Source organism: Hyphomicrobium nitrativorans NL23 (assembly GCF_000503895.1).
GTDB classification, from domain to species: domain Bacteria; phylum Pseudomonadota; class Alphaproteobacteria; order Rhizobiales; family Hyphomicrobiaceae; genus Hyphomicrobium_C; species Hyphomicrobium_C nitrativorans.
Genome location: NC_022997.1, coordinates 928,466 through 1,389,838, shown reverse-complemented (window position 1 = coordinate 1,389,838; position 461,373 = coordinate 928,466). Strand labels below are relative to the sequence as shown.

Genomic DNA, 461,373 nt, shown 5'->3' with positions numbered 1-461,373 from the left:
CCAGCACACCATCGCCACCGCGCTCGACGCCCAGGCGCAGGACGCGGCCAACGCGTTCGGCATTCTCGCCACGCGCATCGACAGTCTGGAGAAGGCAACCGCCAAGCCCGTCGAGATGCTGGACGCCCTCTCCGGCACGGTCGAGCGGATGCACCGCGTCACCGTCGAGCGCTACTACCGCCGCAACCGCTTCTGGTACTGGCTGTTCGGCACCGACGACTGGCTCGCGGCAAGCTGGCCCTCGCAGTCGGCCCGTATCGCCGAAGAGCTGCGCTCCATCCGCCGCTGAGCCTTTCCCGTCCTGAAAGCCGCCGTACAGCGCCCGCAAACTTGTCCGCATCGCGGCCGTGCATGCGAAGCATGGCCGCCATGAGGCCCGGATGGCGTTGTGCGTTGGCGAGCCGCTTGCCCCGATTTACGTCACACCGGCGAAGGCCGGTGCCCAGATGCGTCTCCAAGTCCACGAAGGCTTACGACGGCCCGGAGATCCTCACGCCTGCCCGCGCTTGGCCCGCTGCACGGCCAGCTCCAGCGCTTCGAGAAACCGCGAGCGGTCCTTCGGCGTGAAAGACGCGTTGAACCCGCGGCTCTCGCCGGTCTCCCGCAAATGCTGCTTGAGGTCGCGCATGGCAAGCGCCATGCCGATGCTCGCATCCGTGAACGGCTTGCCCGTGGGCCCAAGCGCCTGCGCGCCGGCCTTGAGGCAGCGCGACGCGAGCGGAATGTCGGCCGTGATCGCGATGTCGCCCTTGCCGATCCGCTCCGCGATCCAGTCGTCGGCGGCGTCCGCACCCTCCGCCACGATGACGCGTTGAACGTTCGGCCCTTCCGGCAGCCGCATCCAGGCATTCGAGACGAACGCGATTTCGAGATCGTGCCGAACGGCCACGCGCAATGCCTCGTCCTTCACCGGACAGGCATCGGCGTCAACGTATATCATGGTCTATTTCTTCTCCGGAGCGACGACGCGGATCGAGAGTTCCCGAAGCTGCTTCGGCGTCACGTCCGAGGGCGCGCCCATCAGAAGGTCGGCCGCCTGCTGGTTCATCGGGAACAGCGCCACGTCGCGCACCGTGGGCGTGCCGGTCAGCAGCATCACCATGCGTTCGAGACCCGCCGCCATGCCGCCGTGCGGAGGCGCACCATACTGGAACGCGCGATAGAGACCGCCGAACCGATCCTCCACCTCGGCCTGCCCGAGACCCGTGATCTCGAACGCCTTCACCATTGTCTCCGGAATGTGGTTACGCACCGAGCCGGACGCGATCTCGTAGCCGTTGCACACGACGTCGTACTGGTTCGCTTTGAGCGCCAGCAGGGCGTCGCGCCCTTCCGCTTCCGCGGCCTCAAGCGCAGCCCGACCGCCCTTCGGCATCGAGAACGGGTTGTGCGAGAAGTCGATCTTCTTCTCTTCCTCGTTCCACTCGTAGAACGGGAAATCGACGATCCACGCGAACGCAAAACGCCCTTCGTCGACGAGCTTCAACTCGCGTCCGACTTCGTCGCGCGCGAGACCTGCGAACTTGTAGAAGCGCGCCGGATCGCCCGCCGTGAAGAAGCAGGCATCGCCCGTCGCTAGCCCCATCTGCTCCTGGATGGCGGCCGCCCGCTCCGAGCCGACGTTCTTCGCAATGGGACCCGCGCCAGCAGCACCCTCATCCTCACGCCAGAAGATGTAGCCGAGACCGGGTTGGCCTTCCTTCTGCGCCCACGCATTCATGCGGTCGCAGAACGCGCGGCTGCCGCCGCCCTTGGCCGGGATCGCCCACACGCGGACCTTCGGGTCCTTCTCGATCATGCCCGCAAAGACCTTGAAACCCGACCCGCGGAAATGCTCGGTCACGTCCTGCATTTCGATGGGGTTACGCAGATCCGGCTTGTCGCTGCCGTACTTCGCAATCGCAGTGTCGTAAGGAATGCGCTGCCAGTCCGTGTCGACGCGCTTGCCGTCGGCAAACTCCTCGAACACCCCCGTCATGATGGGCTCCATCGTCTGGAAGATGTCCTCCTGCTCGACGAAGCTCATTTCCACGTCGAGCTGGTAGAACTCGCCCGGCAGACGGTCGGCGCGCGGGTCTTCGTCGCGGAAGCACGGCGCGATCTGAAAATAGCGGTCGAAACCCGATACCATGAGAAGCTGCTTGTACTGCTGCGGCGCCTGCGGCAGCGCGTAGAAGCGGCCCGCGTGAATGCGGCTCGGCACCAGGAAGTCGCGCGCGCCTTCCGGCGAGGACGCGGTGAGGATCGGCGTCGGAAACTCGTTGAAGCCCGCCTCGTGCATCCGCTGGCGGATCGAGCGCGTGATCGCGAGCCGCCTCATGATGATCGCGTGCAGCGTCTCGCGCCGGAGATCCAAAAAGCGATAGGTGAGACGCAGGTCCTCCGGATAGTCCGGCTCGCCGAACACCGGCACCGGAAGCTCGCGCGCTTCGGACAACACCTCGATCTCGCTGGCGTAAACCTCGATCTCGCCGGTCGGCAGCTCCGCGTTCGTCGTGCCTTCGGGGCGCTGACGGACCAGGCCGTCGATGCGGATCACCCATTCCGAGCGCACCGCTTCCGCCGTCTTGAAGGCCGCGCTATCGGGGTCGGCCACCACCTGCGTCAACCCGTAATGGTCGCGCAGGTCGATAAACAGAACGCCGCCGTGATCGCGCACGCGGTGCACCCACCCCGAAAGACGCGCCGTCGCGCCGATATCGGCCGGCCGAAGCGCCCCGCACGTGTGGGACCGATAGCGGTGGAGCGCGCCCCCCGCCTTGCCTTCACCTGCTGCCGATGTCTTCGCCGCTGCCATGTGCCGAAACCTGTCTCGAACCCCGCGTAAAGTTGGCGGACAAGCGCATGGAAGAGGCCCAAAAGTCAAGGCTCGGGGCGGCTGGGCTGAAGCGGGCCGTGCTGAGAATGGCCGAAGAGACGAATGCCTCTGCCCTGGGGGCCTGGCGCCCCTCGGAGACGTGGCGACACCGACACGCGCCCCGCGTCTTAAGACGCGAACAGCATGATCATCCAACCGACGATCGAGGCGAGAAAAAGCGCCGCGCTGATCTTGAGCCGCTTCGAAACGTCCCGAAACGAGCGTTCGACAGCCCCAAGCTCCGTTAATCGGCGGCTTACGGACTCGAAATCGCGAAAAGCCTGATAATCGCCCTTCGAATTTCCGTCGATCGCGTCAAATCTCGATTTGAGATAATCAAATCGCCGCGAAAGCTCATCCAGTTTCGAAGTCCGGGATTTATACTCCCGATCGATAAATTCGGAAAATCTACGGCTGCGCGCCGCCTCGTCGCGAAGTTCGGAAATGTCGCCTTTTACGAGTTGCAGATCGCGACCGAGAGATTTGACCTCGATGACAAGCTGTTCGAGCTTGATCGAGGTCTCGGCGACGAAGGTGTCGCGCGCGATGAGCTGAACCGCGGGGCCGGGCGACGCCCGCTCAAACGCTTGTTTCTCGGAGAGATAAGTATGCAGCGCCGACGACCGTGCTCTGACGGTCTTCTGCCTGATGAGTTCCAGCACGCCAAACTCCTACGCGGCCCACCGCGGCCGCCACGCTGAAAGCACGCTCGGCGGCTGAGCCGCCACACCGAAACAACCGGGCGGATCGACAAAGGAAATGCAGAGATCGACGGAAGCGCTCATAAGGGAATCCGATCGGCAATTGCCCGCCAAATCGACGGCAACTCCAAAAGACCGCTTATGTTCGGTATCCGCGAAAGAGATCGAGCCGCGCCAGGACAATTTTATACATCAATCCCGATTTCCTGACTAGATGTCGCACCCGATGAAATCGCACTCTTGCAAAATTTTTCGTGCGCCACGCGGGTCCGAAACCGGGCGCGGCCCGAAGACGCGGAAGGATGCTGGATAACGAACCGTTAACCGCGGCAAGCCCCCGCGCGAGCCATGAAGAAGAAGCGGAAGAGTGGCGATGCTGCGACGAATGCACTGGCGGCATCCGCCTGGGCGAGTCTATATACGTCCCGCAATGCACGTCATTACCTCCACATCCGATCTCTCCGACACCTGCTCCAGGCTTGCCGATGGCGACTTCGTCACCGTCGACACGGAGTTCATGCGCGAGCAGACTTTCTGGCCGGATCTCTGCCTGATCCAGCTCGCCAATGCGCGCGAGGAGGTCATCGTCGATCCGCTCGCGGACGGCATCGACCTCGGCCCCTTTTACGAGCTGATGGCGAAACGCAACGTCGTGAAGGTGTTTCACGCCGCGCGCCAGGACATCGAGATCGTCTACTCGGAAGCGGGCCTCATCCCGGCGCCGGTATTCGACACCCAGGTGGCCGCCATGGTCTGCGGCTTCGGCGAGAGCGTGAGCTACGTCAACCTTGTGAAGAAGGTCACGGGCCGCGACCTCGACAAGAGTTCGCGTTTCACGGACTGGAGCCGCCGGCCGCTCTCCGACAAACAGCTCATCTACGCGCTCGGGGACGTCACCCACCTGCGCGACATCTACACGTATCTGCGCACCGAACTCGCCACCACCGACCGCGCCTCCTGGCTGGACGAGGAAATGGCCGAGCTGACCGACCCGGCCACCTACGAAAGCCACCCCGACAACGCCTGGCAGCGCCTCAAGATGCGGGTGAAGAACCGCAAGGCGCTCGCGGTGCTGATGGAGCTTGCCGCCTGGCGCGAGCGCATGGCCCAGACGCAGGACGTCCCGCGCGGGCGCATCCTCCGCGACGAAGCTCTCTACGACATCGCCAACCAGCTTCCGACCTCGACGGACCAGCTCTCGGAGCTACGCACGCTAAGCGAAGGCTTCTCCCGCTCCCAGCGCGCGAAAGACATTGTGGATGCCGTGCGCCGCGGCCTCGATCGCGACCCCAAGACGGTGCCTCCGCTTCCGCGCAATCAGCCGCTCTCCGCCGAGGCGACCGCAATCATCGAATTGCTGAAGGTGCTACTCAAGGCCGCCGCCGCCCGTCATCGTGTCGCGCCCCGCCTCATCGCGGGCTCCGAAGACCTTGAGCGGATCGCGAGCGAAGCCGAGCCCGACGTCCCAGCCCTGAAGGGCTGGCGGCGCCAGCTTTTCGGCGAGGACGCGCTGCGGTTGAAGCGCGGCGAGCTGGCGCTCACCCTCTCCAAGGGCGAGGTGCTGGCCATCCCAGTCAACGGCCGCTGAGCGGCCCCGCTCTCGCCTCCCTGTCATCCCGGAAAGGCGAAGGCGCGTCTATGCTTGCGTGCTTTCAGCACGACCCGAAGCCTTATCCGGGACCCAGCATAAAAGTCGTCGAAGACGCGATATTTCGCGAAAGAAGCTTCTCCTGGCTCCCGGCTCTGCGCTCGGCTTCGCCTCACTTGGCCGGGATGACAGGGGCCGGGACATCCATCGCCTGTTCGTCCTACTTCCTCGGATCGTAGCGGTGCTTCTGGCGCCACTCCGTCAGAAAGTACGACAGGCTATCGTCGATCGTCTCAGGCAAGACGATCCTGACGGTCACGAGTTGATCGCCCGTCGCGCCCGTTGCCGCATTGCGCACGCCCTTGCCCTTGAGCCGCAACACCTGCCCCGAACTGGTCCCCTTCGGCACCGTGAGCTGCACGCGGCCGCCCGAGGTCGGCACCTCGACTTTGCCGCCCAGCACCGCCTCGTCGATGGTGATCGGCAGGTCGAGCAACAGGTCGTCCCCCTCACGGCGGAACTCGCGATGCGGGCGAACATGCACCTCGACCAGCGCGTCGCCCGCTTCGCCACCCGCAGCACTCGGCTCGCCGCGTCCCCTGAGGCGCAGCACCTGCCCGTCGGTCACGCCTTCCGGCACGGTAAGGTCGAGCACCCCGCCGCTGGGAAGCGTGACGCGCTTCTTCGCGCCCTGCACGGCCTCCAGGAAATCGACATCGAGCGTATAGCGGACGTCCCGGCCGCGGACGGAAAAGCCGCCTCTCCCGGCGGCTCCCCGGCCCGCGCCCGCGAAGAGATCGGAGAACACGTCGCCGAAATCCTCGAAGATCGGCCCGCTCCGCCCTCGCGCACCGGCGCCTGCCCCTGCCCCGGCAGCCCCGTAAGGGCGCCACGTCGGCCGGCGCGGCTCGCCTGAGGCTTCGATCTCTCCGGCATCGTATTGGCGCCGGCGCTCGGGATCGCCCAGGATCTCGTGCGCCGCCGTGATCTTCTTGAACCGCTCCTCGGCGGCCTTCGAAGGGTTAACGTCCGGATGCAGCTCTTTCACGAGCTTGAGATAGGCACGGCGAACCTCTTCGTCCGTCGCACCGCGCGAGACGCCAAGGATGTCGTAAAGGTCATCGGCCATGAACAGCGTGCATCCTGATGAGCACCAGCGGTGAAGCTGAACTGTCGGAAATCGCGCCAGCGTGGAGCGCGAGCCCGATAGATACGGGATCAGACAAGCATCGGACCAGTGAAAAAAGTTGCCGAGCGACCGCTCAATCCGCGACGCGGATTTCCCCTTCCCGCGAGACCAGCTCGGCGAGGATCTGGAACCGGCGCCTGAGCCGCTCTCCGTTGAGGCCCGCATGGGCCTTGGGCAGGATCATCACCAACTTCGGGCCCTCGTAGACGAGCCGCGTCTCGTCGATGATGCCGGCCATGCCGATGGACAGCATATGCGCCGCGCGGATGGCGGCCCCGATCAGCTTGGCACGCTTCTGCGTCCGCTTGCTCACGACGAGCCGAAGCCGGTTGGACAGCGTGTCCGGCCGCCCGTCGTCGGAACCCGAGTGGCGATGATAAACGGACAGCGCCAGGAAGATCCTGCCCGGATGGTCGATACCCGCAAAGCCTGCGTGCGCGATCATGTCGAGGCTGTGCACGCCACGGTAGTCGGGATGAGCCCGCCAGCCGATGTCGGAGACGAGACAGGCGGCATGGCGCAGCCGGCGTTCCTCTTCGGTCTCCTTGGGGCCTTCGCCCGTAAACAGCGCATCCGTCCAGGTGCACAGCTCATAGGCATGCGCGAGCGACCGGGAACGAAGCCGCGCCAGCTCCGCGCAGAAGGTCAGCAGCGGATCCTTCTCCTGCTCGTGCCTGGTCATAAGGCCGAACAGCAGCCCCTCGCGAATGCCGAAAACGGAGAACACCACTTCCGACGGGGCGACGGCTTCGAGCAACCGCTCCAGCACCAGCGCACCGTACGGCAGCATGTCGCGGCGAGCCCGCGGCACCGCTTCGACACCCAACAGCGACGTGACCTTTTTCGCGCGGCGGACAAACTGGCAGAACTCGATCGCCTCTCGCGTCGGAATGGCATAGCCGTGCATGACGCGCAGCGGATAGCCGGTCTGCTCCATGTGGAGCCGTGCAAGCGCCCGCCACGTGCCCCCCACCGCATAGAAGGGACGCGCCCGCCCGTCCGTGAGCCATGCGATTCGCGCCACCGCCTCGTCGACGAGCGGCAAGGCGCGGTCGATCTTGTCTCCGGTTTCGTCGATGAGACGCAGCCCGCCGAGGGGCAGCGTGTCGGCATGTCTGAGTTGGTCGCGGGCGATATCGATCACCTCAAGGCTTCCGCCCCCGAGATCGCCCGCCAACCCATCGGGCGCCAGAAACCCCATGCGAATGCCATAGGCGGCGAGCTTCGCCTCCGTCTCGCCCGAGAGCACCTCGATCCGAACGCCGGCAACGCGCTCGGCCTCCTGGATGAAAAGCGATCCGTCCTCGGCGTCGCGCACGGCCGCCGTCGCCAGCACGCGCAGGTTCTTGACCTTGAGCACCCGCGCCACCGCGCGAAACCGCGTCAGCGCTTCAAGCGCCCGCTGAACGCTCTCAGGCCCGAGCTGGCGCGTCGTCGCAATCGAGTTGCCGAGCCCGGCAAGCACCTTCTCGTTGAAAATCGGCGTCGCCGCGCGCACCGCCCCGTCGTAGACGACGAGGCGCACCGAGTTCGACCCGATGTCGATGACGCCGATCGGCTCAAGCTCCGGAGCTTTTGATCTCCCGCCGAACACGTGCGTCAAACCCACCTTCTTGTTCCGCCTAGCGCCGTGTCAGATCGCGCGCACGCTTAGACCACGCGCTCGCTATGAAAGGAAAGCGCGTAAAGGCCACATCGAGCGGAAGGAATGAAGGCGGGAATGAAATCGCTCTAATCCTTCTGCACGAAATCGAATCGCGGAGGAAAGTTGTCTTCCGCGGCCTTGCCCCGGCCCGAAAGCGACGGGTTGGTCATGAAATATTTATGCGCGTTGAACGGCTCTTCCCCAGCGGCGGGTGCGATGCGTTGCGCCGATCCGTCCGGTTTGATCTCCCAACTCTGCTGGTTGTCCATGAAGTTGGCCACCATGATCTGGTCGAGAACCTGCTCGTGAACCGTCGCGTTGTTGACCGGCACCATGGCCTCGACGCGCCGGTCGAGGTTGCGGGGCATCATGTCGGCCGAGCTGATGTATACGGCGGCCTTGGGCGAGGGCAAGCCCTCGCCTTCGCCGAAACAGTAGATACGTGCGTGCTCCAGGAAGCGCCCAATGATGCTCTTGACGCGGATATTCTCCGAAAACCCTGGAATTCCGGGACGTAGGCAACAGACGCCACGCACGACGAGGTCGATTTCGACACCCGCCTGGCTGGCCTCGTAAAGCGCATCGATGATCTGCGCATCCACGAGCGAGTTCATCTTCATCCAGATAGCGCCCGGCCGGCCCGCCTTCGCATGCCCGATCTCGCGTTTGATGTGATCGAGGATCCGATTGCGGATACCGTGCGGGCTCGCCGCCATCTGCTCAAGCTGCGCAGGCTCGCCATAGCCGGTGACGAAGTTGAGAACGCGCGTCACATCGCGCGCGATGGACGGGTCCGTCGTGAACAACGAAAGGTCCGTATAAATTCGCGCCGTCTGCGCGTGATAGTTGCCGGTGCCGATATGGCAGTAGGTTACGAGGCCCGAGCCCTCCCGGCGCACGACCTGCCCGAGTTTCGCGTGCGTCTTGAGTTCGATGAACCCGTACACGACGTGCACGCCCGCCTTTTCGAGATCGCGCGCCCAGCGGATGTTGGCCGCCTCGTCGAAGCGGGCCTTGAGCTCCACCACCGCGGTCACGGACTTGCCCGCTTCGACCGCTTCCTTGAGCGCTTGCACGATCGGGCTGTCGCGCCCGGTGCGATAGAGCGTCCACTTGATCGCCATCACGTTGGGATCGTTCACCGCCTGACGCAGGAACTGCACCACCACGTCGAAGCTCTCGTAAGGGTGATGGACGATGATGTCCTTCGAACTGATGGCCGCGAAACAATCGCCGTTGAACTCGCGGATACGCTCCGGAAAGCGCGGATTGTAGGTCTTGAACACGAGGTCGGGACGGTCCGCCACGATGAGCTGCGACGTATCCGAAAGCCCCAGGAGACCGTCCTTGATGAAAACGGATTCTTCGCCGACTTCGAGTTCGCCGATCACGAACTTCTTCAGCCGGTCCGGCATTCGCGCGTCGAGTTCGAGCCGGATCACATGCCCCCGCCGGCGCCGCTTCAACAGCGTCTCGAACGAGCGCACGAGATCTTCGGCTTCCTCCTGCAGCTCGACGTCGCTGTCGCGCAGCACACGGAACGCACCCTGGCTCTTGACCTCGAAGCCGGGAAACAGCTCCGAAATGAACATGCCGATCAGCACTTCGAGCTGGATGAAGCGCAGTTCGCCCTCCTTGCCCGTGGCATCCGAGCTGAGACGAATGAACCGTTCGAGCTGGGCCGGAATGGGAATGAGCGCGCTCAGACCTTTGGCGTCGTTCTTCCGCTGCATCCACACCGCCATCGTGAGGCCCAGGTTGGGGATGAACGGGAACGGATGCGCAGGATCGACGGCAATCGGCGTCAGGATCGGAAACACGTGGCTGATGAACATCCGTTCGAGCCAGATCTTCTCCGCATCCGATAATTCCTCGGGCTCCACCAGCGTAACGCCCGCCGCCGCCATGTCCTTCTTGATCTCGTTCCAGGTCGTCTGCTTGTCGGCCACGAGCCGTGCGGCGAATCGGTTGATCTCAACAAGCTGGTCCTTGGGCGAGAGCCCGTCCTGGGATGGCGTCGTCACGCCGGCCGCGATCTGGCCGTAGATGCCCGCCGCGCGCACCATATAGAATTCGTCGAGGTTCGATGCCGAGATAGATAGGAACCGCAGCCGCTCAAGCACCGGATGGCTCTTGTTCTGAGCCTCCTCCAGCACCCGCCGGTTGAACTGCAGCCAGGAAAGCTCACGGTTGTAGAAGCGATCGGGCCCGGTCGGCGCCTCCATCTGAGGCACATCCGTCTTCCTGACAGGTCTCGGCTTTCCTTTTGCGAGGGGCATGGTGTCTTTCCTGGGGGGCTTCGATATTCGGCGGGACCGAATAGAGGCGCATGTCATGCGACAGTATGATGACAGCAAGAGCAGAAACTAGACCATGATCGTTTCGGACCCTACCAGTCCGAAACATGAACCATCGGTCTCACAATGCGAACTCGTCGTCGTCGGGCTCGGAACGCTCGTGAGCGAGCGCTTCTGCCGCAACCGCGCGGGTGACTTTCCGCTGTTGGGCAAGCGAAAGCCGGTCGCACGCCGCCACCAGCCGCGTGGCCGCTTCCATCGAGCGCTCCATATGCAGCGCGAGGTAGCTCACCACGTGCGGCTCCACGAGAAGCTGGCGGTCCGAGAACAGCTTGACCAGCACGGAGCGCAACAATGCCTCGTCCGGCGGCTCGATCGAGACGGGCGATGTCGCCCGCAGCCGGGACCGCAGGTCCGGCAACAGAATATGGCCGATCTCTCCCGGAAGAATGCGCGAGGTCATGAGCAGCGACCCCGCCTTCTCTCGCGCGAGATTGAGCAGATGAAACAGGATTTTCTCGTTTCCGATTCCGCGGTCGATGTCTTCAACCACGAGCCGGGAATGGTCTTCGAACGCAGGGACGGCCGCCTCCGTGAGCGCCGCGGCCCGAACGATCGGCGCGCCCGATGCGAGCCGCCACACGTTCGCGAGATGGCTCTTGCCGACGCCCGCGGGCCCGACGACGAGTTGCGAGGGAAGCTGCCAGTTCGGCCATCCGTCGATCAAGTCCACAGCCGCCGCATTCGAACGGCTAACGAGGAAATCCTCGGCCCCCTGCGCCTGCCGCCCCGGAAGCGCGAGCACAAGCTGTTCTGGCATGGCATTGCGCGCACCCGCCGTCATGGCTGGCCCTCGCGCGCATGGGTGGCGGAAGGCACGGCGGCGGGCTGCGTCCCTCTGTAGACCGAGCTGTCGAGATAGATATCGAGCGCGAACCGGATCAGCACACCGACTGCCGCAGCGAGCGGCACGGCAATAAGCGCACCGACGAACCCGAACAGATAGCCGAACACGAACAGCGCGAAGAGGACCCACACAGGGTGGACGCCGATGCTCGATCCCATGATGTAGGGCGTCAACACGAGCCCTTCGAGCGCTTGGCCCGCCATGAACACACCGACCACGATCGCGATCGGCACGAGTTCAGGCCAGAACTGCATGACGGCTACGCCCGCAGCCGTGAGCAGGCCGAGCGCAGCCCCGGCATAGGGAATGAACGTTATGAAGCCGGACATAAGCCCGATCAGAAGCCCATAGTTGAGGCCCGTCAGCGTGAGGCCGATCCCATAGAACGCGGCCATGATGAGGCACACCGCCCCTTGTCCACGGACGAACGCCGAAACCGAGCGGTCCATGTCGCGGGCGAGCATGCGAATGGTCGGCGCATGATCGCGCGGCAGCCAGCTGTCGATCTTGGCGACCATCCGGTGCCAGTCCACCAAGATGTAAAAGACGACCACCGGCGTCACGACCGCGAGCGCGAAAAAGTTCACGACCGCAAGCCCACCCGTCCACAGCGATCCCGCAAGCCACGCAGCGAGCCCTTGCCAGTTGTCGGCAACGGCACCGGACGCTTTCTCGATGCCCTTTCCGTCCTGTCCGAGCTGCTGGCCTGCCACGTTCTCGAAGGCACCGCGCACGGCTTCGATAGTCCCGGGCAGCGCCTGAAAAAGCTCCTGCGCCTGACGCACGAGAAGCGGCGCGATCAGGAGCACGAGCAGGAGCACGGCCACGATGATCAGCGTCACCACGCCAAGCGACGCAAGCCCACGCCCCACACCACGCTTTTCGAGCATGTCGACCACGGGGCTCAGAGCATAGGCGAGAATGATGCCGACGACGAACGGAAGAAGAATGTCGTTGAGAGCCGCAAGGCCGATGAAAAGGAGGCCGGCGGCCACCACCCAGAACAGAACCTGCCGCTCCGAAGCCATATCCTATCGTCTCCGAACACCGAGGCCGCGCCGCCCGAAACGGGTGCGTTTCGCGCACTCTTACCCGGACATATGCCGAAGCCAAGCCCGGAGATACGCCGCAAGCGACGCAACGGTAAGTGCCCCCGTGATCCACACCAGCAGGAAGCGCACGTCACCGAGCCCGAGGCGAAACCCTTCATCCGCAAGGACGGTTGCAGCGAGAAAAATCTGCGCCGCCGTGTTCGCCTTGCTGACTGCCAGCGGCTGGATGCGCATCGGGTGATCGAGCACCCACGAGAGCATGACGCCGATGACGATCAGAATATCGCGCGACACGACGGCAATGACGAGCCACGAGGGCAGCGCGCCCATGACGCCGAGCGCCACGAACACGGACACGAGCAGGAGCTTGTCCGCGAGAGGATCGAGATACGCTCCAAGCTCCGTCGTGAGACCGAACCGCTTTGCGATAAACCCGTCGACTGCATCGGAAACGCCCGCAAGCAGGAACACGAAGAACGCGAGCTTCGTCTCCCCCGTCAGCAGCAGCCAAAATACGATGGGCACCAGAATGACCCGCCCCAACGTGATGACATTCGGGACGTTGAGGTAGCGAGGATTTGTAACGCGAAAAACCACCATGCCTTCTATTCGGTTCGGCGCGAACCGGCCCATGCCGGACGCGCGCAGGAAAAATTCAACGCCCCTTTTTTTATATAGGGCTCTACGGCTCTAGACAGGTTGGGCGCCCACGTCGAGCCTGAGTATCAAACTCGGTCAATGCGGGAAACGTGATCCCGACAGAATGTCGCCGGAAGGCGCCGGGATCCAAGTGCAATTCTAATAGGCGGATCGCAAGGCCCAGAACCCGCCGCCATCGGTGAGGACAAGACCCTGCTGCGCGAGCGCCTGCGCAAGGCTCTGGCCACCTCCCGGAAAGCTCATCGAGACCTCCGCACTCTGCGCGGATACGGTCCCGATACGAATGTTGCCGGCGCCCGGCAGATCGAGCAGCCGCCCGCGCATGTCGTCCCATTCCGCCTGATTGGCGAAGTGAACCGCCATGCTCACGTCGTGGCCAGCCCCGGTTCCAAAACGTCCGCCCGGCACATAACCGCCACCGTGCCCGCCCTGTTCGAGCTTCGCGACTTTCCAGCGCCCTTCGAGCACGCCGTGCGTGACGACGGCCGCCAATTCCATGGCATAGGCCACATCGCCGTCCGCGATCCGGTAGCTTCGCCGCCACGTCATGAGGCCCGCCGGATCGATACCCGCCAGCATGACGTTGAGCTGCCGCCCCGGCTGATCCACTTCCGCAACCGCGAGCACCACGAAATCGGCGTTGTAGGCACCCCCGAGCACCCGCTCCACGCTGTCGTCGCCCGCGAGCGCGGCCTGAACCGTGGCGTCCTGGATCGAGGGTTGCAGCGCCTCGACGCGAAGCGGCGTCAGCGTATTGTCGAGATCGAGCCCCTGCCACACCTGGCTCCACGTTCCCGCCGCGGGCCGGAACCGCGCCCCGTCCGCCCCGCCGGGCTGCGCGAGAATGGGCACCAGCACCATCCGCGGGGCCTGCTGCTCGACATAGGGCACGCCCTCCCGGTGCAGGAGATCGCGCACGGCATCGGCCTGGAACGAAAAGTCGAGGCTTGCGATGTACTGCGTGCGCGAGTTGTTCTCGGAGCGCACAGCCACGCCGTCGATGAAATCGGCGGCGCGAAGTGCAGTCAACCGATCCAGGCGTCCGTAGGCCGTCACCGGCACGATCCGCTTCAGGAGCGCCCCGAGCGCGGCCTGCTGACCTTCGGCATGAGCCTTGTCCTTGGCCGCAACCGCATTGTCCGCCGTGGCCTCCACGGGGTAGTTGGCGACCGTGAAAACCTTGCCCGCCCGCGCGGCCGCCTCAGGCGCCGCTGCGGCAAAAGCAGCCAGCATGGCCGCGAAAAAGAGGCCGTATGTCGTGAATTTCATGGAGCGCCCAGTCAAATCGTCCCCTCCAGCGCCGCCGCGCTCCGGCGGCCGCAGCCCTCGCCGCGCCCGCTCGTCCGTTGCCGTCCCGCCCACGAGCTGGTAGGAGGCCCATCTCCCGTCCACATTCGGGCAAAAGTAGGGAGCATCGCGCTCCCGCCCGTCAGCGCCGAGGTCGCATGAGCCAGCCAGCGGATAGTTCACCGGGCAAGCCCATTACCTATCGCGAGTCCGGCGTAGACATAGACGCCGGGAACGCGCTCGTCGAGGCCATCAAGGGCATCGCGGCATCGACGCGCCGGAGCGGCGCGGACGCAGGCCTCGGCGGCTTCGGCGGCCTGTTCGACCTCAAGGGCGCAGGCTTCCGCGATCCCGTACTGGTCGCAGCCAACGACGGCGTCGGCACCAAGCTCCGGATCGCGATCGACACCGGCCGTCATGCCACCATCGGCATCGACCTCGTCGCCATGTGCGTCAACGACCTCGTCGTCCAGGGCGCTGAACCCCTGTTCTTCCTGGATTACTTCGCCGTCGGCAAACTCGACATCGAGACCGCCCGCGATGTCGTCTCCGGCATCGGCGAGGGCTGTCGCCAGGCAGGATGCGCCTTGATCGGCGGCGAGACCGCGGAGATGCCGGGACATTATAAGGGGGCGGATTACGATCTCGCAGGCTTCGCGGTCGGCGCCGTCGAACGCGGCGAGCTGCTGCCCCGGCCCGACATCGCGGTGGGCGACCTCATCGTCGGCCTGCCATCCTCCGGCGTGCACTCCAACGGCTATTCGCTCGTGCGCCGTCTCGCGGCCGAAGAAGGCCTCGGCTGGGACGCCCCCGCACCTTTTGCCCCTGAAATGACGCTGGCCGAAGCGCTTCTTGCGCCCACGCGGATCTACGTGAAACCGCTGCTCGCCACCCTCGAAGCGACGGGCGGCGCGGCCGACGGCCCCATTAAGGCACTCGCCCACATCACCGGCGGCGGCCTCTCGGAAAACCTCCCGCGGGTTCTGCCGCCGACGGTTGCCGCCGCCGTGGACCTGACGAGCTGGCAGCCTCCGCCCGTATTCGGATGGCTCGCCCGCGCGGGACACTTGCCGGATGCGGAAATGCTCCGCACGTTCAACTGCGGCATCGGCATGATCGCCGTCGTCGCGAAAGATGGAGCCGACGCGGTTCTGGCGAGCCTTACAGAAGCGGGCGAAGCCCCCGTCGTCATTGGCGAAATCACCGAACCCTCAGGCGAGAAAAGCAGCGCCAAAGGTAAGGGCGAAGCCTGGGCCGTGGCCTACGAGGGCCGCCTGAAGCTTGGATCGCAGGAATGACAGAGAAGAAGCGCGTCGCCGTTCTCATTTCCGGGCGCGGCTCCAACATGCAGGCGCTGGTCGAGGCCGCCCGCGCGCCCGATTACCCGGCAGAAATCGCGCTCGTTATCTCGAACCGGCCCGAGGCCCCAGGCCTAGCCTGGGCGAAGGACCAAGGGCTCCACACCCTCGCGCTCGATCATAATCTTTATGAATCGCGCGAGCATTTCGAGGGCCAACTGCAGAGCGTTCTCGGTCTGGCGAAAATCGACCTCATCGCGCTCGCGGGCTTCATGCGCCTCATGACGGCGGACTTCGTAAACCGTTGGCAGGGCCGGATGATCAATATCCACCCCTCGCTCCTCCCCGCCTTCAAGGGGCTCGATACCCACGAGCAGGCTCTTGCCGCGGGCGTCAGGATTTCGGGTTGCACAGTCCATTTCGTGGTGCCGGAAATGGACGCGGGCCCCATCATCGGCCAGGCTGCGGTCCCCGTGCTGCCAGCCGATACGCCCGAGACCCTCGCTGGCCGCGTGCTCGCGGCCGAGCACCGTCTCTATCCCGCGATGATGGCCGTTGTTGCGCGGGGTCAAGCCCACATGGCGGAAACTGGGTTAGTTTGGCAACGTACTGATTTTTCTAACATTAACCAAGCTGAGGCTGTTTTCTCGCCTCCTCTCTGAACGACGGGTACTGAAAATCTCCGCTTCGTCGTCTGAACCCAAATGTCGCGGAGCGACCCTGCCGCATGGACAGGCCAAACCATGAAGATAAATCCTTCAAAGCTCGGCAACCGTAACCCCTGAAACACCAAGCACGCGAAAGTCGTGTGCTAGACTATCGCCGGATAACGAGAGAATCGGTGCTGCGATAAGACGAAAGTCTTGAAGGTGTTGGAGCAGCTCCAGGTTCCAGGAGGAGCGCCTTCCACTCGCCCAGCCGAACACGGCAGGCACGGCCCATTTCTCTCCCGTAGGGCGCCCACCGCCCATAGCCGGATCGACCCGGAGACAATTTCGTATGACTGCAGAAAGTACCGCGCAACAATCTGGCTTCGGCCTCGGCGATGAGAGCAGCGTCTGGTTCAACCTGACGCCGCTTCTCAAGGATCCGGACAACCCCATGCGCCTCCTCATGCAAATGGCGGAGCGTTACGGGCCGGTGATTCCGGTGAACATGGCCAACCAGCGCATCGTGCTGGTGACGGAGCCTGAGCTGTTCAAGCATGTGCTCGTCACCAAGGTCGACAATTACGTGAAGTATTTCGACGGCCTGAAGCCTATCTTCGGCAAGTCGATGATCACGCACGACGGTGCCCTGTGGCAGAAGATCCGGATGCCGCAGCAGCCGGCCTTCCACCCCGACGCATTCGCCGAGTACATCCCCTACTTTATCGAAGCCATCAAATCGAAGATGGCCCACTGGGCGGAGTTCGCACGCACGGGCGAGACCTTCGAGATGGTCGAGCAGACGTGGACGCTCGCCGCCGACATGATCTGCAAGGCGCTGTTCGATCGCGACATGCCGTTCAATCCGCACTTCGTGTTCAAGTGCGTGAAGACCTACACGGACGTGTCGAACCATAAGGACATCCGCCTCAAGCGTCAGGCCGACGCCCTGTTCGAGGTCGGCGACGAAGACACCGCCAAGGCGGTCGAAGCGTGGTGGAGCGTTCCGCCCGCACTGTTCGCGGCCGACCCGCGCGAGGAGCGCGAGAAGACGCTTCTGAAAATGATTCAGAATGCCATGGCCGATCCGTCGATCCCCGAGTTCGACGAGCAGCAGGCCATCGACGAGATCAAGCAATATCTCTGGGCGGGCACCGAGACGACGGCCCTGACCTTTGCCTGGGCGCTCTATCTCACATCCAAGAACCCCGAAGCCGCCGAGCGCATCCGCCGCGAGGGCGAAACGGTCTACGGCGACCGCGAGCCGACGGCCGCCGACTATTCGGCCCTTCAATACACCCGCGCCGTCATTCAGGAGACGATGCGTCTCTATCCGCCCGTGTGGAGCCTCATTCGCGTAGCGACCGAGCCCGACGTCATCGGCGGCAAGGAGATCAAGCCAGGCGATCGCATCGTGCTCTTCTCCTACGGCGCCCATCACAACCCGCGCTTCTGGAAGGACCCCGAGGAGTTCATCCCCGAGCGCTGGATGGACAAGACGCAGAAGCAGGTGAAGTACAGCTACGTGCCCTTCGGCGCCGGCAAGCGCTCCTGCATCGGCGGCGCGATGAGCCAGGTCGAGAACACGCTCGCGCTGTCGATCCTGCTCCGCCGCTTCCGCCCGGAATATGTGGGCCTCGAACCGCCTGGCCTCAACGCAACCGTGACGTTGACCCCGCGGGGCGGTCTTCTCTTCCGCGTTCAGGAACTGAGCTGATCGACGCGATAACGGCTTCTGAAATAGAAACGGGCTCCCAAGGGAGCCCGTTTTTTTCTCTGTCGCCACCCGCTGCTGTCATCCCGGAAAGCCGGAGGCTTATCCGGGACCCAGCGCTAGACTCGTCGAAGACGCAATCTTTCGCGGAAGAAGCTTCTCCTGGGTCCCGGCGCGGCGCTCGGCTTTTCGCCTCGCTTGGCCGCGATGACACCGGGATTAGCCGGCGATTTCCTTGGCGATGAAGTTCATCTTGATTTCGCGGGAAGCCGACTTGGTGCTGTCCGAGCCATGCACCGAATTCTCGCCCTTCGAGAGCGCGAACTTCTTGCGGATCGTGCCGCGCTTGGCCTCGGCCGGATCGGTCGCGCCCATGATTTCGCGATACTTCGCAACGGCATCCTCGCCTTCGAGCACCTGAAGAACGATCGGCTCGGACGTCATGAAAGTCACGAGTTCCTTGAAGAAGGGGCGCTCCTTGTGCTCGGCATAGAATTCCTGTGCCTGGGCCTTCGTCCACTTCACACGCTTCTGCGCGACGATGCGCAGGCCGGCCTTTTCAATGACGGCGTTGATCTCACCCGTCAGGTTGCGCCGCGTGGCGTCCGGCTTGATGATCGAGAAGGTGCGCTCTTTGGCCATTCTGTTGGTCTCTCAGCTCTCTGAATATTGGATGATCTTTTCGTATTGGCGTCGCGTTGTCGTCCGCCGCCTCCGCTCCCCCTCAGCGGCGGCTTAACGCAGGCAGCCGGCATCAGAGGCGAATGGGCGCGAAATGCCCTGCAAAAGCCCGGATTCAATGTCTGATCAGGCTCCGAGCGCGGAGATTGCACAGACCGTTCCCCGTGTCCATGTGGAACGATTGATCGTCGGGCGAAAGTCAAAGGCATCTTGTGGATTGTCGTCCGGATCCCAACGAAGCGGCGGCGCGGAACGGTGTAGGATCCGCCGAACCTCGGTGAGGTCGGGAGCCGAGCGGGCACGGCGCAGCGGATCGGCGCACCACGAGGCACCCTCAGCACTTGAACCAGCCTTCCCACTTCGTGGTATTGAACAGGTTATGACCGGATCAGAGACTGACATTCAGTGGTTCATCGCCCGGGACGGGAAGCAGCACGGCCCCGTCTCCGACCTCGAACTCAAAAAGCTCGTGGAGCTTGGGCACCTGAAACCGGCTGACCTTGTCTGGCGCCAAGGGTTCTCGGATTGGCGAACGGCCTCATCCGTCTTCCCGGCCATTGGCGAGACGCCGCGTCCCGCCGCGCCGTCTCAGCCTCCATCCGCACCGAAGGCCCCTACGCCGACAACGTCGGCGCCCGCACAGAAACCGCAAGCGCCCGTGCAGCCATCGGCTCCTGGCTCGGGAGCAGGGCCATCCCTCGGCCATCCCGGGCCGCAATCCAAGCCACCTGCGGGCGCACCCACCGGGAGGCCTCAGCCCCAGCTCTCGACAGGCTATGCGCCTCAAACGGGCGCTGGCCCGTCACAACCGTCATCCGCCGCTGGCGACATACGGAGAGCGGGACCAGGCCCCAACCTCGGACCCAACCCGAACTTCGGTCCCGGACCCAACCTCGGAGACGCCCGTCCCGATCCGGCAACGGGTACGCGCCCTCTCGGCACTGCCCCGCGCGCAGCCGGTCCTTCCGGCCCCGCGCCTCAAATGGCCGCGCCCGGTCCCCATCTCGGCCCCGATCCACGCATCGCAGCCGGCCCCGGACCGTCGGTGCATCACGAACCCGCCGCACCGGCGCGCCGCCGCAAGGCCCCGCTGATCGCCGTCGGATTGCTCGTGATGGGAGGCGTCGGTGCCTGGCTCGGAAGCCAGTACACCGAACAGATCTTCGCTCTCGTCCAGCCGCAGGACGGCGCGAGCACGAGCGAGAACGGCACGACAACCGCAAATCTCGCCCCGCAGGCGGAAGACAAGAAGGCCGCGCCACCGCCGGCCGCGGCACCCGAAGCGACGTCCGTCCCCACGCTCCAGGATGTCGACCGCACGCTCCAGGGCCGGACCGTCTGGGTCTCGGTGAAGCAGGAATTCCCCGAGTGGTACCAGTCACGCGTCGCCGACGTCGCGCGCCTCACCGGCGAGAAGAAGAGCGACGCGGACATCACGTCGTATCTCGTCAATCAGCTCGTCCAGCTCCGCCGCGAGAACGCCCAGCACGCGCTGGCCGCCAGTTCGCCGCGCCACAAGGATCTCGCCGCGGCCTTCCTCGCCAATCTCCGCGACCTCGCCCGCGAAGGTGGCGACGGCTGTTACGACTTCATCTCCCGCGGCGAAACGAGCCCCATCGTCATACGGCGCATGCAGGACCCGGCGCAGAGCGCTCAGATCGAAGCCCAGCTCGTAGCCGTGTTTGCGGCCATCGCGGAAGGCCGCAAAGCACCGGCACAGCACACCGCGCCGGTGAAGACCGACTACGATTTGCTGGCAGGCGAATTGGGCCGGCTCGGCTGGACGCAAGCAGACATGCAGCTCTTCGCCAATCCGCGCGAGCTGGCCCAGGCCCCGCGAGAACGCGTCTGCTCGATGCTGCAGGATTGGTTTGCGGCCCATCTCGCGATCCAGGATCAGGCCTCTCAACAGCGCCTCCTGTTCGAAACGCTGAAGCCCGTCGTTTCCGGCTGAGCGCATCACATCGCGCGACTGTCCCGGGGCGCGAGTGCCGCCATCCCCCGCTGTCATCCCGGCCGCAGCGAAGCGGAGCGCCGGGACCCAGCGCAAGACTTCGTCGAAGACGCGATACATTTCGCGATAGAAGCGTCCCCTGGCTCCCGGCTCCGCGTTCCGCTACGCTCCACTTGGCCGGGATGACACTTGGACACCACTGCCGCGTGACAAGCGCACTCCAAGCGGCTATTCGCCTTCGGAGCCATGCTTCACATCAACGACATCACCTACCGCATCGAGGGCAAACCGATCCTCGAAGACGCGACCGCTGCAATCCCGACGGGCCATAAAGTTGGCCTCGTCGGCCGCAACGGCGCGGGCAAGTCGACCCTTCTCAAGCTGATCGCGGGCGAGCTTCACCCTGACATGGGCGACATGACCCTGCCCAAGGGCGCGCGCATCGGCTACGTGGCCCAGGAAGCGCCCGGCGGCGCGGAAAGCCTGATCGACTGGGTGCTCTCGACTGACACGGAGCGCGCGGGCCTCATCCGCGAAGCCGAAACAGCCACCGATCCGAACCGCATAGCCGAGATCCACATTCGCCTCGCCGACATGGGCGCCCACGCGGCACCTGCGCGCGCGGCAGCCATTCTCGCTGGCCTCGGCTTCGACGACGCAGCCCAGCGGCGTCCCTGCAGCGACTTCTCGGGCGGATGGCGCATGCGCGTCGCGCTCGCCGCCGTCCTGTTCCTCGAACCCGACTTGCTCCTGCTCGACGAACCCACGAACTACCTCGACCTCGAAGGCACGCTCTGGCTCGAAAGCTACCTTCGCGCCTACCCGCACACCGTGCTCATCGTCAGTCACGACCGCGACCTCCTGAACCGCGCGGCCGGCGCCATCCTCCATCTCGATCGCGGCAAGCTCACGCTCTACGCAGGCGGCTACGACGACTTCGAGGAAACGCGCCGCATGAAGCAGAGCCTCGAAGGCAAGCTCAAGAAAAAGCAGGACGACGAGCGCCGGCGCATCCAGGCGTTCATCGACCGCTTCCGCGCCAAAGCCACCAAGGCCCGGCAGGCCCAAAGCCGCATCAAGGCGCTCGCGAAAATGCAGCCCATCGCCTCGCAGGTCGAAGACCGCGTCGCGCCGTTTCTTCTTCCGAGCCCTGAAAAACCGCTCGCAAGCCCGCTGATGCGCATCGAGAAAGCGTCCGCCGGTTACGATCCCGCAATGCCGATCCTCACCGGCCTCGACCTTCGCATCGACCAGGACGACCGCATCGCGCTGCTTGGCGCCAATGGCAACGGCAAATCGACGTTCGCGAAACTCCTCGCAGGAAAGCTCTCGGCGCTGACGGGCAACGTGTTCGGCGCAGGCCGCGTCAGCGTCGGCTTCTTCGCCCAGCATCAGCTCGACGAGCTCAATCCGCAGGCGACGCCCTTCGATTACATCGTGAAGCTGATGCCCGAAGCGACGGAAGCCCAGCGCCGCGCCAAGCTCGGCACATTCGGCTTCGGCGCGGATAAAGCTGACACCAAGTGCGCCAACCTCTCGGGCGGCGAGAAAGCGCGCCTGCTGCTCGCGCTGACGGCCTTCCACGCGCCGCATCTTCTCATCCTCGACGAGCCCACCAACCACCTCGACGTGGACAGCCGCGAAGCCCTCATCCACGCGCTCGCCGAATACGAAGGCGCCGTCATCCTGATCAGCCACGACCGCCATCTTGTCGAAGCGACCGCCGACCGCCTCTGGCTTGTCGCCAACGGCACCGTGCGCGCCTACGACGGCGACATGGAAAGCTATCGCGCGGAGCTCCTTCAAGCGCGCAGCCCGAAAAACGACCGGCCCTCGGCTTCGGGAGATGCCGCCGCCACCGATCAGCGCGCCAGCCGCGCCGATCAGCGCAAGGCCGCAGCCGGCCGCCGCGCGGAACTCGCTCCGCTGAAGAAAGCCATGCAGACCGCCGAGAAATCCGTCGAGCGCCTCACCGCCGAACTTGCAAAGCTCGACGAAAAATTGGCATCCCCCGATCTCTACGCCGACAACGCGAAAGCAAGCCAGGTCACGCTCGAACGCGGACAGACCGCAAAGCGTCTTGCGGAAGCCGAAGACGCTTGGCTCGCCGCCACCGCCGCCTACGAAGACGCCGAGGAGCAAGCCGCAAGCGCATGACGGCGCCGGCCGGGGGAGCAATCCCCCGAGCCCTAACGCTTCTGATTTTATGAAATCGTCTCGTTGCGCAGTTGAAACGAGGCGGCGATGACGCCGCCCGAAGCTTTCGCTCAGATGAGCTGACGAAGCAGTTTACGCGCAGTCTGCTCGGGCGCAGAGCCCTCGGCTTTCCCGATCAGCCGAACGACGCCCTGACGCGCCCAGTACAGCACAGACACGGTATCGCCTTCGACGCTGAACGTGGCGTCGTAGTACTTGCCGTCTTTGGTCAGGCTGAACCTGTTTTGCAGCGTGGCCGTTTCCATTCCAGACCCCTTGAGAACGAGGAGCGCACAGGCGGAAATGGTACGCGAATCGCCCGGGTTTGAATGTACGTGGAATTACTTAACCCTGGAGGGTCTTGTCTCAACCGGCAATTTTCGAGAAATCGGCAACGGTCAGCGTGGCCGCGCGAATCTCGGAGAGCAGCCGCAAACGGTTCTCTCGCAGTGCAGGATCGGCATCGTTAACCGTGACCTTGTCGAAGAACGCGTCGACAGGTCCACGAAGCTCGGCAAGCGCGTTCATGGCACCCTTGAAATTCTCGACGTTGATCGCGGCCACCGTGTCCTGCTTCACGCTCTCGATGGCGGCCGCCAGCGCCAGTTCCTCGTTCTCCTTGAGGATCTTGAGATCGTAGGTGCCTGCGTAGCTCCGCTTGTCCTTCTTCTCCTCGATGGAAAGGATGCTGGACGCGCGCCTGACGCCCGCGAGCAGGTTCGCACCGTCGTCGGTCGCGAGGAACTCGCTGAGCGCCTCCACGCGCCGCACGATGAGCGCGATGTCGTCCTGCCCGGAGCCTGCCCCGGCCTCCGAGCCGGGGAGTGAGAACACCGCATCGATCAGATCGTGCCGCGCACCCTTGTCCTTCAGGTAAACCTTGAGCCGCTCCGCGAAGAAGGCGAGCAGGTCTGCATTGACCGCAGACGAGACAGCATACGTGCCCACCAACGCCTCGCTCGGGATCTCCTTCTTTCTATCCTTCAGATACGCATCCGGAGTGTCGACCAACCACACGGAGACGCGGCTCCACCCGTCATCCTCGCCCATCTCGGCCCACGTCGAACGCATCGCTTCCTCTTGCGCTTCGCCGTTCGCGGCCTTCGAAAACAGGAACAGGTTGCCGCGCTCCGAGACGGCGGCCTTGACCTGTCCGTAAGCCGCATCGAACGTGCGCAGCAACGGCAGGCGCAGATCGTTCTCGACCAGAATGCGGATCACACCCAGCGCCGCACGCCGCAACTGATACGGATCGCCCGAACCCGTCGGCTTCTCGTCGATGGCCCAGAAGCCGACCAGCGTGTCGATCTTGTCGGCAAGCGCCACCGCAATCGCCACCGCATCGCCGTCCTCGGCCTTCGGCACCACATCCGTCGGCCCCTTAGGCTTGTAGTGCAGCTCGATGGCGCGCGCGATTTCGGGCTTCGCCCCGGCCTTCTCGGCGTAATAGCGGCCCATCAACCCTTGCAGCTCGGGGAACTCGCCCACCATGCCGGAAACGAGATCGGCTTTCGCGATCTCGGCCGCGCGCCGGGCGTCCTGCGGATCCGCATCCACAGCCCCCGCAATCTCGAAGGCCAGCTCCTTGACCCGCTCGATGCGCGCCTTCTGCGAACCGAGCTTCTCGTGGAACGTGATGCCTGCGAGTTCGAGCGCCATTTCGTCGAGCGGACGCTTGAGATCCTGATCCCAGAAGAACTTGGCGTCCGAAAGCCGCGCGCGAATAACCTTCTCGTTACCCGCGACGATTTCGGCTCCGCCATCCGGCGCCGTCAGGTTCGAAACCAGGATGAAGCGGTTCGCGAGCGCTTTCGTGCTGGGATCGCGCAGCGAAAAGCACTTCTGATGATTTTTCATCGACGTCGTGAGGCACTCGGGCGGCACGTCGAGAAAGCTTTCGTCGAAGCTCCCCATCAGCGCCACCGGCCACTCGGTGAGGCCCGCGTTTTCCTGAAGCAAAGCCTCGTCCGCGATCAGTTCGAGCCCGGCTCCATGCGCAAGCTGCTCCGCCTGATCGCGGATCTCGTCGGCGCGTTCTTCGGCGTTCAGCATCACCGCATGACCCGCGAGCTTGTTCATGTAGTCCTCGAAGTCGAGAACCTGGAACGTCTCGTTTCCGTGGAAACGATGCCCCCGCGTGGCGTTCGACGCGAGAAGCCCCGCCGCTTCGAGCGGCACGATCATGCCGTCGAGCAGACAGATCATCGACTTGAGCGGCCGCACCCACTGGAACGTGCCCGCGCCCCAGCGCATGGACTTCGGCCACGGAAACTTCGCGAGCACCTGCGCGACCACATCCGCCGTGATCGCGTCAGCAGCGCGGCCCGGCCGTTCGATCCGCGCGACGTAATAGTCGCCCTTCTTCTCGTCCGCGACGATTTCGGCCTCGTCGATTGACGCGAGCCCCGCCGCTTTCAGAAACCCTTCGAGCGCTTTTTCCGGCGCACCCACGCGCGGCCCTTTTCGCTCCTCGCTGACGTCGGGCGCTTGCGGGGGCACATCCTCGATGACGAGCGCGAGCCGGCGCGGCGTTGCGAACGCGTGCGCATCCCCGACCGCGAGCCCGGCCGCCTTGAGTCCCTCGGACACGAGCCGCTTCAAATCCTGCGCGGCCCGCTGCTGCATCCGCGCCGGGATTTCCTCGGAAAAGAGTTCGAGCAAGAGTTCAGCCATCGGCGTGGGCCTTTCGAATTGGTCGTGCGTGGCAACACATACGGGGCCAGCCTCAGTCGGGCAACCGCGACTGTCGCAAAGCAAGCCGAGGGCACGCATGACGCACGCCCTCGGCCGGAAAACGCAATCCCGTCAGTCCGAACGAACTCTTAGGGCGTCGCAGGCTGAGGCTCCGGAGCCTGAGTTTCGGGCGGCGCGGCCGGTGTCGGCTGAGGCACGGCCTCAGGTGCCGGGGCAGGCGCCGGCGCCGGTTCGGGAGCAGCGCCAGGCGCGGGCGCGACGGCGGGCGCCGGTGCCGGCGCGACGAGCGGTTCCGCGGCCTTTTCCGCCGGAAGATATGCGCGCGTCTCCTCGCCGACGCGCTCCATCGTGCCCTGCACGGTGAGATAGCCGAGACCGATAGCAACCGCGCCGATGTACATCCACAATACCGGCTTGTAGCGGCTGAGCAGGATCAGGCCGATGATGAGCGCCGGAACGGCGGTTACGATCAAGCCAAGATGGGTGTCGGTCACGAACGGCCTCCTTCAGTCTCAAGCCACGCGGCGCAGCACGCTTTGGCGAGTTCCCGCACACGGAGAATATAGCCTTGCCGCTCAGTAACCGAAATAACACCGCGTGCATCGAGCAGATTGAAGACGTGTGAGGCTTTTATGCACTGGTCATAGGCGGGCAGCGCCAGGTTGTGCTGGCCCTCGCTCCGTCCGGCCTCGATCAGCGCCTTGCACTCCTTTTCGGCATCCCGGAAATGCTGAAGCAAGAGCGCCGTGTCGGCGTGCTCGAAGTTGAAGCGCGAGTACTCCTGTTCCGCCTGCAGGAAGATATCGCCGTAGGTCAGCTTCTTGTCGTCTTCGCGGCCGTTGAAGTTGAGATCGAACACGCGGTCCACGCCCTGCACGTACATGGCCAGGCGCTCAAGACCGTAGGTGATCTCCCCGGCCACGGGATTGCAGTCGAAACCGCCGACCTGCTGGAAGTAGGTGAACTGCGTCACCTCCATGCCGTTGCACCACACCTCCCAGCCGAGACCCCAGGCACCGAGCGTCGGGCTCTCCCAATCGTCCTCGACGAAGCGGATGTCGTTGAGGCGCGTATCGATGCCGATCGCATCCAGGCTCTTGAGATAGAGTTCCTGAATGTTCTCGGGTGACGGCTTCATGATCACCTGGAACTGATAGTAGTGCTGAAGCCGGTTCGGGTTCTCGCCATAGCGGCCGTCCTTGGGCCGGCGCGATGGCTGCACGTAGCAGGCGTTCCAATGGCGCGGCCCCAGCGCGCGTAGCGTCGTCGCCGGATGGAACGTGCCCGCGCCCACCTCCATGTCGTAGGGCTGCAGCACAACGCAGCCCTGCGCGCCCCAGAACCGCTGAAGCGTGAGGATCAGATCCTGAAAGCTCTCCTTCGGCCGGAGCGGCGGGAGGCCGGAAGCGTCGAGGAATTCCGTCTGGGATTTGGACATGAGGCCGTCGCGAATAGCTGCAAGCGGCGCACTATACGCATTCGCCACCAAGTGTCACCCTGCGCGACAGCCCCTCCGCCTCACTCGCCGCGCGGCCGATAGACACCCGACTTGGCATCATATTCGAGTGGCCCGAGATCTTTGGGCGTCACCCGGCGCTGATCGCGTCGCTGGCCCTTGGCAATCGTCCGCGACACCCACCTGTAGCCGGCATAGAGACCGGCACCGATAACCACCAGAGCGATGACCTGGGGCATGCATGATCCTCAAAGACCGAACCGCGACCACAGCGCGCGGATTTCGACAGCCGACACCAGATCGTCGGCCAAAGCAAGGCCCTGGCTGTCGCCCCCGAGCCCTAACACCGACGGCAGTTTGCGGAACCGGCCGGAGAGCCAGCTTCGCTCCACCGGCACCACCCGGAGCCGCACGTTCTCGCCGTGGATTTCACGCATCTTGGTTCGCACGTCGGAGATCCCGTCGATGAGCCCCAGCTCCAAAGCATCCAGCGCCGACCAGAACGCGCCGGAAAACAGCTCCCCGTCCGGCCCCTTGAGCCGCCCGAGCCTGCGATCCTTGACGACGCCGATGAACACATCGTGGACGCTGCGCTGAATGGCCATCAGCCGCGCGATGTCCTCCGGATTTTCCGGCTGAAACGGATCGAGCGCGCCCTTGTTGGCGCCCGCCGTATAGACGCGCCGCGAAATGCCGAGTTTCTCTATCGCACGATCGAGCCCGAAGCTCGCCGAGATCACGCCGATAGAGCCGACGATTGAAGACGCGTCGGCATAGATCTCGTCGCCCGCCACCGCCAAATAGTAACCGCCGGACGCCGCCACATCCTCGCAAAACACGTAGATCTTCTTACGCTTCTCGTCGGCGAGCTGGCGCAGGCGGCGGAACAGCAGGCTCGATTGCACGGGGCTTCCGCCCGGCGAGTTGATGACGACCGCAACCGAGGGCCCGCGCGACATGGAGAACGCCGCATCGATCGCCGCGCCGAGGGACGCGATGGAAAGCCCCGGCCTCAGCGGCGCGGCCATGCCGATGGCGCCGGAGAACCTGAGCACGGGAACCACCACGCCGCGGCTGAAAAACCCCATTCTTGCGTCCTTTCTTCGGTCGGTTATCGAACGATGCGATCGAAACGGCTAAGACGCCGCATCGGCCTCGTTAAATGTCCCATAAGCCACCCGGAGCGCACGGCCAAGCCGAAGCACGTCCCGCGCGCCTGGCGTGAAGGCACCCTTGGCATCATGCACGACGAAACCGGCATCGAGGCCAAATTCTGCCCTCGATCCCTTGATCCCGCCAAGCAGAACACGGTGGGCCGGTTCTCCTGCGCGCGAGAAAAGAGGTGTCGCAACGAGCCCGCCGAATCGCCGCTTCGCAGCCTCGATCATGTCGGGCAATGCGGACGCCTTGTGGATCATGAGCGCGTTGCCGGCAGGCTTCGCCATCCGAGCGAGAAAGCGCCACCAGTCGTCGAGCTGAGCGCCCGGCATGGCGTGGGCCACCGCCTTGAGTTCGTCGCGCGCTGCCGTGCCCGCGCCTTCTGCGTGATAGGGCGGATTGGCGATCACATGATCGAAGCTGCCCTCCGCGAGACTGCACCGCTCAAGCCCTGCTGCGGTGAAATGCGTCACGTCCGCCTCGACAACCGAAACGCGATCCTGAAGGCCGTTTCGCGCGATATTTTCCTCCGCAAGCCGAACGAGCGCAGGTTCCCGCTCCACGAGCACCACGTGCGCCTGGTGGCACCGCCACGCGACACAAAGTCCCGCCGTGCCGACACCGGCCCCGGCATCGAGAACACGAAACGGGGCGCCCCGCACCTCGACCGCAGCCGCCAGCATCACCGCATCGAGCCCGGCGCGATAGCCTTGGCGCGGCTGCAGAATATTGAGCCGTCCCCCCAAGAAGGCGTCGTCGGTGACAGACATATGTCAGGCCTTTTCGCGTTCCTTTTTCGGTGCACCATGAGGCAAGTGTGTCTATGGTGCGCCCGATAGCTTGCGCTATTGAATTGCAGGAAACGTCTATAACAACAAGGAAGTCGCCGGTGGGAGTTGTCGTACCACTCGACGAGGCACGCGCAGCGGGCGAACGGCTGGCCCCGCTCCTCGAACTCGTCAACGAGGACATGAACGCAATCAACCGGATCATCCTCGACAAAGCGGTCTCCCATGTCGATCTGATCCCCAAGTTGACGCATCACCTCGTGAACTCGGGTGGCAAGCGTCTGCGTCCCATGCTGGCCATCGCATCCTCGAAACTCTGCGGCTACACCGGCCAAGGCCACGTCAAGACGGCCGCCGCCATCGAATTCATGCACACCGCCACCCTGCTTCACGACGACGTCGTGGACGAGAGCGACACCCGCCGCGGCCACAAGACTGCGCGCCTCATCTGGGGCAACCAGGCCACCGTGCTCGTCGGCGACTTCCTGCTCGGCCAGGCGTTCCGCATGCTCGTGGACGTGGGCTCGCTCGCCGTGCTGCGCATCCTCTCGAACGCAGCCGCGACCATCGCCGAAGGCGAGGTCATGCAGCTCGCAGCCGCAAAGAACACGGCCACCACAGAGGATGCCTATCTCTCGATCATCGATGCCAAGACCGCAGCTTTGTTCGCAGCGGCATCGGAAGTCGGCGCCGCGCTCGCGAAGCGGCCGGCGGACGAGGAAGCCGCACTCCGCTCCTACGGCCGCAACCTCGGCCTCGCCTTCCAACTCGTCGACGACGCGCTCGATTACGGCGGAGACAGCGCGCGCCTCGGCAAATCGGTCGGCGACGACTTCCGCGAAGGCAAGATCACGCTCCCCGTCATCCTGTCGTTCCGCCGCGGCAACGACCAGGAACGCGCATTCTGGAATCGCACGATCGTCGAGGGCAAGATCGAGGAAAGCGACCTGCAGGAGGCCATTCGCCTGATGAAGCGGCACAACGCGATCGCAGACACGCTCGAACGCGCCCGCTCCTACGGCAGCATCGCCCACGACGCGCTCGCGATCTTCCCGGACGGCTCCGAGAAAACCGCTCTGCGGGATGTCATCGCTTTCTGCATTTCCCGCGCGCACTGAGCCGTACCGAAAAACAACGAAAGAAGATCTGTCACCCGAGCTTCGCAGCGACGCTCCACCACGCCGGATGAACAGCGGCGAGCTGCTGGCGCGCCGCTTCGGCGGCGAATGCATCCGGAAAGATCCCGAACACAGTGGGCCCCGCACCCGACACGGCAACGTGCTCGACGTGGGGCAAGGAGAGAAGCGCGCGCAAAACCGCGCCAATTTCCGGCACGACGACTTGCGCCGCAGACGCGAGATGATTTCCTCGCGCACGGGCGAAGGCAACGACCGCCTCCCTATCCGCAAAGACCTGCGGCGGCGCGGGTGCGAAGGACGCGCCCTCGTCGAGCGGCACGGCCGACAGCGCGCGAAAAACCTGCGCCGTTTTGTCTGCGGGCACTGCGGCCATAGGATTCGCGATGACCGCATGAAGCGATGGAACGCCGCCCTCGATATCGCAAAGGACATGGCCGGCCCCGCCATCCAGAGCGTGCGGGCCTCGAAGCACACCGGCACATCGGCGCCGAGCTCTCGCGCGATGCCGTGCCAATCGACATCCGCCGCAGCATCGCCATTGGCGCGGCGGACCGCGCGGAGCAGCGCGCCGGCATCCGCAGACCCGCCGCCGACGCCTGCAGCAACCGGCAATACCTTTTCGAGATGCACCGCGCCGAGCGTGAGATGTGGCGCACGCTCCTTGAGCAGCGCAAAGCGCGCGATCGAGAATTGTTGGTGCCGACAACCCCGCTCGCAAACGGTCCGCTCACCGTCACCGACGCCGGATGCGCCGGATCGAGCCGAGAGTCGTGTCTCCGACGTCGGCGAACGCGACAAGGCTCCGAAGCTCGTGAAAACCGTCGCGCCGGCGCCCGAGAATTTCGAGCGTGAGATTGATCTTCGCCGGCGCAGCCTCGCAGAGCCGCCGAACCGGCACTACTCCCGCCCGGGCTTTTCGGACTTCGCAGCCTGCTTGCCCGGGCCCGCTCCCGGCAGCGGCGCGGTCAGTCCCGCTTCGAGTTTCTGCCGGATCTTCACGGCGTCGTCCGGCTCCGGATCGAGCGTCAACGCCTGATCCCACTGGAAGCGGGCCTCGCGCTCACGGCCCACACGCCACAACGCGTCGCCCAGGTGATCGTTGAGGATCGGATCTTCGGGCCGGAGTTCCACGGCACGTTCGAGATAGCGCACCGCTTCCTCGAAGTTGCCTTGCTTGTAATGCGCCCAACCCAGGCTATCCACGATGTAGCCGTCATCCGGCTTGAGCGCGACGGCCTTCTCGATGAGCTTCATGCCCTTGTCGAGGTTGTGCCCCTGGTCGACCCAGGAATAGCCGAGGTAGTTCAGCACAAGCGGCTGATCCGGGAACAGCTCAAGCGCCTTTTTGAGATCGACCTCGGCCTTGGGCCAGTTCTTGATGCGCTCGTAGCTCGTGCCCCGCGCATAATAATAGACCCAATGCCGCCGCTCGGGCTTATCGACGAGGGCGAGCGCCTGATCGTAATAGGGAATGGCTTCTTCATAGAGCTTGCGCGAGCGCAGAATATTGCCGAGCGCATCGAGGATCTCAAGCCGGTCAGAAACCGTAATCGGTAGCTGGCCATTCTCCGCGAGTCCCGTTTCGGCGGAAGCGCCACCGGCCAACATCGCCCGAAGCGTTCCAGGCCCCGCGATGCCATCGACTTTGAGACCGGCCGCTCTCTGGAAGCCCATGACCGCTTGGCGCGTACTTTCACCGTATGCCCCATCCGAGCTGCCGACATCGTACCCAAGCGCTCCGAGCGCAGCCTGGAGCGTCTTGACAGTCTCGCCGCGCGCGCCGCGGCGCAGAACCTGCCCGGAAATCTCGGAAAGAGCCGCGATCTCTTCGCGCACCGCCGGCTGTTCGTCAGCTTTGGCAGGCTCCTCGGTTTTGGCCGGAGCATCCTCCAAGAGCTTTGCGAGGATGGCCCGCGCGTCATCCACCTTTTCGAGAGAATTGAGGTTGAACGCCTTGCGGATCTCCACCGCGGTCGCGAGCGGGCTCGTCTCGGGAATGCGATCGTAGACCGCAATCGCATCCGAATACTGCTTGTTGGCTTCGTAGGCGCTCGCAAGAGCGGCGAGCGCAAACTGATGCTCCGGCTCGATAAAGAGTGCCATCTGCATATAGATGATACCGATGCCCGTCGCGCCTTCGCCGATCAGCGCTTCGCCGAGACCGTAGAACACTTCCGCCAGCCCTTCCGCCGGCGTCTTGACGATGGGATCGATGGTCCGGCCCGCTTCGAGCGAGGCCTTGAGGCTGCGCAGCAGAGGATGCCCATCGCCCTGCCCGCGCTCGATGTGCGCGTTGACGACGACGAGCGCACGCCGGCGGTCTCCGGTCCGCGCGAGGTGACGCGCATACGCGATGGAGGTTCTCAAAGTGCGCGTATCCTGCGCGTACACGCGGTCGTAAGCGGTGCGCGCGTCGCTGCGCCGTCCGGCAAGATCGGCAATCATCGCGCGGTGGGTGCGCAGGAAGAACTGCGCCCACTCGGCCTGCTTCGGCAGGTTGAGCCGGGAAAGCGCTTCCGTCGCATCGCCTTTGGCAAGCGCAACCCACGCCAGCGCCATCGCGCTTGTCAGCTCTCCGATCGGCCCGGACCCCGCGGCCTTGAAATGAGTTTCAGCTTTCTTCCAGGAACCGTCGTTGAACGCTTTGAGGGCCAGCGCGAGGTGACCGAGCCGATGATTGTCCTGAAGAGCGACGAGCTGTCCGGCGAGATCTACGGCACGAACCCAGTCGCCGCGCCCGGCCTCGATCTGGAACGCCTGCTCCAGCAGCACAGCGTTCTTGGGATCGTGCACAAGCGCCGTGCGATAAAAATCCGCCGCCTCGCGCGTGTCGAACTGAGATCTGGCAATCCGCCCGGCCAAATAGCTGCCGACCAGAGAATTTGCCGAGAGCAGCGGAACTGTCCCCTCGACCGCTTCGGCTCGGGACGGCCCCGCAGAGGCGAGAAGCCCGAGGGTCAGGAGAGGAACGAGGACGGTCAACCGGCCACGGCAATCTCTCATTCTGTGATCCTTTTCGGGGAGGTCAGCACGGCTTCTGATGGGAGAGTAGCAAACCTGACGGCAGCTTGGCGACTCCGCTTGAGCGAAGATCCGACGCTATTTTTGCGCTCTCCGAACCTCCGGCCGCACCATTCAATCCCTACATCTCGGCGTAATTCGGCCCGCCGCCGCCTTCAGGGGTGACCCAGGTGATATTTTGGGCCGGATCCTTGATATCGCAAGTCTTACAGTGCACGCAGTTCTGAGCGTTGATCTGGAACCGCGCTTCCCCTGCCTCGTTCCGCACGATCTCGTAAACGCCTGCCGGACAATAACGTTGCGCGGGCTCGGCATACTTCGGGAGGTTCACCTCGACGGGAATAGAAGGGTCCGCGAGTTTGAGGTGGACGGGCTGGTCCTCCTCGTGGTCCGTGGCCGAAAACGAAACGTTGGTCAATTTATCGAACGTGAGCACACCGTCCGGCTTCGGATAGGCGATTGGCGCCGCCTTGCTGGCGCGCACGAGCGTCTCGTGGTCCGCCTTGCCGTGACGCAGCGTGCCGAGCGGCGACCATCCGAACAACAGCGTCCGGATCCACATGTCCATGCCACCGATCGCGACGCCCACAATCGTACCGAAGCGCGACCACAGCGGCTTCACGTTGCGCACGCGCTTGAGATCCCGTGCGATATCGCCGCCCAGCACAGCGATCTCGTACTCGTCGAGCGTATCGTAGGCCCGCTCATCGCCCAGCGCGGCGAAGACGGCATCCGCCGCATGGATACCCGACAGGATGGCGTTATGGCTGCCCTTGATGCGGGGAACGTTCATGAAACCGGCCGAGCAACCCAGGATCGCGCCCCCCGGGAACGTCAGCTTGGGAATGGACTGCCACCCGCCTTCGGTCAGCGCGCGCGCGCCATACGCGATGCGTCGCCCGCCTTTGAACACGTCGCGGATCGCGGGATGCGTCTTGAAGCGCTGAAACTCGTCATAAGGCGAGAGATAAGGGTTCTTGTAGTTCAGATGGAGGACGAACCCGACAGAAACCAGGTTATTGCCGTAGTGATAAAGGAATGAGCCGCCGCCCGTCTTGCTGTCGAGCGGCCAGCCGAACGAGTGTTGCACGAGCCCGGGCTTATGCTGCTCCGGCGCGACCTCCCAAAGCTCTTTGAGCCCGATGCCGTACTTCTGCGGCTCGCGGCCCTTAGCGAGATCGAACGCCTTGATCAGCGTCTTGGTCAGCGACCCGCGCGCACCCTCGGCAAACAGCGTATACTTGCCGCGAAGCTCCATGCCGCGCGTGAAGCTGTCCTTCGGCTCGCCGTCGCGCCCGACACCCATATCGCCCGTTGCGACGCCGACAACCGCACCGTTCGCATCGTAGAGAACTTCCGCCGCCGCAAAGCCCGGATAGACCTCGACACCAAGCTCGGCCGCCTGCTCGCCGAGCCAGCGCACCAGCGAGCCGAGGCTGCCGATATAATTCCCATGATTGCTCATAAGCGGCGGCATCAGGAAGTTCGGAAACGTGATGTCGCCTGCGGGACCAAGAACCAGGAATTTGTCCTGTTTGACTTCCGTCGTGAGCGGCGCGCCGCGCTCCCGCCAGTCCGGGATCAGCCGATTGAGGCCAATCGGGTCGATCACGGCGCCGGAAAAAATATGCGCGCCGACCTCGCTCCCCTTTTCGAGCACGACCACGGAGATCTCCCGCTCCGCTTCGGCCGCGAGCTGTTTGATGCGTATCGCCGCTGCGAGGCCCGCAGGCCCTGCACCGACGATCACAACATCGAACTCCATGGCCTCCCGCTCCGGGAGGTCAGCTTGATCCCGCGCCATGTCTGCTGGTCCTGCTTCCGCCACTGCCGTTATTCACGATTTGGTCGCAATTGGCCGGGGCGTCAAGCATTGAGAGCAATCCGTCGCGACCTCACGGCGGGGATGCAATCGCACATCGCGGCCGCTAGAGTGCGCGCCATGCGACCCGACACCGACAACCGCGCACTGCTCACGCTGCTCGCCTGGTACCAGGAGATGGGCGTCGATGCGGCTGTATCGGACGCCGCAGTCAACTGGCTGGACCGCGGTGACGCCGCGCCTGGACGGGGCTTTCGCCTCTCCCCCAGCCCAGCGGATCAGGAAACCGGCCAGAGCCTCTCGCCAACGCCGCCCCGCGCACCCGCGGCCAATCCCGCGCCCGCGCCACGTCAGGGCCGCATCGCGCCCCCTCGGGAGAGCATCGGCGACCCACCCGGGCGCGCCCCCTCCACGCCGACCGCGCGTCCCTTCGCTGGCGCGCCTGCGGAAGCGGCGGAACGCGCCGCCCGGCAAGCGGCACGGGACGCAGCCGATCTCGATGCCCTCGAAGCCACCCTCCGCCAGTTCGACGGCTGCGGGCTCAAGGCAACGGCCAAGAACCTCTGCTTCTATCGCGGCGCAAAGCAATCTCGCCTCATGATCGTGGGCGAAGCCCCCGGCCGCGACGAGGACCTGGCCGGCCTCCCGTTCGTGGGCCGTGCGGGCCAACTTCTCGACAAAGATGCTGGCCGCGATTTCGCTCAAGGAGACCGACGTTCACATCACCAACGTCGTCTATTGGCGACCCCCCCGGCAACCGCACGCCGACCCCGCAGGAAAGCGAAATCTGCCGCCCGTTCCTTGAGCGCCAGATGGAACTCGTCGCGCCTGATGTCGTGCTGCTCCTCGGGGGCGCGGCGGCAAAGCAAGTGCTGGGCGTAACCGAGGGCATCATGCGGCTCCGCGGCCGCTGGCGCGAGATCGAGAACGGCGGACGCGCCATTCGCACGATGGCGACGCTGCACCCAGCCTATCTCCTCCGCACGCCAGCCGCGAAGCGGCAAGCATGGCGCGATCTCCAGGCCGTCCGCGCGGCACTGGACGGAAACGAACCGAAATCCTAATCGTGCGAAGATCAAAGTGCGGCGGCTTACGACGCCCTGCGCTCGGCAATCGTCTCGCTAACACGTTTCTGCGGGCTCCCGAAGACGGCAGCAATCGCCTTGACAGGCACACCCGCGAGATAAAGCCCGAGACAGGCCTGCGCGCGGGCCGTCCGCGTCAGCGTGCGATCCTGGCGATAGCGCTCCCCGTCCATCACCGCACGCGCATTGAGCACCGCGAGACGGCGCCGCCCGAGACGGCGCGCAAGATCCACATCCTCAAGCAGCGGCAGCGCCCCGAAACCGCCGACCTCGTCGTAAAGCGTGCGCGGAAGCAGCAGGCCCTGATCGCCATAGGGCAGCTTGAGCAGCCCCATGCGGAACGCGGCCATCCGCTCCGCCATCCGTGCGCCGAACCCTTCGTCGTCGAGAACGAACCGGAACGTGGCAGCCGCAGCTTTACGCCGCCCGCTTTTCACCCGCTCGATATGCTGGGCCGCGTCGCGCTCCCAGCCGGCATCGAGATACGTGCCGGAATTGAGGAACAGGAGCCATGGGAAACGGGCCCGCTCCGCGCCGGCCCGAAGCTGCGCGCCGCGCCCTGCGGGCGCTTTGACGATTTCGGCGCCCGCGCCATCCGCGATGTCGAAGGTACGGTCGGTCGATCCGCCATCGGCGACGATCACCTCGCACACCACACCTTCGACCGCCGCCGGAACGAGCGACGTCAGCGTCTCGGCCAGGCTGTGTTGGGCGTTGAAGGTGGGAATGACGACAGAGATCATGGATACTTGTCTTGCACCATCGAAGGCTCCGCAACAAGCTTTTGCGGCATCGGAGCATAGGAGACTGCCACCCGCCCCCTTATTTTGTTCTTTATTTGTTCTCAGCGATTGGCTAGTCTCTTTGCCATGTCGCCCCGACCGATCATCCCTCAGCCCAAAGCAAGCCGCTTCGCAAAATCCGAAGCGACGCCGGGCGGCTTCGTCGAGGCCGACCGCCGCCGCGGCCGTGGAGCGCAGTCGAACCACACAGGGCGCTTCGAAAGCGAAAAGCGCACCGCGTTCGACGACGGCTGGGAAAGCCTGGGCGAACTGGAAGCGCTTCGCACCGACGTTTACGAGGAACCCGCCCGCTCCATCATCACGCGCAACAAAAGCCCCGACATCTCCTTCGATCAGTCGATCAATCCGTATCGGGGCTGCGAGCACGGCTGCATCTATTGCTATGCGCGTCCGACGCACTGCTACCTTGGCCATTCGGCCGGCCTCGACTTCGAAACCAAGCTTTACGCCAAGACCAACGCCGCCGAACTGCTGGAACAGGAACTCGCGCGCAAAAACTACAAGCCGGCCGTCATCGCGCTCGGCACCAACACCGACCCCTATCAGCCCATCGAGCGCGAGCGGCACATCACGCGCGCCATTCTCGAAGTCCTGGAGCGCACCGGCCACCCGGTCGGCATCGTCACCAAATCCGCGCTCGTCGTCCGCGACATCGACATCCTCTCGCGCATGGCCGCGCGCGGCCTCGCGAAGGTCGCCCTGTCGGTCACAACTCTGGATCGGCGCATCGCGCGCGCCATGGAGCCCCGCGCCACAACCCCTGCGAAACGTCTTGAGGCCGTGCGTGCGCTGAGCGAGGCTGGCGTGCCCGTCTCCGTCATGGTGGCCCCCATCGTGCCGGGCCTCACCGACAGCGAGATCGAACGCATTCTGGAGGCGGCACACCGCGCCGGAGCCAGCGAGGCCGGTTACGTGCTCTTGCGCCTGCCGCTCGAACTCAAGGACGTGTTTCGCGAGTGGCTTGCGGGCGCGTTTCCCGACCGCGCCAGCCGCGTGATCAATCTCCTGCGATCGATGCACGGCGGCGCGGATTACACGCCCGAGTTCGGTCTCCGCCAGAAAGGCAACGGCCCCTACGCCGAGCAGATCGCGCTTCGCTTCCGCTTGGCGCTGAAGCGGCTCGACATGAACACGCGCCGTCAGGCGCTTCGCACAGACCTCTTCAAGCCCCCCGTCGCGAAAGGAAGCCAGATGACGCTGTTGTAGATCGGCTCGCGACATACCCCCCTGTCCACAAGCCGCTTTGACACGGACGCCGCGAGCCGCGACGCTTCGTCCATGAGAGTGGCCGATTCGCGAATCGTACCGACCTTCGAGCTGGAAGCTGCCGAGCTGGCGCTTGCAGACGGCTTCATCGCGGGCGTGGACGAAGCGGGCCGCGGGCCGTGGGCGGGCCCCGTCGTCGCGGCCGCCGTCGTGCTGGATCCGAATCGCATCCCCCAAGGCATCGACGATTCGAAGGCGCTCGACGCCGACGACCGCGAACGCCTTTACGAGCGCATCGGCGAAACTGCACTCGCCATCGGCGTCGGCATCGGCGACGTGGGCCGCATCGACCGCGACAACATCCTTGCCGCCACCATGTGGGCCATGCAGACCGCGGTGGGCGAGCTTTGCTGCCGTCCGCGTCTCGCACTCGTCGACGGCAACCGCGCGCCCCGCCTGTCCTGCCAGACACGCACCATCGTCAAGGGCGACGCCAAGTGCCTCTCGATCGCGGCGGCCTCCATCGTCGCGAAAGTAACGCGCGACCGGATCATGATCGCTCTCGCGCGCGAGCTGCCGGGATACGGCTTCGAGCGGCACAAAGGCTACGGCACGCCCGAGCATCGCGCTGCCCTTGTCCGGCTCGGCCTCACGCACGAGCACCGGCGCTCCTTCCGCCCGGTTCAACTCGCGCTGAGCTTAGCGGAAGCCACCGCCGCACCCTGACCGAAAATCTTCTAACGGAGGGTTTTCGGCGAGCCCCGGACGCGGCACGCCAGCATCGCGGCCTCGCCAAACGCCTCAGCCCGAAAAACTTTTCCGATCTCTCGCACGGAAAACGCCGGAGATCCCGGCACCGGGCGACGCGCGCGCCGCACCATCCCCGCGTCGCATTTGCCCCTTCTTTGAGCACCCTCGGCGCGGACGACGCATGGACATCGCGGGTTCCTTGCCCGATAAATTACAGGAGCGCCGTGTCCGGATGCGGCCTCGTCCTCCTGCGCGCCGCTTGAGATCGTCGTCTCATGGCCACCGCAACACATCGACAAAACGGGAAGCGCCCGACCAATGCCGCATCACACGCCGCTCATCGCGACGATCGTCACGGGCTTGGCGCTGGCGTTCGTGTTCGGCGCGTTGGCCAATCGGCTTCGCATCTCACCGCTGGTCGGCTATCTGGTCGCAGGCATCGCCATCGGCCCGTTCACGCCGGGCTTCGTTGCCGACCAGGATCTCGCCAACGAACTCGCAGAAATCGGCGTGATCCTGCTGATGTTCGGCGTCGGCCTTCACTTCTCGATGCGCGAGCTCTGGGCTGTACGCAACATCGCCATCCCCGGCGCCATCGTTCAAATCGCGGTCGCGACGCTTCTAGGCGCGGCGCTGGCCCACGTGCTCGGATGGTCCGCAGGCGGCGGGCTGGTGTTCGGCCTCGCCCTTTCGGTCGCAAGCACCGTCGTACTCCTGCGCGCACTGCAAGAACGACGCCTGATCACCACCGAGCGCGGCCAGATCGCCGTCGGCTGGCTGATCGTGGAGGACCTCGTCATGGTCCTCACCCTCGTTCTGCTGCCGGCGATCGCGCCATTGCTCGGCGGCCACGCCGAGAACGCAGCGCCCGGCCGCCTCGTCGTCGACGTCAATCAGCTCATGACGACGGTGGCCATCACCATAGGAAAAGTCGCGCTCTTCGTCGCGGTCATGATGATCATCGGACGCCGCGTCATCCCCTGGGTGCTGCACTACACGGCACATACCGGCTCACGCGAGCTGTTTCGCCTCGCCGTGCTTTCCATCGCGCTCGGCGTGGCTTTCATTGCAGCCAATCTGTTCGGCGTCTCGTTCGCGCTCGGCGCGTTCTTCGCTGGGCTCATTTTAAGCGAATCCCAGCTCTCCCAGCAGGCAGCCAACGAAAGCCTGCCGCTGCGCGATGCCTTCGCGGTACTGTTCTTCGTGTCCGTCGGCATGCTGTTCGACCCGAAAATTCTCGTCGATCAGCCGATGGCGGTCGCCGCAACCGTGCTCATCATCGTCATCGGAAAGTCGCTCGCCGCCCTCGCCATCGTGCGCGCCTTCGGCCACCCGATGAGCACCGCGCTCACGATTTCAGCAAGCCTCGCGCAGATCGGCGAGTTCTCTTTCATTCTCGCGGCTCTCGGCATGAGCGTCGGCCTCTTGCCGGCGGAAGGTCGCGACCTCATCCTCGCGGGCGCACTGCTCTCGATCATGATCAACCCGCTGCTGTTCGCAGGCCTCGATCGCATAAAGCTGAGAAGCGAGAAGGTCGCCGAGGGCGCCAAAGCAACCTCGGAGCCCGAAACTCCGATTGCCGAGGAACCCGTTCCGGTCACGACGCTGCAGGGTCACGCCATCGTCATCGGCGCGGGCCGTGTGGGCAAGCGTGTCGTGGACGCCCTGGCGCCCCACCCTCAGCCGCTCTACGTGATCGACGAAAGCGACGAGCAGATCAAACAGCTCAACGCCCGCGGCATCGAAGGCATTTCGGGCACGGCGACGACGCTGCTGCACGCGGCCAACCCGGCGAAAGCCGCTGCCATGCTCGTCGCGATCCCGAGCAACTTCGAATCCGGACAGATCATCGAGCAGGGCCGCGCCGCAAACCCGCACATGCCGATCATCGGCCGCGCACAGTCGGAGGCGGAAGCGGACTATCTGCGCAGTTGCGGCGCAAACGAAGTCGTCATCACGACGGACACTCTGGCCGATGCGCTGCTCGACAGCTACCACGAGACCATCACGTCTCTGGGCGCGGGTGCTAACCCGCAACAGGTCTCGGCGGCTGCCGCGCAACCGTCCGGGAACGGCGACGAACGTCAGTCCTGATCGCCGCCGGCACCGGCCGGCGCTGTAACGGGTTCCGTCGTCTCCCGCGCAGTCTCCTGCGAGACCAGCCGCACGGCGACGACCGTCGCATTGTCCTGATGCGGGTCCTTGAGGGCCTCGACCGCGCGGATCAGCGCGTTGGCAACCGCAGTCGGACCGTCATCGGCATAAGCCGCGACGATGCGCTCGATCTCGGCCGTTTCCAATGTCTGCAATCCGTCGCTCGCGAGGATGATGTAGTCTCCCGGCTCCACCTTGAGGGGTCGGCGCGACACGTCGATGAGTTCGATCTCCTCTCCCGTCACAGCCGAGCGCAGCATATGCCGGCGCGGATCGCGCCGCGCGTCCGCTTCCGAGATCGCCCCCGCCGCCGCAAGCCGGTCCAGCTCCGGCGCCAGCGAATGATCCTCGTTGAGAAGCGCGATTTCCCCGCGCCGGTAGAGCATCAGCGGGCTGTCGCCGACGCTCACCCACTCGATGCCGTCCGCGCCGAACGTCACGCCGACAAGCGTCGAGCCCATGCCCGCCAGCATCGGATCGGCATCGACCGCGTCCGCAATGGCATGGTTCGCCGCATCCAGCGCTTCGACGAGCCGCGTCCTGTTGGAGCCCTCGTGCCCCTCGTAGGCTTTGAGAAAGGTCTCGCACGCCGTGCGGCTTGCGAGCGCGCCACCCGCATGCCCGCCCATTCCGTCCGCAAGCACCGCAACCACGACGGCCGCTCCGTTGGCAGGGGGCGCTGCCGCACGCGCCAAAGCGCCCGCGTCGGCGCGCTTCCAGAGAAGCGCCGTGTCCTCTTGATAGCTGCGGGCCCCTTTGGTGGCGCGGCTGGCGTGCTCGAAAGCTAGCATGCGTATTCGGTACTCGGCTCTGCCTCAGGTCTCACCCTGCAACGCCGACCAGTCGAAATCGGGTCCGCAGAACGGCACGAAAACAAGCTGCGTCCGGCCCATGGTGATCACGTCCATCTGCGTGAGTTCGGCCGCGCTCGTCGGCCGCTTCTCATTCAATGAGACGACATTGGTCTTAGCAAGGTTGGGCACGAAAAGGAAAGAGCGCTCGGACGAATCGTAGCGGATGTAGGCCTGCTCCTCCGCTGAGATCGCATCGTCGCCGAAGTCGATCGGGATGCGGTTGCTCTCCGCGCGCCCCAAGGAATTGTTGCCCTCGAAGATCGGGCGAAACTGCCCGATGCCCGGTCCGCCGACCACAACGAGCCAGCCCACGACGGGATCTTCGTCGAACGACCCGCGCGCGACCTGAAACTTACCCCGCACGAGCGCAGTACGCGATCCGCCGTCGTCCTTCTTCGCGCCGCTGGCCCGCACCACGCGCGTGGTCGGGGGGGAATCAGAATCCTGCGCTGCGGTTGCCGTGCGGGGCGTGCGCGCTTCGCGCGCAGCCTCCGCCGCACTCGGACTCGCCGCATCGGAGCGATGCACGATGCGCGTCGCTTCGTCGAGCGGCACAATCGCCCCGCCCTGCGATGCGGCCGCTTCTCGCTCGCGCGTTTCCGCTTCGAGCCGCCCCGTATCCTCGCGGCTGGCCGCAACGAGAGCATCCTTCAGCGATCCAAGAAACCGGCCCGACTTCTGTCCGTCCGCGCCCGCCGCCATGCGTCGTCCTCCTCTTCCTGTTGTCCCGCATCCAAACCGAAGCGCGAAAAAATCTGGCGCACGGCTAAGCGGGTGTGTCTCAATCCGGCGTGCTCGCGCACCGAGACGCGCGAAGCCGATCGTTTCCTGTCTCTCACACGGCAGGCGCCGTCGAGAATTTAAGCCGCGCTTTTCCGAGTTCGATCACGTCTCCGTTCGCAAGTCGCGCTTCCGCAACCGCCCGTCCATTCACAACCACGCCGTTGCCGTCCACGCTCGAAAGATCCGTGATGACGAATTCGGCATCCTCCGTCCGGTGAATAGCCGCATGATACCGATGCACGGTGGTGTGGGTGAGTTGCACGTCGTTGTCGCTTTCGCGGCCGATACGCAGGATCAGCGCACGCGGAAGGCCGTAGCGAGGTTCCGCATCGGGCGCGACCTCATTGCCGTTGAGCACTTCGACCCACGCCGCCAGCGGGCGGAGGGCAACGTGCCCCGTTCTCACGGCATCGCGCGGTTCCGGCTCATCGCCCCCGCGGCCGCGCTGGATCAACTGCGTTTCCAGCTCCGCAATGTCGTCCGCCTCGGCATCGCGACGCAGAAACAGAAACCCGACGAGCGCAAGCGGCGGCGCAGCAACCAGAGCCGTCAAACCGAGAACCAACGCCGGCGCGCGCGCATAGCTCGCGGCGATCCAATCCATCACCGCCATCCACGCCTCACCAAGCGAACCGACGAGCACGGCGCCCGCCACAAGCGGACGGCCATGCGCCGCGGACGCAAGAAGCAACGCGCCGACCGCGCATAGCACCCCCGCGCACGCCAATGGCCCACCGAGAAACCGGCGCATCGCGCACGAAAACGGTCGAAGCCGGATTGGTTCCAGGGGGTAGGTCTGCATGGGGCTTATGCTCAGGCTCGAATCTGTCTTAAGTCTTTGTCGCGCTCTGCGGCAGCTTCATGGCCATGAAGCAACCTATGATGGGAATACTGCAAACTTTCGCCGGAAAGCGCACGGCGCCGCCACAATCCTGCTTCACAACGGGCGGAGGAGGTGATTTGCACGTTTCCGTCGAAACTGAGCTGACATCCGAGCCAACGACTGGGCCCCGCGAGCTGATGACCAACTGCTGATGACCAACCTGATCGCATTGAAAAGCGGTACGGAGCTTGTCGGTGACTACCGCATCGAGCGCGTGCTCGGTGCCGGGGGATTCGGTATCACCTATCTGGCCGTCGAGACCGCGCTCGACCGGCGCGTCACCATCAAAGAATATTTCCCGTCCGATTTCGCCGCGCGCACCTCGACGTCGGACGCAGCGCCCCGCTCGCAGGATTGCACCAGCGACTATCGCTGGGGCCTCGACCGCTTCATCGAAGAAGCCCAGACGCTCGCCAAGTTCACGCACCCCAACATCGTCCGCGTCTACCGCTACTTCCGGGCCAACAACACGGCCTACATGGTGCTGCACTTCGAAGAGGGCAAAAGTCTCAAGGCCTGGCTCAAGGATCTCGGCCGCGCACCGCGCCAGAAAGAGCTCGACGCCATCGTCGCGCCGTTGCTCGACGCGCTTGAACTCATCCACGCGCAGGACTTCCTGCATCGCGACATCGCCCCCGACAACATCATCATCCGCAAAGACGGCACGCCCGTCCTGATCGACTTCGGCTCGGCCCGCGGCGAGATCCTCGCGCACTCGAAAACCGTGTCCGCGCTCGTAAAGCCCGGATATTCGCCGTATGAGCAATACGCCGAGACGAGCCGGCAGCAAGGCCCGTGGACGGACATCTACGCCCTCGGCGCAACGCTCTATCACGCCGTCGCGGGCAAGCGCCCCGCCGACAGCCCTTCGCGCATGGTCAAGGATGAACTGATCCCGGCCCGCGAGGCCGCGCTCTCCTCCTATCGCGCGGGCTTCCTCAAGGCCATCGATCACTCGCTCGCGTTGCAGACCGAATCCCGGCCGAAATCGATTGCAGCCTGGCGCGGTGCGCTGCTCGCGCCCGATCCCGAAAAGCCGGGTTGGTTTTCGAAAGTCCCGCCGTCGCCCGAAAAGCCGAAACCGGCAAAGACGCCGGTCGTCAAAAAACCTCAGCTCGCAACAGCGCCTCCGCCGCCCGACGCACCGGGACCGAAAGGCGGGATGCTCGATTTTCTGGACGGCCTGAGGCAAAAGCCGGAAGCGGCGGAAAGCAAGGCCGCAGCGAAGCCGAAGGCTCCGCCGAAGCCAAAACCCGCGCCGAAGCGCGTGGCTTCCCCCGCGCCCGGCGGAACGGAAAAGCTCGCGCCCCTGTCCGAAGCCATTCGGCTGCCCAAGATCCTGCGGAAGACGAAAAAGGATCCGGCTGGCGCCGCCATCGTGGTGAAGGAGCCGCCCAACAAGGCGGACGACAAGGAAAAGCGCAAGGCCGCAGCCCGTCCGCGCAAGATCCGCAGCGGCGGCATTCGCTGGCGCCCGGTTCTGTTCAAGTTGCTCGTCGGCGTTGGCGTCGCCAGCGGCGCGGTGGCGATGCAGGATCGGATGCCCCGGTTGGAAAGCCACGGCACCGGCGAGGTCTCGTCCGGCATTCAAACGGCGTCTCTCCGCGAGGAACCGCCCGAAGCGCCCGTCATCCGCCCCGTGGCCGAGATGAGCGGGCACGTCGGCGCGGTGACGAACGTCGCATTCTCGGCCGATGGAGCCTCCATCGCGACCGCCGGCGCCGACCAGCGACTCAAGGTCTGGAACACGTCCACCGGCAAACTCGCGCTCACGATCGAACTCGACCATGGTCCCGCAACGGCGCTCGCCCTCCACGGCACGCAGGCGCTGACCGGCCATCCCGGCGGCGAGATCGTGCTGTGGGATTGGCAACGCGCCGAACGCATCGCAACCTTCAAGCGCAACGAAGCCGAGATCTGGTCACTCGCCTTCACCGGCCGCGCCGACCGTTTCGCCGCCGCCAGCCATGACTGGAAAGTGACGCTGTGGGATACTGCGACGCCCGCCGGTCCCGTCCAGGTTCTCGACGCACACGACAGCTCCGTTCAGGCTTTGGCCTACGTGTCCACGCCGCGCGGGCGACGCCTCGCATCCGGCGGCGCGGACAAATCGGTCAAGCTCTGGAATCTGGAAACGCTCGACCGCATCCGAACATATCGCGGGCACGGAGATTTCGTCACCGCACTCGCCTTCACAGCCGATGGCCAACAGCTCGCGTCCGCCGGGCTCGACGGCAACATCCGCGTGTGGTCGACGAACCAGAGCCGCACTCAGCGCCGCCTGCAAGGCCATCGCGGCCGCGTGGGCAGCCTGTCGTTCTCGCCCGACGGCGCACATCTCGCCTCCGCGGGCGCGGATGGACAGCTTCGCATTTGGGATGTGAGGCGCGGGCGCACGCTGCGCACCATCACGGGCCACAGAGGTGCGATTCACGCCGCGAGCTTCTCGCCGGACGGAGGACACCTGGTCTCCGCCGGAGAAGACGGCATCGTGCGCCTGTGGGCGAACCCCGCGATCCGCCCGGCCACGAACTAAAAAATACGCACGGCGCTTAAAACAGCCGTGCGTATCTCGTTCAGCGATGCCGATTGCTTTTAGAGCTAAAGCCGCGCACGCGCCTCGAAGTCGCGGATATGGCCGTTGAGATCCACATAAGCGGGACACGCCACGCCGCAACGCGATGCGATCTCCGACAGCTCGGCGCGCGCAAGATCGGCTTCGCCCCGGGCGAGGAACGCCTCTCCGAGATAGGCACGCGCAACCGCATAATCCGGATTCCGCTGAAGCGCCGCGCGGTAGAGCGGCATGGCCTCTTCAACGCGGCCGAGCTTGCGCGTCGCGAAGCCGATGTAGGTGAGCACCCGCTCGTCTTTTTCGCGGGCGAGCGTGAGATAACCGAGCGCCTCTTCGTAACGGCCGTTCTTGGCGAGCCAGTACCCGGCATAGAAGAGTTCCGCATCCGCCATCGCGAGCGCAGGCTGGCCGACGCACGCCGTCCATGCGGCTGTGCCCTTGGCGAAGCCGTCGCACTGAGCGCTGAGCGGCCCTGTGTCCTTGGCGAACGCGGGAGCAGCGACCGCCGCCGCGAGGCAGGCACCCAAAATGACCCGCGCCGTTCCGAACCGACCTGCCGAACCCCGATATGCCGTCATGGAAATCCCCTTCCGAAGGACGAGCCCCTCGCCCTCCGCATGCTATTGGTCTCTGTTCGTGTTCTAACCGCCGGCCAAGCCGAAGTCCATGCCGCGCATGCGCCCGAATTCCACGCGATTCCTTATGCTCGGCCAAAGCCCTGCCATCATTGCAGCCCAAGGCTCCGGCAGGAGCGCGTGCCCGCGTGCCGCTTCGACGCAGCTCCGCCATTCCACGACCGACGACCACGAAGACCGTACCGCGGGGAAGAAAATTGCTCTGGTGGCGAAAACGTAGCGAAGGCTTCGAGTGGCGCGATTACGTCCGCACCACGATCCTGGTGCGGCGCGAGGAACGTCGCCAGCGTATCAAGGACGTGCAAGGCGCCGCCAAGGCCCATGTGAAAGAGGCAGGCCGCCGTGGTATGGACGCCGCCGTCGCGGGTGGGCGCGCAGCCGCAACCGGCTCGTGGTGGTCTCTAAAGGCCCTGAGCGCCAACCTCGTCCACTCGGCGGTCTGGACGGGACAGGCCCTCGCGAAGACCGCCCGCATCGGGGCCGGTTTCCTCGCAGCAGGCGCCATCGCCGTTGCGGCCGGCATCGGTGCGGCAGCCTCCTGGATCGCATCCTCGATCCGCGGCGTGAGCGGTCCGCTGGCGCCCGCGCTGGAGCCCGTCCTCTCCGTCGTCCGCCGGCCGCGAACCCATCTCATCCTCGCCGTCGTCGCCGTCCTGGCGGCCCTCGGCGCGGCCTACAGATCGTGGAGCTTCGGTTTCGACGGCGACGCCAAAGTCGCGGCCGCCATCGCCGTCGTGGTGGGTCTGCTCGTTCTCCTGGCTGCCCTCACCGATCCCGAACGCCGCTGGCATCCAAGCGAAGACAGCCCCATCGCCCGGATGCGCGGCTACCAGATCAATCTTCCCGGCGACCGCCATGTACGCGTCGGCAACGCCGTGATGGCACTGCTGGCGTTGATCGGTGTATCCGCGGCCGGATTTGCCGCCATCGGCCAATTCTCGGGGGGCGGGGACACGACCGTTCGTGTTGCCGCAACACCATCCGCGCCCGCGAAAAAGCCAGCCGCGACCGCCAAGGCGACGGCGACAGCAGACGGCAGCGATCCCACGACGCTCACCAGCCGCCGCGCTCAGGCCCTCACAGGCGACACGCTCAAGATTGGCAGCACGCTGATCGTGCTCGATGGCATTGAGGCCCCCGAAACCAACCAATCCTGTCATCGCGCAAGTGGCCGGTGGCGCTGCGGCCGGGCGGCACGCGATGCGCTCGCCCGCCTCGTTCGCGGCCGGGCCGTATCTTGCCAAATCGCAGAGGAACTCGAAGGAGGCGTCAAAAAGGGCTCATGCACGGCAGGCGACGCAAACCTCGCTGAAAAAATGCTGGAAGCCGGATTGGTATTCGCAGCCAGCAGTTTTTTCCTGAACAGCTACGCGCGCCTCGAAAGGAATGCGCAGTCGGAAAAGAAAGGGCTTTGGGCGGGCGAACCCGAGCGCCCGCAGGAATGGCGTGAGAGGCGTTGGGCGGAGGCGAAAGAAAAGGCCCCCGACGGCTGCCCGATCAAAGGCCGCATCCGGTCCGGCGCACGGACCTACATCCTTCCGTGGTCGGCCTCGTACGACGGCGTACGGCTGAGCCGGGCCCGGGGAGAGCGTTGGTTCTGTAGCGAAAGCGAAGCCCAGGCGGCAGGCTGGCGCCGCGCGTCACCCTCCTGAGGGATGAGCGATCGGGCATATTATGAAAAGCGGGCTTTAAAAATGAGAAGCCCGCGACCGGGGGGGCAGGTCGCGGGCTGAAGAACTGTGACGCCCCTAGGGGGGATAGGTGGGACGGCGCCACGTTCGCAATTCCCATATCACCCCAAAAAACGGCTTTTTGCAAGAGATAGCACAAACGAATTGCGGCGCTTGCTTAATATTTCAAGTTACAAATACAAAGAACTGTAGGAGTGAATAAAATAACCTTTTATTAAGTATGGGATTTTTTACGGACTGTTACCGCCGCCGAGCCGTCAGAATTTTACCCGGGTTAAGCAGGCCGCGAGGATCGAGCGCACCCTTGATCGCCCGCATCGCAGCCATCGCCGGCTCCCCAAGCTCCTCGACAAGATACCCGGCCTTCCCCTGCCCGATACCGTGCTCTCCCGTGCACGTCCCGCCGAGGGAAAGCGCGCGGCGAACGAGCCGGTCGAGAAACGCGCGTACGGCCGCCACCTCGTTCGCATCCGCACAATCGAACACCGGAATGACGTGGAAATTGCCGTCGCCCACATGCCCGACGATCGGCGCCGTCAGGCGCGACGCTTCGATGTCGGCCACGGTCTCCGTCACGCATTGGGCAAGCGCCGACAGCGGCACCGCCACATCGCTGACCACCGTCGTTTTTCCGGGCCACGTCGTGCCCACCGCCGGATACGCGTCGTGGCGCGCCTGCCAAAGCCGGCGTTTCGCATGCCTCTCCTCGGCCCAATCGAAACGCAACGCTCCGTTACTCAGCGCGATCTCCTGAAACGCCGCCAGCGTCTCCTCCACAGAAGCCGCGCCGCCCGCGATCTCGACGAAAAGATGCGGTGTGTCTTGAAGTTCGAGCTTCGCATGCGCATTGACCGCGCGGATCATCGCCGTGTCGAGAAGCTCGATGCGCTGCAGCGCGATCCCGCTGGCCCCCGCTTCGATCGTGGCCTCGCACGCGCCCGCGATTGACGAGAACGGTGCGGCCGTCGCGATCACACGCGCCGGAAGGGCATGAAGTTTGAGCGTCAGTTCCGTGATGATGCCAAGTGTGCCTTCCGAGCCGACCAGGAGACGCGTCAGATCGTACCCGGCGGACGACTTGCGCGCGCGCCCGCCGGTCGTCATCACGGAGCCGTCTGCCATCACCGCTTTGAGCGAAATCACGTTGTCGCGCATCGTGCCATAGCGCACGGTCGTCGTACCCGATGCACGCGTCGCCGCCATGCCGCCCAGCGTTGCGTCGGCAGCCCCCGGATCCACCGGGAAAAACAAGCCGGTGTCGCGCAGGTGAGCATTCAGCATCGCCCGCGTCACGCCCGCTTCGACCGTGCAATCGAGATCCGCCGGCGAAACACACACAACCCGAGCCATGCGCGAGAGATCCACAGAAATGCCGCCCAACGGCGCGTTCACATGGCCTTCGAGCGAAGTGCCTGCGCCGAATGGGATGAGGGGCACGCCATGCTGGCCCGCAACGGTGACGATGGCAGCCACCTCGTCGGTTGTCTCGGGCCACACCACGCCATCGGGCGGCTGCGCGGGAAGCCACGTCAGCGTATGCGCATGCTGGCGGCATACGGCTTCGCCGGTGGCGACCCGCTCCCCGAACATGCGCTCAAGCTCGCGGAGCGCTGCCGCTATGGCCGTTGCCTGGCTCATCCCGCATACCTCCCTTGAGCAGCCATACCGCGCGCCCGTCCGATGACGTATTTAAAATGGCCGGCATACGCTTATGCTCGGCAGTATAACCGTCGGACGCCGCGCACAAGCCAGGGGGAGCCGAAGACGTGACAATCGCCACGCGCTGCCGAAACATATGCCCCGCTCTGGCCCTCGCGCTCTTGCTTGCCGTCAACGCGATCCTTGTCTCGCCCGCCGCGGCCCAGGAACTGGAGCTGATCGGCTCCGCGCGGACCACGCATCAGACGGCGAGCCTCACGTTTCGCCTTTCCCCGGGCCAGTCCCGACTTTCGGAAATCCGCGTCCGCTCGGGAAGCCTCGCGCTCCACCTCGAAGCTGTGGAAATCGTCTTCGCGGACGGCAGCCTTCAGCGCGCCCTCGTCCAGGAGAGCCTGGGCCCCGGCCACCAGAGCCGGCCGATTGGGATCCGGAACCGCCAAGCGGTGCGAGAAATCCACATCTCGAAGCGTCCCGGCATGAGGCCGGGCGAAACCGTCATCCAAATCCTCGGGCGGCCTGCGCGCTAACCGCACAGCGGTGGGAAATCGCGCGAGACTCGCGTAACCAGGATCGCAAAATCCTCACACCTGCCGACGATACACCAGAGGCACGCCGCCCCGATGGCCATCCGCCAGCTCAGTCCCGAAACGATCAACCGCATCGCCGCGGGCGAGGTGGTCGAGCGTCCGGCGAGCGTCGTGAAGGAGCTTGTCGAGAACGCGCTCGATGCAGGCGCGCGCGAAATCGAGATCGTGACCGCGGCAGGCGGACTCTCGCTGATCCGCGTCACCGACGACGGCATCGGCATGGACGCCGCCGACCTCAATCTCGCCGTCGAACGCCATGCCACATCCAAGCTCGCGAGCGACGATCTCCTCGCCATCGACACACTGGGTTTCCGCGGCGAAGCGCTGCCGTCTATCGGCTCGGTCGCCTGCCTCGTCATCACCTCGCGCCCACGGAGCGCACGCGACGCGCTGGAAATCGTCGTCGACCGCGGCGCCAAGCACGCGTTGAAACCGGCGGCCCTCAATCCAGGAACGCGCATCGAGGTGCGGGACCTCTTCTCCGCCACGCCCGCGCGCCTCAAATTTCTCAAATCGGAACGGGCCGAAAATCTCGCCGTCTCGGAAGCGGTCAAGCGCCTCGCCATGGCGCATCCTCATGTCGGGTTTTCGCTGACGATGGGAGAACGCACGAGCCTCAGCCTGCCCGCGTGCGAACCGAACGCCGACGGCCTCTTGAAGCGCCTCGGCCGTATCATGGGTGCGGCGTTCATGAGCGACGCCGTGCCGGTCCGGGGCGAGCGCGACGATATCGGAGTCCACGGCTTCGCGGGCCTGCCGACGCTACATCGACCGGACGCAGCTCAGCAGTTCCTTTTCGTCAACGGCCGGCCCGTGCGCGACAAGCTCGTGACGGGCGCGGTGCGCGCGGCTTACGGCGATCTCGTCCCGCGCGGACGCCATCCCTTGCTTGCCCTCTTCGTGACGCTTCCGCCGTCCGAGGTGGACGTGAACGTTCATCCCGCGAAAACCGAAGTCCGGTTCCGCGATGGCGGCGCGGTGCGCGGCCTCCTGATCGGAGCGCTACGCCACGCGCTCGAAGCGGCCGGCTTTCGCGCCAGCGCACAGGGCGGCGCAAGGACGCTCGAAACCCTGGCGCGCACGGGAACGCCTCCGCCGCCAGCCTATCCGGACCGAGACGCCGCGCACGCCTCTCGTCCTCTCGGCGGCTTCGCCGAAGAACAGCAGGCGGCTTTCGTCGAGTTTTCCGCGCCCGCCGCCGACACCAGCGTGCATGAGGAAGCGCCCGCATCCGATCATCGCGCCCGCCCGCTCGGCGCCGCCCGGGCCCAACTGCATGACACCTACATCGTCGCCGAGACGGAAAACTCCGTCGTCATCGTCGATCAGCACGCCGCGCACGAACGCCTGGTCTACGAACGTCTGAAAAGCGCCCTCGAAAACGGCGGCGTGGCACGTCAGGCGCTTCTCATTCCGGCCGTGGTGGACGTGGGCGACGACGAAGCGGCAGCCCTCGAAGAAAAATCCGAAGAGCTCACCGAGCTTGGCCTCGTGCTGGAACGCTTCGGCGCGGGTGCAATCGCCGTACGCGAGGTTCCCGCGCTGCTCGGAACGTCCGATGTCGACGGCCTCGTGAAGGATCTTGCCGCCGATCTCCTGGCCGAGGGCTCGGCCGCGCCGTTGCGCGAACGCCTGGAAGCGATTGCGTCCCGCATGGCCTGTCACGGCAGCGTGCGCGCCGGCCGCCGCTTGACGGGCGCCGAGATGAACGCGCTTCTCCGCGAGATGGAAGCCACCCCCTTCTCGGGCCAATGCAATCACGGCCGTCCGACCTACGTCGAACTGAAACGGTCCGACATCGAGCGCCTGTTCGGCCGGACGTGAGGCTCAGGACTGAGGCGGAGACGAGCCGAACCGCCCGAACACGGCTTGCGTATCGCCCCAGCGCCGCCGGTCCAGCTCCGTGAAGCCATCCGGCAACACGACCTCCGCATCCCCGCGCTCTTCGAGCATCACAACCGCGCCGGGCGTAAGCCAGCCGCCGTCTCGGAGCGCGGCAAGCGCAGCCTCGCCGAACCCCTTGCCATACGGCGGATCGAGGAAGGCGAGCGAGAACGGCGCCATGGTGCCGGCAGGACCGAGATCGGTTGCATCGCGCCGGAAGATCCGTGTCGAGCCCGTCAATCCCAACGCTTCCACATTGGTGCGAATGAGCGCCCGCGCCTCCGCGGCATCCTCCACGAACAGCGCATAGGCGGCTCCCCGCGAAACGGCCTCGATGCCGAGCGCGCCCGTACCCGCAAAAAGATCGATCACGCGCGCGCCATCGAGGGAGAACTCCGCAATCCCGTGTTCGAGAATGTTGAAAACGGATTCGCGCACGCGGTCGGATGTCGGCCGCACCCCCTCATGCCGGGGCGCAGCAATCGCGCGCCCGCGAAATTTGCCGCCCACAACACGCATCAGGGTTTCTCGCGCCTATCTTTGCGGGGCCCGCCCTTTTGGAATGTGCCCTTGCGACCCCCCGCGCTGCGGGGCTTCCCGTCGCGCTGCGGCGGCGAGCGCCGGTCGGATTGTTCCTTGCCGCCATATGACTTGCGGCCATGATCGTTGTCGCCGCGCTCGTTGACGTCACGCTCCTTCACGGCGCGAACTTTCTTGAAACCAGGCTTTTTGGCCTGCGGCTTTTCCTCCCGGTCGTCGAGCAGACCGAACTGTTCGGCAAGTTCCGCACCAAGCTGATCGGCGAGCACGCGCCGCTTCACGGATTCGGCCTCTCCCGGCTTCAGATCGAGCAACTGGAACGGCCCGAACGAGACCCGGATGAGCCGGTTCACTTCGAGCCCCAGATGCGCGAGCACCTTGCGGACTTCGCGGTTCTTGCCTTCGCGGATCCCGACCGTAAGCCACGTATTGGCGCCCTGCATCGTATCGATAGCGACCTCGACCGGCCCGTAACGCACGCCCTCGATCTCGACACCGTCTTTGAGCGCTTCGAGTTCGGGCGCGTTCACGCGTCCCTTCGCCCGCACGCGATAGCGCCGCAGCCAGCCGGTCGCAGGCAGCTCCAGATGGCGCGCAAGCTCCCCATCGTTGGTGAGCAGGATCAGGCCCTCGGTGTTGAAATCGAGACGCCCGACTGAGATCACGCGCGGCAGATCCGGTGGAAGGCTGTCGAACACGGTCGGCCGCCCCTGCGGATCGTTATGCGTCGTCACGACCCCCTTCGGCTTGTTGTACCGCCAGAGGCGCGCAGGCTCCGCCACCGGCAGCGGCCGCCCGTCCACGAGCACGCGATCCTTCGGCTTCACCTCGACCGCAGGCGTGGTGAGCACCTGGCCGTTGACGTTGACGCGCCCGTCCGCGATCCAGCGTTCGGCTTCCCGACGCGAGCATAGCCCCGCCCGCGCCATAGCCTTCGCAATCCGCATCGGTTCGGAAACGGCAGGCCCCTGCGGCACAGATCTTGGCGAAGTCGTACGCGGCGACGGCCCGCTCCGGCGTAGACCGCCCTCCGGCATCGGCCGCCCGTCTCGCTGTGGGCGCCCATCCTTCACGGAGCGCGCCTCGCGCTGCGGCCGCACGGAAAACTGACGTTGCGGACGTCCGTCCCGCTGAGGGCGATCCTCGCGCTGAGACCGTCCTTCACGCTGGGGCCGCCCGTCGCGTTGGGCGCGGTCCTCGCGCTGCGGGCGCCCTTCGCCCTTGGGGCGGCCGTAAAGCACGAAGCCGCCGTCACGTCGGGAGCGCACATCTCCGGACGCGCGCTCGTCGCGCGGCGCGGAGGGCTTCCCGGCACGTGGCGGGCGTCCAGCACCCGGCGGCTTCCCGCTGCCAAACGGCTTCTTATCGGAGCGGCGGCCTTGCGGCTTGCCCTTGGGCGGGCGATGACCGAATGATGATTTGTCTTTGGGCATGGGGCTTACGAGGATGATGGATGACGACCTTATGGCAGCTCAGACCCGCCTCGGCCACATGGAACGCGCATTGGAAGAGGCGCGCGCCGCGGGCGAACGCGGCGAAGTGCCCGTCGGAGCCGTGCTCGTAGCCCCCTCGGGCAGCATCGTCGCCACCGCCGGAAACCGAACCCGCGAGCAGTCCGACCCGTCCGCCCACGCCGAAATGCTGGTCATCCGCGCCGCCGCTGCCGAGCTCGGCAGCGAGCGTCTCATCGACCACGACCTCTACGTCACACTCGAACCCTGCCCGATGTGTGCGGCCGTCATTTCCTTCGCGCGCATTCGTCGCCTCTATTACGGCGCGTCCGACCCGAAAAGCGGCGGCGTCGAGCATGGACCCCGCATCTTCAGCCAGACGACGTGCCATCATCGGCCGGATCTCTATCCAGGCCTCGGCGAAGTAGAAGCGGCCACCCTTCTGCGCGAGTTCTTCGCCACGCGACGATTGGACTGACGAAGCCGCACTCAGCCTAGGTTTTTCCGATCACCTGCGCGCCCGCGTTTGTGTCGAGCAACAGAGAGAGACGCTCCCTCAGCGCGTCTTGCGCCGGTTGCGCCGCCGCGAAAATCTCGCGCATCTTCAGAAACTCCAGCGCCTGATACCGGCCCGTACCCGCGTCGATGTAGATATCGGGCCGATGCGACTTGAGCTTTTCGCGCACGATGGACCGCTCGAACAGAAATGACGAAGAAAACAGCGCCTCGATGGCCGTTGGGCGCGCGCGCTTGGGCGAGGGCACCGTTGTGCCGGACACGTCGATGGCAACGAGGACGTCTGCCTCTCCCACGAGAATGTCGAACGGAAGCGGGTTCGTGAGCCCTCCGTCGACAAGACTGCGCCCATCCATCAGCACCGGCTCGAAGATGACGGGCAACGCCATGCTGGCCGCCACGGCGGGACGGAGCGGCCCCGACGAAAGCACGACCGACTCGAGCGCATAGAAATCGCTGGCCACGATCCGCAGCGGAATTTCGAGTGCCTCGAAGGTGTCCGGCACTCGCGGCGGCAGGAGCACGTCGAGCAGCCCGCCGGGCGCCAGAAACGCGGCACGGCTCGTGAACGGATTGCGGGAATTGATCGCACGGGCGGCGCGTGCCGTGAAAAGACTGCGGATCAACTCGAAGCGATTTCCGAGCGCCTCCTCCGTCGCTTCGCGGATCTCGCAGCCGGAAAGCCCGGCAGCGTACGCAGCCCCGAAAATCGCCCCGATCGAGCTGCCCGCGATCACCGCGGGCTTGATCCCGAACTCGTCGAAGACTTCCAGCATGAGGATATGCGCAAGCCCGCGTGCGCCCCCTCCGCCCAAAACAAGGCCGATTCTCGGCCCCTGTCCCGCCGCTGACGGCCCAGAAGAACGGCCGCGTTTTGCCGCAATGCCCGATGGTCCGGGGTCTGCCATGATCAAGCCTCAGAGATGCCCTCTCTCCCTGCACCATATAGAGAGGCCCTGGCGTCCGTGCAAAACGGTCGGGGATGTAAGCCGCGAAGCAGGCCGGATGAGCCGGCGCGCGGCGTTGATGACGGAGTTGATCATGCTGAATTCTTCGAGGCCGCGCGTTGCCTGCGTGATACTGGCCCTCGCGACCGCCGCCGCAACCGCTTCGAGCGCATTCGCCGAACGCTGGCCCGGTACGTCGGCCTCCATCGGCGGCGCGATCGCTGCCCGCGTGATCGGTATCAAATGCACCAATCACATGTCGCCCGCGGAGGTCGTAGAGCTCGACACCTACATCGAGCAGCACCAGGCGACGTTCATGTCGGAAAGCACGGCCAACCGCCGCTTGGCCGAAACGGCCTTCCCGCGTATCGCCCGCGACTACGATTTCATGTATAGCCAGCCAAACGCTTGCAACGACCAGTCCCGCGAAATGGTGCAGGACATGCTGACCCGCATTCGGGCGGAAGAAAAGAGAGAGAAGCAAGCAGGCCTTGCGAACTAAGGCCAGGGCATCGGCTTCAAACTCGGGTACAAAAGAAAACCGGGGGGACGCGTCCCCCCGGTTTCTTGTTTCCAAGCCCTGCTTCGCTTACGCCAGCTTGAACGGCATGTCTTTCCCGGCGAAGAACGCGTCGATGTTGTCGAGCGCCTCGAAGCCCATCTGGTTGCGCGCTTCCACGGCCGCCGATCCCAGATGCGGGAACAGGAACGTATTCGGCAAGTCGTAGTAGCCCTCGTGGATCTTGGGCTCGCCCGCGAACACGTCGAGGCCCGCATAGCCGAGACGGCCCGACTTGAGCGCCGCGATCATGTCTTCGTCGTTGACGAGGTCGCCGCGCGCCGTATTCACGACAATCGCGCCCTGCGGCAGCTTCGCGATCACGTCTTTATTGAAGAAGTAACGCGTCTCCGGCGTCGACGGCGCGTTGATGGAGAAGAACTCCGAAACGCTGAGCAGGCTGTCGAGGCTGTCGTGATAGACGGCGTTGTACTTCGCTTCCACCTCGGGCTTGGCGCGGTAGATATCGTAGTAGTGGATCTCCATGTCGAAGCCGCGCGCACGCTGCGCGAGAGCCTGACCGATCTTGCCGAAGCCGTAGATGCCGAGCTTCTTGTTGTCGAGCCGCTGCCCGACGAGTTGCAGCGGCTGCCAGCCCGGCCACGAGCGGGTGCGGATCATCTTTTCGCCTTCGGCCGCGCGCCGCGCCGAACCGAGCAGCAGGAGCATGGCGATTTCAGCCGTCGCGACCGTCACGCCGTGGGGCGCGTTGCCGACCTTGATGCCGCGCGCCTTGCAGGCTTCGAGATCGATGTGATCGAAGCCGATCGAGAACGTCGAGACGCACTTGATGTTCTCGGGAATACGGTCGATGACCTCCTTCGGACACTTCTCGTTGAGTGTCAGCAGGATAGCGTCGACGGACTTCGCCGTCTCCAGCATCTCGTCGATGGTGATCTTCGGCTCGCCGTTGTGCGCGATGACGTCGTAGGTCTCGCGGGCGCGGGCCATGACGGCCTCGGGCAGAGGCCATGTGATCAGGATCTTCTTCTTAGCCATGGGTTGCGTCCTCCCCCGTGTTCCGGCGATTTCGACTTTGGTCTGAGACTGGCCGCGATCCATGCCGCAGGAACGGCGTTCTGACAAGCCTTTCGGGGCGAGACGCGGCCGCAGCGGCGAAAGGCGCCAGCGGAGCGGCCCGGTCAGGGCTGCGTCCGTGAGGCCCGCCGAGCCTCGGCGCAACCGGAATAAACCGTTTGTTCACCATGTGAGCGGCACATTTGAAGCCGCGCCCCTGAAGCCGTTTTTCGCGGGCGCGCAGCCATTTCTCTCCCCTGACCGGCCGATTCCCCGGCCGAGATTGCGATGCCGTCATGAGGGTCCTGCTCCTTGTTCTGGCACTGCTCGCCGTGCTCAAGATCTGGGCCCACGAGACCGCCTACCGCTCCGCCACGGAAGAAGCGCTCGTTTCTGCCTACCGGGCGCGCGCTGCGGACGCATGCGCCCGCGTCTCGCTCTTCGCCGCAAGCAGCACGGGCGGCCTCGCCCCCCACACGCTCGATTGGGTGAGCAGCGCCGTGCCGCGGATCTCCGTGGGCAACCCTGCGGTCCGAGTCCAGCTCTGGCAGATCGACCACGAGTTGTGGGACGCCCGCTACCGCCAGCCCTACTTGATCCTGGGAGACGGTCCGGCAGGGCTGTCCTGCACCTACGACATCCTGGCCGGCTCGGCCGAGATCTACCGCTCCTGAAAGCTTCCTCTCCCGACGCAAAAACGCGGCGCCCCTCTGTAGAGCGCCGCGCCCTTGCCGTCGCGGGAGAAGATCGCGATCAGAACTTGTACTTGAAGCCCGTCCAGATCGTGCGGCCGATACCGGGCTTCATGCCGTCCTCGCGGTCGGAGATGTAGAACTTGTTGAGCAGGTTATCGCCAGCCACGAAGATGCTCGCGCCCGTATCGCCGATATCGAGATTGAAGCGGGCCGAGAGCAACCAGATGCTGGGGACCTTTCCGTCCTCGCCGGCCTCTTCGATCTCGCATTCGAACACGCCGCCACCCTCGTCGTCGCACTCAAGCTCGCCACCGAACCCGAAGGGCGTGTTGGCCTCGTCGGTAAAGAACGAACCGCGGTACGTCCACGTCACGCTCGCATCCCAGCGCCAGCCGGTCCGCTGCTCGACGCCCAGCGTAAGAGCGGCCACCTGCAGCGGCACTTCAGGAATGCGGTTGCCGCTGAAGTCGTCTCCGTCGGGCGTAATCAGGTCTTTGAAGATGCCGCGAGAGTAGGTGTAGTTGCCCTCGGCATAGACGTTGAACGAGCCGCCCGTGAAGGGCTGCGAGTTCAAGCGGCTGTAAAGTTCCACACCGCTGATCTCGACCTCGTCCGCGCGCCCGTAGGACCTGTCGACGGCGGCGTTGAACGACGCGCCGAACTGGTAATCCTGAAGACGCTGGTAGAAACCCGCCACCTCGAAATCGAGGCCGCGAATCGCCGTGCTGCGCAAACCCAGATTGAAGTTGTCGCCGATCTCGTCCTTGACCGGGAAGTCCTCGTTACGCAGGACACCCGTCGACATGCCACGGTGATAGCCGCCGAAGACGGTCGTCCGGTGGAAGCCCGTGTAGGCGAAGGCGACACCCGGAAGCGCGTGGAAATTGTCGAAGCTTTCTTTCCGTGGATCGGGATTGAGCACCAGACCGTCGATCTCCAGGCAGTCCGGATCTCCGAAATTCGCCGCGCAATCGCCGTCGTCGCCACCGCCGGCTTCGCTTTCCTCGCGTGCCACGACGCGATTGATGCGGCTGGCGCGATACCATTCGAAGCGAACGCCCGGCACGACGTTGAAATCGCGTGCAACCTCGACATTCGATTGCAGGAAGCCTGAAACCGCATTCGAATCGAGCTCGCGATCGAAGATCGTCGCGCCCGCCTTGTCGCCCTTCTTCAGGATCTCGTTTTCGAGGCCGATGAAGTTGCGGTTGGTCATGTCCTGGTATTCGTAGCGGACACCCGCCTGAAGCGTATTGTTGAAGCCGAGAATGTTCTGGTTCGCCCACTCGCCGCGCATTTCCGCGCCGACATGGCGGAACGTGCGCAGCCGCCCGAACATCGTGTTCTCGCCGAAGAAGACCGCACTATCCTCCACGCCATCGGCGAAGGGCGGCGTATCCTCGTCAAACACGGGTTGGCCGGGGTTCGTTTCCGGCGTGCCGTCGGGCAGCGAGCTGAACCGCATAAGCTGATAGCGGTCGCGCTGATGCTTGCCGGCATAGAGCCGCGTCGTGATTGTCGTATCCTCGTCGAGATAGGCGTTGTGCACGATCTGGCCGCGCCAGACGTCGCCCGCATACGTGTTGAGACCGGCACCGGGCGCAAAGCACGTCTTGCAGTGCTTCAGCATTTTGAACTGCTGCTCGGCAAGGCCCATGAAACCCGCTGCGACAGCCTCGGCCTGTTCCTCGGCGTCGTCCTCGTCCGCGGCGTTGAAATCGCCGAGTTCGTAGTTCCCGAGGAAGTTCTGTTCGTCGTAATTGTCGCGCTGACGTGCGTACGAAGCCGAAACGATGAGATCCGAGCTCGATCCCTTCCAGCCTATCGCGCCGTAGAAATCGTTGAAGCGCAAGCGCTCCGTATCCCACACGCCTTGCACGTTTGCGCCGGAGTATGAGGCGACGACACCGACATTGCCGATCGATTGGCGTGTATGCGTATGCCAGCGGGCGGAGATGTCCGTGTCGGACGTTCCGAAGAAGATGTCGTCGTCGGCCTCAGGCACGCTCCCAGGACCGTCGCCTTCGAATTCGCGGAACGAGCCCGTGCGCGTCTTGGTGAACCCGATTGCCGAGCTGATCACCGTCTCGTTGGGGCCGAAAGGCGACAGGTTCCGCGCATTGATCACGCCGAAGTTGTTGTTCGGCCCGTGCGTGACGACGGTTCCACGGATCACCTCCACGCTTTCATAGCGGTCCATTGGCCCCCAGTAATGCACCGAAGGATCGAGCCAGAGCGCGAGGTTGACCGCGTGGCCGTCTTCCATGACGAGCATCTTGCGCGACCGGCGCGCCGGCGCGCCGCGAACGGCGACGCCGCCGTGATGGGCATTGGCGTCGTCGTTGATGATGATGACGCCCGGCACCCGTGTCAGCGCCTCGTTGATGTTGCGCGGCTGGCGCTCCGTCAACAATTGCGGCGTGAGCTGCGTCGCAGCAGCAGAGAACCCGTCGAGGGTCTCGGGCACGAGTTGGGTAGGGTTGATCGGCGTCTGCGCCGATTGCTCCGCGCGGGCCTGGGCACCGCCGCTGGCTGGAGAACCGTAGGGCGAATTGGCCAGCGCAGGCGCCTCCTCGTCGAACGCCTCCTGAGGCGGCGGCATGGGCTGAGGCACCGCGGCTGGCGGCGCCGCCTTTTTCGCAATCGGGGCGGCCTTCTTTTTCGCAGGCGGAGCCTTTTGCTGAATGACCTCGACCTCGGGCAACTGCCCTTCGGCCGGCTGGGCGGCGTTCTGCGCCAAGACACCGGAACTCAGTCCGGCGAGCCCTATCGCGAAAATTGCAGATCTGGTCGTAACCACCTTCATCCCTACCTCCCCTCAGGCACAACCCGCAGGGCGATACACGGCAGATGTTTTCCGTCCGGTTCGCCACGTTTAGGTCAAAATCAGCAATGTCTGAGAGAGACGGCTGCGACAATAGTGACAAATTCCCAATCCATTCCGGGAAAGACGAAACCACATCAGGTGTTGCTCGTCCGCATCATAACATCCGGTGTTATACGGAGATACTTTCCGTAGCTTTTGCCACCAGGACAGCGTCGCCTGCGCGGAGTGTCGGCGTGACGCGCCAAAACAGCGCCGCAACGCCAGAGAGCATTGGGAAGTCAAAGACATCGGGAACATGCGCATTGGGCGGACATGGGCGCGAACCAGACGCCCAGAGGCGGGAAAGAACCCCGATGGAACGCTCCACTCACGAGCACTCAGGTCGGGACTTTTTCCCGATTTCCTGATGGAGCCACGAGATCGGGCCGAACCCGACCGTTCGAGAGCGAACCTCGGATTTCACCTCTGCGAGACAATTGAAATTCGATCGGTTGATTCCGCCCCCGATGTTGGGATATTGACCAGCGGCTCTCTGCGTCAAACCGACACAATGCCAACGGCCTAGGCGGGGGACCTCAGGGCTCTGACATAGCGCGAACTGCGGCGGGACGGAGTCGCCGTGTCAGGTTATAATGGAACGAGATAAAGAGCGTGCAGGGCGCCCCGATCAGCGTGGCAAACGGGCAATCCAAGCAAGCCGACAGCAAAAACTCTGCAAGTCTAGGAGGTTTTTTTGACCCTATTCACCCGCACCAGAGGCAGCGCCCTCGGCATCGTCGCTCTTGCCACCCTTTCCCTTGCCGGCTTTCCGGCCGCGGCTCAGGAATCCGGCCTGTCCGTCGAACTCAACAAGCTCGAAGCCCAAGGCAGCGGTTGCCGCGCCTACTTGGTCGTCAATAACGACAGCCCCACCGAGTACGAGAGCCTGAAGCTCGACCTCGTCCTCTTCCAAAAAAACGGCGTCATCGGCCGCCGCTTCGCGATGGATCTGGCACCCCTCAAGCCGAAGAAGCGCACGGTCAAACTGTTCGATCTCGATAACAAATGCGACGAAATCGGCAGCTTCCTGATCAACGATGTCATGGAGTGCAAGGGCCCCGCCAGCGCGATCGAGGATTGCCTTGGCCGCCTCTCCGTCAAATCGCTGACCGACGTCGAACTGTCGAAGTAGCAGCGTAGCAAAGGGTATTCACTGTGGAGCAAGTTGGCCCCGAGGCCGTCCATCACAGTCTTTCGATCTGGGACTTCATCTTCGACGCCGACCCGGTTGTTAAGGCGGTGATGCTGATCCTGGTCGTTCTGTCTGTGACATGCTGGGCGATCATTTTCGAAAAGGCGGTTCGTCTGGCAAAGCTCCGCCGTGAGCTGAAACGCCTTGAGCGCACCGTCGGCAACGACACGCTCACCGACGCCCCCGCGGGCTGGTGCGCACGCTCCTCTCCGCCGCCCACAGCGAAGCCAACGAAGGCGCATCGCGCAACGAGTCGCGCACGGATCTGCGTGCGCGGCTCGAACGCTCCATGCGGGGCGCTCTCAAAGCAGAGCTGCAAAGGCTCGAAGCGGGTCTGCCCTTCCTCGCAACGACGGGTTCCGCAGCGCCGTTCATCGGCCTGTTCGGTACCGTCTGGGGCATCATGAACAGCTTCACCGCCATCGCCTCGCAGAAGGATACGTCGCTCGCGGTCGTCGCGCCCGGCATCGCCGAAGCCCTCTTCGTCACCGCCCTCGGCCTCGCGGCCGCGATCCCGGCGGTCATGGCCTACAACCAGATTGCCGTCTCGCTCGGGCGCGGCGCGAACCGCGGCAACACCACGATCACCGAACTCGCGCGACGGCTCTCGCAACCCCAATCCGATACGCAGGCGCGAAGCGCTGGCGGCGCCGAACCGCTGCGCGCGGGAGCGTCCTTGTAATGGGCATGTCGGTCGGAAACGGCGCGCCGGCTGGCGACGAGGACGACGGCGGCTATCGCCCGGTCGCCGAGATCAACATCACGCCCATGGTCGACGTGATGCTCGTGCTACTGATCATCTTCATGGTCGCCGCACCGCTCATGATCGCCGGCGTTCCGCTCGAACTGCCGAGCACGGCTGCAACGCGCGTCAGCCAGGCCCAGAAGCCGATGGTGGTGTCCCTCACCGGAGAAGGCGAACTCTATGTGCGCGACGAGCAGGTCACGCAGGACGGGCTGGTGCCGAAATTGCGCGCACTGCGCGAAACCGAGGGCGACGCCGTGGTCTACGTCCGCGCCGACAAGAAAAACGCATACGGAGACGTGATGGACGTCCTCGGGCGCGTCGGCGAAAGCGGATACGGACGGGTGTCGCTGCTGTCCCAGCCAAAAGCCTCGGATATGCAGCAGTAAGTACAGGATGAAGAGCCGGTTTCCCCTATGACCCTGCGCGCCGTCACATGGCTGTTCTCAGTTGCGTTGCACGGCGCCCTTGTCGGCATGCTGCTGATTTCGCCGGGCGGGGCTGCGCTCGACGAAGGGTCCGGTGAGGATACGTTCGTCGTCGAGCAGGGCATCGCGCTCGAAGGCTTCGCGCGCATGGGCGACGCGGAAATCGACATCGCAGCCGTGGAAGCGCCTCCGCCGATGCTCGCGGCGGCGGCGCCCATCGAGGAGGTCAAGCCGCCCCCGCCCGCGGAAGACGTCCCGCACGTCATCGGCTCCGAATTCGGCCCCGCACAAGAAGAGGTCGTCCTCGCGCCCGAGCCGGAAGAGCTGCGCGAAACGCCGGATGAGGTGGTCGAGCAGACCGAGCCCGACGAGATCAAAGAGACCCAGGAGGTCGAGCAGGTCGCCGTCATCGAACAAACGGAAATGTCCGTCGAAGAACAGCGCGCGACGGGCACCAAGCAGCAGGGCGGGCGGGCAACCGCGATCTCCGCCTATCGCGGCCGGCTCTATTCCCACATTGCGCGCAAGAAGCTGAGCCCACGCTCCCAGCGCGTGGGAACCGTCATCGTGCGCTTCACGGTGGGGCAGCAGGGTGAGCTCCTCTCCAGCGAGATCGCGAAGAGCTCCGGCCATCAGATCCTCGATAACGCCGCCATCGAATCGATCACGCGCGCCGCCCCGTTCCCGCCGATGCCGAACGAAGCAAACGACGGCCCGCTCGTCGTCTCCGTACCGTTCAAATTCTCGGTACGCTGATCCCGCTTTTTCGCACGGGATCGCGGACACGCCGATGTACTGAAAGCGGCAGGCCAACGATAGCCTGCCACTCTGCTCGTTCGATCAGCCCGTGAACGGAACCACCGTCTGGCGCTGCAGGCCGAGCCCTTCGATCTCAAGCTCCATCACGTCGCCCGCCACGAGGTACTGCGGCGGCTTCATTCCGCAGCCGACGCCCGGCGGCGTGCCGGTCGTCACCACGTCGCCCGCTTCGAGCACCATGAACTGCGAGATGTACGAGAGGAGATACGGGATCGAGAAGATCATGGTCGACGTCGAGCCCGTCTGCTTTAGCTCGCCGTTGACCTTGAGCGACATCGAAAGGTTGTGCGGATCGGTGATCTCGTCCGTCGTGACGAGCCAGGGGCCGAGCGGACCGAACGTTTCGCACGCCTTGCCCTTCACCCACTGCCCATTGCGCTTCGACTGGAAGCGGCGCTCCGAGACGTCGTTGCAGACCGCATAACCCGCGACGTAATCCATCGCGTCTTTCTCCTCGACGTAGCGTGCCCGCTTGCCGACGACGAAGGCGATCTCGACCTCCCAATCCATGCGGTTCGCACCTTTGGGATAGATCACGTCGTCAAACGGGCCGGAAACCGTGTTGCCGAGCTTGTTGAAGAGGATCGGTTCGGAGGGAATCTCCTGTCCCGTTTCCTTTGCGTGATCGACGTAGTTGAGACCGATGGCGATGAAGCTCCACGGACGCGCAACCGGCGCACCGAGGCGCACGCCTTCGGGCGCAAGCGGCAGCGATGCGGGATCGATGGTCCGGAGGCGCGCGAGACTTTCGGCTCCCAGCGTATCGCCCGAGATGTCGGCCACATGCGCCGAGAGATCGCGGATCTTTCCATCCGCGTCGACGAGGCCGGGCTTTTCCGCACCGATGGCTCCGAACCGTACTAGCTTCATGAGATCTCCCCGATTCTACACTGTGGGTATGCTGGGCAGCAGGAGGCCGCCGATGTTCGAGGGCTTTACATCACACACCATCCCGGTGGGCAACGGCATTGAGATCGCAGCCTACGTGGGCGGCGAAGGCCCGCCGCTGCTTCTGCTGCATGGGTACCCGCAAACCCGCGCCTGCTGGCGCAAGATCGCCGGGCCTCTTGCGAAGAAATTCACCGTGGTTGCAGCCGATCTCCGCGGATATGGCGAATCTTGCAAACCTCCCGGCGGCGGCAATCACGAGACGTATTCCAAGCGCGCGATGGCTGCGGATCAGGTGGCCCTGATGCGCGCACTCGGCTTCCCGCGCTTCCGCCTCGTCGGCCATGACCGCGGCGCCCGCGTCGCCCACCGCCTCGCGCTCGATCGTGCGGACGCGGTCGAGCGCTTGGCGCTCCTCGACATCTGTCCGACGGACACGATGTACGCCGCCACCGACAAAGCCTTCGCGACCGCGTACTATCACTGGTTCTTCCTCATCCAGCCCGCAGACTTTCCCGAGCGGATGATCGTCAACAACACGCACCGCTACATCCGCCACACCATTGCATCGTGGTGCCACACGGATGGCGCGTTCGACGAACGGATACTCCGCCACTACGTTGAGTCGTTCTTCGACCCGATGGCCGTTCACGCCACCTGCGAGGACTACCGCGCGGGCGCCACCATCGACCTCGCGCATGACGCTGAAAGCGATGCTGCCGGCCGGAAGCTCACGATGCCGCTGCTCGTGCTCTGGGGCGAACGCGGCATCGTCGGCAAGACATTCGACGTGCTGGCCGAATGGCGCAAAAAGTCGGCGGCAGAGGTCACGGGGCGCGCCCTCGACTGCGGCCATTTTCTCCCTGAGGAAGCCCCCGAAGAGACGCTTGAGGCGCTTTTGAGCTTCCTCTAGCCACCTCATGCACAGCCGAAGCCTCCCCAAGCCTTCACCCGACGCCCCGACTCGGCCCAAAAAAGCTTGAGAGAGTTGCTCATGCTGCCGAGAGGGAGACGCATGTCCCTGCTGTTCCGGATCGTCTACGCCGCCCACGCCACGGGCACGCATCACAAACTGGCGCTCGATGCGCTGCGCTCGCTTGAAAACGCGGACGCCGAGGGCTGGCGCCGCCTGTTCCTGAAGCACGCAGAAATCTACATGCAGGGCGCGAAGGCGCCGGACAACGAGTTCAAGGACTTCAAGAACCACGTCCTCCACGTTCGCGACAACTATTGGGGCGGCGCGCTCGGCCAATCGGAGAAATGGTACGGCCTCGTTGTGGATGCGCTCGCGCGCGGCGATTGGGAGGAGGCGGTGTGGAGCGCGGGCGTGCTCTCCCACTACGTCACCGATCCCGTGCAGCCTTTCCACACAGGGCAGTCCGAAGCCGAGAACAGCGTCCACCGCGCGGCCGAATGGTCGATATCGAGATCGTACAACGACCTGCGGGCGCAGGGCCTCGCGGCCCACGGCGAGATCGAGGTGGAAGCCGGACAAGACCCAGGCTGGCTGCGCGAACTCGTCTGCCGCAGCGCGGAAAAAGCCAACGTCCACTACGAAAAACTGATCGTGCATTACGATCTGCATCTCGGCGTAACCGACCCGCCTGCGGGCCTCGACGACTTGAGCCGCACCATTCTGTCGGAACTCGTCGTCTATGCCGCGTCCGCGTTCGCAACCGTGCTCGACCGCGCATTGACGGAAAGCGGCGCAACGCCGCCTGAAGTCTCGCTCGGCCTCGACACGATCATGGCCGCGATCAAGATCCCTGCGAAAACGCTTGCCAAGCGCCTTGCCGATGCCGAGGACCGCCGTGTCGTCGAAGCGATGTACGACGAGTTGATGACCACCGGCCGCGTAGACGCAACATTGCCCGAAGACGACCGCGTCATCGGCAAACTCTACGCGAAGGAGGTGGAAGCCCCACGCGCAGCACAACAGGCCGCTGCCCGCGCCACGGCCCTCGCCACGACGAAGACCGCGCCCGTCGCAAAAACATCGCCTCGACCGCTATCCGCTCAAACGCCCGCCAACCTGCGGCCCTATCTTGCACTGAGCGATGACATCGAGCGCGCGCCGTCCATCGGACCGCGCACCGCCCAGCGCATGGCGCCGCTCGGCATCAAGACCGTCGCCGATTTCCTCGCCGCCGATGCCGCAACCGTTGCGGCGGGTATGTCGTCGCGTTGGGTCAGCGCCAGTACAATCACGCTGTGGCAGGATCAGTGCCGCCTGATGCTGGATGTTCCGGGCCTGCGCGGCACGCACGCCGAATTGCTCGCGCAATCGGGCTATCGCTCAGGAGAAAGCCTCGCATCTGCGGACGCCGATAAGCTATGCGCGGACGTTCTGGCCTTTGCCACGTCATCGGCCGGGCGCCGCCTGCTGCGCGACGGCGCGCCGCCCGATGTGAGCCGCATCAAGGGCTGGCTGAATGCAGCGAGCGAAGCCCGCCGCGCCGCCTGATCTGACTGCAAGTTCCGACGACGAGCGAGGGCATGAGGCGTTATCCGGCAGAACGAGTGGTGTGCCTCACCGAGGAGACGGTGGAAACGCTCTACCTGATCGGTGAGCAGGATCGCATCGTGGGCGTCTCGGGTTATGCCGTTCGCCCTCCGCAGGTGCGCAAGGAAAAGCCGCGCATCTCGGCCTTCACATCGGCCGACGTCGAAAAGATCCTCGCGCTCAAACCCGATCTCGTCCTCGCATTCTCCGACATTCAGGCCCCCATCGTCGCGGATCTCGCGCGCGCCGGTCTCGCCGTCCACCTTTTCAACCAACGCGATCTCGCGGGCATCTTCGCTATGATTCGCACGCTGGGTGCCCTGATCGGTTGCGCCGAAAAGACGGACGCCCTTGCCAGCACGCTCGAAGCACGCATCGCCGGCATCGCCCGTGAAACCTCCGAACGTCCCCATCGCCCGCGCGTCTACTTCGAAGAGTGGGACGATCCGTTGATTTCCGGCATCGGCTGGGTGTCGGAGCTGATCGAGATCGCGGGCGGCACCGACATCTTCGCCGATCTCAAAGCGCGCGCCGCCGCGAAAGATCGCATCGTAGCACCGGGAGACGTCATCGCCCGCGCTCCCGACGTCATCCTCGCCTCCTGGTGCGGCAAGAAGGTCCGCCCCGAGCGCATCGCGAGCCGCGAGGGTTGGGGCGCAATTCCGGCCGTGCAACAAGGCCGCATCGTGGAGATCAAATCTCCGATCATCCTGCAGCCAGGCCCCGCAGCGCTGACGGACGGCCTCGATGCGATTCGCGCAGCCCTGGCCTGAGCCCAGCAGGAACCGGCAGATCGATACTGTGGCCGCGAGGTCAACATCATCAACAGGATGCCATCGCGGGTGTCATCTGCGGCACCTGTCTGATAGGATGCGCAACAGCGTGCCACCCGGCGTTTCGGCACACGTGAGGGCGTATGAGTTTGCGTTGAGTCCCAAAGACATAACGATACGGACGACGCACGTTGCTCGATGCTCTGAAAGCCGCCGCCCTCACGCGAGGGGCCTTGGCTCTCTGCCTCCTTCTGGTGCTGCTCGGCACGCCCTCGGCTCAGGCTGTGGAAGTGTTCGGCGTGCGTCTGTTTGGAGCGGAGCCCGTCGTTGACGGCGTCGCCTATTCCGTCGCCATCGACGTCGAAAACGACGACACCGGCCTCACGGCCGCGATCTCTGAGACGTCGCTGCTCATCGAACAGCAAAAGACTGGCGCGCCCGACCGCGCGTCTCTCGTCGCGCGCGCCCGGGCGGATCGGGACAGGCTGTCGGCGGCGCTCCAATCCGAAGGCCGTTTCGCCGCGATCGTGTCCATCGAGATCGACGGCACAGCGCTCGACGACGTTCTCGCGGCGCTCACGGAAGATACGAACGAAGCGGCACCGGCGGCCGTCCGCATCGCCGTCGAGCCCGGGCCTGCATTCCTCTTCGGTCTGATGTCGTTCACGCAGACGATCCCGACGCCCGTCGCACCGCCCATGAACCCGGAGGTCTACGGCCTCATCATGGGCGAACCGGCGCGGCCCCCCGTCATTGCAGCCGCTATTGACAAGCTGGTCGAAGAGTGGCGGTCCGCGGGCTATCCGTTCGCGCAGGTCGCCCATCGCGACATCACAGCGGACCATGCCACGGCCGAAGTCCGCGTCGATGTCGAAATCGCACCGGGCGATCCGGCGGTGTACGGCTGGGTCAACGTCGTGGGCTCGCACGAGCTGTCGAGCGCCAAGGTCGCCGACTACAGCGCCATAGAACCGGGCCGCCCCTTCAACCCCGCGGATCTGACGAAATCCCGCGAACGCCTGCGTAAACTCGAAAGCATCGAAAGCGTGCGCATCATCGAAGGCGACGCAGTGGGTCCCGATGGCGCCATTCCGATCACCTTCGACGTGAGCGAAAGAAAGCCGCGTTATTTCGGCGGCACCGCCGCACTTTCCACGCTCGACGGTACGGAGTTCACCGCCTATTGGGGCCACCGAAACCTGTTTGGCGAAGGCGAGCGGCTGCGCATCGACGCGTCCGTCGCGCGCATCGGAACGGATGGATGGGACGGGCTCGAATACCGCACAGGCGCCGTCTACGCGAAACCCGGCATCCTCGACATCGACACCGACCTGTTCGCGGAATTCCGTCTGGAGCGCGAAGCGCCCGACGCTTACGAGAGCTATGCCGGTTTCGTAAAGCTCGGTCTCTCACACCGCTTCAATCCGGATCTTGAAGGCTCGATCGCGGTGTCGGGCCGCCAGTCTCGGATCGAGGATGCGTTCGGCACGCGGAGCTTCTCGGTGCTCTCGCTGCCAGCCGATCTCGTCTACGACACCCGCGATAATCGCATGGACCCGACAGGCGGCTTCCACGCGCTCGCAAGCGTGACGCCGTCGGCGGACGTCGCGAATTCGAACGCCTACGTGGCGAGCCGCGTGCAGGCCGCGAGCTATTTGCCCTTCGACGAAGAGCGCCGCGCCGTCCTCGCGGGCCGCGTCTCGTTCGAAAGCGTGGCCGGCGCATCCCTGGCGGACGTCCCTGCGACGGACCGCATCTTCGCAGGCGGCGGCGGTTCCGTGCGCGGTTACGAATACCGCAGTCTGGGACCGATAGAGGCTGGCCGCGTCACCGGCGGCCTCTCGCTGCTCGCGGCTTCGCTCGAACTGAGACTTCGCGTGACGCCAGCCATCGGCATCGTTCCCTTCATCGACATCGCCACGGTTTCCGACAACGCATTTCCGACGTTTTCCGACGCGACCTATGTGGGCGCGGGCATCGGCCTGCGCTACTTCACGGCCCTCGGCCCCGTGCGCCTCGACGTGGCCCTGCCGCTCACCGAGAAGGACGGCCGCGACGACTTCGGAATCTATGTCGGCCTCGGGCAGGCCTTCTGATGAAGAAGCGGATCGTAAAATGGCTTGGAAGGTTCGCGATAGCAGGCGGCCTGTCCGTGCTGCTTGTGGCCGCTTCGCTCGCAACGGGTCCCGGCCAGCGCTCCGCACTGAAAATCGCCTCATGGGCGGCATCGTCCTCCGACAGCGCCATCAGCTTCGGCACGCTTGAAGGATCGCTGTTTTCGAACGGCAGCATCGACAGCATCGCACTGTCCGACCGCAGCGGCGCCTGGCTCGAAATCCGCGGCATTGCGTTTTCCTGGCGTCCTCTCGCGCTTTTTTCCGGACGTCTCCACATCGAAAACCTGACGGCGGACGCCGTCGACGTCGCGCGTCCGCCGGAACAGGCGGAGAAGAAAACGGACAGCGGATCGACGAGCCTCCCGCTCATCCGCCTCGTACTCGCACGCTTCGAGATTGGCGAAATCAACATCGCGGAAGCCGTGACGGGCGAACCGCTGCAACTTCACGCCAAAGCTGACGCGCACCTCGTCGATCCAACGCAGGGCCTTGGTGCTCATCTCGCCATCCGCCGCCTCGACCGCCCAGGAGGAACGGCCACCGTTCACCTCACGTATCGTCCGGAAACACGGGATCTCGATGTTTCCGTCGCAGCCTCCGAACCCGGCGACGGGCTCGTAGCCCGCCTCCTTGAACTCGACGGCGCAACGCTCGACCTCGCATTCGAAGGCCGCGGACCTCTCGACGCTTGGCGCGCCAAGTGGTCTCTCGCGGCATCCGGCACACCGTTCGTGGCTGGCAACGCCCTCATCGACGAGCGCGATGGCGGACATGACTTCGCAGCACAGTTCGAGGGCTATTTGACGCCGCTCACGCCGCACCCGGCCGTAGCGCTCGCCGCAGGAAAAACGACGGGCCTCTTGAGCGGACATTGGACCGACGGACGGCTCGACATCGAGCAGGCAAAACTCACGAACGATGCCCTCGATCTCCAGGGAAACGGCGGGATCGACACAGCGACGACCGCAGCGTTCGGCGAGGTAACGGCCCGCATCGGCCGAGCGGATGGAGAGCCGCTGGCGTTCCCGATTGAAGGCGGCGAAGCCGTAACGCTCGCGAGGGCAGACCTGAGCGTCTTCGTTCCGAAAAGCGCAACGGCGCGCGCCGTCACCGCAAACATCGCGGCATCGGATGTGGCGCACGGAGGGCGAACCGTGGGCCGCCTTTCCCTGAATGCGTCCGCCGTCCAGCAACAGGCCGACGTCTGGCGCCTCGACGACATCGACATGCGTCTCGCCGCAACGGAGCTGCATCGGGCCCCAGGCCATGAACCGCACAACATCGACATTCACGTCACCGGCAGCGCGGCCTCGGACCGGCTCAACCTCGCCTTCGCGACGGACGGCCTTACAGGCACAATGGAAGGCACAACCTCCGGCGACACGCTCTCGCTCGACATCACGGCGCACCTCCCCGATCTCGCACGCTTTGCAGAACCCTTAGCAGGCGCAGCGACACTTCACACACGCTTGAGGGGCCCTGCCGACGCCCTCGACATCGGTGTCTCTCTCTCCGCCGAAAACGCCACCCTCCACGGACACCCAGTCGCAAACCCTTCGGCCGAGCTTTTCGGGAAGAAATCTGCCGACGCGTTTTCCGGCAAGCTCGACGCCCGCGCCGGCATTGCGGGCCAGTCACTTGTCGCCCAAAGCCAATTCGCAACCGCGCCGAACGGAGCAACAACCGTCGAAAACCTCGACGTTTCGCTGGGAGACATACGCCTGACAGGCGATCTCGCCGTAAGCGATAACGGCAAGCCTTCCGGCCGCATCGCCATCGACGCTCCGAACCTCACGGCCCTCGGCGCTATTTTGAACGAAACGGTCGAGGGCGCATTGACGGCCTCGTTCGCATTAAGCGACGCACCGAATGAACCCGCGCTCGCGTTCGACGCACAGTCCGCCGCCATCCGCTACGGCGACATGCGCTTGAAGGCCCTTCAAGCCAAAGGTCGTTTCGACGAACTCTCGGACGACATCGAAGGCAATGCCGAGCTGACGGTGGCCGCCGTCACGGGCGGTATCGACGCCAGAAACATCCGCCTCACTGCGCGCGGGCACGGACAAACTACCGATGTCGCGATCACGGGCGAGGCGAACGGCGCAGGCCTCGACATGAGCGGAACGCTCGCACCGACCGGCACGGGGCACGACATCACTCTCTCTAAATCGACGCTGAGAAAAGAGACGCTCACCGCCGTCCTGGCGGAACCGGCACGCATCGCACTCGCAGACGGCGAAGCACGCATCGGCAAGCTCGCGTTCGTGGTCGGATCGGGCCGCATCGACATCGGTGGAACGGCCAGCGCTGGAAAACTCGATATCGCGGCACGCATCGCCAGCCTCCCGGCCAGTGTCGCAAACGCGTTCGCGCCCGAGATCGGCCTCGGTGGCACAATCGACGGCACAATCGACATCGCGGGCACATCCGACAAACCGCGTGCAAGCGCGCAGGCGATATGGCGAAACGCGTCTGCGGCGTCCACGCGAAACGCCCTTCCGCCGGTGACGGTCGAAGTTACCGCAAAGCTCGCGAACAATCGCATCGAAGGCGAAATCGAAACGCGGGGTCCGGAGAATCTCGTCGCCGCGACACAGGGCATGCTGGATCTCTCGCCGGGCGGCCAGCTCACGGCGACGCTATCGGGAGACATCCCGCTCGCGCTCGCCAACGCGTCGCTGGCCGAACGTGCAGCGCGCATCTCAGGACGAGCACGCCTCTCCGGCAATGTCACCGGCACGCTCGACGCTCCGTCTCTCGCCGCCGCCCTCGACATCGACGATGCGACCGTCCGCGATCCTGAAAGTGGCTTGGCACTGAAGCCGGTGACGGCGCGCATCCGCTTGAGCGAGCGTGGCGCCGTCATCGAGCGACTGGAGGCCACGAGCGAACGTGGCGGCACATTGAGCGCCACCGGAAACCTCACGCTCGGCCAGGACGGCGCGCCGCCGGCGCTCGCCGTCGCGCTCGACGTTTCCGCGCTGCGCTTCGACGACCGTCGCCTCATGGCGGGCGAACTGGACGGACGCTTCGAAATCCGCGGCACACCCGACGATCTCGCCGCTTCCGGCGCGATCAAGCTCACACGGCTCGACGTCACCGTGCCAAATGCTCTGCCGCGCTCGATCTCGGCACTCGACATTCGCCACGTCAATGCTCCGGCTCGTCTCCAAGACGAGGCACGCGCCGAAAAGCCCGGAGGAAGAGGCGGATCGCAAGTCGCGCTCGACATTCAATTGAATGCCGCCAACCGCATTTTCGTGCAGGGGCGCGGCCTCGACGTTCAACTCGGCGGCGCTCTCCGTCTGGGCGGAACGGCTGCCCACCCCATCGCAAACGGCGCATTCTCGATGGAACGCGGACGCCTCGCCATTCTCGGGCGGCAGCTCGATTTCCGGCGTGGAAACATCAATTTCTACGGATCTCTAGAACCGTTGCTCGATATGGAAGCAGCCGCGCAAGCCGGCGATGTAACCGTGATTGTCAGCGTGACGGGCTCGTCCGCCGACCCCAAGTTCGCGTTCTCATCCGTGCCCGCACTTCCCGAAGACGAAGTGGTCGCGCGCCTGCTGTACAACAAGGATCTCGCCGGCCTCTCCCCGATGCAACTCGCCCAGCTCGCAAGCGAGATCGACAAGATCGGAGGGCTATCGAGCGGACCGGGCGTTCTCGACCAACTCAAGGCGTCCGTCGGCGTCGATGTGCTCGATATCGGAACCGACAGCAAAGGCGCGGCCACCGTGTCGGCCGGCAGCTACGTGAACGAGAGCACCTATGTCGGTGTGCGGCAAGGCACGGCCGCCGGATCGAGCCAGGTCGTCATCGACCACGACTTGACGAAGAACCTGAAAGCCCGTGGCGAACTCGGCGCAGACGGCGAAAGCAAGATCGGCATCGGCTTCGAATGGGATTACTGAGCTCTAAATGAAAAAGGCCCGGATGGCGAAACTGCCATCCGGGCCTTTTCGACTGCTACGCGAGCGTGCGTTTAGCGGCGCCCGTGATCGTGACGTCCATCGTGGCGGTTATCGCCTCTTCCGTCGCGCCGCTCATGATGACGTCCGTCACCCTGACGCCTGTCATGTTGTTGCGCACCGCCCCTGTGGCGATCCGGACGCTTCCAGCCACGCTCCGGCGGACGCATACCCTTGGGGGCCTGATAGCCCGAGCGCCACCATCCCGGCGAACGCTTGCCCGAAGGCGGTGCACGCCATCCCTGACGGACACGCGGGGTGTGGCGATACCAGCGCTGACGCTCCGAATACCAGGGACGGCCGACATAGTGGCGGCCCCAGTAATCCGATGCTGCAAACCGCACCACGGGAATCCGGAATGCGGAGAGACCGACATCGGGCAGCGGGACATAGTCGCCCCGATGATCCAGCGCGATGTATTCGCTGAACACCCAGCCCCGATTGCCGTCCCAGACGATATCGCACCAGGATTCGTCGCGCAGACAGCCCAGCACTTCGATAGGATCGCCTTCCGGAATAACGTCGACGCGCGGAAATTCCGTATCCGGACCTGTCCTGAGGTTCAAATTGACGGTCGAGTATCCGGGCGCTGCCTGCGCCGCGGCGATGCCCATCGCCGCAAACGCGACGACGGCACCGATGATCTTAAATGCTCTCATGCAGGCTCCGTTGAACAAGTTCACACCAACAGGAGATCACGATAAACAACGGCGTGATGATGGCGCTCGATGGGCAATGTGTAGCCCGGACAAATTTAGGGAGTCTCAGAAGGCTTGCCGCGGAGCGGCGGAACACTGAGCGTGCGCCGCGGCGCGCCTTGAACCTCGAAAAGAAGACGGAGCAGCTCTCGCTGCCTCGCAAGAAAAAAGGCCGGCTCCGCGATACGGAGCCGGCCATCCATCCATGACGCGATGGAAACGTCGCGATTAATCGCAGTAGTAATCGAAATCGCGGCACGCACGACGCGAACCGTTGGCACAGCGATAATCGAGCGAACGGCAGCTCGAACGCGCGCGGCGATAGTCGCGGCGATCTTCGGCACGCGCGGCTTCCGAAATGATGGCGGCAGCCGCAGCCGCACCGAGAATGCCGATGGCTGCATTGCGGCCACGATGCCGGCGGCGAACCTGATGGACTGCCGTACCTTCGATGGCAGCGGCCTTGCCGACGGACGAAGCACCGCTCCCGAGCGCACCCGCGGCGCTGGAGGGGCTAACGGAAACGAACACGAGGCCAAACGAGGCCAGTGCGATTGCGAGATACTTCTTCATTTGACGGTGCGCTCCTTCGCTTGTCGGATGTCCACCTGATACACGACGTCTGAAAAGATACCGTTTCCTAGGTCCGGACAGTTGAACCCAATATGAACGGGACTTGGAAACGGTTTGGGATTCGGCTCCATACAACTATGCCTCTGCGGCCACCGTATGACGGGGCAAGGATTTGCCGGCTGAAGACGCTCTCTCATTCAAGCCTGCCGCCCCGGACATGGTTCCCGACGCCCACGGCGAGGCTTTGAAATTACAGCACTATTTCAAAAAATCCCCCGTCCATCGTCGCGCAACGCAACGTAGACGGCCGGGATGATGAGCACCGTCAGCAGCGTCGAGGACAGAAGACCGAATAACAGCGATATGGCGAGCCCTTGGAAGATCGGGTCGGCGAGAATGACCGCGGCTCCGATCATGGCCGCGAGCGCGGTGAGCAGGATCGGCTTGAAGCGGATCGCGCCCGCCTCCAGCAAAACCTGCCGCAACGGAACATCGCCTGTCCGGCGCTCCCGGATGAAATCGACGAGCAGGATCGAGTTGCGCACGATAATGCCGGCCAGCGCGATAAAGCCGATCATCGACGTCGCCGAGAACGGCGCGCCCATCAGCCAGTGGCCGATCATGATCCCGATCAGCGTGAGTGGCACCGGCGTCAGGATGACGAGCGGCAGCGTGAACGAGCGGAACTGTGCCACAACGAGAACGTAGATCCCGAGCAGCGCCACCGCGAACGCCGCGCCCATGTCCCGGAACGTGACGTAGGTCACCTCCCATTCGCCGTCCCAGAGCAGCACGGGCCCCGCCTCGCCGTCCGGCTGGCCATGAAAGCGCACCTCCGGCTTCGGAAGCGCCCCCCAATCCTTGCTTTCGATCAGGGCCTGCACGGCAATCATGCCATAGATCGGCGCTTCGTACGCACCCGCCAACTCCGCCGTCACCATCTCTGCCGGACGTCCATTCCGCCGGAAGATCGTGGGAGAGGCCTCCTCGCGGGAGATCGTCACAACGTCGCCGAGTTCCACGACTCCGCGCTCCCCCGGCAGGGCATTGGCCGGAACCGGCGTCGACAGCGCGGCCTGCGTGATGGCAAGATCGTTCTTAGGTAGCCCAACGGCGATCTCGACCGGATGACGGCCTCCGCCCTTATGGGAATATCCCACGGCGACGCCGCCCAGATAGGTGGAGATCGTATCGTAGACGTCCCGCTGCTCGACCTTATGATATTCGAGGTTGTCCTGATCGATCGCGATTCGAAGTTGTGGAGCACCCTCGCGAAACCCAACATCCACATCGACGATATAGGGCACCGCTCGGAAGATCTCTCGAATCTCGCGCGCCACCGCCCGGCGCTGCTCGGCATCGGCTCCATAAATCTCGGCAAGCAGCGTCGCGAGAACCGGCGGACCGGGAGGCACTTCGACCACCTTCATGACGGCCCCCTCCGGCACCGGCAAGTCTCGCAGCAACTGGCGTGCGTGAAGCGCGATGTCGTGGCTGGTCCGCTGACGCTCGTCGTTGTGCGCGAGATTGACTTGCAGATCGCCCTGATGCGCCCCGCTGCGCAGATAGGAGTGGCGCACGAGACCGTTGAAGTTGAACGGTGCCGCAGTGCCGGCATATGCCTGGATGGACACGAGTTCGTCGAGATTCTGAAGACGCTCCGCCGCCGCGGCGAGAACCCGATCCGTATCCTCCAAGCTCGCACCGGGGAGGAGATCGACCACGACCTGAATTTCGGACTTGTCGTCGAACGGAAGCAGCTTGACCGTCACCGATTTGGTGGCGAACAGCACGAGCGAGAAAAGCGTCGCAAGGCCCACCGCAAGAAGGAAGAGAAGCGCCCTGCGTCGTGTGGCAATGAGCGGCCGCGCGACCGCCTCATAACTCCGGCCGAGCCATCCTCCGCGATCTCCTTCTTCCGAATGGCCGCCACCGTTGCCGCTGAGCCGCACCATCAGCCATGGCGTCACGATCACCGCAACGAAGAAAGACAGCACCATGGCAGCAGATGCGTTCGCAGGAATGGGGCTCATGTAGGGCCCCATCAGGCCCGAAACGAACAGCATCGGCAACAGCGCCGCGACGACGGTGAGCGTCGCGAAGATGGTGGGGTTCCCCACTTCCGCAACCGCGTCGACGGCGGCGAAGATCCGGCTGCGGCCATCGTCCATCGACCAATGCCGCGCGATGTTCTCGATGACGACGATCGCGTCGTCCACCAGGATCCCGATGGAGAAAATGAGCGCGAAAAGGCTGACGCGGTTGATCGTGTATCCGAGAAGCCAGGAGGCGAACAGCGTAAGCAGGATCGTCACGGGGATGACCACGAGCACGACCGCCCCGGCACGCCAGCCGATGCTCAAGCCCACGAGAAGAACGATCGAGATCGTCGCCAACCCGAGGTGAAAGAGAAGCTCGTTTGCCTTTTCGTTCGCCGTCTCCCCGTAGTTCCGCGTGACGACCACCTCGACATCGGCGGGCAGAAGGTGATCCTTGAGGCCCTCCACGCGCTCAAGGATACGCGCCGAGAGAACCACCGCATTGGCTCCCGCCCGCTTCGCCACCGCCAGCGTGACGGCCGGAACGCGGCGAAGCTTACCATCGTCCTCAGCCGTTATGTGCCATGCGCGATGTTCGAGCGGCTTCGCGCCGACGACGACATTGGCCACGTCGCCCACATAGACGGGACGGCCATCGCGGGTCGTCAGCAATAAAAGGCCGATGTCGGGGACACCCGCCAACGTCTGCCCGGCAGCCACTGCGAGGCTTTGACCCTGCTCGCGCACGCGCCCGGCGAGAAAAGAGCGGTTCGCATCGCGAACTTTGGCGACGAGTTCGGAAAGCGTCACGCCATGGAGAGCAAGCTTTTCCGGCACCGGCTCAACGCGGATCTGGTCCGGACGGCCGCCGACGATGTAAGTCAGCCCGACGTCGTCGAGCTTCGCGAGTTCGACCTGAAGGCGCTCCGCCAGATGAAAGAGGGCGTTGTCCTCGTAACGCTCCACGCCCGGCTTGGGCGCGAGGGTGAGCGTCGCAATGGCGACATCGTCGATACCGCGCCCGACGATCAGCGGTTCCGGGATTCCGAGCGGAATGCGATCGTAGTTGGCACGCACCTTCTCGTGTACGCGCAAGATTGCATCGTCTTGAGATGTTCCGACGAAGAAGCGCGCGGTCACGAGAACGCGATCGTCATCCGTATTCGAATAGACGTGCTCGACCCCGTTTATGGCCTTGACGATGGTTTCCAGCGGCTCGGTCACGAGCTTCACCGCATCGTCCGCCTTGAGCCCGTCCGCCGTCACGAGGATGTCCACCATCGGCACGGAGATCTGCGGCTCCTCTTCGCGCGGCAGCGCCACGAGCGCGATCAGGCCAAGAACAAAACTGGCCAGCAGAATGAGCGGCGTCAGCGGGGATTGAATAAATGCCCGCGTCAAAAATCCCGAGACGCCAAGCCGGCTGTTGGGCGTCATGGCTGCACCAGCCGGTCGCCTGCGGTCACGCCCGCCAGGATTTCGACATCCTCGCGTCCGTCCTCACCCCGGACGGAGCGGCCCGTCTGCACAACGGCATCTGTGAACCTCCCGCTCTCCCCTTCGAGGTGCACGAAATCGAGCCCGAAACGACGGAAGACGTAGGCGCGCGGAACGACGTAGGCGCGCCTCTTTCCGGCCGAGATCCATGCCAGCACACGCTCGCCGACGAAGTAGTCGCCGAGGCCTGCAACCTCCGCATCCGCGATAACACGTCCGTTTTCGAGTTGCGGATAGACCTGCGTGATACGGCCTGTCTTCAGCGCCGCCTCCGAAAGCCCGAGACCACGCGCGCCCAAAAGAACCGCATCGCCCGCCTTCATGAAACGAGCATACCGCTCCGGGAGTTCGAGACGAAGGAGATAGCCACCGGCCGCCATCGTCGCAACGCTCTCTCCCGGCAGCACGACACTGCCTTCGGTCACCGGAACTTTGAGAACGCGGCCAGACGTTGGAGCCAGCACCTCGCCCTCTTCGATTTCGGTTTCCGCCACCGCGCGCTCGGCCTGCGCCGCCTTCAAATCGTTCACTGCGACGTCATGGGCCGTCCGCGCCTGATCCACGCGCGATTGCGGCGAGACGCGCTGCTGAAGCAGCGTCGTCGCTCGCTCAAGCTCGACGCGCGATGTCTCGACACGAGAGCTTGCGGCCACGATCCGCGCTTCGATCGCTTCGATCTTGAGCGCGATCTTGGGATCGACAACAAGCGCAAGCACCTGGCCTTGCCGAACGGCATCGCCCTCGTCGATTTTCAAGGACGTGACCGTCCCCGGCGTACGCACACGGGCATGAACGAGATCCCGGCTCCGGACAGTGGCATACACCGACTTGAGATCGTCGACCTCCGTGGCAAAGATCGGAAACGAGGAGCCCGAACCGCGCTCCGCCGCGTGCGTCACGGCTGTGGCCGAGAGCACAAGGGCAGCGCACGCCCACGCCGTTCCGGCAGACGGAATCATGAAACATCCTTTTTTGGCTGAGCGCCCGAGGCGGCGCTTGACATAAACATAAGCAATATCTAAATTAGCAATTATGAATATTCAAGACCTCGAAGCCAACAGCGAAGCCGCGGCCGAGTTTCTCAAGGCGCTCGCCAACCGCCATCGTCTGATGATCCTGTGCGAGCTGCACAACGGCGAGCGCTCGGTCTCGGCGCTGGAAGCCGTCGTTCCTCTCAGCCAGTCGGCCCTGTCGCAACACCTCGCCAAGCTACGGGAAGGCGGCTTCGTCGCAACCCGGCGCGAAGCCCAAACGATCCACTACAGCTTGGCCGACGCTCGCGTCGCTCGCCTCATCGGCGTGCTGCACGATCTTTTCTGCGGACAAGCCACACCCAAACGTCGGAGGATTTCGAAATGACGATCGACCGCGCCGTGCTCGCGTTCGCGGGCAGCATGATTTTACTCAGCCTCGCCCTCAGCCACACTTACAGCCCGTATTGGCTGCTTCTTACCGCCTTTGTCGGGATCAATCTGCTTCAGGCCGCCTTCACGCGGTTCTGCCCCCTCGCCTACGTTCTGAAGCGGCTCGGCGTCCGTTCCGGCGGCGCATTCTCCTGCTGTGATACGCCATGACAACGCATGGATCGCTCGTCGCAGCAGCGATTGAAACGCCCCGTTCTCGATGGATGCCTCGTGCAGCGCTCCTGATCGGGCTGACCGTTGCAATAGCCCCGGCACAGGCATGGGCGGACAACCCTCCGCCCTTCGAAACGGGCGGCAATCTTGCTGCGGCCCGCGCCGCGGCGAAGGATCTTGGCGAAAATTTACGCTCCGAACTCATCGCCGCATTGAAGGCGGGCGGCCCCTCGGCTGCGCTCGGCGTTTGCCGCACCGTCGCGCCCTCTATCGCTGAGAACGCCTCCAAAACGCATGACCTGACCGTCGGTCGAACGGCGCTCAAAGTGCGCAACCCGGATAACACGCCCGATGCGTTCGAACGACGCGTCCTGGCCGACTTCGTGCGAAAAGCTGCGGCCGGAAGCGATCCGGCGACACTCGAACACGCAGAGATCGCCACCGAAAACGGCAAAAGCACCTTCCGCTACATGAAAGCGATTCCGACCGCGGCAGAGCCGTGCTTGGTCTGTCACGGAAGCAATATCGAAGCCAGCCTCAAGGCGGAGATATTGGAGCTCTATCCCTCCGACGAAGCGACGGGTTTCGTCGCAGGCGAGCTCAGAGGCGCATTCACCGTCCGCCGGCAAATACGATGACGGGCGTCGGCCGGGGGGAAACTCACCTCCGAACGCGGGCGCTGAGTATAGGCCTTGGGATTGGGCCGCAGAGCCTGGGGACGTAAACAAAAAGAAAGATCAGCCAGCCCGCCATCCACAAAATTGCGGATACGCGGATCGGATCTGGCGTGAGAGAAGGCGCGAACGGCGCCGACACCCGAACAAACGCTGAAATCCAGACCAGCGCGAAAGCGAGCGCCAGAGGCTTGCCCAATAGGAGCATATCGCCCCGCCGCACCATGATCGCGCGCGCCATGATCGCGAGGATCGTCGCTCCCATGGCACCCATCGCCAGCGCATGGATAGCGTCCGACAATGCGATCCACTCCGGCCGGATCATTGCGAGCCCAACCAGAAACAGCCCTGCCGGCAGCCAGATCCAGGAGAGGTGTAACAGAAGAAGTGCGGGGTAGCGGCGAACCTCCCAAGTCTTCCAGCCAGCCGTTCGCAAAAGATGCAACGCGCCCGACAAGATGAAAACGCCCCCTGCCACAGGATCACGCGCAACCACCATAAGCAGGCCACCGGCCGCAAGCGACACCGTCGCGAAGACGGATAGAACCGAACTGTCTCTCACGGACATCCGCACCCGTTGCCGCTCTAGCCAGCTTCGGGTGAAGGCGGGCACGGCGCGCCCGCCAACGAGCGAAAGCAACACTGCAAAAGACAGAACGATGACGGCGGCGCCATCCGGTGGAACGGCATGCCGATAAGCTTGGAACAGAAAGAAGAGATCGCTCGAAATCAGCACGCCCATAGCAAGGACAAGCCACGCCCTCGACCAAATGCGAAGCACAGCGATCTTCCAGATCAGCAGGCCGGCCAACGTGACAAGATAAGCCTGCGTCCCCACCATAAGAACGGCGTAAGGCAATAGCCCCGCCCAGAAAAAGCTCAGGCGCGAAAGAACCCATAGAGCGCACACCGCCATCGTGAGACGCGGCGCGACGGGGCCTTGCTGCGTCCAGCTTGGCAAAGACGTAAGAAGATAACCCCCGACGGCGGCTCCACCCATGCCGAACGCCAGTTCGTGCGAGTGCCACGCCACCGCGTCCGGCCCGACCCGGTGAGGGGCGAGCCAGACAAGAGGCACGACGAAAGCAGACAAAGCCGCAAGCAGGAACAGCGGGCGATGCGGCGCCTGCCAGAACGCACAGGATGTCCGCATCCACCCTCGCAATGCTCATGCTTCAACAGATCGCCCGTAAATCTATGATATCCTCCGAATGCAAGACTTCACGGAAGTCATGTCCGCGCCCGATCGGTTTGGCGGCTAACGGGCGACCGTCACCGGACAGGGCGCGCGGTTCACGATGTCCGCCGACACGGAGCCGAGAACCATGCGCTTGACGGTGGTCTTCCCACCGGAACCGATAACGATGTGGTCGTACCCGTGTTCTTCCGCGAATTGGGAAATCGCCCGCGCCACGTCCCGGCTTTCCGTTTCAAGCGTCTCGACCTTTTCGGCACCCGCCGCTTTCGCCTCCGCGGCCGCATCGTCCAGAAGCTTGCGGACTTGAGGCCCCGTCCACAGACGCGCCGACGCATCGCCACGGAGGTAGCCGCCGATCAACTCGTTAACGGCGAGCAATGTGAGGTTCGCAGCCGTGGCGGCTGCCAAGGCTCCGGCCAGACGGGCCGCAACTTTGCTGTGCTCGCAATCGTCCACCGCGCATAGAATCTTTTTCATCCAAGCGTTCCTCTCTTATGCGATTGCCGAAATCGCATAATCCTAGAGGCCGCCCGCCGCACGGCAATTGAGGCTCGTCAAAGTTGTACGGGTTGAAATCGCCCCCGCGATTCCACCGAAATCGGAACGGCTCTAGTTATCCACGAGGTCTCGATACTCCACATCGTTGCGCTGTGGGCGCAAACCAAGCATGTGGCAAATCCCGTAGACGAGATCGGCCCGGTTCAGGGTGTAGAAATGGAATTCGGTCACACCGCGGTCCACCAAGCCGAGCACCTGTTCCGCAGCAAAGGCCGCAGCCGCGAGCCGTTGCGTCCCACGATCGTTTTCCAGCCCCTCGAACCGGCGCACCAGCCACGCCGGAACGCCAACGCCCACTCTAGATGCCATGGCGGCCACGTGCTGGAAGTTATGGATCGGCAGGATCCCTGGAATGATCGGGGCGGTGATACCGCGAGACCGCGCGCGTTCCTCGAAACGAAGAAAGCGATCCGTATCGAACGCGAATTGGGTGATGATGCGCGTCGCACCCGCATCGATCTTCGCTTTGAGTACTTCGATATCGGTAGCCAGCGTCGTAGAATCCGGATGCCTCTCCGGATGGGCGGCCACCGTGATTTCGAAGTCCGCAACGGCCTTCAAGCCCTCGACGAGATCCACCGCGCGCTCGTAGCCACCGGGCGTCGGCACGTAACGCTCGCCAGGAGGCGGATCTCCGCGAATGGCCACGATGTGGCGCACGCCAAGGTCCCAATACATTCCGGCAATACGATCTATTTCGGCTCGCGTAGCGCCGATACATGTCAAATGCGCGGCCGGATGGAGTGTCGTCTCGCGAAGAAGACGCGCAATGGTCGCGTGCGTACGCTCCCTCGTCGATCCTCCCGCGCCATAAGTCACGGAGACGCTCGTCGGCCGCAGCGGTTCGAGCCGATGAATGGACCGCCAAAGCGCCTCTTCCATGACGGCCGAATTGGGCGGAAAGAACTCGAACGAGACATCGATATCCCCCCGTTCCAGAAAGAGGCTCTTCCGCTCCGGCCGCGAAGGAAAGCGCACCAGATCCGCCTGCTCAAAGGCCATCGTCTTCTTGCCTCGAATCACCTTGATCGACCCTCACCGTGACGTGCGAACCGGCGCCGCGAACGCACCCTCGCGCCTCGCCCGCTCGAACCCGTGTTCGTGCACGCGCAGAACGTGCCCCGCGAGATAGAGCGACCCGAAAATCAGGACACGCCCGGGCTGGCGCATCCCGGCTTGAGACAGACGGAGCGCCTGGACGACACCGCTCGTCGGGATCACGTCGAACCCTTCCCGGGATGCGACCCCGGCAAGATCCGCGGCCGAAAACGCGTTAGGCTCATCGGGGATAGGTACCGTGTAGACACGCGAGACGCGTCCCCTGAAAGGCGCGATGACGGACTGCGCATCCTTGGCTTCCATCATTCCCCAAATCAGATGCACATCACGCGGATCGCGCGCGGCAAGCTCGTCGAGCGCCTTGGCGATGACGCAGGCCGCGGCCGGATTATGTCCGCCGTCGAGCAGAAGCTCGGTGCCGCGGCTCACACAGGCGTTGAGATCGCCGTCATCCAGGCGCTGGAAACGCGCCGGCCACGTCGCCTCGCGAAGGCCGTGTTCGAGCGCGCCGACCGAAACGCCCTCGTCGAAGAGAACGCATGCGGCAGCGATAGCGAGCGCCGCATTCTCCACTTGATGCGCGCCCGCCAAGTGCGGCACCGGCAGATTGATCAGCCGGGCATGAGACTGGAACAGAAGCCGTCCGTCTCGAACGCTGACATCGAAATCGCGTCCGAAGACATAAAGCGGCGCGCCCACGGCTTTCGCCCTCTCCGCGATCACGGCGAGCGCTTCGGAGTGCTGGCGACCGACGATGCACGGCACGCCAGGCTTGATGATCCCGGCCTTTTCCCGCGCAATCGCCGCGATCGTCCCGCCTAGGAAAGACACGTGATCGATGGAAATCGGCGTGATGACCGTCAACTTCGGCTGCTCCACCACGTTGGTGGCATCGAGCCGCCCTCCCAGTCCCGTTTCGAGAAGCAGGAGATCCGCCTGCGCCTCCGAGAATGCGAGAAAAGCCGCAGCCGTCGTGATCTCGAAATGCGTGATCGGCCGTCGACCGTTCGCATCCTCGACGCGCGACAGGTAATCCACCAGCGCATCCTCGGAAATCGGCGCAGCGCCCGTCTCGCCGGCCAGCACGATCCGCTCGTGAAAGCTGACGAGATGCGGCGAGATATAGGAATGCGTGCGGCAGCCGAGCCCTTCCGAAATAGCGCGTAGGAACGCGATCAACGATCCCTTGCCGTTGGTGCCTGCCACATGCACGACGGGCGGCAACCGGCGTTCGGGCGAACCGAGCGCCTCAAGGAGGCGCTCGATCCGCTCCAGCGACAGATCGATCGATTGCGGATGCAGTCCCATCAGGCGCGCAAGGAGGAGCGTGCTGACGGGAGCCGCCGCAATGTCGACGTCACAGGTTGTCTGATACAAACTTGTAGACATGCTCTTTGGCCTCGTGACCCTGTTTCAAGAGCTGACCGATCTCCGCCGTGATTTGCGATTTGAACGCATCGTCTTTGATGGACGGCAGATTGATCCGAACGTTCATGATCGCGCCTTCCAGGCCGGCGTACGCCTGCTGGGACGCCACGCCGAGATCGCTCAGCGCATTGCTGTTGGACTTGCCGAGAAGCGACTGGCTGAGTTCCAACACGTCCACGCATTCTTTTGCGATGGAGAGCGGAGATTGAACCGCCTCCTTGTATCCGTTCTGGATGGCAGCCGTTCTCTTCTGCTTATCGTCGTCCGTCTCCTTGGGGAGCTTGAACGCGGCCATGACGGCGTTAAACGCCTCGGTATCGAGATCGACACGCCGCAGAAGCCCGGCCGCGAGCGCATCGGCCTTGGGCAGCGCCGCGTTGAGCTCGTCCGTGAAGGTCTCATAGCCCTTCTTGCCGATGCTGAGCCGGCATACCATCGCAACCAGCTCTGCACCGAGTGCGCCGGACAGCGCCGCAACGCTACCGCCGCCCGGAGCGGGCGCGTCCGAACCGAGGATGGCGCCGAATTCTTCTAGGGACATTTTTACAAGCATGAGTGCCTCTTTCTTCTCCGTGCAAATCGCAAACGTAAGCCGTTGGGTGGCGGCAGGATGGAACTTTCAGAACAGGCCTTCGATCTGGCCTTCGGCGTTGAGCTGGATGGTTTCCGCGGCAGGGACGCGCGGCAAGCCTGGCATGGTCATGATCTCTCCGCAGATCCCGACCACGAACCCCGCACCTGCCGACAAGCGCACTTCGCGGATGGGAAGCTCGAAACCGACTGGCGCGCCACGCTTGTTCGGATCGGTAGTGAACGAGTACTGCGTTTTCGCGATGCAGACGGGCAAGTGTCCGTACCCGGCCTCCTCCCACTGCGTGAGCTGATCGCGAACTTTTGCATCCGCCTTCACCGAATCGGCGCGATAAATCTCCTTCGCGATGGTTTCGATTTTCTCGAACAGACCGATGTCCTCCCGGTAGAGGGGCTTGAAGTCCGCCTCCCCCGCTTCGCAGATGTCCACGACCTTCTGCGCAAGCTCAGCCGTGCCTTCCGATCCCCGTTCCCAGTGACGGCAAACGATTGCGGAAACACCCTGGCTCGCCGCATACGCCTGGAGCGCTTCGAGCTCCGCATCCGTATCTTTGGCAAAGTGGTTGATGGCGACGACGGCGGGAACGCCGAATTTCTTGACGTTCTCGATATGCCGTCCGAGGTTGGCGCAACCCGCCTTCAGAGCCTCGACGTTTTCCACGCCGAGATCGTCCTTCTTCACGCCGCCATTCATCTTGAGCGCTCGAACGGTCGCGACGATGACAACGGCTTTCGGCTTGAGACCGGCCTTCCGGCACTTGATGTCGAAGAATTTCTCGGCACCCAGATCGGCTCCAAAGCCCGCTTCCGTCACGACGTAGTCCGCAAGCTTGAGCGCCGTCTTCGTTGCCATCACGGAATTGCATCCGTGCGCGATGTTGGCGAACGGCCCGCCGTGGACGAACGCGGGATTGTTCTCCAGCGTCTGCACTAGGTTGGGCAGCATGGCGTCCTTAAGGAGCACGGTCATGGCCCCATCCGCTTTCAGTTCCCGGCAGTAAACCGGAGACCGATCCCGCCGATACGCGACGATCATATCGCCGAGACGCTTGCGAAGATCGTCGAGGCTCGTCGCAAGGCAGAAAATAGCCATGACCTCGGACGCCACCGTGATATCGAAGCCCGCGAGCGCCGGGTATCCGTTGGCGACGCCGCCGAGCGAGGTCACCGTCTCGCGCAGAGCGCGGTCGTTGATGTCCAGCACGCGCCTCCATACGATGCGGCGCGTGTCGATATCGAGCGCATTCCCCCAATAAATGTGGTTGTCGATCATCGCGCTCAGAAGATTGTGAGCGGCCGTGATGGCGTGAAAATCCCCGGTGAAGTGGAGATTGAGATCCTCCATCGGTACGACTTGTGCGTAGCCGCCGCCCGCCGCGCCGCCCTTCATGCCGAAACAGGGGCCGAGCGAAGGTTCGCGCAAGCAGATCATCGCACGCTTGCCGATGCGGTTGAGACCGTCGCCGAGACCGACCGTCGTCGTCGTCTTGCCCTCGCCCGCAGGTGTGGGCGAAATGGCGGTAACGAGAACCAGGTTGCCGTCCGGCTTCGAATCCAGATTGCCCGCGTAAGCCGCGCTGACCTTTGCTTTGTGCGGCCCGTAGCGAAAAAGATGCTTTTCCGGAATGCTGACCTTGCCGGCGATCGTCTCGATCGGCTCGAGAGCGGCAGCGCGCGCGATCTCGATGTCGCTCGCAACCTTGATGCTCATAGCCTGTATCCTCTGCATGTCATGTTCGACTGAGGTCGAACGGGTCCTGTGGCTTCCCGCGACAAACGGGCGGCCTTGCTCATTTATGGTTTGTGGTAAAGTAGGAGGCGGCCTTAGCTGCGTTGCAGAACAGGGGAGCTGTTTTACTGCGTGCGACCGAGGCCGCCTCCATTCCGCTAGAACATCACCCAGAAGATGATGTAGCCCGCTGCCATGGAGGCCATCCCGCCGAGAAGCGCGAGGTAGGGCAGCATTCCAGCTCGCGTGGGGGGAAGCTCAGTCTGGCCCTCGGGCAGCAGGTCGGCGAGCATGTCGGGCGGGAACTTGCCCTTGTCGACGACGTAGTGCCGGTACCAGAAGAGCGGCGTGGAGATGAAGGCGGCAGCCAGTCCGAGGAAGAGGATGTGGTTGCCCCACAGGTTGGCGCCGACTCCGATCAGGAACGCATTGACGTATGCCAGCCCCGTGCCCGCCACCATCAGCCAGTTCGGCGCGCGATACGGCCGCTTGGCATTCGGATTGTCGAGCCTGTGAATCCAGCCCGCGTTCAGGTTGAGATAGTGGAACAGCACGTAGTTCACCGCCGAAACCGCCATCACGAACATGTAGTCGGACATCAGAAGCAGGATCGCGTTGAACCCGAGGTCTGCCCACATGGCGCGCGTGGGCACGCCATTCTCGTTGAGCTTGTCGAGCCACTTCGGCATCCAGCCGTCATGCGCGCCCTGGTAAAGCGTGCGGGACGAACCGGCCATCGCCGTCATGATCGCGAGGAACAGCGTGAAGGTCAGCATCACCACCAGAAGCTTGGCGATGAACTCGCTTGCACCCACCATGCTGGCCAGCGCGACGCCCACACCTTCGCCGGATTCGATGCCGGGCGAACGCATGTAGTCGACGCCGAGCACGCCCTGGAAGACAAACGGCACGAGCGAGTAGAGAAGCACACCGAGCACGCCCGACCAGATGATCGCCTTGGCGCCGTCACCCTGGGGGTTCTTCATTTCGCTCATGTAGCAGACGGCGTTTTCTGCCGCATACGCTGCCCATGCCGCGAGGAAGAGACCGCCAATGAAGAGACGCCACCCTTCGAGATTCCATTCGCCGTTGAGAGGAACGAACGGAGTGAAGTTGTCCATGTCGATTCCGCCGGTGAACAGCGGAATGAGCGTGACGAACAGCAGCGGAATAATGCCGCCCAACGTAAGGATGATCTGAACGCGCGCTGTTTTCGCAATGCCCGTGTGCTGAATGCTCCACACGGCCACCATCAGCACGGTGCCTACGATGAACTGCGTGTTGATGCGTATCGAGAGATCTTCTTTCAGGAAGTTCAAATCGAGCAGCGTCAACTTCCACGTATTGAGGACGTGATCAGGCGGCAGAAAGATCGAGAGCAGATACCCGGATCCCAATCCCGAACCGATGGCGAGAATGGGACTCCATGCGAGCCAGTTCGACCAGACCGACATGGGGGCGATAATGCGACTGTGGCGAACCCACGCGGTGGCGCCATAGACGGCCGTGCCGCCGGATTTGTTCGGATGCATGGCGGCGATTTCGGCGTAGCTGAAGATCGCTACAAAACCGATCATCACCGAGATGAACCAGACGAGGGGCGAGATCGTGCCTGTGACGGCTGAAATGCCGCCGAGGCTGAACATCACGAGAGCGGGCGAACCTGCGGCGATGAAGACCACCTGCCACCAATTCACGTCGCGTCGCATTCTCTGGGTGTCCGCACCAGATTGATAGGACACCCCTAGGGCTTCAGCTTTTCCATACTCCATTGTCGGTCCTCCCAGGGTCCGATGAATGGAATCAAAAGTCGGCTTGCATGCCCCCCGTTTGCCGATTTATCGGTCATTCTTTATGCAAGCCGACCTTGATTACCTCCCGTTGCTATCAAGTATTATTAGTCGATTAGTTAGTTCATTCGCGCGGAAAGGACCTAGCCTTCCAACTCTAGCAAATGATTTTCGAGGATCTGGGACTTGTAATCCCAAGGGCCGTTGATGCCCTCAAGCTGCAAGTACCATTCCGCCGTCTGCACCAGCACCTCGGCCGCGATTGTCCCACACACTTGGCCTGCGAGGACATTCACGCCGTACCGGGCAGCTTCGGCTTTCAGCAGATTGTAGATGCGGTGCAACGGCGTCTTGAGCGGGTTGCTCACTTCGCAAGACACGATCGTGACCGCCTTGCCCGTCCGCCGATGCGTGTTCGGCAACCCGATCACACCCTGGATGTTCGTGAATCCGCCGGTCTTTCCGCGCACGTAGCTTGCAAGCTTCCGGGCGATGGCAAGATCCGTCGTATCGAGAACCACGTTGAAATACGCGTCATGCTCATCGAGCGCGCCGACGATGGTTGCGCCTGCCGTCGGATGCATCTTCGCCGGGCCGAGATCCGGCGCCCGATCGGGATCCTTCTCGATCACGTCGCGGAGACCTTCGTAATTGCCCTTACGGATCGCGGTCAGTCCCTCGCGGTCCGGCCGGCGTGCGTTCTTTCCGGTGAAGAAAATCGGAACGCCATGGCGCTTGAAAAGCTCCTTGCCGAGATCTTCGGCAAACGCGACGCACTCCTCGATGGTGATGTCCTTAGCAGGGTAGATCTCGATGGTATCGACCGCACCGATACGCGGATGGCGCCCGTGCTGCTTCTCCATGTCGATGAGCTCGTACGCCTTCGCAGCAGATGCCAGGATCGCCTCCCTCACGGCCTCCGGCCGACCCAGCACCTCGACCGGCAAGCGATCGAAATCTGCGTCGGGCTCATAGCCGATGAGCTTAACCCCTTTTTTGTCCCGGAAGGGAGCTACGATCTGCTCGATCACCTCCTTGCGGGTGCCATCGCTGAAGTTCGGGTCCGATAGGATATACTGGGCCATGAGCGTCCTCCTGAAGTGCGGTCCCGGTTCGGCATGGCCATCCGGGATGCGTTACGGTGCTCCACGACGTCCGTGGTCACTCCCTGCGAAGGGGTCAAGCAAGCATCGGGGTAGGTTTAGCCTACCCACTTGGGTAGACGCTCCTATCCGAACGGGCAGCTTGACGTCCCACCCTCACGGTATCCCCGAATTTAAATTAATCAAGCGATTAATTATTATGCGCTGCGCCAATTCGTGTTTGCAATGCGAGACGTCGAAGCCCGGCGGCGCGTTCGAACACACGAAAATGGCCACATCGTCCGCGCACATATTGCTCCCCGGAACGCACTTCGAAGAAGCATCGCAGCGCGGGAGTTTCCGCAGCAGCGGGGAAAGGGCCCATGGCTGAAGTCACCCCCGCGCGACTTAGCAAAGACGAGGTCAATCGCCTCATTCATTTCATCAATCTTAGGTTTGCTACCGCACGGAATACCTGCCCGAAAAGCCCGCCACCGGCCTCTCCTGATCGGCCCGCACAGTCCGCTCGGCGCGAGTGAACCTTGGGGACGCAGGCTGACAATCACGGCACGCGCAATGCGAGCATCCCGGACGTTGTGCAATGCGATCCCTGATGCGCCGCAGCCCCACAGAAAAAGCTTTGGACGCGTGCCTCCTGCGGCTATCCGAGGCGGCAAATTTCGCGCCCGATGGCTATGGCACGGTCAAAGCGCGTGCTACGTTGACGAAAGGAGGACAACGTCGGCCTCTGACTTATCGGGCAGCGCCGCTCGATCTAGCGACTTCGCTCATAAACACGAAACGGTGCGTGAGCTTTTCGCGCCGATCCATACGCATCTCTCCGGATGCGGACACTAATTAATCTGTCAATTTAATGCTGAGCTAGGTATCGATGGCGGGCAAGAAGAAAGAAACCGAGCCAAAACTAGGGCGGAGACGCGCAAGTACTGCAGGTCCGGGAGCAGAAGATCTTGCACGTATTGCGCTTGATCTATTCGCGGAGCGGCACTTCTCGTCCGTGACCATCAAGGACATTGGCCACGCCGCTAACGTCAACAGCGCCATGATCTACTACCACTACAAAGACAAGCTCGCACTCTTCAACGCCGCCATCAACAGTACGATCAACGAGGCCTTCCGGCACTTCGCCGAACATTGCGATAACGAGAAACACGACAATGCCGTCTCGGCGATCAATGAGTGGTTCAACGTCCACGTGACGCTCCACAAGCGCCTGCGCAACGTGATCAAGATTAGCCTGGATTGCAGCGGGCCCGAGTTTGCCGAGGCGCGCGGCTCGATCAAGCGCTTCTACAATCACGAGAACGAGATCCTGCGGAAGTTCATCCGCGACGGCATCCGGACAGGCATTTTCCGCGACGTGGAGCCGGCCACCACGGCCACGATGATCTCGGCCTTTCTCGACGGCGTCCTCGCACGCTCTCTCATCCTCAAGGATTTTGACATGCTCAAAACCGTCGAGGAATTCAAGCGCACGCTATGGCAACATCTCGGATACGAAGCCGCTCACCGAAAATCCGCAAGGGTGGCCCGTTCGGATCTGGCCAACAGAAAATCCGCATAACGCACCGGCAAGGTGCCGTCTTGGCGGATCGATCCGACGCTGCTCGTCCCGGCATGGGCGCGTTTCGTCTATCAGTGCAATTTTTCCCCGCGTCCGGATCCTGCCGGACGTTGTCTGCGCCACGGCGTCGGCTGCCCGTTGTTTGAAGCGGCGACACATGCCCACGCTCGCTATTTAAGGAACGCCCGGAAGCGCGTCAGCGAGTAGGCAAACAATGCAGCTCCGATCAGAAACAGCATCAGGAGCTGAGGCCAGACAACATCCACCCCCGCTCCACGGAACAGAACGGCTTGCGACAGCATGACGAAATGGGTATTCGGCGCGAAGAACATGATGTTCTGCACGATGTCGGGCATGCTTTCGCGCGGGGTCGACGCTCCGGAGAGAACTTGCAGCGGCAAGAGGACAAGCATCAAAAGCAAGCCGAACTGCGGCATCGATCCTGCGACGGTAGCCAGAAAAATACCGAGAGACGTCGTGGCAAACAGCAGAAGTGCTGTACCGAAGAAGAAAAGAAGCACCGAGCCTTGAAGCGGCACGTGCAAAAGCCCCTGCGCGATGACGAGCAGGGAAAAGGTCGAGGACAAGAGCACAACGAACCCCATTGACCACACCTTGCTGATCATGATTTCCAGCGGCGTGACCGGCATGACGAGCAGATGCTCGATCGTTCCATGCTCGCGCTCGCGAATGAGGGCCGCACCTGCCAGGATGATCGAGAGCATGGTAATGCTGTTGATGATGCTGGTAATCGATCCAAACCAGCCTTTGTTGAGCTCGGGGTTGAATCGTGACCGGAGGCTAAGCTCCACCGGAAGCGCGACCTCACCCCTGTAACGCTGCAAAAACTCGCGGATCTCTCCCGAGACGATGCTCTGAACATAGCCGCCCCCCGTGAACGCCTGCGACATGCGCGTTGCATCGACGTTGAGCTGGATCACGGGAGCTTTCGCGGCCAGAAGGTCGCGCTGGAAATTGGGAGGAATATTGAGCGCGAATGTGTCGAGGCCGTTATCCATGCGCCGATCCATTTCGGCCACGTCGATCATCGACGGCGTGATGAAATACGGCGGATAGAACGAATTCGCGATCCGTCCCGACAGCGGCGACTGATCCTCGTCGACGATGGCGATCGTGGCGCGATTGAGCGTTTCGGGGATAGAGGTTGCGGACGTATAGACTGAAACCGTGAACGAAAAGACGATCAAGACAAGCATCACCGGGTCGCGAAGAAGACCTCGCAGCTCCTTGATGCCAAGTTGATAGATATTCGCCCACGACACCGCTCAGCTCTCCTGCTTCTTGAGGAGAAGCGTGCCGATCGCGATTAAAACCGGAACGGTCAGCGCGAGAGGAACGAGCGAACTCGTAAGTTCCGCAAAGCCGAGCCCCTTCGAGAACACGCCGCGCGAGATGGTCATGAAGTAAGTGGTAGGGTAGAGCTTGGCAATGATGGCGCCAGCCCCTTCAAGCGACGACACCGGATCGACGAGACCCGAGAACTGCACGGCGGGGAGGAGCGTCAGAAGAGATGTCGCAAAAATCGCGGCAAGCTGGCTTTTCATGAACGCCGAAATCACAAGCCCAAGCGCCGTTGCCGCCGAGACATAAAAAAATGCCGCGAGGGTGAACACCAGGAAGCTCCCCGTGAACGGCACCCCGAACGCGAAGACGGCGAACGCGGCGAGGATAAAGAAATTCAGCATAGCGAGCGCTATGTAAGGCAATTGCTTGCCGAGCAGGAATTCGAGCTTGGTCACAGGTGTCACGTAGAGGTTCGTGATAGAGCCCAGCTCTTTCTCGCGCACGACGCAAAGTGCCGCGAGCATCGCCGGGATCAGCATCAGAAGCAGCGGAATAACCGCAGGCACCATGGCGACGAGGCTTTTTACGTCCGGGTTGTAGCGATAGCGGATTTCGAGACCGAAATCGCCGAGCGTGGCGCCACGGCCGAGCGCTTCCCGCGCCCGTGCAGACACCCACGCGGCGTGCATTCCCTGCACGTATCCGCTCACGGTCTCGGCGCGTTGGGGATTGGAACCGTCGATCCAGCCGCCGATCTGAACCCCCTTTCCGCGCATCACGTCCCGCCCGAAACCGGGTGGAATTTCCAGCGCCACATTCAGCGCGCCGCTGCGCATGCGCCTGTCCATGTCCTGATAGTCTCGCAGCGGCGGCTGCTCGACGAAATAGCGGGACCCGGAAATTTCGAGCACATAGTCCCGGCTAACGCTGCTGTCGTCACGGTCGAGAACGGCGAACGTCAGATCCTCGACATCCATGCTGATGCCGAAACCAATAACGAACAGCAGAATAAGTGTCCCCAGCATCGCCATCGTCGCGCGGATAGGATCGCGCTTGAGTTCCACAGTCTCGCGCTGCGCATAGCTGAACATCCGCCGCGGGTTGAACAACCGGCGAGACGCGGCGCTCGCGGCATGCGCGCCTCGCACATCGGAATGCGGCATGGGTTCTGTGCGCTGCTCGGGCTGCGGCCCGATCGCGTCTTCCAGAAACGCCACGAACGCTTCTTCCAGATTTGCCGCACCCCGGGCCTCTATCAGAGAGCGCGGCGTGTCGCTCACGAGCACCTTTCCGGCATGCATGAGCGAAATGCGGTCGCAGAGTTCCGCCTCGTTCATGAAATGGGTGGAGACGAAAATCGTGACGCCGTCCTTACGCGAGAGCTCGGCCAGGATATGCCAGAATTCGTCGCGTGCTATGGGATCGACGCCGGACGTCGGCTCGTCGAGAATGAGAATGTCCGGCCCGTGGATCATTGCAACGGCAAGGGACAAGCGCTGGCGAACGCCAAGCGGCAGGGAGGTGGGCAAAGTGTCCATGACGCCGGAAAGATCGAAGCGGCGGGCCATATCCGCAACCCGGTCCAGGATCGCATCTTCCGGCATATTGAAAAGGCGTGCGTGCAGATAGAGGTTCTGCGAGACGGTAAGCTCGCTGTAGAGCGAGAAAGCCTGGCTCATGTAGCCCACGCGTTTGCGCACGGCCATGTCTCGGGGATCGACCTCATGACCGAAGAGCTTCGCCGAACCCTCGCTCGCGGGAAGAAGGCCAGTCAACATCTTCATCGTCGTCGTCTTGCCGCAGCCGTTCGAGCCCAGGAAGCCGAAAATCTCGCCACGCGGAATAGAGAAAGTCACGTTGTCGACGGCTGTGAAATCGCCGAAGCGCATGGTGAGGTTTTGCGCTTCGATCGCGTAATCCTCGCCGTTTTCGGCAGGAGGCGGCGGAATCTCGACCTTGCGGTGATCCTTGCGCTCCTCTTCCGGCAGCATGGCGATGAAGGCATCGTCGAGATTGTCCGTTCCCGTTTGCGCGAGCAGCTCGGCAGGCGTCCCCGTCGCCAGGATCTTGCCCGCGTTCATCGCGACGAGCCAATCGTAGCGCGCAGCTTCCTCCATGTAAGCCGTCGCCACGATGACGCTCATGCCCGGCCTGCTGGCGCGGATGCGGTCGATCAGCTCCCAGAACTGGCGTCGCGAAAGCGGGTCGACGCCGGTCGTCGGCTCGTCGAGAATGAGAAGATCGGGATCGTGGATCAGCGCGCAGCAGAGGCCGAGTTTCTGCTTCATGCCGCCAGACAGCTTTCCCGCCGGGCGGTCGCGAAACGGTGTAAGGCCGGTGCTGTCCAGGAGAACGGCGATGCGCGCTTCGCGCTCGGCACGGTCTTGTCCGAAGAGGCGCCCAAAAAAGTCGACGTTCTCGAAGATCGAGAGCGTGTGGTAAAGGTTTTTTCCAAGTCCTTGCGGCATGTAGGCGATGCGGGGACAGACATCGCCGCGGTGCCGCGCTTCGCGCATGTCCCCACCAAGGACGCTCAGCCGCCCCTCCTGCATCTTGCGCGCACCCGCGATGAGTGAGAGCAGGCTGGATTTTCCCACGCCGTCGGGTCCGATCAGTCCGACCATTCGGCCCGACGGAATGTCGAGCGAAAGATCGTCGATGGCCTTCACCATCCCATAGGTGAGACGGAGGTTCTCGAAATGGACGACGGGAGCTGAGCGTTCACCTGTCATCGTGACGTTACTGCACGACGTTTGATGCAAGATGAGGGGGCCAGGCAACGTTCTGGTCCAACCGGACGTAAGCCATGCCTGGAAGGCCGGTCTTCACCTGCGTGAGATATTTGAGCAGCAGATCTTGGGGGATGTGAGCACGCACCCGGAACATCAGCTTGAGGCGCTCATCCTCCGTCTCCACAGCTTTGGGCGTGAACTGCGCCACATCCGACACGAACGACACCGAAGCCGGGATCACGAGATGCGGCGCCGCATCCAGAACGAGACGTACGTCCGCTCCGAGCGGAACGCGCCCAGCTTCCTGCGTGGGCAGGAAGAAGGTCATGTAAACGTCCGACACGTCGATCATGTTGAGGACGCGGCCACCGCTCGAAAGCACTTCCCCGGCCTGGGCGACACGGAATTGGACGCGCCCGTCGCGCGGCGAGGTCAGCGTGCTGTCTTCGATGTCCGCATCCAGGCTTTCTATAGCCGCCTTCGCCGCTTCGACGGCAGCTTCCGCGTCGATGACCTGCGCCTTGGCCGCTCCGATTGCGGCGTCGGACGCAGCAAGCGCAGCCCGCGACGCGGCGAGCGCCGCTTTCGCGCGTCGTTGGGAGGCTCGGTCGTCATCCAGCACCTGCTGAGAGACGTTGTTGTTGCGGACGAGATGCTCGGAGCGTGCAAGCTTGCTCTCGGCTGCGTCGAGTTCCGCCTGGCGTTGCTCGATGACAGCCTCGGCAGACGAACGCTCGGCTTGCCGTTGCGCCACCAGGCTGCCAGCCGTATCGATTGCGATCTTTGCGCGGCGCAGCTGAGCTTCGGCTTCGCGCCTTCGCGCGACGAACTGGGCGATGTCCATATGCGCCAGCGGCTGACCGGCGCGGACGAAGTCCCCTTCGCGCACGAGCACGTCTTTCAGTCGCCCCGCCGTCTTGGCCGCAATGTCGATTTCGACAGCCTCAAGCCGGCCGTTTCCGCTGGCAAAGCCCTCAGGCAGGCCCGTATCCGTGGCCTTCTGCCAGACAACGTAGCCGATTGCCACCGCGGCCACGACGGCCAACGCAATCAGCCGATCTCGGTGTTCAAACTTCATTTCCGGTCCTTTTGTGCACAGCGTAGCGATAAAGTCATCGTCACCCTTCCCGATCCTTGTCTTTGCTCAAAGGCGGTAACTTTCTCTGGCCTGCCGGCTCATGACCCTACGGAGATGAAACCTGAGATGATGCACGCGTTGATGATATCGATAAAGAAGCCACGCACGAGCGGCACAATGATGAAGGCGCAATCTGCCGCACCGTAGTGGTGCTGATCGAGCGTACGGGCGCACTCGGCGTACAAGGCAGCACGGAGTTGCTCTGGGGACCGGAAATTTCGCCCGTCCCATGTCCCCTCATTTCGGAACGAAAAATACCGAATGCAGATGAGCGACATCGAAGCGAGCGGCGACAAGATCCAGATCGCGCCGATGCGATATCTGCAAAAGAGTAAGCGGAACGGTGCCGTCGATGGGCGTCTGAGCGGCACCCGTGAGTTGCTGCACACCCTACGGATGGGGCACAATTGGCGTGGCAGAGTTTTGAGCGTATTCACGCGATAATCGGACGCCTACAGTTGGACGCGACGAGAAGGGCACCTCCTTATGACCCAGAGTTCCACACCCCAATCATGCTGCATCGTCGGTGCGGGCCCTGCAGGCATGATGCTGGGCTTTCTCCTGGCGCGTGCAGGCGTGCCAACGACGGTGATCGAAAAGCACACGGATTTTCTGCGGGATTTTCGCGGCGATACCATTCATCCCTCCACGCTCGAAGCCTTTCACGAACTGGGACTTCTCGACGAGTTCCTGGCGCTTCCCCATCAGCAGGCCCCACAGCTCCATGCCGAGATCAACGGCACACAGACCACCATCGCTGACTTTTCGCGACTTCCGACCCGGTGCAAGTTCATCGCGTTCATGCCTCAATGGGACTTTCTGAATTTCCTTGCCGAAAAGGCAAATGCCTTGCCGTGTTTCGAGTTGCGCATGGGAGCGACGTTTGCAGGTCTCGTGCGCCAGGGCGAGCGCGTTGCCGGCGCGCGGGTCGTGGACAGCGTGGGTCGGGAGGACATCCTCGAAGCAGACCTGGTCGTTGGTGCCGACGGCCGGGACTCGCGCGTTCGGCGCGACGTTGGACTTGAGGTCGAAGACCTCGGAGCCTCTGTCGATGTGTTGTGGATGAGGCTCTCTCGCCCCCCCGACGACACCGTCCAAGGCATGAGTCACGGCGGACCGAACCAAGGCCTGATCCTGATTGATCGCGGCGATTTTTGGCAATGCGGATATGTCATCCGCAAGGGTGGTTTTTCTGAAACGAAAGCCGCCGGATTACCGGCACTCCGCGCCAAGCTCGCCGCCGTGGCGCCGTTGCCCAGCAAGCGTTTCGACGAAATCGAAGATTGGGATCAGGTCCATCTTCTGAGCGTCCGCATGGACCGCCTGAAGACATGGTGGGCGCCCGGCGTCCTGTGCATCGGAGACGCCGCACATGCCATGTCCCCGGTGGGAGGTGTCGGCGTCAATCTCGCGATCCAGGATGCGGTGGCAGCCGCCAACATTCTCGCAGCACCCCTACTTCGCGGCACGCTGACGGACGCACACTTGCAGGCCGTCCAAAAGCGCCGCGAGTTTCCGACGAAGGCGACCCAGAAGGTTCAGCTCATGATGCGCAGCAAGCGCAAAACGGGCGACGAAACCAAGAAAAGCGGGCCACCCGCCTTCCTTCGCATGATTGGCCGCTCCAGGATCCTGCCGCACGTAACCGGGCGGCTGATCGGTCTCGGCTTCCGGCCGGAGCACGTGAAACGCTAGAAGCTTTACGTTTATGATGGAAACGATGCCTCCCCCTCACCCGGCGCGTCATGACGGAGCCATGCTTCGCATGGACGGGGAGAGGGACAGGGTGAGGGGGCGCAGCACGCGGTTCCGTCTAAGTCAGAACGGCTCTAGCCCGATCTGCGCATCGTCGCCTGTGCCGTCCTCACGGCCCCGCGTCTCCCTCCGGAACGTAGATGAGACGCCCATCCGGAAGTCTGTATGTTATTCCGGCACGAACACCCTGCCCCTCGCCGATCTCCCCTGACGTTTCGTATTGCGTCAGATCCTCACCGTCCTTGATCGTGATACGCATGTCGTCCTCACCCGGGTTCTCGACCACCACGACATTCTTGTTCGCAAAGGGATTGAGCGGGTTCTGCACGATGACGATCATCAGGATCGCAATGACCACAAGGAAGACGTCGATGAGGTTGACGACGGAGAGCAGCGGATCGTCGCCGTCGCTTTGATCGAGAAAACGCCTGCGCATCACCGCGCCTCCGGTCCGCGTTCGATCGCGCGGAGATCCTGAAGCAACCAGCGGCGCCGGATCGTCAGGATCGTGAACGCGATGGCCGCGCTCAGGAGCGCGAGGATGACGGCGGAGAATGCGACGACGAGGTTTTCCCCGACGCCCTTCGCATTGTTGCTGGTCAACGCCAACAGCGCAGGACCCATGGGGATCATGGTCGCGATGAGACCCAGCATCGGGGCGCTGCGCGATACGATCCTCAACCATTCGAGATCGTGCAGGATCCAGATCTCAAGATCGTCGCTCGTCGCGCCGTTTGCGGCCTGAAAAGCAGCGAGGCGCGAGCGGTAGCTGCCACGCCACCGCTGCCATGCCTCAGCGAGGAACCTGCCGAGAGCCACAAAAGCGTAAGCGAGCCCCGCCAGGATGAGACACAGCACGGGCATCAGAAACAACCGCGCAAGCTCGTAAAGCCACTGCTCCAGACCCGTCATTCTGCTGCTCCCGATAACGTCTGACGACGGTTGGAAATGATTTGCGCGAGCACACCGGCCAGAATGCACAACAGAACGGCAACGAGCCCGATCCACAGCGAGAGAGGAGCGTCCGCATCCCGAGCGGCTGCGGCTTCTTGCAGAAGAGGTCCGCTGACCTGCTCGCCTGCTTGCTCGGAAGACGCCCGCTGTGGATCGACCGTTTCAGATTTGTCTATCCCGTATTGTACGGCGAGTGCTGAGACATAGGATCTGGTCGCCGCCTCTCCGACGCTTACATCGTGCTGCTCGCTGAGCGCGTCCCAGCGCTCGACAAGCTCCTTGCGCGTGGCTTCACTCGCGTCCCAGTAGCCTTTACGAATGGCTTCGATCAGGCGTTCGATGATCTGGCCCTGTGCCGTGGGATTGTGCTCCTCGAACCAGTCCCTGAGGCCAAGCTCGCGGATGTCGTTCACGAAGGTATCGTGCAGCAGCTGCCATTGATCGGCGCGGACGGTCGATGGCGCCGTGACCTGCCACCCCCAAAGATTGTTGGTGGCATTGAGAAGCTCAAGCGTGCCGGCATAGCCCTCCTGCTGCATGGCGGAAATCCAGTAGGGATTGAGCGCGCGCGTGCGGACCTCGTCTGCGAGATGGCGGGCGGCCGACGCGACACGGGACGTCGTCTCACGAAGATCTGCGATGTAGAGGGATGGGTCGCGCCCGTCGAGATGGCGAATGGCGAGCGCAAGACCGCCGAGGTATTCGAAGGGATGGTCGGTCGAGAGCAGACCATTGAGCTGCGACGAGCGGGAAAGCACCGCGGCCTCGGTGCCCTTGAGCTGCTCGGCAAAGAGATTGATGTCACCGACATCGAGGCCCCAGTCCTTCGCGCCATAGGCATATTTGAGTCGCGAAAGGAAGGAGTCCGCGAGGGGAGCGCTGCTCTCCCAATCCGTAGAGCGCAACGTGGCGTCCGGAAGGTCGGTGCCGTAGTCGCCGGGTGCGTTGCTGAAGATCCGCAGCGCCGCCAGCCTCCGAGCCTCGCCGGGCGCATATCCTAACGCAACAAGTTTATGGGCAACCGTCTCGCTGCGCGCTGCAATTGGATTGCCCGCCGCCTCCGTCGCAGCAAGCTTATCGATCGCTTCGGCCAGGAGGCGCATGAACCCGTCGAACTGATCGCGATAGACGCTCGTGACCTGTAGCACGCTGTCGATGCGTGGTCGCCCAAGCTCCGCTGCGGGGATGATGTCGAGCGCGACCACGCGTCCGGCTTCGTTCCACACCGGCCTCAGCCCCAGCGCGTGCAGGACTTGCGCTTCGAGTACGCCAAGATGGCGCATGCTTTCGGTGGCCCAGAGACTGAATGCAAGCTGCGTCGGCGCGGCGCCGTCATGCTCTTGCCGGTAGCTTTCGACCAGCTTGGTCAGCATCTCGCCGCCCGCTTCGTAAGCCGCGCGGGTCGGCACCCTGTCCGGCTCGAATCCGAAAAGATTGCGCCCACTCGGAACATCGGGATTGCGTATCGGGTCCCCACCCGCGCCCGGCGCAACGAAGCGCCCCTCCAGGGCACTCATGAGGGCCGGGATCTCGTCCGTGTCGGACAGATGACGATCGAGATCGGCGGCACGCACGAGATCGGCGCGCAGGTCCGGATCGCTCACCTCAGAAAGAGGGGCGCCATCGCGCACATACCGCTGCAAAAGGCGATAGGGCGAACTTTCGCGAAGCGCCGCGGCGTCGCCCGCAAAAACCGTATCGAGGTCCGATCCAGCGCGGCGATGAAACGGCGCACCGAGCTGTTGCATGACGGTCGTCAGCCGATGATCGGCCGCCGCAGGAACGCCGAACGTGTGCAGACCAAGCGGCATCGCGTGCCGTGACAAGGCGTGGATGTGATCTTGCAACAGCGGCACAAAGGCCGCGAAGTCCGCCTCGATGCGTTCTTCGCTCCAGTCCATGTCGCGATGAAGGTTGGCAGAGACGACAGCATCCCGCAGCGTGGCGCCGGTGCGGTCGCGTACGGGCCCGTCGTCGAGCTGCGCATATTCCTCGATCCAACCCTTGAGATCGCGAAGCTCGTCGTAAAGGCCGGCAGGAGCAAACGGCGGCGTCTGATGACTGACGGTCACGGCACGTCCCCGGCGTTTCGCCTGAATGGCCTCTGCGACGTTGTCTTGAATGTAGGGATAGATCACCGGCAGATCGCCCACAGCCAGAAAAGGATAGTCGCTCGCCGCCAGCCCGCGATCCTTGCCCGGTGTCCATTCCTGCGTGCCGTGCGTGCCTAAATGGATCAGAGCGTCGGCCGAAAAAACCTCGCGGACGAAAAGATACGCGGCGAAGTAGGCGTGGCCAGGCGCCTGATGCAGATCGTGATAGCTCTCGCCAGGGCGGCCGCTCCGCGGAAGCTGCGGCATGACGATCAGCTTGCCAAGCTTAAGGCGCGGGATGACGAAGTGCGCCTCTCCCGCCACCTGCGTGACGAAGGGGTCTTGATCGGGGTCGCCCCACCGCTCGGCAAGCTCCGCGCGCCGGCTCGGCGGCAGTGTGTCGAGCCAGCGACGGTACTTGGCAACAGGAACGCTTTCGGCAAGCCCTTTCGCCAGCAGATCCGCAAGACTTTCCGGACGATAGACGCCCTCCAGCATGCGTTGAGCGGCGCGAATGAGTTCGGCTTCCGTGTGCTTAGGCACGTCGTAGCCTGCCGACGCGAGCGCCTCGATGAGCTTCTCAAGACTTTTGGGAACATTGAGATGCGATGCGGACAGGTTCTTCTCGCCCGGCGGGTAATTCCAGAACATCAGCGCAATGCGCTTCGCATGTGCCGGTTTGCGGCGCAGGGCCGCCAGTCGCGCAATCTTCGCAACAAGAGCCTCGACCTGAGTGGGTATGGGGGTCGGTGCGCCGTTCTCGACGGCGTCGACGACCATCGGATCGCTGATCCCCCATGTTTCAGGCAGCGCGAGAAAGGGCGCAACGAAGGGCTGAGGGATGCCGCTTTGTGCGGCGTCCCAATGATTCCCGTCGCCGTTGCGATAGTTGATGGTCTGCAGCACGGGAACGCCGAGCTTAAGAAACTCCTCCGCGCGCCGAGGGCCGTTCTGCAGATGGGTCGCGATGACGAGAACGTCGATCTTCGCCGATCCGACTGCGCGCTCAAGCGCGTCCTCGGGTGCGGGTTCGAACCAGAAGACAAACGGCAAAAGACCTCGCGCCTCACTCGCGTGCACGAGCGCGTCGATCGCCTGCGTTTCCATACTCGACACAAGGCCGCGGTGAATGATGATCCCCACGCGCGGCGCGTTCGGCTTCCAGCGCTCCCTTCCCCACGCCAAGTAATCATCCGGCGACGCAAACGGATGCGGGGCGGCAGGATGATAAAAACCGACCGGCGAAACAGCAGCGGGCTTAGGAGCGGCGTGCGTATCCTGGGTGTCCGTACCCCATGCGGAGATGGCCGCAAAAAGCGTTCGGGCATTCTCCTCGCCCCCGCTGGCATAAAAGCCGATCCATGCGCGGGCACGATCTTCCGGGATATTACCGAACGCAGGCGGACCGCCCCCGATACGAATCCAGGGAACCTGCGACGCGCGCAGCGCCGCCCCGACACGCTGCTCCACCTTGGCCAGATCCATCGGCCGCGGTGTATCGAGGATCACGAGATCGATGTCCTTGATCCACTCCTTCGCCTCACCCATTCCGCTCTCGACGTAGATGTGGTCGAGCTTAAGATCGGCTTGCGCCGCAATCGCGCTCAGCTTTTCCAGCTTTCCCGACAGCACGAACGTATCGGTGATGATGCGAACATGGCGCGTGGGCGCAGAGGATGCACCCACACCGGGATCGGCCAGGGCCGGATGCGCCTGTGCCATCAACCCGGCAGCGACGATCAAAAACAATATGGCGCGCGCGCCCGGCATCATTCCAATCTCTCTTCCTAAGGTAACGGGCGCGCACCGAGGCCGACCCTGCCGACAAAAAAACGGGCCCGGCCAGATGGGAGGTACGGCCGGGCCCACGGACGATCATGCGTGAGGTGTCGAGCGGCACCTCCGCGTCGTCCATCAAAAGCGCGTGGTGATGCCGCCATAGACGGCGCGACCGTCACCTGGCCGCACGAAAGGCGAAGCGACGAGCGGCGCGAACGGCGATCCACCGCTCCTCAGAACCGTCGGCGTCGCGGCGAAATCCGCTACGTAGGCTTCGTCCGTCAGATTATGGCCCTCGATGAAGGCCGACCAAGACTTGTCGGGCGATTGCCATCCGATCTTCGCGCCGAGCAGCGTGTAATCGGGAACGACAAAGGCGTCACCCCCGGAGCCATCGAACGTGGTCCGCCGCTCGCCCATGTAACGCATGTTCACCGACGTGAAGAAGCCGGACGCGTGCTGGTAGCCGAGTTCCGCGTACACTTGGTGTTCCGGGATGACCGGCAGGCGCTCGTCGCCAAACACCGCGTCTCCATCGAAACGGAAGTCCGCGTAGTTCCAGACGAAGTTCGTGAAGATACTGTCTCCGCGATCCAGAACATCGATGAACGGCACCGCCTGGACACCGACTTCGATCCCGTTGTGAACGGTCCTGTCCGCATTGAAGGCGACGGTATTGCTCGACGAGCAGACAGGCGAGGCGCACTTCGTCAGAATCTCGTCGCGGAGCCGCATATGATAGAGCGTCACATCGTACTTGAAGCGCTCCCAGCCGCCGCGCGTGCCGATCTCCCACGTCCACGCCGATTGCGCGTCAAGCTCCGGAGCAGCCGCGCCGTAGACCGAGAACATGTTCGCAAAGTCAGCCCCGCTCGGCACCTCGTAGCTGCGCGTGACGTTGGCGAACAGGAAATGATGGCGCGCATGCTCCCAATTCATCCCCACCTTGGGATTGAGAGCTCCGAAATCGCGATCGTATTCCAATGGCGCTGCGCCCCGCCCCGGCTGAGGAGGGTTGTGATACTGCGGCGGAGGCCCCATCGGGTTCGTCGGCGCGACCGCGCCGCCCGCATACCCATCGTCCAGGATGCGCGTCGTATACACGCCCTGCAAACCAGTGAAGAGCCGCACGCGCGGTAAGATTTCGATCGCGCTCTCCGCGTAGCTTTCCACGAGCCAGGATCCGAAGTCCCAATCGTAGAGCTGCAGTCCCTTGTCCCGGCCCTGGTTCGCGTGCCGGAAGCGATCGAAGTCGCCGGTCGTGTATCCAACCCGGACGCCGGCGACAAGCTCGGTGGGCAAGCCCGCAATGCGCGTCTGATGCTCGACGCGGCCCGACACGCCAAAGTCTTGCCACGCGTAGTCGATGATCCCCGCCATCGGAACCGGCAGGTGATGAAGCGTGGTGTTCAGGAAGTAACCGCCGAGCTCGTACGTCGTGTCACCGTCGCGAATGGTCGTACGGTTGGCGATCCGCTGGTAATCGAAATCGAGGTGGGAGTTATAGGCGGTGCCCCAGCTCGGAATGCCCCGGCGATTAGTCTCAAGGCTGCTCAACGGGATCGAATCGCCCATGTTCATGTTGGTCTGCCCGATTGCAAAGAACGTCCGCGACTCGACGTTTGCATTCGGGCGCCAACCGATGTTCCCGCTGAACCGATAGTTCTCTTCTTCGGTGTGCCTCACATAGCCGTCGTTCTTCAGCCACGATCCTTGAAGGTACCAGTCGAAAGCCCCGTCCGAGCCGCCGTGCTCAAGTTGGGTTCGCATATGGCCGAAGCTGCCGCCGGATAAAGTGACCGCGGTGCCGGGTGCCGTGATCCCGGTCTTGGATACGAAATTGAGCGCACCGCCTGTTGCGAGGGCACCGTAACGCAGGCTGTTTCCGCCCCGATAGACTTCGAGATAGTCGGCAGCGTTGACATCGAGAAGCTGATTGGTGAGGCCCGCTTCGGTGCGCCCGACCGGGAAACCATCGAGATACGCACGTATCCCGCGGCCGTTCCGGCTGCCATCCGATCCGATATCGCTGCCCCGCATAGAGATGAACGCGCTTGAACCCGCGCCCCGCTCCGTCACGAACACGCCGGGGACGGTCGCGAGAACGTCACCCGCATTGACGAGGCGCCCAGGCTCTCTATCGGCAACAGGCACCACGACTTCCGCCCCGGGCCTGCGAAGAAAGCGCTGCTGCTGCACCTCCATCGGAGGCGGATTTGCGCTTACGGCTTCTGCGGCGATAGCGGAGAGACCGGAAGACGCGCCGTCCGGCGAACCTGTCGCGGCGCCGCCTCGCCGAGGCGTTGCGGGCGCCACCACAATGCCTTCCAACAGCACGGTTTCCTGTCCGGACTGCTCGTCGGCGACTTGCGCCGGTGCAGCCTCGGCATAAACCCCCACCGCCGCCACAGCGACGTACACGCTCGCTCGAAATCTCATCGGCAATCCCCGTTTCGGATGTTATAATATCCGACATGGCGGATATTATCCGCGCAAACGGTTTCGTCAAGACGGCTCGCCGTCCCAAAGCGCGCGCCGGCATCCCTTATGTCGGCGGACCGCTCGCATGTCTGCGTCGTGCAAAACCACACAGCGGGAGCGCGCATCGTCACTTCCAACGCGTCCTCCTCCAGAAGCGAGATCGCCGGACATCGATTGCTCGTGACGACGGTGTCGACTTAGCGGTCTGCTTGCGCCGGCCCCTGCTCGTTTCTGGCTTGCTCGAACCAATTGAGAACGCGCGCGCGATGCGCTTCGCCCCAAACCTCGACGAACCGCCGCGTCCTCGAATGATCCGCGTGGGAAAGCTCGGCAATCCTTGCATTGAGGAACGCAGGCGTTATCTCGATGCCGCACGCGACCTCGATACAATGTCGCCAATCTTCATAGGTCTTGAGAGGTCTTTCGCTCATGCCTGATCGTCCTTTCCGATGATGGATGCATCCCGGCGAGGCGCATGCACCTCCTCATCCGCAATAATAATGCCGACGCTCTTTCAGCCCGCCGTCTTGCAGCCTGAACAGAGGCCGTGCAGTTCCAGCGTGGTCGCTGTCAGCGCAAAACCTTCCGTGTCGGACCATTTGCGAAGCGCACTTTGAACGGTGGGCACGGCGAACTCTGCAACCGAGCCGCATGCGTCACAGATCGCAAACCCGGCAGCCGGCCCTACGTCGGGGTTCTGGAAAGCGGTAAAGGCGTTCAACGATTCAAGCTTGTGCGCGTGTCCCGCCTTGATGAGCTTGTCCAACGCCCGATAGACGGTCTGAGGCGCGAGCCGGGTCTGTCCCTTCAGAGCAGCCGTGATTTCATAGGCGCTTAGCGGTCGCGCTTCTCGTTTCATGACGGCGAGAACGAGCTGTTCGTACTCAGCTCCACGAAGCCTCTTTCTGGATCCGTCCATCCCGCATGTCCTCCAGAGCGACGAAGGGACTTGACGGATGTTATAACATCCGTCACGAATTCGTCAATGCTTGGAGATCGATGCATGGTTTCGGAACTCGTGGCTCACTTGAAGAAATCGACGATGTGCAGCGATACGCGCCTGCCCGTCACCGTGCTTTCGCGCTGCTTGAGCGTCGAAAAAACGACCATGCTCAATCATGTCGATCCCAGCGCACGGACCGCTCTTCCTGATGCCCATCTCACGTGGGTTTGTGAAGCAGCCTAAGGATGAGCGAACTGTTCAAAAAGCTACAGCGCAGTTCCGCCTCGTGCATGCGGCGAACGGTAACGAGTCGTTCGCCGTCCGTGCTGCGGCGTTGGAACGACCCCGCGATCGAAGCCGCCGTGTGGGCGCGCTGCTGGACGCCGGACGCCGTTTGCTCCCTGGATCGTTTTCCCTGCGCCGACATGCCCACTGTCGTGTTCAGAACCTCCGCAGCGGAAGCGGAGATCGATGTGTCAACGGCCTTGAGCGAGGCGGCCGAGCATCTGGAAAGCTGTGCCTGCGCACTTGGGGCACTTGCGCTCGACATCGAAAGCTTGATCGTCCGCTTTTCTCGCGTGACGGGCGCCAACGATGTGGAGGTCACGCTTGAGGCGACATGCGATGACGCCCCAACGCCTTTTCGCGTCGCACTGGCGCGATCCTGTTTGCTGACGACCTACGTCGGAGCGACTCCCGAATGGGTGCCGCATACCCATGTGGTGCAGGCCGTTCAGATGCAACGGCGCTACAGCGGACCGCGTTTCCAGATGCCGCGGTTCGGCGTGAGCATCGTGCGCGGCATGCGCTCGGGGGCCGGCGCCCTCGTCTATCGCTCTCCCGCCAACTCTCCGGGAACGCCCGGCCGCTTATCCCTGCAGCTCACAGAGATCGAGCGATGAACCTCTTAGTGCTCACGATCGACAGAGCTCCGCTTTCCACCAAAGGAACACCCTGAATGGACCTCCACATTTCCCGCCTCCAAACGAGCCAGCGCAAGCGTCCAAGTCGCGATGTGGCAGAAGCGGCCGTGCGCACGCTGATCGAATGGGCCGGCGACGATCCCGACCGCGAAGGCCTCCTCGGCACACCGGATCGCGTCGTCCGCGCCTATGAGGAGTTCTATGCCGGATACGCAGAAGATCCGGTCGCGATCCTCAAACGCACGTTCGAGGAAACCGCCGGTTACGACGAGATCGTCATGCTGCGCGATATTCGTCTCGAATCGCACTGCGAGCATCACATGGTTCCGATCATCGGCCGCGCCCATGTTGCATATCTGCCTGAAGGACGCGTCGTCGGTATTTCGAAACTTGCCCGCCTCGTCGAGATCTACGCGAAGCGCCTCCAGATCCAGGAGGTCCTCACCGCGCAGATCGCCGATACGATCAACGAGGTTCTGAAGCCTAAGGGCGTGGCCGTCCTCATCGAGGCCGCGCACCAGTGCATGACGACACGCGGGATCAAGAAGCCCAGCGTCGTCACGATCACCAGCCGCATGACGGGATGTTTCCGCACCGACGCGTCAACCCGCGCGGAATTCATGGGGATGCTCAACGCACGGCCTCTCGACGCGATTTAAGCCGCAGAACCTCGACAATTCAGGAAACGTGGAGACCCCATGCTAATGAAGCTGGCGGGCAGGATGCTCTGTGACCCGTCGCAGAACCTGAACGGCGTCGCCCAGGACGATGCGATGTGGGCATAAGCAGGCATTGAGCTTTATGGGAAAATGGCTGGCTTAACGGGAGAAATTTCAAGCTCCACAAAGCCCGCAGGGCTCGGGAGCAACGCGACCCGCGGCGCGCGCCGCGCCCCCGCGGAGCGCCAGCACACCTGCAAGGTGCGCGAACAGGCGCGTGAGCGATAAAAATGGCTGGCTTAACGGGAGAAATTTCAAACTCCCCACAAAGCCCGCAGGGCTCGGGAGCAACGCGACCCGCGGCGAGTGCCGCGCCCCCGCGGAGCGCCAGCGCACCTGCAAGGTGCGCGAACAGGCGCGTGAGCGATAAAATGGCGGGCCTGACGGGACTAGATTTGAACACTTTAGCGGATGAACTAGCCGAGTTCACAAGGATGTTGAAGTCCGGGAACGTGGCCACTCTTCCTGAGCCATAGTGGATATTCGGTGCCTTTTGATTGAACCGCTAGCGCAAGTCCAGTTCGGCGAACTTCTCTTCCGCCCAGCCTTGCCCGGTACGCATGGCATTGTGGCACCATGCCGAAACCAAAAGCACCATCCACGTGCGTGATCGCGCTGCGTTGCTCACCTGAGCAGCGGGCGGAGCTTACGCGCCGGGCGGCAGGGCGGGGGATTGGGGTGTTTCTCCGGGCAGCGCTGTTCCCTGCCAATGACAATTCTCCCCTTCTGCGGCAGCCGCGACAGCCCTCGAAAGACAATGTGGCGCTGGCAAAGGGGCTTTTGCAGCTCGGCCAGATCGCAACGAACTTGCGGGATCAAGCCCGCACCGCGGAGCTGGCCGGCACGTTGCCGGAAGATGAGCGCCCGCTTGAAGATATCCGGCAGCAGCTTGCGGCGATAAAAACCCTGCTCATGAAGGGCCTTGGCGTCCGGGAAAGGTAAGGCCCGGATGATCCTGAAGGCTTCGCAACGCGGCGGCGGAAAGCAGCTTGCGCTTCATCTCCTGAATGCACGCGACAACGAGCACGTAGAAGTGCACGAAATCCGGGGCTTTGCCTCTGACGATGTTGTGGGCGCGCTGAAAGAAGCTCACGCGACAAGCCGGGGCACCAAATGCAGGCAGTTCCTGTTTTCCGTCTCGCTGAGTCCGCCACCGCAGGAGCGTGTAGCCAATGAAGTGTTTGAAGACGCTATCCAGCGGATCGAGGAGAACAATAACCTCAAGGGCCAGCCGCGCATCGTCTTATTCCATGAAAAGGAAGGCCGCAGACACGCCCATGCTGTCTGGAGCCGGATCGATGCCGAAACCATGACAGCGCGCACTCTTTCCCACTTCAAGCTCAAGCTGCGGGACATCTCGCGCGAGCTATATCTGGAAAATGACTGGAAGATGCCACGCGGGCTGATGAACAGCCGCGAGGCCGATCCGCGCAATTTCTCTCTGGCGGAATGGCAGCAGGCCAAGCGCTTGGGGCGCGATGCCCGCGATCTCAAAGCCATGATGCAGGAGTGCTGGGCGGCTTCCGACTCCCATGCTGCCTTTGCGCAGGCGCTGAAAGCGCGCGGCTTTACGCTGGCAAAAGGGGATCGGCGCGGTCACGTGGCTTTGTCACCAGAGGGCGAGATGTTCTCCGTTGCCCGCATGGTGGGTAAGAAAGCCAAGGAGGTGCGCGCGCGTCTGGGCGATCCCGAAACCCTGCCGGATGTGCATCAGGTCAAGGCGCAGATCGCCAAGGATTTATCGGCGACCTTCAAACGTCATATGCGCGAGGCAGACGAACAGAAGCGCCGCGATCTCGCGCCGCTGGAATCCCGGCGGCAGGTCATGGTTCAGGCGCAGCAGCAGGAGCGCGCCCGGCTTATAGCCAGCCAGCAAGAGCGCTGGCGGGCGGAAACTACCGAACGGCAAAGCCGCTTTCGCAGCGGTGTGCGCGCCATCTGGGATCGCCTCAGCGGCAGACACGCCGAAATCCGCAAAACAAACGAGCGCGAGGCCTACGCTTCTCTCGCCCGCGACCGTGAGCAGCGCCAGCTTCTGATCTTTGCCCAGATGCAAGACCGGCAGGCCCTGCAGGCAGATATCAAGGCCATGCGTGACCGTCACGCCGCCCTGCTGAACGACTTGCGGCACGATCAGCAGCAGGCTCGGCAGATTGCGCGCCCTGAGGCGGGAAAAGAAGTGCCTCGGTCATTCCGGCCCCCTACCATGGATGAGCGCCTCCAACGGCTGCGGGAAGGGAAGGCCCCATCCAAGGCCGGACGAAATCGCGATTTCGATCACGAGCGCTAATACTGCCACCGAAAAGCCAGCTCAGCGATGCAGCAAATGCAAGCGTAACAATCCAGAGGCTTTCTCTATGAAACTTCGCTTGCCGCGCCGATCAAGCTTTCTACCCGCTGCATTGTTGTTTCTGGGCGGCGTGACATGCGGATTTGCCGCCTCTTACGCGCCGGATTGGATCGGCAAGCGGATGAGCCGTCACACCGGGATCATCCAGATCAGCAGCAACGGGACGCAGGAATGGTTCCTGAAAGGCTGCCGTCATCGTCTCGGCGGCCCCGCCATAGAACGGCCCGATGGCAGGAAGGAATGGTGGGAATACGGAGAATTCATACGCTCGGAATCCCCCTATCCGAAGCCCGGGCGCAGGCCTGGTGACATGGCACTGTTCGATTAGTCCTGCAGCGCGCATCACGCTGCCGCTTGGTGAAGCTCCCGCTGCACAGGCGCGATGCCGCGATACCGGCCCGATTGCTGGATAATGCCGACCTCATCGGCAAGAGCAGCGAAGGCCGTTTGAAACTCTTGCTCCCCCAGAAGGGGCACGGCTTTGACACGACACCAGTTCTGATAGCTCACCAGCACCTCATCCAGCGACATCGTCGCGCGCGGCATGCCAATGAGTGCTTCCAAACAGAAATCCTCGACCGAGCCAAATGCCGATGCAGGCGCACTCGGCTCCATACGCTGGTTTTTACCAGCGGCAGGCTGCGCACGATGCCCTGTGGCCAAGAACAGTCCTAGAGAAGCGCCAATCTCAACCAGTAGCGCCACGGCGATGATAAGCGACAGGCGAACACTCTCTTCGCCAAGACCGAAGATACGGCTCAAAAGCGTTACTTGCGGATCGCTATCCTGCCCCGCGCCTCTGTCGCGCAGCTTGGCGCTTTCTACTTGAAGGGCAGCCATCTGCCCGGCCAGCCGGTCTTCTTCCTTCGCGGTAGCGAGTTCTGCGCGCAAAGCGAAATACGCCGCGCAGAATTCGCGGCTTTGCGGCTCGGTGGCGTTGGCGCAGCCCTTGGTGGCGCTCCAGCGCCGGTTCTGCCGGTGCCGTTCGATCTCTTCGGAAACAATGGCAGCAGGGCGATGCGCGGGCAACGCCTTGCGGCGGACATTTGCCTCGGCCATTGCGCTTTGCATACGCGCGTATTCTTTCGACATACTGTCGCGCGCATCCACCAGCGCGCCGCGTGTCTGAGCGGCAAAGCCGGTGGCGCTGAGAAGCGAAAATCCCGCGAAGAACGCAAATGCAAGCGAGCCGAGGATTGCAGCCACGTATCTCTTCTCGCGCCACCTCCACGCAATGAAGAACGGCAGCAGCGCTTTCAGGATATCGGCAGCGGCTGAAGCTGCGCCGAGAGCATGCGCCTCCAGCAGCATCTTGCCCAGCGATGACAAGCACAGCCAGTTCATCGCTGCCGATACAGCGCACATAACAAGCGCTGTGCAAATGCCCGTAATGAAAATAGCCTGCCGCACTGCAGTATCGCCTCCGATCAACGGAGGACAATGGAACATGCGCGACTGCCTGCGTTGGGGGAACGCCAACGCATCCTTTGATACTTTCCCCCGCCCTGATGGTCATCCTGATGGATAGTCCGAGCGACTTGGCAGACATGACGCGGGAAAGGAACCGGCGATGACATTGGGTAACATCACCACGGAACGGGCATGGGCTGCGCTGCAAGATGCCTTTCGCCGTGATATCCGGCGGCCCGTCAAATACGAAGGTTCCGACTGGTATCAGATCACGCCGGAAGAACAGAAGGTTTTCGGAATTTCGCTGACCAGCATGCCCCCTGTGGTGACCGCTTATCGCTACTACGAAGAGGTTCTGGGCCTGACAGACACGGACATTCTATCCCCCGCCATTATCGCTGTTATCAGGCAGGATGTAGCCCACCGGTTTGGCATGAAGCCACAGATCCTATGCCATTCGGAATTTGAGAACTTCGCAAAGTTGTTTGGAATCAGCCGCCGCACGGCCCATGCATGGTTCATCAAGCACGAGTTCTGGTGTGTACGGCGCGGCATCCAAAGCTATGAGGATGATGACGCGGGGTTCTTCTATTAGACAGCTTCATCCGCATGGGATTGCTCATACGCATCCAGCGCCGCCGACAGCAGCCGCGCCTGGCTGATGCCATCGCGCTTGGAAAGCGCCGCAAGGCGCTCTGCATCCCGTTCGAGAATGGAGAGGTTCTTCTGTAAGCGCTTGCCGGTCTCGGGCGGGAGCGCTGCACGTATTGGAGACGGCGCTCCGCGCGGCGCTTCCGGCTGAAGGCGCAGGTGCTCCCGAATGGCGTCGAGTTTTTTGAAGATTGTCATCGGTGTGATCTTTGAGGGAAACCGGGGCGCTCTCACCGTCCCCGGTCGAAATCCTGCTTGGCGCGTCCGCGCTGCAAGGCGCGGGCATGGCCGGTTTGGAAGTTCTCGCGCGCGGCTTTCAGGCGCTCGTCGATGTGGCGGATGCGGCGTTCTGAGTCCTTGTCGATCTGCCGCTTTACTTCCGTGGCTTCCCAGCCGTTCGGGGTGAGGTGCAGCTCGGCCCGAGGCTTGCGCCGGGCTGCGATACGCTGGTCAAGTTCCGCTTTGGTGACTACACCGGAAGCGGCGCGACCGAACTCCTTACTCACCGCTCGTAACGGAGAGCGCTGTCGCGGTCACGGCGATCCTCTCTGCTGGCGCTGCGCTTGTCATTACGCCGCTCGCCCTCCTGAGCGTCGCGGGCGTTGTCCTTGGCTTCCTGGATGCGGTCCTGCACGGAACGCACGGTCACCTTGCCGTCAACGGGAACGGAATCGAGCTGCATGTTGAAGCCCTCTCCATCCTTGTGCTGCCACACGGCCCCGATGCGGTTGAAGTAGGATTTGTTATCGTCCCCTTCCCGCACCTGATAGGCGATGTGGCTGGGCCGTTTGCTGTCGTGGTCGTTGCTCATGGTCTGATCTCCTTATGTGTCAGGTTGGTCTGTAGCCTTCCACATATGCCCAATCTCCATTCCGATATTGGGCGAAAGACTCAAATTCCTTCGGCGCAGGCTCGCGCATGACGCGCAGCCATTTGCTGCCGAAGCGCCCGGCGACCTGCACACGCTCGCCTGGCGGATGGAACGGATTGGGCAGATACAGGCCTGCAAACTCGCGCCGCGTGAAGTAGGGATAGCGATCCGCACGAATGGCCAGCGGCTCACGCCCCGAGATGAAGAGGATGTGCTGATCGCCGCCAAGGCCCAGCACTTCGTTCTCGGTCATCAGCTTGCGCTGTTGCTTGCTGCGCATCTGGGCCGCTTTGGAGAAGTGCGCGGCCTCCATCGCCGTTGTCATCAGGTCTTCGCCCGCCAGAGCGCGCTGCATGGCCATGCGCTTCTGGCGCTGCGCCTCTTCCTGCTGGCGCGTGTCGTCGTATTCCAGCGTCTCCGTGCCGAGCATGTTGGAGATAAGCCGCGCGGTTTGCAGATCGCGTGCGCCCAGGAATTGGCGCATCTGCGATGAGCCCAGGAACGTATCGACGCCGGTCGGGCCGAAGTTATGCGCGATCTGCCCGACATCCTGCCAGAACGTCCATGTCTGGATGCCGATGCCGCGCCCATAGGTGTAAAGCAGCTGAAGGGTCGGGAACGCACCAAGCTGCGCGACCTCATCGATGATCATCAAGAGGCGCTTGGAGCCGGGCCGGCGGGTCTTGTAGAGCATCACGGACGTCAGGAAGAGCCGCAGGGCGGGCGCGCACTGGCGCAGATATTCAGCCGGGATCATCAGGAAGATGACGCTGGGCCGTCCTGAGCCGCAGACCTCTTCCAACGAGAAATCCGATTCTTCCACGGAGGCGCGCAGCGCCGGATCGTCGAGGAAGGACAGGCTCGCGTAAATCTCACCCATGATGGAGCCGAACTCGCGCGGACTGTCCTGCTGCTTGGCGAGCATCTCGCCCGCCGTGCGGCGTACATCTTCAAACGCGGATTGCGTCATCGCCTCGATGAGGTCCGGCCAGTGTGCGCTGCCGGATTCGATCAGATTCACAATACGCATGAGGGCGGGCAGGCTCGTTCCGCCCATCATTTCTGCATCGAACTTGATCAACGCCTCGACCCAGCCGCTGCCGCGCTGCTCGAAATACTTGCCGTCTGATTTGCTGGTGACGCTCACCAAGGCCTGCGCCGCCAGCTTGCAATCGGCATGAAACTTGGAGCTGTCGGGATCGATCACCGCCAGCGGATTGCAGCGGTCCTGCGTGAGGCCATGCAGGCCGTAGGGGTTCCAGCGATGAACCTTGAAACCGTGATGCATGAGCGCGGGCGCGAAGGTGGCCGCGATCTCGCCGCGCGGATCGAGGACGATTATCGAGCGGTCTCGCGCCGTGCATAGGATATGGCCGATCACAGTGGTGAGCTTGCCCGTGCCCGCCCCGCCGAAGGTGATGAGCGGCGCATCGCCCTCCAGCCGCAGCGTGCGATGGCCCAGAAAGCCGATAGGCAGGCCTGGCATATCGAACAGCCCCGCCGCGCGCATCTGGTGCTCATCTGCCCAGCCTGCGCTGCCGAAACGGAAGTGCTCGTTGAAATCCGGTCCATTCATAACGGCTGTCCTTGAGGGGAATGGAAAAAGGGGCCGCGAATGACCGCGGCCCCTTTGTGCGTCCTAGAAGATCGCGGCGATGATGAACGCGACGAAGGCAATGCCGCCGATCACACCGGCCCAATCGGTCTTTTCCTTCTTGTAAACCTCGACCTTGCCTTCGCCGACCTTCGTGAACTTAGCCATATCGTTTCTCCTTTCAGGGGTTGCTCTTCAGAAAAGTCTCATCGCCACCGCCATGATCGCGCTGACCAGGGCGATGTCGAAGGTGATGCGCGCGGCGTAAAAGCTGAACGCCGCGACGATGAGCGCCCAGCCGATAACGGCGACGGGCGCCAGGTCCGCGCCGTAGCGGCTCTCCGCGAACGCGATGACGGTGCCGATGGTGAAGTGATAGAGCTCCGGCCCGCCGAAGAACGTGGCGACCAGTGCCAGCACAACGGCCATGGCCTCCTTGGGGTCATGGCCGCTGCCTTTATGTGTGGGACGATGCTGCATCGATGCGCCTTCCTTCCTCGCTCATCGCCGGTCTGCTTCGTGAGCAGATCCGGCGACCTGACGCTGAGGCTAAGCGGGCGCGGTGGGCTCTGTGGGAAATCTCCGGGAAAAACCCGGTCTACTTCGCGATGAACGCGGCACGCACGGGGCTTGAGATGCGAAACGCCAGATCGATCAGGCGCAGGCGGGCGATGATGCGCTTCTGCGGTGCCTGGCGCGGGTCGAACGCGGCGAAATACATGAAGGTCGAGAGCCAGCGGAAGCTGCCGTCATCGTTGAAGGCAGCGTCGATGTCCTCATCGTCAATCTCGAACAGCCGACCATCCTGCCATGTGATCTTGCCGCGAAAGCCGTAGATCGTATCGGCGATCCAGTTCGGTATCTCACGGCGGGATATACCAAGCGCCCGCGTCGCCGTGGCCAGCCGCTGGAAGTGCGAGCGGCGCAGCAGCTCCGCATCGCTTGCCACGAAGACGGTTCGCTTGTTGTCGTTGACGGGTTTGAAGGCGCAGGGTTTGCAGACATCGCGTCCGCAGCGTTCACAGTAGGTCATTACTCAAGTCTCCTCTTGTTGGCGATTTGCGAGATCGCAGCGCACCTCTCTTTCTGCACACGCATCGGTTGAGGTATTTTCGTATCAGCGCATGCCCTGACGATAACGGTTTCAATCCGTATTCTGCAAAATCGGAGGGAAGGACAGCGCACACAAAGCAACTATGAATTGAACGCAGGCGCGGTCATTGAGGGGATTGAAAAAACAAAAAACGCGGCGCGCCTCAGCGCCCCGCAATCGCTATGTGGTCAGAGCCAAACTCTCGGAACACAAGTTCCTGCGCATCCTGCACGGCTATGCCGAAGGCACGCCGATCCAAAAGCTCGAGCCGCGCACGCATGTCAGCGGCAACACCATTCGCGCGACGTATCGGATGCTGCGTGGGAATCTTCCGGATGCGGCTACGGTGCGGCCAACCCTGTTCGGATATGCGGGGCCGATTCTGATGCATGAGAATGCGCCAATGCTGTTGCATGCCATTCGGCCCACACGGCGCTTCCGGCGGCACCGGCAACGTCATGCGCCAAGGCTGTCATGTCCGGTGGAGGAAGAACGGTTTTTGACGGAGAAGATCGTCCGGCTTCTCTGCGCGCTCGATCTACGCGCGCTGCCCTTGCAGGAAGACGAAGATGCCGTAGCGGAACTGATCGAGAATATGGTGCAGGCCTTCCCGGAGCTTCATCCACGCAAGCCGAGACAAGCCCTCGCAGAGCTTATCCCCGGCGCGCAGCCATTCGCGCATGACGGGATGCGGCTGTATGAGGATTACAGGCGGTGTTTGCTCAGGAGCCCGCTTGGGACACTACTATCCTCAGGCATCCATCAGCATCCAAGATTTTCAGAATACCCTCTAATTACATGACGCTGCGAAAGTTGCCGTGGTAGTAGAACCGATGGATGCTGACGAGGCAGTGCAGGTCGAAGCACTCATCGAGCAGCAGCGTACGCCAGCAGTGGCCTCGCAATACGCTTTGCACGCGGCATGATTCGGCTGAGACGCTTGCCTGAGGACGCCAGCAGCACATCTTCTTGATGCTATAAATGTACCACAGGTTGGTCCGGTAGCCGCACAGCTCCCCCCGCTTTGACCGATAGTCCCATCATTACAGGACAGGTTGCGCGTTCCGGTATAGCCGGACGCGGTATTGGTAACAGACTTGCCCTCCCCATGAGTCATATTGCCGGAAGCAACCGAACAACCGGGCGACCAACTGATTGTCGTATTTGAACAGCTATTCGCTGCGCGCGTCGTTACGGACCAGCCTTGCGTGACAGGGCCAACCGTTACATTCGTGCTGACCGCCGTGGAAAACGATCCGCTAGCCGTCAGGCGGATTTGCAGGGTCTGGCCGTTGGTGATGTTCCCAGAGGTTACCCAGCCACCGCCGTTGATGTTGAACTGCGCGCCGTTCGTTGCGCTGACAGGTGTGGCTGTTGTGATGCCGTTGATCGTCACGATATTCGAGGTCGTAGCCGTGCTGGGGTTCGCGCCTGTCACATCGATGAACGTAAAGATGTTCGGCGTCGTATCGCACGCATCGGACGTGACGCCGGGCGGTGTATTTGTGCGGAAGGACGTCCACTCGCCAGCGGATTTGGTCGGAATGAATATGCTGCTGGACAGACCGTTCGTAACAACGGCGCAGACAGAATGCTCAGTGATGGTGAGGGTCGCCCCCGCATTCAAATTGTAGCTATCGGCGGCCCGCGCCTTATTGATCCCGATCAGGCAGCATAACAACGCCAAGGCATAGACGATCCGCATGAACTCCCCCTTAAAACTCGTTCGTCAGAATGCGAAACGGCCACCAGAGCTATGGCTCTTGGTGACCGGGAGTTCGAAACCGTTGTGGTAGATAACGGTGCGGCAGTCTTTAGCCGCGCACCTGATCGCGCACGAATGCGCGAGCGCAGGCAGTGAGCCTGAACATGCACTGCCGCCTCCCGGTCGAGCCGAGAAGGCGACATCCATGGCGCGCTTCGCCATCCAAATTGGGAAGAAGACGCACCAGTAACGGCTGATGCCAACCGTCTACCACAAACAGGGTTTCGACACCCCGGCTGGAAAAACTCCAGCTCCCTTAATTGTACACATAATCCGTACACAAATAAATACCTATCAACCATGGCCGCTGCCGCCGCGGCTTTTGAAGACGAAACGCCCGGCCTTTACAGCCGGGCGATTCTCTTATTCTGCAATCAGACGCGCGCGCTCGGGATACTTGATGCGGAAGTAGAGGTCGATGAGGCGCAGCCTCGCCAGGGTGCGCTGCTGCGGGCGCTGGCGCGGCGGCACGTTCGCGAAGGCGAGGAAGTCAGAGATCCAGCGGAAGTCAGGATCGTTGAACGTGTCGTCGACTTCCGTGTCCGTGGGCTCGAACTTGCAGCCATCGGCATAATAGATCGTCCCGTCGAAGCCGTAGATCGCATCGGCGATGGCGTTCGGCCACTCGCGGCGCGAGAAGCCTTCGGCGACGGCTGCGATGGCAAGGCGCGAAACATGAGAAATGCGGCTAAGCTGGAAATCGGTGGCCATAATTACGGTCTTTCTGGGTCTTTCAGGTGAGGCAGGGGCGGCGATTGCGGGCATGGTTTTTGTGTTCTCCATTCGGGTGGCTGCTTGAGATGCAGCGCTGATCCGAACTTCAACACAGCTTGTCGCGGGTGTACGCCCAGTCTCGCATTGGCCTTCCGCACCTGAGCGCGCAAATTCCCGCGCGTTCGCACAATGAGTGTCGCCGCGAATCGCGAATGCCTGCATGCTCGGGGTAATGCGTCAAACCATGGGAATTCGCCCGTGACGAAAATCGACTTCAATGCCGACAACCACAGCCACCGGCTGATGCTGGCACTGGCCGTGCGCGATTACACAAATACGCCGGGCCAGACGGCCTCGGGCAAGCACGAGGGCGACCGGAAATCGTTGCTGGCTGAGCTTGAACATGCAGGCTGCGCAACCAGCAAGAGTCAGCTCGACCGCATCGTGCAGGCACCTCGGCCCGACGACAGAGGCGTGACGTACCCCCGCAACGCCCGTCAGATTGCCCTTTTTCTTGAGCAGCGCGGCTATTTCCCGCCGGGTCAGGACATCGAGAAAACCCTAAAGATCCTGCCGCTTTTCTTCGATGGGTTCGCCAGCGGCGCGTCGACTCTCCTGCGCGAGGTGGCGGGCGAATATCACACCTACAAATATTCAAGCCTCGATCCCGAGATCATCCTTGTCGGCCATCTTTCCATCGCCCCTGTGAGCGAATGGAATTTCGCCAAGGCGGTCGAAACCATCGAGATCAAGCATAGAGGCCACAACACGCTGATCTACGAAGGCGTCGCCTTCTCGGATGAAGAAAAGAACCTCTACATCCTGATGCGAGAGCGCAACCACCGTCATCCGCGCTTTTATCTGTTCGACGATTGCGATCGCCCGGACGGATCGCGCATCGAGGCGATCTATGGCTCGCTTCTGGGCGGCGCGCGGCTGCGCAAGCGGCATGTCTCGCCCATCGCCCTGCACCGCGCCGAACACGAAAGGCCTCAGGGCGAGGTCAAAAAACGCGATCCAGATGCGCTGCCGCCGCCCATCCGCCGGTATCTGATCGCAGGCGTGTAACACGCACCCGCATGCAGAATTTTGACCGATTGCTCCTTATGCGGTATAATATCCATAAAACAAGGGTGTGTGGAGTACGTGAAGCCAGAGTTCGAAAACCTGCCGGATTTGGCAGAGGCATTTGAAGCGGTGAAGGGCCAGTTGTTCGGTCCGCTCGATCCCGCGCTGGTCAAACTCAAGCACAAAGAAATCATCCAGGACGCCAGGGACAGACGTGAGCAGGATCTCGATCCGCGCGGCAGGCTAGGCCTTGCGCGCGACGATCACGCCGAGCGTGATCGCCGGGACCGCGACCATAATGTCCGGACACTTACCTGGCTGCTGGCGAATGACCGCGCGTACCGCGAAGCCCACGAGCGGGCCGCGGCCTCCTTCACGAACGCGGGTAACGCCATCGACCGCGCGATTGAAGCCGGGGAGAAGGCGCATGAAAGCCTGCGCCGCCAGATTGACGGATATCTCACGTCCACCGCGCGGCTCAGCGATGGTCGCTACGTGATGATCGACGTTGACGGCACTTACAAAGATGAGACGGGCAAGCCGATCACCCCCGAAGATGCCTCCGAGGTTGAGGGTCAGCCCATCAAGACGTTCAGGCCTTATGAGGTACTGACCGAGCGTAAGGCGCGCATAGAGCGCGATCTGGACGAGTTGCGCGGCTGGAGCGTCGAGGTCGGCGACATGCACAACAAAGCCAATGACGACGAAAACCCCGCCAGCCGGGAAGAACTGAGCGACCTGGCGGAACGCGCGGACGATCTGGCTGCGCGCGCCAAAGAAAAGCAGAACGAGTTTGAGCAATCATCGCCGGGGCTAATTGCCGATCACCAGCTCGGGACGGTTGAGCCAACAGGATCAACAGCGACTATGGCGATGCCGCAGTTGCCTTAGTGTAGCGGAACTCACCGCACGCCTTCTCGATAACAGTGAGCGTTACAGCCATCGGGTGGAAGTCTGGAAGTTTCTTCATAGCCTCGATGACTGGCTGGTAGCCGCCCTCCCGATACTTAGTCCCCCAATCGTCAATGCACTTCGCCTGACCTGCGCGGTTGAGGTTGGCGATTACACCGGCGGCTATCGCGGCTGTCGAGATAAACCCGCGCTGATTCTCCGCCGACCACGTGAGAAAATCTGAACTTCTTAGCGCCTCTTCGGCGGCCCCCGCCTGCGCGCATACGATGGTACACAGGCTTGCTATTGCTAGGCTTTTCCTGCTCAACATAAACGATCGTTATTGTAAGGAGGAAAAACTAGCACGGGAATGATCGCACTGTACTGGGAAACCGGCGGAACTCCGCCAATCGGGGGCGCTAGCACTAGCGTCCGCAGCACCTCGTCAAAAAGGATCGATTATGTCGAGGTGGAGTCATGACGAACTTCTTCCTCCCCAGCATTGAAGTCACAGGCCGCAGGATAGGCTACGCGCGGGTTTCCACGCAGGACCAGAAGCTGCGCATGCAGCTCGACGCGCTAAAAAGCGCGCAATGCGATAAGATCTTCCGGGATCACGGCGTCTCGGGTGGCAAGGCCAGCCGCCCCGGCCTTGATCGCGCGCTTAAGTCATTGAAGCGCGGCGATGCACTGGTCGTCCTCAAGCTCGACCGGCTGGGCCGCTCCGTTCAACACCTCTCCGACCTGCTGGTGCGTTTCGGAAACGAAGGCATCCATTTCTGCTCGCTGGCCGAAGGCATCAACACCACCACGCCCGGCGGCAAGCTCGTCTATCACCTCTTCGCCGCCTTCGCCGAATTCCAGCGCGACATAATCCGCGAGAACACGGTGCTAGGGCTGGCAGCGGCTAGGAAAAAGGGCTCTCGTCTCGGCAGACCCCGCTTGCTCTCCATTGATGATGTTCTCGAGGGGCATCGCCACATCACGCAGCTAGGAACGCCAATTGGAGAAATCGCAGACCGCCTGAACGTGTGCCACGCCACCCTGACGAGAGGGTTCAAGTGGGCGGGCGTAGCACATTGATGGCACAGCCGGGCAAAGCCAATATACTGTTGCGAGTTCAACTAACTATCGGAGGGAGCATGATTAAAGTGCTTGACAAACTAACCAAGCTCTAAATCCCGCAATAAATGATGCCTTTATGCAATCAATAGGGAGCCGCAGCGCATCATGCTCACGTTCGACATAGTACAAAAGCATTTTCTTAAACACTACCCGGACGAGTACGAAGTAATTGGTCCCGGCGAAATAGACCATATTTTAAAAGGCGGCATCAACGCACTTTCTGAAGACGCACAACGCACGGAATTCTGGGACACCCTAACAAAGGCTGCCGTCATTGTAACTCTACTTCAAGGCGCTTATTTTGTAGTGAACGAAACAACTGTAGCTATGCGAGGAAACGAGGCGGCCCCGCTGAAAAGCGACGTTGATACCGTTAAATCCAATGCAAATTGCCACACTACTATTCGCGTACACGTAATTGGGGAGTTGAAAAGCAAGCTTAATATCGAAATCGAAATATCTGATCCGATCCTTAGTGACAGAGCGATTGATAGCGCGCTTGATACTATAGGTGAGGTGTGCCGATGATAAAAGGACATGACTTCGCTATACCGATTGAGCGCCTGTCGAATTTAAGGGCTCTGTTTGGATCGCAAGGGGCGCTTGGTCTTTTGTTGAATTTATTTTCCATTGTTTTTCTGAACCTTTCTATTGCTGCTGTTGCGTTATTCGGTTTTATCATGCATCCGACCACGCACGGGCTTTTTTTACTTTTCCTCGCAGCGCTAACATTGGCTTTGAGCGATACCATTAGCCGCCACATTGAAGATATTAAAGTTCTTCGGAGGGTCTCACGCCACATCCGACGTTTTAAGGATTGCCGATTTGAGGTTCTTAATGACGACAAGGTAAAGAGATATTACGGAATTATGTCGATCATCTCGGTAACGCCCTCGTTAGGCGACGTGAAAACGTTCTACATGCCCATTGTGCAGCGTGCCAAGATTCCCAATTTGCCGACCTCATTTCAGGTGGGCTATCGATTCCTTGTAACCGCTCACTGCCCACCGCAAGGGGAAAAATCTGGCTCGTTTGATACCTACGCTTCCAAAAGCTTCCGCTTTACTTTCTTGCCACATGAGCCTCGAGGGACCACCCGTCTCCGACAGTTTTCAATGGTGCATGAATTAGCAGGCTGTTGATTTTGGCATTCGGTTAGCACCCTAGCCTCGGCCATTGCCTCGATCGAGTGGTTTCGGGTTCGGGGCGGTCTTCGGGTTGTGCCCGATGGTCACGCTCAAGCCGCAGCCGCCAGCAGCCTCGGCATCCGGATCAGATTGTAGGCGGCCATCGCGAAGGTGAACGCGTGGCGAACGCGGGCGAGGCCGCGCACTTTCACTTTCGCCATTCCCGCGATCGTCTTGGCCCAGCCGAACGGCTCCTCGACGCGTTTGCGTTTTCTCTGGCTCTCTGCGTAGCCATCGTGCCGCGTCGTGCGCGCATCGATGGCCGAGCCCTTGATCTTCTGTGCCACGTGCGGTGTCACGCACTTCCGCCTCAGGTCGGCGACGAAGTCGCTCGTGTCGTAGCCCTTGTCGGCGCCGAGCGTGAGCCGCCGCTCGGATCCCGGGTCCTGCCGGTCGATCATATCGAGGGCAGCCGCGCGCTCGGCCGTGCCGTTCGCTTGCGTCGCATCGGCCTGGACGACGAGCCCGTGCCGGTTCTCGATCAGCGCGTGCCCCATGAAATAGAGCTTGGCCGGCTGGCTGTTGCCCTTGCGGTAGAGCTTCGCTTCGGGGTCGGTCGTGCTCTCGTGCGTGTCGTTGGCGCGCTTTTCTCCATGAAAATCGCGCTCTCCGTTGCGCCCCGGTGTCGGCGGCTCGTCGGACCCGTCCTTGGCGCGCAAGCTCTTCAAGCTGGCCCAGGCTTCGACGAGGGTGCCATCCACCGAGAAGTGATCCTCGGACAGGAAGCGCTTGACCTTGGGGTGGCGCAACACCGCCTCGAGGAACTTCGCCGCCACCTCCGCATCCAGCAACCGGTCGCGGTTCTTCGAAAACACCGAATGGTCCCAGACGGGATCGTCGATGCCGACGCCGACGAACCAGCGGAACAAGAGATTGTAGTCGATCTGCTCCATCAACTGGCGCTCGGAGCGCACCGAGTAGAACGCCTGCAGAAGCGAGGCCCGAAGCAGCCGTTCCGGGGCGATCGAGGCGCGACCCGTGCCCTCGTAGAGCCGCGCGAACTCGGCATCGAGCGAGACCAGCACGTCGTCGACGATCGCCTTGATCACCCGCAACGGATGCTTGGCCGGTACCCGGCTCTCAAGGTCGACGTAGGAAAACAGCGATCCAGAAGTGGCGTCCGATCCGCGCATGGCAAACCCCCTCGACGTGGAGCCAGAACGGAATCATATTCGCCGCAGCCTGTCAGCAGGCCAGAAGTTCAACAGCCTGTTAGGTCACCAGACGTTGCTTAGTACGCTAAACTACTTCAAATCCGAGCCGCTGCTGAGGCCCATTATTGCTATCCCGTTCCTATGGTCGTGCACCGCTATGAACGTGAAAACGGGAGCCGCGGTAATTATGATTCTGGCCCTCTATTTTTGGCTTCGCCGGTTTTACCATAAAAAAGCATTCCTCTAGCTTATCTCCGCGACGAGATAAACGCGGATCGATTTGCTATTACCTTTTGCGCGCCGGATTTGCTCCGCTTCCTGCGCACTGGTCCGCTGAAAATGTTTGTCGAGGGCGACACAAATCTTGATGATGCCGCTCTTCCACCGGACTCAAAATCTGGAGCAAACCGAAAAACGACAGACGTAGAACTGTATCGCTATGAGCTATTGGAGGATGAGCTTGACAGGCGCCTGAAAGGCGTGAAGCGAAATCCAGCCCAAATTCTCAGCCGGCACGATCATAGAGGGCGCCTGATTGTTGCAACCGGTCATGGTTTTGCGGAAGGTGCACTTGGCGTCGGTTTCGCGGTTATTTCCGTTAGCCAATATCAAATCGACACGAATAGCTTGCGGTTGGCTATTCAGTTAACTTCCGCTTATGTTGCAGTCTCAGCATTTGTTTACTTCCTGGCAAAATGCGAGCTGCGATCTCTCATAAACGACTTTGATCGATCCAGCTGGCAGGAGCGGTGACTGCCGGTGAAACTCAACGTATATCAAGTTCATTATCGGTATTTGGCATGCTGTTTTCGGTAGGAGGCCTGTTTTGGCTCCAGCGGAACCGGAAATCTTCGACTTCCCTGCTAATTTCCTCGCGTGTTTCAATTGCCATATGATATAGTGAGGTAATACATCCTCTTGCTCCTATGGCCGCCGCGCTAAAAACATTTTTTATTATATTTCTCATATATTCAGTATAATGAATATGTTCATTATACTACAAGCAATTTTTGCGCGATCTGCGCGAAGGTAAAAGCAGCTTAAACTAATTAATAGTCGCGCCTGACGGGAATTGGACAGCGCAAATGGAGTGCTGCTGCGACCCACATCCTTGGAGAAAATGAAGCGGGAGAATGCGAACCATCATGGATGATGGCCAGATGTGCGCTGTAAACAGCGCCTCTGGCTCGGCGGTCTTCGCCCACCTCGGAGGGGCCATGCTGGCCCCCGTTCCATCCCCCCGGCCAACGTAGCGAGAGGTTGGACGCTCTACGCGACAGCCCGTTCTCTTGCGCGAGCGCCGTTGCCCTTGCCTTCGCCGGGATGAGCCGCATGATCGCCCTGCAGCGCCAGATATTTGCGAGGAACCGCCGCGACCTTCTCGGGAGCGGGCACGATTTTCCTGCGCGGCGGAAGCAGCTTTAGCCGCTTGGCCTTCGGCTTCTTGCCAAGGAGCTGAGTGGAAATCTCGCGTGCAAGAACCTCTGCCAACAGCGAGGGAACGGCGTTGCCCAGCAGCTTCTGCACCTGTGTCCTGCCGCATTCGAACTGCAGGCCATCAGGGAATGTCTGGAGCCTACAGAGCTCTTGCGCCGAGAGCTTCCTGTTGCGCCAATGGAACGGGCCAATTGCAGAGCCCGGCTGCGCTTGGATCGTCCAAGACGGTCTGTCCTTGGCCAGCTTGAGCAGGAAGCTCCAGTACCGCGTGCGCCAACCGAATAGCGGCTTGCCCCGCCCGCGCGGCGTATGGTGCAGATAGTTCTCACCCTCGGGGATGCTGGGCAAAAGGTCGGCCCATTTGCCGCCCATCCGCAGATCGGGATCGTTCAGATTTTCAGGCAGGTCGCCCAGTGCATCCCAAGCCGTGCGGAACGGCTCGCAACGCTTGGCATCGCCGAAGAGATCGACCACCTGTCCATGCGTGGCTGCCGGGAATTCAAAGTACTGGCCCTCGCGACCGGCTATAATAAAGACCCGCTCCCGGTGCTGCGGCACGCCGTAACTGGCCGCATCAAGCACGCACCACTGCGGGCGATAATTCGTGCCGGTTTCGCGGTTGATCTGCTCGATCCCGCTCAGTATGCGCTCCAGACCTTCATCCTTGCCCTTGTAGGCCAGCCCATAGACGTTCTCGAGCAACAGCGCCTTTGGCCGGGTGTCACGAAGCACACGAAGGTATGCAGAGAGCGTATCGGCGCGCGGGTCGTCGAGCCGCAGAGCATCGCCGCGCGCCCAGTAACCGGACTTGGAAAAAGGCTGGCACGGAGGGCCCCCGATAAGCACATCTGCTTCGCCCGACTTCAGTTTGCCCGCCTTCAGAATCTGCTTGGATGAGATGTTGTGAATATCGCCTTCGAGAACAGGCCAGTCCCTGTTCAGCCGGATGGTAGCGCAGCATACGGAATCTAGCTCGACCGCGACGCGTGTCTCGAAGCCCGCCGCCTCGAAGCCGAAATCAAGGCCTCCAACGCCGGTGAAAAGACTGATGACCTTCACGTGCTTACCCCCGTCCCAAGTTCAGAACAAACATAGAACAATTCGCTTGTACTGTCAATACAAGAGTAAACCATGAGCAACGATCTGTACACTGTTAAATTTCTTTGAGACAATGCCGTGATGTTTAGTGACTCGGATATTTTCAATAACTTAGATGCCGATACGATGCTGATCCGCCTGCGCGAGATGATGGACGCTTACGAAGCGCGAACCGGCGAGCACCTCACCTATGGGGAGCTTGCTGCACGCACCGAACTCTCACGCTCAACAATCGAATCGATGGCCACGCGTCCAAGCTACAACGCAAGCCTCGATACAATCGAGCGAATCTGTGTTGCTCTCCACTGCCAGCCCGGTGAATTACTGAAGCTCGATACTGACCAAGGCGGGGGCAATGAGCGACGATGATCCGCGCATAGACAAGGCACGCGCGAAGGCCATCCTGTTCGAGGAAGCGGCGCGTGCAGGCGCGGGCTTTATCGATCCCGCATGGGAGCGCCTGATCGACACCTTCTCCCAAGCTTGCGAGAACTCCTCCCGCACGCATATCGCGTTTCTGGGCACGGCGATTCTGGCCAAGTGCATCGACGTCCGGTTTGATGCGTTCGCCGTGAAGGAGGCTGAAAGCGACCGCGCCTATTCAGCGCGCGGCTTGTGCCACAACGTGCTTGTACCCAATGCGCCGGAGATCGACATCAATCTCGGCGTGACCGGCAAGGAGCCGCTGAACAACCAGCCGTATTTCCGGGTGCAGCGCGTCAGCCGCGATATGCCCGTGCGGGGGCCAGTGCGCCCCGTCATCGAGATGCTCTGCCAGTTACTGGATAAGCTGGAAGCACTAAAATCTGAGGCCGAGGCAAGACAGGCCCTGCGTGCCTTCATCGCCGTACGGAAGCGTTACGGCCAGCGCTACGCGCCGCTGACGCGCATCACATCCGCTCTGACCGCCGAGCAGTTGATCACGGCCATAGAGGAATTTGTCGCCGAGTCCTCGGAAGGCGGACGCCGTGCTCAGGCTATTGTGGCCGCGCTTATGGATTTGTTCGCGGGCGAAGACCGCGTGCATGTCGGCAGGGTGAACGATCCGTCGCGCACCGTTCCGGGCGACGTGGCGGTGCGTTCGGCTACCGATCCCGAAAAATGGGAGCGCGTCTTCGAAGTCCGCGACAAGCCGGTATCGCGCGAAGATCTGCTTCTGTTCATCACGCGGTGCCGCGATGCCGGAATCGCGGAAGTCGCCATCGTAGCTGTTGCCGGAGGCCAAGAGGATATCCCGCTGGCCGAAGCCCGCTCGTGGGCCATTGAGCGCGGGCTGACCCTTAGCGTCTTCAGAACTTGGGCCGATCTTGTCGCTCAGGTGCTTTATTGGGCACCGACACCGCAGATCGAAGGGTTGGCGCAGATTCCCGCTCTCATTTACGCGCGGCTCGTGGCGCTGGAGGTCTCGCCTTCCGGGGCTGCCGCTTGGCTTGATCTCGTCGGCTCGCCCGAAGACGGGTCTCCACAGGGCACTGCAGAAAATTCCTGAGCGTTGCGGTCAGCCGTTCGCTGTTTTTGAGTTCGCATTCCCACAGCACGAGGGCTTCCCAGCCCTTCTCGGCCAGCGCCTGTAGATGCGCGGCATCCCGCTCCGCATTGCGCGTGAGCTTGGGGCCCCAATACTCCGGCTTGGAATTTGGAAGCTTGCGTCCATCCCGGCAATCATGCCGGTGCCAGAAGCACCCATTCACGAAGATCACCTTGCGATGGCGCGGCAGAACAAGATCGGGACAGCCCGGCAGATCACGCCGGTGCAGCCTGAAACGATATCCAAGCGCATGCACGGCGCGCCGCACGATCATCTCAGGGCGTGTATCCGTCTTGCGGATGCGCGCCATGCGCTCGGAAAGGGTGAGTCTGGCGTGAGCTAGCTTGCTGCTTTGATTCAATCCACGGTTATCCGGCGACAAAAATGCAACTTTGCTCCCAAGCCTTTGCTCATCGGGCTAATATCGGGCGAGAGATTCCATGAATTCAATCCAGGTATTACCGCTGTGTATGTTTCAGAAATTTATATCAACGGCTTCCGCTGCTTTGGCCCTGACAACCCGCTCGCCCTCAACTTAAGGCGGGGTCTGAATATTCTTGTAGGCCCCAACGACGCTGGGAAGACAGCCGTCATTGATGCCGCCCGTTCTTTGTTATGGACGAGAGGGGATGACATCCTTCGTCTCGACCCCCGCGATTTCCACGTGAAGCCTGACGGCAGCAGGGTCGGGGAGCTGTTTATCCGGTGCACATTCGACCAGTTGACGCCCGACGAACAGGCTCGTTTTCTGGAATGGTGCAGTAACGAGTCCGGGACATTGCGGCTGCATGTATGTCTTCGCGGCACGCTACGCAAACTTGGGGGCGGCGGCGAAACAGCGCTTACGCAGTACCGAGCGGGCAAGAGCGGTGATGGCCATCCCCTCGATGGCGACCTGCGAGAGTATCTCAAATCCACATATCTTAGACCGCTCAGGGATGCCGAACGCGAACTAAGGTCGGGAAGACGCTCCCGTCTTTCGCGTATCCTCGGTGCTCTGCCGGCCATGGCAGCGCAGGCCGACAAAGCTCCAGCCGGACAACCTCCCACCCTTCTCGATACGATGCGCGCGGCGGATGCGAACATTGAAACGAATACTGCCGTTCAGGGTGTGCAGAGCACCGTCAATGACACATATCTCGACGAGCTTTCATTTGCCGGTGACGCCTTAACCGCGACGCTGGGCTTGGGTGCCAAGGGGTCTTTCGACCAGCTTCTGGAGCGTCTTGAGCTTTACCTCAACTCTTCAGCAGGGCAGACAGAGCGTCTCACTCGCGGGCTTGGGTACAATAACCTGCTCTTCATGGCGGCTGAGCTGCTGCTTCTTCAGTCGCACCCTGATCAGGTGCCCTTCCTGCTGATCGAAGAGCCCGAGGCGCATCTTCATCCGCAGCATCAGACGCTTTTCATGCAAATGCTTGAGGCGCGAACCCTCCCGGTGCCGGAGGGGCAGCCGGATCAGCAAGTTCAAGTCCTGTTGACCACGCACAGCCCTCAGCTTGCTGCGAGCGCGGATCTGGATGCCATGGTAATGATCGTTGGCCAGCGCGCCTATCCGCTGGGTACCGGCCATACAAAACTCGCGCCGGACGATTATGCGTTTCTCCGACGCTTCCTCGATGCAACGAAGGCTAATCTCTTCTTTGCGCGCGGTGTGATTGTCGTAGAAGGCGATGCCGAGAACATTCTGCTCCCTGCGCTGGCGAAAAAGATGGGCCGGGGGTTAGGTAAGAGCGGTGTGTCGATCATCAATGTCGGCCATCGAGGTCTCTTCCGCTACAGCCGGATATTGCAACGTGGCGACGGTAAGCCAATGCCGGTGCCGGTGGGACTTATGCCAGACCGCGACATCCCTCCCGACTGTGCCAAGGCGTTGGTTGGCGCGGATCGCAAGACCGAAGGCGAGTGGCAGAAGGACGCGAAAGATGCCGTTCTGAGCAAACTGAAAGCGCACGAAGGCGGGGCTGTAAAATCTTTTCCCTCCGAGCAATGGACGCTGGAGTTTGATCTGGCACGGCGTCCCGCCTTGGCAGTGGTAATCCATCAAGCCGTTCAGCTTGCCAAGGGGCTAGCTGGAAAAACGCGCGCCGATATCCTTTCCGAGGCCAAATCGGAAGTCGAAGCGCTGCAGGCAGATCAGAGCAAGACATCCGATGACGTGGCCCTTGTCATCTTTGAGCCCATACACAAGAAGCAGGTTTCCAAAACCGAAGTCTCAGAACAGCTCGCAGCCCTCATCGAGCAATTACCGGATGGTGCCGACGAGTTTAGAAAGAAACTGCCACCCTACATTGTGAGCGCGATTGATTACGTGACGAGTCCGCTGACAGCCCCGCCCAACAATCCTGCCCAAGCTGGCGGAGCGGCCAACCCATGATTCAGATTCCGCCGCTCACCGAACAACTGCTGGCGGAACTGGGAGAAGAACTTGGCGGCTGCGATTTTACCAGCGAAGATCAGCAGCGTTTCCTGTCGGCAACCGAATCCTGCGATGTGCAGGCGGCGCCCGGAAACGGGAAGACAACGCTGCTCGTTGCCAAGCTCGCCTTGCTCTCTCGAAGCTGGACATCCCGCAAGCGCGGCGTATGCGTGATATCGCATACCAATGCCGCCCGCGAGGAGATCGAGAAAAAGCTGGCAACTCACTCTTTGGCTTCGGCCTTTCTGGCTTATCCGCACTTCATTGGAACGGTGACGGGCTTCATCGACCGCTTCGTGGCACTGCCTTACCTTCGTGGTCTCGGCTGGGGAGTGCAGCGAATTGATGATGACGTGTTCGGAGCCATCGGCGGTTCGCGGTGGCGGTCGAAGCCCGCGTTGGTTACTTACTCCGAGATCAACAAAGGTATCAATAAACGCCGCCTCGAAGAGTTCGTTAGGAAGCTGGAGCTATCTGAAGAGTTTGTATGTGAGGCTGAGATTCCGCCTCAGCGATTGAAGGTATCTGCACGAGCCGGGCAGCCAAGCCCGCAGCGCCCTACGGGACAGGCGCTCGAAGAGCTAAAAGCCGAAATCACCAATGACGGGTTTTATCGGTTCGGCGACATGACAGCGCTTGCCCAGCAGGCCATCACAAGATTCCCCGAAATCATTCAGCGCGTGCGCGCTCGGTTTCCGCTGGTTCTGCTGGACGAAGCGCAAGACACTAACGGAGCGCAGCTTGCCCTCGTCAATCAGCTATTCGCAGAGGGCGTGGCTTACCAGCGCTTAGGAGATCAAAACCAGACCCTCTACGAGGACGATGATCTTACGCCCGATGATTACTGGCGCGCAGCCGAGGATGCCATCCCACTTAACAAGACGCGCCGGTTCGGTACTGACATCGCTTCATTTGCCAGTCGCCTCACGGTCAGGGCTCCGCAAATAATCGAGGGGGTTGAAGATGCTCCCAGCAGGCGGAGTCTTATTCTCTTTGATCGCAATTCAATCGCTGGCGTGCTCCCGGCATATGCGGGCGAGGTGCGGGCGTATTGGGGGCAAGATCCCGGGGCTCATCTGGATATCCGTGCGGTCGCTTCCCGTCACAATCCGGCAGCGGCGGGAAGAGGTGACTGGCCCAAGACGTTGATCGATTATTGTCCGCAATACAGAAGCGGACGCGGGCGACAGAGCCGCCCCGACACACTTTGCAGCGTCTTGCGACAGGCAGCCATCCTTCATGCGTCGCACGGATCGCCAGCGGAGATAGCAGATCTCATGATGTCCGGTCTGGTCATCCTCTTGCGCCATCACGGCGTAAAAGACGAACGGGGAGAACTCGCCACCAAGCGATCCATTTCGAGCATCCTGCAAAGGCGTGACCCGAAGCTACAACTGAAAATCAGGAGGCTGATGCGAGATCGGGTTGTGTTGGGAGCTTCGGCTTGGAACGAGGATGACTGGAGTCAATTGCGCGATGAGCTCAAATCGTTGCTGGGCATGGACGCTCTCTCAGATGCAGCGAGGCAATATCTGGAGTTCGTAGGCCACGGGGCAACCGCCGCGCAAGGCGAGCGGGCGTCAACGGTATTCATCCATGAGGGCATGGAGATCAAACTGGGCTCCATTCATTCTGTGAAGGGCAGGACAGTCGACTCGATCCTTGTCGTCGAGACCGAAGTTTGGCGCGGAACATCTCGTGACCAACAGGCAATGGATCTGGCTACGGTGCTGCCTCACGCCTTCGGCCTCGAGAACAAGGATTTTAGCGCCAACGCGGCCCAACTTGCTGCCGCCACCAATGTCTTCGTGGCCGTAACGCGGCCCCGAAAAGTGCTTTGCTGCGCCATGCGGAAGATAGCAGCATCGGATGAGTTGGTTGCCGCTGCTCGCGCACAAGGGTGGAATATCATCGATCTGACGCTGCTTTAGCCGAAGCGGCTTGCCACATTCCTGCATGTGCACGTCAGCTCAGTTCATGAGCGAGCCCCCGTGAACTAAACCGGTATGTTATACAGACCGCCAGCAGATTGTCTAACCGCTTGTCTTTGCACTATAATTTGTGATATCTTTGCTACTAATGTCGCCTATTGTTTCTAGATATAGATCGGCGGTCTTCGTAAAAAAAGCTCCGAACCACTTTTCCGCGGAGCAGAACATGGAAATTTTGAACGACACGATCTCCCACTTCTCGAACCTCTCAATGGATCAGATCAACGCGCTAATCGCCCTGCTGGGGCTGACAGTCGCCGCTCTGGCCGTCTACCTCGCCACGGTCGCGATCAAGGCTGTGAAAAAATGAGCGCCTCTATCGCTCCGGGCGCAAAGAAGCTGCCCCCATGGACGAAGCTTCCTACCGAGTGGATTGAGGGGCGCGGGCTTTGTGAATTTCGCTGGGCTGGCGGTAGAGGTTCTGACTTTCAGGCCGCGCTGATGGCACTGACCGTGATCGCCAACCATTCAGATTTGGAGACCGGGCTCGCCCGTCTGACCTACGATGCCCTTTGCGAAATGACGTCTCTCTCGCGCGCCAAGCTTTCACGGGGGCTGGACGTGCTGAAGGATTATGCGCTCATCGAGCGTGAGCCGAATGGGCGGAGCACCTATCTGATCCGCAACTATGATACGAAAACCGGATGGGCGAAGTTCCCCGCCAAAGGCCTTTACAGCAACGGTGTGGTCACGGCCTTCACCAGCTTCCGGCTCCGGCAGCGGGCGGAACTCGACGCCATGAAGCTCTTCTTCCTCTTTGCTTCCCGCAGAGACCGCAAGTCCAACATGGCCAAGATCAGCTATGAGAAGATCGAAGAGTATTCCGGCGTCACGCGCGAGCACATCAAACGCGCGCTAACGATTTTGGGTGCCAACAGTCTGGTTCACATCGAGCACGTTCCTAGCGCCATCAGCGCCGAAGGCGTGGCGAATGCCTATCGGCTTGTCCATCTTTACTCCCGGCTTCACATGGGCACCATCCGGCGCGGAATGGATGCCTATGACTTTGATGGATACGGGCCCGCATACGTCCGCAACGACTGAAAGCCTGCTGTGGCGTCTCCCCGGCTCGATGGCCGGGGCCGGGCTGTCGTGAACCGAGCCCGCAAGCGGTCTCGGCCCTTCGGGCTTCCATCCCATGACGCGGATAATTTGAGCTTCGCGCTTCTTTCCTTGAAGGGGTCAGGGAGGCAGCCTGCCTCCCTCCCTTGGCACGTCTTCTAAACGCGATGACAGGGCCGCATCCCGCCGCAGGGCAGGTGTGCCCCGCGTCGTCTGCACCCCGGTCATGCCCGAAGCCGCACCCACCCACACCCACTCGCTTTCGCCAAGGGGCAGGGGTGCAGCAGCACCCCCTTTTTTACGGGGTGGGAAGACAAGCGAAAGGAAAGACCCATGCGTATTGCGACTGATTTTGATTACTCATCCTATTTCAAACCCCGCGTGCCGGAGCGCCGCGCGCCGTTCGAGTTTTACCCGACGCCGCCTTCGGCCATCCGGGCGCTGCTTTCGGTGGAGCGCTTTGAGGGTGATGTGTGGGAGCCAGCTTGCGGCAATGGCGCTATCAGCCGCGAGCTTGTGAGCGCAGGCTATGATGTTATCGCCACCGACATTACCGATTGGGGCTACGGCTATCCCGGCTATGATTTCCTCACCTTAGAGAAGCCCTTCGCCCGCAACATCGTGACGAACCCGCCCTATGGCTGGGGCCTTGCCGACCGCTTTGTTGAGAAGGCTTTGGCCTTCACCGCCGAAACAGGCGGGCGCGTGGCCATGCTTTTGAACATTGCCTCGCTCTGCCACCCCAAGCGGCATGATGATTTTGTGCGCCAGCCGCCAAGCGTGATTTACGCCCTCGATGAATGCGTGTGCTTCCCGCTGGGCGATCCGGCCCGCGCCACCGCGCACACGAACAAGCACCGCTATGCGTGGCTGATCTGGGATCACGCGCACAAGGGCGATTCCGTCATCCGCTGGCTTTCAACCGCGCCCTTTCAATAGGGCGTGGCCACTACCCAACGCTCAAACAAGAAGGAGAAAAAACCATGAGCACATACGAAAACCGCACCCTTGCCGTGCTGATCAATGCCATCGACCAGCGCTTGCTCTCAGCATCGCACTACAGCGCCGAAGCGCATGAGGCCATCAAGCACGAGCGCCGCAATGAAGCTATCGGCGCGCTGCTGCTCATCGAGCAAGACTTGGAAACCGCCCTGCAATTGCACCGCGCCACCATTGCCCTGCACCGGACGATGAAAGGCGGTGCCGTATGACCGCCAGCACCCGCAAACGCTACCGCATCAATCTGGTCGAGTGGAGCAGCTATGTCCGATGGATCGAGGCCGAGAGCGCGGAAGCAGCCATCGAACGCGCCGAGAATGATTTCTGCGAATACGGCGATGAAGGCTTCACCCGCAAGGATGGCAGCATCGAGTGCGAGGTGTGGGAAGAGGAAGACATTCCCGCTGATCCCGCATGAGCCGCGCCAGAAATTTCGCGCCCGGCCTTTTGGGCCGGGCGCTTTCGCCCACCCGGGTTTCACCCGAACGCGGGCAGCACAGCGCGCATAGTGTTTCTATAATCGCGGATGCCTGCGCGTGCTCTCATGCGTGCGCGGCCTTCGCAGGGAAGGATGCGCACGGTCATGAAACTCGACGTTGAAAAATACCTCCATCATCTCGAAGGCATGGATCTAAGCGAAGCCGAAAAAATCGAATTTATCCGCACGCTGTGGCTCATCGCGCAGTGCTTCCTCGACGATGCCAGCAGCGGAAAGGCGGAGATAGCGAAGCCCGATATTTCTCAACTCAAAGCGGGCTTTGCATCAGCCAATGTGATAAACTTTCAAAGTGGCCGTTCGTGCGCTTTGGCTGCGAACGACAACACTGCCTCGCGCGCCAAGAAGGGCGCAGCGTAGGCTGCTAAACCGCATCCAAGAAAGAGTGCAGACACAAAAAGGAAGGAGAGCATGAGCGCCAACGACAACACAAAGACACAGAGCGGCACGCGCGCCGTCATTTATGCGCGCGTTTCCAGCCCCCGACAGGTGGCCGAGGGCCACGGCCTCGAATCCCAAGCCATGCGCTGCCGGGAATATGCCGAGCGCAAGGGCTATGAGATCGTGGAAACGTTCTTCGATAAGGCCATCTCCGGCTCGCTCTCTGACCGGCCTGGCGTGATGGCCATGCTGTCATATCTCAAGCACCACAGCCGCAGCGGCGAGATTGTCGTCATAATAGATGATATCAGCCGCCTTGCGCGCGATACGCGCGTTCATACCGATCTGCGCCTTGCCATCAATCTTGCAGGCGGAAGGCTGGAAAGCCCCTCGATCACCTTCGGGGAGGACTCCGATTCCATCTTTGTCGAGAACGTGCTGGCCAGCGCCAGCCAGCATCAGCGCCAGAAAAACGGCGAGCAGACCAAGAACCGGATGCGCGCCCGCGTCATGAACGGCTATTGGGTGTTCCACGCCCCCACGGGCTACGCCTACAAGAAGGTTGCCGGACACGGGCTCTTGCTGGTGCGCAACGAACCGCTGGCTTCCATCGTGCAGGAAGCCCTTGAGGGCTTCGCATCGGGCCGCTTCCAAACGCAAGCCGATGTGAAGCGCTTCCTCGAATCCCAGCCGGAATATCCCTGCAAGACGAAGCAGGGCACCGTCCGCTACGAGGAGGTGCTGCGCCTTCTCACCCGCCCGCATTATGCCGGATATATCGAAGTGCCCCATTGGGGCGTTTCCTTGCGCAAAGGCCATCACGAGGGACTGATCGACTTATCTACCTTCGAGAAAATCCAGCAGCGCATCAAGGGCGGCGCGCGCGTATTCTCCAGCACGGATATCGGCGAGGACTTCCCGCTGCGCGGCTATGCCGTGTGCGCTGAATGCGGCGGCCCGCTCACAGCAGGCTGGTCAACGAGCAAGACCGGGAAGCGGCATCCCTATTATCTCTGCTTCACCAAAGGCTGCGCGTGCCGGGGCAAATCCATCAAGCGCGATATGATCGAGGAGCAGTTCGGCACTCTGCTGCAAGGGCTTTGCCCCTCTTCGCAGACCGCCGCGCTGTTCAGAGAGCTGTTCTTCGAGGCGTGGCGGCAGGACGCAAGCCGTACCGAAGAGATCGCCAAGGCCCTGCGCAACGATCTTCGCAAGACCGAACAGCAGATCGAGCAGTTGCTAGACCGGATCGTGGAAGCCTCCACAGCGTCCGTCATCGCGGCCTATGAACGGCGCATCGCCGGGCTGGAGAAGGACAAGCTCATTATCATCGAAAAGCTGCAAGGGAACGCCGCTCCCAAGCGCAGCGCCGCCGAACAGTTTGAACCCGCCTTCCGCTTCCTCGAAAACCCGCATGAACTATGGGTTTCCGAGCGTCTGGCGGACAAAAGACTGGTGCTAAAACTGACCTTCGCAGACCGACTGGCCTACTGCCGAATTTCCGGATTTAGAACCCCAAAAACAACCTTACCTTTCAAGGCTTTAGAGGCGGTTCATGGCGGGAAATGTAAAATGGCGGAGAGGGAGGGATTCGAACCCCCGGTACGGTTGCCCGTACTCCGCATTTCGAGTGCGGCGCGATCGACCACTCTGCCACCTCTCCGGCCGCCCGGCATGCGCGGTGAGAGTGGTCACCTCGCCGCGCATCTTGATGCCGGGGCTGCTGAATAGCTGTTGATTGCTCGCCGCGCAAGAGCACACGAGCAGCGCCGCGGCAAACCGCCTATCCCATGCCAACCCGTCCCTTACCAAAGCGTCATCGGAAATCTGAATGCCGGCCCGCGGCTCGGGGGCCCAAAAAAAGATGTACGGGCCAGGCTTGCCCCCCAGGCCCCCTGGGAGGCCGCGCGGACGGCACACCGGCCGGCACAAGCCCCGCTCTCTTGACCTGAACCAATAAAGCCCTCCGAGCGTTCGATCCGGACACTGGACCTTCAAACGCCCAACGAGGTTTGAGCCATGCGCGCCATCGCACGGACGAAGCAATCCCTATGGCCCGCGGTGGCCCTTCTCCTCCTGGCCACCGGCCCGGCCGCTGCGCAATCGGGCGAAGGGCAAGCGTGCGGCGGCATCGACGGACCGTCCTGTAGCGTCGGCTTCTTCTGCGAGACCGAACATGCCCAATGCGGCGAAGCGAACCCCGAGGGCACCTGCGTCCTCAGGACAGAAGCCTGCACCCGGATTTACCAACCCGTGTGCGGCTGCGACGGCAAAACCTATGCGAACGACTGCGAACGGATCGCGGCAGCCGCGCGCAAGGATCACGACGGCGAGTGCAAAAGCTGACCGCGAATGACTTCCGCTCAGGCGTCCCGAAACCTGGCCGTCTGCTGCACGAGCACACCGAGCCACCCATGGCGAAGCGTGAGCTTGAAAAGAAAAGCGCCACCTCCTTCATCTTCGTGCACGATCTCCATGTCGCCCGGCATCAGCACCCGCGGAAGCGAAAGTCTGATGCGCCCCGCAGAAAAGAAATAACCGGCCGACCGGAAAACCAGCGCACCCCCTTCCTCTGCGACGGAGAGCGTCATGCCGACGCCGCCGCCGACATGCTCCTCAAGCCCCGTCGGACCGGAAAAACACTTTGCCGAGTGAATCACCTGCGGAAATCGCCCAGCCCGCGCATAGGTTCGCGTCCAGCTTTGCCCGCCCAAGCCCGCGTTCTCCATCACGGCAACGGTCGCGCCGCCACCTGTCGCATCGTCGAGCGGGAGCGGCGCCCCGATCGCGCGCGCGAGAAAAGAAAGAACGCGCCCCACGCGAGACAGACGGGTTTCCAGAACCTCGCCGACGTAGAACGCGACATCTCCCGATGCGAGCCGTCGCGAAAATCGCCGCTGAACGGCTTCCGGAAGGCGGGCCCAGCCCGCCTCGCCCACAAGCGCGCGAAAACGAAGATCGACGACACCGACTTCGGTCCCAAGCACTGCAATGGCAGGAGCCGGCGCAGCAACGATCGGAACCTCTTTTTGCAACGCAGTCATCGGCATCTCCTGATGCGTCACCGTTGTGAAGGCGTGCGTCTAGCCAGCGCCGCCTTGCGAACGGCGCGAACGCCCTCCACTCACGAGCCCGGCAAGACGAGCAACCACCCCGCCCATCTTCAGAAGCTTCTGGAGAACCGGCGTCGGCAGCGCCAACACTTCGTCGACGTTGCGCGCGGCCCCCTCGGTGACGGCCAGCATGGCGCGGAACCGGCGTTGCGCCTCAGCAGACACCCGCCCATCGCCTTCAGCCGCCTCCACGCAATGCCGAAGCGCTGCAATAGCCGGATCGATCTCCCGCTTCTTGCGCCCCTCGGCAATGCGCCGGACCATCTCGAAAATGTCGGCCTCGACCTCGTAGAAATCCCGCCGATCGCCCAGAACCGAGACCCGACGGATCAGCGACCATCCGAGCAGTTCCTTGAGGGAATTGGACACATTCGAACGCGCAAGCCTGAGAAGCTCGGCGATCTCCTCGGCCGGCAGCGGCCGGTCCGACGCATAAAGCAGCGCGTGGATCTGCGAGACGGAGCGGTTGACGCCCCAAACCTCGCCCATCTCGCCCCACGCGACGACGAACCGCTCGATTGCGGGAGGCAGCTTCACGGAATTTTCTGTAATTTCTGTCATGACAGAAATAAAAGAACGAAAACGACGGCACGTCAAGCTGAAACGACGACGCTGACGTTCAGCGCCGCGGCCGCGAATGCTCAGCCCCTCACCATCGCCACGGGCTTTCCGGCGGTAGGCATGCCTACCTTTCCGTGTTCCAATGCCTCCCGTGTTCGGGAACACTCGGCTGCTGAACAAAGTTTGATCCGCTGCCGCCCAACTCCGAGGCAAGTGACGATGAAACGAGCAGCGGATCGCGAAGCACCGCTCGATATTGCAAGGTTTTTCTCGAACCTTACAGTTGGCCCGGCTCTTGCCATGAGCAGAACATGGATCAGATCAGGGCCGCAGACTTGAAGCCGACGTTTGACGAGATGAATGGCTTCGGCCAGGGCATCCGCGAGCCCTACGCCGCCGTCGCCAACTGGCTTGACGCATTGCGCGTCGAGGACCTCCGCAAGAAAAGCGCCGAAGCCGAGCTCCTGTTCCGCCGCACCGGCATCACCTTCAACGTCTACGGCGATACCGAAGCCTCCGAGCGCCTCATCCCCTTCGACATGATCCCGCGCATCATTTCGGCTGCGGAGTGGAGACGCCTCTCGGCCGGCATCGAGCAGCGCGTCAAGGCACTCAACGCCTTCATGTACGACATCTACCACCGCCAGGAGATCATCAAGGCGGGCCGCATCCCGGCGGAACTGGTGGTGCAGAACAGCGCGTTCGTGCCCGAGATGATCGGGCTCGACCCGGCCCTCGGCATCTATTCGCACATCATCGGCGTCGACATCGTCCGCACGGGCGAGAACGAATTCTACGTTCTTGAGGACAACACGCGCACGCCCTCCGGCGTCTCCTACATGCTGGAGAACCGGGAGACGATGATGCACATGTTCCCGAACCTGTTCGCCGAGAACCGCGTCGCGCCCGTCGAGACCTATCCCGACAAGCTGCGGAAAACACTAGAAAGCGTCACGCCGCGGAACCTCGACGACGAGCCCGTCATCGCCGTCCTCACGCCCGGCCAGTACAACAGCGCCTACTACGAGCACGCTTTCCTTGCGGACCAGATGGGCGTCGAACTGGTCGAAGGACCGGACCTCGTCGTGCAGGACGGCGTCCTCAACATGAAGACCACGCAGGGCCTCTGCCGCGTGGACGTGCTGTATCGGCGCATCGACGACGACTTCCTCGATCCTCTGACCTTCGACCCTTCGTCCGTGCTCGGCGTGCCCGGCCTGTTCGATGTCTATCGCGCCGGCAACGTCACGATCGTCAATGCCCCGGGCGCGGGCATCGCCGACGACAAGGCCATCTACTGCTACATTCCAGAAATCATCGAATTCTACATGGGCCGGCCGCCCATCCTGCAGAACGTGCCGACCTACAATTGCCGCAAGACGGACTCGCTGAAATACGTCATCGAGCACATGCCCGAACTCGTCGTCAAAGAGGTGCACGGCTCCGGTGGTTACGGCATGCTCGTCGGACCGACAGCAACCAGGGCGGAAATCGAAGACTTCCGAGCGCGCGTGAAGGCGCGGCCCGAAAACTACATCGCGCAGCCCACGCTCGCGCTCTCCACCTGCCCGACATTGGTCGAGGAAGGCATCGCGCCCCGCCACCTCGACCTGAGGCCTTTTGTACTCGTCGGAGACGAAGTTCGCCTCGTTCCGGGCGGCCTGACGCGTGTCGCGCTTCGCAAAGGATCGCTGGTCGTCAATTCGAGCCAGGGAGGGGGAACGAAAGACACGTGGGTACTGCAGGATTGATCGGCAAAAAAGAACAACATCGGGCGGGAACGGCCGCGTGAGACACACATGCTAGGGCGCACGGCAAACGATCTTTTCTGGCTCTCCCGCTATGTGGAGAGAGCCGAGAACATGGCGCGTCTGATCGAGGCGGGCTATCGCATCGCGCTGCAGCCGCGCATCGGCGACGATCAGGACTCCGAATGGATCTCGACGCTTGAAAGCACGGGCTGCATCGACGTCTACAAAGACAAGCATGGCGAGATCACGACAAAGAACGTGATCGACTTTCTGCTGTTCGACCCGTCCAACCCCTCCAGCATCCACACCTGCCTCGCCTCCGCGCGGCGCAACGCGCGCACCCAGCGCACGGCCTTGACGCGCGAGATGTGGGAATCGCTCAACGGCTCATGGCTCGAATTCCAGGCCATTCGGCCCGACACGCTGCGCTCCGATGCGCTGCCGCGCATCCTCGATTGGGTGAAGGAGCGCTCAGCCGGCTATCGCGGCGCAATGCTCAACACGATTCTGCGCAACGACACCTACTTCTTCAGCCAACTCGGCACGTTCCTCGAACGCGCCGACAACACGGCGCGCATCCTCGACGTGAAATATTACGTTCTGTTGCCGTCGACGAACATGATCGGAACCGCCGTCGACACCGCGCAGTGGGAGACGATCCTACGCTCCGTCTCGGCGCACATGAGCTACCGCTGGGTCTACAAGGAGAGCTACCGCTCCTGGCGGATCGCCGACTACCTGATCCTGAACCGCGCCATGCCACGCTCGCTCCACGCCTGCTACCACAAGATCGACGAGGCGCTGGCGGACCTCTCCGCGCTTTACGGCGAGGACAAGCCCTGCCTCGTCACCGCCAAATCGACCCTCGCCCTCCTCGAACGCGGCGACATCGACACCATATTCCAATCCGGTCTGCACGAGTTCCTGCTCGACTTCATCGCACGCAACAACCGCGTCGCGCAGGAAATCTCCGAAGCCTACCATTTCACCGGCTGAGGGTAGGTGGTCATGAAAATCGAGATCCGCCACATCACCACGTACCGCTACGCTACCCTCGCGCGCTACGCGATCCAAAGCCTGCGTCTCACGCCCCCCACGTTCGACGGCCAGGACGTCCGCGCATGGACCATCGAAGCGCCCGGCTTCGAGACTCACATTTCCTATCGCGATGCCCTCGGCAATCAGGTTCATTTGACGACCCTTGACACACCCCATGACGGCATCGTCATCGAAGCCTCGGGCATCATCGAAACCGAGGATCGCGCCGGCATTGTCCGCGGACTCGCGGAAGTCACCCCGCGCCGGGTCTTCCTGCGCGAGACACCGCGAACGGCGCCGGACAAAGCAATCCGCGATCTCGCCAAAAGCGTAAGCCACGGCCGCGTTCCACGAGACCCCCTCGATTGTCTGCACAGCCTGATGCGAACGGTCGGCGATGCCGTCTCCTACGAGATCGGCACATCGCACGCCCACACGACAGCGGCCGAAGCGCTCAGCGAGGGCAAAGGCGTCTGCCAGGATCACGCCCATGTGTTCATTTCGGCCGCGCGGGTTATCGGACTCCCGGCCCGATACGTTAACGGTTACTTTCTCTCGGGTACCCTTGCGCCCGCGGAAGCCCATCATGCGTGGGCGGAAGCCTGGGTCGACGGACTGGGCTGGGTGGGCTTCGACCCCGCCAATGGCATGTGTCCGACGGAACGATACGTGCGTCTCGCATGCGGTTTCGATGCGGCCTCCGCTGCGCCAATTCGCGGCACCCAGCGCGGAGGCGAAAATGAAGACCTTGACGTCCGGGTCGAAGTTGAGCAGCAAGGCGCACAGCAGCAATAAGAGACTGCCAGGACGAAGGATCTCGCGATGACCTATTGCGTCGCGCTCAGGCTGGACCGCGGCATCGTGTTTGCCGCCGACACGCGCACCAATGCGGGCGTCGATAACGTGGCCCAGTACCGCAAGCTGCATTTCTGGCGCCAGCCGGGCGACCGGGTGATCGTGCTGATGTCGGCCGGAAACCTGGCCGTCACGCAGTCGGTGGTGAGCAACATCAACGAGCAGTTGGCCACCCCCGACAACGCGAACCCGACGCTGTTCACCGTCCCATCGATGTTCCGCGCCGCACGCCTCGTCGGGGATGCCGTCCGCGAGGTGCGCCGCATCGACGGTGCTGCGCTGGAAATGAGCAAAGCCGGGTTCTCCGCGTCCTTCATCCTCGGCGGCCAGATCGGCGCCGAGCGCCCGCGCCTCTATCAGATCTATTCCGAGGGCAACTTCATCGAGGCGACGGACGACACGCCGTTCCTTCAGATCGGCGAGCACAAGTACGGCAAACCGATCCTCGATCGTGTTGCCCGCCCCGAGATGGGCCTCGGAGACGCGGCCAAGCTCATTCTCCTCTCGTTCGATTCGACGCTCCGCTCGAACCTGTCCGTCGGCATGCCGATCGACATCCTGCTCTACGAGCGCGACAGTCTGGACGTGCGCCGCGAAACACGCATTTGCCAGAACGACGAGTATTTCACAAAGCTCTCGGCCTCATGGTCGAACGCTTTGCGCACCGCCTTCGCGAGCATCGAAGAGTTCAAGATCTAACCGGCCGAACGCAACGTCCGGTGCGGCGGGCGCGGCCGGCTTTTCCGAACGCGCGATCATCACGCCCAATGTCCGAGCCATCGCCACGAAGTTTCGCCAATGCAAAAGCGCCCCGTCGAGCACGGCGAAAGCGCGCCCCATCATGACGCTCGCGGCAATCAGCCCTCCGGCGCTCACCGCATGCTCGATCACGAGCAACGCACCGAACCCGATTCCCCCGAACTGCAGCATCAGCCTGATCGCCTTCGCAAGTGCGGCGACGGCAAGCTTGCAGTCCGCGCTCTCACACATCTTCGACCGGCACGCCACGTCGCTGCCGACGGCAATGCCGGCAATCAGCGCCGCCCCCAGAAACGCATAGAGCGCGAGCAACGGGTGGATGAACGAGAGTCCCGCAAACGAAACCGGCAGCCACAGCGCATCGAACAGCGCCGCCGGACCTCCACGCGCCAAAAAGCGCCGCGCCCGGTCGACATCCCTCGGCCTCAACTTGGCAACCTCGAACGACCGCCGGTCGAGATCCCGCACGAACGAGGCACCCGCTCGGCCGAGCAGCCGGGCACGTAGAAAATCGAGGAGAGCAAAAATCCCGAACAGCCCTGCGAGCAGGCCCGTGGACAGCACAAGGTCGGAGCGATCGCCCGTCGGCAGCACCCGCTCGTAGATGTGGAACAGATAAAGCGAAGACGAGAGTTGCATCGCATTCAGTGCCGCCGAGAGCAGGAGCGCTGAGAAAAACTGCGGTCCCGACATCCAGCGGCGAAGAACTTGCACGACCGGCCAGCCTTGCGCCTTCCTCGCTCCGACCGCCCGCTCCATTGCCCCCAGCCCAACCACGAACCGCCCCTAGATACAACTTTAGATTGTATATATATGAACTTAATAATTTATAGATGTGGCGCAGGCCGTCTCACCGATTTCCAGGGCAACCGGCACCTGTGCACGGATACGCGTCAGACCGCTCTTGCGCGAAACTGCGGCACACCCTGGAATGGGAGTCGGCCAAAAAAGTCGGCGACGCCTCGAACCGGGGCGAAGACCGTCTGAGCCGCGGGGGAGAGGAACGATGCCAGATGAGTGACCCGAAGGATCTCGGGACCTTCCTGAACGCATGGGCTGGGAGCGATACGACAAAGGCTGATGTGGCCGAAACCGTCGTGCGCCTCTCGGAAGCCTGCTGCCGGATCGGTGAATTGATTGGCCAAGGCCCCCTCGCCGGCGCGCTCGGCGCTGAAACCGGCCAACAGACAGGCGCCGATCCTCAGAAGGAGATCGACGTCCGCGCCAACAATCTCATCGTCGAAGCCCTCAAAGGCGCCCCCGTCGCGACGCTCGGCTCCGAAGAACTGGAATGGCCGCTCCCAATTAACCCCGGCGCGCCTCTCGCGGTCGCCGTCGATCCGATCGACGGCTCATCCAACACCGACGCCAATACGTCGATCGGCACCATCTTCACCGTTCTGCCCGCGCGCTGCCAGGGCGCCGACGGATCGAGCTTTCTACAGCCCGGAACGGCGCAACTCGCGGCGGGCTTCGCCGTCTACGGTCCTTTCACGTCCCTCGTTCTGACCGTGGGCCGCGGCACGCAGATCTTTACGCAAGATCGCACCACCGGCCGCTTCCTGTTGACGAGCGAAAGAGTCGATATCCCCACTGCAACGCGCGAATACGCGATCAACGCCTCGAATTACCGCCACTGGGACGAAGCCATTCGGACCTACGTGGACGATTGCCTGCGTGGCCGCGGCGGCCCGCGCGGCAAGAATTTCAACATGCGCTGGACGGCCTCGCCCGTGGCCGACATCTACCGCATCCTGACGCGCGGCGGCATTTTCCTTTATCCGAGCGACCTGCGCGAAAGCTATTCCATGGGCCGCCTTCGCCTTGTCTACGAAGCGAACCCGCTCGGCTGGATCATCGAGCAGGCTGGCGGCGCAGCCTCCTCCGGCTACGAGCGAATTTTAGACATTCCGCCTACCTCTCTTCACCAACGAACATCTTTCATCGCCGGTTCGCGCACCGAGGTGGAGTATGTTGTCCGCCTTCACCATGATCCGCATGGCCTCGGAGAACGCTCCCCGCTGTTTGGGCGCCGGGGACTGTTCCGGATCTGACCCGAGGAGATCTCCCGCCCCGTCCTTAACGCCGCAGTCCGCAAAAAATCGAAGCAGTCAGCATGTCGGCCAAACATCCCATCATTTCCGTGACAGGCTCGTCCGGCGCCGGCACCACCAGTGTCCGGCGCACGTTCGAGCAGATCTTTCGGCGTGAGAAGATCACCGCCGTCTTCATCGAAGGCGACGCGTTTCACCGTTACGGACGGGATGCGATGAACGATCTTGCGGAGGAAGCCGCCTCCGCCGGCACCCCTTTGCTGAGCCACTTCGGCGAGGCGGCAAATCTGCTGCCCGAACTGGAGCAGCTTTTCAAATCCTATGGCGAGATCGGCACCGGCCGCACCCGCCACTACGTCCATGACGAAACCGAAGCGGAGCTTTTCGGCACACCGCCGGGCACGTTCACGCCATGGGAAGAGATCCCCTACGGCACCGATCTCATGATCTACGAGGGCCTACACGGCGCAGCCGTGACAAAGAACGTGAACATCGCCCGCTTTGCGGATCTGCGCATCGGCGTGGTGCCCGTCATCAACCTCGAATGGATCCAGAAGATCCACCGCGACAAGGCGGAGCGCGGCTATTCTCCGGAAGCGATCACGGACGTCATCCTTCACCGGATGCCGGACTACGTGAAATATATCTGCCCGCAGTTCACCGAGACCGACATCAACTTCCAGCGCATCCCCACCGTCGACACGTCGAACCCGTTCGTCGCCCGCTGGATTCCGACCCCCGACGAGTCCATGGTCGTCATTCGCTTCAAGAACCCGCGCGGCATTGACTTTTCCTATCTGCAGTCGATGATCCACGACAGCTTCATGTCGCGCGCCAACTCGATCGTGATCCCCGGCGGCAAGCTCGATCTTGCAATGCAGCTCATCCTCACTCCGATGATCCTGCAGTTGATCGAAAGAAAGCGTCGCACCTTTTTCTGACACCGAATGATCGTTTACGCGTAGGCGCGCGATGAGTGACTTCGACAAAGATCTGGCCGCCGTCCAGCGAATTGCTGCGATCCCCACGATTCTCGACGTGATCCGCCGCTTGACGGATATGCGGTTCGTCGCGGTCGCCCGCGTTACAGAACAGAGATGGATGGCCTGCGCGACGAGGGACGACCTGGGCTTCGGCATCGCCCCTGGCGGAGAACTCGCCATCGAAACCACGATCTGCCATGAGATCCGCCAATCCCGCGCACCCGTCGTCATCGACGACGTGAGCCAGGACCCGCTCTACAGCGCGCACCCGACGCCTGTGATGTATGGGTTCAAAAGCTACATCTCGATGCCGATCGTCCTCCCCGACGGCAGCTTCTTCGGCACGCTTTGCGCCATCGACCCGAACCCCGCCAATCTGAACCGGCCGGAGATCCTGGGCACGTTCAAGATGTTCGCCGAGCTCATCGGCTTCCATCTCGATATGCACAGCCAGCTCGACAAGGCCGAAGCCGAACTGGCGAGCGCAAAGGAAATGGGCGACGCCCGCGAACGCTTCGTCGCCGTGCTCGGCCACGACCTCAGAAATCCTCTGGCTTCGATCAAGGCCGGGCTCGCGCTCCTGTCCCGCACGCAGCTTGACGAAAAAGCAAAGGAGGTGCTCGGCCATCTGAACCACAGCACCGATCGGATGGGAGAGTTGATCGAGAACCTGCTCGACCTCGCGAGAGGACGACTTGGCGGCGGCTTGCCCATCCGTCCCGTTCCCGCCGAGCTTGGCGAGGTGCTGCATCAGGTCGTGCGCGAGATCGAGGCCGCACGCCCCAACCGGATGTTCAATGTCGAGGTCGACATTCCGGGCCCCGTGATGGCGGACCCGGACCGCATTGCCCAACTCGTATCCAATCTCGTGTCCAATGCCGTCAAGCATGGCGCGCCCGACACGCCGATCCGCATCTTCGGCATCCTCGAAGACGGACATCTCGTCGTGAGCGTCGCGAACGAAGGACGCCCCATTCCCCCGTCGAAGATCGCGACAATCTTCGAACCCTTCAACGCACTCGAAACACGCGGCGCAAAAGAGGGACTGGGCCTGGGTCTCTACATCGCCTCTGAGATCAGCCGTGCCCACGGCGGCACGCTCTCCGTGTCTTCTACGCTTGTCGAAACGCGATTCACGTTCAAAGCGCCCATCGCAAATCGAGCGTAACGGCGCGCCCCTTTACGCGTCGGCCGCGCATCGGCACCGATCTTCAAACTCAATTCCTGACAACGACACTCCTCTTTGTGCCGAGGAATTTTTCCCGTTTTTCAACACGCACCGCAACGATGCGCGGCACACCGCGTTTGATGCGCACAACAAGAAAAAAAGGAGCGCACCCTTATGACCATGCCCGCCGCAACCCTTCGTGCTGCCCTCACCACCGCCGTCGCGGTTTCGATCCTGGCCGCGAGCGCGGCAGGTCACGATGCCGAAGCACAGTCTCCGCTGGAGGCCATCGAAAGCACGGAGAAGGGCGAACTCAAGAACCCTCACAGTGGAGATGCGGGAGCAGCGGAGGAAGGTCATAAGCTCTACATGGCCGCCGGCTGCAACGGTTGCCACGGCGGGACAGGGGGCGGCGGCATGGGCCCGCCGCTCAGCAATCAGGTATGGGTCTACGGCGACGACGACGACACACTGTTTCGCCTCATCACGCTCGGCTCCGACGACCTGCAGGCGGCCGGCTACAGGCGCATCGGAACCGAGGCCGTTGTCGGACCGATGCCCCACGCGAAGGATATCGTGAAGTCTGCCGACGATATGTGGAAGATCGTCACCTGGATCAAATCGCTGCACGAAAACTAACGAATTAGCCCCGTCTGCAGGAGCGGACATAGCACGTCCGGTTTCTGGGCGTGCGAAGGGCGCATTCGACCAGCGCACGGCTCCTCGCATACGATCTGCTGTTGTTGTGCCAGCCCATTCCCCACGAGCCCGTGCTGCTCGACGCCCGGCAAACCCATCTGGCGTCGGCCTGAGAGATCGGCATCGACACAAAGAGAACGGACGCGACGCCCAAAAGCCAAACCACACGCATTGCGCTTCTCCCTTGAAGAAATGATAAGGTCCAAAACGGCTCGGCACGGGCAGGCGCCAAATTTGCAAAGGCTTCGAAATATAGGCGTTGCCCGTCGAAATCCGTTCGTACGAACACAAACGATTATTAGGCGCGGCAAGCTGTTCCCGAGGGAACACGCTCAACTCACATGCGATGCGCGAGAGGGAGATCGATGTCATCCGATCGTTTGGACGTCCCGGCATACCTCGCGCGCATCGGATACGCCGGCCCCGTCACGCCATCGCTCGACACGCTCGCCGCAATTCAGCGGCACCACATCTCCGCAATTCCCTTCGAAACGCTCGCAATGATCCTCGGCGAGCCGGTGCGGCTCGACCTCCCGTCGCTGCGGCATAAGCTGCTCGATCGAGGCCGCGGCGGATACTGCTTCGAGCTGAACCTATTGTTTCTCCACCTGCTGCGCGCCATCGGTTTTGACGCACAAGGTCTCACCGGACGCGTGGTGATGAACACGCCCCCCGGCGTCGTCCCGGCCCGCACCCACGTGCTAACCCTCGTCTCCATCGACGGCACGCGCTACGTCACGGATGTCGGCTTCGGAGGCATGACACCGACCGCCCCGCTACGTCTGGACATGGAAGCGGAACAGGATACGCCCAACGAACCCTACCGCCTCGTCCGGCACGGCGAGACATACGCGCTCACCGCACGCGTCGACGACACCTCGCGCACCCTGTACGTGTTCGATCTCGCATCGCCCGCCGACATCGATTTCGAGGTCGGCAACTGGTACGTGTCCACGCACCCTTCCTCCCCGTTTCGCAACAGGCTGCTCGTGGCCCGCTCCGAACCCGGCGTGCGCCACACATTGCGCGGGTCGGAATACGCCATCCACCGCATTGCCCGCGCGAGCGAGCGCCGGCAGATCGACAATCCCGACGCCGTGATCGAACTTCTGCAAACCGTCTTTCGAATCCGGCTGCCCGAGCACCCGAACCTTCGAGACGCGCTCGGCAAGGTCCTCTCTGCCTCTCCCGCCTGAAAGCCCGGCCTTACCCATGGGATCTTGGCTCTCGACCCTTGCCGCGCCGCGCCCCGCCGTGTAGGGCAGGAGCCTGGAAACCCACGAACGGGAGGCGCGCCCGATGTCACGGCCGCTCATCATCGCCCCCTCGATCCTGTCGGCAGATTTCGCGCGCCTCGGCGCCGAGGTCGCGGACGTGGACGCGGCAGGCGCGGACTGGATCCATCTCGACGTGATGGACGGCCACTTCGTGCCCAACATCACGTTCGGCCCGCCAATCGTCTCCGCCATCCGTGACAGCTCGAAAAAGACCTTCGACTGCCACCTGATGATCGCGCCCGCCGATCCGTACATTGAGGCCTTCGCAAAGGCGGGCGCTGAGATCGTCACCGTCCACGCGGAAGCGGGCCCTCACCTCGACCGCTCGCTGCAAGCCATCCGCGCGGTGGGCTGCCGTGCAGGCATCTCCCTCAATCCCGGCACGCACGAGAGCGTAATCGAGCACGTCTTGGATCGCGTCGATCTCGTCCTGCTCATGACGGTCAATCCGGGCTTCGGCGGACAGGCGTTCATTCCCGCGCAGCTCGAAAAGATCCGCCGCGTGCGCCGGATGATCGGCGACCGGCCCATCGACCTCGAAGTGGACGGCGGCGTCACGCCTGAAACCGCAGCGCTCGTCGTCGAAGCGGGCGCCAACGTGCTCGTCGCAGGTTCCGCCGTCTTCAAGGGTGGCACCAAGGAAAGCTACGCCGCCAACATCAGAGCCATCCGCAGCGCGGCCGAACGAGCCCGCGCGGCAAAGTCGGCAGCCTGAAGCCGCGCCGCTCCGGCGCTCAAACCTCCAAGCAGCGAGGCCCCATGTTTCCGCTTTCGCACATGCTGAAATCGTTCGTCCGCAAGGGTACGCTCAAGGTCATCGACGCCGAAGGGCGCGTCCACATCTTCGGCGGACGAGAGCCCGGTCCTGACGTGACCATGCGGCTGACCGATCCCACACTCTATCGCACGCTCTTCACCAACCCGGAGCTGGCGGCGGGCGAAGCCTACATGGACGGCCGGATGCGCTTCGAGGGCTCGACGCTCCGCGACTTCCTCACGCTGTTCTCTGTCAACCGTCTTTCGCTGGGCTCGTATCCTCTGCAAAAGGCGCTGCGCAAAGTCTCGCGCGGGCTGAAGCGGTTCCAGCAAGCCAACCCCATCGGCAAGGCCCAGCAGAACGTCGCCCACCACTACGACATCGGCAACGAATTCTACCGCCTCTTCCTCGACCGCGGCATGCAGTATTCCTGCGCCTACTTCACGAGCGACGACAACACCCTCGAAGAGGCCCAGCAGAACAAGCTCCGCCTCATCGCGTCGAAATTGGCGCTGGAGCCCGGCCAGAAGGTGCTCGACATCGGCTGCGGCTGGGGCGACATGCTGCTCTATCTCGCGCGCCTGCAAGACATCCAGGCCGTCGGCGTCACCCTATCGAAGGAACAGTGCAAGCTCGCCAACGAAAAGGCGAAGGCGCTCGGCCTTGCCGACCGCGTCCGCTTCGAACTGCGCGACTACCGCGACTTGAACGAGCGCTTCGACCGCATCGTTTCCGTTGGCATGTTCGAGCACGTGGGCGTGGCCCACTACGACGAGTTTTTCGCCAAGGTGAACGACCTTCTGACCGACGACGGCGTGATGCTGCTTCACTCCATCGGCCACATGAGCCCTCCCGGAACGGCAAGCCCGTGGCTCCGGAAGTATATCTTCCCGGGCGCCTATTCGCCCGCGCTCTCCGAAGTCTTCACGCACGTGGAGCAGAACAGCCTGTGGGTGACGGATCTCGAATTCCTGCGCGTCCATTACGCGAAGACGCTCGCTCATTGGGTTACCCGCTTCGAGGCCAACCGCGCCAAGGTCGCCGAAATGTACGACGAGCGCTTCTGCCGGATGTGGGAGTTCTATCTGATCAGCTGCGAGATGATGTTCCGCACGGGCAGCCAGCTCGTCTTCCACATGCAGCTAGCGAAGACGCGCGATGCCGTGCCGATCGTGCGCGATTATATCATCGACACCCAGCGCGACTATGTGCGCCTCGAAGCCGAGCGGGGCATCGCCCCGCCCGAGCCGCAGCCGTTCGCGACGGCAAAAGAGCCCCAGCAGAGCTGAGGCTCGGGTAACGAAGCCGCTTGCGCGAAGCGGCTTCGTCAATCGCAATTGGGCCGATCAGTTCCAGGTGTGAAGCAGAACACGCCAGCCGTCTGCCGTGCGAACGAGCACGTTCACCCAGTTCCCGCCGTACTGCTTTGTCGAACCCTCGTCGGACGGACCGTTGAGCTGCCACGTGCCGGTCGCGACCCGCGTGTCTCCCTGGTCCAGCACCTTCTCGACGACGATCTTGTGATCGGCGAAGCCCTTCGATTGCAGATCGGCGAAGAACGCGCCGATAGCCTCCGGACCGCTGACCGCCTTGCCGCCCGCAGGCACGACCACGGCATCCTTGGCGTAAAAGCCGGAGAGCGCCTTCATGTCACGAGCGTTGAACGCTTCGTCCCATTTGCCGGCCCCCGCGCGAACCTCGGCGTCGTCCGCGAATGAGGGAGCGGCATAGAGCCCGGCCGAGAGTGCAATGAGTGCTGCGGCGAGAACGTTTCTGCAGGAATGAATGAATTTCGACATACCGAAACCTCCGTAAGGACCTTGCCTGACCGCCACGCGGCCCAGGACAAATTACCACTTGGTCATTAACGGAGTCGTTGGTGGACGAGCGAGGCCACGTTGTCAATGGAATGATCGGCCGGGCGCGATCCTGTCGCACCGGCAGCGAGCACACGTCTGTGCGAACAGCAGAGCAGTCCGTTGAGATCGTTCGGCGAGAGAGAAAGGGGCGCTCTACTGCCCCGCCCGCTCCGGAGCAGGCGGCACGCCATCGCGCTCGCAGTGATACGCCGGCGCGGCCACCCGGCTCCATACTTCAGTAGCGCCGAACAGCGGCAGGAACACGTACCCGCGCACCTTGATCTGCGTAGGGCTCAACACCTCCGCATAACCACTGAAGCTCATGCCGAGATCGGGCACATAGACGTTTCCGCCGCCCCACGTCCCGTCCGGTTGTTTCGTGAAACCCGTGATGACGTTCAGTCCGCAAACCTGCCGGTTCTGCAGCGAAGCCTCGGGATTGCGGAAATCCTTGAGCGGAAGCCGGTCCGGACCGTACGGCAGCCTGAGCCAAACCACCTTCGCGCACATCGCAGCGCCGCAGTTCCCGACCTCCAGCACCACTTCGCCGTCCGAGTCCATCCAGTATCCATCGAGTTCGGTGGCCGACGCCGAGCGCGCACCCAAGCCGATCAAAACGGCCAAGACGAGCGAAAGTGCGAAGCGATGCATGAAACCTGTCCCCGTGCGCGCTGAAACCGGCGTTCCTGGCTCCCGGAGCCACCTGCCGTGCCAATGGCTACCGTGCCGATATTGGCCAGTAACGTGGTGTTGTAAAGGCAGGCAATTCCCGCCACTCACCACGGCGCGCCTGACATGCTAAGCGAACCGGAATGACCGACACCACACCTCCGTTCTCTCTACGGCGATTCGCGCAAGCCTTGCCCATCGACGAGGCGCTGCCCGCGCTGACATCCGCGCTCGCGGCCGGACCCTCCGCGGTCCTCGTCGCCCCCCCAGGCGCCGGCAAGACGACGCGCGTCCCTCTCGCGCTCGATGGCGCGCCCTGGCTCGGCGGTGGCAAAATCCTCGTGCTCGAACCCCGCCGCCTCGCCGCCCGTAACGCCGCCGCCCGCATGGCTGCAACACTCGGCGAGGAGATCGGCGAAAGCGTCGGCCTGCGCGCCCGCCTCGAAACGCGCGTGTCGAAGAAAACGCGGATCGAAGTGCTGACCGAAGGCGTATTCACCCGCCTTATCCTCGACGACCCGGCGCTCGACGGCATCGGCGCCATCCTCTTCGACGAATTCCACGAGCGCTCGCTCGAAGCCGATCTCGGCCTCGCACTCGCCCGCGACACACAGACGAGCCTGCGCCCCGACCTGCGCCTCGTCGTCATGTCGGCGACCCTTGCGGGCAAGCCGGTCGCTGAATTGCTGGGCGGCGCTCCGCTCGTCACCAGCGAAGGCCGCAGCTTCCCCGTCGAAACGCGCTACCTCGGCAAAGATCCGACACGCCGCCTCGAAGACCGGATGGCGGATGCTATCGCGCGCGCACTGCGCGCCGAAACGGGATCCATTCTCGCGTTCCTCCCCGGCCAGGGCGAAATCCGCCGCACGGCCGAAAGCCTCCGCGAACGCCTCGACCCTGCGGACGCGATCGTCGCGCCCCTCTACGGCGCGCTCGACCGCCGCGACCAGGACCAGGCCATCGCACCAGCCCCGCCAGGCGCACGCAAGGTCGTGCTCGCGACCGCCATTGCCGAAACCTCGCTCACCATCGAGGGCATCCGCGTCGTGATCGACTGCGGCGTGGCCCGCGTGCCGCGCTACGACCCAGACGTGGGCATCACGCGCCTCGCGACCGTTCGTGTGTCCCGCGCCTCGGCCGATCAGCGCCGCGGCCGCGCCGGCCGTCTCGGCCTCGGCGTCTGCTACCGCCTCTGGGACGAAGCCGAGACCGCGAGCATGCCCGCCTTCGCGGAGCCCGAAATCCGCTCGGCCGACCTCGCACCGCTCCTGCTCGATTGCGCCGATTGGGGCGTCACCGATCCCTGGACGCTCTCCTGGCTGGATCCACCGGCAACGGCCGCCATCGATGCCGCGCGCGAAGAACTCACGAATCTCGGCGCACTCGACGCCGACGGCCGCCTCACGGAAACTGGCCGCAGCCTGCGCGCGCTGCCGCTTCCGCCGCGCCTTGCCGTCATGGTGATCCAAGCCGCCCGCGTCGGCGCGGAACGCCACGCAGCCGACATCGCCGCCGTCCTCGTCGAGCGCGGCCTCGGTGGCACGGGCGCGAACCTCGATCAGCGCATCGAAGCCTTTCGGCGCGACCGCACACCCCGCGCGACCGACATGCGCCGCCTTGCGGAGGGTTGGGCCAAGACGGCACGCGCCGCATCGCCCACCATCAATGACGCAAACGACGGCGAAGCCCCCTCCACGGCCGCCCTCCTCGCCCTCGCCTTCCCCGAACGCATCGCCAAGGCGCGCGGCCCTCACGGCCAATTCCTGCTCGCCAACGGCCGCGGCGCAACAATGGACGCCGCCGAGCCGCTTGCGCGGGCGCCGTTCCTCGTAATTGCCGAAATGCAGGGCACGGCCGCCGCAACGCGCATCCTGCTCGCGGCAGAAAGCAGCGACGCCGAAATCGCGCGTCTCGCCCGCAATCGCATCGCCGAACGTGAGGAAATCGTCTTCGACCCTGCCGCCGCAGCGATCCGCACCCGCCGCGTGCGCCGCCTGGATGCGATCACGTTATCGAGCGACCCGCGTCCGCCGGAACCGGGCCCCGAATCGGAAGCAGCCCTCGCTCAAGGTCTCGCAGCTCTCGGCGCCCAGCGCCTGCCGTGGACCAAACACCAGCACCAACTCCGCGACCGTGTCGCTTTCTTGAGAAACGCTGCAGAGGACGAGACATGGCCCGACCTGTCGGACGCAGCTCTCACAGCAGCACTTCCCGAGTGGCTCGGCCCTTACCTTTCTGGAAAGACGCGCCTAGCCGACATCGCCGCCGACGATCTCGCACAAGCATTGGATGGGCTGATCCCTTGGCCGCTCAAGCAGCGGCTCGACGCCGAGGCGCCGACGCATTTCGAGGCCCCCACCGGCCAGCGCCACCCCATCGACTACAACGGCCCCGGTGCGCCCGCACTCCATATCCGCGTCCAGGAGCTTTACAGCCTGACGCGCCACCCAACGGTGGCGGGTGGCCGGCTACCGCTCACGTTGCATCTGCTCTCGCCCGCCCATCGCCCGATACAGGTCACACGCGACCTGCCCGGATTTTGGAAAGGATCGTGGCAGTCCGTTAAAGCTGAGATGAAAGGCCGTTATCCGCGCCACCCGTGGCCCGACGACCCGGCCGCCACCGCACCGACGACCCGCGCGAAGCCGCGCGGCACCTGAAGCGCTCCCGACACCTGATCCGCTGCTCAGCGCCCGCCAGCATGCCGATAGCGCTTGGCCGGCTTTTTCTTGCCCCCGACCTCACCCGATTCCGCCAGCGCGTTGATACACGCCGGCCTCAGGTCGCGCCCCACGCTCCGCATGCAATCCCGCACGCCCTTGCTGCCCACAGGATGCGCGCTGCAATACTCCATATAGTCTGCACGGCAATGCTTACGCACATTTGGGCTATAGGCAGACGCCGCAGACGACACCGCGAGCGACAACGCAACCAACGCGGCAACCGGGAGAACGTGCTGCATCGAAATCTCCTGCATGGAGCTAAACCGGCCGGTAGCGGACCGGGTACCGGCACAAATCTTCTACGCACACGCAGGGGTAAACCTGCACGCGCCGCGGAAGTTTCCGAACACCAGGAAAATCACAGTGAATCTAGCAGGAAGCACGCAAATTTGCGAGCCTGATTAGGCTTGTTTGGTTCGTCGTTACAAAAGTGTTGCCATGAAGCCCGTGTCAGCGCGGATCGCGCCTGCTATAAGCCGCAAGTCGCGCGAGTCGAAGGGTTTGTCATGCTGCACTTCACCGTGCGGACGCTCGCTTCACCATCCAATGCGTCGAGGGGGAATACGATCGATGGTTCTGAAAGCTCCTGGCATCCTGACCTTCATGCTGTCGGTCATTCTGACCGTGCTCGCCATCGTCACATACGTCTTCGGCGCCGCCATCCCGATCATCTCGCAGCACGAGATCTGGGTCCTGCTGGTCGCCCAGTTCATCCTCATTTTCGGATGCATCATGCGCGGGCTTTAGAACCATTCCAGGCATCGCCCCGTCGGCGGGCGTTAAACCTGGATGCGTAGGGTCCCGGTCTTATCCGGTGTCAAGGCAACCGCATCGCCCGCTCTGTGCTTTTCTGTCGCGCGGCGTTCGGAACTCTGGCTCTGTCGCGTCGACCTGCACACATTGCCCCCATGATGATGATACGCAAAATGCAAACCGGCCCCTTTGCCGAGCGAGCGCGGCGATTGACGCGCGAGATCGCACTGGCCTGCGCCCTGACCTTTGCGGCTTTCGTATTCGGCGTCGCGGCGGTCTATCGCAACGCATCGGAAACGGCGTCGATCCCGGCTGCATCCTCCCAGGACCGCGCCGAAGACCATGCCCCGAGCGGGGCGCAGCCCGTCGATGGGCAAGCCACCGCGCCCAGCGGGACAACGACCAAGGATCTTTAGATCCGGATCGCTTGAGGCCCTTTAGCCTCAAGCCCAAACTGACCGCTCGTTAACCGGATGCCGTGGTCACGGGCTCTGCCCGCACGAGCCCCCGCACCGAATTCCCAACATAGACAGCGTCCGCACGCGCCAGGTCGTCGAGCGTAAGCACCGCTTCCACGGCCTTGCCCTGCGAGATCAAATCGCGGCGCAGCACACCCGGCAGAAGGCCGGACGATAGCGGCGGCGTCAGAAGTTTTCCGTCACGCTCGATGAAGACGTTCGTCCGGCTCCCCTCGGCCAACTCTCCCCGCTCGTTCAGATACAGCACCTCGTCGGCACCTTTGGTGTCGGCGTAGTGCTGCCACTCACGGTCATAGAGGTCACGCCGCGTCGTCTTGTGGAACAGAAACGGGTTGGCGCTATCCACCCGCGTATCCGAGATCGCATAGCGCATGACGGCGCGCGGCCCTTGCGCCGGCTGCTCGGCCACGGTGACCGACACGCTGCCATCTTCCGCCAACAGGAGCCGCACGCGAAGTCGTGCGTCCGTGCGGCCCTCCACCGCACGATCCAGCGCGTCACGCACGGCGCCCTCGTCATGCGCATAGCCGAAGTAGGCGGCCGACGCCTTGAGCCGCGCCAGATGCCCGTCGAGCAACCAGAACCCCTTGTCCGCTTCGTAAAGCAGCGTCTCGATCAACTCGAAGGTCTTCGGCGGATCGGTGAGGAACTTCATCTTTAGCAGGCACTCGGCGTATTCCTTCGCGCCGACGGAATCGTAGACGACGCCCGAGCCGATCCCCATCTCGCCCTGCCCGCCGCGGAAGATCACCGGCGTGCGGATCGCAACGTTGAACAGCGCCGCGCCGCCGGGCGTGATGTGGCCGATCGCGCCGCAGTAAACGCCACGCGGCTCCGTCTCGTAATCGCGGATCAGCTCCATCGCTCGGATCTTCGGCGCGCCGATCACCGACCCCGGCGGAAAAATCGCGCGGACCAGATCGCCGATGCCCAATCCGTCCTTCAGCGTCGCCTCGACGCCCGACGTCATCTGATGCAGCGTCCGGAACGTCTCGACGGTAAAGAGATCCGTCACGCCGACGCTGCCAACCTCCGCGATGCGTCCGAGGTCGTTGCGCATCAGATCGACGATCATGAGGTTTTCGGCGCGCTGCTTGATGTCCGTCGAAAGCACGCGGCGGGCTTCCGCGTCCGCTTCAGGCGTCCCTGCGCGCGGCGCCGTCCCCTTCATCGGCCGCGTAGAAACCACGCGCCCCTCTTTTTCGATGAACAGCTCCGGGCTCGCCGAAAGCACCGTGACTTCGCCCGTATCGACGATCCCGGCATAGGCCACGCGCTGGCGACGGCGCATATCGCGATAGAACGTCAGCGGCGAGCCTTCGAGCCGGAAGCGCGCCTTGAACGTCAGGTTGAGCTGATAGATGTCGCCCGCGCGGATCTTCTCCTGCACGGCGGCAAAACGCGTTTCGTATTCCTGCTGGTCCCAAGCCGTCGAGACGGACGTGAACTGGTAGGAGCCGCTCTTCGTGTGCGTACCGAGCCAGTGGTCGACCTCCGCCTCGTTCATCGCCCTCGGCGCGTCGTAGAATCCGAACCAGAGCAGCGGCACGTTCCGGCCTTCCGGCAGGAGATCCCGGATCTTGGGCTCCAAAACATATCCAAGCTCGTAAGCGAAATATCCGGCCGCATGGAGCCCCTCTGCCGCCCCCGCTTCGAGCCGCGCAAGCGCCGGCCCCACCTCGTCCGGCGTCATCGCCGAGACGATCTCCTTCGGGTTGGAAAAAAGCAGCGTAGGGGCGCCCGTCCCGGCGCTGTTGTCGAGAAGAACGAACGTCTCCTCCAACCGCGTCTCGGAGGCCTTGGCCCGCGTTCCGTCGGCACGGTTGTGATCGGCTGCAGTCATCGGCGGAAAGTCTCGTCTCGGTTTAGGGTCGAACCCGAGCTTATACGAAAGATTCCGGCCCGTGGGTCGCCCAGAAACGTTCCGGAGCACGCTGTCCCTTGCGCCGGATCAAGGCTGTTGCGAAACCGTGCGGGCAGGGGTTCACAAACACGAAAATCGTGCTATAGACCTCGCCGAGAGCCGCCCCACGAGCGGTCTCTTCGAACGGGCCGGTTCCTTTTGAGGACCTTGGGCCCAGATCAAGCCCCAAGACCGCAAGGTTGGCCGGATCGTTCGATGCGACGAGACAGCGTCCCCATTCCAGGTGGCATGTCTGGTCGAAAAGCGTGTGGTGACGCGGGATGGAGCAGCCCGGTAGCTCGTCAGGCTCATAACCTGAAGGTCGTAGGTTCAAATCCTACTCCCGCAACCAAACACAAACAGCCCGGCTTCGGCCGGGTTTTTTGTTGGGCTGCGGGAATCTGGTGAATGAACCTAACAGGGCCCCGGCAAGGTGCGGAGCACCGCCGCTGGGACAAACGAGCTCAAATCCTACTCCCGCAACCAACACCGCAGTAACAAGCCCGGCTTAGGCCGGGCTTTTGCGTTTTGGGCCGGATCTCGCATCCTGAGCCATTCTCTCGCCTTCCCGACGAAATAGCTCTCTCGCACGGCGCGCTCGCAAATGCGGCATCGTGCCTCTCATCTCGACCGGCCTCACTCCACGGCCGCCTCGTCCCACGGCCCGCGCCCAGCGGCCCTCAAGCGGAGACGCCTTCGTGACATCGAACATCTATTCAACATCACGCCGCCAGATCCTTACGCTCGCCGCAGCCTCCGGCATCGCAATCGGCACATCCGCTCTGTTCGGCGCGTCCCCCACGCGCGCAAACGAGCGTTTCAAAATCGGCACCATCGGCTCCGGCAACCTCGGCGGCGCCATCGGCGCGCTGTGGGTCAAGGCGGGCCACGAAGTGATGTTTTCCTCGCGCAATCCCGAAAACCTGAAGCCGCTTATCGAACAGCTCGGGCCGCTTGCGCACGCCGGCACGGTGGAGGAAGCCATCCGCTTCGGCGAGGACGCCGTCCTCCTGGCGATCCCCTATCAGTCCTATCCCGAAGCGGGCAAAGCCTACGCCGAAGCCCTCAAAGGCAAAGTCGTGCTGGATGCCGGAAACGCAAACCGCAGCACGCTGTTCGAGGAAGCCAAGCAGAACGGCATCGGCATGACGTCGGCGAAATATTTCCCCGGCGCGCGCATCGTGCGTGCCTTCAACGCCGCCAACCACCGCATCTTTACGAGCAACGCCAACCGGCCCGCGCCCCGCATGGCGGTTCCCATCGCAGGCGATGACGCAAACGCCATCGAGGTTGCGAAGAAACTGGTCGATGCCGCTGGTTTCGATCCGCTCGTCGTCGGCGGCCTCAAGGACGCAGACAAGTTTGCCATGGGCACCGACGGCTTCGGACACGTCCTCTCCGCTGACGAACTCACCGAAAAGCTCGGGATCGCCGCACCGGCTCGCTAAACCTTGCGATCACCTAAAACGGAACGGAGGCGATGCGCGCAACGGCGTGCATCGCCTCCATCGTCCGCGACGCACGCTCCAAACGTTGACTTGGATCAAAGCTGCGCCACTATCCGCATTTGTATGCCTTGAAGACGGCAGCCGCGATGCCCGCGGATGTGTGCCGACGCAGAAGGAGACGAAAGCCGGGATGGGGCAGGACAACCGACCGACGACGGAGACCGCGCTGCCCCGCGTGCATCAGAAGCCCTGGCACACCGTCCCCGCAGAAGACGTTTTCGACGCGCTCGATACCCAGCCGGACGGCCTGTCCGAAGAGCACGCAAAAGCGCGCCTCGAACGCTACGGAGAGAATGTGCTGCCCGAGGCCGCTGGCCGCCACCCGGTGCTGCGCTTTCTCAATCAGTTTCACAACACGCTGATCTACTTCCTGATCGCGGCCGCCGTCGCGGCCTGGGCACTCGGCCACGCGGTCGACGCCGCCGTCATCCTCGCCGTCGTCACCATCAACGCCGTCGTCGGCTTCATCCAGGAGGGCAAGGCGGAACAAGCGCTGAATGCGATTCGCAATCTCGTCTCGCCCAAAGCCTCCGTCATGCGCGGCGGACATCGCACCACGCTGCCCGCAGCCCAACTCGTGCCCGGAGACGTCGTGCTGCTGGAGGCCGGCGACCAGGCCTCCGCCGACATGCGCCTCGTTCGCACGCGCAGCCTGCTGATCGACGAGGCGATCCTGACCGGAGAATCCGTCACCTCAGAAAAGCAGCAAAACCCCGTAGAAGCCGAAGCACCGCTCGGCGACCGTACCTGCATGGCCTTTTCCGGCACGCTGGTCGCGGCGGGCCAGGGCACCGGCGTCGTCGTCGCCACAGGAAGCGAAACCGAGATCGGCCGTATCAGTACGCTGATGGGGCAGGTCGAGGATCTCACAACACCCCTCCTTCGCCAGATCAACCGCTTCGGCCGCCTCTTCACGCTGGTCACGTTCGTCGGCGCCGCGCTCTTATTTGCATTCGCGACGCTCGTGCGCGGCGACGCTTGGGATTCCGCACTCCTCGTCGTCGTGGCGCTGGCCGTCGCGGCTGTGCCGGAAGGCCTGCCAGCCGTCATCACCATCACGTTGGCCATCGGCGTGCAGCGCATGGCCGCCCGCCATGCGATCATCCGCCGCCTGCCCGCCGTCGAGACGCTCGGCTCCACCTCCGTGATCTGCTCCGACAAGACCGGCACGCTGACCCGCAACGAGATGACCGCGCGCCGCATCGTCACGGCCGGCCACGAACTCGTCGTCGAAGGCGTCGGCTACGAACCCGTCGGCTCGTTCCTTGTCGGCACCGAAAAAATAGCTTTCCCCCGCCCATCGCCAGCCATCTCGTCCGCTGCGCCGTGCTCTGCAACGACGCGCGCCTGCTCGAAAAGAGCGGCCAATGGCACGTCGAGGGCGACCCGATGGAAGGCGCACTCGTCGCACTTGCGATAAAGGCCGGCGTCGGCCCCGACGAGCACCGGCGCAACTGGGAACGCATCGACGAAATCCCGTTCGACGCCGAGCACCGCTTCATGGCGTCGCTTCATCGCGTGCCGGAAGAAGACCACATCATCTTCGTCAAAGGCGCACCCGAGCGCCTGCTCGAAATGTGCGACCGTGAAGCCCGCCTCGACGGCGACGCCCCACTCGACAAGGCCTACTGGACAGATCGGATCGCCGAAGCCGCCTCCCACGGCGAGCGTATCCTGGGCTTCGCATCGAAGCCCGCGACCGCAGGCGATCTCGAATTCAGCCACGTGGAAAACGGCCTCGTCTTCCTGGGCCTCGCAGGCTTCATCGATCCCCCGCGCGAGGAAGCGATCAGGGCCGTCGCCGAATGCCGTTCGGCCGGCATCGCGGTCAAGATGATCACCGGCGACCACGCCGCAACCGCGACCGCCATCGCCCACCAGCTCGGCCTTTCCGAAAATCCGAAAGTGATCACCGGCGCCGAGCTCGAAGCCGTGAGCGACGCCGATCTGCCGAAGATCGCCGAAGAAACGACGGTGTTCGCCCGCACCAACCCGGAGCACAAGCTCAGGATCGTGCGCGCCCTTCAGGCGGACGGCGACATCGTCGCGATGACGGGCGACGGCGTGAATGACGCACCGGCCTTGAAGCAGGCCGACGTCGGCATCGCCATGGGCCGCAAAGGAACGGAAGCCGCCAAGCAGGCGTCGCAGATGGTGCTCGTCGACGACAATTTCGCCACCATCGTCGCCGCCGTCCACGAAGGCCGCACCGTCTTCGACAACATTCAGAAAGTGATCGCGTGGACGATCCCCACAAACGGGGGATTGGCCATCGCGATCATCGCCACCATGCTGCTCGGGCTCACGATCCCGGCCACACCCGTCCAGATTCTCTGGATCAACATGATCACCACCGTAACGCTTGGCCTAGTGCTCGCGTTCGAGCCGTCGGAACCCGGCGTCATGCTGCGCCCCCCGCGCCGGCCCGGCACGTCCCTGCTCACAGGCTTCCTTGTCTGGCGCATCGCGTTCGTATCGCTTCTATTCGTCGGGGGCGCCTTCGGCACGTACGCCTGGGCCATGAGCCGCGGGCTCGATGTGGAAACCGCACGCACCATGGTCGTGAACGTGCTCGTGGTGCTGCAGATCTTCTATCTCTTCAACGTGCGCTTCCTGCATCAGACATCCCTCACCCTTACCGGCGCCCTCGGCACCAGGCCCGTCCTCGTCGCCTTGAGCGCCGTCGTCGTCGCGCAGTTTGCCTTCACATATGCGCCCGTCATGCAGACCTTGTTCGACACGCGGCCGGTTTCCTTCACGGACGGCTTAGTCATTCTCGGAACCGGCGTGCTGCTCTTGATCGTTCTCGAAGTGGAGAAGGTGCTGTTCCGCCGCTGGGGCTTCCTGGACGACGCGACGCCGGCGTAAGCATCCCATCCCGAGCGACCGCAAGCGACGAAGCGCGCGCCCTCACCCCGAGAGCACCGCACTCCCGCAGGAAATCCCGTGCACGCGCACATCCACCTCACCGAGAGAAACGCCGAGCAATTCGAGCAGCGGCACAAGCAAGCCGTCCAATGTCGCCGTCACGGGCGTCAGCAGACCGATCACGAGACTCTTGATCGCACCGACCGAAAGACCGAGGCCAAACCCTCCGATCTCCACATTGAGATTGGCCGACTGCAACAGACTGCCGGTGAGCGACGACAAATGATCTCGAACGGAGACGGTCTTGACCTCGCGCGCATCGACGTCCCTCTGCGTGAAGCGCAGATCGTCGCCAACGGCGTGGCTCATCTCTGCATAGGCGCGGCCCGTAACCGTAATAGGAAACGCTTGAACGATATTGCCGCGCGCCACCCCGCCACCGGAGTTGAACGCCGCTAAGCCGCCCGCCGGCACATCCCCGATCCACGCTTTCACGACGGCGGGGCGCGCCGTGACAACCGCCTGCGCACCATCCCCAGATGGACCTTGGCACGTCACCGACTTGAGACGGGCCTCCGCGCTTGCGAGCTCGATGTAGATCGGCAGGCGCACCCGAACACCGGCAAGCAAGCCCGTCCCGCCGACCTCCGCGACGAGCCGAAGCCGCGTCTGCGCGGTCCTGACCGTCGCGCCCGCCTGCCCCGTCGTCACCCAACCCGAATGTTGCGCGGGCTCTCCAATTGCAACATCGAGCGTAAGCGCGAGAAGCCCCGGAACCGCGGCTCCGAGGTTGACGGCCACTTGCCGATTTCCGTTCGCCAGTTGCGCAACCGCATTGACCAGCGACATCGCGTCAAGCTCGGCGCCAAGCCCCGTATGCGCCGGCCCCACCTCGGCGTGCGCCAACGGCCCGAGATCGACGAGCGCATCCAGCGGCACCGTCAGCGACGCATCCGCCCGCGATGCAAGCGTCGTCACCACAGAAGCCGCCGCCGTGTCGCCTTGGGTGTGAGCCGCCGTTGCCACGGCTCTCAGCGCCTGACGAATGCCCACGTCCGCATCGAGCACATCTCCATACGTCCCCGCTGTGATGTCGAGTTCCGTCGCCAGTGCCGACAGAAAATCCAACAGCCGCACCTCGGCGTTCACCAGCGCTTCGTAATCCATCACAGAGAGCGTGACGCTTCCGCCGAGAAGCGCGCCGAGAACAGCGTTGGCCAACCCGCCGCGCACGGCGAGAAGCCGGCTGCCGATAGAGAATGTCGCGCGGGCATCCGTGCTGCCCATGGCCGACACAGAAATCTCAGGCTCCGCCATAAACGATTTCGCGAAATAGAGCTGCCCCGGCGCCGCCACCTCGATACGCACCGCGTTGAAGGGCTCCCGGCCCGCCTCGAAGCGGGCATCGGGCGCAAGCGCACGATCGCGCTCATACCGCCCCTTCACCACGGACAGCGTGCGGACCGCGCCGAAGCCGTTGGCCGTGAGCGTCGCCCGCGCCGCCGCTTCCGCCCGGTCGAGATCGCTCGCCGCCGCGACCGCTGCGAGATCCGCCGCGCCCTGCATCGTGCGCCGTTCGAGATAAAGCGATCCCACATCGATAGCGAGCGCGCAGAGGCTCACGGCGACTGTGAGAAACAACGCCAGGACGACCCCGATTGAGCCCGCGCTGTCGGACAACAGTCTACGCACATAGGACCGCTCCATCTTGAAAGCTCCTCAATATCCGCCGCGCTTGACGACGGCGGCCCGCTCGATAGTTTTGCTGGGAAGGGGAACGAGGCCGGAAAGAACCCAGATCGGCAGATCGGCGGAATCGAAGGCAACACGCACTTCGAATTGCGAAGGATCGGCACCGAGCGATGCAGCGAACACCGAAATGCGATCGAGATTAAGCAGAGGATAAGCTCCTCCGCTTGCCGACACATGCGCGCGCGCGATTGACGCCCGCTCGGCATCGTCGAGACCGCCGACGGACGCGCGCGCGGCATCGGCCGCGAGTTGTTGAACGGAATGCGCCGCGCCGAAATAGATGCCGTAAGCCAAAAGGCCCATGAAGAAGATCAGCGCCACCGGAAAGATGAGCGCAAACTCGACGGCGATAGAACCGTCCTGCGTAGCGCCGAAACGACGAAACGAAATTTTGCGTCCACCTGTCATCACTCTGGTCCTTTCGGAAATCAGGACTGCAAGCCTACAGGCGCGAAGATGAATCACACGTTTTCCCGGAACACGGCGACGAACTGAATCGACGAACACAATGAGCGCCGTACTAAAAGGCAATAAGCTGTTCTTCGAAGAATGCCTGTCCTCCTACCTCCTGCGTAAGACGGAGGGCATACCGGCGAACGAGCGCCGCGCAACGGTGATGCGAAAGACACCCATCAGCTATAGCGAACGAGATAGCATTCGCTACGCATGAAGCAGCGCGCCACGCGCCATTCGAGCACATCGTCGTGATCGGAGAAGATCACCCGATCCAGCCGCAACAGCGGCGTCTTCTCGGCGACGCCGAGCGCCTCCGCATCTTCCGCGTCCGCAAGAGCGATATCCACCCGCTCGTCGGCGTGGCCGAGCAGAATGGAATTGAGCTGCGCCAGCGCCGACAATCGGTAGCTGCCGAAATCCTCAGGAAGCCGGCCGAAAAATTTCGCGGGCAAGAGGCATGTCTCGGCCATGAACGCTTGGTTCTTGTGCTCGCGCACGCGCTCCACCCGGATCAGTTCGTCGCCCCTTCGCACACCCAGGCGGGCAGCCTCGTCCGGCCCTGCCTCAACGCGCGAGATCCTGCGCGCCCTTTTCTGCCCGACGACGCGCTGCCCTTCGAAATTGTGGAACGAGGAAAATGGAAACGTCGTCTCGGCGGCATAGTCGTTGACGAACGTCCCCCGCCCCTGCCGCCGCGTGACGATGCGCTCGTCTTCCATCAAATCCAGGGCTTTGCGCACGGTCCCGATGCTGATGCCAAGCTGCTGCGCAAGCTGCGTTTCGTTAGGCAGCGTCGATCCCGGCTTCCAATGGCCAACGACAATCCGTTGAACGAGCACATCGCGCACCTGCAAATATAGAGGCCGCGCCGCAAGACGAGTCTCAAGATCTGGCATTCCACCCCCCAGGATCAAAAAGAGCTGCACGACGAGCGCACGTAAACGGATAGATCCCATACGGATCATCGCAAATCCGCGCGTGTGCCCGGCCAAAAAACTCTAGGGGTGGGAATACTTTTATGCAACCATAAATTGTATTTCGCGTCACAACTCCACATCAGAGTTGGGGAAATTACGACAACAGCTAATGAACGCCGAATATCGAATAGCGCTTAAAACAATATGATTTGTGAGATAGAGAAATGCCCTCGCGGCGAAGTCGGACGACACGCGGACGTTGCATTCTCGGCGCGATAAACGACGTCGTCACCTGCGGATCTGCACCGCCTGAATGCTCGCCAGCAGGTCGTCTCCGAACCCGACGATGCCGGTATCTCCGAGGAGAAGCGAAGGGATAGATGGGCTCTGCTGCGGGTTCTTGATGTCGTAGAGGGCGGAGAAGCGCGAAATGAACTTCTCGATCTTCTCAGGATCTTTGAAATCCGCAAAGTCGAGCCGGTTTGCGATGAGCTTCGCCTGCATATCGACATCGGCCTGCGCGATCGCGTCAGGAAGCCCGAGTGCCGTCATTACCACCTCAAGCAGAGCCTTGTCGGCGAGAATGGAATAAGCAGACGTGATACTCGATGCCTTCCGCTCGAAATAGAGCGCAAGCCGCACACCGGGATTCTGCGATCCCGCCTTTTGCTCCATCGTCTGGCGAATGTAGAGGTCCTGCGTCTCTCGAACCGCGTTCGCATCCTGAGCGAGGCCAAGCACGACACGCTTCGCCGTCCCATCCGCATCGAAGTTGAATGCGGCCGCCATCGCGCGGAAACGCGTGTTCGGCTTGAGATTGACGAAACTCGTCGGATCGTCGATGTCGCTGGTCAGGATCTGCTTCAGGGTCTGCGCCGAAAGCTGCTCCCCTTCCATGCCGAACGCGCGCGTGACGTAGGCGGCAAGACGCGAATTGGCGAGAAGCTGATCCACGGTCTCAATCGTATCGATCGTCTCGCTGTAATACTTGCTCTCCGCTTCGCCTGCTTCCTTTTGGAAGTCGAACTCCCCGAGCGTCGCCGTATAGAGCGCCACCGTCTCGCTCACCGACGAGTTGAGCTGCGCGCGCAGCGGTCCCTGCGGCTTTCCGTCGGGCCCGAAATTGAACGCACCCGCAAGCGCCGTGTAGCGTGAATCGCGGAGTTGGTTGGCATAGCTGAACGGATCGCTGGGATCGCTCAGCAGCACCTGCCGGATCTTCGTCGTCGACTCTTGCGAGGCGTCGAGCCCAAAAGCGCGCATGATGTAAGTATAAACACGCTGGTCCCTCATGACATCGTCGACCGACGTCATAAGCTCGATCATGAACCGATAGTCGCTCGTATGCAGATCTTCGCTTGCACGCGCCTTGTTCTCGTAATTGGCGAAGTACCCGTCGACGAGAAGATCCCGCTGCTCCAGCGTCTGCATCGGCACGCCGGGATCCAGCTCACCGCTTGTGTTGAAGTTGAACAGCGACGCGAGCAGCCGGTAGGAATCGGACGAGTTGGCAAAGCTGTCGGGATCGCCCAGATCGCTGGTCAGCGCATCGCGGACCATTGCATCCGACACGTAGATCGGATCGAGGCCGACCGCGACGAGCGCATAATCGCGCAGGATCGGCTTCGCGAGAAAATCGTCGACGTTGGTGATCCCTCCGGCAAGCGTGTCGAACACAGTCGTTCTGAACGCCGCCGCCGCCGGCGACGCACTGGCCCCCGTCTCCTCGTAGTAAAGCTCGACCGTCCGCGCGAGTTGCTCCAGCGTCTGCGCCCCGCCCGCGGCCACGCTGCCGTCGGCCTCGAAGGAAAACGCCGCCGCGAGCCGCTGATAGCGCACATCGTCGATTGCATTGGCGACGCTGTCGGGATCGCCGAGATCGCTCGTGAGCACGGCTCTGATGAAGGGCTCCGACGCAATGGTCGCGTCGATGTCGTAGGCTGTCAGCGCATAGGCAAACAACCTGGGATCGGCCACGAGCTGATCGACGGAGGTCAGCGTCGCAACTCGCGCCGCATAGTATTCCGCCTCCGCCATGGACGCGCTGCCCTTGCGAAGCCGCTGCTCGGAGTAAAGACCGACCGTAGCTTCGAGATCGCCGCTGTCTTGCACAATCGTGACGCCCTCGGCCACGCGGCCGTCTGGCGCGAAATTGAAAGCCCGTGCAAACGCCTGATAGCGCGGATCGACCATCTTGCGCACGAAGCTGTTGGCGTCGGTGAGGTCGCTTTCCAGCACCTTCCGCATGAACGCCTTCGCATATGTCATGTCCTCAAGACCGTGCGCCTTCATCGCGTAGGCATAGAGGCGCTGGTCTTTGAGGAAGTCGTCGATGGACGTGACATTGCCGATGTTGGCGCGGTAGTAGTCCTGCTCGCGCTTGACCATCGGATCCGCAAGCGTCTGCCGAACCGACTTGCTGAAGTCGGCCGTGTAGAATCTGTAGGAAATGAAGGTCGAAATCATCGCCGGCATTCCGAAGCGTCGGTCCAAGACCTCGCCGGCAAACCCACGAACCTCATCGGGGCGAAGCATACGGAACGGACCCGCGCGGCAAGCCGCAAAGGCCGCGAATCATGCCAGCTGCGTGCTGTAAAGCTACCGCCACGAGCTTACGCGAGCCTGCCGCTGGAAACCGGCGGAGCCACCAGGCGCCCGATGGGGAAAGGCGCCCAGAACGGCCTCGCAGGATGCGCGCGGAATCTCCGTGCGCAGCCGCGAACGGGCGCCCCGAGCCTGCCCCTTACTTTCTCGCTTCGGAAAACTGCCCGTTTGCAGCAGGAGCAGCGTCGGCGGCGCCGACGATCAGGCCGAGATTCTGGACGAACTCGTCGACCCGCTTACCCTTGAGGGCAGACAACAGCTTATCCTCGATCCGCTGGATGATCGGCGAAATGGTCCGGAACAGACGGTTACCTTCGTCCGTGATCCTCACCTCGTAGGCACGCGCGTCGTCCTTGTCGCGCTTCCGCTGAACAATGCCCTTTTTGAGCATGCGCCGCACGATGTCCGCCATCGTCGACCGATCGATACCCGTCGCGTCCACGAGTTCGCTCTGGCTCATGCCGTCGGCGTGCGCCAGCGTGGCAAGCACCGCGTATTGACGCGCGGTGAGATCGTGCTCGGCCATCTCGGCCTGATAAATCTCGGTCACGGCCTGGACGGCACGATGAAGCATGTGCAGCGGGGAGTTCCCCAGTTCCGAGTTCGCTGTCGTTCGCGTCATAGGTGCCCCGTCGATTCGTTACCCGCATGAGTAGTCCGAACGCCACCCGGGGGTTGCCAGGTGGCTGAAATTTCGGAAAACTCTTCGACTCATCAGTCCAGAAACTGTACTAAAGCGCGAACACGGTGCGCGCTTGCCCGACGCGGCATGATCCGTTGACCGAATGGGAAATCGAGCGAGAGGCGGCATCATCGGTGATCTACTCGACAGAAGGCGTGCACCCGCGAGAGCGATTGAGCTATTGGCGAGAGGTCGCGACACGAGGCTACGTCGAGCATGACGTCGAGCTCATGGACGGTCATTCCTTTAACGGGACGATAGAGATCGCGAGCCTTCCCGGCTTGGTGCTCGCGACTTACGATGCGGATGCGGCCACGGTGCGCCGCTCCGCAAAATATGCCGCCCGGGCCGATTGCGACGATGTCCTGCTGGGCCTTCATCTCGAAGGAGAGGTCGCGATCTCGCAAGACGGCCGCGACAGCCTCATCAGCAACCGCAACTTCTATCTCCTGGACCCTCTCCGCGAGTTCGAAGTCGCTCTGAAAGGGCGAAACAAGAACCTCGTCATAAAGATTCCTCGTGTCCAGCTCGAAGCGCGCCTCGGCCAGCTCGGAGATCTCACAGCCTGTGCCATCGCAAAGGGACACCCGGTGTCCACACTCGCCATGGGCTTTGTGGAAATGTTGCCGCAGCAGTCGAAAAACCTCGATTCCATCGCAAGCCTGAACGTCGCGGAACAAGCGCTCGACCTGATCGCCCTTGCCCTCTCGACCCATCAACGGATTGAAGGCGCATCGCTCTCGTCCCCACGCGCCGTCGCGCTCTTGCGTCTCAAGGCGACCGTCGAACGTCTCCTGATCGAACCGGGATTGAAACCCGAGCGGATCGCCACCGAAGCCGGCATCTCGGTGCGCTATGCCAACAACCTTCTCGCGGAGGAGGGCTCGTCGATCGAACGCTACGTCAACGAGCGCCGCCTTCAGCGTTGCCGTCGCGCGCTCGAAGATACCCGACAGGTCCATCGCAGCATCGGCGACATCGCATTCAAGTGGGGATTTTCCGACCTCTCCCACTTCAGCCGCCGCTTCAAGACACGCTTTGGCATGTCCCCAAGCGACTATCGGCGGGAAGCCGCCCGGTTGACGGGCCGCACAACCCTTCCCCCTCCTTAGACAAGCCGGCGCACGCCCTCCGCATCAGGTGACAAGGCCTGCCCGGCGTGCTTAGTGCGTTCTGCCGACGGCTGGCGCAAAAGGAGGTCTGCCAACGGCACGCCCCGAGAGAATTCGCGTGTCGCGGCGGAGGCAACCGAGCCGTGCGCATAAGATCTCGCGCGCGGCGACAGAGATCAGCAAAGAACGCCGAATGTCGAAAAGGATCGCCGGCCCCGAGATCGAGCGGCTCATTCAGCTTCTCGCGCGATTGCCCGGGCTCGGCCCGCGTTCCGCACGTAAGGCGGCGCTCGCGCTGCTGAAACGGCGCGAAGAGCTGCTCGTTCCGTTGTCGGGCGCACTCGCCGCCGCGGTCGAGAGCATCGTGACCTGTCCCGTCTGCGGCAGCCTCGACACCGTCGCTCCCTGCACGATCTGCCGGGACGAGCGCCGCGACCGCTCCGTCATCGTCGTCGTGGAAGAAATGGGAGATCTCTGGGCGCTTGAGCGCGCCGCCGTGATCAACGCCACCTATCACGTGCTCGGCGGCCATCTGTCGCCGCTCGATGGCATCGGTCCCGATCGTCTCAACATCGCCACGCTCATCGAGCGAGCTGGATCGGAGGACGTCAAGGAAGTGATCCTTGCCCTCAATGTCACCGTAGAAGGACAGTCCACCGCTCACTACCTGACGGAACAACTGGCACCGACGGGGATTGCCGTATCCCGCCTCGCGCAAGGCGTCCCCATCGGAGGCGAGCTCGATTATTTGGATGAGGGCACGCTCGCCGCCGCCATCAAGGCGCGCAAACGAATTTAGACCATGAGCCCAAAATATTGATCTTATCGCAGGCCTGGAGCGGCTGACACTCTGACGCGCAACACGTCCCGCCTCTAAGCACTCCGCGAGGACAATCGAATGGAAGCCCGACCCGCCGCGTCATCGCACACCGATGCGCCGCCGAAGTTCGTCACCGGCTCGCTGCTCCGCCACATTCTGGTGATGAGCGGGGCCGGCGGTGTCGGCCTCGGCGCCATCTTTCTAAGCGACCTCGCCAACATCGTCTTCCTATCCTGGCTCGACGATCAGGCGGTGCTGGCTGCCGTCGGTTACGCAAGCTCGATCCTCTTTTTCACCACGTCCATCGGCATCGGTTTCGCCATAGCGGCCACCTCTCTCGTCTCCCGCGCGCTCGGCGCCGGCAGAAGAGTACGAGCATGTCGCCTGTCCGTAAATGCGCATCTCGCAACATTCGCCGCAAGCGCGCTCGCAGCCATCGCCATTTACCTCGCCATCCCATGGCTGCTCTCGTTGCTCGGCGCGACGGGCCACACACATCATCTCGCAGCACGCTACCTGCAAATCCTGATGCCGTCTCTGCCCGCGCTCACCGTGGCGATGACATCGGCCGCCGTGCTTCGCTCCGCAGGCGACGCGCGCCGCGCAATGAACGTCACGCTCTTCGGCGCTATCGTGAACACCATCCTCGACCCCATCTTCATCTTCGCGATGGACCTTGGGATCGAAGGCGCCGCGTGGGCGACCGTCTGCTCCCGCATCGTGTTCATGGCGGTCGGCCTCTACGGCGTCATCCGCATTCACCGTCTGATGGCGCACCCAAAGCTCAACGCGTTCAAAGTGGACGTTCCCGCCTTCGCCGCCATCGCCGTCCCGGCAATCCTGACGAACATCGCGACGCCAGCCTCCCAAGCCTACGTAACGGCCGCCATAGCCACCCATGGTGACGACGCGGTCGCCGGCTGGGCCATCATCGGCCGCGTTCTGCCGGTGGCGTTCGGAGCGATCTACGCGCTGTCGTCATCCATCGGTCCCATCATCGGCCAGAACTACGGCGCCCGCGCGGACGCGCGCATGCGAGAGGCGTTCCGCCTCGCGCTCGTCGTCAACGTCGGCCTGACGCTCGTCGCGTGGATCGTCCTCGCGCTCACGTCGGGATCCCTCGTGCGCCTCTTCGGAGCCACGGGCGACGCTGCGCACCTCATCTTCCTGTTCAATGTCTGGCTCGCCCCCCTGTTCGCGTTCATGGGCGCGCTCTTCGTCGCGAACGCCGTGTTCAACACGCTGGACTTCCCGCATTACGCCACGGTCCTGAACTGGGGCCGCGCCACCATCGGCACCATCCCGCTCGTTCATCTGGGTTCATGGCTTGCAGGCGCCGAAGGCGTGCTCGCCGCCCACATGGCCGGCGGCATCCTGTTCGGATGTCTCGCGGTCTGGCTCTGCCTCCGCCTATTCGACAGGCTCGCCCGCGAACGCGCCTGAACGGCCCGCCACACGCGCCGGAAGCTGGAAGCTGTGCATCACCACCGCGGAAAGCCCCGCGTGGCTGTTAGCTCTCATCGTCGTGGGCTAGGTTGCACGTGACATTGAGTCGACCATGATACTGGCCGCAACCCCGTGACCCACACAGTCTCCGAACGGATCGCCCTCGTCGCACCGTCTGCCGAGGCCGCCGCCGTCCTCAGAAAAGACCTGATCAAGGATCTGGTCGGCCGCGGGCATCGCGTCCTGTGCCTCACGCCGCCCGGCCCCGGTAGATATCAGCGTATGCTGCGCGATTATGGCGCCCAGCATCGCTCCATCGAGGTGCCGCAGCAAACCCTGCGCCTCTTCGTCGAATGGAAGACGCTGTCGAGCCTCATCACCCACTTCAACGACTGGCAACCCAACATCGTGATGGGCATCGGCCCGCGCACGTTGATGCTCGCCGCCATTGCCGCGCGCCGCGCCGGCGTCCGGCGCATCGTCAGCCTCGTCAACGGCCTGCCGAGCGACGGCATCGAGAGCCTCGGGCGCCGCCGCTTCGCTTACGCTGTCCGCACAAGCGACGCGGTCGTCTTCCACAACCGCGACCACGCCCGGACGCTCGCAGACCTCGGCATGCTTCCGCCCAATCTGCCGACCGCCATCGTGCCCGGCAGCGGCGTAAATCTCGCGGACTTCAAGTCAGCGCCCCTGCCGCCGCACGACGAAGGCGTCGTCTTCCTGATGCTCGCCCGTCTCGAACGCAGACGCGGCGTTCTCGAATACAAAGCTGCCGCAGAGGCCATCAAGGCCCAATGGCCGACGGCGCGCTTCCGCTTCGCGGGCCCTGAAAGCAACGAAGTCGACGCCATCCCGCGCGAGGCTCTCTCCGGCGTCATCGAAGACCTCGGCCACTTGGAGGACGTCCGCCCCGCGCTCGCCGCGTGCCACGTCTTTGTCTATCCTTCCTATGCCGAAGGAATGCCACGCGCCGTGCTCGAAGCGCTCGCAACCGGCCGCCCCGTCATCACGACGCGAACGCCAGGCTGCAAGGAGACGGTGGACGAGAAGGTGAGCGGTTGCCTCGTCCCCCCGGCGGACGCACCGGCCCTCGCCCGCGCGATGACAGGCTATCTCACGCATGCCGAGTTGCTTGCCGTCGGCGCACGCGCCGCCCGCTTCAAAGCGGAACGGCGCTTCGACGTTCGCGACGTCAATGCCACACTGCTCCGCGTACTCGGCCTCGCCTGAGCATCGAACATGCAAATTCAAGATGGGCGATACCGGCGGCCTTAGGCCGGCGTGCGATACAGACGCGCACCGAGCCGCGGCAGCAGGAACGAGCGCGTCGGATCGACGAGCATGCCAGGCTGAATGGCCTGCCGCCCTAGCAGCATCCGGTGCTGTAGCCCGTCGCGGTTGGTGAGGCCGATTTCTATCGGCCAGGTCCTGGCGCCGACCCTGAGCCGGGTCACGATCACGGGACGGCTCTCCCGCTCGCCGTTCGAGCACGTCACATCGCGCACATCGCGCAGCACCGCTTCGCAGGGCACGGCAAGCTCGGCTTCCTCGATCAGCGGATGCACGACGAAGCGCACGCGCCGCCCCGCGCCCGATCCGAAGATTTCGATGTTCTCCGCATGGAGAGCGGACGTCCTGGCGCCCGTATCGACCTTGGCCTTGACGGCGCTCAGCCCAAGCTCCGGCAACGCCACCCATTCGCGGCGTCCCAGGATCAGGGTCTTGAGGTCTCGCACCATTGCTTCCCCTTCTGGGGCGGATTTCTCCACAATCTTACCGCAGAATCGGCATCTTTCGCGATACCGGTAATAGTACGTAGTCTTAACGAACGGCCCGGAAAGCCCGGCCAATCGGTCTGATTGACCGGAAACCGGGACTTGCCTATTTCATGACCATGTCCACGCTGCCCATCGTCAAGCTACCTGACCCCATCCTGCGCAAGGTTTCCGATCCCATCGAGCGGGTCGACGCCGAGCTGATCAAGCTCGCCGGCGACATGCTGGAAACGATGTACGACGCCCCCGGCGTCGGTCTTGCTGCAGTGCAGGTGGGCGTCCTCAAGCGCCTCGTCGTGCTCGACGTTTCGGACGGCGACGCGAAAAATCCGCTGGTTCTGATCAACCCGGAGATCCTGACGCTCGGCAACGAAACCCGCCTGCACGAGGAAGGTTGCCTGTCGATCCCCGACACGCATATCGACATCGAGCGCCCGTCCACCCTCACCGTCGGCTATATCGACCGCGAAGGAAAGCCGCAGGAGCTGAAAGCCGATGGCCTGCTTGCAACCGCCATCCAGCATGAAATCGATCATCTGAACGGCAAGCTGATCATCGATTTCCTCTCGCGGCTGAAGCGCGATATCGTCGTGCGCAAGTTCAGGAAGCTGGCGCGCGGCGACGCTCCCGCCTGACATCGCACACTCCGACGCGACGACTCACCGCAGCATCGTCCGCCACCGAAATCTGCCAGGACGTCACCCATGGCTCTCAAACTCGTTTTCATGGGAACGCCGGACTTTTCGGTCCCCGCCCTCGCCGCTATCGCGGATGCCGGGCACGAGATTCGTGCCGTCTATTCCCAACCGCCGCGTCCAGCCGGACGCGGCATGGCCGAGCGGCTATCGCCGGTGCATGCCAAAGCCAACGCGCTCGGCATTCCCGTCCGCACACCACTGTCTCTCAAAGTCGAGCACGAGCAGCAGGCCTTCGCCGCCCTCGAAACCGATGCCGCCGTCGTCATCGCTTATGGCCTGATCCTGCCCCGCGCCGTGCTCGCCGCGCCCCGTTTCGGCTGCTTCAACGTGCACGCCTCCGCGCTTCCCCGCTGGCGTGGCGCGGCCCCGATCCACCGCGCCATCATGGCCGGTGATCCGGAAACCGCCGTCATGGTCATGCGCATGGAGGAAGGCCTCGACACCGGCCCCGTCTGCCTGACCGATCGGGTGGCCATAGAGCCAAACGTTACGACGGGCGAACTGCACGATACGCTCGCCCGGCGCGGCGCCGATCTCATCGTCAAGGCACTCGAAGCGCTTGAAGTGGGCAGCCTCGACTGCACGCCCCAGCCCTCCGAAGGCGTCACCTACGCCGCCAAGATCGAAAAGGCGGAAAGCCGCATCGACTTCACGCGGCCGGCAAGCGAGGTCCACAACCACGTCCGCGGCCTCTCGCCGTTCCCCGGCGCGTGGTTCGAAGCGAGCCCGCCCGACGGCACGCCCGAACGCATCAAGGTGCTCAGAACGGAGCGGATCGAAGGCAGCGGCGCACCGGGCGAAGCCCTCGACGACCGCCTCGCCATCGCCTGCGGCACGGGCGCCGTGCGCCTCGTCGAAGTCCAGCGCGCCGGCAAACGCGCCATGACGGCTGGAGACTTCCTGCGCGGCTTTACCATACCGAAAGGCACGCGCCTTCCGCTCTGACGGTGCCTCGCGCCGCCGCGGGTTAAACATGGCGCGCGAACCTCGAACAGAAACGCCCCGCAGTCTCCTAAACTTGCGCCAGCAAGCCCATCGGAGACACCCATGATCCGCTTCGTTTCGGCGTCGGCCGCAGCCCTTCTTCTCACCGCCACCGTGGCCGTGGCCCGCGACGGGCACACCACCCGCGTCGTTCGCGGCGACGTTTACGGCGCCACTGTCACCGTCGAGGAAGGCGTGCGCGTGTTCCGCCCGCTCCCCTCTGACCGCCACGTGATCGTGAAGCCCGAAGGCAGCGATAACGTCGAAATCGAAATCCGCGATTACACCGTCACCCCCGGTGGAATTCGCCGCTAACGACCCCGTGCTTCAGATCGAGACGCCGAAGGCTCTGGACCGTCGGCGTCTGAAGCCCTATCAGCCTGACGCGGAAGCCATCGGCTCCTGAGACACTGCAGAACGCGATAGGAAACCGCGCGTGTGCAAGCAGGGCCGCAAGAAGAGCGCGTCTACGGTATGCCCCGCTATCGCCTGACCATCGAATACGACGGCACGCCCTTCGTCGGCTGGCAAGTCCAGTCCGAGGGCGTCTCCGTGCAAGGCGTTCTCGAAGCGGCCATTCTCAAGATGACCGGCGCGAGCGTGCGTATCCGAGGCGCGGGCCGCACCGACGCAGGCGTCCACGCGCTCGGCCAGGTCATCCACGTCGATCTCGAAAAGGACTGGCCCGCAGACAAGCTCCGCGACGGTCTCAACTTTTACCTCAAGCCGCAGCCCGTCTCGGTGATCGAAAGCCGCGTGGTGCCGGATACGTTCGACGCGCGCTTCTCTGCAACGGCGCGCCATTACCTCTATCGCATCCTGGCACGCCGCGGCCCGCCCGCGCTGCTGCGCAATCGGGTGTGGTGGATTCCCCGTCCGCTCGACGCCGAAGCGATGCAGGAGGCCGCCCGCGTCCTCGTCGGCCGGCACGACTTCACCACCTTCCGCGCCACCCAGTGCCAGGCTGCATCGCCCCTGCGCACGCTCGACCGTCTCGATGTCGTTCGCGCGGGCGAGGAAATCCACGTCTATGCGTCCGCCCGCGCGTTCCTGCACAATCAGGTCCGCTCGATGGTCGGAAGCCTCAAGCTCGTGGGCGACGGAAAATGGACGGCCGACGATCTCCGCCAGGCCCTCGAAGCGCGCAACCGCGCAGCCTGCGGCGCCGTCGCGCCTGCATCAGGGCTCTACCTCACGGCCGTCGATTATCCGCCCGGCTCCGAAACGGAAAGCTGACCCGCAACGCGCAGGTCTCACCACGCGTTGAACAGCCGCCGGATCACCCGCACGTAGAGATGCCCCGGAATCCAGCCGCGCGGCCACACCGCAAACTTGGCATTCGGCTGATAGCGCAGGCGCGGCCAGAAGCTCGTCGAGGCGCGCCAAATGCTCCGCGCCACCACTTCGGGCTCCGCACCAGTTTCTTCCCACGCGCGGAGATTGGGCGCCACCGCCTCGACAAAGCTGTCGTATGCCGTCAATTCGGGCTTCGTCGCAAGCTCGCGCCGCTCGAAGAACTCCGTCTTGACCATCCCCGGCTCGATGATCTTCACCTTGATGTTGTGATGGCGAAGCTCCAGCCACAGCGCTTCCGAAAACCCGTCCAGCGCCCACTTCGTCGCGCAATAGGCGGAGTAGAGCGGCAGCGTCATGCGCCCTCCTGCCGAGCCGACGTTGACGATGCGCCCCTGCTTGCGCGCACGCATATGCGGAAGCAGCGCGCGCGTCACGTTCATGATGCCGAAAAGGTTGGTCTCGAACTGGCGGCGAATCTGCGCATCCGTCTGCGCTTCGAACGGGCCCATCAGGCCATAGCCCGCGTTGTTGACCACCACGTCGATCGCACCGAAATCCGCGATGACCCGCGCGACCGCGATGTCCACCGATGACTGATCCGTCACGTCCAGTGAATAAAGGCGGATACGGTCGGATACGAACGCGAGGTCGCTTTCCTCCGGTCGCCGCATGGTGGCAGCAACGTTCCAGCCACGCTCTGCAAACAGCTTCGCCGTTGCCCGTCCGATCCCGACCGAAGCCCCTGTGATCAGTACTGTCTTACTCGCGCTCACGCTGACATTCTCCTGCACGCAGCAAGCTGGCCGCGCGAACGAAACGCATCGAATTGAAAGTTGATGATCGGGATCAATCGTCGATAACGGAAAGGAACTCCTGCCGCGTCAGCGCATTGTCGCGGAAAACGCCGAGCATCCGGCTCGTCACCATGTCTGTACCGGGCTTATGAATGCCGCGTGTCGTCATACAGTGGTGCTCGGCCTTGATCACGACGGCCACGCCCTGCGGCTTCAACACGTCGTCGATGATGTTCGCGATTTGCGAGGTCATCTTCTCCTGGATCTGAAGCCGCTTCGCGAACACATCCACCACCCGCGCAAGCTTCGAGATGCCGACCACGCGCCCATTCGGGATGTAGCCGACCCACGCCCGGCCGACGATCGGCGCCAGATGGTGCTCGCAATGGCTCTCGAAACGGATGCCGCGCAGCACGATCATCTCGTCGTAGCCTTCGGTTTCCTCGAAGGTCTTCTGCAGGATCTCTTCCGGGTCGTCGTTATAGCCGCGGAAATAGTCCTGGAACGCCTTGGCCACGCGCTTCGGCGTCTCGATAAGGCCGTCACGGGTCGGATCGTCGCCCGCCCAGCGCAACAGCGTGCGCACGGCCGCCTCGGCCTCCTCGCGTGTCGGCACGGAGAGTTCGGAAGCGTCTGGTTTGATGATTTTATTGCTCATGGTTCGGCGCGCATGCCTCGTACGACATAATGACTAAGGTGATGACTTGGACCGACCTCTCATACGGGCTGGGGAACGTCCTGGATCAGGCGCGCCCAGCGCAGCCATCCCTAACATAGGGGCCCGAAGGGGAAAGGGAAGAAAATCCGGATACGCCTTCGGATGGGCGAAACCTATGATTAATACGCGCGTTGCGGCACTCGGCCGCAAACTTGTGCAGCGCACGATCCGACCCATATGCGGAGCGCAACACCCCGACCACGCGAGAGAACCCCATGCCGTATGACGCCAGAGCCTGTCTCGCAGCCGCTTTAGTTGCCGTCGCAAGCCCAGCAGGTGCAGACGGAATGCTCTCCGATTTCGCCTACCCTCACCCCGTGAAAGAGCACGCGCTTACCTCTCAAGGCCAAGACCTCGTCATGGCCTACATGGACGTCGCCCCAAGCCCCGCCGCCAACGGCAAGACCGCGGTGTTGTTCCACGGAAAGAATTTCTGTGGTGCCACGTGGGAGGGCGCCATCGCACCGCTCGCGAGCGCGGGCTATCGCGTCGTGGTGCCGGACCAGGTCGGCTTCTGCAAATCCACCAAGCCCGTGACCTATCAGATGAGCTTCCATCAACTCGCCGCGAACACGCACGCCCTGCTCGAAAGCCTGGGCGTCGAGAAACCGATCCTGATCGGGCACTCCATGGGCGGCATGGTCGCCACCCGCTACGCCCTGAGCTTCCCCGAAGACACCGGCGCGCTCGTGCTCGTCAACCCGATCGGCTTGGAAGATTGGAGCGCAAAAGGCGTACCGCCCCGCACGATCGACCAGCTTCTCCAAGGCGAGCGCAAAACGACCGCCGCGAGCATCAAGGCCTATCAGCAGAAGGTCTACTTCGGCGGAAATTGGCGCCCCGAGTACGACCGCTGGGTCGACATGCTCGCCTCCATGTATCAGGGCGACGACAGCGACCTTGCGATGCTTTCGCAAGCCCGCGCCTCCGACATGGTCTTTTCCCAGCCCGTCGTGCACGAGTTCCCGCGCATCTCCGTCCCGACCGTCCTCATCATCGGCGAGCGCGACACCACCGCCATCGGCCGCGACCGGGCACCGCCCGAAATCGCGGAGACGCTCGGCAACTATCCCGTCCTCGCCCGCGAGGCCGAGCAGCGCATCCCAGGTAGTCGCCTGATCGCCTTCCCCGATCTCGGCCACTCGCCTCAGGTCGAAGACCCGAAACGCTTCAACGCCACGCTTCTCGACGCGCTCGCCGCTCTTCCTTCAAAAAGCCTTCCCTGAGCCATCCCCGCTGAGAAAGCCCACAACGCAATGACCAAAAATATCTCGCCGCCCGAAGCACTGATCTACGCCATGGTGACCGTGTCTGCCGCTGACCGCGCGATCACGACCGACGAACTCAACCGCATCGGTTCCATCGTCCGCGAACTTCCCCCCTTCAGGGCCTACACCGACGACTGGCTGGCCGACGCCGCTCAGGACTGCGGCAAGCTGCTGCGCAAGCCGCACGGCGTCGAAAATGTGCTCGACCTCGTCAAGGCGACGCTGACGCCGGAACTCTATGAAACGGCCTATGTGCTTTGCGCGGAGGTCGCCGCCTCGGATCTCGCCGTGCACCACGAAGAGGAGAAGTTTCTCGCCCTGCTCGCATCCAATCTGGAGATGGACGATCTCGTCTGCGCCGCCTTGCGCCGCGCCGCCCGCGCGCGCCACCATCAGCTCTGACAAACCAGACCATCGGCAAAGCGTACGATCTCCCCACCGCTTCGAGAAGATTCCCGTCGAGCGTCGCGCCCGAGCTTCGCCGCGGCGCAAGATCGTGATCGCCATCTCGCGCCCAATGCACACGGATCGCATCCGACAATCCATATGTCGCGATCTCCTCGGGACCGCCGAACGGATCGCGCTCGCCCTGCACGATCAACGCCGGGCAGGTGAGATCCAAAAGATGCGCAGTTCTCAGCTTCTCGGGCTGCTTCGGCGGATGGAACGGATAGCCAAGACACACAAGGCCCGCGATACGCCCGCCGTCGAACAGCGTTTGCGCGACAAGGCTCGCGACCCGCCCTCCGAGCGACTTTCCGCCGATGAGCAGCCGTCCGCGCACGCCCAACGCCTCCGCCGCTGCAACGGCAGCCTCATACTCCGCCATCAATGCCTCGGCCTTGGGCGGCGGGCGCCGGCTTCCCGTCCGCTGCCGGGCCGCCATATAGTCGAAATCGAAACGTAGCGCGCGAACCCCAGCCTCTCCCAGAGCGGCACACAGCGCATCCATCCACGCGCTCGTTACGGGCGCACCGGCCCCTGGCGCGAGCAAAACGGTCGTCTTCGCGTCGGAAGATCCTGTAATGAGAAACGGCATCGCATGCCTCGCCAGGTGAACGGTGAAATCTTACAATTTCCGCGCGATCCACAAAGGGGGTCGCATTTTCGCCCAGCCCGCGGGTAGGATGCGGACGAACGATTTGCCGCGGGGTTTTATGGTTTTCTCCCGACGCACAGCAACACGCGCCGCAATCTGGCTTTCCGTCCCGCTGACCGTACTTGCCACGGCCATCGGCGTCGGAACGACGCTCACGTCGGCAGGGACGGTGCAAGCGGCAAGCGTGGCCATTCCCTTGCCGGCAAGAAAACCACCCGTTCCGGCCAGCGCGGCGAACTACGGGATCAAGAAAAAGGCCCCCACGGCCAAGCAGCTTTTCGGCACCGTGAAAACCGGCGCGCCCATCGCGGCCCGCGCCGTCGGCTTCTATGCGAAAGGCTGTCTCGCAGGCGCCAAGGCCCTCGCCGTCGACGGCCCCGGCTGGCAAGTCATGCGCCTCTCGCGCAACCGCAACTGGGGCCATCCGAAACTCGTCTCGCTCGTCGAACGCTTGGCGCGCGAAACGACGGATGCCAAAGAATGGCCCGGCCTGCTGGTGGGCGACATCTCGCAGCCACGTGGCGGGCCGATGGTCTCCGGCCACACCAGCCATCAGATCGGCCTCGATGCTGACGTCTGGCTCACGCCAATGCCCGACCGCACCCTCACCAAACGCGAGCGCGAGGACATGTCGGCCGTCTCGATGCTTGCCGCCGACCGCGTCTCCGTCAATCGAAAGGTATGGGGCGAAGGCCAGGAAAAGCTCATCAAACGCGCCGCGTCCTATCCCGAGGTCGAGCGCGTCCTCGTCCATCCTGCGCTGAAGAAAGCGCTCTGCGAATCGCCGGGCGCCGATCCCTCGTGGCTACGCAAGGTGCGCCCCGTCTTCGGCCATTTCTACCACTTCCACATCCGCATGCGCTGCCCCGCGAATTCCACGAGCTGCCAGGCGCAACATGCCGTGGGCGAGGATGACGGCTGCGGAAAGGAACTCGATCAGTGGCTCAAGCGCGTCGCGCCCAAGCCGCCCGCGCCGCCGGCACAAGCCAAAAAGCCGCCGGCCAAGCCCGCACCCCCACGGCTGCCGAAGCCCGAGATGACGTTGGCCGACCTCCCGGACGAATGCAGCACCGTGCTGAAGGCAGGCGGGCACACGCCCCCGACCGAATATCAAAAGGTCGTCGACCGCTCCAAGAACGCCGCACCTCCGAAGGACGCGGCACCGGCAACCACAACGTCGCTCACGAACAATCGCTGATCGCTCGAAACCGCCGTTTAAATCACCGCCCCCGGCCGCGGTGGCGGATGCCCGAATGGCCGCACCGGCACCGTATAGACGCGTTCGGCCGCAACCGACACGATCTCCCGCTCGGGCCACCGCAGCGCCGAAAGCGCATTGCCGAAACAGCATCCCGTATCGATGCAGATGGTGTTGTTCACCCAATCCGCCGCCGGCACCGGCGTATGGCCGTAAACAACCGTCGTCCGCCCGCGATACTCCGCCGCCCAGTGATAGCGGATCGGCAAGCCGAATTCGTCGGTCTCGCCCGACGTCTCGCCGTAAAGACAAAACCGGCGCACTTCGCCCGATATTTCGCCCAGCATCTCATCCTTGATGCCTGCGTGCGCGACCGCAAGCCGCCCGCCTTCCAGCCACAGGTAGACCGGCAGTGCCTCGAAGAACGTCTTCACGCGCGCTGGAAACGCACGCGGCTCGGCTTCGAACTGCGCGATGGTCCGGTCGAGCCCATGCGTGGGCGCGACCTTCTTGCCGTCGAGCCAGCGCATGAACTTCACGTCGTGATTGCCGGGCACGGCCATCGCCGCCCCGCTCTCGACCATACTCATCACGATCCGCAGCACGTCAGGCGCGCGCGGACCGCGGTCGATGAGATCGCCGACGAAGATCGCGCGACGACCCGCAGGCGGCGTCACGCTGACGTCCACCGCACCGGGAACACCGCTCCAGCGCACGTCGTAGCCCAGCCGCACGAGAAGCGACTCCAACTCGCCCGCGCATCCGTGCACGTCGCCAATGATGTCGAAGGGCCCCCACTCGTCTCTCCGGTCCACCCGGCCGAGCAAAGGGGCCTCGTTGAGGTTTGAAGTCATGGACCGGCTTATCTAAGTGCGCCCGATGGCGGACGCATGACAGCAAATAATAATCAAGTCTCGATGTAGTCGGCAACATGCCGGCGGGGCCGTGGCACATCGCTGACGAAGGGGGCCAGGTGTTCGAGACCGGCTGGAACCGGCCCGCCGTAGGCCCAGTCCAACAGCTCCACCGTATGCACGAAGGGAACGTCCAGCCCGCCTGCAAGCTGCGTCATGCAGCCGATGTTGCCGGCGGCCACCACGTCCGCGCGCGTCGTGCGGATGTTCTTCTGCTTGCGTGCCCTGAGTTCGCCCGCGATCTCCGGCTGCAGGATGTTATATGTGCCTGCCGAACCGCAGCAAATGTGGCCTTCCGGCACATCGACCACAGCAAAGCCCGCCTGCTTCAGAAGCGCGCGCGGCTCGTCGTGCACGCGCTGCCCGTGCTGCAGCGAGCAGGCCGAGTGATACGCCACCCGGATGGACGACCAGCGCTCAGGCGCGCCGAGCTGATACTCGTGGAGAAATTCGGAAACGTCCCGCGCCAGAGCCGAGATGCGCGCCGCGCGCGCCGCATAGGCCGGATCGTGCCGGAGCATGTGCCCGTAGTCCTTCACCGTCGTCCCGCAACCCGAGGCATTGACGATGATCGCATCCACCTCGCCCCGCTCCACCTCCTTCGACCAGGCATCGACGTTGCGGCGCGCATGCTGATGTGCCTCCGTCTCCTGGCCGAGATGATGCACCAGAGCGCCGCAGCAGCCCGCGCCGTGCGAAACGATGACATCGACCCCGCGCCGCGCGAGCAACCGGATGGTCGCGTCGTTGATGTCGGGCCGCAGCACGGGCTGCACACAACCCGTCATGAGGATCACGCGCGCGCGCCTCTCGCTGTGGGTCACGGCCGTTCCCGCGCCCCGGAAGCGGCCCTCGCGCGAAACGCCCTCTTTCGGAGCGAGCGCGAGCATCGCCGCCACTTCCTTGAGCCCGAACCGCTCGAACAACGGAATGAGCGGCCGTCCGAGCCCGGCGGCCTTGAGCGCCAGGCGGAACCGCATCGGATAAGGGAGCACGAACGCGAGCATCGCCCTCAACGCCCGCTCCTTGAAGCTGCGTTGGGTCCGCTCCTCGATATGCGCCCGCGCCGCATCGACGAGGTGCATGTAATCCACCCCGCTCGGGCACGTCGTCATGCAGGAGAGGCACGTCAGGCAGCGGTCGAGATGATGGCGAACCTCATGCGTGGGCGCGCGCTCGTCCTGCCGCTCCAGCATGTCCTTGATGAGATAGATGCGCCCGCGCGGACTGTCCCGCTCGTCGCCGAGCACCACGTAGGTGGAGCACACGGCGGTGCACAGCCCGCAGTGCACGCACCGCTTGAGAATGCGGTCGGCCTCCGCCGTACGCGGATCGGCGAGCTGCTCAGGGCTGAAGTTCGTCTGCATCTCGGGCCTTTGGATCGGAGAGAAGCGTTTCGGCTTCCTCCTCTTCTACATCGAAGCGTACATGCGTCCAGGGTTGAGCAGCCCCAGCGGATCGAACGCCTGTTTGATGCCGCGCGTGATCCGGTCGACAGCGGGCGCCAACGGCTGGAACACGTCGACCGACTGGCGCACCGGCTGATCGGCCCGGATCAGCGTCGCATGCCCGCCGTGGCTCGCAACCGCGCGGCGAATATCGGCGCTTCCCGCGTCCGCCGACGCAGGCGTTTCGAGCCACACGAGCCCGCCCGACCAGTCGTAGAACGCCTCCACCGCCATATGCCGCCGCACCGCGGCCACGAGGGCTGCGGCCTGGCTCGGCGTCGTCGAAATGCGCCACAGATGCGTGCCGTTCGGCAGCAAGAAGGAGAGCTTGCGCGCTTCCGCCCAGAATTCGAGCGAGCTTTCGAGTTCGAGCTCTATCGGCGTTCCATATGCGACGAGAACCTCCCGCAGCTTCTGCTTGCGGTACGTAATGGAGCGCGTGAAATTTTCGAGGCGGATCGCCGTCAGCGGCTGCCCCGCGCTGGCAAGCCCTTTATGCCGGAGCCTTCCGGCCAGCGCTTGCGAGAGATGCACCGTCCCCGACACTTCGTACGGCTGCGTCAGCGCAAGGCTCATCAACTCGACGGCGAGATCGTCCGTCAGATCCGGATAGACAAGGGTCACCACGTCGTCGGGCAGCGGCAGCACCTTGAACGTCACCTCAGAGAACACGGCCAGCGTGCCCCAGCTTCCCGAAAGCCCGCGTGCCACATCGTATCCGGTCACGTTCTTCATCACGCGCCCGCCGGATTTGAAAATCTCCCCGCGTCCGTTGACGCCGCGCATCCCGATCAGATGATCGCGCGCCGCCCCGTTCGAAATACGGCGCGCGCCGGACAGATTGGCCGCGAACACCGCACCGATGGTTTGCAGCCCCGCCCCCGCGCCAAGCGCCGGCCCGAGGTCGATCGGCTCGAACGGCAGCATCTGCCCGCGCGAAGCCAGCTCCACCTCGATCTGTGTGAGCGGCGTGCCCGCCCGCGCGGCCATCACCAGTTCGGACGGCTCGTAGAGCGAGATGCCGCGCATGCCCGCCGTCGTCATCGCGACAGGCGCAGACACGGGCCGGCCCACGCCGCGCTTCGATCCCGCGCCCATGATCTCGACGGGGATCGCGCGTTCCCTCAGCGCCGTCATCATGCTTTTGAGCTCCCACTCCGTGGCGGGTCTCATGATGTCGTCCATTGGCCGCTCCTCAAGCCGCTTCGGCCGGGCCGGCGGCGGACACTCCGCCTCGCGCCGCACGGTCTGCTTCGGCCATCGCCTGCTCCACGGAATCGAGCGGGAACACCTTGCCGGGATTGAGCAGCCAGTCGGGATCGAACACCGCTTTGATGCGGAGTTGCACGGCGAGATCCTCGTCCGTGAATTGTGCCTTCATGAGGTCGCGTTTTTCGATTCCAACGCCGTGCTCGCCCGTCAGGCACCCGCCGACGGACACGCAAAGCTTGAGAACCTCCGCCCCCGCACGTTCCGCCTTCTCCATCTCACCCGGAGAATTCGCGTCGTACATGATGAGCGGATGCAGGTTGCCGTCTCCCGCATGGAAAATGTTCGCCACGCGCAGCCCATACCGCGCGCAGATGGCCGAGATCTCTTCCAGCACGTGCGGCAGATGCCCGAGCGGAATGGTGCCGTCCATGCAGTAGTAGTCGGCGAGCCTGCCGATGGCACCGAACGCCGACTTCCGCCCCTTCCAGATCTTCGCGCTCTGCTCGTCGGAGGCGCTGACGACGAGCGCCTGCGGATTGAGTTCATGCGCGATGCTCGCGATATAGGCGAGCCGGTCCACGATCTCCTGCTCCGAGCCTTCCACTTCGATGATGAGCAAGGCCTCCACGTCGGTTGGATAGCCCGCCTTCGCAAACGCTTCGCACACCTCGATCGCAGGCCGGTCCATGAATTCGATCGCGACCGGAATGATGCCGGACGCGATGATCCGCGCGACGCAGATCCCGGCCTTCGCAGAAGTCTCGAACCCGATCATCATCGGCCGCGCGCCCTCTGCGGCGCGAAGGATGCGCACGGTCGCCTCCGTGATGATCCCGAACTGGCCTTCCGACCCCACGATCAGCGCCAGCAGGTCGTAGGCTTCCGCGTCGAGGTACGATCCGCCGATCTCGACGATCTCGCCGTCCATCGTCACCAGCTTGACGCCAAGCACGTTGTTCGTCGTCACGCCATACTTGAGGCAGTGCGCCCCGCCCGAATTCATCGCGAGGTTTCCCGCCAGCGTACACGCAAGCTGGCTCGACGGGTCGGGCGCGTAGAAAAACCCCTCCTCGGCCACGGCCGCCGAGATCGCAAGGTTGGTGATACCCGTCTCGACGCGAGCGAAGCGGTTCCGATAGTCGAGATCCAGCACCCGGTTCATCTTCGAGACGCCCAGCACAATTGCGTCCTCGGCCGGCAGCGCGCCCCCGCAGAGCGACGTCCCCGCCCCGCGCGGCACGACCTTGATCCCGCGCGCCTTGGCATACTTCAGCACCGCCGCGACGTCCTCGGTGGAGGTCGGCAGCACCACGGCCAATGGCATCCGCCGATAAGCCGTCAGCGCGTCCGTCTCGAACGTGCGCCGCCCGTCCTCGTCGGAGATCACCGCATCCTCGCCGCAGATCCCGATGAGATCGCGAACGATCTGCTCGCGAGCGTTCAGCACGGCAGGATCGGGTAGCGGCAGCTCGATCATCGACATCGCGCAGTCAATCTCTCGGATTCTTTCACGGCTGCGGAAAAAATCCCAGCCGGAGCGGCCGCGAGTCTCGCATGTCGCGGCGCCTCCGGCAACACGCCGCCGCGCGCTGCGCACCGCCCGCTTCAGGCCGGTTCGCATGCGTCGAAAACCAGGAGAGGCTGCAAGGATCGCGTCGGCGCCGTTCGATTCGCAAAGAGGCGCGTGCGACCGCCAGGCAGCGGGTGGTGCCGAAGCACACGCACAGACACGTCGCGGAAGTCGGAAGAGATCGGCCGCAGCGGATCTGAAGCCCGCGGACGAGCCTACTGAACCGTCGCCAGCATCCGGTCATGCTCGCGGCGGCGCACGAGGCGCGCGACGCCACCCCACGCCTGCGACCGCCCCCGGTCGCCAAGCTGGCGATGCAAAAGCGCAAAGAATTCGGCCACCTCGGCCGCATAGCTGCCGTGCCGGCCTTCCAGCACAACAGCCATCAGTTCCGAGTCCGGCACATCGGCGAGCAGTTCGTCGTTCTGGCCCGAAGTATTCCGCATAACGTCCTCTCGAATCGAATTCGAGAAGATGGGAGCAAGATCGAAGCCAAACGCCGAGAGCGGCCCGGCAATCCAAAAAAGCATTGAAATACCGGCCCAGCGCCCCGTTTCGGGCTAGGGAGGCTGTTTGCCGTCCCAAAATTGGCTCCAGCGGAAAATGGCACTGTCCCACCCTGAAGCTATACGCGCCGCAGTCGCGGGCAAGGCCCCGGCGTTAACGAACGGCCTTCCCGGCCGGAGGCGTCCCCTGCTTCCTCTGCTCCGCGGTCTGCGGTGGGGACGAAGGCTTTTTCCGGGTCACGGTCTTCTGCTGCTTCGCGCGCCGCGGCGGGCCCGTACCGCAGACGTACGACATCACCGACGAACGGATGCTCACCACCCCGTTGGGCGCCTTGGGCATCGGCATCGTGTCGAGATCCGCCGTCTGCTCCAGCATCCGTTTCCAGTCGTAGATATCGAAACCATGCTCAAGCAGATACGCCGCGCGGATCGTGCGCCGCGCGCTCGTCGTCTCGCCCAGAACCACCGCCATGATATGCCGCCCGTCCCGCGTCGCACTCGCCACGACGTTGTAGCCGGAATCGCAGATGAAGCCCGTCTTCATGCCGTCCGCGCCGGTGTACGTGCTGAGCAGCCCGTTGTGCGAGGCGATGCGGAACTTGCCGATCCTGGCATCGAACATCGACCAATAGGCCATATGCTCGGGAAAATCGCGGATCGCCGCGCGCGCGAGCTTCGCGAGATCGCGCGCCGTGGTGACCTGCATCGGGGCCGGCAGCCCGTGCGGATTGACGAACGTCGTCCGCGTCATGCCGAGATCGCGCGCCGTCTCGTTCATGAACGAGACGAACTGCATCTGGCTCCCGCCGATCGCCTCCGCCAGCATCACCGCCACGTCATTGGCCGAGCGGATGATCAAGGCCTTCAGCGCCTGATCGACGGTCAGCGTGGCGTCGAGATTGAGGCCGAGCCGCATCGGCGGCTGCATCTGCGCGCGCAGGCTATAGGGGATCCGTTGATCGAGTTTGAGCTTGCCCGCCTTGAGCGCCTTGAACGTCACGTAGGCGGTCATGATCTTGGTGAGAGAAGCGGGATGCCAGTGATCGTCGGCATCGTCGGCATAGAGCACCGTACCGTCCGCGGCATCGAACACGAGCGCCGGCCCGCGGGCGAAAGCAGGTCCGCCGGCCGACATCGCCAGCACCGACAAAGCGGCAAAGATCCACGCCAATCGCATGAAGCCTCCTGGACCAGATCGCTTCGGACCCTATCGGTCGGAAGCCTGACACATCGGTCTCGGAAAACATCGAAGCGCAATCACGATCCGAATATACTGACCGCGCTCTAACATATTCGCACCCGCCGCGGCAACGCGACGGGCCGATTTAGCAGATCATGAGTGCTTTGAACGACCGATTACGCCCACGGCCGCGCGTTTGCGTCACGCGCTTCGAAATCCTGGATCGCCTTTTCCTTTTCGAGCGTGAGCCCGATGGCATCCAGGCCGTTCAACAGGCAATGCTTACGGAACGGATCGATGTCGAAGCGGATCACGCCGCCATCCGGGCCGCGAATTTCCTGCGCTTCGAGGTCGACCGTCAGCGTCGCGTTCGCCCCCCGGCCCGCATCGTCGAGCAACTTGTCGACGTCTGCTTGCGGCAGCTTGATCGGCAAAATCCCGTTCTGGAAGCAGTTGTTGAAGAAGATGTCGGCGAAATCCGGCGCAATCACGCAACGGAAGCCGAAATCGAGCAGCGCCCACGGCGCGTGCTCGCGCGACGATCCGCAGCCGAAGTTCTCGCCCGCGATCAGGATCTCCGCGTTCCGGTAAGCCGGCTTGTTGAGCACGAAATCCGGGTTTTCAGCCCCGCTCTGGTCGTAGCGCAGCTCATAGAACAGCGACTTGCCGAGCCCCGTCCGCTTGATGGTTTTCAGGAACTGCTTGGGGATAATCATGTCCGTGTCCACGTTCCGGAGCGGGAACGGTGCGGCGACACCCGTAAGCGTAATGAATTTCTGCATCTTTTTCGTCCCTGGAGTCTTCCGTCCCTGGGAAGGGCTTATACGCGCAGGCTGTCGGCCAGCGCACGAAAATAGCCTTCGGCGGCGAGCAACCGATCGATACGAACGCGGGCGGCCGCTCCTCCCGAGGCGCGGCCTGCCCGGCGCGAACCGAGCTGTTCAAGCCGCCTTTTAACGCCAGCGAGCTTTCGTCCGTCAAGATGGTGCTTGAGCACGCCGACGAGGGTCTCAAGATAACCCGTGATCCGCCCCAGCTCCCGGACGAGCCCCCGCTCAGCCACTCTGTCGCCCGGATCCTCCGCCAGCCGCACGGCAAAACGGGCGGCCCGCCCGAGGGTAAGGGCGATGGTCTCGGCATAGCGCGCCACCTTGGAGCGCCGCGGACGGTCGAGGGCGCTCAAAAGGCCCGACCAGCGATGGAGCGTCTCGGCTAGCGAAAGCAGCCGCTTGGGGGTGTCCAGAAGGTGCATGGGCGTTCGCCGCTCGGATGGAGCCGTTCGGGGTCCATCCTAGGTGCTCCCGCCATTCCGGGGATAAGGCGCGCCGCTACCGAACGGAGGGATCGGCGTAGCACTTACGCATGTATTCGCACCGATGCGCGCCGGAGAAGTGCATGCTTCCGCCCTTGGAGGGCGTGATGAACGTGCAGATCTCTTCGAGGCCCTGCTCGTCGAGCCAACCCATGCGCCGCCCGCGCTGAACCGCGAAACAGTCCGCCGCCTCCTCGTCGGGTCCGCGGAACTGATGGCCGCACTCGTGCGCAAAGATCCACTGCTTCACCGCGGTGGTCACTTGCGACAGCAGCCTCGGATTGAGGATCAGGAACCCCGGATAGGCCGCACCGTAGTCGTCGAGCTGGCTATCGATGACGGTCGGCCTCTGCCCGCACACTTGCTGACGCCCGTCGAGCTTCAACTCGCCCGGAGCCAGCACATGGGCGTCGCCCCCCACGTGATCGACGTACTCCTCCGGCGTCGGCACGTTCTCCGCGCGCGCTTCACGCGCAGGAAGCCCGGCGGCCGCCAGGCAAACGAAGAGCCCAAGCCAAGCGAACGCCCGCACCTTCGAGCGATGAGCCGTCAAACGAACACCTCTACGCGACACCCCGCACGCGCCCCCGTAGCAAACAGTCCCACAACATCTGCTGCAAAAGTTAACATTCACGCTGGCAGCGGACGAGGCTCTGTCTCAATGCGTAACCTCGGATTCGATGTCTTCCATATCCGCATCCGAGAAGCCGAAATGATGGCCGATCTCGTGCACGAGAACGTGAGTGATAATCTCTCCCAGCGTCTCTTCGCCGCTTTCCGTCCAGTAGTCGAGAATGGCCCGGCGATAGAGAAAGACCATATCCGGCTCGCGCGGCACGTCGAGCACACTCTTCTTGTCGAGCGACACGCCCTGGTAAAGCCCCATGAGATCGAACGGGCTTTCGATACCGAGTTCGTCAAGCACCTCGTCGAGCCCGAAGTCCTCGACCCGGATGACGAGATCTCCGCAGACCTCGCGAAACTCCGGCTGGATCCGCTCCCACGCTGCCGCCGCAATGATCTCGAAATCGGCAAGCGTAGGCGCTGCCGCATTTTTCCAGTCCGTCTTGCTCGCCATCGTTTCCGCCCAAGCTCCTTCTTTTGAGCGGAAGAGATAGGCTCGGAAGCCCTTTGACCGCAAGTGCGGCCAGCGCCGGCACGCAGCCCCTGCAGGCGGCGCCGCGGCAAGCGGGCACCGGCCACGCAAACATCCGGCCTCAGCCCTGCCAGGTCCGAATGTCGACGAAATGCCCCTCAAGAGCGGCCGCGGCGGCCATAGCGGGCGAAACCAGATGCGTGCGGCCCCGATAGCCCTGACGCCCCTCGAAATTGCGGTTCGAGGTCGAGGCGCAGCGCTGTTCCGGCTTGAGCTGATCCGGGTTCATACCGAGGCACATGGAGCAGCCGGGCTCCCGCCACTCGAAACCGGCCGCCTTGAAGATCCGGTCGAGCCCCTCGGCCTCGGCCTGTTCCTTCACCAGTCCCGAGCCCGGAACGATCATCGCGTAGGCGAGCCGCTCCGAAATCTTCTTGCCCTCCACGATGCGGGCAACCTCGCGCAGGTCTTCCATGCGCCCATTCGTGCAAGAGCCGATCCACACCACGTCGAGCGCAATGTCGGTGATCCGGGTTCCCGGCGCGAGGCCCATGTAATCGAGCGCGCGCGCCATCGAGGCCCGCTTGTTCTCGTCCGCCAGATCGGCGGGGTTCGGAACCGTACCGGCAACCGACACCACGTCTTCAGGGCTCGTGCCCCACGAAACGATCGGCGGCAACTTGGTCGCGTCGAGACGCACTTCGCGGTCGAAGTGCGCGCCCTCGTCCGTGTTGAGCGTCTCCCAGTAGCGCATCGCCATATCCCAGGCGGCGCCTTTGGGCGCGCGCGGGCGGCCCTTGATGAACTCGAAGGTCTTCGCGTCGGGCGCGATCATCCCCGCCCTCGCGCCACCCTCGATCGACATGTTGCAGACCGTCATCCGGCCTTCCATGGAAAGAGCGCGGATCGCTTCGCCCGCATACTCGATCACCGAGCCGGTCCCGCCCGCCGTGCCGATCTCGCCGATGATGGCGAGGATGATGTCCTTAGCCGTGATATGCGGCGGCAGCGCGCCGTCCACCGTCACGCGCATGTTGCGGGCCTTCTTCTGCACCAGCGTCTGGGTCGCGAGCACATGCTCGACCTCGCTCGTGCCGATGCCATGCGCCAGCGCGCCGAACGCGCCATGCGTCGAAGTGTGGCTGTCGCCGCAGACGATAGTGGTGCCGGGCAGGGTGAAGCCCTGCTCCGGCCCGACCACGTGGACGATGCCCTGCCGCTTGTCGAGCTCGTTGAAATACTCGACGCCGAAGTCGCGCGCGTTCTGAGCCAGCGTCTCGACCTGAATGCGGCTGTCCGCGTCCGCGATCCCCCGCGTGCGGTCCGTCGTCGGCACGTTATGATCGACGACCGCAAGCGTCTTCTCGGGCGCCCGCACCTTGCGGCCGCTCATGCGCAGCCCCTCGAACGCCTGCGGGCTCGTCACCTCATGGACGAGATGGCGGTCGATGTAGAGCAGGCAGGTGCCGTCGGGTTGCCGGTCGATCACGTGATCGTCGAAAATCTTGTCGTAGAGCGTCTTGGCCATGGGTTTTGGGCTCGAAGTTGGGGAATTCCCCCTCAGATAGCGTTTCCCAGGGCGCCTTGCAAATCAGCGGGCGTTAGCCAGCCGATAAGCCGCAACAAAACCGACGCGTCAGCGTCCGGGGGCGTCATGGCGAAGCCATGCAAACGAAAGAGCGGCTCACTCCCGCCAATGGCGCGCCTTCGCCACCAGGAAGTCGCGCAGCACCTGCACCTTCTTCGAGCCCTTAAGCTCCTCCGGATAGACGTAGAGCACGGGCAGGCTCGGCAGCTGGCTTTCGATCTTTTGCAGAACGGGAATGAGATCGGCATCCTGTTCGGTCATGTAATCGGGGATCATCCCGATCCCGATCCCGGCCAGGACAGCGTGCTGGATCGCGACCACGCTGTTGGAGCGGAACACCGGCTCCCTCGGCTCCAGACCGTCGCGCCCAGCGTTTTCCAGCCACGTAATGGCGGGCAGCAACTGCTGCGGCACACCGTTATAGGACAGGATGCGATGCCCGCCCCCGTCGAGGTCCGCCAGGGTTTCGGGCACCCCGAACCGGCGCGTGTACTTGGTGGACGCCATCGGCCGCACCGTGGCCGTAAAAAGGGGTCTGCGGATAAGATCCGCGTGTTCCGGCTCCCGCGTCCAGATCGCAACGTCCGCCTCGCGCATCGCGATGTCCACCTGATCGTCGTCGAGCAGGAGGTCGATGCGGATGTCGGGATAGAGGTCCATGAACTCCCGAAGCCGCTGCCCGATCCAGACCGTCCCGAGACCGACCGGCGCGGCAACGGTCAGCACACCGGAGGGCTTGCTCGTCGAATCCGCAAGCAGAGTCTCGGCGGTCTGCAGCTTGCTCATCACTTCCGCGACGGTGCTGTAGAGCAATTCGCCCTGCTCGGTGAGCACGAGGCCACGGGCATGGCGGTGGAACAGCGTCACCTTGAGATCGCGTTCGAGCGCGGAAACCTGCCGGCTGACGGCAGACTGGCTCATGTGGAGCGCATCGCCCGCGTGCGTGAAGCTGCCCGCCGCGGCGGCCGCATGAAAAATTCTGAGCTTGTCCCAATCCATGCCCGCATCTCCGGAAACGGCGAAAAAGGCACCGGCTGTCCGCAGCCTCACCTGCCCACGGACGATCCGCTCACACACCTTAGCCGCCACATGGCGGGCAATTTACGACTATTTGTGATCAAATCCCGCACGGCTGCGAAAAAATCCCCACCCGCGCGGTTCCACCGCAGGGGCGTCGTCCGTTGGCACGCGAGAGCCGATTGCCTATAAGTCAGGCAAATGCCTTTTGGCGCCGGCTCGGGAACAACTATCCGCTTCCGATCCTTCAAGAGGCGGCGGCTCCCAGAACGAGGTCTGATCCCATGATGCGGCTTGCTTACGTTGCCATCCCCCTCCTCGCCCTCTCCCTTGCGGCGTGCGGAGGCTCGGACCAACCGGCCAGGCAGTGGGAGCTTTCCGGTTTCGAAGGCCCCGAGAGCGCGCTTCCCGATACCGAAGCCAACGTAATCTACGTCAGCAACACGGCGGGCTCGCCGATCGCGAAGGCCGGCAAGGGCTTCATTTCGAAGATCTCGCTCGATGGAGAGATGGTCAACCAGAAGTGGGTCGAAGGCCTTCATTCGCCCAAGGGGCTCGAACTGGTCGGCAACCGCCTCTACGCGGCCGACATCGACACCCTGATCGAGATCGACACGGCGGATGGGCGGATCACGAACAGATATCAGGCGCCCGGCGCCAAAATCCTGAACGACGTCGCAGCCGATGCGGACGGCAACGTCTATGTGTCGGACTGGGGTGGCAACGCGATTTGGCGCCTCTCCGGCGGCCAGTTCGAGAAGTGGCTGGAAAGCGACCGCCTGAAGAACCCGAACGGTCTTCTCGTGGAGAGCGACCGGCTGGTCGTCGCCGCCTGGGGCGTAATGAACCCCGAGACCTTCGCGACCGAAGTTCCCGGCCACCTGATGACGGTATCCCTCGCCGACAAGACGATCACCGACCTCGGCGGCGCCACCCCGATCGGCAACCTCGACGGTATCGAGCCCTTCGACGGCGAGAGCTACATCGTGACCGACTGGATCGCGGGCAAGGTGTTTCAGATCGCGAGGAACGGCGAAGCGCGTGAAATCCTAAGCCTGTCGCAGGGAACGGCGGATCTCGGCTTCATCCCGTCCACCCGCACCGCGATCATCCCGCTGATGGTGGACGGCAAGGTCGCAGCCTATAAATTCTGACCGGCCCTAACTGCCCGCGAGATCATAAGCCGGCCTCACACTCGGTGAGGCCGGCTTTTTCATTCCGCCGCCGCCGCTTCCGCCGTGACACCCTCGTGCGCGAGGAAGCGCTCCGCTTCGAGCGCCGCCATGCAGCCCATCCCGGCCGCCGTAACGGCCTGCCGGTAGACGTCGTCGGTGACGTCGCCCGCCGCGAACACGCCAGCCACATTGGTAGCCGTGGAATCGGGCGCCGTCTGGAGATAGCCGCCGCCCTTCATGTTGAGTTGCCCGTGGAACAGCTCCGTCGCTGGCGCATGCCCGATCGCAACGAACACGCCGTCCGCCGGACGCTCGGTAATTTCGCCCGTCTTCACGTTGCGAAGCCGCACGCCGGTGACCGAACGTGGATCGTCGCTCCCCACGATTTCTTCGAGCGCGCTGTCCCAGACCACCTCGATCTTGGGATTTTTGAACAGCCGATCCTGCAGGATGCGCTCCGCACGGAAGGTATCCCGCCGATGCACGATCGTAACCCGGCTCGCGAAGTTCGTAAGGAACAGCGCCTCCTCGACGGCCGTGTTGCCGCCGCCGACGACGACCACTTCCTTCCCGCGGTAGAAGAAACCGTCGCAGGTCGCGCACGCCGACACGCCGAACCCTTTGAACGTTTCCTCGCTCGGAATGCCGAGCCAGCGCGCCTGCGCACCCGTCGCGATGACCAGCGCATCGCACGTGTACGTGTCGCCCGAATCGCCTTCGAGCCGGAACGGCCGCTGCGAGAGATCCACGCGCACGATGTAATCCATAATGATCTCGGTGCCGACATGCTCGGCCTGCGCCTTCATCTGCTCCATGAGCCACGGCCCCTGGATGACGTCGGCAAAACCGGGATAGTTCTCGACGTCCGTCGTGATGGTGAGCTGACCGCCGGGCTGGTTGCCCTGGATCATCACGGGACTGAGCATGGCCCGGGCCGCGTAGATCGCCGCCGTGTAGCCGGCCGGCCCCGACCCGAGAATGATGACGCGTGCGTGCTTGGAATTGCTCATGATCGACCCTTTGATGCCGCATGGCGATCCAGCCAGCGGTCGCACTGATATAGGCGAGGAGGAGCGAGAGCGCGAGCCCTACGAAAAGCACGGGAATTTCGCTCAAGCTACGGTCAGGTAGGACACGACTGCCCGAATCACGGGGGGCGCGAACAGAATATTCCGGTGCCCCACGCCATCGACGGCGCGCAGCTCGGCCTGCGGACAACGCGCCGCGATCTCCTCCGCATGAGCGAACGCGACTTCGGCGTCGTCGCGCGCATGGATGACAAGCGCTGGACGCTCGGTCACAGCCAGCAGGTCTGCCGCCGTGAAAGACGACATGCTCCGGTGCGCGACGCGTTCCAGATGCCGCTCGTAGGCGCGCCGCGCATGGAGCCCGAGACCCACCTCGTCCGCGAATTCGTCCGTAATCGCCCGGAAGCGGTTTGGCGAGGCGATCAGCACGTAACGCGCGAACGGATAGCCGGAACCCATCGGCCGCCCGCCTGCGCCGGCAAGCAATGCGGCAAGCCCGCCCATCGAATGCGTCACGACGAACGGCGTCGGCCCCAGCGCGTCGGCCACCTGACGTAAAGCACGCGCACAATCGATCAGGCTCGCTTCCGTCCGCGCGCTCCGGCCATGCGCCGGCTGATCGAACGCGACCACGCGAAACCCGGCACGCCGAAGCTGCTCGGCAATCACCGCCATGAAGGAGGCTTCGCTGGTCCAGCCGTGCGCGATCAGCACGCTCCCGCGCGAAACCGCGTTCGCGTCGGGCTCGAACACGTAGGCCTGCACCACCCCTTCCGTTGTTGGCACGCGCACCCATGCGGCATGACGGAGATGGAAGCGCGCCCGCTCCGCAAGCGCCACGTGATCGGAACTGCGCCGCGACGAGAAGCGCGGCTTGAGAAACCGCTTGTAAGCGAGATCGCCCGCGCGCGCGGGCGGAAAGCGATCGAGACGATAGGGCCGTAAGGCGAGCTGACGATCGAAGAAGGCAGTCATGGAAGCGCTATCATGGAGCCGGATGGATCGCTCTTAAATGAGTTGCATCGCCCGGAAACTCGCATACCCCGCACGCCCGACGATGATGTGATCGTGCACTTGTACGCCGAGCGGCTTTCCCGCGTTGATGATCATCCGCGTCATGTCGATGTCCGCACGCGACGGTGTCGGATCGCCCGATGGATGATTGTGGACGAGAATGATCGCCGTGGACGCGAGCTCAAGCGCCCGCTTCACCACCTCGCGCACATAAACCGGCGTGTGGTCGACGGTGCCGTGCCCCTGGATCTCGTCGGCGATGAGCCGGTTCTTCTTGTCCAGGAACAGAATGCGGAATTGCTCGCGCTCCTCGAACCCCTGCGCGGCGCGAAGATAATCGAGCACCTGCGCCCACGACGACAACAGCGGCTTGGAGGCAATCTCGCCCTGCATCAGCCGCAAGGCGGCCGCGCGGATCAAACGGAGTTCCGTGATCACGGCCTCGCCCACGCCCGTCACTTCCTTGAGCCTGGCGTCCGGCGCGTTGACCACTTGCGCAAACGAGCCGAACCGCGCGAGCAGCCGCTTGGCGAGCGCCTTCGTATCTCGTCGTGGAATGGCGCGAAACAGCACGAGTTCGAGAAGCTCGTAATCGGGCAGCGCCTCCGCGCCACCTTTGCGGAATCGATCGCGCAACCGCTGGCGATGACCGGAAACGAGCGATTGGGTGGCAGGGGCTTCGAGGAGAGAGCCCTGCGCATCGGCCTCATTCGACGGCCCACGAGCGCCCTCCGCCAGCGGGGCCGCCGGAGCAGACACCTTCAGGTCTCTCGGGCCGCTCTCGCGCATCGCTAGTCCGTCATGGTCTCATAGACTCAGCTTTTGGCCGCGGACGGCCATTCGAGACCGGCCGGAGAATGCGTGAACACTTCAACGCCCGTCTCCGTAACCCCTACCGTATGCTCGAACTGCGCCGACAGCTCGCGATCCCGCGTCACCGCCGTCCATCCGTCCGCCAGAACCTTCACATGCGGCTTGCCGAGATTAATCATCGGCTCGACGGTGAACAGCATGCCAGGTTCAAGCGTCACGCCCTCACCCGCTTCGCCGTAGTGCAGGATATTCGGCCGGTCGTGGAACACGCGGCCCAGACCATGCCCGCAGAAGTCCTTCACCACGCTGCACCGCTCGGCTTCGGCATACGTCTGGATCGCCTCGCCGATATGCCCCGTCGTGTTGCCGGGTTTCACGGCTGCAACGCCGCGCATCAACGCTTCATACGTCACCTCGATCAGGCGCTCTGCCCGGCGGCTGATGGCGCCCACGGCATACATGCGGCTCGTGTCGCCGTGCCAGCCGTCGACGATCAGCGTGACGTCGATGTTGACGATGTCGCCCTCGCGCAGCGGCTTCGGCCCCGGAATACCGTGGCACACCACATGATTGATCGAGGTGCAGGACGCCTTCATGTAGCCGCGGTAATTGAGTGTCGCGGGCACCGCCCCGTGCGCGAGTGCGAAATCCAGCACCAGATTGTCGAGCGTTTCCGTCGAGACGCCCGGCACCACGTGCGGTGCCAGCATGTCGAGCGCCTGAGCGGCAAGCTGACCGGCCTTGCGCATCCCGGCGAAGGCCTCGGGCCCGTGCAGGATGATCCCGCCGCTCTCCCGGTTCCGGATGACTTCGATATTGGACATCAAACTCGCTCGGTGTTTCGCTGATAAAATCGAGAGAGCCCCCCGTCGCGCATCCTACATGGGAACTCTGCGCCAAGGCTCGAAGGCAATGTAGTCCAATTCGGGCACGGCGCAATGCACAGGCACCTGGCGAGGCCAGACCAAAAAAAGCAAAGCGGCGGCCGCCTCGAAGGCAATGCCGCCGCTCCTGATCCGTAGCCGGCCGCCCCCGCCCGAGAGCGGAGCGCCGAATTACGCCTTGTTCTCTTCCTCGGCGGGAACTTCCTCAGCGGAAGCCTCGGCGAGCAGGCGGCGCGCTTCGCCGACCCAGTCGTCGCGCTCGATCTGGCCCTTGAGCGCCAGCGCCTCGTCGACGTTCGCGATGTCCTCGTCGGAGAAATTCGCGACCTGATCGAACTTGTAGCAGTTGAGGTGGCGCAGACGGGCGGCGAGATCGGCGTCGATGCCCTTGATCTGCGTGAAATCGTCGGCCTCGCCCTTCGGCTTCTTGAAGCCCTTCCACTGCGCGTTGAGGCGGCGCGCGCGCGCGTCCGTCCGCTCGACGATACGCGCGGCCCTGCCGCGGCGGCCGCGCAGGTAATAGAGTTTCGCGCGGCGGACCTTACCGCGGCGCAGAACCTCGATCTCGGCGATGTAAGGCGAATAGATCGGGAACACGCGCTCCACGCCCTCGCCGTAAGAAATCTTGCGAACCGTGAAGCTCTCGTTGAGGCCGCCACCGGAGCGGGCGATCACCACGCCTTCATAGGCCTGAAGACGCGAGCTGCGGTTCTTGCCCTCGCCCTCGACCACCTTCACCATCACTTTGACGGTATCGCCGGGGGAAAACTCGGGAACCGAGCGGGTCCGGAGCACGGCATCCATCTGCTCGCGCTCGAGCTCTTGAATGATGTTCATTTGTTGCGCCTTTTTGCTTATGCATCATGGGCAGAGGAGCCGCACCCGAGAAACCCCGGCGTGTACGGCTCATGCGGCTCCCATAGGAGAGCAACCCTTAAAAAGGGGAATACTGGCGGCGGGCTATAACCGAAACGCCAGCGCCTGTCGAGAGTAGATGTCGAGAGCGGATGTCGCGAGCGGACACGCCGCTCCGTCCCGCGCACTCATAGCACGCCCCATACCCCAAAAGGGGCAGGTCCTGGCCGAGAGCCCGGCCACACGCCCGAACAGACCGCTACTGGCCCAGGCTGGCGAGGGAGAGGGGGAAATATAGACCATTATTCAATTGGTAAGGGTGAATAGATAAAACTGTATCTAAGCAAAAGTCTCCACCCACACATCGTGAATGGATTTCCCCATGTTGCGCCTTCCCTCCTCGCTCCGCGCCGTCCCCGGGCTTCACGACATCAAGCTGAAGCACAAGGTCGTAGCCCTCATCTCGTTCCTTGCACTCGTGCCCGTCATCGGCGCAGCTCTCTCCTATCAAAGCCTCACGACCCAGGGCGCCGCCCAGGAGTTGGCGATGCAGGCCCGGACCGGCCAGACCTATCTCGAAAGGATCAACGGCCTCGTCTACGCCGTCGTGATGGACTCTCGCGGCATCTACATGTCCGACACGTGGTCCTCGGCACGGCCCTTCGGCGAAGGCGTTATCAAGAATCTGGCCGAGTTGGAGCGAACGACGGACCTCTGGGCCGAAACGGTCGTGGAAGAGCAGCGCGCGGAATTCGCCAAGACCAAGGAAACGATTACCGAGTTCGCGGGCTTCCGCACCGAGCTGGTGCGCCTCGCCCGTGAGGTCTCCCTTCCCGCCGCCCGCCAGTACGGCGACAACGACGCCAACCGGGCCAACCGCCAGGCGCTGAACGAGCAACTCCGCAAAGTTTCGAGCCACTACGAGACGTACGTGGAGACGACCAACGCCGCGTCCGAAAGCGCGCGCGATACCGCACTTCGCACCGCGATTACGATGGGGATCATCTCGCTCCTCACCCTTGCAGCGGGCATCTGGCTCGTCATTCAAAACTTGGCGCGCCCCATCGAGCGCATGACACGGTCGATCCTCGACGTCGCCTCCGGCCGCACCGACATCGAAATCTACGGCACCGGCCGCCGCGACGAGATCGGCGAGATTGCGGGCGCCGTTGAGGTCTTCAAGCAGAACCTGCTCGAAACCGAGCGTCTGCGCGCCGAGCAGATCGAACGCGACAAGCGGGCCGCCGCCGAGCGCAAAGCCGAGATGATCCGCCTCGCCAACCAGTTCCAGGAAAGCGTCGGACGCATCGTCGAGACCGTATCCTCCGCCTCCTCCCAACTCGAAGCGGCCGCGGGTCAGCTCACCCTCAACGCCGCCTCGACGCAGGAGCTTTCCGGAACGGTCGCCAGCGCATCCGAGCAGACCTCCGTCAACGTCCAGGGAGTGGCCGCCGCCTCGGAGCAGCTCTCCATGACGGTGCAGGAGATCGGCCGCCAGGTCCACGAAAGCAGCTCCATCGCCGAGCAAGCCGTCCGCCAGGCCTCCGAAACGAACGCCAACGTGGTCGAACTCGCCGAGTCGGCCGAGCGCATCGGCGCTGTCGTGGAATTGATCAACCAGATCGCGGGCCAGACCAATCTCTTGGCCTTGAACGCCACCATCGAAGCCGCGCGCGCCGGCGATGCCGGCAAGGGCTTCGCGGTGGTCGCCCAGGAGGTGAAAGCCCTCGCCGCTCAGACCGCCAAGGCGACGAGCGACATCGGCAACCAGATCCTGAGCATGCAAAACTCCACGCGCAACACCGTGGACGCCATCAATCAGATCGCCTCCACCATCAACCGCATCTCGACGGTCAGCGGCGCCATCGCGGCAGCCGTCGAGCAGCAGGGCGCGACAACGCAGGAAATCAGCCGCAACGTTGTCGAGGCGGCGAAGGGCACGAGCGAAGTCGCCTCCTCCATCACCGCCGTGAGCCAGGGCGCATCCGAAACGGGCAGCGCATCCTCCCAGGTGCTGGCGTCTGCAAAGTCGCTCTCGGGCGACAGCCGGTCGCTGAAATCGGAGGTCGATCGTTTCCTCGCAACGGTGCGGGCCGCATAAATCTGGCGAGAAAAATAATCGGAACGCCGCAAATCCTTGATGCGGAATCGAGATCGGATCGGGCCGGCGGCAACGCTGGCCCGATTGCTTTCGTTCGCCTTTCGTTCGCCGCAAACCGTTGCGAGTCCTGACCGCGTCGGACACGTGAATCGCTCATGCCCGCGTTAACTGAAATTTAACGGCCCCCGTTTACCGCTCGTTAAACATGGGACTGCCTTTCAGCTCGCGCGGGCCTCGCGTATCATGGGATCCCTCGCGTTTGTGGTTCTTCAAAGTGAGTTGCGTCGAATGGGTGTGCGTCGTGTTGCGCGTGCGGCTTCGGGAAGCCGCGCGGCCTTGGCTCGGGATCGGGTTCTGGCCGCGAACAAGATCCTGGTGGGCGATTGCGTCGAACAACTGCGCAACCTCCCGGACAAAAGCGTAGACCTCGTCTTCGCCGACCCTCCCTACAATCTCCAGCTCTCGACCGAGCTTCTCCGTCCCAACAACACGCGCGTCGACGGCGTCGACGACGCCTGGGACAAGTTCGCCTCCTTCGAGGAGTACGACCGCTTCACGCGCGCGTGGCTCGCCGAGTGCCGCCGCGTGCTGAAGCCGGACGGCGCGATGTGGCTGATCGGCTCCTATCACAACGTCTTCCGCCTGGGCTCCGCGCTACAGGACCAGGGCTTCTGGATCCTGAACGACGTCGTCTGGCGCAAAGTGAACCCGATGCCGAACTTCCGCGGCCGGCGCTTCACCAACGCGCACGAGACGCTGATCTGGGCCGCACGCGATCAGAAATCCCGTTACACGTTCAACTACGAAAGCCTGAAAGCGTCGAACGACGATCTTCAGATGCGCTCGGATTGGCTGTTTCCGATCTGCTCGGGCCCCGAGCGTTTAAAGGACGACGGCGGGCGCAAGGCGCATCCGACCCAGAAGCCCGAAGCGCTCCTGCATCGCATCCTGATCGGCACCACGAACCCGGGCGACGTCGTCCTCGACCCGTTCTTCGGCACCGGCACAACGGGCGCCGTCGCAAAGCGCCTCGGCCGCCGCTGGATCGGCGTCGAGCGCGATACCGATTACGTCAAAGCCGCCGAAGAGCGCATCGCGAAGGTGAAGACGCTCTCCACCTCCTCGCTCGAAACCCAGCCGTCGAAGCGCACCGAACCGCGCGTGCCGTTCGGCGCCCTCGTCGAACTTGGAATGCTGCGTCCCGGCGCTCCGCTCTACGACGAGCGCCGCCGCGTACGCGCCGAAGTAAAAGCCGACGGCACGCTCGCCGTGCCGGGCAGCCAAGGCTCGATCCACCGTCTCGGCGCCGTGGTGCAAGGCAAAGCCGCCTGCAACGGCTGGACCTTCTGGCATTACGAGCGCGGCGGCCGTCTCCACCCGATCGACAATCTGCGCGAACGTGCGAAAGTCGCCCTCGGACTTTCGGGCAAACAGCAGCGGGCGGAGCCATTGATCGCCGCAGAATGAAAAAAAGCGGCATCGCAATGGGCGATGCCGCTTCAATTCTTTCGGGTAGAACCGGCCGCGAGCGAACCTGCCACTCTATCGCAGATACGGACAAAGCTGCCGCGGATCGCCAGACGCGCAAACACGCGCGGAAACCACGTTGCCACGCATATGCTCCACTCGCCAAGGGGCAGCGACGTTTCCATCTAGACCGGAACGGCACCCATCTTCGCGCTGAACAGCCGGCGGTCCGCGTCCCGAAGCCGCCGGCATACTTCCCGCCCCATGTTCATCTGGATGAGCGCGAACTGCTTCAGATCCTGCGCGTAGACTTGATAGAGATCCGCCGACGAAATACGGATCGCGGCGCAATCCTCGATCGCGCGGACGGATGCGCTGCGCGGACAGTGATCCATGACAGCCATCTCTCCGAAGCAGTCACCGGCGGTCAGGTTCTGGAGGAGATGCTCCTGTCCCCGCCACAGCTTCAGCACCGCGACGCGTCCTGTTTCGAGAACGAACATAGCGTCCCCCGGCTCGTCTTCGCGGAAGAAGAAGTCGCCTGCAACAATGGACACGACCGGACAGAGATCGATCAGGAACTCAAGAATGTCCCCGCGCACGCCGCCGAAGACGGGCATTTGCTGGAGGAGTTCGATCCGCGCGTCTCGCATGGCGCACTCCACACTGTGCAGGCTACCCCGGCGGATAAACGTTCTTACCCAGCCGGCGGAAAAACGTACCGCTATCGATCTCCCAGATACGTCCGTCCGAACCCATATGCCCGGTCACGAGGTACTTGCCGTCCGGACTGACGTCGATCGCATGACAAAGATCGCTGAACGGGCCGAAGTGATGCACGCGCTTTCCCGACGCAATGTCCCAGAGTTGCGCGTGGCGCAGCGCGGCAATCAACCGTTGACCATCGGCCGTAAACGTCACATCGAAGCTGCCGAACGTCGGGTAGACCGGAAGCGTGTTGATCAGCTTGTTTTCCGCCGTTGCGTAAACATACGCGTTTCCGCGCACGGCAACTGCGAGGCGCGCGCCGTCTCGCGAAAATGCCACCGAGTACGCGGAGGGCTCGCCTTCGGCTTCCGCCTCCCAGATCAACGCGCCCGTTTCGAGCTTGCGAAGCTGGACGATAACGCTTCGATCAGTCCCGCGGGCAGTTGTTGCGATGTAGCCTGCCGCCTCGGAGATCGCGAACTTCGGATAGTCGTTCGGCATGCCCGGCAAACGATAGCGCTCCGCCTTCGCCTCCGGATCGTAAACGACGATCTCGCCTCTGTAGCCGCCCAGCACGACAAGGCCATTCGGCGTCGTCTCGATAAAGGGCGGCATATCCCATTCCGGATCGGCTTGAACGTAGGGAACCTCCGCCACGGGCTCCCCGCTCGCGATATCGAAGATACGAACCGGGTGCGAATCCGCAGCAACGACGAGCCGCCGCCCGTCGCCGAGGAAACGCGCGGCACGCACGCGCACCCTATCGTCGGCCTTCGGCATGGACGGCAACTTGATCTCGTCGTTCTTTTCCGCCGCAGCAAAGGTATTGATGTCGATCGTACGCACCGTCGTACCCGTAGCGACATCCCACAATCGAACGGTTCCGTCGGAACCGGCCGTCGCGATCAGCTTGCCGTCAGGGCTCCAACGGGCGTCGTGGATCCAGTTGTTGTGAGATGCGTCGTCTGCTCTATCGGCTGTATCGTGAACCGGATCGGTCGGGAGATCGATCTGCTCGCAGACCACATCCATGTCCCACTTAGCGGTCGCTTTCTCGTACTCGCCGCCCCTTGCGATCATGTCGCCGGCGATCTTTTCGCGAAGGCTCGCATCGGCGCAGACCGGCCGCATCAGCGCCTTCGCGGCTTCCTCGCGTTCGGCGCCGGACAACTCCTGGGTAAGGCTCGCGCGCGGCCACGCACCCGCGACAGCGGCCAACGCAACAACCGCAAATGCAAAGGGACGGCAGAACATCACGGACATGGCACGCTCCTGAAGCGTTATTGTCCGCCCAGGGATCGCCTCTGCACAAGAGGAAATCGAGCCTCCTAATGCTCCCTCAGAGCATGAGCGATCGCCTTCTTCATGACGGAAGGAAGCGCCGCATTCGAAAGCTCATGTCGTGGCACCCACCGGCACCGCTCGGGACTTGCCCAGAACGTCATGCTCGTGTCCACCGGCACGATGGCGCGGAAAAGCTGAAGCTCCAGCCGGAAATGCGTGAACGTATGGCTCACGACGCCGGGCACCGCCCACCAATCGGCGCGCACGGGCTGCTGCACTAAAGCGAGATCGGCTTGAAGCCAATCGTCGCCCCAATCCGTGGAAGGAATTTCGAGCATCCCGCCGAGCAGGCCGGCCTCCCGGCGCTTCCGCACCAGAACGTGCCCATCCTCCCGCAATGCGAGAAACGCCGTGCCGAAACGCACAGGCCGCTCGGCCCTGGCGAGCTTCACCGGCAGTTGCGCTTCGATACCGAGCGCATGCGCGTGACAATCCTGCTGGAGCGGGCACACGAGACACGACGGCCGCTTGGGCGAGCAGACGGTTGCTCCGAGATCCATCATGGCCTGCGCGAAATCTCCCGCGCGCCGCTGCGGTGTGAGGCTCTCGGCAAGCCGCTTGATCTCGCGCTTCGCAGCCGGCAGCGGACGGCGCACGGCGAACAGGCGCGACACGACGCGCTCGATGTTGCCATCGACAGGTGTCGCCGCCTCGCCGAACGCAATCGCCGCGACGGCCGCGGCCGTATAGGGACCGATGCCGGGCAGCGTGCCGAGCTCGGCCTCCGTCCGCGGAAACCGGCCGCCATGCTCCGCCACGACCACCTGCGCGCACTTGTGAAGATTGCGCGCGCGCGAGTAGTAACCAAGCCCGGCCCATGCCGCGAGCACGTCGTCGAGATCCGCCGCCGCCAGCGCCTCGACGGTCGGCCAGCGTAGGAGGAACTTTTCGTAGAATGGAATGACAGCCTTCACCGTCGTCTGCTGCAGCATGATCTCGCTCAGCCAGACCTTGTACGGATCGGCCCGCCGCCCGCGCCGCATACGCCAGGGCAGGTCGCGCCGCTCGCGGTCGTACCAGTCGAGCAACGCCGCGACCGTATCCGGTCCGGCCGGCCGAAGGGGCAGTTGCTTGCGCGCCACAGCTCCCACGCTGTCCCTCATTTGAAAATGCCTCCACAGCGCGGAACGCCGCGAATCACCCTCATCATGCTAGGGACGCGCAATCATCCTGCCTATGACGGCGACCACGCATGACGGCAAAACGCACAGAAAAGCTTGGAAAAGTCCCGCTGCCTCATCCGGCGCGGCGGCCTCCGCTGCCACCGCGCGCGAACGGCATCCGCTTCAGCGCGCCACCCGTCGCGCGCTTCGTGCCGACCAAGGCGGTGGGTAGCTTCGTCCCCACATTGACGCGCAAAGCGTTCGAAAAGTTCGGCTTCTCCACAGCGGCCCTGATCACGGACTGGGCGGCGGTCGCGGGCACGGAAATCGCCAGCTACACCATGCCGGAACGCCTCAGGTGGCCGCGCGGCGCAGGCAGTGCCGATGCCGACGACATGGAAAGCGAACGCCGCGGCGCCACGCTGATGCTGCGCGTCGATCCCGCACGCGCGCTCGACGTAGAATATCGCGCACGCCAGATTGTGGAGCGCATCAACGCCTATTTCGGCTACCGGGCCGTGGAAACGCTCCGGATCGTGCAGGCCCCGGTCGAGACCGCCTCCGGCCGAGCGCCGGGCCTCCGGCCAAGCCAGCCCGCAGCGACATCTGCCCCGGACACCGATCCGCTGACGGCCGCCCTCGCCCGCCTGGAGCGCGGCGTCCACCGCGACCGCACCACCCGCCGCCCCTGAACGAGCTTCCAGCCCAAAGCTCGGAAGCAACTCCACAATCCGGCTGCGCAGCAGCTCGAGAGCGTCTCGGCGAAGCGTCGCTTCGGCACCTCCGCGACGCCCCGAGCCCGCAGGGCTCCGGGAGCAAGACACCCCCCCACCACCGGCTGCGCAGCAGCCCGGGAGCAAGGCGACCCGCGACGGAGTCGCGCCCTCGCGGAGGGCGCAGGTCGGAAGGCTCGGCGCAGCTGAGCCGTCCGGCCTGAACAAGCCCGTGAGCGAGATAATTGCCTTAATCGCGCGGCCACACCATGTTATCAGCCGGACCCGAGGGGTAGCCCCATACGGCCGCCCGAAGAAAACGAGACTTAAGGAGCTGAACGATGGACCTTTCGAGCCGGCTTGATCGCCGCATGGCCCTTGTGGCCGGAGCCATGATGGCCGGGCTGGCGCTTGCCGTCGCGACCGCCCTGCCCGCCATGGCGCAGCGCCCGGTCACGGTCCCCGAGGTCCCCCTCGAAACGCTTCTGAAGCAGGACGAGCTGCCTGATCTCATCCTCGGCGCCGAGGACGCGAAGGTCACCGTCGTCGAATATGCATCGCTCACTTGCGGCCATTGCATGAACTTCCACACCAAGGTTTTCCCGGAACTCAAGACCAAGTACGTCGACACCGGCAAGGTGCGGTGGATCTACCGCGACTTCCCGCTCGATCCGCGCGCCATTGCGGGCGCCATGCTGGCCCGTTGCGCCGCCGGCGAAGAGGTAAACACCGACCGCGCCCTCGCGATGATCGACGCGCTCTTCCACAAGCAGGCCGACTGGGCCTTCGTCAAAACCAACCCGACGCAGGCACTCTTCGACGTCGCGAAGCAGACCGGCTTCACGCAGGAGCGCTTCGACAAGTGCCTCACCGACGAGGCGCTGCTGCAGAAGATCACCGCGATCTACACCCGCGCTGCGGAAACCTTCGGCGTCAACGCCACCCCGAGCTTCTTCATCGATGGCAAGCGCCTGCAGGCGGCTCCGTCCGTCGAGGAGTTCGAGAAAGCGCTCGACCCGCTTCTGGCCGGCGGCTGATCCGGCACCGGACCGGGAAGGCGACACCGGAAGGGATCGTGAGGCGATGAGAGAGAAACCGGCACCGATGGTGCGTGCACGCTCGGCTCTCCTCGCCTTCGCCGCCACGCTGGCGCTCGCCGCCTGCTCGGGGAACACGTCGTCGCTTCCCAATCTCGCGACCTCGGAAGGCGGATCGTCGTCATCTGCCTTCCCGGGTGCGGCCGAGGCAAAGCGCGCCGACACCCCATTCAATCCGTTCGGCGACATTCCGGACGGCACGTCCGGCGGACGCCAGGTGATCGAGAACCCGACGAACGCCGACATCATGGCCACCGGCACGCTCCCCGAAATGTCGCTCGGCAGCCCGGATGCGCCTGTCACCATTATCAAATACGCGTCGCTCACGTGTCCGCACTGCCGCGTATTCCATCGGGACGTCTTCCCGGAGCTGAAACGCACCTACATCGACACCGGAAAGGTGCGCTTCATCCTGCGCGAATTCCCGATCGGTCTTCAATCCGGCACGGCAACCGTCGCGTGGCGGTGCGCCCCGGCCGATAAATACTTCGAGCTTTATGGGAAATTCCTGGAGCAGCAGACCCGCTGGGTCTCCCAAGAGGTGCGCCGCGACCCCATCTTCGAGGTCGCCAAGCAGGTGGGGATGACGCGCCAACAGTTCGACGCCTGCTACGAGAATCAGGCGATGATCGACGGACTCAAATGGGTCAAGGACCGCGGGCGGCAGCTTGGTATCATTGGCACGCCGAACTTCTTCGTGGCCGGGAAGCTCGTGAAGGAGACGCTGACGATGAGCGGCATTCGCGAGCGGATCGATCCGCTGCTCAGCGGACAAAGATCGGCCGCAGCCCAGCAGTAGCACTCCTCCGCCTTCGCCGCTCCTCGGCTGGCGAGGGGAAAGCGTTCGAAGTGGAATAAACGCGGCGCATGAAAATCAGTCGTCTCAGGCTTCTGGGTTTCAAGTCCTTCGTCGAGCCGACAGAGCTCCTGATCGAACGGGGCTTGACCGGCGTCGTGGGGCCGAACGGCTGTGGAAAATCCAACCTGCTCGAAGCGCTTCGCTGGGTCATGGGCGAGACGTCGCACAAGTCGATGCGCGCCGCCGCCATGGACGACGTCATCTTCTCCGGAACAACGAACCGGCCGCCGCGCAACGTGGCGGAAGTCACGATCTTCCTCGACAACAGCGAACGGCAGGCCCCTGCCGAGTTCAACGACCAGGACGTGATCGAGATCACGCGCCGCATCGAGCGCGAAGCAGGCTCCGCCTATCGCATCAACGGCCGCGAAAGCCGCGCCCGCGACGTCAAGATCCTGTTCGAGGACGCCGCGACCGGCGCGCGCTCGCCCGCGCTCGTGCGCCAGGGGCAGATTTCCGAGATCGTCAACGCAAAGCCCGAGCAGCGCCGCCGTGTGCTGGAGGATGCGGCGGGTATCGCGGGCCTGCACAGCCGCCGGCACGAAGCGGAGTTGCGCCTCAAGGGCGCCGAGAGCAACCTCGCCCGCCTCGGCGACATCATGGGCCAGCTCAACTCGCAGATCGAAAGCTTGAAGCGCCAAGCCCGCCAGGCACGGCGTTACAAGGATCTGTCCGATGAGATCCGCCGCGCCGAAGCGCTCCTCTTCCACCTCACCTGGATCGACGCGCAGGCGGCGGTCGAAGCGGAAGAGCGCAACTTCGCCGAAACGCTCGCCATCCTGGGTCGCGCGACGGAAGACGAATCGCGCAGCCTCACCGAGGAAGCCCTTTTCGCCGAAACCATTCAGCCCCTGCGCGAAGCGGAAGCCGAACGCGGCGCGGCCCTCTCGCGCATCCGCATCGAAAGCGACGGTCTGGCGCAGGAAGCCACCCGCTGCACCGAGCGCAAGACCGAGCTCGAAAAGCTCGCCGCCGAACTCGACAGGGATCTCACGCGCGAAACGGTTCTGATCTCGGAAGCCGACGACATCCTCGCCGGTTTCGACGACGATGTTGTGATGCTGGAAGCGGCCGAGAGCGAAGCCGTCGCCGCCGAGCCCGGCCTTCACGCCGCCGAAACGGAAGCCCGCGCCGCCCTCGAAACGGCGGAAGCCGAACTCACCGAACTCACCGAGCGTGCGGCCGAAGTCCGCGCGCGCCGCAGGTCGCTCGAAACCGCCGCAGCCGAACGTCAGGCGACCATCGCAAAGCACAACGCCGAGCTTGCCAAGCTTCAGCGCGACGCCGATGCGGCTGCCGCAGCAGCCCCGGATTCGCTCAAGCTGGCGGCCATCACCGAGGAAGGCCAGACGCTCGCCCGCGAAATCTCGGTGATCGAGGCAACGACCCTCGAAGCCGAGGATAAAGTCGGCGATCTCGAAGAAATTGCGCGCGCCGAAGCCGCCGCCGCGCAGAAAGCCCGTATGGCGTTGTCGACGCTCGTCACAGAGCGAGAAACGCTCTCCAAGCTCGTCATGCCGGCGAGCGAGGACGGCCTGCCGCCGGTCGTGGACGCGTTGCGCGTCGCCCCAGGATACGAGGCCGCCGTCGTCGCAGCCCTCGGCGACGACCTCGACGCCCCGGCTGCCGAGGACGCGCCGGTGCGCTGGCGCCATATCGGCGCGCCGCCAGACGACGACTGGGCGCTGCCCGAGGAAGCCGAGCCGTTGAGCCTCCACGTCGGGGCGCCGCCGGAGCTTGCGCGCCGTCTCAACCAGATCGGCGTCGTCGCGGCGGAAACCGGCCATCGCCTGCAACCGCTGTTGAAGCCTGGTCAACGGCTCGTGAGCCGCGAAGGCGACCTTTGGCGGTGGGATGGATTTGCGGCAACCGCAGGCGGCATGACGCCCGCCGCCCAGCGCCTCGCGGAACGCAATCGTCTCGTTCTCATGTTGCAGCAGGAGGACGTGCTCCGTGCCGACGTGAAACGGCTCTCCGCCCTCGAAGAGGACGCCAGCAAAACGCACACCGCCGCCGTCGCCGAAGAGAAGCGGTTGCGCACGCTCTGGCGCGAGACGCAGACCAGGCTCGCGACGACTCGCGACGCGCTCGTGGCAATCGAGCGGCGCGCCCGCGAGACGGAAGCCCGCATGGCATCCATCGCGGAAGCGCGCGCACGCGCGCAGGCGGGCCGCGAGGAAGCGGAAGCGAGCCTCGCCGGGATCAAGGCCGAGTGGACGGCCCTCGACGACGCCGACGATCCCTCGGCGCGCCTTCCCGAAGTACAGGCCGCGACCCAGGAACGCCGCAACGCCCTCGCCGCCGCACAAAGCGACCTCGCCGCCCACGCCCGCGACCGCGCTGCGCGGAAGCAACGCGTCGAAGCCATCGCCGCGGACCGCGCCCGCTGGACCGCCCGCAGCAAAAGCGCGTCGGAGCAGATCGCAGCCCTCAACGAGCGGCTCGCCAAAACCAGGAACGACATCGGGCAGCTCGAAGAGATCATCCCCGCGCTCGACGACCGCAGGCAAAGCCTGCTGGGTGCGCTGACGGACGCTGAGAAAGCCCGCAATGCAGCCGCCGACGAACTGGCGCGTGCCGAAAACGCCCAGCGCACCGCCGCCCAAGCGCTGCGCGAGGCACAGTCGGCGGTGTCGGCTGCACGCGAGGCCCGCGCCCGCACCGAGACACGCCTCGAAGGCGCCCGCACGCGCCGCCAGGACGAGGCGCGTCGCATCCGCGAAGCGCTCGACGTCAATCCGGACGACTGCCTTGCGCTTGCCGGTCTCGCGCCCGAAACCGCGCTTCCCGCGCTCGCCGACGCCGACCGCACGCTCCAGCGCCTCAAGGCCGACCGCGAGCGCCTCGGCGGCGTCAATCTTCAGGCCGACGACGAGTTGACCGCCTTCCTTGAGCAGATGAGCACGATGGAGACGGAATATAACGACGTCGAGCAGGCCATCGCCAAGCTGCGCGGCGCCATCGGTCAGCTCAACCGCGAGGGCAAGAAACGCCTCGAAGAGGCGTTCGAGAGCGTGAACGGCCACTTCCAGCGGCTCTTCACCACGCTGTTCGGCGGCGGCGAGGCCAGGTTGCAGATGATAGAAGGCGACGACCCTCTGGAAGGCGGCCTCGAAATCATTGCGCGCCCGCCGGGCAAGAAGCCGGCGACGCTCTCGCTTCTTTCGGGCGGCGAGCAGACGTTGACCGCGCTCTCGCTCATTTTCGCGGTGTTCCTCACGAACCCCTCGCCGATCTGCGTGCTGGACGAGGTGGACGCCCCCCTCGACGACGCCAACGTGGACCGCTTCTGCACTCTGATGGAGAAGATGGCGGAGGAGACAGACACGCGCTTCCTCGTCATCACGCACCATCCGATGACCATGATGCGCATGAACCGCCTGTTCGGCGTCACCATGGCCGAGCGCGGCATCTCCCAGCTCGTCTCCGTCGACCTCGAAACCGCAAAATCCTTCCGCGAAGCGGTCTAAGCCGCCCCCTGTCATCCCGGAAAGGCGGAGCCTTATCCGGGACCCAGCGCAAGGGCCGTCGAAGACGCGATATATTGCGGTAGAAGTTTTCCCTGGGTCCCGGCTCTGCGTTGCGCTGCGCTCCACTTGGCCGGGATGACATAAAGCGCGCGCCACACACACCCACAACACCCGGCCCACAGGGCCTGGGAGCAAGGCGACCCGCGACGAGTCGCGCCCCCGCGGAGGGCCAGGACGGCGCCTTTTCGGCGCCGTCCGAACAGGCCCGTGAGCGAAATAGAGCCTGCGCCCATTCGCCGTACCTTGTCGCCCCCAGCGGAATGTGGCCATTGCTTGACACGGCTTGGGCTCCGGCTATGGTGCGCGCCGTTGGGAATCCGGCCGTTTCAGCCCACAGTTTGGCGGACAGGGGAAGCTCATGGCGTCTTCGGGGGAAAACGACGAACCGGGACGCGGTGAGATCTCGCCTGAGGACCGGGAGGCGTTTAAAAGGCGCGCTTCCGATCTGGGGACTCGGCTCGAAAAAGTTCGGGCGGAGACACGCGCTAAGCAGGGGCCGACGCCCGACGCGAAAAGCCGTGGCACGGCGCTCGGACAGGCGATGAAAATCGCCATCGAGCTCGTTGTCGGCATCGCGGTCGGCGGGTTCATCGGCAAGGTGCTGGACGACTGGCTCGGAACGGCGCCTTGGCTCATGATCGTGTTCGTCCTGGTCGGATTCGCAGCCGGCATGACGAATACGGTCCGCTCCGCTCGCCGGATGCAGGCGGACGCGCTGCGGAATAAAGACGGACGCTAGGGACGACACTCAAAGGGTGGAGAGAGACCAGTGGTGAACTTGGTGGTGGCAGGAGCCGCCGATCCGATGGCCCAGTTCGCGATCAAGCGGATCATCCCGCTTGAGCTGTTCGGCTACGACATTTCCTTCACGAATTCGTCTCTGTTCATGGTGCTGGCGCTGGTCCTGATTTCGGTCTACCTGATCGCCGCCATGAACTCCCGCGCCCTCGTGCCGGGCCGCATTCAATCCACGGCCGAAAGCACCTACGAATTCGTCGCCGGCATCGTCCGCGAGAACCTGGGCGAGGACGGCAAGGCGTTCTTCCCGTGGGTCTTCACGATCTTCATCTTCATTCTGACGCTGAACATGCTGGGCATGATCCCGGGTTCGTTCACGGTCACCAGCCACATCATCGTCACCTTCGCGCTTGCCGCCATGGTGTGGGTCGTCGCCACCATCGTCGGCTTCGTCCGCCACGGCACGCACTACCTCAAGCTGTTCGTGCCCGATGGCGTGCCGATCTGGCTGATGCCGCTGATCGTGCCCATCGAAATCGTATCCTACCTGATCCGCCCCATCAGCCTCTCGGTGCGTCTGTTCGCCAACATGATGGCAGGCCACACCATGCTGAAGGTGTTCGCGGGCTTCGCCGTCAGCCTGCCGTTCGTCGCCAAGGCTCTGCCGGTGGTTTTCACCGCCGCGTTCACGGGCCTCGAATTCCTGGTCTCGTTCCTCCAGGCCTTCATCTTCACCGTGCTGACCTGCATCTACCTCAACGACGCGGTCAACATGCACGAGCATTAGTCGAGCGCCCCGCATCGGATCTTCCGGAGCGGGGCACTTGAACGAGTTCGCAACCCTTACGAAACCTTTCAGAAAAACGGAGACGACCCATGGAAGCTGAAGCAGCAAAGTTCATTGGTGCCGGCCTCGCCTGCTTCGCCCTCATCGGCGCCGGCATCGGCATCGGCAACATCTTCGGCAACTACCTGTCGGGCGCCCTGCGCAACCCGTCGGCAGCGCCGGGCCAGTTCACCAACCTCCTCATCGGCTTCGCCCTCGCTGAAGCCACGGGCCTCTTCGGCCTCCTCATCGCTCTGATCATCCTGTTCGGCTGATCCTCTAGAGGCCGTGATCGGCTTCGGACGTATTCCGTCCGAAGCTTGATCCATCGGCCGCGCTAGAGACCTGGAGCACACTGACGAGAACGGTTGTGCTCTAGAGTGCTTCCGGAAAAGTGGGAACCGGTTTTCCGATAAGAAGCACGATAAAGCAAAAACCTAGAGCCGTTCCGCGATTCCGCTAATGCCGGAATGGCTCTAGGGCGGCAGGGCCAGGGCGCCGGCACACGTCGGCCGATTGGCCCTTTGCCACTTCATTGAGGAGAGTCTCCTATGCCTGCAGCGATGACCGCGCTCGTCGCAGCTGTGACCGACATCAGCACGGACGTTCGGGAAGCCTTCGACGCGACCAATACGAGTAGCGGCGGCCTTCCTCAGCTCCATTCGCCCGATTTCGCGCCACAGCTTTTCTGGCTCGTTCTGACGTTCGCAGCCCTCTACTGGATCATGTCGCGCATCGCGCTTCCGCGCATCGGCGAGGTGATCGAGGAGCGCCGCGACCGCATCCAGCGTGATCTGGCGGCGGCCGAGCGGCTGAAGGGCGAGACCGACAAGGCGCTCGAAACGTACGAGAAGGCTCTCGCGGACGCACGTGGCAGCGCCTCTGCCATCGCGCGTCAGACGCGTGACAATCTCGCCGCCGAAGTCGACAAGGAGCGCAAGTCGCTCGAAGACGGCTTGGCGCGCAAGCTGGCCAGGGCCGAGGAAGCCATTGCGGCGACCAAGACCAAGGCGCTTGAGAGCGTGAAAGACATCGCAGGCGAAGCCGCCTCCGACATCGTGAACGCGCTGACCAACCTCTCCCCGACCAAGGACGAGGTGAGCCAGGCGCTCGCTTCTCAGAGCGATAAGTGAGGTCCTGAATGCTCAATCCCGGATATCCCGATTTTTGGGTCCTCATCTCGTTCCTGCTGTTCGTGGGCTTTCTGGTGTACTACGGCGTGCCCGGACTGATCGGAAAGGCGCTCGATAAGCGCGCCGATACGATCCGCACCGAGCTCGACGAAGCCCGCCGCCTGCGTGACGAGGCCCAGGAACTCCTGGCCGACTATCAGCGCAAGGCGCGCGAAGCCGAGGACGAGGCGAAGTCGATCGTCGAGCAGGCCCGCCGCGAAGCGGAGATGCTGGCCTCCGAGACGAGGAAGCAGCTCGCCGAGCAGGTCGAGCGGCGCACGAAGGCGGCCGAGGACAAGATCGCCCGCGCCGAAGCGCAGGCCGTGGCCGACGTTCGCGCTGCTGCAGTCGATCTGGCCGTCACCGCCTCCGAGCGCATCCTCAAGGCGAAGATCTCGGGCGACGCGGGGGCTTCCCTCACGGACAACGCGATCCGCGACCTCAAGGCCAAGCTCAACTGAGCCGATCCACCCGGCCGCGAGGCAAACACAACGTTGAAAGCCGGGCTTCGACGCCCGGCTTTTCTTTTGCGCGGATCACCGCGCCGAAATACGAATGCGGCATCCCATCGCCGATTTTGGAAACGGAAACGTCATGTCCGACACCATCGCTTGGCTGGATCCCTGGTACCCCATCGTTGATGAGGTCGTGCGCCATGGGGTCGAGCGCCAGCTCATGCTCGAAATCCCCCAAAGCCACATCCTCGCGCGTGAAAGCGTCCGCCTGATCGCGCGACGCGGCGACACCGACGACGCGCTGTTCGCGTTGACGGAAGGCCGCGTCGCCGAGGTCCACATGACATGGCGCAGATCGCCCGAAACCGAGCCGCACTGGCCCGCCACCGCAATCTTTTCTTCGCTCGCCGAATGGGCAGCGGAAAGCATGATCCCGCTTCACCACGAGCTGTCGAACCTGCGCTGACCGCGCGATGGAGCGCGGCTCCGAGGCGGGCCGGAACCGAGATCTTTGGCGCGGGATCGGTTCGACAGGTCCCGTCGTTATCCCGCGTTCGGCGTGTTGCGGTCGAAGCCGACGTAGACCTCGAACTCACCCGCACGCGCGCCCGGCGGTACGTCGAAGGTCACGGTCCGCACGGCCGAGAAGTATCCGATCGGGTTCTCGACCGCGACCGAGGCATCCACGCGAAGCTGATCCGTTGCGATCCGCTCGCGTTTGGCATCCGCCACGAACACGTTGATCGGCAGCGAGATCGGCCCGGACTGTCCGCGCGGCCCGAGCAGGATGCGGCCCGAGAAACCATAGCGCACGGTCACCTGCGTCCCGTTGATATGGCACTCGCGCGCGGTCTTGGTGATCTCGCCGCGGTGCATGATTGCAAGCCCGTCGCCCACGCGGCCGGGCTCGTAAATCGTAAGATGGCTATCGCGCGGCCAGGTGACGAAGCGCGGACAACCGGGTTGCGTATCGTTGCCGGCCAGCGTCAGCTCGGCATTCCCGCCCGCCTTGGCCGCCGCGATGAGATCCTGCTCGGTGACGCCCGTAGGCTCCGCGCTGGCCGAACCGCCGCCCAGAATGCTGCTGCCGAGCCCGGACGTGACCGAACTCATCCCGCAGCCCGCAAGCGCCAGCGCGGCCGCAAAGGCAACGACGCCCCCTGCCGCTCTGCCGCAGCCGGTCATGACGGATTGCGCCATACCGTTCCGATCCGCATAATCCCCCAGACTCGCTTGAGCGTCGGACGGAAACCGTGAGCCCGCCGCGCCGTTGTGTGAAGTGGACGCCCGCCTCAAGCTTTATCACCCCTATCTCGAACCACAAAGCGGCGCCGCCGTCTTAACCGAGACCAGCCGAGGACAAATCCCCATGCCCTCTTCCCGCGTCGATCACGACACCACGAGGCGCCCGGCCCTGACCGTGCTTCTCGCGGCTCCGCGCGGGTTCTGCGCGGGCGTCGATCGGGCCATCCAGATCGTAGAACTGGCCTTAGCGAGGTTTGGTGCGCCGGTCTACGTCCGCCACGAGATTGTCCATAACCGATATGTGGTTGAATCCCTGAAGGCCAAAGGCGCCGTTTTTGTGGAGGAACTGGACGAGATTCCCGACACCGATCAGCCTGTGATCTTTTCGGCACATGGCGTCCCGAAGTCCGTGCCCAATGCCGCCAAAATGCGTAACCTTTTTGCCATCGACGCCACCTGCCCGCTGGTCTTCAAGGTCCACATGGAGGCGGGCCGGCACTACACCGAAGGCCGCGAGATCGTGCTGATCGGCCATGCCGGCCACCCGGAGGTGGAAGGCACCACGGGCCAGCTCCCGGAAGGCACCGTCAAGCTTGTCGAGAACACCGCCGACGCTGAAGCGTTCACGCCCGGAGATCCGGCGCGCCTCGCCTACGTCACGCAGACCACACTCTCTGTGGACGATACCGCAAGCATCGTCGCCATCCTGAAGCGCCGCTTCCCCGAGATCGTCGGCCCCACGAAAGAGGACATCTGCTACGCCACGACGAACCGGCAAGCCGCCGTCAAGGCTATTGCCGGAAAGGTCGGGCTGACGCTGGTCGTCGGCGCGCCGAACTCGTCGAACTCGCTGCGGCTTGTCGAGGTGGCCGAGCGGGCGGGCTGCCCGAAAGGCGTGCTGATCGAACGCGCCGAAGATATCCCCTGGCCACTCTTCGAAGGCATCTCGGCCGTCGGCGTGACGGCCGGCGCATCGGCACCCGAAAAACTTGTCGAAGAGGTCATAGAGGCGATCCGCGAGCGTTTCATGCTCACGATCGAGCAAGTCACCACCGCTCAGGAAAGCATCGCCTTCAACGTGCCGCGCGCACTGCGCGAACCTGCCAACGCATGACCCGATTGCGTGATCCGCACCAACCGCCGCTGAAAAGATAAAGACCCATGGCCGTTTATACGGAAGTGACGGACGACGACCTGGCACACCTGATCGCCGAGTATGGCTTGGGCGAACTGATGTCCTACAAGGGCATTGCCGAAGGCGTCGAGAACACCAACTACATGGTGCACACGAGTAAAGGGACCTTCATCCTGACGCTCTACGAGCGCCGCGTGAACACAGCCGATCTGCCCTATTTCATGGGCCTCCTGGAGCACCTCAACAAAGAGGGCGTCTCCTGTCCGCTCCCGGTCCGCAACCGTAACGGCGAGGTGCTGACGGAAATCTCGGGGCGAACCGCGGCCATCGTGACATTTCTCGAAGGCGTCTGGGTCCGCCGCCCGAAGACCGTTCACTGCCACGCTGTCGGCCGCGCGCTTGCGGAGCTTCACCTTGCGGGCAAGAGCTTTCCCATGTGCCGGTCCAATGCGCTCGGCCTCGCGGGATGGCACGACATCAACGAACGGCTCGGCGCAAAAGCCGACGAAATCGCCCCTGGCCTCGCCACGCTCATCAACTACGAACTGGCCTATCTCGACCGCGCCTGGCCAAAGACATTGCCGACAGGCGTCATCCACGCCGACCTCTTCCCCGACAACGTCTTCTTCATCGGCGAGAAGCTATCGGGCTTGATCGACTTCTACTTCGCCTGCAACGACGCCTCGGCCTACGATCTCGCCATTGCGCTCAACGCCTGGTGCTTCGAGACGGATTGCGCGTTCAACGCCACCAAGGCGCGCGCGCTCGTGACCGGCTATCAAAGCCTGCGCCCGCTCACCGCCGCCGAGCGGCTCGCGTTCCCCGTGCTCGCGCGCGGCGCCGCGCTGCGGTTTCTGCTCACGCGCGCGCTCGATTGGCTTCACACCGACCGCAACGCGCTCGTCAAGCCGCACGACCCGATCGCCTACGTGCGCCGCCTGCGCTTCCACCAGGAAGTGACCTCGCCCGGCGAATACGGCCTGGAGCCTGCGGCATGAGCAAAACGCCAGCTCCGATCGAGATCTATACCGATGGCGCGTGCTCGGGAAATCCCGGCCCCGGTGGCTGGGGCGCGATCCTGATCTGGGGCGACCATCGCAAGGAAATAAAAGGCGGCGAAGCCGAAACCACCAACAACCGCATGGAGCTGATGGCCGCCATTTCCGCACTCGAAGCTCTGAAGAAGGGCGTCGAGGCGGACCTCTACACCGATAGCGCCTATGTGCGGAACGGCATCACAAGCTGGATCCACGGCTGGAAGCGGAACGGCTGGCGCACGGCGGACAAGAAGCCGGTCAAGAACATGGAACTGTGGCAGCGCCTCGACGAAGCGCTGAAGCGCCATCGCATCACATGGCACTGGATCAAGGGCCACGCCGGCCATCCCGAAAACGAGCGCGCCGACGAACTCGCGCGCGAAGGCATGGCCGAATTCAAGATCCTGCGCACGCCCAATTAAAGAAAACGGCCCGAAGGGCCCGGCAGCGTCTTGCAAGCCAAGCTCCACTTGGACGCGACCCGCGGGTCATGGCGGAGCCATGCAGACAAAAGAGCGGCGAAGCCATGCTCCGCATGGACTGCCGCGGCCATCCAAATACCACCACATCTATTGAGCGAAGCTTCCAGCAGCTTGCGTACGAAAAAAAAGACGAAAGCCGCCCGCCGGGGTCGGCGGACGGCCTTCGTAGCATCGGGGGTGCGCGGAGGCGATTAGCCTACGCGGAACACGGCGCCGGCCACCGAGCGGGCGCGCGTGCGGACCTTGCCGCCATCGTTGCCGGAGCGAACCAGCCACTTGCCATTGGAAGCGCGGCCGACGATCTCGCCGACGTGCCCGCGCCAGACGACCACGGCGCCGACCTGCGGCCCACCGGCCGGACGGCCCCACTTGCTCCAGTTCCACGCCACGTTGAGGTGCGCGCCGCCGCCACGCTGCGTGCGCATCCACCAGCCGCACCAGCGGCCAGGACGCGGGCCTGCGTTGTACGGGCCGCGCGACGGGTTGTGATAGGACGTCTCTTGGCTGCGCGCCTGACGGAGGCGAGCAGCACGGCCACGCGAAGCACCACGCTCGCGCGTCGCACCACGGCGCTCGGCCCGGTCGCCGCGAGACTGGGCGACGGACGAAGACGGCTGAACGAACGGATTCCACTCATAGGCAGCATCGCGAGACGGACGTGCGTCAGCGGACGTCGCACCGGCCCACGCGAACAATGCGGCCAGAACGGCGAAGGCGTATTTTGTCATCTCTAGGTCCCCTATTTACTACGTACTTATGCGTACTGAACGGGGTCGCCTTCGCATGAGTATTTGGCGAAAACAAGAAAACGCTTCCGACGCGCGGCAATATGTCCACGCGCACGCAATCAGCATGAGCGAAGCGCACTCAAGTCATTACAAAGTATAGATTTCTGGAAATACTTAGAGCGCCGCGAGCAGCTTTTCCGCCGTCGCTTTGCTGTGTTCGGGCGGACTGTCTTCGACAGCGAGATACTTCACAGCACCATCCTCGACGATCATCGCATACCGCTTGGAGCGAACTCCGAGGCCAAACGGTCCGAGATCGACGTCTAACCCCAATGCCTTAGCGAAAGTCGCGCTTCCGTCTGCCAGCATAGTAATCAGACCGTTAACCCCATGAGCATTTGCCCACGCATCGAGTACGAAAACGTCGTTGACGGCGGTACACGCCACCATATCCACGCCCTTTGCCTTGAGCTGAGCGGCGTGCCCGATGAAGCCCGGAAGGTGATGCTCGCTGCACGTCGGCGTAAAGGCACCCGGCACCGCAAAGAGGGCAACCCGCTTACCCGCGAACACGTCGCTGGCCGAAACCTGCTTCGGCCCGCCGTCCATGACCGTGAACGTCGCCTCGGGCAGCTTGTCGCCCACCGTAATGCTCATGGATCGTCTCCCTGAATTTCAGTTTTGGCTCTCAAGTCCACGGGGCTACTCGACGAGAAACGTTCCGACGGACGCACCCGTTTCGCTCACCATCGTCACCGTGATCGCTTTTCCTTCGAGCGCTGCGACGTCCACGTCCGCGTCGAGCGCGGCTTCGAACACGAGCGTGCCGTCGGCCTTCGTGGTCTTCAATGCCGGAAGCGGCAGATAGAGACTGCCGGGCGCTTCCAGAAACACGTCCGCCCCAGCGGATCCACCTGGGAAACGCGCCTCGATGGTGATCTTCGGAGACGCCCCGCCGAGGATACCGGCAGCCGAAACGAGCTGAGGATCGAGCGGCCTGAGTTTGTCCTGCGCGCGGGGAACCGCCTCAAGCGCGGAAAGCCCAGCCAACGCCGCCGCATCCGCTTCTCCCGCCCCGACCTCGACCGAAAGCGCGGCATCGACGGGCACACACACGTCCTTGCAGATGCCGTAGTGGAAATCGAGGGCGAGCGAGATCGGCTCGTTCTGCCGTTCGGGCGTCACCACCACGGGCAGCACGAGACCGCCTTCATAACCGATCGTGTTTCCGGACCTGTCCGTGAAACGCCGGGGCGCAGGGTAGAGCACCTCGGCATGCGCGAGATTGGCGGACTTCGACCAATCGAAAGCAGGCGGCAACCCCCCGGCATCGCCGGGTGTGCGCCAGTACGTTTTCCAGCCGGGTTCGAGCAGGATCTCGACGAAGGCGAGCCGCTTCCCATCCTCGACGAGGGTCGCGCGATCCGCGTCCACACTGCCGCCACTCACGAGGCGCACCTGAGCCTTGGGCCCGGCAGCCCAGGGAGACGCCGCAGCAAAAGCGTATCCGAGCCCGCTTGAAGCCACGGCGATCAGCGCAAATATGCCCCCAAGGGCAGAACGAAAAGCGAGAGTTGTTCGACGCATCATGAAGGATCGACCTTCCTTGGCACGCTGGCTTGTCCCCTCATCTAACACAATCGACGCAAAATTTGCGGCAGTCCCGGAATTTTGGGCGTCAGGGCCTGCGAACGACAAGCCCCCCTTCCCATGCGCGGCTTCGGGAGGATAATCTTTCGCCATGATGAGAACGAGGCGCAAAAAGCGAAACGACACATTTCTCAAGGGACAGTTGCTCGTCGCAATGCCCCTGATGACCGACCGGCGGTTCGCCCGTTCGGTGATCTACATGTGTGCCCACTCCGATGAAGGCGCAATGGGGCTTATCGTCAACCATCGCGCCGATCACATCAGCTTCCCCGACCTGCTTGAGCGGCTTGGCATCGTCACGCACGAGACCGAGGACGGCATCTCGAACGACATCTTCGACCGCCAGGTTCACGTCGGAGGTCCGGTCGAAACAGGGCGCGGGTTCGTACTCCATTCGGCGGACTATCACGCCAACGACTCCACACTACCCATCGACCGCGAAATCAGCCTCACAGCGTCGGTCGACATTCTGAAAGCGATCGCGACCGGGGAAGGCCCGTCTCACGCCATGCTGGCGCTCGGCTATGCGGGCTGGTCGGCAGGTCAGCTTGAAAGCGAGATCCAGGCCAACGGGTGGCTACACTGCCCGGCCGATCTCGGCCTTCTCTTCGACTCCGACTTGGAGGGTAAATATACGCGCGCGCTCGCCAAAATCGGCGTCGATCCCTCACACCTGGTGAGCGACGCAGGCCACGCCTGATCGTCCGGCATTTCGAAAAAACCGAAGGCGCTTCACGCTCACGCCGCGTCTCTATTTCCGCGCGACGCCCGCAAGCCTTGCCAAGCTCTCAGCGATTGCCGGCGGCAGGTTCGAGAAGTCGGGCTCCGCACGACCGGACTTCGCCGCAACCGCCGGACCCTGAATAGTCGGCTTCTTAGGTGGCGGCTGGCGCGGCGGCACGGCGTGCGCGGCCGCAGGGGGCGGGAGCGGCGGAGCGGCCGCCATCGGAGATGGCGTCGGCGGAGGAACAGGCGGCGGCGACGGCTGGACAAGGATAGGCCGCGTCGTGGCCAGATCCGAAACCGGCATCGGCGGCGGAGAGGAAGGCGCAGATTGGGCCACGGGCTTCGCCCCGCCCGCGAAAGGCATCGGCGGCGGAGGCGCGGAAACGGGTGGCGGCAAATCCTTGAGGCGCGTCGGCGGCACATCCGACCGCCGCGTCGGAGGCGGCGCATCCGCGCCGTTGCCGGTCTGTGGCGCACGCGCGGCCATCGGCGGCGCGTTGGAAGGCGGACGGCTCCCCACCTCCGGTGCAGCCCTCTGAGGCACATCGGGCAGCACGTCGACGAGGCGGGTCTTAGCCGGTTGCAGCGGCACGGGCAGCGGCGGAGGCGCAGCGGCGAAAGCACCCGGCCCGGAACCCGATTGAGGAGCATGCGAAGGCGCGGGCGGCGGCGGACCGGGCGGCATCATCTTGGTGGCCGCCACGTTTGGCGGCGGCACGTCGGCAGGTTTCGATTGTCCGCGATCGCCGGCCGGGCGTCCCCGCCGCGAGAGCGGAATGGTTGGCGTCAAGCCATCGTCCCTCAGACGAACAGGCTGCGACAGGCCTGGTCCCGAAGGGGCCTTTCCATGCGCCACGCCCCCGGCAGCAAGAGGCGGAACGGCGCTCGCCGTCGCAACGGCCGGCAGCGCGCCCGCTCCCGGCGGCGGCTGCATCGCGCCGTTGTTGCCATTGGCTTTGGCCGGCGAAGCAGCCGCAACCGTTGCTTGCGCGCCGTTCCCTGCGGCCGGCTGCTGGGGCTGCACCTTTGCGGCCTCCGGCTTGCGCGGCGCCTGCGCACCCTGCTGCTGCTGCGGCTTGCCCTGGCGCCGCTTCTTCGCTTTCGGACGGAACACGCCAACCGGCTTGTGCTTGTTCTCGGAGACCCTGACCGACGCGAGCAGCTTGACGACATCGCCTTCCGGAATGGCATCGCCGCAATAGGCGCCCTGCGCATACTCGCAACCGATGCCTCTGAGGAAGCTCACTTCCGTATCGTTCTCGACGCCCTTCGCGAGCACCTTCTTGCCGAGTTCATGCGCCAGCGCCACCATCGAACGTACGAGCGCGCTGTCGTTGCCGCCCTTGACGCTGCCGGCCTCCATGAGCGCCTGATCGATCTTCACGGTGTCGAAGGGCAGCCGTTCGAGATAAGGCAGCGACGAATAGCCCGTGCCGAACTCGTCGAGCACGATCTCCGCGCCCGCGCCCCGCAGCCACTCCAGCACTTCCGTCGACTGCTCGGGATTTTCGAGCGCGATCTGCTCCGTCACTTCGAGACGGATCGAGCCCTTCGGCACCACGGTTCGGCCGAGGATATGGCGGATCTCCTGGATCACGTCCTGCCGGAAAAGATGCCGGCACGAAACGTTCACGCTCACGAACAGCGGCGCATCGGTGCGCAGCAGCTCTTTCTGCCACACAACCACGTCGCGCGCCGCCCGGAGAAGGATGTAAGCGCCGATCTTGGCGACGATATCGCTATCCTCGATGGCCGAGGCGTGCTGCACGGGATCGATGGTGCCGAGCTTGGGGTGATCCCACCGCACGACGGCCTCGAAGCCGGCAAGCTCCTCCGTCGAGAGATAGACGATCGGAAGATAGGCGACGCGAAGCTGATTCTTGTCGAGCACGCGGCGAAGATCCACTTCGAGCGCGTGCCGGTCGTCCTGATCGCCTTGCATTTCGGGCGTGAACACCTCGATGCGGTCTGCCCCGGCGCGCTTTGCTCGGAACATCGCGATCTCGGCCTTCTTGAGCAGATCGTGGTGGCTCGTTTCCTCGCCGTCGAAGACCGCGATCCCGATCGAGCCCGTGAGCACGACCTCCTGCCCGGCGATCTTGATCGGCGACCTGAGCGAACGACGAATGCGCTCCGCGTGTTGTGCAAGCTCGGCCACCGGCTGGTCCGCGAGCAGCAATAGCGAGAAGCGTCCGCCAGCGACACGCCCCAGCGTATCGTTGGGGCCGATATGCCGTTGCAGCCGCCGCGCGATGGTGAGCAGAAGGCTGTCCGCGAGCACAAGCCCCAGCGAGGAGTTGACGTGCGTGAACTTGTCGATGTCGATCACGAGCACGGTCGGCCGGATCTGCGCCTCCGACTTGGCACGCCGCATCGCGACTTCGAGCCGGTCGAGTAGAAGCTCGCGGTTGGGCAGCCCCGTCAGACTGTCGTGAACCGCGTCGTGCAGCAAACGCTCGTGCGCGCGCTTGCTGTCGGTGACATCGCGCAAGAGACCGATGCACTTGAAAGCGCGCGGGTCCGTCCCCGGCACGCCGGCCGCTTCCAGTTCGAACCAGCGATAGTTGTTGTCCGCCTGGCGAATGCGGAAGTCGCAACAGATCTTGCCGTCGCGCCGCTCCTGCACCGTGAACAATGCAAGCCGGAAACGTTCGCGGTCGGCCGGATGAACATGCCGGGTGAAATCGTCGGTCCGCGTCGAAAGCTCGCCCGGTGAAAGCCCGAGCAGGCTTTCCACCGCGGGGCTCACCTTCACTTCGTCGCGCCGCGCATTCCATTCCCACACGGCAGCCCCCGACGCATCGACCGCGATCGATCGCGCCTGAAGCTCTGAGGGCGCCGCCCCGTACATCGGCTCGGCCGAGCGGAACGCGAACTGCGTGACGGTGAAACCGATGAGAAGCAGGACCAGGACCAGTCCCGACACCAGCCCGAACCCGACCATGTCGCCGGAAAGCTGTCCCGTGAGCGCCACCGCCGCGCCGAAGATCCAGACCAGGAAGAGAATCCAGGTGGGAACGATGGAGAGCGCGCGATCCTGGCCGCGCAACGCAAGGAACAGAATGAGCCCCGCACCGACCGCACCGATGAACGCGAACGAAAGCCGCGCAAACGTCGCAGCCAACCTCGGATCGATGATCGCGACCGCGATGAGCGAGAACTGCGCGACGAGCCAGACCGTAATCAACATCCGGACGAGGCCGTGCCACAGCGCAAGCCTGAGGAAGACGTGCAGGAACACGACGAGGCTCGCCGCCAACGCGGCTTCCGTCGCGGCTCGATAGACGGCGTTCGCCTCCGGCTTCAGCAGGAATAGCTTATGGAAGAAGCCGAAATGGACCGAGAGATAGGCAAGCGTGCACCACGCGACCAGCGCCGACGCCGGGAAGATCAGCTTGTGATTGGCCGCGAAGATGGACGTGAGGAAGATCGCCATCAGGCCGGTGACGCCGAGCATCACGCCGTTGAAGAGCTGCCGGTTCGACAGCGTCGTTTCGTAATTGAGCGGCCGCCAGAGATAGAGCCGCGCAAACCGCTCGGTGCTCATTTCCGCGACGTAGGTGATCGTCTGTCCGGGATCGAGCGCAATGCGGAAAATGTCGGCTCGGTCGCTCTCGATCCGCTCCGGCACGAAGCCCATGGAGGGCGTCACGGCTTCGATACGCCGCGCGTCCAGATCCGGCCACACGATCCCCGAGCCGATGAGAGAATAACGCTCCGCCGTCAGCCAGCGCACCACCGGCCTGTCGGTCGGATTGGTCAACGCGAACACGATCCAGTTGGGGTTGGTGCCGGACGTCGTGGCCGAAACCGACATACGCCCCGCGATGCCATCCGCGCCGGCGGCCGTCTCGACCTGGAGCGTGTCGCCCCGGCCTTCGTACAGCTCCCCGAGCGTCGTGATCTCGATGCGCCCCTGGTCGGGCACGATCTCGATGGCGCTGAGCGCCAGCGCCGCGCCCGGAGCCGCAAGAAGGGCCATCACGGCCAAAGCGACGAGCGGCAGGATCCGAGGGGCAATCCCCGCGAGCCGCGTCCACCGCCCGGTCGGCTTTGGCCACCCCTTCAAACCCGGACCTCCCGCGTCATCCAATCCTCGGCCAGCATGGCGAACATCAGGTGATCCTGCCACACGCCGTTGATCTTGAGATAACGCCGCGCAAGTCCCTCCTCGATAAATCCGACACTGCGCAGCACGCGGATCGACGCATCGTTAGTGGGCTGCACGGCAGCTTCCACCCGGTGCAGCCGCAAAGTCTCGAACGCATGAGGAAGCGCCGTGCGAACGGCAGCCGACATAAATCCCTGCCCGGCAAACGGAAGCCCCATCCAGTAGCCCAGCATGGCGGATTGCGTAACGCCGCGCCGGACATTGGAAAGCGTCACGCCGCCGATCAGACGGTCGCTTTCCGACTGGAACAGGAGAAACGCGTAGCCGAGATCGTCCCGCGCTTCCCGCTGATAGAACTTGAGCCGCCGCCGATAGGCACTTTTCGTGAGATCGTCGCGGGGCCACGCCGGCTCCCACGGCGTCAGATGCGCGCGGCTCAACGTGCGCAACTCAGCCCACGGACCGTAATCGCTGCTCTGAGGCGGACGCAACCAGACGCCCCGGCCCTGAAGGACCGTCCATTCCGACGGATGCCCGGCTCTCAGGAATGCCATCAGGCCCTCCTCGCCTCCAGCCCAACCGATCCTTGCGTCAGCCGCGCCTGAGCCTCGGACGCAAGACGCTGCGATGCCTTACCGGCACCCACGACGGCCACCGAAGGCCGGCTCTTCAACAGACGCTGCGCGAACGCGCCGACATCCTCCACGCTGACCGCGTTGACCTTGGCCGTCAGCTCCTCGCTCTCGATCACCCGGCCGTGCACCAGCATGTGTCGCGCCATTTGCTCCGCCCGAGCGGAAGATGATTCGAGACTCATTAGCAGCCCGGCCTTGAGCTGAGCTTTCGCCCGGTTCAGCTCCGCAACCGTCGGCCCGTTGCGGGCCACGTCTTCGAGCGCGGCGCCGGTCACGTCGATGAGATTGCCCATAAGCTCCGTCCCGGTCGCTGCGTGCACCGCAAAGAGGCCGGTATCGCCGAGGCCCCACGCGGAAGAATAGATCGAGTAACAGAGGCCGCGCTTTTCGCGCGCCTCCTGAAACAGGCGGGACGACATCCCCCCTCCGAAAAGGCCGGAGAAAACCTGAGCCGTGAAATAGGCCTCGGAACGGTAGGATGGACCCTCGTACGCAAGCACGAGATGGCTTTGTTCGAAACGCTTCTGATGCCAGCGGACGCCCCCCTCATAGAGCGCCCGCTGCTCCTCGGCGGCTCCTGCCGAAGTGAGCCCGCCGAATAGGGCCGCAGCGTGGCGGACGAAGGCGTCGTGACGAACGGCCCCCGCAGCCGCCAACACCATTTTGCTCGGCTGGTAATGCGACCGTAGAAAGTGACTGAGATCGGACGGCGCGAACCCGCGCACGTTGGCCGCCGGACCCAGGATCGGGCGCCCAATGGCCTGATCCGGATACGCTACCTCGTTCACCAACTCGAACGCGATATCGTCCGGGCTGTCCTGCGTCGCTGCGATCTCCTGCAGGATCACGCCGCGCTCCCGCTCCATCTCGTCGGGCGCAAAACTCGAATTGAGCAGAATGTCCGCCAGGAGATCGAGCGCGAGCCCTTCGTCGCCCTTGAGCACACGCGCATAATAGGCCGTGGTTTCGAGGCCCGTCGCGGCGTTGAGTTCGCCGCCGACGGATTCGATCTCCTCCGCGATGGCCTGCGCCGAACGCGACGCCGTCCCCTTGAACGACATGTGTTCGAGGAAATGCGAAATTCCGTTTTCGGCGAGCGTTTCGTGACGCGCGCCGACGCCGACCCAAACCCCGAGAGACGTCGTTTCGAGATGCGGCATGGTCTCCGTAATGACGATGAGACCGTTCGCAAGCCGCGAGATCTCGTGCCCCATGCTCATGACACCCCCTCGGGCGCGGCGCGCGCGGCCTCGGCTACGAAACGCTTCACCTCCACGACGTCGTTCGCGAGCACGGGGAAGCGCTCCGGATCGGTCAGAAGCGAGGACAGCCGCTGCGGCAAACCGGGCCGTTCGCCCATGATGCGCTCCATCGCGTCGGGGAACTTCGCAGGATGCGCCGTCGAGAGCACGATGCCGGGCACCTCGGATTGCGCCTCCGTGCGTTCGAGCGCCACGAGACCACACGCCGTGTGAGGATCGAGCAGATAGCCGCTCCCCGCCTTCGTGCGCCGGATCGCATCCGCGACATCGGCTTCGCTCGCAGCCCCAGCGTCGAACGTCTCGCGGAACGGCACGGCGCACGGGCCAAGCTCGAAACGGCCGCCCTGCTGAAGCGCGCCCATCACGCCGCGAATGTAGCCCGCATCGCGGCCGGAGGCCTCGAACAGGAACCGCTCGAAGTTTGACGAAATCTGAATATCCATGGAGGGCGACGTCGTCTCGACCACGCCCTGCATTTCATAGACGCCCGTCGCGTGCGCGCGCGGCAGAATATCGTTCTCGTTGGATGCAATCGTGAGGCGTTCGATGGGAAGTCCCATGCGCTTTGCAACCCACCCGGCGAGGATGTCGCCGAAGTTGCCTGTTGGCACGGCAAAGCTCACCGCCCGATGCGGCGCGCCGAGCGCGACGCCCGCGACGAAGTAATAGGTCACCTGCGCAACGATTCGCGCCCAATTGATCGAATTGACGCCCGCAAGGTTGATGCTGTCGCGGAAGGCGAGGTCGTTGAACAGCGCCTTCACCAGCGCCTGGCAATCGTCGAACGTGCCCTCGATCGCAACCGCGTGCACGTTGGCGTCGGTCGGCGTCGTCATCATGCGCCGCTGCACGTCCGACACCCGCCCCTCGGGGAACAGGATCACAACGTCGACGCGCTCCGATCCGCGGAACGCTTCGATCGCAGCTCCGCCCGTATCGCCGGACGTCGCGCCCACGATGACGGCGCGCTGGTTGCGCCCCGCAAGCGCATGATCCATCAGCCGCGCGAGCATCTGCATCGCCACGTCCTTGAAGGCGAGCGTCGGCCCGTGGAAGAGTTCGAGCACCCAGCGGTTGCGGTCGATCTGCACGAGCGGCGTCACGGCCGGATGTCCGAAGCGCCCGTAGGCATCGCGGGCCATCGCCAGCAGAGCATCCTCGCTCACCGAGCTTCGCGCGAAACAACCGATCACATGCGCGGCAACCTCGGCGAACGGCTTGCCTGCGAACGCGGCAATCGTCTCGGGCGGAATAACCGGCCAGACCTCGGGGACATAGAGCCCGCCGTCCCGGGCGAGCCCGCGCAGAAGAACGTCCTCGAAAGTGAGCGAGGCCGCTTCGCCCCGGGTAGAGATGTAGGTCACAGGCCGCAGGCTTTCTTGAAAGAATGGAGGTCCGGGACGGCGATCTTCGCCCACCGCAAACGGAGCATCGAGGGGCCTCGGAAAGCCCCTTCGCGCTTCAATTCAAAGCTGAATCTAAAGGTCGCCCTGCCCCGGATCAAGCTCAGGCGCTGTCCCCTCGCCGGCCACGGAGCCGCGTCCAGACGAAAGCGCCGAACACCACGAGCAGCGTCCCGGCCAGCCCGTACCAGGTGAGCGCATATTCCAGGTGCCGGTTGGGGATATCGAGCCGGGTCGCGCCCCCTTGGGCCATCCGCCGGGATTGGCAGGCTCCGCCGTGGCATCGACGAAAAACGGCATCATACGGGTCCAGGCGCCTTCGATGCCCATCGAGGCGATCATGCCCGCCAGATCCCGCCAGTGCCAGACGTTCTTGGCCGGATCCCGATCCGGCTCGAACGAGCCTTGGACCCCAGGCGCCCGCACGAGACCCTTAACCGTCACCGTGCCTGTGATCTGCCCATCCGGCCGCGTCGCCGGGTCCTTGAGCACGTCGGGCACAAACCCCCGGTTAACGAACAGGATCCGCCCACCGCCAGTCTCAAGGGGCGTGTAGATGTGCCAGCCCATCTGCCCGTGATCGGTCGCGAACAGGTGCCGCTCGTGCTCGTGCAGGAAGCGGCCGCTGACGGTCACCGGGCGGTATTCTTCCTTACGAAGGTCCTTCCAAGCGTCGGCGGGCTCTTCCAGCGCCACGGGCTCTTTCTTGAGGCCGCTCTCGATGGCAGCCACAAGACCTTCCTTCCAGTGCAGCCGCTCCATTTGCCAGTTGCCCAAAGCCACCATGATCGAGAACGCAACGAGCGTCGCAAGCGCGGCGGGGACGAGCCCGCGGATTCTTGCGCCGTTACCGGCCTTGTTCTCAGCCATTTGTCTCAATCCTTCGCCAGCCGGCCCTCTTCGGCCTTATTGGTCCAAATCAGCGCGATCAGCGTCGCCTTGAGGAAACGGAGCAGCACGAACGCAAAAAGTGGCGTCAACACGCCCCACAGCAGGACGTGAACCCAGACGGGCGGCTCGTAGCGGAATTCCACGAACAGCGCGAGACCCAACACGACGAAGCCGAGGATCAGGATCGCGAACACCGCCGGACCGTCTCCCGTATCGATAAACGTATAATCGAGTTTGCAGCTCTCGCAGCGAGACCGCAGCATCAGCCCGTTTCGAAACAGCGGCCCGGTCCCGCAGCGGGGGCAACGCGCGAGCAGCCCTGAAAAAAGCGGAGATACGCCCCCGCGGGCCGTCTCGTCGTGCGTCGTCTTCGCGCTCTGCATGATGCGGCCTCTCTGCTTTTCCCGATCACTCTATCAAACGAAGAAGGGGCCGAGTCACGAGACCCGGCCCCTGCTTCAATTCGACCATGCGATCGTTAGTGAGCGCCCGGGTTCGGACCCGCACCCCAGACGTAGATCGCGACGAACAGGAACAGCCAGACCACGTCGACGAAGTGCCAGTACCACGCGGCGGCTTCGAAGCCGAAGTGCTGCTTCGGCGTGAAGTGGCCCTTCATCGCGCGGAGCAGACACACCAGGAGGAAGATGGTGCCGATGATCACGTGCGCGCCGTGGAAGCCGGTGGCCATGAAGAACGCCGCACCATACGCGTGCCCGGCGAAGCTGAACGCCGCATGCGTGTACTCGTAAGCCTGCATGGCCGTGAAGATGACGCCGAGAAGGACCGTGAGGAAGAGACCGAGCACAAGGCCACGACGGTCGTCCTTGAGCAGCGCGTGATGCGCCCAGGTCACCGTGACGCCCGACGTCAGCAGGATGAGCGTGTTGATGAAGGGAAGCGTCCAGGGGTCGAACGTGGCCTTGAAGAAACCTTCGGCCGGCATGCCGGTGGCCGGAACGACCGCCTCGGTCATCTCGACCGGCACCGGGGGCCACTGGCCGCCGAACACCTCGTTCCGCTGCACCAGGCCGATGGCCTGCTGCATGTTCTCGATCTGCTCAAGCCCGGAGGGGAACAGGGAGAAGTCGAAGTAGGCCCAGAACCAGGCCACGAAGAACATCACCTCCGAAGCGATGAAGAGAATGATGCCGTAACGCAGATGAAGCTGCACGACCGGCGTATGATCGCCCCGATGCGCCTCGATGACGACGTCGCGCCACCACAGATAGGCGACGGCGATGAGCGCGGCCGCGCCAACCGCGAACACCCACGGTCCTTGCAGGCCAAACAAGCCCTCGCCCTCGCCCTGCGAGCGCATCCAGACAATGCCGCCGACAGCGAGAACGAACGTCGCGAGCGAAGCCAGAAGCGGCCAGGGGCTCGGATCGAGCAGATGATAATCGTGTTGCTTGCCGTGCGCTTGAGCCATGTCCGTCTCCGTAATCCCCGTTCGTTTTATTACCCCTGGCCGCCCCGCGAGCCGCCCAAGCCCATTTGAGCTTGCGCCGGCCCCTGTCTCGGCCTGTCGTTTAACCCGATGGCTGGAGCCCCGGGATCTCGTCCTGTCGCTAGCCTCCCGTTTTGGGCTCCTTCGTCGTCTGAACCTTGGCCTGCGGGCCGCTTGTCATCGGATAGAAGGTGTAGGACAGCGTAATCTCGCGGATTCTGTCGGCTTCCCGATCGTCCATGATCGAGGGATCGACGAAGAACGACACCGGCATCTCGACCGTCTCGCCGGGCTGGAGCGTTTGCTCCGTGAAGCAGAAGCAATCGATCTTTGCGAAGTAGGGCCCCGCGGCATAAGGCGAAACGTTGAACGTCGCCGTGCCTGTAATCGGCTTATCCGATGCATTGTGAGCCGTGTAGAAGCCCAGCATGTTCTCGCCGACCTTCACGTCCATCGTGCGCTGGACCGGAACGAAGCTCCACGGCAGGCCGGGCGCGACGTTGGAATCGAGGCGAACGGTAATCACGCGATCGAACACCTGATTGGGAATCTGATCAGCCCGCATCGGCGTGCCGCCAAAGCCCGTGACCTGGCAGAAGAGCTGATAGAGCGGCACGGCTGCCCACGCCGCCGCGCCCATGAAGAGCAGCGCCGAGATGCAGACCAGCACGACACGGCCGTTCGACGTCCGCCGCACCGGATCGAATTCCGGCTCGGTACCCCGAGCACCTTCGTCGTTATGACCGTCTGCCGTCACGTCGCCTAATTCCCCATCCGCACAATGGTCGCGAGGTAGAAGAGCACGACCAGAAAAGCCAGCCCCACTCCGATCGCCAGCGATTTGAGCCGCTGCCGCTTGAGCCGCTTTGCCTCTTCGTCCATTCCGTCCGTCACCACCGCCTCTTGCACTTCGATCTCGGCGTCCGTTTTTTACGACCACAACTTCGCGACGAGATGCTCGCCGAGCAGCACCCCGAACAGCAGGAAGAGATAAAGGATCGAGAAGCCGAACAACTGTTTCGCCGCGTAATCCGCCTCACGTCCCTCCCGGGTCCGCCAGACCTTGACCGCGAGCCACAGGAACATGAGCCCGAGCACGACAGACGAAACGCCATAGACGATACCGCCGAGCCCGATCGCGTACGGCGACACCGCGAGCGGCACCAGCACCAGCGAGTAAAGCAGGATCTGTTTGCGCGTCTCGTCCGGCCCGGCCACGACCGGCAGCATCGGCACGCCGACGCGCTCGTAGTCGCGCGCACGGTAAAGCGCGAGCGCCCAGAAGTGCGGCGGTGTCCACATGAAGATGATAAGGAACATGAGCACGCTCTCGATGCTCACGGTTCCGGTCACTGCGGCCCAGCCGATCATCGGCGGGAAGGAGCCAGCCGCGCCGCCGATCACGATGTTCTGCGGTGTCCGCCGCTTGAGCCACATCGTGTAGAAAAAGACGTAATAGGCGATGGTCAGCGCCAACAGCGCGCCCGCCACCCAGTTCACCAGCACGCCGAGCGTCATCACCGAAACGATGGAGAGCACGGTGCCGAAGGTCAGCGCTTCGCCCGCCGTAACGCGCCCGCGCGGAATAGGACGCGCGGCCGTACGCGCCATGCGCACATCGATGTCGGCGTCGTACCACATATTGAGAGCGCCCGATGCGCCCGCGCCGACGGCAATGCAGAGAATTGCGATGACGGCGAGCAGCGGGTGCAGATCGCCCGGCGCCGCCACGAGCCCGGCAAGCGACGTGAACACCACGAGCGACATCACGCGCGGCTTCATGAGTTCGAAAAAGTCACCCACCGAACCATCGGTGCTGGCAACGGAGCTCTGAAGCGTAGCCTCGGCGGTAGACCCAGTCATCGTTTCCCATTCTCCCGCGGCAGGCTTCAACCCGCCAATGGCACGCGCACTTCTCCGGTGCGTCGTGGAACTAAAACGGTGGGGGAGACCTCCTCCCACCGGAAAGCATGTGAAGAGCCGCGGCGCGGAGGCTCGCGAAAGCCTCCGCGCAACACGGTCTTAGTGGTGGTTGCCCGAGATACGCGGAAGCGTCTCGAAGCAGTGGTACGGCGGCGGCGACGTCAGCGTCCATTCCAGCGTCGTTGCGCCCTCGCCCCACGGGTTGTTGCCGGCAGGCACCTTGCGGGCCAGAGCGACGAACACGCCGATGAAGAAGAAGAGCGTGCCGACGGCCGTGATGTAGGAGCCGATCGACGACACGTAGTTCCAGAACGCGAATGCATCCGGATAGTCGACGTAACGGCGCGGCATGCCTGCAAGCCCGAGGAAGTGCTGCGGGAAGAACAGGATGTTCGCACCGACGAACGTCGTGAAGAAGTGCAGCGTGCCCCAGAAGTTGGAATACATGTAGCCCGTCATCTTCGGGAACCAGTAGTAGTAGCCCGCGAAGATCGAGAACACGGCGCCGAGCGACAGCACGTAGTGGAAGTGCGCAACCACGTAGTAGGTGTCGTGCAGAGCACGGTCCACACCTGCGTTAGCAAGCATCACGCCCGTCACGCCGCCGATGGTGAAGAGGACGATGAAGCCCAGCGACCACAGCATCGGCAGCTTGTACTGAATGGAGCCGCCCCACATCGTGGCGATCCACGAGAAGATCTTCACGCCCGTGGGCACGGCGATCACCATCGTGGCGAACACGAAGTAGGCCTGCGTGTTCACGTTGATGCCCGCGGCATACATGTGGTGCGCCCACACGATGAAGCCGACGAGGCCGATCGCAACCATCGCGTACGCCATGCCGAGATAACCGAAGATCGGCTTGCGCGAGAAGGTCGAGATGATGTGGCTGACGATGCCGAAGCCCGGCAGGATCATGATGTACACTTCAGGGTGACCGAAGAACCAGAACAGATGCTGGTACAGGATCGGGTCGCCGCCGCCGGCCGGCGCGAAGAACGTCGTGCCGAAGTTGCGGTCGGTGAGCAGCATCGTGATCGCGCCCGCGAGAACCGGCAGCGACAGCAGCAGCAGGAACGCGGTGATCAGCACGGCCCAGGCAAAGAGCGGCATCTTGTGCAGCGTCATGCCCGGAGCGCGCATATTGAAGATCGTCGTGATGAAGTTGATCGCACCGAGGATCGACGAGGCGCCCGCAACGTGCAGCGCGAGGATCGCGAAGTCGACGGCCGGACCCGGATGGCCGGCTGTTGAAAGCGGCGCGTAGATCGTCCAGCCCGCACCGACACCGTGCATACCTGACGGCCCCTCCACGAACATCGAGATGAGCAAGAGCGCAAGCGCGACCGGCAGCAACCAGAACGAGATGTTGTTCATGCGCGGGAACGCCATGTCGGGCGCGCCGATCATCAGAGGCACGAACCAGTTACCGAAGCCGCCCATGGTGGCGGGCATCACCATGAAGAACACCATGATGAGGCCGTGACCCGTCACGAACACGTTGAACATGTGCGGGTTGGAGAAGTACTGCATCCCCGGCTCTGCGAGTTCGAGGCGCATCGCGATGGAGAGACCGCCGCCGATGATGCCCGCGATCATCGCGAAGATCAGGTACATCGTGCCGATGTCTTTGTGGTTCGTCGAAAGCAGCCAGCGACGCCACCCGGTTGGGGTGTGATCGTGATCGTGGCCGGCATGTGCTGTGGTGCTACCCATTGTTCGAAACCTTTATTGACCTGGGTGTTTCCATTCCGAATCCGGTTGAGGCGGAGGCCAGCGCCGGTGCGCGGCTCCGCCGTTCCGGGTGCTATTGGGCCTGCGTCGCGGCGCTCACGACAGTCGTCGCCGTGCCGGCAGCCTCGGCGGCCTGCTTGATCGCCACGTCGTCCAGGATCTCGCGCGCCCGCTTGCGATCGCGAGCCTGAAGAGCCTCGACCCACTGGTTGAACACATCGTCGGTCACCACGCGAACGCCGATCGGCATGAACGCGTGATTGAGGCCGCAAAGCTCCGAGCATTGCCCGTAGTAAATGCCCTCACGCTCGGCCTTGAACCACGTGGACGTCACACGTCCCGGCACGGCGTCGACCTTCGAGCCGAACGAGGGAACGGTCCAGTTGTGGATCACGTCGTTGGCGGTGACGAGCACGTGCACGACCTTGTTCACCGGCACGACGATCTCGTTATCGACGGCGAGCAGGCGCGGAGACGGGATGCCCCGCTGCTCGCGCTCGGCGATCTCTTCATCGCCCAGCATGTTGGTCGTGATCGTGATGTTGCCGTGGTCCGGATACTCGTGCTCCCAGAACCACGAGTTGCCGATCGCCTTAATCGTGAGATCCGGCTTCGGGTACGTGTACTGGTTCATCAGGAGCTTGAACGAGGGGATCGCGATCACGACTAGGATCAGGATCGGAAGCACCGTCCATGCGAGTTCGAGCAGCGTGTGGTGTGTCGTCTTGCTGGGAGTGGGGTTACGCTTCTCGCTGAAGCGGAACATCACGTAGAGCAGCAGAATAATGACGAAAGCCGCGATCGCGATAATGATGAGGTTGGTCAGATCGTGGAACGCGTGGATCTCGCGAGCGATCGGGGTCACGGCTTCCTGCATCCCAATCTGCTTGGGTGCGGGCTGGCCCACGCCGACCTGCGCCATCGCAGCGCCCGGCGCCATCAGCATGGCCATCAACCCGGCCAGCGCCACCTGAGGCACATACTTGAAGATCCATCTCAGCATAAAATCCGCTCCCCGGTTCCGTTTCCCGGCTTCTCAGCCGGAATCTCCCATGCAGGCCTGTCGACCGTTCAATGTGCCGATCGTTCTGCCTGGCGCGTCCGCGCCACTGCCTTTGGGGCGACCCCAAATTCCCCTCGCGCCGCACGCGTCACCGGCGTGCACACGGAACAGGCAGAGTCCCCCGACCACACACACACCACAATCGTCAAACTTGTCTCAAGTCAAGTTCTCTGCGGCATAACCACGCGTTAATTGCGCGCAGTCCACGATCGCGCGCCTTCGCGCCGCAACATGAGTGCGCGAGAGAGAGTCATGGGCGTATCCACCCCGCGCTGCGCCAAGCCGTTCTCCGAGTCCCACTTTGGCCTTTTTCCTCGCAGAGACGAACAGAGTGCGGTAGACGCGCACGAGCGGCGTTTGCGGGGTCTCGGCGCCGTTACCGGAACGTTTTCGAGGAATATCCAACCGTCATGTCACCCACCATCGGTCAGCCGCCGGGGCGCCAGACCGGCACCCGCCGGTACACCGCAGGTCTGTTGTGCGCCGCATTAATTGCCGCCTTAACGGGACTGCCGGAGACGGGATTTGGCCTCAACGGAGGGGCCCGCGCGGAGGGGGCCGAAACCGCCGGCGAGCGCGCACAGGGAGCAGCGGCGTCTCAATTCGCCGACGGCGAAGTGAAGGGGCAATATGGAGACTGGCAGTATGTCTGCAAGCCTCCACCGCCGGGTGCCAAGAACGAAGTATGCGCCCTCGTCCAGAGCGTCACCGCCGAGGACCGCAACAACGTCGGTCTCACCATTTACTTCCAGCAATTTTCGAACGGTGTCCGGGTTCTGCGCGTCTTCGCACCCGTCGGCGTTCTGCTACCGCCCGGCATCGGCCTCAAGGTCGATGGCGCCGACATCGGCCACGCGCCGTTCCTCCGCTGTCACACCTTCGCCTGCTATGCGCAGGTGACGGTTGAGGAAAAGCTCATCGAGCAGTTCCGTACGGGAAAGACCGCCATTTTCATCATCTTCCAGACGGAGGAGGCCGGTATCGGCATTCCGATCTCGCTAGCAGGCTTCGGCGAGGGTCTCTCCGCGCTCAGTGCGATGAATTGAACCTTCGCCGCCTCGCGCAAATCCGATCCCCTCGGTATTCATCGTTGCGAACAAAAAAGAAAACGCCGTTCAACTAAAACCCGCAACGTGGCGGCAGACAATAATTACGTATGAAACAACGCCGAACGGGCGACGCATGACGCACCGCCAGCTCCAAACTCGAAATCGAATAATTCCAAAACGCGCCGAATTTCTATTCGGCATCGGACATCAGGCGACGCGGCGCGCCTTGTTTTCCGGCTCGGCCTTGATCCGCGGGCGCGTCCTCGCCTTCGCTTCGGCAGCGCCGTTGAAGTCGATGTAATCGCGCTCGGCCTGCGGCACGCCGATCGTCGCGTAAGGCGCAGCCAACGGCAATGCCTGGCTCCACGCATCCGCGATTTTGCGGCCGCTCGCGGCATACTGCTCCGCCGCTTCCTGCCAGAAGGCCATCTGCGCGTTCACGACGTCATGGCCCGTGCGGCACTGCGCGAGTTTTGCCGGCGCCTGCATCACCGCCTGAACGCGGCGGTTCACGAGACCGAGCATCTCAAGCTGCGCACGCGCGACGGCCTTGAGGGGCGCCGTCGCCTGCTGGGTGAACGCCTGAGTATCGAAGGCAGTCGGAAAGCCTGCGCCAAGCGGGGGAGTACCCTGGCTGACCGTCTCGAATGCCGAAAGATAGTTCTGAAACACCGACGCGAACGACCCAATGCCGTACGCATCGTATCCCGTTTGCGTGCCCATACCCTGAACTCCCTATGTACGGATCCCGATGACATGGCCGGAACCTCGCAATCACTTAATCCAAAAATTATGCACGACGTGTGGCGATTGCAAATGATCGTGATCAAATCGATGGGCGCAAAACAATAACGAAATGTTGATAAGAAAATGACCGGGAGCAGCACACCGCGCGTTTTCGCTTCCCCTTCCGTAATGCGCTTTTGCGTGCAGGATCTGTCATCAGCCAGTGATATCCGCCGTTTAACGAAACTTCTTGCCAGTTTTCAGGAGGTTTATTCGTGCGGAATCGCAAGTTGCCGCCGTCCGTCGCGTTCGAGGCTGCGGAAAACGTGGGCTCGAACCCCACAGCCGCACCGACCATTGGCGACCTGATCGCGGAGCGCCTCTCCCGTCGCGATCTCATCCAAGGGCTTGCGGCGGTCACCGTCGCCGCCGAGCTTGCCTGGCCCCGGGCCCTCGCCGCAGCCCCGGCGCAGGGCGGCAGGCACCCGCCCTCGCCATCTTTCGACTTCGCCGAGCTCACAGTCTCGCCAGGTTCGCCAACGCACCACGTTGCGGCGGGCTACGACGCCGACGTGCTCATTCGTTGGGGTGACGCCGTCTTAGCCGACGCCCCAACATTCGTTCCCGGCCGCGCAGACGCCGCCGCCCAGGCCCGGCAGTTCGGCTACAACAACGACTTCCTCGGCTTCCTGCCGCTCGATGGGCGGAGCGACCACGGCCTCCTCGTCGTCAATCACGAGTACACCAACGGCGAACTGATGTTTCCGGGCCTCGCGACACGCGGCGACCGCGACGCCGGCTTCGCGTCCGTCACGCGCGAGATGGTCGATGCGGAGATGATGGCGCACGGCGGCGCAGTCATCGAAGTTCGCCGCGAAAACGGCAAGTGGCACGTCGTGCAAGGCTCGCGTTACGCCCGCCGCATCACCGCCGAAACCGAGATGCTCGTCTCCGGCCCCGCCGCCGGTCACGACCGCATGAAAACGTCTGAAGATCCGAGCGGCACGCGCGTCCACGGCATGCTGAACAACTGCGCAGGCGGCATCACCCCGTGGGGCACCTGGCTGACGTGCGAGGAGAACATCAACGGCTACTTCTGGAACAAGGACGCAGCCAAGCCGCTCACTCCCGAGGCGCGCGCGTTGCGCCGCTACGGCGCGCCCGCCGAATGGTACGCCTGGGGCCGCTTCCATGATCGTTTCGACGTCACGAAGGAGCCGAACGAGCCGAACCGCTTCGGCTGGGTGGTGGAGATCGACCCCTTCGATCCCACCTCGACGCCGATCAAGCGCACCGCCCTCGGCCGCTTCAAGCACGAAGGTGCCGGAAACATCGTCAACGGTGACGGACGCTTCGTCGTCTACCAGGGCGACGACGAAGCCTTCGATTACGTCTATCGCTTCGTCACGGACGGTAAGGTCGACCCGGGCAACAGAGAGGCCAACCGTAACCTTCTCGACAACGGCGTGCTTTCGGTTGCGCGTTTCAATGCCGACGGCACGGGCGAATGGCTACCTCTCGTCCACGGACTCCCGAACAAGAGCGGCCAAGTCTGGCTAACCGAAGCCAACGGGTTCAAGGATCAGGGCGATGTGCTCATTCACACGCGCCTCGCGGCCGACCTGCTCGGGCCGACGAAGATGGACCGTCCCGAGGACATCGACGTCAACCCCAGAACCGGAAAAGTCTATCTCGCGCTCACGAGCAATGCGAAACGCACCGAGGACAAAACCGACGCGGCCAACCCGCGCGCGACAAACGCCTTCGGCCACATCATCGAAATCGTGCCCGACGGCGGCGACCACACAGCCGACACCTTCACCTGGGACATCCTGATCAAATGCGGCTCCCCCGAGATCGCCGCGGTCGGCGCCACCTTCAATCCGGCCACGAGCGAAAACGGCTGGTTCGGAATGCCGGACAACTTCGCGGTCGACGCCGACGGCCGCCTCTGGGTCTCGACCGACGGAAACTCGCCCCGCAAAACCAAACGCGCGGATGGAATCTGGGCCATCGAGACCGAAGGCGCCGAACGGGGCACATCGCGTTGCTTTTTTCAGGTTCCGGTCGGAGCCGAAATGTGCGGCCCCTGCTTCACGCCCGATCTCGAAACCTTTTTCGTCGCCGTCCAGCACCCTGGCGAAACGGAAATCGGCGGAGACGTGATCTCGACGTTCGATGCGCCCACCACCCGCTGGCCGGACTTCGAGGACGGCACACCGCCGCGCCCGGCCATCGTCGCCATCACACGCAAAGGCGGCGGCAAGATCGGCGGATAAGAGCAGAGCACCGTCTCGCAAACCCGCAAGAGAACGGGCCGGCGGAGAAAAATCCCCACCGGCCCGTCCCGAATTCATGTGGCGTCCACCGAAACAATCGGTGCTGAGCCGATTACGCGAGCTTCGACTTGATCCACGCCGCCGCAAGCGCCGTGATCGCGCCGCTGACACCGCCGGTGGCAAAGCCGCTCACGATCGCCCCGATGTCGAGGCCGGCCGTGTCGATGCCGAGCAGGGGCCCGAGCAACTGCCCGCCGAGACCGCCGCCGAGAGCGCCAGCCAGCGTGTTGCCGAGAGTCCCGAGCGCGTTGTTTTTGGTTGCAGCAGCAGCCGCATTGCCGCCGATGGCACCGCTCGCCGCCTGAATGAGAAGTGACGTCAGGTCCATAAGTCTGGTCTCCCCAATAATAGTCCGGGCACCCTAGAAGCCCGAACCACCCCTGATTGTCCGCCTCCAGCGCACCTCAATCAAGCGTAAGCAACGATACGCCGGAAATAATTGCCTCCATCCGGCGGCAGGGGCGGGGCAAGCCGCCCATGGACGGGACGGCCCACCGAGACCAAATTGAGCCTTGCCGTCCCATCCCATCGCGGTGCAAACATCCAGTGGGAAAACCGGGGCTCATTCACTCCGGGGTAGGATCATAGGTCCCATCAAAGAGTTAGAGCGTCATATCGAGCCGATGACCCCGGCCGCGCTCTAGGAGGAGACAAGCCCGCGATGAACGTTCACGTCGTTCCGACCCCCGCCACCGCCGCGGACTCCATTCGCCACGACTGGACGCGCGAGGAAGCGCAGGCCATCCACGACCTGCCCTTCAACGATCTCCTCTTCCGTGCGGCAACCGTTCAGCGCCGCCATTTCGACCCCAACAAGATTCAACTCGCGCGCCTGCTCTCCATCAAGACGGGCGGCTGCGCGGAAGATTGCGGATATTGCAGCCAGTCCGCGCACCACGCCTCGGGCACCGGCCTCAAGGCCTCGAAGCTGATGGAAGTCGAGCGCGTGCTCTCCGAAGCCCGCAAGGCCAAGGCCCAGGGCGCCACCCGCTACTGCATGGGCGCGGCATGGCGCTCGCCCAAGAACCGCGACATGGCCTCAGTGGTCGCCATGGTCGAAGGCGTCAAGGCGATGGGCATGGAAACGTGCATGACGCTCGGCATGCTGTCGGACGACGACGTCCTGAAGCTCAAGGATGCTGGCCTCGACTATTACAACCACAACATCGACACCTCCGAGCGCTACTACGCCTCGATCATCAAGACGCGCACGTTCGCAGATCGCCTCGACACACTGTCACGCGTGCGCGACGCGGGTATCAAGGTCTGCTCGGGCGGCATCGTCGGCCTCGGCGAGACCATCGAAGACCGCGTCGACATGCTGGTGACGCTCGCCAACCTCCCCGAGCATCCCGAGAGCGTGCCGATCAACATGCTGATCGCGATTGCGGGCACGCCGCTCGAAGACCAGAAGAAAGTCGATCCGATCGCGTTCGTCCGCATCATCGCGCTCGCCCGCATCATGATGCCAACGTCTTACGTGCGCCTCTCCGCCGGCCGCACCGAGATGAGCGACGAAATGCAGGCGATGTGCTTCTTCGCAGGCGCCAACTCGATCTTCTGCGGCGAAACGCTGCTCACCGCCGACAACCCCGGCGAAGACAAGGATCAGGTGCTGTTCGCAAAGCTCGGCATGACGCCGGAAGCGCTGGAAGGCGGCACGGACACCGAGGCGGGGGACGAAACAACAGCCACGGAGCGGACCTCCTGCGGCTGCGCGGGACCGTCAGCCGAGGCCGCCTCATCATGCATGACAGCCACGAGCGCGCGCTAAAGGCGCTTGAGCGCCGCGGCCGCCTCCGGACGCTCACGCCCCGAAGCGGCGTGGATTTCTCGTCGAATGACTACCTGGGTCTCGCCTCTTCGGCGGCGCTATCGGAATCGGTCGCCCGCGCGCTCGACCGTGGCGTCGCCGTCGGCGCGGGAGGCTCGCGCCTGCTGCGCGGCAACGACCCCGAGCACGAAGCGCTCGAAGCCGATGCCGCCCGCTTCTTCGGCGCGGAAAGCTGCCTCTACTTCGGCGGCGGCTTCCTCGCCAATTACGCCCTTTTCTCCACGCTTCCCGCGCGCGGCGATCTCGTCGTCCATGACGCGCTGATCCACGCAAGCGTGCTCGATGGCATACGCGCAGGCAAGGCGACTGCCACGCCCGCAGCCCACAACGACCCCGAAGCCTTCGACGACGCCATCAAGACGTGGCGCGCCGGCGGTGGAACGGGCCGCCCTTGGATCGCGGTCGAAAGCCTCTATTCGATGGACGGCGACCAGGCACCCCTGGCGGATCTCGCAGCCGTCGCGCGCAGCCACGACGGCATGCTCGTGATCGACGAGGCGCACGCGACAGGCGTTCTCGGGCCCCAGGGCCGTGGCCTCGGCCACGCACTGGAAGGCGCACCCGACGTCATCTCGCTCCACACCTGCGGCAAGGCCCTCGGTACCACGGGTGCTCTCGTCCTCGCGCCCCGCATCGTCCGCGATTATCTCGTGAACCGCGCCCGGCCCTTCATCTACGCGACAGCGCCCTCCCCCTTGATGGCAGCCTCCGTCCGCGCCGCTCTCACCCTCGTGCAAAGCGAAGAAGGCGCCCAGCGCCGTGAACGGCTCACAAGCCTTGTCGCGTTTGCGGGCCGGGAGATGACACGCCGTCTGGGCATCGGCGCGAGCGGATCGCATATCCAGCCCATCGTCCTCGGCACCGACGAGCGCGCGGTCTCCGTTGCGAAAACGCTGATCGCTGAAGGCTTCGACATCCGCGCCGTCCGCCCGCCCACCGTGCCGGAAGGCACCGCGCGCCTCCGGCTGTCTCTCACGCTCAACGCAGGCGAGAAAGCGACAGCTCGCCTCGTCGATGCCCTCGCCCGCGCACTCCAAGAGGTTCCGGCATGACCCAGGGCCTCATCGTGACCGGCACGGACACGGGCGTCGGCAAGACGGTCGTCGCGGCGGCGTTGGCGGGCGCGCTCGACGCCGCGTATTGGAAGCCGATCCAATGCGGCCTCGAAAACGGCGGCGACAGCGCAGAGGTCCGCACGCTTTCAGGCCTCCCCGCCGAACGCCTGCTGCCGGAAGCCTACCGCTTCGCGATGGCGGCTTCCCCCCACCGCGCGGCGGAAGCGGAAGGCATCGAGATCAGCCTTGCCGATCTCACTCTGCCCGACGTCAGGGGCCCCCTCGTGGTCGAAGGCGCGGGCGGCCTCATGGTCCCGCTCACGCGCCAATCGCTGCTGATCGACCTCTTCGCCTCCTGGCGCTTGCCCGTGGTGCTCGTGGCCCGCACCGCGCTCGGCACCATCAACCACAGCCTGCTCTCCATCGAAGCGCTGAACGGCCGCAACATTCCGATTCTCGGCGTCGCCTTCGTGGGCGACGAGGTGCCCGATACGGAGCGCACCATCGTGGAGATGGGCGGCGTGCGCCGGCTCGGCCGTTTGCCGCATATCGCCCCTCTCACACGCGCTAGCCTCGCCGCGGCCTTTGCGGAGAATTTCCGCATCGAGGATCTGCGCTGATGGCCCGCACGACGATCTGGCATCCCTTCACGCAACACGGGCTCGAACCTCTGGAAACGGAGATCATGCGAGCCAAGGGCGCATGGCTTGAAACGACGGACAACCGGCGCATTCTCGACGCGATCTCGTCCTGGTGGGTCGTCACGCACGGCCATCGTCACCCGGCCATCGTCGAAGCCATCAAGACGCAGGCCGACCGGCTCGATCAGGTGATCTTCGCGGGCTTCACACATCCGTCCGCCGATGCCTTGGCCTACAAGCTCGTCAGCATCGCCCCGCCGGGCCTCGCGCACGTCTTCTTTTCCGACAGCGGCTCCACCTCCGTCGAGGTGGCGCTCAAGATGGCGCTCGGCTACTGGCGCGGAATTGGCGAGCCGCGCACGCGCATCGCGGCCCTCGAACACGGCTATCACGGCGACACCATCGGCACGATGTCGGCGGGCAGTCGCGGCCTTTTCAATGCGACCTACGAACCCTTGTTATTCGATGTCGTGCACATCCCGTTTCCCGTCGCGGGCCGCGAGCAGGCCACCCTCGACGCTCTCGACGCGGCCTGCCGTGACGCTCCGCTCGCCGCGCTCGTCGTGGAGCCCCTGATCGCAGGCGCGGGCGGCATGAAGATCTACAGCGCCGCCACGCTTGCCGAAATGAAGCGCATCTGCGCGCACCATGGCGCGCTTCTCATCGCCGACGAGGTGATGACGGGCTGGGGCCGCACCGGCACGCTGTTCGCCTGCGAGCAGGCAGGCATCACGCCTGACATCATGTGTCTCGCAAAAGGCATCACGGGCGGATCGCTCCCGCTCGCCGCGACGCTCGCATCCCCCGCAGTGTACGATGCCCACTTCTCCGAGGATCGCACGCGCACGCTCTTTCACTCGTCGAGCTTCACCGCCAACGCCATCTGCTGTGCAGCGGCCCTCGCCAACATCGGGATCTGGGAAGAAGAGTCGGTTCTGGATCGCATCGCGGCGGTGTCCGAGATGCAGCTTTCGCAGATCGCAGCCTTGGCCGACGATGCCCGCTTCGCGAACCCGCGCTGTCTCGGCACCATCGGGGCAATCGACCTCCGCGTACCGGACGGCGGCTATCTAGCCGCGGCGGGCCCGGCGCTGCGTGCGCACTTCCTGAACAACGGCGTCCTTCTTCGCCCGCTCGGCAACACGATCTACGTCATGCCGCCTTACTGCGTAACAGCAGACGATCTCGCGCGCGCCTACGGGGCCATTCGCGAAATCCCGGCCGAAATCACGTCCGCTTGAGGATATATGCCGTCTCGTCGAGCGACGTCACGCCGCGCGCCTTGAGGTTCTGGCTCTCGTCGAGCCCGTCCCGCGTTTCGGCGAGCGCAATGTCGTGCGTGTCCGCAAACAAGGCATCGACCTGCGCGAGCGGCGTGGAGAACGGCGGCCCGTTGATCTGGCCATCAGGGTAAGCGAGCGAAACGAGCAGCATCGGCGCCTCCGGTGGCAGCAGGGTCAGAAGCGTTTCCGCGTACCGAACCTGAAGGCTCGGCGGAAAGGCAACCAGCGCCGCGCGGTCGTACACCGCCGCCACGTCGCGAAGCGCCTCCTGAGGAAGCTCGAAGATGTCGCCGCACCAGATCGTGAACGGCCCCGCCGACCAGACGGCAAGCGCACCCTCCGGGCGCACGTCCGCCACGAGATCCTGCTCGCGGAAAAACGCATCGACCGCAAGCGGCGACAGCTCGCATCCGATCACGCGATGGCCCTGCGCCGCAAGCCACACCATGTCGTAGCTCTTCCCGCACAGCGGGACGAAGACGGCGCTTCCCGCCGCGAGGCCGAGCGAAGCCCAGTACCGCGGCAGAAAGTCGTGCACCTTCTCCCGGTGAAATCCGATCTCGGCGTTCTTCCAGCGCTCGATCCAGAAATTAGGGTCCAAAGCCGCCTCCACTCGCTCAGATCCGGAAAGCTCGCCCCGCGTTCGGCGAGGACGGAAACGCGGGCAGGTCTCCGCGTGTCAGCTTCTGTAGTCCGCGTTGATCGACACGTAGTCGTGCGTGAGGTCGCACGTCCAGACATGTGCCGCAGCCTCGCCGACCCCGGCATTGACGCGGATCACGATCTCGCGGTTCTTCATGTAGGCGGCCACGGTCGCCTCATCGTATTCGCCCGCCCGCTCGCCATCGCGCGCCACGCAATAGGGACCGAACCAGATCGCGAGCTTGTCGCGATCCGCCGCCTCTCCGGCTTTGCCGACGGCCATGACGACACGGCCCCAGTTTGGGTCCTCGCCCGCAATCGCGGTTTTCAAAATCGGAGAGTTCGCGCAGGCAAGCGCAATGCGCCGCGCCGCGGGGACGCTCTCCGCCCCCTCAACGACGAAGGTCACGAACTTGCTCAAGCCCTCGCCGTCCTTCGCCACCTGGATCGCGAGATCGCGCATCAGGTCGTGAAGCGCGGCCGAGAAGTCCGCGAGCGCAGGGTCGGCCGCGTCCGTCACGCGCGCTTGGCCCCGAGCCTCCGCCGCCCCGGTCGCGAACAGCAAACACGTGTCGCTGGTCGAGGTATCGCCGTCGATGGTCATCGAGTTGAATGTCGTCTCGACGTGCTCCGAGAGCAGCGCCTGCAGCGCCTCGGACCCGATGGCCGCATCGGTGAAAATAAAGGCAAGCATCGTCGCCATATCGGGCGCGATCATGCCCGCACCCTTGCAGAAGCCGTTGATCGCGACCTCCACGCCGCCGATCCGCGCGGTGCGCGTCGCGAGCTTCGGATAGGTGTCGGTCGTCATGATCGCGCGCGCGGCAAGCTCGAAGGCATCGGGCGTGGCGTCCCGCACCAGCGCGTCCAGCAGATGCGCGAACTTCCCCGCATCCAGCGGCTCGCCGATTACGCCCGTCGAGGCAACAAACACCTCGCCCGCCGCGCACCCCGCAGCCTTCGCGCCCGCCTCCACGGTGATCTCAACGGCCTCGCGACCCTTCTTCCCGGTGAAAGCGTTGGCATTGCCGGAGTTCACGATCAGGAGCCGCGCAGCGCCCCCTTTCAGGTGCTCGCGGCAAAGCAGAACCGGCGCGGATGCGGTCTTGGATTGGGTCAACACCCCGGCCGCCGTCGTCCCCTCATCGAGAACGGCAACCATGAGATCCGTGCGGCTGCGATACTTGATGCCAGCCTCCGCGGTGGCGAAACGAACGCCTTCGATGGGCAAAAGGCGAGGCAGGCTATCGGGAGTGAACGGCGAGCGGGTCGTAATCTGGCCCATGAGAGACTCCGGCACGGAAGAAGTGAGCGGCAACGGGAGGACGAGACACAATCGGGCCGCCCTTTGCAAGCGGCCCGACCGATGAGTTGAAGCTCCAAGACGCGTGAAGCTACTTGGCTTCGTTTTCGAGCTTTTGCTGATCCTGCTGCTTCTGGAGTTGCTCGTTCATCTGCTGATCGAACATCTGCTGGCGGGCAGCCTGGGCCGCCACTTCCTTCTCCACCTGTTCGCGGATCTCGCTGTCCACGTATTCGACCGTTGCCTTGTCGCGCAGCTCCTTCGAGACCTGCTGGCCTTTCTGCTGCTCCATGGCGTGCGAAATCTGGCCCTTGACCTCCTCGAAGGTCGGCACCGGCTTCATCCGGCGATCCTCGACCTTGATCACGTGCCAGCCGAATTGGCTCTTCACCGGCTTCGAGATCTCGCCCTTCTCCAGAGAAAAGGCGGCCTCGTCGAATTCCTTCACCATTTGCCCTTTGCCGAAATATCCGAGCTTGCCGCCGTTCGCCTTCGAACCGGGGTCCTTGGAGTGCTCGGCCGCGAGCTTGGCGAAGTCGCCGCCATCGCGGGCCTGATCGGCCAGCGCCTTGGCCTGCTCCTCGGTCTCGACCAGGATGTGGCTGGCCTCCACCTCCTCTTCGGGGGTGAGTTCCTTGACCTTCTCGTCATAGAGCGCGCGGACGACACCCTCCCCGATCGCCTCCTTGACCGCCTTTTCGTAATAGGCGTCGCGCTTGGCCCGCGTGTTCCAATACGCAAGGCGGCGCTCGAACTCCGGCCCGCTGGTCAGCTTCTCGCCATCCGCGGCATTCGAGTAGAGTTGCATCTCGATCAAAAATTCGAGCAGCAGCCGGCGGCGGTTCGCGGCTGGGATATTGGCCACCTCGGCACCGACTTCGGCTTCTGCAAGCGCGAGATCGGACTCCCGGATCTCCACCCCGTTGATCTTGGCCAGCACCTTGTCCTCCGCGTGCGCGGAGCCGGCTTGCGCCAGCGCCCCCAAAAGAACGAGCGCCGGAACGACGGCAAAACGGGCAGCATGGGACAATTTCACGGGATTTGGCTCCTGCCGGATCGAGGCTCGAAAAACGTCGGTCACGGCAAGAAAACGCCGCCCGAGGCGAAAAGGATGCGAGTAATTCGAAATCGCGGCATCCATAGACCCGGCACCGGGGAACTGCCAAGTCAACAATTGTGGCGTCTTGCAGGCATATCCCGCCTCGCCCCCGGCAAAGATCTCGAACAGACGAGACTGAGAAGAACCGCCGACGCTCGTTGACAATTCAGGGGCGTAATCCTTATGTCTGCGCCCGTATGGCCGCTTGGCCGGACTGGCACATCCACGGTTTCCCTGCCCCCTGGGGAGCATCGGCAAACCGCGATCGGGACAGGAAAAAACATCAATGAGCGCGCGGCGCAAACACGCCGCGTTCCCTGCCAAGTCCCTGATTTAAGGAACGATTGAATGCTTTCCCTCGACTCTCTCGGAAACTTTGCGTCGAAGATTTTCGGCTCGTCCAACGAGCGGCGCGTGCGCGGCTACCGATCCCGAGTCGAGGCCATCAACGCGATGGAGCCTGAGGTCGCAAAGCTCACCGACGACGAGTTGCGCGCCCGGACGGAAGATTTCCGCAGGCAGTATCGGGAGGGCACCCCGCTCGACAAGCTCCTGGTCCCGGCTTTCGCGACCGTCCGCGAAGGCGCCAAGCGCGCCCTCGGCCAGCGCCATTTCGACGTACAGCTCATCGGCGGCATGGTGCTCCACGAAGGCAATATCGCGGAGATGAAAACGGGCGAAGGCAAGACGCTCGTGGCCACCCTTGCCGTGTACCTCAACGCCATCGCGGGCGAAGGCGTCCACGTCGTGACCGTCAACGATTATCTCGCCAGCCGCGACGCCGAGTGGATGGGCCGGGTCTACCGCTTCCTCGGCCTCACCGTCGGCAACATCGTCCACGGCCTCGACGACGACGAGCGCAAGGCCGCCTACGCCTGCGACGTCACCTACGCCACCAACAACGAGCTGGGCTTCGATTATCTGCGCGATAACATGAAGCTCCGGAAGGACGACATGGTCCAGCGTGGCCATTTCTTCGCCATCGTGGACGAGGTCGACAGCATCCTGATCGACGAGGCGCGCACGCCGCTCATCATCTCCGGCCCCCTCGAAGACCGCGCCGACCTCTATATGGCGGTCGACAAGCACATCCCGAAGCTGACGCCCGAGCATTACGAGCTGGACGAAAAGCAGCGCCAGGTTGCCCTGAACGACGAGGGCAACGAGTTCATGGAAAAGGTGCTCGCGGAAGCGGAGCTGCTCAAGGGCTCGCTTTACGACATCGAGAACGTCACCCTCGTCCACCACGTGAACCAGGCCCTCAAGGCCCACAAGCTGTTCCAGCGCGACAAGGATTACATCGTCAAGGGCGGCGAGGTCGTCATCATCGACGAGTTCACGGGCCGCATGATGCCGGGCCGCCGCTATTCCGAAGGCCTGCACCAAGCCCTTGAAGCGAAAGAGAACGTCGAGATCCAGCCCGAGAACCAGACGCTGGCCTCGATCACCTTCCAGAACTACTTCCGCCTCTACGACAAGCTTGCCGGCATGACCGGCACGGCTCTGACCGAAGCGTCCGAATTCATGGACATCTACGGTCTCGACGTCATCGACATCCCGACGAACCTCAAGATCTCGCGCATCGACGACGACGACGAGATCTACCGCACGCAGAAGGAAAAGCTCGCCGCCATCGTGACGACGATCGCGGATTGCTCGCGCCGGGGCCAGCCGATCCTCGTCGGCACCACCTCGATCGAGAAGTCGGAGCAGCTTTCGGAACTCCTGAAGGACCGCAAGTTCCTGACAGAGCTCGGACGCTCGCTGCTGTCTCAGGCCGAACGCCTCAAAGACGCGAAGGAAGGCAAGACCTCGGCCGAGTCCGAGCTTAAGGCCTACTTCAACGACATCGGCCAGCACCTGGTCGACCTCGGCAGCGCGAAGTCTAAGGACGAGCCGATCCCCCATCAGGTCCTGAACGCGCGCTATCACGAGCAGGAAGCGAGCATCATCGCGCAGGCCGGCGTACCGGGCGCCGTCACCATCGCAACCAACATGGCCGGCCGCGGCACCGACATCCAGCTTGGCGGCAACGTCGAATACCGGCTCCGCGACTGGATCGCGGCTGAGACGGAGGCGGGCAACGCACCCGACGACGCAGCCATCGCCAAGAAGCGCGCCGAGATCCAGGCCGACGTGGACGTCAAGAAGAAGATCGCCCTCGAATCCGGAGGCCTCTACGTGCTCGCCACCGAGCGCCACGAGAGCCGTCGTATCGACAACCAGCTCCGCGGCCGCTCCGGCCGTCAGGGCGACCCGGGCCGCTCGAAGTTCTACCTCGCGCTCGACGACGACCTCATGCGCATCTTCGGCTCCAACCGCATGGATGGCGTCTTGAAGTCTCTCGGCCTCCAGGAGGGCGAGGCGATCACCCATCCGTGGATGAACAAGAGCCTTGAGATGGCGCAGAAGAAGGTGGAAGCCCGCAACTTCGACATCCGCAAGCAGATCCTGAAGTACGACGACGTGATGAACGATCAGCGCAAGGTCATCTTCGACCAGCGCAAGGACATCATGGCAGAGGAGGACGTCTCGGAAACCGTGCAGGAGTTGCGCAATCAAGTCCTCAATGACCTCGTCAGCCGCTTCATTCCCGAGCAGGCCTACGCCGAGCAGTGGAACACGGTCGGCCTCCGCGAGGCGGTGCAGGCCATCTTCGGGATCGACCAGCCGGTCGACGAATGGGCAAACGAGGAAGGCATCGCCAACGACGAGATCTTCGAGCGTCTGCAGAAGGCCGTGGATGAGAAAAGCGCCGCCAAGGTCGCCGAGATCGGCCCCGAGACCTATCGGCAAATCGAGAAGATGGTCCTCCTCCAGACGCTGGACCACCTCTGGCGCGAGCATCTGATCACGCTGGAGCACCTGCGCCAGGTGATCGGCTTCCGCGCTTACGGCCAGCGCGATCCCCTGAACGAGTACAAGAGCGAAGCCTTCGTCCTGTTCGAAAGCATGCTCTCCCGCCTCCGCGAGGCAACGACCGGACAGCTCATGCACGTCGAGCTTGGAGCTCCCGGAGAAGAGCTTGCCGATCTTGAAATGCCGGAACTCCCCGAGATGCATGCTCATCACGTCGACGCTTCGACGGGGTTCGATGAACTCTCGGACGAGCTTGCGATGGCGGATGCTGCGATCGCCGGCCGGGGCCGCGGAGGCCCGGCACCGGAGAAGCGCGCACCTATTCAAACGCGCAAGGCCGCTGGCGCTTTCGACCCCGCAGATCCTGCAACATGGGGCAAGGTTTCACGCAACGCGCCCTGCCCGTGCGGCTCCGGCAAGAAGTACAAGCACTGCCACGGCACCTACGAGTAAAAAGAAGCGCCGAAGAACGGAACTCCGGGGCCGCATCCTTCCGAGGGTGCGGCCACGTCCGTTTTGCGCAACTGCGAATTCCATTTCGCAGCATAGGCGGATCTCACGCCTATCTGTCGGCTCACAGCGCATAGTCCGACGAAGGATCGAAGACGTTTCCGAGACCCATAGGGGGAGCGCGACCGGCAAACCGGCAGATTTGAGAAGCCGAAGAAGCTGAGAACTTCAAGCAATACAGAAGTAAAACAAAATATTAACCACGATATATCGACGATATTCCACAGATACACTGAGAATAATAAAATGAAAACGCCGTTCAATTGGCGAAATCACTCAATCTCACCTAGACATTATCAAATTTCATTAGTGAGATTAACGATTTAGATACGATTGCCAGTCTGGACATTCATAGCTTTTACATCGCGTTAACACGTCTGAGCTAGATTAGCCCCAGTTCCGGCGCGGGACGGAAGATCCACGCCCCGAGCTATTGGCAGACTTTTGAAGTCACACAAGGGAGTTACCAGTCATGACGAACCTCTTCTCGCGCTTCGTGAAGGACGAGTCCGGCGCCACCGCGATCGAGTACGGCCTCATCGCCGCCATCGTGGGCGTCGGCATCATCGCCGGCCTTGGGCCGCTCACGGAAGCCCTCAACACCACGTTCGGCACCATTTCGACCAAGCTGGGTGAAGCTGGCGCCGAATGATGCAGCGCTCGATGCGAGACGGGTCTAGCGCCCACGCATAAAGCCAATTCCAACGGAGCCACCCGGGAAAACTCGGGTGGCTTTGTTGCCTAGGGCAGCGATACAGCCAACGTTAGCCGCGCAAACACTGCTTCTTAACGGTGCGATGCTAGAAAAAACCTGACGGACGCTGCCCCTCAGGTCCATTCCGCCGAGCGAGCTCAAGCACATGAAGCGTTTGCTGAAAAACTTCTTCGAAAACGAAGCTGGCGCGACGTCCATCGAGTACGCGCTGATTGGAGTGATTGTGAGCGTGGGTATCATCGGCAGCCTGCAAGCCGTCATGAGCGCCCTCGACGCAATGTTCGGCAAGGTCGAGGACGGCTTCGACCGTTGACGGCACCTCCGCATTTGCCCTTGTCGAACGACAGTAAGGTCGAGTGATGTACGAGTACGCACCACTTCTCGTGTTCCCCACTATCATGACCTTCGCAGGCGCGACCGACCTGCTGACCATGAAGATCCCGAACCGCATCTCGATCGCGCTCGTGGCCGTCTTCTTCCTGCTCGCCCCGCTGATGGGTCTCCCCGCCTCCACCATCATGATGCACGTCGCAGCCGGCCTCTTAGTTCTCTCGCTCGCATTCGTGCTCTTCGCTGTCGGCGGGTTCGGCGGCGGAGACGCCAAGCTGCTGGCGGCGGGCGCGCTCTGGATCGGCATGGACGGCCTCATACTCTATCTTGTCGGCGTCACCCTTTTCGGTGGCCTCCTGGCCGTGGCGCTCCTCGCCTACAGGAAGCAGCCGTTCGACGCGTACGCTATTCCCGCGTGGGCTTATCGCCTCCACCTGCCGAAGTCCGGCATTCCCTACGGCATCGCCATCGCCGCGAGCGCGCTATGGGTGTATCCTAAAACCCCATGGTTCAGCGCATTCTTGGCCTGACCGTCCAATCCTTGAACGCCGATTAACTTCGCATTGACGTTTGTCCCGCAATCTTCGGCCTAAGGCACGAGGTTCGGCCATAAGGCCGTATGGGACAACGCACGCGATGAAACGGCCACAACTCATTGGAGTGACTGTAGCGGCCACCGCCGGTCTTCTGGCGTTTTTCATGGTAAGCGCCATGGTCAACAAACCGCCCGTCGAAAAGACAGTCGAAGTCAAGGTCGAGAGCAACGACGTGCTCGTGGCCCGCACGGACATCGGTCTTGGTCAGATCACGAACGATAGCCTGTTCCGCTGGCAGTCCTGGCCGAAGGAAACGGTCACCACCGGCTTCATCACGCGCGAAGACCGCCCCGACGCGATGACCCAGCTCTCCGGCTCCATTGCGCGCGCGCCGATGATGGCGGGCGAACCGATCACCGAACAGAAGCTCGTCCGCGCCGGCCAGGGCGGCGTGCTTGCGGCCATTCTGCCGGCCGGAATGCGCGCCATCTCGACCCGGATCAAGGAGGAGACCGCCGTCGGCAATCTCATCCTCCCCAACGACCGGGTCGATGTCATCCTCATCCGCCGCGTGCGCGGACGCTCGGGCGGCGAGGATTACGTCAGCGACCTTCTGTTCGGCAACGTCCGCGTGCTCGCCATCGGCCAGCAGATCGAGACCAAGGAGGGCCGCAAGACCGCCGACGGAAGCGCCGCGACGGCAACGCTCGAACTGACGGCACGCCAGGCCGAACTGTTGGCGCTTGCCAACTCGATGGGAGAGATCTCGCTCACCCTGCGCTCGATTGCGGATCTCGACCTCGAAGCCGGCCCCATGGCGGGCACGGATCCCAGTACGCGTGAAAGCACCGCCGTCCGCGTGCTGCGTTACGGAACCCCGTCACGCGCGTACGGCGTGAACTGAGTAAACAGCGTGCCATTGAGTAAAACGCGAGTTTCCAGTCCGCGAGAAAGCCGGTTGAACGATGCGAAAGATGAAGTTTCTTTGTGCCCTCGCACTGAACGCGCTGGTGATGGCAGCATGGAGCCCGGCACCCGAAGCTGGTCCTGAACCGAACACCGGCTCGTCCGTTTTACGCATCAGCGACGACGGCATGTTGCCCCAGAACCGCTCCGTGTCTCTCGGAGCCGGAAAATCCCTGCTCGTTGAGTTCGACTTCGAGTTGCGCGACGTCCTCGTGTCCGACCCGCAAGGCGTCGACGCCGTCGTCCAGACGTCCAACCGCGTATTTCTGATCGCCAAGCGCCCCGGACAGACGAATGCCTTCTTCTTCGATGCGGCGGGCCACCAGGTCCTGACGCTCGACATTTCGGTCGGTGCGGACTCGAGCGGTCTCGAAAGCCTGCTCGCGCGTCTCATTCCCGGATCGAACATCCGTGTGGAACTTGCAGGCCGATCGCTTGTGCTGACCGGCACCGTGCGCGCGCCCGCCGATTCCCACATGGCAACCAATCTCGCGAAAGCCTTCGTCTCCTCCGAGGGCGCCGGCCTCATGAGCTCCGTTCCTGGCGCCGCCGCGTCCGGTCCGGCAGGCTCCGCGAGCGGCGCGAACGCCCAATCGGGAAGCCCCTCGAACTCCGGCGAGGCAAAGCCGGTCATCAATCTCCTTTCTGTCGAGGCGGAAGAGCAGGTGATGCTGCGCGTCGTCGTGGCCGAAGTTCAGCGCACACTCTTGAAGCAGTTCGGCGTCAACCTGGGCGCCGCCATCAACTCGGGCAACTTCTCGACCGCCATTCTGACGGAGAATGCGCTTCCCTTGACGGCAGCGGCGGGTCTCGGCGGCATCCCTGTGCCAGGCCTCGGCACGACGGCGTTCGACGCCGCGACGGGCGTCGGATGTACGACGGCTGGCGTGCTCTGCAACTGGAACACCGGACCGGCCACCGGCACGTTCGGCAACAGCGGTGTCAGCGGCGGCTGGAGCAACGGCACCTCGCAAGTCTCCCATACGCTGCGTGCGCTCGAACGCGACGGCCTCCTGAGAACGCTCGCCGAGCCGAACCTCACGGCCGTCTCGGGTGAATCCGCCAAGTTCCTCGCCGGCGGCGAGTTCCCCGTCATCGAGCCGAGCGGCATCGGCCAGACCACGGTGCAGTACAAGCCTTACGGCATCGGCATCTCCTTCACCCCCACCGTTCTGTCTGAAGGCCGCATCAGCCTCAAGATCGAGAGCGAGGTCAGCGAGCTCACCACCAACGGCGCGATCCAGGTGCAGAACATCTCGATCCCGGCCCTCAAGACGCGCAAGGCGAACTCGACCGTCGAGTTGCCGTCCGGCGGCGCGCTGGCTCTCGCCGGCCTGATCTCGGACTCGACCCGTCAGAACATCGACGGCTTCCCGGGCCTCAAGGATCTGCCCGTGCTCGGCACGCTGTTCCGCAGCCGCGACTTCGTGAAAGAGGAAACCGAGCTCGTGGTGATCGTGACGCCTTATCTCGTACGGCCGGTGTCGCCGCGCCAGCTCGCCAAGCCCATCGACGGCCTCGCCGAAGCCACCGACCGCAAGGCGAACTTCATGGGTCACCTGAACCGCATCTATGGCGCACCCGACGCGGCCGCCCCGGTGGGTGACCTCAAGGGCGACTACGGGTTCATCATCGAATAACGGCCGACGCTGGAGACGCTTGTGATGCAACAGACACGTCAATCGCCCCGAGTAGGCCGCTTCGAACCGCGCCGCGCGACACTCGCATGTGCACTGCTGGCGCTCGTCGCCGTCGGCGCCGCGGGCTGCCGCCACGATGTCGGCGCCCCGCAGGTTGCCGGATGGTCGCTTGTCGATCCGGCTCAACGCCACCCGATCATCGTCTCGCAACAGCCGCAGACGATCGAGGTCAACGTCGCGCCTCAGGCCCGCCGCCTCTCCCCGCGCCAGCGGGCGGACGTGCTCGACTTCGTGCATCGCGCACGCGCCAGCGATGCCGGCAACAGCCGTCTCGTCATCCAGGCGCCCAGCGGAGGCAACAACGAGATTGCCGCTATGAACGCGGTTGGCGAGATCCGCCAGATGGTGAGCGACAACGGCTTTGCGGAATCGTCCATCGCCGTAGAAGCCTACCAAGGCGGCAGGCTCAGCGCGCCGGTACGCCTCTCCTACCTCACCTACGTCGCCGAAGCGCCGACCTGCGGCTACTGGCCGACCAACCTGGCCGACCAGCGCGACAACGCCAACTATTGGAACTTCGGCTGCGCAAACCAGCGCAACCTGGCCGCCATGATCGCAAACCCCGCCGATCTGATCGGACCCCGCACCGAAGGCGAACGCTACGGCGACCGTCGCGACGTGACATTCGACAAATACGTCCGCGGCGAACACACGGGCGCCGACCGACCGACCGACCCGAGAGACAGCACGGACGTCGCAACAGACGCACGTACGAGATAGCCATGACACAGCACGCATACGGCTCATCGCGCTCCGATCCACTGGACCCGCTCGCACCGCTGGAAGACACATCGGACGCGTCCACGGCCGCATTGAGCGACCGTGCGCGTCCCTTGCCGCGCATTTCGATCCAGGCCTTCTGCGAGACACCGGCTCTCGCCGAAGTCCTGCAGGACGCCTCCGAAGATCGTCGCCTCAGCAAAACACATCTCACGATCCAGATGGGCGGCGCGGCTGCGGCCGTGGCCCATTATCAGGAAAGCCCGACACCCAACCTGATTATTCTGGAGTCGCAGCGGTCTCACGCGGCCCTGATCGCGGAACTCGACGAACTCGCCCAGAGCTGCGACCCCGGCACCAAGGTCGTGATCGTCGGCCAGACCAACGACGTGATGCTCTATCGCGACCTCATCCGCCGCGGCGTTTCCGAATATCTCGTGATGCCCATCACACCGTTCGAGCTGATGGAGTGCCTCTCCGGGCTTTACAACAACCCGGCAACCGACCCCGTCGGTCAGGTGTTCGCCTTCATGGGCGCAAAGGGCGGCGTGGGCTCGTCCACCATCTGCCACAACGTCGCCTGGACGCTGTCCGAAATCCTGGAGACCGACATCGTCATCGGCGACATGGATCTGGCTTTCGGAACCGCTGGCCTCGACTTCAATCAGGACCCCGTGCAAGGCATCGGCGATGCGCTCCAGAACCCGGACCGCCTCGACGAGGTGCTGCTCGACCGCCTCCTGACGACATGCTCGAAGCACCTGTCGATCTTCGCTGCTCCCGTCGTGCTGGACCGTGACTACGACCTGACGCCCGACGATTGTCAGACGGTCGTCGATGTCGTGCGCCAGAACGTGCCGTTCGTTGCGGTGGATCTTCCGCACATCTGGACCCCCTGGACGAGGCAGCTCCTCCTGCAGGCCGATGAGATCGTCATCACCGCCGTCCCCGACCTCGCCAATCTGCGCAATGCGAAGAACATCATCGATCACATGAAGCAGGCGCGTAAGAACGACGCCGCGCCACGCCTCGTGCTCAACATGGCCAACATGCAGAAGCGCCCCGAGATCACCGTCAAGGAATTCGAGAGCGCACTCGGGATCGAGACCCTCGCAGTCATCGACTTCGACTGCGAAAACTTTGGGCAGGCCGCCAACAACGGCCAGATGGTCGAAGAGTACAGCGCAAAGGCAAAGGCGGTGCAGAGCTTCCGCGACATCGCGATGACGCTTGCCCATCGCAAAGAGATCAAAGCGGAGAAGAAGTCGCCTCTCGCGCCTCTTCTCGAAAAACTCAAGCTCATGCGCTGAGGATTAAGACATGTTCGGCCGGCGTACGAATGATCCTGGATTGCAGCGGCGGCTCCCCGCCGAACCCGCACCGACGGCATCTGCCGCAACCCACCAGCCTGCCTCGCCCAAGGCTGCAGCGCCGGCGGCCGCCATCCCGACGCGCGCCGAGCCGCAAGAGCAGCAGCGTCCGCATTCCGAAGAATACTACGACGTCAAGACTACGGTCTTTAACGCGCTCATCGACACCATCGACCTGACTCAGCTTGCCAAGCTCGACGCGGCAGCGGCGCGCGAAGAAATTCGCGACATCGTCTCCGAAATCATCCAGGTCAAAAACGTCGTCATGTCCATCGCCGAGCAGGAAGAGCTGCTTGAGGACATCTGTAACGACGTGCTCGGTTACGGCCCCCTGGAACCGCTGCTCGCACGCGACGACATCGCGGACATCATGGTCAACGGCGCCACGACGACGTTCATCGAAGTCGGCGGCAAGTCGCAGAAAACGAACGTGCGCTTTGCCGACAACCAGCAGCTCATGAACATTTGCCAGCGCATCGTGAGTCAGGTTGGCCGGCGCGTGGACGAATCGAGCCCGATTTGCGACGCGCGCCTCCCCGACGGTTCGCGTGTCAACGTCATCGCACCCCCGCTCGCCATCGACGGCCCGGCGCTGACCATCCGCAAGTTCAAGAAGGATCGCCTCACTCTCGAACAGATCATGAAGTTCGGCGCCATCACGCCGGACGCGAAAACGGTTCTCGAAGTCATCGGCCGCGTACGTTGCAACGTGCTGATTTCCGGCGGCACAGGTTCGGGCAAGACGACGCTTCTGAACTGTCTCACCGGCTGCATCGACCACGACGAACGCATCATCACCTGCGAAGACTCTGCCGAGCTTCAGCTCCAGCAGCCCCACGTCGTGCGTCTCGAAACGCGCCCGCCCAACCTCGAAGGAGAAGGCGAGATCACCATGCGCGATCTCGTCAAGAACTGCCTGCGCATGCGGCCCGAGCGGATCATCGTCGGCGAAGTCCGCGGCCCGGAGGCGTTCGACCTCCTCCAGGCCATGAATACGGGCCATGACGGATCGATGGGCACGCTCCACTCCAACAGCCCGCGCGAAGCGCTGAGCCGCCTCGAAAGCATGATCATGATGGGCGGCTTTGCGCTCCCCATCAAAACCATTCGTGAAATGATCGTGGGCTCCATCGACGTGATCATCCAGGCCGCCCGTCTGCGCGACGGCTCACGCAAGGTGACCCACATCACCGAAGTGACCGGCATGGAAGACGACGTCATCACGCTGCAGAATCTGATCGTCTACGAGATCACGGGCGAGGACGCCGCAGGAAAGCTCGTCGGTCATCATCGATCGACCGGCATCGCACGTCCAGCCTTCTACGAACGCGCCCGCTACTACAAGGAAGAAGGCCGCCTCACCACAGCCCTCGCCGCAGCGGAAATGCTCGACGAAAACGGAACCCCGATGGGAGAGCTCCTTGGTTGACGCCGGCCTCATGCCATTGATGACGGCTCTACTCGCCGCGATCGCGATTGCGGCGACGGCTTATGCCGTCATGTATCCGCTGATCTCCGGCGACAGGGCCAAAGAAAAGCGGGTCGCGACGGTGACCGAGTCGCACAGCAAGAAGCTGTCGTCGCGCTCGGCCGCGGATCTGGCGGCGAGCCGCAAGAAGCAGATTACCGAAAGCTTGAAGGATATCGAGAACAGGAAGAAGGCCAAAGAGAGGGTCTCTCTGAAGCTGAGGCTCGAACGGGCTGGCCTCGAAATCGAACCGCGCACCTATTGGATCGCGAGCATCGTCTCGGCCTTCGTCACGGCGTTCGTCGTGCGTGGGATGGTGCCCGCAACGATGGCCGGCATCACGCCGATGGTGACGATCGCTGCGTTCTTTGTAGGCGGCCTTGGACTGCCACGCTTCGTCCTCTCCAAGCTAACCGAACGCCGGCAGAAAAAATTCACCGCAGAACTCGCCAATGCCATCGACGTAATCGTTCGCGGCATCAAGTCCGGCCTCCCTCTCAACGATTGTCTCGGTGTTATCGCGCGGGAAAGCGTCGAGCCGCTGGCTGGCGAATTCAAGGAAGTGATCGAACAGCAGCGCCTGGGCGTGCCCCTGTTCGAGGCTTTGGAGCGGATGACGAAGCGCATGCCTGTGCCCGAAGTCAAATTCCTGGCCATTGTCATCGCAATCCAGCAGCAGTCGGGCGGCAACCTCGCCGAAGCCCTCGCCAACCTCTCCGGCGTGCTGCGTGACCGCTTCAAAATGGCCATGAAGGTGAAAGCACTCGCCGCCGAAGCCAAGGCGTCGGCCATGATCCTCGCCGCCCTGCCTCCGGGTGTGATGTTCATGGTGAACAGCGCCTCCCCCGACTACATCGCCCCGCTCTTCGAGACGCGCACCGGCAACCTGTTCATCCTGATCGGTCTCTTCTGGATGAGCTGCGGGATCTTCATCATGCGCAAGATGATCAATTTCAAGTTCTAGCGAAGGAACGCACCCGATCCATGCAAGAGCTTGTCAACACTTTGACATCGCCGCAGTTCCTGGCAACGATGCTGGCTGCGATCTCGGTCTTCGCGACGATCCTCGCCGTCGTCATGCCGATGATCGCGCGCGATCAGATGAATCAGCGCATGCGCGTGATGGCGGTCGAGCGCGACAAACTCCGCTCCCAGCGCATCAGCGAGCTTTCGAAGGAGCGCGGCGGCCCCAAGCTCCGTCAGGCGCCGAAAGGGTTTATGCAGCAGATCGTGGATCGGTTCGATCTGCGCTCTCAGTTCGACAATCCCGAGCTGCGCAACAAGCTCAAGATGGCGGGCTTGCGCGGACAGGCCCCTCTTGTCGCCTACATGTTTTTCCGTGTAGCGGCGCCGCCTCTCGCCTTCCTCGTTGCGCTTTTCTATCTGTTCGTTCTGAGCAACATGGAACAAAGCGCAGCGATGAAGCTGTTCTATGCGGCTCTCGCGGGCGCGGCCGGCTACTATCTGCCCAACATCTTCATCGAGAACCTCGCCCAAAAGCGGCAGCAGGCGATCAAGGTCGCGTTTCCGGAAGCACTCGACATGCTGCTCATCTGCGTCCAGTCGGGCATGTCCGTGGAGGCCTCGTTCGGCAAAGTCGCGAAGGAAATTACCGCGCAAAGTATAGAGCTTGGCGAAGAGCTCTCTCTGACGGCGGCCGAGCTGTCTTATCTCCCCGATCGCCGCATGGCATTCGAAAACCTCGCCGCCCGCACCGCGCTCCCCAGCGTCAAGTCGGTGACGACCGCGCTCATCCAGGCGGAGCGATACGGCACGCCCGTCGGCCAGGCGTTACGTGTGATGGCCAAGGAAAACCGCGACATCCGCATGTCGGAAGCGGAAAAGAAGGCGGCCGCCCTGCCGCCGAAACTCACCGTGCCGATGATCGTGTTCTTTCTTCCCGTGCTCTTCCTGGTCATCCTCGGCCCGGCTGCAATCAGCTTCTGGAAGATGCCGTAGAGAACGCGCGCCGCTCGCATGCCACTTCCGCGTCGGCATAGGCGAGATATTTTCTGAACGACCCTGGGCGCTCAAAAGGAACGCGCAAAAAAGAACCCTTCCGCGGCGATCCGCGAAAAGGCTCCGTTACGCTCAAGTTCGCGTGGCCTTAGTCAGCTGCTCTGTTACTCGGCAGTAAACAGCGCCGTGGCGCTCGGTGCACCAGCCCGGCCCAATCCGGATTCCATCGTGCTCGGGCGGAGCGCCGAAGGCCCGCGCTTCTGCTGAGAAACCGGCGTCGCGCGAGGCGCGGGAGCTTGCGCAACCGCCGTAGCCCACGAGGCGTCAGCCGGCATCGACGGCGTCATGGGCTGCGCGTCCCGGCGCACCATCTTCTGGAGCAGCGCGGTGTTCGCTTTCGCATCCGCCGGCTGGAGATCGGACGACGCGATCTGAGTGGCCTCGTCGTACTTGCCTTGCAGGCCGAGGACGAGCGCAAGATTCTGGCGCACCCGGGCATTGCCCCCATCGCTCTTGGCTTGGCGCAACAGCGCCTCGCCCTGCTCCGCATCGCCCGCCATCGTGTGCGCGAGCGCGAGGTTGTTCAGCACCGACGGGTGATTGGGCTGAAGCGCACGGGCACGCTCATAGAATGCGATGGCCTCGCGGTAGCTTCCTTCCTTGGCGAGAGCCGTGCCTCTGGCGAGAATGACGCGCCAATCCGGGTTGGACGGATCGTCGGCCACGGCCAGAACTTTCTTCGCCACGCTGATTTGATCGAGATCGAGTGCGAGCCGCCCGTAATCCCGCGCCAGCCGCCGGTCTTGCCCGTGGACGATAGACGCTTGTTGAAGAACGGCCAGCGCCTCGCGCTTCTGCCCCGTCGCCGTAAGGTTCTGCGCGTACGCAAGCGCCGCATCGAGATTGCGCGGGTCCTTGGAGTACTGCTCGCCCCAATATTCGGTCGCCTTGCGCGGATCGGTGGGTTGCGCCGAAACCGCCGCCTGCTGCGGAGCCGCCGGCGCAAGCGACGAGAACAGCCCGTCGCTCTCGCCCCCGCCCACCTGAGCGCAGGCCCCCAGCATCAAGCTCGCGGCCATCGCGGCAAGCAGCCCATGCGCTCGGGCCGGCTTCGCCATCCGAGGGGACACGTCGCGGTCGGCCATTGAGATCTCCACTGCTCGTCGGTCACGGGGCGCAGAGACGCCTCTCCGGCATCTCGCTTTGCGTCACTTTCCGATACAGCGGTCAATAAAGCCTTAACCGATAGGCAACCTCCCGTTAACCCGCACCCTCCGCGTATTCTGCCCGCTCAGCTTCCGCGCCACGTTTCCACTCCGTCATGGCCGGCAGCGCGAAGAGGGCGTCGATATACGCCGCAGCCCTCCCGTCGTCCCCGAACGGCGCGAGATCCTTCACGTACGTGCGCAAGCGCGACGCGACGGGCGCATACATCGCATCCGCGACCGAAAACCGTGAGAACAGGAACGGACCTTCGCCGCCGAAGCGTTGCCGGCAATCGCCCCACAGCGCGACAATGCGCCGGATGTCGGCCTCGACAGCCTCGATATGCGTGTCGCGAAGCTCCTGCGAGAGAAACTTCATGGGGCAATGCTCGCGCAGCGCCTGAAAGCCCGAGTGCATCTCCGCACTCACGGAGCGCGCAATCGCGCGTGCGCGGGTGTCTGACGGCCAAAGCTGAGCGTCGGGATGCTGCTCGGCGATATACTCGATGATTGCAAGACTATCCCAGATCATCAGATCTCCAGCCCACAGCACCGGCACTTTTCCGGCCGGAGAATGTTGCAGGATCAGCTCTTTCTTGTTCGGTGCGCGCAGATTGATGCGGATCTCCTCGAAATCGAGGTTCGCCTGCTTCATCGCAAGCCACGGCCTCAAGCTCCAACTCGACCAATGCTTGCTGCCGATGACCAGACGATAGGTGTCGCGCGCCATGCCGGACTGCCCCTCCCGATTGTGTTTCGTGGCTCGGTGAGGATAATGCCCGATCATCGAAGCGCCGTCCAAGCGGCCAAACTTCGCGAGCCTTCCAAAAGAGTATCCATGACCGAAACACCCGCACCCGCATGCACCCACGCACCCGCAGACGTGCTGGTCCCGCACGACACCGCCGAGGCCAGCACACCGATCTGGCTCGTCTCCGATGCCCAGCCGGTCTCGGCCATTCCCGATCTCGACGAGACGGCCCGCCGCTGGCTCGAAGAGACCCGCTTCACGGGAGCCGCGAGAAAACAGGCTATCGTCCCTGGCCCCACCGGCAAACCCGCCGGCGTCGTCCTCGGCCTCGGCAACGGCACCGCAGGCGATCCCTCGGGCCCGTCTGAACTCCTGATCGGCCAGCTTGCAGCAAGCCTCCCCTCGGGCCTCTATCATCTGGCCAGCGAGACGCCGAACGCCGCGCTCGCCGCCGTCGCATGGGGCCTCGGCGCCTATCGCTTCCGCCGTTACAAGAGCGGCGCTGGCGACGCGCCGCCGCGCCTCAAACTCCCGGCGGAGGTCGATCACCAATCCGTCGTCAGCCAGGTCAGCGCCGTGTGGAGCGGACGAGACCTGATCAACACGCCCGCGGCCGATCTCGGCCCCGCGGAGCTGGAAGCAGCCGCTGCCCTCGTCGCCCGCGACCACGGCGCCAGCATCTCGACCGTCGTGGGAGACGACCTGCTCGATCAGGGACATCGCATGATCCACGCCGTCGGACGCGCACACCCGCGCGCGCCGCGCCTGATCGACATGCGCTGGCAGAAGCCCGGCGGACGCCCCGACGCACCGCGTCTCACGCTCGTCGGCAAAGGCATCACGTTCGACACCGGCGGCCTCGACATCAAGCCCGCCTCCGGCATGCTTTTGATGAAAAAGGACATGGGCGGCGCGGCAGCAGCCCTCACGCTGGCCGAAATGATCATGAGCCTCGGCCTCGACGTGCGTCTGCGTCTCCTCATCGCAGCGGCCGAGAACAGCATCGCGGGCGACGCGTTCCGGCCCGGCGACATCCTGACCAGCCGCGCGGGCCACACGGTCGAGATCGGCAACACCGATGCCGAAGGCCGGCTCGTGCTCGCAGACGCCCTGTCGCTGGCGGACGAGGAAGCCCCCGATACGCTGCTCGTCTTCGCGACGTTGACGGGCGCGGCCCGCGTCGCGCTTGGCCCCGATCTGCCCGCCTTCTTCACGAACGACGATGCCTTCGCGGCAGCCCTCGTCGCGGAATCGGAGGCGGTGGGCGACCCCGTCTGGCGTCTCCCTCTTTGGCCTAGTTACGACCGTCACCTCGACAGCGACATCGCCGACCTTCGCAACGTCAGCGACGGGCCCTTCGCGGGCGCCGTCACGGCTGCGCTGTTCCTGAAGCGCTTCGTTACGAACGCGCGGCGCTTCGCACATTTCGATCTCTACGGCTGGCGGCCAACCGCTCGGCCACTGGGCCCCAAAGGCGGCGAGCCGCAGACCGCGCGCGCCATCCTCTCGCTCCTCGCGAAGGAGTTGACCGTATGACAGACCCTAAGCAGGGCGGCACCGGCGGCGAAGACAGCGACGAAGCGCGGCGGGCAAACGACCCTGCCGGCGCGACGTCGACGCCTCCGCCCATCCCGTCGCCGGAGACGTCCAACGCCCCAGCGCCGCCAGATCTCGACCCGCGCCGCCATGCCGTGCGGGCCGATCTTGCCGCCGTGACGTTGAGAGGCCAGGTCGCCTCACCGCGCTATTCGGCGGGCGTCGTGCGCCAGGTGGTGCGCGCCTCCGTCCCACTGCGGCGCGAACCCAACCCCGCGGCCGGCCTCGACACGGAAGCACTCTTCGGCGAGCGCGTGACCGTGTACGACGAGAACGAAGGCTGGGCCTGGGCGCAGCTCGCGCGCGACCGCTACGTCGGATACGTCCCGTCCTCCGCGCTGACCACGCAGGTCACCGTGCCGACCCATCGCGTCAAAGCGCTCGGCACGTTCGTCTATCCAGCGCCGGACATCAAAGCGCCGCCCACACTGCACCTCCCACTCAATGCGGAGGTTCGCGTGGCGGAATGGGAGGAGCGCTTCTGCCAGCTGGAGCAGGGCGGCTTCGTCATAACGCGCCACCTCGTCGAAAAGGAACGCGTCGAGCGCGATTTCGTGGACATCGCCGAGCGTTTCATCGGCACGCCCTATCTCTGGGGCGGACGCACCCGCATCGGCATCGATTGCTCGGGCCTCGTGCAGATCGCGCTGGAGGCGGCCGGCCATGCCTGCCCCCGCGACAGCGATATGCAAATGGCGGAACTCGGGGAAGAGTTGCCGATCCCCGGCGATCTCGAAGGGCTTCAGCGCGGCGATCTGATATTTTGGAAGGGCCACGTCGGCATCATGGCCGATGGCCTAATGCTCCTGCACGCGAACGCGCACCACATGGCCGTCGTTGCCGAAACGCTTCCCGAGGCGGCCGAGCGCATCCTGCGCCATGCATCCACCCCCATCGCCGCCATCCGCCGCCTCTTGCCGGCAACGGAGAGCGCGAACGCAACCTGAAGGGATCGGAATCTAGATCCGCCGGTACGGCAGGAAATGATGATCGCGCGCGAACGCATCTCCGTCCGGTGTGATCGGCCCACCGCGCCAAAAGCGCCCCGGTCCCAGCGTCACGATGGTCTCGACACCGCATACCGCGCCCGTCGCCCGGCTCGCCCATCGGCGTTGCACCACATGCCCTTCGGTGATCCGCTCGATGAGCGGCAACACGTCGTCGAACTGTTCGAGCACGCAATCCTCGTAGGTCTCTCCCGCAATGGTGAGATCGAAAAGCCCCGTTTCCCGCAGCATCAGCGAAACCGGGCAAGCCCCTTTTGCGCGGGGCTTAAGGCTGAAGCACCAGCTTCCACCGCCCTCGCTTTCCCAGATGTGGGCGACGTCTGCGATGGTCGGCATCCAATAGCGAAGTTGCGTGATTGTCGCCTGAAGCGAGGAGGGAACGCCCGTGCCGCTGCCCGTCTCCGCGGTGATGGCGGATAGAGACCAAGGAAGCCGTATAACGCGGGCAACGACATCCCGAATACGCTGCATACCGAAAACCTGAAGAAAGCAAACGAAACGTGGAGCGGGTGACGCTAACCGGCAATCGCCGCGCGGTGGGCAACTTTGAGATCGAACGCGGCGGCGAGCAACGCCTTGGTATAGTCGTCCTTGGGCGAAGTGAAGACATCTTCGGCCGGCCCCTCTTCCACGGCCTTGCCGTTGCGCATCACGATGACGTAATTACAGAGCGCCCGCACCACTTTGAGGTCGTGGCTGATGAAGACATAGGCAAGGTCGCGCTTTGCCTGCAACTCGCGCAGCAGATCGACGATCTGCGCCTGAACGCTCATATCGAGCGCGCTCGTCGGCTCGTCGAGAACGATGAAGCGCGGCTCCAGAGCCATGGCGCGCGCAATCGCGATACGCTGGCGTTGCCCCCCTGAGAACTCGTGCGGATAGCGGTCGAGCGCGCTGGCGTCCAGGCCGACCTCTTCCAGCGCCTTCGTCGCCTGAGCACGGCGTTGCGTTTCGCTCCATTCGGGCTTCTGGATCAGAAGCCCCTCCTCAAGGATGCCGAAGATCGAGAGCCGTGGCGACAGCGATCCGTAAGGGTCCTGGAACACCACCTGCATCTCGCGACGCAGCGGGCGCATCTCCTTGGGCGACAACCCGTCGATCCGCCGCCCCATGTAGACGATCGGCCCTTTCGACGAAATGAGCCGCAGGATGGCGAGCCCGAGCGTCGTCTTGCCCGAACCGGATTCGCCGACGACCCCGAGCGTCTGTCCCGATCGGATCTTCACCGACAGACCATCTACGGCCTTCACATGATCGACAGTCTTCCGGAGAAAGCCACGCTTGATCGGAAACCACACGCGGAGGTCGTCGGTCTCCGCGATCACGGGCGCAGCCGCGTCGAAGCGCGGCGGCTCGCCCTTGGGCTCGGCCGCGAGCAGGTGACGCGTATAGGGGTGCTTCGGGTCCGTGAAGAGCGCTTCCGTCGGCTGCTCCTCGACGATCTCGCCCCGCTGCATCACGTAAACCCGCTCCGCCATACGCCGCACGATGCCGAGATCGTGGGTGATGAGCAGCATCGCCATGCCCATCTCGCGCTGGAGGTCGCGCAGAAGCTCCAGAATTTGCGCCTGGATCGTGACGTCGAGCGCTGTCGTCGGCTCGTCCGCAATCAGGAGATCCGGCTCGTTGGCAAGCGCCATCGCGATCATCACGCGCTGGCGCTGGCCGCCCGAAAGCTGATGCGGATAGGCGCCAAGCCGCTTCTCGGGCTCCGGAATGCCGACCTTCGTCAAGAGCTCGATCACGCGTGCCCGCGTCGCGCTTGCGCTCATGCGCCGGTGGAGCTGCAGGATCTCGCCCACCTGCCGCTCGATCGGATGCAGCGGATTGAGCGACGTCATCGGCTCCTGGAAGATCATGGAGATCCTGTCGCCCCGGATACGCTTGAGAGCACCCTCGTCCGCGTGCAGCAGGTCGCGCCCCTCGAAGAAGATCTCGCCCGTCGGATGCGATGCGGCGGGATAAGGCAGGAGCTTCAAAATCGAAAGCGCCGACACCGACTTCCCGCTGCCGGATTCGCCAACGAGCGCCACCGTCTCGCCGCGGTTGATGCGGAACGACACGCCCTTCACCGCCGTCGTCGTCACGCCGCTCGAACGGAACGCCACCGACAGGTTCTTGACGTTGATGAGCACCTCTTTGGACATGCGAAGCGCTCCTCAGGCAAACGTCTTTCGGGGGTCGAGCGCATCGCGCACACCCTCGAAGATGAAGATCAGAAGCGACAGCATGATCGCGATGGAGAAGAACGCGGAGAGACCGAGCCACGGCGCGTTGAGATCGCTCTTGCCTTGCAACAGAAGCTCACCGAGCGACGGCGAACCTGGCGGCAAGCCAAGACCCAGGAAGTCGAGCGCGGTCAGCGTCGTGATGGAGCCCGAAAGCTGGAACGGCAGGAAGGTGAGCGTCGCAACCGTCGCGTTCGGAAGCAGATGCTTCCACATGATCGTCGTATCGGAGAGCCCGAGCGCGCGTGCCGCCCTCACATACTCGAAGTTTCGGGCGCGCAGATATTCCGCCCGCACCACGCCGACAAGGCTCGTCCATTGGAACGCGAGCAGCACGAATAAGAGTGTCCAGAACCCTGGCACCAGAACCGCCGCGATAATGATCAGCACATACAGCGTCGGGATGTTCCCCCAAATTTCGAGGAACCGCTGCATGATGAGATCGACCCAGCCGCCATAGAAGCCCTGCACGGCACCCGCCGCGACACCGATGACGCTGGCCATGACCGTTAGAATGAGCCCGAACAGCACCGAGATCCGGAACCCGTAGATCACGCGCGCGAGCACGTCGCGTCCCTGGTTGTCGAGACCGAGCCAATTCCAGTTGCCCACCGCAAGATAGCGCGCCATCTGGTCGGGCGGGGCTTCACAAAGCGGCGCCTGGGCGGCCCATTGCGGCGGCGCCGGATAGCCGAGCCCGCCTTGATACTTCGTGTCGCCACGCTGCACGAAACAATTGCCTTCGGCGTCGGCCCGGTTTGGATAATCCTTATTGATGGTGTCGTAGCGGTAGCGGATCGGTGGCCACAGCATCCAGCCGTTGCTCTCGATCTCCTCGATGATCATCGGATCGCGGTAGTCGGTGACGGCAAGGAAGCCGCCGAACTTCGACTCCGGATAATCGATCAGCACCGGGAACAGCGTCTGACCGTTATATCGCGCAATGAGCGGCCGGTCGTTGGCGATCAGCTCCGCAAACAACGTGAGCACGAACAGCACGAGGAAGATCACGAGGCTCCAATAGCCCCGCCGGTTCGCCTTGAAGTTCGCCCAGCGCCGCTGGTTGATGGGAGACAGGTCGAAGCGCGGCCGGAACCGCGAAAAGAAGTTCGCCCGCACCGGGTCGACCACTTCCTTCTCCAGGATCGGATCGTCGCGTTTCGCGTCCACGGGCTAGACCTCCCGGCTGTCGAAGTCGATCCGGGGATCGACCAGCGTATAGACGAAATCGGTGACGACGTTCACGACCAGCCCCAAGAGCGCGAAGATGTAAAGGGTGGCGAACACGACCGCATAATCGCGCTTGATGGCGGATTCGAACCCGAGCAACCCGAGTCCGTCGAGCGAGAACACCGTCTCGATCAAAAGCGATCCCGTGAAGAACGCGCTGATGAACGCGCCGGGGAAGCCCGCGATGATGATCAGCATGGCGTTGCGGAAAATATGTCCGTAGAGCACCTCGCGCTCGCCGAGCCCCTTCGAGCGCGCCGTGACCACGTACTGCTTGCGGATCTCGTCCAGGAAGCTGTTCTTGGTGAGAAAGGTCATTGTCGTGAACGAGCCGAGCGCCATGGCGATGATCGGCAGCGTCAGGTGCCAGAAGTAATCGACGACCTTGCCGAAGAGAGAAAGCTCTTCCCAGTTGTCGGAGAACAGCCCCCGCGACGGGAAGATCTGCAGGAACGACGAGCCCGCAAACAGGATCAACAGCAGCACCGCAACGAGGAAGCCCGGCACGGCATAACCGATCACCAGCGCCGTGCTGGTCCAGGTGTCGAAGCGCTCGCCATCCCGCACCGCCTTGCGGATGCCGAGCGGAATCGAGATGAAATAGGTGATGAGCGTGATCCAAATGCCGAGCGAAATCGAAACCGGCAACTTCTCCTTGATCAGCTCGATCACCGACACGTCGCGGAAGTAGCTGCGGCCGAAATCGAACGTGAGATAATTCTTCATCATCAGGAAGAAGCGTTCGTGGGCGGGCTTGTCGAAGCCGAACTGCCGTTCGAGTTCCAGGATGAACTCCGGATCGAGGCCCTGCGCGCCGCGATAACGGGACGTGACGCTGTCTCCACCGGCTCCCATCTGCGATTGCCCGCCGAGCGTATCGCCGCCACCCCCGCCGCCGATGCGATCGGTGATCGAGGTATCGGTGCCCGAAAGCTTGGCGATCATCTGCTCGACCGGCCCACCCGGCGCGAACTGGATGATGGCGAAACTGATCAGCATGATGCCGAGCATCGTCGGCACGATCAGCAGCACGCGCTTGAGGAGATAAGAAGCCATCGTTCGATCACATCCCCTGACCCTGGCACCGTTCGCCCTTAAGCAAGACCGCGTCGGTCCGCCCCGGGCAAACCGCTAACGCCGTCCCGCGGACTTAGCCTTTTCGCCGTCGAACCACCACGTCTCAAGCGCGCCGCGCGCGTACTTGGGCTTCACGTCTGGCCAGCCGAACTTGTCCCAGAACGCGATCTGATGAGACCCCTTGTACCACTGCGGAATCCAATAATGACCCGCCCGCAGCACGCGATCCGCCGCCCGCGTCGCCGCAACCAGCTCCTCGCGGGACTGCGCTTTGACGACCCGGTCGATCAGGTCGTCGAGCACGGGATCCGCAATACCGGCGAGGTTGTAGCTTCCGCTCATGGCAGCGGCATCCGAGCCCCAATAGTTCTTGAGTTCGATACCGGGGGACAACCGCAAGGAATAGCGTTGCGTCGTGATATCGAAATCGAAATCCTTGAGACGGCGCTGATACTGCGCGGGATCGACCCGCCGCATGGTGGCGTCGACACCGATCAACTGCAGGTTCTTGATGAACGGCGCAATGATGCGCTCGAAATTCACCTCGAACAGCAGGAACTCGACCGAGAGCTTCTCGCCCTTAGCGTTGCGCAACCCGTCACGCGTCTGCTCCCAGCCGGCCTCCGCCAGAAGCTTCGCCGCGCGGCGCAGATTTTCCCGGTTGCTCCCGCTGCCGTCGGTCACGGACGGCGACACGGGCTCGCCGAACACAGCCTCAGGCAAGCGATCCCGGTGCGGCTCCAGCAGCTTGAGTTCGTCGGCCGTCGGCAGCCCGCCGGCTTTCATGTCCGAGTTTTCGAAGAAGCTCGCCGTCCGCGTATAGAGCCCGAAAAACAGGTTGCGGTTGCTCCACTCGAAGTCGAAGGCATAGCCCAGCGCCTCGCGCACGCGGATGTCCTTGAATTTATCCCGGCGCGTGTTGATGAAAAAGCCCTGTGCACCGGAGGGGCGTTCGTCGTCGAGCGTCTGGCGCAAAATGCGCCCATCGCGCACCGCCGCGACGTCGTAGCTGGTCGACCAGTCGCGTGCGGTGAATTCCTCGCGGAAATCGAAGTTGCCGGACAGCAGGTTTTCGAGTTCGAGCGTGCGGTCGCGGAAATACTCGTAGCGCACTTCGTCGAAATTGTTCTGGCCCCGGTTGACGGGCAAATCGCGGCCCCAGTAATCCTCGCGCCGCGTATAGGCGACATACGTGCCCGCGCGAAAATTCCCGACCTTGTACGGCCCCGATCCGAGCGGCGGCGTCAGCGTCGTCTGGTCGAACGCGTTTTCGGTATAATAGGCCTTGGACAGTATCGGCAACGTCGCGACGTTAATCGGCAGATCGCGCGTCAGCGTACCCTTGAACGTATAGCGCACGGTATGCGCATCGAGCGCCTCCGCCTTCTCCACGTCGCGGATCTGGCCCGAAATCGCCGGATGGCCTTTCGACTTGATCGTGTCGAAGGAGAAGACGACGTCCTCCGCCGTCAGCGGAGAGCCATCCGCAAACTTGGCCTCGGGGCGCAGCTTGAACGTGACGGACATGCCGTCGTCTGCAAGATCGGCGGTTTCCGCAACCAGCCCATAGACCGCATCCGGCTCGTCCATGGCCCGCGCCATGAGACTGTCGAACAACAGAGCGAGCCCCTGCGCCGCGTCGCCCCGGAGAATGAACGGATTGAAACTGTCGAACGTGGTCAGACCGCCAGAGCCGATCTGCGAGACGCGCCCGCCCTTCGGCGCATCCGGGTTCACGTAATCGAAGTGCGTGAAGTCGGCCGGATACTTGAGATCGCCGAAGATCGAGAGCCCGTGCCTGGGCTCGGCCGCGGCTGGCGATGCGGCAAGCCCGACAGCGAGCGCCAACATGGCCAGAAACGCAAAAGCCTCGCGCGGCACCTTGCGCACCGTCACCGCACCCGTCATGTCGTCTTGCAGTCTCCGCAGGCCCATCGTCGTCAGTTCCTGCGTGCGGCCTGAAGGGCCTTCAGCTTGTCCTGATCCACCCACCACACCTGCGTCAGCGCCGAAGTCTGAGAGGGAAGTTTATCGGGCCTGCCGAACATATCCCACGTCGCAATCCACTCGTTGGGATTGTACCAATGCGGAACCACGTAATGGCCCCAGAGCAGCACGCGATCCAGCGCCCGCGTCGCGGCCACCAGTTCGTCGCGATCCTTGGCGAACACCAGCGTCTCGATGATGGAATCGATCACCGGGTCCTTGATACCGATGGTATTGCGGCTTCCGTCATGGTCCGCCGCCGCCGAGCCCCAGAAGTCGCGCTGCTCGTTGCCGGGCGAAATGGACTGCGGGAACATGTCGATGATGATGTCGTAGTCGCGGCTCATCTCGCGCCGCTCGTATCCTGCGGGATCGACGACACGCGTCGTTGCCCGGATGCCGATCTTGGCGAGGTTGGCGCGATAGTGCGCGATGTGGCGCTCGAACGAATCCGACCCGATCAGGAATTCCACCGTGAACGGCTCGCCCTTGGCGTTGCGCAGAACCTGCTCCGTGCGCTTCGAACCAAGACCGACGGTTTGCATCGCCTTGCAGAAGAAACCGCAGTCGGCATCCTCGACTTCCTCGGTGCGGATCTCCCATCCGGCTTCCTTCAGCAGCGCCATCGCCTTCGCGAGATTGTCGCGCGCATCCTCGCGCGTCGCAAACGTCGGGTTCTTCCACTCGGTTGTGAAAACTTCCGGCGGCAGGTCCTTCTCGTGCGCCTTGAGGATTTCGAGCTCGCGCCCTTCCGGAAGCCCCTTCGCTGCAAGCTCGGAATTGTCGAAATAACTATGCACGCGGCTGTACTGACCGAACAGCAAGCTGCGGTTCAGGTCTTCGAAATCGAAGGCCAGATTGAACGCCTGCCGCACGCGCCGATCCTGAAACTTCGGCCGGCGGATGTTGAATGCGAAGCCCTGCATCCGAGCGACGCCCTCGGTCGGGATCACCTCTTTTTTGACGAACCCTTTTTTGAGCGCGTCGAAGTTGAACTGCGTGGCCCACGCGCTCGCAGTGTTCTCGCGCCAGAAGTCCGCGCGCCCGCTCTTGAAGTCTTCGAACGCAGCAACCCGCTCGCGGAAGTATTGAAAGCGCAGCTCGCCGAAATTCCATTGCCCGATCGCGACCGGAAGATCCTTCGCCCAGTAGTCCTCCACACGCTCGAACACGATGCGGTTGCCGGTGTCGAACTCCTTGATCCGATAGGGGCCCGATCCGAGCGGCACTTCGAGCGTACTCTTTGCAAGATCGCGCGGCTCGCCGTTGCGCGCCTTGCCTTCCCAGAAGTGCTTGGGCAGCACGGCAAGCTGGCCGAGGATCTGCGGCAGCTCCCGGTTGCCCTTCTGATCGAACGTGAACGTCACCTCGTGCGGTCCGGTCTTCTCGCCGCGCACGACGTTGGCGTAATAGCGGCCGTACATCGGGTTAGCCGCCTTGATGGCGTCGAGCGAGAAGATCACATCCTCGGGCTTGATCGGCTCCCCGTCGTGGAAGCGCGCCTCGGGCCGCAGCCCGAACGTGACCGAGCTGAAATCGTCCGGAAACGACACCCATTCCGCAATCAGGCCGTATTCCGTCGACGGCTCGTCGGGGCTGCCGGCCATGAGCGTGTTGTAGATCATGCCGACGCCACCCGCCGGCACGCCGCGGATCGAGAACGGATTGAGGGAATCGAACGTGCCCTGCGTCGCAAACCGCACCACGCCGCCCTTGGGCGCGTTGGGGTTCACCCAGTCGAAATGCTTGAAATCGGGCCCGAACCTCGGCTCGCCCACAAGCGACAAGGCGTGATGACGAACCTGTGCGGGCGGCGCGGGCGGCTCAGCGACCGCCTCCGCTCCTGGAGCCTCCGCACCTTGCCCAAAGGCCGCAGCGCTTGTGGCCAAGGCCACGATGAGGAGCGAGAAAAAGGAGGTCGTAGGGCGCTGCACCATCAATGCCGTCATCCATTCCGTTCCGTCGAAAACCGGGCGAACACGGAACTGTGGCACGTGCCGCCGCGCAGGTCGACGGCCCTGGAAAATCAGGGCCGGACCAGGGGAAAATCAGTTCCTAGCACGCCTTCTCACGGGATACGGATTAAACATCGGCAAGATAGGGCGGCCTATCGCGCCGCCCCCTCGCAACGATCTTAAGGTGCAGGCGCAGCCGGCGTTTCCGGTACCGCAGCAGGGGCATCTTCGGCAGGTGCGGCAGCCGCGGGCGCCGGCAGAGGCGCCGGGCTATCCGCGAGCGACCTGAGATACGCGATCAGATCGGCAAGCGTCGCGTTATCCGAGACGCCGTTGAACACCATCCGCGTACCCGGCAGATATCCGCGCGGAGCGTGCAGGAATTCGGCCAGCGCTTCATAGCTCCACTCGCCGCCCTTGCTCTTGATCACGTCCGAATATCCGCCGAAATCGCCGACGCTCCCCAGCGCGCGGCCCAGAACGCCGTAGAGATTGGGACCGGCCTTGCTCGCGGCACCCTTGTCCGCGGAGTGGCACGCCGCGCACGCCCGGAAAGCCGCTTTCCCGTCGTCGGGGCTTGCATCGCCCACCAGCGCAACGACGTCCGCGGGATCGAACGCCTTCGGCCCCGCCACAGGCGCGCCGCCGTCCGCGGGCGCCGCACCATCACCATCGGGCTGGGGAAGCGTGAAACCGCCGGTGACCGGCCCGTGGTGGCTCAACTCGTTGATCAACGTCTTAGGCACGAAGATGAGAAGCAACGCCAGCAGTACACCGCCCGCAATCTTGTTCAGCTCGAAGGAATCCATCATCTCTTTCTTCCTGCCCGCGGGACGCGCTTCCGCCCCCGAAATCCTCACCCGAGACATGCGACAGCCCGAGCGCTGCCACGTCATTCCCCGGTCTGAGCGCAGGCGTCCCGCTCCCGCCCCAGACGGACCCATCGGCTCAAATCGAACCGAACCAGCAGACCGCATCTAAAGGGCCTGCACCACGCCTTGCAACCCTTGGGGCTGCCAGTCTACAGCTCATGCCCCCGCAGGGGCCTCGGATCGTCTGCCCGCCCGCACGGGACAGGCCATCGACATCCTGCTTCCATGGGGGCCCCGCTTCCATAGGACCAAGTGTCCGAACTGGGGGCAGCCCGGGGCCGGAAACGCGACGGAGAGCCCACGATGACGAGAGCCCTGATCATCATACCGGCCCGCATGGCCTCGACCCGACTGCCCGACAAGCCTCTCGCCGACATCGAAGGCGAGCCGATGATCGTCCACGTCTGGCGCAAGGCCCACGACGCGGCCATGGGGCGCGTGGTCGTGGCCGCCGACTCGGACGAAATCGTGAACGCCGTGCGCTCCGCCGGGGGCGAGGCCATGATCACCCGGCCCGACCACGTCTCGGGCTCCGACCGCATCTTCGAGGCTTTGAGCCGCATCGATCCGGAATCGGAGGCGGACATCGTCGTCAACCTGCAGGGCGATCTCCCGACCATCGACCCGGCCCTTATCCGCGAATGCGCGTCCGCCCTCGACGTCAAAGGTCCCGACATCGCGACCCTCGCAGCCGAGATCACCGATCCCGACGAACGCACGAACCCCAACGTGGTGAAGATCGTCGGCACGCCTCTCCCCGAGAAGAACCGCCTGCGCGCCCTTTACTTCACGCGCGCGACCGCACCCCACGGCGACGGACCGCTGTTCCACCACATCGGCCTTTACGCCTACCGGCGCACCGCCATCGAGCGGTTCGTCTCGTTGCCGCCCTCGTATCTCGAAACGCGCGAGAAGCTGGAGCAGCTCCGTGCGCTGGAGGACGGCATGCGTATCGACGTGGCCATCGTTGACACTGTTCCCCTCGGTGTCGATACTCCCGACGACCTCGAACGGGCACGCAAGCTCGTCAGGAAGGCGAAGCGGGCATAACCACCGTGCATTGCGGCGATCCGAGAAAAGATTTGAAGTTCGCGCGGCCGTTTCGATTTTGATGGCGGGCGCGCCGCTGCGCGTGTCCGCACAATCCTGCACTTCCTTCGTCGCCCTTCCTGACCCAAAGCCCGAGTCCTCATCATGCCCCAGTCCGCCGACGCCACGCCCCCTCGCATCGCCTATCAGGGTGAGCCGGGCGCGAATTCTCACCTCGCCTGCGCGGAGGCGTTCCCGGACCTCGAAGCCATCCCCTATCCGACCTTCGAGGACGCCCTGGCGGCCGTGAAGTCCGGCGACGTACGCTTCGCGATGATCCCGATCGAGAACTCGGTGGCCGGCCGCGTAGCGGACATCCATCACCTGCTTCCCGGTGCGGATCTCTACATCGTGGGCGAGCACTTCCTGCGCGTGCGCCACCAGCTGCTGGGCGTGAAGGGCGCGTCCCTCGCCACCATCAAGAAGGTGCTGAGCCACACCCAGGCGCTCGGCCAGTGCCGCAAGGCGCTCCGCACGCTCGGCCTCACCCCCGTACCCGAGGCGGACACCGCGGGATCGGCCCGGATCGTGGCGGAACAGGGCGAGCCCACCCTCGCCGCCATCGCGTCCCGTCTCGCAGCCGAAATCTATGGCCTCGACGTCCTGAGCGCCGACATCGAGGACGAAGCGCACAACACGACGCGCTTCCTCATTCTGGCAAAAGACCCCGACGACGCGGAGCCCGACGACGGCCCCGTCGTGACCACCTTCCTGTTCCGCGTCCGCAACGTCCCGGCCGCGCTCTACAAGGCGCTCGGCGGGTTTGCCACCAACGGCGTCAACATGACGAAGCTCGAAAGCTATCAGCTCGAAGGCACGTTCAACGCGACCATGTTCTACGCCGACATCGAAGGACACCCGCGCGATCGCTCCGTCCAACTCGCGCTGGAGGAGCTGTCGTTCTTCTCGACCGAGGTTCGCCTGCTCGGCACCTATCTCGCAAGCCCCTACCGGATCGAGGCGGCCGAAGCTGCGGCTCCTCCCGTCGCCCCAGGCGGCAGCGTCCGCTGAGAGATCGCAATGAGATTGACCGATAAGATCGCCATCGTCACCGGAGCCGCATCCGGCTTCGGACGCGGCATCGCGGACGCGTTCGCAGCCGAAGGCGCGAAAGTCGTCGTAGCCGACATCGACGCCGCGCGCGCCGAAGCAACCGCCGCCGCAATCGGCAACGGCGCTCTGTCCGTCGCCGCCGACGTTTCGAAAAAAGACGACGTGACGCGTCTCGTCGAAACGACGGTCAACGCGTTCGGTGGCCTCGACATCGTCGTCAACAACGCGGGCGCAACGCATCGCAACCAGTCGCTGATGACGGTGAGCGAGGACGAATTCGACCGCATCTACGCCGTCAACGTAAAGTCGATCTACCTCATGACGCTCGCGGCCGTGCCCGAGCTTGAAAAACGCGGTGGCGGCTCGATCGTCAACACGGCGTCGACAGCGGGCCTGAGGCCACGCCCCGGCCTCACCTGGTACAACGGCTCGAAAGGCGCGGTGATCACGCTGACGAAATCGATGGCAGCCGAGCTTGCGCCGAAGAACATCCGCGTCAACGCCATCAATCCCGTGATCGGCGAAACCGGCCTTCTCGAAGAGTTCATGGGAACGGCCGACACGGCCGAAAACCGCGCACGCTTCGTCGCGGGCATTCCGCTCGGGCGCATGTCGAAGCCCTCCGACATCGCCAACGCCGCACTGTTCCTCGCCGACCCCGCCTCGCACTTCATCACCGGCATCGCCATCGAAGTCGACGGCGGACGGTGCATCTGACACACTCCATGTGTCATGAAACGCCCCTGCGTCTACATTCTCGCCGGCAGGCGAAACGGCACTCTCTACGTCGAGGTGACGAGCGATCTTCATAAGCGCATGGCCGAGCACACTCAGGGGCTTGTGCCCGGCTTCACGAAAAAACATGGCGTGAAGCATCTCGTTTACTACGAGATGCACGATCTCCTAACGGAGGCCATTCGGCGCGAGAAGCAGCTTAAGGAGTGGCAGCGGATTTGGAAAATCCGTTTGATCGAGACCATGAACCTGGAATGGCAAGATCTCTTTGACGCCACATCAGGCGAAATCGCGTTCGGACCCGCCGATCTGCAACGAGAGACTGGCGAACAATGATCGAGGTATCTGGCCCCCGCCCTTCGGCGGGGTGACGGACGGGGTGTGGCAACCGCCCGCCACAAATCCAACGTCACACCGGCGAAGGCCGGTGCCAAGATACGTAAGAGCAGCACGAGAGCTCACCTCCGCACCGCCACCATCGTCAAATGCTCAGCGCATCGCCGCGGATCTGATACAGCGACAGCGCCGTTGCAACGGCGAGGTTGAGGCTGTCGAGCTTCCCCGCCATCGGGATTTTCACGAGCCGCGAGCATGAGCGCGTCAAGCTCTCCGATAACCCCGGCCCCTCGCTGCCCATGAGCAGAAGCACGGGATCCTTGTAAGCCGCATGCCGGAAGTCGTCCCGCGCATCGAGATGCAAACCCACCACATCGCCCGGCCACGATGCCCGCCATACGAGGAATTCCTCACGCGAAACTTTCGCAAGCGGCATGTCGAACACCGAACCCATCGTCGCACGCACGGCTTCGCGCGAATAAGGATCGCAGGTATTGCCGATCAGGATGATGCCCTTGGCGCCCACCGCGTCCGCCGTGCGAATGATGGTGCCGAGATTGCCGGGATCGCGGATCTCTTCGAGCGCGAGCCACGTATCTCCACGCGCAGGCCGCTCGGGCAACGTCGCCCACTTCTGCTGGAACACGCCGATCATGGACTGCGGATTGTCCTTCGACGACAGCTTCGAAAGCACGGCTTGCGAAACTTCGAGAACCTCTCCACCGGCTTCGAGCGCCCACGAGATCAACAGGCGCGCAACGAGGCTCGACGCCGATCCCGCCTGATACACGAGCGTTTGCGGAACGAATTCGGCAGCCCGCGCCGTCTCCAGGATCGACGTGCCCTCCGCCAGGAACAGCCCCGTCTCGCGGCGCTCCTTGCGCATATCCAGCGCGCGGATCGCCTTCACCCGCTCGTTGGTCAAACTCGTAATGACGCGCGGAGCGCGCGGTTGCGACGTGCGAGATTGAGATGCACGAGCCTGGGATGGGCGCGGCTTATTCTTGCTCATGATGTCCACCGCACGAAAAGCGAGGTCGGAACCGCGGGCCGTTGCGGCTCGCCGCGGACCGCGAGTGCAAGCTCGCCGGTATCGAAATGCCCGCCGCGCCCGCGGAGCACGTCGGCCGCAAGTTGCTCGAACGCAAGCGCGGACGCGCGAATGGCATAGACGGTGAGGATCATCGCCGAACGGTCCGGCGCGAGCAGCGAGACGATCGTCTTTAACAAATCCGGCAAGCTCTGGAACAGATCCCACACCTCTCCGCCCGGCCCGCGCCCGAACTTCGGCGGATCGACGAGGATCACATGGTACGTGCGCCCGCGCCGGGCTTCGCGCGCCACGAACTTTGCCGCGTCGTCCAAAATCCAGCGGATCGGCGCATCGCCAAGGCCCGACGCCGCCTGATTGTCCCGAGCCCACTGGATCGCGGCCTTCGACGCATCCACATGCGTCACCTCCGCCCCGGCGCGCGCCGCCAGCAGCGAGGCGGCCCCCGTGTAGGCGAAAAGGTTCAAGACGCGCGGCCGCTCGCCCTCCACGCGCGCGATCTCGCCGAGCATCCACTCCCAGTGCGGAAGCTGCTCCGGAAACAGTCCGAGATGCCAAAGCCCGCGGAGACGGCAGGTCAGCGTCACGTCCCGCACGGCAACCGGCCAGCTTTCCGGCACACGCTTGTCGAGCCGCCACTTGCCCTTTTCCTCGTCGTCGCCGGAGGCGGAGAAAACGCCGTGCGCCGCGCCCCAGGCTTCCGTGCCGAGCGAGCGGCACCACAGCGCCTGCGGCTCGGGCCGGTCCACGACGATGCTGCCGAACCGTTCGAGCTTTCGCCCGGCGCCGCTGTCGATCAGCGCATAACCCGACGGGCCCTCGGTGCGAATAAGGTTGAGGCCGCTCAAGACGCCGCATCCCGTGTCGCGGCGATAATGTCGAGAATATCCTGCCCCGATGTATCGAGCGGCAACCGCATGAAGTCCGCGGACAACTTGAGCGCTTCGTCGAGTTGAAGATGGAAAGCGTCGCGATCGATCTCGATCGTTCCGAACTGGCGCAGATGATCGGTGACGAACTGCGTATCGAGCATCGTAAATCCCCCCGCGATCAGCCGGCCCGCCAGATGCACCAGCGCGATCTTCGACGCGTCCCTTTCATAGGAGAACATGCTTTCGCCGAAGAACGCCCCGCCGAGCGCCACGCCATAGAGCCCACCGACCAGCCGATCCTCGTCCCACACTTCGACAGTGTGACAATGCCCGAGCCGGAAGAGATCCCGGTAGAGCCCGCGGATCCGCCCGTTGATCCACGTGGAGCGCCGCCCAACCCGCTCGGCCGCGCACCCCTCGATCACGCCCTCGTAGTCCGTATCGACGGTCACCCGCATCGCGCCCGCGCGCACCGTCTTGGCGAGGCGGCGCGGCACGTGCACATCGTCCAGGGGCAGGATGCCCCGATGCTGAGGCTCGATCCAGTAAAGCGCCGGATCGTCCGCGCTTTCGGCCATGGGAAAGATTCCGCAGCTATAGGCCTTGAGCAGGACCTGCGGCGTAATCTCGATCATGATGTCGTCGCGCGACGCCATCAAAGCTCCCACAGTACTTTCGCAAATGCGTACTTTCACAAATGCGGAAACCGGCTCACAGCCGGTCAAAGCGCACCCGGCATCCGATAAGCACGCCATGCCGATCCGACGCGCGAACCGCGGCGCCGATCCCACCGGCGTCCGCGATTCCCGATATTAGGACTTTCCGAGATATTTTTCGAGCCAGTGGATGTCGTAAAGCCCGTTCGTAATGTCGGGCTGGCGGATCAACTCGTTGAACAGCGGAATGGTGGTCTCGATCCCGTCGATCACGAACTCCGAGAGGGCGCGCCGAAGCCGCATCAGGCATTCGTTGCGGTTCTTGCCGTGCACGATAAGCTTGCCGATGAGGCTGTCGTAGAACGGCGGGATCCGATAGCCCTGATAGACGCCACTATCGACGCGCACGCCGAGCCCGCCCGGCGGATGCCAGTAGGTAATTTGCCCTGGCGAAGGGCGGAACGTCCGCGGGTTCTCGGCATTGATCCGGCATTCGATGGCGTGGCCGGAGAAGGTGATGTCCTCCTGCTTGAAGCTGAGGTGCCCGCCGGATGCCACGCGGATCTGCTCCAACACGAGATCGATGCCCGTGATCTGCTCCGTCACCGGATGCTCGACCTGAAGGCGCGTGTTCATCTCGATGAAATAGAACTCGCCGTCCTCGTAGAGAAACTCCACCGTGCCCGCGCCGCGGTACTTGATCTCGCGCATCGCGTTGGCGACGACATTCCCGATCCGTTCGCGCGCTTCCGCGTTGAGAGCCGGAGACGGACTCTCCTCAAGGATTTTCTGGTGGCGCCGCTGAAGCGAGCAATCGCGCTCGCCGAGATGCACCGCATTGCCCTTGCCGTCGCCGAAAACCTGGATCTCGATATGACGCGGCTTCTGCAGATACTTTTCGATGTAGACGGAATCGTTGCCGAACGCGGCCTTCGCCTCTGATTTCGCCGTCGCGAGCGCAATGCCGAGATCGGCCGCCGAATGCGCAACCTTCATGCCACGCCCGCCGCCGCCCGCCGTCGCCTTGATCAGCACGGGAAAGCCCATCTCCTTGGCGATCTTCATCGCCTGGGCTTCGCTTCTGACCGCGCCGTCGGAGCCGGGCACGACGGGAATGCCGAGTTTCTTCGCCGTTTCCTTGGCCTGGATCTTGTCGCCCATGATCCGGATGTGCTCGGACGTAGGCCCGATAAACGTAATCGAATGCTCTTCCAGGATCTCAGCGAAACGGGCGTTCTCCGACAGGAACCCGTAGCCGGGATGCACCGCATCCGCACCCGTGATCTCGCAGGCGGCGAGCAGGCGCGGAATGTTGAGATAGCTGTCGGAAGCCGGCGGCGACCCGATGCACACGCTCTCGTCGGCAAGCCGGACATGCATGGCATCCGCATCCGCCGTCGAATGAACCGCCACTGTAGCGATACCGAGTTCCTTGCACGCACGCTGGATACGCAGCGCGATCTCACCCCGGTTGGCAATCAGAACTTTGTCGAACATTCGTTTTCATAAGGCCATGGCCATCCGGACCGGAGGCGATTGGGAAACGAGCCCGTCGCCATCATGCCCGCTGCCGGTTCCCCGTCTCCCTTATTCGATGATCACGAGCGGCTCGCCGAACTCCACGGGCTGTCCGTTCTCGAACAGGATGGCCGTGACGGAGCCCGCGCGCGGCGCGGGAATCTGATTCATGGTCTTCATCGCTTCGATGATGAGAAGCGTGTCGCCCTGCTGCACGCGGCTGCCCACTTCGATGAACGGAGCGGCCTTGGGGTCGGATGAGCGGTAAGCCGTGCCCACCATCGGCGACTTTACGGCGCCCGGATGCTTCGCGGGATCGTTGCCTGCGGGAGCCCCCGGAGCGGCGGCACCCGCAGCAGCCGGAAGCGGCGGCGCGACAGGCGCCTGGAACTGCGGTGCAGCGGGCGCGACGGCGGCCGCAACCGTGAGCGAGCGCGCAACCCGGATCTTGAGACCGCTCTTCTCGATCTCGATTTCCGAGAGTCCCGTGTCGTTCAAAAGCTCTGCAAGCTCGCGGATCAGCCGCTGCTCGCTGCTCGGTTTCTCGGCTTCGTCTTTCGCCGTCATGCGCGCTAGCCCCTTCCCTTTCGGCTTCTTGTCGCTGTCTTTCGCTTTGTGTTTCGGTTTCACGAGAGGCTCATGCCGTGAGATTGGCCATAGCGTCGAGCGCAAGCTCGTAGCCCTGTGCGCCAAGTCCGCAGATCACGCCCTTGGCAGCGAGCGAAACGTAAGACCGATGCCGGAATTCCTCCCGGCGAAAAATGTTCGAGAGATGCACCTCGATGACCGGCAACTCCGCAGCGTTGAGCGCGTCGAGAATGCCGATCGAGGAATGCGTGAGCGAGCCCGCATTGAGGACGATGCCGGACGCCGCTCCGCGTGCCTCCTGGATCCACCCGATAATCTCGCCTTCCGTATTCGACTGACGGAAATCGACCGTGAGCCCCAGCTTTGCCGCTCGCGCTTCCACACGCGTGCGCACGTCGTCCAGTGTCTCGCGCCCGTAAACCTCCGGCTCGCGCTGGCCCAGCATATTCAGGTTCGGACCGTTGAGAACGAAAACGGGTTTTGCCATGTCGCGAGGTCTTGAGATGTCCCAGAGTGCTTCCGGAAAAGTGGGAACCGGTTTTCCGATAAGAAGCACGACAAAATAGAGAATTAGAATCTTTTCGCGATTCGAAGAAAAGCGGAAAGACTCTAGGATGAACGCCGGCGCCGTGCGATTGGCGCACGCACCGGCAAGCACATCCTCCCCGCCTGCCGGAAAGGCCCGGCACACGGACGATGTGCATGAATGTCCCTAGCAGCTTTACCGCAGCCGCGAAAGGCCGCCAAGCTCAAGGTTGCAGGGCAAATTCAGGGCAGCCCACATGACGAACGCCCCGGGCTTGGCGGGCCCGAGGCGTTAAGTCTACGTCACGCCTAAAAAGCGGAAGCCGGATCGGGTGCTAGCAGTAGCTGCAGCCCTCTTTCCGGAGTTCCGCCACGTGCTTGGCGAGCATCTCGTGGAGATTCTCCGGCGCCCCGCCGATGGCCCGGTCACCGATGAGGAAATGCGGCGTCCCGTTGATCGAAAGGGTTTTGGTCAGATCCTTCACCCGGTCCAGCTCGCCCTGGACGACTGGGCCCTTCATGTCCGCCTTGAGCTTTTCGAGGTCGAGCCCGTGCTTCTCGGCGATTTTGAGACCGACAGCCTCGTTAACCAGCCCGCGCGTGGCCATCATGTCCCGATGCACCTCCCAGTATTTGCCCTGGATGCCCGCGGCGAGCGCCACACGGGCCGCCTGCTCGGATTCTTCGCGCAGGATCGGGTACTCCTTGAACACCACCCGCACCCGATCGTCGGACTCGATCAGCTTGGCGATATCGGAGAGGCCGCGCTTGCAGTAGCCGCAGTTGTAATCGAAGAACTCGACGACCGTGATGTCGCCGTCCGGGTTGCCCGCAACCGGCGCGCCCGGCGAGCGATAGATGTCTTTGGCATGCGACGAGACGAGCGACTTCGTGCGCTCCGCCTCCTCCTTCGCAAGCTTGCTCTCAAGCGCGCTCTGCACCTCGAACAGGATTTCCGGGTTCTCGATCAGGTACTCTTTGACGATGCCTTCGATCGCGCTCCGCTGTTCGGGCGAGAACTGGGCCGCCGCAGCCCCCGCAAGCGCCGGGCTCACCGCACTATGTTCCGACAATTTATCCCCGAACGCGAGCCAGATGCCGAAGCCGGCAACCAGGGCCGCGCCGGCAATCGCGCCGATGCCGAGGCCGGATTTCGGCTGCGTCGTGTTGGGATTGGGTCGCGTCATAAGGACTCCATAAATCGGGGCGCGGGCGTTTTACGTCGCGCCGTAAACTGGAAGGGTTGAAAACCGACCTCAGGTCTGCGGCTTATAGTTGATGATATCGTCCGCCTTGACCCAATCCGGCGAGCCGGCCTTGAGGCCGCCCTGCGCACGCTTGGCGAATTCCTGCGCCTGCTTGACGGCGCCAACATAGAAAAGACCCTGCGCGCGCGCCAGCTCGGATTGCGCGAACTGGCCCTTGTCGTAATAGGCCTGCCCCAGCGCGTTATGGGCGGTGGCGTTGTCCGGCTCCGTCTGCACCGCCTGCCGCAGAAGCTTGACGGCTTCGTCGGCGAGCGCCGGGTCCTTGGTCTGGATCATCGATTGCGCAAGCTGCACGCGCACCAGCGTCGCCCCGCCCTTATGCATCTGAAGCGCCCGGCGAAGCGGCGCGATCGCTTCGCGCGACCGGCCCGACTTGTGCAGAATATCGCCCTTGAGCTCCCAGAAGTAGGGGTTGTTGGGAAAATCCCGGATGAGCGCGTCGGCCCCGGCAAGACCCTGCTCGACGCCGCCTGCGCCCTGCCTGAACGAGGCGATGGAGCGGGCATAGCGCGCGGGCTGGCTCGTGTTCGAATGAGGGTAGCGATTGAACACCACCGACGGAGGCTCCAGGTATCCCGAAATCTTGGCGCGAACCATGTCGTGGCGAAGTTGCAGATCCGGCGGATCCTTGACGTTGTAGTTGGGAGACGTCTCGACGAGTTGCCGGAGACGCGCCAGGCGGTCCGTGGCCACGGGGTGGGTCCGCGCGAACGCATCGCGATGCGCATCCATGAACAGCTCCTGCCCCGCGAAGCGTTCGAATGTCTTCAGCATCCCGAGGCCGGATTGTCCGGTCGCGTTGAGGTATCCGAGACCGGCCTGGTCGGCCGCGGATTCCTGCGACCGGCGCTCCGCCGTGAGGCCGCGCATGATAACCTCGTTACCGCCCATCATCACGCCCTGGCCGGCGCTTCCGATCTCGCGGCCCGCATCGCCACCCGCCATCGCGCCGCCGATCATCGCGCCGATGCCGAGGAGTTGCACGAGCAGCGAACGCGTTTGATCTTTCGCGATGCGCGCGCGAAGCGAGGCCATGTGCCCGCCCGCGATATGCCCCGCCTCGTGCGCGAGCACGCCGATCACCTCGTTCGGCGTATCGGCTTGCATCAGCGTGCCGGTGTGCATGAACACGTTGCGCCCGTCCATGACGAACGCGTTGAAGGAATCGCTATTGACGATCCGCACCTTGACGCGCCCGGTGCCGAGCCCCGCTGCACGAAAGATCGGCTGCGAATAATCGTTGAGCAGCGCTTCGATCTCGGTATCGCGGATGAGCGAGATACCCTGAGCTTCGGCTTCCGACGTTGGATAAAGCGTTGCAGCCGTTGCCGTCATGAAGCCGAGCGTGGCGGCCGCGCGAAGACCGGCGCGCGCGCGGGACATCCACGTCGTCCCCAATCTGCGGATGGTCGTATCCATGGCTCTCCGGATCGCTCGAAGGAACGCGAACCGATCGCAGCCTCGCCGTCCGCACCGCTTCGCTCACCGCTAAATGGGCATAGAGACGCGGTGGACGCAAGGCCACGGACACGGGTGCTGGCCAGAAGACCTTACGCCACCTATAAGCCCAGCGAATTCCCCGCGAGACACGACCGTTCCGTTCCCGGTTCGACGCGCATGAGCGGGCGTCAATGCGGCCAAAGGAAGGCCAGTCTCGGCGTCTGGATCATCCCGCAGGGAGACATCCGTCAGGCATTTGACACGTCATTTTTTTCGCGAGACCGGACAAAGACCCATGACTGACGATCTCGGCCGGAAAACAGCATCCGGAAGCGGCCGCTCACCATCTCAGCGCAGCAACGTCGCAAGCTTCATCGTCATGGACGTGATGCGGGCCGCGGCCGAGTTGGAACGGCAGGGCCGCTCCATCATTCACATGGAAGTGGGTCAGCCCGGAACGCCCGCACCGGAAACGGCCCGCGCCGCCGTCCGTGCCGCGCTCGACACCGAAACGCTGGGGTACACGGCAGCGCTTGGCAACGATACGCTCCGCGCCCGCATCGCGGCAAGCTATCGCGAACGCTACGGCGTCAAGGTCGACGAAAGCCGCATTGTCGTCTGCTCTGGATCGTCGGCGGCGTTCCTTCTCGCGTTCCTCGCCGTCTTCGACGCCGGTACACGCGTGGCCCTGCCCTCGCCCGGCTATCCTTGCTATCGCCACATCCTGTCCGCGCTCGGCTGCCGCACGCCGCTGATCGAAACCGGTCCCGAAACACGCTGGATGCCCACGCCCGACGATCTCGCCGCCCTTCACAAGCGCGAAAGCCTCGGCGGCCTCCTGATCGCGAGCCCCGCCAACCCCACCGGCACCATGATCGAGCCCGACCGCCTCGCCGCGCTCATCGGCTTTGCGGATGCGAACGGCCTCTGGTTCATCTCGGACGAAATCTACCACGGGCTCACCTACGAAGCGCCCGCGACGACCGCCCTCTCCGTGTCCGACGAGGTCATCGTCATCAACAGCTTCTCGAAGTATCACGCAATGACCGGCTGGCGGGTCGGCTGGCTCGTGGTGCCGCCCGCGCTCGTGCGCACCGTCGAGCGGCTTCAGCAGAATTTCTTCATCTCCGCGCCCGCCGCCTCCCAGGTGGCCGCCCTCGGCGCTTTCGACGGCGTGGGCGAACTCGAACGCAACCGCGAGACATACGCACGCAATCGCGCGCTGCTTCTCGATGCGCTACCCGAAGCCGGCCTCTCGGCCCTAGCCCCCGCGGATGGTGCTTTCTATCTCTACGCCGACGTCTCCGCCTTCACCGACGACGCGCTCGCCTTCGCAAGCGCGATGCTGGAAGACATCGGCGTCGCCGTCACACCCGGCCTCGACTTCGATGAAAGCCGCGGCAACCGTTACCTGCGGTTTTCCTATGCCGGGACCGAAAGCAACATGGCCGAAGCCGCCCGCCGTCTCAAAGCCTGGCCGCGCCTTAAACGCTAAGCCGCGCGGCCCAAACCTTCGGCCACAGCACCCCGCTTTGAGCGCAGCTTCTCCGAAAACAAAAAGAAGACGGCGCGAAGCGCCCGGGAGCAAGGCGACCCGGCGCAAATGCGCCGGCCATCCACAAAGCACCACGCACTTTGAGCGATGCTTCTCTCAGCTTGTGTTCGAACACAAAAAAGGGAGCGGCAAGCGCTCCCTTTTCCGATCATCGAACAGATCGATTAGCCGCGACGACCGCCGTGATTGAGCGACACGAAGCGCGGGCCGATGTCCACGTGGATGTGGTTCATGCGGGCGTACGTCATGGTGCCGCCGCTGTGGTGGTTGGCGCGGAGCCAGGCAATGATCGCAGCCTTGCGGCCACCGGCGTTGAAGTCGACAGCATTGCCCGACGCGTGGCGCGACGGCCGGCCGGTGTTGCGGATCTTAGCGCCGGGACGGCAGGTCGAAATCACCTGCACGGCGCCGAACTGCGCCTCGATGCGGCCGAGAAGACCGCGCGCTGCCGGCGTCAGGCAGCTGCGCGAAGCGCCGCCGCCGCTGGAGCGGCCTGCCGTGACAGCCCGCGACGCGACCTTGTTCATGCCGGCCGAGCGTTTTGCCTGCGTCCGTGTCTGAGCGGCCCGGCCACGGGCCTGCTTGCCGCTTCCGGCGCGACGCGTTTGCGCGGCCCGGCGCGATTGCACGCCGCGACGCGCTTGCTTCGTATTGCGCTGTGCGGCCTTCGATTTGTAGCGGGGCGAGTTCTGCTCGTACTGCGAGCTGACCGGACCGTTGTCGTGCCGGGCTTCGGCCGGCGCCGCGAGGCACACTGCAGCGCCCATCCCCAGGACGGCAGCAAAATAACGTGCACTCATATAAAACTCCCTTGTTTTTACTTCGTCCCGCATGGAAACCCTGAGAAACAATCAGTCCCCATCAAGGTCAGGCGCAGGACGCACTGAGATTGCGCCAAGCGAAACCACGCGATCGGAATGGATTGTCCGACCGGCTCGCTTGAGCGTCGTGAGTATCCAGCTGGAGGACTTGCGTCGTGCTCCTGATCCCACCCACTACTGGACGCAACGGAGCGGCAATCACCAATCGCGTTTGGTGAAAATGTGACCCGGCGAAAACCCGGTCTCCCCCCTGTTGACGGAACCCGCTGTAATTCCAGCAGCGTGACAGCTCAACCGGGTAAAATTGTCGCGTCTCAATGAGATGCGCACGAAAGCGAAACGGGCCAGACAACTTGTCTGGCCCGTAAAATCACTCTGAAACACTGTTATTGCAGCGGGAATCCGGTCTGCGTTCAGCTTCCGAGACGCCGCTGCCACCAGCCACGGCGCACCGGCGATTCTTCCGCACTGATCTCCGCAGCAGAGGCTTCGCCGGACGAAACGACGACGCGTTCGAGCTTCGGCTCGGACGATGCCTCGCTTCGGGCACGCACACGCGCCACCACGGAGTCCTCCACTGCAGGAGGCGCGGTCTCCTCGGGTACCGCAGCGACACTCTCGGCCTTTTCGGCCTGAGCAGCCCCTGCCGAGCGGCGAGATCTTGTCGGAGCGGGTGCCTCCTCGGCGTCCGTTGCCGCCTCGGCCTCGCTGCTTGGCGCAGCCTCGGGCGCATCGGCAGCATCGGCCTCCGCAGCTTTGGCCTCGGACGACCGACGCCGCGGCGACGAGCGACGCGGCTCGCTGCGCTCGGCGGCGTCTTCCGTCACGACCTCAGCAGCCACGACGTCATCGACCGCAACCTCGCCATCAACCTGGAGAGCTTCGGGCTGAAAGGTATCGGCACCCTGATCCCCGGCCTGAGCGTCCGAACCGTTCCCCGGCGCGACACTGTCTGCCGCGTCTGCATTGTCCGTTGCCTCGTGCGCGTCGGCACTCCCGTTTGCACCCCGCGCCCGATCGCGACCCCTCCGCCCGCCGCGACGTCCGCGGCGCCGGCGGCGTCCGTTACCACCCTCTTCCGAACCTTCGCTACGCGCCTCGCGCGGCGCCGGCGCATCGTCCGCGTAGCCGTCATCGTCGTCGTCGACGACCTCTACCGGCCCGGCATCCTCGCCGCCCACGTGCTCGTCGTCCTGGTCGTCATAACCGAGCTCGGCCTCGTCGCGCCCGCCGCGCATCTCCGAACGGCCCCCGTCCCGGCGTCCACGCCGCCGGCGGCGACGGCGTCCACCCTCGCGTCCACCTTCTTCGCGAGCCGCGCGCGGCTGTTCGGCTTCGCCGTCTCCGGCATCTGCGTCGGCCTCGAACGTTTCGCCCTCGAAGCCCCAATCCATATTGACGGCAGCCCGGTCCGGACGGCGTGAGGCGACCGGCGCAGTCTGTCCCTTTTCGATCACGAAATTGGCGCCCTGCAGCTTATCGCTGGCCTGCACCGTGACGAAGATCCCGTGGCGCGTCTCCATCTCGTTGATGAAATGACGCTTGTTGTTGAGGATATAGAGTGCGACCGCCGACGTCGTCGTTGCGACGAGCGACGTGCGCGCACCCGCCATCAGCGCATCCTCCAGTCCGCGCAGAACCGCCAGCGCCACGCTCTCGGTCGAGCGAATGATGCCGGTGCCCTGACAGTGCGGGCACTGAGACGTGGAGCCTTCGAGAACGCCCGAGCGCAAGCGCTGGCGGCTCATCTCCATAAGGCCGAAATGGCTGATGCGGCCGAGCTGGATCCGGGCGCGATCGAAACGCAGCGCATCCTTCAGCCGCCGTTCGACGGCGCGGTTGTTGCGCTTCTCCTCCATGTCGATGAAGTCGATCACGATCAGGCCCGCAAGATCGCGCAGCTTGAGCTGGCGCGCAATCTCGTCGGACGCTTCGAGGTTGGTGTTGAGCGCGGTTTCCTCGATGGAGAACTCACGCGTCGCCTTGCCGGAGTTGACGTCGATGGCGACGAGCGCTTCCGTCTGGTTGATGACGAGATAGCCCCCGCTCTTCAGCGTGACGTAAGGGCTGAACATGGCGTTGAGCTGCCGCTCGATGCCGTATTTGGTGAACAGCGGCTCGGCGTCCTGATGAGCCAGAACGTTCTTGGCATGGCTCGGCATGAGCATGCGCATGAAGTCCTTGGCGTCCTTGTGGGCATGGTCGCCGGCAACGACGATTTCGTCCACGTCCTTGTTGTAAAGATCGCGGATCGAACGCTTGATCAGGTTGCCTTCCTCGTAGACGAGGCTCGGCGCGGTGGATTCCAGCGTGAGATCGCGCACGCTCTCCCACAAACGCAGCAGATATTCGAAGTCGCGCTTGATCTCCTGCTTGGTGCGCGCTGCACCCGCCGTGCGGATGATCAGGCCCATACCCTCAGGAACCTCAAGCTCCTGCGCGATGGCCTTGAGGCGCTTCCTATCCTGCGGTTGGGTGATCTTGCGGCTGATGCCGCCGCCGCGCGCGGTGTTCGGCATCAAAACGGTGTAGCGGCCGGCAAGCGACAGGTAGGTGGTAAGCGCCGCACCCTTGTTGCCGCGCTCTTCCTTGACCACCTGCACCAGGATCACCTGGCGGCGCTTGATGACTTCCTGGATCTTATAGCTGCGCGGCCTGCGGCGCGGACGCGAGGGCAGTTCTTCGAGAGCGTCCTCGGAGCCGACGCTTTCGACCGCCTCGGCCTCCACGGCCACGCTGGCAACCTCTTGCACCCCGCCGGCCTCGTCGTGATCGCCGCCATTCGAGGTGTCTCGGGCCGCATCGGCCTCCGCTGCCGCCTCGACAACAGCCGCTTCGCCGGAAACGGCTTCAGGCGCTGCAGCGTCCTGGTCGCCGCCGTTGCCGCCCTGCGGCGCCTCGGCGTCCGAAACCTCCTCCGTCAGCACGTCGTCGCGCTGCGTGGCCTGGGCAATCGTCTGCGGCCCGCGCTCGTCTTCGTCACCGTCGTCGTGAGGTTCGTCGTCATGGTGCTCGTCGTCGTCAGCGTCGAGGTCGTCTTCGTCGTCGCCGACATCCTCGATCATGACAACCCGAGCGCCCTCTTCGTCGTCGTCGGAATCCTCTCCGTCAGCGGCTCCGCCCGCATCGTCACGCTGTGCAGCATCCTCGTCCGATCCGGACGCCGAACGGCCCCTGCCGCCAGAACGCCGGCGGCGAGCGAGCCTTTCCGCCCGGGCATCGGCAGCAGCTTCCTCCTCGGCTTCGGCAAGCGCCTCCTCCTCGATGAGCGCCTGCCGGTCGGCCATCGGGATCTGGTAATAGTCGGGATGGATTTCGTTAAAGGCGAGGAAGCCGTGGCGATTTCCGCCGTAGTCGACGAAAGCCGCCTGCAGCGAAGGCTCTACGCGCGTAACCTTGGCCAGATAGATATTGCCGCGAAGGAGCTTGCGCGCCGCGCTCTCGTAATCGAATTCCTCTACACGTCCGTTGCGCAACACCACCACCCGAGTTTCTTCCGGGTGGGTGGCATCGATAAGCATCTTGTTAGGTGCCATGTTTCTTTTTCCTTTGCGCGCCGGCGGGCCGGACCACCGGAACCGGCCAGGGGGCCGGAGGCGTCAAGCGGCCAAGTCGAGGCGCGCGCCTTTGTGTTGAAATGGAAGGCGATGGGTTGATCTGGTCGGGCGCCCCTTCCTGTCGCGGCGGCCGGATGGTCCGGGCGCGCGCCGCTCCGGGCCGAAATCGGTCCGGAGGCATGAGACGGGATTGAGCGGTCGATCTGCATGGGTCCCTGTTGGGGTATCCCTAAGTCGGGGTTCAAAGATGGCCGGACGAAACGTCCGGAACAGAAAGCGGCAAGCGAACTCGTGCACACACCGGGCCGAAAAGCGGAACGACGTGCACGCGGTCCGAGCCGCGTCACGGACAGGACGAAAGGAACCAGCCGGGGATTTTTGGGCGAACCGCCTCAAGAGCCGGAACCGTGTCCTCGCTCGCCCGCTTGCACCCCTTTCATCGGCGCCTGACCGGGCAAGCCGCATCGTTGCCGAGACCGCGCACGGATCGTGACGTAGAAGGACGGTGCGCTCTGGCGGATCATTTCGGCGAGGCCCGTCGAAATCGAGGGCCGTTGCGCCGAACGCTGAAGAACGCACCGAAGTGTCATCGAACCCGTGCGCATGGTCTGCTTCCGTTGCCTGGCGAATACGGCGACCGGCATTACGCCGATCTCAACCTGCCCAAGCAACCAAATGCAAAAACAACCTTCGCGCGAAGCAGACGCTGTCCAACACGATGCGGGTCAATTTTGTACGGGTTCACCGGCAGCGTGGCAAGCCCGTTTACGGAGAAAGCGAGCCAACGGCCCTTACAATCGGTCACACTCTTGCGCCAAACGGGCGAATATGACCTAACTTGTAGAACCTACGTGATAAATTGCGCACGAAAGCCACGGGATAGCGTGCAGCAGGGGATGGGGACAAGGATCGGATCGTTGATCCTCAAGGGGGCAATCCTCCTCCTTGCGATGCTGATGCACGCTTGGTTGCATGGCGCAGCCCGCGCCGCACCCGAGGCCACAGCGACCGCAGCCCACCTTTCCGGCAACAAAACGCGCACGACCTTCAGGCTGGACCTGACGGCCGGTGTCACGGCGGAAATTTTCACCCTCGCCAATCCCTACCGCGTCATCGTGGATCTCCCGGACGTATCCTTCCGCCTCCCCGACGGCACCGGACAAACCGGGCACGGCCTTGTGGCAGCGTTCCGATACGGCCTCTTCGCCGAGCGCAAAGCGCGCGTCGTCATCGATACCGCGGGCCCCGTACGGATCGAGCGGGCCGCGATGACGGCCGCACCCCGAAGCGACGGCATCGTCTTCACGTTCGACATGGTGACCACCGCCCCCGAGAGCTTCGGAGCGGGAACCGGCGCCGGAAAGGGCGCCGAGGCCGAGCGCAAGGCGCCACCCTCCGACGCAGCCGCCATGCCACCGGAAAAAACCCTCCAGCGCGATAAAGCGGTCATCATGATTGACCCCGGCCACGGCGGCATCGACGGCGGTGCGGTGAGCGCATCGAACGTGCTGGAGAAGGATGTGGTGCTCGCCGTTGCCAAACAATTGGGCAAGCAGCTCGGAACGACCGGCCGCTACGATGTGCGCATGACGCGGGCATCCGACGTCTTCATCTCGCTCGACCAGCGCGTGAACCTCTCGCTCGAACAAGGCGTTGATCTATTTATTTCTCTACACGCCGATTCCTTGGCCGAGGACCGCGGCGCCCGCGCCATTCGCGGCGCAACGATCTACACCCTGTCCGAGCGCGCATCCGACGAGCACGCCCGCCGCATGGCCGAGAAAGAGAATGCGTCCGACCTCGTCGCCGGTCTGAAGGCACCGGATATCGAGGAGGACGAACAGGTGACGGGCATTCTGATCGACCTTATGAAACGCGAGACTGCCAACTTCTCGGCGGATTTTTCGAACACACTCGTGAACAAGATGAAGCGCAAGGTCGCGTTGTCCCGGGTGCCGCAGCGGGCTGCCGCATTCAAGGTGCTGAAACAGACGCACGCACCGTCGGTGCTCATTGAACTCGGCTATCTGAGCCATCCGGAGGACGAGAAGCTTCTGAACTCGCCCGACTGGCACAAACAAGTTGCAAGCTCGATCGCGTCGGCCGTCGACGCGTATTTCGCGAAACGGACGGCAACGACGGGAGCACCCTGAGGGGCAATGCGGAGCTGGGATGGGGCAGTTTTGCACACCTCGATGAGGGAATTAACGAGGTTTAGCATGGCAGGCGTTTACCGACGACGTCATGCCACATTCCATGGTAATGGTTCAGCTTGATCCACGGGCTGCTGCAGTGCAATAGCAGTGCGATAAGCGTTTGAGAGAGACGTCGATTACGAAACGCACAGGCGAAAAGCGCCAGATGTTTCGAGACGCGAACAGTTAACGACGAGCCCGTCGAGCGGACCCAGGCGGAATGCGAGCCCCCACACTGCCACCTCCACCCCAGCGCGCACCTCGCGCGCGGCCTCAGCGGCGTAAAAGCCTGCTGTTGAGCTTCCTTGGCTGGAGCTTCGGCGCGTTCGTCGTGCTGTTCCTCGTCGGCTCGGCCGGAGCGGGCTACGTGCTGTGGCAAGTCTCGAAAGACCTGCCCGACTACGAAAGCCTCGCCAAGTACGAGCCGCCCGTGATGACGCGCATCCACGCGCACGACGGCTCGCTGATTGCCGAGTACGCGCGCGAGCGGCGCATCTTCGTGCCGATCAACGCCATCCCGAAGCACGTCATCGCCGCTTTTCTCTCGGCCGAGGACAAGCGCTTCTACGAGCACGGCGGCCTCGACCTGCAAAGCATCGGCCGCGCCGTGTTCCGGTTGATCGAAACGCAGATCCAGGGCGGCGGACGGCGCGCGGAGGGTGCGTCCACCATCACCCAGCAGGTCGCCAAGAACTTCCTCCTGTCCTCCGACCGCACCATGGAGCGCAAGCTCAAGGAGGCGATCCTCGCCATCCGCATCGAGCGCGCCTATTCGAAGGACAAGATCCTCGAACTCTATCTCAACGAGATCTATCTGGGCATCGGCGCCTACGGCGTGGCGGCGGCAAGCCTCGCCTACTTCTCCAAGGAGCTGAAGGATCTCTCGGTCGAGGAAGTCGCCTACCTCGCAGCGCTTCCCAAAGCGCCCAACAACTATCACCCCTTCCGCCAGACCCAGCGCGCGACCGACCGGCGCAACTGGGTGATCGGCCAGATGGCCGAGAACAAGTACATCACCGACGCAGAAGCAACGGAAGCGCGCGCAAAGCCGCTGACCGTCAACATCCGCCCCAGCGGCGCGCACATCTTCGCGGCCGAATACTTCGCCGAAGAGGTGCGCCGGTCGCTGCTCTCGGCCTATGGCGAGGCCAAGCTCTACGCCGGCGGTCTTTCCGTCCGCACGACGCTGGAGCCGCGCCTGCAACGGATCGGACGCAAGGCGCTGACGAAGGGGCTCGTCGATTTCGACCGCAGCCGCGGCTGGCGCGGCGCCGTGACGAAGATCGAGGTCGAGGGCGACTGGGGCGTTCCGCTCGGCGCCGTGGACATGCCGAGCGACATCGCACCCTGGCGTCTCGGCGTCGTGCTCTCCATGGAAAAGGCGAAAGCCGTCGTCGGCCTCCGTCCGCAGCGCAAGCAGGACGGCTCGCTGACGCCCGAGCGTCACGCCGTAGAGCTCACGCTTGCGGAAATGAAATGGGCGAAAGTCAAAGGCGCCGAACCGAAAACCATTTCCGACACGCTCTCCGTCGGAGACGTCATCTACGTCGCCCCCAAAGACGAGGACGATCTCGCGGGCGCCTGGTCGCTCATGCAGATCCCCGAAGTCGGGGGCGGCCTCATCGCGCTCGACCCGCACACAGGCCGCGTGCTCGCCGTCGTTGGCGGCTTCTCGTTCTCCATGAGCCAGTTCGACCGTGCGCTGCAGGCACGCCGCCAGCCGGGCTCGGCCTTCAAACCGTTCGTCTACGCGGCCGCCATCGACAACGGCTACAAGCCGACATCCATCGTCCTCGACGCGCCCATCGAGATCGAGCAAGGACCCGGCCTCGACATCTGGCGGCCCGAGAATTACGAGCGCGACACCGTCGCCGAGCCGCTCACGCTGCGCGTCGGCGTCGAGAAATCGCGCAACCAGATGACCGTGCGCCTCGCGCAGGATCTGGGCATGCCGATCATCACCGAATACTCGCGCCGCTTCGGCATCTACGACGATCTCATGCCCGTGCTCTCGATGTCGCTAGGCGCGGGCGAGACGACGCTGCTGCGCCTTGCGACGGCCTACGGAATGCTCGCCAACGGCGGCAAGGCGATCCGGCCGACTCTGATCGACCGCATTCAGGACCGCTGGGGCAAATCCGTATGGCGCCACGACGCACGCGAATGCGTCGGCTGCTCTGCCGAGGCTTGGAATGGGCAGGCAGAGCCGGACGTCCCCGACGACCGGCCCCAGATCATCGACGCGTACACCGCATTCCAGACGACCTCGATCATGGAGGGCGTCATCCAGCGCGGCACGGCAACGTCGCTCAAGGCGCTGAACCGCCCCCTCGCCGGCAAGACCGGCACCACCAACGAAGCCAAGGACGCGTGGTTCGTCGGATACTCGCCGGACCTCGTGGTCGGCGTGTTCATCGGCTTCGACTCGCCGCGCCCGATGGGCAGAACCAGCACGGGCGGACGCCTCGCGGTTCCGATCTTCGGCGATTTCATGAAGGAAGCGCTCGCCGACCAGCCTGCGATCCCGTTCCGCAATCCTCCGGGCATCAAGCTCGTGCGCACCAACCTGAAGACGGGGCTGCGCGCCTCCCCCGACGATCCGTCCGCGATCATGGAAGCCTTCAAGCCCGACGAGGAGCCGGACGACGCCTACTCCGTGATCGGGTTCTCCGACCCCTATGCCCAGAGCGCGGCCGGCGCTCCCCCTCCGCGGAGCAGCGGCGCGCAACAGCAGGGCTGGCAGACGAGCCCGCAAATGCCGGGCTACGGCGGCGGTCCCGGCGGCATGTGGTGAGAAAAGACCCGCCTTAGTGTGACCCCTGCGGGCGAGGCGCAGCGCCGCTTCGCTGCGCCGCGTTTACATCCCGCGACACCGCAACTATATGTCAGCCCAACACGCACATTTCGATTTTGTTTAGCGGCACCGGGAGGCCCCCATGCGCGCCGAAGCGCAGAAAACTGTCAGCTCCATCGAAGAGGCACTCGACCTCTTAAGGAGGTATCTTTGACCCGGAACAAGCAGAGGCACGTCTAGCCGACTTCAACCGGCGCGCGGAAGATCCTGCGCTCTGGAACGACCCTGGCGAAGCCCAGCGCGTCATGCGCCAGCGCCAACAACTCGAAAAGTCCCTCACCGACTTCCGCCGCATCGAACGCGAGCTTGAGGACAACGTCACGCTGATCGAACTCGGCGAGTCGGAATCCGACGAAGCGACCGTTACCGAGGGCGAAGGCGCACTGAGGCGGCTCGACGCGGAAGTTCAGCGTAAAAGCATAGAAGCTATGCTGTCTGGCGAAGCCGACGGCATGGATACGTATATCGAAGTCCACGCCGGTGCCGGCGGCACGGAGAGCCAGGACTGGGCCGCCATGCTGACCCGCATGTATCTGCGGTGGGCGGAGAGGCGCGGCTTCAAGGTCAGGATCGTGGACGAGAGCCCCGGCGAAGAAGCGGGCCTTAAGTCGGCGACCCTCGAAATCCAGGGCGAGAACGCGTACGGCTGGCTCAAGACGGAAGCGGGCGTGCACCGGCTGGTGCGCATCTCGCCCTTCGATTCCAACGCACGCCGCCACACGAGCTTCGCGTCCGTCACGGTCTATCCCGTCATCGACGACTCGATCGACGTCGACATCAACCCGGCCGACGTCGACATTTCGTTCGCACGTTCCAGCGGCGCCGGCGGCCAGCACGTGAACCGGACCGAGTCCGCCGTACGCCTCGTCCACAGACCGAGCGGCATCGTCATCTTCGCCCAGGAGCAGCGCTCCCAGCACCAGAACAAGGACATCGCCTACAAGCGGCTCAAAGCCCGCCTCTACGACCTCGAACTGAAGAAGCGGGAAGAAAAGGCGTCCGCAGACCAGGCGGCGAAGACGGACATCGGCTGGGGACACCAGATCCGCTCGTACGTGCTTCAGCCGTATCAGCTCGTGAAGGATCTGCGCACCGGCGAGCAGAGCTCGAACCCGGACGAGGTTCTCGACGGCGACATCGATCTCTTCATCGAAGCGACACTGGCGCACCGGATGCGGGGCGGCGGGCCCGCGGAAATCGCGGACCTCGACTGATCGACGAAGGGGAGGCGCAAATTGCGCCTCTTTTTTCCCTGCCCTCGCCTGCCGGGACAATTCCGCGCACCCGGTGAGGTGACAGGCGCCTGTTCCGCGCGGAACAGCGATCAGCCCTCCACAAGTTGCATGGTTCTTCCGGGAACCAAAGCGCTCTCCCCGTGTTGGCTTCCCAGATCTGCCAGAGCGTTCCCCCCCGCCTCTGGTAAGACGGAGCGTCGCCACGGGCTCCCCCCACCCACGCTTGGCGACGCTCGATTTAGAGGGCCCCCCAGTTCCCCCGCTGGGGGGCCCGTCCGTTTTACCTCGCCCAATCGTCCGCGAACAAAATCAACCCGGTGTGCAGGCTGGCACATCGGGGATCGGGCCCTATATTGCGATGGGTTAACCACTCCCGTCGCCCGAAGGAGAACGAGACATGCCGACCCGCCGGAGCTTCCTCGCCTCGACCTCGTCAATGGCCGCAGCGTTGGCGCTAAGCCCGCTGGTGGGAGGCGTCGGCGGCGCACGCGCCGAGAGCGCGGCAAAAAACGCGATGGCAACCCGCGCCATCCCCTCCACGGGTGAGCAAATCCCCGTCGTCGGCATGGGCACGTCCGGCAGCTTCGAAGTCACCCCTGGCACGCCGGAGTATGAAGACCTCCGCGAAGTCCTGAAAATCTTCTTCGAGGGAGGCGGCAAGGTCATCGACACCGCACCGACCTACAGCAACGCCGAAGATGTGATGGGTGCGCTCCTTGCCGACGCCGGGCTGACGCCGAAGGCATGGCTCGCAACCAAGATCTCTGGCGTTACAGGCCGCGACCAGGGGCTCGCACAGTTCAACGACACGCTGAAGCGTCTGAAAACGGACAAGGTCGAGCTGCTTCAGGTCCACAACCTGGGCGATCTCGAAACGCAGCTCACGCTCTGTCGCGAACTCAAGGATCAGGGCAAGACCCGCTACGTCGGCGTGACACATTATCTGGAGCAGGCGCAGGACCGCCTCGCCGACATCGTCCAGGCCGAAAAGCCGGACTTCCTTCAAATCAACTATTCCGCCGTCACGCGCGGCGCGGAAAAGCGCGTTCTGCCGCTCGCGCAGGACCTCGGCGTCGCGGTCATGATCAACCGCTCGTTCGAGGATGGAAAGCTGTTTGCGAAGGTCGCGGACAAGGAGCTTCCGCCCTGGGCCGCCGAAGTCGGCATTACATCGTGGGCGCAGGCGTTCCTGCGGTTTGCGCTTAGCCATCCCGCGGTGACGGTCGTGATCCCCGCAACGGGCAAGCCTCACCGCCAAGCCGACAACCTGAAGGCCGGGTTCGGCCCCGCATTGACGGAAGACCAGCGCAACGATCTCATCGCCGCGTTGGCCTAGCCACATGGAAACCGGCTACTGGGATGCGCAGCGCGCACGCGTGAGATCGCTTTTTAACGTGCGCTCGGAAGAAGTGCCGGCCGTCCTTGCGGGCGCGGCCATGTTCTTTCTCCTCTTCACCGGCTACTTCATGCTGCGCCCGGTGCGCGAGACGATGGGCATCGCGGGCGGCGTGCAGAACCTGCAATGGCTCTTCACCGCAACCTTCGTCGCAACGCTCGTCGCACTCCCCGTGTTCGGCTGGATCGCCTCCAAGGCGCCGCGACGGCGCATCCTGCCTTGGACCTACGCGTTCTTCGCGCTCAACCTGTTCGCGTTCGCGGCCGCGTTCACGCAGAACCCCGACGACGTCTGGATCGCACGCACGTTCTATGTCTGGCTCTCGGTGTTCAACCTGCTCGTGATTTCGCTCGCATGGAGCGTGCTCGCCGACATCCTCGCCGTCTCGCAAGCCAAGCGCCTGTTCGCGATGATCGCCGCCGGCGCGAGCCTCGGCGGCTTGACCGGCCCGATACTCGGCACGCTGCTCGTATCTCCAATCGGCCACGCCGGCCTGATGGCGCTCTCGGCCGTTCTGCTGACGGCAAGTGCCGCACCCGCGATCTGGCTACACCATTGGCGCGACCAGCGCCCCCTGCCCGCCGAAGAGGCGGAGCCGCGCGCCAAGCCGCTCGGCGGCCATCCGCTTGCGGGCGCGACCGCCGTGCTCGGCTCGCGCTATCTGGTCGGCATCGCGCTGTTCGTCGTCCTGCTCGCGGTCGTCAATACGTTCCTCTACTTCGAGCAGGCGAAGCTCGTCGCCGAAACGTTCCCGGATCGCGTACGCCAGACCCAGGTGTTCGGCATGATCGACACCACCGTGCAGACGCTGACGATCCTGATTCAGATCCTGATCACGGGACGCATCGCGGAGCGGTTCGGGATCACGGCCTTGCTCGTCGCCGTGCCGCTCGTGATGGCGGCCGGATTTTTATGGCTGGCGTTTGCGCCCGTGTTCGCGGTGCTTGTCGTTGTCATGGTCGTGCGCCGCGTCGGCGAGTACGCGCTCGTCCGCCCGGGGCGCGAAATGCTCTACACGGTCGTTCCCCCCGAGGAAAAATACAAGGCCAAGAGCTTCATCGACACCGTTGTCTATCGCGGCGGCGACGCGATCGGCGGCTGGGTGAAGCGCGGCCTCGACGTCATCGCCGAGCAGCCCTGGCTCGCGATGCTGATCGGCTCGGGCATTGCGCTCTTCTGGGCAGGCACCGGCACCTTCCTCGGCCGCCGCCAGCGGGAAAAGGAAGCACACGGAGAGCACAAGAGAGCCGACGCATCGCGCGTCGCTCCGTGAACGCAGGCCGTACGGCCGCCGATGATGTCAGAATTAGGGAACGTAGCCTGAATATTTTTTTGCCGAAGAGGCCTCGGCGGCAGAATAAACCCCGCGGAATTCCGTTATTGCCCGTGTGGAGCGAATGCTCATGTCCCCGCGTTGGCAGTCGATCCGCATTTTTACGGTCTCATTGAGAGACTTAGTCTCGAAATGAGCACGTCAATGGACGGGACAGGCCCCGCACACCTGTCCCGTCTTTTGCGTTTTCATGAGCATAACGTCTGAGGCATACGCGCCGGCTAACGCTTGAAGGCCGCCGCATAAGTATCGGTCTTGAAGCCCACCAGCACATCGCCGTTTGCGAACTCGACGACCGGCCGCTTGATCATCGAAGGTTGCGCCAGCATGAGCGCAATTGCCTTCTTCCGATCGAGCCCTTCTTTCTTCGTATCGTCCAACTTGCGAAACGTCGTACCGGCACGGTTGAGGAGCGTCTCCCACCCCACCGCCGTGCTCCAGCGTTCGAGGCGCGCCCGATCGATGCCCTCGGCCTTGTAGTCGTGGAACGCAGCCTCGATGCCATGCTCGGCAAGCCAGGCGCGCGCCTTCTTCATCGTGTCGCAGTTCTTGATGCCGTAGATCGCGACGGCCTTTTCAGCGCTCATAATAATGCCACCCTTGGAAAACAGTCTCGCGCGCTTCGGAACCTAACGCGGACTTCGCCATTTTCCGAATGCTGATGAGACCAATCAGCCCCCCACATATTCTCGAACGCAACACTTCGAAAGGGCAAAAGCCGACGGCGATCGGCATCACCGCATCGAACGCGACCCGCATGAAGTAAGACGAAACGACAGGAGGCACGATGAGCGGAGTGAACAGGCGCGAAATCTTCCGCACCGGCATGGCAGCGGCGACACTCCTGGCGATACCGGCAAACGCACGCCACGCCTTCGCCGCGCGTGAGAACGATGCCAAGCCGTTCTCGTTCGACGCGTTGATCCGCCGTGCACGCGAACGATCTCATCGCGCATATATCGCCGCCCCAAGGCCGATGCCCGCCGTTGTCGAACAGATCGACTACGAGGCCCACGGCGAGATCAAGTTTCGCGCGGAAGAGGCACCCTTCGCAAACGGCGACGGCGCGTATCCGGTGACGTTCTTCCACTTGGGGCGCTACTTCGGCAATGCCGTCCAGATGCATCTCGTGACGAACGGCATGGCCCGCGAATTCGAGTATCGCGCCGAGCTTTTCGACATGCCGCCGGATAGCCCCGCGCAGGCGTTACCGCCCGACTCCGGGTTCGCGGGCTTCCGATTCCAGGAATGGAACCGCTCCGACGACTGGCGCACGCAGGATTGGGTCGCATTCCTCGGCGCGTCCTATTTCCGCGCAATCGGCGGCCTGGGACAATACGGCCTCTCCGCGCGCGGCATAGCGATCGACGCGGCCGTCCCCGGCCGGGACGAGGAATTCCCCGCCTTCACCGAATTCTATATCGAAAGCGCGGATCGACCCGGCGCACCCGTCGTCGTCTACGCTCTCCTTGATGGCCCAAGCGTCACAGGCGCATTCCGCTTCTCGATGGTGCGCGGACTGGACCGCACGAAGGGCGTCGTCATGGACGTCGAGAGCAGGATTTTCCTCCGCACGGACGTGGAGCGTTTGGGACTCATCCCCCTCACCTCCATGTTCTGGTATGGCGAGTACGGCGGACAACAGTTGAACGACTGGCGTCCGGAAGTTCACGATTCCGATGGCCTCGCGATCTGGACCGAAAACGAAGAGCGGATCTGGCGCCCGCTCAACAACCCGCCCGCAACGACAGTCTCAGCATTCACGGGCGCAAATCCGAAAGGCTTCGGCCTGCTTCAGCGCGATCGCAATTTCAGCAATTACCAGGACGGCGTGCGATACGACCGGCGGCCGAGCCTGTGGGTCGAGCCGTTGCAGCCGCTCGGCGAAGGCGCAGTTCAACTTCTGGAAATTCCGACGGACGACGAGATCCACGACAACGTCGGTGCGTTCTGGGTGCCCGCGGAGCCCGCGAAGGCGGGCAACGGTTATGCGCTGGCCTATCGCCTGCACTGGACGAACGACGAGCCCTATCCCGCCGACAACATCGCGCAAACCGTCGCCACGCGCGTCGGCCGCGGCGGCGAGCCCGGCAAACCGAGACCGGCCAATGCGTATCGTTTCGCCGTCGAGTTCGATCGTCCGGAGGTGATGACGCGCATTCCCTACGGCATCTTCCCGGACGTCGTGGTGACGAGTTCCGCTGGCAGGATCGTGAGAACCTTCGCCGAGCCCGTACCGGACGGCAACATCTGGCGCGCAGTGTTCGACATCGAGATCGAGCCCGACGTCGTCGCCGACATGCGCCTTTATCTGGAACTCGACGGACAGCCGCTGACGGAAACGTGGCTCTATCAGTTCCAGAGCCGCATCATGACACCGACATGACGCCGGAGAGATTTCCCCTCTGGCCTACGTCTCGTCAGCCTTCGTCGCTCCGATCCGCTCGCTGAGCCAAAGCGCGATCACCGTGCAGACGGCACCCGACAGCAGATAGGCGCCAGCCGACATCAAACCGAAGTTCGAAGACAGCATAAGCGCCACGAGGGGAGCGAACCCCGCGCCGAACAGCCACGCGAGATCGGTCGTGATCGCAGAGCCGGTGTAGCGGTAGGCTTTCGAGAAGCCGTGCGCAACAACGCCCGAGGACTGTCCGAACGAAAGCCCCAGGAGGATGAAACCGAGGATCATAAACGCCGACTCGCCCACGGGTCCCGCGTCGAGCAGCTGCGGCGCGAACCCGCTGAATGCGGCAATGGCAAGCGCCGTCCCCATCAACAGCGAGCGACGGCCGATCCGGTCTGCGATCATGCCGGATGCAAAGATTGCGGCCAGGCCGAAGAAACCGGCGATGGTCTGGATGATCAGAAAGCGCGCAATCGCCTCGCTGGTAAAGAGGTACACCCACGACAGTGGGAACACCGTCACCATATGGAAGAGAGCGAAGCTTGCGAGCGGCGCGAACGCTCCCGCGAGCACGTGGCCACCCTCCGCCCTCAGCGTATCGCGCACGCGAGCGGGCTGAAGCTCGCGGTTCTCGAACAGCTCCGAGTATTCCGACGTTGAAACGATTCTAAGGCGCGCAAAGAGCGCCACGACGTTGATGGCGAACGCGACGAAGAACGGATAGCGCCAACCCCAGTCGAAGAAATCCTGGCTCGAAAGATTGCCGACGAAGAAGGCGAACAGCGCGCTCGCGACGATGAGACCGGCAGGCGCGCCGAGCTGAGGGATCATCGCATACCAGCCCTGCTTCTTCTCCGGCGCATTGAGGATCAGGAGAGACGCGAGCCCGTCCCATGTGCCGCCGAGTGCAATGCCCTGACTGATCCGCGCAATGGCCAGAAGCCAGATCGCGATCGCACCGATGCTCTCGTAACCGGGCAGGAACGCGATGGCGACGGTCGCCGTGCCGAGCATGAACAGCGAGATCGTCATCTTAACGCCTTTGCCGTAGGCCCGATCCACCGCCATGAAGATCGCTGTGCCGAACGGGCGGGCGATGAAGGCCAGCGCAAATATGGCAAACGAGTAGAGCGTCCCGGTCAGTGCATCGACATGCGGAAACAGCAGCTTCGGAAACACGATGACCGACGCGATCGCATACACGAAGAAGTCGAAGTACTCGGACGTGCGACCGATGAACACACCGACCGCGATCTCGCCGGGGGCGACTTCGCTATGACGCGCCTCGGGCCCGACCCCGCCATGTGCTGCCATCGACGCCGAAGATTGAGCCATGATCGCCATCCAGATGAGGGTTCGCTCGCGTCTCGGATCCAACGGACGCGCATGACCGCCGTCGTATGCGTGCGCGGCCAATCGCGGGAGTGGGCAAATTGTCCAATGTGATGTTCGCGCGCCAAGGGGTAGCGCTGCACACCAAGCCGCGTGAACATCCGGACCGCACGTCATGAGCCTCATTAGATTGTTCGTCTTGATACCGTTCGCCCTCCTGTTGGGAGGCTGCGACCTGGTTGTGCTCAATCCCTCTGGCGATATCGCGCTTCAGCAGCGCGACCTCGTCGTGATCTCCACCATTCTCATGCTTCTCATCATCGTGCCGGTGATGGCGTTGACCGTCTTCTTCGCGTGGAAATATCGCGAAGCGAACAATCCGGCGGACTACGACCCAGATTGGAATCATTCCACCTACTTGGAGCTGGTCATCTGGGCCGCGCCGCTGCTGATCATCATCTGCCTCGGCGCCATCACCTGGATGTGGACGCACCTGCTCGATCCATACCGCCCGCTCGACCGCGTAGCAGCGGACCGGCCGGTGGCGGCCGAGGTGAAACCGCTTGAGGTCGAGGTGGCGGCTCTCGATTGGAAGTGGCTGTTCATCTATCCTGAGCACGGCATCGCGACCGTGAACGAAATGGCCGCCCCCGTGGACCGGCCGATCCGCTTCCGGCTGACCGCCACATCCGTGATGAACGCCTTCTACGTCCCGGCGCTGGCCGGCATGATCTATGCGATGCCCGGCATGGAAACGACACTGCACGGCGTGATCAACAAGCCAGGCACGTTCGACGGATTCTCGGCAAACTACAGCGGCGACGGCTTCTCGGGGATGCGTTTTGCTTTTCACGGCGTGGACGACGAAGGCTTCGACACTTGGGTCGAAAAGGTCAAAGCGGAGGGCGGCGCCCTCGACCGCACCACCTATCTCGAACTCGCCAAACCCAGCGAAAACGAGCCGGTGCGCTTTTACGCATCATTCGAACCGCAACTTTTCCGCCTGATCCGCGACCGCTGTGCCGAGCCCGGCAAGATGTGCATGGACGAGATGATGGCCATCGACGCCCGCGGCGGTCTGGGACTGGCGGGCATCGCCCTGCTACAGCCGGCAGACGGCAAGCGGCCCGCCGCTCGCAGCGCGTTCTTCGGGCCCAAGTCGACGACGGTCACGGGCATCTGCACCACCGAGGAAGCCGTGGCGGCGGCTGAGCTCTCGCAACCCGTCGCGCGCCCGCGCGACCGCACACCTCTGCTCGGTGCCGGGTTGCCGCGTCCGCCGCTCGTCTCGCTCGCACCTCCCAAGCTCGACGCAAGCCTGCTGTCGCGCGCACTTTCCGGAACCTGAGATCAACGCATGTTCGACAATATTGACCTGACGAAGCTGATCTTCGGGCGGCTCACTTGGGACGCGATCCCGATCCATGAGCCGATCCTCGTTGCAACGTTCGGCGTGGTGGCACTCGTCGGCGTCGCGGTCGCGGCCGGCGTCACGCGCTATCGCCTGTGGGGCTATCTCTGGAAGGAGTGGTTCACCACCGTCGATCACAAGCGCATCGGCATCATGTACATGATCCTGGGCATCGTGATGCTGCTGCGCGGCTTCGCCGACGCCATCATGATGCGCATCCAGCAGGCCATGGCCTTCGGCGGATCGGAGGGCTACCTCAACGCGCACCACTACGATCAGATCTTCACCGCTCACGGCGTGATCATGATCTTTTTCGTGGCGATGCCGCTGGTCACAGGCCTCATGAACTACATCGTGCCGCTACAGATCGGCGCGCGCGACGTCTCCTTCCCGTTCCTCAACAACTTGAGCTTCTGGATGACGGCCGGTGGCGCCGTGCTGATGATGATGTCGCTGTTCGTCGGCGAATTCGCACGCACGGGCTGGCTCGCCTATCCACCGTTATCGGGTGCGGAATACAGTCCAGGCGTCGGCGTGGACTACTACATATGGTCGTTGCAAGTCGCAGGCGTCGGCACGACGCTCTCAGGCATCAACCTCATCTGCACCATCGTGAAGATGCGTGCGCCCGGCATGACCATGATGAAGATGCCGGTGTTCGTCTGGACGTCGCTCTGCACCAACGTGCTGATCGTCGCGACCTTCCCGATTCTGACCGCAACGCTCGTGTTGCTCTCGCTCGACCGCTACGTGGGAACCAACTTCTTCACGAGCGATCTCGGCGGCAATCCGATGATGTACGTGAACCTCATCTGGATCTGGGGTCACCCGGAGGTCTACATCCTGATATTGCCCGTGTTCGGCATCTTCTCGGAGATCGCAGCCACGTTCTCGGGCAAGCGGCTGTTCGGCTACACCTCGATGGTCTACGCGACCGTCGTGATCACGATCCTCTCTTATCTCGTGTGGCTGCATCACTTCTTCACGATGGGGTCGGGCGCGAGCGTGAACTCGTTCTTCGGCATCACGACGATGATCATCTCGATCCCCACGGGCGCCAAGGTCTTCAACTGGCTGTTCACGATGTACCGCGGCCGCATCCGCTTCGAGCTGCCGATGATGTGGACCATCGCCTTCATGCTCACCTTCGTCATCGGCGGCATGACGGGCGTCCTCCTCGCCGTCCCGCCGGCCGACTTCGTGCTCCACAACTCGCTGTTCCTCGTGGCGCACTTCCACAACGTCATCATCGGCGGCGTCGTGTACGGCCTCTTCGCCGGCATGATCTACTGGTTCCCGAAGGCGTTCGGCTTCAAGCTCGATCCGTTCTGGGGCAAGGTTTCGTTCTGGGGCTGGGTGCTCGGCTTCTTCTTCGCCTTCATGCCGCTTTACGTGCTGGGCCTGATGGGCGTGACGCGGCGTCTACGCGTGTTCGACGATCCGTCGCTGCAGATCTGGTTCGTCATCGCCGCATTCGGCGCGGTCCTGATCCTCGTCGGCATCGTGGCCTTCATCATCCAGATCGCCGTCAGCATCATGCGGCGCGACGAACTCCGCGACACGACCGGCGATCCATGGAACGGGCGCACGCTGGAATGGGCCACGTCCTCCCCACCGCCGGCCTATAACTTCGCGTTCACGCCCGTCGTGCACGACAACGACGCCTGGTGGGACATGAAGAAGCGCGGCTACACCCGCCCGCTCGAAGGCTTTAGGCCGATCCATATGCCGAGCAACACCGGCACGGGTGTCGTCCTCGCGGGCCTCAGCGTGGCGCTGTCGTTCGGTCTCATCTGGTACATGTGGTGGCTCGCCGCGGTGTGCTTCGCGGCCATCATCGTCGTCGCCATCGCGCACACCTTCAGCTACGACCACGGCTTCCACATTCCGAAGGACGAGGTCGTCGAGACCGAATCGGAGCGGACGAAGCTTCTCGCGGCGAACGGAGCAAGCGCATGACGACCGCCAACGCAACCGCCGCCACCGGCGACGCCCCCGTCTTCTATCTCAAGGACGAGCACGCCCATCCCGAGGGGTCGAGCACCATGCTCGGCTTCTGGATCTACCTGATGAGCGACTGCCTCATCTTCGCGGTGCTCTTCGCGATCTACGGCGTTCTCGGCGCCAGCTATGCCGCAGGGCCTGCGCCGAAGGATCTGTTCGACCTTGAGCTCGTGGCGGTCAACACGGCCATGCTGCTCTTTTCCTCGCTCACCTTCGGGTTCGCGATGCTGGCCATGCTGAAAGCCAACGTGCGCGGCACGCTGATCTGGCTTGGCGTGACAGGTCTTTTCGGCCTCGCGTTTCTCGCCATCGAGCTTTACGAGTTCGCCCACCTCATCCATCTGGGCGCGACGCCCCAGCGCAGCGCGTTCCTCTCGTCGTTCTTCACGCTCGTCGGAACGCACGGTCTGCACGTCGCGTTCGGCATCCTGTGGCTCGTCACGCTGATGGTTCAGGTGAACCGCTTCGGCCTGATCGAAGCGAACAAGCGCCGCCTGATGTGCCTCAGCATGTTCTGGCATTTCCTCGACGTGATCTGGATCGGCGTGTTCACGTTCGTCTATCTCCTGGGAGTTCTGAGATGAGCGCGCAAAAGTCCCCGGCTCATACAGCCGACACCGGCCACGGCGACCATAGCGTGACCAGCCATCTGCACATCTCCATGCGCGATTACCTGATCGGGTTCGTGCTGTCGGTGATCCTCACCGCCATCCCGTTCTGGCTGGTGATGGGCGACGTGCTTGAGAGCAAGCAGCTCACGGCCTTCGTCATCATGGCCTTCGCCATGGTGCAGATCGTCGTGCATATCGTCTACTTCCTGCACATGACGTCCAGCGCAGAGGAGGGTTGGAGCTTCATGGCCCTGATCTTCACGCTCATCATCATCGTGATCGCACTGGCCGGTTCGCTGTGGGTCATGCACCACCTCAACACGAACACCATGCCGTTCCACGACATGCAGAAGATGCAGCAACTGCCATGACGCGTGCCCCCGGCCAGACGCGCTCGACGACCGCGGTCGTTCTGATCGCGCTGGCCGCGGCCTTGAGTGCCGCGCTCCTGGCGGCTCTCGGCGTGTGGCAAGTCCAGCGCTTGTTCTGGAAGCTGGATCTGATCGAGCGAGTGGAGCAACGGCTCGGCGCGGATGCCGTGACCGCACCGGGACCTGAGGCGTGGAGCGGCATGACGCCTGCCGCGAGTGAATACCTCAAGGTCCGCCTCACCGGCCGCTTCCTGCATGACAAGGAGACGCGCGTGCAGGCCGTCACCGATCTCGGCGCGGGCCACTGGGTGCTGACACCGCTGCAAACCGCCCAGGGCTTCACGGTGCTCGTCAACCGCGGGTTCGTCTCGCCGGACCGTCGCGATCCTGAGACGCGTCGAGAAGGTCAGATCGCAGGCGAGACGACCGTAACCGGCCTCATCCGCAGGACCGAACCGGACGGCGCCTTCCTGCGCGCCAACGATCCGACGGCCGACCGCTGGCATTCCCGCGACGTAGCCGCCATCGCATCCGCCCGCGGGCTCACCGAGGCGGCGCCGTACTTCGTCGATGCGGACGCGACGCCCAATCCGGGCGGCTGGCCCGTCGGCGGGCTCACCAAGGTCGCCTTCTCGAACAACCACCTCGTCTACGCGGTGACTTGGTTCACCTTGGCGCTGATGGCCCTCGCGGGCGGCGGATACGTCGTCCACGACTGGCGCCGCCACAAACGCCGCGTCTCGGCAGGTGCACACACCTATCCCCTCGCCTCCGCCCAATAGGGCACGAGCCTCCCTCGCCCTTCCGCGAGATCTGCTGTTTTCGCATGACAGCCATCGCCCTGCGTGCGTTGCGAAAAAACCCGATTTCGCAGATGCACATTGCGTCTCGGCATCGGAGTGAGCGCGACGCATGGGTAAGCCCGAATTCATTGGAAAGAAGTCGAAGGCGGCTGGCGGCTGGGGCGCACTGAAAAGCTGCGGAAAGAAGCTGCTGGCCAGCGGCGCGCCGCTGTCGGGCGCGGCGACGATGCTGAAGGCCAACCAGCCGGATGGCTTCGATTGCCCAGGCTGTGCATGGGGCGACCCCGAGCACGGCTCGTCGTTCGAATTCTGCGAAAACGGCGTCAAGGCCGTCGCCTGGGAAGCCACCGACAAGCGCGTCGGGCCGAGCTTCTTCGCGCGCCATACTGTAAGCGAATTGCGCACATGGACCGACTACGAGCTTGAGCGCCAAGGCCGCCTCACGCATCCCCTGCGCTATGACGCGGCGAGCGACACCTATCTCCCGGTGAGCTGGGAGCACGCCTTCACGGAGATCGGCGGCATTCTGAAGGGCCTCGACAGCCCGCACCGCGCCGAGTTCTACACCTCCGGCCGCGCGTCGAACGAGGCCGCCTATCTCTACCAGCTCTTTGTCAGGCTCTACGGAACCAACAATTTTCCCGACTGCTCGAACATGTGCCATGAGGCGAGCGGCATTGCCCTCGAACAGGCCGTCGGCATCGGCAAAGGCACCGTCACGCTCGAAGACTTCGAGAAGGCCGACGCGATCTTCGTCATCGGCCAGAACCCTGGCACGAACCATCCGCGCATGCTGGGCGACCTGCGCCGCGCGGCGATGCGAGGCGCCCGCGTGGCCGTCTTCAATCCGGTCCGCGAGAAGGGTCTCGAACGCTTCTCCGATCCGCAGGACAAGCTCGAAATGCTGACCGGCGGCTCGAAGCCGATCGCAAACGAGTATTATCAGGTGCGGGTCGGCGGAGACATGGCGGCCGTGCGCGGCATCGCCAAAGCCGTCTTCGCAGCCGACGACACCGCTCTTGCCGAAGGTCGGCCCTCCGTCCTCGATCACGGCTTCCTGCGTCAGCACACGTCCGCCTTCTCCGCCTATCGCGCCACCGTGGATGCAACGAGCTGGGACGAGATCGAGCATCAATCGGGCCTCGCACGCGTCGCGCTCGAACACCTCGCGCAGATCTACGTCGAATCCGACCGCACGATCTGCACCTGGGCCATGGGCGTGACGCAGCACCGCCACTCCGTCGCGACGATCCGCGAGATCTCGAACCTGATGTTCCTGCGCGGCAACGTCGGCCGCCCCGGCACGGGCCTCTGTCCGGTTCGCGGCCATTCGAACGTCCAGGGCGACCGCACGGTCGGCATCAACGAGAAGCCGCCGGCCGCATTCCTCGACGCGCTCGAAAGGGAATTGGGCGTCTCGATGCCGCGCCGAAACGGCCACAACGTCCTCGCCGCCATCGGCGCCATGCTCGACGGATCGGCCCAGGCGTTCATCGGGCTCGGCGGCAACTTCGCGCGCGCAACGCCCGACAGCAGCCTGATCGAAAAGGCGTTGCGCAATCAGAAGCTCACCGTCAACATCGCGACCAAGCTCAACCACTCGCACCTGCTGCCGGGAGAGGTGAGCTACGTGCTGCCCTGCCTCGGCCGCACCGAGATCGACCGCAACGCGAAGGGCGCAGCCCAGATCGTTACGGTGGAAGATTCGATGTGCATGGTGCACGGCTCCGGCGGCATCAACAAACCGGCTTCACCGGAGCTGCGCTCGGAAGTCGGCATCATTGCCGGCATCGCAGCCGCGACCGTCGGTTCGGACGTCGTAAACTGGGGCGCGCTCGCGCATGACTACGATGGCATCCGCGACCTGATCGCACGCACGATCCCAGGCTTCCAGGATTACAACACCCGCGTCCGCAAGCCGCGCGGCTTCCGCCTCTACAATGCCGTCGATCATCGCGTTTGGAACACGCCGACAGAGCGCGCCAACTTCTCGTCCGACCGCCTCCCCGGCGAGACGGAACATCAGCGCGCATTGGGCGAAACCGGCCTGTTCGTGCTGCAGACCTTCCGCTCGCACGACCAGTACAATACCACCGTCTACGGCCTCGACGACCGCTATCGCGGCATCTACGGCGAGCGCCGCGTCGTATTCGTCAATCCTGACGACCTGGCCGAGATCGGCATCGAAGGCGGCGAGCGTGTCGACATCGTCGGCCGTCACGAGGACGGCATTACGCGTGTCGCGGACAACTTCCGCGTCGTGCCGTACGATCTGCCCCGCGGTTCGGTGGCAGGCTACTATCCGGAGCTGAACGTTCTCGTACCCCTCTCGACGGCTGGCGAGCAAAGCGATACGCCGACGTCGAAGTCCGTGCTCGTCTCATTCCGCCCGGCGGAACAGCGGAAAGCCGCATGAGCGACGCAGAAGCCGAGGATTTTTCGGAAGAACGCTTCCTCGGTCATGTCGCGGAGGTGTGCACGGCCGAACCGTCCCTGACGCCGATGGGCGCGAGCATCCTGCTCGCACTGCATTTCGGCATCTGTCACGACAGCCGCACATTCTCGCGACTATTCGAGATCTCCCACGCGCTTGTTCTGCGGGAGGTGACGACACTCGCGGAAGAACGCAACTTCGTCACGGTCCTCGACCGCAATCCGCGCACGCAACGCACGTCGTTCGCGCTCACCGGCATCGCTCTGTTTCTGCTGACGCGCGCAATCTTGCCAACGAAAGAGGCGTGAGGAGGTCATTCGTGCCGGAGGCGCGTCACTCCCACTCAATGGTCCCGGGCGGCTTCGAGGTCACGTCGTAGACGACGCGGTTGATGCCGCGCACCTCGTTGATGATGCGCGTCGCCGCACGGCCGAGGAAACCCATGTCGAACGGGAAGAAGTCGGCCGTCATGCCGTCCACGCTCGTGACTGCGCGCAGCGCCAAAACGTGATCGTACGTGCGCCCATCGCCCATGACACCAACGGTACGCACCGGCAACAGCACCGCGAACGCCTGCCAGATCGCGTCGTAAAGCCCCGCGTTGCGGATCTCTTCGAGGTAGATCGCGTCCGCCTTGCGCAGGATGTCGAGCTTCTCCGGCGTGATCTCGCCCGGAACGCGGATCGCAAGACCCGGCCCCGGAAACGGATGACGCCCGACGAACGCATCCGGGAGACCAAGCTCGCGGCCTAACGCGCGCACCTCATCCTTGAAGAGCTCCCGCAGCGGCTCCACGAGCTTCATGTTCATGCGCTCGGGCAAGCCGCCCACATTGTGATGCGACTTGATCGTCACCGAGGGGCCGCCGGAGAACGACACACTCTCGATCACATCTGGATAAAGCGTGCCTTGCGCTAAAAACTCCGCCCCGCCGATCTTGGCGGCCTCCGCCTCGAACACGTCGATGAAGTGCTTGCCGATGGTCTTGCGCTTCTGCTCCGGATCGGAGACGCCCGCGAGCGCATCGAGGAATTGCTTCGAGGCATCCACGTGCACGAGCGGAATGTTGTAGTGATCACGGAACAGCCCGACGACCTGCTCCGCCTCGCCGAGCCGCATCAGGCCGTGATCGACGAACACGCACGTGAGCTGGTCGCCGATAGCCTCGTGAATGAGCACCGCCGCAACCGCGCTGTCGACGCCGCCCGAAAGCCCGCAGATCACCCGTCCCGAGCCGACCTGCTGCTGAATGCGCCCGATCATCTCTCGGCGATAGGCGGCCATCGTCCAGTCGGACGAAAGCCCCGCGATGCGATGCACGAAGTTGGCGATCAGCTTCGCGCCGTCGGGTGTGTGCACGACTTCCGGGTGGAACTGCACGGCATAGAAGCGCCGCGCCTCGTCGGCCACCGCCGCAAACGGCGCGTTCTCGCTCGTCGCGATCACCTCGAACCCGTCCGGCAAACGCGTGACGCGGTCGCCGTGGCTCATCCACACCTGATGGCGCTCGCCCGGCGTCCACACACCCTCGAACAGGGGGCTCGCCCGCTCGACCTGAAGAACGGCGCGGCCGAATTCGCGGTGATGACCGCTCTCGACATTGCCGCCGAGCTGTTGGGACATCGTCTGCTGCCCATAGCAGATGCCGAGGACCGGGATGCCGGCCGCAAACACCTCGTCGGGCGCGCGCGGGCTCCCGGCCTCCGGTACCGAAGCCGGGCCGCCAGAGAGAATGACAGCCTGCGGCTTCAGCTTGGCAAACGCCTCTGCCCCGGTCTGATACGGATGGATCTCGCAGTAGACGCCGGTCTCGCGCACGCGCCTGGCAATGAGCTGCGTGACCTGGCTGCCGAAATCGATGATCAGAACGGAGGCGGACATCGGAGGCGGATCGCTCCTATGAGGGTGTGGGGAACGGAACAGGCGTCCTGGACTGGATCAGCGGGGTAGACCACCGCCCGGCCTGACCGTCAAGCAGAGCCCTGGCCGCAGGGCCCATGCGTCTCCGTCCGCCAGCGGCGGCCCATTTAGACATTTCTAACCACGTTCTTGAAGTCTTTCGCCGCCCCCCGATCTCGGTGACGGTCTTTGGAGAGATACTTGCTACCTCGGACGATGAGCTTGTTTCACCCGACCCCCAGGATTTCCAGATGCTGTCTCACGACGCCGCCTCCTCGCCCGCAACCCATCAGGCTATCGAGGCATCCGCTCCCCGGACGCCAGAGACGCTGGCCGACCGCCGCACCGCCCAGTTCCGCGAAAGCTGGAACGGCTGGGCTCAACGTTGGGTTCTGGGCTCCGCTTACGCGCTGAAGCCCGACAACATTCGCGACACGCCGCACCTTCTCTATCGCGTCGCGGTCGATCTCCTCAGCGGCGGCACGCGCGTTCCCGAGCGCGGGCGGACATGGCCGCGTCCCGAAACCTTCGGCGGCGTCTGCCGGTCCATCTCGCCGGAAACCGTTCTCGCTGCGGCACGTGCGGGCTTCTTCCCGTGGTGCCACTGCGGTCCGCTCAAGTGGTGGACGCGCGAGAAGCGGATGGTGCTCTTTTTCAACGAGTACCACATCGCCAAGCGTCTTCGCCGCGACATGAAGAAGGCCCCCTATCGGGTCACCTTCGATCAGGCATTCGAGGATGTCATCGCGGCGTGTGCCGGCCAGCGCAGCTACAATCGCCATGCGTTGACATGGATCACACCCAAGATCATGGCGCTCTATACGGAGCTCTTCGACCAGGGCCACGCGCACTCGTTCGAGGTCTGGGATGCGGACGGCAAGCTCGTCGGCGGCGGCTACGGGCTCGCAGCCGGGCCCGTGTTCATGACCGAATCCCAGTTCAGCCTGGCGCCCAACACGTCGAAGATGGGCTTCGCCGTCCTGAACTATCACCTCACGAAATGGGGCTTCCTCGCCAACGACGGCAAGGACTTCACGCCCACCATCGACGCCATGGGCTTCCGCGCCATCCCGCGTGCAGAATTCGACGCCCTCCTCGACAACCAGGCTGCCGAAGCGAAGATCACCGCCAAAACCGGGCGCTGGAGCGTCGAAGCCGACATGGCCACCGTGGCGTCGTGGCAGCCCGCCCCCGCCAAGGACGACGTTGCGGCCTAGCGGCCGCGACGGGCGTATCGGATCAATTCATGCGCAGGATGGCGAGATTGAGCGCCCCTGCGTAGCTGATCCACGCGAGATAGGGCACGAACAGAAGGCTCGCCATTCTATCCGCCGGCCAGGCAAGCAGGATGAACGCGAGCACGGCGATCCACAGCGCGGCGAGGTCGGCCGCAGCGAGCCCGATCTGCCGCTGTCCGAACATCAGATACGACCAGAGCCCGTTCAGGATCAGCGCCACGATCCAAACGGCAAGCGCGGCACCGAAGCCCTCGCGCTCATAGACGAGCCAGCCGGCAACCCCGATCATCACGTAAAGTATCGTCCAGACGACGGGAAACGCCCAGTTGGGCGGCGTCCAGGAGGGCTTTGCGAGCGAGGCGTACCAGACGCCCGGCCGGAACGAAGCGCCCGTGACCGAAGTCGCAGCGACCAGGGCGAGGAAAACGACCAGCGAAACCCACGACGACGCCGACATCAATGCTCTCCACGACCTCTATCCGCCGTCAGCCGCCTTCGAAAAGAGCGCGACGAAGAACCCGTCCGTGCCGTGCGAGGCAGGCGTGAGAAGAAGCGTCTCGACCGAACCGTCGGCCGAAGCCGGTGGCTCACCGGCGACGGTTTCCCGCCAGACCTCGCCGTAGGGCAACGGCATGAAGCCGGAATAGGTTTCCTTGAACCACGCGGCCTGATCGACATTCTCCTCGGGCAGCACCGAGCACGTGACGTAGCAAAGCCGCCCGCCCGGCTTCACGAGACCGGCCGCCAGCGCCAGCACCTCGCGCTGCTCCTCCCTCCGGATGGCGAGTGCCTCGGGCTTGAGCCGCCACTTCGCATCCGGCTTGCGCCGCCACGTCCCCGAGCCCGAGCAGGGCGCATCGACGAGCACCACGTCGAACCGCGGCCCCAACGCTTCGAGCGCCACGCGGTCGCCCGCATCGAGCACCTGCGCATTGCGCACGCCTGCCCGCTTCAAACGGTCGAAAATCGGCCGAAGCTGTCCCTTATCGCGGTCGTAAGCGTAGATCTGTCCGCTGTTCTGCATCGCAGCCGCCATCGCAAGCGTCTTGCCGCCCGCGCCCGCGCAGAGGTCGAGAACCTGTTTCTTCGGCGCCGCACCGGCGAGCAGCGCCGCGATCTGGCTGCCCTGATCCTGGACCTCGAACCAGCCTTTACCGTGCGCCGCTTCAGCCTCGACGTGAGGACTGCGCGCGGGCCCGGCCGGAGGCGCAATCCGCACGCCCACGGGCGATAAAGCGGTCGCGACCGCACCGTGCGAGGCGAGCGCCGCAAGCACCTTGTCGCGTGGCGCCTTAAGCGCGTTGGCCCGCAGATCCACCGGCGCCCGTTCGGCCATGGCCTGAGCCTCGGCAATCGCACGCCCCCGAACCGCGCGCGCAAACGAACGGCGATACTAGCCATTCGGGTAACGGTCGGCGGCGACATGCGGCAACGCATCGTCCGGAACACCGGCCGCAAGACGACGCCGCTCGTCGTCCGAAAGCGGCGCGGGCGCATGCGGGCTTCCGTCCGCCAGCGCCACGACGTCATCCACCGAAAGCCCGAGCGCACGTGGAGCCGCCGCAAGCGCGAGCGCACGGGGCCCATCGCTCCCCATCTGCGCCGCCAGAGAGAGACGCCGCCGCAAGGCGTCATAGACGAGTGTGCCGATGGCCGCACGATCGCCGGAGCCCGCGAAGCGGTGCCGCTTTCCCCAGTCGGAAAGCGCCGTGGCAGCGGGCTGATGGCGCACGAGAATATCGTCCAGCACCTCGGCTGCGGCTTGAATGCGCCCACCCGGTCTCACGGTCTTAATCCTTCACGGAAATCAGATGGCGCGGTCGCCGCCAAGAGTGAAAAACAGGATGCGGATCGCAAACAGGATCCACATCACGGCCAGAATAGCGGAACCCACGGCATAGCCGTAGAAGCGGTTGGGCTGCTTGTTCGACGTCGTATGGATGTAGGCGTGGTAAACGCGAGCCGCGACGAAGAGCCAGGCCAGCACGACGAAGAAGACGTTCACTTGAGTGGTGATCATCAGGAACGCCACAAGGACGTAAAACAACATCGGCGTTTCGAGCTGGTTGTGAAACGCGTTTGCAATCTGCGTCGCGCGCGGCGTCCAGTTTGGCTCTCTGAGCGAGATGCTTTCGATCTTCACCTCGCCGCGCCGGATGGAGCCGATCCGCTCCTTGCGCATCCAGCCTTGGAGAAAGAGCGTAAGCGCGACTTGGACGAATACGGGATAGAGAATGGAAATCTGCGTCATGTCCGATCCGTCCTTTGGCTGAAGCGATTGGCGCTATGCGATCCCAGGATAGTTCGGGCTCTCGCGCGTGATCAGCACGCCATGGGCATGGCTCTCACGCACGGCCGCAGGAGAAATGCGGATGAACTGCGCCCGTTCCCTGAGATCGGCAAGCGTACGCGCACCCGTATATCCCATGCCCGCACGCAGACCGCCGACAAGCTGGTTGAGCACTGCGTCCACCGGACCTTTATAGGGCACCTGCCCCTCGATGCCCTCCGGCACGAGTTTCAGTGTGTCCTTGACCTCCTGCTGGAAATAGCGGTCCGCCGAGCCGCGCGCCATGGCGCCGACCGAGCCCATGCCACGGTAGGCCTTATAGGTGCGTCCCTGATAGAGATAGGTCTCGCCGGGCGACTCGTCCGTGCCCGCGAGCAGCGAGCCCATCATCACGCAGTCCGCACCCGCCGCGAGCGCTTTCACGATGTCGCCGGAATAGCGCAACCCGCCGTCTGCGATGATCGGCACGTCGTGCTTGTGAGCTTCCTCGGCGCAATTCATGACCGCCGTGAGCTGAGGCACGCCGACACCCGCCACGATGCGCGTGGTGCAGATCGAGCCCGGGCCGATGCCGACCTTGACCGCATCCGCACCCGCCTCGATCAGCGCGCGCGTGGCATCCGCGGTGGCCACGTTGCCCGCGACCACCTGCACCGCGTTCGACATCTTCTTGATGCGGGACACGGCCTCGATCACCTTGATCGAATGGCCATGCGCCGTGTCGACCACGATCATGTCGCAACCGGCCGCGATGAGGCGCTCGGTGCGCTCGTAGCCGTCTTCGCCGACCGTGGTCGCAGCACCCACGCGCAAGCGCCCTTCCGGGTCCTTGCACGCGTTGGGATGCTTCTGCGCTTTCTCGATGTCTTTCACCGTGATGAGACCCACGCAGTGGTAAGCCTCGTCGACGACGAGCAGCTTCTCGATCCGGTTCTGATGCAGAAGGCGCTTGGCCTCCTCGCTGGTCACGTCGCGCGGAACGGTGATCAGCCTGTCCTTCGTCATCAACTGAGCGACGGGCTGACTGAGGTTCGTCGCAAAGCGAACGTCGCGGTTGGTGAGGATGCCGACCAGTTTGCCCTTGGTCTGCCCCGGCTTCGGCGCCTCGACCACCGGAATGCCCGAGATGTTGTTGGCGGCCATCAGCTTGAGGGCTTCGTCGAGCGTCGCCTCGGGCTGGATGGTGACGGGGTTGAGGACGATGCCGGCCTCGTACTTCTTGACGGCGGCCACGTGACGGGCCTGCTCCTCGGGCGTCAGGTTGCGATGCAGGACGCCGATTCCGCCTTCCTGGGCCATGGCGATGGCCAGCCGGCTTTCGGTGACGGTATCCATCGCCGACGACAGCACGGGAATATTGAGGGAAATGGTCCGGGTAACCCGGCTTGCAACGTTGACCTGGCTCGGCATCACTTCGGAGGCGGCCGGCACCAGAAGCACATCATCAAATGTCAGGGCCAACCCCAAATCGCGATCGATTGGGCTTGTCGCCATGGTTCTCTCCTTGGACGGTGTGACACAGGGGCGGCCGCGAAAAGCGCAGCGGCGCGAATGTCGGAAGCCCTATACCACCGGGCGCAAGGGAGGGGAAGAGACCGCGCCTGCGGCCGAGCAGCCTGCCCTCGGCCTTATCGAGGGACCGGAGCAATCGTCCGCCCTCGCCCTTTTCGCAGCCGCACATTAGATCGACTGATAAGGCAACCCGCAAAATTCGATTAGACCTGCGACATTTATCGCGTTAGGAAGACCCGTTGAAAGTGCTCCAGGGCACAATAAGGAGGAAACACAATGAAGGTTTGGATGAAGCCCGCCGTTCGCGAGCAGGAAGTTGGCCTTGAGGTCACCTCGTACCTCCCGGCGGAGATCGACATCATCTAACTGGTGATGAAGATTGGGCCCGCGCACTGGCGGGCCTTAAGGCACGGCGGTCGAGCAAGCGGCCGCCGTTGCTGTTTTCAGGGAGCCTCGTGCACCCGACGGATGTCCGGAAAACCCAGCGCTCAGCCGCGCCCTTTGAAACCCGTCGCCAGCACATAGAGTTCGGCACTGTCGGCACGGCTGGCGGGCGGCTTCACGTGCCGAACGGTCTGAAAGCGCTGCTTCAGAAAATCGAGCAGGTCCCGCTCCGTCCCCCCTTGAAAGACCTTGCAGAGAAACGTGCCGCCCGGCGCCAGCACATCGCCCGCAAAATGCGCGGCGGCTTCCGCGAGCCCCATGATCCTGAGGTGGTCCGTGCGGGAATGTCCGACCGTCGGCGCCGCCATGTCCGAGAGCACGGCATCCGCCGCGCCGTCCCGGAGCTTCCCCCTGATCCAGGGCTCCGCTTCAGGATCGGTAAAGTCGATCATCGCGTGTTCGACGCCGGCCAGCGGCTCCATCTCCAGATAGTCGATGGCGACCACCTGTCCCTTGCCGCCGATCGAGCCCACACGCTCGGCCGCGATCTGGCTCCAACCGCCGGGCGCTGCGCCGAGGTCCACGATCCGCTGCCCCGGCTTCAGGAAGCGGTACTTGTCGTCGATCTCGATCAGCTTGAACGCCGCGCGCGAGCGATACCCCTCCCGCTTCGAGGCCGCCACGTAAGGGTCGTTGAGCTGACGCTCCAGCCAGCGCTGAGACGACGCCGTGCGGCTTCTCGCATTCTTCAAGCGAACGTTGAGCTGGCGCTGACCGCCCGCACCCTCGATCGCGCTTCCCGCGGCTTTGCCCCTTCCTTTGGCGCCGCCGCGGCCGGATTTTCCTTTCATACGCATGGCGCTACTCCGGCCGCTGCCGGCGCCGGCGGCGGCCTGCCCGGTAAACCCCATCCTCGCTCATGAGCGTGGCGAGGATACCTTCCCGCAGACCGCGGTCCGCAACCCTGAGCCGCTCGGCCGACCACGTCCTCAGGATCGCTTCGAGGATCGCGCACCCGGCCAGCACGAGATCGGCACGCTCGTGGCCGATGCACGGCTCCGCGACCCGTTGCTCGTAGGTGCGCGACAGCAAGCCGTAGACGACAGATTGAATTTCATCGATGTCGAGCCAGCATCCGTCCACCCGCTGCCGGTCGTAGCGTTTGAGGCCGAGGTGAATGCCCGCAACCGTCGTCACCGTACCCGACGTCCCGAGCAGATGCACGGTGCCGCCGTTCGCCATGGCGTTGAACCCGTGCAACGCTTCGAACGGATGAATGAGCGACAGCACGTGCGCAACCATCTCCTCGAAACTCTCTGGCGTGACGTGATGGCCACCGAAACGCTCGGCAAGCGTCACCACGCCAACGGGCAACGAGGTCCACGCCTTGATGTCGGGTTTCGCTCCGTTTCGACGCGCGCCGTCCTGCGACGCAGCCGAGATCCGCGCACTCGAAGCATCGAGCCAGATAAGTTCGGAGGATCCACCGCCGATGTCGAACACCAGCACATAATCCGCCCGCGCATCGATCAGCGACGCACAGCCCGAAACCGCGAGCGCCGCCTCGGTCTCCCTGTCGAGCACTTCGAGCTTGAGGCCCACTTCCCGCTCGACGCGGTGAAGAAATTCGCGCCCGTTGCTCGCCACGCGGCAGGCTTCCGTCGCGACACAGCGCGCCCGTTCCACACCATTGCGCCCGAGCTTGGCCGCACAGACCCGGAGCGCATCGATCGTGCGCCGCATCGCGGCATCCGAAAGACGCCCAGTCTGCGACACGCCTTCGCCCAATCGGATGATCCGCGAGAACGCATCGACCACGCGGAACCCGCGCCGCGAAGGGCGCGCGAGCAGAAGGCGGCAGTTGTTGGTCCCGAGATCGAGCGCGCCGTAAATCGGGCCACGGTCATTGGGGTGAATTCGCCGGCCGCCAGTCTTCCCCGGCGGTAACGCCTTCTTCCCCGGCTGTAGCTCTTTGCGCGGCTCCGGACGGCCATTCATCGCCGTCGGACGGTCGGAATTCCAATCCCTCGCCTTGCCTGGAAAGGGTTTGGCTTCGCGGGGGGGAGCGCTTGGGCACTCGTCGTCCGTAAGCTCTGGCACGGTCTCGTCATCCCCAGCGCCTGGTCCGGAAGGCCTGCGGAACGAACCGCCGGGCCACCTCTCGTCAGGCGAGTCTCTGGCTGCATCTGGTTACAGTGTAGCAGGCAGGACCGGAGGGTAAAGAAAAAGCGAGCGCTTTTGGTGTACAACGGACGGCCCGGCGGCACGCGGCAACACGACGGAACCGCCGGAAAATCATCTACGTTTGCAGCGACTTCGATCGATCCACACATGGTTCAATTCATGACGCGGTTCCCGAGCTTACGCACAGCCCTCACGCTCATCGCCGCGAGCGCGCAAGCCGTTTTCGCCCACGCTGAACCAGCCGAAACGGCAGGCGGGAAAACTATCGCCACGCCCGCTGCACCCGTCGACCGGCTCATTGCCGCCTATCCGGACGCGCTCGAACGGATCGAGGGCAACTGGCTGATATGGCTTGACGGAACCCGCACGGCACTGGACGACGGCAGCGACCCCAAACCGTTCGCCGCCTGGCTCGCCGCACCCGACATCGAAGATACGTTGGCCCTGCCCTACCCCGCCGGGGCCGGCCCGATCGAGCCGGCGCCAGAGAGCGACCCCGGCCGCGCGCGCAATAGCGCATTCTTCGACAAGATGTATGGCGACTGCAGACAGGGCGAGGTGCGCGGCAAACTCCGGCAGGTCGTCTGGCTCCCGACCAAAGCGGGGCAGCGCCTCTCCGTCACGACAGTCAATGGCGTCGCCGACCGCCTGGACGCCGTCTCCAAGGAACTCGACGCGCTCCCCGCTTCATTCGACACGTACCTGTTCCCGTCGGCCGGAACGTACAATTGCCGCACCATCGCCGGCACGGATCGCGTATCGGCCCATGGCTACGGGATCGCAATCGACCTCGCGGTGAGCCAGAGCGACTACTGGAAATGGGCGGCGAAAACGCCCGGTCCCATCGCCTACCGCAACCGCATTCCGCTTGAGATCGTCCACATTTTCGAGCGTCACGGATTCATCTGGGGCGGGCGCTGGTATCACTACGACACCATGCATTTCGAGTATCGCCCCGAGTTGCTTCCGCCTCTTGCCCCCCTCGACGCAACGGCGGACGCAACCCCATCCACCCCCCCGGAAAAATGACGGCCGCAGAGGCCGCCCCGATGTTGCACGCCCGCGAGCGAGCTGTTATACGGCCCCACTCGGCTGGCTCGTGCCAGCCGCGGTCCCGGCTTTGGGGGATCGTCTAATGGTAGGACTGCAGACTCTGACTCTGCCTGTCTAGGTTCGAATCCTAGTCCCCCAGCCAATAAAATCAAACACTTAACGGATCTCAAAAATATCGCGACATCGTCCGGCGTACCCCGGGCGTACCGTTCGGGCGATCGATTGAAGCTTTGCGTGATCCCGCGATTTTAGGAATCGGCCCTTAGCGAGGATCCCGAAGATCGATGTGCTCGCACTGTCCCGAAGTTTCGCGGACAAGACGCATGTGTCCAACAGTCGTGCTCTTAAGCTTTTCGATGAAACGGGGCGTGTGATTCCTCAATCCATGAGCCTTGAGAGGTCGAACCCCAAGATCCGTTTCAAGAGGATATGACGGTTCCCGTTTGGACCAGGCGGCGAGAGGAACGTCCCGTGTGTGATGTTAGTTGGCTCGGAATGCATTTACGTCATGCCGAGTAAGCAGAAGTTGGATCGTCGTCCGAGACGCGGCCGTTGCAGGCCTCTGTGGGGGCAAATTCATTCGGGCGTCAACATCGTCGCGGTGCGCGAAGCAAAACGCAATCAGCCGACCATCGAGGAACTCTGCGAGCGCTTTCTTGAGGAGCACTCCCGTCGACACAACAAGCCCGCAACCGGGCTCGGCTACGAGCGCAGCAATCGCAACCACATCATCCCCCTTTTGGGTGGCCGTACTGTTGCAGCGATCACCCGCACGGACATCGAAGATTTCAAGCGCAACATCCGCGATGGCATCACGTCAAAGCGCACTAGACGCAGGCGCGAAGGCGGCACGGGTGGGCTCGATGTCAGAGGTGGGCCAGGCGCTGCCAACAGAACGCTCGGTCAGCTATCGAAGATGTTCAATAGGGAGAGCATCTCAAATCACTGCAGCCGGCCTGGGAAAAAGTGCGGCGCGCTGCTGGGACTAACGACGTGCGGATCCACTATTTGCGCCATTCATTCGCCAGCTTCGCCGTCATGAGCGGCGGGACGCTCCCCGTGATCGGCAAGCTGCTCGGACACAACACCAATCACGACGGCAAGATACGCCCACCTCTCTAACGACCCCTGAGCCATCTGGCTGAGATCACAGGAACGGCCCTAGCAAAGGCAATGGCTTCCGGAAATTTGCCGGGGGAAACAGACGTGGATCAGCAGAAAGCTGCAGACACGTGCGAGACGCTGAAGGGCAAGCTCGCCGAGTTGTTGGCTGACATGGAAGAGCTCTCAAAGCCCTCGTAGGGAAATCACCTTTGGGCAAGTTTGTCCCAGTAGCGGTCATTGCCGCGGCCGTGATCGGCGCCCCCGCACACTCGCCGAGCAAGTCTGCTCATAGCGGCCGAGCTGCCATCAGATATCGATCTTCTCAACGATCTCGATCGCATCGTCGCCTTCAATTCCGAGGTGGCGAACAGTGCTCTCGAGCTTCGAATGTCCAAGCAGGAGTTGGACGGCAGTGTGGGCGCGAGGGTTGACGCTCTTGATAATTTGCTGCCCAACTGATCTTCATTCTCCACATCAGACAACAGGAGCGAAGCGCTGATGCTTTACGTAGACATACCGACGCTCCCAGAACTAAAGGCGCTGATTTCAACGCGCGCAGATGCCTGCGTGTCGATCTACGTCTCCACGACTCCGCAAACCCAGCATGTATCTGCCAGCTGCATTGCCTTCGGCAACATGGCCAAGTCGGCTTCGGAACAGCTTACGAAGGCCGGGCTCGATAAACGCCGCCGCGCTCTGCTCGAAGCCGAGCTTGCCGCGTTGGGCGATGACGAGGACTTCTGGCGGCTGCAGGCTCACAGCGTGGCTGTTCTCGCCACCCCCGATAGTGTGCGCACATTCAGACTCGCCACCGCTTTGACCGACATGGTGCAGGTGTCCGACCGCTTTTACCTGAAACCGCTGCTACGAGCGATCGCGTTCCCTCAGACGGCGCTTGTCCTCGCGTTGTCGGAGAATGCGGTGCGTCTGATAGAAATCTTTCCGGAACTGCCGCCTTCTCGCGTCCGGGTTCAGGATTTTCCTAAAGACGCATCCGATGCGGTCGGTCGGGCTTCCGTAAACAACCTCACGCAAAACACGCGCATCGCCAACGCCGAAGGGCAGACCGTCCTGCTGCGCCAGTATGCACGGAAGGTGGACGCGGCACTGCGGGTGCTTGCCGGTCGGGACACACCGCTGATCCTGGCAGCTACGGAACCTTTGGGGCCGATCTTCCGGAACTTGAACAGCTATCCCGCGCTCCTGAGCGGGGGCATTTCAGAAAGCCCGGATCGCATGACGGATGCAGAGCTTGCGAGCGCTGCCCGTCCCGTACTCGATGGGTACTACAAGGCGCAGATCAAAGACGCCAATGCGCTCTATGAGGCCCGCTCCAGCGTCCGCCGGGCCACCACCGATCTCGGAGAGGCCGCACGGGCGGCCACGAATGGTGCGATCGAATTTCTCATGGTCGATATCGACCATACCGTGCCGGGCAGCGTCAGCGACATCGACGGCACTGTGACTTTCGCCAAAGACGCCAGCACGTACGATGTCGTCGACGAGATTGCCGGACGAGCAATCCTGACGGGCGCGCGGTTTCTGGGCGTCCGCCGGGAGGATATCCCTGGCAACGCTCCGCTGGCGGCAACTCTGCGCTATCCGATCTGAACAGCGCGCGCCCCGGCTCAATGCGAGGTTCACCTGTTTCACCCAAGATCGTTGTCCATTCTGGACAATCCTTGAATGAATGAGGGCAGTATGGGGGACGTCAAGACGATTGTCGCTGGCCTCGATATGGAGGACGTTAGCGAGGCCGTGTTGGGGCGGGCCATTCAATTGGCGACGGAGCATGAGGCTCGGCTTGTCGTGGTGCACGTCATCGAGACGCCGTCGCTGTCACAGGCCGCATCTGCGTCTGCGTCGGACTTGAGCGAGAGCGCCCTGAGGGATCACCTGAACCGACAGGCTCGTGCGGCGATCTCGAATCTCCTGGCCCAAGGGGGAAGCCCGTCCGCCGATGTGGAGGTCGCCTTCGGATCGGCGCACACCGTCATTACGGGCGTGGCAGGCGAGCGCGGCGCGGATTTCGTGGTGATTGGGCCGGGTCGAGGCCACTCGCTCAGCGAGAAGGTGCTGGGCTCCACGGCAGACAGGGTGGTGAGGGCGTCGCCTGCACCCGTTCTCGTAGTAAGAAACCCGTCGGCCGGACCTTATCGGCGGGTAGCGGTCGCCGTCGATTTCTCGCCTCAGTCCGCAGCGGCTGCGAAAGACGCCCGGAAGCTGGCTCCCGCGGCACGCATGGACTTGGTTCATGCTCTCTACATCCCGCTCACCTTCGAGCAGGCCATGCTGCGCGCCGGTACCTCGCAAGCCGATATAGGAGCGTATCGCTCGGCAAAGGAGGATAGGGCCCGCCACGACCTTTCCCTGTTCGTGCGTGATGTCATAGGTACCGGGAAGGTCGCGACGCACTTCCTTGACGGCGAGCCTGGCCCGGCCCTTGTCCGCCTCGCCAAGAGCCGCGACATCGATCTTCTGGCGTTGGGTCCCAATGGTCGCGGTGTTGTCCTTCAGGCCCTTCTCGGCAGCGTCACGCAGCGCGTGCTCAGGGAGGCGGCCTGCGACGTCCTTGTTGCGACGATGCCGGGCTGAGTGCGGCAGCCGGAGCGGGGCACGGTCATTTCGCCCTGTCTGGTCGCTGCGACGGCTGCTCTCAGCTCGTCACCGCAAACGGCAGGACAGCGGTCGCGATGGAAAAATAGATCACAACGCCAGCGGCGTCCGCGATTGAGGTGACGAGCGGCCCGGACGCCGTCGCCGAATCGAGCCCGAAGCGCGCCAGGATGAACGGCAGCGAGATACCGATCAGGCCGCCCATCAACACGATCAGGACCATGGCGGCGGCCACGACGAGGGCCACATCCACGCCGCCCCTGAGCAGGCCGAGCGGCGAGACGGCAAGCGCCATGGTGAAGCCGAGCAGGCCGGCGACGAGGACCTCGCGTCCGATCACGAAGCCCCAGTCCGAGAAACGCACGTCGCCGGTCGCCAGCGCGCGCACCATCAGCGTCGCCGATTGCGATCCGGCGTTGCCGCCCGAGCCGATCAGCAGCGGCAAGAAGAAGACCAGCACGACATGAGCGGCGATGGTGTCTTCGAAATAGGCGATGCCGAGGCCAGAGAAGACGTTGCCGAAAACAAGCAGCACGAGCCATGCGATGCGGGCCCGGTAGAGCATGAAGATGCTCGCCTCGCTCACGCTCGCGTCCAGGTTCCGCACCGTGCCGACCCGATGGAAGTCCTCCGTCGCCTCCTCGGCCTGCACGTCCATGGCGTCGTCGTGCGTGACGATGCCGACCAGCTTTCCGGCATCGTCCGTGACGGGCAGCGCCATCAGGTCATAGCGGGCGATCAGCCGCGCGGCCTCCTCGCGCGGCTGATCCGCTGCGATCCGCGGCACGGTGGTCGTCATCAGGTCGCCGACGCGCTCGCCCGGGCGTGCAAGCAACAGATCGCGCAGGCTCACCGCGCCGAGAAGGCGGCGCTCCCCGTCCACGACAAAGACCTGATAGATGGTCTCGCTGTCTGGCGCCTGGATGCGCAGTTCCGACAGCGCCTTGCTGACCTCGAGGTCGGGCGTGAGCGCGGCATAATCCGACGTCATCACCGAGCCGGCGGTGCCTTCCGGATAGGAAGCGAGCTTGCGCAAATCCTCGCGCTCGGCCTGCGCAAGCGCGGGCAGCAGGGTCTTCCTCTCCTTCTCGTCAAGCTTCTTGAACAGGTCCGCGCGCTCGTCGTGCGACATGGCCGAGACGATGTCGGCCAGCTCACGCCTGCTCATATGGCGCGCGACGGCCGTCTGGATCTTCGGCGGCAGGTATCCGAAGAGCGTGGCGCGGACGTCGATCTCCAGCAACCTGAGGGCTTCGAGCGTGTCCTGCGGCCGCAACGCGGCCAGGACCTGCGCGACATCGGCCTCATGATGGTCCTGAAAGACGCTCCGCAGGGAGCCTGCGTCTCCGCTGTCGAGCCATGCGCGAACGGCCTCGGCAAGAACGAGGTTCTCCGGCTGGAGACGAAGCGTCTCCAGACCGGCGCGGGAAGCGAGGGTGTCGTTCGTCATCGGTCCATTCCCCGGTTCGGGCGTCCGCCCGGGCCGGGAAGGACGCCGGCTAGTTCAGGCCGTGATGTCCCGCCCGGCCCGCATGGATGGCCGTAGGCATAGCATTTGCTGGTCTACGTGAAGCACTTCCGACGAAGCGCCGACTGGAACTGTCGTCCATGATTTCACTCGTTGAGATTACGCTGCCATGACGGCAGCAGGCGCCCATATTCTGCTGCCGGGAAGGCATGTCAACCTTAGGTCGAAGTATCAGATTGGGGCGGCGCAGGATGGCCACCATGTCGACGATCCCGTTACTCGCGCCGCAATCGTCGGATACTTGGTTGAGCAGACGGCGCCTTAGAATTAGCGCATGCTGAAGGCTGCCATCGCTGCGACGATCACGAGAAACACGAGCAATGCCTGGTTTCGACGCTGTTTGTCGAGCCGACCCTTGCCAGCGCCGAAGTCAAACCGCTCATAGAGGATCGAGTTCTCGGGAACGCCCGCTTCTAAGAGCATGTCAGTTGCCACCTCCATCATCCGAGGCGGACCGCAAACGAGCGCTACCGCTCCTTGCGGATCGGCGTCCGAGACGAAGTCACGGACATGGCTCGGCTGCAGCGGCCCCGTCCCCACCTGATCGTCGCGCGGGCCATCGTCGACAAGACAGAGAATGGAAAGATCAAGTCTCGACTGCAGGTTGCGCAACCGGTCGAGGCAAACCAGGTCGCTCTGCCGTCGTGCTGCGAAGAGCAGGCGATATGGCCTGAGATCTCCGTTTGCCGCAGCCTCCTCAATCATTCCAAGAAGCGGCGCAATGCCGACACCGCCGGCGATCAACAAGACCGGTGTTTTATCCGGCGGTACGATGAAGCTTCCATGCGGGCCGTCGATGGCGACGCGGGTGCCCTGGGAGATGCGTTCAAAAGTGCGGGTGCAATCGCCCACTTCGTTGATCACAAGACGCAGGCGGGGCAGATCGGCCGGGGCCGAGGCGATCGAAAAGGGATGATCGTGGAAGGGCGGCCGATGGGGCGCGAGCGTCATCCAGATGAACTGACCAGCGCGAAAGCGAAGCTGCGTCGTTGCTGGACCGTGCAAAATCATTTCAACGGTGCGCGCGCCAACCCGCCGCACCCGCTCGACGCGCCAGTCCTCGCGCCACATGCGCCAGGGTCTCACCACATACACCAAAAGGATTGCGGCAACGGCGCCGCCGGCGAATAGGATCCAGACATGGCGCAACGGCGTCTCGGCGCTGTAGGTTCCGGTCGTCGCGGCATGATGGAGGACGAGTCCCGCCACGAGAACCGCCAGCGGTCCATGACCGAAGCGCCAGAGTTCGTAGCGGATGAACGGGCGCGTGCGCACCGTGGCGAGGGAAACAATGATAATCAATCCCGCGAGCGCGAGCACACCGCTGCGCAGGCGCGGACTTGCCATCATGGACGTAAGCCGGTTCCACGCCGCGACGGGATCAGCGAACAGGGTATTTGCCAGGTAGCTCAAGGGATGGAGCAACGCGAAGGCGAGCAGCGCATAGGCCGCGATGCGATGAAACCCCATGGTCCGATCGATGCCGACGCGGCCGGAAATGCGCTCGTAGCGGCCTGAGCTCCAGAACTGCAGGAATACGAGGGCCGTCGCAGTAAGCCCGAGCGCCGTCGCAAACTCGGCGGACGTGTTCGCCGGCGCTATTCCGGTGCCGAGCGCAGCGACAAGCGGCAGCAGGGCTGCCACGACGAAGAGAACCGCAACGACTGTGCCGTGCAGGCCCGATTGCCGTGCAGGAATCCCTCGCGATGCTTTGTTTTGATCCCTATTCCTGGACGACGTGTTCATAAATGTCATCCTCCTGAGCATTGTGGATGCGAACGAGCGCCTCGATAGATCCGAGCACGCGCTGTGCGTCGCGCACCAGATATTTATCGGCGTCCTCTGCGCGCAAATTTCTAGCGATCCGGGACAAAAGCCTTGCCTGATGCAGAATCTCACGGTGAGCGCGACTCATCGCCGACAGTCCGTGCCCGTCAGCCAGGTATTTGGTGAGGCGTGGATAGATGATCGTCTCGTCCTCCCGCTCGTGAATGACGACGCTCTCCTCGACAATGCGATGGGCTTTGAGGATCAGGTCAACGGCCTCCTGACCCCCCGCATCGTCGAGCGCATCCGAGATTTGGAGCAGCTTATCCAATTCCTGCTCCAGAAGGCGGTGCTGCGCGCCGAGATCCCGTGCCATTGTCCCGGGCACGCCGCGTTGCGTCGCCCGGCGGGCAGGTCGAAGGGCGCGCAACGCATTGAGAATGACTGCAACATCAATGGCCTCCTGCGTGATCGCGCCCGCGACAGGCGCAAGCCATCCGACTGCTGCGGCAGCCATGGCAATGCCGGACAATCCCATGCCGACGACAATGCTCTGAACGGCAATGCGGCGGGAGCGCCGCGCGATCGACACCGCTTCGGAGACGCGGTCAAGACGGTCGACGACGATAACCACGTCGGCCGCCTCGGACGAGGCACTGGCACCCCGGGCCCCCAATGCCACTCCGACGTCTGCGGCAGCAAGCGCCGGAGCGTCGTTGATACCGTCACCGACCATGAGGGTCGGGTGGAGACGACTCTCCATTGCCACGGCATCCACCTTGTCGGACGGATCCCGATCCGAGAGGACAGCATCGATGTCGAGTGCTGCGGCGATGGTCTCGGCCGCATCCGCCCGATCTCCTGTCACCATTACGATGCGTGCGATCCCGGCGGCGCGGAGCGACTGAACCGCGCGAGGGGTCTCCTTACGCAGTTCATCGCCCAGGAGCAACGCACCGGCGATGCGGCCGTCGATGGACACAAAGACGCTGAGCGCAGACCGCCAGGATGCCCGGCGCAAAGCACGTAGAGCCCAATCGTCGGGCCGATGCGACCCGAAGATCATCTGGTGGGAGCCCGCGCGAACGCATTTTCCCTCGACGATGCCCTCCAGGCCCGACCCCATGACCTCGTGCACCTGCGAGGGCATCTGCAGGACAAGCCCCCTGACCATGGCGGCAGCGACGATCGCTCTGGCAACGACATGTTGGGATGCCTGCTCCAGGGAGGCGACGAGGCGAAGCACTTCATCGGCGCTTTCTCCTGGCCCGGTCTCTATCGCAACCAGGCGCGCGCCGCCCACTGTCAGTGTTCCGGTCTTGTCGAAGAGCACGGTGTGTGTCCGCGCCAGGGCATCCAACGGAGCCCCACCCTTGATGATGATGCCACGGCGTGCCGCCTGCGAGACACCAGCGATGAACGCGACCGGCGCGGCCAGGATCAACGGACAGGGGGTGGCGACGACCAGCACGGCCAGCGCGCGCACGGCCTCGCCCGATATGACCCAAGCCAGCCCGGCAACGAGAAGGGTGACCGGCAGAAGCAGCAGGGCATAGCGATCAGCCAAGCGGATGAAGGGCGCCTTGGCCGTCTGAGCTGACGTTACGAGACGCACGATGCCGGCATATGTGCTGTCCTCGGCCGTAGCAACGGCCGTGATCTCGAAGGTGTCGCCGGCATTGAGGGTACCACTGCGCGCGCTCTCGCCGAGAGCCCGTGTGACGGGGATAGGCTCGCCTGTCAGGGCCGATTCATCCAGGATCGCAATCGGCGACCGGATGAGCCCGTCCACAGGCAGGATCTCCCCTGCACGGACCACGATCATATCGCCGATGGCAATCGATGCGATCGAGGTCTCCTCGATTACTTCGCCATTGCGGCGGAGTGCGATTGTCGGAGCGCGGTCTATGAGTGACTTGAGATTGCGCTCGGCGCGCGCGACCGCGTAGTCCTCGAGCACCGTGCCGCCGGTGTACATGATGGCGACGACGATTGCGGCAAGCGACTGGTTCAGCGCGATGGCTCCCGCCATGGCCAAGAGCGCGATCGCATCGACGCCCAGGCGTCGAGCCAGGAGATCGCGAACAATGGAGATGGCAAGAACGATGACGACCGGGACCGTCGCCCCGATCCAGAGCCAGTCCGCTAGCCGGTCATGATCGAATGCAAATGCCATCGCCCCCGCCAAAAGGCCGAGCAGAACAGCGAGTAGCAGGGAACGCCTGACGAAACGCTCCTCAACCATGGACAGCTCTCCGAAATTCGGCCTAAAGCCGGTTGATCACCCCATGAACGGCGAGGATAGCGCATTCTGCCTTTGCGGAGGCGTGGCTCGCCGCGTGGGCCTATCGCGTCGATGCCCTCATGAGGAGATCAATCAGAACCTGATGAGGGCGCCTCCCATGACGATATGCAAGTCCTCAAGCGGCTCCGAGGCCTCGATCTGGCCTGACCCCGCGAGCGTGACGCTCGCATCATAGTGGCGATAGAGGGCATAAAGCTTCGTCTCGGCGCCTGAGATGTCTTGTGTGAGCCCGATGCCCCACATCTCCACCTTGCTCGCATAGAATCCGGCGTCAGCGCCGATCAGGTTTATCGCATCGTCCGCTTCGACCGTCAGACGGGCATTAGCACCGCCCTCCATGCGGTAAAGCTGGCCGAAGATCGTCGTCGCGCCGAGGTCGAGCCAGTTCCTCTGGATGCCGGTTTCGAAGGCCCAGAATGTGCTCGTGGTGGTAGGACTGACGTCTGCAAAGGAGGGCGCGTATTTCACGTTGCGGTCCTTGAACCAGCCACCCGCCATATTGGCGTAAAGGCCGCTCGGCTCATGCAGGACGCTGAGTGATCCGCCGAGCGTCGCACAGTCGGCATCGTTCGGAGCCGCTGGCAGGTTCGTGGCCACGCACTCGAAACTTGCATCCTCTCCGCCATCCGTGGAGGCTCCATAGCCGACTCTCGCCGCCACCTTGAAGTCAGACACTTGCCCTTCGTACTCGAGGCTTGCATCCCACAAGTCGTCGGCGCCCCAGGCGATGCTCATGAAAAAGCCGGCGAACGTCGGCGTTATATACCGGATGCCGGACTGGACATCGCCTTCGCCGGGCTGATTGCCTGTATGCTTGAGCAGACGCCGCCACGCGACCCCGCTGAGCGATGAGGTGGACTTCGAGCGCAGCAGCAAGCCAAGGCCGCTGTCCTCCACGTCCGAGTATTTCCCGGCCCGGTTCGTGCCGGCAAGATTGGCTTCCGTGATCTCTTCGAGAGCCGTGATGGCGCGTCCGAACTGGATCGTACCCAGAGTCTTACTCGTCACACCCCACCACGCTCGGCGAATGTCGAGCCCGGAGCGGGTTGTGAGCTGGTCGCTGCGCTTGGAGTTGAGCGAGCGCACGCCAATTTCGATCAGGAAGCTGGCCGATAGATCGCTATCGAGCTTCGACTGCCCACGAAAGCCGAACCGCGTACGCGAGGCGTCATTCGTGACCAGGTAGGCGTTCCGCTTATACCCGTCGTCCCAACCCATGATCGCCTGGTTGATCTGGCCATAGACCGTCAGATCGACGTTGCGACCGCCCTTGCCGCCTGTCGCGGTCTCCAGCTCCGCAATGCGCTCCTCGATGTCCGCGCAGCAGCCCGCGAGGTCTGCGGCCGTCGCCGCTTCGCAGCGGAACAGGATGCAGCCGGCCAGTACATGCGCAAACACGCTTCCTCCCAACTTCATGCAGGCCCCCGCGTGATCGGTCTTGATGGCTAGTCTATCCCGGCTTCACTCATTTCTGTGGCCAAGCGCGAGAGCCACGAGCTGTGCCAAGCGCGGATCGCGCAGCGCATAGAATGACATCCGGCCATCGGTTCGATGCGTCAGAAGGCGAAGATCACGAAGTTTTCGGAGATGATGGGAAGCGGTCGAGAATGTGGTCCCAGCCACATGAGCCAAGTCGCAAACGCAGAGCTCTCGGTCCGGCCCTAAAGCGAGCAGGAGCTTAATGCGCGTTCGGTCACTTAGAGCAGCGAAGAGTCTCCGGGCCTCATCAAGCGATTCCTCGGCAGGCATTTTCGCCTTTAGCTTCTGGACCAACTTTGCATTGAAACACGGAATTTCGCAGAGAGCGTCATCCGATTTCGCGCCTGAAGCGCGAGTTACGATATTCGTATTCATGTACGAACATTAGCAACGCCGGCCGAGCTTGGCAATGGCAAGGTCTCGCTGAACAGCCGACAGGGCGGCTTCCGCCGTCGACGCATAACGCACAAGCGGTCTCTTCAAGCCATGGGTGATCAAGACGCGCCGGATGTCGCGGCTGGTACCGGTGAGCCAGAGTGTCACGTCATGTCTACGGGCCTTGTGCGCCAGGCTTTCGATCATGTTTGCGCCGGTCGAATCCAGGAAGGGCACTGCGGAGAAATCGACGATCAGTGCCTTGTGGTTGTCCTGAATGCGGTCGAGAACTGAGCCGATGGATGCTGTTGCCCCGAAGAAGAGGACACCTGTGATCCGGTAGACGACGACATCGGGATTCGCAGCCGCAGACTCATTGTAAGCTTCGCGCGGATGGGCGGTGTCAGCTTCGTCACGCCCAACAAACGGTTTCTGGGAGGCAACTGCGGTTGTCCGACTCATCCGCTGGATAAAGAGTACTGAACCAAGCGCGAAGCCGACGATGATAGCCTCGGTGAGGTCTCGGAATACTGTCAGGAGAAAGGTTGCTCCGAGAACCGTCGTTTCACCCCAGCCCGAACGCAGCAAAATCGCGATGGCGGGTCTCTCGATCATGTTCCAAGCTACCACTGCAAGCACACCTGCCAGCGCCGCGAGCGGGATGTAGGCTGCGAGGGGAGCAGCGATCAGCATGAAAAGGAGAAGAAATACGGAATGAAGCATGCCCGCGATAGGCCCGTGCGCCCCCGCGCGCAGATTGGTCGCCGTGCGGGCAATCGTGCCGGTCACGCAAAAGCCGCCGAAGAGCGATGCACCGATATTTGCCGCACCTTGTGCGACGAGTTCGCAGTTGGAACGGTGCCGCCGTCCGGTCATGCCATCCGCGACGACTGCCGAGAGCAATGATTCTATGGCGCCAAGCAGAGTGAAGGACATCGCTGCGGGCAAAACCGCAATGATCCTGTCCATCGACAGATTGGGCAGGTACGGGGACGGGAGCGACGAGGGAATGCCGCCGAACTTCGTGCCAATAGTCGCAACAGGTAAGGCAAGCAGCGCCGTGGCGGCTGCGGTCAGAGCAACAGCGATCAGCATTCCCGGCCAACGCGGTCGCACACGGCGCAAACCGAGGATGATTGTAACGGTTGCAATAGAGATTGCGACTGCGGCAAGCGAAACGCTGTCCTTCGCTCCCCAAAGGACCGGCATCTTCTCGAGGAGGTCACCAGGTTCGTGGTCCAGTGTCAGGCCGAAAAGGTCCTTGATCTGGCTGGTAAAGATGATCACCGCAATTCCTGCAGTGAAGCCCACCGTTACCGGGAACGGAATGAACTTGATGAATGTGCCGAACCGCAAGAGCCCGACGGCTATCAGCATCAGGCCCGACAGGAAGGTGGCCAGGATCAGCCCGTCCATGCCATGTTGAGCGACCGTTGCCGCGACCAGCACGATAAAGGCGCCGGCCGGACCGCCAATCTGGAAACGCGATCCGCCGAGCAGTGAGACGATGAAGCCGCCTACGATTGCGGTATAGAGCCCCTGCGCCGGCGTTGCGCCCGAGGCGATGGCGATCGCCATGGAAAGCGGCAGCGCCACGATGGCAACGGTAAGCCCTGCAATTGCGTCGGCGCGCAGGTGAGCCAACCCATAGCCTTCGCGCAGGACCGTCAGAATTTTTGGAATGTAAAGTTCGGCGAAGGTCGGCGCTTCGCTCGGTCTGGCTATCAATACTTTCACGTGTTGCCGCACATTTAGAGGCGGCGGGATCGTCGGCTTATCGTCGGCGGTCGCCGTCGCGGATTGAGGTTCAGGATTTCGAGGATGAGGACTTCAATCGAACGCCGCGTCCACCTGAGGGACTGGCAGCGCCGTCACCGATCAGTTCGATGCCCGCAAGTTCAAGTGCCGCGACCACCCTGGTCAGGCTGTTGATCACACCGCGAACGTCGCCATTGCTGGATTCCATGCGTTGGATCGTTGGGATGGAGAGGCCGGACAACTCGGCCAAAGTCTTCTGGTCGATGCCGAGAAGGGCACGTGCGGCACGCATCTGGGCGGCGGTGATCATGGGCATATCCTGAACACGACATATGCTATTTATCGCCGCAGATATGATATGTCAAATATCACGATCCATATCCGGTATCCCAACTTCAATCCGTCTAGGCAGATCGCCAAAGACGAGCTGTTCTCGTTCCCCGAGGGAGATTGGACTCCTGGCGATGAGTTCACGGGACTGTTTCCGTCGGTGGCGGCTGCATGTCGGCTCGTGGCCCTTCGTGTCGATTGGAAGGCTGTGCGAGTTCGTTCAAACCTGAAAGTGGAGCAGACACGCGGGGCCTGACCATCATTTGTCGATTTTGACCCACTCTGACATATGTGCGGTAGCGCCAGGGCCGTGCGGGAGCGTGGAATGTGCCGCTTGACTTCCGGATGGTGGTGTTCTTAATTCAACAATATGATTGAACGACAGGATCAGGCGCTTGACCGTGTCTTCCACGCGCTGTCCGATCCATCCCGGCGCGCGATGCTCAAACGGTTGGCCGACGGGCCGCTCACCGTTGGAGAGCTGGCGGAGCCGCTGCCCATGTCGCTTGCTGCAGCGTCGCGACATATCAAGGTGCTCGAGGACTCCGGCCTTCTCGACCGCCACGTATCCTGGCGTACGCACACCTGTACGCTGAACGCAAAGCCGCTGGCTGCGATACGGAGCTGGGTTGAGTTCTACGAACGGTTCTGGAGCGAACGCTTCGACACACTGGAAGAGCTGTTCGAAAGCCGCCGCAAGACGCGGCGCAAGATATCCCCATGACGGAGCGCGTGGACTGTTGCATCACCCTCTCGCGCCAGTTCTCGGCATCCGCTGCCGAGGTGTACGAGGCTTGGATTACGCCTCACATCATGCGCCATTGGCTCGCTCCCGGTCCGAACGTCGTTGTTCATATCGAAACGGAACCTAGAATTGGTGGTGCCTTGCTCATCCGCTCGCAGGCGCCGGATGGAGCCCTCCATACCATAAACGGTGTCTACCGTGATCTAGTGCCTGGGCGGCGCATCGTTATGACATGGACCTACACCGGCCCATTCGCGCTGATCTCCGGCATGGAAACGCTGATCGAGATTTCGCTTCATCGCGATAGCGACACACGCACGACGATGACTTTCACACAAAGCCAGTTCGCCTCCCGCGAGGCGGGAGCAGCATACGAAGGCGACTGGCCAAGCTGCTTCGAGAAACTCACCACCGTGCTGGCACTGCCGGTGCAGCCAAAACGAAAATAAAAGAAGAGCTTCGGGGGAGGAGAGACGATGTCTGCTGACCGGACGGCGCCGCGCAAGCGCGTGCCATGGATCGCTGCGTGGTTTTTCCTGGATGCAGTCGTTGCCTTGGCACCACCTCTCTATTGGTCCTTCGACGGCAAGCAGACACCCATCCTCGGATTGCCTGCGTCCGTCTTCTATTTCGTAGCCGTGGCCACTTGCATTACGGCAAGCATCGTCGCGGCCTACCTCGCCGAGGCGCGTGCGGGAGATCTCGGCTGATGATCATCACCTTCGGTGCCATCGCCGTTTTCTTCGGCGTCATCGTCCTCATTCTGCAGCTGAGTGGAATCAAGGACCGAGACTTCACCGAATATGCAGTCGGCGGCCGCTCATTCGGGCCTAACTATCAGGCCATGTCGTTCCTGAACACATGGTATCCCGGTGCGATGTTCACCGCGTTCGGCGGCATGGCCGCGAGTGCGGGTGTGATTTCGTTCTACGTGTTGTCCTACAGTCTACTGACGGTCGTGCTGATGTATATCATGGCGCGACCCGTGTGGATCTGGGGCAAGACCTTCGAATTGCGGACCCAGCCCGATCTTCTCGCGCTGCGTTTCAATTCCCATCACATCAAGACGATCGCGGCAGTGGTGGGCATCGTCTCGGGCATACCTTGGCTCGTTCTGGGAATGCAGGCGCTCGGCACCCTTTTCCATCACATGTCGCTTGGAACATTGTCGTTCTCGCAGGCCGTGATGGTCGGCGTGGCGGTCATCGCACTGCGCCAGATCTGGACCGTGAGAATGGGGATGCGCGGCGTCGTCATCTCTGACATGGCGCAGGGCATCGTCGCCTACATCGTGGGTAGCGCTGTGCTCGTCGGCCTCATCCTCTGGATGGTCTGGGAGCGCGGCATCGGCTTCGCATCACTGGATGCGAACATGTTCGCAATCCCCAGCATCGGCTCGAAGGAAGGCCCCCTCTACGTCTTCAGTCTCATACTGACGGGCGCGATCGGCGGATGGTGCTGGCCATACATTTTCGTACGGTTGTTCACCGCGAACGGCGTGAAGAGCCTGAAGCAGTCGGCAGCCATTGCCGTGCCGCTTTCCTTGCTGTTCTGCGCCGCGTTGCTCGTCTTCGGTATGCTCGCCTCAAAAATTCCGGGCGTTTCTGCTGCACCAAGCGACGTGTGGTTCATCGTGAGCAGAGAAGCTGGGGGGCTTTGGCTGCTCGGCCTCGCGGGCGTGATCGTCCTTGCCGCTTCGATGGGGCACACGGACGGCAATATTCAGGCGACGGGCGCACAGATTGCCAACGATCTGATCGGCAACTACTGGAAGCTGAGCGAAAGGCAACTCATTGTCTTCGCCAAGTTCGGCATGTTGTGGCTGACGCTTCTCGCGTCGTGGTTGGCGTGCCTGGAGCTTCCGGCCCTGTTCTCACTCGCGGTGCTCGCCTATCAGGGTATCATTCAGCTCGCGGTGCCACAGTTCCTCGGCATCTTCTGGAGGCGGGGGAACAAATACGGCGCGATCGCAGGCATGACCACCGGGTTCATCACCGCCGTCGCCTTGGAACTCGTGTTTCCCGGCTATCTGCCATGGGCTTACGGATTGACGTCAGGTGCAGTAGCCCTCGTCGTCAATCTGGCTATCTACGTGACCCTGGCCTACCTTGTCCCGCAGCCGGCAGCAGAACGCGAGCGGGTGGACGGCCTGTTCGATATGGTACGCGAGCGACGCCGGATCGAACCCGAAGAGATCGTGCCACAGCCGGCGCCAGCTTGAATTCGCTCAACGCCATCACGGAGGCGTCCATGACGAATATCTTCTCAGACTGCCATCGCGAACTTCAGGAACGGTACGAGGCTCGCGCACTGGCTGATCGCACTGTCCAGGCGATTGTTCACGCCGAGTTCACGGAACAGGACATCGCGTTCATTTCCGAACGCGACTTCTTCTTCCTGTCCACCGTCGACCCCAATGGGAGCCCGACGGTATCCTATAAGGGCGGTGACCCTGGCTTCGTTAGAGTCGAGAGCAATACCCTCGTGTTTCCATCCTTCGATGGCAACGGCATGTTTCTATCGATGGGCAATATCAGCCACAATCCCAAAGTCGGCCTGCTCTTCATCGACTTCGAGCGCCCGCGCCGCCTGCGCGTGCAGGGTGTCGCAAGCCTCGTCGAGGGGCCCAACTCCGTGCCGGGTGCGCAATTTCTGGTTCAAGTTCGACCGGAGCAGATTTTCGTGAATTGCCCGCGCTACGTTCACAAATACCAGCGCGTAGAGACATCGAGATACGTGCCTAAGGAAGATGGCACGGCCCCCCTCGCCGAATGGAAGCGTCTCGAGGTCGTCCACGACGTCCTGACACCACAAGATCAAGCGGCCGCGCGCAGCGAAGGCTTCCTCACGCTGGAGGAGTACAACGACAAGGTCGAGAAAGGCGAGGGTTAGGCGACGGTGGATAGAATGCCACGTGCTCCAAAGCACATGTCAACTCTTGGCCCGTCGCAGACCTTGCTGTTTAGACGGGTTGTCCCAATAACGGTCATTGTCGCATTCCAAGTCGGCGCCCCCTGTCCACTCGCCGACCACGTCCATTGCTGAATGTGGTGGTGATGACATAAAACGTCGATCTACCCGCGCCACGTCCTATTCGCGTAAGGCGACGACATTGCAGCTGAGCCGCCGCGGTCATGCATGGTTACCCCCGCACAGCATTTCAGCGCGCAGTCGTCAGGGACACCCTCCGCCGCTCACAAAAGACCCCAGTACAACGTCATAAAAAAGAGGGGCGGTAAACCCCGCCCCTCCCGGATATTCGTCGGCATGGCCCCTTCTACGTGCTGAAGGGACTTGCCACACCGCGCCGCATCACCGCTTAAATTGAAACATCACTAGTCCCCCAAATCGGTTTGGGGAGCCTAGTGACCGTATCGCGGCGTTGCTGGCTTCTCCGAGGAACCGCGAGGACGTCGACTGTGGTGGATCCCAGGAGTTCTTCCGTGACACTGCCCAGCAGAAATTTGGCGGCACCCGTTCTTCCCTTGGTCCCCAGGATCAGCAGCCCCGGACTCATCCGTTCCACAGCGGTCCCAATAACGTATGGGGCCTCTCCCTCCTCGACATAAGGCGTCCATCCCGTAGGTGCCTGGGGCACCGACCGCATGAAATCCTTCAATTTCGCAAGCGCCTTTTGCTGTTCTTCCTTTACATACATAGAGACCCTGTCTTTTGGCGCTTGCGCTAACGCAAGCTTCGACTTTGCCACGGCGTCGAACGCATGTACCACCGCAACCTGCCCCATGCTCAAGAAACCAAGGCGAGCCGCCGAGGTCACGGCTTCTGCCGACGCCGCCGAAAGGTCGGCAGCGATCATGATGGTCTCATAGGGCTCATCCGTATTCACCATCAGAACCGGAACGCTAGCTTCGCGGATGACCCTCTCTACAGTCGTTCCGAGAAACAGGTCGCGAAAGCGCTTTCGATGGGAACCCATTACGATCAAATCCGCGTCAATGCCCTTGGCAGCCTCGATAATACCCATGTGCGGTTTGCCGGCCGAGATCACGGAACGGCAACGAACCGCTTGAGGGACTGCCCGCGAAGTGATCCAAGTGTCGACAATCTTGCGGCTTTCCGCGACATCAATGTCAATCAGACGCTGCGCTTGCCTGTCGTCGACAACGTGCAGCAGCACGAGCTCCGAGCCTGCCTCCTCAGCAAGCCATCCGGCCCGCCTCAACGCCCGGTGGGATCGGGCTGAGAGATCAGTAGCAACGAGAATACGTTTCACACGCGCCTCCATCATCACTCTGTCCTCCAACAAGGGGCCCTTGTCAGGTTCTGCTTCGATTGATTTCTTCCGCCAGCCGACGGGCCGCATGAGCCGCCTTCCGGTCATGCTCAACTGCCAGGTCAAACCAATGCTGTTTGATTTCGTCCGCAGCGGCGCGATGAAACATTCGTATGTACCTGTCCGTCCTGCGCCGGGACTGATAAATGGTTCGATTTAGCACTCGCGTCACGCCGTTCATTCCGCTCTCCATGTCGTTCGATTGAGGCCTACGATGGCCAAGCGACACCGTCCGCGCGCGCCTCTGCACGCGGCATGCACCGGTGGTCCATCGAAGGGTGTGTGAAAAAGTCAGGACGCCGCCCGGCCGAGGCAACCAGGTGGCCTCGGCCGGGCTAGACGGCTGTTTTCTTCAGCCGCGCCAGAAAGAGACGACGATCGACAGCCATTCTAGGCACCTCCAAGGCTCGTTGCGGACGGTCGGAAACTATGCGCGAGAGAGAGCGTCTGTGCGCCGTCACGCTTCTCCCCGCCGTCTGCTATCTTCATGCGGCTATAGGGATAGGGCGACGGCAGGTCGCTGCCACGAATGGCCCTGTCGATCGCAGCAATCATGACATCCCGGCAATCCGTCTCATCGATGAAACTCGGCACCCAATACCTCACAACATATTTCACGCCTTCGGCATCGTAGGAGATCGCGCGCACGTCGGGTTTCTTGTCCCGCAGCATGATCGCGTTCGTGCTCGCTGCCTCTTCCAGCAAACTCTTGGCGATCCGAACAGGAATTTCCTGACCAAGAACGATCTCGAGGCTCGCGCGGTAGTGCTTTCTCGGCGCGCTGTAGTTCGTCATGCGCTTTCTCGCAATGTCGCTGTTCGGCAGGATCATGTAGATGTCGTTCCGGGTTTGAATGCGGGTCGTGCGCCAACCGATTTCAATCACCCGCCCTCGGACCTCGCCGTCAATTTCCACCCAGTCTCCGATGCGGAACGGCGCTTCCAGTCCAAGCGCGATCCCGCCAAACACGTCGGCGAGAATATTGCGGATCGCGAAACCAACGATGGCAATGATCAAGCCCGAACTTGCCAGCGCACTGCCCGCCGATTGGCCCAGCCACATGGCAACGGTTCCCATCGTCGCCGCCAGGAAACATGCAGCGACGATGAGCTCACCAAGCAGCTTCGGAGCCCGACGCTTCCCATTGTTCCTGTGCTGGAGTGCGGCCCCAATCATCCGGGCGAGGAGGAGGGCGGCAGAATACCAGCCGCCCGCCATGAGCAGGTTTCTAAGCAGATGGCGGTCTGACTCCGCGAACCATGTCGGCACATAGGCATCACGAAAGACATACGCGACGCTCAATGCGACGAGAATGGTTGCCGGCCAAGCAACCCGCAGGACAAACTCACGTTTCATCGCCTTCGAGGCCCCTCTGTTCGTGGCCGCGGGACGGCAATTCCAGTCAATGGTCGCCAGTATGTGAGGTGACAAGCCACAGAGACTTCTCAAGCATCAGCGAATATCCGGTGAGGATATCCACCGTACCGGCATCGCCGGCTTCCTCCACCTCCTCGATCGAGGACCGGGCCTTGTCGCTCGCCGCCGCGAGCCTCTCGCCAAACGCTGCAATATGCTCGCGCTCGCTGCGTATGGCCGTTGGATACGCGGTCAGCGACGTAGCCGCGGCAACAACCTGAGACGTACCGAGGGCTTCACCTCCCAGTTGCACCGCACGCTCAGCCAAGGTGTCGACGTGGCTGTCCATCTGCTTGCGGATGTCATCGAACATCCGGTGCAAACCGAAAAAATTCGACCCCTTCAGGTTCCAATGCGCTTGCTTCGCCATCAAGCTCAGGTCAATCGCTTCAGCCAACCGAGCATTCAGCAGCGACACGCAAGCATTCTCCGCGTTTGCGTTGCGTTCGGTATGTTCGATAACCCTCTTCATGACACCTCCACGTCGATATGCGCGACCGCGCGCGGCGCGCCACCCGCATGGCAACGCCGCGAGCGTCCGCAAAAAGGGACAGCACGCCGTGCGAAGCGTTGGCACGTATGCGGACCCGAACGAAATATTGTGAAACGAGCAATTCTCCCGAGCCAGTGTCCTAAAAGGAATGGCTGGGAGCGATTAGCGTGCGAGCAAGAGTGCCCGCTGCTGCATGTGGATCAGAATGCTCATGGCATCAATCTATATCACCTTGCCTAAAAAGGCAAGGTTTTGGCCCCTTCTGCGACCTTTTCAGCTCGCCCGCGCCTACGTTGCCGCCGAACGCGAGGTAGCACAACGTGGCATCGACACCTCTACAATCATCGCCGCTATCACGAGAGCCTGGACAACCTCACCCCAGCTGACGTCTACATTTGGGCGAACCGCGCGCATCATCGAGCGGCAACGCGACGTCAAGCGACGCACAATCGAGCAGCGCCGCCGACAGCACATCAACGCAGCAGCATGAGCTTCAACCAGATGAGCCAGACTCTCTCTTAGATCACACGCTCAGCTGTCCCGACGACCCTGACGACGGACAGCAGTTTGCACTCTGCCCTTTTCTTTGGCTCACGCAATACCTGCAAACTCAGCGTCGCAAACGACAGCGACGACGTAACGGCAGCGTCCAGAAGCAGTCATCGCCACACGCGTAGTCGGCGCCCCCGTAAACTCGCCGACCAAGTCCGCTCATAGAGGTCGAGCGGCCGTCAGATATCGATCTTCTCTGCGATCTCGATCGCGTCGTCGACCTCGATCCCGAGGTAGCGAACGGTGCTCTCGATTTTCGAATGCCCAAGCAAGAGCTGGACCGCGCGAAGATTACCCGTGCGCCGGTAGATCAACACCGCCTTCGTACGTCGCAGCGAGTGCGTTCCGAACTTCGTCGGATCAAGTCCGATACTGGCAACCCACTCGTGGACAAGCCGAGCGTACTGCCTCGTCGTCAGTCCGTGACCATCGCCTCGACCGGCAAACAAGAATTGCCCGCGTTTCCGCCCGGTCATCCTTAGATAGTCGTCGACAGCCGAGCGAGTTTGGTCCGTCAGCTCGAACCGTACCGGCCTGCCCGTCTTCTTCTGCCGGATAGCTGCGCGGTCCATCGCATAGCCGCTCGGTGCAACGTCATCAACACGGAGCGCGACCACGTCACAGCCGCGCAACTTGCTGTCGATGGCCAAGTTGAACAGTGCCAGGTCGCGCTTCCGATCCGCCATCTGGAGCTTGGTTCTAATCGACCAGACGTGGCTTGGCCGCAGTGGCGGCTTCGCCCCGATAAGCTTTCCCTTGTTCCAAGGCTCGTTGCGGACAGGCTTCAGATTCTTAGTTTCGTGATTGTTGTCCATGGTCTGTCTCCTTGTTCGAGAGACAAACCAGCATGCGCCTGCAACGACCCAATGAGGGATTTTGCGACCGGTCTCGGGCCAATTCTTCCTTCGAGTGGTTACCAACCGTCGATTTTGACCCTCTGCGGATATCCTGCGCGGGCTTACACGGGCCCCGATTGAACAGTGTAGCGACTGACCAAGCACCGTCTCTCATGCCGGTTGTAAGGCTACATCAAGGACGTTACGAGGACTTCCACCGACATCCCCTGAAATGCGTCGCTCATTCCAACGAAACTGCCTGCCACCGGGATCGCTTGCCGTATGTCACGCACGACGGCAACTGGGATCAGATTGAAGCCGCCGATACTCCGGTTCGTCGGATCGAAGGTGATCCAGCCCGCGCCGGGGACATAGACTTCGGCCCAGGCATGGGTCGTTCCCGCACCGCCGGACCCTATAATGTTATGATCCGGATTGTAGAGATAGCCGGAGACAATCCTCGCCCCGAATCCGAGGCTGCGAGCCGCTTCGCCGAAGAGGACGGCGAAATCACGACACGATCCCCAACCACGATCAAGAGTCTGGATCGGCGACTGCGTGCCTTCATCGTCCCGGCTTTGATAGCGGATCCCTTCTGAGATGCCGGCGCTCAGATCTTTGAGCAGACAAAGCGTGTCCGTCGGATTGCCTGCCACGAACGCACGTGCCCATTCCCGCAACCGCCCGGCGGGGTCTTGATACTGCTGGATCGCCAGAGCGCCAAGATCGATCCAGTCATCGTCGGAGTATCGGAACGGGTAGTAGATAGCGGAGGCGGCAATATCGAAGATGGGCCATGCGGTGGTGTGGAGTTGAATTTCGGCCGCGCTTTCGATCACGAGGGTGTCGGTCATGGTCTGAAATGTAGCCGTCGCCACGGCATTGCCGTAGACGTCATGCGCCCATTTCACCACCGCGCCGGGTGTCACCACCACGTCATTCGAAATCAGGCGAAGATCCCGGCTCTCGCGAGGGCGCAACATCAACCGGTGCGATCCAAGGCTCACCGGCTGGCGATAGCGATAAATTGTCCGATGGTGGATTTTGAGGCGCATCACCGGGCTCGCTTCATCGCAGGCTGCCCCGTTACAATTTGAGATATCATCTTCGGTTTGACCTGCTGCGGGAGCTGGTCAGTGACCAACACAAGGGGGCGTCCGGTCAGATCAAATGCGACCCGTTAGAAGCAGGACAACAACAACTATTAGCAGAACCCCGGCGACACCAACTCCGCCGTGTCCAAAACCGTACCCGTACCCACCAAAGCGGCCACTAAAGCCACCGAGCAGGAAAATGATGAGGAGAACAACAAGGATGGTTCCGAGTGACATGATCTACCTTCCGTTGCAACAACTGAATGAACGTCGAAGGAAAGTCGATTGATTTCGGTGTCAATGTCTCCCCGGACTCATTCTGTATGCTGAATACCCCGGTTCCTCGGTGACAGCGAAACCAGGGCGGTTCGCTACTCCGCCCCAAGTTCGCGGTCGCGAGGCCGTTCGAGGCCGTTAGTGGTTTGTCGGCGTTCGATCAGATGTGCCGTTAGCCGTCTGACCTGCTTCTGTTCCCGCCGCACCGGTACTGGTCGCGCCCGGGGTGCGGCTTGGTGATTGATCGCCTGGCGTCCGATCCGATGTTTTGTCTGAGCCGCTCATCCCGTCACCGGCGCCGTCCGATGAACTTTGGATCCCGCCCTGCTCGCAGGCGTCGGTCCATTCTGCCCCTGAGAGGTGATTGTCGCCGTCCTTGTCTGCCTTCTTGAAATCATTCACGTAGGGCTTGGCCTTTTCCTTGGAGAGGTTGCCGGAAGAACCCGCAAGCGCCTGCGTCCAAAGCGTGCCGCATTGAGCTTGGGTCATTTTCATGTCGTCGGGTGTCTGCGCGGAGACCGCTGAGGACCCGATGAGGAGAGTCGCCGCGCATACGGGCAACGCTTTCATTGCAGTTCTGATCATCATTGTTTTCCTTGTTGTTGAGTGGAGTGCGCCCGCGTTGCTTCCGATCAGATCGCCATTCGGTTCGCTGGGTTGCCACGCGGTGCGCTCGTTGCAGAGAAATATTCAAGATCGGTCGGCGCCGATAGGATCGGAAACTACTCAAGCTGAGTTGCACTGCCGAGTTCAAACCAATAGGTGAACAGCGCGATGGGCAAATTTCAATCCTCTCCATTGAGCGCGCTAGAATTCCCCCTATTTACCGCAAGTGGCAAAACATCAGAGGCATCCCGAGACGGCGACTTCCTAGACGGCGATTTTCTCGTCTCCGTCGAGAGCTAGCTGTCTCTCAATATCTCGTAAGGAGACGATGTGCACATGACGTCGACACCGGAACAGATAGCGCGTCGGATCCTCGACCTGCTTGATCAACGGCACACCAAGCCAGGCGAGCACGACATGTTCGGCGCGATTGCAGCGCGCCTTGCGAATGAAGACGTCTATGGCGAGGCTTTGAACAGCGGCGTCGAGTTTGGCATTGCGAACGGATGGTTCAGTGTGCAAGGGCCACGCATTTTGCGGGCGGCAGTGGACGCGCCGCTCAAGACGTAAACGCTCGCAATGGCCCTCGAGGGGGGAGCACCGGACCTTTAAAGGTCAGCCCGCCTCCCGCGTCTCTGAGTAGATTCCGACTCTACGCTGTCCATACGTCTTTCTCTACGGTCCTTCATGATATGCGGGTCCGGATCTGAGCATCCATGCGCGCATGTCTCCTTTAGACGCCCGCATTGATGGCAGCGAGGACATGACATGGTCGATCCAAACGACAGACTCGTAGCAGTTCCCGGGAGCTGGGCCTCAATTTCTTCTTGGTTGCTCCTCGTGCCCATCGTTATGGCAGCTGTGTTCAGCGGATACGTGATTGTCGAGGTTGCCAACTAGCGCTGCGCGCTCACGCATAAATTTCTCAAGAGAGCATCGGAGAGCGTATGTCACGATACCAACAGCTCATATCGGCGGGCATCACCCTGACCGTCATCACCGGAGGCGTCGTGGGCGCGTTGAGTGGGTTGTCTCTTGACGGTTTCGTCGCCAACCAGCCCGTCTTGGCTATCGTGGCTGGATTTCTGGCTGTGCTGGCGGGCACAGTCGTTCGGCACTTCACCATCTTTGCATCCATCCGCGGAGCGGGCCCTGGCCCCGGACGGTTGATCATCCCGGGTGTCGTTCTGGTCAATGCAACGATTGCCGCGATCGGCGGAGGGCTTATCGGGTACTTTGTGAGCCTGAGCGTCCTCAATCCGCCACCTTCGGCCTGGATCGGCTGTCTGGCGGGCGTCTTGGCGAGTGTCGCCATGGAGCTCTTGATGATCGGCTACCGTGCCAGATCTCCGTAGAGAAAACCCCGGCGGGTACCTCATCGCCGGAAGGAGAATCCGCCAGTGGCGTTAAGTTTCCCGAATCGAAGCCGAAGCTATGATGAGCGTGGCCGGCGCGTGCGTTTCTGGGGCTACGATGGTGCGTTCGAGACAGCTTCTTCGTGGAGCAGCGTGCCTTCACTCGCATAAGTCCCGATGCAATGCTGGATGAAGCCGGATTTTTGAGGGCGTTCGACCGCTATCGCGATCGCATTCTGCAGGTGGCCGCGAAGGTTTACGCCAGTCGCCGGATGGAGGCCTACATCTTGCGCGCGAACGACTTCTGAGCCATCACGCATTTTACCCGGCGGCAATTGCAATCCGGATCAACGCCGGCATTGATTTCGACCCGGTCTTCTTCATGATGGCCGCGCGGTGGTTGTCCACCGTGCGCTGGCTGATGCCGAGATCTGCGGCAATGTTCTTGCTCGGGTGGCCTGCCATGACTAGCTCCAGGATCTGGCGCTGACGCGCGGTCAGGCTAGCAACAAGGGAGACGGCCTTGCTCCGTACGACGGTCGATTCGATCTCGTCGCTGTTCCCGTCAAGCGCGCGCTCGATGCTGGCCAGCAGTTCCACGTGGCCGATCGGCTTCTCGATGAAATCCACGGCACCCGCCTTCATGGCCTCGACGGCGAGCGGAACGTCGCCATCGCCCGTGATCATGATGGTGGCCAGGGAACGGCCCGCGGTCTTCAAGCGCTCGATCAGCTCAAGGCCGGTCATACCCGGCAACCGGGCATCGAGAAGCAGGCAGCCTTTAGCGCCGCCGCATCGCAAGAACTCCTCCCCATCGGCAAAGGCCTCCACGGCATAGCCATGCGCCTGGAGAAGGTCGCGCGACGCCTCGCGAAGAGCGGCGTCGTCGTCCACCACATAGACGGTTGGCGCATTCGATCCTTGGGGGTTTTGCGGCAACGAGACCGTTCTCTCGGTCGGCGATGGCTGTAGGAGATCCTGGATAAGACGGACGAGCTGGGGTGCCTTCACTGGCTTGTTGAGCTGCGTGTACCCATGGTCAGCAATGGCGCGGAGCGTGCCTGCTGAAATGTCGCCCGTGACAACGATGGCCGGGATATCGCGTTGGAGCCGCTGACGCAGGCTCGCGATGGCATCGAGGCCGCTGACGCCACGGGCCAGGTTGTAGTCGGCAACTATTAGGTCCGGTCGCGTCGTAGCTTTCCCGGCGAGCTCAAGCGCCGTCGCGACGTCGGCGGCAGCTGTCGTGCGATACCCTTCCTGATCGAGCAGCAGCTTGAGCATCTCCCGTACGGATGGATCGTCTTCAATCACCAGGACCGCGCCGTACACGGGCGAATGATTGTCCCGAGCAGGCTCGACCGAGCGCGCTTCGCGTGTCCCGCCGGAGGCTGCGAGCGGGATCTCAATGGCGAAGGCCGATCCATAGCCGGGAATCGAGCGGACGTCGATCGAGTGCCCGAGCAGATCACCCAGCCGTTTGACGATGGAGAGACCCAGCCCAAGGCCCAGGCTGCTGTCGCGGGCCGGATTGTCGAGCTGATGAAACTCCTCGAAAATCTTCCGGGCCTGGTCCATGGGAAGGCCGATGCCGGTGTCGAGCACCTCGATGCGGATGATTCCAGGCCGCCGCCGGCATCCAAGCAGCAGTTTCCCGCTGCTCGTGTACTTGAAGGCGTTAGAGACCAGATTGCGGATCATTTGATCGAGGAGACGCGGGTCGCTTCTTCCGAAGAGACTGCATGGGATGACGCTCCACCGCAGGCTCTTTTCAGCGGCGAGAAACGAGAAGTCGGCCTTCATGCGGCTGAGTAGGCTGTTGATGGGGAAATCAACGATCTCGGGACGCACGATCCCGGCTTCGAGCTGGTTGATGTCGAGCAGCTTGTCGAGCATGGTCGACATGGCGCCCGTGGTGTCATCGAGGCGCCCCAGCAGCTTACGCGTGCCTTCGTCTGTGGCGCGTTTCATCAGGATGCCTTGCAGCAGATTAATGGTCTGCAGAGGTTGGCGCAGATCGTGACTGGCGGCCGCTAGGAAACGGGACTTGCCGATATTGGCGCGTTCCGCCGCCGCCTTGGCGGCCGCCAACGCCTCGCTCTCGCGCTTCGTGTCAGTGACGTCGATGATCGACAACAGGATCTTTCGTCTGGCCGCCGGCTCATCGCCGATAGTGCGGGCGCTCACCTTGAACGAGCGGATTCCAAGCGCCGGCAGAGTAATAGTGATCTCGGCATCGTCCAGCCCCGCATCTCCCTTGCGAAGTGTGGCAAGAAACTGACGCAGCGCCGGCACATCGAGGCAGGAGCCGACCTCGTGCAAAGGACGGCCGACGGTTTCCGCGGGCCCCACGGCGAAGACGCGATAGAAGGACGTCGAGGCGGAGATCACACGGAGGTCGGCATCCAGCACGACAAGCGGCTGCCCGATGGTTGCGATGATGCTGTCCGAGTAAGACCGTGCGGACTGGATCTCGGCCTGGGCGGCCTTGATTTCGGAAATGCCGGTAAATGTCACGACCACGCCGTCGACATGCGAGGCGTCGCTGCGATACGGCAGGATGCTGCGAATGTACCAGGAGCCGTCGTCGGCCTCGATCTCGCGCCGCTTCGGAGCCGACGTCTTGAGAACCGAAGTGGCATCGCGCAGCATGTCGTCGTCCCGGAATCGATGCGTGAGATCTCCGAGTGGCCGGCCGATGTCGGTCGTAATAATATTGAAGAGCGTTTTGGTCGCCGGCGTGAAAAAGCGGATTCTCAGCGCCCGGTCGAGGAACAACGTAGCGACGTCGGAGCTGTTGAGGATGTTGTTGAGATCGTCCGCGGTCGCCCGCTGCCGTTCCACCGTCTCCTGAAGCTGGCTGTTCAGCGCGTTGAGTTCCTCGTTCAGGGACTGCAGTTCCTCCTTCGAGGTCTCGAGCTCCTCATTGATCGACTGGAACTCCTCGTTGACCGACATGGCCTCTTCGTTGATCGCCTTGTGCTCCTCGTTGGCAACCTCGAGCTCGAGAATTGTGCTGTTAAGCTCTTCGCGGAGCAGGGCGATCTCCTGCTCCTGATTGATGTTTGGACGTGGCTCCGTTTCCCCTCCTTGCGCCGCAGCGGAACTCCCGGCGTCCTCGGCGAAGCTCACGATGCGGTATTTCTGTCCATCGCTGGAGATCTCAAAGACGCCGATCGTGACGTCCATAGGACGACCATCATGGGTTACTCGTCCGCCCGTCACGAAGCTGTTGCCCCGATCCGACGGCGTATGTTGAAGCGCGTGGCGAAGCTTGCCGCGCAGTCCCTCGCGAGCCATGACGAGAATGTCCCGGCTTGCTTCGCCGGGGGCGATCTTGAGGAAGATATCGATCGCGCCGAAATAGTGCAGCGCCTCACGCTTGTCGTTGATGAGAACCGCTGCCGGCACATAAGCGTCCATCAGGGTGCGCTTGGCCAGATCTCCCAGAGTGGGAGCCGGATTGGCCCGCTCTTTGGGCGATAGGGACCGCGAGCGAAATCCAAGCTCTCCGCTGGGGATCGGGAACGCAGTCTCACCCGGGCGGCTGCGGCCGATGTGGCGGTAGAGACGATGCGTTTTGCTGATCGGCGCGAAATGGTCGACATGTTTGCCGACGGTTTCCGAGGCGCCCAAGACCAGAACGCCGCGCTCGCGAAGCGCGAAATGGAAAAGCGAAAGCGTCCGCTCCTGGGCCTCAGGAGAAAGATAGATCAGCACGTTGCGGCACGAGATGAGGTCGAGGCGCGAGAAGGGCGGATCGGCCAGCAGGTTTTGGGTCGTGAACACCACGGCCTCCCGCAACTCGCGCACGACACGATAGCCGCCGTCTTCCTTGATAAAATAACGGGAGAGCCGTTCCGGCGTCACATCGTTGTGGATATGCTCCGGATAGGACCCGTTGCGGGCGAAGGCCACGCAGCCGGGCTCGATGTCGGAGGCGAAGACTTGCAGCTTGATGTTGCTCCTGCTGGCCGCGATGGCCTCGAGAAACAGGATAGCGATCGAGTAGGCTTCCTCCCCGGAGCTGCAGGCCGGCACCCAGACGCGGATGGCCTGGCCCGGCGGCTGCTCTTGAACCAGCTCCGGCACGACCGACTGGCCGAGCATGTCGAAAGCAAGTCGATCTCGGAAGAATTGCGTGACATTGATCAGGAGATCCCTGGCCAGACGCTCGCGCTCTCCGATATCCTCGCGCAGAATTTCTAGGTAACGCTCCCGATTCTCGATCGCCGCCAGCGCCATACGCCGCTCAATGCGCCGGGTCAGCGTTCCTGGCTTGTAAAGAGAGAAGTCGTGGGAAGTCATCTCGGTCAGAAGAGCGATGATCTCGGTCGGCCCGCTCTCGGATTCCATTTCATCGCCAGGAGCCTTGCGGCCGCTGACATACGCTTGGCGGCTAAAGCTTATCAGCGCCTGGGGAACTTTTGCGATCGGAAGAATGAAATCGGTGCACCCCGTGTCGATGGCGCTGCGGGGCATCCCGTCGTGCTGGGCCTCGTGGGGATCCTGAACGACAACGAGCCCGCCCTGCTCGTGCACGGCTTTCAGGCCGAGACTTCCGTCGGTGCCGGTTCCGGACAGGATCGCACAGAGCGCGCGCTCGCCGCACTCGTGTGCGATTGAACACAGGAAGAAATCGAGCGGCATCCGGGCGCCGTGACGGTCATGCGGCTTCGACAACCACAGCGATCCATTACGCAAGGCTAGATAGGCGCCCGGTGGAATGAGATACACGTGATCGACTTCAACCGGCATGCCATTGGCGGCTTCCACGACAGGCATTTTCGTGTGGCGCGCCAGCAATTCGCTCATCATGCTGACGTGGGTCGGGTCCAGATGCTGGATCAGCACGAACGCCATGCCGCTGTCTGGAGAAACGGCATCCAAGAATCGCTGGAAGGCGTCGAGGCCGCCCGCCGATGCGCCAAGGCCAACAACGGCGAAGGGCAGCGACCGGCAAGGGTCGGTGCTTTTCGGCTCGCGCTGTTCGCGGGGCTCCTGCGCAGCATCCGGTGCGCCTGGACGAAGTCCAGCCATTGTGACGCCTTCTCTACATTCCCGCCTTCCACGCTAGGAAGAGCACTGGGATCGGAGAACCATAGCACGTATTGCTGCATTGCGGGCGGGATCGCTCCCTACGGAGGAATCTCATTTTGGGGCGTAGGTAAAATCCGAGCCTTCCGGCGCATTGCTGCCGACAGCTAGGGTTCCGTCCAGTCAAGGCGAGAAGCGGGTTAATGGATCGCATAACACTAACTCCGCCCAGAACCAGTCGGCGTTTTTCCGTGTGGGAGTATGTTGGCATGCCGCAGATACAGCCCGTAGTCCCCGATAGGGAGCCCCAAAGCAAGGACCGCACGACGTTCTCCCGAATAGACAGGATCAGCCGCTATCTGACGCGGGAGAAGCGCCTGCGGCTTGTCGTGAACGAGCTGGGCCATCGGACAAAGAATTTGCTCGCCGTCGTGCAGGCTATTGCCACTCAGACAGCACAACGCAGCAGCGACCTCAACGCGTTCCGCTCCGAGTTCTCTCAACGCATCGGCGCGCTCTCTCGTTCCCTGGATCTTCTCATTCATGAGGGTGAGCGAGGCGTTAGCGTCGCGGAGTTGGTGCAAAGACAGCTTGAGCCCTTTGCCGAGATCGATGGACCGTGCATCGTCATGGCGGGTCCCGACGCGCTCTTGAACCGGGAGGCGACGCAGACTCTCGGGCTGGCACTGAACGAGCTGGCGACCAACGCCACGAAGTATGGGGCGCTCTCCGTGCCGGAAGGTACGATCTCCGTGCACTGGGAGCTTGTTCCGGGTGGCTCCGGGCCTGAACGTTTTCGCTTGATCTGGTGCGAGCAGAGCGGTCCTGCGGTCACGCCTCCGGAACATCAAGGTTTCGGCTCCATGATCCTGCAACGCATCGCGGCCGCGACACTAGGCGGAAACGCGCGGCATGACTTCGACGGCGGCGGCGTGAGGTGGACGCTCGAGGTTCCCACAGCGGCCATCCTCATGGTGAAATCAAAGACCGTTTCTGGCGCGAGAGACCGATAGCGTCGGGAGGGGTCACTTGCTACGCCGCCTAAATGCTCCAACACGCCTACACGGGCTTCCTGCAAGAAGCGGGGGAGGCAACTAGGTAGATTCCGACTCTAAGCGTTCCAGACGGCTTGCATCACTATCCACCGGGAGACCTGAAGGGCGCACACATAATGATCGTCCTTCGTTTCGACCGAGAGCGCCTAAAATTAAAAACCACAAACACCAATCCGGTGAGGACATCATGACCGACACACCCAAGACGGCCTCCGATGCAATCGCAACCGCGCAGCCCGTCGCACCGCCGCCTCGGACGGAGCCGAGTGATGAGCGCCCCCTTCCTGTCGGAGACCCGGAAGTCGTCAACACCCGTATTCTTTCCGAGAAGCCGCGCGTTGCGCCGGCCCCGGTGAAGATCTGAGGGCATCGATGGTCTATCATTCGCCATGACCAGGCGGGATGGCGAGCCGGTGCCCACGTCGCTCCGGCTCGCTCCCCGTTCGGCAAGGAATGTTTCCAGGTGCAATCGTGATCAATTCGAGAAAAGAAACATGACGACGCGAACGGTGGTGGCGTTCAATCGCCTTCTTCCTCGACGGTGTCGATGGCGAGCTACCCGCCGGATGCTATGTCATCGAAACCGAGGAAGAGCAGCTAGATACTTTGACAAACGAGGCCTATCGCAGGCTTGCGACCACAATCACGCTGCCGGCCGTTGGAACCATAAGCCTCCGCAAGCAGATCGTAACGATCGACCCGGAAGACCTCGCCGCTGCTCAAAGCCGCGACGCTAGTCAACACGTGGCGCCTGCAAGTGAAAGTCCGCTCCTACGTGGTCGATGTGTGCGCAATCTCGTAAATAGCAGGCACCAATGGCCTGGTGTTCGAGAGGCGAGGCCAGGATCTTTTTCATGACATCATCTTGGTATGGGGCGCCGGCGATCTGACGCTCAAAATCGGCGGTTCCAACGAGGAGACGATTCAGATCCCGAACGTTCTGTTCGTGAACCGCAAGGTGAAGGCGATCGAGAGACTGATCGCGGTCAAGCCGGACGCGGTTCGCGCCGCCGCGACCTAGCGCAGTACGGTGTCGCCGCGTGCGGCGCAGGATCCTTCTCGCGTTGAGGTTGGGTACTTTCCGAGTCTCACGCTGCCCGTGGTTGACCTCTAGTGTCAGATCATCGCTAAGGCTCATCCGAGCATCTCGACCGCCAGCCATCCATCGAGGCTGACGTCGGCGGGCCGTTCATCAGAAAAAATGGAAACAGAGTCATGACAGCGATCACGAAAACGATATTGATCACGGGCGCCGCGGCGATCCTCGCTATCACGGGGATGGTCAGCACGGCGGAAGCCAAGGACAGCCAGCGCAGCGGTGTGCAAAAGCACTATGGCGGTGGGGATCGAGTCGGAAAGAAGCACGCCGATCATCGCGGTAAAAGCTATCGCGGCCGCAATCATGACCGTTCGGTCGGGCGCGCTCTGCGTAGCGTGATCATCTTCGGTGAAGGGGCTCGGGGCTGCTCCTATGAGTACCGCAAGTGGCAGGCAACCGGCAGCCGGTATTGGCGCTCGCGCTATCACGATTGCCGCAGCGGGTGATGGCGATACGTTCCCGCCCTATCGATTGCGTTGGGAATGCCAAGAGGATGGGTCGCGCACGTTGCGGCCCATTTTTTGTGTCTGCTTTGCTGTGTCGGGTTGCTTGAGCCTGTGCGTGGGGCGGGGCTCGCAAGCTGAGCGGGCCTTCAGCGATGGCTGTGGCGGGGGCATGCGCCGATCGAGCCACCTTCGTTCTCCCAGCGTTCGATGCCGGTGTGCTGCTGCTGAGACGGGGAGCGGTCATTCTGCTTGTGGAACGCGCTCATGATCTGCCCGCGGCGCAATTGCAGTTGCGCGACCATGTCTTTATTGCCGGACGCCTTGGCTATCTCGATTGCGCGCTCAAGATAGAAACGCGCATCGTCGCGGCAGAACTTGGCGATCTGACCTTTGGCCCTACACATGGCCCCATACGCGACCTCGGCGCGCCGTGTGAAATCGGCAATGTCCCGGCTGACGTCCATCATGGCGTTCCCATTGGAACGGAAAGGCCGTGAGCATGCCGGCGAACAACCGGATACACCCACGGCCCTATCGTAGAGATGACATCGCTAGATGATGTCGATCTCGGCGGGCAGATAACTCGTGACCTCAAGGCCGACGGCCTGCTCGCGCACCTGCGGTGCATTCCAGATTTTCATGGTGTCTCCTTATCTCGGACAAGCGCCTTTGCGCCGATCTCTATAGAGTAGATGGTGATCCCGCGGCCAAAGCGCCAATCACGTTCGCGTTTATTTTCGGCGCCGTTCGGCGTTAAGCGGCACTCCAAGTGTGAGTACTTTCCGAGCCTGATGTCTCGTTTCCCGTTGCAATAGGGTTGGGAACCGCTTTTTCGGGCGGCAGCGACGGAGCTGCAAGTTTCGGATTTCTATAATGTCTTCACTAAGAACGTCCTTATGTGAATTACCGAAAGGTCGCACCAAGATGCGAATTGCGCAAGTCGCACCACTTGCCGAATCCGTGCCGCCGAAATTCTACGGCGGCACAGAGCGAGTCGTCTCGTGGCTGACCGAGGAGCTGGTTCGTCAGGGCCACGAGGTAACGCTCTTCGCCTCGGGCGACTCTGAAACATCTGCAACGCTCGTCCCCTGCTGTCCGCGCGGGCTGCGGTTGGCGGGAGTTCGCGATCACTTGGCAACGCATCTCGTAATGCTTTCCAAGGTGATGAGAGCGTCGGCGGATTTCGACATCATCCATTTTCATGTCGACCTCCTTCAACACCCTCTTTTTAATCGCATCCGTCACAAGACCATCACGACGATGCACGGGCGGCTCGACCTCCCGGACAACATGCCGATCTACAAAGCCTTCCCCAGGATGCCGCTGGTTTCGATCTCGAACCATCAGCGGCTTCCTATGCCGGCTTTCATCAATTGGGTGGACACCATTCCGCACGGTCTCCCGGAATCTCTGTGCCGGTTCAATCCACACGGCGGCGACTATCTCGCATTCCTGGGTCGCATCTGCCGGGACAAGCGACCAGATCGCGCCATAGAGATCGCCAAGCGCACAGGAATTCCCTTGAAGATCGCCGCCAAAGTCGATCCGGCCGACACCGACTATTTCGAGCAGGTCATCAGGCCGATGCTCGACCACCCGTTGATCGAGTTCATCGGTGAGATCGACGATCAGCAGAAAGGTGCGTTTCTCGGAAACGCTCGCGCGCTACTGTTCCCGATCGACTGGCCTGAGCCGTTCGGACTGGTGATGATCGAGGCGATGTCGGTTGGGACACCCGTCATCGCATGGCGGGCCGGGTCGGTTCCGGAGATTATTACCGAAGGCGTTTCCGGTTTCATGGTCTCTTCGATCGACGAAGGTGTCGCAGCCGTGGAAAAGAGCCTGACACTCGATCGCGCCCTCGTAAGGCAGGCGTTCGAGCAGCGGTTCACTGTCGAGAAGATGACCAACGCCTACGTCTCGGCCTACACGCGTCAATTGGCTCTCACCAGCGATGCGAGCCTGCCGCAGCGGGTCGGAGCGCTTGCCGCCATCTAGTCACATGGCGCCGCATTCGCAGCGTGCGGACTGCGCCGTGCGAGGGCGTATTCCAATCTACTGTCTTGGCGTAATCTGAGCTGCAACCCGTTGACTTGAATGGGGCCACATGACCATCGCCAATCCGACCGGCCTAGCGGATCACGAGCACGACGATTCCGACTATCATATCGAGGCCAGCACGTCGCTGACCGAGCGGACGCTACGGACGCTGAAGCATGGAGACGCGTTCGCCGTTCTCGATGCCTATGGCGATCTGGGTGTCGAATTGGGTACACCGGAGGGCATTTACTTTCGCGACATGCGCTTTCTGTCGCGGCTGAAGCTGATGTGTTCCGGACACCGCCCCCTGTTGCTCTCGTCCGTCATTCACGACGACAACTCCGCTCTGTCGATCGACCTCACGAATGCCGATATCGAGCCTCCCAGCCGGCACCCCATCGCACGCGATACCATCGCGATCTCGCGCACCAAGTTCCTCTGGAACGCGGCATCCTATGAACGCATCGCGCTTAGGAACTACGATACGGTGGAGCGATTGGTCTCGATCGAGCTGCTGTTCGATGCCGATTTCGTCGACCTTTTCGAGGTGCGCGGGATGCCCCGGGCAAGGCGAGGTCAGATCAGCATCAAGAGAACGGCCACAGACGCGATCCAGTATGTTTATGATGGGCTCGACGGCGTCCAGCGGCGTACCACGTTGACCTTTACGCCCATGCCAAAGCGGCTGGACCTGCATCGAGCGGTCTTCGAGCGCGTGCTCGATGCGGGCGAGCGCTGGACGATCCTGGTCACGGCCGCCTTCAACGAGAGCGACGAGCCGCTCCAACCCATCTCCTTCCATTCCGCCTACCGCGCCAAGCGCAGGGCATCGCGCTCCGATACGGAAAACATTGCAACGATCGAGAGCTCCAACCCGCTGTTCGACGAGCTTATGTGCCGTTCGACCGCCGATATCTATACGTTATCAACACGCGCCGGCGAAGAGCTGTACCCCTACGCCGGGATCCCCTGGTACAATACGGTGTTCGGACGCGATGGAATCATCACGGCGATGATGATGGTCTGGGTCGATCCGGCGATTGCGCGCGGCGTGCTTCTGCATCTGGCCGAAACACAGGCTACCCACCACGATCCGGGATCGGACGCGCAGCCGGGAAAGATCCTGCACGAGCGGCGCAGTTGTGAGATGGCGCAGCTCGGCGAGATCCCGTTCCGGCGCTATTACGGCACGGTCGACGCCACGCCGCTGTTCGTCATGCTGGCCGGGCTCTATTTCGAGCGCACCGGCGATGTGGCGACACTGGAAAAGATCTGGCCCAACGTCAAGGCCGCACTCGCGTGGTGCGATACGTTCGGCGACGCCGATGGCGACGGTTTCGTGGAGTACCTTCGGGAGACCCCGAACGGCCTTGCCAACCAGGGTTGGAAAGACAGCCACGATTCGGTTTTTCACGCCGACGGCGCGCTAGCCACGGGGCCGATCGCCCTCGTCGAGGTGCAGGCGTACGTCTTCGGTGCGAAGTGCCAGGCCGCCAAGCTCGCCCAGCATTGCGGCGAGACCGCGCTGGCGGCGCGCTTGAGCCAAGCCGCAGACGACCTGCAGGTTCGCTTTCAAAGCGCCTTCTGGTGCGAGGATATCGGCACCTATGCCTTGGCGTTGGATGGCGACAAGAAACCCTGCAAGGTCCTGACCTCCAATGCGGGGCACGCGCTTTTCACCGGCATCGCGACGCCCGCCTCGGCGCAGAAAGTCGTTGCATCCCTGATGCGCCGAACGTCATTCAGCGGCTGGGGCATCCGCACGGTTGCGCACAGCGAGCAGCGGCACAATCCAATGTCCTACCACAACGGATCCGTCTGGCCACACGACAACGCGCTCATCGCCCTCGGCTTCGATCGGTACGGCTTCAAGGCCGAGGCTGCCGCCCTCTTCGAGGGCCTGTTTGCGGCGGTCGGCTATCAGCAGGACCGGCGCCTGCCGGAGCTGTTCTGCGGGTTCACGCGCAAATCCGGACGCGGGCCCATCGCCTACCCCGTGGCGTGCTCGCCGCAAGCGTGGGCGGCCGTTTCGCCGTTCGCATTCCTCGGCGCCTGTCTCGGCGTTTCGATCGTCCATGCGGCAGAGCAAGTTCGCTTCATCAAGCCGACCCTGCCGAGCTTCCTAAACGAGGTCGTCGTGCGCAGGATCGTGGTCGGAAACTCAAGACTTGATGTCCGCGTTGCCCGTCACGGCACCGATGTATCGGTGAACGTCCTGAAGCGTGACGGTGATGCGCGCGCCATGGTCGTTACCTGATCGGTCCACGTCATTCGCCAGTGATAGGTTGAGTGCGACTTAATTGCGATGAGTATTCGACGTCAACGCCTCGACGCACGCCTAATCTGTAATCGACGACAACTGCCTGTTCGCAAAACTGCTGCGCTGTCGCCCGGAGAGCCAATGCCGCACGACATATCGCTCATTGCCACGATCACGATGGGGTTCGTTCTCGCGTTACTGGGTGGCTTGCTCGCCAGCAAGCTGCGCTTGCCGCCGCTGGTGGGATACCTCCTTGCCGGAGTGGCACTTGGGCCATTCACGCCCGGGATTGTCGGGAACGCCGATGTCGCAAGCCAGCTTGCCGAGATCGGTATCATTCTGCTGATGTTCGGCGTCGGTCTGCACTTCTCCATCAAGGACCTGATGGAGGTGCGCGCGATCGCAATACCAGGCGCTATCGCGCAGATCGCCGTCGCTACGGGTAGCGGTCTTGCGCTTGCGCTGCTGTGGGGCTGGGGCATCGGCGCAGGGCTCGTTCTCGGGCTGGCCCTGTCGGTGGCGAGTACGGTTGTCCTGCTCCGTGCTCTGGAGCAGCGCAACACGCTCGACTCGGCCAACGGTCGCATCGCGGTCGGCTGGCTCGTCGTCGAGGACCTGGCGATGGTGCTCGCTCTCGTTCTGCTGCCGGCCCTGGCAGGCGCACTCGGAGGGGATGCGCGCGGCGTCGCTGCCCAGTTCACTGGCGGGAGCCTGGTGACAGCGTTGCTTTTTACGATGGCCAAGGTCGCCGTGTTCGTGGGCCTGGTTATTCTGGTGGGGACGCGGGTCGTGCCTTGGCTCCTGCTGACGGTTGCGCGGACGGGTTCGCGCGAGCTGTTCACGCTGTCGGTATTGGCGCTCGCTCTTGGGATTGCCTACGGCTCGGCTGAGTTGTTTGGCGTCTCGTTCGCACTCGGTGCGTTCTTCGCCGGTGTCGTGCTGAGCGAATCCGACTTCAGCCATCAGGCGGCGGCAGATTCGTTGCCCCTGCAGGATGCCTTCGCCGTGCTCTTCTTCGTCTCGGTCGGAATGTTGTTCGACCCCGGCATCCTTCTGCGCCAGCCGCTGGCGGTTGCGGCCGTGCTGCTCCTTATCGTGTTCGGCAAATCGATAGCTGCCTTCGCCATCGTGCTCCTACGCGGCTATCCGGTGGCGACTGCGCTCGTCGTCTCGGCCAGCCTCGCCCAGATTGGCGAGTTCTCATTCATCCTCGCGGGTCTCGGCGGTGTCGATCTGCGGATTGGCCCCGCGGGCCAGCTCGATGATGCGCCGTTTGAGGAAGCCCTGTGGAATCGCGACGATAAGCAGTCGGGCGCTGGTGACGCCCGCGTCCTCCAAGACGCCTGCCGCGGTGGCATCGCCGTAGATGGCCGTCAATCCCTGCTTGCGCAGCTTTTCCACAAGCCGCCGGTTTTCGTCGATCACCACGAAAGCAAGCTTCTGAGCCCTGAGCGCGTCACCGATGATCTCGCCGACGCGGCCATAGCCGACGATAATGGCGTGATCCCTTAGTCCAGTCTCTTCACTCCTATCGACCGGGGTCGAAAAGCCATCGCCCGGTCGTTCCAAAAACGCCGTCAAACGCGGCCGCGCCCGGAACCAGGCAAGCAGCGGATCGATGCAAGCAAACACCAGCGGATTGAGCATGATCGAGAGGATGGCACCGGCCAGGATCAGGTCGCGGCCCTCAGGCGGCACCAGGCCAAACGTGACGCCGCCGTGCGAACCCACCGCGCATCGGAACTCGCTTATCTCAAGGACCAGGGGATCGGAATCGCCATCATGGGGGAGAGGGAAACGGCATTCGGGCTGTTGCGCTACGCCTTATCCAGCCTTGGGCTGCCGGACGACCGGGCCCAAGCTATTGTCCAGTCCGCCCGTATGGCGGGTGAAGGCGGGGCGTTTGAGCGCGAGACGGATATCGAGCTACCCGAAGCACCCCCTGAATTGAGAGAACATCGGGAGGAATGAACCTCGGAGCTCGAGCCGCTGTGCACGAGGCGCGTGTCATTGCTTCCTAGAGCCTTTCAGCATTAGGCGGAATCGGAGGATTCCCAAATCAGGCGTGCTGTGATTCAAGATGCATGCTGGGCGGGAGGCCAGCATGCATGGCGAAGCCTTATTCCGATGATCTGCGTCTGCGCATCGCCGCTGCCCTCGCCGGTGGCGAGAGTTGCCGTTCGATCGCCGAGCGCTTCAATGTCGCGCCTTCAACGGTCGTGAAGTGGTCCAAGCGGATCCGCGAGACGGGCAGTCCCACGCCCGCCAAGTTCGGCGGCCATAAGACCTCGAGCCTCGTGCCACATCGCGCCTTCGTTCTGGCGCAGATCGAGGAGGTGCCGCATCTGACGCTGCATCGCCTGAAGGATCTCCTGGCAGAACGCGGGGGTCGTGGTCTCGCACGATACCGTCTGGCGCTTCCTCAAACGCGAGGGCTGCTCGTTCAAAAAAAACGCTCTTCGCATCTGAGCAACTGCGTCCCGATGTCGTGAGGAGACGCGGCCGATGGCTGCGCGCGAGCCGTCACCTGGATGCGGCGCGCCTGGTCTTCATCGACGAAACCTGGATCAAGACCAATATGGCGCCGATCCGCGGCTGGGGACGGAAGGGAGAGCGCCTTCTCGGCTTCGCACCCGATGGGCGCTGGCGCACGCTCACGTTCCTGGCCGCGCTCAGGACCGAGGCCCTGACGGCGCCCTGCGTCATCGACAGGCCGATCAATGGGGGCATCTTCCGCGCCTATATCGAGCAGTTCCTGCTCCCCACACTCAAGCCAGGTGACGTCGTGATCCTTGACAATCTGGGCAGCCATCGCTCCCAGGCTGTCCGCGCGGCGATCCGCGCCGCGGGCGCCAAGCTCGCGTTCCTGCCGCCCTACTCGCCGGATCTCAACCCGATCGAGCAGGTCTTCGCCAAGGTCAAACACTGGATGCGCATGGCGCAGGCCCGCGCCATCGAAGCCATCCACGACAACATCGCCAGCCTCGTCACAGCCATCTCGCAGGACGAATGCGCCAGCTACATCCGAAACGCCAGTTATGCTTCCACCTAAACCTGAAAGACACTAGAGGTCCGATATCGAAACCCTCCAAGAATCGACCGCAAGAAGTGCTGGCGCAGACTGTAATGGACTGCCTCAAACAGGCCCGCGAAATCTGCCTTGGATGCCGAGGACCCTCCTGTATTTGACCGATTGATCGGATGTCGTCCGCTATCAGACATTTTTCGACCGTGCCTTAGCGCCGCGAGCGGTTATCGGACCATGTCCGCAAACTCGGCACGCGTCAGATATCGATCTTCTCTGCGATCTGGATCGTGTCGTCGACCTCGATCTCGAGGTAGCGAACGGTGCTCTCGATTTTCGAATGCCCAAGCAAGAGCTGGACCCCGCGAAGATTACCCGTGCGCCGGTAGATAAACACCGCCTTCGTACGTCGCAACGAGTGCGCTCCGAACTTCTGCCATCTGGAGCTTGGTTCTAATCGACCAGACGTGGCTCGGCCGCAGTGGCGGCTTCGCCCCGATAAGCTTTCCCTTGTTCCAAGGCTCGTTGTGGACAGGCTTCAGATTCTTAGTTTCGTGATCGTTGTCCATGGTCTGTCTCCTTGTTCGAGAGACAGACCAGCATGCGCCCACACGAGTCGAGGAGCGAATATCCCGACCGGACTCGGGTTCAAATTCTTGCGAAGCTGCTCAACCTGGGTATCCGATCAGGACATCTCGCGGCAAAGAAATCCGGACATGTAACCCGTCTCTTGCCCACTGCTTCTCGACTGCTCCATTGACGCTGGCGAGGGTGTTTCGAATAAGCTTTGTTCCAAATCCGATCCTGGTGGGCGGCCCGTTGACCGTCGGCCCGCCATTTTCCTTCCAGGTCATCTCCAAACCACTGCTGTCGGCGTGCCATTCTATTCGTACGTTACCGTTCGATGTACTGAGCGCACCATGTTTGGCAGCATTGGTGGCCAGTTCGTGCAATACAAGAGTGAGGTTGCTCGTGGCGCTCGCCGCTAGCAGAATTGGCGGCCCGGTCAAAACTGGGCCGCGATAAGGTCGAAGCACAGTCTCAATAACCGTTCGCAACGGTACGGGCTCTTGATCGTTCTCGGCATGATGGTCTTGAGCGAGAGTGTGTGCATCCGACAGAGCAACGACACGACGCAGAAGGTTGTCGACCATTTCCTCCTTCGTTTCGCTGTGCCGGGCAGTCATCCGAACCAAGCTCTCCGTGACTGCAAAAAAGTTCTTCACGCGGTGGCTCATCTCGCTTGCAAATAACTCATGTTTTTTCAAGGTTGCCTTCAAAGCCGCTTCCGCTTCAATCATTTGCAGCGCAATGCCCGTGAAGACCGCCAGATCCTTCATCAATCGCGCATGGCCGGCGTGGAACGCATGTCCTTCCCTTGCCACGACCCAAACTGTTCCGATCGGTTCTCCGTTGTTAACAAGGAGCGGAAGCAGCAAAACCTCGGGTACGCTTATCCCGGCATCTGCAATCCAAGAATAGGCCCTCTCAGGACGCTCCATGAGGGTCGGAGTTAGCTTTTCGAGGCAAACGCCACATGGACTGTTGTTCAATGGCGTCGTCGTGCCCTCAAAAACAGAAAGCTTGCCAATCAGGGCAAGCCACTTGAATTCGTCACGCGTCAGAACGCTGACGCCGGCCGAATCTGCGTCGCATAACTCCAATGCCAGGGCTGTGAGCCGTGGTAAGACTTCTCCCGGCCGGTTCGCCATCCGACTGGTCAAGTCCTGGATGGCGAGTTTTTCACCTTGATAATCCGGTTGAGGCGTTGGTCTGCTCGCCAACCGATCCGAGATGTCCACGTCCGCTGTAGAGATCGCGCGAGGAATCCTAAGGGCCAAGCTCGCAACTCCTTTGACAACCCACCCTATCAGGAGGCCGTCTCGTTAGGGAGGCACGCAAACCTGCAGCTGAAAATAAGTTTTTGCACCGAATTTTATTTGGAACCCTAACCATCCGGAGAGGTTGTTGCCCGATGGATTGTGGGGAGCAATGAACACCTGCCGTGTTGTTCTGGTCGTCGAAGACGAGCCCCTCGTGCGGATGGATCTTGTTCAGACCTTGGAAGATGTTGGTTACCGTTGCCTAGAGGCGTCTTCGGCAATGGAGGCAATTGCGCTTCTGGAGGAGCATCCAGAAATCCGCGTGGTGTTCACGGATGTGCAGATGCCTGGCAATATGGATGGGATTGAGCTCGCTCGGTACGTCCGGGAACGCTGGCCACCAACAATCATAGTGGTCGCTTCGGGCAAGGTCGACCTCGCATCCTGTCTCCTTCCCGAGGGAGCCAACAGACTCGCAAAGCCCTACGACCCGGCTAAGTTAAGGCACCTCCTAACCGATATCGAGTATCGGCTCGCGATCTAGCTGCTTGCGTTGAGCAAATAGAAATTTAGATTGGACTGCGCGACTTTAATGGGTGGACTTCCGCCCTGCCGCACCCCATATTGATTTTATCGCTGGCACGAACAGGCTCCAGCGGCTGAGAGATGCGAGTGCTCCCGCCAGATTGGAGCACCATCATGCCCTTCCCGCAGAATCCTCCCGGCTTTAGTCGCGACGCGCTTCGACTCCTCGACATTGCAATGACGAGGGTTTGGATGGAACGCGTTGCCATTGGTGCGTCTCAGAGCGGCGCCGACGCGAATCTTTGCGCAACGTTATGGGGCAAAGTGGATCGCCTAGAGCGACTCCAGTCTGGCGAACGTCGTGGCATAAGAAAGGATTTGGCGAAACACATGGCAGCGCACAGGTTCAAAGTCGGCCAACGCGTGATCTTTCATTCTCCGCGGAGATCCGTTGGTCCATCCGTAGTTACTGTTCTTCGTCTGCTGCCGATCGAAGGCCAGGATCTCACGTACAGGATCAAGGCGACCGAAGAAGGTTTCGAGCGCGTGGCCAAGGAACGCGAGCTTGCGAGCCTCCAGGAGGAGAATGCCTGATGACAGACACATTCGATTACTGCGCTCCAGCAGAGCTGTTCCCGTCCAAGGGCACGGGCTTTCGGCGTAAAATGGTTTCATATCGTCGCTTTGAGTCTGCGGCCGTCGCCATACGCTACGCCATCGAAGAGCTGGAACCCGATAAACTGGTCGGAGCCGTTCTCGAGATAGATGAGGATCGCTATGACGACGTCGCGATCCGCAATCTCTACGCAAGCGACGGGTACCCGTTGCCACGGCTCAACACCAATCAAGAAGGGAGCTCCGTGTGAAACGCGATTTTCAGATCTTTCAAGGCACCAATGATAATTGGATCGTGTTGAGCCAGATAGGTGTTCCCTTACTTGCTTCGCGGCGCCAAGGCGTAGCCGAAGCCTTTGGTAAGGCTCTTGCGCATCGTGCGAGCGTCTCGTTGATCGTTCACCGCCACGGCGAGCAGAGCGCGAACTACTCCGGGCGCGACCTTACCTACGCGAGCAGGCTCTAGGACGGGAGCTGAGATTGTTCAGGCTGGCTGCTGGCTGGAACCCTATTGACCCACAATCCTCTTGCCTAGCGAGAGACGTCTATTTGGATGACACACTCGTGGGCCGCATCGTTGACACGACCGCAGAGATTTATCTAACCAGCTCCTCCAACGTCCGCATATTCGAAGCTGACGTTCTACTAGGGCAGATCTGGGAAACAGGGGACGCACGGTTCACCGACGAGCGCAGTGCGTTGCGATCGCTCGAAAAGCGTCTCACCGCATCGTGGAAGGCTAGCGGCCGGACTGCGCGTGGCGCCCACGATCTGCTGCCCAAATAATCCTATCCGCGCGCGCACAAAACTCGATCGTCGCTCAGTGCGCGTGCGTGCAAAAAACACCTTGACCATCAATTAGGAACAATCATGCAACTTGGAACCGTAAAGTTCTACAATTCTGAAAGAGGCTTTGGCTTCATCCAGCCAGATGACGGCGGCAAGGACGTGTTCATCCACGCGACAGCCCTCGAGCGAGCCGGTACGCACATCCTCAGTGAAGGGCAAAAAGTGACCTTCAATATCCAGGAGGATCGTCGGTCCGGAAAAATTTCTGTCTCGAACATTCGCACCGACTGAGTGTGCTCAGGTGTTGGTAGGCTCGCGGCATTCGCCGTAGCAGATTTGGCGTTCTCCGGCGCATCAGAAATGGTTCGAAGAGAGCGCGGTTCTCAGGAGGATACTTGTGGCACTCGATCCCCGGCCGAGCGATTGTTCGGCGACCTCAGCGCTGATCCTGTTCGTCGCATTTGTCGCCTTAGTTGTTGCTGCCGGATACATCGGGCACATCATGGCCGGCGAATAGGTAAGCCTAGATCGCCTTCGGATTTTATGACTACCTTCATCTAGGCCGGACGTTAACCCTAGGCATCAGTGGCTGGTTTGTTCAGCAGCTCCTACAGTCCGGAGCTGTCCAGCAACGACTTGAGCCTGCCATTCTGGATCGAGCGCGATACCAAGAATCGTTCGGCACTGTTCGCACAGGAATTGGACTGCAGGCACAGTTCGCTTCGATCCCTCATCGCGTGCACGAAAGTACTCGATGATAACATGAGACTCCGCATCACATTTTGGGCACTTCCCGCTCACGATATTCTCCTGCTAGGCATGATGTCTAAGTGTGCGGAGCCCGACTTGCCGGCGCTCAAAACCTATCGGGTAAGATCCCAAGCGCCGGAATTTGCGCCAAAGCGCTTGACGACGCGCGACAGCGACTAGCTTACTTGAATATTCGCGACGGCAGTCTTACCGGAACGCCGATCCTGCTCGGTGTCGAAAGAGACCTTCTGTCCTTCCGAAAGGCTCGTCAGCCCTGCACGTTCGAGTGCACTCGCGTGCACAAAGACATCGCTTCCTCCATTGTCCGGCGCGATGAACCCGTAGCCTTTTTGTCCATTGTAAAATTTGACCGTTCCCGTGTTCATGATCACTCCAATCATTGATGCTAACGAACCGACGCGCGCCGCGAGGCGCACGCCAGCTCTATTTCTCGAATTTTTGGGGTCTATGAACATACGCTCAGCAGCGCTGAGCACAGCGGCCCGCATTCCGGCCAAACTCGATCAGTGGAAATAAGAACAGCATCGCTTAATTGCAAGGGCTCATTGCGACCGTCAATCGTGCCGATGGTCGGCGGTTTTGCAGCCGCCCGACGCCAACGCTCCCGCTCGTGAGCAGGCGATGTTCTGTCCCGACGTTCTGAGTAGATTCCGACTCTAACGGCCGATACCCTTCCATCCTATCGTCTGGTTTGACATGTGCTTCCTGATCTGAGCATGCATGGGCACCTGTCGGCTTTCGCGACGCGAGACTGTGCGCGAGAAACAAGGATTTTCTCCTATGAATGACCCGGCTGCCTACGTAGTTGCCGAGAAGACAAGTTGGCGGACGCTTGCGCCATGGATCCCGTCTTTGCTTGTTCCAATCGTGCTTGCACTGGTGCTCGTCGCGTACGTCATCTTCCAAGCTGCCAGCTAGAGCAGTGCGGCCTGGCTGTGTCGCTCGATGTGGCGAAGCTTGATCCCCTGCTTGCCGGGCGTCATCTATGGCGTCGCGATGGAGTTCATGTTGATTGGCTATCGCGTCCGGTTCCAATAACATCTCGAGCGCACTCCCCGCAGGGCCAGCCTCGCTCTCTCCTCAGAAGCGAGATCGCATGGGCGCTCCAACGCTAAAAAGGAGACGCGCGGTGACACTCAGTTTTCCCAATCGGAGCCGCAGCTACGACGCACGCGGACGCCGCGTGCGCTTTTGGGGTTATGACGGTGCGCTCGAAATCAGCTTCTTCCTTGATCAGCGCGCCTTCTCCCGCATGAGCCCAAATCCGAAGATGGACGAGACCGGAATTCTGATTGCGTTCGACCGCCATCGGGATCAAATCCTCGACGTCGCGGCAAGACTATATTCCGGCCGCCGCAGAGATGCCTACACACTGCAGGCATCAGACTTCTGATCGTGCGGGCCGCTCAAGCCGCCGCGATCGCGATCCGGATCAAGGCCGGAAGCGACTTGGAGCCGGTCTTCCTCATAATAGCCGCCCGATGGTTATCCACGGTGCGCTGACTGATTCCAAGGTCGGCGGCAATGTTCTTGCTCGGATGTCCGGCCATGACGAGGTCCATGATCTGGCGTTGGCGCGCCGTCAGCCCCGCGACAAGAGAGAGAGCCAGCTCTCGCGCAGCAGAGGGTCTGCCTCCATCGAGCTCGAACGCGCGCGCAATGCTCGCAAGCAGCTCCACGTGACCGACCGGCTTTTGAATAAAGTCGGAGGCACCCGCTTTCATCGCCTCGACGGCTAAAGCAATGTCTCCGTCGCCAGTTATCATGACTGTGGGCAGTGTACAGTTCTCCGCTCTGAGGCGCTCGATCAGTTCGAGACCGGTCATGCCGGGCAATCGGGCGTCGATCAGCAGACAGCCATCGGATCGCTCGGCGCGCAGGAACTCCTCGCCATTTGCATAGATTTTTACTCCATAGCCATGCTCTTGGAGCAGATCCCGCATTGCCTCGAGGACAACGGCGTCATCGTCAACAACGAATACCCTCTGTATCGCGGAAGGATCCGCGGATGATGGCACGTCGACCGCGGTATCGGGTGCGTTTTTCCCCGCCTTGACCAGAAGGTGCTGGATCAGGCTTATGAGTTGCTGCGATTTCACCGGCTTGTTGAGCTGAATGTGCCCCTGGTCCGCAACAGCGCGCAACGTGATGGTCGCGATGTCACCCGTCAGGACGATGGCGGGAATATCTCGGCCGAGCTGCTGCCGCAGGCTCGCAATGGCATCGAGGCCGCTCGCCCCGCAAGACAGGTTATAGTCCGCGATTACGAGATCCAGTTCCGCAGCGTTTGTTCCGGCGATATCGAGTGCTGTAGCGACATCGCCTGCGACCATCGTACGATGTCCCTCCTGATCGAGAAGCATCTTGACCATATTCCGCACGATTGGATCATCGTCGATGATCAGGAATGTGCCGGCAACGGGTGCCGAGTTCTCCTGGGCTGCGCGTATAGGCTGCGTCTCGTCGACTTCGCCTGCGTCGCCGATCTGTACCTCCACCGCAAATGCCGACCCGTAGCCGGGGATCGAGCGGACGTCGATAGAATGCCCAAGCAGATCTCCTATCCGCTTGACGATCGAAAGGCCGAGCCCAAGACCCAAACTGCTGTCGCGAGCTGGATTTGCGAGCTGGTGGAACTCCTCGAATATCTTCCGGGCCTGATCCATGGGGAGGCCGATGCCCGTGTCGAGCACCTCGATACGAATGATCCCCTTACTAGGAGGAGCGGCCATGCTGAAAATTCAATCGACCAAGAACGCCGGCGGACATCGAAGGACGTTCTCTCGTACCGAGACAATAGCCCGCCTCCTGGTTAGGCAGGAAGGCCTGCAGCTTGTCATAAACGAGCTGCGCCACCGTACCAAAAAACATACTCTCCGTCGTACAGGCGATCGCACGCCAAACCGGATATGTAAGCCACGATCTCGAAATCGTTCCAAACCGTATTCAGTCAACGACTGAACGGACTTTCTCGTTCCCTGGATCTTCTCGTCGAGGATGGCAAGTGCGGCGCCGCCGTGTCAGACGTGGTATGCTGTCAGCTTGAGCCTTTTGGCAAGATCGACGGTGTGCGCATTTCCGCGACAGGACCGGGTCTTATGTTGAACCAGAACGCCACTCAGAACATTGGGCTCGCACTGCATGAACTCGCGACTAACGCCGTGAAATACGGGGCATTGTCCGTGCAGGAGGACACCATCGAAGTCGCGTGGCAGATCAGGCCGGGTGCTCTGGGATCCGCATGCTTTCACCTGACCTGGCGTGAGCGAAACGGTCCTGAGGTAAAGGCGCCTCAGCATAGCGGCTTCGGTCAAGTCGTCCTGCAGCGCATGACCGGCGTGACGCTAGGCGGACTTGTGGAACACGAGTTTTACCCCAGCGGCGTGGTCTGGACGCTCGAAGTGCTAGCCGCCGCAGTCCTGGCCTCAAAGGCGGACGACAGCGCTTCCGCCGCGCCATAGGTACATTCCGAGTCTAAGCTTTGTCCGGGTAGAGGTGCACTGTCGGCATGAACTAAACCATCAAACCGGTGACATTCATGATCGACAACGCCACAAAGGCATCTGACACTCCGATTACCGCGGCACCTGATACGCCGACTGCGCCATCCAAGGTGCCAGCCGGAAGTCCGCCGACCGTCGGCGAGCCGGAAACGGTTGCCAATCCGGCCGTCAAGTCGGAGCAAAAGCCGGCGGCGCCCGCACCGCAGAAGATCTAGATCAGCGCGCGACCGACGTCTCAAAACGGCCAGTCGCAGCGCCGAGCCAGTGCACCATGTGCACTGGCTCGCTCTTCGTTCGTTCGGCAAACGGAGTTGCTGGTATGAAATCAGCCATATTGCCCTTTACGCTGGTGGCGATGGTCATGGCCTCACCCGTTTCCGGCCAGCAGCAGGCCCCCAAGCCAGAGATGCCCCCATGGAACGGAGATGTCTTCGCCAACACGGTGACTGACGTGGCGCCGACCTCGGATGTGCGGTTTGTCCACGCCGCCATCCTCAGCCACTCTTTGGAAAAGTGGAAACGATGACGACGCGCACCACCCGATCGGTTGCAGTGTTCAATAGCGCTTTTACTCTCGGTGGCATCGACGGGGAGTTGCCCGCAGGCAGCTATAGGATCGAGTCCGAGGAAGAGCTGATCGAAAGTTTGTCCTTCGTGGCCTTTCGCCGAGTGGAAACCACCATCGAGCTTCCCGCAATCGGCTCTGTCAGTCTCAAGAGACAGGTCGTCGCTATCGATCCACTCGATCTTGCCATGGCCCAAGAGCGTGATATCGGAACTGAGTAGTATCCGAGTCTGATGCCGCATTCATGCTGGCGCTAAGGTTGGTTTGTACCATCCGTGTTTGTCGTGACGCACATAACGAAAGGAATATTGCTCTGTTCACATCTCATAATCACAGTTTCGTTGCCGCACTCGCTTTCGCCGTCTGCGCAATAATCTTAGCTTCGGTTCCGGCAAGCGGTCAGGGAACGGCATCTGCTCCGGCCCCGCATGCGCAAGAGTCCACCCTCGGGCTCGGCAACTACAGGCGAGCGACAAAAGCGGAGAAATTGGCTTCCTGCATGGCTCTGTGGGAACCTGCGACGCACATGACCAAGAAGCGGTGGAGGACAGTGTGCAAGCGCGTTCAAACCGACGACTGAGCTGACGGGTGATAGCTGGTAAGCGAACTTACGACGTGCGTGCTAGGGGACCGAAGGGATGAGGACGCTCTATAAAAAGGCGAAGCTCATCACAGAAGCCGAGGCCCGGTACATCATCGCTCACGGGACCGCTTCATCCAGTGAATGGGTCGTCGTCCAGCATATGGACCAGTGGTTCGACATACGTGGCATGACAAAAGCAGAGATCACGGAGCATATCGAGGATCTGGATCGGAAATTGGCTGCCGACCTTGCGGCCGGCATCGAAAACCCGCACTAAGTGTTCATAAGTTCGTCCCGTCCTAGCTTGGCGGTGCCGGCAATCGTGCGGCATATTTCTCAGCGAGAACCTTCCATGTTTCCAAACAAGACGTCGACTGACCCGACACCGCTACAAGATCCCGTCATTCCCGTTGGCCAAAGAAAAACGATGGAGACGCTGATGGCGGACGACTGCCGTTGGCCGATCGGAGATCCGCAAGTGTCCGGCTTCCATTTCTGCGGGAGCCGCAAGGTCGACGGGCATCCTTACTGCGATTTGCATCTTCGTCGTGCGTTCCAGCCGTCGAAGCCCCGCGCGGTGGCCTATCCAAATCTCGTTTCGTAGAGGCATACAGGGCGGCTGGGCCGGGGCGGTGCGCGCGGATGCAGGCAGTTCTGGGGTGATCACGCGGAATGACAGAATTTATAGAGGTTGCACGCGAGCTCGATCGCTTGATCACGCTTGGCCATCAGGACGCCAGCCTGTTGACAGCAATACAGCGAAAGTTTCCTGGCTTGACGCAGGCCGGCCTGGAGGAGGTCTTCTCTAAGGTCATTGCCAACCGGGGGCTAAAACTCGATCCCGAAAGGAAACTGTAAGAGCGTCAAATCGAGGGCCGAGCCAATTGCGCTGTCCGCGTGCCGTTTCTCGCCATCCTCGCAACGTCATTAGCTCGCGTCGAGGCTTGCTCTCATTTTTATGTGCGTACACGTCCTACGCCGAGGACGCTTGCCAATGGCGTTGGCCTGGCACGATTGTCCCTTGATCACTAAACCGCCCGTGGTGCGGCCATTCACGGTACAGTAGCGGTTTGGCGGCCGATCTGGATCAAAGGGAAGACCTCATGCGGCGTCATCTCATCGTGCGCCACACGACCGAATATCACTATGCCGAACCGGTTTCCTTTGGCCGCCATCGCATGATGTTTCGGCCACGCGACAGCCACAGCCTGTGGCTGTTGAATACGGAGCTTTCGATCACGCCGGCGCCCGCGAGCATCAGATGGATGTACGACGCCTTCGGTAACTCCGTGTCCTACGCTGAGTTCGGCGACGAACGCGCCATATGCCTGCGGTTTGTGAGCGAGATCGACATCCTTCACTATGAGGCGGCCCAGCCAACCGATCTCCTACTCGACTCCGCTCAGCGTTTTCCGTTCGCCTACGATGCCGACGAAGTACCGGACTTGCAGTCAGTCATGAGAGTCCACCGCCCGGATCCAGATGGCCAGCTCGCCGAGTGGGCGGTCAACGTAGCAAGATCGAGCGATGGCGGAACGCTATCCGTCCTTGTAGACATGATGGAAACCATCCATCGCGATTTCGTGTACCTGAGCCGTCCGAAGGCCGGAACGCAGGAGCCCGCGCAAACGCTCGCGCTTGGCACCGGGAGTTGCCGCGACTTCGCATTGCTCATGATCGAAGCACTTCGGTCTTTGGGTTTCGCCGCCCGATTTGTGACGGGATATATCTACACGCCTCGGAGCACCAACCACCAGGGTGGTGGCGCGACCCATGCCTGGCTGCAGGTTTACCTGCCAGGATGTGGCTGGGTGGAGATGGATCCCACCAACGGAATATTCGGTAATCGCGACCTTATTCGCATCGCCGTCGCGCGCGACCACCGACAAGCAGTACCGTTATCAGGCAGCTTCGTCGGCACGTCGTCCGCATTTCTGGGCATGAGTGTGTCTGTCTCCGTAATCGGCGCGGAAGCCGAAACGGCTCTGGCCTAATAGTTGGCGCGATTGCGCTCGACGAAAGGCAGAAAAGGTCTACGGTGTCCCGTCGCGGCAGGTTGTCGAGCGGCGAGAGCGAGGACGACCTTCCATGAAGCTACGTGTTGGCTACGAACTGGACTACGAGTTTTCCCAGTCCACACCCGTCATCCTGGTGCTAAACGTGCACCATTCCCGTGTCTCCGATTTGCAGGCGCCGGATCATGTTGTCACCAGCCCGTCGGTTCGGATGTCTGGCTATCGGGACGGCTTCGGCAATTGGTGCAATCGGCTCGTTGCTCCGGCGGGGGCGATGCGCATTCGTTCGGATTCGCTCGTGCATGATTCCGGAATGCCAGATCCGACCGTGCCCGATGCCACGCAAATTCCGGTCGAAAACCTTCCCGAAGAGGCACTCGTCTTTCTGTTGGCAAGCCGTTTCTGCGATTGCGATCAGATGCTGGATCTGGCGTGGATGCACTTCGGCAATGGGGCAACCGGTTGGGCCCGTGTCCAGGCTATTTGCGACTTTGTGCATCAGCACATTGCCTTCGGCTATGCACACGCCCGCGCGACGCGCACGGCCTCCGAGGCCTACCAAGAGCGGCAGGGTGTATGCCGTGACTATGCTCACCTCGCGATCGCATTCTGTCGCGCCTTGAATATTCCGGCCCGCTATTGCACGGGCTACTTGGGCGATGTCGGGACGCTTCCGCCCTATCCTCCGGGTGACTTCGCCGCATGGTTCGAGGCCTATCTCGGCGGCCAATGGCACACGTTCGATCCGAGGAACAACGTGCCACGCATTGGTCGCGTTCTGATTGCGCGCGGCCGCGATGCCGCCGATGTCGCGATCGCCACGACGTTCGGCCCCAACACGCTTAAGTCGTTCCGGGTTTGGACGGACGAGATCGCGAATCCCTGAGATCAAATTGGACGACGCGCCTTATTTGGGAGCGTGCGGAGCCTTGTCTAGAAATGAACCATGCTTGCCGTTTTTTTCGAGCACGCTGGATGATTGCCGATTGACGGCCTCGATTCTCTCCTGTGGCTGCTCCGTCAGCAAGCAATGTCTGCTGCTAGAGGCGCTGCCGTCACGGCTGAAAGAGTCAGTCGGTACCTCGACGCCATCGGAACAATGTCCGCTTTCTCGGCATGTCGACGGTTCAGCCAGCTCGGCGACGATGGAAGCGATGCCGAGAAAGCCGACGAGGCGGGCATGAGGGCTTGGCCCCTGCGTGATTTCCGCTAACAGGTCAACTTTCGACATCCTCCAGCCAGCGCATCAGAATATCCACACATGCGTTCAACTGCACAGTGCCTCAGGGCGCCGTGTGCCACGATCACTTATGCTACCGAAGCGCTTCACATGATTCGGTCGCGCCTACTCAGCGTCCGAGGCGCCAGTCCGGGGATCCCAATTGTCACGTCTGACTGATCTTATAGCCCAGGTGAAGGCCAAAGACCCGGCGACCGGGGCCGAGCTTGAGCGCGAGTTCCAGGTCCTGTCGTCTCGCCGAGCGTTTGGTCTCAACTTCGAACGGCACCGACCGGAGGCTGTGGAGCTGCCGCAGCGGAAGATCCGCAAGGGCGACAAAGTCCGCATCCTGCCACCGCGCGGCTCGACGAAAAAAGGAGAACAGCGTCTCTGGCTGGTCAAGAGCCTGAGTGGTAGGGGCGAAAGCAAATCCGCCACCTTGGATCTCATCGGCGGCGGCGAACCCGAGACACAGTCCGTCGCCGTGGTTGATCTCGTGGTCGTGGCCGAATTCCGAGATGTTATCTATCCGGGGCTCGTCAGCACCGGCAAAGTCGAGCGCGGCGGTGACCGGCCTTACCATACGGTAATCAACGGTGAGAACTTCCATGTGTTGAAGGCGCTGACCTACAGCCATCGCGGCAAGATCGACGCAATTTACATCGACCCCCCATATAATTCCGGTGCACAGGACTGGAAATACAACAACAACTACGTGGAAAAGGACGATCTCTACCGCCATTCAAAATGGCTTGCCATGATGGAGCGGCGATTAAGGGTCGCAAGAGAGCTCTTAAATCCCCTGAATAGCGTCCTTATCGTCGCGATCGATGACAAGGAATTTGCGCGTCTCGCGCTGCTGTTGGAGCAAACATTTCCCGACGCCCGGCAGGAAATGATTACGACCGTCATTAATCCTAGAGGAAAGTACAGGCAGGGAGAATTCGCCCGCTGCGAAGAGTATATTTTCTTTCTGGCGTTTGGTGCTGCGAAAGTGCTTGGGGAGCCTGATGGGGACTTCGCTGCCGGATCAACCGTCAGCTGGAGAACGTTGCGCAGGAGCGACTTGTCTTCAGCACGGGGCACCAAGAAGGGGGGAACATCCCAATTCTATCCAATCTACATAGGCGGTAGTGGACGGATCGAGCGCATCGGAGAGGCCCTCGATCACGCGGTTGATCGCAAGACCGCACCCCAGTTGCCTGGATGCGTAGCTGTTTTCCCTATCCGTGACGATGGTACCGAAATGAACTGGGGGCTTACCGGGCCTTCTCTTAAGTCTCTCCTGGATAATGGGTATGTGCGAGTTGGACGCGCCACGCCAGATAGGCCACAGCAATATGAAGTGTCATATCTCACGTCTGGAAGAATTGCAGACATAGAAAGCGGCAGAGCGAAAGTCGTCGGCAGAGCCGAAGATGGTAGCGTGATCGCAAAATATGAAACAAGCAAAATAAAGATGCCTGTTTCTACATGGGCCAGACCTTCGCATAATGCTGAGATCTATGGAACAGACCTGCTCAAGGCGCTCATTGGGGACCGGACGTTTCCGTTCCCAAAGAGCTTGCATGCTGTTGAGGATTGTTTGCGGCTTTTCATTGCGGACAAGCCTGAAGCAATAGTTCTCGACTTCTTCAGTGGTTCAGGTACCACCGCCCACGCCGTAATGCGTTTGAACCGTCAGGATGGCGGCCGCCGCCAATGCATCTCTGTAACGAACAACGAGGTCGCGGCAGAGGAGCAGGCTGCGCTTCGCAAGAAGAAGCTGCGCCCGGGAGATATCGATTGGGAAAAATGGGGGATCTGCGAATATATCACAAAGCCCCGCATCGCCGCTGCTATCACTGGCAAGTCGCCTGACGGCAAAGAGATCGAGGGCGACTACAAATTCACCGATGAATTCCAGATTGCTGAAGGGTTCGACGAAAATGCCGAGTTCTTCACCCTGACTTACGAGACGCCGGTGTCTGTAAGCCACAACAAGGCATTTGCGCGTATAGCGCCATTACTTTGGATGCGCGCGGGCAGCGAAGGACGACGGATAGATGCACTCCCGGCCAAGGGGTGGGAGGTTGCCGACACCTATGGTCTTTTGACCGACCTGGACAAAGCAGCCCCCTTTTGCAAGGCCATTGCGAGCGAGGACGCAGTCCGGATCGCCTACATTGTGACTGACGACGATCGGCGCTTCCAATCAGTGGCGCGCCGGCTGCCCGTTACCGTCGAACCCGTGCGGCTTTATGAGTCCTACTTGTCCAACTTCCAGTTCACGAACGGAGAGTGACCTATGAAGTTCACTCTGAAGGATTACCAGGCCGAAGCCGTTCGTGATGTCTTGGATCGCTTTCAGAAGGCGAAGAGACGGTGGCATGAGGATCGTGATCGACATGCGTTCTCGCTCACAGCGACGACAGGCGCGGGTAAGACCGTCATGGCTGCAGCGGTGTTCGAGACATTGTTTCACGGGGACGACGAGTATGATTTCGAAGCTGACCCCTCGGCAGTTGTCATCTGGTTCAGTGACGATCCAGCGCTCAACGAGCAGACTCGAGTTCGGCTGCAGCAGGCTTCAGATCGGTTGACACTCCACGACATGGAGATCGTCGAAGCCCCACTCGGATACGACAAGTTCAAGGTCGGAAAAATCTATTTTCTGAACACACAGAAGCTTAGTCGCACGAGCCTTCTCGTGCGCGGGCACGATCCGGTCGAGGAGTTTGCAAAGCGTGGGACCTCGTTTCCAGAGCTGCGACCGGATATGCAGTCTCATACCATTTGGGACATCATCCAGAACTCGATCGAAGATCCGAGCCTGACGCTTTATCTCGTTCTCGACGAAGCCCATCGGGGCATGGGTAGACCGACTACGGCGCAACAAAATGCCCGAACGACGATCGTGCAGAGATTGATCAATGGTGCCGGTGCTGTGCCGGCGATGCCCATCGTATGGGGAATCTCCGCAACCGTCGATCGGTTCAATGCAGCGATGGCAAACGCTCAAGGACGCAGCACGCTACCAAACGTCTTGGTAGACTCCGCCAAGGTGCAAGACTCTGGCCTCCTCAAGGACACCATCATCCTCGATATCCCGGAGCAAAGCGGACCGTTTGATACGGTGCTCATGCGCCGCGCGACTGACAAGATCAAGGAGGCGACAGCGGCCTGGGCGGATTACTCTAGGCACCAGTCCGACACTGAGCTCGTGAACCCACTTATGGTGCTGCAAGTGCCAAACGCTCCGGATCACGACGAAATTGGACGAGCCCTCAGCGCGATATTCGAGCAATGGCCGGAGTTGCCGACCGATGCCATCGCGCACGTCTTTGGCGAGCACACGACACAGAGCTTTGGTCCTTATCAAGTGCCTTATATCTCGCCAGAGCGGGTGCAGGAGTCGGATTGGGTGCGGATACTCATTGCGAAGGATGCGATCAGCACCGGATGGGACTGCCCCCGCGCGGAAGTCATGATTTCATTCCGTCCTGCTCAAGACCATACGTATATCACGCAGTTGCTGGGGCGGATTGTTCGGACGCCGCTTGCGCGGCGCATTCCGGGCAACGAGCGGCTCAATTCGGTCGATTGTCTTTTGCCGCGCTTCGACAGGAAGACCGTGTCGGACGTCGCCAAAGCCCTCATGAAGGGTGGGGCAGAAGCTGGTGAAGCCGACCTCCCCGGCCGGCGCGTGTTGATCAATCCGCACGGGATGAGTCCGAACCCTGCCGTGCCCGAGGCCGTCTGGGAGAAGTTGATCTCGCTGCCGTCGCAACGGCCACCGCAAAAGGCTGCGAAGCCCGTGAAGCGGCTCACGGCTCTGGCTCACGAACTTGCATCGGACAGTTTGCTGGCGGACGCAGGAAGGACGGCGCACGCCGAGATGCACAAAGTTCTGGATGCTGCCCAGTCACGCTACCGAGATCAGATTGCAGCTGCTCGAAAGTCAGTTCTTGGGGTCCAAGGCATCACAGTGCGAGCCGACCTGCAGAACAAGGACATGTCGTTCGATGACTTTCTGGAGGAGGCTGACTACGCGGTCATCGAGAATATTTATCGGCGTGCGGCACGCGTCGTCAGTCCGGACTTGGCGCGCACGTATGCTGAATACCTCGCAAAACAGAACGACGACGCGGAGGCCGAGGAAGAGGCCTTGATGGAGGCACGCGCCAACATCGCCGCAATGGCTTTGGTGCCTGAGATTAAGGACTATCTCGACGGTGAGGCTGAAAAGCTCTCCAAGGCGTGGCTAAACAAATATCGGGTTGCCATCAAGAGCTTGTCCGACGAACGGCAAGAGTCGTATCGACAGATCCAGGAGATGAGCGCCGAGCCTGCGGACGTCGACCTTGTGAAGCCTAATAATTGGATCGTGCCGACCACCGCACTTAATGCGGATGGAACAGAAACCCCGTTGAGCACATACGAGCATCATCTACTCTGCAGGGAAGATGGCATGTTCCCTGCGGAGTTCAATTCGTGGGAAGTCGCTGTCCTAGCCAAAGAAATGGAGCGGGATGGGTTCATTGCCTGGTATCGCAATCCGTCGAGATCGAGCCAGGATTCTCTGGGCATTACCTATGAGGCCGGCGGCGAGGTGCGGATAATGAGACCCGATTTCCTGGTGTTCGCCAAAATGGCCGACGGCTCCATCGGAACCGATATTATTGACCCGCATGGCACTCAGTTCAGCGACGCGATTCCGAAGCTGCGCGGTCTGGCAAAATATGCCCAGACTCATCGGGCGCAGTATCGCCGGATCGAATCGATTGCCAAAGTCGGCGATAAGTTGCGGGTTATCGATTTGACGGACAACCGGGTTCGGGTCGCGATACAGGCTGCCGACGATGCGAAGGCCCTGTTCGAGAGCGAAATCGCAAGCGACTATTGACGGCGCATGTCTGAAGTTGGCAGATGAGGAGATCTGCGAATCTCAGTTTCGCAATCAATGAAGCGAGCGTATTGATGTCTCCTTATGGGACAACGCTGCCCTCATAAGACGGGGAGTATAGATGAGCCGCATTGATTTCCGCACTCGCTCTCTGGGTCTGGCTTCTGATCCGCCGGATATCTTGGTCCGATCGAAGACGAAGCGAACACCGAGATGATGTTCTGCTCCGCCATCTCTGTGCTGTATCGCGCCAACGCCCACTCTCACTTGGTGCCATACTCGGAGGTCGAGCCGTAGGTGATGGCTTCGACCCAAGTTCTCAGATCCTCCTCTCGGTAGAGCACGCGCGAGCGGATGCCCCGACCCGCCTTAAGGAACTTCGGCCCCGCGCCTTCGACGCGCATGCGCTCGAGCGTGCGCGGTGAGAGGCGGACAAAGGCTGCCGCCTCCTTCGTATCGAGGTAGGAAACCGCGTTTGTGTTGGTGATGTCCGACATGATGGTGTCCTCCCCTCCTCAGCGTTGACGCGTCTGACGGCGGTCGAGCCGTTGCCGCTCACGCTCTTGGACACGCTCGGCCAAACTGCGCAGCTCGCGTGCCTCAACACGACGGTTGAGTTCGTTGCCGAAGGCCCAAACCGCCTTGCTTTCGCGGGTGAGCGGACGGCCCAGATCATCTTCAGCCGGCGGTGGTGTCGGCTGGTGCGCGCGCTCAATGCGATCAAAGGTGCGTCGGTCCCAGTCCGAACTCATTCGCTCGCGCAATGCCTTGCGTTCGTCAAGGGACAGCGGCTTGATACCGCTGAGCTTGCCGAACATCCGATCGTCGAACATTGTGCGCTCCTTTCATATTGCTCCTGCATCAGGATCTTTGCCGCGTGCGCTCGAACACCGCCCGCAATGGTTCTCGCACGTTCCCATTTCTACGGTCCGGCAAGCCGACGACCGCGCGCTTTTGCTGATCGGACGCCTGCCGGATGCGGGCAACGAGCTGCTCCTGACGTTGCCGCGCCGCGCGCTCTGCCGCATGACGCAGCGAGACACCATCAAAGGCATCACTGCGGATGCCTGACAACTTGAGCTCTCTCTTCAGGGCCGCACGCTCGTTCATCAGTCGCTTCGTCTCGCGACCAATCCGAGCCTCGTAGAGCTCCCGAAACAAATGCTGGGCTCTGTTGATGCGGGTCGCGGACCTCTCTCCAATCTCGCGTATGCGCGTGATCTGGTCGGGCGTGCGGGCGCGGCGCATGAGCTCCTGCTCGCTTCCCTCGCGGAACGCGCGACGCAAACGATCCTTCAGATGCGGGCGGAAAGACTCCATAGCCGTTGCCACCTCAAGACCGATGAAAGCCGATCAGCGGACATTGGCCGCCGGATGGACGGCGCTCGTGCCGCCCCCAAGGCGCCCAGTACGTGCAGCGGCTGTAATGGGGCCCAACATCAGTCTCGCGATAGGTGTAGGAAAATCTCAGATACGGCAGCCCGAGTGCGAAATAGACGAGACATGCTGCAAGCGGCCATGACAGCCACAAAACATGGCGCGGTGACAGAACCCGGAAGCGTGTGTCGGCATGCGTCTCCTGAGCCACTGGGCGGACGATCCTGACGACGTTATGCTGGCTCATACCGGCTCTCCGTAGCTGATGTCGACGATCGGTTCGGACGGCAGCTTGGCTGCTTCGAGTGGATTCTGATCGAGCATGTCGCAAATCGGTGCGATCTCATTCTGGTAGAGTTTGCGCGCACGAATGGGCTTCAAGCCGTCACAGAAAATGATCTGCTCATGACGTGGTAGCGCCAGCACCTCCTCCGGTGACATCAGCGGGCGGCCCTGATCGCTGAACGTAGTCGACAGCTGCTCCTCGCGCGGTGTGTGCCCGTAGCTCGCCACCACATGATGCGTTCGACCCAAGGCCTCGCTCACGCGCCGGGCCTCGTCCCACGTGCTCACGCCCATCACCTGTTTGATGGCGGTCAGGGTATCAATGGTGCGAGCCGACTTGTCGGTGAACTGACGCTCAATTTCGCTCTCGGCCTGGGCCACCAACAGAACGCGCGAACCGAACTGGCGTATGATGGTCAGGTCCTCAACCAGACCGGCGACCGGCGCGTTGGTGAACTCGTCGATGATGAACTCGACCCTCCGCCCCGGCTCCTTGGCCACGTGCAGGAAGGCCGCCAGATGCAGAATGTAGTGCGGGCGGATGTCGCGCAGATGCTGCAGGCCCGCCACCAGGAACACGACGATCTGGCGGGAGCGGATCTCTTCGTGCGCGAGGTTCGCCGCACTCCCCGCCTCCCATAACAGGCCGCCCTCTTCGTAAACCTCGAGACGCTGCAACGCGGTGCTGCGGAAGTCCGCAAAGTGCTGCGGGTTCTGACACCGCTTCTCTATCAGCCGCCGCGCCAGGAGGCCCAGCGCGCTATCGTGCACCGCCTCCTCTTCGAGCGCGGGATCCAGAAGATCGTCCGAACCAAGCACGTGGCAGGCGGCCGACGGCGTACAGTCCTCCGGACAAATGCGGGCCAGATGCTCAATGACGAAGCGCAGAAGATCCCGGGGGCCGTCTCTGAAGTACTTGTTGCGGGCATCTCCCTCAGGCTCGGGCTCGAGCGTGAGGGCCGCGATCCGAACGAGCGTGGCCAGCTCCTGAAGGCCGTGTCGCGCCGCGCGCACAATCAGGCCGAACGGATTGAGCCGAGTGGCCGGACGCCAGCGCAGCACATCGGTATCGTCGACAACGGCAACCTCGATGCCGGCCCGTCGCAAGGCGCCGGCACATTGACCGGCCAGCTCTCCCTTGACGTCGAAGATCACCATCGACGGCCGGTTCGGCGACAGGGCCTGATGCATGATCGCCGTTACGACCGCGCCGATCGTCTTGCCGGCGCCGCTGGTCGCAATCACCTTACTATGAACCGGATGCAGCCGGTGCGGCTCGAAAAGGGCGCGACCGCTCATCGTCAGTCCGAGCGGTCGGCCGATGCCGTCGAACATGCCGGCCGCCGCCATCTCAGCCTCATTCGCCCATCGGGCCGTGTGAAGGCCCGCTCCTTGCGTGCGAAAGACATGCAGCTGCCGCCGAACACGGACGTCCTGCCAGAAACAGCGTGCGGCCGAGATCAGCGAAATGCCAGCCAGCACAATCAATCCGTGGCCCAAAATCTGCGCCATGGGATCGTGAGCCGAGAGCAGCGCCCAGCCAATGCCCCCGCAGACAATGACCGAAAGACAATGTCTGTTGATCGTACGCAGCAACGTCCCGTGTGCCGCCTCCATGATCACCTCCCCTCGTGCAGGTCGCGCCCGATTTCGGTCCGGTGAGCCACCTGTGCCGCTCGGATGGCAGACCGCATGGCCTCAAGCCGCCACAACGGGCCCCACACGTAGCCGGTCTCGGTGCCGCGCCAGCTCGCGCCGCTCACCTGCATGGTGCCGACCTGCGAGGCCGCAAACACACCGACGCCCGATGCGAGCAGCACGCCCGCAATCTCCGACAGGTAGAGAATGTGATGCAGAAAGAACGTCGTAAGGACCGCCCCGGCCGCAAGGCCCAAAGCACTCCAGAAGGGCATGCGCGAGACTTCGACGGCCGTGATGCTGCGCGTATCGAAGTCCTTGCGCGGGGTCTCGACACGATCCGGCGTCACGGCCCATCTGCCGCAGCGATAGAACTCCGTCATGCGCGCACCTCGCACTGGCTGATGATCTCGGGGCGGCGCATGGCGCTTTGCCAATCACTGACCGGGAATGCGCTGATGAAGCCGAGCGACCCTACATGCCACGCAACACCCGATCGGCCGTCGGCGCTGTTGATCACCGCGCGCGCGCGGCAGGTACAGACATCGCCCGATGCCGCAGCGTTGAGCTCCCCCACCTGACGCACACGCGACACAACCGCGTTGTAGTCTTCGCGCGCCGCGTCGACCTGCGCTTCAAGCGGTGCCGCGATGCTTCGGCCGAATTGCTCGAACTGCCCGCCATAACGCTGCATGTATGCGTTGCCCCCCGGATACCCGCCGAAAATGCTGCCCATGATCTGCCGCATGGCAGCGCCCGTGTCGGGGATCTGGCGCGGCTTGGGTACGGCTGCGATGGCCGCTTCGGTGCTTTCTGCCGCAGCGCTCTTGAGCGCAGCCGTGCAGCGCGCAATCTCCCCGCCCTTGACGACCAACCGCTCGCCAATGGTCGGTGCGGCCACATAGGAACCGGCACACCAGAGAAGCGCCGCGCCGGCAAGAACACCCGCGCTGCCGGCAAGTCTTGTCACGTCGATCATGAGGTCTGCTCCTGCTTGAGCGTTCCCGTCCTTGCGGGAACTGCAGGAATCCTAGCGGCGTAATGGCTCCCCTGATTACCGAGCCATTCTCCTTTTACGGTCCATCCGTTCACCTCTTCCTTGCGCCAGAAGTGAATCAGCGACACTCTCCACGCAGCGACGCCAAGGGGGAGACTGCCATGCGCGGACGGGCCGATCCGGCACTGAAGAAAGCGCTTCGGAAATTGCGAGAAGAGAATCGGGAGCTCTGGAACGCCAATAACGTTCGCAATTTGATCAACAAGAACCCGGATCGCTACGGTAGCCCCACCGGTATTTCCTACAATGCCGTCTGTCACGCCATGAGCGGCCGGCCCATCAGCTCGCACACCCGCGATGTGCTCACTGCCTTCGTCCGGTCACAGGATCGTACGCTTCTGCCCCATACATTGCCCGAGTGCGATCTCGACTTGGCCCTCTTCTACGGCACCAACGGTCCCAAGATGGCCAAGAGCGCATTGCACATCGAAGGGCACTACCAGACCTACGCGCACTCGCTCACGAATAGCCGATACATGCGCCTCGGACGCGTCTCCCTGCGCTTCCAGAACGATCCCGAAAAACCTCGCCTCTTCATCGAGGAGGAACAATACCGCCCCCAGATCGGCAGCCTTCCCGAAGTGCGCCTGCTCTGGGAGGGCTATGCCACCGCCCGCGGCGGCAAGTCCTACTTCGCAATCATGCGGGCGCGCCAGGACCTCGAGGACGGCATGGCCATGATGTGCATGATCGAAAAACAAACCTCAGGTGTGCACGGCATCAATCGGGCCCGCATGTACACGCTGCAGTACGAACCCGAACGCGGCCAGTATCTGCGATCAACCAGTGTGCTCGTACGCGTGCCGGCATCGCAGCGCGATAAGATCAAATACGATTTCGTACCCCTGCTGGAGTTCGAGGACGACACCATCATCAAGGATCTTTGGCTCGAACCCGTTCTTCAGCAGCTCGTGACCGACGAACTGGCGCTCAGGAATGTCGCCGGCGTGCGCCGGAGAAAACGTCCGACCCGACGCACCGCGCTCCCGCCCCGCCTCGCCGACAAGGCCAAACGCTGATCCTCACGGGCGGCACACGGGCCCGTGCGAGCATCGCCGCTGATCTTCGCCCGCGTGACGTCGGGCGTCACGGGGTTCGCGCCTGAGCTTGTTCTGCTCAAAACTCCTCTCCTTCTTGATCGCAGACCGCGCTGATTGCCGTCAGCGTCGTGGGCCTCGCACATCTCTCCCGACCGCGCGTCGCGCTCGCGCAAGCAAGCCCAAACAGGGGCACGCCACGCCGGCCAAAGCCGGGGCGTGCCATCCCGTTCGTTTTGCTGGCGCGTCGGGAGCGGGCGATGTGCGTCTCAGGCCTCACGACGGCAATCAGGCCGTCGCAATAACAAGAAAGGATCTCATCATGAGCACCTCCCAAAAAGCCCTGCCAACCCACCGCGTCTCCTTCTCGGCCGTCATCGGTCGCGACGAGACCGGCGAGAAACTCTCCAAGCCCGTCGAGTGCGGCGCCGTGTGGGCGCGGAAATCCGGCAAGGGCGCAATCATGCGCCTCGATGTCGTGCCGGAAGGGTTCGGTCGCGCCGGTGCCGGCGTCATCTTCCTCAGCCCCGTCACATCGAACGATCGGGGGTTCGCATGAGCCTCGATTGCCAACAGATCAGCCCGGCCCGCCGCCTTCCCGGCGGGCCCCGGCTCGCCCCAAACCGGGCGCCAAACGAGTATTATCCGACGCCACCCGCCGCCACGCGCGCTTTCCTCGACGCCGAACGCTTCGACGGCTCCATCTGGGAATGTGCCTGCGGGGAAGGCTGGATGGCCAAAGAGATCGTGCGCGCCGGCTATGAGGTCTTTGCATCCGATCTTGCCGACTACGGGTACGGCAAGGCCGGGCTCGACTTTCTCGAATGCGAAATCCCGCGCGGCAAACACATTGTCACCAATCCGCCCTATGGCGATGGTCTCGCCGATCGCTTCGTGCGCAAGGCCCTCGCGCTTACCGCCCATACCGGCGGCAAGGTCGCCATGCTGCTCAACCTGAGTTCACTGGCCCATCCCGCTCGCCATGCCAGTTGGATCAAACGGCCGCCGGCGCGCGTGTTCGTGCTCGATGACTGCACCTGCTTTCCCCAGGGCAATCCGACCGAAGCCAACCGGTGGACGCGCACACACCGCTACTGCTGGGCCGTGTGGACAAGCACGCCGGTCGCAACCACCGAGCTCAGGTGGCTCTCGACAGCCCCTTCCAATCGCAACGTCGTGCGCGGCAGTGATCGCATGGCGTGGCCTGCCTGCGTTCGACGCAGGCAGGCGCGCGCGGAAGGCCTCCGGTCCTGCCGCAAGCGCAAGGCCGCGCACGGCCGTCGTCGTGCGCGACAGACGCAACTCGGCGACGAGCGCCCAGAACAGCGCATCGAAACCGGCACGTGACACGGGCTCTGCCGACGAGCCCGCGCACCACTGCTCATAGGCGGACCAGGCCGCGTCGATCGAGAGCCGCGCGCCAGGCGCGGGCACAATGCGCGCAACCCAGAACGCTTCCATCCGCGCCCGCGCCGACTGCGCGGAGGGCAGTGCGATCGGGGCCGCAGCCTCTGGCAGACGCTTGGCGCTTTCGCGGACGGAGGCGGCACGCGGCGCGCTGTGTTGTAGCGCCAGGTAAAGACCGAGACCGCTGCCGACCTCGAGAAAGAGCGCCGCCAGCAGAACCAGGGCCGTGCGCACACGCGGCGCGCTCTCACCCGATAGCATCGCGAGCATCTCGACCTGCGGCTCGCGCATCAAGCCCGCCCCGTCCGCACGCAAGCGCGCGATCTCGCGGCGCACTTCTGTCAGTTGATCCTCCCACGTCACCCGATCGCGCGCGGTTTCGAGCTCGCCCTTCATCGAGAGGTAGTGCGCGCAGTACGTGCGCGAGGCTCGGACCGTGGCCTCCGTGCACGCTACCGACGTCGTCCAACGCGCATCCTGGCGCAGCGCCGCCAAGTCTGCCTCGATGACAGCAGGCGAGCGCGCTTCGTTCGTCGCTTCAACGCGGCGCACAAGGCGAGTCTCGTCTGCGACGGCGCGCCTCAAAAGCTCCGTCTCGGTCTGGCGAACCTGGGCGTGCCGGTCGCGGATGTCTGCGGCATAGCCCAGCGCAGCAAGCAGCGAGACCGCCGAAAGCAAACCCCATGCCGGCGCTCCTAGCACTAGGAATAGCCATCGGCGCGACCGCCAGGCGAGGACGAGAAAGAACGGCAGACAGGCCTTCAGGATGTCGCCGGCCACGGCGGCCGCGCCGAGCGCCATCGCCGCCTCAGAGGTGTGCGCAAACCCCGCCATGAAGCCGTAGTTCAAATGCGCCGACACCGCCATGAGCACGAAGGCGGCAATCACCGACAAGCCGACCAGCAACGCCCGCATAGCCCTAGCCTCCCTCCGGCTCCAGACCACCATAGGCGGCCTCATAGCAATCGAGCGCGTGCGCCAGCAGGCGGGCCTGGCTTAGGCCGTCCCGGCGAGCCAGGCCTGCCATGCGGTCGGCATCCCCGCGCGCAATCGAAAGGTTTTTCTGCACGCGGGACTGCGTGTCCGGCGTTGGAACGGTGCCGAAACGCGCTTCCAGGATGCGCCAGGCCTGCGTCGCCTCTGCACCGGCGTGCGGCACGGCTTTATGGGCCGCTGTCGCTGCCTCGGGCCGCGCCAAAGTCTCGGCAGCGGCCTTGATCGGGCCGGAGAAAACCGGTCCGATCAAATTTTTTGCTTTACGCACAAATACGCTTTTCATAGATTTATTCTGACCCTCTTTTGAGTTTATGCTTTTATTTATTATTTCCCTCGCGACGTGTTTCTATAATTCTTTGAATTCTGGTTTTTGTGTCAAATGAATTGTGCTAAATCGCGCTTTTAGCGGGGTAGCCAGATAGAGGTTTGTAAACAAACCCATCTGGGCAGGGCTAAGGGGCCTTCCGCGGCCCCTTCCTGCACCGACACCCCACGGCTCAGCGCGCGGCACTTACCTGCACCCGCGCAAGATTGGATGGCGAGCACACGCGATGGCTGGAGCCCGCAACAAGCGACGCGATCCCTCGGCCCAGAGGGTGGCGCAACCGCCCGATCCCGAGCGGCGCTCGCAGGTGATTGCAACACGCGTCTCACCGCTCGAGCAGCAGGCTATCCTCTCGGCCGCCGTCGCCGCCCAAATGTCGCTCTCTGACTTCGTGCGTCATGCCGCGCTCGGGCGAACCGCCGTCCCGCCACCGCGCGCCGAGACGCCCATGTTCCGGCCGACCTATCTGCCGCTCGTGCGTGAGATCAATGCCATCGGCGTCAACCTCAATCAGCTGACCCGCATCGCCAACGCCTCAGGCCTCATACCGCCCGGTCTCGATCAGGTTCTCGATGAGATCAATGACGCGCTCGATCGCATGATGGATCTGGAAGGTGGCGCATGATCCCGGTTGTCACCACCGGCACCTCGTTTCGCGGCTGCGTGTCCTACATGGCGCACGACAAGCGTCGTGAGGGTGATCCCGGTCCGGCGACGTCGGACCGTGTTGCCTGGACCCAGACACGGAACTTGCCGACCGACAATGTTGAACGGGCCTGGCGCATCATGGCCTTCACCGCCACGCACCAGAAAGAACTCAAGGCCGCCGCAGGCGAACGGCTGACCGGACAGCGCTGCAAGAAGCCGGTCTATTCCCTGACGCTCGCCTGGGATCCGTCACAAAACCCGTCGAAGGATGAAATGCTGCGCGCCGTCGATGAAGCGCTCAAAACCCTGCATATGGACGGACGCCAAGCCGTCGTCTTCTGCCATACCGACGAACCGCAGCCGCACGTCCACGTGGTCGTCAATCGTATCTGTCACCTGACCGGCCGCGCCGCCGATATCAAACGCGATTGGATCAAGCTCTCCAAATGGGCCGAGCGCTATGAACGCGAGACAGGCCGCATTCTCTGTGACCTGCGCGTCAATCACAATGCGCGGCGCGCCGCCGGCGAATATGTCAAGAACGACAACCTCACCCGGCACGAATACGAAACCGTCCGCCTCTATATGGAAAAATCGCCCGATCAGATCCGCACCGAGCGTTCCCTGCAGCAGACCGCCGATCGCCTGCAGATTGTCTCCCGCCTCGCCTATCGGCGCAGGATCTTCGAGCGGCGGCTTGAGGAGCTCTATGGCGCCGCGCGCGATACCGTCGCACGGCAGATTTCGGCGCTCGAAGGACAGCGTAGCCTCAAGGGGCTGTTTGCCGCCATCGTCCGATTTACAAAACGCCTCACCGGCGAAACCGCACGCCAGGAGCGCCGTATCTCCGATCTCAAGAAGACATTGGCCAATCTCGAGATACGCATCAAGGAGCAGCGCGTTACGTTCGAGGCTCAGCACACCGCTGAGATGGCGAAGCTCAAAAACCGGCATCGCGTCGAGCGCGAGCGCGATGAGCGCCTCATCGCCCATGCCCGCAGCCGATCGGAGCGCGAACACATGGGTCTCAAGGCGCGGCTCAATTTCAAGCTGCGTGGCGATCCTGCGCAAAGGTTCGTGCCGCGCGAGGAACACAGGCAGATCCTAAGCCGCGATCTCAGTTCGGCCGGTGCCGATACGCGTGAAAAACGTTGGAGCCGCAAAGAGGGGCGCGGCGCACATCGGACGCTTGGGCGTGCGCGCCCCCAGGAGCGGCGGCGCGAGCGGGATTAATGCAGCCGGCTACGGCGCCTGCCTTTGGCCTTGGCAAGCTCGCGGTGGACATCGGCCGGCAGGCGCTCGAGTGCATCGGCCATCGCCTCGGGGCTCATGTTGGCCTTGAGCATGCCGGCAAGACGTCGTCGCTCGGACGCCGACCACGCTGCCCCTGCCCGCCGCGGCCGGCCGTTGGCAATGCGGGCCAGATCGGGAGCGTCAGCCTTCTCGCCCGCCATCATCTCAAGGGTATCGGTGAGAGCTTGCCGCGTTGCGTGGCGCTTGACCGCTCCGCCCACCGCCTGGGAATTGAGCAGAGACATCCCCCGGGTGCGTGCCAACTCGATCCAGAAGATCTCGGATCTCAATGCCGCATCCATGCTCTCACAGCGCTCCAATACCATGACCAGCGGCAGAAACCCCGCCAACCGGATCTGACGCACGACCAAGCCTGAAAGCTGATCGGTCCCCTCAAGGTGCTCAGCACGCCGCCGCGACAAGTCCGAGGTCTGGCCGATGTAGAAGACCCCATCCGAACGGGGATCAATGAGGGCATACACGCAATGCTTCACGCGCGAAGTGTAACCCGTTTGGATTCACGGGGACAAATGGTTTTTGTCCGTTGACTGACATGTTGCCTGGCGGCAGCATCGGGCCGTGGTTTCGCGCGTCTCAGATGGCAGTTGTCCTGCCGCAGCTTCCGCCCTGCCCGCAGGCGCGCAGGACCTTCAGTACGACCTCTTCACACGCTTCTTCGGCAAGCCCGAAAACCTCTCCAACACCATCGAGCTCTGGGATGCCCTCCCCAAGTACAGCTTCTCCGCGCGCATGCAGGCACTTCTGCGCGACGCGTCGGGACGCCTGCCGCTCTATCAGCGCGCGTTCGACTACCGTCCGGCGCCCAAGGCCGGAAACCCAACGCTCACCTGCACCTTGAGCCTGCAGCCGGCAAGCCTCCTCATCGACGGCAAGCGGGTCGACTTCTATCCCTCGACCGATGAGGAGCTCATCGAAGAGGTGCTCAAGAAGATCTTCACCGATCAAGCCTGCGGCTATCACGACAGCCGACGCGGCGAGAGCTGGGTGCGCTTCACTTTACATATGATCCGTACCGAACTCGCCCGGCGCGGCCGCACGCGCTCGATCGCGGAAATCAAGCAATCCCTCGAAATCCTCTCCAAGACTGTCGTCGACGTCGCCATCGAAGGTCGAGGGGCAAAGCGCGCCGTCTACACCAACCCCATTCTCAGCGATCTCACCCGCGTTACCCGCCTCGATCTGGCCGAAGATCCCAAATCCATGTGGACGGCCCGCCTGCCGGCCCTGTTGAGTGCCAGTATCAATGCCCTCTCCTACCGGCAGTTCAACTACGCCGTGCTGATGAGCCTCAAGTCGCCACTCGCGCGATGGCTGCACAAACGGCTCAGTCACGAGTACACCAACGCTCACCTGACGCACCCCTACCGCATTCTCTATTCCACCATCGATCGCGACTCGGGGCTTTTGCACAATTGCCGAACGAGCGCCAACCTCAAGAGCATCGAACGCGCCCTCGACGAACTCATCGCACATCGCGTGCTGCTCGCCACCGACAGCGCGCGCCGCATGGATGGGGCCAGCATCCGCGATGTCCTCTTCACACTGACGCCGCATGTGGACTTCGTCAGCGACATCAAGGCCGCCAACGCCCGCGCCCAAGAAGCGCGCACCACGATCGATGGTGCCAGCAATCGCATTCCAATCAGCGCCGCCCGCGCACTTCGGTGAAGAGATGGCGTCTTGCCGGTTGAGGCGGGAGGCGATGCGTGCACCTTCAGGAAGGTTGAGCGTGCAGCAGACGGGAGGCGGAGCATGCAGCGCCCCTTCCAAGGCATTTGCCCACAGACTTACCCACAGGCGGCGCGGGAGGTGGAGCATGCAGGCCCGCCCCGATGCAGAAGGTGGAGCGTGCACAAGCACGAGGTGGACCGTCCGGAGACGCCGCACATGCGGAAGGTGGAGCATGCTGCGCGCCGCGTGGTGGAAGGTGGACCGTGCAGACCGCGACGCTCTAGCCCGCGCCCCGCAAGGCGCGACTCGACAGAGCCGGCAGCGTATCCTTTCCTTTCTCTTATCCCTTCTTCTCCTGGGATCGCGTGGTGAAAGCCTCGCCTTGGCTCGGTCGATATGGACGGGACCGCACACGCGGTCCCGACGTATGTGTCCCCTCACCCTCCGCGCGCGTTTCGCGCGCTGCGCCGCACCTCCGAGATGGCATCGGCCATCCGGCCGATACGCTTGGGTCTTATCGGCAAAGGGCAAGCACATCCCTACAAGCCCCAAACATCTGCGCCTGTGTGAGCGATCGCGACTGTTGCTCGGCGAGACGAGCAAGCGGCCCCTGCGGCAACAAAGCAGGCGAGCTTTGCAGCGGCCGAAAGATCGCCGTTGTGGCGCAGGAGGGCACGCTCGTGCCGATGTTCTGGATCCGATGACGGTCGATGGCCCGCTTCAAGCGTCGCAACAGAGCAGCATCGATCGGGCCAGGGCGAAGCGCTCTCGCCAGGGAAATTGTGCCGATGGGTCGCGTGGTGAGAGCCAGACGTGGGTCACACTCTCGCGTCCGGTCGTCGATGCCGCCCGCTTTGGCCCACAGATGCACGAGGAGCGCGATGATGGACCGCAACACGCTTCCACACCCCGCACCGAACAGGCCCATCAGCAGTCAACGTCGGCCCCGTGCGGCGATCCGTATTCTGGAAAGCAAGACCTCTGTCGAACAGCGCGCGCGGGACGTGCCGCCGGGAAACAGTGTGCGCGCCTTGCCAACTGCGCAAATGTGGATTTGCCCAATGGCCCCATCGTGCAAAAGCGCAAAAGCGCACTTGCGCTCATCTTTATTTGGGCAACCGTGCGCTTGGGGAATTGCCGAATTGCGCCATTGCCGGACTGTTTGTTTGTTGAATTCCACACTTGGGCATTTCGGGGATTCAATTCTTTCGTGTTGTATGGCATCCTTGTTTTCATGATTCGGTTTAATGTCTATTTTCTATAGTGCGTCATGATTATTTCCTTTGCCTCCTCAAAAGGCGGCGTCGGCAAATCCACCACCGCCGCGTCCGTCGCCGCCGGCCTCGCGCTCGCCGGGGCCAACGTCCAGGTCATCGATCTCGATCAGGCCCAGGCGCTTTCACGATGGAGCCGTAAGGTCTCCATTCCAGGGCTCACCATCGATGCCGTCGCGCGTGAGGAGTTCACGGGCTACTTCCTCGAGCTCTTCACCGGCACACCGCCCGATCATGTCATCATCGATCTGCCAGGTGTGCGCGAAGCCACCGTGCTCAAGGCCATCGCACGGTCCGATCTCGTCATCATTCCAAGCCAGGCCTCCGAGCTCGATCTTTACGAGGCGCTGCGCGTCGTCTCCGATATCCGTGCCGTTGCGCAGGAGACGGGCAGGGAGGTGCCGTATCGGCTGCTGCTCACCAAGGTCTTTCCGCTGCGCACCCGCGTCACCGACTATGCCTACGACGAAATGGAACGGCACGGGCTGCCGCTGTTTCGTACCGCCCTCGTTGAACGCTCCGCCTACAAGGAGATGTTCCTGGTCGGCACACCGCCCTCGGCCGCCGAGCCGAATAAGGGTGCAGGCCTCGAAATCCGCACCCTCATCGATGAGGTGCTCGTCATCGGGGAAGGGGAGGGGGCAACCCGGAAGGCGGAGCATGCAGCATGAGCCCATCCGCCAAACCCGGCTTCCCGCCCTTGCAGCTCGAAGAATTTGATGCGCGTCTCGATGCCGAAGCCGCCCGGCGCGGCATTCCCACACTCACGACGCCGGCACCCTCGACCACGTCACGGGGCGTTGAGCCGGAGGCGGAGGAGGGCCGCGCCGTAACCGCGCCTGCCGCCGAAACCATGCCCGGCAAACGGACCCGCCTCAGACGCAGTGCACGCAGGCAGGCCGCGCCGCAAGCACCAGAGGACAATCAACCGACGCCGCGCAGCCGCATGAAGTCGTTGAACGTGGAACTTCCCGACTATGCCTGGGTCGATCTCAAAAGCCGCGCCGCCCGCGAAATGGTCTCGGTTCGCCATATCATCATGCGCCTCTTGAAGGACGCCGGCATCGATATCGCCGACGCCGACCTGTTGGAAGACGGTCGGCGCTTGCGGTAGGGCCGGGGGAAGGGGCATCCCTCTTGGAGGTTCGTCGGCAAGGTCCCAGAAGCCGAAGTCGGGCGCTCAATGTGTAGCGACGCTAAAATCGTCGCCAACAATGCCCCTTGTTAAGGGTAGACCGGTCGAGGTCGCGGATGGGCTGGCGCCCGCTTGTACCCCAAGGTGTTATGGGCCTTCGGATGTTCTACCTACCCGACAATGCTGCCAATCGCGCGCTTCAGCCTCTGCCCGACATCAGCCGCGGCTTCTTTGAGCCGCAGATTGTCGACAGCCTGCATTGAAGCTACGGGGTCGATCGCCGCGATCTCAACATTGCCGTCGGCTAAGGCCTGCACAACCACGTTGCACGGTAGCATGGTCCCGATTTTGTCTTCCAGCTGAAGGGCTTCGTGCGCAAGTTTTGGATTGCACGCGCCGAGAATCCGGTAAGGCCGAAAGGCAACGCCTATCTTCTCTTGCAACGTTTTCTGCACGTCGATGTCGCTGATGATGCCGAAGCCCTCCGCTTTAAGGGCCAGGACTGTCCGAGCCACAGCGTCCTCGAATGCAGTGGTTAGTGTCGTGTTGAAGTAGTAGGTCATTAAGATACCGCTGCTTACGTTCCCTTCATCGTTCCGCCGGATGACCGCGCTCGGGCAGTATGAGATGGCCGGCTGAGCAGAACTGACAATACAACGAAACTACTACACCACCTTGACCCCGATCAGTTCTGAGTACGTCGTCTCGGGATAGAGCTGGGCGGAAGTCGGGCAGGGGCTGAATGGTGGCTAAATGGAATTGCAGACCAGAACCCCCGGGCTGCCCGGGGCCGTCGTCGCGCTCTTGTATGTCTTGGCTGCGCTCTCGCCCATGTTCGCCGCCGCTGTAACTGGGATCGAGCCGGCCAGTGCTCCCAGCGAATTTGCGACTGCTCTGGGACTTACGGGGGCAGCGCTGCTGTTTCTGCAGTTTCTGAGCTCCGGGCGCTTCGAAAGCATCTCGGGACGCATGGGCATTGACCGCACGATGGGGTTCCATCGCATCGCGGCCTGCGTCCTTCTAGCATTTGCGACGCTGCATCCACTTCTCTACCTCTCAGATACGTTGTTCGCTGACCCCATCGCTGCTTGGCGCCGCCTTCTTGGCATGCTGGCCAGTCCCAGGTTGCGCACGGGTGTCATAGCTCTCGCAGGTCTGTTCGTGATTGTGTGCCTCGCTACGATCCGTACGCGGCCGTTCATCCGCTACGAAATGTGGCGCATCACGCACGGGCCGCTCGCCATCGTCGTCGCCGGCTTAATTCTCCATCACGCTGTCACGGCGGGTGCTTACACTGACGAAACGGTGCTGCGCATCGTCTGGTTTGTCCTCACTGCGGCCGCGGCAGCTGCAGCGCTATCGGTTTATGTCGTGAGGCCCTGGCAAATGTGGCGCGAGGATTGGCGTGTCGAACGCGTTCGGCGCGTCGGCGAGCGCGTCGTCGAGATGATCCTGCGCGGCCCACCAACAACGCAGCTGCGGTTTCGCGCCGGGCAGTTTATCTGGATGACGCTCGCCCCCAAGCGGCCCCCCTTCCACGATCACCCGTTCTCGATTGCATCCTCTCCCGCTGATCTGCCGCGACTTCGGCTTGTGATCAGCGAGGTGGGCGACTGCACTCGCACCTTCGAAGGCATTCTCCCTGGTACCCGGGTCGCGGTCGACGGTCCGCACGGCAGCTTCTGCCTCCCGCCCAATGCCTCGCAGGTAATCCTCGTCGCGGGTGGCGTGGGGATCGCCCCACTCCTTGGAATTTTGGAAGCGGCCGCCGCACGGCGCGACGCAAGACCGTATCGCCTCCTTTATGCAGTGAGAAAGCCAAGCGGCTTGGTCTTGAAGGATCGACTGCGTGAGCTACAATCGCAGCTCGATCTGTCGATCAGCTATCTTGTCGATGATGATCCGAGGCAGACAGAGTGCGAGGCGGGGCCACTGCGCGCATCGTTCGTTAAGAGACTCGTTGGAGCCTCAGATACGGGCAAGGCCGTCGTGCTCATTTGCGGCCCCCCACGTATGATGGAGGTTGCCGCCGACGCCCTATTGGATATTGGCGTTCCCCCTGCCTCCATCCTTTATGAACGGTTCGACTATGGCGCCGGAAAAGGGCGGCTAGACCGAGCACGGCAGCGGCAGGCACTGCTCGTGTTTCTGGCATTGGTTGCAGCCATGACAGCCTTCAGCCTTCGCTAGCCTGTCATTGCAGCGATAGGCCCACGAGATACTCGGCGATGGCAGCGCGTGTCTGCGCATCGCCGGAATGGTGCTTCTCGAGAAACTTGACGAGTGCCGCTGAGCGGGCATCGGCGCTCTCCCCTTCCAGACGTCGCGCCAGCGTGCGGGCTCGCGGGTGACAGCTTGCGCATTGCGCCTGGAAGACAGGTGCGTCGGCAGCGGCGGCGGTGCGCGGCGGAAAGCATGATGCCGCAATTACGGTGGCGATCAGTGTGAGTCTAAGACGGCTCAGTTGATCCTCCCTGTGTCAGTCGAGTTTGTTTGGTGGGGACGAGCCCGAGCCACTGGCATCGGTTGCCCCAGTGAGCCTTGCAACGAGGGACGATTGCTCGTCCGGCAAGCGCGCCGCCCAGATGGCAACGGCGCAGGCACCAGCGACGAGCACGACCGATGGGATGAGCATCAAGATGAATGTTAGATAATCGGTCATGCAGCAACCGGCGCGGAGTCCGCATCGACGCGCGCAAGTCGACCGATCGACTCTACAGGCTCGATCCAATACGTGAGGTCGGGGGTTCCCACCCTTGAGCGAATTTCCTCCAGGACGGTGCCAAGCCGCGAGCGCGGAAGCACCACGGCGAGCACGCCGCGCGCCGCCCGGCCGCGCACGCGTTCACGCACGCTTGCCATGCTGAAGTCCTGGCCGTGGCCGTCCGCCTTCCACGTCGTGAATCCGGCGAGTGGCGGCTCCGCATTCACCAAGAGATCGACAATGTGATCCTCCACCGTTGGCGGATAGATCAGCGTCAGCTTGCGAAGGAGTTGGTCCATGACAGGCTCCGTGTTTGAGGGTCGGCCGAGCACGCGGCAGCGCCGAAGCGGCGGAAGAGGATGGGCAGCAGAACGAGGGTGAGTGCCGTCGAGGTGATCAGGCCACCGATTACGACGATCGCGAGCGGCTTTTGGATCTCGGAGCCTGGTCCACTGGCGAACATCAGCGGGACCAAACCAAAGGCGGCGATGCTCGCCGTCATGAGCACGGGGCGCAGGCGCCTAAGGGAACCTTCGAAAACCACCTGCTCGAGCGGCATGCCGGCAACGAGGAGCCGGTTGAAGTAGCTGACGAGGACTAGACCGTTCAGAACGGCGATACCGAGCAGCGCAATGAACCCGACCGACGCCGGCACCGACAAATACTCGCTTGCTACCCAGAGCGCGAGAACGCCGCCGATCAGAGCAAACGGAACGTTGGCTAGGATCAGCACAGCCTGGCGCACCGAGCGCAGGGTCGCAAACAGCACGAGGAAGATGAGCACCAGGGCGATCGGAACGACGATTGCGAGGCGCGCGGCTGCTCGCCGCTGATTCTCAAACTCGCCGCCCCAAACGAGGTGGTAGCTGGGGGGGAGCTCTACCGCGGTCGCAACTGCCTTCTGAGCATCCTCAACGAAGCCAACGAGATCGCGCCCGGAAACGTAGGCCTGCACAATGGCAAAGCGCGAAGCGTTCTCGCGGTCCACCTTGACGAGGCCCGCCGTGCGATGCAGTCGGGCGATGTCGCCGATGCGGACGAGGCCGCCGTCTCCGGCAGCCAACTGGCTCTGCATGAACAGCTCGGGCGCTCTGCGCAGGGCCTCAGGTCCGCGGATCACGATGTTGGTCCGCTTCTGCGCCTCGGCGACGATGCCGGCCGGTGCACCCTCCAAAAGCGCGCGCAGCTCGTCCTCGATACGCGTCACAGAAAGGCCCGTGCGCCCTGCCGTGAGGCGATCCACGTCGATCTGCAGATAGTCCACCGTATCGTTGGAAGCCGTGAACACCTCGGACGCCCCTTTGACCCCAGCGATCGACGCTTGGACGCGACCGGCAAGCTGGGCGAGCTGCTTAAGATCCGGCCCGAAAATCTTCACCGCCAAGTCGCCGCGCGCGCCGGTCAGCATCTCGGAAGTGCGCATCTCGATCGGTTGCGTAAAGGCGAATTCGACACCCGGCAGCTCGGTCATGGCTGCGCGCAGCTGGTCCAGCAACCACTCCTTATCCGGCACGCGCCACTGGTCCTTGGGTTTGAGGACCAGGAACGCGTCGGTATCGTTGGGGCTCATGGGGTCGAGCCCCAGCTCATCAGAGCCGACGCGCGCTACGACGTGGTCGACCTCCGGCACCTTCTCTAGAAGGACGCGCTGAATGCGCAGGTCGGTCGCAACGCTTTCCTCAAGGTTGATCGAGGGGAGCTTGGTCGTTTGCATGATGACCGACCCCTCGTCCATGGTCGGCATAAACGACTTGCCAACGGCGAGATAGGCAAAGGCCATTACGGCCGCTCCGGCGGCAGCGGCGACGTAGACGGGCATAGGATGTGCCAGGCAAAAGCGCAGAAGTGGGCCGTATCCGGCCTCGATGACGCGCATCAAGATCGGGTTCTTATGGGCGCGGCCGCGCAGGAAGAGCGACGACAGAGCCGGGATCAGGGTGAGTGAGAGCAGCAGCGAGCTCGAAAGAGCAAAAATGATAGTAATCGCCACGGGCGCGAACAGCTTGCCCTCGAGCCCTTGAAGCGAGAGCAGCGGCAGGAAGACTAGGCAGATAATAATGATGCCCGAGGCAACCGGCGTGACGACCTCTGCTGCCGCCTGGTAGACTTGACGCAAGAGCGGAATGCGCGCGTCGTCCGCATGATGATTGAGACGCTCGACCGTATTCTCGACAACGACAACCGCAGCATCGACGATGAGGCCGATGGCAATGGCGAGCCCACCGAGGCTCATGAGGTTCGCGGACATGCCGAAGAGCTTCATCATCAAAAATGTGCTGAGCGCAGCCATTGGCAGCGTGACCGCCACGACGAGGGAGGCGCGTAGGCTTCCGAGAAAGGCGAGCAGCAGGATGACGACCAGCACCGTCGCTTCGATCAGTGCTTTGGTGACGGTACCCACGGCGCGTTGAATGAGGTCAGAACGGTCATAGAAGACTTGCAGCGTTACGCCTTCTGGTAAACTTGGCTTTAGCGTTTCGAGCCGCGCTTGCACGTCCTTTACGATCGCGCTGGCATCGGCGCCGCGCAGCGAGAGCACGAGGCCCTGCACTGCTTCGCCGCGTCCATCCTTGGTGACGGCTCCATAGCGGGTGAGGCTACCGATGCCGACCGTGGCGACATCCTGCAGTCGCAATACCTTGCCGCCCTCCGACCTGAGGACGACCTGCTGTAAGTCCGCTGGCGTGCGAATGGCGCCCTCAGAGCGCACGACGAGTGCCTTCTCGCCGTCGGAAAGTCGCCCAGCACCGTCATTGCGATTGCTCGACGCGATCGCATCTTTGATATCGGCGACACTTAACCCCGCAGACGCCAGCGCCGCGCTGTCGGGCACGACCTCGAACGTGCGCACCAAACCGCCGAGCGCATTGACGTCGGCGACCCCCGGTATCGTCCGGAGAGCTGGGCGGATGGTCCAGTCGAGCAGACTGCGCCGGTCTTCCAGCGAGAGGTTGCCGCCCTCGATGGTGAACATGAAAACGTCAGACAGCGGCGTGGAAATCGGCGCGAGCCCGCCGGAAACGTTGGATGGTAGCGCGTCCCTGGCGTCGGCCAGTCGCTCAGTCACCTGCTGGCGAGCCCAATAGATGTCCGTGCCGTCCTCGAAGTCGATGGTGATGTCGGCAATCGCGTACTTCGCCGACGAGCGCAGGACCGTCTGGCGCGGAATGCCGAGCAGTTCCAGCTCGATCGGCGCGATGACTCGGGTCTCCACCTCCTCAGGCGTCATCCCCGGCGCCTTCATAATGATCTTCGCCTGGATAGATGAGATATCCGGGAAAGCGTCGATGGGTAGGTGCAGAAAGGAATAGCTGCCCGCCACGGCGACCAGCAGCGTGCACAGCAGCACGAAGGCCCGTTGCGTGAGTGTCAACTCGACTATACGGCGCAGCATAGCTTACTCCGCACCAATCATGTTTTCGAGCTGAGCGAGCCCTGATACGGCGATCTTCTGCCCCGCTGTGAGGCCACCTCCGATCGTGGCCGCGCGTAGCGTCTTGCCCTTGAGGACTACGGGCTGCACGGCAAATCCCATTTCCGTTCGCACGAAGACACTGGGAGCCGCGCCCAGCCAAACAACCGCTTGTGCGGGAACCTCGACGCTGCTGATGGCGGCCTGTCTATGTATGCTGAGGGTCACCATCTGCCCCGGAACGACACCGGCCGAACCGGGGATGGTGCCGGTGAGCGTGCTCGAGCGAGTCTTCGGATCGAGCGTGTGCCCAACCGAAAGGACCTTGCCCTTAGTGCCATCCTCCAACGTGATGCTGTCGCCGGGATGCACTTTGCCGACCAACGACGCCGGCAGTTGCGCCTCAACCCACAGCTCATCGCTCGTGTCGAAAACCACGGCCGCTTGCATGGCGCCGATGCTGGCCCCTGGCGCGACGTTCGCCTCGACAATGCGGCCGGCACGCGGGGCGATCAGTGCATAGCTGCCGTCGGGATCGGTCTTGATTTTGCCCAGGGAAACAAGCCGCCGATGCTCATCGACGACAGCCTCAAGTCCTGCGCGCTGCGCTTCGGTCTCGGCTGCGCGCGTCGGAGAGGCGATATTCTTCTCAGCAAGCCCGCGATAGCGTTCGGCGACGGCGCTCGCAACGGCGAGGTTGGCTTCCGCTTGGCGCAACTGAGAGAGCGTCTCGACAAGCTCGCGGCTTGCAATCGTCATCAGTGTGCGACCCTGCTCGACGGATTGGCCGGGCAGAACGTGCACGGATACGACGGTGCCGGCGAAGGGCGCGGGCACAGCAATGCGGCTGTTCATCGGGGGGATGATGGTGGCGGGCAGGAGGGCAACCGCCTCCTGTGTGGCCGGGCGCGCCTCCTCGAGGTGGATCTCGAGACGGTCGATCTGGGCTTGGGAAACGGCGATTTCAGCGCTTTGCACAGACTCGTGCGCCGCCCAGGCGATAAATGCCACTGAAGCTGTCAGACATTTGATTAAAGACATGGGCCGTAACCTCCAGATCGGGTTACAGCTGTCGCACGCGTACCTGAAACCAACCTGAAACGCGGGTGCGTCGCCCTGCCGGACGACATATTGCCCAGGGCATCGAGCTTTTCAGGTCGAATTCAGGTAGAGCGCCTAAAAGTGCGACCTTGGCTGTGGAGGCTCGTCATTCGCATACTGCTGGTCGAGGACGACAATGACATTGCCGCGCGCCTCGTCACCGGGCTGCGCCCGGAAGGGTTCGTCGTCGACCGCGCGCAGAACGGCGAGGACGGCTACGCGATGGGAGCCCACGATGAGTTCGATGCCGCCATACTCGATCTCGGCCTACCCAACATGCAAGGACTGACAGTTCTGCGCAAATGGCGCGCCGCAAAGCGCGACATGCCTGTGCTCATCCTTACCGCCCACGGCACGTGGGCAGAAAAGGTAGAGGGGCTGAACGCGGGTGCAGACGACTACATCACCAAGCCGTTCCATATTCCCGAGGTCGTGGCGCGGCTGCGCGCACTCATTCGCAGAAAGTCCGGCGCAGCGAACTCTGTCCTGACGCACAAGGACATCAGCCTCGACACCGTCGCCGGCAGGGTCGCCATCGCCGGTAAGTCTGTCAATCTCACCGCCTCGGAACTGCGCATGCTGACTTACTTCATGCATCGCGCGGGGCGCGTCATCTCGCAGAACGAGCTGATGGAGCATCTCTACGCCCTGGAGGAAAGTGCTGAGTCCAATACCATCGAAGTCTACATCAGCCGCCTACGGCGAAAGCTGGGTCGCGACATCATCACCACGGTGCGTGGCCTCGGCTATCGCATGGATTGAGAAGCACAGCAATGCGCAGTCTCCGTGCCCGCCTTATCATCGTCGCCGCCATCTGGGTCGTGGCGGGCGTCAGCATTGCTGGGGTTCTTCTGTCCGGTGAGTTCAAGGGCTTTCTGACGGAGCAATTCAACCAGGAGCTGGAAGAGCATCTCGACGAACTCGAAGGCATCGCCGAGGTCGACGAAGGCGGTCGCGTTCATATGCAGCGCGCATTAAGTGACCCGCGCTACTCGGTGCCGCTCTCCGGCTTTTATTGGGAGGTACAGAGGAACGGAGCGATTTCCGCTCGGTCGAACTCGCTCGAAGGGCCCATGCTGCAGGTGCCGATCGATGCGGGTAGCGATGCTCAGGTTCACTACCACAGCATTTCGGGGCCGACCGGCGCGCTCTTGATTGCCGAACGGCTGCGCTGGATGGGCGGAGTGAAGGAGCCGACCCGGATCATAATGGGGACGGACAAACGCCTCCTCGATAAAGTCCTCGACCGGTTCAACAGCGTGCTTTTATGGTCGCTCGGCCTGTTTTCGCTATCCATGATCGTCGTAGCGGGCTTGCTGCTGGCCTATGCCATGGCGCCCATCGGCCGCCTACGGACAGCCTTTGCGAACTACCGTTCCGGCGCAACCGCGGACATGCGAGGTCAATTTCCCGACGAGGTGCAGCCACTTATCGACGACCTCAACAGTCTTCTTGCTGCATCTGGCGAGCAGATTCAACGCGCTCGGGCGCAGGCGGGAAACATCGCGCATGGCCTCAAGGCGCCGCTGGCGATTCTGACCGATGAGGCGCACCAGCTTAGACAGAAAGGCGATGAACAATCGGCCGCGGTCATCTACGAACAATGCCGACGCATGCAGGGCCAGATCGACTATCAGATCGCGCGTGCGCGCACTGCTGCTTCGAGGGCAAGGCCCGGTATCGCTGCGTCGCTCACCGATGCGGCTGACTCTGTCGTCCGAGCGTTGACGCGTCTGCATGCGGACCGCAGCTTGCGCATCGACAACGAGATTCCTCCCGGCGTGATGGCCGCCTGCGAAGTCCAGGATCTGAACGAGATGCTGGGTAACCTCATCGACAACGCCTGCAAGCACGCCAAGACGGCGGTCGCAGTGCGGCTCGACGACAAGGTTGCACCCGGCTTTATCCGGATTGTCGTCGAGGACGACGGCCCAGGGTTGCCGCCCGAGGCATGGGACGTCGTCTTCAACGTCGGAGAGCGCTGGAGAAATGAAGGCGGGGGCTCTGGGCTCGGCCTGGCTATCGTTCGTGATCTGGTGCAGCTCTACGGTGGCAAGATCACGCTTGGCCAATCAGTACTCGGCGGCCTTAGAGCACAGCTCGCGCTGCCCAGTTTGAGCCAGCGAGCCGATTGATGCGGATCAAGATGGGCCGGCCCGCACGTATGTAAGAATTCCACTACCGCGAGGAACAGTTCATGTCTGAGCTCAAAGAATATGCCGCGTGGGATGCTCCTACCCGCTGGTTCCACTGGATCAACGTGCTCGCCGTCATTGGCCTCGTGGGTACCGGCCTCGACATTCTTTTCGGCAATCCGCTCGGACTTTCCGCGCCGGGTAAGGTTATACTCAAGGATGTCCACGTTTCCTTCGGCTACGTCATGGCTGTTAATCTGATGTGGCGGTTTGCTTGGGCGTTTTTCGGGAACAGTTACGCGAATTGGCGTGCCGTTATTCCCGGCGGTCCCGGCTATCTTGCAGCATTGCGCGCCTATACAGCGTCGTTCCTTGCGGGAGAACCCCAACAGTATGTGGGGCACAACCCGCTTGCGCGCATCGCCGTTGCGCTGCTCTTCTTGCTATTACTTCTCCAGGCGGTGACCGGCCTAATTCTGGCAGGGGCCGACCTCTATTGGCCGCCGTTTGGCCATTGGTTCGCGGCGTGGGTTGCCGCTCCAGGCGTCGACCCATCCTCGGTCGTACCGGGGGCAACCGAACTTATCGATCCAACGTCTTACGCCGCCATGCGCGCGTTCCGCAGTCCGTTTGTCCAAGTGCACGAACTCGGCTTCTATGCACTGACCGTTCTGATCGCCATCCACATCGCCGCGATCGTTGTCACCGAAGTGCGTGAGGGCGGCAGCATCACGTCGGCAATGTTCACCGGCCGCAAAATACTTTCGCGACCTCCGCCCGACGCTCCTTAGGATGCGAGCTTGCCTCTGTCGTCGACCTTCGAGGAGCGTCATGGTCGAGGAACGCTTCGCCAGATGCACCCTTGCTGTTGCCGCTCTGCTCGGCCTCATATTCGGCGGCAGCGCATTTCTCGCAGGCTATCCTGCGACGGCTGGGTGGATGTGGACCGCGGCAACGATCCCCGTCGTCATTGCGCTCGCCGTCTCCATCGTCTGCGATTTGACAGCCGGACGTATGGGCGTCGACGCCATCGCGCTTCTGGCCATGTCAGCCGCCCTTCTTCTCCAGCAGCCGCTGGCGGCGATTGTCGTCGCCATCATGTACACGGGCGGAACGGTGCTCGAGGATTATGCGGTCAGCCGCGCCGAGCGCAACTTGAAAACGCTCGTCGATCGGGCGCCGCGGCTGGCGCATCGCCGCATAGATGAGACCATCACGGACGTCGACATCCGTGACGTCAAAGTCGGCGACGCGATCCTCGTTCGCGCCGGCGAGATCGTCCCCGTCGACGGGCTGATCACATCTCCGCGTGCGGTCCTCGACGAAGCGGCGCTCACCGGCGAGCCAATCCCTGTCACGCGGCAAGCCGGCGAGAGCGCCCGCAGTGGCACGCTCAACGCGGGTGACACCTTTCAGATCACGGCAACCGCGACGGCCGACGAAAGCACCTACGCTGGCATCGTGCGGCTTGTGACCGCCGCACAGACTGCCAAGTCGCCTTCATTCGGCTGGCGGATCGCTACGCGCTGTTGCTGTTGCCGGTGACGATCGTGGTTGCTGGATTGGCGTGGGCACTGTCGGGTGATCCAATCCGCGCTCTCGCTGTTCTAGTAGTTGCCACGCCTTGCCCGCTCATACTGGCGGCGCCTGTCGCGTTCATAGCCGGCGTATCTCAGGCGGCGCGTCGGGGCATCATCATAAAGGGCGGCGCGCCCCTGGATGCTCTGGCACAGACGCATACCGTTCTGTTCGACAAGACAGGCACCCTCACAGTCGGCGGAGCGCGCCTGATCGCGATCGAGACCGCGCCCGGAGAAGACGCTGGCGAGGTGCTTCGCCTAGCCGGTTCGTTGGAGCAGGCTTCGCAGCATGTCGTGGCTGCCGCCATCGTGGCTGCCGCCGTCGGCCAAGGTCATTCTCTGCAGATGCCCCAGGAGGTGCATGAGGTCATGGGTTCTGGCCTCGAGGGAGTGGTTGCCGGGCGGAAGGTCCGCGTCGGCTCACACCAGCTCGTCTTCGGGCAGCGCAAGCTGGACGACTGGGCCGCGCGTGCGCTGCGCCGCGCCTCCTGGCGATCGGCCCTGAGCGTGTTCGTATCGGTCGACGGCCGCGTCGTCGGCGCGTTGCTCCTTGCTGATGAGCTGCGCAAGGAGACGCCTCGCGCACTGCAATCCCTGCGCGCGGCTGGGATTTCCCGCATCGTGATGGTCACTGGGGATCATGCTGACGCCGCTGAGACGATTGCTGCTGCGCTGAATATCGATGCGGTGCTATCCGACCGTGTCCCATCAGATAAAGTCGATGCCGTCATCCTGGAGAGCCGCTTCCACCCGACGCTGATGGTGGGAGATGGAATCAACGATGCTCCGGCACTCGCGGCGGCGGACGTTGGCGTCGCATTAGGCGCTCGCGGCGCCAGCGCGTCGTCGGAAGCGGCCGACGTAGTGATCGTTGTGGACAGGCTTGATCGGGTGTCGGAGGCGGTGATCATCGCCCGGCGTGCCCGGCGTATCGCGATCCAAAGCATCGTAGCGGGCATGGGGCTTTCCAGTATCGCCATGCTATTCGCCGCTTTCGGCTGGCTGACGCCTGTGGCCGGTGCCTTGACGCAGGAGGCCATCGATGTCGCTGTGATCCTAAATGCGCTGCGGGCTCTCAAACCGGGTTGGCACCGACCACGAGAAGTTCTACCGGACAAGATGGTGCGGGCCTTGAGCGACGAGCACCGATTGCTCGAGCAGGAGTTGGATCGGCTGCGATCGATCTCGGACGCGCTAGACGACGCGACCGGCCCGTACGCAGTCGACCTTATCCTCAGCGCGCATGCGATTGTTGAAGACAGCGTTGTGACGCACGAGCGCGAGGACGAAGCTACGCTTTACCCGCGGTTATCAAAGCTACTTATTGATATGCACGGGTTGTCGGCAATGAGCCGGGCACATCGCGAGATACTGCATCAGGCGAGGCTCCTGGCGCGCCTCGCCGGTGGACTGCAGGCCGAGGACGCCGACAAGTACCTCGTCCGCGATGCCCAGAGGGTAATCGGATCCATCGAAGCCCTTGTGCGCATCCACAATGCGCAGGAGGAAGACATATACGAGGCAGCTACTAACACGTGAGCACTTGAACAACGGATCCGTTGGCGGCCCTCGCATAGGTCTTGTCCGCTGCGGGAGGTGTTGCGGTCATATTAAGGTCAGCCCAGTACGGTCGCGACCGACACCATGCGAAAGTCCGCTCTCTCGGCACTGCCGACGTCACAGAGCGTGCCTCCAAAATCCATCAGTCAATCAATTCGTTAGATGCAACACCTGGTTATCCAGCGCTGCACCAAGTGGAATTTTTCGAGAGGTAGACGATTGTCCAGGCCATCTAAAGCTCCCAACCGTCTCGGCCGGATGGAAAGCGCCAACTCCTTTTCGGAGGCAGCTACTCATCGCGAGGAACGATAAGCGGCGGCAAATTCTCTGCGTCGCGGATCGCATTAATGAGCTGTCGCAATCCCGGCGGGAGCTGCCTCCTGCTCGGATAGTAGATCGTGAAAGGCGCTCCTTCTGAGGCCCACTCCGGCAACACGATCTCAAGCGCGCCGGTTGCGACCTCCGCTCTGACCCTGCGCTCCAGACAATAGGTGAAACCGACGCCGCGGATTGCAGCGTCGACGGCATGTTCCGTTTCATTGGCAGTCAAAGGACCGCGAACATCGACCTGCACCATCGCAGCACCGTTGCCGAGTTCCCAGGGGAAGTTGCTATTGTCGCCAACGCGCATTTGCACGCACGGTAACGCCAGAAGGTCCTTGGGTTCTTCAGGCCGCCCTGTGCGGACGATCAGCTCCGGCGCCGCGACGACAACCCAGCGCGCAGCCTTCGTCAATGCGACGCCCACCATATCCTGCGGGACTCGGTCACCGTAGCGAATGCCGGCGTCGAATCCTTGCGCAACGATGTCCACTAGATGATCGTCCACGGACACGTCCAGGTGCATATCCGGGAACTCGTCGAGATAGCGGCGCAGCACAGGACCGAGAACGAGACGAGCGGCATCGCGGAGAACGTTGAGACGAAGCCGGCCGACCGGGAAATGCCGGTGGCGCTCGAGCGAGCGCACCGCGTCACCGATCGTCTGAAATCCAGCTTCGAGTTGGACCGCGAGCACGCCTCCCGCTTCTGTCGGCGTGATCGAACGGCTTGTTCTGTTGAGCAGCCTAACGCCGAGCTGTGCCTCCAACTTGCGCATACGATGGCTGAGCGCCGACGTGCTGACCCCGTGTTCGATCGCGGCCTTTGCCATGCTTCCCCGACGAACGATGGTCAGAAACACGTTGAGATCGGCAAGCGTCGCTCGGTCGAAGGCCTGCACGTGCAGCTCCTCAATGCATCATTGAGTAAGTCTCAATCAACTTAGCCTTCATTCGCCCATTCCGCGAGATAGATTCAACCATGAAGGCGAAACGGCGTCGCGCCTCGATCGGCTCGCCGAGCCGAGGCCTCGCCAGGGGGTGAAACCAACTGGCTGGGTCTCCCCCCTTCCACCGGGATGAGCCCGATCAAGGAAACAGCTAGCGCCAGATCGAAAGGAGACACCCGATGACCACCGCGCACAACAACCGTCGAGAGTTTCTCACCCTTACCACCGCAGCGGTTGGCGCGTTTGCCGCGCCTTCTCTGGCACTCGCGGGAGCAACCACCACGACATCAACGGGAGATACGCGCATGGCAACGAACCGCCCCTCGCAGCTTTTCAAGCCGGAGTTTCGCTTCGGCCTCGGCGGCGTTCCCCTCGGGAATGAGTTCAACAAAATCACTGACAAGGACGCCGCGGCCACCCTCGAAGCCGCCTGGAGCGCAGGCGTGCGCTACTTCGACGTCGCTCCCTGGTATGGCTTCGGCCTCGCCGAGCGGCGCTTCGGTACCTTCCTGCATACCAAGAACCGCGGCGATTACATCCTATCGTCCAAGGTCGGAAAACTTCTGAAAGCGTCGAAGACCAACCGCCATGCCGACATTTTTCCTCTGTCGGGATCGCCGAATGACGTCGTCTACGACTATACGGCCGATGGCACCCGACGCTCTGTCGAGGACAGCCTGCAACGCTTCGGTGTCGATAGTCTCGATGTCGTCTTCGTGCACGACATCTCACCTGATTTTCCCTATTTCCCAACCTCCTGGGAGGAGCAGTTCGCCATCGCCGAGCGCGGCGCTTTCCCTGAGCTAACACGCATGCGCGACGAAGGCCTCATCAAGGCGTGGGGCATCGGCGTCAACAGACCGGAGCCGATCTTGCGCGCCATCCAGGTGGCAGACGTCGATGTCTGCCTCTGCGCTTCGCAATACTCGCTGATCGATCACACTAACGCAGTGAACCAAGTCTTCCCTGCGGTCCGCGAAAAGAACGTATCCCTCGTGATCGGCTCCGCCTTGAACGCCGGCTTTATCTCGGGCAGCGCACGTTACAATTACGGACCGGACAACTACAAGATCCCGGCCATGCATATCGAAAAGCGTGATCAGCTGCGCGCCGTCGCCGCCCGACACGGTATCGATTTGCGTACGGCGGCTTTGCAGTTCTCAGCGGCCCCTGATGTTGCGGTTGCGCTTGTGGTCGGCGCGAGCAGCGATCAGCAGATCCTCGAGGACTACAACTCCATGCAAGCCAAAATACCGGCCGAATTCTGGGAGGAGTTGAAGTCGAGCGGGCTCATAGAGCAAGCCGCCACGACTCCAACCTGATCGAGTGGCCGGCATAACTACCCCTCAAAGGTCAGCATCCGCCAACCGGCGCACCCTTATTATTGGTATGACCGCTCCCGATCCGGGAATGTCCGGCGCCATTCTCGCCCCATGCGAGCTTGTCGAAAGGTATCGACAAACAAGGCCCGCATGTAGGCCATGTCGAAGTCCGACTGCGGCTGGATGCCAAGGTAAGGCCGCGGCGATGCGATGCGAATCGAAGCCTTAGACGCGTGGGACCTCAGAAAGAAATCGTGGGCCGGAACCAGAGAAACCTCTGCTCCGGCCTCCCGCTGAGTCTTCGCGAACGCATCGCCCTCGTCGGGAAACAGCACGCCGTTGTGAATGAGATAGTAGCTCCCGAGGGGAACACCGGCAGGATCGGGTGAAAGAAACGGCTCGCCCGAGCCAACCTCTCGGAAGACACGATTTCGACGGACAACTGTCCCCACCCCGCCGGGCACCGTCTCCGGATCGATGAAAACCGCCGGATCGACAGCGGCCAGTAGGATGCGCTCAATATACGTGGCTGCCTCGGGATTCCGACTGGCCGCGATCGCACCGAGATCCCACACGCTCTCGGCCCGCGCGGCAGATCCGGGCAGCGCAACGACGAGACGATCGCCCCCTTCATGTCGTTGTGCGATCCTTTCGAGCCTCTCATGGGTCAAGTGAGACACAGCACGCGAAGCCATGTCCTCAAAACTCAGCGTGTCGCAGGCGAAAATATCGGCAATGATCTGATCGCCCTCCGCACCCAAGAACGCGAAGGGCGCAATGAGGGCACTGACGCCCGCGGCCGTGACGACGGCAAAATCCGGTCTTTGAGCCGTCTCGCCCCATCCCACCAGAAGCCCGGCGGAATAGGCAGTCCTGAGCCTGCCATCCGAAAGAGCCAGCATTGCCCGCGCTGGATAACCTCGTACCTCCGTCTTGCGCCTCTCGCGCGCCAAGCCGTTTTGGTAGACCTTGCCAATCTCTTCTAGGGTCTGGGGTCGAGGCGTGTGCCAGCACCCTGCCCTGCTGGTGCTACGATCCTTTACGGTCCACGCCGGATCGTCCGACGTAGAGTTCTGCGCTTGAACAGGAACGCAGAGCGCCGCAAACGCGACCCATACCATGCCGGTCGCCAACATGCGTCTCATGAGCCCCCGCTATCCTAGTATGCGCTCACGAAACCTACGACCGCGCGCTCTGGGCCTGGAGCCATTGCGCAAACGTCATGAGATCAGGCTGCGCCGATCTGAGCGCGGCGATGTCGGCGCGATAGCCTTCCGCGCCGAACCATTCGAACATCTTTATGGCATCCCCTGGGAGATGACGTAGAAGCGCCCTTGGAACCGGAAACGGGAGCCCCGCAAACCAACCTTTTGCTTTGAGTGCCGCGACAATCTCCTCTCGCGTCAGCTCGTCTCCGGCGATCTCCTCCGCCTTGCCGATGAACGACTCCGGATTGTCAAAGGCCCGAACCACCCACTTTCCGATGTCGTCGACCGAGATCATCTGCAGACGTTTTCCGTCCGGAACATACTGTTGCAAGAGCGCCATCAGCACCGCACGAAGCGACAGTTTCGTGAAGTTCTCCATGAAGAACGTGGGGCGCACGATGGTCGCCGGCAAACCTTTGCGGGCAATTCCCCTCTCGATCTCCCACTTGCTTTCGAAATGCGGCACGCCGGATCGCCGGTCCGCTCCGCCGACGGACGCGTAGACGAAATGCGACACCCCCGCATCCAACGCCGCATCGGCAATCGCCATGCCACGGCGGATCTCCTTATCGTGCCTCTGATCGGAAGTCTGCATGGAATAAACGCCGTAGGCGCCGTTCAACGCTGACCGCATGGAATGCGGATCATCGAGATTTGCTGAGACGATCTCGATGTCGCGACTCGCTAGGGCCTTGGCCGCATCGGAGGAGGGATCGCGTGTAATGGCGCGCAACCGCCAGCGGCCATCGGCAGCGAGGGCGCGGATGACACCGCCGCCCTGCTGCCCTGTCGCGCCGAGAACAACGATCGTTCTGTTTGGATGATCAGTGACATTTTTCATGGTATGGAATTTGACTGCCATATCCGTTTCGACAAGTAGGATGAAAAAACAGACCGGCATCAAAGTTCATACCGACGCCGATGCGCAGGCTCACGAGAGCTGCGCGCCGACGGAGGTCGAGCTCAACGAGTTCCGCCGTGCCGTTGGCACGATCATCGGAAAATGGAAGATCGACATCCTGTGGATGTTGCTCGCGGGCCCGAGGCGGTTCGGCGAATTGCGTCGGTCCCTGCCGGGAATCACGCAGCATATGCTGACCGCACAGCTCCGCGCACTCGAAGGCGATCGACTCGTCAGCCGGACAGCCTATGCGGAGATCCCGCCGCGCGTCGAATACGCGCTGACGCCGAACGCCTACGCCTTGAAGCCCATTTTCCTCGCCTTGCTCGAATGGTCTCGAGCGATCGAGGACGGAAAGCATCGACCAGTCAAAAAGCCTGTGACCTGAGGAGAAGTCAGTTGGGCCCGAGCATAGCAGTTGCGCTCTGCAAAGCTGACGCAAGCGCTCTGTTTGCATCGTCTCCGTCGGGCATGGCCCGAGAGATGGAAATCGCTCCGACCATCAAGGCAACGATGCTCCAGGCCCGACGCTCCCGATCGCCCTTGGACCCTTCAAGCGTATCCGCAATCTTGCGAACGAACTTGTGCATCTTGCGCCCATAGGCACTCCGCACGGCAGGCTTGGCCCGTGCAACGTCCGCGCTGAGGCTCGGGATCACGCAGCCTGATGCAGGCTCCGAGCGATGCTGGGTGCTGAGATACGTCTTAAGCCAGTCTCGGAGAATCCTGCGCTGTTCTGCGGCAGGGCCGTCCTCGCTGAGAAAGGGCTCCCCCAGAAATACGTCGATGACCTCCTCCAATAGCGCATCCTTGCTCGAAAAATTTGAATAGAAGGCGCCCGACGTCATCCCGGCCGCGGAAGCCAGCCCATCGACACCGACGCCATGAAATCCTTTCTGTCTCAGGGTTCTTGCGCCGGCCTGGATGATTGCCTCCCTGGCCTTCTTCTTCTGATCTGGCGGGTATCTCATTTCGCTTCGTCTCGCGGAGCCTTGACAGGCCTTCACTTGTAGAATAACGATCATTATATAACGATCGTTATATAATGATGCAAACGGCTGGAGAGCTTGAGACATGAGCACAACGTTCAAGACAGCAGCGACCAAGACCGCAGATGTGGACGGGACACCCTTCGTCTATCGGGAGATCGGTCCAACCGGGGGCATCCCGGTCGTGCTTCTTCACCACCTAACTGCGACCCTCGATGATTGGGATCCGCGTATCGTGGACGGCCTCGCGGCGCACCATCACGTCGTTGCCTTCGACAATCGCGGTGTGGGTGGATCAGGCGGCACAACGCCCACAACAGTCGCGGATATGGCGCGCGACGCCGTGGCGTTCATCGAAAAGCTCGGCTTTGCTCAAGTCGATCTCTTCGGCTTTTCGCTCGGCGGCTTCATTGCCCAGGTGATCGCAGAGTCAAACCCAAATCTCGTCCGCAAGCTGGTGCTGACCGGCACGGCTCCGGCGGGTGGGGAAGGCGTTGCGAACGTGGGCGCGGTCCTCCAGGACGCATTTGCGAAAGCCGGAGAGACCAACACGCATCCCAAGCAGCACCTCTTCTTCACACCGTCGCGCCCGGGCCTGACGGCTGCCGCAGAATTTCTCGCGCGCCTACAGGAGCGCACCGAAGGCCTGGACAAACCCGTCAGCAACGAAACCATCCAGGCGCAAATCACAGCGATTGTCGGCTGGCAGGAAGCCGATCCGTCTGGGCTTGCGGCCATCACACAGCCCACGTTCATCGCCAACGGCGACCGCGACATCATGGTCCCGACGATCAACTCATTCGAGCTCGCACGGCGGCTTCCAAACGCACAGCTCAGCATTTTTCCCGATGCCGGGCACGGCGGCATCTTCCAGTATCACGAGATCTTCGTGAAGCAGGTTCTGGACTTCCTCCGCTAGCGGTCGCCTCGACGACGCTAGCAGACCATCGTTTTAAAAGAGGATTTGCAGCAACATGATCAAGAAGCTGTTCACCGGACTACTGCTCGCGGCAACAATCGCTAGCAGCATCGCTCTAGCGGCGCCGGCAGCTGCGCTCGACTACACCAAGACGCCCAACAAATATGTCGAGGTTGGAGGAACGCGATATGCCTACCGCACGATAGGCGAGCGCGGAAACAAGCCGCCTCTGGTTCTTTTCCAGCATTTCACCGGAACAATGGATGACTGGGATCGGCGCACAATCGAAGGCCTCGCCAAAAGCAGGGAGATAATAATTTTCAACAACGCCGGTGTTGGCGCCTCCGGCGGATCGGCCCCAGACAGCGTCTCCGGTATGGCAAGAGTCGGAGAAGGCCTTGTTGACGCCCTCGGACTGAGGGAAATCGACGTACTGGGCTTTTCGGTCGGTGGCGCAATCGTTCAGCACATTCTCTCCGACCGTCCGGAACTGATCCGAAAGGCAATCATCGTCGGTTCTGGACCTCAGGGATCACCCGGCCTTAAAGCGCTTCCGGAGGTCATAGAAGCGGGCATTAAGAAGAGCAACGAAACAGGAGCGCATTTGCGTGTCGTCCTCTTCTTCACCGAAACTGACACCGGCAAAGCCGCGGGAGCTGAATACCTCCGCAACATCAACAACCACTCGGTTGATCCTGAGGCTCCAGTCTCCGAAGCGACAAGAAATGCTCAGGCCAAAGCGATCGTGACGTGGGGCAGCATGGAGAACAATTACGTTCAGCTCGCACAGATCACGCAACCTGTGCTTATCGTCAACGGAAGCAACGATCTCATCGCTCCGACCCTCGAATCGGTCGTGCTGTTCCAGCACATACCGAACGCTCAACTCAGTCTCTATCCTGACTCCGGGCACGGCTCCTTGTTTCAACACCACGCCCTCTTCGTTTCACAAGTTGACACGTTCCTCGACGGGCCGAAGTAAGACCGCAATACGATCGAGTGGTTCGGCTCGGAACGACAAATACTTGAGGACGTGCTGAGAGGACGCCCTTCTTAAAGACACGGAGGGCTTCCTCTCAATCTATCGCGTGTCGGCAACGATCCGCGCCGCACGACGACGCGCATGCTCGAGGAACTCGTCAGCAAGCTTCGCGTCACCTGAAGCACGCGCCGCGACAATCGCACCCGAAAGCAGTGCCATCAGCTCGACGGATTTCTCACGACGCTTCTCCTTCGGACATGACAGACCGGACTCGAAAAGCGCGAGCAGACGGCTCGTGCCATCCTTGAACGCGGTCCGAACGGCTCGACTATCACGCGCGGCATCGACACCGAACGCCGCCAATGGGCATCCCGCTTCCGGGTGGCGTACGTGTCGGGAACCCAGATATCGGTCGACATAGGCTGCCAATGCAGCCTTGGAACCAACCTCCCGCGACTGCGCCTCGAACGTGCCGATGATGTCATCAAAGATCTTCTGCGTCGATTCCGCGACCAGCGCATCCTTCGACTTGAAGTGCTTGTAGAAGCCGCCGTGGGTCAGGCCGACGGCACGCATGAGGTCGATGACGCTCGTTCCCCCGATACCGTGCTTGCGCAGCATCTTCGATGTCGCGGCAACGATGTCCTTTCGGTGCTGTGCCATCACTTCGCGGGATACCCGCATAACCATCGTCTCCCTGGGTAAGACCTATAGAGGATGATATATATAATCCTAATGCGTCGATCCATGCCCCGTCAGGTCGCTGCCCGCGCCGGTGCGAGGGTCAGCGGCGCATCGACACCGAGATACTGCGGCGGGCGGACCTTGAACCAGATCGCATAGAGCGCGGGCAGGAACAGCAGGATCAGAAGCGTACCGCCCGCCGTGCCACCAATCAGCGTGAAGGCCATGGAGCCCCAGAATACGGAGGTGGTCAGCGGAATGAACGCAAGAACGGCCGCAAGCGCCGTCAGAATCACCGGGCGGGCGCGCTGTACGGTGGCCTCCACCACGGCATGATAGTCGTCGAGCCCTTCGACCTTGTTGGACTTGATCTGCTCGATCAGGATCAGCGTGTTGCGCATCAGAATACCCGAGAGGCCGATTAGTCCCAGGATGGCGTTGAACCCGAACGGCTGCTGGAACGCAAGCAGCGTCGGCACGGCGCCGATCAATCCGAGCGGCGCCGTGAGGATCACCATGGCAAGAGCCGGAAAGGAGCGAACCTGCAGCATAACCACAATGAGCGTGAGCAGGATCATGATCGGGAACACCGGTGCCAGCGCGCTGTTGGCCTTTTCAGCCTCCTCAATGGAGCCTCCCATCTCGATGCGATATCCTACCGGCATTGCATCGATGATCGGCCGAAGCGCAGCATCTACTTCAAGAGAGACCTGAGGCGGCTGCATTGCATCATCGATATCGCCGCGCACCGTGATCGTGGGAATGCGGTCGCGACGCTTGAGGATCGGATCCTCGGAGACAACCTCGACACGCCCGATCTGAGAAAGCGGGACGAGGCGTCCTTGCTCGCTCGTCAGCGTCAAGTCGGCGAGCTTCGCCGGGTCGAGTCGTTCCGGACCTCCGCTGCGGGCCACGACCTCGACCGTGCGGATGTCCTCACGCACCTGCGTAACGGGAACGCCCGAAAGAAGGAACTGAAGCTGCTCGGCGACATCGTTCGGCGAAAGACCGATCAGACGCAGACGATCCTGGTCGAGCAGAAAACGGAGCGTCGGAGCACGTTCACTCCAGTCCAGGTTCACCTGGCGCATGTGCGGATTGGCCCGCATGACATCCTGCACCTCATGCGCGACGCGCCGCAGCGTCTTGGGATCCGGCCCCATGACACGGAACGCAACTGGAAACGGCGAATAGGGTCCAAACACAAGCTGCGTGGCACGCACGCGGGCCTCTGACGCGAGACCTTCCGTGATACGCGCACGCAGCCGAAGCTTGAGCCGATCGCGAGCCTCTGCATTCGCGGTCAAAACGATCATCTTCGCGAACGACGGATCGGGCAGCTCGGGATTGTAGGCGAGGAAGAAGCGCGGCGCGCCCTGCCCGATGTAGGACGTGACGATCTCGGCTTCCGGCTGCTGCTTCAGCCAGTCCTCGACCTTGGCCACCGCGGCGCTGGTCGCCTCGATGCTGGTGCCTTCCGGCATCTGCACCTCGACCAGCACCTCGGGGCGGTCCGAGCTCGGAAAGAACTGCTGCTTGACTGCGCCCATGCCCACGACGGAGAGCGCAAACAAGCCGACAACGATACCCGCGACCGTATATCGCCGGCGGACCGACCAGCCGACCAGCCTGCGGAATCGCTCGTAGTTCCGCGTTGCATAGATCGCCGCATGCCCGCCCGGCTTTGGCTTGATGTCGGGCAGCAGCTTCACGCCGAGATAGGGCGTGAAAACGACGGCAACGATCCACGACGCGATGAGCGCAAACCCCACGATCCAGAAAATGTTGCCCGCATATTCGCCGGCCGTCGAGCGCGCGAAGCCGACCGGCATCAGGCCGATGACAGTCACCAGCGTTCCCGAGAGCATCGGCGCGGCCGTATGGCTCCAGGCATAGGCCGCCGCCTTCACGCGGTCGTAGCCTTCCTCCATCTTCACGACCATCATCTCAATCGCGATGATGGCGTCGTCGACCAGAAGCCCGAGCGCGAGGATGAGCGAGCCGAGCGTAATACGGTCGAACACGCGCCCCGTTCCCATCATGATCACGAACACGGCCGCGAGCGTCAAAGGCACGGCGGCGGAGACGACGATGCCGACACGCCAGCCGAGGCTCAAAAGGCTGACAAGCATCACGACCGCCAACGCGGCGACGAACTTCATCATGAACTCATCGACGGAGTCGCGGATGTTGACCGCCTGGTCTGTCACCTTCGTGAGCGTGAGGCCGGCTGGCAGTTCGGCAGCGATGGCCTTTTCTTCGGCATCGAGCGCATGGCCGAGCTCCAGACCGTTCCAACCGTCCTGCATGACGACTCCGAGGACCATGGCTGGCTCGCCATTGTGGCGGATCAGAAAGGTCGCCGGGTCCTCATAGCCCCGCTTGACCTCAGCGACATCGGACAGCTTGATCACGCGTCCGTCCGCCGCGATCGGCGTGTCCTTGATCTTCTGGAGATCGTCGTAGGCCCCTTCCACGCGGACGAAAACCTGCGGTCCATGGGTGTCGATCGAGCCTGCTGGCGTAACCACATTCTGCCGATTGAGCGCATCGAAGACAGCCCGTGCATGAATGCCAAGCGTGGCGAGCCGCGCGTAAGAGAACTCGACGAAGACCCGCTCCGGCCGCTCACCGAGGATATTGACCTTCTTGACGCCCGGCACATGCAGCAACCGCTGGCGCAACGTCTCGGCCTCGCGGGTCAACTGCCGCGGCGGCATGCCGTGGCCCTTGACGGCATAGAGCGCAAAGGTCACGTCCGAATACTCGTCGTTGACGAATGGCCCAAGGGTGCCGACCGGCAGCTTGTGCGCCTCGTCGCCGAGCTTCTTGCGTGCCTGATAGAATTCGTCCGGCACCGCCGACGGGGGCGTCGTGTCCCTCAGCGTGACCGTCATGAGCATCAGACCTGGACGCGTGAAGGTCTCGACACGATCGTACCAGCTAAGCTCCTGCATCCGCTTCTCGAGCGGCTCCGCAACGAGATCCTGCATCTCGTGAGCCGTGGCGCCGGGCCATACCGCCGTAGCTGTCAGCACCTTCACGGTAAAGGGTGGATCTTCGGCGCGCCCGAGCGCAAGGAAAGCGTAGGTCCCGGCCAGGGTGATGGCGATGATTAGAAACAGGGTGACGGAGCGCTCGCGAACCGCGATCGCGGAGATATTGAGCCCGCTCATCGTGAGACCGCCTCCGTTCCGACAATGCGGACGCGGGCACCCTCGTGAAGAAGATGGGCGCCAAGTGCAACGACCTGATCACCGCTTTCCAAGCCTTGGCTGATCAAAGCCTGCTCACTACGAAGCTCGTGCACCTTGACCCCCCGAAACCCGATAACGGGCGTGTTCGGGTCGATCAGCCAGACGCCCGTGGCAGTGCCGTTGTCGAACAAGGCACCCAAGGGCACCTCGACGACGCGCGATGAAGCATCCTCCGGCATGCGGATTGTGACCGTCGCGCCAAGCGGCGCGCGAGCGGCAGCGCCTTCGAGCACATAGCGTGCTTCATACGTGCGCGTCGCGGGATCGGCAGCATCGGAGAGCTGACGGAGGTACGCATTCGACGATGAGCTGCCGTTTCCATAGAGTGTCGCAGTCGCTTCCGATCCGATGCTCGGCCGAACCCCTTCCGGCAGACTGACGGTGGCCTCGCGCGGACCGGCATGAGCAAGGCGGACAACCGTCTGCCCGGCCGCCACGACCTGCCCCGGCTCGGCCAGCGTCTCGACGACAACGCCGTCGGCATCCGCCAGCAGCACCGCGTAATCGCCCTCATTCTTCGCAACTTGCGCCGTGGCCTCCGCGGCCGCGAGCTGAGCATCTGCATTGTCGCGCGCGGATCGGGCCAGCTCGTACCGCTGGTTCGACACCCAGCCCTTGGCGACGAGGTCGCGATAGCGCACCTCGTCGGCCCGCGCCTGGACGGCCACGGCGCGGGCCGCCTCGATAGCGTTGTTGCGGGCCGCGATGGCAAGCTCGAGGTCCGTGCGGTCGAGCTTCATGAGGGGCTGACCCAGCGCGACCGGCTGCCCCGTGTCGACAAGCCGCTCGACAACCTTGCCGCCAACGCGAAACCCAAGGTTGCTTTGCACGCGGGCCGAGATGACGCCCGTGAACGCACGCTCCGCCGCTCCCGCAGGTCGCACCGTCGCCACACGGACCAGCGGCGCCTCCACGCGCGGATCCGCCTCGGCTATCGGCTTGCAGGCAGAGACACCGGCGGCCATACCACCGGTCAGGGCAAGGCTTAGTAGCATTTTAGGGCTTGGGCGCATCGTTGTCGTTTCCGCCTGTTGGCCAAGGTCATATTAGATTATATGCGACATCCAATTGAACAAGGGACGCAGTGTCGCGCCCCGCCTCCGCCACAAAGATATTGACTATTAGATTAATATAATAATCTAAATTCCGAGAGACGGCGTTTCATGCTGTGAGGTCCTCGATGTCGGAAATGCCAGCGGCCGCCAAGAGCGGCCCTGCCGAAGAGGCGCATACCGAGACGCTCAGTCCGGCCACCCGTCGGCTGCTGCACGGCCCCATCCTTCCGACGCTGCTCGGCATGGCCTGGCCGAACATGCTCATCATGCTCGCCCAGGCAGCAACGGGCCTGATCGAGACCTGGTGGATCTCTCACCTCGGAACTGATGCACTCGCCGGCATGGCGCTGACCTTCCCCCTGATCATGCTGATGCAGATGATGTCGGCCGGCGCTATAGGCGGGGCCATCTCGTCCGCCGTCGCACGCGCGCTCGGCGCCGGCCGTCGCGACGACGCGGACGCGCTCGTGCTCCACGCCCTGGTGATCAATCTGGTCTTTGGTCTCGTCTTCGCAGGGCTCATGCTGGCGTTTGGCCGCTCGATCTATACGGCGCTCGGAGGGAGAGGCGCTGAGCTCGAAGCGGCACTCGCCTATTCCAACGTCGTGTTCGCAGGCAACGTATTCCTCTGGACCTTGAACGGCTTTGCCAGCGTCATACGCGGCACGGGCAACATGCTGGTCCCCGCCGTCGTCATATGCGCCGGAGTGGCGCTGCTGGTCCCGCTGTCGCCGTTGTTGATCTACGGGTTCGGGCCGCTGCCGGCCCTTGGCATTGCGGGAGGCGGGGTCGCTTTGGTTCTCTTCAATGTGGGCGGAACAGTCGTGCTGGCTTGGTACGTCCTCTCCGGCCGCAATCTCGCGCGGCTGCGCTGGATGCCGCTCGAATGGGCCAAGTTCCGCGAAATCCTGGGTGTCGGAGCGGCCGGAGCCTTCAACACGATTCAAACGAACGTCGTGATCGCACTGGCGACAGCGCTGGTGGCGGCCGCAGCAGGAGCGGAGGCGGTTGCCGGCTTCGGCACAGGCGTTCGACTCGAGTATCTGCTTGTGCCGTTGATCTTCGGACTGGGCGCTCCCATGGTTGCCCTCGTCGGCACGAACATCGGCGCCGGACAGCGCGAGCGTGCCTTGCGCATTGCCTTAACAGGTGGAGCGATCGCCTTTGCCCTCACGGAAGCGATAGGACTTGCCGCTGCAGTCTGGCCGAACGCGTGGCTCCGCCTGTTCAGCACCGAGCCGGAGATGATCGACGCCGGCACGCGCTATCTGCGCATTGTAGGCCCAACCTATGGCTTTTTTGGCCTCGGTCTCGCGCTCTATTTCGCCTCACAGGGTGCCGGCCGAATGCTCTGGCCCGTCATCGCCGGCTTGGTCCGTATCGGCATCGCACTGGGTGGCGGCTGGCTGGCGCTGCGCTGGACCGGATCGCTCGACGGCGTCTTCGCGGCACTCGCCCTTGGCATTGCGGCTTACGGGCTTATCCTCATCCTCTCCATCCGGAGCGGGATCGGATTGCGCACGATGAAGGCCCCGGCTCAATAACCGCCGCGCCAGAGTGAAATCGTTAGTCACGCTCCAGCGCGAGAGCGATTCCCTGTCCGCCACCGATGCAAAGGGTGACAATGCCGCGTTGAAGGCCATCGCGCTTCATGGAGTGCAACAGACGCGTGATCAGAACCGCACCCGTGGCGCCGATCGGATGTCCATGAGCGATGGCGCCGCCCTCGACGTTGATGACATCCTCCGGCAGACCAAGATCCTTGGCCACCGCCAGCGGCACCGCGGCAAACGCCTCGTTGACCTCGATGCGCTCGATGTCGGCAATCGACCAGCCGGCGCGGTCTAGGGCGATACGAACCGCCGGTACAGGGCCGAGACCGAACAGACCGGGCTCGACTGCTGCGATCCCGTAGGACACGATCCGGGCCATTGGAGCAAGACCGTGCCGTGCGACGGCACCCGCGCTCGCGACGATCATGGCAGCCGCGCCGCTATTGAGACCCGGTGCATTCCCAGCCGTTATAGTGCCATCCTTGCGGAACGCAGGCTTGAGGGCCGCGAGGCCCTCGCCAGTCGTATCGGGACGGGGCGCCTCGTCGCGCGCGAACTGCAGTGTCCCCTTGCGCCCCTTCACATCCACCGCGACGATCTCATCAGCAAAGTGTCCCGCGGCGTGGGCGGCCGCGAACCGATGCTGAGATCTGAGGGCAAACCGATCCTGATCCTCGCGCGAGAGCTGCGACCGCGTAACGAGATCTTCTGTATGCCAGCCGGAATGCTCACCAGAGAAGGCATCGTTCAGGCCATCGGTCAGCATGCTGTCGTGCATCTGGGCCGGGCCCATACGGTAGCCCCATCGGCCGTTGCCCATGAGGTACGGCGCCCTGTCCATGTTCTCCATACCGCCGGCGATTGCGACGCCGATCTCACCCGACGCGATCTGCTGAGCGGCCGTGACGACCGCCTGCGCTCCTGAGCCGCACACGCGGTTGACGGTCATGGCTGGCGCCGTCACCGGAAGACCACCGCCAATTGCCGCCTGGCGAGCCGGGTTCATTCGGTTCCCGGCCTGGACGACGTTGCCCATGACGACAGACCCGACCGAAGCCGGATCGAGTCCCGCGCGCCGCAGGGTTTCACGCACGACCACGGCACCGAGCTCGGTCGCGGGGATATCCTTAAGGGTACCGTTGTAGGCACCGATGGGCGTTCTGACGGGACTGACGATAAAAATCGGCTCGGAGCCAGAACCACGCTTGGTCACGTTCATATTTGTTAGCTCTTGTTTGTACGCAGTGATGCGCACATGCGGATACTAAATTTATATGATGATTAGCATCTATTATTGTCAAGGGCAGCCGCGCGTCCATGGGAAACGCCCGAGACATCGGGCACCTTCTCCCTGTACATCGACCGCCTCAACGATTATGATGACAATCGACATCCAAATAAGAATGCGTGGTCGTGGTCCATGGGCGGAGCAACACGAAACAGCAAGCGCATCGTCGTGACCGGCCTTGGCGTCGTTTCACCGCTGGGTTGCGGTGCAGACATCGCATGGAGCCGCTTGTTGGCAGCAAACTCCGGAGTAACGCGGCTACCAGAGGAACTTGCATCTCGGCTCGCAGCCAAGATCGCGGGCCAAGTGCCGACAAAATCTGGAGATCCGACAGGCGGGTTTGATCCGTCCCCTTGGGTGCCACCCAAGGATCAGCGTAAGATGGATCGCTTTATCCTGTTGGCACTGATTGCAGCCGCCGAAGCGATTGCGCAGGCCGGCTGGGCTCCCACCACGGCCTACGCCGAGGAGCGCACCGCTACCATCATCGCATCGGGGATCGGGGGCTTCCTGGCTATCGTCAACGCAGTGCGGACGACCGATCAGCGCGGCGTGGACCGACTCTCTCCATTTACGGTTCCGTCCTTCCTCGCCAATCTGGCGGCGGGACAGATCTCGATCCGACATCGCTTTAAAGGGCCGATCGGCGCTCCGGTAACCGCCTGCGCTGCCGGCGTACAGGCCATCGGCGACGCAGCCCGACTGATTCGTTCCGACGAAGCCGACATCGCAATCTGCGGTGGCGCCGAAGGCTGCCTCGACCTTGTGAGCCTGGGTGGATTTTCCGCAGCCCGGGCCTTGTCCACCGCATACAATGACAAACCTTCTCACGCCTCGCGGCCGTTCGACCGTGATCGCGACGGGTTCGTTATGGGAGAAGGAGCGGGCGTGCTCGTCATCGAAGCGCTGGATCACGCCATGGACCGCGGCGCAACACCGCTTGCGGAACTCGTCGGCTACGGCACGAGCGCGGATGCTTACCACATTACGGCTGGTCCCGAAGACGGCGAAGGCGCACGCCGCGCCATGTTTTCGGCTCTGCGGCAGGCAGGCCTTGAACCGTCCGATGTGCAGCACCTGAACGCCCATTCGACGTCAACCCCTGTCGGCGATCTCGGCGAGCTCGCGGCCATCAAGGCGGTGTTCGGCCAAAGAAACGCTATTGCGGTCAGCGCGACAAAGTCTGCGACAGGTCATCTGCTCGGCGCAGCCGGTGGACTTGAAGCGATTTTCACGATCCTGGCGCTGCGCGATCAAATCGCACCACCTACGCTCAATCTCGACAATCCGGATCCTGAGGCGGAAGGCGTCGATCTCGTGGGCGTCAAAGCGAGGCCGATGAGCATGGACTATGCCATCTCGAACGGATTCGGTTTCGGAGGCGTCAACGCAAGCGTCGTTTTCCGTCGCTGGAACAGGAGATAGCGCCACCTTTGCTTGAGCCTTCACGGCGCAGGGCCGCACACCAGAACGGTGTTGAAAACGGCAAGACGTCTCGCGTGATCTTTGAAGACGCGCTTGATCGCCTTGGTCTCGTTGCGGTCGTTGGTCGCCGTGCCAACACGGTGAGCATTTATGTAGTCGATGTCGGTCGGCTCGAGAGCCGTTAAAGCTGCTAAAAAGAGCGTTCGAAGGCTTTCTTGGCCGATGAGTTCCTCCCCATCCGGCCGCATGCTAAGCTTACCGACCACGCTTCGATCCAACTCCGCTGAACCAAACTTGCGACACTCTGACAAGGAGGTTCTCGGGGGCTAACCGCGACGCCGTATATGCTCTCATTAACAAGAGCAATCCCGGTCAATTATATCACAATAAGACGTATTATCATCGGCTTGCGCGCTATCTGCATACTGCAAGACAGCGACCCATATCGATGCGTAGCAGCTCAAGGCAATCGTCGGGTGCGCCGACCACGCCTAGGTCTCTGCACGCATCCAAAATGCGATCTCGAACCACCCTCTTCGGCATGGCCGCGTACCAGTATAATTGTGCATAAACATCATCCAAACGCAGCCGCTCCGGCAGGAACTGCTCAAAGCCGCGTATGAACAGAACCTCCGACGCTATTTGGTAGTTATTCGAAGCAACGCCCGCATTGGTCGCACAGTGCATCACATAGACATCGCGAATTTTACAAATCCGCATGACCGCGTCCAACTCTTCTGGCGTCGCCGGCCCGCGGATCTCGTATCTCTTCCCTGGTTCAAAATATATGTCATCAGGATGCGGCAGGAACTGAGGCTCGGGGCGGCCATCCTTGACCGCAGCTTCGATTTCCGCACAACAGCCCGCTACGTACGCATGAGCGATCTCATTCTCGTCAGCAATCGCTTGTGCTTCTTCTCGCTCAGCTCGTTCGACACGCTTGAGGAAATATTCCTGCGCGTACGAGTTTCCCTGCGCGGCAGCTTTCAACTGAGCACGCAGCACAACCTCTCGCGCAGATAGCTTGAGAGATGTTCCGTCCTTCTCGTGAACGCTCAATAGGCGCCGGCTCTCAGCGAGAATAGCGTCCCGCATCCCGGAATCGGATGGAGCTGGCTCCGCTGCGCGCTTGCGAGGACGTCCGTTTGGGTTGCCGGATGTGCCCTTCTGGAACCGCGAATGCACAGGCGGCTTCCCGTAGCCGACACCTTCGAGCACCGCTTTCCGGACGCCTGTAACAATGTCCTCGCTGAGCTCCTTCTTTGTCATTCCAGCACCGCAAGCCTCTCCGCAGAGACGTCTTCAAACGACTGCTTCGAACAGGCGTGAACCGCGCGTTGACCAGTGAGCCGCTCCCAGCGCGCAATAATCACATCGCAATACCCCGGGTCGTACTCAATCAATCGCGCACACCGGCCAGTAATTTCAGAAGCAACGAGTGTCGATCCCGAGCCTCCGAAGATATCCAGCACCACCTCTCCCCTTCTGGAGCAATCCCGAATAGCGTCCGCGACAAGTGCCACGGGCTTGACCGTCGGATGCATGGCAAGCTCTTCGGACCGGCTGGCCCCGATGCTGCTGATTCCCGGATAATCCCAGACGTTCGTTCGATATCGGCCCGTCTCACCAAGGCCAAAGCTGTTCGTGTGCGGCGCCGTACCGACCTTGAACACAAAGATCAGCTCGTGCTTCGAACGATAGAACGTGCCCATGCCACCGTTTGTCTTGTTCCAGACGCACAGGTTCTTGAGCTCGGTGAAAGCTGCCTTCCCGGCCTGCAGCAGCTCACCCATGTGCCGCCAGTCCATGCAAACGAAAGCGATGGCACCATCCCGACAGGCGTTTGCGGCGGACCCGAGTGTCTGCCGGAGAAACGCTGTGAACTCATCGGACGACATCTCCCCTGTGGCGAAGGCAAACTCTCGGTGCTTGACGCGACCGAGCCCGCAGACATTCCCGTCGATCGCTACGTTGTAGGGCGGATCCGTAAACATCAGATCTGCCTGCTCATCGGCCATCAGCATAGCCAGAGCGTTTGGGTCGCGGGCATCGCCACAGACAAGGCGATGCCGGCCGAGATGCCAGATATCACCGGCGCGTGAAACGGGATGAACAGGAGGCACAGGAAGCTCGTCTTCTGGGCCGCCTTCTTGCGTCGATAGTTCGCGAGCCTCATCAAGAACAAGATCGATCTCTGCGAGCGAAAACCCCGTGAGCTCGACATCAAAATCGATATCGATCAGAGCCTGGATCTCTTCGGCGAGAAGATCCGCATCCCAGCCTGCGTTGAGCGCGAGCTTATTGTCAGCCAAGACGTAGGCCCGCCGCTCTTCGGCGGTGAGATGAGACAAGCGCACCGTCGGCACCACCGTCATGCCGATTTGCTTCGCAGCACGCACTCTCCCGTGGCCTGCAACGATTTCACCGCTGTCGCTAACAAGCACAGGGTTGGTGAAGCCGAACCGCCGAATGCTCTCGGCAATCTGAGAGACTTGCTTCTTAGAGTGCGTTCGAGCGTTGTTTGCATATGGTCTCAGCCGTTCGACTGGGACCATCTCGATTTTGGGATCGAACATATGCTGTGCCGAGGTATCTCGCTTCGTCTCAACGTTAGACGCGGAACGAACTCACACGATTAAACTCAGCAAGAGCGTAGGTGATTTGCGCCGCGTCACCAAACAAGATGAGATGGCATTTTGCGATCGGAGCACGAGCCAGCACGAGTTGAATGTCGGCGGTTTTGAAACTGGCCCAAGGTGGGAACTGGCGACCGATGCCGTCCCTGCTCAGGCACCCTCGCCTCGAATGTACAGTGTTCCGGAAGCTAACATCGCTTCGGCATTTTTTATTGCCGCTTCGACGCTCTCATTCGGTCCATGCTTGACCAGAACTGACTTCAGTGACTCCAGAAACTCTTCCCATTCTTCCCTCGGCGCAAACGGGGTCGGATCGTCGATCAATGAAAGTGTGCGCCTATCCATTAGCGTGCTCCCTTCACCATGCGCGACAAACGACGACATTGGGGGGAAGGGCGCGCCTTTCAAGGGAAGGGCCCTCCAATCCCGAGCTGTCGCCCAGAGAAGCGACCGACATATCCCGAATGAGACCCACCCTCGACCGGGTGGCGCGCACGACCGCCCACCTGGCGCATCAGTTGACCCGAATATCGGCTCGATCATCCCACTTGGAGAGCCAAGACGTCCCGCATAAGGAGGAAGCGAACCGGTAAAATTACCTGTTTCCACACTCAGAGCGCGCTAATTTCCCTGTAAACGGAGACTGGTTCGCACCAGACTGCCAGCACAGCCACCGTATAACTCATTTATATTGCTGAATATTTTGTAATTTCTGCAGACGGAATATCGCCTGCAGATTCCGCGCCTTAGCGACATGTTTTTTCGATTCCGCACCACCCTGCGCGTCTCAGGGCGGCGTTCTCCGGCCATTCGGCCGGTTTATCGCTGTCGCCCTTTTGCGGCCGGTCAATCCTGAGACGAGCGAAAGGCGATCGGTTTTCGATGCTGATTCCAGGATGATCCCGATAGGAACATGGCCCGCTCCCATCGCGAGAAGGCAGCCATGCACGCGCGCGCATCAGAAGGAAAAACTGATACCCGCGCCACCGTAGGCGCCGCTGCTGCCGCCGCTCGATGCGCTGCTATCTTCGTCAGCCCATTGATAGCCGCCTGAGAGCGACAGTATGCCGTAATGCATGCCGACCGGGATGTTGACAAAGCCGCCGAGCCGTTGCGCGTCGTACCCGTTGTTTCCATGCGCCAAGCCTTCGACACCCAGCACGAACCGTCCGACCGGGGTGCCGACCCGGGCACGCGTCCAATAGGTGTCGAACGCGGTCGAGTAGCTGGCGATCAGGCCCACGTAGAGCGGGCTGCCCGTCGCGGTTTCGTAATCGCCAACGATCTTGAGGCCCCACTCGTTGCCGTCGATGTCGTTGAATGGATCGTCGGGTGAAAGCTCGTGCCCCTGAAACTCGACGCCGGCGTATACGCCCAGCCGATGGCTCGGACGAATGAACTGGTAGCCAATCATAAGATCGAAAATCCCGGCGTCGCCGTCGATGCCGATCGGTCCTGCGCCGAAGTCGGTGTCGTACTCGTATTCGACATAGACACCGAGAGCGCGCAGCATCACGCCGTCTTTACCGAGATCACCATTAACAGCCTTGATGGCGCCCGCATGCGCAGCGAATGCATCCTTGGCGAAGTCGCCGCCCGTAAAGACAACGGTGGACGTTGGCCCGGAAGAGCTGTGTTCAAACGACGAGCCTGGAGTGGAAATTCCCAACGTGCTCGCTGCTACCGCTGTCAACATAATGCGGCAATATACTGTTTTCATAAAATTCTCCTGCTGGATACCGAAGTCAGGTCCGCCGACGCAGCACGGAGAAACGGAACAAATACGTAATGGCCTAATCTACCTCAAATCACGCGATCTGGTGTTGCAGCGAAGCGTTGCTCACGGGGATTTTTTCAGTTGCAAACGATGCGGCACCGATCTCTCGACTGATTCGCCACCCAATCCCTGCCGCGGAAGCTTATCCCATCCGACCAACCGGCCGTGGATTGCGGCCGCCACACTCTTGATCGCCACATAGTAGATGAGCTGCCGGTAGCAGAAGCGTTGCAGAGCCAGCATCGGGAAAAGAGCGATCGGCATCCGGCGCCCGTCGAGCTTGTAGGCGACAACCGCGACGGCGAATTCCAGAATGTGCCAGATCGCCCAGTAACTCAGGATTGCAAGCGTACGCGGAGATGCGGCGGCCATGCCGTTTTGAATGTAGTGATAGACGTCGGCACCGATGCTGAGCAGGAGCAACAGATCGACGATCGGAGAAACCAGCGCGAACAGGAACTGGAACAGAAGGATGTTGGGTAGCGCGAAATACTTTACGCCGTGAGCGCCACGCTCACGCAACGCGCCGATATGCTTGAAAGCCACCTGCAGCATTCCGAACATCCAGCGGAACCTTTGGCGTAGAAACAGGCCGAGCGTTTGGGGCGCCTCGGTTCTGGCGAGAGCCGCGGGTTCGTAGAGGATGTGCCACCCCGCACGCTGAAGCTTAAGAGTGAGGTCGGCATCTTCGGCCAGCGTATCCTCCTCGTATCCGCCGACGTCGAGCACGGCATCGCGACGCCACGCACCGATCGCGCCCGGTACGACGATAATGCCGTTAGCGACCTCAAGCGCCCGCCTGTCCAAGTTCTGGCTCACCACATACTCCAGGGCCTGGAAACGCGTAATCAACTTCTTCGCATTGCCGACCTCGACGGCGCCCGCGACGGCACCGAGCTTCGGGTCCACGAAATGGCGCGACAGCAGGCTTACAGCGCGACTGTCAAGTCGCGTGTCGGCATCGATTGCGACGATGATGTCGGATTTCGCGATCTCGATCCCGAAGTTGAGCGCCGTCGCCTTTCCCCCATTCGGCTTTCTGTAAACCTTCACGCGCGGATGCTGGCGGTAAGCGTTCAAGGCCACGCCGTAGGTGTCGTCCGTCGAACCATCGTCGACGACGATGATTTCCGACACGTTGCCCACGCATTCGAGCAACGATGCGATGCAATCGGTTATGACATCCGCTTCGTTGTAGGCGGGCACGATGATGGCTATCGAAGCGGGCTGCCAATCGAGGCACTTCCTCCGTTGAGCGCTTCTACTCTGTATGCAGGCCGCCACGACGATGACCGCGAGGCGCATCACGCCCAGTACGATCGCCACGTAAAACAACGCCGAGAACGCCCAATTGAGCGTACTCGCCGCGCTTAAGCCGACGCTATTGATCCCAGTCACGTATGGCGTCGCATCGTTGAGCCTCGGCATCACCTCGTCCCGAGACATACCGAGCAACTCATGAAGCGCAACAAATCGGTAGCCCTTCTCGCTCAAGCGATCGATGATCTCAGGCAGGGCTTCAACAGTCTGTCCTCGGTCGCCACCTGCATCGTGGAGAAGAATAATGTTTCCGCTCTGCATCTCGGCGTACTCGACCGTGCGCTCGACGATTGTTTTCGTGCCGGGACGTTCCCAGTCCAGCGGGTCGATCTGAAGCCCAATCGAAATGTAGCCGAGCGCGGCTGCGCTGATGAGCGTACGTGCTTCATCGCGAGTGGACGGCTCGGCATCCTTGTTGAACGGCGGGCGGAAGAGGCGCGTGCCGATGCCGAGTTTCGCCTCTAGGACGCGCTGTGTGGCGTTGAGTTCGAGATCAAGCTGCGTTGTTCCGATGGACGACAGGTTGGGATGCGTGAAGGTGTGATTTCCAATGTCATGGCCATCGTTGTAGATGTCGCGCAGGATGGACGACTCGAGCGCGGCATTCGCACCCACGACGAAGAACGTCGCCTTGACGCCCTTGTCTCGCAAAATTTCCAGGATGCGCGGCGTGTAACTAGACGATGGCCCATCGTCGAACGTCAGCGCCAGAAGCTTGTCTCGATTGTGGCCCCATCGCGTAATCGTGAGCGACTTCGGCAATTCCTGCACGCGCTGAGACGTAATGAGATTGTGCTGGGCCTTATAGTCGATGGATCGGGAGCCCGGAGAGTTACGGTCAACCACCGTAAGCACCTCGCCGTCGCCGCTGTAGGAAATCGCATCGTTCGGCGGAAGCATCCGAATTTCATTCGCGGACGCCGAGGTGGGAACCCTCCCCTTTCCGAAGCTGGCCCACACCGTGGGTTCTTCAGTTCCCAGACGCCACAACGCCAGCCCAAACGGCTCCATAGCGAGGGCGGACGCGGTCTGATTATGCATCGTCACGCCATCGAGCATCCACACGGAATGTGAAACGTTTCCGGGCGAAACATAAGAGAACATGCCGTTCAGGCTCTGACCTTCGAACCAGAACTGCGCATCGGAATCGCCGAGGATCTCCCATGCATCGGAAACCGAGATCCTGCGCGCCGTCGGCGTCGAGCTGTGGCTCCAGTCCATGGCGTAGGAACCGAGCGCCACGATGAACTTTGATCCGTCGACGCGTTTGAATGCGTGCTCCAACTGCGCCTCGAACCAGCCTTGCGCGCTCAAGGGACCGGCCGCCGATTGCTCCCAATGCTGATCATAAGCGAGCAGGATCAGGCGATCCGCGCTGTCGGCGAGCGTCCACACATCGAACCGGCGCTCATAGGCCGGCAGCGTGACGAAAAGCGATTTGTCGATGCTTTCGAGCCGCTGTTTGAGTTTCTTCACGAACGCGAGAAACTGGGCGACGCTCTCGTCCCCAATTCGCTTGAAGTCGATGGCAATACCCTGGTACCGCCGAAGCTCGATCTCGTTGACGATGTTTCCGATGAGCGTTTCGACAGCCATGTCGGACGCGAGCAATTGCGTGACGGTCTCGCCTTCCCAAAGACCGGTCTGCACGTTGTAATTGTTCAAGACCGGAATGATCTCGAACTCCTTGCTGTTCTTCTGGAGCCAGAGGCGTGCCGTTGATTGCTTGCGCGCGTTATCCAGACGTATTCCGCCGTGTGCGCCGTCGAGATGCAGCCATTCGGGCAGGATCCCATCGAGATGTTGAATGTTCGAGCGGAGCGAAAGAAAGGCGTTCTCGTCCCAGTTGTTATAGAACGCATACCGCTTGACGCCTTTGGCGTGCTCGCCGCTCGGAATACGAGCGTGGCCGAAATTCAGCTTGTCCGTAACGTCCTGCCACGTGATCGGCAGCAAGCCGGCGGAGATAGGTGCTTTTTCGAAGACGCGCTCGAACGCAGGGAGCGATGGTGCACGCACCAAGCTGAAGGCCATACACGCCATCACGACGCATACGGATCCAGCCAGCAATCCGAGAATCGCCCGGAACGTGCCTCTTCGACGACCGCGAGGATCGAAAAACACTGGCCGCCGATCTGGCTCACGCATGAAACACTCGATGCATTGCCGGAATCGATCCGTCGGTCATTCCCCGACGGCGAGAACGGCAAAAGTTGATGATGCATTAACGAGTGTATCGTTGAGGGCTGGCCGATTACGAGCCGGCGTTTCATATACCATTAACGAAGATGGATATTGCGGCGGGCAAAGAAATGCGTCCGCCAAGGCGGCGCGGCACGCGAGCCCGTGGGGCCAGCCATGGCTGCGATTTTATCTGCCTGGGCCGATCATGCGGCGCGCGCTGACGCACGCCTCAGCGGCACCGCGCGTATCGAGGGCAAACGCGAACGCCGAAAAGCCTTGAGCGACCTCGTTCGGTACGCGTCCGTTCGGATCGCTCGACACGGAGAGGATGTCGGCGAACTCGGGCCCCACGCCGTCACACGTTGTGAGAGCCGCGGACACAAAGCCGAACGCATACGCATCCGACACCGCGCCGGAATGCGTCTCGCCTCCGGCTGCGGGCGCGATCGAAAGGCCCGTCGCCGCGACGAGCAAACCAACGAAAAAAACGGCAAACGAGCATGATCGGCTTGCCGCGCAGCCACCCGATCCCTGGGAGGATCGAGAATTGCCAAGTGAAGATCGGGAAAGCGCAGTCACCGCTGAGTTGCCATATCCAGAGTTGAGCCGGGATGGGAAGAATAAGAGACGCTCTCAAGAAGCGCGTCCAAATTTACCTTAACGTCTCCGCGTTGCCCACAGATTTCGCCGTGGTCGTGGCATGGGTCGTGCAGCGCCCTCAAGACACCCGGCCGCATCGCCCGGAAAACCGCGTTTTCCGCTCTGCGCCGACCCTGGCTTTGTAACTCCGATTGTCCCACCGGGTTCAACTTGGGACAGTCGTCGACCGAGTGAGAGTGTGTATGACGACTTCCCTTAGCCGCGTCCTCCTCGCATCCATCACGGTGTCCTTCTTCTCGTTGGTCCACCCTGGCCAGCCTCAGGCCAAGCCATACGAGGCCGCAGGAAGCCCGTTGGTCATGGATGCCGATACGCGTGAAAGGTTGATGAGCGACGCGCGTCACGCATGGTCGTACTTCGAGCGTGTCACCGGCCGCTTTGCCGGCATGCCATCGATCAACATTTGGCGGCAAGGCGCGAGCTATGGCTCCTACGACATTGCAACGATGTGGGATACGGGATCGATCATCCTCGCAACGATATCGGCGCGATCGATCGGCATCATCGACGATCGCGAGTTCGAACGCCGCATCGGCAGCATCATGAAGTTCCTCGATCGGGCGACCACGACATACAAAGGCGCGAAGCTTCCCAATTTCCGTTCAAACTCGAACAATGGCCGCTCAATCGAAGCCGGCTACGACGCGACCGACACCGGACGGCTGTTCGTTGCGCTCCACGTTCTCGACCGCGCAACCGGCGGAAAGTATAAAGCTGAAGCCCTGATGAAAAAGTGGAACATCAGCGCGACGGTTTCGGACGGCGCACTACAGGACATCAAGGGCGGAAAACTCAAACCGGCACAATCCAACATCTATCGCTATTATGTTTCGCACGGGTACCGTCTTTGGGACATTCCACACGCGCCGGTCTATTCGGGCGCATCCCCCGATTCCAGCGAGGCTGCACGCGCACGCTTCATTGAGGAGCTGAGCTCAATCGGCCCGATTTCGAGCGAACCCAGCCTGAACGAGATCGTCGAACTCGGTGGGTCGCCGTACGGGCGCGTGATCGCGGAGACGTTGAACGCAGCTCAGAAAAAGCGCTACGCCGACACCGGCAAGCTAACGGCCGTCTCCGAAGGCCCAATCGACGAAGAACCTTGGTTTACGTATCAAGGCTACGATCTCTCCCGAGGCAATGAGAAAGCCTGGACGGTCTATCCGTGGATCACGGACCCGAAATGGGCGACGCCGGAGTTCGCCGAAAAGTTCCGCTTGGTCAGCGCCAAGGCTGCGTTCCTGTGGTTTGCGGCTTATCCGAGTGAGTACACCCGCGAGCTATGGATGGCGGTTCGGGAGAAGGCCCGTGCCGAAAAATTCGGCTATCACGCAGGGATCTATGAAACGTCCGGAAAGGTGCCGAAGAGCATCGACGTCAACAGCAACGCGACGATCCTTTCGGCGATTGCATACCTCCTCAACGACCAGCAGCCGCTCACTCAGCTAAAGATTTCGCGACAGTGAAGATAGCGGTTTACAGCGCGGCGGCAGAGTGCCTGTCAGTTCGCAGAGGGACGGGCGATATAATAGAGCTGCCACAGATCGGTCAGTGTTGCGCGATCGGCTCGAAAACCCGTTTTCGTCAGAACCCGCGCCGACGCGTGGTTGTCTTTGTGAACGCGAGCCACGATCGTGCGCAGCTCCGGCCAGCGAGAGAAACTATCGCGGACAAAGGCAACAACAATCGCTGTTCCTCGCCCCTGTCCCCAGTGGCGATCTCCCAACCAATAACTGATCTCAGCGGTATCGCGTGCGAGGGAGGCCACATCGAAAAGCAAGCGTGCCTGTCCAACGACGGCGGCTTCGTGCTCAACCGCGTAGACGTCGTGATGCTGGGCCTCATTCGAAAGCGCAATCAGATCTTCCGCGGCGCGCCGAGTGATCTCACCGGGAAATGGATCAGGCAGGTATCGCCAAACTCTCTCGTTTCCGAGAAGGGCGGCGAACGTCTCTGCGTCGGACGCAAGCCACCGGCGGAAGACGAGCCGGCCAAGCGCGGGCCGCGGAAACTGCGCCGATCGAGTACCAGAGAATTGCGGCACCGGCATATCGTCGATGCAATCGAGAGGCACGAGGCCGTGATGGATCGGACAATACGCGAGTGCAACGTCATTCGCTCGGCACCACGAAATCTCGCCCGCGCTCAAGGCACCGTCCGAGCGTAGTCGCGAGCCTAACTTCACCGACGCGTTAACTTCCGATATAGCACCCATCGCCATCAATGAGGATTAGAGTTGCTTACCTTCGCCGCTCCTTAACTCAAGAATTACTGACCTCGTCCGATATTCCGGCAGCAATGGAATTGTCATTCGCGGATTTCGTCAGAGCGGATCGAAAAAATAAACAAGTGCAAATAGGCCCAGTTGTATACTGCGGGAAACTCCGGATGGTCATTTGCGGAACGTGCGGACGACAGCCATGGAAAGACGTGGGTACGCCATTCGGGCCGCCGAACCGCTCGGCGGGCAACATCGGGGCTGTGAGCGTACGAGGCGAAAAATACTGGATCGGCGCAATCAACGAACGGGATCAAGCTCGTACGCTCAAAAGCGCTGCCTTCCGAAAGTTTTTCCGCTATAAGAATGTTACTCAACCCCAACTAGAATCTCGTACTGCGGCTCACCATGAACGCTAATATTTCCTCGCGTGTCGAAATCGTTCCAGTCATTCTGTCCGGAGGCTCAGGAACGAGACTTTGGCCGTTGTCTCGGGCGCAGTACCCAAAGCAATTCGTACACGGCCTCAACGGCCAGCCAGCCGCACTTTTGAGCGCGACCCTCGCGCGTGTCGCTGCGGAAGATTTTTCGGCGCCGTTGGTCGTATGCAATAACGCACACCGTTTCCTTGTGCGCGAGCAGGCCGCTGAGGCGGGTGCCACCCTTGACGAGGTCGTGCTGGAACCTTCGGCGCGCAATACCGCACCCGCTATCGCGGTCGCGGCACTTATGACAGCGGCGCGCAATCCGGCCGCTGTGCTTGTCGTGCTCCCGTCCGACCACCTGATCGAGGACACCAATGCGTTCCGTCACGCAGTCCGCCGGGCGGCGAACATCGCGAAGACAGGAAGTCTTGTACTTTTCGGGATCGAACCGACCGGCCCGCACACAGGCTACGGCTACATCAAAAAAGGCAAGGCCGCCGATAAGGATCGCAGCGACGCGTTCGAAGTCGAGGCCTTCGTCGAGAAACCCGACCCTGCCACAGCTGAGCGTTACATGGACGACGGCGGCTATCTCTGGAACAGTGGGATCTTCGTCTTCAAGGCCGAAAGCTTTCTGGCCGAACTCGCCCGGCATGAACCCGCTGTCCTCGATGCCGCACGACAAGCGTTGGGCAAGGCGTCGAGGGATCTCGGCTTTCTACGCCTGGACGCCGAGGCCTTCGCAAAAGCGCCCAACATCTCCGTCGACTACGCGGTGATGGAGAGAACGGATAAAGCCGTCGTCTTGCCGTTGGCAACATCCTGGAGCGATCTTGGCTCGTGGGCGTCCCTCTGGGACGCGGCCCCCCGCGACGAAAACGGCAATTTCGTACACGGCGACGCCTTCGTCGAAGACACGACCGATTGTTACATCCGCAGCGAGAAAGCGCTGGTCTCCACGATCGGCGTAAAGGATCTCGTCATCGTTGAAACTCAGGATGCGTTGCTCATCGCCGACAAATCGCGCTCGCAGGAGGTCGCGACCATCGTGGCCAAGCTTAAAGCATCAGGGCGCAAGGAACATGAGCATCATGTTCGAAACCATCGCCCATGGGGATTTTTCGAGACGCTGAACATCGGTCCACGCTTTCAGGTCAAGCTACTGCACGTGGTTCCAGGAGGCATCCTCTCGCTCCAGATGCATCACCATCGGTCCGAGCACTGGGTCGTGGTCAAAGGCACCGCGCGCGTCACCGTCGATGGTCACGAGAAACTCGTGCGTGAAAACGAGAGCGTTTACATCGTCGCCACGCAATGGCACCGGCTCGAAAACCCCGGCAAGGTGCCGCTTGAGCTGATCGAAGTGCAAATCGGGACTTATCTCGGCGAGGACGACATCATCCGAAGCGAAGACATCTACAATCGCAGCCCCGATGAGACCCGATAAGCTTCTCGCGCGCCTCAAGACCACGCAGCAAAAGAGGCGAACGTTCCAATGGCGATGTCCGGCAAGCGTTTTGAGGTCCAAGCCGGTCCCTCAAGGGCCAGCCCGCTCCGACCGCCGCGATAGACTATCGAGCAGGACACCGGGAAATACGGCGAGGCACTCGGCGTAGCGCCGGGCGAGACGGCCGGGGTTCAGAAGCATCCGCCATAGCCACTCAAGCCCCATGGCCTGGAAAGCCTTGGGCGCCCGCTTCTGGTGCCCCGCGAGAAAATCGAGGCCCGCCCCGATGCACAGAAAGGAAACGCCTTCGATTTCCCGTGCGCATCGGTCAGCAAAAATTTCCTGCTTGGGGGCGCCCAGCGCAACAAAACATAGACGTGCACCGGAATTGCGAATGGCTTCCATGGCTTCATCGGCCGGCTCGGAGAACGGCGAGAACCCCTGTTCGGGTGCATATGTGCCTGCCACGTCGAGCTCGGAGATCAAGGTCGTGAGATGGCGTTGCGCGCCGGCCAGAGAACGCGGCGTCGAACCGAGCAGGAACACGGGCAACCCCCGCCGGCCAGCCTCTTCGCAGAGCGGCACGATGAGATCTGCACCCGTTGTCCGCGAAAGGCGCCGCCCCTGCAGGCGCCCGGCAAGAACAATCGGAAAGCCATCGGCAAGCACGATACGAGCACGCTCGTACGCGGCCCGGAAGGCCGGGTTCGTACGAAGTTTCACGACGTGGTCGAGATTGAGCGTGAAGACCGAGAACGACTTGCCGGAAGCGACATCGTCACAAATGCGACACGATGCCTCTTTCAACGACAGTGTCTGTACGCTTACGCCTTCGACAAAAAAGGGCTCGGCACGCACGCTGAAACATCCCTCAAAACTCGCTTTATGCTAGCTAGCATGTGCCTGTCATGGTTCCAAGAACAACGTGCTTCATTCTTTACCGGCATCATTGCGGGAAAACGAACACGGCAAAATTGTCGCCGACACCGGGGCCCGGTTTCCCGTCTTGAAGGCGATGCAAGACTTTCGTCCACGTTTTGAGATGCCGCATTTACCCTATGCTGTGCCTATCCAGCGCTCCCATAATTTTTACGTTTTCCGATCGTCCGCAATCGCATAGGCTGATGATTAACTGAACGCGGCGGAGGAGAGCGGAGGCCTTGGTGGGCTTGTCCGAACTGCCGCAGGCGCGGGTATCCGCGCAGCGGCCAAACGCCCGCCTATCGTCGAGACTGCGATTGCGCTAGCACGCTGTAAATTTACAGATCCGCGCTCTTGACCACAGAGGGACTGGAGACACGACCGAGATGTCTGACAGCGGCAGCAGCGTGTCGCAGAGCGACATCGCCATTATCGGGATGGCCTTGCGCGTTCCCGGCGCAAATTCTGTCGAGGAATACTGGCAGAACCTTCGCGGTGGCGTGGAATCGATCGAGACTCGCACACCCGAGCAACTCATCGAAGCCGGGGAAAATCCCGAGAAAATCCGCCATAAAAACTACGTGCCGCGCACGGCAGCTCTTTCAGGCTTCGCGGAATTCGATGCCGAATTCTTCGGGTTCAGCCCGAAGGAAGCCGCTATCATGGACCCGCAGCACCGCCAGTTTCTCGAATGCGCCTGGGAAGCGTTGGAAGATTCGACGCGTCCGCCCGCACGCATCAACGGGCCCGTCGGGGTATTCGCCGGTTGCGGAATGGGAAGCTACTTCTATTTCAACGTTTTGAGCCACCGCTCGCTCGTTGAGAACGTCGGGCTGTTTCTTCTCCGCCATACGGGCAATGACAAAGACTTCCTCGCGACGCGCGCGTCCTATCTGTTCGACCTGCATGGGCCGAGCATCAACGTTCAGACGGCCTGCTCCACCTCGCTCGTCGCGGTTCACCAGGCCTGCCAGAGCCTTCTCAACGGCGAGTGCGAGATGGCGCTCGCGGGCGGCGTCACCATCGAGCTGCCCCACCGGCGCGGCTACGTCTACCAGGAAGGCGAGATCCTCTCGACCGACGGCCACTGCCGTTCGTTCGACCATCGCGCATCCGGGACGGTGTTCGGAAGCGGTGCCGGCGTCGTCGTGCTGCGCCGCCTCGCCGATGCGATTGCGGACGGCGATCCCATCCATGCGGTCATCAAGGGAAGCGCCGTCAACAACGACGGTGCCAGCAAGGCAGGCTACCTCGCGCCGAGCGTCACCGGCCAGGCGGAAGCCATCGTCGAGGCGCAAGCGATAGCTGGCGTCGATGCGGAATCGATTGGCTACGTGGAATGCCACGGCACCGGCACGTATCTCGGAGATCCGATCGAAATCGAGGCGCTGACGCAGGCGTTTCGCCAAACCACCAACAAAACGGGCTTCTGCCGCGTCGGGTCGGTGAAATCCAACATCGGCCATCTCGATACCGCCGCAGGTGTCGCGAGCCTGATCAAGGCCGTGCTCGCCGTAAAGAATGGCGAGATTCCGCCTACGCTCGGCTTCGAAAAACCCAATCCGGCAATCCCCTTCGCGACGAGCCCGTTCGTGGTTGCCGACCGCCTGACGGATTGGCCGTCCGGCCCGGCACCGCGACGCGCCGGCGTCAACTCGCTCGGCGTCGGCGGCACCAACGCCCATATCATCGTGGAGGAGCCGCCAAGGCTCAAGGCCACGGAAGCGCGGACCGAAGCCGGCCCGCACGTGTTGGTCCTCACCGCCAAAAACCGTAACGCCCTCGACGACGGCGGACGGCGGCTTGCCCGGCACCTCGATGCGAACCCGGACGCGCTGCTCCAGGACGTAGCCCATACGCTGCTCGACGGGCGGCGTCATTTTGAGCACCGGCGCGTCGTCGCCGTGTCCAACCGTGCCGACGCGATCGGCATTCTCGCCGAGCCTGATAAGCACCGCGTGTTCACGCATACGCCGGTCGAGGGCACGGCGGATGCCGTCTTCATGTTCCCGGGCGGCGGGGCGCAGTATCCGCACATGGCCCGCAGCCTCTACAGGGACGAAGCGGCTTTCCGCCGGATCGTAGATGAAGGACTTTCTTATCTCCCTGCGGCAGCCAGCCAGGAGATCCGCGAGATATGGCTCGCAACCGACGGACCTACACCCGGTGCCGCGGAGCGCTTTCTGCGACCGTCGCTGCAGCTTCCCGCAATCCTCATCGTCGAGGTGGCGATAGCACGTCTTTGGATGAGCTGGGGCGTGAAGCCCACTGCGCTGATCGGCCATTCCATGGGCGAGAACGCTGCGGCTTGCATCGCGGGCGTGCTGAGCTATGAGCGCGCTGTCAATCTCGTCCGTCTTCGCGGCGAGCTGTTCGAAGAGATCTCCCCCGGCGGGATGTTGAGCGTCGCGCTCGGAGCCGCGGCCCTGAAACTGCGCCTCCCTGACGATCTCGACCTCGCCTCGGTGAACGCGCCGGAACTCTGCGTCGTCTCGGGGGCGAATTCAGCGCTCGAAGCCTTCCGTGAAGCACTTGCCGCCGACGACATCGACGCAAGCCGCATCCCCATCGACATCGCAGCCCACTCGCGGATGCTGGCGCCGATCCTCGAACGTTTCGAAGCCTTCCTCAAGGCGACGCCGCTTTCGACCCCTCGCATTCCCATCGTCTCCAACCTGACCGGCACCTGGCTCACCGCGGACGAAGCACAGGACGCCACCTACTGGACGCGCCATCTCAGATCTACCGTGCGGTTCGGCGACGGGCTCGGCCTGCTCGCGCAAACGCAGTCACGAGTGTTCATCGAGGTTGGCCCCGGGCGTGTGCTTGGCTCGCTTGCCAAGGCGCAGGGCATTCCCGCCAATCAGGTCATCAACAGCCTGCCGCACGCCGACGAGACGCTCGACGATCGCCTCTTTTTCCTGACGGCGGTGGGTCGCGCATGGGCCGTGGGCCTCGACGTTCCGCTCGACCGGCTGACCATCGACACCGCGCCGCGCCGGGTGAACCTGCCCCCCTACGCGTTCCAGCATGAGACCTACTTTCTCGAACGCATCGCGCCGTCGAGTGCGGCAGAGAGCGAGGCCTCGCCCGTCAAACTGCCGGATATGGCGAACTGGGGATGGGAACCGGTCTGGAAGCAGGCATCGCCCGACGTCAGGATCGACGCCGCTGACACGCCCGCATCATGGCTGATCTTCCTCGACGGATCGCCCCTCGGAGATACCCTCGCCCACCGCTTGCGCGAACTCGGGCATGAGGTCGCGACCGTCTCGCTCGGCGACACATTCGGCGTCGTCGCGCCCGGCAATTACGTCCTGTGCCCCGAGCACGGACGCGAGGGATACGACGCGCTTCTGAACCACCTCGCCGCCGAGCGCGGCCTGCCGCAGCGGATCGTCCATCTTTGGCTTCTGACTCACGACGAGAGCTTCCGGCCCGGATCGAGTTTCTTCCATCGCAATATCGAGCGCGGATTCCTCAGCCTCCTTTGGCTTGGACAAGCGTTGAGCGAGATCGGCGCAACCGAGCCGCTCCAAATCACGGCCGTAACCAACGGCATGCAGCGTGTCGGGAACGAGGCGGTACGCTATCCGGAGAAAGCGACACTGCTCGGACCCGCCCAGGTGCTACCGCGCGAAATGCCCAACGTTTCGGTGCGCGTCGTGGACCTTCCGCTTTCGCCAGACGCGCGCCTCGGCCTCTTGGCGCGCGAAAGAGCGCGTCTTCTACGGTATCTCGCCAACGCAAGCGCGGATAACGATCCCGAGGATGTCGTTTTTTCCCAGCTTTGGGACGATCTGCTTGCAGCCAACGGCAGCGAGATCGCCGCCTATCGCCGGGGCCGCCGCTGGGTTTTAGGTTTCGCGCCGCTCACGCTCGACGACGCGTCGCAAGGCGAGACAGCCTTCCGCGAGCGCGGCGTCTATTTGATCACCGGAGGCCTTGGAGAACTGGCAACCGCGTGCGCCGAAGACTTGGCGCAGCGCTTCAAGGCGCGCCTGGTTCTGATTGGCAGAACCGAATTGCCTGACCGCGAAGAATGGCGTGACTATCTTGCCGCGTTCGGCACGCGCGACAAGATCGGCCGGGCCATCGCCGCCATCGAACGCATCGAGGCTGCCGGCGGCGAGGTCATGATCGCGAAGGCCGACATCACCAATTCCGAAGCTATGCGCACCGTCGTAACCGATGCCAAAGCGCGCTTCGGCGCCATTCATGGAGTGCTGCACGCGGCCGGAGTGGTGAAGGACGACCTGATCGCACTCAAGAACCCCACGGACATCGAGGACGTGTTCGCGCCCAAGATCCACGGCACGCTCGTGTTGGCCGACGTGCTCGCCGATGAGCCACTCGACGTCATGGTGCTCTTCTCCTCGACGAGCACCGATACGGCACCCGCCGGCCAAGTGGATTACGTGGCCGCAAACGCATTCCTGAACGCTTTCGCAGAGACCCGTTCGGGCGCGCCAGGGCGCACGCTCGCGCTGCATTGGGGCATCTGGAAAAATGTCGGGCTCGCGGCCCGCGCCATCGCCGCGGCCGAGCACCAGGATGCGGCGCCGAAGGTGGAACCGGCCCGCACGCCGCTGTTCGACAGGCGCCTCAGCAGCGCCCGCAGCGACTGGCTCGAATCCCGCCTCGCCAGCACGCGCCAGTGGGTGCTCGACGAGCACCGCCTGAAGTCGGGCCATGCCATCTGGCCAGGCACGGGCTACATCGAGTTCGCAGCCGAAGCGCTCGCAGAGCACGACATCGGCGGACCGTTTGAGATCGAAGACCTCACATTCCTGCGTCCGCTACACGTTCCGGACGAAACGCCCCTGGTCGCGCGCGTCACACTTGCCAAAGACGGCGACGGCTACATGTTCGCCGTCGAAAGCGAGCGTGGTATCGAGGGCGCGACAACGCCGCTACGGCACGCGGAAGCCAGGGTCAGCGCGTTTGTCGGCCCGCGCCCTGCCCGCATCGACATTGCGCAAGTGCTCGCCTCTTGCAGCCAGACAACTCACGCAGCAGAGACGGGTCTCGCACTCAAATCCGCACAGGACGGCAATCTCAAGTTCGGCCCTCGCTGGCAGGTCTTGCGCTCCGTCGCGCTCGGCCAGGGCGAAGCGATCGCACGGCTCGCGCTCGACGACGCGTTCAAGACCGATCTCGACGACGGCTTCCTCGTCCACCCTGCGCTGCTCGACATCGCGACCGGCTACGCCATGGATTTGATCCCAAACTACGATCCCGGCGCCGGCCTTTGGGTGCCGATGACCTACGGCCGCATCCGGGTGTTTGGGACGCTGCCGGCTTCGCTGTGGAGCCACGCGCGCCTCAACACGGCGCGGGAACTCGGCGCGGATTATGCCACCTTCGACGTCACCGTCACGGACGATGCCGGCCAGGTCCTGGTCGCCGTGAACGGCTTCACCGTGCGGCGCCTTCCCGCAAACATCGACCTTGCAGCTTCGCTTTCCACCGAGGCGGAGGGGGCCGCAGCGACGCGCGCGCCAGCCGGCGGAACGGAACTCAGCCCTGCGCTTCAGCGCCTCGCAGCCCAAGTCGACCAAGGCATCCTGCCGGAAGACGGCTTCGAAGCGTTGCTCCGCGCCGTGGGGACCGGAAAATCGCAGGTCATCGTAAGCTCCATCGATCTCGCGGCCCTTCGGCGTGCTGCTGCGCGCGTCGATGGGATCGAGGCGGCCTCGACCACCTTCGAGCGGCCCAACCTCGGCGTCGACTTCATCGAGCCTACGACCGATGTCGAAAAGACGCTGGCCGGTTTCTGGTCCGAGCTCCTTGGCGTGAAAGCAATCGGCACGCAGGACAACTTCTTCGATCTCGGCGGGCATTCTCTGATCGCAGTGCGCCTGTTCCGCATGATCAAGGCCGCCTACGCCGTCGACTTCCCGATCTCTGTGCTGTTCGAGGCGCCGACGATCGCTCAATGTGCCGCGTTGATCGAAGAAACCTCGCCGAAGGCCGGCGAACCCACGGGCAAAAGTGCGACAGTCACGGCGCTCGATCGGCCCAAGCTCCGGCATGTCGTGCGGATGGACGCGGGAAAGGAGACCCGCCGCACCCCGTTCTTCCTTGCCGCCGGTATGTTCGGCAACATTCTCAACCTGCGCCATCTCGCGGTCCATATCGGCACCGATCGTCCCGTCTACGGCCTCCAAGCCCGCGGCATCTACGGCGGCGAGGCGCCGCACGAAACCTTCGAGGAGACGGCGCGCGATTACCTCGCGGAAATCCGAACGGTGCAGCCGGAAGGCCCCTACCTGATCGGTGGCTTCTCAGGCGGCGGCCTTGTGGCTTACGAGATGGCGCAGCAGCTTCGCAAGGCCGGAGAAAAGACGGCACTCGTCGTTTTACTCGATACGCCCTACCCCGCGGACGTACCGCTCTCGATCCAGGATCGGATCCTGATGAAGCTCCAGGACATGGAGCGGGAAGGCGTGGCGTTTTTCGGAAACTGGGCCCGCCGGCGTATAGCGTGGGAACGCAGGCGCATGGAAGCGCGCCGCAGGCCCGAATCGCCGAAGTCTGCCGAGCAATTCCACAACGAGGAGCTTGAGGCGGCGTTTCGCCGGGCGCTGTCACGCTACCGGGGCCAACCCTACGGAGAGCCGGTGCTACTCATGCGACCCAAGCAAGACGTACGCTATCGCGTCACGGGCAACCGTGCCCTCAATGAGGAGCGCGCTCTGCTGCTGCCCGACAACGGCTGGGCGCCTTACGCAGCAAGTCTCTCGGTGCAGGAAGTCCCGGGCGATCACGACAGTATGGTGCTGGAGCCGCACGTGCGCGTTATGGCCAGCCGCCTGCGCGAGGCACTGGCGAGCGCCGACCGTGGCCCATCATCTCGGCCGATTGCCGCAGAATGAAGTTATGGTAGCGCGGCGACATCCAACACGATCGCGCACGCGATGGATGCACCGGCGATTCTAAAGCGGCCCCGCACAGCGGGGCCGCAGATCGCAATCACCTCATCGCACAAATACGACGCGCAAAAAGCTTCGCATCCCACGTCGAGGCTGACGGAAACCTCATGAAACTCCAGCATCCGGCGCGTAAGCGGATACTGGCATTTGAACGCACACTCCTTTGCGCCGAAAAGCACGCGGGCGAGCACGCCGCGCTCGGCTGCCGGGCGTCTGCCGAGCCACGCCAGTTCTTCGGGACGGCAAATCAGTTCGTGGAGATCGGCGGGTAGAGGCTCGGCCGGCTCCAGATCGATGCCGATCGACCGTATGCCGTCGGCGATGCGCCCCGCGGCAGCAGCCGCATAACGGTCGTCATGCGTAATGCTGCCGACGTAATCGGTCGGCCAGCTCGGCAGGCGATCCGAGCCAGCCAGCAAGGGAGACGGCGACGCGCCCAGAGCCGCAAGGACACGACGCGCGCACGTGCGCCCCGCCGCGTATTCTTGCTTGCGGCGGAGAACCGCGTTGGAAACGGCCGCTGCCTCTTCCTCGCAGATCGTGACGGAGGGGTCGCCGATCGGGATTTCGGCAAACGCAATTCGTTTGTCGAAGAGGCCGGAGAAAGCGCTCACGACACGTCGCGCGCACGCCCGGGATCGCGGCGTCCGAGCATCGCTTGGCGGCGCATCGCTGCACGGTTGGCCACATTCTCAAGGTGCTTATCCGCCTGGCCTCGGTCGCGAACATGGCTCGCGAGCCCCTTCACGGTCGGGAAACGGTAAATGTCGGTGATCGTAATATCCGCCGCAACGTTGGCCTTGAGATCGCGGTGAAGCTGAACGGCAAGCAGCGAATGCCCGCCGATCGTGAAGAAGTTGTCGGACGCGCCGACTCGCTCCACACCGAGCAACCGCTTGAAGGCGTCCGCAAGACGCACCTCAAGATCGTCCGAGGGCGCCACATACTGGACCACGGGTGCCGCTTGGCGCACCTCGTCCGGTCGCGGCAACGCTTTCCGGTCCACCTTTGCGTTCGGCGTCAGCGGGAAGGCAGTCATTGTCACGAAATGCGCCGGCACCATAAAATCAGGAAGCTCTGCCGAGACGTGAGCCTTCAGGGCAGCGTCGGAGACAGGCTCGCCTTTGAAGCGAACATAGGTGACGATGCGCGTGTCGTTCGGCTCGTCCTCTCGCACCACGACCACCGCCTCCGCGACATCGGGATGGCAACCGAGGCGGGCCTCGATTTCACCGAGCTCGATGCGATAGCCGCGCACCTTGACCTGATGATCCGCGCGGCCGAGGAAATGGATCTCGCCGTCCTCGCCGATCCGGACCAGGTCGCCCGTCCTGTAAATACGGCCACCCGGCACAAACGGGTTGTCGAGGAAGCGCTCGGCCGTGAGGTCTTCGCGTCCGAGGTAGCCGCGCGTGACACCATCGCCGCCAATGTACAGCTCACCCGCCGCTCCTGACGGCACGGGATGCAGTGCGTCATCGAGGACATAGAGCTGCGTGTTGGCGATAGGCGTACCGAGCGGCGCCGAGCCGCTCCCCCCGGACCGCGCGGGGCCGGTGGACGACCAGATCGTCGTCTCTGTCGGGCCATACATGTTCTCGACGGTCGCGGAGGTCGCCTGACCGAGCGCCTCGACCAGGCTGGGCTGCAGCGCTTCACCGCCGATGAAGAGGTGCCGGACAGCAGAGAGCGCCTCGCGATCCTCGTCGCTCATCAGCACCATGGTGGCCATCGACGGCGTGCATTGAAAATGCGTAACGCCATGGCGGCGAACGAGATCGGCGAGACCGTCCGCCGCGACATCCGTGATAACGCTCGCGCGTTGTTTCAAACCGGATACCACCTCCGCCAGAGGCTCAAGCGCGGACAAGGCCCGCTCCATCGGCACGCCGAAGTCCACGAGACAGGCGATCTCGTTCACACCGATGGCCATCACCTGCTCGGCCCGCGCCAGCGCATCGTCCACCGTGCCGAAGAGACCGCTATCGTCGAAGTAGCGCAGGAATGCGAATTCGAGGATGGCATCCATCTCATCCGGATCCAGAGACTGGAGGTCGATGTCCATGGGCTGCGTAGCACCCTTGGGCTTCTTGAAGGCAGGGAACGCCCACGCATATTGCTTGATCAGCGCCGCGGCGCTGCGCAGATACGCCTTCATCGGCTCGCGAGCGGCCGTGCGCACCTCTTCCCGATCGTTGCCGATCAACGTGTGCAGCATCAGCGTCACGGTGTAATCGTCCGGATTGCGGCCGGTCTCTGCCAGCGTGTCGCGATAGATTTTGACCTTCTCGGCCACCTCTTCGATGGATTGGCCGAGCAAATGCGTCAGCACGTTCGCGCCAAGCCGCGCGGCCTCGCGATACGTGTCCGGATTGCCGGCGGTCGTAACCCATATTTTGAGTTCGGGACTGACCGGGCGCGGCTGCGTTACGACATTGACCTGCTTGCCGCCCGGCGCGTCGAACGGAACCGCTTCGCCCCGCCAAAGGCGGCGCACGACATCGATATCGCGCAGCAGGGCGGTCTTGTTGTGCGGCGGCGCGTTCTCCGGACGCAGCAGGAAATCTTCCGGCATCCATCCCGACGCGAATGCAATGCCCACGCGCCCGTTCGAAATGTTGTCGATGACCGCCCACTCTTCGGCAACGCGGGCCGGATGGTGAAGCGGAAGCACGCAGCTTCCAGCGCGGATCTCAAGGGTCTTGGTCACCGCGGCAACGGCAGCGCCCGTGACCGATGGATTGGGATAGGGCCCGCCGAATGCATGGAAATGGCGCTCCGGCGTCCAGACGGCCGAGAAGCCGTGCGCGTCGGCGAAACGGGCCCCTTCGAGCAGGAGCTGATACTTGCGTGATCCTGCGCCGTCGTCGTTACCCCAGAAGTAGAGGCTGAAATCGAGCCCGTGGCCACCCGCAGCACGATGCGGCGTAGCCGCTTGCTGTCGACCCGTATGGATGACAACGGCAAAACCGCGCGTCAGCGTCCAAAAGAGTTCCAGCACGGATATGTCGAATGACAGGCTTGTCACCGCGAGCCACACTGGCTGGCTCCCATCGCCCGGCATGGAGATACGGTCGTCCATGCCGGCGAAGAAATTGACCACGTTGCGATGCTCGACCATCACGCCCTTCGGACGGCCGGTCGAGCCCGAGGTGTAGATAACGTAGGCGAGATTGTGCGGCTCGACATTCGCGGGCGTCGCATCTTCCGCGCCCGACAGCGCATCCTCCACGGTGACACTCCGGACGCGTCCATCTCCAGCCGGCGGTTTGAGGCCCTCCTGCGTGAGTAGAATGGACAGCCCGCTATCCTCGATCATCAGGGCGACGCGATCCTTCGGATAAGTCGGATCGAGCGGCACGTAAGCCCCGCCGGCCTTGAGAATAGCAAGCGCGCCAACCACGAGATCCAGCGACCGCTCGACGTAGAGGCCAACCGGCGTATCCGCACCGACGCCGAGGGCAGAAAGCGTTGTCGCGACACGGTCGGCCCGCGCCTCCAACTCGCGATAGGTAAGACGCGCGTCGCCCGAAATCAGCGCCGTAGCGTCGGGCGTGCGCGCGGCCTGCGCGGAAATGAGCGTATGCACGAGGGCCGCGCGATCATAGTCCCGCGCCGTCCGGTTACGCGCAACGACCAGTTCGTCGATATCCGCTTTCGATATAAGCGGCAGGTCAGAGACGCGCTCAGGCGCCTCGCCGGAAGCGAGCGCCGCAAGCAGGGCCTCGATCTGTGCGGCAATCGCGTTCGCCGCCGGCTTCGGCAGCCGCGCGCCGTCAAACAGGATACGGAGCGTTGCCGCGTCCGATGCGGCGACGAACGTCAGAACGCTACCGGGCAAACCCTCGTCTCCAACACTGCGCGCGTGCGCCGTCTGCCGAATGGCGAGCGTGGCCGGGCCGGGAGCGAGGCGCGGCGTCCGGCTCACCAGATCTCCCGCATGGCCGCGCCGGCGGCGGACTTCGGCGAGTTCGGTCTCGATAACGCGTTCAAGCGCATCGACCGTCGTCTCGTTCGTCACATCGAGCGTGAGGGGAACGCTCGGCGCGACGTATCCCCGATGCTCATTGGCCAGGGCCGCGAGATCGTCGTCAGCGTAAGCAATCCGAACGCGGGCCTTGCGCCCCGTGCGGGCAACGTACGACACCAGCGCCGCAACGGCTTTGTCGCCTCTCAGGTTGTCGGGTAGCGCGACTTCCACCGCCTCCCACTCAGGCACCGCTTCGGGAGAAGCGGGCACAACACCATCGATTTCCGGGTTCTCCGCGCCCACGAGGCGCCTGCGGAAAAACTCCTCATGTCGCGCAAGATCGGCCATGAGGATCGTTAGCCGCGCAGCCTCGGCCTCGTCGAGCGCAGGAAGGATATCACCTGCTGTCAGAACAGCGGTGAGCGGCACGGCCTGACCAGAACTGTCGGCCAGCGCCTCGATCGAAACCGCCCCATCTGCCGCGGCGACGATCGCACCATTCTCTCTGACGGATACGACGGTGCCAGGAGCATTCGGCGCCTCTGCATCCGCCACCTCAAGCGAGGTAACCGCATACGCGCCGCTCGGAGTCCGGAGCTTGGGCAAGCTCAGCGGGTTGACATAGCCATCGCCGAACGAAAGGCCGCGCACGAGCCGCCAGATTTCACCTGTCGTGCGCTCGAAATCGATTGTTGCCGCCCCTTCCGGACGATCGATCAAACCGAAATACCGGCTCGCGACAGCAGGTTGCGGCCAGCTTTTTGCCTGACAGTTCTCCACGCGATCGAGCAGCGTCGTGAAAGAGGTCATGCCCGCTTCGAAACATTTCGCATTCAACGTCAACGCCGTGTCGGCGTCGCTGATCTCGAACGCAACGTCGGCGTAAATATCCCCCTTATCGATACTGTCCGTGAGAGCGTGCCACGTCACACCATACTGGGTCTCGCCTTTCAAGATGGCCCACGCAGGAGTGTTCAGGCCAGCGTAGCGAGGAAGCGGACCATCGTGAAAGTTCGCAGCGCCTTGGCCTGCGCGCAACCAGACGGACTCTGGCACGAGCCTCAAGTTCGCGATGGAAAAGAACCAGTCGTACTCGAACGGAGCAAGATCACGGGCAAGATCGCGTGTCTCTGACGTCACCACGGAGATCCCGTGCCGCGCAGCCCACTCGACGACACTCTCGGTCGTCGTTGCAACCGCCACAACCTTATGCCCTCGCGCCAGGAGGGTCTCCCCGCACTGCACCAGGAGCGAGCCGTCGCCCATCAATACGCACGCGATCATTGTCACGAAAACCCCGAAGCTCTGTAGAGAATAAAACGCATTCTACTCGCAATCGATCTGCCATCCGAGTCTTGCGGTAGGATCAAGACGCGCATCGCTCAAAACAGTTAACGTCAATAAATGAAAAATTTACCGCATCGAAATGGTTGAACTAAAGACCTTCCGTCACGAAAACTGCGGCGGCCATCTTCCGCGACTGACCGGACTGCCTCACGGTACTGTGTCTCGTCCAGGCGCGCGTGAGCGGAATGATCGCCTGGCTAACGACCGGCAAGCCGGCGCGGGGCGGGCGGATCCACGTTGCGCCGCCGCCTCTACGGCGTCCATCGTTGGCATGGTGTGAGTGTGGGGTGTAATTCTTGATGACGCCGATTTCTGAACAATCGTTCGACGGGGTATCGGGGCGTCGGGTGCTCTATTTAACGACGGTTCTACCGCACGGCCGACAGAGCGGCGGCGAGATCTGCTCAATGAACTTCATCGAAGCCCTGCAAAACGCCGGATGCCAGGTCGATGTCGTCGGCTACGAGAGGGAGGATCGATCGGCGCCCGTTCCCCTGCCGGCCGGGTTTTCTTCCCCAAGGCGGCTGGTGATCGAAAGCGCGCAATCTCCAACACGGTCCGCGCTCTGGATGGCGCGTGCGATAGTGAATGCACGGCCGTTCTCGGTGCAGAAGTACGTGACCAAGGAGATGGCCGATCTCGTTCGCCGCAAACTGCGCTCGAACCGATGGGACCTGGTCATTATCGACCATGTGCAGGCCGCTTGGATGGTGGCCGCCATACCCGATGACCTGCCGGTTGCATACGTCGCGCACAACATCGAACATCGGCTGTATGGCGACTATGACAAGAGGGTCGCCAAAGGCTTGCGCGGAAGGGCAAAGAGCCTAGCGTACCGGCGAGAAGCGCGGTTGTTGCGCCATCTGGAAAGGCGAACCGCAGAACGAGCGCGGGCCGTTTGGACTCTGACGGACGACGATGCGGCAGCGCTTCGATCGCTTGGGGGCGGAACGCCGGTTTGGTCGTTCAGCGTCCCGGGCCAATGTTTTGCGCATGTGGATCGGTTTCCGCCACCAAGCACCGATATCGGGCTCCTCGGGAGTTGGACTTGGGACATCAATCGGGTCGGGCTCGATTGGTTTCTTGCCGAGGTCGTTCCGAAGCTCCCGGCCGACCTCACCGTGGTTGTGGGCGGAAAAAGCCGATATGCACCTGGGACCCAAATCGGCCGCGTTCACTTCACCGGCTTTGTACCGGATGCGGGAGCGTTTCTGCGAAAGTGCCGAGTAGCGGTCATCCCGACGACGATCGGGTCCGGCGTGCAAATCAAAACCATCGAGACGTTGAGCCTTGGTGTAGCGACTGTGGCAACGCCCGTCGCGATGCGTGGCCTCCACGACGTGCCTTCTTCCGTTCGTATCGAAAGTGACGCCGCGGGAATGTCGGCGGCAATCCAAGACTTGCTCCAGGCCCCGCGTGGCGATGGTGCAGAAGGACGGCGGTGGTGGGAAGACCGGCAGGCAAGGTTCCAAGCGCAGGTCAAGGACGCGCTGGACGATCTGCTGTCGGCCGCTCGGCAGCCGCCGCATCGCAATCGTTGACCTATCGGATGGCTTGACCGCCGACCGGGCCACGAAGGACACCCGATCTCGGGGCCCTCGCCCCCTCGCTACGAGAGATCCTGATTTGATGCGCAACGCCAAATATCATCCCGACGACCATGGCTAAAACATACTGCACCTCCTGCACGACGACGACGTATTCCAGAAGAGAGTGCGCGGCTACAGTCGCCAGCCCCATGCCCAGCCCGAGCAAGAGATCGCCGCGCGGATCCCCGCGCGCCATCCAGCTATATCGAAGCGCGATCCAGATCGGGTAGAGCATCAGGATCGTGAACGCCACGAGGCCCAGATAGCCGGCCTCCGCAGCGTTGAGATAGTAGGCGTTGTGAACGATGTTGTTGAGGTTTCCTTCAAACGGAACGACGCCCGCCCGAATGGAGTAGCCGTACTTCTTACCGGCATACGCATAATGATTGGCTCCAACTCCGAATGGCTTGGCCGCGAGCATGGAAAGAGCCGTGCGATTAAACGCTGCACGCTCGTCATACTCGTCCTCCATGAGCGGGGCTGCATCGAACCTTTTCTCAAGTGAGGAAATAGCGACCGGCACCAACACCGCCGCAATCAGCACGCCGCCAAGACCCACCAACGCCTTCCGGGTGGACCAACGGCGGAGCGATGAAAGGAAGTAGGTCGCTAAAACGCCCATGACCGCGAAGCCGAGCGCGGCGCGCGACGCGATGAGCGCGGCAACAGTCAGTCCCCACATTGGAGTGAGAGCGCTCAGGATCTGACGTTGGCCGCGCAACAGAAGCGCAAAGTGCGGCATCACCACCAAGTGCATGATCAAACCCAGCGTATTCTGGTGAATGAACGTGCCCGTGGGCTGGATCAGCTTCAAGCCGAACTTCTGGTAGATCACCACGAAGAACTGGATCGCGATACCGATGGCCAAGCCTTTCAGCAATTGCATCGGGACGGCCTCGTCCGTGCAAGCCTTCGCGATGACGATCGTGAAGAAGTAAATTCTCAGGCATTGCCACAAGTAGAATACGGCTGCGAGAGGCTCGTCCGCCTGAAACACCGACAGCGATATGGCTGTCAAATAAAGCAAAAACGGAAAATGATAGCGGATGCTGTTGGTCTGGTGCCTCACCGTAAAATAAAGGGCGATGGCGATGAGATCGATCGCCGAGACTTGAAGACCCGGAACGAAGCCGAACCAGAAATCATGCCACGTGATCAGCGCAAGATCGAACAGCGGCACGACTTTGATGATGAAGGGAATGACACCGAGCAGAAGCCAGAAGTGATTACGCGCGGCCGGGTTTCCTCTCAGAAAAAGAGTGAGGGGTACGATACCGACAAGACCTATGAAAAGCGCGACGTACTTCATCGGACGCTGCATGTCCCGAGCAAGGAAATCGGCAGGCAGGCGCATTCAGGCAGCGCGAAGTCGCCATCCAGCCGCCCACGACACCACATTAGGGCGACCGTCTCTCTGGCGAAGAGGCTTCCCCGCCATGCGCGTGCAGATAAAGCCACACCCCCGCGGTCGTGCCGATCGTTTGATGCACCGTATATTCCTGCTGCATAATCAGTAATGGATGCTCGATTAAATATTCGTAGAAGGGCATGGCAAAGCGATTTGGGGAAACCCTCCGGCCCTGTGCACCCTCTTCCGTTCCGCTGATTGGCAACGGTGTCCACGGTGGCCCGAAAAGCCACTCGTGGGAGGTATCGGCCTGAGGCGCCCACCCATAGATCGTGATCCCGTCAGGCACCTGGACGCCCATCGCGAGATGATCGACGTGGAGAGGATGCTTGATGTTCCGATGGCCTAGCCCCGTCGTAAAGCTGAGGCCGACTTGATTGGCGCCGAGAATATGCGCTGATGCCACCTGCATCGTGCGCAGGATGTCTCCATCGTTGGCGATCTGGTGCGCGCGGATCAAGAGCTGGCTTTGATTGTAATCCGGAGCGAGACCTTGCCCCCAGCCGATCGGGGAAAACGGATGCTTCATGCTGGGATAAGCGAAGGAATTCTGTCCATCCACGATGAGTTTCGCCGAAGCGGTGAACAGCGCGGAAATACGGTCGCGGAGGCCGGCATTCACCGTCGAATGCGGGGCGCGATAGTACTCCCACGCTCCATCCGCCTTGTGAATGTAAGGCTCCACCTCACCGGCCCAGCCGGCTTCGAAAATTTCTCGGTACTCGTCCTCGCCGGTCAGACGAAACAGAGACCCAGCGGCTGCAACCCGATGCTCGGCGGCGATTTGCGTCAAGCTCTCCGCATGCACATCCCATGATGTTGACGCGAACTGACCACTCGCCTCCGCCAAGGATCGTGGCTCCGCATAGACAGCGTCTCGATTGCTGCTGATATTTTCGGCCGCTCGCCAGGCAGACAGCGCGCTGCTTCGATAGACCTCGGCCAACCGAGGCTTGGTTGCCCGGTCCAGAATCCCCGCAAGCTTAGCTGCAACTCCCGCATACCGATACGACGAGATCTCATCGGGCGCATAAGCGAAGACCGTCAGGTGCTCCAGATAACTGGGCGTTCCCAGCAGGGGATGCCCGGAACTCTCTATCCCGCCACGAACGCTGCCGTCGGGCAATTGCAACCGGCGAAAAAAGTCGATTGTCCAGATTGCCTCGTGAAGCACATCCGGCAGATCGTCGGCCTCCCCGTAAAGGTCGCCGTCCAACACATCGCGTAACTTCGGAATCCCGAGAGGCAACGCGCGCAACGCATCGGCAGAACTCTCGTAGACGTCGAGCAACAGATAGCTCGCGTCCAGATGATCGATGCGGCGATCCCAGTCGCCAGCATCCATGTAACCGCCCCAGTAGCTGTCGGGCGCCGCTTCGTCGGTGATCCACGGCTTCCCGCCGCCCAGATCGGCGGAAATGAAGCCGCCATGAAAATTGGAACTCCATGTCAGCGGGAGTTTCGACAACCGAACGGCAACTTGCGAACCGGGGCGGAAGGACACCGGGCGGGTGAAACCGAAACGCCCGTCGAGCGCGATGCCGCTTCTATGATTGTAGAGCCCGCCGATCGACGCTTTTCCTGCGCGGAACCAAACGTCGTCACGAACCTCGAACGCGTCGGATACGCCGAGACCCGGAATTAGGATGCGGTATGCGCCCTCCGCTTTTGGCGTCCAGCTCCCGAAATCGAGTTCGAAAACGAATGTGCCGGCACGATTGGCACTGTGAACGGGAAGCGCAACCGGAGGACCAAAGGAGTTGGGCGCTGGACTGCTGCTGGGCAGCTCACCGAGCGTAAAGGTGTCCGTTGTGACGTCACCAACGGTCACAAACCCGTTGAACTGCGCCGTAGACCCAGCGAAGCCATCCAGCCAGATCCGCTGTCCCGGGGAGAATCCGTGATTTTGCGCGCGCACCGTGAACGGCGCCGCAGCATCCATTCCGTCGATGCGGATCGCGGACTGGGACGCGCTCGGATACTCCAGCAGCGGAGCAGGAAGTCCGTTGCCCGGCTCCGGATCGGACGGAGCCGAGCGAAGTCTTATCGAAGACGAGAAATGCGCTGCACCTGTCTCATCGATGATGTGAAACGCTTTGAGGCCAAATTCTCTGAAGTCGACGGCTCCCTCAGCCGGCCCTCCAGGCAACCACAGCGAAAGGTATGCAACCTTTCCAGCGTCCGTCGCCCTATAGCCGTTCTGATTGGCACGAATGGCGATAGCACGCGTCTCTGTGCCGGCGTACTCGAACTCGCTGTCGGGCAGGGTGCCGGACGGCCAACGAATCGTATGCGATCCTTCGGACAGCGGCTGAGACAGCTTTAGATAGATGTAATGCTTCAGGCTTGCACCCGTCCGCGTATCCCCGTTGGGACCTCGGTAGATACCTGAATCATAAGGGACCGACTTGCGAAAGACGGACGTGACGTTGCCGCCCGCGATTTCCCCATAGCGAGAAGCATCGTCAACGCCTGCGCGATCCAAATACACCGCCGGAGGGGTGTCTGAAATCCGCACGTGCGCGCGGTCGGGACCGATCACCATACCCCACCGGCGTCCGACCTTGATCCAGGTGCCCTGCTCACTGCTGCTAGGGTGCGCGAGTTGCTCGATGCTCCCGGATTCGAACGGAGGATCCCTCACCTCGATCGCGATGATACTGGGCGTAGCAATCGTTATTTCATGAACGACTTGGGCGACGGCATCGGCCTTCGCACCCAGAAAAGCGATCGAGCAAACGAGCGAACCGAACGCAACGGCCACGAACCGCGATGCGGAACCTCTTCGTTGCATGCTCTGCTTGACCATTGGCTCGCCTAACCCTCGCAGGGGTTACCCTCGGTCAGTTCGAAAAGCTGCATAGGATTTCGGAATGCCGAATACGCGTTCCGTGAAAATCCTGGAATCCGGAAAAATGGTCTGAAGCTCCTTCCGCTCGACGAGCGTCGTTCCCTCGATCATTTCCGTCCAAGCGGGCAGCTCAGCCCGCCAACTCCGGATCAATCTCTGCCTCAACGACTCGGGGTAATACCACCAGAATGGCATTCCGTTATGAGCCTCGATCGGAAAATACTTCGCAGGCGTCTGGACCCAGTACTTTGGAGCGAGCCGCCGCACATGATGCGCAAAAGCAGCTCTCCGGGCCTCATCTCCAACATGCTCGATGACACTGTTGGAAAACGCGAGATCGAAGCTCTGCGTCGGCAAATCGTTGTCGCACGCATCGCCTTCGAGAAAATGAAACTTATGCTGACTGTAGCGGCGAGCCTCCGCAGCAGCCGTCTCGGAAAACTCAATGTTCAGCAGTGTGATCTCAAGGGGAACATCGATAAATTGCCAAATCATCGGAGCGCCGCCGAGGTCGATCACCCTCATGCCGGGACGAAGGTTCATCGCCGCCGTAAACGCCGCGGAACGCCGTCGTCTTGCACGTGCCTGATAGGGTCGGAGAAAGTATGCGAATGTCCGCAGCCTTACATGTTTTTTCGCCATTACGTCCGACTACATCCGATAATTTGGAAAGAACGGAATTTCACGGGACGGTCCCAGCGATCCGCTTGCAATCCTTCAGGAAAACGATTTCCGCAGGGAAATTACCGAGAAGCCACCAGGCAGGCAAGAGTGCGAGGTCAACGTGGTAATTGGATTGACGTCCGGCCGTTGCGAAGGCCGCGTGAAGGCCGTCCGCATCCCTAACGCCCGCGTCTCATGACGGTTGCGTTGACACACTCGCCCCACGACGAACTCGGCCCGCGCGAGCACCAGCCGAAGACCGTTGGACGAGCCGCCCGCCAGCCGATCCTCGGTGTCTCGCGTCATCCCAGACGAAGCTTCTCGATCATGTTCGGATCGTCAGGGGCGCACTCGATGGACCGGCCCGTTTCGAAAGGCTGGCTGGGATGAGGGGACGTCAACAAGACCCATTGAGCGAGATCGCATCCGAATTGTATCGGCCCATCGGGTAGCCCGAGATCGGCGAGCTGTTTGCGCGTCAAGGCTTCCAGGTCGGGCGAGCGGATCGAAAGGTAGATAATCGTTTGATTTTCGCCGATCAGAGTCCGGACGGCCTCAAGCGCGACCGGATGAGGTTTGACGTCCTCGAACCGAGGCTTGAAATACGGCGAACCCTGCTCCAGCAAAAAGCCGTCGATACTGACGAAGAACACGCGGTGCTTCTTCAGATAATCCCGCCACTCATGCACTGTCCCCCAATCCTGATACTTCTCGATCCTCTTGATCCGGAAAACGTGCCCGTTCATCGCGAGGTAGCTGATGATCTCCGAAATGTAGAGTTCACCTGCCGAAAGCGGCACCTGCGCTGTGAGCGCATCGTACGCCGAGAGAAAATCCGAGGTGTTGGCGAAACAATAACCCCCGACACTGAACAGATCCGAGATGACCTGCTTCTCTCGGAAGTTTACGATAGCATCCTCCTGATCGACCAGGACATAGCTTTTGTTCTGCGGATTGATCTGGCTGAATGCGCTTAAAGACGCAACGCAAACATAATTTGCGTTGGTTGGAAGACGCCCCGTCTCAAAATAATTGTCGCTGTCTTTAATCATGAACGGACCTTCCACGCCCGCGCGGCGGATCGTTTCTACGACCGTCTCCGACTGGCTTCGGGTCGGCTCGTCAAGCACGATGCAGTTCATCTCGCGCCCGAAGGCGGCGCGAAGACCCTCCCTCGCACCGAACCGCTCTTCGTGCTCTCGCAGGATGGTGAAGATGAGATCATCCGCCGGAACGCCGAGCCCCGCGACGGCCCGATAGACCATCGGCAGACCATCGCGGTCGGGCAGCATCCATTTCGGCGGCATATCAGGAAAACGCGACGATCGGCCCGCACACGGAACGATGATACGCATGACTTCACCTCGCTTGCATCGGTTCCAGCGCTGCCTGACCGCATTCCGCTACGCGTTTTGCGACAAAGGCACGATCCGCATCGGTCTTCGCATAAGGGAGTATTCGAGCGAACGTCAACCCGAGAAGTATGTAATGGCGGGACACATACTCGGGCGCGAGACGCGTAGCGACGCCGAGCATGCGTTGACGGAGCCACCACGTCACTCCGCGCGCGAGAGGACGGCCACGATGAGCGTGCCACAGCCCCTCGCATTCCTGGAAAATCTTGGACCAGTCGATCCAGTAGTGATCGAACGGCGAGGGGATCGTATCGATCAGCCACAGGCCGCCGGTTCGATCGACCAGGATGTTTTCGAACGTCAGATCGCCGTGCGCGGCAGTGGGGTGTCCGCCCGGCACCAGATCGTCCATCAACTCAACGGCCGACTGCAAAGGAGCGAGCGCAGCCGCGAATTGCGCGGATGTCCTTTCGCGAATCTGCGCCAGTTTATCGACGACGAGGCCTTTCGAAGGCGGAAGCGGATGATCTCCGACTGGAGGCGAGCTCGCAAGCCGCTCCAACAGCCTCTCAAGACGTTCGGCGAATTCGATGATGCCATCGAACGTCCCATGGGAAAGAAAATTCACGGCGTCACGGGACGGAATAAAGGGCATATCGAAGTACAGGAGCCCGTCGCACTCGCCAATGTCGAGCACGTCGGGCATCGACGCGCAACCGGCCACAAGCTTAGCCAGCTCCTGCTGCCGCAACGCCTGTTCCTTGAGCGAGGCGTTGCCCTCCCGGCGATTGGAGGCCTTGCGAACGAATGGTCTTGCCGGATCCAGAACCAGCGCGACTGTAGCGC

The 461,373-nt window shown here is 62.8% G+C and carries 413 protein-coding genes, 3 tRNA genes and 9 pseudogenes (2 of these 425 only partly in view); 207 read left to right on the top strand and 218 right to left on the bottom strand.

What is annotated here, in order from left to right:
* Positions 1 to 289: the end of a Clp protease N-terminal domain-containing protein gene (locus W911_RS06420; protein ID WP_023786717.1), read on the top strand. 1,490 nt of this gene lie to the left of the window's left edge; only the last 289 of its 1,779 coding nucleotides appear in the window; its start codon lies off the left edge, out of view; the stop codon is at positions 287 to 289.
* A gap of 201 nt (positions 290 to 490) precedes the next feature.
* Here W911_RS06420 and W911_RS06415 read toward each other — a convergent pair whose 3' ends face one another.
* From W911_RS06415 to W911_RS06405, 3 genes are all read right to left on the bottom strand, one after another.
* Positions 491 to 940, bottom strand: coding sequence for a YaiI/YqxD family protein (locus tag W911_RS06415; RefSeq protein WP_023786716.1), 450 nt, complete (start codon positions 938 to 940; stop codon positions 491 to 493).
* A gap of 3 nt (positions 941 to 943) precedes the next feature.
* Positions 944 to 2,797 (bottom strand): aspartate--tRNA ligase, encoded by a 1,854-nt coding sequence (gene aspS, locus W911_RS06410; protein ID WP_023786715.1) that lies wholly within the window; start codon positions 2,795 to 2,797, stop codon positions 944 to 946.
* 188 nt (positions 2,798 to 2,985) lie between these two features.
* Positions 2,986 to 3,519 (bottom strand): hypothetical protein, encoded by a 534-nt coding sequence (locus W911_RS06405; RefSeq protein WP_023786714.1) that lies wholly within the window; start codon positions 3,517 to 3,519, stop codon positions 2,986 to 2,988.
* Positions 3,520 to 3,988: 469 nt separating this feature from the next.
* Here W911_RS06405 and rnd point away from each other — a divergent pair, with 469 nt between their 5' ends.
* Positions 3,989 to 5,146, top strand: coding sequence for a ribonuclease D (gene rnd, locus W911_RS06400; RefSeq protein ID WP_023786713.1), 1,158 nt, complete (start codon positions 3,989 to 3,991; stop codon positions 5,144 to 5,146).
* A 220-nt stretch (positions 5,147 to 5,366) separates the two neighbouring features.
* Here the strand turns inward: rnd and W911_RS06395 are convergent, their stop codons facing one another.
* The 7 genes from W911_RS06395 to W911_RS06365 form a co-directional block, all read right to left on the bottom strand.
* Complete coding sequence (locus W911_RS06395; protein WP_023786712.1) at positions 5,367 to 6,275, bottom strand: DnaJ C-terminal domain-containing protein; 909 nt, start codon at positions 6,273 to 6,275, stop codon at positions 5,367 to 5,369.
* Between the two features lie 133 nt (positions 6,276 to 6,408).
* On the bottom strand, positions 6,409 to 7,944 hold the full coding sequence (locus tag W911_RS06390) for a Ppx/GppA family phosphatase (protein ID WP_341872108.1): 1,536 nt from the start codon (positions 7,942 to 7,944) through the stop codon (positions 6,409 to 6,411).
* Positions 7,945 to 8,066: 122 nt separating this feature from the next.
* Positions 8,067 to 10,259 (bottom strand): RNA degradosome polyphosphate kinase, encoded by a 2,193-nt coding sequence (locus W911_RS06385; RefSeq protein WP_023786710.1) that lies wholly within the window; start codon positions 10,257 to 10,259, stop codon positions 8,067 to 8,069.
* Positions 10,260 to 10,398: 139 nt separating this feature from the next.
* On the bottom strand, positions 10,399 to 11,121 hold the full coding sequence (locus tag W911_RS06380) for an HdaA/DnaA family protein (RefSeq protein WP_023786709.1): 723 nt from the start codon (positions 11,119 to 11,121) through the stop codon (positions 10,399 to 10,401).
* Positions 11,118 to 12,212, bottom strand: a complete 1,095-nt coding sequence (locus W911_RS06375) for an AI-2E family transporter (RefSeq protein ID WP_023786708.1) — start codon at positions 12,210 to 12,212, stop codon at positions 11,118 to 11,120. Before W911_RS06375 ends, W911_RS06380 begins: the two co-directional genes overlap by 4 nt.
* A gap of 60 nt (positions 12,213 to 12,272) precedes the next feature.
* Complete coding sequence (locus tag W911_RS06370; RefSeq protein WP_023786707.1) at positions 12,273 to 12,836, bottom strand: CDP-alcohol phosphatidyltransferase family protein; 564 nt, start codon at positions 12,834 to 12,836, stop codon at positions 12,273 to 12,275.
* A 198-nt stretch (positions 12,837 to 13,034) separates the two neighbouring features.
* Positions 13,035 to 14,165, bottom strand: coding sequence for a DUF2066 domain-containing protein (locus tag W911_RS06365; protein WP_023786706.1), 1,131 nt, complete (start codon positions 14,163 to 14,165; stop codon positions 13,035 to 13,037).
* Between the two features lie 176 nt (positions 14,166 to 14,341).
* Here W911_RS06365 and purM point away from each other — a divergent pair, with 176 nt between their 5' ends.
* The 3 genes from purM to W911_RS06350 all read left to right on the top strand — a co-directional run bounded on the left by purM (position 14,342) and on the right by W911_RS06350 (position 17,845).
* A complete protein-coding gene (gene purM, locus W911_RS06360; RefSeq protein ID WP_023786705.1) occupies positions 14,342 to 15,481 on the top strand; it encodes a phosphoribosylformylglycinamidine cyclo-ligase in 1,140 nt (379 codons plus the stop codon).
* On the top strand, positions 15,478 to 16,143 hold the full coding sequence (gene purN / locus W911_RS06355) for a phosphoribosylglycinamide formyltransferase (RefSeq protein WP_023786704.1): 666 nt from the start codon (positions 15,478 to 15,480) through the stop codon (positions 16,141 to 16,143). Before purM ends, purN begins: the two co-directional genes overlap by 4 nt.
* A gap of 337 nt (positions 16,144 to 16,480) precedes the next feature.
* Positions 16,481 to 17,845, top strand: a complete 1,365-nt coding sequence (locus tag W911_RS06350) for a cytochrome P450 (RefSeq protein ID WP_023786703.1) — start codon at positions 16,481 to 16,483, stop codon at positions 17,843 to 17,845.
* A gap of 216 nt (positions 17,846 to 18,061) precedes the next feature.
* On the opposite strand, the gene ndk is transcribed toward W911_RS06350, so the two are convergent.
* Positions 18,062 to 18,484 carry a nucleoside-diphosphate kinase gene (gene ndk / locus W911_RS06345; RefSeq protein WP_023786702.1) on the bottom strand — a complete coding sequence of 141 codons (423 nt, stop codon included), beginning with the start codon at positions 18,482 to 18,484 and terminating at the stop codon, positions 18,062 to 18,064.
* A gap of 418 nt (positions 18,485 to 18,902) precedes the next feature.
* On the opposite strand from ndk, the gene W911_RS17750 reads away from it, so the two are divergent.
* Entirely contained in the window at positions 18,903 to 20,477 is a 1,575-nt protein-coding gene (locus W911_RS17750; RefSeq protein WP_158412841.1) for a DUF4339 domain-containing protein, read from the top strand.
* A 246-nt stretch (positions 20,478 to 20,723) separates the two neighbouring features.
* A complete protein-coding gene (locus tag W911_RS06335) occupies positions 20,724 to 22,634 on the top strand; it encodes an ABC-F family ATP-binding cassette domain-containing protein (protein ID WP_023786699.1) in 1,911 nt (636 codons plus the stop codon).
* Positions 22,635 to 22,744: 110 nt separating this feature from the next.
* Here W911_RS06335 and W911_RS06330 read toward each other — a convergent pair whose 3' ends face one another.
* The 7 genes from W911_RS06330 to W911_RS06305 form a co-directional block, all read right to left on the bottom strand.
* Entirely contained in the window at positions 22,745 to 22,939 is a 195-nt protein-coding gene (locus tag W911_RS06330) for a hypothetical protein (protein WP_023786698.1), read from the bottom strand.
* A gap of 100 nt (positions 22,940 to 23,039) precedes the next feature.
* A complete protein-coding gene (gene glyS, locus W911_RS06325; RefSeq protein WP_023786697.1) occupies positions 23,040 to 25,346 on the bottom strand; it encodes a glycine--tRNA ligase subunit beta in 2,307 nt (768 codons plus the stop codon).
* Between the two features lie 149 nt (positions 25,347 to 25,495).
* Positions 25,496 to 25,861, bottom strand: a complete 366-nt coding sequence (locus tag W911_RS18515; RefSeq protein WP_023786696.1) for a hypothetical protein — start codon at positions 25,859 to 25,861, stop codon at positions 25,496 to 25,498.
* Complete coding sequence (locus W911_RS06315; protein WP_041317709.1) at positions 25,858 to 26,805, bottom strand: glycine--tRNA ligase subunit alpha; 948 nt, start codon at positions 26,803 to 26,805, stop codon at positions 25,858 to 25,860. Before W911_RS06315 ends, W911_RS18515 begins: the two co-directional genes overlap by 4 nt.
* An 80-nt stretch (positions 26,806 to 26,885) precedes the next feature.
* Complete coding sequence (locus W911_RS18455; protein ID WP_023786694.1) at positions 26,886 to 27,062, bottom strand: hypothetical protein; 177 nt, start codon at positions 27,060 to 27,062, stop codon at positions 26,886 to 26,888.
* Positions 27,063 to 27,071: 9 nt separating this feature from the next.
* Complete coding sequence (locus W911_RS06310) at positions 27,072 to 27,911, bottom strand: S49 family peptidase (protein WP_023786693.1); 840 nt, start codon at positions 27,909 to 27,911, stop codon at positions 27,072 to 27,074.
* 48 nt (positions 27,912 to 27,959) lie between these two features.
* Entirely contained in the window at positions 27,960 to 28,751 is a 792-nt protein-coding gene (locus W911_RS06305; protein ID WP_023786692.1) for a tRNA1(Val) (adenine(37)-N6)-methyltransferase, read from the bottom strand.
* 119 nt (positions 28,752 to 28,870) lie between these two features.
* Between W911_RS06305 and W911_RS06300 the strand changes: the two genes are divergently transcribed.
* Positions 28,871 to 29,887 carry a polyprenyl synthetase family protein gene (locus W911_RS06300; protein ID WP_023786691.1) on the top strand — a complete coding sequence of 339 codons (1,017 nt, stop codon included), beginning with the start codon at positions 28,871 to 28,873 and terminating at the stop codon, positions 29,885 to 29,887.
* A 31-nt stretch (positions 29,888 to 29,918) separates the two neighbouring features.
* Here the strand turns inward: W911_RS06300 and W911_RS17240 are convergent, their stop codons facing one another.
* From W911_RS17240 to W911_RS06285, 4 genes and pseudogenes are all read right to left on the bottom strand, one after another.
* Positions 29,919 to 30,281 (bottom strand): hypothetical protein, encoded by a 363-nt coding sequence (locus tag W911_RS17240; RefSeq protein WP_144083542.1) that lies wholly within the window; start codon positions 30,279 to 30,281, stop codon positions 29,919 to 29,921.
* A 107-nt stretch (positions 30,282 to 30,388) separates the two neighbouring features.
* Positions 30,389 to 30,706, bottom strand: a pseudogene (locus W911_RS19010) (GHMP family kinase ATP-binding protein); the annotation flags it as partial.
* A 99-nt stretch (positions 30,707 to 30,805) separates the two neighbouring features.
* Complete coding sequence (locus tag W911_RS18705; RefSeq protein WP_081717658.1) at positions 30,806 to 32,911, bottom strand: tetratricopeptide repeat protein; 2,106 nt, start codon at positions 32,909 to 32,911, stop codon at positions 30,806 to 30,808.
* Between the two features lie 139 nt (positions 32,912 to 33,050).
* A complete protein-coding gene (locus tag W911_RS06285; protein ID WP_144083541.1) occupies positions 33,051 to 34,694 on the bottom strand; it encodes an electron transfer flavoprotein-ubiquinone oxidoreductase in 1,644 nt (547 codons plus the stop codon).
* Between the two features lie 177 nt (positions 34,695 to 34,871).
* Between W911_RS06285 and W911_RS06280 the strand changes: the two genes are divergently transcribed.
* Both W911_RS06280 and W911_RS19005 read left to right on the top strand, forming a co-directional pair.
* A complete protein-coding gene (locus tag W911_RS06280; RefSeq protein WP_244438622.1) occupies positions 34,872 to 35,633 on the top strand; it encodes a uracil-DNA glycosylase family protein in 762 nt (253 codons plus the stop codon).
* Positions 35,537 to 35,815, top strand: a complete 279-nt coding sequence (locus tag W911_RS19005) for a uracil-DNA glycosylase (RefSeq protein ID WP_244438651.1) — start codon at positions 35,537 to 35,539, stop codon at positions 35,813 to 35,815. Before W911_RS06280 ends, W911_RS19005 begins: the two co-directional genes overlap by 97 nt.
* 26 nt (positions 35,816 to 35,841) lie before the next feature.
* Here W911_RS19005 and W911_RS06275 read toward each other — a convergent pair whose 3' ends face one another.
* Positions 35,842 to 36,579, bottom strand: a complete 738-nt coding sequence (locus W911_RS06275; RefSeq protein ID WP_023786686.1) for a glycosyltransferase — start codon at positions 36,577 to 36,579, stop codon at positions 35,842 to 35,844.
* A gap of 126 nt (positions 36,580 to 36,705) precedes the next feature.
* Here W911_RS06275 and W911_RS06270 point away from each other — a divergent pair, with 126 nt between their 5' ends.
* The 3 genes from W911_RS06270 to ybaL all read left to right on the top strand — a co-directional run bounded on the left by W911_RS06270 (position 36,706) and on the right by ybaL (position 40,689).
* A complete protein-coding gene (locus W911_RS06270; protein WP_023786685.1) occupies positions 36,706 to 37,845 on the top strand; it encodes a PA0069 family radical SAM protein in 1,140 nt (379 codons plus the stop codon).
* Between the two features lie 72 nt (positions 37,846 to 37,917).
* Positions 37,918 to 38,571 carry a ribonuclease HII gene (locus tag W911_RS06265; protein ID WP_041316368.1) on the top strand — a complete coding sequence of 218 codons (654 nt, stop codon included), beginning with the start codon at positions 37,918 to 37,920 and terminating at the stop codon, positions 38,569 to 38,571.
* Positions 38,572 to 38,913: 342 nt separating this feature from the next.
* Complete coding sequence (gene ybaL, locus W911_RS06260; protein ID WP_023786683.1) at positions 38,914 to 40,689, top strand: YbaL family putative K(+) efflux transporter; 1,776 nt, start codon at positions 38,914 to 38,916, stop codon at positions 40,687 to 40,689.
* Here ybaL and W911_RS06255 read toward each other — a convergent pair.
* From W911_RS06255 to W911_RS17235, 3 genes are all read right to left on the bottom strand, one after another.
* The gene (locus tag W911_RS06255; RefSeq protein WP_023786682.1) at positions 40,680 to 41,540 is read right to left on the bottom strand and encodes a PP2C family protein-serine/threonine phosphatase; all 861 of its coding nucleotides are present in this window, start codon (positions 41,538 to 41,540) and stop codon (positions 40,680 to 40,682) included. The two genes, ybaL and W911_RS06255, sit on opposite strands and share 10 nt — an antisense overlap.
* A 24-nt stretch (positions 41,541 to 41,564) precedes the next feature.
* A complete protein-coding gene (locus W911_RS06250; RefSeq protein ID WP_023786681.1) occupies positions 41,565 to 42,305 on the bottom strand; it encodes an FHA domain-containing protein in 741 nt (246 codons plus the stop codon).
* Positions 42,306 to 42,438: 133 nt separating this feature from the next.
* Positions 42,439 to 43,077, bottom strand: a complete 639-nt coding sequence (locus W911_RS17235; RefSeq protein WP_158412840.1) for an FHA domain-containing protein — start codon at positions 43,075 to 43,077, stop codon at positions 42,439 to 42,441.
* A gap of 343 nt (positions 43,078 to 43,420) precedes the next feature.
* Between W911_RS17235 and W911_RS06240 the strand changes: the two genes are divergently transcribed.
* Complete coding sequence (locus W911_RS06240; RefSeq protein WP_023786679.1) at positions 43,421 to 45,805, top strand: WD40 repeat domain-containing serine/threonine protein kinase; 2,385 nt, start codon at positions 43,421 to 43,423, stop codon at positions 45,803 to 45,805.
* A gap of 65 nt (positions 45,806 to 45,870) precedes the next feature.
* Here W911_RS06240 and W911_RS06235 read toward each other — a convergent pair whose 3' ends face one another.
* Positions 45,871 to 46,422, bottom strand: coding sequence for a tetratricopeptide repeat protein (locus W911_RS06235; RefSeq protein WP_023786678.1), 552 nt, complete (start codon positions 46,420 to 46,422; stop codon positions 45,871 to 45,873).
* A gap of 254 nt (positions 46,423 to 46,676) precedes the next feature.
* Between W911_RS06235 and W911_RS17230 the strand changes: the two genes are divergently transcribed.
* Positions 46,677 to 48,131 carry a thermonuclease family protein gene (locus W911_RS17230; protein ID WP_023786677.1) on the top strand — a complete coding sequence of 485 codons (1,455 nt, stop codon included), beginning with the start codon at positions 46,677 to 46,679 and terminating at the stop codon, positions 48,129 to 48,131.
* Between the two features lie 279 nt (positions 48,132 to 48,410).
* Here W911_RS17230 and W911_RS06225 read toward each other — a convergent pair whose 3' ends face one another.
* A complete protein-coding gene (locus tag W911_RS06225) occupies positions 48,411 to 49,808 on the bottom strand; it encodes an FAD-binding oxidoreductase (RefSeq protein WP_023786676.1) in 1,398 nt (465 codons plus the stop codon).
* Between the two features lie 128 nt (positions 49,809 to 49,936).
* Between W911_RS06225 and W911_RS18315 the strand changes: the two genes are divergently transcribed.
* Both W911_RS18315 and mutL read left to right on the top strand, forming a co-directional pair.
* Entirely contained in the window at positions 49,937 to 50,356 is a 420-nt protein-coding gene (locus W911_RS18315) for a hypothetical protein (protein ID WP_158412839.1), read from the top strand.
* A 93-nt stretch (positions 50,357 to 50,449) separates the two neighbouring features.
* The gene (gene mutL / locus W911_RS06215; RefSeq protein ID WP_023786674.1) at positions 50,450 to 52,240 is read left to right on the top strand and encodes a DNA mismatch repair endonuclease MutL; all 1,791 of its coding nucleotides are present in this window, start codon (positions 50,450 to 50,452) and stop codon (positions 52,238 to 52,240) included.
* 3 nt (positions 52,241 to 52,243) lie between these two features.
* Here mutL and rsmD read toward each other — a convergent pair whose 3' ends face one another.
* On the bottom strand, positions 52,244 to 52,819 hold the full coding sequence (gene rsmD / locus W911_RS06210) for a 16S rRNA (guanine(966)-N(2))-methyltransferase RsmD (protein WP_023786673.1): 576 nt from the start codon (positions 52,817 to 52,819) through the stop codon (positions 52,244 to 52,246).
* Positions 52,819 to 53,787 carry a pseudouridine synthase gene (locus W911_RS06205; protein WP_280113258.1) on the bottom strand — a complete coding sequence of 323 codons (969 nt, stop codon included), beginning with the start codon at positions 53,785 to 53,787 and terminating at the stop codon, positions 52,819 to 52,821. Before W911_RS06205 ends, rsmD begins: the two co-directional genes overlap by 1 nt.
* Positions 53,788 to 53,952: 165 nt before the next feature.
* Between W911_RS06205 and W911_RS18695 the strand changes: the two genes are divergently transcribed.
* Positions 53,953 to 54,255, top strand: coding sequence for a hypothetical protein (locus W911_RS18695; RefSeq protein WP_023786671.1), 303 nt, complete (start codon positions 53,953 to 53,955; stop codon positions 54,253 to 54,255).
* 49 nt (positions 54,256 to 54,304) lie between these two features.
* Positions 54,305 to 54,769, top strand: coding sequence for a nucleoside deaminase (locus W911_RS06200; RefSeq protein WP_041317683.1), 465 nt, complete (start codon positions 54,305 to 54,307; stop codon positions 54,767 to 54,769).
* A 16-nt stretch (positions 54,770 to 54,785) separates the two neighbouring features.
* Here W911_RS06200 and W911_RS06195 read toward each other — a convergent pair whose 3' ends face one another.
* Positions 54,786 to 55,715, bottom strand: a complete 930-nt coding sequence (locus W911_RS06195) for a patatin-like phospholipase family protein (RefSeq protein WP_023786669.1) — start codon at positions 55,713 to 55,715, stop codon at positions 54,786 to 54,788.
* Positions 55,716 to 55,812: 97 nt separating this feature from the next.
* Here W911_RS06195 and W911_RS06190 point away from each other — a divergent pair, with 97 nt between their 5' ends.
* Positions 55,813 to 56,256: a hypothetical protein gene (locus tag W911_RS06190; RefSeq protein WP_023786668.1), complete on the top strand. Its 444-nt coding sequence runs from the start codon at positions 55,813 to 55,815 to the stop codon at positions 56,254 to 56,256.
* A gap of 87 nt (positions 56,257 to 56,343) precedes the next feature.
* On the opposite strand, the gene W911_RS06185 is transcribed toward W911_RS06190, so the two are convergent.
* Complete coding sequence (locus W911_RS06185; RefSeq protein ID WP_023786667.1) at positions 56,344 to 57,312, bottom strand: 2-hydroxyacid dehydrogenase; 969 nt, start codon at positions 57,310 to 57,312, stop codon at positions 56,344 to 56,346.
* Positions 57,313 to 57,626: 314 nt separating this feature from the next.
* Here W911_RS06185 and W911_RS06180 point away from each other — a divergent pair, with 314 nt between their 5' ends.
* Positions 57,627 to 58,004, top strand: a complete 378-nt coding sequence (locus W911_RS06180; RefSeq protein ID WP_023786666.1) for a hypothetical protein — start codon at positions 57,627 to 57,629, stop codon at positions 58,002 to 58,004.
* 79 nt (positions 58,005 to 58,083) lie between these two features.
* Here W911_RS06180 and W911_RS06175 read toward each other — a convergent pair whose 3' ends face one another.
* Positions 58,084 to 60,831, bottom strand: coding sequence for a TonB-dependent receptor family protein (locus W911_RS06175; protein WP_041316365.1), 2,748 nt, complete (start codon positions 60,829 to 60,831; stop codon positions 58,084 to 58,086).
* Between the two features lie 754 nt (positions 60,832 to 61,585).
* Here W911_RS06175 and W911_RS06170 point away from each other — a divergent pair.
* The 4 genes from W911_RS06170 (at position 61,586) to W911_RS06155 (ending at position 64,012) form a co-directional block, all read left to right on the top strand.
* Positions 61,586 to 62,023: a hypothetical protein gene (locus W911_RS06170; RefSeq protein ID WP_023786664.1), complete on the top strand. Its 438-nt coding sequence runs from the start codon at positions 61,586 to 61,588 to the stop codon at positions 62,021 to 62,023.
* A 253-nt stretch (positions 62,024 to 62,276) separates the two neighbouring features.
* The gene (locus W911_RS06165; protein WP_244438617.1) at positions 62,277 to 62,765 is read left to right on the top strand and encodes a MotA/TolQ/ExbB proton channel family protein; all 489 of its coding nucleotides are present in this window, start codon (positions 62,277 to 62,279) and stop codon (positions 62,763 to 62,765) included.
* The gene (locus tag W911_RS06160; protein WP_023786663.1) at positions 62,765 to 63,217 is read left to right on the top strand and encodes an ExbD/TolR family protein; all 453 of its coding nucleotides are present in this window, start codon (positions 62,765 to 62,767) and stop codon (positions 63,215 to 63,217) included. Before W911_RS06165 ends, W911_RS06160 begins: the two co-directional genes overlap by 1 nt.
* Positions 63,218 to 63,244: 27 nt before the next feature.
* The gene (locus W911_RS06155) at positions 63,245 to 64,012 is read left to right on the top strand and encodes an energy transducer TonB family protein (RefSeq protein ID WP_023786662.1); all 768 of its coding nucleotides are present in this window, start codon (positions 63,245 to 63,247) and stop codon (positions 64,010 to 64,012) included.
* 84 nt (positions 64,013 to 64,096) lie between these two features.
* On the opposite strand, the gene W911_RS06150 is transcribed toward W911_RS06155, so the two are convergent.
* Positions 64,097 to 64,945 (bottom strand): fumarylacetoacetate hydrolase family protein, encoded by an 849-nt coding sequence (locus W911_RS06150; RefSeq protein WP_023786661.1) that lies wholly within the window; start codon positions 64,943 to 64,945, stop codon positions 64,097 to 64,099.
* 52 nt (positions 64,946 to 64,997) lie between these two features.
* Here W911_RS06150 and W911_RS06145 point away from each other — a divergent pair, with 52 nt between their 5' ends.
* From W911_RS06145 to W911_RS06125, 5 genes are all read left to right on the top strand, one after another.
* The gene (locus W911_RS06145) at positions 64,998 to 65,876 is read left to right on the top strand and encodes an alpha/beta fold hydrolase (protein ID WP_023786660.1); all 879 of its coding nucleotides are present in this window, start codon (positions 64,998 to 65,000) and stop codon (positions 65,874 to 65,876) included.
* A gap of 102 nt (positions 65,877 to 65,978) precedes the next feature.
* A complete protein-coding gene (locus W911_RS06140) occupies positions 65,979 to 67,427 on the top strand; it encodes a DUF4332 domain-containing protein (protein ID WP_023786659.1) in 1,449 nt (482 codons plus the stop codon).
* A 32-nt stretch (positions 67,428 to 67,459) separates the two neighbouring features.
* Positions 67,460 to 68,239 carry a cobalamin-binding protein gene (locus W911_RS06135; protein WP_023786658.1) on the top strand — a complete coding sequence of 260 codons (780 nt, stop codon included), beginning with the start codon at positions 67,460 to 67,462 and terminating at the stop codon, positions 68,237 to 68,239.
* 233 nt (positions 68,240 to 68,472) lie between these two features.
* Positions 68,473 to 70,335: an autotransporter assembly complex protein TamA gene (locus tag W911_RS06130; protein WP_144083538.1), complete on the top strand. Its 1,863-nt coding sequence runs from the start codon at positions 68,473 to 68,475 to the stop codon at positions 70,333 to 70,335.
* Complete coding sequence (locus tag W911_RS06125) at positions 70,335 to 74,273, top strand: translocation/assembly module TamB domain-containing protein (RefSeq protein WP_023786656.1); 3,939 nt, start codon at positions 70,335 to 70,337, stop codon at positions 74,271 to 74,273. Before W911_RS06130 ends, W911_RS06125 begins: the two co-directional genes overlap by 1 nt.
* A 71-nt stretch (positions 74,274 to 74,344) precedes the next feature.
* Here W911_RS06125 and W911_RS17220 read toward each other — a convergent pair whose 3' ends face one another.
* The 4 genes from W911_RS17220 to W911_RS06105 form a co-directional block, all read right to left on the bottom strand.
* On the bottom strand, positions 74,345 to 74,989 hold the full coding sequence (locus W911_RS17220; RefSeq protein WP_023786655.1) for an SH3 domain-containing protein: 645 nt from the start codon (positions 74,987 to 74,989) through the stop codon (positions 74,345 to 74,347).
* 267 nt (positions 74,990 to 75,256) lie between these two features.
* Positions 75,257 to 75,601 (bottom strand): hypothetical protein, encoded by a 345-nt coding sequence (locus tag W911_RS06115; protein WP_023786653.1) that lies wholly within the window; start codon positions 75,599 to 75,601, stop codon positions 75,257 to 75,259.
* A gap of 263 nt (positions 75,602 to 75,864) precedes the next feature.
* On the bottom strand, positions 75,865 to 79,077 hold the full coding sequence (locus W911_RS06110; RefSeq protein WP_023786652.1) for an efflux RND transporter permease subunit: 3,213 nt from the start codon (positions 79,075 to 79,077) through the stop codon (positions 75,865 to 75,867).
* On the bottom strand, positions 79,074 to 80,096 hold the full coding sequence (locus W911_RS06105) for an efflux RND transporter periplasmic adaptor subunit (protein WP_023786651.1): 1,023 nt from the start codon (positions 80,094 to 80,096) through the stop codon (positions 79,074 to 79,076). Before W911_RS06105 ends, W911_RS06110 begins: the two co-directional genes overlap by 4 nt.
* 73 nt (positions 80,097 to 80,169) lie before the next feature.
* Between W911_RS06105 and W911_RS06100 the strand changes: the two genes are divergently transcribed.
* Genes W911_RS06100 through W911_RS06090 form a run of 3 tightly spaced genes read left to right on the top strand, consistent with a single transcriptional unit; the run spans position 80,170 to position 81,352 of the window.
* On the top strand, positions 80,170 to 80,496 hold the full coding sequence (locus tag W911_RS06100; protein WP_023786650.1) for an ArsR/SmtB family transcription factor: 327 nt from the start codon (positions 80,170 to 80,172) through the stop codon (positions 80,494 to 80,496).
* A complete protein-coding gene (locus W911_RS06095; protein ID WP_023786649.1) occupies positions 80,493 to 80,711 on the top strand; it encodes a YgaP family membrane protein in 219 nt (72 codons plus the stop codon). Before W911_RS06100 ends, W911_RS06095 begins: the two co-directional genes overlap by 4 nt.
* Positions 80,712 to 80,764: 53 nt before the next feature.
* Positions 80,765 to 81,352 (top strand): Tll0287-like domain-containing protein, encoded by a 588-nt coding sequence (locus W911_RS06090; protein ID WP_023786648.1) that lies wholly within the window; start codon positions 80,765 to 80,767, stop codon positions 81,350 to 81,352.
* 22 nt (positions 81,353 to 81,374) lie between these two features.
* Here the strand turns inward: W911_RS06090 and W911_RS06085 are convergent, their stop codons facing one another.
* The 8 genes from W911_RS06085 to ftcD all read right to left on the bottom strand — a co-directional run bounded on the left by W911_RS06085 (position 81,375) and on the right by ftcD (position 90,826).
* Positions 81,375 to 82,541: an NnrS family protein gene (locus W911_RS06085; RefSeq protein ID WP_023786647.1), complete on the bottom strand. Its 1,167-nt coding sequence runs from the start codon at positions 82,539 to 82,541 to the stop codon at positions 81,375 to 81,377.
* A 105-nt stretch (positions 82,542 to 82,646) separates the two neighbouring features.
* Complete coding sequence (locus W911_RS06080) at positions 82,647 to 83,063, bottom strand: universal stress protein (protein WP_023786646.1); 417 nt, start codon at positions 83,061 to 83,063, stop codon at positions 82,647 to 82,649.
* Positions 83,064 to 83,195: 132 nt separating this feature from the next.
* Positions 83,196 to 84,146, bottom strand: coding sequence for a methylenetetrahydrofolate reductase [NAD(P)H] (gene metF / locus W911_RS06075; RefSeq protein ID WP_023786645.1), 951 nt, complete (start codon positions 84,144 to 84,146; stop codon positions 83,196 to 83,198).
* A 33-nt stretch (positions 84,147 to 84,179) separates the two neighbouring features.
* The gene (locus W911_RS06070; RefSeq protein ID WP_081717654.1) at positions 84,180 to 85,592 is read right to left on the bottom strand and encodes a bifunctional folylpolyglutamate synthase/dihydrofolate synthase; all 1,413 of its coding nucleotides are present in this window, start codon (positions 85,590 to 85,592) and stop codon (positions 84,180 to 84,182) included.
* Positions 85,561 to 86,184, bottom strand: coding sequence for a cyclodeaminase/cyclohydrolase family protein (locus tag W911_RS06065; RefSeq protein ID WP_023786643.1), 624 nt, complete (start codon positions 86,182 to 86,184; stop codon positions 85,561 to 85,563). Before W911_RS06065 ends, W911_RS06070 begins: the two co-directional genes overlap by 32 nt.
* A gap of 66 nt (positions 86,185 to 86,250) precedes the next feature.
* Positions 86,251 to 87,933, bottom strand: a complete 1,683-nt coding sequence (locus tag W911_RS06060) for a formate--tetrahydrofolate ligase (protein WP_023786642.1) — start codon at positions 87,931 to 87,933, stop codon at positions 86,251 to 86,253.
* A 176-nt stretch (positions 87,934 to 88,109) separates the two neighbouring features.
* Positions 88,110 to 89,660 carry a trimethylamine N-oxide permease gene (locus tag W911_RS06055; RefSeq protein WP_023786641.1) on the bottom strand — a complete coding sequence of 517 codons (1,551 nt, stop codon included), beginning with the start codon at positions 89,658 to 89,660 and terminating at the stop codon, positions 88,110 to 88,112.
* 224 nt (positions 89,661 to 89,884) lie between these two features.
* A complete protein-coding gene (gene ftcD, locus W911_RS06050) occupies positions 89,885 to 90,826 on the bottom strand; it encodes a glutamate formimidoyltransferase (protein ID WP_023786640.1) in 942 nt (313 codons plus the stop codon).
* 889 nt (positions 90,827 to 91,715) lie between these two features.
* Between ftcD and W911_RS06045 the strand changes: the two genes are divergently transcribed.
* Positions 91,716 to 92,408, top strand: coding sequence for a TetR/AcrR family transcriptional regulator (locus tag W911_RS06045; RefSeq protein WP_041316359.1), 693 nt, complete (start codon positions 91,716 to 91,718; stop codon positions 92,406 to 92,408).
* Between the two features lie 170 nt (positions 92,409 to 92,578).
* On the opposite strand, the gene W911_RS06040 is transcribed toward W911_RS06045, so the two are convergent.
* Genes W911_RS06040 through W911_RS06030 form a run of 3 tightly spaced genes read right to left on the bottom strand, consistent with a single transcriptional unit; the run spans position 92,579 to position 97,523 of the window.
* Complete coding sequence (locus W911_RS06040) at positions 92,579 to 93,691, bottom strand: ABC transporter permease (RefSeq protein ID WP_023786638.1); 1,113 nt, start codon at positions 93,689 to 93,691, stop codon at positions 92,579 to 92,581.
* Positions 93,692 to 93,694: 3 nt separating this feature from the next.
* On the bottom strand, positions 93,695 to 96,445 hold the full coding sequence (rbbA, locus tag W911_RS06035) for a ribosome-associated ATPase/putative transporter RbbA (RefSeq protein WP_023786637.1): 2,751 nt from the start codon (positions 96,443 to 96,445) through the stop codon (positions 93,695 to 93,697).
* Between the two features lie 7 nt (positions 96,446 to 96,452).
* Positions 96,453 to 97,523 carry an HlyD family secretion protein gene (locus W911_RS06030; protein ID WP_023786636.1) on the bottom strand — a complete coding sequence of 357 codons (1,071 nt, stop codon included), beginning with the start codon at positions 97,521 to 97,523 and terminating at the stop codon, positions 96,453 to 96,455.
* 327 nt (positions 97,524 to 97,850) lie between these two features.
* On the opposite strand from W911_RS06030, the gene W911_RS18310 reads away from it, so the two are divergent.
* Positions 97,851 to 98,027 (top strand): hypothetical protein, encoded by a 177-nt coding sequence (locus W911_RS18310; RefSeq protein ID WP_158412838.1) that lies wholly within the window; start codon positions 97,851 to 97,853, stop codon positions 98,025 to 98,027.
* Between the two features lie 42 nt (positions 98,028 to 98,069).
* Positions 98,070 to 99,278: an FAD-dependent oxidoreductase gene (locus W911_RS06020; protein ID WP_023786633.1), complete on the top strand. Its 1,209-nt coding sequence runs from the start codon at positions 98,070 to 98,072 to the stop codon at positions 99,276 to 99,278.
* 169 nt (positions 99,279 to 99,447) lie between these two features.
* On the opposite strand, the gene W911_RS06015 is transcribed toward W911_RS06020, so the two are convergent.
* From W911_RS06015 to W911_RS05990, 6 genes are all read right to left on the bottom strand, one after another.
* Complete coding sequence (locus W911_RS06015) at positions 99,448 to 99,774, bottom strand: DUF2149 domain-containing protein (protein ID WP_023786632.1); 327 nt, start codon at positions 99,772 to 99,774, stop codon at positions 99,448 to 99,450.
* A complete protein-coding gene (locus tag W911_RS06010) occupies positions 99,774 to 100,250 on the bottom strand; it encodes a MotA/TolQ/ExbB proton channel family protein (RefSeq protein WP_023786631.1) in 477 nt (158 codons plus the stop codon). The genes W911_RS06015 and W911_RS06010 overlap by 1 nt, the downstream gene beginning before the upstream one ends.
* Positions 100,247 to 104,158, bottom strand: coding sequence for a cobaltochelatase subunit CobN (cobN, locus tag W911_RS06005; protein ID WP_023786630.1), 3,912 nt, complete (start codon positions 104,156 to 104,158; stop codon positions 100,247 to 100,249). Before cobN ends, W911_RS06010 begins: the two co-directional genes overlap by 4 nt.
* Positions 104,159 to 104,299: 141 nt before the next feature.
* Complete coding sequence (locus W911_RS06000) at positions 104,300 to 106,603, bottom strand: TonB-dependent receptor family protein (RefSeq protein WP_023786629.1); 2,304 nt, start codon at positions 106,601 to 106,603, stop codon at positions 104,300 to 104,302.
* Positions 106,604 to 106,842: 239 nt separating this feature from the next.
* On the bottom strand, positions 106,843 to 107,076 hold the full coding sequence (locus W911_RS05995; protein ID WP_023786628.1) for a hypothetical protein: 234 nt from the start codon (positions 107,074 to 107,076) through the stop codon (positions 106,843 to 106,845).
* A gap of 83 nt (positions 107,077 to 107,159) precedes the next feature.
* Positions 107,160 to 107,564 carry a Fur family transcriptional regulator gene (locus W911_RS05990; protein WP_023786627.1) on the bottom strand — a complete coding sequence of 135 codons (405 nt, stop codon included), beginning with the start codon at positions 107,562 to 107,564 and terminating at the stop codon, positions 107,160 to 107,162.
* Between the two features lie 269 nt (positions 107,565 to 107,833).
* Between W911_RS05990 and W911_RS05985 the strand changes: the two genes are divergently transcribed.
* From W911_RS05985 to W911_RS05965, 5 genes are all read left to right on the top strand, one after another.
* Positions 107,834 to 108,490: a DUF1826 domain-containing protein gene (locus W911_RS05985; protein ID WP_023786626.1), complete on the top strand. Its 657-nt coding sequence runs from the start codon at positions 107,834 to 107,836 to the stop codon at positions 108,488 to 108,490.
* A 56-nt stretch (positions 108,491 to 108,546) separates the two neighbouring features.
* On the top strand, positions 108,547 to 109,170 hold the full coding sequence (gene folE / locus W911_RS05980; protein WP_023786625.1) for a GTP cyclohydrolase I FolE: 624 nt from the start codon (positions 108,547 to 108,549) through the stop codon (positions 109,168 to 109,170).
* Between the two features lie 819 nt (positions 109,171 to 109,989).
* Positions 109,990 to 110,172: a hypothetical protein gene (locus W911_RS05975; protein ID WP_023786624.1), complete on the top strand. Its 183-nt coding sequence runs from the start codon at positions 109,990 to 109,992 to the stop codon at positions 110,170 to 110,172.
* Between the two features lie 7 nt (positions 110,173 to 110,179).
* Positions 110,180 to 111,520 (top strand): relaxase/mobilization nuclease domain-containing protein, encoded by a 1,341-nt coding sequence (locus W911_RS05970; protein WP_023786623.1) that lies wholly within the window; start codon positions 110,180 to 110,182, stop codon positions 111,518 to 111,520.
* 67 nt (positions 111,521 to 111,587) lie between these two features.
* Positions 111,588 to 111,908, top strand: coding sequence for a hypothetical protein (locus W911_RS05965; RefSeq protein WP_144083536.1), 321 nt, complete (start codon positions 111,588 to 111,590; stop codon positions 111,906 to 111,908).
* Positions 111,909 to 111,922: 14 nt separating this feature from the next.
* Here W911_RS05965 and W911_RS05960 read toward each other — a convergent pair whose 3' ends face one another.
* Complete coding sequence (locus W911_RS05960) at positions 111,923 to 112,990, bottom strand: hypothetical protein (RefSeq protein WP_144083535.1); 1,068 nt, start codon at positions 112,988 to 112,990, stop codon at positions 111,923 to 111,925.
* A 160-nt stretch (positions 112,991 to 113,150) separates the two neighbouring features.
* Between W911_RS05960 and W911_RS05955 the strand changes: the two genes are divergently transcribed.
* Entirely contained in the window at positions 113,151 to 113,585 is a 435-nt protein-coding gene (locus W911_RS05955; RefSeq protein ID WP_023786620.1) for a hypothetical protein, read from the top strand.
* Here the strand turns inward: W911_RS05955 and W911_RS05950 are convergent.
* From W911_RS05950 to W911_RS05925, 7 genes are all read right to left on the bottom strand, one after another.
* The gene (locus W911_RS05950) at positions 113,582 to 113,839 is read right to left on the bottom strand and encodes a hypothetical protein (RefSeq protein WP_023786619.1); all 258 of its coding nucleotides are present in this window, start codon (positions 113,837 to 113,839) and stop codon (positions 113,582 to 113,584) included. The genes W911_RS05955 and W911_RS05950 overlap by 4 nt on opposite strands.
* A gap of 32 nt (positions 113,840 to 113,871) precedes the next feature.
* Positions 113,872 to 114,147 carry a hypothetical protein gene (locus tag W911_RS05945; RefSeq protein WP_023786618.1) on the bottom strand — a complete coding sequence of 92 codons (276 nt, stop codon included), beginning with the start codon at positions 114,145 to 114,147 and terminating at the stop codon, positions 113,872 to 113,874.
* On the bottom strand, positions 114,144 to 114,452 hold the full coding sequence (locus W911_RS18070; protein ID WP_023786617.1) for a hypothetical protein: 309 nt from the start codon (positions 114,450 to 114,452) through the stop codon (positions 114,144 to 114,146). Before W911_RS18070 ends, W911_RS05945 begins: the two co-directional genes overlap by 4 nt.
* Before the next feature lie 19 nt (positions 114,453 to 114,471).
* Positions 114,472 to 116,088 (bottom strand): type IV secretory system conjugative DNA transfer family protein, encoded by a 1,617-nt coding sequence (locus W911_RS05935; protein WP_023786616.1) that lies wholly within the window; start codon positions 116,086 to 116,088, stop codon positions 114,472 to 114,474.
* 63 nt (positions 116,089 to 116,151) lie between these two features.
* Complete coding sequence (locus W911_RS18880; protein WP_023786615.1) at positions 116,152 to 116,274, bottom strand: hypothetical protein; 123 nt, start codon at positions 116,272 to 116,274, stop codon at positions 116,152 to 116,154.
* Between the two features lie 27 nt (positions 116,275 to 116,301).
* Positions 116,302 to 116,586, bottom strand: coding sequence for a hypothetical protein (locus W911_RS05930; protein ID WP_023786614.1), 285 nt, complete (start codon positions 116,584 to 116,586; stop codon positions 116,302 to 116,304).
* 118 nt (positions 116,587 to 116,704) lie between these two features.
* Positions 116,705 to 117,055, bottom strand: coding sequence for a hypothetical protein (locus tag W911_RS05925; protein WP_144083534.1), 351 nt, complete (start codon positions 117,053 to 117,055; stop codon positions 116,705 to 116,707).
* 280 nt (positions 117,056 to 117,335) lie between these two features.
* On the opposite strand from W911_RS05925, the gene W911_RS18065 reads away from it, so the two are divergent.
* Entirely contained in the window at positions 117,336 to 118,001 is a 666-nt protein-coding gene (locus W911_RS18065; protein ID WP_210163476.1) for a hypothetical protein, read from the top strand.
* On the opposite strand, the gene W911_RS18060 is transcribed toward W911_RS18065, so the two are convergent.
* Positions 117,990 to 118,904 carry a hypothetical protein gene (locus W911_RS18060; protein ID WP_144083532.1) on the bottom strand — a complete coding sequence of 305 codons (915 nt, stop codon included), beginning with the start codon at positions 118,902 to 118,904 and terminating at the stop codon, positions 117,990 to 117,992. The two genes, W911_RS18065 and W911_RS18060, sit on opposite strands and share 12 nt — an antisense overlap.
* 423 nt (positions 118,905 to 119,327) lie before the next feature.
* Entirely contained in the window at positions 119,328 to 119,675 is a 348-nt protein-coding gene (locus W911_RS05910) for a hypothetical protein (RefSeq protein WP_023786608.1), read from the bottom strand.
* A 192-nt stretch (positions 119,676 to 119,867) separates the two neighbouring features.
* Here W911_RS05910 and W911_RS05905 point away from each other — a divergent pair, with 192 nt between their 5' ends.
* Together W911_RS05905 and W911_RS05900 are read left to right on the top strand one after the other, a co-directional pair.
* Positions 119,868 to 120,746, top strand: coding sequence for a hypothetical protein (locus tag W911_RS05905; RefSeq protein WP_144083531.1), 879 nt, complete (start codon positions 119,868 to 119,870; stop codon positions 120,744 to 120,746).
* A 69-nt stretch (positions 120,747 to 120,815) separates the two neighbouring features.
* On the top strand, positions 120,816 to 121,637 hold the full coding sequence (locus tag W911_RS05900; RefSeq protein ID WP_023786606.1) for a hypothetical protein: 822 nt from the start codon (positions 120,816 to 120,818) through the stop codon (positions 121,635 to 121,637).
* On the opposite strand, the gene W911_RS05895 is transcribed toward W911_RS05900, so the two are convergent.
* Entirely contained in the window at positions 121,612 to 121,968 is a 357-nt protein-coding gene (locus tag W911_RS05895; protein ID WP_023786605.1) for a hypothetical protein, read from the bottom strand. The two genes, W911_RS05900 and W911_RS05895, sit on opposite strands and share 26 nt — an antisense overlap.
* 146 nt (positions 121,969 to 122,114) lie before the next feature.
* Between W911_RS05895 and W911_RS05890 the strand changes: the two genes are divergently transcribed.
* The 3 genes from W911_RS05890 (at position 122,115) to W911_RS18055 (ending at position 123,904) form a co-directional block, all read left to right on the top strand.
* Positions 122,115 to 122,720: a recombinase family protein gene (locus tag W911_RS05890; protein ID WP_023786604.1), complete on the top strand. Its 606-nt coding sequence runs from the start codon at positions 122,115 to 122,117 to the stop codon at positions 122,718 to 122,720.
* A 147-nt stretch (positions 122,721 to 122,867) separates the two neighbouring features.
* Complete coding sequence (locus W911_RS05885; protein ID WP_023786603.1) at positions 122,868 to 123,290, top strand: hypothetical protein; 423 nt, start codon at positions 122,868 to 122,870, stop codon at positions 123,288 to 123,290.
* Positions 123,287 to 123,904 carry a hypothetical protein gene (locus W911_RS18055; RefSeq protein ID WP_144083530.1) on the top strand — a complete coding sequence of 206 codons (618 nt, stop codon included), beginning with the start codon at positions 123,287 to 123,289 and terminating at the stop codon, positions 123,902 to 123,904. The genes W911_RS05885 and W911_RS18055 overlap by 4 nt, the downstream gene beginning before the upstream one ends.
* A gap of 95 nt (positions 123,905 to 123,999) precedes the next feature.
* Here W911_RS18055 and W911_RS05880 read toward each other — a convergent pair whose 3' ends face one another.
* The gene (locus W911_RS05880; RefSeq protein ID WP_023786602.1) at positions 124,000 to 125,082 is read right to left on the bottom strand and encodes an IS5 family transposase; all 1,083 of its coding nucleotides are present in this window, start codon (positions 125,080 to 125,082) and stop codon (positions 124,000 to 124,002) included.
* A 327-nt stretch (positions 125,083 to 125,409) separates the two neighbouring features.
* On the opposite strand from W911_RS05880, the gene W911_RS18050 reads away from it, so the two are divergent.
* Positions 125,410 to 125,856, top strand: coding sequence for a hypothetical protein (locus W911_RS18050; protein WP_144083529.1), 447 nt, complete (start codon positions 125,410 to 125,412; stop codon positions 125,854 to 125,856).
* A 516-nt stretch (positions 125,857 to 126,372) separates the two neighbouring features.
* Here W911_RS18050 and W911_RS05870 read toward each other — a convergent pair.
* Complete coding sequence (locus tag W911_RS05870) at positions 126,373 to 127,599, bottom strand: DNA cytosine methyltransferase (protein WP_023786599.1); 1,227 nt, start codon at positions 127,597 to 127,599, stop codon at positions 126,373 to 126,375.
* A gap of 120 nt (positions 127,600 to 127,719) precedes the next feature.
* On the opposite strand from W911_RS05870, the gene W911_RS05865 reads away from it, so the two are divergent.
* Together W911_RS05865 and W911_RS05860 are read left to right on the top strand one after the other, a co-directional pair.
* Positions 127,720 to 128,007: a helix-turn-helix domain-containing protein gene (locus W911_RS05865; RefSeq protein WP_023786598.1), complete on the top strand. Its 288-nt coding sequence runs from the start codon at positions 127,720 to 127,722 to the stop codon at positions 128,005 to 128,007.
* Positions 127,994 to 129,127 (top strand): restriction endonuclease, SacI family, encoded by a 1,134-nt coding sequence (locus W911_RS05860; protein ID WP_051388518.1) that lies wholly within the window; start codon positions 127,994 to 127,996, stop codon positions 129,125 to 129,127. Before W911_RS05865 ends, W911_RS05860 begins: the two co-directional genes overlap by 14 nt.
* Here the strand turns inward: W911_RS05860 and W911_RS17740 are convergent.
* The gene (locus W911_RS17740) at positions 129,012 to 129,440 is read right to left on the bottom strand and encodes a very short patch repair endonuclease (protein ID WP_341872110.1); all 429 of its coding nucleotides are present in this window, start codon (positions 129,438 to 129,440) and stop codon (positions 129,012 to 129,014) included. The genes W911_RS05860 and W911_RS17740 overlap by 116 nt on opposite strands.
* A gap of 78 nt (positions 129,441 to 129,518) precedes the next feature.
* On the opposite strand from W911_RS17740, the gene W911_RS17735 reads away from it, so the two are divergent.
* The 9 genes and pseudogenes from W911_RS17735 to W911_RS18690 form a co-directional block, all read left to right on the top strand.
* Positions 129,519 to 131,543, top strand: a complete 2,025-nt coding sequence (locus tag W911_RS17735; protein ID WP_081717651.1) for an ATP-dependent nuclease — start codon at positions 129,519 to 129,521, stop codon at positions 131,541 to 131,543.
* Positions 131,540 to 133,516, top strand: a complete 1,977-nt coding sequence (locus tag W911_RS05845; protein ID WP_023786594.1) for a UvrD-helicase domain-containing protein — start codon at positions 131,540 to 131,542, stop codon at positions 133,514 to 133,516. The genes W911_RS17735 and W911_RS05845 overlap by 4 nt, the downstream gene beginning before the upstream one ends.
* 226 nt (positions 133,517 to 133,742) lie before the next feature.
* On the top strand, positions 133,743 to 133,886 hold the full coding sequence (locus W911_RS18305; RefSeq protein ID WP_023786593.1) for a hypothetical protein: 144 nt from the start codon (positions 133,743 to 133,745) through the stop codon (positions 133,884 to 133,886).
* A complete protein-coding gene (locus W911_RS05840) occupies positions 133,883 to 134,620 on the top strand; it encodes a hypothetical protein (RefSeq protein ID WP_041316347.1) in 738 nt (245 codons plus the stop codon). Before W911_RS18305 ends, W911_RS05840 begins: the two co-directional genes overlap by 4 nt.
* A 351-nt stretch (positions 134,621 to 134,971) precedes the next feature.
* On the top strand, positions 134,972 to 135,577 hold the full coding sequence (locus W911_RS05835; protein WP_023786591.1) for a TRM11 family methyltransferase: 606 nt from the start codon (positions 134,972 to 134,974) through the stop codon (positions 135,575 to 135,577).
* Positions 135,578 to 135,621: 44 nt separating this feature from the next.
* The gene (locus W911_RS05830; RefSeq protein WP_023786590.1) at positions 135,622 to 135,849 is read left to right on the top strand and encodes a hypothetical protein; all 228 of its coding nucleotides are present in this window, start codon (positions 135,622 to 135,624) and stop codon (positions 135,847 to 135,849) included.
* Entirely contained in the window at positions 135,846 to 136,055 is a 210-nt protein-coding gene (locus tag W911_RS05825) for a hypothetical protein (protein ID WP_023786589.1), read from the top strand. The genes W911_RS05830 and W911_RS05825 overlap by 4 nt, the downstream gene beginning before the upstream one ends.
* A gap of 165 nt (positions 136,056 to 136,220) precedes the next feature.
* Positions 136,221 to 136,493: a hypothetical protein gene (locus tag W911_RS05820; RefSeq protein ID WP_144083528.1), complete on the top strand. Its 273-nt coding sequence runs from the start codon at positions 136,221 to 136,223 to the stop codon at positions 136,491 to 136,493.
* 51 nt (positions 136,494 to 136,544) lie between these two features.
* Positions 136,545 to 137,582, top strand: a pseudogene (locus tag W911_RS18690) (recombinase family protein); the annotation flags it as partial.
* Between the two features lie 171 nt (positions 137,583 to 137,753).
* Here the strand turns inward: W911_RS18690 and W911_RS18685 are convergent.
* Entirely contained in the window at positions 137,754 to 137,930 is a 177-nt protein-coding gene (locus W911_RS18685) for a hypothetical protein (RefSeq protein ID WP_244438615.1), read from the bottom strand.
* Between the two features lie 157 nt (positions 137,931 to 138,087).
* Positions 138,088 to 138,177: transfer RNA gene (locus W911_RS05810), tRNA-Ser, on the bottom strand.
* A gap of 356 nt (positions 138,178 to 138,533) precedes the next feature.
* On the opposite strand from W911_RS05810, the gene W911_RS05805 reads away from it, so the two are divergent.
* Positions 138,534 to 138,860, top strand: a complete 327-nt coding sequence (locus W911_RS05805) for a Kazal-type serine protease inhibitor family protein (protein WP_023786587.1) — start codon at positions 138,534 to 138,536, stop codon at positions 138,858 to 138,860.
* A gap of 17 nt (positions 138,861 to 138,877) precedes the next feature.
* Here W911_RS05805 and W911_RS05800 read toward each other — a convergent pair whose 3' ends face one another.
* Both W911_RS05800 and W911_RS05795 read right to left on the bottom strand, forming a co-directional pair.
* Positions 138,878 to 139,558, bottom strand: a complete 681-nt coding sequence (locus W911_RS05800) for a DUF4166 domain-containing protein (RefSeq protein WP_023786586.1) — start codon at positions 139,556 to 139,558, stop codon at positions 138,878 to 138,880.
* Positions 139,559 to 139,597: 39 nt separating this feature from the next.
* Positions 139,598 to 140,188, bottom strand: coding sequence for a GbsR/MarR family transcriptional regulator (locus W911_RS05795; protein WP_041316339.1), 591 nt, complete (start codon positions 140,186 to 140,188; stop codon positions 139,598 to 139,600).
* A gap of 311 nt (positions 140,189 to 140,499) precedes the next feature.
* Between W911_RS05795 and W911_RS05790 the strand changes: the two genes are divergently transcribed.
* Genes W911_RS05790 through W911_RS05775 form a run of 4 tightly spaced genes read left to right on the top strand, consistent with a single transcriptional unit; the run spans position 140,500 to position 144,531 of the window.
* A complete protein-coding gene (locus W911_RS05790; protein ID WP_023786584.1) occupies positions 140,500 to 141,939 on the top strand; it encodes a circularly permuted type 2 ATP-grasp protein in 1,440 nt (479 codons plus the stop codon).
* Between the two features lie 48 nt (positions 141,940 to 141,987).
* Positions 141,988 to 142,935, top strand: coding sequence for an alpha-E domain-containing protein (locus W911_RS05785; RefSeq protein ID WP_023786583.1), 948 nt, complete (start codon positions 141,988 to 141,990; stop codon positions 142,933 to 142,935).
* Positions 142,936 to 142,947: 12 nt separating this feature from the next.
* Positions 142,948 to 143,772 carry a transglutaminase family protein gene (locus tag W911_RS05780; protein ID WP_023786582.1) on the top strand — a complete coding sequence of 275 codons (825 nt, stop codon included), beginning with the start codon at positions 142,948 to 142,950 and terminating at the stop codon, positions 143,770 to 143,772.
* A 27-nt stretch (positions 143,773 to 143,799) separates the two neighbouring features.
* Positions 143,800 to 144,531, top strand: a complete 732-nt coding sequence (locus W911_RS05775; RefSeq protein ID WP_023786581.1) for a proteasome-type protease — start codon at positions 143,800 to 143,802, stop codon at positions 144,529 to 144,531.
* Here the strand turns inward: W911_RS05775 and W911_RS05770 are convergent.
* Positions 144,475 to 145,368 (bottom strand): type I secretion system permease/ATPase, encoded by an 894-nt coding sequence (locus tag W911_RS05770; protein WP_144083527.1) that lies wholly within the window; start codon positions 145,366 to 145,368, stop codon positions 144,475 to 144,477. The two genes, W911_RS05775 and W911_RS05770, sit on opposite strands and share 57 nt — an antisense overlap.
* Positions 145,369 to 145,604: 236 nt before the next feature.
* On the opposite strand from W911_RS05770, the gene W911_RS05765 reads away from it, so the two are divergent.
* The 7 genes from W911_RS05765 to W911_RS05735 all read left to right on the top strand — a co-directional run bounded on the left by W911_RS05765 (position 145,605) and on the right by W911_RS05735 (position 152,818).
* A complete protein-coding gene (locus tag W911_RS05765; protein WP_023786579.1) occupies positions 145,605 to 146,645 on the top strand; it encodes a class 1 fructose-bisphosphatase in 1,041 nt (346 codons plus the stop codon).
* A gap of 62 nt (positions 146,646 to 146,707) precedes the next feature.
* Positions 146,708 to 147,586, top strand: a complete 879-nt coding sequence (locus tag W911_RS05760; protein WP_023786578.1) for a phosphoribulokinase — start codon at positions 146,708 to 146,710, stop codon at positions 147,584 to 147,586.
* A gap of 31 nt (positions 147,587 to 147,617) precedes the next feature.
* Positions 147,618 to 148,796, top strand: a complete 1,179-nt coding sequence (locus W911_RS05755) for a GAF domain-containing sensor histidine kinase (protein ID WP_023786577.1) — start codon at positions 147,618 to 147,620, stop codon at positions 148,794 to 148,796.
* A gap of 174 nt (positions 148,797 to 148,970) precedes the next feature.
* Positions 148,971 to 149,435, top strand: coding sequence for a c-type cytochrome (locus W911_RS05750; RefSeq protein WP_023786576.1), 465 nt, complete (start codon positions 148,971 to 148,973; stop codon positions 149,433 to 149,435).
* Between the two features lie 425 nt (positions 149,436 to 149,860).
* The gene (locus W911_RS05745; protein ID WP_023786575.1) at positions 149,861 to 150,691 is read left to right on the top strand and encodes an arylamine N-acetyltransferase family protein; all 831 of its coding nucleotides are present in this window, start codon (positions 149,861 to 149,863) and stop codon (positions 150,689 to 150,691) included.
* A 103-nt stretch (positions 150,692 to 150,794) separates the two neighbouring features.
* Positions 150,795 to 151,487, top strand: coding sequence for a ribulose-phosphate 3-epimerase (gene rpe, locus W911_RS05740; protein WP_023786574.1), 693 nt, complete (start codon positions 150,795 to 150,797; stop codon positions 151,485 to 151,487).
* A gap of 44 nt (positions 151,488 to 151,531) precedes the next feature.
* On the top strand, positions 151,532 to 152,818 hold the full coding sequence (locus tag W911_RS05735; protein ID WP_023786573.1) for an SAM-dependent methyltransferase: 1,287 nt from the start codon (positions 151,532 to 151,534) through the stop codon (positions 152,816 to 152,818).
* A gap of 57 nt (positions 152,819 to 152,875) precedes the next feature.
* On the opposite strand, the gene W911_RS05730 is transcribed toward W911_RS05735, so the two are convergent.
* Both W911_RS05730 and W911_RS17215 read right to left on the bottom strand, forming a co-directional pair.
* Positions 152,876 to 153,328 carry a YybH family protein gene (locus W911_RS05730; RefSeq protein ID WP_023786572.1) on the bottom strand — a complete coding sequence of 151 codons (453 nt, stop codon included), beginning with the start codon at positions 153,326 to 153,328 and terminating at the stop codon, positions 152,876 to 152,878.
* Positions 153,329 to 153,541: 213 nt separating this feature from the next.
* Positions 153,542 to 154,039, bottom strand: a complete 498-nt coding sequence (locus W911_RS17215) for a DUF2147 domain-containing protein (protein WP_023786571.1) — start codon at positions 154,037 to 154,039, stop codon at positions 153,542 to 153,544.
* Positions 154,040 to 154,200: 161 nt separating this feature from the next.
* On the opposite strand from W911_RS17215, the gene hrpB reads away from it, so the two are divergent.
* Complete coding sequence (gene hrpB / locus W911_RS05720) at positions 154,201 to 156,717, top strand: ATP-dependent helicase HrpB (protein ID WP_023786570.1); 2,517 nt, start codon at positions 154,201 to 154,203, stop codon at positions 156,715 to 156,717.
* Positions 156,718 to 156,743: 26 nt separating this feature from the next.
* Here hrpB and W911_RS05715 read toward each other — a convergent pair whose 3' ends face one another.
* Positions 156,744 to 157,019, bottom strand: a complete 276-nt coding sequence (locus tag W911_RS05715) for a hypothetical protein (protein ID WP_023786569.1) — start codon at positions 157,017 to 157,019, stop codon at positions 156,744 to 156,746.
* A gap of 331 nt (positions 157,020 to 157,350) precedes the next feature.
* Between W911_RS05715 and W911_RS18445 the strand changes: the two genes are divergently transcribed.
* Positions 157,351 to 157,527, top strand: a complete 177-nt coding sequence (locus tag W911_RS18445; RefSeq protein ID WP_023786568.1) for a hypothetical protein — start codon at positions 157,351 to 157,353, stop codon at positions 157,525 to 157,527.
* Positions 157,528 to 157,742: 215 nt separating this feature from the next.
* A complete protein-coding gene (locus W911_RS05705; RefSeq protein WP_210163475.1) occupies positions 157,743 to 157,949 on the top strand; it encodes a hypothetical protein in 207 nt (68 codons plus the stop codon).
* Positions 157,950 to 157,998: 49 nt separating this feature from the next.
* Here W911_RS05705 and pabB read toward each other — a convergent pair whose 3' ends face one another.
* The gene (pabB, locus tag W911_RS05700) at positions 157,999 to 159,855 is read right to left on the bottom strand and encodes an aminodeoxychorismate synthase component I (protein ID WP_023786566.1); all 1,857 of its coding nucleotides are present in this window, start codon (positions 159,853 to 159,855) and stop codon (positions 157,999 to 158,001) included.
* 335 nt (positions 159,856 to 160,190) lie between these two features.
* Between pabB and W911_RS05690 the strand changes: the two genes are divergently transcribed.
* The 4 genes from W911_RS05690 to W911_RS18675 all read left to right on the top strand — a co-directional run bounded on the left by W911_RS05690 (position 160,191) and on the right by W911_RS18675 (position 164,291).
* A tRNA-Met gene (locus W911_RS05690) sits at positions 160,191 to 160,267 on the top strand.
* Between the two features lie 415 nt (positions 160,268 to 160,682).
* Positions 160,683 to 161,363, top strand: coding sequence for an NADPH-dependent F420 reductase (locus W911_RS05685; RefSeq protein ID WP_425277589.1), 681 nt, complete (start codon positions 160,683 to 160,685; stop codon positions 161,361 to 161,363).
* Positions 161,364 to 161,553: 190 nt separating this feature from the next.
* Entirely contained in the window at positions 161,554 to 162,843 is a 1,290-nt protein-coding gene (locus W911_RS18680) for a cation-translocating P-type ATPase (RefSeq protein ID WP_244438613.1), read from the top strand.
* On the top strand, positions 162,750 to 164,291 hold the full coding sequence (locus W911_RS18675) for an HAD-IC family P-type ATPase (RefSeq protein WP_244438611.1): 1,542 nt from the start codon (positions 162,750 to 162,752) through the stop codon (positions 164,289 to 164,291). The genes W911_RS18680 and W911_RS18675 overlap by 94 nt, the downstream gene beginning before the upstream one ends.
* A 42-nt stretch (positions 164,292 to 164,333) precedes the next feature.
* Here the strand turns inward: W911_RS18675 and W911_RS05675 are convergent, their stop codons facing one another.
* The 5 genes from W911_RS05675 to W911_RS05655 form a co-directional block, all read right to left on the bottom strand.
* A complete protein-coding gene (locus W911_RS05675) occupies positions 164,334 to 165,998 on the bottom strand; it encodes a pilus assembly protein TadG-related protein (protein WP_041316332.1) in 1,665 nt (554 codons plus the stop codon).
* A gap of 12 nt (positions 165,999 to 166,010) precedes the next feature.
* Positions 166,011 to 166,451 carry a TadE/TadG family type IV pilus assembly protein gene (locus W911_RS05670; RefSeq protein ID WP_023786563.1) on the bottom strand — a complete coding sequence of 147 codons (441 nt, stop codon included), beginning with the start codon at positions 166,449 to 166,451 and terminating at the stop codon, positions 166,011 to 166,013.
* Between the two features lie 224 nt (positions 166,452 to 166,675).
* Positions 166,676 to 167,395, bottom strand: coding sequence for a GntR family transcriptional regulator (locus W911_RS05665; protein WP_081717820.1), 720 nt, complete (start codon positions 167,393 to 167,395; stop codon positions 166,676 to 166,678).
* A 309-nt stretch (positions 167,396 to 167,704) separates the two neighbouring features.
* On the bottom strand, positions 167,705 to 169,882 hold the full coding sequence (locus W911_RS05660) for a DUF1217 domain-containing protein (protein WP_158412836.1): 2,178 nt from the start codon (positions 169,880 to 169,882) through the stop codon (positions 167,705 to 167,707).
* 277 nt (positions 169,883 to 170,159) lie between these two features.
* Positions 170,160 to 170,594: a MarR family winged helix-turn-helix transcriptional regulator gene (locus W911_RS05655; protein ID WP_244438609.1), complete on the bottom strand. Its 435-nt coding sequence runs from the start codon at positions 170,592 to 170,594 to the stop codon at positions 170,160 to 170,162.
* A 242-nt stretch (positions 170,595 to 170,836) separates the two neighbouring features.
* Here W911_RS05655 and W911_RS05650 point away from each other — a divergent pair, with 242 nt between their 5' ends.
* From W911_RS05650 to W911_RS05635, 4 genes are all read left to right on the top strand, one after another.
* The gene (locus W911_RS05650; protein ID WP_158412835.1) at positions 170,837 to 171,814 is read left to right on the top strand and encodes a helix-turn-helix domain-containing protein; all 978 of its coding nucleotides are present in this window, start codon (positions 170,837 to 170,839) and stop codon (positions 171,812 to 171,814) included.
* Between the two features lie 193 nt (positions 171,815 to 172,007).
* Positions 172,008 to 172,613: a recombination mediator RecR gene (recR, locus tag W911_RS05645; protein ID WP_041317609.1), complete on the top strand. Its 606-nt coding sequence runs from the start codon at positions 172,008 to 172,010 to the stop codon at positions 172,611 to 172,613.
* 99 nt (positions 172,614 to 172,712) lie between these two features.
* On the top strand, positions 172,713 to 174,077 hold the full coding sequence (locus W911_RS05640; RefSeq protein ID WP_023786557.1) for an MATE family efflux transporter: 1,365 nt from the start codon (positions 172,713 to 172,715) through the stop codon (positions 174,075 to 174,077).
* A gap of 135 nt (positions 174,078 to 174,212) precedes the next feature.
* Complete coding sequence (locus W911_RS05635) at positions 174,213 to 175,310, top strand: glycosyltransferase family 4 protein (protein WP_023786556.1); 1,098 nt, start codon at positions 174,213 to 174,215, stop codon at positions 175,308 to 175,310.
* Between the two features lie 41 nt (positions 175,311 to 175,351).
* Here W911_RS05635 and W911_RS05630 read toward each other — a convergent pair whose 3' ends face one another.
* Complete coding sequence (locus W911_RS05630; protein ID WP_041316330.1) at positions 175,352 to 175,819, bottom strand: ATP-dependent zinc protease family protein; 468 nt, start codon at positions 175,817 to 175,819, stop codon at positions 175,352 to 175,354.
* Positions 175,820 to 175,974: 155 nt separating this feature from the next.
* Here W911_RS05630 and def point away from each other — a divergent pair, with 155 nt between their 5' ends.
* The 4 genes from def to truA all read left to right on the top strand — a co-directional run bounded on the left by def (position 175,975) and on the right by truA (position 178,773).
* Positions 175,975 to 176,490 (top strand): peptide deformylase, encoded by a 516-nt coding sequence (gene def, locus W911_RS05625; RefSeq protein WP_041317607.1) that lies wholly within the window; start codon positions 175,975 to 175,977, stop codon positions 176,488 to 176,490.
* Positions 176,491 to 176,559: 69 nt separating this feature from the next.
* A complete protein-coding gene (gene fmt, locus W911_RS05620; RefSeq protein WP_023786553.1) occupies positions 176,560 to 177,498 on the top strand; it encodes a methionyl-tRNA formyltransferase in 939 nt (312 codons plus the stop codon).
* Positions 177,499 to 177,600: 102 nt separating this feature from the next.
* Positions 177,601 to 177,852 carry a hypothetical protein gene (locus W911_RS05615; protein WP_023786552.1) on the top strand — a complete coding sequence of 84 codons (252 nt, stop codon included), beginning with the start codon at positions 177,601 to 177,603 and terminating at the stop codon, positions 177,850 to 177,852.
* 159 nt (positions 177,853 to 178,011) lie between these two features.
* Complete coding sequence (gene truA / locus W911_RS05610; RefSeq protein WP_041317601.1) at positions 178,012 to 178,773, top strand: tRNA pseudouridine(38-40) synthase TruA; 762 nt, start codon at positions 178,012 to 178,014, stop codon at positions 178,771 to 178,773.
* 17 nt (positions 178,774 to 178,790) lie between these two features.
* Here the strand turns inward: truA and W911_RS05605 are convergent, their stop codons facing one another.
* Together W911_RS05605 and folE (W911_RS05600) are read right to left on the bottom strand one after the other, a co-directional pair.
* Complete coding sequence (locus W911_RS05605) at positions 178,791 to 179,606, bottom strand: SDR family oxidoreductase (protein WP_023786549.1); 816 nt, start codon at positions 179,604 to 179,606, stop codon at positions 178,791 to 178,793.
* A 73-nt stretch (positions 179,607 to 179,679) separates the two neighbouring features.
* Positions 179,680 to 180,285, bottom strand: coding sequence for a GTP cyclohydrolase I FolE (gene folE, locus W911_RS05600; RefSeq protein ID WP_023786548.1), 606 nt, complete (start codon positions 180,283 to 180,285; stop codon positions 179,680 to 179,682).
* A gap of 275 nt (positions 180,286 to 180,560) precedes the next feature.
* Between folE (W911_RS05600) and W911_RS05595 the strand changes: the two genes are divergently transcribed.
* Positions 180,561 to 181,571, top strand: coding sequence for an alpha/beta fold hydrolase (locus W911_RS05595; protein ID WP_041316328.1), 1,011 nt, complete (start codon positions 180,561 to 180,563; stop codon positions 181,569 to 181,571).
* 30 nt (positions 181,572 to 181,601) lie between these two features.
* Complete coding sequence (locus W911_RS05590; protein WP_023786546.1) at positions 181,602 to 182,015, top strand: tellurite resistance TerB family protein; 414 nt, start codon at positions 181,602 to 181,604, stop codon at positions 182,013 to 182,015.
* A 91-nt stretch (positions 182,016 to 182,106) separates the two neighbouring features.
* On the opposite strand, the pseudogene W911_RS18670 reads toward W911_RS05590, so the two are convergent.
* Positions 182,107 to 182,565 (bottom strand): annotated as a pseudogene (locus tag W911_RS18670) (alpha/beta family hydrolase); the annotation flags it as partial.
* Between the two features lie 205 nt (positions 182,566 to 182,770).
* Between W911_RS18670 and mepA the strand changes: the two are divergent.
* Positions 182,771 to 183,910 (top strand): penicillin-insensitive murein endopeptidase, encoded by a 1,140-nt coding sequence (gene mepA, locus W911_RS05580; RefSeq protein WP_023786544.1) that lies wholly within the window; start codon positions 182,771 to 182,773, stop codon positions 183,908 to 183,910.
* Between the two features lie 17 nt (positions 183,911 to 183,927).
* Here the strand turns inward: mepA and W911_RS05575 are convergent, their stop codons facing one another.
* The 12 genes from W911_RS05575 to W911_RS05520 all read right to left on the bottom strand — a co-directional run bounded on the left by W911_RS05575 (position 183,928) and on the right by W911_RS05520 (position 195,735).
* A complete protein-coding gene (locus tag W911_RS05575) occupies positions 183,928 to 184,764 on the bottom strand; it encodes a metallophosphoesterase (protein ID WP_081717649.1) in 837 nt (278 codons plus the stop codon).
* 53 nt (positions 184,765 to 184,817) lie between these two features.
* Positions 184,818 to 186,191, bottom strand: coding sequence for a glycolate oxidase subunit GlcF (gene glcF / locus W911_RS05570; RefSeq protein WP_023786542.1), 1,374 nt, complete (start codon positions 186,189 to 186,191; stop codon positions 184,818 to 184,820).
* 45 nt (positions 186,192 to 186,236) lie between these two features.
* The gene (locus W911_RS05565) at positions 186,237 to 187,457 is read right to left on the bottom strand and encodes an FAD-binding protein (protein WP_023786541.1); all 1,221 of its coding nucleotides are present in this window, start codon (positions 187,455 to 187,457) and stop codon (positions 186,237 to 186,239) included.
* 10 nt (positions 187,458 to 187,467) lie between these two features.
* Positions 187,468 to 188,967, bottom strand: a complete 1,500-nt coding sequence (locus W911_RS05560) for an FAD-linked oxidase C-terminal domain-containing protein (RefSeq protein ID WP_023786540.1) — start codon at positions 188,965 to 188,967, stop codon at positions 187,468 to 187,470.
* A 302-nt stretch (positions 188,968 to 189,269) separates the two neighbouring features.
* Positions 189,270 to 189,500 carry a hypothetical protein gene (locus W911_RS05555; RefSeq protein WP_041317592.1) on the bottom strand — a complete coding sequence of 77 codons (231 nt, stop codon included), beginning with the start codon at positions 189,498 to 189,500 and terminating at the stop codon, positions 189,270 to 189,272.
* Between the two features lie 214 nt (positions 189,501 to 189,714).
* Positions 189,715 to 190,737, bottom strand: coding sequence for a D-alanyl-D-alanine carboxypeptidase family protein (locus W911_RS05550; RefSeq protein WP_023786538.1), 1,023 nt, complete (start codon positions 190,735 to 190,737; stop codon positions 189,715 to 189,717).
* Positions 190,738 to 190,916: 179 nt separating this feature from the next.
* Positions 190,917 to 191,522, bottom strand: coding sequence for a 3-isopropylmalate dehydratase small subunit (gene leuD, locus W911_RS05545; RefSeq protein WP_023786537.1), 606 nt, complete (start codon positions 191,520 to 191,522; stop codon positions 190,917 to 190,919).
* 38 nt (positions 191,523 to 191,560) lie between these two features.
* On the bottom strand, positions 191,561 to 191,992 hold the full coding sequence (locus W911_RS05540) for a hypothetical protein (RefSeq protein ID WP_023786536.1): 432 nt from the start codon (positions 191,990 to 191,992) through the stop codon (positions 191,561 to 191,563).
* Between the two features lie 76 nt (positions 191,993 to 192,068).
* Entirely contained in the window at positions 192,069 to 192,605 is a 537-nt protein-coding gene (locus W911_RS05535) for a hypothetical protein (RefSeq protein ID WP_023786535.1), read from the bottom strand.
* Positions 192,606 to 192,710: 105 nt separating this feature from the next.
* A complete protein-coding gene (locus W911_RS05530) occupies positions 192,711 to 193,130 on the bottom strand; it encodes a metallopeptidase family protein (RefSeq protein WP_023786534.1) in 420 nt (139 codons plus the stop codon).
* 139 nt (positions 193,131 to 193,269) lie between these two features.
* Positions 193,270 to 194,676 carry a 3-isopropylmalate dehydratase large subunit gene (gene leuC / locus W911_RS05525; RefSeq protein WP_023786533.1) on the bottom strand — a complete coding sequence of 469 codons (1,407 nt, stop codon included), beginning with the start codon at positions 194,674 to 194,676 and terminating at the stop codon, positions 193,270 to 193,272.
* Positions 194,677 to 194,832: 156 nt separating this feature from the next.
* Entirely contained in the window at positions 194,833 to 195,735 is a 903-nt protein-coding gene (locus W911_RS05520; protein WP_023786532.1) for a LysR family transcriptional regulator, read from the bottom strand.
* A 302-nt stretch (positions 195,736 to 196,037) separates the two neighbouring features.
* Here W911_RS05520 and W911_RS05515 point away from each other — a divergent pair, with 302 nt between their 5' ends.
* Positions 196,038 to 196,907: an SMP-30/gluconolactonase/LRE family protein gene (locus W911_RS05515; protein ID WP_023786531.1), complete on the top strand. Its 870-nt coding sequence runs from the start codon at positions 196,038 to 196,040 to the stop codon at positions 196,905 to 196,907.
* A 59-nt stretch (positions 196,908 to 196,966) separates the two neighbouring features.
* On the opposite strand, the gene trxB is transcribed toward W911_RS05515, so the two are convergent.
* The 5 genes from trxB to rplS form a co-directional block, all read right to left on the bottom strand.
* The gene (gene trxB, locus W911_RS05510; protein ID WP_023786530.1) at positions 196,967 to 197,938 is read right to left on the bottom strand and encodes a thioredoxin-disulfide reductase; all 972 of its coding nucleotides are present in this window, start codon (positions 197,936 to 197,938) and stop codon (positions 196,967 to 196,969) included.
* Between the two features lie 102 nt (positions 197,939 to 198,040).
* A complete protein-coding gene (locus tag W911_RS05505) occupies positions 198,041 to 198,931 on the bottom strand; it encodes an alpha/beta fold hydrolase (RefSeq protein WP_023786529.1) in 891 nt (296 codons plus the stop codon).
* Positions 198,932 to 198,964: 33 nt separating this feature from the next.
* Positions 198,965 to 199,759, bottom strand: a complete 795-nt coding sequence (gene radC / locus W911_RS05500) for a RadC family protein (RefSeq protein WP_023786528.1) — start codon at positions 199,757 to 199,759, stop codon at positions 198,965 to 198,967.
* Between the two features lie 26 nt (positions 199,760 to 199,785).
* Positions 199,786 to 200,607 carry a type I methionyl aminopeptidase gene (gene map, locus W911_RS05495; RefSeq protein ID WP_023786527.1) on the bottom strand — a complete coding sequence of 274 codons (822 nt, stop codon included), beginning with the start codon at positions 200,605 to 200,607 and terminating at the stop codon, positions 199,786 to 199,788.
* A 231-nt stretch (positions 200,608 to 200,838) separates the two neighbouring features.
* The gene (rplS, locus tag W911_RS05490; RefSeq protein ID WP_023786526.1) at positions 200,839 to 201,504 is read right to left on the bottom strand and encodes a 50S ribosomal protein L19; all 666 of its coding nucleotides are present in this window, start codon (positions 201,502 to 201,504) and stop codon (positions 200,839 to 200,841) included.
* 400 nt (positions 201,505 to 201,904) lie between these two features.
* Here rplS and W911_RS05485 point away from each other — a divergent pair, with 400 nt between their 5' ends.
* Positions 201,905 to 203,623, top strand: coding sequence for a methyl-accepting chemotaxis protein (locus W911_RS05485; RefSeq protein WP_244438607.1), 1,719 nt, complete (start codon positions 201,905 to 201,907; stop codon positions 203,621 to 203,623).
* A gap of 288 nt (positions 203,624 to 203,911) precedes the next feature.
* Positions 203,912 to 205,090, top strand: a complete 1,179-nt coding sequence (locus W911_RS05480; RefSeq protein WP_081717648.1) for a site-specific DNA-methyltransferase — start codon at positions 203,912 to 203,914, stop codon at positions 205,088 to 205,090.
* Positions 205,091 to 205,275: 185 nt separating this feature from the next.
* On the opposite strand, the gene W911_RS05475 is transcribed toward W911_RS05480, so the two are convergent.
* The 3 genes from W911_RS05475 to mutY all read right to left on the bottom strand — a co-directional run bounded on the left by W911_RS05475 (position 205,276) and on the right by mutY (position 208,245).
* Complete coding sequence (locus tag W911_RS05475; RefSeq protein WP_023786523.1) at positions 205,276 to 205,743, bottom strand: cyclic nucleotide-binding domain-containing protein; 468 nt, start codon at positions 205,741 to 205,743, stop codon at positions 205,276 to 205,278.
* A 22-nt stretch (positions 205,744 to 205,765) separates the two neighbouring features.
* A complete protein-coding gene (locus W911_RS05470; RefSeq protein WP_023786522.1) occupies positions 205,766 to 207,061 on the bottom strand; it encodes a WD40 repeat domain-containing protein in 1,296 nt (431 codons plus the stop codon).
* A gap of 65 nt (positions 207,062 to 207,126) precedes the next feature.
* On the bottom strand, positions 207,127 to 208,245 hold the full coding sequence (mutY, locus tag W911_RS05465; protein WP_023786521.1) for an A/G-specific adenine glycosylase: 1,119 nt from the start codon (positions 208,243 to 208,245) through the stop codon (positions 207,127 to 207,129).
* An 89-nt stretch (positions 208,246 to 208,334) separates the two neighbouring features.
* Between mutY and W911_RS05460 the strand changes: the two genes are divergently transcribed.
* The 10 genes from W911_RS05460 (at position 208,335) to W911_RS05415 (ending at position 218,101) form a co-directional block, all read left to right on the top strand.
* Positions 208,335 to 208,937 (top strand): DUF721 domain-containing protein, encoded by a 603-nt coding sequence (locus W911_RS05460; protein ID WP_023786520.1) that lies wholly within the window; start codon positions 208,335 to 208,337, stop codon positions 208,935 to 208,937.
* 416 nt (positions 208,938 to 209,353) lie between these two features.
* Positions 209,354 to 209,995: a DsbA family protein gene (locus W911_RS05455; RefSeq protein ID WP_244438605.1), complete on the top strand. Its 642-nt coding sequence runs from the start codon at positions 209,354 to 209,356 to the stop codon at positions 209,993 to 209,995.
* A 46-nt stretch (positions 209,996 to 210,041) separates the two neighbouring features.
* Positions 210,042 to 210,854, top strand: a complete 813-nt coding sequence (locus tag W911_RS05450) for a DsbA family protein (RefSeq protein ID WP_041316324.1) — start codon at positions 210,042 to 210,044, stop codon at positions 210,852 to 210,854.
* A gap of 68 nt (positions 210,855 to 210,922) precedes the next feature.
* Positions 210,923 to 214,384: a chromosome segregation protein SMC gene (gene smc, locus W911_RS05445; RefSeq protein ID WP_023786517.1), complete on the top strand. Its 3,462-nt coding sequence runs from the start codon at positions 210,923 to 210,925 to the stop codon at positions 214,382 to 214,384.
* 418 nt (positions 214,385 to 214,802) lie between these two features.
* Entirely contained in the window at positions 214,803 to 215,183 is a 381-nt protein-coding gene (locus tag W911_RS05440) for an AtpZ/AtpI family protein (protein ID WP_023786516.1), read from the top strand.
* Positions 215,184 to 215,249: 66 nt separating this feature from the next.
* Positions 215,250 to 215,969 carry a F0F1 ATP synthase subunit A gene (locus tag W911_RS05435; protein ID WP_041317571.1) on the top strand — a complete coding sequence of 240 codons (720 nt, stop codon included), beginning with the start codon at positions 215,250 to 215,252 and terminating at the stop codon, positions 215,967 to 215,969.
* A gap of 89 nt (positions 215,970 to 216,058) precedes the next feature.
* Positions 216,059 to 216,283 (top strand): F0F1 ATP synthase subunit C, encoded by a 225-nt coding sequence (locus tag W911_RS05430; protein ID WP_023786514.1) that lies wholly within the window; start codon positions 216,059 to 216,061, stop codon positions 216,281 to 216,283.
* A 276-nt stretch (positions 216,284 to 216,559) separates the two neighbouring features.
* Positions 216,560 to 217,141: a F0F1 ATP synthase subunit B family protein gene (locus tag W911_RS05425; protein WP_023786513.1), complete on the top strand. Its 582-nt coding sequence runs from the start codon at positions 216,560 to 216,562 to the stop codon at positions 217,139 to 217,141.
* An 8-nt stretch (positions 217,142 to 217,149) separates the two neighbouring features.
* Positions 217,150 to 217,641, top strand: a complete 492-nt coding sequence (gene atpF / locus W911_RS05420) for a F0F1 ATP synthase subunit B (RefSeq protein WP_023786512.1) — start codon at positions 217,150 to 217,152, stop codon at positions 217,639 to 217,641.
* Between the two features lie 133 nt (positions 217,642 to 217,774).
* A complete protein-coding gene (locus W911_RS05415; protein WP_144083524.1) occupies positions 217,775 to 218,101 on the top strand; it encodes a hypothetical protein in 327 nt (108 codons plus the stop codon).
* Between the two features lie 77 nt (positions 218,102 to 218,178).
* Here W911_RS05415 and W911_RS05410 read toward each other — a convergent pair whose 3' ends face one another.
* Positions 218,179 to 218,835, bottom strand: a complete 657-nt coding sequence (locus tag W911_RS05410; protein ID WP_023786510.1) for a hypothetical protein — start codon at positions 218,833 to 218,835, stop codon at positions 218,179 to 218,181.
* 169 nt (positions 218,836 to 219,004) lie between these two features.
* On the opposite strand from W911_RS05410, the gene ispH reads away from it, so the two are divergent.
* From ispH to rnhA, 3 genes are read left to right on the top strand one after another with little or no spacing between them, the layout of a single operon-like run.
* On the top strand, positions 219,005 to 219,994 hold the full coding sequence (ispH, locus tag W911_RS05405; protein ID WP_023786509.1) for a 4-hydroxy-3-methylbut-2-enyl diphosphate reductase: 990 nt from the start codon (positions 219,005 to 219,007) through the stop codon (positions 219,992 to 219,994).
* A gap of 47 nt (positions 219,995 to 220,041) precedes the next feature.
* Positions 220,042 to 221,013 carry a homoserine kinase gene (locus W911_RS05400; protein WP_023786508.1) on the top strand — a complete coding sequence of 324 codons (972 nt, stop codon included), beginning with the start codon at positions 220,042 to 220,044 and terminating at the stop codon, positions 221,011 to 221,013.
* Positions 221,010 to 221,474: a ribonuclease HI gene (gene rnhA, locus W911_RS05395; RefSeq protein ID WP_023786507.1), complete on the top strand. Its 465-nt coding sequence runs from the start codon at positions 221,010 to 221,012 to the stop codon at positions 221,472 to 221,474. The genes W911_RS05400 and rnhA overlap by 4 nt, the downstream gene beginning before the upstream one ends.
* A gap of 251 nt (positions 221,475 to 221,725) precedes the next feature.
* On the opposite strand, the gene W911_RS18665 is transcribed toward rnhA, so the two are convergent.
* The 3 genes from W911_RS18665 to W911_RS05380 form a co-directional block, all read right to left on the bottom strand.
* Entirely contained in the window at positions 221,726 to 222,262 is a 537-nt protein-coding gene (locus W911_RS18665) for a C40 family peptidase (RefSeq protein ID WP_023786506.1), read from the bottom strand.
* A gap of 174 nt (positions 222,263 to 222,436) precedes the next feature.
* Positions 222,437 to 222,919, bottom strand: coding sequence for a peroxiredoxin (locus W911_RS05385; protein WP_023786505.1), 483 nt, complete (start codon positions 222,917 to 222,919; stop codon positions 222,437 to 222,439).
* A gap of 45 nt (positions 222,920 to 222,964) precedes the next feature.
* On the bottom strand, positions 222,965 to 223,852 hold the full coding sequence (locus W911_RS05380; protein ID WP_023786504.1) for a protein-disulfide reductase DsbD domain-containing protein: 888 nt from the start codon (positions 223,850 to 223,852) through the stop codon (positions 222,965 to 222,967).
* A gap of 151 nt (positions 223,853 to 224,003) precedes the next feature.
* On the opposite strand from W911_RS05380, the gene W911_RS05375 reads away from it, so the two are divergent.
* Positions 224,004 to 224,612: a YqgE/AlgH family protein gene (locus tag W911_RS05375; protein ID WP_023786503.1), complete on the top strand. Its 609-nt coding sequence runs from the start codon at positions 224,004 to 224,006 to the stop codon at positions 224,610 to 224,612.
* A 51-nt stretch (positions 224,613 to 224,663) separates the two neighbouring features.
* Here W911_RS05375 and W911_RS05370 read toward each other — a convergent pair whose 3' ends face one another.
* The 12 genes from W911_RS05370 to coxB all read right to left on the bottom strand — a co-directional run bounded on the left by W911_RS05370 (position 224,664) and on the right by coxB (position 239,050).
* The gene (locus W911_RS05370; RefSeq protein WP_023786502.1) at positions 224,664 to 228,707 is read right to left on the bottom strand and encodes an EAL domain-containing protein; all 4,044 of its coding nucleotides are present in this window, start codon (positions 228,705 to 228,707) and stop codon (positions 224,664 to 224,666) included.
* Entirely contained in the window at positions 228,704 to 229,303 is a 600-nt protein-coding gene (locus W911_RS05365) for a GNAT family N-acetyltransferase (protein ID WP_023786501.1), read from the bottom strand. The genes W911_RS05370 and W911_RS05365 overlap by 4 nt, the downstream gene beginning before the upstream one ends.
* A complete protein-coding gene (locus W911_RS05360) occupies positions 229,303 to 230,598 on the bottom strand; it encodes a M16 family metallopeptidase (protein WP_041316322.1) in 1,296 nt (431 codons plus the stop codon). The genes W911_RS05365 and W911_RS05360 overlap by 1 nt, the downstream gene beginning before the upstream one ends.
* Before the next feature lie 2 nt (positions 230,599 to 230,600).
* Positions 230,601 to 232,010 carry a threonine synthase gene (thrC, locus tag W911_RS05355; RefSeq protein ID WP_041316320.1) on the bottom strand — a complete coding sequence of 470 codons (1,410 nt, stop codon included), beginning with the start codon at positions 232,008 to 232,010 and terminating at the stop codon, positions 230,601 to 230,603.
* A 114-nt stretch (positions 232,011 to 232,124) separates the two neighbouring features.
* The gene (locus W911_RS05350; protein ID WP_244438603.1) at positions 232,125 to 232,919 is read right to left on the bottom strand and encodes an SURF1 family protein; all 795 of its coding nucleotides are present in this window, start codon (positions 232,917 to 232,919) and stop codon (positions 232,125 to 232,127) included.
* Positions 232,920 to 232,924: 5 nt separating this feature from the next.
* Positions 232,925 to 233,221: a DUF983 domain-containing protein gene (locus W911_RS05345; protein ID WP_341872109.1), complete on the bottom strand. Its 297-nt coding sequence runs from the start codon at positions 233,219 to 233,221 to the stop codon at positions 232,925 to 232,927.
* A gap of 197 nt (positions 233,222 to 233,418) precedes the next feature.
* Entirely contained in the window at positions 233,419 to 234,372 is a 954-nt protein-coding gene (locus W911_RS05340; RefSeq protein WP_023786497.1) for a cytochrome c oxidase subunit 3, read from the bottom strand.
* A 139-nt stretch (positions 234,373 to 234,511) separates the two neighbouring features.
* Entirely contained in the window at positions 234,512 to 235,087 is a 576-nt protein-coding gene (locus tag W911_RS05335; RefSeq protein WP_144083653.1) for a cytochrome c oxidase assembly protein, read from the bottom strand.
* Between the two features lie 65 nt (positions 235,088 to 235,152).
* The gene (locus tag W911_RS18875) at positions 235,153 to 235,284 is read right to left on the bottom strand and encodes a hypothetical protein (protein WP_280113256.1); all 132 of its coding nucleotides are present in this window, start codon (positions 235,282 to 235,284) and stop codon (positions 235,153 to 235,155) included.
* Positions 235,285 to 235,320: 36 nt separating this feature from the next.
* A complete protein-coding gene (locus W911_RS05330) occupies positions 235,321 to 236,253 on the bottom strand; it encodes a heme o synthase (protein ID WP_041316318.1) in 933 nt (310 codons plus the stop codon).
* 159 nt (positions 236,254 to 236,412) lie between these two features.
* Positions 236,413 to 238,029 (bottom strand): cytochrome c oxidase subunit I, encoded by a 1,617-nt coding sequence (gene ctaD, locus W911_RS05325; protein ID WP_023786493.1) that lies wholly within the window; start codon positions 238,027 to 238,029, stop codon positions 236,413 to 236,415.
* Between the two features lie 91 nt (positions 238,030 to 238,120).
* Positions 238,121 to 239,050 (bottom strand): cytochrome c oxidase subunit II, encoded by a 930-nt coding sequence (coxB, locus tag W911_RS05320; RefSeq protein ID WP_023786492.1) that lies wholly within the window; start codon positions 239,048 to 239,050, stop codon positions 238,121 to 238,123.
* Between the two features lie 470 nt (positions 239,051 to 239,520).
* On the opposite strand from coxB, the gene W911_RS05315 reads away from it, so the two are divergent.
* Positions 239,521 to 240,156, top strand: coding sequence for an invasion associated locus B family protein (locus W911_RS05315; RefSeq protein WP_023786491.1), 636 nt, complete (start codon positions 239,521 to 239,523; stop codon positions 240,154 to 240,156).
* A gap of 210 nt (positions 240,157 to 240,366) precedes the next feature.
* On the opposite strand, the gene W911_RS05310 is transcribed toward W911_RS05315, so the two are convergent.
* A complete protein-coding gene (locus W911_RS05310) occupies positions 240,367 to 240,882 on the bottom strand; it encodes a phasin family protein (protein ID WP_023786490.1) in 516 nt (171 codons plus the stop codon).
* 278 nt (positions 240,883 to 241,160) lie between these two features.
* On the opposite strand from W911_RS05310, the gene W911_RS05305 reads away from it, so the two are divergent.
* Positions 241,161 to 243,164, top strand: coding sequence for a PhoX family protein (locus W911_RS05305; protein WP_023786489.1), 2,004 nt, complete (start codon positions 241,161 to 241,163; stop codon positions 243,162 to 243,164).
* A 112-nt stretch (positions 243,165 to 243,276) separates the two neighbouring features.
* Here W911_RS05305 and W911_RS05300 read toward each other — a convergent pair whose 3' ends face one another.
* A complete protein-coding gene (locus tag W911_RS05300) occupies positions 243,277 to 243,552 on the bottom strand; it encodes a hypothetical protein (protein WP_023786488.1) in 276 nt (91 codons plus the stop codon).
* Between the two features lie 333 nt (positions 243,553 to 243,885).
* Between W911_RS05300 and bioB the strand changes: the two genes are divergently transcribed.
* From bioB to W911_RS05280, 4 genes are read left to right on the top strand one after another with little or no spacing between them, the layout of a single operon-like run.
* Positions 243,886 to 244,998 carry a biotin synthase BioB gene (gene bioB / locus W911_RS05295; RefSeq protein WP_023786487.1) on the top strand — a complete coding sequence of 371 codons (1,113 nt, stop codon included), beginning with the start codon at positions 243,886 to 243,888 and terminating at the stop codon, positions 244,996 to 244,998.
* Positions 244,971 to 246,110 (top strand): 8-amino-7-oxononanoate synthase, encoded by a 1,140-nt coding sequence (locus tag W911_RS05290; RefSeq protein WP_023786486.1) that lies wholly within the window; start codon positions 244,971 to 244,973, stop codon positions 246,108 to 246,110. Before bioB ends, W911_RS05290 begins: the two co-directional genes overlap by 28 nt.
* Positions 246,107 to 246,733 carry a dethiobiotin synthase gene (gene bioD / locus W911_RS05285; RefSeq protein ID WP_023786485.1) on the top strand — a complete coding sequence of 209 codons (627 nt, stop codon included), beginning with the start codon at positions 246,107 to 246,109 and terminating at the stop codon, positions 246,731 to 246,733. Before W911_RS05290 ends, bioD begins: the two co-directional genes overlap by 4 nt.
* Entirely contained in the window at positions 246,733 to 247,995 is a 1,263-nt protein-coding gene (locus W911_RS05280) for an adenosylmethionine--8-amino-7-oxononanoate transaminase (protein ID WP_023786484.1), read from the top strand. Before bioD ends, W911_RS05280 begins: the two co-directional genes overlap by 1 nt.
* On the opposite strand, the gene W911_RS05275 is transcribed toward W911_RS05280, so the two are convergent.
* From W911_RS05275 to W911_RS05265, 3 genes are all read right to left on the bottom strand, one after another.
* The gene (locus W911_RS05275) at positions 247,982 to 248,638 is read right to left on the bottom strand and encodes a thiopurine S-methyltransferase (RefSeq protein WP_023786483.1); all 657 of its coding nucleotides are present in this window, start codon (positions 248,636 to 248,638) and stop codon (positions 247,982 to 247,984) included. The two genes, W911_RS05280 and W911_RS05275, sit on opposite strands and share 14 nt — an antisense overlap.
* Before the next feature lie 78 nt (positions 248,639 to 248,716).
* Positions 248,717 to 249,964: a bifunctional glutamate N-acetyltransferase/amino-acid acetyltransferase ArgJ gene (gene argJ / locus W911_RS05270; protein WP_023786482.1), complete on the bottom strand. Its 1,248-nt coding sequence runs from the start codon at positions 249,962 to 249,964 to the stop codon at positions 248,717 to 248,719.
* A 109-nt stretch (positions 249,965 to 250,073) separates the two neighbouring features.
* Positions 250,074 to 251,018 (bottom strand): peptidylprolyl isomerase, encoded by a 945-nt coding sequence (locus W911_RS05265; protein ID WP_244438601.1) that lies wholly within the window; start codon positions 251,016 to 251,018, stop codon positions 250,074 to 250,076.
* Positions 251,019 to 251,429: 411 nt separating this feature from the next.
* Here W911_RS05265 and secA point away from each other — a divergent pair, with 411 nt between their 5' ends.
* The 11 genes from secA (at position 251,430) to W911_RS05215 (ending at position 264,214) form a co-directional block, all read left to right on the top strand.
* The gene (secA, locus tag W911_RS05260; RefSeq protein ID WP_023786480.1) at positions 251,430 to 254,393 is read left to right on the top strand and encodes a preprotein translocase subunit SecA; all 2,964 of its coding nucleotides are present in this window, start codon (positions 251,430 to 251,432) and stop codon (positions 254,391 to 254,393) included.
* A 529-nt stretch (positions 254,394 to 254,922) separates the two neighbouring features.
* A complete protein-coding gene (locus tag W911_RS05255) occupies positions 254,923 to 255,102 on the top strand; it encodes a Flp family type IVb pilin (protein WP_023786479.1) in 180 nt (59 codons plus the stop codon).
* A gap of 208 nt (positions 255,103 to 255,310) precedes the next feature.
* On the top strand, positions 255,311 to 255,478 hold the full coding sequence (locus tag W911_RS17715) for a Flp family type IVb pilin (protein ID WP_023786478.1): 168 nt from the start codon (positions 255,311 to 255,313) through the stop codon (positions 255,476 to 255,478).
* A 46-nt stretch (positions 255,479 to 255,524) separates the two neighbouring features.
* A complete protein-coding gene (locus tag W911_RS05250) occupies positions 255,525 to 256,025 on the top strand; it encodes an A24 family peptidase (protein WP_023786477.1) in 501 nt (166 codons plus the stop codon).
* A 106-nt stretch (positions 256,026 to 256,131) separates the two neighbouring features.
* Positions 256,132 to 256,935 (top strand): Flp pilus assembly protein CpaB, encoded by an 804-nt coding sequence (cpaB, locus tag W911_RS05245; RefSeq protein ID WP_023786476.1) that lies wholly within the window; start codon positions 256,132 to 256,134, stop codon positions 256,933 to 256,935.
* Between the two features lie 70 nt (positions 256,936 to 257,005).
* Entirely contained in the window at positions 257,006 to 258,637 is a 1,632-nt protein-coding gene (locus tag W911_RS05240) for a type II and III secretion system protein family protein (RefSeq protein WP_041317546.1), read from the top strand.
* Between the two features lie 24 nt (positions 258,638 to 258,661).
* A complete protein-coding gene (locus W911_RS05235; protein WP_023786474.1) occupies positions 258,662 to 259,417 on the top strand; it encodes a CpaD family pilus assembly protein in 756 nt (251 codons plus the stop codon).
* A gap of 2 nt (positions 259,418 to 259,419) precedes the next feature.
* The gene (locus W911_RS05230) at positions 259,420 to 260,727 is read left to right on the top strand and encodes a CpaE/TadZ family protein (RefSeq protein ID WP_023786473.1); all 1,308 of its coding nucleotides are present in this window, start codon (positions 259,420 to 259,422) and stop codon (positions 260,725 to 260,727) included.
* Between the two features lie 10 nt (positions 260,728 to 260,737).
* Positions 260,738 to 262,216 (top strand): TadA family conjugal transfer-associated ATPase, encoded by a 1,479-nt coding sequence (locus tag W911_RS05225; protein ID WP_023786472.1) that lies wholly within the window; start codon positions 260,738 to 260,740, stop codon positions 262,214 to 262,216.
* On the top strand, positions 262,209 to 263,219 hold the full coding sequence (locus tag W911_RS05220; RefSeq protein ID WP_023786471.1) for a type II secretion system F family protein: 1,011 nt from the start codon (positions 262,209 to 262,211) through the stop codon (positions 263,217 to 263,219). The genes W911_RS05225 and W911_RS05220 overlap by 8 nt, the downstream gene beginning before the upstream one ends.
* A gap of 20 nt (positions 263,220 to 263,239) precedes the next feature.
* The gene (locus W911_RS05215) at positions 263,240 to 264,214 is read left to right on the top strand and encodes a type II secretion system F family protein (protein ID WP_023786470.1); all 975 of its coding nucleotides are present in this window, start codon (positions 263,240 to 263,242) and stop codon (positions 264,212 to 264,214) included.
* Between the two features lie 164 nt (positions 264,215 to 264,378).
* Here W911_RS05215 and W911_RS05210 read toward each other — a convergent pair whose 3' ends face one another.
* Both W911_RS05210 and W911_RS05205 read right to left on the bottom strand, forming a co-directional pair.
* Entirely contained in the window at positions 264,379 to 265,359 is a 981-nt protein-coding gene (locus tag W911_RS05210) for a tetratricopeptide repeat protein (protein WP_023786469.1), read from the bottom strand.
* Between the two features lie 115 nt (positions 265,360 to 265,474).
* Positions 265,475 to 266,149: a glutathione S-transferase family protein gene (locus tag W911_RS05205; RefSeq protein WP_023786468.1), complete on the bottom strand. Its 675-nt coding sequence runs from the start codon at positions 266,147 to 266,149 to the stop codon at positions 265,475 to 265,477.
* A 108-nt stretch (positions 266,150 to 266,257) separates the two neighbouring features.
* On the opposite strand from W911_RS05205, the gene W911_RS05200 reads away from it, so the two are divergent.
* Both W911_RS05200 and W911_RS05195 read left to right on the top strand, forming a co-directional pair.
* Complete coding sequence (locus W911_RS05200) at positions 266,258 to 267,706, top strand: leucyl aminopeptidase family protein (RefSeq protein WP_023786467.1); 1,449 nt, start codon at positions 266,258 to 266,260, stop codon at positions 267,704 to 267,706.
* Positions 267,703 to 268,713 (top strand): NlpC/P60 family protein, encoded by a 1,011-nt coding sequence (locus W911_RS05195; protein WP_023786466.1) that lies wholly within the window; start codon positions 267,703 to 267,705, stop codon positions 268,711 to 268,713. The genes W911_RS05200 and W911_RS05195 overlap by 4 nt, the downstream gene beginning before the upstream one ends.
* Positions 268,714 to 268,725: 12 nt before the next feature.
* Here the strand turns inward: W911_RS05195 and W911_RS05190 are convergent, their stop codons facing one another.
* The 7 genes from W911_RS05190 to W911_RS05160 all read right to left on the bottom strand — a co-directional run bounded on the left by W911_RS05190 (position 268,726) and on the right by W911_RS05160 (position 278,061).
* The gene (locus W911_RS05190; protein ID WP_023786465.1) at positions 268,726 to 269,244 is read right to left on the bottom strand and encodes a hypothetical protein; all 519 of its coding nucleotides are present in this window, start codon (positions 269,242 to 269,244) and stop codon (positions 268,726 to 268,728) included.
* Between the two features lie 44 nt (positions 269,245 to 269,288).
* Positions 269,289 to 270,920 (bottom strand): ABC transporter ATP-binding protein, encoded by a 1,632-nt coding sequence (locus tag W911_RS05185; protein ID WP_023786464.1) that lies wholly within the window; start codon positions 270,918 to 270,920, stop codon positions 269,289 to 269,291.
* A gap of 12 nt (positions 270,921 to 270,932) precedes the next feature.
* Positions 270,933 to 272,132 (bottom strand): ABC transporter permease, encoded by a 1,200-nt coding sequence (locus W911_RS05180; RefSeq protein WP_081717817.1) that lies wholly within the window; start codon positions 272,130 to 272,132, stop codon positions 270,933 to 270,935.
* Positions 272,133 to 272,174: 42 nt separating this feature from the next.
* A complete protein-coding gene (locus W911_RS05175) occupies positions 272,175 to 273,287 on the bottom strand; it encodes a microcin C ABC transporter permease YejB (protein ID WP_023786462.1) in 1,113 nt (370 codons plus the stop codon).
* Positions 273,288 to 273,362: 75 nt separating this feature from the next.
* Complete coding sequence (locus W911_RS05170; protein ID WP_244438599.1) at positions 273,363 to 275,243, bottom strand: extracellular solute-binding protein; 1,881 nt, start codon at positions 275,241 to 275,243, stop codon at positions 273,363 to 273,365.
* A 5-nt stretch (positions 275,244 to 275,248) separates the two neighbouring features.
* Complete coding sequence (locus W911_RS05165; protein WP_023786460.1) at positions 275,249 to 277,243, bottom strand: extracellular solute-binding protein; 1,995 nt, start codon at positions 277,241 to 277,243, stop codon at positions 275,249 to 275,251.
* A 185-nt stretch (positions 277,244 to 277,428) separates the two neighbouring features.
* Complete coding sequence (locus W911_RS05160; protein WP_023786459.1) at positions 277,429 to 278,061, bottom strand: c-type cytochrome; 633 nt, start codon at positions 278,059 to 278,061, stop codon at positions 277,429 to 277,431.
* A 363-nt stretch (positions 278,062 to 278,424) separates the two neighbouring features.
* Here W911_RS05160 and W911_RS05155 point away from each other — a divergent pair, with 363 nt between their 5' ends.
* From W911_RS05155 to W911_RS05140, 4 genes are all read left to right on the top strand, one after another.
* Positions 278,425 to 279,171: a 3-deoxy-manno-octulosonate cytidylyltransferase gene (locus W911_RS05155; RefSeq protein ID WP_023786458.1), complete on the top strand. Its 747-nt coding sequence runs from the start codon at positions 278,425 to 278,427 to the stop codon at positions 279,169 to 279,171.
* A gap of 144 nt (positions 279,172 to 279,315) precedes the next feature.
* The gene (locus W911_RS05150; protein ID WP_023786457.1) at positions 279,316 to 280,221 is read left to right on the top strand and encodes a prephenate dehydratase; all 906 of its coding nucleotides are present in this window, start codon (positions 279,316 to 279,318) and stop codon (positions 280,219 to 280,221) included.
* A 9-nt stretch (positions 280,222 to 280,230) separates the two neighbouring features.
* Positions 280,231 to 280,980 (top strand): glucose 1-dehydrogenase, encoded by a 750-nt coding sequence (locus W911_RS05145; RefSeq protein ID WP_023786456.1) that lies wholly within the window; start codon positions 280,231 to 280,233, stop codon positions 280,978 to 280,980.
* Positions 280,981 to 280,995: 15 nt separating this feature from the next.
* Positions 280,996 to 281,334 (top strand): GIY-YIG nuclease family protein, encoded by a 339-nt coding sequence (locus tag W911_RS05140; protein WP_023786455.1) that lies wholly within the window; start codon positions 280,996 to 280,998, stop codon positions 281,332 to 281,334.
* Positions 281,335 to 281,479: 145 nt separating this feature from the next.
* On the opposite strand, the gene W911_RS05135 is transcribed toward W911_RS05140, so the two are convergent.
* The 8 genes from W911_RS05135 to W911_RS05100 form a co-directional block, all read right to left on the bottom strand.
* Positions 281,480 to 282,346, bottom strand: a complete 867-nt coding sequence (locus tag W911_RS05135) for a TrmH family RNA methyltransferase (protein ID WP_051388686.1) — start codon at positions 282,344 to 282,346, stop codon at positions 281,480 to 281,482.
* Complete coding sequence (locus W911_RS05130) at positions 282,343 to 283,233, bottom strand: RsmD family RNA methyltransferase (protein ID WP_023786453.1); 891 nt, start codon at positions 283,231 to 283,233, stop codon at positions 282,343 to 282,345. The genes W911_RS05135 and W911_RS05130 overlap by 4 nt, the downstream gene beginning before the upstream one ends.
* On the bottom strand, positions 283,230 to 283,913 hold the full coding sequence (gene aat, locus W911_RS05125; protein WP_023786452.1) for a leucyl/phenylalanyl-tRNA--protein transferase: 684 nt from the start codon (positions 283,911 to 283,913) through the stop codon (positions 283,230 to 283,232). The genes W911_RS05130 and aat overlap by 4 nt, the downstream gene beginning before the upstream one ends.
* A gap of 156 nt (positions 283,914 to 284,069) precedes the next feature.
* On the bottom strand, positions 284,070 to 285,410 hold the full coding sequence (accC, locus tag W911_RS05120; protein WP_023786451.1) for an acetyl-CoA carboxylase biotin carboxylase subunit: 1,341 nt from the start codon (positions 285,408 to 285,410) through the stop codon (positions 284,070 to 284,072).
* A gap of 90 nt (positions 285,411 to 285,500) precedes the next feature.
* Positions 285,501 to 285,998, bottom strand: a complete 498-nt coding sequence (accB, locus tag W911_RS05115; RefSeq protein WP_041317521.1) for an acetyl-CoA carboxylase biotin carboxyl carrier protein — start codon at positions 285,996 to 285,998, stop codon at positions 285,501 to 285,503.
* A 70-nt stretch (positions 285,999 to 286,068) separates the two neighbouring features.
* Complete coding sequence (gene aroQ / locus W911_RS05110; protein ID WP_041317518.1) at positions 286,069 to 286,506, bottom strand: type II 3-dehydroquinate dehydratase; 438 nt, start codon at positions 286,504 to 286,506, stop codon at positions 286,069 to 286,071.
* Positions 286,507 to 286,879: 373 nt separating this feature from the next.
* Entirely contained in the window at positions 286,880 to 287,731 is an 852-nt protein-coding gene (locus W911_RS05105) for a DsbA family protein (protein WP_023786448.1), read from the bottom strand.
* 69 nt (positions 287,732 to 287,800) lie between these two features.
* Positions 287,801 to 289,231 carry a M48 family metalloprotease gene (locus tag W911_RS05100; RefSeq protein ID WP_023786447.1) on the bottom strand — a complete coding sequence of 477 codons (1,431 nt, stop codon included), beginning with the start codon at positions 289,229 to 289,231 and terminating at the stop codon, positions 287,801 to 287,803.
* 316 nt (positions 289,232 to 289,547) lie between these two features.
* Between W911_RS05100 and W911_RS05095 the strand changes: the two genes are divergently transcribed.
* Positions 289,548 to 290,747 (top strand): pyridoxal phosphate-dependent aminotransferase, encoded by a 1,200-nt coding sequence (locus W911_RS05095; protein ID WP_023786446.1) that lies wholly within the window; start codon positions 289,548 to 289,550, stop codon positions 290,745 to 290,747.
* 224 nt (positions 290,748 to 290,971) lie between these two features.
* Here W911_RS05095 and W911_RS17210 read toward each other — a convergent pair whose 3' ends face one another.
* Together W911_RS17210 and W911_RS05085 are read right to left on the bottom strand one after the other, a co-directional pair.
* Entirely contained in the window at positions 290,972 to 291,607 is a 636-nt protein-coding gene (locus W911_RS17210; protein WP_244438597.1) for a D-Ala-D-Ala carboxypeptidase family metallohydrolase, read from the bottom strand.
* Between the two features lie 434 nt (positions 291,608 to 292,041).
* The gene (locus W911_RS05085; RefSeq protein WP_023786444.1) at positions 292,042 to 295,164 is read right to left on the bottom strand and encodes an Rne/Rng family ribonuclease; all 3,123 of its coding nucleotides are present in this window, start codon (positions 295,162 to 295,164) and stop codon (positions 292,042 to 292,044) included.
* Positions 295,165 to 295,916: 752 nt separating this feature from the next.
* Between W911_RS05085 and W911_RS05080 the strand changes: the two genes are divergently transcribed.
* The 5 genes from W911_RS05080 (at position 295,917) to W911_RS05060 (ending at position 304,138) form a co-directional block, all read left to right on the top strand.
* Entirely contained in the window at positions 295,917 to 297,338 is a 1,422-nt protein-coding gene (locus W911_RS05080; protein ID WP_244438595.1) for an N-acetylmuramoyl-L-alanine amidase, read from the top strand.
* Positions 297,339 to 297,600: 262 nt separating this feature from the next.
* Positions 297,601 to 300,174, top strand: a complete 2,574-nt coding sequence (locus W911_RS05075; protein ID WP_051388513.1) for a penicillin-binding protein 1A — start codon at positions 297,601 to 297,603, stop codon at positions 300,172 to 300,174.
* Between the two features lie 142 nt (positions 300,175 to 300,316).
* Positions 300,317 to 301,448 (top strand): peptide chain release factor 2 gene (gene prfB / locus W911_RS05070; RefSeq protein WP_144083522.1). Its coding sequence is split into 2 segments (ribosomal slippage): positions 300,317 to 300,385 and positions 300,387 to 301,448, totalling 1,131 coding nucleotides; the frame shifts between segments, so codons are not numbered across the junction.
* Positions 301,449 to 301,866: 418 nt separating this feature from the next.
* Positions 301,867 to 302,805, top strand: a complete 939-nt coding sequence (locus tag W911_RS05065; protein ID WP_023786440.1) for an aldo/keto reductase — start codon at positions 301,867 to 301,869, stop codon at positions 302,803 to 302,805.
* A gap of 40 nt (positions 302,806 to 302,845) precedes the next feature.
* Positions 302,846 to 304,138 carry an NTP/NDP exchange transporter gene (locus W911_RS05060; RefSeq protein ID WP_201768823.1) on the top strand — a complete coding sequence of 431 codons (1,293 nt, stop codon included), beginning with the start codon at positions 302,846 to 302,848 and terminating at the stop codon, positions 304,136 to 304,138.
* A gap of 281 nt (positions 304,139 to 304,419) precedes the next feature.
* On the opposite strand, the gene W911_RS05055 is transcribed toward W911_RS05060, so the two are convergent.
* Positions 304,420 to 304,785, bottom strand: a complete 366-nt coding sequence (locus W911_RS05055) for an ArsC family reductase (protein ID WP_023786438.1) — start codon at positions 304,783 to 304,785, stop codon at positions 304,420 to 304,422.
* 200 nt (positions 304,786 to 304,985) lie between these two features.
* Here W911_RS05055 and W911_RS05045 point away from each other — a divergent pair, with 200 nt between their 5' ends.
* Positions 304,986 to 306,584 carry an OpgD/OpgG family glucan biosynthesis protein gene (locus tag W911_RS05045; RefSeq protein WP_041316307.1) on the top strand — a complete coding sequence of 533 codons (1,599 nt, stop codon included), beginning with the start codon at positions 304,986 to 304,988 and terminating at the stop codon, positions 306,582 to 306,584.
* Between the two features lie 24 nt (positions 306,585 to 306,608).
* Here W911_RS05045 and W911_RS05040 read toward each other — a convergent pair whose 3' ends face one another.
* Positions 306,609 to 307,916: an MFS transporter gene (locus tag W911_RS05040; protein WP_041317501.1), complete on the bottom strand. Its 1,308-nt coding sequence runs from the start codon at positions 307,914 to 307,916 to the stop codon at positions 306,609 to 306,611.
* A 193-nt stretch (positions 307,917 to 308,109) separates the two neighbouring features.
* Between W911_RS05040 and cyoA the strand changes: the two genes are divergently transcribed.
* From cyoA to W911_RS05005, 7 genes are all read left to right on the top strand, one after another.
* The gene (gene cyoA / locus W911_RS05035; protein WP_023786434.1) at positions 308,110 to 309,282 is read left to right on the top strand and encodes a ubiquinol oxidase subunit II; all 1,173 of its coding nucleotides are present in this window, start codon (positions 308,110 to 308,112) and stop codon (positions 309,280 to 309,282) included.
* A gap of 9 nt (positions 309,283 to 309,291) precedes the next feature.
* A complete protein-coding gene (gene cyoB, locus W911_RS05030) occupies positions 309,292 to 311,304 on the top strand; it encodes a cytochrome o ubiquinol oxidase subunit I (RefSeq protein ID WP_023786433.1) in 2,013 nt (670 codons plus the stop codon).
* Positions 311,301 to 311,933, top strand: coding sequence for a cytochrome o ubiquinol oxidase subunit III (cyoC, locus tag W911_RS05025; RefSeq protein ID WP_023786432.1), 633 nt, complete (start codon positions 311,301 to 311,303; stop codon positions 311,931 to 311,933). The genes cyoB and cyoC overlap by 4 nt, the downstream gene beginning before the upstream one ends.
* Entirely contained in the window at positions 311,930 to 312,331 is a 402-nt protein-coding gene (gene cyoD / locus W911_RS05020; protein WP_023786431.1) for a cytochrome o ubiquinol oxidase subunit IV, read from the top strand. Before cyoC ends, cyoD begins: the two co-directional genes overlap by 4 nt.
* Positions 312,328 to 313,113 carry an SURF1 family protein gene (locus W911_RS05015; protein ID WP_023786430.1) on the top strand — a complete coding sequence of 262 codons (786 nt, stop codon included), beginning with the start codon at positions 312,328 to 312,330 and terminating at the stop codon, positions 313,111 to 313,113. The genes cyoD and W911_RS05015 overlap by 4 nt, the downstream gene beginning before the upstream one ends.
* A 130-nt stretch (positions 313,114 to 313,243) precedes the next feature.
* Positions 313,244 to 315,550: an FdhF/YdeP family oxidoreductase gene (locus W911_RS05010; RefSeq protein ID WP_023786429.1), complete on the top strand. Its 2,307-nt coding sequence runs from the start codon at positions 313,244 to 313,246 to the stop codon at positions 315,548 to 315,550.
* The gene (locus W911_RS05005; RefSeq protein ID WP_023786428.1) at positions 315,547 to 315,876 is read left to right on the top strand and encodes a hypothetical protein; all 330 of its coding nucleotides are present in this window, start codon (positions 315,547 to 315,549) and stop codon (positions 315,874 to 315,876) included. The genes W911_RS05010 and W911_RS05005 overlap by 4 nt, the downstream gene beginning before the upstream one ends.
* Before the next feature lie 25 nt (positions 315,877 to 315,901).
* Here W911_RS05005 and guaA read toward each other — a convergent pair whose 3' ends face one another.
* Positions 315,902 to 317,449, bottom strand: coding sequence for a glutamine-hydrolyzing GMP synthase (gene guaA / locus W911_RS05000; protein ID WP_023786427.1), 1,548 nt, complete (start codon positions 317,447 to 317,449; stop codon positions 315,902 to 315,904).
* A gap of 269 nt (positions 317,450 to 317,718) precedes the next feature.
* Here guaA and W911_RS17205 point away from each other — a divergent pair, with 269 nt between their 5' ends.
* A complete protein-coding gene (locus tag W911_RS17205; RefSeq protein ID WP_023786426.1) occupies positions 317,719 to 318,684 on the top strand; it encodes a leucyl/phenylalanyl-tRNA--protein transferase in 966 nt (321 codons plus the stop codon).
* A 22-nt stretch (positions 318,685 to 318,706) separates the two neighbouring features.
* Here the strand turns inward: W911_RS17205 and W911_RS04990 are convergent, their stop codons facing one another.
* Genes W911_RS04990 through guaB form a run of 5 tightly spaced genes read right to left on the bottom strand, consistent with a single transcriptional unit; the run spans position 318,707 to position 322,489 of the window.
* Positions 318,707 to 319,162, bottom strand: a complete 456-nt coding sequence (locus W911_RS04990; RefSeq protein ID WP_023786425.1) for a TspO/MBR family protein — start codon at positions 319,160 to 319,162, stop codon at positions 318,707 to 318,709.
* An 18-nt stretch (positions 319,163 to 319,180) separates the two neighbouring features.
* Complete coding sequence (locus tag W911_RS04985) at positions 319,181 to 320,041, bottom strand: RsmB/NOP family class I SAM-dependent RNA methyltransferase (protein ID WP_341872107.1); 861 nt, start codon at positions 320,039 to 320,041, stop codon at positions 319,181 to 319,183.
* Between the two features lie 57 nt (positions 320,042 to 320,098).
* On the bottom strand, positions 320,099 to 320,491 hold the full coding sequence (locus W911_RS18945) for a hypothetical protein (protein ID WP_341872106.1): 393 nt from the start codon (positions 320,489 to 320,491) through the stop codon (positions 320,099 to 320,101).
* Positions 320,492 to 320,512: 21 nt separating this feature from the next.
* Positions 320,513 to 320,956, bottom strand: coding sequence for an MAPEG family protein (locus W911_RS04980; RefSeq protein ID WP_023786424.1), 444 nt, complete (start codon positions 320,954 to 320,956; stop codon positions 320,513 to 320,515).
* 33 nt (positions 320,957 to 320,989) lie between these two features.
* Positions 320,990 to 322,489, bottom strand: coding sequence for an IMP dehydrogenase (gene guaB, locus W911_RS04975; RefSeq protein ID WP_023786423.1), 1,500 nt, complete (start codon positions 322,487 to 322,489; stop codon positions 320,990 to 320,992).
* 294 nt (positions 322,490 to 322,783) lie between these two features.
* Between guaB and pqqA (W911_RS04965) the strand changes: the two genes are divergently transcribed.
* Positions 322,784 to 322,873 (top strand): pyrroloquinoline quinone precursor peptide PqqA, encoded by a 90-nt coding sequence (pqqA, locus tag W911_RS04965; RefSeq protein ID WP_023786421.1) that lies wholly within the window; start codon positions 322,784 to 322,786, stop codon positions 322,871 to 322,873.
* 122 nt (positions 322,874 to 322,995) lie between these two features.
* Here the strand turns inward: pqqA (W911_RS04965) and W911_RS04960 are convergent, their stop codons facing one another.
* Complete coding sequence (locus tag W911_RS04960) at positions 322,996 to 323,742, bottom strand: RlmE family RNA methyltransferase (protein WP_041317486.1); 747 nt, start codon at positions 323,740 to 323,742, stop codon at positions 322,996 to 322,998.
* Between the two features lie 10 nt (positions 323,743 to 323,752).
* A complete protein-coding gene (locus W911_RS04955) occupies positions 323,753 to 324,991 on the bottom strand; it encodes a Ppx/GppA phosphatase family protein (RefSeq protein WP_244438593.1) in 1,239 nt (412 codons plus the stop codon).
* A 231-nt stretch (positions 324,992 to 325,222) separates the two neighbouring features.
* Here W911_RS04955 and W911_RS04950 point away from each other — a divergent pair, with 231 nt between their 5' ends.
* The 5 genes from W911_RS04950 (at position 325,223) to W911_RS04935 (ending at position 329,827) form a co-directional block, all read left to right on the top strand.
* Positions 325,223 to 326,104 carry a M15 family metallopeptidase gene (locus tag W911_RS04950; RefSeq protein ID WP_023786418.1) on the top strand — a complete coding sequence of 294 codons (882 nt, stop codon included), beginning with the start codon at positions 325,223 to 325,225 and terminating at the stop codon, positions 326,102 to 326,104.
* 92 nt (positions 326,105 to 326,196) lie between these two features.
* Positions 326,197 to 326,270, top strand: a tRNA-Gln gene (locus W911_RS04945).
* A 366-nt stretch (positions 326,271 to 326,636) separates the two neighbouring features.
* The gene (locus tag W911_RS17710; protein WP_158412833.1) at positions 326,637 to 327,170 is read left to right on the top strand and encodes a tyrosine-type recombinase/integrase; all 534 of its coding nucleotides are present in this window, start codon (positions 326,637 to 326,639) and stop codon (positions 327,168 to 327,170) included.
* Positions 327,171 to 327,730: 560 nt separating this feature from the next.
* Positions 327,731 to 328,843 carry a baeRF8 domain-containing protein gene (locus W911_RS04940; protein ID WP_023786415.1) on the top strand — a complete coding sequence of 371 codons (1,113 nt, stop codon included), beginning with the start codon at positions 327,731 to 327,733 and terminating at the stop codon, positions 328,841 to 328,843.
* A 90-nt stretch (positions 328,844 to 328,933) separates the two neighbouring features.
* A complete protein-coding gene (locus tag W911_RS04935) occupies positions 328,934 to 329,827 on the top strand; it encodes a universal stress protein (RefSeq protein ID WP_023786414.1) in 894 nt (297 codons plus the stop codon).
* Positions 329,828 to 329,888: 61 nt separating this feature from the next.
* On the opposite strand, the gene mgtE is transcribed toward W911_RS04935, so the two are convergent.
* The 7 genes from mgtE to W911_RS04905 all read right to left on the bottom strand — a co-directional run bounded on the left by mgtE (position 329,889) and on the right by W911_RS04905 (position 339,370).
* A complete protein-coding gene (mgtE, locus tag W911_RS04930) occupies positions 329,889 to 331,298 on the bottom strand; it encodes a magnesium transporter (RefSeq protein ID WP_023786413.1) in 1,410 nt (469 codons plus the stop codon).
* A 345-nt stretch (positions 331,299 to 331,643) separates the two neighbouring features.
* A complete protein-coding gene (locus tag W911_RS04925) occupies positions 331,644 to 333,122 on the bottom strand; it encodes a ferredoxin reductase family protein (protein ID WP_023786412.1) in 1,479 nt (492 codons plus the stop codon).
* Positions 333,100 to 335,388: a heavy metal translocating P-type ATPase gene (locus tag W911_RS04920; protein WP_023786411.1), complete on the bottom strand. Its 2,289-nt coding sequence runs from the start codon at positions 335,386 to 335,388 to the stop codon at positions 333,100 to 333,102. Before W911_RS04920 ends, W911_RS04925 begins: the two co-directional genes overlap by 23 nt.
* 132 nt (positions 335,389 to 335,520) lie before the next feature.
* Positions 335,521 to 336,864, bottom strand: a complete 1,344-nt coding sequence (locus W911_RS04915; protein WP_023786410.1) for a porin — start codon at positions 336,862 to 336,864, stop codon at positions 335,521 to 335,523.
* A gap of 45 nt (positions 336,865 to 336,909) precedes the next feature.
* Positions 336,910 to 337,197, bottom strand: coding sequence for an ArsR/SmtB family transcription factor (locus tag W911_RS19000; RefSeq protein ID WP_425277588.1), 288 nt, complete (start codon positions 337,195 to 337,197; stop codon positions 336,910 to 336,912).
* Positions 337,198 to 337,311: 114 nt separating this feature from the next.
* Positions 337,312 to 339,039 carry a SulP family inorganic anion transporter gene (locus W911_RS04910; RefSeq protein ID WP_041317476.1) on the bottom strand — a complete coding sequence of 576 codons (1,728 nt, stop codon included), beginning with the start codon at positions 339,037 to 339,039 and terminating at the stop codon, positions 337,312 to 337,314.
* Between the two features lie 70 nt (positions 339,040 to 339,109).
* A complete protein-coding gene (locus tag W911_RS04905) occupies positions 339,110 to 339,370 on the bottom strand; it encodes a helix-turn-helix domain-containing protein (protein WP_041317474.1) in 261 nt (86 codons plus the stop codon).
* A gap of 48 nt (positions 339,371 to 339,418) precedes the next feature.
* On the opposite strand from W911_RS04905, the gene W911_RS18045 reads away from it, so the two are divergent.
* The 6 genes from W911_RS18045 (at position 339,419) to W911_RS04880 (ending at position 343,027) form a co-directional block, all read left to right on the top strand.
* The gene (locus W911_RS18045; RefSeq protein ID WP_144083518.1) at positions 339,419 to 339,646 is read left to right on the top strand and encodes a hypothetical protein; all 228 of its coding nucleotides are present in this window, start codon (positions 339,419 to 339,421) and stop codon (positions 339,644 to 339,646) included.
* Positions 339,647 to 339,760: 114 nt separating this feature from the next.
* On the top strand, positions 339,761 to 340,114 hold the full coding sequence (locus W911_RS04900; protein WP_023786407.1) for an ArsR/SmtB family transcription factor: 354 nt from the start codon (positions 339,761 to 339,763) through the stop codon (positions 340,112 to 340,114).
* Positions 340,111 to 340,584: an SRPBCC family protein gene (locus W911_RS04895; RefSeq protein ID WP_023786406.1), complete on the top strand. Its 474-nt coding sequence runs from the start codon at positions 340,111 to 340,113 to the stop codon at positions 340,582 to 340,584. The genes W911_RS04900 and W911_RS04895 overlap by 4 nt, the downstream gene beginning before the upstream one ends.
* A 27-nt stretch (positions 340,585 to 340,611) precedes the next feature.
* On the top strand, positions 340,612 to 340,845 hold the full coding sequence (locus W911_RS04890) for a hypothetical protein (protein WP_023786405.1): 234 nt from the start codon (positions 340,612 to 340,614) through the stop codon (positions 340,843 to 340,845).
* On the top strand, positions 340,845 to 342,356 hold the full coding sequence (locus W911_RS04885) for a sodium:solute symporter family protein (RefSeq protein ID WP_023786404.1): 1,512 nt from the start codon (positions 340,845 to 340,847) through the stop codon (positions 342,354 to 342,356). The genes W911_RS04890 and W911_RS04885 overlap by 1 nt, the downstream gene beginning before the upstream one ends.
* A 29-nt stretch (positions 342,357 to 342,385) precedes the next feature.
* Complete coding sequence (locus W911_RS04880; protein WP_041317467.1) at positions 342,386 to 343,027, top strand: pyridoxamine 5'-phosphate oxidase family protein; 642 nt, start codon at positions 342,386 to 342,388, stop codon at positions 343,025 to 343,027.
* A gap of 427 nt (positions 343,028 to 343,454) precedes the next feature.
* Here the strand turns inward: W911_RS04880 and W911_RS04875 are convergent, their stop codons facing one another.
* From W911_RS04875 to dps, 3 genes are all read right to left on the bottom strand, one after another.
* On the bottom strand, positions 343,455 to 344,459 hold the full coding sequence (locus W911_RS04875; protein ID WP_023786402.1) for a universal stress protein: 1,005 nt from the start codon (positions 344,457 to 344,459) through the stop codon (positions 343,455 to 343,457).
* Between the two features lie 360 nt (positions 344,460 to 344,819).
* Entirely contained in the window at positions 344,820 to 345,785 is a 966-nt protein-coding gene (locus W911_RS04870; protein WP_023786401.1) for a mechanosensitive ion channel family protein, read from the bottom strand.
* Positions 345,786 to 345,831: 46 nt separating this feature from the next.
* Positions 345,832 to 346,317, bottom strand: coding sequence for a DNA starvation/stationary phase protection protein Dps (gene dps / locus W911_RS04865; protein WP_023786400.1), 486 nt, complete (start codon positions 346,315 to 346,317; stop codon positions 345,832 to 345,834).
* A gap of 357 nt (positions 346,318 to 346,674) precedes the next feature.
* On the opposite strand from dps, the pseudogene W911_RS18655 reads away from it, so the two are divergent.
* Positions 346,675 to 346,828, top strand: a pseudogene (locus tag W911_RS18655) (IS3 family transposase); the annotation flags it as partial.
* 241 nt (positions 346,829 to 347,069) lie between these two features.
* Here W911_RS18655 and W911_RS04855 read toward each other — a convergent pair.
* From W911_RS04855 to W911_RS04845, 4 genes are all read right to left on the bottom strand, one after another.
* Positions 347,070 to 347,705 (bottom strand): tyrosine-type recombinase/integrase, encoded by a 636-nt coding sequence (locus W911_RS04855; RefSeq protein ID WP_023786398.1) that lies wholly within the window; start codon positions 347,703 to 347,705, stop codon positions 347,070 to 347,072.
* Positions 347,706 to 347,914: 209 nt separating this feature from the next.
* The gene (locus W911_RS04850) at positions 347,915 to 348,781 is read right to left on the bottom strand and encodes a transglutaminase family protein (protein ID WP_023786397.1); all 867 of its coding nucleotides are present in this window, start codon (positions 348,779 to 348,781) and stop codon (positions 347,915 to 347,917) included.
* Positions 348,782 to 348,892: 111 nt separating this feature from the next.
* Entirely contained in the window at positions 348,893 to 349,057 is a 165-nt protein-coding gene (locus W911_RS17695; protein WP_023786396.1) for a DUF3309 family protein, read from the bottom strand.
* Between the two features lie 177 nt (positions 349,058 to 349,234).
* Complete coding sequence (locus tag W911_RS04845; protein ID WP_144083515.1) at positions 349,235 to 349,681, bottom strand: hypothetical protein; 447 nt, start codon at positions 349,679 to 349,681, stop codon at positions 349,235 to 349,237.
* 357 nt (positions 349,682 to 350,038) lie between these two features.
* Between W911_RS04845 and W911_RS04840 the strand changes: the two genes are divergently transcribed.
* The 3 genes and pseudogenes from W911_RS04840 to W911_RS19075 all read left to right on the top strand — a co-directional run bounded on the left by W911_RS04840 (position 350,039) and on the right by W911_RS19075 (position 351,365).
* Positions 350,039 to 350,272 (top strand): hypothetical protein, encoded by a 234-nt coding sequence (locus W911_RS04840; RefSeq protein ID WP_023786394.1) that lies wholly within the window; start codon positions 350,039 to 350,041, stop codon positions 350,270 to 350,272.
* A 377-nt stretch (positions 350,273 to 350,649) separates the two neighbouring features.
* Positions 350,650 to 351,057, top strand: a complete 408-nt coding sequence (locus tag W911_RS04835) for a hypothetical protein (RefSeq protein WP_023786393.1) — start codon at positions 350,650 to 350,652, stop codon at positions 351,055 to 351,057.
* A gap of 45 nt (positions 351,058 to 351,102) precedes the next feature.
* Positions 351,103 to 351,365 (top strand): annotated as a pseudogene (locus W911_RS19075) (DUF1488 family protein).
* A gap of 13 nt (positions 351,366 to 351,378) precedes the next feature.
* Here the strand turns inward: W911_RS19075 and W911_RS17200 are convergent.
* Entirely contained in the window at positions 351,379 to 356,097 is a 4,719-nt protein-coding gene (locus W911_RS17200; RefSeq protein WP_023786392.1) for a chemotaxis protein CheB, read from the bottom strand.
* A gap of 266 nt (positions 356,098 to 356,363) precedes the next feature.
* Here W911_RS17200 and W911_RS04815 point away from each other — a divergent pair, with 266 nt between their 5' ends.
* The 4 genes from W911_RS04815 (at position 356,364) to W911_RS04805 (ending at position 358,694) form a co-directional block, all read left to right on the top strand.
* The gene (locus W911_RS04815; protein ID WP_023786391.1) at positions 356,364 to 357,107 is read left to right on the top strand and encodes a sensor histidine kinase; all 744 of its coding nucleotides are present in this window, start codon (positions 356,364 to 356,366) and stop codon (positions 357,105 to 357,107) included.
* Positions 357,108 to 357,336: 229 nt separating this feature from the next.
* The gene (locus tag W911_RS18295; protein ID WP_023786390.1) at positions 357,337 to 357,513 is read left to right on the top strand and encodes a hypothetical protein; all 177 of its coding nucleotides are present in this window, start codon (positions 357,337 to 357,339) and stop codon (positions 357,511 to 357,513) included.
* 459 nt (positions 357,514 to 357,972) lie between these two features.
* Complete coding sequence (locus W911_RS18040; RefSeq protein WP_023786389.1) at positions 357,973 to 358,170, top strand: hypothetical protein; 198 nt, start codon at positions 357,973 to 357,975, stop codon at positions 358,168 to 358,170.
* A 194-nt stretch (positions 358,171 to 358,364) separates the two neighbouring features.
* Positions 358,365 to 358,694 carry a hypothetical protein gene (locus tag W911_RS04805; protein ID WP_023786388.1) on the top strand — a complete coding sequence of 110 codons (330 nt, stop codon included), beginning with the start codon at positions 358,365 to 358,367 and terminating at the stop codon, positions 358,692 to 358,694.
* A 146-nt stretch (positions 358,695 to 358,840) separates the two neighbouring features.
* Here the strand turns inward: W911_RS04805 and W911_RS04800 are convergent, their stop codons facing one another.
* Both W911_RS04800 and pqqA (W911_RS04795) read right to left on the bottom strand, forming a co-directional pair.
* Positions 358,841 to 359,158 carry a hypothetical protein gene (locus tag W911_RS04800; protein ID WP_041316297.1) on the bottom strand — a complete coding sequence of 106 codons (318 nt, stop codon included), beginning with the start codon at positions 359,156 to 359,158 and terminating at the stop codon, positions 358,841 to 358,843.
* Positions 359,159 to 359,245: 87 nt separating this feature from the next.
* Positions 359,246 to 359,335, bottom strand: a complete 90-nt coding sequence (pqqA, locus tag W911_RS04795) for a pyrroloquinoline quinone precursor peptide PqqA (RefSeq protein ID WP_023786386.1) — start codon at positions 359,333 to 359,335, stop codon at positions 359,246 to 359,248.
* 283 nt (positions 359,336 to 359,618) lie between these two features.
* Between pqqA (W911_RS04795) and W911_RS04790 the strand changes: the two genes are divergently transcribed.
* The 3 genes and pseudogenes from W911_RS04790 to W911_RS18510 form a co-directional block, all read left to right on the top strand.
* A complete protein-coding gene (locus W911_RS04790; protein WP_023786385.1) occupies positions 359,619 to 360,692 on the top strand; it encodes a glycosyltransferase family 4 protein in 1,074 nt (357 codons plus the stop codon).
* Positions 360,693 to 360,801: 109 nt separating this feature from the next.
* Positions 360,802 to 362,991 (top strand): amylo-alpha-1,6-glucosidase, encoded by a 2,190-nt coding sequence (locus W911_RS04785; protein ID WP_023786384.1) that lies wholly within the window; start codon positions 360,802 to 360,804, stop codon positions 362,989 to 362,991.
* Positions 362,992 to 363,135: 144 nt separating this feature from the next.
* Positions 363,136 to 364,242: pseudogene (locus W911_RS18510) on the top strand (cation:proton antiporter domain-containing protein); the annotation flags it as partial.
* On the opposite strand, the gene W911_RS18505 reads toward W911_RS18510, so the two are convergent.
* On the bottom strand, positions 364,195 to 364,641 hold the full coding sequence (locus tag W911_RS18505) for an NAD-binding protein (protein WP_144083651.1): 447 nt from the start codon (positions 364,639 to 364,641) through the stop codon (positions 364,195 to 364,197). The pseudogene W911_RS18510 and the gene W911_RS18505 overlap by 48 nt on opposite strands.
* A gap of 461 nt (positions 364,642 to 365,102) precedes the next feature.
* On the opposite strand from W911_RS18505, the pseudogene W911_RS04765 reads away from it, so the two are divergent.
* Positions 365,103 to 366,046, top strand: a pseudogene (locus W911_RS04765) (IS630 family transposase).
* 232 nt (positions 366,047 to 366,278) lie between these two features.
* Here the strand turns inward: W911_RS04765 and W911_RS18650 are convergent.
* Both W911_RS18650 and W911_RS04755 read right to left on the bottom strand, forming a co-directional pair.
* Positions 366,279 to 366,449: pseudogene (locus tag W911_RS18650) on the bottom strand (tyrosine-type recombinase/integrase); the annotation flags it as partial.
* Between the two features lie 238 nt (positions 366,450 to 366,687).
* A complete protein-coding gene (locus W911_RS04755) occupies positions 366,688 to 367,860 on the bottom strand; it encodes an HWE histidine kinase domain-containing protein (RefSeq protein WP_023786380.1) in 1,173 nt (390 codons plus the stop codon).
* Positions 367,861 to 368,011: 151 nt separating this feature from the next.
* Between W911_RS04755 and W911_RS04750 the strand changes: the two genes are divergently transcribed.
* From W911_RS04750 to W911_RS04725, 4 genes are all read left to right on the top strand, one after another.
* A complete protein-coding gene (locus W911_RS04750) occupies positions 368,012 to 368,386 on the top strand; it encodes a response regulator (protein WP_023786379.1) in 375 nt (124 codons plus the stop codon).
* A gap of 371 nt (positions 368,387 to 368,757) precedes the next feature.
* Positions 368,758 to 368,961, top strand: coding sequence for a hypothetical protein (locus tag W911_RS04745; RefSeq protein ID WP_023786378.1), 204 nt, complete (start codon positions 368,758 to 368,760; stop codon positions 368,959 to 368,961).
* The gene (locus W911_RS04740) at positions 368,961 to 369,233 is read left to right on the top strand and encodes a hypothetical protein (RefSeq protein WP_023786377.1); all 273 of its coding nucleotides are present in this window, start codon (positions 368,961 to 368,963) and stop codon (positions 369,231 to 369,233) included. The genes W911_RS04745 and W911_RS04740 overlap by 1 nt, the downstream gene beginning before the upstream one ends.
* 619 nt (positions 369,234 to 369,852) lie before the next feature.
* Positions 369,853 to 370,062 carry a cold-shock protein gene (locus W911_RS04725; RefSeq protein ID WP_023786374.1) on the top strand — a complete coding sequence of 70 codons (210 nt, stop codon included), beginning with the start codon at positions 369,853 to 369,855 and terminating at the stop codon, positions 370,060 to 370,062.
* 635 nt (positions 370,063 to 370,697) lie between these two features.
* On the opposite strand, the gene W911_RS04715 is transcribed toward W911_RS04725, so the two are convergent.
* Positions 370,698 to 370,907 (bottom strand): cold-shock protein, encoded by a 210-nt coding sequence (locus tag W911_RS04715; RefSeq protein ID WP_041317444.1) that lies wholly within the window; start codon positions 370,905 to 370,907, stop codon positions 370,698 to 370,700.
* A 764-nt stretch (positions 370,908 to 371,671) separates the two neighbouring features.
* On the opposite strand from W911_RS04715, the gene W911_RS04710 reads away from it, so the two are divergent.
* Positions 371,672 to 371,935, top strand: coding sequence for a DUF1488 family protein (locus W911_RS04710; RefSeq protein ID WP_023786370.1), 264 nt, complete (start codon positions 371,672 to 371,674; stop codon positions 371,933 to 371,935).
* 13 nt (positions 371,936 to 371,948) lie between these two features.
* Here the strand turns inward: W911_RS04710 and W911_RS04705 are convergent, their stop codons facing one another.
* Complete coding sequence (locus tag W911_RS04705; RefSeq protein WP_023786369.1) at positions 371,949 to 373,274, bottom strand: response regulator; 1,326 nt, start codon at positions 373,272 to 373,274, stop codon at positions 371,949 to 371,951.
* A gap of 189 nt (positions 373,275 to 373,463) precedes the next feature.
* Here W911_RS04705 and W911_RS17190 point away from each other — a divergent pair, with 189 nt between their 5' ends.
* From W911_RS17190 to W911_RS04660, 9 genes are all read left to right on the top strand, one after another.
* Positions 373,464 to 374,003, top strand: coding sequence for an HWE histidine kinase domain-containing protein (locus W911_RS17190; RefSeq protein WP_081717638.1), 540 nt, complete (start codon positions 373,464 to 373,466; stop codon positions 374,001 to 374,003).
* Positions 374,004 to 374,080: 77 nt separating this feature from the next.
* A complete protein-coding gene (locus tag W911_RS04695; RefSeq protein WP_023786367.1) occupies positions 374,081 to 374,260 on the top strand; it encodes a hypothetical protein in 180 nt (59 codons plus the stop codon).
* A 104-nt stretch (positions 374,261 to 374,364) separates the two neighbouring features.
* Positions 374,365 to 374,571, top strand: coding sequence for a hypothetical protein (locus tag W911_RS04690; RefSeq protein WP_023786366.1), 207 nt, complete (start codon positions 374,365 to 374,367; stop codon positions 374,569 to 374,571).
* Positions 374,568 to 374,831 (top strand): hypothetical protein, encoded by a 264-nt coding sequence (locus W911_RS04685; RefSeq protein WP_023786365.1) that lies wholly within the window; start codon positions 374,568 to 374,570, stop codon positions 374,829 to 374,831. The genes W911_RS04690 and W911_RS04685 overlap by 4 nt, the downstream gene beginning before the upstream one ends.
* A gap of 417 nt (positions 374,832 to 375,248) precedes the next feature.
* Positions 375,249 to 375,470 (top strand): hypothetical protein, encoded by a 222-nt coding sequence (locus W911_RS04680; protein WP_023786364.1) that lies wholly within the window; start codon positions 375,249 to 375,251, stop codon positions 375,468 to 375,470.
* Positions 375,471 to 375,797 carry a GcrA family cell cycle regulator gene (locus W911_RS04675; protein ID WP_482793283.1) on the top strand — a complete coding sequence of 109 codons (327 nt, stop codon included), beginning with the start codon at positions 375,471 to 375,473 and terminating at the stop codon, positions 375,795 to 375,797.
* 68 nt (positions 375,798 to 375,865) lie between these two features.
* Positions 375,866 to 376,051, top strand: coding sequence for a hypothetical protein (locus tag W911_RS04670; protein WP_023786362.1), 186 nt, complete (start codon positions 375,866 to 375,868; stop codon positions 376,049 to 376,051).
* A 245-nt stretch (positions 376,052 to 376,296) separates the two neighbouring features.
* Positions 376,297 to 377,187: a transglutaminase family protein gene (locus W911_RS04665; protein WP_023786361.1), complete on the top strand. Its 891-nt coding sequence runs from the start codon at positions 376,297 to 376,299 to the stop codon at positions 377,185 to 377,187.
* 94 nt (positions 377,188 to 377,281) lie between these two features.
* Positions 377,282 to 378,094: a transglutaminase-like domain-containing protein gene (locus tag W911_RS04660; protein ID WP_023786360.1), complete on the top strand. Its 813-nt coding sequence runs from the start codon at positions 377,282 to 377,284 to the stop codon at positions 378,092 to 378,094.
* Between the two features lie 21 nt (positions 378,095 to 378,115).
* Here W911_RS04660 and W911_RS18035 read toward each other — a convergent pair whose 3' ends face one another.
* Positions 378,116 to 378,439: a hypothetical protein gene (locus W911_RS18035; RefSeq protein ID WP_144083514.1), complete on the bottom strand. Its 324-nt coding sequence runs from the start codon at positions 378,437 to 378,439 to the stop codon at positions 378,116 to 378,118.
* A gap of 151 nt (positions 378,440 to 378,590) precedes the next feature.
* On the opposite strand from W911_RS18035, the gene W911_RS04650 reads away from it, so the two are divergent.
* Both W911_RS04650 and W911_RS04645 read left to right on the top strand, forming a co-directional pair.
* Positions 378,591 to 380,711, top strand: coding sequence for a site-specific DNA-methyltransferase (locus W911_RS04650; protein ID WP_023786358.1), 2,121 nt, complete (start codon positions 378,591 to 378,593; stop codon positions 380,709 to 380,711).
* Between the two features lie 3 nt (positions 380,712 to 380,714).
* A complete protein-coding gene (locus tag W911_RS04645) occupies positions 380,715 to 383,312 on the top strand; it encodes a DEAD/DEAH box helicase (RefSeq protein WP_023786357.1) in 2,598 nt (865 codons plus the stop codon).
* A gap of 263 nt (positions 383,313 to 383,575) precedes the next feature.
* On the opposite strand, the gene W911_RS18870 is transcribed toward W911_RS04645, so the two are convergent.
* Genes W911_RS18870 through W911_RS04610 form a run of 7 tightly spaced genes read right to left on the bottom strand, consistent with a single transcriptional unit; the run spans position 383,576 to position 387,591 of the window.
* Complete coding sequence (locus W911_RS18870) at positions 383,576 to 383,809, bottom strand: helix-turn-helix domain-containing protein (protein WP_041316286.1); 234 nt, start codon at positions 383,807 to 383,809, stop codon at positions 383,576 to 383,578.
* An 18-nt stretch (positions 383,810 to 383,827) separates the two neighbouring features.
* Positions 383,828 to 384,145: a hypothetical protein gene (locus tag W911_RS04635; RefSeq protein ID WP_023786356.1), complete on the bottom strand. Its 318-nt coding sequence runs from the start codon at positions 384,143 to 384,145 to the stop codon at positions 383,828 to 383,830.
* A gap of 28 nt (positions 384,146 to 384,173) precedes the next feature.
* Complete coding sequence (locus tag W911_RS04630) at positions 384,174 to 384,632, bottom strand: hypothetical protein (RefSeq protein ID WP_023786355.1); 459 nt, start codon at positions 384,630 to 384,632, stop codon at positions 384,174 to 384,176.
* Between the two features lie 13 nt (positions 384,633 to 384,645).
* Positions 384,646 to 384,936 (bottom strand): hypothetical protein, encoded by a 291-nt coding sequence (locus W911_RS18030; protein ID WP_144083513.1) that lies wholly within the window; start codon positions 384,934 to 384,936, stop codon positions 384,646 to 384,648.
* Entirely contained in the window at positions 384,933 to 386,591 is a 1,659-nt protein-coding gene (locus W911_RS04625; protein ID WP_051388510.1) for a type IV secretory system conjugative DNA transfer family protein, read from the bottom strand. The genes W911_RS18030 and W911_RS04625 overlap by 4 nt, the downstream gene beginning before the upstream one ends.
* A gap of 2 nt (positions 386,592 to 386,593) precedes the next feature.
* Positions 386,594 to 386,995: a hypothetical protein gene (locus W911_RS04615; protein WP_023786353.1), complete on the bottom strand. Its 402-nt coding sequence runs from the start codon at positions 386,993 to 386,995 to the stop codon at positions 386,594 to 386,596.
* Positions 386,992 to 387,591: a hypothetical protein gene (locus W911_RS04610; protein WP_023786352.1), complete on the bottom strand. Its 600-nt coding sequence runs from the start codon at positions 387,589 to 387,591 to the stop codon at positions 386,992 to 386,994. Before W911_RS04610 ends, W911_RS04615 begins: the two co-directional genes overlap by 4 nt.
* 62 nt (positions 387,592 to 387,653) lie before the next feature.
* Here W911_RS04610 and W911_RS04605 point away from each other — a divergent pair, with 62 nt between their 5' ends.
* A complete protein-coding gene (locus W911_RS04605; RefSeq protein WP_144083512.1) occupies positions 387,654 to 388,688 on the top strand; it encodes a hypothetical protein in 1,035 nt (344 codons plus the stop codon).
* A gap of 340 nt (positions 388,689 to 389,028) precedes the next feature.
* A complete protein-coding gene (locus W911_RS18025) occupies positions 389,029 to 389,265 on the top strand; it encodes a hypothetical protein (protein ID WP_144083511.1) in 237 nt (78 codons plus the stop codon).
* Between the two features lie 401 nt (positions 389,266 to 389,666).
* Here the strand turns inward: W911_RS18025 and W911_RS04595 are convergent, their stop codons facing one another.
* Both W911_RS04595 and W911_RS04590 read right to left on the bottom strand, forming a co-directional pair.
* Positions 389,667 to 391,028, bottom strand: coding sequence for a hypothetical protein (locus W911_RS04595; protein WP_023786349.1), 1,362 nt, complete (start codon positions 391,026 to 391,028; stop codon positions 389,667 to 389,669).
* 4 nt (positions 391,029 to 391,032) lie between these two features.
* On the bottom strand, positions 391,033 to 391,359 hold the full coding sequence (locus W911_RS04590; protein ID WP_144083510.1) for a hypothetical protein: 327 nt from the start codon (positions 391,357 to 391,359) through the stop codon (positions 391,033 to 391,035).
* Between the two features lie 301 nt (positions 391,360 to 391,660).
* Between W911_RS04590 and W911_RS04585 the strand changes: the two genes are divergently transcribed.
* The gene (locus W911_RS04585; RefSeq protein ID WP_023786347.1) at positions 391,661 to 392,059 is read left to right on the top strand and encodes a MobC family plasmid mobilization relaxosome protein; all 399 of its coding nucleotides are present in this window, start codon (positions 391,661 to 391,663) and stop codon (positions 392,057 to 392,059) included.
* Positions 392,056 to 393,315 carry a relaxase/mobilization nuclease domain-containing protein gene (locus W911_RS04580; RefSeq protein ID WP_023786346.1) on the top strand — a complete coding sequence of 420 codons (1,260 nt, stop codon included), beginning with the start codon at positions 392,056 to 392,058 and terminating at the stop codon, positions 393,313 to 393,315. Before W911_RS04585 ends, W911_RS04580 begins: the two co-directional genes overlap by 4 nt.
* On the opposite strand, the gene W911_RS04575 is transcribed toward W911_RS04580, so the two are convergent.
* Positions 393,312 to 393,857: a GIY-YIG nuclease family protein gene (locus tag W911_RS04575; protein ID WP_023786345.1), complete on the bottom strand. Its 546-nt coding sequence runs from the start codon at positions 393,855 to 393,857 to the stop codon at positions 393,312 to 393,314. The two genes, W911_RS04580 and W911_RS04575, sit on opposite strands and share 4 nt — an antisense overlap.
* 97 nt (positions 393,858 to 393,954) lie before the next feature.
* On the opposite strand from W911_RS04575, the gene W911_RS04570 reads away from it, so the two are divergent.
* The 3 genes from W911_RS04570 to W911_RS04555 all read left to right on the top strand — a co-directional run bounded on the left by W911_RS04570 (position 393,955) and on the right by W911_RS04555 (position 397,455).
* The gene (locus W911_RS04570) at positions 393,955 to 395,064 is read left to right on the top strand and encodes a hypothetical protein (RefSeq protein ID WP_023786344.1); all 1,110 of its coding nucleotides are present in this window, start codon (positions 393,955 to 393,957) and stop codon (positions 395,062 to 395,064) included.
* 1,273 nt (positions 395,065 to 396,337) lie between these two features.
* The gene (locus W911_RS04560) at positions 396,338 to 397,012 is read left to right on the top strand and encodes a ParA family protein (protein ID WP_023786342.1); all 675 of its coding nucleotides are present in this window, start codon (positions 396,338 to 396,340) and stop codon (positions 397,010 to 397,012) included.
* Positions 397,009 to 397,455, top strand: a complete 447-nt coding sequence (locus tag W911_RS04555) for a hypothetical protein (RefSeq protein ID WP_023786341.1) — start codon at positions 397,009 to 397,011, stop codon at positions 397,453 to 397,455. The genes W911_RS04560 and W911_RS04555 overlap by 4 nt, the downstream gene beginning before the upstream one ends.
* 191 nt (positions 397,456 to 397,646) lie before the next feature.
* Here W911_RS04555 and W911_RS04550 read toward each other — a convergent pair whose 3' ends face one another.
* Complete coding sequence (locus W911_RS04550; protein WP_023786340.1) at positions 397,647 to 398,039, bottom strand: DUF302 domain-containing protein; 393 nt, start codon at positions 398,037 to 398,039, stop codon at positions 397,647 to 397,649.
* A 190-nt stretch (positions 398,040 to 398,229) separates the two neighbouring features.
* On the opposite strand from W911_RS04550, the gene W911_RS04545 reads away from it, so the two are divergent.
* On the top strand, positions 398,230 to 399,666 hold the full coding sequence (locus W911_RS04545) for a ferredoxin reductase family protein (RefSeq protein ID WP_023786339.1): 1,437 nt from the start codon (positions 398,230 to 398,232) through the stop codon (positions 399,664 to 399,666).
* 468 nt (positions 399,667 to 400,134) lie between these two features.
* Here W911_RS04545 and W911_RS04540 read toward each other — a convergent pair whose 3' ends face one another.
* Genes W911_RS04540 through W911_RS04530 form a run of 3 tightly spaced genes read right to left on the bottom strand, consistent with a single transcriptional unit; the run spans position 400,135 to position 404,633 of the window.
* Positions 400,135 to 400,479: a DUF3240 family protein gene (locus W911_RS04540; RefSeq protein ID WP_023786338.1), complete on the bottom strand. Its 345-nt coding sequence runs from the start codon at positions 400,477 to 400,479 to the stop codon at positions 400,135 to 400,137.
* Positions 400,455 to 403,574 carry an efflux RND transporter permease subunit gene (locus W911_RS04535; protein WP_023786337.1) on the bottom strand — a complete coding sequence of 1,040 codons (3,120 nt, stop codon included), beginning with the start codon at positions 403,572 to 403,574 and terminating at the stop codon, positions 400,455 to 400,457. The genes W911_RS04540 and W911_RS04535 overlap by 25 nt, the downstream gene beginning before the upstream one ends.
* 3 nt (positions 403,575 to 403,577) lie before the next feature.
* Positions 403,578 to 404,633: an efflux RND transporter periplasmic adaptor subunit gene (locus W911_RS04530; protein WP_023786336.1), complete on the bottom strand. Its 1,056-nt coding sequence runs from the start codon at positions 404,631 to 404,633 to the stop codon at positions 403,578 to 403,580.
* Positions 404,634 to 404,801: 168 nt separating this feature from the next.
* Here W911_RS04530 and W911_RS04525 point away from each other — a divergent pair, with 168 nt between their 5' ends.
* From W911_RS04525 to W911_RS04510, 4 genes and pseudogenes are all read left to right on the top strand, one after another.
* Complete coding sequence (locus W911_RS04525) at positions 404,802 to 405,455, top strand: response regulator transcription factor (RefSeq protein WP_041317433.1); 654 nt, start codon at positions 404,802 to 404,804, stop codon at positions 405,453 to 405,455.
* Positions 405,456 to 405,466: 11 nt separating this feature from the next.
* The gene (locus W911_RS04520) at positions 405,467 to 406,828 is read left to right on the top strand and encodes a sensor histidine kinase (RefSeq protein WP_023786334.1); all 1,362 of its coding nucleotides are present in this window, start codon (positions 405,467 to 405,469) and stop codon (positions 406,826 to 406,828) included.
* Positions 406,829 to 406,890: 62 nt separating this feature from the next.
* Positions 406,891 to 407,619 (top strand): cytochrome b/b6 domain-containing protein, encoded by a 729-nt coding sequence (locus W911_RS04515; protein WP_023786333.1) that lies wholly within the window; start codon positions 406,891 to 406,893, stop codon positions 407,617 to 407,619.
* Between the two features lie 40 nt (positions 407,620 to 407,659).
* Positions 407,660 to 409,947 (top strand): annotated as a pseudogene (locus W911_RS04510) (heavy metal translocating P-type ATPase).
* A gap of 310 nt (positions 409,948 to 410,257) precedes the next feature.
* Here the strand turns inward: W911_RS04510 and W911_RS04505 are convergent.
* Complete coding sequence (locus W911_RS04505) at positions 410,258 to 411,190, bottom strand: LysR family transcriptional regulator (protein ID WP_023786332.1); 933 nt, start codon at positions 411,188 to 411,190, stop codon at positions 410,258 to 410,260.
* A 227-nt stretch (positions 411,191 to 411,417) separates the two neighbouring features.
* On the opposite strand from W911_RS04505, the gene W911_RS04500 reads away from it, so the two are divergent.
* Positions 411,418 to 412,560, top strand: coding sequence for an aldo/keto reductase (locus W911_RS04500; protein ID WP_023786331.1), 1,143 nt, complete (start codon positions 411,418 to 411,420; stop codon positions 412,558 to 412,560).
* Positions 412,561 to 412,619: 59 nt separating this feature from the next.
* Here the strand turns inward: W911_RS04500 and W911_RS04495 are convergent, their stop codons facing one another.
* Both W911_RS04495 and W911_RS04490 read right to left on the bottom strand, forming a co-directional pair.
* On the bottom strand, positions 412,620 to 413,696 hold the full coding sequence (locus W911_RS04495; RefSeq protein WP_144083508.1) for a hypothetical protein: 1,077 nt from the start codon (positions 413,694 to 413,696) through the stop codon (positions 412,620 to 412,622).
* A 43-nt stretch (positions 413,697 to 413,739) separates the two neighbouring features.
* The gene (locus W911_RS04490; RefSeq protein WP_041317430.1) at positions 413,740 to 414,609 is read right to left on the bottom strand and encodes an NmrA/HSCARG family protein; all 870 of its coding nucleotides are present in this window, start codon (positions 414,607 to 414,609) and stop codon (positions 413,740 to 413,742) included.
* Between the two features lie 40 nt (positions 414,610 to 414,649).
* On the opposite strand from W911_RS04490, the gene W911_RS04485 reads away from it, so the two are divergent.
* On the top strand, positions 414,650 to 415,057 hold the full coding sequence (locus W911_RS04485) for a winged helix-turn-helix transcriptional regulator (RefSeq protein ID WP_023786328.1): 408 nt from the start codon (positions 414,650 to 414,652) through the stop codon (positions 415,055 to 415,057).
* A 7-nt stretch (positions 415,058 to 415,064) separates the two neighbouring features.
* Here W911_RS04485 and W911_RS04480 read toward each other — a convergent pair whose 3' ends face one another.
* The gene (locus W911_RS04480) at positions 415,065 to 415,745 is read right to left on the bottom strand and encodes a TetR/AcrR family transcriptional regulator (protein ID WP_081717636.1); all 681 of its coding nucleotides are present in this window, start codon (positions 415,743 to 415,745) and stop codon (positions 415,065 to 415,067) included.
* Between W911_RS04480 and W911_RS04475 the strand changes: the two genes are divergently transcribed.
* Both W911_RS04475 and W911_RS04470 read left to right on the top strand, forming a co-directional pair.
* Positions 415,744 to 416,577, top strand: coding sequence for an alpha/beta fold hydrolase (locus W911_RS04475; protein ID WP_023786326.1), 834 nt, complete (start codon positions 415,744 to 415,746; stop codon positions 416,575 to 416,577). The genes W911_RS04480 and W911_RS04475 overlap by 2 nt on opposite strands.
* Before the next feature lie 55 nt (positions 416,578 to 416,632).
* Positions 416,633 to 417,559 carry an alpha/beta fold hydrolase gene (locus tag W911_RS04470; RefSeq protein ID WP_023786325.1) on the top strand — a complete coding sequence of 309 codons (927 nt, stop codon included), beginning with the start codon at positions 416,633 to 416,635 and terminating at the stop codon, positions 417,557 to 417,559.
* Between the two features lie 99 nt (positions 417,560 to 417,658).
* On the opposite strand, the gene W911_RS04465 is transcribed toward W911_RS04470, so the two are convergent.
* The 3 genes from W911_RS04465 to W911_RS04455 form a co-directional block, all read right to left on the bottom strand.
* Positions 417,659 to 418,243, bottom strand: a complete 585-nt coding sequence (locus W911_RS04465) for a TetR/AcrR family transcriptional regulator (RefSeq protein WP_023786324.1) — start codon at positions 418,241 to 418,243, stop codon at positions 417,659 to 417,661.
* A gap of 71 nt (positions 418,244 to 418,314) precedes the next feature.
* Positions 418,315 to 421,419 carry an efflux RND transporter permease subunit gene (locus tag W911_RS04460; RefSeq protein ID WP_023786323.1) on the bottom strand — a complete coding sequence of 1,035 codons (3,105 nt, stop codon included), beginning with the start codon at positions 421,417 to 421,419 and terminating at the stop codon, positions 418,315 to 418,317.
* Positions 421,416 to 422,414, bottom strand: coding sequence for an efflux RND transporter periplasmic adaptor subunit (locus tag W911_RS04455; RefSeq protein ID WP_341872105.1), 999 nt, complete (start codon positions 422,412 to 422,414; stop codon positions 421,416 to 421,418). Before W911_RS04455 ends, W911_RS04460 begins: the two co-directional genes overlap by 4 nt.
* Before the next feature lie 266 nt (positions 422,415 to 422,680).
* Here W911_RS04455 and W911_RS04450 point away from each other — a divergent pair, with 266 nt between their 5' ends.
* Positions 422,681 to 424,099, top strand: a complete 1,419-nt coding sequence (locus tag W911_RS04450) for an MATE family efflux transporter (RefSeq protein ID WP_023786321.1) — start codon at positions 422,681 to 422,683, stop codon at positions 424,097 to 424,099.
* 22 nt (positions 424,100 to 424,121) lie between these two features.
* Here the strand turns inward: W911_RS04450 and W911_RS04445 are convergent, their stop codons facing one another.
* A complete protein-coding gene (locus W911_RS04445) occupies positions 424,122 to 425,327 on the bottom strand; it encodes a thiolase family protein (RefSeq protein WP_023786320.1) in 1,206 nt (401 codons plus the stop codon).
* A 201-nt stretch (positions 425,328 to 425,528) separates the two neighbouring features.
* On the opposite strand from W911_RS04445, the gene fabF reads away from it, so the two are divergent.
* A complete protein-coding gene (fabF, locus tag W911_RS04440; protein ID WP_023786319.1) occupies positions 425,529 to 426,821 on the top strand; it encodes a beta-ketoacyl-ACP synthase II in 1,293 nt (430 codons plus the stop codon).
* A 20-nt stretch (positions 426,822 to 426,841) separates the two neighbouring features.
* Here the strand turns inward: fabF and W911_RS04435 are convergent, their stop codons facing one another.
* The 7 genes from W911_RS04435 to W911_RS04405 form a co-directional block, all read right to left on the bottom strand.
* Positions 426,842 to 427,087, bottom strand: coding sequence for a hypothetical protein (locus W911_RS04435; protein WP_244438589.1), 246 nt, complete (start codon positions 427,085 to 427,087; stop codon positions 426,842 to 426,844).
* A 148-nt stretch (positions 427,088 to 427,235) separates the two neighbouring features.
* Positions 427,236 to 428,090, bottom strand: coding sequence for a DUF5681 domain-containing protein (locus tag W911_RS04430; RefSeq protein ID WP_023786317.1), 855 nt, complete (start codon positions 428,088 to 428,090; stop codon positions 427,236 to 427,238).
* Positions 428,087 to 429,397 carry a site-specific DNA-methyltransferase gene (locus W911_RS04425; protein WP_023786316.1) on the bottom strand — a complete coding sequence of 437 codons (1,311 nt, stop codon included), beginning with the start codon at positions 429,395 to 429,397 and terminating at the stop codon, positions 428,087 to 428,089. The genes W911_RS04430 and W911_RS04425 overlap by 4 nt, the downstream gene beginning before the upstream one ends.
* A 210-nt stretch (positions 429,398 to 429,607) precedes the next feature.
* Positions 429,608 to 429,802, bottom strand: a complete 195-nt coding sequence (locus W911_RS18020; RefSeq protein ID WP_144083507.1) for a hypothetical protein — start codon at positions 429,800 to 429,802, stop codon at positions 429,608 to 429,610.
* Positions 429,803 to 430,415: 613 nt separating this feature from the next.
* Positions 430,416 to 431,177 (bottom strand): cellulose biosynthesis protein BcsS, encoded by a 762-nt coding sequence (gene bcsS / locus W911_RS04420; protein WP_081717635.1) that lies wholly within the window; start codon positions 431,175 to 431,177, stop codon positions 430,416 to 430,418.
* Positions 431,178 to 431,297: 120 nt separating this feature from the next.
* Positions 431,298 to 434,588, bottom strand: coding sequence for a trifunctional glycoside hydrolase family 18/polysaccharide deacetylase/glycosyltransferase family 2 protein (locus tag W911_RS04415; RefSeq protein WP_023786314.1), 3,291 nt, complete (start codon positions 434,586 to 434,588; stop codon positions 431,298 to 431,300).
* A gap of 336 nt (positions 434,589 to 434,924) precedes the next feature.
* Positions 434,925 to 435,212 (bottom strand): hypothetical protein, encoded by a 288-nt coding sequence (locus W911_RS04405; RefSeq protein ID WP_023786312.1) that lies wholly within the window; start codon positions 435,210 to 435,212, stop codon positions 434,925 to 434,927.
* Between the two features lie 368 nt (positions 435,213 to 435,580).
* Here W911_RS04405 and W911_RS04400 point away from each other — a divergent pair, with 368 nt between their 5' ends.
* A complete protein-coding gene (locus W911_RS04400) occupies positions 435,581 to 436,864 on the top strand; it encodes a DUF3131 domain-containing protein (protein WP_023786311.1) in 1,284 nt (427 codons plus the stop codon).
* Positions 436,865 to 436,899: 35 nt separating this feature from the next.
* On the opposite strand, the gene W911_RS17185 is transcribed toward W911_RS04400, so the two are convergent.
* Entirely contained in the window at positions 436,900 to 437,448 is a 549-nt protein-coding gene (locus W911_RS17185) for a GNAT family N-acetyltransferase (RefSeq protein ID WP_158412830.1), read from the bottom strand.
* A gap of 576 nt (positions 437,449 to 438,024) precedes the next feature.
* On the opposite strand from W911_RS17185, the gene W911_RS04385 reads away from it, so the two are divergent.
* The gene (locus tag W911_RS04385; protein ID WP_023786309.1) at positions 438,025 to 439,488 is read left to right on the top strand and encodes a mannose-1-phosphate guanylyltransferase/mannose-6-phosphate isomerase; all 1,464 of its coding nucleotides are present in this window, start codon (positions 438,025 to 438,027) and stop codon (positions 439,486 to 439,488) included.
* Between the two features lie 90 nt (positions 439,489 to 439,578).
* Here the strand turns inward: W911_RS04385 and W911_RS04380 are convergent, their stop codons facing one another.
* Positions 439,579 to 440,346, bottom strand: a complete 768-nt coding sequence (locus tag W911_RS04380; RefSeq protein ID WP_023786308.1) for a WecB/TagA/CpsF family glycosyltransferase — start codon at positions 440,344 to 440,346, stop codon at positions 439,579 to 439,581.
* Positions 440,347 to 440,795: 449 nt separating this feature from the next.
* Here W911_RS04380 and W911_RS04375 point away from each other — a divergent pair, with 449 nt between their 5' ends.
* Entirely contained in the window at positions 440,796 to 447,287 is a 6,492-nt protein-coding gene (locus W911_RS04375) for a type I polyketide synthase (protein WP_023786306.1), read from the top strand.
* A gap of 2 nt (positions 447,288 to 447,289) precedes the next feature.
* On the opposite strand, the gene W911_RS04370 is transcribed toward W911_RS04375, so the two are convergent.
* Positions 447,290 to 447,958, bottom strand: coding sequence for a 4'-phosphopantetheinyl transferase family protein (locus tag W911_RS04370; RefSeq protein ID WP_023786305.1), 669 nt, complete (start codon positions 447,956 to 447,958; stop codon positions 447,290 to 447,292).
* Positions 447,955 to 452,598 carry a MupA/Atu3671 family FMN-dependent luciferase-like monooxygenase gene (locus tag W911_RS04365; RefSeq protein WP_041316265.1) on the bottom strand — a complete coding sequence of 1,548 codons (4,644 nt, stop codon included), beginning with the start codon at positions 452,596 to 452,598 and terminating at the stop codon, positions 447,955 to 447,957. The genes W911_RS04370 and W911_RS04365 overlap by 4 nt, the downstream gene beginning before the upstream one ends.
* A 362-nt stretch (positions 452,599 to 452,960) precedes the next feature.
* Between W911_RS04365 and W911_RS04360 the strand changes: the two genes are divergently transcribed.
* Positions 452,961 to 454,202, top strand: coding sequence for a glycosyltransferase (locus tag W911_RS04360; RefSeq protein ID WP_081717632.1), 1,242 nt, complete (start codon positions 452,961 to 452,963; stop codon positions 454,200 to 454,202).
* A 1-nt stretch (position 454,203) separates the two neighbouring features.
* On the opposite strand, the gene W911_RS04355 is transcribed toward W911_RS04360, so the two are convergent.
* From W911_RS04355 to W911_RS04335, 5 genes are all read right to left on the bottom strand, one after another.
* On the bottom strand, positions 454,204 to 455,604 hold the full coding sequence (locus W911_RS04355; RefSeq protein WP_023786302.1) for an O-antigen ligase family protein: 1,401 nt from the start codon (positions 455,602 to 455,604) through the stop codon (positions 454,204 to 454,206).
* Positions 455,605 to 455,647: 43 nt separating this feature from the next.
* A complete protein-coding gene (locus tag W911_RS04350; protein ID WP_023786301.1) occupies positions 455,648 to 458,467 on the bottom strand; it encodes a glycoside hydrolase family 9 protein in 2,820 nt (939 codons plus the stop codon).
* Between the two features lie 24 nt (positions 458,468 to 458,491).
* Positions 458,492 to 459,034 (bottom strand): class I SAM-dependent methyltransferase, encoded by a 543-nt coding sequence (locus W911_RS04345; RefSeq protein WP_041317408.1) that lies wholly within the window; start codon positions 459,032 to 459,034, stop codon positions 458,492 to 458,494.
* 440 nt (positions 459,035 to 459,474) lie between these two features.
* Entirely contained in the window at positions 459,475 to 460,527 is a 1,053-nt protein-coding gene (locus W911_RS04340; RefSeq protein ID WP_023786299.1) for a glycosyltransferase family protein, read from the bottom strand.
* A 4-nt stretch (positions 460,528 to 460,531) separates the two neighbouring features.
* Positions 460,532 to 461,373, bottom strand: the 3' portion of a protein-coding gene (locus W911_RS04335; RefSeq protein ID WP_023786298.1) for a phosphotransferase. The gene runs 85 nt beyond the window's last position; 842 of the gene's 927 nt are visible here — the last part of the coding sequence; its start codon lies beyond the right edge, outside the window — the gene reads right to left on this strand; its stop codon occupies positions 460,532 to 460,534.

Coding starts and splice junctions, on each gene's coding strand:
- W911_RS06065 (WP_023786643.1), bottom strand. CDS start 86,184: ATGCTTGTAAAAATGTCCCTAGAAGAATTCGGCGCCATCCTCGGTTCG.
- W911_RS06250 (WP_023786681.1), bottom strand. CDS start 42,305: ATGGCGGCGGGCGCGGACGGACAGAAGTCGGGCCGGTTTCTTGGATCG.
- W911_RS06315 (WP_041317709.1), bottom strand. CDS start 26,805: ATGTCCAAATCCCAGACGGAATTCCTCGACGCTTCCGGCCTCCCGCCG.
- W911_RS06255 (WP_023786682.1), bottom strand. CDS start 41,540: ATGCTAGCTTTCGAGCACGCCAGCCGCGCCACCAAAGGGGCCCGCAGC.
- W911_RS06175 (WP_041316365.1), bottom strand. CDS start 60,831: ATGAAGGTGGTTACGACCAGATCTGCAATTTTCGCGATAGGGCTCGCC.
- W911_RS04635 (WP_023786356.1), bottom strand. CDS start 384,145: ATGTTCGACGATCGGATGTTCGGCAAGCTCAGCGGTATCAAGCCGCTG.
- W911_RS04360 (WP_081717632.1), top strand. CDS start 452,961: ATGACGCCGATTTCTGAACAATCGTTCGACGGGGTATCGGGGCGTCGG.
- W911_RS06150 (WP_023786661.1), bottom strand. CDS start 64,945: ATGAAGCTAGTACGGTTCGGAGCCATCGGTGCGGAAAAGCCCGGCCTC.
- W911_RS04690 (WP_023786366.1), top strand. CDS start 374,365: ATGAAATCAGCCATATTGCCCTTTACGCTGGTGGCGATGGTCATGGCC.
- fmt (WP_023786553.1), top strand. CDS start 176,560: ATGGCTCTCAAACTCGTTTTCATGGGAACGCCGGACTTTTCGGTCCCC.
- W911_RS04815 (WP_023786391.1), top strand. CDS start 356,364: ATGCCGCAGATACAGCCCGTAGTCCCCGATAGGGAGCCCCAAAGCAAG.
- W911_RS18045 (WP_144083518.1), top strand. CDS start 339,419: ATGTCAAATATCACGATCCATATCCGGTATCCCAACTTCAATCCGTCT.
- W911_RS05380 (WP_023786504.1), bottom strand. CDS start 223,852: ATGATGCGTCGAACAACTCTCGCTTTTCGTTCTGCCCTTGGGGGCATA.
- W911_RS04850 (WP_023786397.1), bottom strand. CDS start 348,781: ATGCGCCTCAAAATCCACCATCGGACAATTTATCGCTATCGCCAGCCG.
- W911_RS05135 (WP_051388686.1), bottom strand. CDS start 282,346: ATGAGCAAGAATAAGCCGCGCCCATCCCAGGCTCGTGCATCTCAATCT.
- W911_RS05480 (WP_081717648.1), top strand. CDS start 203,912: ATGGGTGTGCGTCGTGTTGCGCGTGCGGCTTCGGGAAGCCGCGCGGCC.
- W911_RS05485 (WP_244438607.1), top strand. CDS start 201,905: ATGTTGCGCCTTCCCTCCTCGCTCCGCGCCGTCCCCGGGCTTCACGAC.
- accB (WP_041317521.1), bottom strand. CDS start 285,998: ATGACGGCGAAAGACGAAGCCGAGAAACCGAGCAGCGAGCAGCGGCTG.
- cyoD (WP_023786431.1), top strand. CDS start 311,930: ATGAGCGCGCAAAAGTCCCCGGCTCATACAGCCGACACCGGCCACGGC.
- W911_RS04520 (WP_023786334.1), top strand. CDS start 405,467: ATGCGCAGTCTCCGTGCCCGCCTTATCATCGTCGCCGCCATCTGGGTC.
- W911_RS05045 (WP_041316307.1), top strand. CDS start 304,986: ATGAGCGGAGTGAACAGGCGCGAAATCTTCCGCACCGGCATGGCAGCG.
- W911_RS18665 (WP_023786506.1), bottom strand. CDS start 222,262: ATGACAAAATACGCCTTCGCCGTTCTGGCCGCATTGTTCGCGTGGGCC.
- W911_RS05040 (WP_041317501.1), bottom strand. CDS start 307,916: ATGGCAGCACATGGCGGGGTCGGGCCCGAGGCGCGTCATAGCGAAGTC.
- W911_RS17200 (WP_023786392.1), bottom strand. CDS start 356,097: ATGGCTGGACTTCGTCCAGGCGCACCGGATGCTGCGCAGGAGCCCCGC.
- W911_RS05330 (WP_041316318.1), bottom strand. CDS start 236,253: ATGACTGGGTCTACCGCCGAGGCTACGCTTCAGAGCTCCGTTGCCAGC.
- purN (WP_023786704.1), top strand. CDS start 15,478: ATGACAGAGAAGAAGCGCGTCGCCGTTCTCATTTCCGGGCGCGGCTCC.
- W911_RS04905 (WP_041317474.1), bottom strand. CDS start 339,370: ATGATCACCGCCGCCCAGATGCGTGCCGCACGTGCCCTTCTCGGCATC.
- guaA (WP_023786427.1), bottom strand. CDS start 317,449: ATGTCCGCCTCCGTTCTGATCATCGATTTCGGCAGCCAGGTCACGCAG.
- rbbA (WP_023786637.1), bottom strand. CDS start 96,445: ATGACAGGTGAACGCTCAGCTCCCGTCGTCCATTTCGAGAACCTCCGT.
- W911_RS05190 (WP_023786465.1), bottom strand. CDS start 269,244: ATGCAGCGTATTCGGGATGTCGTTGCCCGCGTTATACGGCTTCCTTGG.
- W911_RS04785 (WP_023786384.1), top strand. CDS start 360,802: ATGACCATCGCCAATCCGACCGGCCTAGCGGATCACGAGCACGACGAT.
- W911_RS05985 (WP_023786626.1), top strand. CDS start 107,834: ATGAGCGAACTGTTCAAAAAGCTACAGCGCAGTTCCGCCTCGTGCATG.
- W911_RS05765 (WP_023786579.1), top strand. CDS start 145,605: ATGAGTGACCCGAAGGATCTCGGGACCTTCCTGAACGCATGGGCTGGG.
- accC (WP_023786451.1), bottom strand. CDS start 285,410: ATGTTCGACAAAGTTCTGATTGCCAACCGGGGTGAGATCGCGCTGCGT.
- W911_RS04350 (WP_023786301.1), bottom strand. CDS start 458,467: ATGGTCAAGCAGAGCATGCAACGAAGAGGTTCCGCATCGCGGTTCGTG.
- W911_RS04725 (WP_023786374.1), top strand. CDS start 369,853: ATGCAACTTGGAACCGTAAAGTTCTACAATTCTGAAAGAGGCTTTGGC.
- W911_RS05105 (WP_023786448.1), bottom strand. CDS start 287,731: ATGACGCGACCCAATCCCAACACGACGCAGCCGAAATCCGGCCTCGGC.
- W911_RS04515 (WP_023786333.1), top strand. CDS start 406,891: ATGTCTGAGCTCAAAGAATATGCCGCGTGGGATGCTCCTACCCGCTGG.
- dps (WP_023786400.1), bottom strand. CDS start 346,317: ATGAAGAGGGTTATCGAACATACCGAACGCAACGCAAACGCGGAGAAT.
- W911_RS05400 (WP_023786508.1), top strand. CDS start 220,042: ATGGCCGTTTATACGGAAGTGACGGACGACGACCTGGCACACCTGATC.
- W911_RS17715 (WP_023786478.1), top strand. CDS start 255,311: ATGAAGCGTTTGCTGAAAAACTTCTTCGAAAACGAAGCTGGCGCGACG.
- recR (WP_041317609.1), top strand. CDS start 172,008: ATGTCGAAAAGGATCGCCGGCCCCGAGATCGAGCGGCTCATTCAGCTT.
- aspS (WP_023786715.1), bottom strand. CDS start 2,797: ATGGCAGCGGCGAAGACATCGGCAGCAGGTGAAGGCAAGGCGGGGGGC.
- W911_RS06285 (WP_144083541.1), bottom strand. CDS start 34,694: ATGGAGTTCGATGTTGTGATCGTCGGTGCAGGGCCTGCGGGCCTCGCA.
- purM (WP_023786705.1), top strand. CDS start 14,342: ATGAGCCAGCCAGCGGATAGTTCACCGGGCAAGCCCATTACCTATCGC.
- W911_RS04580 (WP_023786346.1), top strand. CDS start 392,056: ATGATCCCGGTTGTCACCACCGGCACCTCGTTTCGCGGCTGCGTGTCC.
- W911_RS17185 (WP_158412830.1), bottom strand. CDS start 437,448: ATGCCGGTGCCGCAATTCTCTGGTACTCGATCGGCGCAGTTTCCGCGG.
- glyS (WP_023786697.1), bottom strand. CDS start 25,346: ATGGCTGAACTCTTGCTCGAACTCTTTTCCGAGGAAATCCCGGCGCGG.
- W911_RS05880 (WP_023786602.1), bottom strand. CDS start 125,082: ATGCGCGGATCGGACGCCACTTCTGGATCGCTGTTTTCCTACGTCGAC.
- W911_RS04845 (WP_144083515.1), bottom strand. CDS start 349,681: ATGATCAGAACTGCAATGAAAGCGTTGCCCGTATGCGCGGCGACTCTC.
- W911_RS05230 (WP_023786473.1), top strand. CDS start 259,420: ATGACACAGCACGCATACGGCTCATCGCGCTCCGATCCACTGGACCCG.
- W911_RS06140 (WP_023786659.1), top strand. CDS start 65,979: ATGTCCCTGCTGTTCCGGATCGTCTACGCCGCCCACGCCACGGGCACG.
- mgtE (WP_023786413.1), bottom strand. CDS start 331,298: ATGACGAACGACACCCTCGCTTCCCGCGCCGGTCTGGAGACGCTTCGT.
- W911_RS06030 (WP_023786636.1), bottom strand. CDS start 97,523: ATGAAGTTTGAACACCGAGATCGGCTGATTGCGTTGGCCGTCGTGGCC.
- W911_RS06015 (WP_023786632.1), bottom strand. CDS start 99,774: ATGCGCAGGCGTTTTCTCGATCAAAGCGACGGCGACGATCCGCTGCTC.
- W911_RS04715 (WP_041317444.1), bottom strand. CDS start 370,907: ATGAACACGGGAACGGTCAAATTTTACAATGGACAAAAAGGCTACGGG.
- W911_RS06385 (WP_023786710.1), bottom strand. CDS start 10,259: ATGCCCCTCGCAAAAGGAAAGCCGAGACCTGTCAGGAAGACGGATGTG.
- W911_RS05750 (WP_023786576.1), top strand. CDS start 148,971: ATGACCATGCCCGCCGCAACCCTTCGTGCTGCCCTCACCACCGCCGTC.
- W911_RS04400 (WP_023786311.1), top strand. CDS start 435,581: ATGACGACTTCCCTTAGCCGCGTCCTCCTCGCATCCATCACGGTGTCC.
- W911_RS05665 (WP_081717820.1), bottom strand. CDS start 167,395: ATGCCAGATCTTGAGACTCGTCTTGCGGCGCGGCCTCTATATTTGCAG.
- W911_RS04345 (WP_041317408.1), bottom strand. CDS start 459,034: ATGAGGGTGATCGACCTCGGCGGCGCTCCGATGATTTGGCAATTTATC.
- W911_RS05970 (WP_023786623.1), top strand. CDS start 110,180: ATGATCCTGAAGGCTTCGCAACGCGGCGGCGGAAAGCAGCTTGCGCTT.
- W911_RS05885 (WP_023786603.1), top strand. CDS start 122,868: ATGCTCACGTTCGACATAGTACAAAAGCATTTTCTTAAACACTACCCG.
- W911_RS05310 (WP_023786490.1), bottom strand. CDS start 240,882: ATGGGCACGCAAACGGGATACGATGCGTACGGCATTGGGTCGTTCGCG.
- W911_RS05065 (WP_023786440.1), top strand. CDS start 301,867: ATGCCGACCCGCCGGAGCTTCCTCGCCTCGACCTCGTCAATGGCCGCA.
- W911_RS18070 (WP_023786617.1), bottom strand. CDS start 114,452: ATGAGCAACGACCACGACAGCAAACGGCCCAGCCACATCGCCTATCAG.
- W911_RS04855 (WP_023786398.1), bottom strand. CDS start 347,705: ATGGACAACAATCACGAAACTAAGAATCTGAAGCCTGTCCGCAACGAG.
- W911_RS18295 (WP_023786390.1), top strand. CDS start 357,337: ATGACCGACACACCCAAGACGGCCTCCGATGCAATCGCAACCGCGCAG.
- W911_RS05375 (WP_023786503.1), top strand. CDS start 224,004: ATGATGAGAACGAGGCGCAAAAAGCGAAACGACACATTTCTCAAGGGA.
- W911_RS05890 (WP_023786604.1), top strand. CDS start 122,115: ATGACGAACTTCTTCCTCCCCAGCATTGAAGTCACAGGCCGCAGGATA.
- W911_RS04800 (WP_041316297.1), bottom strand. CDS start 359,158: ATGGACGTCAGCCGGGACATTGCCGATTTCACACGGCGCGCCGAGGTC.
- W911_RS04685 (WP_023786365.1), top strand. CDS start 374,568: ATGACGACGCGCACCACCCGATCGGTTGCAGTGTTCAATAGCGCTTTT.
- W911_RS05215 (WP_023786470.1), top strand. CDS start 263,240: ATGCAAGAGCTTGTCAACACTTTGACATCGCCGCAGTTCCTGGCAACG.
- W911_RS04870 (WP_023786401.1), bottom strand. CDS start 345,785: ATGAAACGTGAGTTTGTCCTGCGGGTTGCTTGGCCGGCAACCATTCTC.
- W911_RS05755 (WP_023786577.1), top strand. CDS start 147,618: ATGAGTGACTTCGACAAAGATCTGGCCGCCGTCCAGCGAATTGCTGCG.
- W911_RS06395 (WP_023786712.1), bottom strand. CDS start 6,275: ATGGCCGATGACCTTTACGACATCCTTGGCGTCTCGCGCGGTGCGACG.
- W911_RS06155 (WP_023786662.1), top strand. CDS start 63,245: ATGACCCTGCGCGCCGTCACATGGCTGTTCTCAGTTGCGTTGCACGGC.
- W911_RS05440 (WP_023786516.1), top strand. CDS start 214,803: ATGGCGTCTTCGGGGGAAAACGACGAACCGGGACGCGGTGAGATCTCG.
- W911_RS05415 (WP_144083524.1), top strand. CDS start 217,775: ATGTCCGACACCATCGCTTGGCTGGATCCCTGGTACCCCATCGTTGAT.
- W911_RS04375 (WP_023786306.1), top strand. CDS start 440,796: ATGTCTGACAGCGGCAGCAGCGTGTCGCAGAGCGACATCGCCATTATC.
- folE (WP_023786548.1), bottom strand. CDS start 180,285: ATGAGCAATAAAATCATCAAACCAGACGCTTCCGAACTCTCCGTGCCG.
- W911_RS05860 (WP_051388518.1), top strand. CDS start 127,994: ATGAGCGACGATGATCCGCGCATAGACAAGGCACGCGCGAAGGCCATC.
- W911_RS05675 (WP_041316332.1), bottom strand. CDS start 165,998: ATGGAGCGGTCCTATGTGCGTAGACTGTTGTCCGACAGCGCGGGCTCA.
- W911_RS06055 (WP_023786641.1), bottom strand. CDS start 89,660: ATGCGACGCGACGTGAATTGGTGGCAGGTGGTCTTCATCGCCGCAGGT.
- ndk (WP_023786702.1), bottom strand. CDS start 18,484: ATGGCCAAAGAGCGCACCTTCTCGATCATCAAGCCGGACGCCACGCGG.
- W911_RS18685 (WP_244438615.1), bottom strand. CDS start 137,930: ATGCGGGTTTTCGAGGAAGCGGAAGGCGGGTTCAAACTGTTCGGCGGC.
- W911_RS05835 (WP_023786591.1), top strand. CDS start 134,972: ATGCGTATTGCGACTGATTTTGATTACTCATCCTATTTCAAACCCCGC.
- pabB (WP_023786566.1), bottom strand. CDS start 159,855: ATGACTGCAGCCGATCACAACCGTGCCGACGGAACGCGGGCCAAGGCC.
- mutY (WP_023786521.1), bottom strand. CDS start 208,245: ATGAGGGACAGCGTGGGAGCTGTGGCGCGCAAGCAACTGCCCCTTCGG.
- W911_RS18455 (WP_023786694.1), bottom strand. CDS start 27,062: ATGCCCCAGGTCATCGCTCTGGTGGTTATCGGTGCCGGTCTCTATGCC.
- W911_RS05005 (WP_023786428.1), top strand. CDS start 315,547: ATGAGCGACGCAGAAGCCGAGGATTTTTCGGAAGAACGCTTCCTCGGT.
- W911_RS05515 (WP_023786531.1), top strand. CDS start 196,038: ATGATGCGGCTTGCTTACGTTGCCATCCCCCTCCTCGCCCTCTCCCTT.
- argJ (WP_023786482.1), bottom strand. CDS start 249,964: ATGGGCCAGATTACGACCCGCTCGCCGTTCACTCCCGATAGCCTGCCT.
- W911_RS05565 (WP_023786541.1), bottom strand. CDS start 187,457: ATGGACGACATCATGAGACCCGCCACGGAGTGGGAGCTCAAAAGCATG.
- W911_RS18030 (WP_144083513.1), bottom strand. CDS start 384,936: ATGAGCCAGCATAACGTCGTCAGGATCGTCCGCCCAGTGGCTCAGGAG.
- W911_RS04555 (WP_023786341.1), top strand. CDS start 397,009: ATGAGCCCATCCGCCAAACCCGGCTTCCCGCCCTTGCAGCTCGAAGAA.
- W911_RS04985 (WP_341872107.1), bottom strand. CDS start 320,041: ATGGCCGAACGGGCGCCGGTGGATCTGCGGGCCAACGCGCTTAAGGCG.
- W911_RS05865 (WP_023786598.1), top strand. CDS start 127,720: ATGTTTAGTGACTCGGATATTTTCAATAACTTAGATGCCGATACGATG.
- W911_RS04460 (WP_023786323.1), bottom strand. CDS start 421,419: ATGAGCGGGCTCAATATCTCCGCGATCGCGGTTCGCGAGCGCTCCGTC.
- radC (WP_023786528.1), bottom strand. CDS start 199,759: ATGCGCGAGAGCGGCCCGAGAGACCTGAAGGTGTCTGCTCCGGCGGCC.
- W911_RS05290 (WP_023786486.1), top strand. CDS start 244,971: ATGCATGACAGCCACGAGCGCGCGCTAAAGGCGCTTGAGCGCCGCGGC.
- W911_RS04475 (WP_023786326.1), top strand. CDS start 415,744: ATGAGCACAACGTTCAAGACAGCAGCGACCAAGACCGCAGATGTGGAC.
- W911_RS05820 (WP_144083528.1), top strand. CDS start 136,221: ATGAAACTCGACGTTGAAAAATACCTCCATCATCTCGAAGGCATGGAT.
- W911_RS04990 (WP_023786425.1), bottom strand. CDS start 319,162: ATGTCGGCGTCGTCGTGGGTTTCGCTGGTCGTTTTCCTCGCCCTGGTC.
- W911_RS04625 (WP_051388510.1), bottom strand. CDS start 386,591: ATGGAGGCGGCACACGGGACGTTGCTGCGTACGATCAACAGACATTGT.
- W911_RS06195 (WP_023786669.1), bottom strand. CDS start 55,715: ATGGCAGACCCCGGACCATCGGGCATTGCGGCAAAACGCGGCCGTTCT.
- W911_RS05800 (WP_023786586.1), bottom strand. CDS start 139,558: ATGACTGCGTTGCAAAAAGAGGTTCCGATCGTTGCTGCGCCGGCTCCT.
- W911_RS17240 (WP_144083542.1), bottom strand. CDS start 30,281: ATGGCCGCAGTGCCCGCAGACAAAACGGCGCAGGTTTTTCGCGCGCTG.
- smc (WP_023786517.1), top strand. CDS start 210,923: ATGAAAATCAGTCGTCTCAGGCTTCTGGGTTTCAAGTCCTTCGTCGAG.
- W911_RS04920 (WP_023786411.1), bottom strand. CDS start 335,388: ATGGTTGAGGAGCGTTTCGTCAGGCGTTCCCTGCTACTCGCTGTTCTG.
- rpe (WP_023786574.1), top strand. CDS start 150,795: ATGTCACGGCCGCTCATCATCGCCCCCTCGATCCTGTCGGCAGATTTC.
- W911_RS05160 (WP_023786459.1), bottom strand. CDS start 278,061: ATGATGGATTCCTTCGAGCTGAACAAGATTGCGGGCGGTGTACTGCTG.
- W911_RS05250 (WP_023786477.1), top strand. CDS start 255,525: ATGTACGAGTACGCACCACTTCTCGTGTTCCCCACTATCATGACCTTC.
- W911_RS05255 (WP_023786479.1), top strand. CDS start 254,923: ATGACGAACCTCTTCTCGCGCTTCGTGAAGGACGAGTCCGGCGCCACC.
- guaB (WP_023786423.1), bottom strand. CDS start 322,489: ATGGCGACAAGCCCAATCGATCGCGATTTGGGGTTGGCCCTGACATTT.
- W911_RS05845 (WP_023786594.1), top strand. CDS start 131,540: ATGATTCAGATTCCGCCGCTCACCGAACAACTGCTGGCGGAACTGGGA.
- W911_RS06225 (WP_023786676.1), bottom strand. CDS start 49,808: ATGAGCCAGGCAACGGCCATAGCGGCAGCGCTCCGCGAGCTTGAGCGC.
- W911_RS05555 (WP_041317592.1), bottom strand. CDS start 189,500: ATGCGGAATACTTCGGGCCAGAACGACGAACTGCTCGCCGATGTGCCG.
- W911_RS05895 (WP_023786605.1), bottom strand. CDS start 121,968: ATGTTGAGCAGGAAAAGCCTAGCAATAGCAAGCCTGTGTACCATCGTA.
- W911_RS18680 (WP_244438613.1), top strand. CDS start 161,554: ATGGGGCAGGACAACCGACCGACGACGGAGACCGCGCTGCCCCGCGTG.
- W911_RS04465 (WP_023786324.1), bottom strand. CDS start 418,243: ATGCGGGTATCCCGCGAAGTGATGGCACAGCACCGAAAGGACATCGTT.
- ftcD (WP_023786640.1), bottom strand. CDS start 90,826: ATGGCCCAGTATATCCTATCGGACCCGAACTTCAGCGATGGCACCCGC.
- W911_RS05385 (WP_023786505.1), bottom strand. CDS start 222,919: ATGAGCATTACGGTGGGCGACAAGCTGCCCGAGGCGACGTTCACGGTC.
- W911_RS04750 (WP_023786379.1), top strand. CDS start 368,012: ATGAACACCTGCCGTGTTGTTCTGGTCGTCGAAGACGAGCCCCTCGTG.
- W911_RS04940 (WP_023786415.1), top strand. CDS start 327,731: ATGCTTTACGTAGACATACCGACGCTCCCAGAACTAAAGGCGCTGATT.
- W911_RS04495 (WP_144083508.1), bottom strand. CDS start 413,696: ATGTTGGCGACCGGCATGGTATGGGTCGCGTTTGCGGCGCTCTGCGTT.
- W911_RS04490 (WP_041317430.1), bottom strand. CDS start 414,609: ATGAAAAATGTCACTGATCATCCAAACAGAACGATCGTTGTTCTCGGC.
- cpaB (WP_023786476.1), top strand. CDS start 256,132: ATGAAACGGCCACAACTCATTGGAGTGACTGTAGCGGCCACCGCCGGT.
- W911_RS05010 (WP_023786429.1), top strand. CDS start 313,244: ATGGGTAAGCCCGAATTCATTGGAAAGAAGTCGAAGGCGGCTGGCGGC.
- W911_RS06265 (WP_041316368.1), top strand. CDS start 37,918: ATGAGAGTGGCCGATTCGCGAATCGTACCGACCTTCGAGCTGGAAGCT.
- W911_RS05185 (WP_023786464.1), bottom strand. CDS start 270,920: ATGTCCAAAGAGGTGCTCATCAACGTCAAGAACCTGTCGGTGGCGTTC.
- W911_RS05745 (WP_023786575.1), top strand. CDS start 149,861: ATGTCATCCGATCGTTTGGACGTCCCGGCATACCTCGCGCGCATCGGA.
- bioB (WP_023786487.1), top strand. CDS start 243,886: ATGAACGTTCACGTCGTTCCGACCCCCGCCACCGCCGCGGACTCCATT.
- W911_RS04545 (WP_023786339.1), top strand. CDS start 398,230: ATGGAATTGCAGACCAGAACCCCCGGGCTGCCCGGGGCCGTCGTCGCG.
- W911_RS06010 (WP_023786631.1), bottom strand. CDS start 100,250: ATGACGGGTCTGGAGCAGTGGCTTTACGAGCTTGCGCGGTTGTTTCTG.
- bcsS (WP_081717635.1), bottom strand. CDS start 431,177: ATGAAAACAGTATATTGCCGCATTATGTTGACAGCGGTAGCAGCGAGC.
- W911_RS06310 (WP_023786693.1), bottom strand. CDS start 27,911: ATGGGGTTTTTCAGCCGCGGCGTGGTGGTTCCCGTGCTCAGGTTCTCC.
- W911_RS06020 (WP_023786633.1), top strand. CDS start 98,070: ATGACCCAGAGTTCCACACCCCAATCATGCTGCATCGTCGGTGCGGGC.
- W911_RS05805 (WP_023786587.1), top strand. CDS start 138,534: ATGCGCGCCATCGCACGGACGAAGCAATCCCTATGGCCCGCGGTGGCC.
- W911_RS17215 (WP_023786571.1), bottom strand. CDS start 154,039: ATGCATCGCTTCGCACTTTCGCTCGTCTTGGCCGTTTTGATCGGCTTG.
- pqqA (WP_023786421.1), top strand. CDS start 322,784: ATGAAGGTTTGGATGAAGCCCGCCGTTCGCGAGCAGGAAGTTGGCCTT.
- W911_RS04895 (WP_023786406.1), top strand. CDS start 340,111: ATGACGGAGCGCGTGGACTGTTGCATCACCCTCTCGCGCCAGTTCTCG.
- W911_RS05840 (WP_041316347.1), top strand. CDS start 133,883: ATGAGCGCCTCTATCGCTCCGGGCGCAAAGAAGCTGCCCCCATGGACG.
- W911_RS04695 (WP_023786367.1), top strand. CDS start 374,081: ATGATCGACAACGCCACAAAGGCATCTGACACTCCGATTACCGCGGCA.
- W911_RS04705 (WP_023786369.1), bottom strand. CDS start 373,274: ATGGCCGCTCCTCCTAGTAAGGGGATCATTCGTATCGAGGTGCTCGAC.
- W911_RS05790 (WP_023786584.1), top strand. CDS start 140,500: ATGGATCAGATCAGGGCCGCAGACTTGAAGCCGACGTTTGACGAGATG.
- W911_RS18035 (WP_144083514.1), bottom strand. CDS start 378,439: ATGTCGAAAGTTGACCTGTTAGCGGAAATCACGCAGGGGCCAAGCCCT.
- W911_RS05965 (WP_144083536.1), top strand. CDS start 111,588: ATGAAACTTCGCTTGCCGCGCCGATCAAGCTTTCTACCCGCTGCATTG.
- fabF (WP_023786319.1), top strand. CDS start 425,529: ATGGGCGGAGCAACACGAAACAGCAAGCGCATCGTCGTGACCGGCCTT.
- W911_RS05145 (WP_023786456.1), top strand. CDS start 280,231: ATGAGATTGACCGATAAGATCGCCATCGTCACCGGAGCCGCATCCGGC.
- W911_RS04615 (WP_023786353.1), bottom strand. CDS start 386,995: ATGACGGAGTTCTATCGCTGCGGCAGATGGGCCGTGACGCCGGATCGT.
- hrpB (WP_023786570.1), top strand. CDS start 154,201: ATGACCGACACCACACCTCCGTTCTCTCTACGGCGATTCGCGCAAGCC.
- W911_RS05015 (WP_023786430.1), top strand. CDS start 312,328: ATGACGCGTGCCCCCGGCCAGACGCGCTCGACGACCGCGGTCGTTCTG.
- W911_RS04415 (WP_023786314.1), bottom strand. CDS start 434,588: ATGGCCTTCAGCTTGGTGCGTGCACCATCGCTCCCTGCGTTCGAGCGC.
- W911_RS05140 (WP_023786455.1), top strand. CDS start 280,996: ATGAAACGCCCCTGCGTCTACATTCTCGCCGGCAGGCGAAACGGCACT.
- W911_RS04960 (WP_041317486.1), bottom strand. CDS start 323,742: ATGAAAGGAAAATCCGGCCGCGGCGGCGCCAAAGGAAGGGGCAAAGCC.
- W911_RS04540 (WP_023786338.1), bottom strand. CDS start 400,479: ATGGACCAACTCCTTCGCAAGCTGACGCTGATCTATCCGCCAACGGTG.
- W911_RS05660 (WP_158412836.1), bottom strand. CDS start 169,882: ATGATTTCGACCTTCATTTCCTACAGATTCTACACGGCCGACTTCAGC.
- W911_RS04340 (WP_023786299.1), bottom strand. CDS start 460,527: ATGCGTATCATCGTTCCGTGTGCGGGCCGATCGTCGCGTTTTCCTGAT.
- W911_RS05730 (WP_023786572.1), bottom strand. CDS start 153,328: ATGTCGAAATTCATTCATTCCTGCAGAAACGTTCTCGCCGCAGCACTC.
- W911_RS04925 (WP_023786412.1), bottom strand. CDS start 333,122: ATGAACACGTCGTCCAGGAATAGGGATCAAAACAAAGCATCGCGAGGG.
- W911_RS04470 (WP_023786325.1), top strand. CDS start 416,633: ATGATCAAGAAGCTGTTCACCGGACTACTGCTCGCGGCAACAATCGCT.
- W911_RS04740 (WP_023786377.1), top strand. CDS start 368,961: ATGACAGACACATTCGATTACTGCGCTCCAGCAGAGCTGTTCCCGTCC.
- W911_RS17750 (WP_158412841.1), top strand. CDS start 18,903: ATGACCGGATCAGAGACTGACATTCAGTGGTTCATCGCCCGGGACGGG.
- W911_RS05785 (WP_023786583.1), top strand. CDS start 141,988: ATGCTAGGGCGCACGGCAAACGATCTTTTCTGGCTCTCCCGCTATGTG.
- W911_RS04890 (WP_023786405.1), top strand. CDS start 340,612: ATGTCTGCTGACCGGACGGCGCCGCGCAAGCGCGTGCCATGGATCGCT.
- W911_RS06200 (WP_041317683.1), top strand. CDS start 54,305: ATGGCAGCTCAGACCCGCCTCGGCCACATGGAACGCGCATTGGAAGAG.
- W911_RS05520 (WP_023786532.1), bottom strand. CDS start 195,735: ATGGATTGGGACAAGCTCAGAATTTTTCATGCGGCCGCCGCGGCGGGC.
- W911_RS06305 (WP_023786692.1), bottom strand. CDS start 28,751: ATGTCTGTCACCGACGACGCCTTCTTGGGGGGACGGCTCAATATTCTG.
- W911_RS05210 (WP_023786469.1), bottom strand. CDS start 265,359: ATGGCCGACCGCGACGTGTCCCCTCGGATGGCGAAGCCGGCCCGAGCG.
- W911_RS04630 (WP_023786355.1), bottom strand. CDS start 384,632: ATGGAGTCTTTCCGCCCGCATCTGAAGGATCGTTTGCGTCGCGCGTTC.
- secA (WP_023786480.1), top strand. CDS start 251,430: ATGCTTTCCCTCGACTCTCTCGGAAACTTTGCGTCGAAGATTTTCGGC.
- W911_RS06415 (WP_023786716.1), bottom strand. CDS start 940: ATGATATACGTTGACGCCGATGCCTGTCCGGTGAAGGACGAGGCATTG.
- W911_RS06180 (WP_023786666.1), top strand. CDS start 57,627: ATGAGGGTCCTGCTCCTTGTTCTGGCACTGCTCGCCGTGCTCAAGATC.
- W911_RS05235 (WP_023786474.1), top strand. CDS start 258,662: ATGCAACAGACACGTCAATCGCCCCGAGTAGGCCGCTTCGAACCGCGC.
- W911_RS06330 (WP_023786698.1), bottom strand. CDS start 22,939: ATGGAAACGGCCACGCTGCAAAACAGGTTCAGCCTGACCAAAGACGGC.
- W911_RS05075 (WP_051388513.1), top strand. CDS start 297,601: ATGCGAGCCCCCACACTGCCACCTCCACCCCAGCGCGCACCTCGCGCG.
- W911_RS05630 (WP_041316330.1), bottom strand. CDS start 175,819: ATGGTGCGAGACCTCAAGACCCTGATCCTGGGACGCCGCGAATGGGTG.
- W911_RS04665 (WP_023786361.1), top strand. CDS start 376,297: ATGCGGCGTCATCTCATCGTGCGCCACACGACCGAATATCACTATGCC.
- ybaL (WP_023786683.1), top strand. CDS start 38,914: ATGCCGCATCACACGCCGCTCATCGCGACGATCGTCACGGGCTTGGCG.
- W911_RS18055 (WP_144083530.1), top strand. CDS start 123,287: ATGATAAAAGGACATGACTTCGCTATACCGATTGAGCGCCTGTCGAAT.
- glcF (WP_023786542.1), bottom strand. CDS start 186,191: ATGCAGACGAACTTCAGCCCTGAGCAGCTCGCCGATCCGCGTACGGCG.
- W911_RS05165 (WP_023786460.1), bottom strand. CDS start 277,243: ATGACGGCATTGATGGTGCAGCGCCCTACGACCTCCTTTTTCTCGCTC.
- def (WP_041317607.1), top strand. CDS start 175,975: ATGTCCACGCTGCCCATCGTCAAGCTACCTGACCCCATCCTGCGCAAG.
- W911_RS06100 (WP_023786650.1), top strand. CDS start 80,170: ATGAATATTCAAGACCTCGAAGCCAACAGCGAAGCCGCGGCCGAGTTT.
- W911_RS06270 (WP_023786685.1), top strand. CDS start 36,706: ATGTCGCCCCGACCGATCATCCCTCAGCCCAAAGCAAGCCGCTTCGCA.
- metF (WP_023786645.1), bottom strand. CDS start 84,146: ATGGCCTTTGAGCAGGCGGATCTGGTGCGCTTTCCTTCGCGGCCGGAG.
- W911_RS05280 (WP_023786484.1), top strand. CDS start 246,733: ATGGCCCGCACGACGATCTGGCATCCCTTCACGCAACACGGGCTCGAA.
- W911_RS04950 (WP_023786418.1), top strand. CDS start 325,223: ATGGTTCAATTCATGACGCGGTTCCCGAGCTTACGCACAGCCCTCACG.
- cobN (WP_023786630.1), bottom strand. CDS start 104,158: ATGATGCCGGGCGCGCGCGCCATATTGTTTTTGATCGTCGCTGCCGGG.
- coxB (WP_023786492.1), bottom strand. CDS start 239,050: ATGCTGAGATGGATCTTCAAGTATGTGCCTCAGGTGGCGCTGGCCGGG.
- W911_RS04610 (WP_023786352.1), bottom strand. CDS start 387,591: ATGATCGACGTGACAAGACTTGCCGGCAGCGCGGGTGTTCTTGCCGGC.
- cyoC (WP_023786432.1), top strand. CDS start 311,301: ATGACGACCGCCAACGCAACCGCCGCCACCGGCGACGCCCCCGTCTTC.
- W911_RS05095 (WP_023786446.1), top strand. CDS start 289,548: ATGACTGACGATCTCGGCCGGAAAACAGCATCCGGAAGCGGCCGCTCA.
- W911_RS04645 (WP_023786357.1), top strand. CDS start 380,715: ATGAAGTTCACTCTGAAGGATTACCAGGCCGAAGCCGTTCGTGATGTC.
- W911_RS18025 (WP_144083511.1), top strand. CDS start 389,029: ATGAGCACCTCCCAAAAAGCCCTGCCAACCCACCGCGTCTCCTTCTCG.
- W911_RS04485 (WP_023786328.1), top strand. CDS start 414,650: ATGAAAAAACAGACCGGCATCAAAGTTCATACCGACGCCGATGCGCAG.
- W911_RS04605 (WP_144083512.1), top strand. CDS start 387,654: ATGGCTCCCCTGATTACCGAGCCATTCTCCTTTTACGGTCCATCCGTT.
- W911_RS04595 (WP_023786349.1), bottom strand. CDS start 391,028: ATGCGGGCGTTGCTGGTCGGCTTGTCGGTGATTGCCGCCTTCGTGCTC.
- W911_RS04885 (WP_023786404.1), top strand. CDS start 340,845: ATGATCATCACCTTCGGTGCCATCGCCGTTTTCTTCGGCGTCATCGTC.
- W911_RS17205 (WP_023786426.1), top strand. CDS start 317,719: ATGCTGTCTCACGACGCCGCCTCCTCGCCCGCAACCCATCAGGCTATC.
- W911_RS17695 (WP_023786396.1), bottom strand. CDS start 349,057: ATGTCACTCGGAACCATCCTTGTTGTTCTCCTCATCATTTTCCTGCTC.
- W911_RS05540 (WP_023786536.1), bottom strand. CDS start 191,992: ATGCACCTTCTGGACACCCCCAAGCGGCTGCTTTCGCTAGCCGAGACG.
- W911_RS05505 (WP_023786529.1), bottom strand. CDS start 198,931: ATGACTGCCTTCTTCGATCGTCAGCTCGCCTTACGGCCCTATCGTCTC.
- W911_RS05240 (WP_041317546.1), top strand. CDS start 257,006: ATGAAGTTTCTTTGTGCCCTCGCACTGAACGCGCTGGTGATGGCAGCA.
- W911_RS18505 (WP_144083651.1), bottom strand. CDS start 364,641: ATGCTCAATCCGCTGGTGTTTGCTTGCATCGATCCGCTGCTTGCCTGG.
- W911_RS04835 (WP_023786393.1), top strand. CDS start 350,650: ATGTCACGATACCAACAGCTCATATCGGCGGGCATCACCCTGACCGTC.
- W911_RS18060 (WP_144083532.1), bottom strand. CDS start 118,904: ATGCGGATCGTCTATGCCTTGGCGTTGTTATGCTGCCTGATCGGGATC.
- W911_RS06335 (WP_023786699.1), top strand. CDS start 20,724: ATGCTTCACATCAACGACATCACCTACCGCATCGAGGGCAAACCGATC.
- W911_RS05425 (WP_023786513.1), top strand. CDS start 216,560: ATGCCTGCAGCGATGACCGCGCTCGTCGCAGCTGTGACCGACATCAGC.
- W911_RS05825 (WP_023786589.1), top strand. CDS start 135,846: ATGACCGCCAGCACCCGCAAACGCTACCGCATCAATCTGGTCGAGTGG.
- W911_RS05460 (WP_023786520.1), top strand. CDS start 208,335: ATGACGGCAAAACGCACAGAAAAGCTTGGAAAAGTCCCGCTGCCTCAT.
- pqqA (WP_023786386.1), bottom strand. CDS start 359,335: ATGAAAATCTGGAATGCACCGCAGGTGCGCGAGCAGGCCGTCGGCCTT.
- W911_RS05560 (WP_023786540.1), bottom strand. CDS start 188,967: ATGTCGATGATCGAGCTGCCGCTACCCGATCCTGCCGTGCTGAACGCT.
- W911_RS05365 (WP_023786501.1), bottom strand. CDS start 229,303: ATGGCATTCCTGAGAGCCGGGCATCCGTCGGAATGGACGGTCCTTCAG.
- W911_RS17220 (WP_023786655.1), bottom strand. CDS start 74,989: ATGAGAGCATTTAAGATCATCGGTGCCGTCGTCGCGTTTGCGGCGATG.
- W911_RS05950 (WP_023786619.1), bottom strand. CDS start 113,839: ATGACAATCTTCAAAAAACTCGACGCCATTCGGGAGCACCTGCGCCTT.
- W911_RS05315 (WP_023786491.1), top strand. CDS start 239,521: ATGTCACCCACCATCGGTCAGCCGCCGGGGCGCCAGACCGGCACCCGC.
- W911_RS05430 (WP_023786514.1), top strand. CDS start 216,059: ATGGAAGCTGAAGCAGCAAAGTTCATTGGTGCCGGCCTCGCCTGCTTC.
- mepA (WP_023786544.1), top strand. CDS start 182,771: ATGGTTTTCTCCCGACGCACAGCAACACGCGCCGCAATCTGGCTTTCC.
- W911_RS05990 (WP_023786627.1), bottom strand. CDS start 107,564: ATGGACGGATCCAGAAAGAGGCTTCGTGGAGCTGAGTACGAACAGCTC.
- W911_RS05760 (WP_023786578.1), top strand. CDS start 146,708: ATGTCGGCCAAACATCCCATCATTTCCGTGACAGGCTCGTCCGGCGCC.
- W911_RS04450 (WP_023786321.1), top strand. CDS start 422,681: ATGTCGGAAATGCCAGCGGCCGCCAAGAGCGGCCCTGCCGAAGAGGCG.
- W911_RS04790 (WP_023786385.1), top strand. CDS start 359,619: ATGCGAATTGCGCAAGTCGCACCACTTGCCGAATCCGTGCCGCCGAAA.
- W911_RS05590 (WP_023786546.1), top strand. CDS start 181,602: ATGACCAAAAATATCTCGCCGCCCGAAGCACTGATCTACGCCATGGTG.
- W911_RS04550 (WP_023786340.1), bottom strand. CDS start 398,039: ATGACCTACTACTTCAACACGACACTAACCACTGCATTCGAGGACGCT.
- W911_RS05155 (WP_023786458.1), top strand. CDS start 278,425: ATGACGAGAGCCCTGATCATCATACCGGCCCGCATGGCCTCGACCCGA.
- W911_RS05595 (WP_041316328.1), top strand. CDS start 180,561: ATGCCGTATGACGCCAGAGCCTGTCTCGCAGCCGCTTTAGTTGCCGTC.
- W911_RS05200 (WP_023786467.1), top strand. CDS start 266,258: ATGACCGAAACACCCGCACCCGCATGCACCCACGCACCCGCAGACGTG.
- W911_RS05340 (WP_023786497.1), bottom strand. CDS start 234,372: ATGGCTCAAGCGCACGGCAAGCAACACGATTATCATCTGCTCGATCCG.
- W911_RS05670 (WP_023786563.1), bottom strand. CDS start 166,451: ATGACAGGTGGACGCAAAATTTCGTTTCGTCGTTTCGGCGCTACGCAG.
- W911_RS05175 (WP_023786462.1), bottom strand. CDS start 273,287: ATGGCTTCTTATCTCCTCAAGCGCGTGCTGCTGATCGTGCCGACGATG.
- W911_RS04880 (WP_041317467.1), top strand. CDS start 342,386: ATGACGAATATCTTCTCAGACTGCCATCGCGAACTTCAGGAACGGTAC.
- W911_RS04745 (WP_023786378.1), top strand. CDS start 368,758: ATGGCAGCGCACAGGTTCAAAGTCGGCCAACGCGTGATCTTTCATTCT.
- W911_RS04585 (WP_023786347.1), top strand. CDS start 391,661: ATGGCTGGAGCCCGCAACAAGCGACGCGATCCCTCGGCCCAGAGGGTG.
- W911_RS05550 (WP_023786538.1), bottom strand. CDS start 190,737: ATGCGATTGGCGTGGATCTTTGCCGCTTTGTCGGTGCTGGCGATGTCG.
- W911_RS06070 (WP_081717654.1), bottom strand. CDS start 85,592: ATGTCTACAAGTTTGTATCAGACAACCTGTGACGTCGACATTGCGGCG.
- W911_RS06370 (WP_023786707.1), bottom strand. CDS start 12,836: ATGGTGGTTTTTCGCGTTACAAATCCTCGCTACCTCAACGTCCCGAAT.
- W911_RS05360 (WP_041316322.1), bottom strand. CDS start 230,598: ATGGGGCACGAGATCTCGCGGCTTGCGAACGGTCTCATCGTCATTACG.
- W911_RS18705 (WP_081717658.1), bottom strand. CDS start 32,911: ATGAGAGATTGCCGTGGCCGGTTGACCGTCCTCGTTCCTCTCCTGACC.
- rnhA (WP_023786507.1), top strand. CDS start 221,010: ATGAGCAAAACGCCAGCTCCGATCGAGATCTATACCGATGGCGCGTGC.
- ctaD (WP_023786493.1), bottom strand. CDS start 238,029: ATGGGTAGCACCACAGCACATGCCGGCCACGATCACGATCACACCCCA.
- W911_RS19000 (WP_425277588.1), bottom strand. CDS start 337,197: ATGCCTGCCGAGGAATCGCTTGATGAGGCCCGGAGACTCTTCGCTGCT.
- map (WP_023786527.1), bottom strand. CDS start 200,607: ATGTCCAATATCGAAGTCATCCGGAACCGGGAGAGCGGCGGGATCATC.
- W911_RS06365 (WP_023786706.1), bottom strand. CDS start 14,165: ATGAAATTCACGACATACGGCCTCTTTTTCGCGGCCATGCTGGCTGCT.
- W911_RS04875 (WP_023786402.1), bottom strand. CDS start 344,459: ATGCGGCCCGTCGGCTGGCGGAAGAAATCAATCGAAGCAGAACCTGAC.
- W911_RS05410 (WP_023786510.1), bottom strand. CDS start 218,835: ATGGCGCAATCCGTCATGACCGGCTGCGGCAGAGCGGCAGGGGGCGTC.
- W911_RS05085 (WP_023786444.1), bottom strand. CDS start 295,164: ATGGCACCTAACAAGATGCTTATCGATGCCACCCACCCGGAAGAAACT.
- aat (WP_023786452.1), bottom strand. CDS start 283,913: ATGGCGTCGCGCGACGACATCATGATCGAGATTACGCCGCAGGTCCTG.
- W911_RS05435 (WP_041317571.1), top strand. CDS start 215,250: ATGGCCCAGTTCGCGATCAAGCGGATCATCCCGCTTGAGCTGTTCGGC.
- W911_RS05910 (WP_023786608.1), bottom strand. CDS start 119,675: ATGGCCACCGATTTCCAGCTTAGCCGCATTTCTCATGTTTCGCGCCTT.
- cyoB (WP_023786433.1), top strand. CDS start 309,292: ATGTTCGACAATATTGACCTGACGAAGCTGATCTTCGGGCGGCTCACT.
- W911_RS06110 (WP_023786652.1), bottom strand. CDS start 79,077: ATGACGCCCAACAGCCGGCTTGGCGTCTCGGGATTTTTGACGCGGGCA.
- W911_RS18020 (WP_144083507.1), bottom strand. CDS start 429,802: ATGGATAGGCGCACACTTTCATTGATCGACGATCCGACCCCGTTTGCG.
- W911_RS05100 (WP_023786447.1), bottom strand. CDS start 289,231: ATGGATACGACCATCCGCAGATTGGGGACGACGTGGATGTCCCGCGCG.
- rnd (WP_023786713.1), top strand. CDS start 3,989: ATGCACGTCATTACCTCCACATCCGATCTCTCCGACACCTGCTCCAGG.
- W911_RS05530 (WP_023786534.1), bottom strand. CDS start 193,130: ATGGCGAGCAAGACGGACTGGAAAAATGCGGCAGCGCCTACGCTTGCC.
- leuC (WP_023786533.1), bottom strand. CDS start 194,676: ATGGCCAAGACGCTCTACGACAAGATTTTCGACGATCACGTGATCGAC.
- W911_RS06380 (WP_023786709.1), bottom strand. CDS start 11,121: ATGACGGCGGGTGCGCGCAATGCCATGCCAGAACAGCTTGTGCTCGCG.
- W911_RS05995 (WP_023786628.1), bottom strand. CDS start 107,076: ATGAGCGAAAGACCTCTCAAGACCTATGAAGATTGGCGACATTGTATC.
- rsmD (WP_023786673.1), bottom strand. CDS start 52,819: ATGCGTGTTGTGGGCGGCAAATTTCGCGGGCGCGCGATTGCTGCGCCC.
- W911_RS05150 (WP_023786457.1), top strand. CDS start 279,316: ATGCCCCAGTCCGCCGACGCCACGCCCCCTCGCATCGCCTATCAGGGT.
- trxB (WP_023786530.1), bottom strand. CDS start 197,938: ATGAGCAATTCCAAGCACGCACGCGTCATCATTCTCGGGTCGGGGCCG.
- truA (WP_041317601.1), top strand. CDS start 178,012: ATGCCCCGCTATCGCCTGACCATCGAATACGACGGCACGCCCTTCGTC.
- W911_RS18880 (WP_023786615.1), bottom strand. CDS start 116,274: ATGGCTAAGTTCACGAAGGTCGGCGAAGGCAAGGTCGAGGTTTACAAG.
- W911_RS06160 (WP_023786663.1), top strand. CDS start 62,765: ATGGGCATGTCGGTCGGAAACGGCGCGCCGGCTGGCGACGAGGACGAC.
- W911_RS05775 (WP_023786581.1), top strand. CDS start 143,800: ATGACCTATTGCGTCGCGCTCAGGCTGGACCGCGGCATCGTGTTTGCC.
- W911_RS04980 (WP_023786424.1), bottom strand. CDS start 320,956: ATGACGCAGATTTCCATTCTCTATCCCGTATTCGTCCAAGTCGCGCTT.
- W911_RS05170 (WP_244438599.1), bottom strand. CDS start 275,243: ATGGGCCTGCGGAGACTGCAAGACGACATGACGGGTGCGGTGACGGTG.
- W911_RS04805 (WP_023786388.1), top strand. CDS start 358,365: ATGACAGCGATCACGAAAACGATATTGATCACGGGCGCCGCGGCGATC.
- W911_RS05955 (WP_023786620.1), top strand. CDS start 113,151: ATGACATTGGGTAACATCACCACGGAACGGGCATGGGCTGCGCTGCAA.
- W911_RS05575 (WP_081717649.1), bottom strand. CDS start 184,764: ATGACTTCAAACCTCAACGAGGCCCCTTTGCTCGGCCGGGTGGACCGG.
- ispH (WP_023786509.1), top strand. CDS start 219,005: ATGCCCTCTTCCCGCGTCGATCACGACACCACGAGGCGCCCGGCCCTG.
- W911_RS06125 (WP_023786656.1), top strand. CDS start 70,335: ATGAAGAAGCGGATCGTAAAATGGCTTGGAAGGTTCGCGATAGCAGGC.
- W911_RS04935 (WP_023786414.1), top strand. CDS start 328,934: ATGGGGGACGTCAAGACGATTGTCGCTGGCCTCGATATGGAGGACGTT.
- W911_RS05300 (WP_023786488.1), bottom strand. CDS start 243,552: ATGGACCTGACGTCACTTCTCATTCAGGCGGCGAGCGGTGCCATCGGC.
- mutL (WP_023786674.1), top strand. CDS start 50,450: ATGGCCATCCGCCAGCTCAGTCCCGAAACGATCAACCGCATCGCCGCG.
- W911_RS17740 (WP_341872110.1), bottom strand. CDS start 129,440: ATGATCGTGCGGCGCGCCGTGCATGCGCTTGGATATCGTTTCAGGCTG.
- W911_RS05450 (WP_041316324.1), top strand. CDS start 210,042: ATGAGAGAGAAACCGGCACCGATGGTGCGTGCACGCTCGGCTCTCCTC.
- W911_RS05055 (WP_023786438.1), bottom strand. CDS start 304,785: ATGAGCGCTGAAAAGGCCGTCGCGATCTACGGCATCAAGAACTGCGAC.
- W911_RS04530 (WP_023786336.1), bottom strand. CDS start 404,633: ATGTCTTTAATCAAATGTCTGACAGCTTCAGTGGCATTTATCGCCTGG.
- W911_RS06235 (WP_023786678.1), bottom strand. CDS start 46,422: ATGACGGCATATCGGGGTTCGGCAGGTCGGTTCGGAACGGCGCGGGTC.
- W911_RS04385 (WP_023786309.1), top strand. CDS start 438,025: ATGAACGCTAATATTTCCTCGCGTGTCGAAATCGTTCCAGTCATTCTG.
- W911_RS18305 (WP_023786593.1), top strand. CDS start 133,743: ATGGAAATTTTGAACGACACGATCTCCCACTTCTCGAACCTCTCAATG.
- W911_RS05930 (WP_023786614.1), bottom strand. CDS start 116,586: ATGCAGCATCGTCCCACACATAAAGGCAGCGGCCATGACCCCAAGGAG.
- W911_RS05715 (WP_023786569.1), bottom strand. CDS start 157,019: ATGCAGCACGTTCTCCCGGTTGCCGCGTTGGTTGCGTTGTCGCTCGCG.
- W911_RS05905 (WP_144083531.1), top strand. CDS start 119,868: ATGAGTGTCGCCGCGAATCGCGAATGCCTGCATGCTCGGGGTAATGCG.
- W911_RS05935 (WP_023786616.1), bottom strand. CDS start 116,088: ATGAATGGACCGGATTTCAACGAGCACTTCCGTTTCGGCAGCGCAGGC.
- W911_RS05475 (WP_023786523.1), bottom strand. CDS start 205,743: ATGCGAGACGCGCGGATCGAACTCCTCCAGCAAATGCCCGTCTTCGGC.
- W911_RS04500 (WP_023786331.1), top strand. CDS start 411,418: ATGACCACCGCGCACAACAACCGTCGAGAGTTTCTCACCCTTACCACC.
- W911_RS05615 (WP_023786552.1), top strand. CDS start 177,601: ATGATCCGCTTCGTTTCGGCGTCGGCCGCAGCCCTTCTTCTCACCGCC.
- W911_RS06275 (WP_023786686.1), bottom strand. CDS start 36,579: ATGATCTCTGTCGTCATTCCCACCTTCAACGCCCAACACAGCCTGGCC.
- W911_RS06115 (WP_023786653.1), bottom strand. CDS start 75,601: ATGAAGAAGTATCTCGCAATCGCACTGGCCTCGTTTGGCCTCGTGTTC.
- W911_RS04365 (WP_041316265.1), bottom strand. CDS start 452,598: ATGATCGCGTGCGTATTGATGGGCGACGGCTCGCTCCTGGTGCAGTGC.
- W911_RS06045 (WP_041316359.1), top strand. CDS start 91,716: ATGGCGGGCAAGAAGAAAGAAACCGAGCCAAAACTAGGGCGGAGACGC.
- W911_RS18445 (WP_023786568.1), top strand. CDS start 157,351: ATGGTTCTGAAAGCTCCTGGCATCCTGACCTTCATGCTGTCGGTCATT.
- folE (WP_023786625.1), top strand. CDS start 108,547: ATGGACCTCCACATTTCCCGCCTCCAAACGAGCCAGCGCAAGCGTCCA.
- W911_RS04355 (WP_023786302.1), bottom strand. CDS start 455,604: ATGCGCCTGCCTGCCGATTTCCTTGCTCGGGACATGCAGCGTCCGATG.
- W911_RS04670 (WP_023786362.1), top strand. CDS start 375,866: ATGACAGAATTTATAGAGGTTGCACGCGAGCTCGATCGCTTGATCACG.
- W911_RS06090 (WP_023786648.1), top strand. CDS start 80,765: ATGCCTCGTGCAGCGCTCCTGATCGGGCTGACCGTTGCAATAGCCCCG.
- W911_RS04560 (WP_023786342.1), top strand. CDS start 396,338: ATGATTATTTCCTTTGCCTCCTCAAAAGGCGGCGTCGGCAAATCCACC.
- W911_RS04480 (WP_081717636.1), bottom strand. CDS start 415,745: ATGTCTCAAGCTCTCCAGCCGTTTGCATCATTATATAACGATCGTTAT.
- W911_RS17710 (WP_158412833.1), top strand. CDS start 326,637: ATGCCGAGTAAGCAGAAGTTGGATCGTCGTCCGAGACGCGGCCGTTGC.
- W911_RS04445 (WP_023786320.1), bottom strand. CDS start 425,327: ATGAACGTGACCAAGCGTGGTTCTGGCTCCGAGCCGATTTTTATCGTC.
- W911_RS18870 (WP_041316286.1), bottom strand. CDS start 383,809: ATGTCGGACATCACCAACACAAACGCGGTTTCCTACCTCGATACGAAG.
- W911_RS06350 (WP_023786703.1), top strand. CDS start 16,481: ATGACTGCAGAAAGTACCGCGCAACAATCTGGCTTCGGCCTCGGCGAT.
- W911_RS05655 (WP_244438609.1), bottom strand. CDS start 170,594: ATGCTTCATCGTGCCGTCCAGGCCGTGACCGAGATTTATCAGGCCGAG.
- W911_RS18310 (WP_158412838.1), top strand. CDS start 97,851: ATGAGCGACATCGAAGCGAGCGGCGACAAGATCCAGATCGCGCCGATG.
- W911_RS05350 (WP_244438603.1), bottom strand. CDS start 232,919: ATGGCTGAGAACAAGGCCGGTAACGGCGCAAGAATCCGCGGGCTCGTC.
- W911_RS05195 (WP_023786466.1), top strand. CDS start 267,703: ATGACAGACCCTAAGCAGGGCGGCACCGGCGGCGAAGACAGCGACGAA.
- W911_RS06085 (WP_023786647.1), bottom strand. CDS start 82,541: ATGCGGACATCCTGTGCGTTCTGGCAGGCGCCGCATCGCCCGCTGTTC.
- W911_RS05735 (WP_023786573.1), top strand. CDS start 151,532: ATGTTTCCGCTTTCGCACATGCTGAAATCGTTCGTCCGCAAGGGTACG.
- W911_RS06145 (WP_023786660.1), top strand. CDS start 64,998: ATGTTCGAGGGCTTTACATCACACACCATCCCGGTGGGCAACGGCATT.
- rplS (WP_023786526.1), bottom strand. CDS start 201,504: ATGAACATCATTCAAGAGCTCGAGCGCGAGCAGATGGATGCCGTGCTC.
- aroQ (WP_041317518.1), bottom strand. CDS start 286,506: ATGGCAAAACCCGTTTTCGTTCTCAACGGTCCGAACCTGAATATGCTG.
- W911_RS17210 (WP_244438597.1), bottom strand. CDS start 291,607: ATGAGTGCACGTTATTTTGCTGCCGTCCTGGGGATGGGCGCTGCAGTG.
- leuD (WP_023786537.1), bottom strand. CDS start 191,522: ATGCAGAAATTCATTACGCTTACGGGTGTCGCCGCACCGTTCCCGCTC.
- W911_RS06060 (WP_023786642.1), bottom strand. CDS start 87,933: ATGAGCATCAAGGTTGCGAGCGACATCGAGATCGCGCGCGCTGCCGCT.
- W911_RS06095 (WP_023786649.1), top strand. CDS start 80,493: ATGACGATCGACCGCGCCGTGCTCGCGTTCGCGGGCAGCATGATTTTA.
- W911_RS06135 (WP_023786658.1), top strand. CDS start 67,460: ATGAGGCGTTATCCGGCAGAACGAGTGGTGTGCCTCACCGAGGAGACG.
- W911_RS05780 (WP_023786582.1), top strand. CDS start 142,948: ATGAAAATCGAGATCCGCCACATCACCACGTACCGCTACGCTACCCTC.
- W911_RS06190 (WP_023786668.1), top strand. CDS start 55,813: ATGAGCCGGCGCGCGGCGTTGATGACGGAGTTGATCATGCTGAATTCT.
- W911_RS06185 (WP_023786667.1), bottom strand. CDS start 57,312: ATGGCTAAGAAGAAGATCCTGATCACATGGCCTCTGCCCGAGGCCGTC.
- atpF (WP_023786512.1), top strand. CDS start 217,150: ATGCTCAATCCCGGATATCCCGATTTTTGGGTCCTCATCTCGTTCCTG.
- W911_RS04430 (WP_023786317.1), bottom strand. CDS start 428,090: ATGACAAAGAAGGAGCTCAGCGAGGACATTGTTACAGGCGTCCGGAAA.
- W911_RS06080 (WP_023786646.1), bottom strand. CDS start 83,063: ATGAAAAAGATTCTATGCGCGGTGGACGATTGCGAGCACAGCAAAGTT.
- W911_RS04840 (WP_023786394.1), top strand. CDS start 350,039: ATGACGTCGACACCGGAACAGATAGCGCGTCGGATCCTCGACCTGCTT.
- W911_RS06375 (WP_023786708.1), bottom strand. CDS start 12,212: ATGGCTTCGGAGCGGCAGGTTCTGTTCTGGGTGGTGGCCGCCGGCCTC.
- W911_RS05225 (WP_023786472.1), top strand. CDS start 260,738: ATGTTCGGCCGGCGTACGAATGATCCTGGATTGCAGCGGCGGCTCCCC.
- W911_RS04660 (WP_023786360.1), top strand. CDS start 377,282: ATGAAGCTACGTGTTGGCTACGAACTGGACTACGAGTTTTCCCAGTCC.
- W911_RS05205 (WP_023786468.1), bottom strand. CDS start 266,149: ATGGCGCGCGACACCTATCGTCTGGTCATCGGCAGCAAGCATTGGTCG.
- W911_RS04900 (WP_023786407.1), top strand. CDS start 339,761: ATGATTGAACGACAGGATCAGGCGCTTGACCGTGTCTTCCACGCGCTG.
- W911_RS04425 (WP_023786316.1), bottom strand. CDS start 429,397: ATGTTCGATCCCAAAATCGAGATGGTCCCAGTCGAACGGCTGAGACCA.
- W911_RS05830 (WP_023786590.1), top strand. CDS start 135,622: ATGAGCACATACGAAAACCGCACCCTTGCCGTGCTGATCAATGCCATC.
- W911_RS06205 (WP_280113258.1), bottom strand. CDS start 53,787: ATGCGGATTGCGAAGGCTATGGCGCGGGCGGGGCTATGCTCGCGTCGG.
- W911_RS05470 (WP_023786522.1), bottom strand. CDS start 207,061: ATGTCCGTGATGTTCTGCCGTCCCTTTGCATTTGCGGTTGTTGCGTTG.
- W911_RS06000 (WP_023786629.1), bottom strand. CDS start 106,603: ATGAGATTTCGAGCGAGCGTGTACGTCGCTGTGGCGGCGGTGGGGGTT.
- W911_RS06240 (WP_023786679.1), top strand. CDS start 43,421: ATGACCAACCTGATCGCATTGAAAAGCGGTACGGAGCTTGTCGGTGAC.
- W911_RS04915 (WP_023786410.1), bottom strand. CDS start 336,864: ATGAAGTTGGGAGGAAGCGTGTTTGCGCATGTACTGGCCGGCTGCATC.
- bioD (WP_023786485.1), top strand. CDS start 246,107: ATGACCCAGGGCCTCATCGTGACCGGCACGGACACGGGCGTCGGCAAG.
- W911_RS05795 (WP_041316339.1), bottom strand. CDS start 140,188: ATGACAGAAATTACAGAAAATTCCGTGAAGCTGCCTCCCGCAATCGAG.
- W911_RS06105 (WP_023786651.1), bottom strand. CDS start 80,096: ATGATTCCGTCTGCCGGAACGGCGTGGGCGTGCGCTGCCCTTGTGCTC.
- W911_RS05455 (WP_244438605.1), top strand. CDS start 209,354: ATGGCCGGGCTGGCGCTTGCCGTCGCGACCGCCCTGCCCGCCATGGCG.
- W911_RS06280 (WP_244438622.1), top strand. CDS start 34,872: ATGCGACCCGACACCGACAACCGCGCACTGCTCACGCTGCTCGCCTGG.
- cyoA (WP_023786434.1), top strand. CDS start 308,110: ATGAGCCTCATTAGATTGTTCGTCTTGATACCGTTCGCCCTCCTGTTG.
- W911_RS04680 (WP_023786364.1), top strand. CDS start 375,249: ATGAGGACGCTCTATAAAAAGGCGAAGCTCATCACAGAAGCCGAGGCC.
- W911_RS05640 (WP_023786557.1), top strand. CDS start 172,713: ATGGAAGCCCGACCCGCCGCGTCATCGCACACCGATGCGCCGCCGAAG.
- W911_RS04535 (WP_023786337.1), bottom strand. CDS start 403,574: ATGCTGCGCCGTATAGTCGAGTTGACACTCACGCAACGGGCCTTCGTG.